Genomic DNA, 461,373 nt, shown 5'->3' with positions numbered 1-461,373 from the left:
AATGAGCAAGTGCGAGCAATCTCATTTTCATCTGGATGGATTTCTGCTGGCTTGCGAGCTTTTTAAAATCAATATTCTTGAGGCTATCCATAACGAATACATTCTATTGTTGAATGGACTTAAATTAGATCATATTTTTTCTTAGATTAATGGAATGGACCCTCTCTACCTAATCGGCTTCAAATGAGCCATATTGATTGATGAAAAGGCAATCAATAACAGTAAGAGAGGGTCCTATGACAAGCGTAACAGTCGGTTTAGATACAGCCAAATCTATTTTCCATGTTGTTGAGAAAAATGGATCTGGGCTCATACTCAAAAAGGCCAAACTATCGAGAAACAAATTGGTGAACTACTTCGCCAATAAAGAAGCTTGCACGATTGCGATTGAAGCATGTGGGGCGTGTCATTATTGGTATCGAGTCTTTAGTCAACTAGGGCATACCGTAATGATTATTGCACCTCAATATGTTGCTAAGCATCGTATCGGCAATAAAAATGATTTCAATGATGCAGATGCTCTTGCCGATGTTGCACAGCGTGAAGATGTAAAAACTGTTCCTCCAAAGAGCATTGAACAACAAGATATTCAGCTCTTACACTGAGTGCGCGAAAGATACGTGAAACAAAGAACAGCGTTAGGAAATCAAATTCGTGGTTTATTGGCAGAATATGGCGTGGTAATCCCAAGAGGATTATCTTCACTGAGAAAAGCACTGCCTTTTGTCTTGGAAAATCCAGAGAATGAACTAAGTCCCCTTGTTCGAAAAATTCTAAGTGAGCTTAATAATGAACTAAGTCATTTGGATGGCAATGTAAAAGAAATCGATAAGCAGTTTATTCAGCAAGGTCAAGTGAATGAACAGTGCCAAAAGCTTCAGACAATGACAGGCGTCGGACCATTAATTTCAAGCATCCTCTGTGTGGTGCTTGGTGATGGAAAAAGCTTTAAAAACGGTCGCCACTTTGCCGCGTGGTGTGGCCTTGTACCGAAGCAGCATTCCACAGGTGATAGGGCTCGCTTGTTAGGCATAAGTAAGCGGGGAAATGCCTACCTACGAACCCAACTTATCAATGGTGCAAGAAGTGCTTTGAAGCATGCAAAGAGCAAAGATGACAGGCTGAGTATCTGGGCAGTAAATTTAGAAATGCGAGCAGGGTTTAACAAAGCTTGTGTAGCCCTGGCCAATAAGATGGCAAGAATTGCTTGGGCAATGGTCAGTAAGCAAGAAGTTTACAAAACCCAAGCAGCCTAATAACTATAAACCAGCAATAGAAAACTAGAGGTTCCTTTTCAACAAATTGCTAAAGAAACAATATGATGATTGAAGGCTCATAACCACCTAGCTCTAATCAGGTTATACCAAGGGCTCCTTGAAGCCGTGGCGATTGATATGAAAGCTAGGTTCGGATATCCATCAAGGCGGGTCAATTTGATACCCAAAGCCGAATATATGGGAGCAATTGAGTATCAGAAGTTGTCACATTGTCTCTTGCAATAAGAGAGGGTCCATATATAGTATAACTGGTCAGGCCTACCCATTCTCTCGAACACATCTTAGTGACTCTGTTGGAGCATGCCAAAAAACGATTCCAAGCCCTACACACTTTGGCGACAATGTCTTCGTAATCCGCAAAAGACTGATTGGCGAGGCAGTGTTGTCTCAGCCAGCTCCATATCTGTTCTATAGGGTTCAACTCTGGGGAATAGGGTGGGAATTTGATGACACTGACGTTATTAAATTCATTAGCAATGTCTTCCGTATGCCATCCTGCTCCATCCATAACAACGGCTGCGTGACGTCCCTTCTCTGTGACTGCCGATATTTGTTTTAAGTGCTCTATCATGATGTATTTATTAACCCAAGGGACAACGATAGCCTCACCAATTCCTTTGCTGGGACAGACTGAACCGAACAGATAGGCATACTCAAATTGTTGTTGCTTCACGGCTCTTGGGCGAGTGCCTTTTTCAGCCCATAAACGTGTGGTCGTGTTTTGTTGCCCAAATCTGGCTTCGTCCTGAAACCAGACATCGACACACTCTAAAGCTATATGTCCTGGGATCTTAAGGATCGTTTCGATTTTGAATTTTTTTAAAATCGTCTTGTGTTTGTTGAGATTGTTTGGGGTGTTTTGAACGGGAAGTGACCCATGAAAAGCCCATATGCTCGAGCAGGTAGTAGATAGAATCAGGATGATAGTAGTTGCCAAACTCTTTCACGATTATAGGTATGGATATCGGCGCCGGTCAGCCGTCTACCTTGCGTATCATGAGCTTTATCTCTGATGTATTGGCTCAATTGCACTCTTTGTTCAGAAGTTAATAATGGTGGTCTTCCCGTTCTTGGCTTTTCCTTCAGCCCTTCTAATCCTTCTTCAAGAAAGGTTTGAACCCATTTATTAACACTGGTTCGGCTCACCTTAAGAAACTTGGCGATTTGGGTACGAGAGTGTCCATCTTTGAAATGAGCAAGTGCGAGCAATCTCATTTTCATCTGGATGGATTTCTGCTGGCTCGCGAGCTTTTTAAAATCAATATTCTTGAGGCTATCCATAGCGAATACGTTCTATTGTTGAATGGCCTTAAATTAGATCATATTTTTTCTTAGATTGGTATCAGATCACTTGGACCATGATGATGACTGAATGTTTGCCAAATGGCGTCGCCGCAGATATCAATGCAAAATGCTTTTTCACCTCTTAATGGAATCGAAAGCACTTCTGTTTCGTTAGCATTAAAGTGTACCGTACCAAATAGATTCACATAACATTCGTGCACATGACTTTTAGTTGGGTAATAAAAAGCCCGATAGGAACTATCGGGCTATGGGAATCATGGTGAGGGGGACTTAATTCACTTGTTCTTGTAGCTGACTTTTCTCTTTCTTATCGAGTTCCATTTCTCTTTCGGCTTTTTTTGCTTTTTCAATCATCGGTGTAATTGTAGAGCCTTGTACCAGAATCGAAAAAACGACCACAGAGTAAGTCATAACAAGGATGATCTCTTTTACATCGATGAGCTTGTCTTGCACAACCCAAATCCCTGAGGGAATAGAAAGAGCCATAGCTAATGCTAGACCGCCACGTAAACCTCCCCACGTAAGAATTTTGACTGACCAGGGGTTGTATTGACGATATCTCCTAAAGCCAATGTAAGAGAAGAAAACGCTTAAGTAGCGTGAAGCTAGCACCAGTGGTACAGCAAATGCCATCAGAATCCAGTCTTCTTTGTGGAACTCAAATAGCAGCATCGACATACCAATCATTAGAAATAGTACGCCGTTTAGAAACTCGTCTACTAACTCCCAGAAATGATCTAAGTGGTCCTCACTTTCTTTTGAGAAACCAATAAATCGAGTCCAGTTACCTATCATGATACCTGAAACAACCATAGCTAAAGGACCAGAGACGTGGATGACTTCTGCAAATGCATAGCCAGCCGTTGGGACACCTATGGTGAGTAACAATTCCATCGAGTGGTCATCAGTGGCACTGATTAGGTAGTGAAACAGAAGCCCAAGAGCGAAACCGTAGACAATACCTCCAATGGCTTCTTGGATGAATAAAAGCGTAACGCTGCCTACGGTAGGTGTTTCGGTGCCAAATGCGATAGTGAATAAGGTGACGAATATTACTAAGCCGAAACCATCGTTAAATAGAGACTCCCCCTCAATTTGTGTGGAAATGCGCTTTGGTGCATTAAGTTTTTTCACGATTGCCAAGACGGCAATTGGATCCGTTGGGGAAATGAGGGCACCAAAGATGAGGCAGTACACGAGGTTAAAAGGAATGTTTAGTAGCTGACAGAAACCATAGAGAGCAAAGCCGATGAAAAAGGTGGAGAAGAGTGTCGCACCTAAGGCCAATATGGTTATCTCCCATTTTTGGTCTTTCAAATTAGGCAATTTGATACCGAGACCGCCAGCAAACAACAAGAAACCTAAGATACCTTTTAACAAAAAATCTTCGAAGTTAATGCTCGACATTGTCTTCGAAGCAATTTCTGTAAGATGGAACCAGTCGTTTTGGCCAGCAACAAGGATGAGTAACGATAACACCATCGAGCCTGCGGTAATAGCGATGGTAGTTTGCATCTTTCCTATCTTACTATTTATAAAAGCAATCATCATTGCCGCAGCAGATAGAAAACAGAGCGTGTAATAGACCGACATAAAAACTTCTGTATGTAACAAATTGTGAATAAATAATTTTGTTCCTAGCGTGCTTAAATAGCAAACACTTTTTTACGATGTGTGATCGCTCAATTAAGTTGTTTTAGACGTCTATACTTCTTTTTGTTCTGTGATAGGATGGAGCAATAGGTAAAGGAATGAGGTTGTACAGTGGGAAGTAACGTGAAACAACAAATTGAAGCCCAATTGAAGCAACGTATCTTATTGATTGATGGTGGTATGGGTACCATGATCCAAGGATACAAATTGGAAGAGCAAGATTACCGTGGCGATCGCTTTGCTGACTGGCACTGCGATTTAAAAGGTAACAACGACTTGTTGGTTCTGAGTCAGCCTCAGTTGATTAAGGAAATTCATTCGGAGTATCTTGAGGCGGGTGCAGATATTCTGGAAACGAATACGTTCAATGCGACAACTATTGCGATGGCTGACTATGAGATGGAAAGCCTTAGTGAAGAAATCAACTTCGCCGCAGCGAAACTGGCGCGTGAAGTCGCAGACGAATGGACAGTAAAAACACCACATAAACCTCGTTATGTTGCAGGTGTTTTGGGTCCAACAAACAGAACCTGTTCTATCTCTCCAGATGTAAACGATCCCGGCTATCGTAATGTTAGCTTTGATGAATTAGTTGAAGCGTACTCAGAGTCGACGCGAGCGTTGATCAAAGGTGGCTCTGATCTGATCCTGATTGAAACTATTTTCGATACCTTGAACGCGAAAGCGTGTGCGTTCGCGGTTGACACTGTGTTTGAAGAGCTCGGTATCAAACTTCCCGTGATGATCTCGGGTACTATCACCGATGCGTCGGGTCGTACGCTTTCTGGTCAAACGACAGAAGCGTTTTATAACTCATTGCGTCACGTTCAACCGCTTTCATTTGGCTTGAACTGTGCTTTAGGCCCGGATGAGTTGCGTCCATACGTTGAAGAACTTTCTCGTATCTCTGAATCTTACGTCTCAACACACCCGAACGCAGGTTTACCAAATGCGTTTGGTGAGTACGATTTGTCTCCAGAAGACATGGCTGTACACGTTAAAGAGTGGGCTGAAAGTGGATTCTTAAACCTCATTGGCGGCTGTTGTGGTACGACTCCTGAGCATATCCGCCAAATGGCGAACGCGGTTGAAGGGGTGACGCCTCGTCAATTACCAGAGCTCAATGTTGCTTGTCGCTTATCCGGTTTAGAGCCTCTGACCATTGAAAAGGAAACGCTGTTTATTAACGTTGGTGAGCGAACTAACGTAACTGGTTCTGCACGCTTTAAACGTCTTATCAAAGAAGAACAGTACGACGAAGCATTAGAAGTTGCTCGTCAGCAAGTTGAAAACGGTGCCCAAATAATCGATATCAACATGGATGAAGGCATGTTGGATGCGCAGGCGTGTATGGTGCGTTTCTTAAATCTGTGTGCTTCTGAGCCAGAGATTTCTCGTGTGCCTATCATGGTCGATTCTTCAAAATGGGAAGTTATCGAAGCTGGCTTGAAGTGTATTCAGGGTAAAGGAATCGTTAACTCAATCTCGCTGAAAGAAGGCAAAGAGAAGTTCATTGAACAGGCTAAGCTGATTCGTCGCTACGGCGCAGCAGTGATCGTGATGGCGTTTGACGAAGTCGGTCAGGCAGAAACACGTGCGCGTAAGCTAGAAATCTGTACCAAAGCTTATCGCATTCTTGTCGACGAAGTTGGCTTTCCGCCAGAAGATATTATTTTCGACCCGAATATCTTTGCCGTCGCGACTGGTATTGAAGAACACAACAACTACGCGGTGGACTTTATTGAGGCAGTGGCGGATATCAAACGCGACCTTCCACACGCGATGATCTCTGGCGGTGTTTCTAACGTTTCGTTCTCTTTCCGTGGCAATAACTACGTGCGAGAAGCGATTCACGCAGTGTTCCTCTATCACTGTTTTAAAAACGGTATGGATATGGGCATCGTGAATGCTGGCCAGTTGGAAATCTACGACAACGTGCCTGAGAAGCTGCGTGAAGCGGTAGAAGACGTGGTACTTAACCGTCGTGATGATGGTACAGAGCGTCTACTGGATATCGCGGCAGAGTATGCTGGTAAAGGTGTTGGTAAAGAAGAAGATGCCTCTGCGTTGGAATGGCGCACCTGGCCAGTCGAAAAACGTCTGGAGCACGCTTTGGTGAAAGGTATCACCGAGTTTATTGTCGAAGATACCGAAGAAGCGCGAGTGAATGCCTCAAAGCCGCTAGAGGTGATCGAAGGTCCACTGATGGACGGCATGAACGTCGTGGGTGACTTGTTTGGTGAAGGTAAGATGTTCCTACCACAGGTCGTCAAATCTGCACGTGTTATGAAACAGGCCGTTGCTCACTTGGAGCCGTACATCAATGCGGAGAAGCAGGCTGGTAGAGCTAACGGTAAAATTCTTCTCGCGACGGTGAAAGGTGATGTTCACGACATCGGAAAGAATATCGTTGGTGTTGTTTTGCAGTGCAATAACTACGAGATCATCGATCTTGGCGTAATGGTGCCTTGCGAAAAAATTCTAAAAGTAGCGAAAGAAGAGAACGTCGATATTATCGGATTATCGGGTTTGATCACTCCGTCTCTGGATGAAATGGTTCACGTTGCGAAAGAGATGGAGCGTCTTGACTTTGATTTGCCACTTCTCATTGGTGGTGCAACCACGTCTAAAGCGCATACCGCAGTTAAGATTGAGCAAAACTACAAACATCCCGTTGTTTACGTGAATAACGCGTCACGCGCGGTGGGCGTATGTACTTCATTACTCTCTGATGAGCTACGCCCTGCATTTGTCGAAAAGCTTGAAGAAGACTACGTTCGTGTACGTGATCAACATAACCGTAAGAAGCCGCGTACTAAGCCAGTCACTCTTGAAGAAGCTCGTGCTAATAAAGTCGCGATTGATTGGGATGCTTACACACCACCTGTTCCGGTAAAACCGGGTGTGCATGTGTTCGATGATTTCGCTATCTCTACCTTGCGCGAGTACATCGACTGGACACCATTCTTTATGACTTGGTCGTTAGTTGGTAAGTATCCAAAGATCTTTGAACATGAGGAAGTGGGAGAAGAAGCACAGCGCTTATTTAAAGATGCGAACGAGCTACTGGACCGTGTTGAACGTGAAGGACTGATGAAGGCGCGCGGAATGTGTGCGCTGTTCCCTGCATCGAGCGTGGGCGATGATATAGAAGTGTATACCGATGAGTCGCGTACTGAAGTGGCAAAAGTGCTATGTAACTTACGTCAGCAAACAGAGAAGCCAAAAGGCTTCAACTACTGCTTGTCTGATTACATCGCACCAAAAGAATCGGGCAAAAAAGACTGGATTGGAGCATTTGCTGTCACAGGCGGTATTAACGAGCGTGAACTGGCAGATGAGTACAAGGCGCAAGGCGATGACTACAATGCGATCATGATTCAGGCCGTTGCTGACCGTCTTGCTGAAGCATTTGCGGAATATCTCCACGAGCGTGTGCGTAAAGAAATCTGGGGTTACGCTTCGGATGAAAACTTGTCGAACGAAGAGCTGATTCGTGAAAAGTATCAAGGTATTCGTCCAGCCCCCGGCTATCCTGCGTGTCCAGAGCATACAGAAAAAGGCCCGCTATGGGATCTTATGAAGGTTGAAGAAACCATTGGCATGTCTTTGACGTCGAGTTACGCAATGTTCCCTGGTGCGTCGGTATCAGGCTGGTATTTCTCGCATCCGGATTCACGTTACTTTGCGATCGCCCAGATCCAACAAGATCAAGTAGAGAACTACGCTGAACGTAAAGGTTGGAATATGCTTGAAGCTGAGAAGTGGCTAGGCCCGAACATCAACGGTTAGTATAGAAAACAAAAAGCGCAGCTAAAATACTGCGCTTTTTATATGAGCCATGGCTAAATCATAATTGTGGCGAGACCTAAAAATACCGATAAGCCAATGACATCAGTAACGGTAGTTAACGCCATACCTCCTGCCAACGCAGGATCGATGTTCATCTTTTTAAGCAATATTGGGATGGTCACACCTGCGATTCCTGCGACGAGCAAATTGGTCAGCATCGCCGCTGATATAATGCCACCTAGCATCCAATTTCCTTTCCATGCGACAACAATTCCACCAATGATCAGTGCCCACATTATTCCGTTCAGAAGACCAATCGCGGCTTCTTTCATCAGTAGCTCTCGTTTGTTTGCATCACCGATGTGACCGAGTGCTAACCCACGGATGACAAGTGCCACGGTTTGGTTGCCTGCGACTCCACCCATTGAAGGAACAATGGTCATTAGTACAGCTATCGCCGCCATTTGATCCAATGTTGCTTCAAACATGTTGGAAACTGATGCTGCAGCAAGTGCTGCCAGTACATTCGCACCTAACCAAATAGTACGTTTCCTGGCTGATTTGACCACTGGCGCGAAGGTATCTTCATCGTCATCCATACCCGCCATGCTCATCATTGAGTGTTCAGCATCTTCACGGATAATATCGACGACATCATCGATGGTGATACGTCCGACAAGGTGTTTATTCTCATCAATTACAGGAGCGGAAATCCAGTTGCGTCGCTCGAATAGGCTGGCCACGTCGGAATCACTCATGGTGACTTCAATCGCTTCGTCAGCGTCTTCCATCACTTCAGCGACTTTGACGTCTGGCTGGGTTGTGATTAATACGGTGATTGAAAGCTCACCGATCAGCTGGTTTTCTTCATCAATGACGTACAAAGCATCGGTAGCTTCGGGTAGTTCACCCAACATGCGTAGGTAGCGAAGAACAACATCCACATCAACGTCACCACGGATTGTGATGACATCAGTATTCATGATACTACCAGCGGTATCTTCAGGATACGCAAGGGCGGTCTCCACACGAAGACGATCTGCGCTGTCCATCTGAGAGAGAACTTCTCGAGATACATCGTCAGGCAAGCTACGCAAGACGTAAGCCACGTCATCTGTATCCATGCCTTCGGTTGCTTCTGCAAGCATCTCAGGAGGCATTTTAGAGACTAAAGCGTCTTTAACGTCTTCATTTAGTTCGTCTAGGATCTCACCATAATCTTCAGGATCGGTAAGTTGCCAAAGAACGTCACGGCTTTTACGAGGGGAGGCTTCTAATAGATGGGCAATATCTTCTGGCTCCATATCCTGTAATTGACGACGGACATGGACGAAACGACCATTTTCTAGAGCTTCGGTGATTTCTTGGAGGGCTTGGTGAGCTTGGTCAAATTCAATTTGCTCTGCCATTGGTTCCCCCTGACTCTAAGTATTTACAATACTTTGCATAGTAACTTAAATTTTGGATGAATTTAATAAGTTAATATGAACGTCAGGTATTTAATTGGGTAGAAGGGGTTAATCATCCTCTTCAAACTTGTCTTCAATCAGGTGACAAACGGCTTCAAGGGCGGGGTTTGCATCACAACCTTCTGCACTAATAGTGACGTACTCGCCCTGTGCGGATTCGAGCATTAGCAAGCCCATAACACTGTCAGCGGTCGCTTCTTTTCCTTCACCATTTTGAATCGTTAACACGGCATCAAAGGATTGTGCTAACTCGACAAGCTTTACGGCAGCACGAGCATGTAGCCCTAAGCGATTTTGAATGAGGACTGTTTTACTCTGTTGCGGCATAGCTTATTCCTTATGATGCTGTTCCAAAGATGTGTGACGTATTTGAACTTGGTGTCCCATTTCTAAAAAGTGTTCGCCGATCTGTTGCGTAAGATAAACAGAGCGATGTTTGCCGCCAGTACATCCAATGGCAACCGTCAAGTAACTGCGGTTGTTCTTCTCCAGTTGTGGTAACCAGTTTTCTATAAACTGCGCAATCTGTTTTTTAAGTTCTAGTACATCTTGATGACTTTCTAGGAACGCTTTAATTGGGCCATCTAACCCTGTTAGTGGGCGTAATGCTGGCTCCCAATGCGGGTTTGGTAGAAAGCGTACATCAAAGACGAAATCAGCATCATTTGGTAAACCGTATTTAAAGCCAAAGGATTGAAAAACCATGACAAGCTTTTTGTCTCCACGACCTTCCACACGCATCCGAACGGTTTCGCTTAAGTCATGAAGGGATTGGTTACTACTATCAAGAACTAAGTCTGCGTGCTCTTTTAGAGGCTCTAGAAGTTTTCTTTCTTTCTCTATCGCTTGCTCTAAAGAGATTTTGCTTTCTCCCAATGACAATGGGTGAATGCGGCGGGTTTCACTGTATCTTTTTAGTAAGGTCTCTTTTGAGGCACCTAAAAAGAAAACACTCACGTCTGAGGCTTGCTTTAATTTGCTTAAAATATCAGTAACTAAATCTGGCTCCTTCGGTAGGTTTCGTATATCGATACTTACCGCAACATTTTGTTTGCTGGATTCTACAGATTTGATGAAGACTTCTAGGAGATCGACAGGAAGGTTATCGACACAGTAATAGCCTAAATCCTCTAATACTCTTAGAGCAACGCTTTTACCGGCTCCGGATTGGCCACTGATTACAATCAGACGCATTACTGATTAACCATGATGTCATATAGCTCTTGGTCCGACTGAGCGTTGCGCAGTTGCTTCAAAATCTGCTTATCGTTGAGTCGTGCAGCCATACTAGAGAGGGTTTTAAGGTGTTCTTTACACTGCTCATCAGGCACAAGAAGAGCAAAAAGAAGATCGACCGGGCGATTATCAATAGAGTCAAACTCCACTGGTGATTCGCACTGCAGTAAAACGGCAATGGCTTTGCTACTGGATTGCATACGAGCATGGGGAATGGCTATCCCATTTCCAATGCCAGTACTGCCCATTTTTTCTCGGCTTAGCATGCATTCAAACAATTCTGTTGAACTGAGTCCGGTGTGTTGTGCTACAAGCTCGCTAATCATTTCGAGCGCACGTTTTTTACTAGTGCATTGGACTGCACTTTTTGTACAGTCCAATGAGAGGATTTCACTTAATTGCATGGTTTTAATGGGTGTTTAGTTTTGCTTTATGCTTATTCAGTTGGCGAACAAGTTTATCGACGAGGGAGTCGATAGCTGCATACATGCTTTCATCATCTGCTGAAGCATGAATTTCACCTTGGTTTACGTGAAGGGTAGCTTCTGCGATTTGACGAAGTTTTTCAACTTTTAAAACAACATGAACATTGTTTATGTGGTCAAAAAAGCGTTCCAGCTTTTGAAACTTTTCGTTTACATAGTCTTGCATTGAATCGGTGAGATCAACGTGTTGGCCATTAATATTGATTTGCATAGACTTTCCTTCTCGGTTTAATGCCTTATAGCAGGCGTTTACGCTGACTTGAGGAGGCAATGCCTAGTGATTCACGATATTTTGCTATTGTCCGTCTAGCAACCTGAATCCCTTGGTCAGCGAGTAAAGCTGCAATCTTGCTGTCACTGAGTGGCTTGGCGCTGTTTTCAGCAGCAACGAGCTTTTTAATCAGTGCTCGGATTGCAGTGGATGAACATTCTCCACCATTATCTGTACTTACATGACTGGAGAAAAAGTATTTGAGTTCAAAAATACCACGAGGCGTGTGCATATATTTCTGTGTTGTCACTCTCGAGATGGTGGATTCGTGCATATCGACATCTAAAGCGACATCGTTAAGCACCATCGGCTTCATAGCCTCCTCTCCATATTCGAAGAAATCTCTCTGATGTTCAACAATACACCTTGCAACTTTGAGAAGCGTCTCGTTTCTACTTTCTAAACTCTTAATCAGCCACTTTGCTTCTTGCAAATTGCTACGAATGTACTGACTGTCAGCACTGTTTCCTTTACCAAGTGCCGCATATTGCTGATTGACTTTGAGTTTTGGAACTGAATCTGGGTTGATAGTCACGACCCACTTACCATGGTCTTTATAAACTGATACATCAGGAATGACGTATTCGGCATGCTCAGTCGCAATACGACTACCCGGACGTGGGTCAAGCTGTTGAATTAATTGAAGCACTTCACGCAGTTCGGACTCTTTGAGCTTTGTCTCTTTAATGATTAGCTTGTAATCACGGTTACCTAGTTGGTCTATATGGTTAGTAAGTACTGACTTGGCTTCATTTAGCCATGGAGTATCTTCGGGAAAGGCCGCAAGCTGTAGAAGTAGACAGTCTTGCAGGTTAATAGACGCTACGCCCAAAGGATCAAATTGTTGGATGCGTTTTCTGACTGCTTCAACTTCTTCGATTTCTAGCTCATCTAAATCAAAGCTTTCCAGAATCTCCTGTGGAGACATAGTGAGATAACCGTAGTCATCAACGGCGTCAATGATGGCTAATGCTAGGGTTCGGTCAGTTTCACTAAATGGTGTTAGGTCGAGCTGCCATGCAAGATAATCATGTAGACTTTGCGTTGTTTCACCTTGATAAACAGGAGCATCATCGTCAAGCGCAAGGCCTGTGTTGCCTGTATTTGCGCTGTAAACGTCGTCCCAAGTCGTATCAATCTCAAGTTCAGAGCTAATTTCAGATTTTTCAATTAGGTCTGAGCTGTCTTTAATCTCGGGCTCACTTGCCTCGATGGACGTTTCTTTTTCCTCATTACTAGGTTTATCTTCATTCGGAGAAATGTCTTCACCAGTTTCTTCCACTTCTAGCAGTGGGTTTGAGTCCAAGGCTTCTTGAATTTCTTGTTGAAGATCGAGCGTTGACAACTGCAACAAGCGAATGGCTTGCTGTAGTTGAGGTGTCATCGCTAATTGCTGTCCTAGCTTGAGTTGTAATGAGGGTTTCATTCAGTATTATTTGCCTTAAATGCTTATAGAATCTTACCGTTCTTCACTTTAATCATAGTCGGAATTGCTCTCCGAGATAAACTTGTTTTACTTGCTCGTTATTGAGAACCTCATCAGGTGTGCCTTCTGCAATTAAGTGGCCTTGGCTCACAATGTAAGCTTTTTCACAGACGTCGAGCGTTTCTCGAACATTGTGGTCTGTTATCAAAACGCCTAATCCTCTGTCTCGAAGATGCTCAATAATCTTCTTAATGTCGATAACTGAGATTGGGTCAACACCAGCAAATGGTTCATCTAACAGAATGAATTTAGGGTTCGCTGCCAGAGCGCGAGCAATCTCTACTCTTCGACGTTCACCACCTGATAGTGCCATACCTGCACTTTGGCGAATGTGCTGGATGTGGAATTCTTCAAGTAAATCTTCCAATTTGTCTTGACGCTCTTCTCGCGTCATCTCTTTTCGTGTTTCGAGAACGGCCATGATGTTGTTCTCGACAGACAGTTTGCGGAAGATAGACGCTTCTTGAGGTAGATAACCAATGCCCATTCTAGAGCGGCTGTGCATTGGTAAAATACTAATGTCTTCGTCATCAATGTAGATCGCGCCTTCATCACGGGCGACCAGTCCTACGATCATATAGAAAGAGGTGGTTTTTCCCGCACCATTAGGCCCCAATAAACCTACGATTTGGCCTGACTTAACTTGGAGGCTAACATCGGTGACTACTTTTCTATTTTTGTAGCTTTTCGCTAAATGTTCTGCTTTAAGTAATGACATAGTTATTGTTGAGCTGCCTGAGGTTGAAGGACAGTTGTCACACGATCACCTTTTGATTGACTATCCGCCATCAATTTCTGCTGAGAGATCTTATAGCGAATTTGTGCGCCACGAATGGTATTGTCGTCCTGCGCGAGCATTGCGTTTTTCTTCATCGTTAGCTGGTCGTCTGCGAGACTATATCTCATCTCTTTAGCTTCACCGTACAACGTTTTTCCGTCGTCTGTGAGCTGAGAAAACGTAGCAAGATTTCCGTAAGCATCAATACGTTGTATCGAGCCGTTATTTGGATTACGGGTAACGATAACTTTAGCTGCGTTAATATTGATGCTGCCTTGTTTCAACTTTACATCACCTTCGAAGGTAACTTTGTTGCTTTTCATATCCAGTTGTTGACTATCAGAGTCAATATAGACCGGTTGATCCTGATCTGTAGATAGTGCAAATGCTTGGCTTGATAGAAGTAAGCAGGCCATAAGACTAAGGTGTGAAAGTTTCATATCTACCTTGTACGCTTTTATATAGGGTCGCATTGTGATCAGCAAAATTGCCTCTCATCGCTTGCCCGATGGTGTTAAATTTCGGACCTTTGAGGATAACTTGGTTATCTGTCCAAAAATCTCGATTATCTAAGCGGATTTTCATGCTGTCAGTCGACAACGTATCAAACCCGGATTCCGGCAGCAGGTTTTTTACCAGTACGTCATTTGTCAGAGTGAGGACATGCTCTTTATCAAGCACACCTGTCTTTGCTGCGATTTCCCACTCCTGAGTAGTACCGTCTTTGTAGACCGTAAGTACTGGATTTTTAAACACGGTATCGCCACTTTTGGCAAAATGATCCATGTTTTGTGAAGTAATCACATAGCTCCGAACCCCTTCTTCATTATAGGAGGTGTTGTTCAGAGCTTTACCACTAAACATGGGCAGTTCAATGTCAGGGCTAACCTGTACTATTTCTGGTTTCTGCTGCTTAAAAAGGTAGTAAACAGACCAGCATAGAATGAATCCTAGTAGTAGGTAGCCTAAACGGGACAAACTCATATACTCAGTCCTTTATGGACATCCAGTTCATCACGCGCTTGCAAAATCAAATCACACACTTCTCTGACCGCGCCATGGCCGCCTTTAATGCTAGTGACATAATTGGCTCTTTTCGCTAATAGCGGGTGGCCATCTGCGACACACACTTTCAAAGCTACTTTTTCCATAACAGGCCAGTCAATTAAGTCATCGCCAATATATCCAGTTTCTTCTGGTGCAATGTTGAGCTTTTCACAGATGTCGAAGTAAGCTTTTACTTTATCGTCTTGGCCTTGGTAAATCAGAGAAATACCTAAAGCTTTCATTCGGTTCTCAACAATTTTTGATTGTCGGCCTGTGATAATCGCTATCTCAACGCCTGCGTTCATCAGCGATTTTACGCCATAACCATCCCGAGTATGAAAGGTTTTAAGCTCTTCGCCATCGTTACCCATGTAAATACGTCCGTCGGAGAAAACGCCATCTACATCGCATATCAGAAGCTTAATATCTTTGGCAATTTTTAAAATGTTTTGTTCCACTGGCTTATATAAAGTGTCCACCATTATAGACATTACATTACTCCTGCTTTAAGCAAATCGTGCATATTTAATGCGCCTACTACTTTCCCTTCTTCACATAGAATTAGTCCATTAATGCTCTTGTTTTGCATTAGGTTTAAGCCTTCCGCCGCTAGCATGTTTGGTGTTGCTGTCGTTGGGTTGTGTGTCATTACGTCACCGATCAGTGCGGTATGAATGTCGACACGTTTATCAAGAATCCGACGTAAATCGCCGTCTGTGAAGATGCCGACAATCTGCTGGTGGCCATCGACAACGGCGGTCATTCCCAAACCTTTTTGGCTGATTTCAAGCAAAGCATCACGAACCACTGTATTTGGGGTGACAAGAGGAAGCGCACTTCCTGTATGCATGATATCTGACAGCTTTAGTAATAATTTACGGCCTAACGCGCCACCAGGATGAGACATGGCAAAGTCTTCCGCTGTAAAACCACGAGCTTGTAGCAAGGAAACGGCTAATGCATCTCCCATTACTAGCGTTGCCGTTGTGCTAGACGTTGGCGCTAAGCCAAGTGGACAGGCTTCCTGAGGTACGGTAATTTGCAGGTGAATGTCTGACCATTTCGCCATGTTTGATTCGGGTTTGCCAGTCATACTGATGATGCTAATGTCTAAACGTTTTAGCACCGGAAACAAGCTTAAAATCTCAGAGGACTCTCCAGAATTAGAGATGGCTAGAACAATGTCGCCACGTTCTATCATGCCTAAATCACCGTGTGCCGCTTCTCCTGGGTGAACAAAAAATGCGGAAGTACCAGTGCTCGCTAGTGATGCTGCGATTTTGTTTCCGATATGTCCAGATTTGCCCATACCCATCACGACAACCTTGCCATTTTTGTTCGCAAGGATCAGCTCGCACGCTTTTACAAAGCTGTCATTAAAATATTGGTCAAGCTGTTCTAACGCTTGTATTTCGGTCTTTAGTACGTCGAGAGCAGCGGAACGATAATCAAACATGTCAAACTCCAACCGGCAATAATTATGCTGTCATGTTAAGGACTAGGTAGCTTTGGTAAGCGATAAAAATACAAAACAATACCGCGCCTTCAGCACGATTGATACTACGTGATTTGCCTAGTGCCATCGCGACAAGGAGCAAGGATACGCCGAGCATAACCCAAAAATCACGACCCATCGCGTATTCACTCAGGATTGAAGGATTCAGAATACCTGGAATGCCCATAACGGCTAAGATATTGAAGACATTCGAGCCTATAATATTGCCCACCGCCATGTCATCTTCACCTTTCATGACGCCGGCTAACGATGCCGCAAGCTCTGGTAAGCTAGTACCAACAGCAATAATGGTCAGCCCTATGACAAGATCGCTCATGCCAAAATATTGAGCGATGATCACCGCGTTATCTACGAGCACATTTGCTGATAAAGGAAGAACAACTAGGCCAATCACGACCCAAATAGCGGCTTTGGCATTGCTGACACCTTCTGGAACCTCTGACTCTTGTTCTTCTAAAAGCGCGTCATTTGAGCCACTTTCTTTCTCTTTCTTGCTAATACGTAGCATCGCGACGATAAAAGCACCAAAAAGGGCAAACAGTAGTACACCTTCGTAAAAGCCCAGGTGGTTATTCCACAGGAGAATACCTGCTAAAACAGTCACACCTATCATGAGTGGCAGTTCGCGACGCAGTATTGTAGAGCTGATCGAAAGCGGTTTAATAAGCGCAGTGATACCAAGAATAAGAGCGATGTTGGCGATGTTTGAGCCCAACACATTGCCTACCGCGGTATCTGTTTTTCCGTCTAAAGCGGCGGTAGCGGAAACCATCATTTCAGGAGCAGATGATCCCATTGCAAGAATCGTCATACCGATGACTAGTGGCGAAATGCCGACGTTTCGGGCCAATGCTGCAGCGCCGAAAACAAGCTTGTCTGCACTCCATACTAAAAATACTAATCCGATAACGAGAAACGCAACGGCTTCAAACATGATGCTTCCTAATTAATTAACTACAAGAGAATTTAACCGTTAATTTTGACGTGTTGGTTTATAAAAGGGAAGCAGTTAGTGCAATTAATTAGTGTGGATTCGCTTCAAATCACTCGGTCATCTCATTGCAGAATGAATTACGCTTACAAGGATTGACAGAGAATTAATTGAACAGTGCTTTAAATTGAATAGGAATGTGCTTATGATTGCCCATTCATAACGAACTGATAAGAGTTAGAGATGACATCAGAAGACTTAGTAACGGTCAAACAGTTAACGTTTTCTCGTGGGGAGCGTAAGATATTTGATGGTATCAGCCTGCATGTACCTAAAGGTAAAGTGACGGCCATTATGGGGCCTTCTGGAATAGGGAAAACAACATTACTAAGATTGATTGGTGGTCAAATTGCTCCTGAAGAAGGGGAGATCTGGTTTGATGGGAACAATATCCCCACTTTAAATCGAAAGCAGCTTTACGCGGAGCGTAAAAAAATGAGTATGCTTTTTCAATCTGGTGCACTGTTTACTGATCTTAATGTCTTCGATAACGTGGCATTCCCACTAAGAGAACACACCAAACTGAATGAAGAACTTATTCGTACTTTAGTGTTATTAAAGCTAGAGGCGGTGGGTCTTCGTGGTGCGGCGGATCTCATGCCAAGTGAACTATCCGGTGGTATGGCGCGAAGAGCTGCCTTAGCGAGAGCAATAGCACTGGATCCTGAACTTATTATGTTTGACGAACCGTTTGTTGGACAAGACCCTATTACAATGGGTGTGCTGGTGGAATTGATACGTAACCTTAATCAAGCTCTTGATGTCACCTCTATTGTTGTTTCACATGATGTACCCGAAGTGATGAGTATTGCTGATTGGGTATATATTTTGTCTGACGGGAAAGTGATTGCCAGAGGGACACCTAACGCAATCCGAGATAACCCAGATCCCCAGGTTCAACAATTTCTCAAAGGTAAAGCGGATGGCCCTGTTCCATTTCGTTACCCCGCAGAGCCGATAGCAAAGGAGCTATTTCAATGATTTCGGATATAGCAAATTTCGTTGCGGGGACGGGTCGTAAAGCGATGTCTATAGTACAAGCTTATGGCCGCGCGAGTTTAATGCTGTTTGGTGCAATCGTTACGCGACCAAAGCCTATTCAAAACTTTCCTCTGCTCATTAAGCAACTCTACAGTGTTGGCGTGCAGTCTCTCATCATCATTGTGCTTTCTGGCCTATTTATTGGCATGGTTTTGAGCTTACAAGGCTATGTCATTCTTGTGGACTTTGGCGCGGAAGGCGCGTTGGGGCAGATGGTCGCTCTTTCGCTGCTGCGTGAACTTGGCCCCGTTGTAACGGCTTTATTATTTGCTGGCCGAGCTGGTTCTGCACTGACAGCCGAAATTGGTTTAATGAAAGCGACTGAGCAATTATCAAGTTTGGAAATGATGGCGGTCGATCCGTTAAAACGTGTGATTGCTCCTCGATTCTGGGCTGGCGTTATATCAATGCCTCTCTTGGCTATGATCTTTATGGCTGTTGGAATTTGGGGCGGCCAGTTGGTTGGTGTTGACTGGAAAGGGATAGACCACGGCAGCTTTTGGTCTGCGATGCAGGCTTCAGTTGAATTAGGACAAGATATTGGTAATAGCATGGTTAAGAGCTTGGTGTTTGCTATTACTGTTACTTGGATTGCTCTATTTAATGGCTACGATGCGACACCGACTTCGGCTGGTATCAGCCAAGCGACAACTCGTACCGTTGTACACTCTTCACTCGCAGTACTTGGTTTAGACTTCGTACTAACTGCATTGATGTTTGGGAATTAAGCATGCAACAAACTCGAAAAATAGAACTATGGGTAGGTAGCTTTGTACTTGCTGGAATTTGCGCAATTCTGGTAATGATCTTTCAAGTTGCTGACGTAAAGGGCTTTGGTTCAGACGATACTTACACTCTAAACGCGGAGTTCGACAATATTGGCAGCCTTAAGGTGCGATCACCGGTCAAAGTGGGTGGTGTCGTTATCGGCCGAGTTACTCAGATTGGCCTGAACTCTGAGTCGCTGTTGCCAGTTGTGAGTATGGCAATAAATAGCCAATATAATCAGTTTTCAGAGACATCTAGCGTGAAAATTCTGACATCTGGCTTGATTGGTGAACAGTATATTGGGCTAACACCGGGCTTCGTGTTTGATGATGAACAAATGTTGGTGGACGGAGATTTTATTGAAGACACCAAATCTGCAATGATCTTAGAAGACTTAATTGGCCAAGTGCTTTATAGCGTTGGCGGTAACTCAGAAAACGAATAGGCGAGAAATCATGTTAAAGAAGTTAGTACTTACTTTTATTTCGATCGTTCTTGCATTTCAGGTTAGTGCTGCACAAGTAGATAAAACACAGCCATATGAAATGATGAAGCAGGTATCTGATCGTACATTTAATCGATTGAAGGCAGAGCAACCAAAAATTCAGCAAAACCCTGACCACTTGAAGACGATTGTTGAAGAAGAACTCATGCCATACGTAAACGATAAGTACGCAGCACTTAAGTTGCTTGGTACGCATCTAAAAGGCGCGGATCGTAAGGATGTAAATGTATTTATTGGCTCATTTAGAGAGTACTTAATCGCTTCATATGCACAAGTACTGACGCAATATACTGACCAAGATATTGTTTTTGGACCAGAGCCTGCTTTAGACCCGTCTAAGACTATCACGGGTGTAAAAGTGGAAATTGTTGATGCGCCTCGCCCAAATATTAAGTTGGAATTCAAACTTCGCAAAGACAAGCGCTCAGGTGAGTGGCAAGCGTTTGATATGATTGCAGAAGGCGTGAGCTTAATCTCCAGCAAACAATCAGAATGGAGCGGTAAGCTTCGTCAAGAAGGCATTCTAGCGGTTGCCCAAGACCTAAAAGAGTTGGCAGCGAAACCGATTCGATTTGAGAGTAAAGAGTAATGAGTCACTCTCAATGGCAAAAAATCCAGGACGATAGCTATCAAATCTTAGGTGAATTGAATCGAGACTCAGTGCCAACATTATGGCAAGAGCTACAGCAATGGCAACCTGGGTGTTCCAATGTGGAAGTGAGTCTGGCAAAAGTAAAACGTGTCGATTCGGCAGGTATGGTGATGTTAATTCACTTAATAGAGCATGCAAAAAAGCAAAACTGTCATATAATGCTCAGCTTCGTGCCAAAACAACTGAAAATGTTATTTCAGCTAAGTAATGTTGAAGAGTATCTTGGCGGGAATTTAAAGAATTAAATAGGGGTGAATTGTGGACTGCGCAAAAGTACAACAGATTTTAGAACAAGAACTAAACCTAGAAGAGCTACACGTTAAAGGCGAGGGTAGTCACTACGAGGTGATCGCTGTTGATGCTTGCTTCGATGGAATGAGCCGCGTTAAGAAGCAACAAATGATTTATGCTCCATTGATGGAATACATCAAAAGAAATGACATTCATGCGGTATCTATCAAAGCTTTTACTCCAGAAGAGTGGGCTCGTGATAAGAAGTTGATGTCACTGTAAGGTTTAATAATGGAAAAGTTTCGAGTAACTGGTTCAAATGAACCATTAGTTGGTGAAGTCACCATTTCTGGTGCTAAAAACGCAGCACTACCAATTTTATTTGCGTCTATCTTGGCGGAAGAGCCAGTAGAAGTGGCTAATGTGCCACATCTTCGTGACATCGATACTACGATGGAGCTTCTTAAGCGTCTTGGTGCAAAAGTAGAGCGTAATGGTTCTGTACACGTAGACGCAGGTGGCATCAATGAGTATTGCGCGCCATATGACTTGGTGAAAACCATGCGTGCGTCTATTTGGGCATTAGGTCCTTTGGTTGCGCGTTTTGGCCAAGGTCAGGTATCGCTACCGGGTGGCTGTGCGATTGGTGCCCGTCCGGTTGATTTGCATATCCACGGTCTAGAACTGTTGGGCGCAACGATTACTCTTGAAGATGGTTACGTGAAAGCTCACGTTGATGGCCGACTTAAGGGTGCGCACATTGTGATGGATAAGGTAAGTGTTGGTGCAACCATTACCGTTATGTGTGCTGCGACGTTGGCAGAAGGCAAAACAGTGCTTGATAACGCTGCTCGCGAGCCTGAAATTGTCGATACGGCAAACTTCCTAAACAAGCTTGGTGCTAAGATTTCTGGCGCAGGTACAGATACAATCACAATCGAAGGTGTTGAGCGTCTAGGTGGCGGTAAGCACTCTGTGGTTGCGGACCGTATTGAGACAGGAACCTTCCTAGTCGCGGCAGCAGTATCTGGTGGTAAGGTTGTGTGTCGTAATACCAACGCTCATCTATTAGAAGCTGCATTGGCTAAACTGGAAGAAGCGGGTGCTAAAATCGAGACAGGTGAAGACTGGATCTCGTTGGATATGACGGATCGCGAACTTAAAGCTGTGTCTATTCGCACTGCACCACACCCAGGCTTTCCAACAGATATGCAGGCTCAGTTTACTCTGCTTAACATGATGGCTAAAGGTGGCGGTGTTATCACGGAAACTATCTTTGAAAATCGTTTTATGCATGTACCAGAATTAATGCGTATGGGTGCAAAAGCGGAGATTGAGGGCAATACCGTGATCTGTGGCGATGCTGACCATTTAAGTGGCGCTCAAGTCATGGCCACTGACCTTCGTGCTTCTGCAAGCCTAGTGATCGCTGGCTGTATTGCGCAAGGTGAAACGATTGTGGACCGTATTTATCATATCGATCGTGGTTACGACAAAATTGAAGATAAGCTGGCCGCTTTGGGCGCGAAGATTGAACGCTTCCGCGATTAATTTAGATCTCAGCTAACATTTGTAAGCCGAAACGTCAGTTTCGGCTTTTTTATGAGCATGAGATCAGTTAGAGTCATGACAAATATTTTTTGATTCAATGTGTTCTCGGAGAACAACAATGATTGCACTATTACGTGTATTGGCAGTAGCTATTTTTGCAGTTGTTATGTTTGTGTTTGGTTGTGGCTATTGCCTGCTTAGTCCACGTAACCCAAAGCATGTATTCACCTTCGGTCGCCTATTTGGCAAAATGTCTCGAGTGTTTGGTATCAAACTCGAGTTACGTATTCCAGAAGATGCGTATAGCCGTGGTCAGCACGTATATGTCGCTAACCACCAAAACAACTGGGATTTATTTACCGTCTCTTCAGCGGTAACACCTAAAGTGGTCACAGTAGGTAAGAAGAGCCTTGCTTGGATGCCACTGTTTGGTCAATTGTATTGGCTAACTGGCAATATCTTAATAGACCGGGCAAATCGCTCTAAAGCAAAAGGCACTATTGATCAGGTCGTGGATAGTATTAAGAAGAGTGATGTATCAGTATGGATGTTCCCAGAGGGGACGCGTTCACGAGGCCGTGGTTTACTTCCATTCAAAACTGGGGCTTTTCATGCGGCTATCGGTGCTGGTGTACCAGTGATCCCTATTGTGTGCAGCTCCACAAGCGATCTTAAGCTAAATAGATGGAACAATGGGCATGTGATTGTTGAGATGCTTCCTCCTATAAGTAGTGAAGGTTATAGAAAAGAGCAGGTACGTGAGCTTTCTAACCTTTGTCGCGAGCAAATGAAAGTTAAGTTGGAAGAACTGGATGAAGAAGTAAAGCAACTTAATAAAGCATCTTAACTATTGTTTATCTTGAATCTAAAAAAACGTGCGCAGGTCGCACGTTTTTTTATGCCTGGGAAATGGCCATGAGAGCTCTCTAGTGCGTGGTATGGTGATCTAAATAGATGGGTAAGGATGCGTTAATTCGAACGAGCTCTGTGGCATTCTGAGAGGGTTTTAAATAGTGGTGGACTATCCCAAAAACAACTTTGCCTCTGTGTGCGTTTCGGAGGGATTAGGCCATCATGTTTGTTGTGAGTGTTGGCGATAATGCCTGAGTTTGGAATTGGTTAGAATGACATGTCAGAAGTAGGGGATGGATGAATCAGAAACCCTTAATGCAAAAAAGCCTCATCGTGTGATGAGGCTTTCTCTAATATGGCTCCCCCTGCGGGACTCGAACCTGCGACATACGGATTAACAGTCCGCCGTTCTACCAACTGAACTAAGGGGGAAAAGGTGGTGCCGACTACCGGAATCGAACTGGTGACCTACTGATTACAAGTCAGTTGCTCTACCTACTGAGCTAAGTCGGCGCCTTTATCATCAACAAGCTAAAAGCTCATTGACTGAAAGTGGCTCCCCCTGCGGGACTCGAACCTGCGACATACGGATTAACAGTCCGCCGTTCTACCAACTGAACTAAGGGGGAATTATCTTTCAAACAAGAATGAATGGTGCCGACTACCGGAATCGAACTGGTGACCTACTGATTACAAGTCAGTTGCTCTACCTACTGAGCTAAGTCGGCACACTACTATTCTTTAAAACAAAAGTTTTTACTATTGTTCGTGCAAAGCACCAACAATTAAGAAATTGTGGTGCCCGGAGGCGGAATCGAACCACCGACACGAGGATTTTCAATCCTCTGCTCTACCGACTGAGCTATCCGGGCGACGAGGTGTATTAAACGGTTTTTCGTGTTTAACGTCAACACTAAAATGCAAAAAAAATATCGTTTGGTGCTTTTGTGTGCTTAATGAGTTGTTTTTGCTCATTTTGACCAATAAATGTATAGAGACCAATAAAGCATACATACATAACAGTGGTATTTAGTTTAGCTCAAACGCTGAAAATCGGTGTAATAACGCCTGCTTTTTGTTACTTACATCGATAATCATCACTTAATAGAAAATGATCTTTTCCATTTTAAAGCGTTTTTAGATTTTTAAAGGCCGCTAGTGTTTGAGCGCAAGGTTATTGCTCCATCATTGGAGTTGGAATTTGTTGGTGTGTGACGTTATTTTAAATTCACAAAATAGTGCCTGGCACGCTTGGAGATTCGCACTTAAGCGGATAGGGGTTTGTATATGCTAGATATGAAAAAAGCCTCATCAAGTGATGAGGCTTTCTCTAATATGGCTCCCCCTGCGGGACTCGAACCTGCGACATACGGATTAACAGTCCGCCGTTCTACCAACTGAACTAAGGGGGAATTATTTGTGTCACTTCTTTCAAAGTGAAGCACCAAATAATGGTGCCTCGAGGCGGAATCGAACCACCGACACGAGGATTTTCAATCCTCTGCTCTACCGACTGAGCTATCGAGGCAAAAGAATGGTGCCGACTACCGGAATCGAACTGGTGACCTACTGATTACAAGTCAGTTGCTCTACCTACTGAGCTAAGTCGGCACACTACTATTCTTTAAAACAAAAGCTTTTACTAATTGTTCGTGCAAAGCACCAACAATTAAGAAATTGTGGTGCCCGGAGGCGGAATCGAACCACCGACACGAGGATTTTCAATCCTCTGCTCTACCGACTGAGCTATCCGGGCAACGGAGCGCTATTAAACGGATTTTCGGTCTTGCCGTCAACAGGTTTTTAGAAAAAAATCAAAAAAAGTGGTTGAGTGCCGATAATTTAGTCGTTTTTAGCGATTAAGTCTTCCCTGCGTTAAAATCTCTTTTGAATTTTGTGACTTTTTCTAGGTATCGACGTGCTTCTGCGTTGGGATGCTTTTTCGTTAATGCCCAATAAACCTGATTAGGCTGCAGAGAATTTAAATCTTTCATCGCGCGCTGGCGGTCTTTTCGGTTAAAGGTGCTCAACACACCACCAGTCCCACCGTTGTAAGCCGATATCATGCTGTACTCCAGCGAGATTGGGTGGCGTACGTCTTTAAGGTAACGGTTTTTGAGGATGTAAAAATACGCTGTTCCGGCATCGATATTGTTTTCTGGATTGAAGAGATACTCCGGTGTCGGCTGCCCTGAACGTTTTTTGACGAGCTTGAACACGTCGCGGCCGGCGGTTTTCGGCACTACTTGCATTAGACCATAGGCGTTTGCCCAACTGACGGCGTAAGGGTTAAAGCTGCTTTCGGTTTTGATGATCGCGTAAATCAAATCTTCAGGGATGTCGTATCTCTGTGAAGCGCGGCGAACGATGTCGGCGTATTTGTAGCTCCGGATTTCGAGTTGCTCTGCGACCATCGGGATCTCTACGTAGTACGCTTTTTTAAAGTCGACTTGTTTGACTTTGAGCTTATTCGCGATCAGGTAGTCGGCAAAACGATTTGCACGCCATGACCATTGAATTGGTTTTCTATCTTGGTCCACAACTTGTTGGTAGAGAAACGGCTGGCCTTCTAAACGGATTTCTTTGGAGGAGAAAAGATCAACTTGAGCAGGGTCATCGGGGGTTAACAGAGTGGTGATAATCGCGTTCTTAAGATGCCCTTTAGGGTCGGTAGGAGAGACCGTTTCAACCGTGATCAGTCCTTGGCTGAAATTGACTTCTGAGCGGCTAAGATAGTTATCGATGTACTTGACGTAGTTGCTCTTACCCGCGAATTTGACCTCTTTTTTGCCCCAGCGTTTTTCAATGTTCCCAGAGAAACTTTCGATCAGCGCGTCCAAGGCAACGGTGTCTTTTTCAAATTGACCGGGTAACTCAGCAAGGTTTCGTGCAAAACGGTTGGTGGGTTCATAGTTAACGTCGTACAAACCTTCGATAAACTCTCGGCTGCAGCCCGTTAGTGTCAACGCGATTAGCAAGTAAGTGAACTTTTTCATAAATATCTCAACGTCATGCTATCGATCCTTTGCTTGTGATAGCGATCCTGAATGGTACAAAAAAGACACCAATGCCACGCAGTGATGTCTTTTTAAAACGATCCATCAAAGGGAGAATTACTCGCTTGGTGGCGTGTAACCTTCAATGTGAACCTCTTTACCTTCAAACAGGAAATTCACCATTTCTGTTTCAAGTAACTTACGGTGCTCAGGATCCATCATGTTGAGTTTTTTCTCGTTGATCAGCATGGTCTGTTTGTGTTGCCACTCAGCCCATGCCTGCTTAGAGATGTTGTCGAAAATGCGTTTACCCAATTCGCCCGGGTATAGCTGAAAATCCATACCTTCAGCGTCTTTTTGTAGTCGAGCACAAAATACAGTGCGGCTCATGGTGACTCCTTAGTCGTGTTCGGATTGAAGTTCGAAAGGAAGGCTTTCCAGTAGCTGTTTAACGGGAGCTGCCAAACCGATCTCTTCAGGTTTTGATAAGTTATACCAAAGACCTTTACTTCCTTCCATTACCATATGGGGTTGCTTTGACAGTTCCACCAAAATTGGCGTGATATCGAGGTGGTAATGGCTAAAAGTATGTCGAAAAGTAATGAGTTGCTTTTGCTGGTGAATGTCTGAGTCCGTAACCCCGCGCAACGTAAGCTGATGCTCAAGTTCAGGGTCGTTGTTTTCTGGGAAGCAGAATAAGCCGCCCCAAATACCAGATTGAGGGCGTTGCTCTAACCAGATGTGGTTATCGTGGTGAAGCATAAGAAACCAAGTCTCTTTAACGGGTTTCTCTTTTTTAGGTTTTTTGCCTGGGTAATCGAGAGGATTGCCTTGTTTGTTAGATACGCAAAGCGAGGCTACAGGGCAAAGAGAGCACTTGGGCTTGCTGCGCGTACAAACCATGGCACCCATATCCATCATGGCTTGGTTGTATTTGTCTACGTCGCTGCTTGGTGTGTGCTCTTCTGCATGTAGCCAGAGTTGGTTTTCGACTTTTTTCTGCCCCGGCCAACCTTCTACAGCAAAACATCGCGCTAGAGTACGCTTTACATTGCCGTCTAGAATCGCGTGAGGTTGCTTGTAGACTGAAGACAATATCGCTGCAGCCGTAGAGCGACCAATGCCTGGAAGGGCGTTCATCTGCTCGATATCGAGCGGAAACTCCCCACCGTACTGCTCAGCAACCATTTTAGCTGCTTTGTGTAAGTTCCGCGCGCGGGCGTAATAACCTAAACCAGTCCATAAATGCAGTACCTCGTCTTGCTCGGCATTAGCGAGATCAATCACCGTTGGAAATCGCTTGAGAAAACGTTCGTAGTAAGGGATGACTGTCGCTACTTGGGTCTGCTGAAGCATAATTTCAGACAGCCAAACGCTGTAAGCGGTTTTGTTTTGTTGCCATGGGAGGTTTTTTCTTCCATAGGCGTCATACCAATTTAGTATGGCTTTGGCAAAAGGGGTCACGACTTGCTCTGTGTTTAATATTTGTATAGCAAAATTGCACCATAATTTGCGCAGTTTGTACAACCGATAAAGAGTGTGGTTATCTTTGCCAAAGTGCTATCGGCGCAGTTCGTGTGAATTTACGGGAAAAGACTTGCACCAGTGGCAATTCTTTGGATAATCACAATCCCTTTGAGTCGAGACCAATTTTTAAACAGGCAAAATCATGAGTGAAGTGACCACTAACGAATACAACGAAGACGGTAAACTGATACGCAAAGTTCGCAGCTTTGTTCGACGCGAGGGTCGTTTGACCAAAGGTCAAGAAAACGCGATGAAAGAGTGTTGGCCGACCATGGGTATCGACTACCAAGAAAAGTTTCTTGATTGGAAAGAAGTGTTTGGTAACGACAACCCTGTGGTACTAGAAATTGGTTTTGGTATGGGCGCATCTTTAGTTGAAATGGCAAAGAATGCTCCAGAAAAGAACTTCATCGGTATCGAAGTACACAGCCCAGGCGTTGGTGCGTGTTTATCGGATGCGCGTGAAGCTGGCGTTACTAACCTGCGCGTAATGTGTCATGACGCGGTAGAAGTGTTCGCGAACATGATTCCAGATAGCAGCCTTGCGACGGTTCAACTGTTCTTCCCAGACCCATGGCACAAAAAACGTCACCACAAGCGTCGTATTGTTCAGCTAGACTTTGCTGAGATGGTGCGTCAAAAGCTGAGTGTTGGTGAAGGCATTTTCCATATGGCGACAGACTGGGAAAACTACGCAGAGCACATGGTTGAAGTGATGAACCAAGCGCCTGGTTTTGAGAATATCGCGGAAGACGGTGACTTTGTTCCTCGCCCTGAAGAGCGTCCGTTAACGAAATTTGAAGCGCGCGGTCACCGTTTAGGTCACGGCGTGTGGGATATCAAATACAAGCGCGTAAAATAAGCACTGACTGCGCCAAGTTAGTTGAAGATTAAGGAAAGCCAACATTTCGCGATGTTGGCTTTTTTGACCCTATAAGAAAAATAATAAGCCTTTGATAAATAGGTAAGTAATGAAACCAACAAAAGAAATTTTAGCTGAAATCCTAAGTGAAGTTCGTCCTCTTATTGGTCACGGGAAAGTTGCTGATTACATCCCCGCGTTAGCCAAAGTACCAGCAGATAAGTTGGGGATCGCGGTATTCACCAATCAGGGGGAAGTGATCAAAGCGGGTGATGCAGAAGAGGCTTTCTCTATTCAATCTATCTCTAAAGCGTTGAGCCTGACTTTGGCGATGTGTCTGTATAAGCCCGAAGAGATTTGGACACGCGTCGGTAAAGAGCCGTCTGGGCAGGCGTTTAACTCACTGATCCAGCTGGAGATGGAACAAGGGATCCCTCGTAACCCTTTCATCAACGCCGGTGCGATCGTGGTGGCTGACCTGCTAAATAGCCGCTTATCAGCGCCGCGTCAGCGTTTGTTGGAGTTTGTACGTCAGCTTTCGGGTGATACTCATATCTGCTACGACAAGGTGGTTGCCGCTTCTGAAATGATGCACAGCGATAGAAACGCGGCGATCGCTTATCTGATGCGCTCGTTCGGTAACTTTGAAAACGAAGTGATCCCAGTACTCAATAACTACTTCCACGCTTGCGCGTTGAAAATGAGTTGTGTTGACCTCGCTAAAACGTTTAGCTACTTGGCTAATAAAGGAACGTCAGTGCAAACGGGTAAGCCAGTAATTACGCCAACGCAAACCAAGCAGCTCAATGCGTTGTTGGCAACGTGTGGTTTGTACGATGGTGCTGGGGAGTTTGCCTACCGCGTCGGTATGCCGGGCAAGTCAGGTGTCGGCGGCGGTATTATCGCTATCGTACCGGGCGAAATGACCATCGCAGTGTGGTCACCAGAGCTTGACCCATCGGGTAACTCGCTTGCGGGAACCAAAGCGCTGGAGCTGCTTTCTCAGCGTATCGGTCGCTCTATCTTCTAGACTTAAACTATCATGCGCAAGGAGGCGATATGGCAAAGCAAGATCCGAAAAAGATCCACGCAGATTTGTTGAGTAAGCTGGTCGCTTATCCTGTGTTGCACGCTATGGTCAGCAATAACGGTCCGCAGCATATCGAGAAGCAGCCGCCAGAGCAATTCCTCACGTACTTGAGCCGCGCGGTTGCGGGGCAACAGCTGTCTGTGACCGCAGCGAAAACCATTTGGCAACGTGTCGAAGCTCAATCGGAACAGGTGGGCTTAGATGGGTTGCTGGTGGACGAACACTACGACACGCTCAGAAGTTGTGGTTTGTCTAACGCCAAAGTCAAAACGCTTTTGGGCATAAACCACGCGTTGAAAGAAGGCATCATTTGCCCGTCGGTCCATCAAAGCGACGACGCGCAGTTCATTACCGAGCAACTGGTGCAGTTGTGGGGAGTTGGGCAGTGGACCGCCGAAATGGCGTTGATGTTTTTCTTTGCCCATCCGGATGTTTGGTCTGACGGCGACCTCGCTTTAAAGCGCGGTTTGGAGCGTATGGCTGAGCAGCAAGGCGTCAGCAGTGAAGAGATCCTTCAGTCAGTGACGCCTTATCGAACTTACTTTGCTCTGCATGTTTGGGAAGTGATGGATGCAGAGCTGATGAAAGAGGATTAGTCTTCTTCTGCCATAAAGGCTTCGAGCAAATCGTTCAAAAACAGTTTACCTTTCTCGGTGATCTGCCAATGGGTGTCGGACTCACTCAAATAACCCATCTCTTTTGCCCAGTCGATGGTGGGTTGAATCGTGTTAAAGCCCAACCCAGTCGTATCAATGAAATCTTGTTTCGGGCACGCTTCCATCAATCTAAAACGGTTCATAAAGAACTCAAACGGACGGTCTTGGTCGGCGACATTCACTTCGCTATCCAAGTACGGCTTGACCATATTCTGATACGCCGCTAAATAGCCTTTTGGATGCTTCACTTTTGTGGTGCGGATGATACGCCCATCAACAAAGCTCAGTTTACCGTGAGAGCCACAGCCGATGCCGAGGTAATCGCCAAAACGCCAGTAATTGAGGTTGTGTTGGCACTGATAACCGGGTTTGCTGTAGCCAGATATTTCGTACTGCACGTATCCCGCTGCAGCTAACTTTTCGTGTCCTAGCTCAAAAATGTCCCACAGGTCGTCATCATCGGGTAACGTCGGCGGCTTGTAGTAAAACATGGTATTGGGCTCGATGGTGAGCTGGTACCACGATAGATGGGGCGGGTTAAGCTCAATCGCTTTGTCTAAGTCCGCCAAAGCTTGCTCGACTGACTGGTCCGGCAAACCGTGCATCAGGTCGAGGTTAAAACTGTTCAGACCGATTTGGTGCGCTAATTTGGCCGCATTGACTGCTTCATCCTTACCGTGAATTCGACCTAATCGTTCCAGCTTCGAGGGTTCAAAACTCTGCACGCCGATGGAAATTCGCGTCACACCCGCCTGGCGATAACCTGCGAAACGCTCCGCTTCAATCGTACCGGGATTGGCCTCCATGGTGATTTCAATCTCAGGCTTGAAAGGAATCCGCTGCTCGATGCCTTTCAGCAGATCTGCGATACCTTCGGCTGAGATAAGGCTCGGCGTACCACCACCAATAAAAATCGAATGTAGCGGGCGAGGGTTCTCGTTGAGCTGGTAGCGTTCAATGTCGCTATCGAGGTCTTCCAATAGCGTGGCAATGTATTGCTGCTCGGGGATCTCAGTTTTGAGCGCGTGAGAGTTAAAATCGCAATACGGGCACTTCTGGACACACCACGGGATGTGTACATAAAGGCTTAAAGCAGGAGGTACTAACTGGCTCATTATTGCTGCTCAGACAGGGTCGCGAACAGTTGCTTGAGTGCTTTTCCGCGGTGAGAAAGCTGTTTCTTGCGCACGGGTTCAAGCTCTGCAGACGCGCAATCGTCTTCAGGAACGTAGAACACAGGGTCGTAGCCAAAGCCGTTGTCACCATGTGCTTGGGTTAGGATGCGGCCTTCCCACTTACCGTGGCACACAATCGGTGTTGGATCATTTTCGTGGCGCATCAGTACCAGTACACAGTGGAAGCGCGCGGTACGCTCTGTTTCTGGTACGCCTTGCATCGCGTCCAGCAGCTTTTCTAGATTCTGTTGGTCGGTCGCGTTTTCACCCGCGTAACGAGCTGAGTAAATGCCCGGCGAACCTTGAAGAAAATCAACTTCCAGACCAGAGTCATCGGCAATTGCGGGTAAGCCAGTTTCTTTCGCTGCATGGCGGGCTTTGATGATCGCGTTTTCGATAAACGTCGTGCCCGTTTCGGCAACGTCTGAAACGTTAAACTCACTTTGCGCCATCACTTCAAAACCGAAATCCGACAGTAGGTCGGCCATTTCGCGAACCTTACCTTGGTTTCCCGTGGCTAATACAATTTTTTTCTCTTTCATCGATGACTCATACTCATTGGTGCGGGAAGAGTAGCGCTTACTCTTCCACGTAAAATTTCTGGGTGAACTTTAATGTGCCGTTGCCTTTAATGCCAGCATTAACGTTAAGATCAAAGGTTAGGCTCTCTTCTTCTGATACTGGGAACTCTGCAAGGTAGTAAATCGCGTTGCCTTCTTTCACTTCGCGGAAGTTAAGTTGGCGAGTTTGCCCAATTAAGTTTCGGCTGTTTCCTGAAATAACGGCGGTGATCGCTGGTTTACCCGCTTGGGAATTATCCAGCACACTGATGTTCAAAATTGCCGAGTAACCATTACGTTGTAGGCTATAGGTTCTTGCCATCTCTGCGGTTAAGAAGGTTGAGTTAAATGCGGAGTAATGCACCTCAACATCTTTAATATTTTTGAACTGTTCAGCCCAGCTAGGCATGGCAAATACGCTTGCTAGTAACAGTGTTATCCATTTTTTCATAGTGCTTCCTTTTGCGATACTCGCTCAAACGTTAGGGGTTGGAGCTATCGATAAACAAAAAGCCATCAAAGGATGGCTTCAATTTCTTTAGGGATTTGTACTGGAGAATTAACCCGAACTTGTTTGTGCCGGCCTAACTCGCCTTTTTCTATCGTTATGAATCCCTTGGCCACTTTAAATTGCTTAGCTAGGTACTTGCTCAGATGAGCGTTGGCCTTACCGTCTACAGGAGGCGCGGTGATGGCGATTTTCAGCTCATCACCGTGAAGACCAACAATCTTGTCACGACTGGCTTTAGGTTGAATGTAAAGCCGCATGACAAGGTCTGCACCTTCTTTCCAAGCTGCCTTTATCATTATAGTCGGAACCACATCGGACCGATTAGGTCTCCGAGTAAAATGTTGGCAAATTGGAGTGCAATAAACAGAACCAGCACGCTTAAATCAAATCCACCCATCGCAGGGATAACGCGGCGAATTGGCGCAAGCATCGGCTCGGTTAATTGATGAAATACATATTCAATTGGGCTTCTGCCTTGGCTCACCCAACTTAGAATTGCACGAATTAAGAGTACCCAAAACAGCAATCCACCAGCCGCTTTCAAGAGTGATAACGCACCTAGGAACAGGAAGTCACTGCTGAATGAGACTGAGCCATTAGAAGCGATGAGAATCAATACCACAAATTTCAGGACGCACAGGACATAAGCAAACAAAATTGTCGCTAAATCGATGTTACCTACAGATGGAATCACGCGGCGCAGTGGACCAATGATTGGCTGAGTCGCTTTAACGATAAACTGCGAGAACGGGTTATAGAAGTCTGCTCGCGCAGCTTGTAACCAGATGCGTAACATCACCACCATGATATAAAGATCAAATAACGTGGAGATCAGAAAACTCATTGAATTCATGGGTTACCCTTAGTTCGGAGAGCGATATGCTCAATATTAAAATAGTTTTTCCATTTCTTCAGCACGTGCAACCGCTGCTTGCATCGCTTTGGCGACAATGTCTGAAAGTTGGTGTTCGTTAAATGTGCGCAGTGCTTCAGCGGTCGTACCACCTTTTGAGGTCACTTGCTCACGCAGGGTTGAAAGCTCTGTGTCTGCGTTAGCAATCACCATTTCTGCCGCGCCAAGCGCCGATTGCTGTACTAGCAGGCGAGCGGTGTCTTTATCAAAACCCTGAGCGATGGCTTCTGCCTGCATCGCTTCCATGAATAGGAAGAAATAGGCTGGCGCACTTCCCGCGGCTGCGATTACGTTGTTGATTCCAGACTCTTTCTCTACCCAACACACTTTGCCGACCGCTTCGAGTATCGAAGCCGCAAATGCTTTGTCTTGTTCAGAAACATGTTCAGGTGCGAACAAACCGCTCATACCGCGGCCAACAAGTGCTGGTGTGTTTGGCATTACACGCACTAAGTTAAGCGTTGCGCCAAACATTTCATTCAGACGCTGCGCATTAATACCAGCCGCGATAGAAATGACTAGCTTGTTTGAGTAGTCCGTACCCGTTAATCCTTTTGCGACCACTTCCATAAGCTGTGGTTTTACTGCAAGTACAATGGCATCGGCATCTTTTGCGGCAACAAGGTTGTCTGCTTCGGTGTTAATACCATAAGTCTTTGCAAGAAAACTACGCTGTTCATCGTTTGGGTCGGTGGCTGTAATCAAATTAGCCGGATATCCACTTGCTACCAAACCAGCGATGATAGAGCGCGCCATATTACCAGCGCCGATAAACGTAATTTTCTTTTGTTCCATGACTTTCTTCCTTTTTAACTTATTCGTTAGTTTTTATTGCTGTAATCGCGAGCGCCAAAAATCGCCGTTCCAATTCGTACCATGGTGCTGCCTGCTTCAATAGCGGCTTGCATATCACCACTCATTCCCATCGACAGTGTATCTAGGTTGAGCTCTGGGTAGCGCGCGGCAAGTTTATCTTTCAATTCTGCTAGCTGCTTAAATGCCACTAGCTGAGATTGATAATCCGAGACGTTAGCTGGAATCGACATCAATCCTCTTAAGGTGAGGTTAGGGAGTGAAGAAATCAACGCCGCTAACTCAAAGATGTCTGAATCGCTTGTGCCTGATTTTGAGCTTTCACCACTGGTATTCACCTGGATGAGTACCTGAATAGGAGGCAATCCCTCAGGTCGTTGGTCATTGAGTCGTTGTGCAATTTTATCTCGATCGACCGTGTGCACCCAGTCGAAATTTCCTGCGACATGGCGTGATTTGTTGGACTGGATCGGCCCAATAAAGTGCCATTCTAGTGGCAAGTTAGGGTAGTGATCATTAAAGTAGGCAACTTTGTCAGCACCTTCTTGAACATAGTTCTCACCGAAAGCGACTTGGCCTGCATTCGCGGCTTCTAGAATAGCCTCTACAGGTTTTGTCTTGCTTACAGCCAAAAGTTGCACTGAGTCACGAGGCCGTCCGCATTTTTTCTGTATTGCTTCGATCTGTGAGGTGATCTGTTCAATATTTTGTTGAATACTGTTCATAGCAGATTTTACTTAAGGAAAATAAATGGATATCGCTGAGTTACTGGATTTTAGTGTAAAGCATAATGCATCAGATCTACATCTTTCTGCGGGTGTTTCCCCAATGGTACGTATAGATGGAGATGTAAGGAAGCTTGGCGTATCAGCTTTTAGCCATTCTGATGTACATCGTTTGGTTTTTGAGATCATGAACGATGCACAGAGAAGTGAGTTTGAAGAGCGTTTAGAGGTCGATTTCTCTTTTGAGTTGCCAAACGTCGGGCGCTTTCGTGTCAACGCGTTTAATCAAGCACGGGGCTGTGCAGCGGTATTTCGAACCATTCCTCAAGATATTCCAACACTAGAACAAATAGACGCACCAGAGATCTTCGAAAAGATCGCGAATATGGAAAAAGGCTTAGTGTTAGTCACAGGGCCGACGGGTTCTGGTAAATCGACGACATTGGCGGCGATGGTCGATTATGTTAATCGCAATCATAACAAGCACATTCTAACTATCGAAGATCCGATCGAGTTTGTTCATACCAATAACAAATGTTTGATCAACCAGCGAGAAGTGCACCGTGATACGCACAGTTTTAACAATGCGTTGCGCAGCGCTTTACGTGAGGATCCGGATGTTATCCTCGTCGGTGAGCTTCGAGATCAAGAAACGATCAGTCTTGCTTTAACAGCAGCGGAAACAGGCCACTTAGTGTTTGGTACGCTTCACACCAGCAGCGCAGCCAAAACGGTCGACCGTATTATTGATGTGTTTCCTGGCAGTGATAAAGAGATGGTACGCTCTATGTTGTCTGAATCACTGCGAGCGGTGATCGCGCAGAAACTGCTTAAGCGCATTGGTGGAGGTCGAACAGCTTGCCATGAAATCATGATGGCGACACCAGCGATTCGTAACCTAATCCGTGAAGATAAAGTGGCTCAAATGTACTCGATCATTCAAACGGGGGCTGCGTATGGAATGCAAACCATGGAGCAGAATGGGGCACAGTTGATTGCTAAAGGGTTAGTGGAGCCTGATGAGGTGGCAAAGAAAATCGGCTCCGAATCGAATAGTTTATTCTGATAGAGGATCGTATGGATATTAATATTTTCCTTCAGGGAATGAACAGTCAGAAGGCTTCGGATCTGTATATTACCGTTGGTGCGCCTGTGCTTTATCGAGTGGATGGTGAGTTACGTGCCCATGGTGAAAAGCTAACACAGTCGGATGTAGACAATCTCCTATCATCGGTGCTTGAAGAGGGGCGTCATAAAGATTTTCTACAAAGCAAAGAGGCGAATTTTGCAATCGTACGAGATTTTGGGCGCTACCGTATTTCTGCTTTTTACCAGCGCGAGTTGCCGGGCGCGGTCATTCGCCGTATTGAGACAACCATTCCAACGTTTGAAGATCTTAGGCTCCCTGACGTTTTACAAAACCTTTCCATCGCGAAACGCGGTTTGGTGTTGGTGGTAGGCGCGACGGGGTCAGGGAAATCGACAACGATGGCGGCGATGACAGGTTATCGGAATGCGAATAGGGCAGGTCATATTTTGACGATTGAAGATCCGATAGAGTTCGTACATGAGCATAAGCGTTGTATCGTGACACAGCGAGAAGTCGGTTTAGATACGGAAAGCTATGAAGTCGCTTTGAAGAACTCCCTGCGCCAAGCGCCCGATATGATTCTGATCGGTGAAATTCGTACTCGGGAAACCATGGAATATGCGATGACATTTGCTGAAACTGGGCATTTGTGCATGGCAACGCTCCATGCGAACAACGCTAACCAAGCGCTTGAGCGTATTCTGCATCTTGTCCCAAAAGAGCAGAAAGCCCAGTTTTTGTTTGATCTTTCGATGAACTTACGTGGCGTCGTTGGTCAACAGCTGATCCGAGATAAGAATGGGCGAGGTCGTCATGGTGTATTCGAGATCCTACTCAACAGCCCACGAGTATCGGATTTGATCCGTCGTGGCGATCTGCATGAATTGAAATCCACGATGGCGAAGTCGAAAGAGTTTGGCATGCAGACTTTCGATCAATCTTTATATCAGCTGGTGGTTGATGGGAAGATCAATGAGGAGGATGCACTCCATAGCGCGGATTCTGCCAATGATCTTCGCATTATGCTTAAGACTAAGAGAGGAGAAACTCTTGCTGGTGGCTCTTTGGCAAATGTGAAGATTGATATGGATTAATTATTTAACCAGCAAAGGCTTGATGGAATCATCAAGCCTTTGATTTTAGCCCACTGGTTGCTTGGGTTTTGTTTGGGTTAGTTGGGTATTACCCCCATTGCGCCTCGAACCAGCTTTCGAGAATCACTACCGCCGATTGGCAGTCAACATTGCCTTTACTCAGCGCTTTGTACCCACCCATTTCAAAAAGCTCTGAGCGAGCTTCTGTGGTGGAAAGTCTTTCGTCATGGAGCTCTACAGGCAAACCAAAGCGACCATGGAGACGGTTGGCGAACTTTCTTGCTCTAGGCGTAATGGTTTCTAAATCCTTACCGCGTAAATCGGTAGGTAATCCCACAACAATTAAATTGGGCTGCCACTCTTTTATCAGCTTCTCGATGTCATCCCAATTAGGAATACCGTCACTCGCTTTAAATGCTCTGAGTGGGGAAGCTGTTCCGGTGATCTCCTGACCGATGGCACTACCGATACTCTTAGTGCCAAAGTCAAAGGCCATGATGGTTCTGGACATAGTTTTTTGTGTCTCTTGAATAATTACGCGTGACCAATTTCGCTGGAAAGTTGTGAAGCATCAATACCCAGCATTTGAACCGCTTTTTGCCAGCGTTCATTGATAGGTGTATTGAACATAACATCTGGGTCGGCTTCAATGGTTAGCCACGAGTTTTCGGAAAGCTCAGTTTCGAGCTGGCCAGCTTCCCAACCTGAATACCCTAGAGCAACAAGATATTTGTTTGGCTCAGCTTCTGTGCCCAATACGCTGAGAATATCTCGAGACGTCGTCACCGAAATGTTGTCCGTCATTTGGATACTCGATTCGTATTGATCTTTCGGATAATGGAGGATGAATCCTCGATCACCAGAAACAGGTCCGCCATTAAGCACTGGCCTGTCTAAGCTTTCAGTATGCAACTGTGGATGGACGGGCTGTACATCAACTTGTTTCAGCATTTTTCCAACGGTGATATCAATTGGAGCATTAATCATCAGGCCCATCGCACCATCTTCATTGTGTTCACACACATAGATTACGCTGCGTTGAAAGTAGGGATCTTTCATCCCCGGCATAGCAACTAAAAAGTGGTTGGTTAAATTCATAAAAACTCCAAATTATCACAGGGCAGAAACTCCCGCCCCAAAGCCCTAACGGCACTTTTATTGTTTGCCGAGGCGACGCTCAATGGCATCCATAAGTTTGCCTGTTATTGAGATATCAAATGCCGCTTCGATTTCACGTATACACGTTGGGCTTGTCACATTAATCTCAGTTAGTTTGTCGCCAATAACGTCGAGGCCAACAAAAATCAGACCTTTTTCTTTAAGTGTAGGCGCTACTGCCGCCGCGATCTGTTTATCTGTCTCACTCAGTGGGCGAGGTTCCCCCGTTCCGCCTGCTGCAAGATTACCGCGAGTTTCGCCTTTTGCTGGAATACGAGCTAGGCAATAAGGCATTGCTTCACCGTCAACGACCAGAATGCGTTTGTCACCATTGCTAATGTCAGGCACGAAAGTTTGTGCCATTGCGTAGTATTGGCCGTGGTTAGTCAGGGTCTCGATGATCACTGATACGTTGGGATCGTTCTCTTTTACGCGGAAGATAGACGCGCCGCCCATACCGTCAAGCGGTTTAAGGATTACGTCGCCGTGCTCTTCGCGGAAGGCTTTAATTTTTTCAGCTTTGCGTGTCACGATCGTTGTTGGTGTTAGCTCCGGGAACCATGCTGTGAATAGCTTCTCGTTACAGTCGCGCAGGCTTTGTGGTTTGTTGACGATGAGCGTGCCTTTTTCTTCCGCGCGTTCAAGGATGTAAGTGGCATAAATGTACTCTGTGTCGAACGGAGGATCTTTACGCATCAGTACCGCATCTAACTCAGATAGCTCAATGGATTGTTCAGATTTAAATTCGTACCATCCGTTTGGATCTTCTTTTAGCTCAACCACTTTGGTGTCCGCAACGGCCACACCTTGGTCTAGATGCAGATCGCCCATTTCCATGTAGTGGATTTCGTAGCCGCGGCGCTGCGCTTCAAGCATCATGGCAAAGCTAGAGTCTTTCTTGATGTTAATGGACGAGATAGGGTCCATTACGATACCTAATTTGATCATTGTTTTTCTCCGTTTAACCAAGGTCGCCGAAACGAACTTGAAGGGCAGTAATTGCAGTCAGAGCCGCGGTCTCGGTACGCAAAACGCGTGGACCAAGTAGCGTCTCTTCAAATTGATACTCTCGGGTTTTGTCGATTTCGTCAGCGGACAAGCCACCTTCTGGGCCAATCAGTAGGCGTACTTTCTCAACGGGCGTTGGTAGGGTATTGATCGAGTATTTAGCGCGCGGATGTAGGTTTAGCTTAAGACCATCGTATTCTTCTGCGCACCACTCTTCTAAGTGCATGATTGGGCGAATAACTGGGACAGTGTTTCGACCACACTGCTCACACGCGCTAATCGCAATCTTCTGCCACTGGGCGAGTTTTTTCTCAAAACGCTTGTGATCGAGTTTTACGCCGCAACGTTCAGAAATTAGCGGTGTAATGGTATTCACCCCTAATTCTACCGACTTCTGGATCGTAAACTCCATTTTGTCGCCACGAGAAATCACCTGACCAAGGTGAAGGTCGAGCGGGGATTCAGAGCTACGTTCTACACGCTCTTTCAACTCAACTTCGACGGACTTTTTCGACACATTTGAAATGACAGCTGGAAACTCAGCACCGCTACCATCAAAGAGAAGGACTTCTTGGCCTTCTTTCATACGCAATACGCGACCAATATGGCCTGCTGCGTCTTCGCTTAGTGATAGTTCACCAAGCTGGTGGATGGTTTCTGGATGATAAATTCGTGGGATTCGCATGAGGTTTCCAGCAAGAGAGTTAAGGTAACTCCTAACATGGATGCTTTATAGCGAAAAAACAAGGGGAAAAGGTGTTTCTTTGTTGCTCAGAAACACCTTATTGATTAAAGCGCTCTACAGGCTTCAAACACGTATGGGTTATGGTTTCCTTGAACTTTGTGGATACGCTTTTCGCGTTCACATTCCCATTCATCAACAGGGTACATTTTGTTCCATGCGGTCATCAAATTCGACTGCTGTTTTGAAAGCTTAAATCCGTACTCTTTGCTCATGTAAAGGTAAGTGCGAGCAATGGAGCCTTTAGCGCGATCAGGTGGCATGACTTTACGTTGTTTAAAGTTGACTTGAACTTCACAGCGACCATAGGTAGCACCGTCAACGCCGTTCCACTGGCTGAAGTTGTAGTTCGACCTGTCACCATTCACTTCACCGATTGCCGGAGTGAGGTTATGTAGGTCAGCCTCCATCAAACGGAAGGTTTTATCATTCTTCGTACAGTTTTTTCGCCCACCGCTTTGCCAACATTGGCGCTGGTGGCCAAACTGCCAAGCTGGAACAACGTGTTCCCATTCGATACGTGACGCTCGAGTTTGTTGCTTGCGAATTTCATAACCACAAGACTGTAAGTCCGGAACGCCTTTACGCCCTTGCCATTGGATATCACAGCCACAGTAAAAACTGACGGGGTGATCGGCGTAAATTTTTACCGCTTCTTTTTTCGCTTTGGAAAAGGAACTGGGTGGGGCAGACAACGCTGAGCTGGCAAAGAGAGTTGCAGCGACAGCCAATACAGAAAATAAATTCATATATAGCGTATTAGAAAAGTATGAGATAACTCAGTCTAACACGCATAATAAGGTTTAGCTTAAAGAGAAAGTAATAAACTAAGAGAGTTGTTTGCCAGTAAAACTAAGGGTTTGCTTGCACTGCTGACAGCGGTAACTGGCTTGATTACGCAGGACTTTATTGTGCCGTCGGATTGACAGTGGGTACATGGTGCAACCACAGCCGTATTCGAATGTCTTTCCTTGTACCGAATGAACCGAAAAACTGTGGGTGGTTTTCGCTGGTATATTAAAGACGGACTCCATCACGCCTTGCCACTCTTTCCCGTGTGGTCTTACACGACCGTAGACTTGGTGTGTGATTAAGTGTGCGACTTCATGTGGGATGACTTCATTGAGGAAAGCTTGCTGATTTTCTTTAAACAAAACTGGATTCAAGCGGATTTCATTGAGCTGTAGGTAGGCTTTACCAGCGGCTTTTCCCCTGAGTTTGAAGCTAACAGAAGGGAGAGGAAAAGAGCGTTGAAAAGCCACTGTTGCTTGTTGGATGCAGTGAGCAATGACCTGATTAATTCGATAGCGTGTTTCTATATCCACTTTGACTCCAAAAAATTGCCCCAGCACGGTGGCTGGGGCGTATCATAAACTGACTTTTGTGTGGATGTTAAGGAGTATGTTTTTTCTTGATGGTCTCGTGATAGCCATGCCAAGTGGCGTAACCAAGGATAGGCATGGTAAACAACATCCCAATCCCGAAGGTAGCGAAGCCGATCAAGATACCGCCACAGATGACTAACGCCCATACGATCATGGCTGGAATGTTGGATTTCACGGCGTTAAAGCTTGTGAAAACTGCGGTCATCACATCCACGCGGCGCTCCATCATCAATGGGATTGAAAACGCGGAAATACTAAACACCACGGCAGCAAGCACAAAGCCCACTAGTGAGCCAATAACCAAGAATGGTAGAAACTCGGTAAGCGGTGCACCTTGTACTGACGGATAAAGCGCGTGTAGGAGCGCAGCAATACGCATCCAAAAGATCATACACACGGCGAGCAATACCGCAAATGCCCACTGTGACGTTGAGTTTCGACCAATCGCTTTCATGGAATGGAAGAGGCTAGCCTTGTGTCCTTTTTCACGCTCCCAACTTGCATCGTACAAACCTAGTGCGAGGAATGGACCGATAAGCATATAAACAATCAGGCTTGGTAATACGACTAAGTGTGTACCTTGCCATTGCACCAAAAGCACAATACCAATCGCGGCTGCCATAAAGCACAGACCGTAGAATGCACTGATCAGTGGCATTTTTACGAAATCGTGTAAACCCAAAGCCAACCAATGGAAAGGCGCTGAAATACTCAATTGGTTACACGGTATGGTGCGAGCGTACTCTTTATCTGAGACTTCCTTTCGCTTGTCGCTGAAGTCATGTTGATTCACCGTACGAGGCATATATCCTCCTTGATCGATTCTCTGTTCTCACCAAAATAATCTGGCGTGTATGAAACTCGATGCCCGGCTGGAGTGACTTCATATCTAGGGCAAGAGTTTATTGTGATACTGAGATATCAGCGGTAAGCCGTTAATCTCGTTAGTACCATTTAACTATTGACCTCTTGATTAAAAAATACAAATTTGTCGGTCACTTTTTATCGGCAATAAAAAAGAGCTTCTGGTTGCCCAGAAGCTCTTTAGAAATTGGAATTAGTGAGTTCTTATTTTACTTAAGACCTGCAAATTCGCGTAGAAGTGCTGCTTTGTCTGTCGCTTCCCATGGGAACTCTTCACGACCAAAGTGACCGTATGCTGCAGTCTTCTTATAGATAGGTTGTAGAAGGTTCAGCATTTCTTGTAGGCCGTATGGACGTAGGTCGAAGAACTGGCGTACTGCTTCGATGATAGTGTCATGTGGTACTTTTTCAGTACCAAATGTTTCCACCATGATAGATGTTGGATCTGCAACACCGATAGCGTAAGAAAGTTGGATTTCACAACGGTCAGCCATACCAGCTGCAACAATGTTTTTCGCTACGTAGCGCGCTGCGTATGCTGCAGAACGGTCTACTTTTGATGGATCTTTACCAGAGAATGCACCACCACCGTGACGAGCAGCGCCGCCGTAGGTATCAACGATGATCTTACGACCAGTCAAACCACAGTCACCCATAGGACCACCGATTACGAAACGGCCAGTTGGGTTGATGAAGAAGTTAGTCTCTTTATTGATCCACTCAGACGGTAGTACTGGCTTGATGATCTCTTCCATAACTGCTTCGCGTAGTTCTGGAGTAGAAATTGAATCACAGTGCTGAGTTGAAAGAACAACCGCATCGATACCCACGATTTTACCTTGCTCGTACTGGAACGTTACCTGAGACTTAGCGTCTGGGCGTAACCAAGGCAGTGTGCCGTTTTTACGAACTTCCGCTTGCTTTTGAACAAGACGGTGAGAATAAGTAATCGGAGCTGGCATCAGAACTTCTGTTTCGTTACATGCGTAACCGAACATAATACCTTGGTCACCTGCGCCTTGCTCTTTCGGGTCAGCTTTATCAACACCTTGGTTGATATCAGGAGACTGTTTACCGATTGTGTTAAGAACAGCACAAGAGTCAGCGTCAAAGCCCATGTCTGAGTGCACGTAGCCGATTTCGCGAACAGTTTCACGAGTTAGCTCTTCAATGTCTACCCATGCTGAAGTTGTGATCTCACCACCAACCATTACCATGCCGGTTTTTACGTAAGTTTCACAGGCAACACGAGCCTTTGGATCTTGCTCTAGAATCGCGTCAAGAACCGCATCAGAAATCTGGTCTGCAATTTTATCTGGATGACCTTCTGATACTGACTCAGAAGTAAACAGGTGCTTAGCCATGTTAGCTCCACTATATCTGGTTTAAAACTGGGGCATGATAAACGCTCCAGCGAAAAATAATACTAATATATGCAGGTGTATCTACATCTAGACGGCTATTCTAGTTTTGATTGCTCGAATTACAAGCTCTTTTTTGCTTTTTGTTATAACCAAACGTTTGCTTTTATTTTCTGGAATTGAATTTATTGAGAACGATTTGGATCGAAAGCGGCAATAATTGTGAGGTTTCGTTTTGGAAAACGTTTGCACACCCCTTGTCGCTTTGAGAGAATTATGAACCATTATTTCGTTTCGCTTAACCTACTCAGGAGCAGACATGTCGTCTCGTAAACATCTTGCCAATGCAATCCGTGCGCTAAGTATGGATGGTGTTCAACAAGCTAACTCTGGTCACCCAGGTGCACCTATGGGTATGGCTGACATCGCTGAAGTTCTTTGGCGTTCTCACCTCAACCACAACCCAGCAAACCCAGAGTGGGCTGACCGCGACCGTTTCGTACTGTCTAACGGCCACGGTTCGATGCTGATTTACTCTCTGCTTCACCTGACGGGCTACGCGCTACCGATTGAAGAGCTTAAAAACTTCCGCCAGCTTCATTCTAAAACACCTGGCCACCCAGAATACGGTTACGCACCTGGTATCGAAACAACGACGGGTCCTCTAGGTCAAGGCATCACGAACGCTGTGGGTATGGCGTTGGCTGAAAAAGCGTTGGCTGCTCAGTTCAACAAAGAAGGCCACGACATCGTTGACCACTACACGTATGCATTCATGGGTGATGGCTGTTTGATGGAAGGTATCTCTCACGAAGCGTGTTCTTTGGCTGGTACACTAGGCCTAGGCAAATTGATCGCATTCTGGGATGACAATGGTATCTCTATCGATGGTGACGTGGAAGGTTGGTTCTCTGACGATACACCTAAGCGTTTCGAAGCTTACGGCTGGCACGTAATCCCAGCAGTGGACGGTCACGATTCTGAAGCGATCAACGCAGCGATTGAAGCAGCAAAAGCGGACCCACGTCCGACACTAATTTGTACTAAGACCATCATCGGTTTTGGTTCTCCAAATAAAGCAGGCTCTCACGACTGTCACGGTGCACCGCTTGGGGCTGATGAGGTTAAAGCAGCACGTGAATTCCTTGGTTGGGAATACGGCGCGTTTGAAATCCCTGCTGACGTATACGCAGAGTGGGATGCAAAAGCAGCAGGCGCTGAAAAAGAAGCAGCGTGGAACGCGAAGTTCGAAGCATACGCAGCAGCTTACCCAGCAGAAGCCGCAGAGCTTAAGCGTCGTCTAAATGGTGAGCTACCTGCAGAGTGGGAAGAGAAAGCAAACCAAATCATTGCGGATCTTCAAGCAAACCCAGCGAACATCGCTTCACGTAAAGCGTCTCAAAACGCACTGGAAGCGTTTGGTCAAATGCTTCCAGAATTCATGGGTGGCTCTGCTGACCTTGCACCTTCTAACCTAACGATGTGGTCTGGTTCTAAGTCACTAACGGCTGACGATGCGTCTGGTAACTACATCCACTACGGTGTACGTGAATTCGGTATGACGGCGATCATCAACGGTATCGCACTACACGGCGGTTTTGTTCCTTACGGCGCAACATTCCTGATGTTCATGGAATACGCACGTAACGCAATGCGCATGGCGGCTCTGATGAAAGTTCAGAACATCCAAGTGTACACGCACGATTCTATCGGCCTTGGCGAAGATGGCCCGACTCACCAACCAGTTGAGCAAATGGCGTCGCTACGTCTAACTCCAAACATGAGCACATGGCGTCCATGTGACCAGGTTGAATCTGCAGTGGCTTGGAAACTAGCGATTGAACGTAAAGATGCACCGACTTCTCTAATCTTCTCTCGCCAGAACCTAGCGCAACAAGCGCGCAGTGCTGAGCAAGTAGCAGACATCGCGAAAGGCGGTTACATCCTAAAAGATTGCGAAGGCAAGCCAGAGCTTATCCTTATCGCAACAGGTTCTGAAGTTGAGCTAGCGGTTGAAGCAGCAGCACAGCTAACAACAGAAGGTAAGAAAATACGCGTTGTTTCAATGCCATCAACAGATGCGTTCGACAAGCAAGACGCAGCTTACCGCGAAGCAGTGCTACCATCAGACGTAACAGCGCGTATCGCTATCGAAGCGGGTATTGCAGACTTCTGGTACAAGTATGTTGGTTTCGGTGGCAAGATCATCGGTATGACGACATTCGGTGAATCTGCACCAGCTGGCGAGCTGTTTAAGATGTTCGGTTTCACAACTGAGAATGTAGTAAAAGAAGCACATGAGCTTCTAGCTTAAATCGCTGACTTTTATTGGAAAAGGGCTATCGTTGATAGCCCTTTTTTTATGTTTTTTTATTGGTCTACGGAACGAATACTTTTTCTGACATGGGCGTAGCGTGATCTTTGATTATTATTATGTTGGGAAAGTTGTAATTTTCTCAGCTTCACAAACCGATGCAATGTTGCAGAAGAAGCAAAGGAGAGTCACGTAATGAACATATTGAACCGTAAGCCACTTATGGTGTTGCTCGCATTCATGTGTAGCGCTGCTTTAGTTGGATGTGGCGAGGAGCAGTCAGCTGAAGAGATGGGTGCAAAAGTCGATCAAGCGATCGAAGAAGCAGGTGAGGGTATTGAAGAAACGTCTGAAAAAGTGGAACAAACGTTAACAGAAACCAGTGAGAGTATTGAAAAGGCGGCGTCGGATGCTGGCGATATGATGGACGAAACAATGACCGACGCCGGCAATAAGTTAAATGAAACTATGACGAATATTGGTGATAAGTTAGACGAAACGATGACCAATGCCAGCGATCAGTTAGATGAAACCACGACCGAGGCTGGGAATATGATGGAAGAGATGGAAGAAGAGTGTGAAAACATGAAAGAGTCTGTCAATGCAGAAGATACAGGCTGCTAACGAATCTCTCTCATCAATACGCTCCCGCAGATTGTAGTTTGCCCAGCGGGAGCTATTTTGTTGAACGCTAAAAGCGTATTTATCCTACATGTTTTATTTTACTTACCACTTGCTATCTGTTTGCAGGTGACAGGTGCTCCGTCAATCTGGATAAGTAAATGTTCAGACATAGCATTGCGTAGTACGCGTTAGACTAACCTTTCCAATCACTAGGTACACTGCTGTGAATATTGTCTATCAACACCGACAAGCGTAGTGGTGGTCGACCTGCAGGTATATAGCAGTTTATGGCTACTGGCTCTGACAGCCATCCTTCAAGGCAAGCTTGTATCCGCCCCGGATGATGCCTCTCATACCCATTTGCAGTCCATGTTGGTATTAAACCGATACCGTGTCCATTAGCGATACTGTCGATCTGCATCGCAATATTGTCACTGTACAATCGGCTCGTGAGCGGTTCTAAGTGGTACTCACCTTGCTGTGGATGAGCCAACGTTAAGCCGTTTTCCCGTACGGAACCAAAATCGATCCACGGATGACGGGATAATTCATTTGGATGATTTATTGGACCTGTCTTTTGAAGATAATCTGGTGATGCAAAAGGCGTATAACGAAAGTGACCTAATGTTTCTTTTCGCCAGTCTAGCCCGTCGCGTTCTCCAAGCCAGATAAACAAATCAGGGTCGTGGTGATCTTCGGAAAAGTCACTGGTAAGCCGAATGCTCACATTGGGGTTTTCGGTGAGGAATTGATTCAATACTCCTCCCAACCAGCTACGAACCAGTGCCGCATGGCAAACGATATTCAACGTGCCTGATACTTGGTTATTCAAACCTTGAAGTGCATCGTAACTTTCTTCGCTCAGTTCCAGAATCTGACGACTGTAGTGCGCGAAGATTTCACCGGCACGAGTGAGTACCAAGCGGTTACCTTGGCGTGTGGTCAGTGCTTGGCCAAAGTCCTCTTCTAGCTGTGCAAGACGGCGGCTTAAGGTTGACTTTGGTTGGTTGAGCGCTTTGGCGGCTGCGGTCAGGCTTTTATGCTGATTGAGCGCATCAAACGCGCGAATTGAGGCTAAGTCGTGCATCTCTTAATCTTTCACCTCACCATGCCTAAGTTCCATATTTGGGAAGAACCGTTCCAAAACTCTCACTATACATCTCATTCTAATTATGAATAATTCCACTTCGAAAATAATAATCATTATCAATTATGGAGATAGAGATGTCTACTCTTAAACTACCAGTACTAACAGCAACTGGTGTTTTAGCCTTCGTCAGTGTTCCTCATGTGTTTGCCAATGATGCAGTATCTCAAATGGATACAGTGGTTGTGACTGCAGCAGGTTACGAGCAATCACAGGCTGACGCCCCTGCGAGTATCAGTGTTATTTCTCGCGAAGATTTAGAGTCGCGTTACTACCGTGATGTGACCGATGCGCTAAAAAGTGTGCCTGGTGTGGTTGTAACCGGTGGCGGTGACACAACAGATGTAAGCATTCGTGGTATGGGCTCTAAGTACACGTTGATTCTTGTCGATGGCAAGCGCCAAAGTACACGTGAAACTCGCCCAAATAGTGACGGCCCAGGTATTGAACAAGGTTGGTTGCCACCGCTACAAGCGATCGAACGTATTGAGGTTATTCGCGGTCCGATGTCGACACTTTACGGTTCTGATGCGATTGGAGGTGTGATTAACGTGATTACCCGTAAAGATGTACAAGAATGGACGGGTAACGTGCAGCTCGGTACGGTTGTGCAAGAAAATAGCCGCTCTGGTGGTGAGCAAAGTGCGAATTTCTTCCTAAATGGACCGCTAGCAGAAGACTTGTCTCTACAGGTTTACGGTCAGTACACCGCAAGGGAAGAAGACGATATTGAACGCGGCTATGAAGATAAAGACTTACAAAGCATTTCTTCAAAATTGACTTATCAGGTTAATGATCGCCACTCTGTACAGCTTGAAGGTGGTACATCGGCACAAAGCCGTCGTGGCAATGTGGGGCTGTCCGTACCAACGTCGGGGTGTCGAGGGGAGTGTAAAGACTCGCTTAATGAGTATCGTCGTACTTATGCCACAGTAAGCCATACCGGTGACTGGGAATCGTTGGGTTATTCGGATACTTACCTTCAGCGTGAAGAGAGCGAAAATAAGTCGCGAGAAATGAACATCGTTAATACAACCTTCAAATCGAGCTTAGTGACCAATATTGGGAATCACATGCTGACGACGGGTGTCGATGCCACTCACGCAGAGTTAGAAGATGGCACATCGAACAAGTCTTCTTCACAAACGGAAATTTCTAACACTCAGTGGGCCGTGTTTATTGAAGATGAATGGCGCATTGTCGATTCGTTCAGCTTAACTTTAGGTGGGCGTTTGGATCATGATAAGAATTATGGCTCTCACTTTAGCCCTCGAGCTTATGGTGTTTGGCATTTAGACCCAGCGTGGACGCTGAAAGGTGGTGTCGCAACGGGCTTCCGTTCTCCTCAATTGCGTGAAATCACTCAAGGTTGGGCGCAAGTCAGCGGTGGCGGTAACATCTACGGTAACCCGGCTCTGACTCCAGAAACGTCTGTGAACAAAGAAATCAGTCTGATGTACCAGGGCGAATCAGGACTGGATGCGTCTTTAACCGTCTTCCACAATGACTTTAAAGACAAGATCACTCGAGTGACTTGCCCTGAGACGTTTTGTGTAAATGACGTACACTTCAACAATAAGCCACCAACATACCGTGTTAACGTTGATGAAGCGGTGACTCAAGGTGTGGAAGCGACGCTCGCTATGCCAGTCACCGAGACAGTTTACATGAGCTCTAGCTACACCTTTACCGATTCTGAGCAGAAGACCGGAGCGTACAAAGGTATGCCACTGCAGCAACTGCCTAAGCATTTGTTCAATGTTGATGTTAGCTGGCAAACCACTGACAACCTAGAAAGTTGGACGAAAGTGACTTACCGTGGTGAAGAGATGGATCCGGTAACTGGTCCTTCAAGAAACAGCATTGTTGAGCCAGCTTATACCTTTGTTGATGCTGGTGTGACTTACCAGTTGACAGACAACACGAAAATCAAAGGCGCAATCTATAACCTGCTGGATGAAGAGATTAGCTATGCAGATTACGGTTATGTTGAAGACGGTCGCCGCTACTGGCTGGGCTTAGATGTCGCATTTTAAGCACGTACATGTCAGGCATTAAAGCTTAACATTCCTTAAAAGGCCGGACTTTGCTCCGGCCTTTCTTATTCTTGGCTAGGCGTGAGACAAAAGGTGCGATCTGTAGCGTGATCAGTTACTATCTGTGACACGAAATGTCAGTAGGGCGAAGGAATAATGCTAAAAGTTGCGATCAATGGATTTGGACGTATCGGTCGTAATGTCTTAAGAGCGGTATATGAAAGTGGCAAAAGTCAGCAGATAAAGGTAGTCGCAGTCAATGAATTGGCTCAGCCTGATGCTATGGCCCACTTACTGCAGTACGATACAAGTCATGGTCGTTTTGGTAAAAAAATTACGAACGATCAAGAGCATATCTATGTTCATCATGATAGCGGTGAGTTTGACTCAATCCGCATCCTTCATCTATCAGAAATTGATTTGCTTCCTTGGCGCGATCTCGAAGTGGACATCGTACTCGACTGTACGGGAGTCTTTGGTTCGCAAGCCGATGGGCAAGAGCATATTCGTGCTGGCGCTAAGAAGGTTCTGTTCTCTCACCCTGGAGCGAACGATGTCGACAATACCATCATTTACGGCGTTAACCACGAGACCTTAACCGCAGAGCACAATGTGGTTTCCAATGGCTCCTGCACTACCAACTGCATTGTGCCAATCATTAAGGCACTTGATGACGCATTTGGTATCGACTCTGGCACCATTACGACTATTCACTCTTCCATGAATGATCAGCAAGTGATCGACGCGTATCATACGGATCTTCGACGTACTCGCGCAGCCAGTCAATCCATCATCCCAGTCGACACTAAGTTGCATAAAGGAATTGAAAGAATATTCCCGAAATTTTCCAACAAGTTTGAAGCAATTTCAGTACGAGTACCAACAGTCAACGTCACAGCAATGGATTTAAGTGTCACAATTAATACAAATGTGAAAGTTAATGACGTAAATCAAACCATTGTTAACGCATCTCAGTGTACATTACGTGGCATTGTTGACTATACTGAAGCGCCGCTCGTCTCTATCGACTTTAATCATGATCCCCATAGCGCGATTGTCGATGGCACACAGACTCGAGTCAGTAACGGGCAATTAGTCAAAATGCTTGTTTGGTGCGATAACGAATGGGGCTTTGCGAACCGCATGCTGGATACTGCGCTCGTAATGCAAGCTGCGAAATAAGTTATAGCGCAGCTCTGGAGAAATATTAATTTTAAGTCTTGAAATTAATGTAGCGTATCTCCATATCAAAACCAGTTTGAAGAATTAATAAGCTTGGCAGGGTTGCCGGGCTACTGAAAACTTTACTTTTTGAATATTTGAGAGGACACATCATGTCTGTAATCAAGATGACTGACCTGGATCTAGCAGGTAAACGTGTATTTATCCGTGCGGACCTAAACGTACCAGTGAAAGAAGGCAAAGTGACTTCTGATGCACGTATCCTAGCTTCTCTACCAACTATTAAGCACTGTTTAGAAGCAGGCGCTAAAGTTATGGTTACTTCTCATCTAGGTCGTCCAACGGAAGGTGAGTACGCTGAAGAGTTCTCTCTACAACCTGTCGTAAACTACCTAAATGACGCACTAGATTGCGAAGTTAAGCTAGCAAAAGACTACCTAGACGGCCTAGAGCTGAACGCTGGTGAGCTTGTTGTTCTAGAAAACGTTCGCTTCAACAAAGGCGAGAAGAAGAACGAAGAAGAGCTTTCTAAGAAATACGCTGCATTATGTGACGTATTCGTAATGGATGCATTTGGTACGGCTCACCGTGCTCAAGCGTCAACTCATGGCGTTGGTATGCACGCACCTGTTGCTTGTGCGGGTCCTCTACTGGCTAACGAGCTTGAAGCGTTAGGTAAAGCAATGGACAACCCAGCTCGCCCAATGGTTGCTATCGTAGGTGGCTCAAAAGTTTCTACTAAGCTAACGGTTCTTGAGTCTCTATCTAAAATCGCTGACCAACTGGTTGTTGGTGGCGGTATCGCAAACACATTCATCGCAGCAGCAGGCCACAACGTTGGTAAGTCTCTATACGAAGCAGACCTAGTTGATACAGCTAAGAAGCTAATGGAAGAGTGTGCAATTCCGGTTGCGACTGACGTTGCATGTGCGAAAGCATTCGACGAAAACGCAGAAGCAGAAATCAAGCACGTGTCTGAAGTGCAAGACGACGACATGATCTTCGACCTTGGCCCTGATTCAACGGCTGAGCTTGCTGAAATTCTTAAAAATGCGAAAACTATCCTATGGAATGGTCCTGTAGGCGTATTCGAATTCAAGAACTTCGAAGCGGGTACAAAAGGTATCTCTGAAGCTATCGCATCTTCTGACGGTTTCTCTGTAGCGGGCGGTGGTGACACTCTAGCCGCAATCGACAAGTTCGGTATTAAGGCTGACGTATCTTACATCTCTACTGGTGGCGGTGCGTTCCTTGAGTTTGTAGAAGGCAAGACGCTTCCAGCAGTAGAAATGCTAGAAGCACGCGCTAAGTAATTTAATGAAAGCGGGGGAAGGGTTCTCCCGCTTTCTTGTTTGCTGCATACCACACTATTCTTTGTTAGAATCGCCGTGTTGTGAGCAAACGTTTGCAAGAATTTAAACTTAACAAGTTTTATTTTTAAAACGACAGATAAATAGGATTAATTCCATGGCTAAGATCTTCGATTTCGTAAAACCAGGTGTTATTTCTGGCGATGACGTTCAGAAAGTTTTTGAAGTTGCTAAAGAAAACAACTTCGCGCTTCCAGCAGTAAACTGTGTAGGTACTGATTCTGTTAACGCAGTACTAGAAGCAGCAGCAAAAGTTAAAGCGCCAGTAATCGTTCAGTTCTCTAACGGTGGTGCGGCTTTCTTCTCTGGTAAAGGTCTAAAACTTGAAGGTCAAGAAGCTCAAATTCTAGGTGCTATCGCAGGTGCTAAATACGTACACGCAGTAGCAGCAGCGTACGGTGTACCAGTTATCCTACATACTGACCACGCAGCTAAAAAACTTCTTCCATGGATCGATGGTCTTCTAGATGCAGGTGAAGAGCACTTCGCACAAACTGGTCAGCCACTATTCTCTTCTCACATGATCGACCTTTCTGAAGAGTCTCTAGAAGAGAACATCGAAATCTGTGCTAAGTACCTAGAGCGCATGGCTAAAATGAACATGACTCTAGAAATCGAACTAGGTTGTACTGGCGGTGAAGAAGACGGCGTAGATAACTCTGACATGGACGCATCTGAGCTTTACACTTCTCCTGAAGACGTTGCTTACGCATACGAGAAACTAAACGCTATCAGCCACCGTTTCACTATCGCAGCATCTTTCGGTAACGTACACGGTGTTTACAAGCCTGGTAACGTTGTACTTACTCCAACTATCCTACGTGACTCTCAAGCGCACGTTTCTGAGAAGTTCGGTCTACCTGCAAACTCTCTAAACTTCGTATTCCACGGCGGTTCTGGTTCTTCTCTAGAAGAAATCCGTGAGTCTATCGGTTACGGTGTGATCAAAATGAACATCGATACTGATACTCAGTGGGCAACTTGGGATGGTATCCGCAAATACGAAGCTGAAAACCACGATTACCTACAAGGTCAAATCGGTAACCCAACTGGCGAAGATGCGCCAAACAAGAAGTACTACGATCCGCGCGTATGGCTACGTGCAGGTCAAGCGGCAATGGTTACTCGTCTTGAGCAAGCATTTGCAGACCTTAACGCAATCGACGTACTATAATTCGTCTGAATTGAGTTTTCTGAAACCCGCTCCTTGAGCGGGTTTTTTATTGCTTGTCATTCAGAGAATGTTTTTCATGCCTCTACTTTCATTTTCTTATTTATGGGTCTTTGGGTTTTATTGATGCAGGTGATGGCTGCATGGTGTGCATATAATCATCAAACGGTGCAAAATTGCGCAAAAAATCTGGCGAATTCTAAAACCTTTACGTAACCTGTAAAAAGCAGATATCGAGCAGCATAGATAACCTTATGTTTTATATGTGTTTGCAACAGCTTGACTTGTAAAAGTCAATATCTAAGATATTGCGCGAAAATACTGACGTTTGTTCAGTTTAACAATATGGATGTAGTTAAGATTTATAGTCTCAGTTTTGATGACACGCACTTTTTGAAAAACTTTAGGTTAAATAAAAATCTGTATTTAGAGGATACGAATTATGGCAGGTGAATCAACGGGCGTAGAAGCTCCTATCGTAGAGGGCTTGTCCCAGGCTGAAAAGTGGCTGACTAATAACTCAGACCTACTTGTTCAGTACGGTGTGAATATTATCTCTGCGCTGATTATTCTGTTTATCGGTAACATCATTGTTAAAGCGGTAGCAGGCAGTGTTGCAAAAGTTCTAGAAAAGAAAAACATGGACAAGGCTGTTGTTGAGTTTGTTCATGGTCTTGTTCGTTACCTACTGTTCATCATCGTATTGATCGCAGCGCTAGGTCGTCTTGGTGTACAAACAGCATCTGTTGTTGCCGTAATCGGTGCAGCAGGTCTTGCCGTTGGTCTTGCTCTACAAGGCTCACTTTCTAACTTTGCAGCAGGCGTTCTGATTGTGGCTTTCCGTCCATTCAAGTCAGGCGATTATGTAGAAGTTGGCGGTGTTGCAGGTAGTGTGGAAGCAATCCAAATTTTCCAAACCGTACTAAAAACACCAGATAACAAAATGGTTGTTGTACCAAACTCAGGCGTTATCGGTGGTCCAATTACAAACTATTCTCGCCACGCAACGCGTCGTGTGGATTTAGTGATTGGTGTTTCGTACAAAGCGGATCTAAAGAAAACTAAGCAAGTTCTTCGTGAGACGTTGGAAAAAGACAGCCGTATCCTAAAGAACCCAGACATGACAATCGGTGTGCATACACTGGCAGACTCTTCTGTTAACTTTGTCGTTCGTCCATGGGTAAAAACTGAAGACTATTGGGGTGTATACTTTGATTCAATGCTAGCGATTAAAGAGGCATTGGATGCGAACGGTATCGAAATCCCATTCCCACAGATGGATGTTCACCTAAACAAGGTAAACTAATTCCACGGAATAAAACGAAGCGAGGTGTCAGCCTCGCTTTTTTTATTTAAAAATTTGGGGACTGAGTTAATTCTTTGTCATATGAATGGGATTGAGCTTGGTCTAGTTTTGTTCATTCTTTATTATGTATGAATTCCATCTCATAAGGAGAGAAAGAATGAAACAAGTCTCAGCATTAATGACAGCGTTATTAACCGGAGCGATTAGCTTTGGAGTGATGGCTAACACTCCCGATTTTGCTCACCTATCAACGTCAGGATATGGAGAAGTAATTGCTAAGCCTGATATGGCGGAGTTTTCTGTCAGAGTGGTGGAAACAACAATGACAGCAGAACAAGCTAAAGAGTCAGTCGATAAGGTCGTGTCTGATTTTCTGTCGGAGTTGAAAAAGCAGGGCGTACATGTAGACAATATCAATAGTTCAAACTTATACCTTTCTCCCCAATACCATTATCCAAAAGATGGCAAGCCGGAGTTGGTCGGCTATCGAGCAAGCCGCACCGTGAGTGTTACGGTCAATGAGTTGGAGAAACTCAATCAATACCTTGATATCGCTCTGAATGCAGGAATTAATCAAGTTGATAATATTCAGCTGAAAGTAAAAGAGCCAGCTAAGTATCAGGAGAAAGCCCGAGTAGAGGCGATGAGAGATGCCAATATGAAAGCAGAATCTCTTGCGAAAGGGTTTGGTAAAAAGCTAAAAGGTGTGTGGCGTATTGACTACAACATGCCAAGCACTCAGCCTGTCATTATGCGTTCAATGGCGATGGACGCGAAGGTAGAATCGAGTACCTATCAAGATTCAACGATGGTAATACGCGATAGAGTGGATGTCGTCTTCCAGCTAGATTAATCGCGAAAAACAAAAAGAGGGCATTGAGCCCTCTTTGAAACAAAGGATGTGTACTATTCGATTAAAGAACGTGTACAGATGCCGTGTTTGTCGTACCTGAAGCAACGAGTGCACCAGAAACCATGACTACGATGTCACCTTTCTTGCCTAGACCAGATTCTAGGGCCAATTCTTTACCACGTAGGTAGAATGCGTCAGTACTTTCGATAGTATCAACAAGAACTGGACGAACACCTTTAGTCAGAACAAGCTGTGCTGCCGTTTTAGGGTTAGTGGTAAGCGCTAGGATATTTGCCGTTGGGAAGTACTTACGTACAGAACGTGCAGATTTACCACCTTCAGTTGCAACTACGATCAGTGGAGCTGCTAGTTTCTCAGCAGTGTCTACTGCGCCTTTACATACTGCTTCTGTAATACGTAGGCGAGGGCTATCTAGACGAGAACCTAGCTCAGCTTTTAACGCAGAGTCAGTGCGGTTCGCGATTTGAGCCATGATAGTTACCGCTTCAACAGGGTACTTACCTTTCGCTGTTTCACCAGAAAGCATTACTGCGTCAGTACCGTCCATTACTGCGTTCGCAACGTCGCCCGCTTCTGCACGAGTCGGACGTGGGTTGTTGATCATAGAGTCAAGCATTTGAGTCGCAGTGATAACCATCTTACGAGCACGGTTACATTTCTCGATCATCATTTTCTGAGCGAAGATAACTTCTTCTGCTGGGATCTCTACACCTAGGTCGCCACGTGCAACCATGATGCCGTCAGAAAGCTCTAGGATCTCGTCGAAGTTATCAACACCTTCTTGGTTTTCGATCTTAGAGATGATGTGGATGTTTTCGCCGCCGTTTGCAGTCAGTACTTCGCGGATTTCTTGAACGTCTGATGCTTTACGGATGAAAGAAGCTGCAACGAAGTCAACGCCTTGCTCACAACCAAACTTAAGGTCGTTTTTATCTTTTTCAGATAGAGCAGGTAGATTTACAGAAACGCCTGGTAGGTTTACACCTTTGTTTTCACCTAGAGCACCGTTGTTAAGAACTTTACACTTAACTTCAGTGTCAGTTTTTGCGATAACTTCCATCTCGATTAGACCGTCGTCTACTAGGATAGTGTTACCAACGTTTAGATCTGCTGCAAAGCCTGCGTAAGTAACCGCAACGATGTCTTTATTACCAACAACTGAAGTGTCAGTTGTGAAAGTGAACTCTTGACCTGCGACTAGATCAACGTCATCACCGTTTTCTAGTTTAATAGTGCGGATTTCAGGACCTTTAGTATCTAGAAGAATGGCTAGCTGTTTGCCAGTTTCTTCCATTACTTTGCGGAAGTTCGCGATACGAGTGCCGTGCTCTTCGTAGTCACCGTGAGAGAAGTTAAGGCGCATAACATTCATGCCTGCATTTACTAGTTCAGTTAGCTTCTCTACAGATTCAGTTTTAGGGCCAATCGTACATACGATTTTGGTCTTTTTCATGGAAGATACTCTCCGGTCAATAATAGTTACAATTTGAAAGTTGTTGCTTAGCTTGAAGTCATGGGCGTTTACTTAGCATTTTGTGCCTGCTTCATCGGTTGTAAACGCGCTTCTGACATAACTTCAAAACTGAAAGTCTTTCACTAATTTTAGTCATTTTATGACTAATGTTAGACGCTGATATCCAGTATTAATGTGACTAATCCAATATATATGGGGTTAGTTGCAAAAATATAACGTTCAATTCTGTAATTTTTTTTCGTTTAGGTGGCGCATTCTACCACTGAATTTAGCCAATATCACTGCCTAAGAATTGTCTTAGGACAAGGTTTTATCGTGAATTATTAATTTTTTGGTTCAAAATAAATGGACTAAAAAGTTTCACTTCAACTATAATATCTTTCGAATTGAAACTATAAAAATGTAGATAAATGTCGAAACGAAATACTCAACTCAGAAGGCACCAAATTTCTAACCTTGTTAACGAGAAAGGTGAGGTGAGTGTGGAAGAGCTTTCACTTCAGTTTGGAACGTCAGAGGTCACTATTAGAAAGGATCTTGCGTCGCTAGAGAAAAATGGCCAGCTGTTAAGACGCTATGGTGGCGCGATTGCATTACCGAAAGAAGTAGTCAGTGATGAAATGAGTGATAGTGTTTCGGTTCGTAAGAATGAGCTTGCTCAAGCTGCAGCGAAATTGATTCGCGAACATAACCGCATTGTGATCGACAGCGGTAGCACGACAGGCGCTCTGATTAAGCAGCTTGATGGTATGCATGGCTTGGTTGTGATGACGAATTCACTCAATGTCGCTAATGCGCTCAACGAACTCGAAAGTGAGCCAACACTCTTGATGACGGGTGGGACATGGGATGCTCATTCGGAGTCGTTTCAAGGCCAAGTCGCTGAATCCGTTTTAAGGTCATACGACTTTGACCAACTATTTATTGGCGCTGATGGCGTCGACTTAAATCGTGGGACAACCACATTTAACGAGCTGGTAGGCTTGAGCAAAGTGATGGCTGAAGTATCCCGCGAAGTCATCGTCATGGTTGAATCTGAAAAAATTGGCCGAAAAATCCCGAATTTAGAATTAGCTTGGGATGTGATTGACGTCTTGATCACTAATAAAGATCTTCCTTCCGAATCTAAACAGATCATTGAATCCCATGGGATCAAAGTGATCTGCGTATAACGAATTTTGTATTAATCACCCGACTGGCTTTCGCTTGTTGCCATTCGGAATAAAAGTTACTGGAGTTTAAATATGTGTGGAATTGTTGGTGCAGTGGCACAACGTGATGTTGCGGAAATTTTGGTTGAAGGTCTACGACGCTTAGAGTACCGCGGTTATGACTCCGCAGGCGTTGCTATTGTTGATACCGAGTCAAACTTAACGCGAGTTCGTCGCCTAGGTAAAGTGCAGGAATTAGCGGATGCAGTTGAAGGAGCACAGGTAGTAGGCGGTACAGGTATCGCGCATACTCGCTGGGCAACCCATGGTGAACCATCTGAAGTGAATGCACACCCACATATGTCTGGCGACATCACTGTAGTACACAACGGTATTATTGAAAACCACGAAGCGTTGCGTGACATGCTTCGTGAGCGCGGTTACGTATTTGAATCTCAGACCGATACAGAGGTGATTGCCCATCTTGTTGAGTGGGAAATGCGCAGTGCTGAATCTCTTGTTGTTGCTGTACAAAACACAGCTAAACAACTGGAAGGTGCTTATGGCACGGTAGCGATGGATCGCAAAGATCCGTCTCGCATTGTCGTTGCGCGTTCAGGTAGCCCAATCGTGATTGGCTTTGGTGTCGGTGAAAACTTCTTAGCGTCGGATCAGCTTGCATTACTTAACGTTACTCGCCGCTTTATGTACCTAGAAGAAGGCGACGTTGCAGAAATCACTCGCCGCGAAGTTACCGTTTTTGACGCCTCTGGCGAGCTTGTTGAACGTGAGATTACGGAATCAAACGCTGAACACGATGCAGGTGACAAAGGCAAATACCGTCACTTCATGCAGAAAGAAATCTACGAACAACCAACGGCACTGATTAATACAATGGAAGGTCGTGTAACGGCTGACTCTGTTGTTACAGAATCTATTGGTGTAAACGCAGCCGATATTCTGAGCAAAGTAGAACATGTACAGATCGTCGCATGCGGCACGTCTTACAATGCAGGGATGACTGCACGTTACTGGTTTGAAGATATTGCGGGTGTGAGCTGTGACGTTGAAATTGCGTCTGAATTCCGTTACCGCAAGTTTGTGACTCGCCCTAATAGCTTGTTGATCACACTGTCTCAGTCAGGTGAAACGGCCGATACGCTAGCGGCGCTTCGTCTGGCAAAAGAAAAAGGCTACATGGCTGCGATGACCATTTGTAACGTCGCTGGTTCATCTTTAGTACGTGAATCTGATTTTGCCTTTATGACTCGCGCTGGTGTAGAGATCGGTGTTGCATCTACGAAAGCGTTTACCACTCAGTTGTCCGCTTTGCTAATGCTAGTGACTGCGTTAGGTAAGCAACAAAATCGTATTAGTCAGGAAAAAGAGAAAGAGATCGTTGAAGCTCTTCATGCGCTTCCTGCTCAAATTAATGCCGCGCTTTCTTTTGAAAAAGAGATTGAAGCATTAGCTGAAGATTTTGCCGATAAACATCACACACTGTTTTTAGGTCGTGGTGAATTCTACCCAATCGCTATGGAAGCATCACTGAAGCTCAAAGAAATCTCTTACATTCACGCAGAAGCCTACGCAGCAGGTGAATTGAAGCACGGTCCGTTGGCTTTGATTGATGCAGATATGCCTGTGGTTGTTGTTGCACCAAGCAATGATTTACTTGAAAAGCTGAAATCCAACGTTGAAGAAGTGCGTGCTCGTGGTGGTCTACTTTATGTGTTTGCGGACGAGGACGCAGGATTTGAAGCAGATGACACAATGAAAATTATCACTTTGCCACACGTAAGTGACATCACGGCTCCAATTTATTACACCATTCCGATGCAGCTGCTGTCTTACTACGTCGCTCTTATCAAAGGGACAGACGTCGACCAACCTCGCAACTTAGCGAAAGCGGTAACAGTGGAATAATCGGCTGTAAAGCGAAGCTAACCATTTACCTTACGTAGCGTAAACATAATAAAGAGGCGGTGAGTGTAATAACTCGCCGCCTTTATTGATCTTGATGCAATGTATCGGTCACGAAACATTTTACGAGTTCGGAAACTCATATCTGGTGAGGTATATGCGGATTGTGTTGGCTAATTTTTTGGAATCTAAGGTTCGCAGTACATGCAATGACGCTGAAACGGTTTCTTGTGATGATTCTAGAATCGGTATGAGAATGATTAAAACGGACTTTCCTTATTTAGCTCATTGCATATCTCTACAATGGCTAAAGAAAGCCCGGATTTGATAACTTGCTGCTGACGTTTCAGTTGCAATTGATAAAACTCAAGGTCGATATCGTCGTCAGGCTCAGACACTTGAAACTGAACCATCCCTAGATTTTGCACTAAATTGAGTTTGGTTATTGGGTCGAGAATATTAGGGTCGGTGAACTCGTAATCCGAAGCATCACTGTTCAACGCATTCTTGATTTTTATGATGTCTTCGATGTCGTGATAGACATCGTCCGGTAATACCCCTAAACCGTACAACAACTTTAACCGTACAGACAAGTCGCCCAACGGACCAGAATCTTGGAGTAAAGGCCCGACGACTGATTGCACGGCAAAGTTATCTTTTCGAAAGATTCTCTGTATTAGTGCATCGATAGAATTATTAAAGATATCCACGGCGGCAATAAAGAACCCGCGAACCGATGGTGCATCGTTTAATGTTTCTATTATTTCAGTTTCGTTAAGTCTGTCTACCATATACCAGTTAGTCGTTTTTGTTTATTTAAAAGGGGAGACACTGCTCCCCTTGAGTTATTGTTACAGAGACACGTAGATTGCTTCAATCTTTGCGACTTCTTCACTGTCTATCGCTAGGCCAGTGTAGTGGGCTACAGTTTGGCGCACACCATGTTCTTTTAGCGATGTTTGTAGTTCAACTGCTTGTGGATCATCGCGGTTAGTATACTTCAAAGCTGCGGCGATGCCTTTTAAAAGTACTTGGTTTTCAGTGCCATACTCGATTGTACCTAGCAAAGGTTTGACCAATCTATCGTTTGCCCCTAATTTTCTGAGTGGCTGACGACCAACTCGGTCGACTTCATCTACCAGATACGGGTTCGCGAAGCGGCCAAGAATTTTATCGATGTACGCATTGTGCATCTCGCGGTCAAAATTGTAACGGCGAATCAGCACTTCTCCGCTTTCTGACATTGCCTGTTTTACATCCGCGTGGATTTCAGGATCTTCGATCGCTTCACGAATCGTTTTATGCCCTTTCAGGCAGCCAAGATAAGCAGTGATGCAGTGGCCCGTATTGAGCGTAAACAGTTTTCGCTCAACAAATGCCATCAGATTGTTGGTGGTTTCCATTCCTTCAATGTGTGGCACGTCACCTTTAAACTGTTGTTCGTCAACAATCCATTCGCTAAAGCTCTCTACAGTCACTTCAAGTGGATCATCATTGGCAGCTTCCGCTGGTGGAACGATACGGTCAACTGCAGAATCGACAAAACCGATTAGCTCGTCTGCTTTTGCGTGCAGCGACTTGTCTAAGTGTTTGTAAACTTCGCCTTTTAGATGGGTCGTACCGCGAACCATATTTTCACACGCGATGATATTCAGCGGCGCTTCATTGCCTGCTTCAAAGCGTTTCGCGATACCAGTTGCGATGGTCTTAGCGATAATATCCAGTACGTTTGGACCTACTGCTGTTGTGACAAGATCTGTGTGTACCATGCGCTCAATGACGTCATCACTGGCGGAGTTTACTGCTGTCACATGACTGACGGTATCGATTTTACACTCAGTCCCCACGACTTTAACTTTGTATTCTTGTTTATGACTAAGTTGGTCAACTAAAGGTGCATCAACATCTGCGAACGTGACTTCTATGTCTGCATCTGCCAACAATTTACCAATAAAGCCTCGACCGATATTACCTGCGCCAAAATGAACTGCGTTTTTCATAATTTACCTACCAATGTAATGTGCTAACGATTTTAGAGTGAGGTCAACTGCTATATGGGGGAGGCAGCTGACCTCAGTTTTGCTCAGGAGCAAAAGGGGTTCAGATGCGGATTAAGCGGCTTGTTCTCGGCCAAGGATATTGAGAACTTCTTCTATATCCTTGGTCGTGGTAAGCATGTCAATCGCTTCTGGATCGTCTAGAGCATTAGTAATGGTCGTGATAACTTGGATATGCTCATCGTTTTTGGCTGCGATACCAATCACTAGTTTGGCAATATCATCTTTGTCGTCAGTAAATTGGATCCCTTGTGGGTATTGGCAGATCACGATACCCGTCTTTTTCACTTTGTCTTTTGCTTCCACAGTACCGTGAGGAACAGCGATAGATTCACCTAGGTAAGTTGGCACCATTTTTTCTCGCTCAAACATGGCGTCTACGTATTCAGGCTCGACATAGCCCATCTCGACTAGCTTGTTACCAGCAAAGCGAATGGCCTCTTCTTTAGTGGTAGTGGGTAAGTCTAGGTGGATGTTTTCATGTTGAATTTGGAAGACAGGAGAAGCTTGAACTTCAAAGCTGTCATCGTTTGCAGCAACAATAGATACTTTCACCATGCGATCATCGTTTGCCGCATTTTGTTTTTGTGCAGCAAGTAATCGGGTCGCCAGTTGGTTATACATTTCACCGTCTAGGAAGTTAGTCAGTGACATGTGGTGTGCGTTTGGTGCATGTTTGCGTGCACGGTCTGTCAGGTCTTTATGAGTGATGACGATGTCAACGTTTTCCGGTAAGCTGTTGATCGCTAAGTTAGTCACGTTGATATTCAGGCCCGCTTCCTGCACTTTTTTACGTAGTAAGCTTGCGCCCATTGCGCTAGAGCCCATGCCTGCGTCACACGCAACAATAATGGTTTGCACTGTCGCTAGGTTTAAGTCACCTTTTGCTTGAGTGCTCGCTGCTGCATTGCTTTTTGACGTCGATTTCATGTCTTTCATTTGCGATGTTGCTTTCTCTAAAGCTGAGCCATCACCGTCTTCTTCAGTTGAAGCTTGTGTTTTTAGTAGCAGTGATGCCACGGTGAAGGACACAGCCGCCGCTGAAGCGATTGAAGCTAAAACCCCAACCATGGCACTCTTAGGTGTCATGAGCAATACAGCAAAGATTGAGCCTGGTGAAGCTGGAGAAACGATCCCCGCGTTGAATAGAGTTAATACAAATACACCTGTCATACCGCCCGCGATTGCAGCAAGGATAAGACGAGGGTTCATCAATATATACGGGAAGTAAATCTCGTGGATACCACCGAAGAAATGGATGATTGAAGCACCACCTGCGGTTTGACGGGCCGTCCCTTTACCAAACACAATATATGCTAGCAATATGCCTAGGCCAGGACCCGGGTTTGCTTCAATTAGGAAGAAAATCGATTTACCCGTGTCCGCAGCTTGCTGGATACCAAGCGGTGAGAAAATACCATGGTTAATCGCATTGTTCAGGAACAGGATTTTTGCTGGTTCAACAAATATAGAAGTTAAAGGTAAAAGGTGAGCTGCGACCAGGAAGTTTACGCCTGCCGCCAAGCCACCTGATAGCACCTTGACAAACGGGCCAATGAGGAAGAAAGCGATAATGGCACATGCCATGCCGATGATGCCTGCCGAGAAGTTGTTCACCAACATCTCGAAGCCACTTTTCACTTTGCCGTCGATGTAGTTATCGAATTTCTTGATTGCCCAGCCACCCATTGGGCCGACAATCATTGCGCCCATAAACATTGGGATGTCGGTACCGACAATCACACCCATTGTTGTAATAGCACCTACGACTGCGCCGCGATCTCCGCCGACTAGCTTACCACCGGTGTAACCGATCAGTAGTGGTAATAGGTAGGTAATCATTGGACCAACCATTGCTGCCAGTGTTTCATTTGGCAACCAACCGGTTGGAATAAATAGAGCAGTGATAAAACCCCATGCGATGAATGCACCGATATTAGGCATTACCATGTTTGACAGGAAGCGACCAAAATTTTGTATCTTGATCTTTGCGTCTGGTGATATCATACGAGTTCCCCGTTCGATGTTCTGTTGATATGTTGTAGTACGGTTCGCCAAAACCGCCTGATTGCTTAGTACCCAATCAATTTATCACACATTTTTATGATGGAACTGACAACGGGTTTTTCGTGATCTGCACCCTATAAATATATCCCTCCAAACACTTTTTGCGTGAACTCTGTCAATTAATTGATGTGTAATTTAATGACAAATTTAAAGTTGCATAAATGTCAATAACTTTTAAATGATCAATGTATCAATTTAATAAAATCAAAAAACGATCTTTGAGTGACTTTGATCACCATTTCATTTTTATATTGGTTCATGGAATGTGTAGATGTGATCTTTATCTCATTGTTAAATCTAGACACGTCTGTGTATTTGGTGACTTAGATCTCATTCGACGCTTTTGTGAAATAAAATGACATACTTTATGCGAACGTGAGAAACAAGAAAGGGCAGATAAACTGCCCTGATTGATGTGATTAGTTGGCGTTTAAATAGGCTTTAGAAGAAATATCAGTCCAGGCCCTGACCTTGGCTAAGTAGCGTTTTTGTGACTCGATGATTTCTTTTGCAAGGGGATCTTTCGCTGCTTCTTCTTCCAGTAAGCTGTCAGTAGCATCTCTCATTGCTTTGAGTACTTCTGGCGGGAAGTCTCTCACTTTGATCTCTGGGTATTCTGTACTCATTGTTTCCCAGCTGTTGGCATTGGCGTCGATGGATTGGGTGTACATATCAAATGCCGTCACACGGAAAGCGGTTTCCAGAATGCTCTGTAAGTCTTTAGGTAATTCGTCCCACTTCTTCTTATTCACTAGGAACTGAGTTTCCGATCCTGGCTCGTGCCACGCAGTGTAGTAGTAAGGTGCAATTTTTTGAAAACCCATTCGCAGATCAAAGGCTGGCCCCACCCATTCTAGAGCGTCTATCGTGCCTCGTTCGAGCGAGGTGTATAGCTCACCCGGAGCGATATTGGTTGGCGCAGCCCCAACGCGTGCCATGACTTCACCAGCGAAACCAGGAATTCGGATTTTCAAACCTTGCAGGTCATCAAGCGAATTGATCTCTTTCTTAAACCAGCCCCCCATCTGAATATCTGAGTTGCCGCCTGGGAATGAAAGCAAGTTGTGTGGGCCGTAGACTTTCTCCATCAGCTCCATACCACCGCCACGGTAGAACCACGCGTATTGTTCCGTTGACATCATGCCAAATGGCATTGAGGAGAAGTATAACGTGTTCGGTACTTTACCTTTCCAATAGTATGAACTGGAATGGCCAAGGTCGTACTGACCTGATTTAACCATGTCGAATATACCAAGTGGCGCTTTGTGCTTGTTGGCCGAGTCGACGCGAATCTGTAGGCGACCATTTGACATTTCTTCGGCCAGCTTAGCCATATTTTTCGTCGCTTCACCGAGAATAGGTGTATTTGGTCCCCACGTTTCGGCAAGCTTTAATCGATAGACTTTTTCAGCCGCCAGTGCGGTTGCAGAGAATAAAGCCAAAGAGAGTGTGATCGCTCCTGTTAGTGCTGAGCGAAGAGGTTTGTTCGATAGCAGCATGACTTAACTTACTTCCTTGTTGTTTTGATTATCATCTTGCCTAGCTTTTAGTTAGAAGATTTTTTCGTCAATGTATTTTGTCGGTAAGTTGTTGGGGAAGTTTTGAATGATTTATCTACAAAAGAATTATAGTTTAGATAAATGCACTGACTTTATGAATCACTACATACGATATGAGCAATGTAATCACAATTCTAAGAGGATCATATTAATGCCAAAAGTGCCGCGCGAGTCACGTGGCACTTTGGACGTGACGGATTAATTGCCAGTCTGATGATATTCCAAGTACTGCTGGGCGTGTTCGGACCCCATATAGCGAGCGAGTGTTTTCACTGGAACTTGCTTTAAATCAACCATGATCAAACCATCGAGAGCATTGTTAAAATCAGGGTCTACATTAAAAGAAACTAACTTCCCATTCAGTGCCAAATATTGTCTAAGTAGAACGGGCACGCCTTTACCTTCATCAATACGAGCAATAACACGTGAGAGTAATTGGATGTCTCCCAGTGCCGTAAGCATACTGGTGTTCCATCCTTGGTGCTGATTGGGTAGTGGGTTAGTGGGTGTGACGTATTCCGCTTTTTCGGCATCATAGTGGTGCAGCGTCATGGTTTCTGCGAGGAGTTGCCTAGCTTGATCGCTGTAGTCGTTGCTAATGCTCACCGGGCCAAACAAATGCGTGTATTCAGGATTGCGTTGGATGTAGGTTGCTATCCCTTTCCACAATAACAGAAGCGCCCCCATACTTTTTTGGTACGGTTCATCAATGACCGAGCGTCCCATCTCTATAGATTTACCCATACTTTTCAGAAATGGCTGCTCGTAATGAAACAAGGTTCGCGAATACAAACCACTCAGGCCTTTAGTGTTTAGAAGATCATCGATAAGTCCAAGTCGGTATGCGCCCACTAAACAGAGATTCTCTTTGTCCCAAATAAATAGGTGGAGATAGTGTCGGTCGAACTCATCGATATCGAGCGCGAGTCCTGTACCTTCACCGACGCTCCGGAAGTTTTTCTCTCTTAACCTGCCTATTTCGTGCAGTAGCGATGGAATATGTTCAGAGCTTGTGCAGTACACATCAAACTCACCACTGGATAGCATATGATGATCCTCAGGTAATGCGTCTAGATCTGCAAGTAGATCGTCGAGTGGTAGAGGATCGGCTATCGGTAATTGTTGATCGATGCTAGATGAAATATCTGGGCTTGCTAAGGTTTTGTTTTGCAGCAGATAGGTATTGAGACGAAGGTAATTAACGATTTGGTTATCATTTAGGCCATGGATCTCTTTAAACTTAATGGAGGAGCCTATTGAAAGATTAATATTCTCTTTGGATTTATTAAGCAGTTCTCGTCCTAACATAAGCGTTCGTAGCAATGGATGAACTTTCCCTGCCATATAGAAGCGTCTGGAATTTTGCCCATCAATAAAGACAGGAACAGTGGTTGCTCGCGACTTCTTGATCAAACTACTGACAGAGCGACTCCACTCTCTATCTTCCAGCCTTTGCTCTTTTCTATCTACCAGTTGAGAAACTTCGCCTGCAGGGAACAAGAGCAGTAACCCGCCGTTTTCCAGGTGCTGGTGTGCTTGGCGGAGTGCTTTGAGATTTGCTTTGTGCGCATTTTTTCCTTCAAATACATCCACACCGATAAAGAGTTCATCAAGTTCGGGGACTGTTTTTAGATATTGATTGGCAAGGATCTGTACATCATTTCTCAGCTGCAACAGCAGCTCAGCAAGGATAACGCCTTCTACGCAACCTAAAGGATGATTAGCAACGATTACGGTTGCTCCAGAAGTAGGGATATGAGCCATCGATCCTTTAACTACTTGGTATTCGATCCCTAAGATCTCCAGCGTAAATCTAAGGAACGCTTTCGTGTCGCAATAAGCCGGACGTTGGGCATAGAACTTATCTAATTTACTCAGGCCTGTGGCCCATTCTGCAATGTTTTCACCTAAACCAAAGGGGGTTTTTCTTGGTAAACGAAACGGGCTAGAAACTTCCATATACACCTCGCTAGAACAATAACCCTTAAGAGATTAAAAATCGGATATTGCAAACACGGGTCATTAAGGTGAGAAAACAGTGACAGATCGATGAAGCGTAGATGACACTGGAGCTAAAAGAGAGTGGTAAATCAGGTAGGAAATGTAAGAATGAGAAAGGGATTTTTTTAAAGGCTAACTTGCTCACAGAATGTACTAATTTTGTGTCTAAACTAAAGTTTTATTGCTAACTTTAACTGCGAGGGTAGTGCGCCTTGTTGCTTAATAATATAGAGCTTTAGACTCAGGTAGTAGCAGCGCAAACCAATAGACCTTCGACTTGCTGATCTGGAATAAACCATCTGATTATAAATGTGTGGTTTACGGCTTTTTAAAGTTAAATGCTCGGATAATTGGATGGAAAAACGGGAACCATAAGGTTCCCGTTTTTCATTTTAATAAACGTTGTAAAGCTATTTGCTGCGGTGAACGGCCATGTGCGCCAGAGTTACCAGTGCTTCTTTATAAGGAGATTCTGGTAAAACGCTGAGTTCAGCAATCGCTTTATCTGCCTCATCATAGGCTTTTTGACGTGTGTATTCCAAAGAACCCGTTTCGTCCATCGCGGCCAGAATAGCGTTTAGCTTCTCCATGCCGTTGGCTTTTTCTATCGCTTCGCGAATCATTGCCGTTTGCTCTGGGGTGCCATGCTGCATTGCGTGAAGTAGAGGCAGCGTTGGTTTGCCTTCTGCAAGGTCATCACCTACGTTTTTGCCCATTTCGTCGCCATCGGATGTGTAGTCCATCACGTCATCAATAAGCTGGAATGCGGTACCAAGGAATTTACCGTAGTTCTGCATGGCAAGTTCTATTTCAGCTGGGGCATCGTTTAGGATCGCACCAATTTGTGTCGCCGCTTCAAACAAGCGAGCGGTCTTCGAATAGATAACCTGCATGTAGCTTTCTTCCGTGGTATCAGGATCGTTGCAGTTCATCAGTTGTTGAACTTCACCTTCTGCTATCACGTTAACGGAGTGACTCATCAACTTAAGGATCTTCATGGATCCTAGCTCGGTCATCATTTGGAATGAGCGAGTATAGATAAAGTCACCAACAAGCACGCTTGCCGCATTTCCGAATGCAGCATTTGCCGTTGCTTTACCACGACGCATGTCTGATTCATCGACCACATCGTCGTGCAACAGGGTGGCTGTGTGGATGAATTCTATAAAAGCGGCCGCCGTTGTATGTGCACTTCCTTGATAACCTAAAGCACGAGCAGACAACACTGCCAAAAGTGGACGTATGCGTTTACCACCACCACTGATGATGTAAAACCCAAGTTGGTTGATTAAAGATACGTCAGAGTTTAATTGTGCGTGAATTGTTTCATTCACTTTTGCCATGTCATCGGCAGTAAGCGCTTGGATAGCTTTAAAATCCATGGTACATCCGGCTGAGGTTAGAGCGTATAAGGTATTCTTATCTGTTTTAATCGTTGGATAATACACTAAAAAACGTTGATTAATACATGGTTAAAGGGCATGATTGCCGCACTTTTCTTTGGCGATTAGCTTTTCGCCAATTTTTTCAAAATATGGCTTGTCATAGGGACGTCTCTTCTGTAGAATCTGCGCCCTATTGATGATTAGTTTAGCGCACACCCTCATGAAAGGCTGTGCGGAAAAAGCGGAGTAAGATATGTACGCTGTTTTCCAATCTGGTGGTAAACAACACCGTGTAAGCGAAGGTCAAACTCTTCGTTTAGAGAAATTAGACGTTGAAACTGGTGCAACTGTAGAATTTGACAAAGTTCTTCTTGTTGCTAAAGGTGAAGACATTAAAGTTGGTGCTCCTCTAGTAGAGGGTGGCAAAATTGTTGCTGAAGTTGTACAACACGGTCGTGGCGATAAAGTTAAAATCGTTAAGTTCCGTCGTCGTAAGCACTCTCGTAAGCAACAGGGTCACCGTCAGTGGTTCACTGAAGTGAAGATCACTGGTATCAACGCTTAATCTAATAGGAGAGTTTAACAATGGCACACAAAAAAGCTGGTGGTTCTACTCGTAACGGCCGCGATTCAGAAAGCAAACGTCTAGGCGTTAAGCGTTTCGGTGGTGAGTCTGTTCTTGCAGGTAACATCATTGTTCGTCAGCGCGGTACTAAGTTCCACGCTGGTAACAACGTTGGCCTAGGTAAAGACCACACTCTATTTGCTCTAACTGACGGTAAAGTTAAGTTCGAGACAAAAGGTCCTAAGAATCGTAAATTCGTAAGCATCGACGCTGAGTAATTTAGTTGAGATTAAGAATTTAGGCTTCTAGCTGAATTCAAAAGCCCTGCCAATTCGGCGGGGTTTTTTATTTATGGCGAGTTTGCCAAACATGAATGGAACCAATACTAAGGCACTTTGAAAAAAGTCCCTCAATATTTGTTCCTGGGTAGCAGACGATCTTAGGTTTTAGGTGATCGATCTGAAAGCGGGATCTGCTAGAATTTATGTCATTCACCCTCATTTTTGTGGTGAGATGATATTTGCAACGCAGCTATGGTAAGTAGCAATTGGGCGGAGTAAGAGATGAAATTCGTTGATGAAGCGGTAGTTAAAGTTCAAGCCGGTGACGGTGGTAACGGTGTGGTAAGTTTTTGGCGTGAGAAATTTGTCGCAAAAGGCGGACCTGATGGTGGTGATGGTGGTGACGGCGGTGATGTTTACATCCAAGCTGATGAAAACCTTAACACGCTAATTGATTATCGCTTCCAGCGCTTCTATGAAGCGGAACGTGGTGAAAATGGCCGTGGTGGTAACTGTACGGGTAAGCGTGGTAAAGACAAAGTGCTACGTGTCCCAGTAGGTACGCGTGCAGTAGATATTCACACAAATGAAATTGTTGCCGAAGTTGCAGAACATGGCAAAAAGCTGATGGTCGCGAAAGGTGGCTGGCATGGTCTTGGCAACACGCGCTTCAAATCTTCAGTAAACCGTGCACCTCGTCAAAAGACGATGGGTACAAAAGGCGAAGTACGTGAATTGCGTCTAGAGCTTTTACTGCTTGCTGACGTGGGCATGCTTGGTCTACCGAATGCGGGCAAATCAACCTTTATTCGCGCGGTATCTGCGGCCAAGCCGAAAGTAGCTGACTATCCATTTACGACCTTGATCCCAAGTTTGGGCGTGGTCAGTGTGGTGCCAGAAAAGAGTTTTGTTGTCGCTGATATCCCTGGTCTGATTGAAGGTGCTGCGGATGGTGCTGGTCTGGGAATCCGATTCCTTAAGCATCTAGAACGTTGCCGTGTCTTGCTGCATATGATCGACATTATGCCGATTGATCAATCTGATCCGATCGAAAATGCATTGACGATCATTGATGAGCTCGAACAATACAGCGAAAAGCTAGCAGACAAGCCGCGTTGGTTGGTATTTAACAAAGTTGACCTGATGCCAGAAGAAGAAGCGGATGAAATCATCCAAGGTATTCTTGATGCGCTAGGTTGGGAAGAAGAGTACTTCAAGATCTCAGCAGTGAACAAGCAAGGTACGAAAGAGCTTTGCTACAAACTGGCTGACTTTATGGAAACCTTACCTCGTGAAGAAGAAGAGATCTCTGAAGAAGAGAAAGTCAACTTCATGTGGGATGATTACCATAAAGATGCGATGTCTGGTAAAGACGTTATCACTGAAGATGACGACGATGACTGGGATGATTGGGACGACGAAGAAGACGACGGCCACGTGGTTTACGTTCGCGACTAATTCCTGAAGTTATTTTAAGCCGCAATTATTTATTGCGGCTTTTTTGTGTCTATATCAAATTGCGGTGATGGATAATCCGCAACAATACAGCTTCTTGGCAAGGTTTAGGGCAAGTGTGAACTTTGTCGTTTGAACTTGCAGTAGAGTAGATACTGAAATGGATTCTAAGGGAGTAGAGCAGAATCATGGATTCTAAACAACGGCTGGTTTCTCGCTTGATTGCTCAGGCAGGGCAAATGTTATTGGCACACGGAGCGGAAAGCACTTTAGTTGGCGATTTGATGCGGCGCTTTGGTATTGCCGCAGGTATGGATGAAGTAGAAGTGTCTCTATCTTCCAGCTCGATTGTTGTAACGACCGTGTATCAGGAACATTGTATAACGACAGCTCGTCGTTGCCCTGACCGCGGAATCAATATGCGCGTAGTAACTCAGGTGCAACGGATATGCATAATGCTGGAACGTGGCATTATTGATTACTCTATGGCAAAGGAAAAACTCAACCAGATCAGTCCGGAGCGTTATAACCGCTGGCTAGTTGTGTTTATGATCGGCCTATCATGCGCGGCTTTCAGTCGACTAGCTGGAGGAAATTGGACCGTCTTTGGTATGACCTTTATTGCTTCCGCAGTTGGCATGGTAGTGAGACAAGAAATCGCTCATCGTCACTTTAATCCCCTGATGAACTTCGCCGCAACCGCTTTTGTTACTACAGCCATATCAGCCCAAGCGGTTATCTACAATTTGGGGAATGCTCCATTTGTCGTAATGGCCTCGTCCGTACTAATGCTGGTTCCAGGATTTCCTTTGATCAATGCGGTTGCTGACATGCTAAAAGGGTATGTCAATATGGGGATTTCTCGCTTTGTTATGGCGAGCTTACTGACACTTGCGACTTGCCTAGGTATTGTTGCCGCAATGAGTTTAGTCGGAGTGTGGGGATGGATACTATGATGAGTTTAGATCTATGGCTAGGTTTGCTGAATGATATGATCTTTGCCGCGATCCCAGCCGTTGGTTTCGCTCTTGTGTTTAACGTACCTCAAAAAGCACTGTTGTATTGTGCGTTAGGAGGAGCGATAGGGCATGGAGCTCGCTATTTGATGATGCACTTTGGCATTCCGATAGAGTGGGCGACTTTCTTTGCTGCCATGATCGTCAGTATGGTCGGGATTCATTGGTCACACCGATTTCTTGCTCATCCTAAAGTGTTTACGGTTGCTGCATTGATACCAATGGTTCCAGGCGTGTTTGCGTTTAAAGCGATGATCGCGTTGGTGGAGTTAAATCACAGAGGCTACAGCCCAGACCTCGTTGCAATGCTGATGGAAAACTTCTTGAAAGCGATGTTCATCATCGCAGGATTAGCAGTTGGCCTAGCGATGCCAGGATTGTTATTCTATCGCCGAAAACCCATTGTTTAAGGTAATAGCCCTTAGGAGTAAAGGAATGATCATTAGTATGATCGCCGCGATGGCACAAGACAGAATTATAGGTAAAGACAACCAGATGCCTTGGCATTTACCTGCAGACTTTGCTTGGTTTAAACGCTGCACTATGGGGAAGCCTGTTGTGATGGGGCGTAAAACGTATGAGTCTATTGGCCGCCCTTTGCCTGGCCGTCAAAACATTGTGATTAGCCGAGACTCAAACTTGGTGATTGATGGCGTGACGACAGTAACTTCCATTGATGAAGCGATCCAAACGGCGGGAGAGGCTGAAGAGATCATGATCATTGGTGGTGGTACGATTTATGAGGCGTGCTTAGGCAAAGCGGATAAACTGTACATCACGCACATTGAAGCGAACGTTGACGGTGATACTCAGTTCCCAGTATGGAGCAGCGAATTTAAAGAAACATATTCAGAGAATTATCAAGCTGATGAGAAAAACGCGTATGACATGCGTTTTGTGGTATTAGAGAAATAATCCCGTACATTGCTTTTGAGTGACACAAGGGCCAGTTTTTATGCTGGCCCTTGTTGTGAAAAATGGGTTTACATTGCTTGTTGAGTGAAGAATTTTTTATCTTCCCACCTCAACATGGTTAAGTTCCCACCCCACACACAGCCTGTATCTAAGCCGATAACATCGCCACCTATATAACCTTCTAATGCAGCCCAATGTCCAAATAGAATGGTTTTATCTATTGTTACTCGGTCTTTCAGTTGGAACCAAGGAATTAAGCCTTCCTCAACAACCTCCTCTGGGGATAGTTTGCACTCCATATCCAGACGGCCGTCAGTAAAACAAAAGCGCATTCTTGTATAAGCGTTAATAATGTAGCGGTAACGATCTAAACCTTTAAGCGAATCGCTCCAAAGATCAGGCTGATTGCTGTACATGTTTTCGATCAGCCAAGCCCAGTCATCACTTTTAAGAATCGTTTCAACTTCTCTCGCGTTGGCTCTGGCTTGTTCTAGCGTCCACAATGGAGAAATTCCTGCATGACATACGACAAACTCATCATGTTCCGCAAGCAGCGGTTGTTTTCTCAGCCAAGCTAACAGGTGTTCTTTATCATCAGCGGTAAAAATTGGAGCGGTTTTGTCTTTGTTTTTTAATTTGTGGACACCAAGAGAGACAGCTAATAAATGCAGGTCGTGATTACCTAAAACCACTTTTGCACAGCTTCCAAGAGATTTTACAAAGCGAAGTGTCTCAAGAGATTTCGGACCACGTGCGACAAGATCTCCAGCTATCCAAAGCGTATCTTGCTTAGGGTCGAAGTGAACTTGTTCAAGAAGCTGCTGTAATTCGTCAAAGCAGCCCTGGATGTCACCAACGATGTATGTGGACACAAATTTATCCAAATTTTAATTAGTTAAGAATATTTGGTAGAGCAAGACGAAAGGGCTCAATTTCAGTAAAGAACTCCTGACCTCTCTCATCCAGCATAACATATTGACCCTGCATGACACCGACAGGGGTCTCCAGCGCAGTTCCACTGTTGTAGGTATATTCGTCATTCGCCGTAATAAACGGTTGTTGACCAACGACACCATCACCTTCTACGGTCATTTGTTTCCCATTAGCATCAGTAATGAGCCAGCGACGACCAATAAGTTGAACGGTTTGAGAGCTGAGGTTTTTAATCGTGATGATATAGGCAAATACATAGCGTTTTGCTTCCGGTTGCGATTGCTCGGGAATGTATCTGGTATGAACTTGGACTTTTATACAAGGCGTAGCTTCCATTTAAACTCCTGCGTAAAGCCAAAAAAAGAGTTGTAGGCCATTTGCTTACAACTCTAAGTATATGAAGATTATTTGTGATTTGCGTCTAGCCAGTTTGCTAGGCCCACAAATTGCTCCAGTGTTAGGTTCTCTGGTCGCATAGATGGATTAATTCCAAGCTCTTCAAGCGTCTCTGCGTTAACCAGTGCTTTGTAGCAGTTTCGAACGGTTTTACGACGTTGGTTGAAACCTTCACGGCATACACGTTCTAGCCATTGTAGGCTAGTTGCAGGGTGCGGAAGTACTTCGTAAGGAACCAAGCGAACAACGGCTGAATCCACTTTTGGTGGTGGTACGAAAGCAGTTGGTGGCACTTCTAAAACAGGCACAACTTTACAATAGTATTGAGCCATAACCGTCAGACGACCATACGCTTTGGAACCAGGCCCCGCAGCTAGGCGGTTAACCACTTCTTTTTGCAGCATAAAGTGCATATCTTGAATGTCTTTATGATACTCGAATAAGTGGAACATCAATGGAGTAGAGATGTTGTATGGTAAGTTACCGAAGATACGTAGCTTGTTATTTGGCTTAACAAGTTGTGTGAAGTCGAAGCGCATAGCATCGCCTTCGTGGATGGTTAGCTTATCCGCTAGCTCTGGGTGGGTGCGTAAGCGTTCAGCCAAATCGCGGTCCAGTTCGATAACGGTAAATTTATCGACTTCGCGTCCAACAGGCTCTGTGATCGCACCAAGACCAGGACCGATCTCAACTAGGTTTTGACCAGGTCTAGGGTTAATTGCAGAGACAATACCGTCGATAATATACGGGTCATTTAAGAAGTTTTGACCAAAGCGCTTTCTCGCCTTGTGCCCTAGATGGACATCATTTCTCATAATTTTCTCAAGTTAACTGGTTTTCTTTTCAACTAGCTCAATCGCGTGTGCGAGAGCAGTTCTAAAACTTCCTGTGTCCGCACTACCTGTCCCTGCAAGGTCTAATGCGGTTCCGTGATCAACGGAAGTCCTGATAAAAGGTAAGCCTAAAGTGATGTTCACTGAACGGCCAAAGCCTTTGTATTTTAATACAGGGAGCACTTGATCGTGGTACATCCCTAGTACAGCGTCAGCTTCCTGAAGGTATTTTTCATTGAAGATAGTGTCGGCCGGAAGTGGCCCTATCAAATCAATGCCATCACGCTGTCGCAATGTTTCAAGTGTCGGTGTGATGGTCTCAATTTCCTCAGTACCAAGGCAGCCATCTTCACCTGCATGCGGGTTTAGCCCACACACATAAATCTTAGGCGACGGAATAGCAAATTTTTCCACTAAATCTTTGTTTAGGATATGGATGATTTTTTCCAGTCTTTCCGCTGTTACCGCTTTCGATACACATGACAGAGGAATATGAGTGGTGACTAATGCGACTCGCAGTCCTTCGGTCGCCAGCATCATCACAACTAATGGGGTATGTGACTTTTCCGCGAAAAATTCAGTGTGGCCACTAAAGGCTACGCCGGCGCGGTTAATCACCCCTTTGTGCACGGGGCCGGTGACAATAGCATCAAATTCACCATTCATACAGCCCAATGCGGCTCTTTCTAGTGTTTTTAACACGTAATGGCCATTGGCTTCGTTAAGGGTGCCTGCGACCGTTTGTTCCGCGAGTGGGATGTGCTCAACAATAAGTGAACCTGCTTGCTGAGATACTGCTTTTGATGCAGCGTCGTAGTCAATCAAATTCACTTCGATATTCAGCTGATTCGCCCGCTCTTGAAGCATGTGTTTATCAGCACAAACAACAATTTGGTGCGCCCAGTTGTCTTTAGATAGAGCTAAGACTAGATCCGGGCCGATGCCAGCAGGCTCACCTGCTGTTACGATAATTCGTTTAACCGTCATTTTCGCTATCCTTAACGACTTCAATAAAGGCACTTGCACGTAATTCTTGCAGCCATGCGCTGGTTTCTTCATTAAACTTCCGGTTAAATAAAATTCGGTAAGCTTTATTCTTGAGCGCTGAATCTGTGCGATCGACCTGACGACGGTCCAGCACTTCTACGATATGCCAACCGTGAACCGTTTTGAACGGTTTGCTGATTTTACCAACGGCTAGCGTATCTACTTGGTGCTTAAACTCAGGAACATAAATCTCAGAGGTTTGATAGCCTAGCTCACCATTTTGTGCCGCAGAACCCGGATCTTGGCTGTATTGTTTTGCCATCTCTCCAAAGGTTGCTTCACCAGCACGAATGCGTCGAGTGATTTCGTTGAGTTCTTTCTGTACCCCTTCGTCACTCAGAATTACCGTAGATCGAATTAGGATATGACGCGCATTGATCTCTGTAACAGCAACGGTTTCGAGGCCTTTTACATCTTCAACTTTTAAGATGTGGAAGCCTACACCGCTGCGGAATGGACCAATAATACTGCCTTTGTTTTCTAGATTGATTTGATCTGCGAAGATGGTCGGCATTTCTTCTTTTCGCATCCAACCCCAATCACCACCTTGCAGTGCTTTAGGACCTTTCGAGTAGGTGTACGCCATCGTGCTGAAATCAGAGCCTGCGTTCAGTTTGTTAACAATCTCTTGCGCTTTTGCTTTGATTTCCTGTGGCTCGTCACCGTCATTCAATCTAAGCTGAATGTGGCCGATTTTGTATTGCACAGTGGCATTGGTTTCTTTAGCAAGAATGCTCGCTAAGTTATCCACTTCTGCTGGAAGAATATTAATACGGCGACGAACTAAAGCATTGCGAGCTTCACTAGCGGCAATCTCTTTGCGAATTTGTTCACGAAACTCAGAATAGGTCAGGCCTTGCTCTGCCAACGAAGCCGTGAGTTGCTCAACGGTTTGGTTGTTATTGTGCGCGATCTCTTCGATAGTTTGATTGAGTCTATTGTCATCAATTCGAACACCGATACGCTCAGCTTCTTGTTGTTGCAAGGTATCAATAATCAGCTTTTCAGTCACTTGCTGGCGCAATACTTCTTGTGAAGGCAAAGCCTGTCCACTCTGGTTCGCGTTGGCTTTTAAAGATTTGATTGATGTATCGACATCGCTCTCTAAGATAACACCACCGTTTACAATGACCGTAATCTTATCTAATTCGGTTGGCGCTGCATTTACCAAGTTTACCTGACCGATTACTACCAGTGCTAACAGCGACTGTTTCCAAAATTTCATTCGTATTCCTATCCATTTATTCGCTTGCTGCAGTTAGACAGCAAGCGGGGAAATTAGTTGTTCAAGAAGAATGGACGACCATAGCCCAAGGAGTTTCCTGCACCGCCCATTTCGGTCATATTAGTACCCGCACCTATATTGGTACCAAATCCAACAATACCGAAGTTGATAGTAAAGTTGTTTTCATACTCAGGTGTCGCATCTGGGTAGCTGGCAAAGTAAGGTTCCCAGCTTCTTAGTTGTTTGCTGAACGCGAACCCTATATACCAACAGTCGTCAAGGTAGTTGATTCTCGCCATCCACTCTAACGCTTGGTCTGTGGTTAAGTCATGGAAGTATTGAGCACTAGTGTTCCAGTTGCGATTGATGGTATAGCTTCCGAGTAAGCCCGCTTGAGAGATCCCATCTTTGGTAATTGCATCTAGTGAACCCAAGCTGTCACCCAACGTATCTTCCAGATACTCACGAGTAACATAGCGGTAGTTCCCTTGGATATAACCTTTACTAAAGCGGTACTCGAGCGTGCTGTTGGCTAATTGAATGTCACTAGTGTCAACGTCATACTGAATACCACCATGATAGAACGTGTGGTCATCATAGTTAAAGTCCATTTCTATCGCCCAAGCTGAGAGGCGGGAAAGGCTATCATTGGTTGTATTTGTGCGTTTGTCCGAGTCTAAGTAAACAATTTGGCCAAATGATAAGTTAAGGCGTTCTTTGTAGTTATTATCAAAGAAGCGCGTACTTGCACCATAACTCATTTGGTTAGCACTTTGTATTCTATCAACGCCGCTGTATGCTCGGCTGCGGAACAGGCCGTAGTAATCGCCTTGAAGCAGAGTAGTATCATAGTGCGCGATGTTACTCTGGTCTTTTTCTGGAATGTAAAGGTACTGTACTTTAGGTTCTAATGTCTGCGTATAGTCATCTAAAACCGTGGTATCGCGCTCTAAGATAATGCCAGCCGTTGTTCTAAATTCAGGAATAACACGAGTGACGGTTTCTTCTAGCTCAGGATTATTCACACCATCAAGGTCTTGTTGATAGTAAGTACCCAATAGGCGAGCTTCAGTTGTCCAGGATCCCCATGTCGTTCCAATTGGTAAAGTGATACCTGGTTCTACGTGAACACGAGTGGCGGAAGGTTTGCCGTCGGCATCTGTATCAAACTGCGTGACGTGGCTGATGACATCAAAATCCCACACATCCATGAGCTCTGGCGCGTAATAGTTCATTTCTAACTGAGGCATAATGCGGTAAGGCAAATTGCCGCTTTCTGTAAGAATTTGGAAGTCACGCGTTAGTAGAGTGGCATCCCAGTGTTCGCTACGGTACTGGACACTACCTTCCTGTATCAACTGGCCGTCTTCGCGGCTGCCTATGCCAGAGTCCATATCGACGAAATAGTTAATGTCGCTGACTTTTGAGTATTCAATGTGAAACTTCCATGCTTCATGAAAGATACCGTCATGCTGGTATTGAAAACCCCAACGGTTGCCTTCCTCAGTGTATTTTTTATCGTCAGGTAAGTATTCTACGTCGATGCTGCCTACGCCGAAATTTGTTAGGTAGCGGAATTTATTGTTGAGTTGAGTACCACGCTTTTCCATGTACTGAACGGTTGTTTCCAAATCATAATTTGGCGCGAGGTTCCAATAAATTGGAACCGAAAGTTCAAAACCATCGCTAGAGCCATATGACACCGACGGGTAAAGAAAACCCGTTTTACGAGTATCGCCAATGGGTACAGTTAGAAACGGTAAATAGAAAATAGGTACGTTAACGATTTCAAATCTAGGGTTGTAGAAAGTTGCCTCTTCATCATCTTGGTCAACTTCTATACTTGACGCACGCAAACGCCAAGAGTTGTCGCCTTCAGGACACGATGTGATGCTACCATCTTCAATTTCATACACCGCTTTACCTGTTTTTGATACGTAGACGGCATTTCCTCGCCCAGCTTCACACAAAAACTCATATTTTGTGTTTTCTAACGTCACTTCATCCGTATTTAGATTATTCGTCGCTTTATCGGATACGGTTTTTAGCTGACCGTCACTAAATGCAACATTGCCTTCGGCGACGATAATGTTTTCATTTTCGTGCAGAGTGACTTGATCCGCCTGCATACGTTTTTTACCCTGAACAACGACAACGTTTCCGCTGTACGTGGCTTTGTCACCTCTAATTGCTTCTAGAGTGTCTGCTTCGACTGTGACGGGCTGTTGATTCGAATCTTCTGGCTCTTGTTCGTCGATCAAACATTGATCTATAGCGGGCAGTTCCTGCACACTATCGTCTAACATAGCTTCTGCTTGAGTCTGAGGCACAAAAAGAGCAGCACTGATTGAAGTTGTTAACAAGGTGCGGGAAAAAGGTGACATTGAGTTTTACTATCCTGTTGATCTTGTTATATCCGGTTATCGCGTTTAAGCCAGCTAAGAGGCTTGCATCTTATGAGCGCTTGCCGCTACCGAAATAAAAAATAAAACGGTCCTTATGATAAAGGAATTTATAGCTAACAGCACTATCAGACCGCTTTACGAAGAAAAAATTCATAGATTGAGAGCACATAATGCATATTTTTGGCAAAATTTTAGGGGGCTTTTTTGGCTTTCTTTTTGGCGGCGTGTTCGGCGCATTGTTTGGCGTCTTTATTGGCCATCAGTTTGATAAAGCACGAAGATTACGAAGCGCAGGGTTTAGCACTGGCTTTGGTGGTGGTCCTAGCCAATCTGAGAAACAAGGAGAGTTTTTTAAGGCCGCTTTTTCGGTCATGGGGCATTTAGCGAAGGCGAAAGGTCAAGTTACACGAGAAGAAATTGAGCTAGCGACCTCCATGATGGATCGAATGAATCTGCATGGAGAGCAGCGCAAAGCGGCACAAAATGCTTTTAGAGAAGGGAAGGAAGCTGACTTTCCACTGGATACTGTATTAGAGCGAGTGCGGATCTCAACGGGTGGTCGCTTTGATCTGATGCAGTTTTTTCTTGAGTTGCAAATTTCAGCCGCTTTTGCTGATGGTGAAATTCATCCGAGTGAACGACAAGTGCTTCACAGGGTTGCGAGAGGTTTGGGCTTTTCATCCGAGCAGCTAGAGCAACGCTTACGAATGCAAGAAGCCGCCTTCCGATTCCAACAAGGTGGCTTTGGCGGTCAGGCTGGTGGCGGTCACTCTCATCAATCTGCAGGGGGCTGGCAGCAAGCGTCAACCGCCGATCAATTAAGCGATGCTTATAAGGTGTTGGGGGTGGACAGCGGTGCGGATGCTAAGTCTGTAAAACGCGCTTACCGTAAACTGATGAATGAGCATCATCCAGACAAACTGATGGCGAAGGGATTACCGCCTGAAATGATGAATGTTGCCAAAGAGAAAGCCCAAGAAATCCAGAATGCTTACGATCTAATAAAGAAAGCGAAAGGGTTTTAATACGGATTATTTGTTGATTGCATTCGACGATGAGGTTTCAGGAGCATAGATGATTGTCTGAAATCTCATCGTGGAGAAGACTCTGAATTATTTAACCAATTGTTTTCTATAGTAGAGAAGTACGACTAGTATCAATGGGTACGTTTAATCATCAGAGGTCAAAAAAATGAGTAAAGTCGTCCCTTCTTTCACTCTCGCTTTAGCTGTCTTTTCATCGCAATTATTCGCAGCAGATAAGTATCAATTGGAGCCTAATCTGTCCTCAGTGAGTTTTGCCACAATAAAAAATCAATTTGTCGTAGAGCCAGCAACGGTAGGAGGCTTGCAGGGTGAGATTGACGAGTCTGGGCAGTTTCAGTTGAGTGCAGATTTAACAAGTATCAGCACAGCTGTCCCTATTCGTGATACTCGATTGAACGAACTGTACTTTGAATCAGCAAATCACCCTGTAATTAAAGTGTCTGGCTCAGTCGATTGGAATGCACTTTCTAGCGGGCCTAAAAACATGGTTGTTCCTGCAGAAGTGTCGATGTTTGGCAATAGTAAGCGAATTGATTTCCCTGTCGTCATGGTGCAGGCAGGTGACTACCTGACAGTCAGTTCAGTGTCTCCTGTGATTGTAAATGGGGGCGATTTCGGGATTCCAGCTGAAAACTTAGCTAAGTTGGCAGAAACGGTCGGCGGAATTCCAATCTCTCCTCAGGTACCGCTTAGCATTACGCTTACATTTAAGAAATAGCATATTATTAAGTGCTACCCTGTGGTGGTCATCCAAGAGCCTGATGATTTTCCTTATCAGGCTTTTTTAATTTTGATAGCTCCTACGAGCTTACCACCTATAAACATCATAGCTCTGACTAATGAAAGTTCTCGCCTATGCCCTGTCGGTACTTCTTCTATGCTTTTATCTTATGCTCTCTGATAAACCTTCACGTTTTTGTCTAATATTATGTAGAGCCAGAACGAGATAAGCATTACGTAACATCAAAGAAGCTCGCTCACCTCAGATACACAATCTGCTTGCTCTAGTAAATGTTCACACTCTGTTTGGATGAGTGACACACACAGTTCTATGTGTTCACGTTCTCCATCATCGATTCCTTGAGCTTCGGTAAGGTCAATCGCTTCCTTCAGGGCATTTTTTATAGCACCAATGGTTTCTATCATTATGGAAGACATTTTGGTGCCTGAATAACCGAGCAGAGCGCCGAACTCAGCTAAATCATAGCTGGTGATAGGGCGTTTGAAGTTACCTTTCGGCGGATTTTGAAAGTCTTCGCTTTCCCAATCTCCAATCGACATTGCAAAATATTGAGGGATACTGGCGGCACGACCCTCATCAGCGGACAATTTACCGCTGCGTGAGTTGCGTTTTGCTCCCTCTTGAGCGATAGCTTCTATGTTTACTAAATCATAAAAAGGGGTCAGTTCAAGGTCTTTAGGGGTGACGAAGAAGCTAATATTTTTACCATGAGCATCGTAGTTTAGAGTTGCTAGATTAAAGAGCATCCATTGGGTAAGCTTTAGGTTAGTGATTACCGTGTCTATGGTTTTGACGTTTAGTAGGCGTGGGAAAGAAACGCCATCACGCATATATACGCCATCGCCTTCATCCCCATTCTGACGCTCGTATTTGTAACCTGGAGGTAAGTCAGTCGCCTGACAGCCATCAATCACATGTTTTCGTTGAACGACATCACGAGCATCAATATAGGCACGATCGAACCGCTCTATGATCAGTGTCCTAGTCTTCCCAATGCGAGTTAACTCAACATTGGCGACGTCCAAACCTGATAGCTTGGCTAATGTCATGCAAAAGAACTCATTAACAGCAATACATGGTGCTTTACCGCTTTCAAACTTCAGAATGTAGTTCGAACTTAATTTTCCTTCACCAAATCCCCATTCATCACCGCGCTTAAGTAAGTTTAACTTGTTTTGAACACCAGCAACCGAAAGGCGAACCTTACCGTCCCAATAAACTAATGGTGCTAGATTTCGCTCTAGTCGTTCTACTAGCTCCTCATTAGGTACAGCTCTAAAGCTGGTTTCCCCAGGTTCTGAGTCTGGAACTCGAAAAGACAATGCGCCAGATGTTTCCGCACCAAGCTTGCGAATCAGCCCGAACGTGTTGCTTTTGGAGATAGTGGTGTTTTGTATCATTTCCTCAAAGGCTTCTCCTTCAGGAAGGAGATTTCTGAGGTAGTTCTCAATACTACGTGGCGAAGCCCGATCATCGAAAGGGATGTGTGGCGAAATTGGGAAACCAGTGTGTTTCCATTCATCTTCATAGATGAATGAGAACTCTGTTTCTGTTCCGACAGGAAGAATCAAACGACCAATTTTGGTATTCGTACCGATAAACACGTCTAACTGTTGTAACTTACTCATACCAACCGTCCTCATTGCTTCTCACGCTGTTTTCAGCTTGGGAGGTTATTTGGCTATGTGGACGAACAAATAGGTTTAAATCGATAAGGCGTAACGATAGCCCTAAGATGTCCATGAGGACGAGTACATTGGCAAAGGTGACACTGCTATCGCCTTTTTCTACTTTCATGACTGTTCTACGAGATAAGTTGGCTTTTGAAGCGAGATCATCAATACGCCAGCCTCTATCGGTGCGCTTTGAGCGAATGGCGCTCCCCAGCGTTTCCATACTGAACTCGGTATTCAAATCAGGCATAGGTTGTGCCTTTACCATCTTACCTTTTTTCATAAGTGCCTTTTAATGTACTTTTGTCACTATTGGGTTCGTCTTAATATATAAGTTCACTATAACTCACTTTTGTCGTGGCTGTATAAGAAATTATCTATAAGTGCAATTTAAGTTACTTATGGTTGGTTTGCGAGTTTAATACCTCTCTTTGTTATCTATGAGAGAGTTTTATCAGCCAGAAGGACACATTTGGCAACAGCGTAGTATTCGGATTAGTATTGGGAGAAGACAGAGAAGAGTGCGTGATCGGGGCTTACCTGACCCATTACCTGACCCAAAATCGTCAGGTACAAAAAAAGGTTAGTAAACACTACGCTTACTAACCTTCTAGAATTTGGTGGCCCCTCGCAGACTTGAACTGCGGACCAATCGATTATGAGTTAGCCACTAACGCAGTAAGTCTAGGAAAACCGAGGTAAATTAAGCGTAACTAAAAATACCTTAAAGTATTTACTAAACAGTAGTTTATCGTAGTTATGGTGAAAGTGTCAAAACTAGTGACTGTACCTCTAGTGTACCTTTTTTCGGTACAGCACTTACACTCTGTGATATCAGAACTCTCCGATCGCTTGCTTTCACCACTTCTGCACCCTAGAACGGAAGAGGTTATCTATCCCCGCTACAAAATCGGCTAGTCAGCACATAATAGACACGTTTCTTTTGTCATTTCTTGACCACCTTTTATCAATGTCAGATTATGAGCTTAGTGGATTATTGGTGGTTAGATAGACATGTTCTGTAGTTGCAGAGTGTTTAAGAAAGTTAACCCTATAAATCAATGTGTTGATGTGACGGTGTCTGTGTTTTCTTAAAATATTATATAGACAATGTCTGCTTAAAAAAGGCTGTTATATTTCAAGAAGGTGTGGTAGTGCATTTATTTGGCGAAAAAAAGATCATTGCTGATCATGGTCATCAAGAACTTATTGGGCTTGAGCAACAAGAAAGATTAGTCGACGCATTTTGTAAGTTCGTGTGGTCAGATAAGTGGTCAGAGCAATCAAAAGCCCTTCATTTCATGCCAACCATTTTACTATATGGTCCTCCGGGGACAGGCAAAACTACATTGTTATCAAATCTGGCAGCTGAGTTGGAAGCAAATTCCTCTAAATATTACCGAGAAAGCTTAGACCTTCTTGTTAACAAAGATCTAGGTGAAACATCTAAAGCGATTAAAAGCTTGTTTGATGAACTTAAAGAGCAAGCCTCTTGTGGTAAAAAGGTGTTCTTACAGATAGATGATGTTGACTCGCTCCTGTCTTCTAGGTACTTAAGTAATGAATCTTCGGGGGTTAGACGAGGTGTAAATACGTTTCTTTCCCAATTAGATGAGCTTTTATTAGAGTCTTATGACTTTATGCCCATAATAGCAGCTACAACTAACATGCTTTCACATTTGGATTCAGCGGTTAAAAGGCGTTTCTCTTTAAAAGTTGAGGTGAACCCAGTATTGAATGCTAAGGAAATAGAAGCTCTAATTAGTCCAATGCTAGATATTATTTCCAAAGAGTTAACTATTGACTTCCAAGAGGTTGAGTCGCTAGTGCATGAAAACACGCTAACGCCAAATGATTTAATTTTGGTTATGCAAAGGTTTTTTTTACAAGATCTCATAGGTAATCGTTTTTGTGAAAAAGATGTTCTAGAAGGTTTACGGAGCACGGAGTCTTCTAGCTCTACATTTGAACAGCAAAGAAAGTCTTTTTCTTCGCTAAACAAGGAAGACTAATGGGTAAAAAAAGTTCCGGAAGGAAAGCAATTGAATCCTACATTAAGCATGAAGATATGGTTGATAATGCTGTAAAGTTAGGTAAAGCCAATGGCTTGGATGTATCTCCTACAGAAGGTAATGATCCTAAAGGTGATGTGAAAGTTATAGCCAAGGATACTAAGGCATTTTTAAAGCTGCTTGGTGAAACAATTGATAAAAATCAGGCTAAAAGAGGTGAATAAATTGCCAAGTGATGACGATTACATTGAGGTTAAAGTATATTCCAGCGGAATTTACCCTGGTAAAGCGAAGAAAATTGTAGAGCAAGGGGTAAAGGGAGTTATTTCCGGAGGGAAAATATCAGATAACGCGAAATCGGTATTTGATGACGCAGGAGTGTGGTATAGAGAAAACGTTGAACCTACAGATCTCGAGTCCGAAGGTTCTGAATCAGAGGGGGCTGAATAGCATGGATTTTGACTTTTTTAATGAATGGGAGCAACTTGGAACAGTTAAAGTTGGTCGCCATTTATCTGGAAAAATTGTAAGGTTAAAGTCGCTTGAGAAAATGGATGTGGTTCAATCAACATTTCCAGAGGGGCACTCCGACGAAGGCTGTGAAATCGAGCGGTATGAATTAGGAAATATAAAGTATCTGTTTGCAAAGGAAATTAGCAATATCCTTTCTGATGAATGCTATAAGCTTTCAAAAGAACCTGAAGAAAGCTCAAAAGTTGAACTTTCTAATGAAACTAATAATCCGCAAGTCTTAGTGAAGTTACTTGCTTTACTTTTAGATCATAATACAACCCATTTTAGCCTTGGGTAACGAGAAAAAATATAACAAGCGCCTACAATCTGACCTCCAGCCACTGTCTCCTTTTGTGCAAAAAACGCACAAAAGGCGCTTGTGTCTTCCGGCAGTTGAGGCGGGCGTTATGTGTAACTAAAGCGTATACGATGAGTTTTAATTCTTGGCGAAGTTTCTTTACATTTAGTTGGGCGGTTAATCGGAAACAGAGATATATTCTTGACGAAGAATCTCAACGTTTTCTCAATGCAATTATCGAAACGTGCCAAGAGCGGGAATTATCGATACCTAAAGGTGCTACGGTGTGGCGTGCGCAAAATGGGCATGCATGGAGACCAATGTATCAAACTGACCCAGAAACTGACGAACAAGTGCACGTGGACGATGTACCTATTCCTTTCCCTCATTCAAGAATGAAACCTCTAGAGGATAGTGCTTCAGAAGGACGAGCGAACTCCAAAGGAATACCTTGCCTTTACGTGGCAACTAATAAAGAAACAGCTATGTCAGAAATAAGGCCTTGGCTCGGTGCTATAGTTTCGCTAGGGGTATTTAAAACAACAAAAGATTTAAAAATATTAGACTTTTCCGTTGAACATGGCGTTAGCAATACTAATTTTCTTTTTTACTTCAATGAACCGAGCGAAGAAGAGAAGAAAAAAGCAGTTTGGTCGGATATTGATAATGCATTTTCTAAACCGGTAAGAAATTCAGATTCCACATCAGATTATGCAGCAACACAAATCATATCAGAGTTTGTAAAATCTAGGGGTTATGATGGTATTGCATATAAAAGCTCGTTAGCTGATGGACATAATATAGTTCTTTTTGATCTCGCTTCAGCAGAGGTTTTAGGTTGTCAAATCCATGAGGTATCTAAAGTTCAGTTTGAATTTAAAAGAATCGAAGAACACTAAGAACATAACTTGAGTATTGTTACACATAACAAACGAGTATGGCGTTCTCTAGTTAACTTTTCGCCATATTCTCATTCCAAACAGTACCTATAGCGATCAATCAAACTATGATCGTTTAGTCCAGCCTCTTCTCTCCAACACTTCTTTCATCTTGGCCGACGCAGCTTTCATTTCCTGGCGCAGATCTTCAATCTCTTCAGGCGTGAGTGGCCTTAGCCCATCCTGGTCTAGTTGCTCAGAACTGGATAACTTGGCTTCTTTTCTCTTTCTCAGCTCCTCTCTGGCCCATTTTGACGACTCCTGCATGTCTTTCCTCAAGTTTTCCTTTTCGGCTTCTGTGAGGGGGCGTGGTAGCTCTGTATCGGGTACTTTTCTTTTCATACTGCGTCTGACTCTCTCGGTGAGAAGATTTTGGTGGTTTGAGTCGATTACCTTCCTGGCGTAAAAACTATCATCTCACCATATGCTCAGGTGCTCAATATGTGAGCTGTTATTACAGCCAGGTGATCAAGCTTCCAATGGGAGTCCAGAGGGGCTTGCCCCTTTGGGCATAGCGCAGCGTAAACTTTCAATACCTACTTAAAAAGTTTATTCATGACGAGGGACGAGGCATGAATAAACCAGTGATAGAGCTTAACCGTTAGGTTAATGAAGTAACCACTTGTTATACCGGATTCTTTTATCAACTCTCATTTTTTCGGAACGCTTGTAGGTACATCAAAATGGAGTCTGTTGAACAGACTCAACTGAGTTATGTCAGAGGGATACGGTACAAGATTTTAGATATGTTTAGGTTAAAACTTGAGCGTTAGCGTTGGTGGCTGATTTGAAGACGTGACAAGTCGACCAAAGCTAATTGGCATGAAAAATTAGGGAGTGCTAATGAATGGGTGGGTATCTCAAGTCGAGCGGTGTTAAGCCTGTATCAAATTGCCCCTGGAATGATTCTGTTTGTGTGGCTTCGTCCACTATCGCTTTAACTCGCTTCTCCTGGGCCATTTTACTAAAGTAGGTAGGCCATACGTTACACCGACCTGACTTTTTTAACCGCTCCAGTGCATGGTTTCTTTGTTCATCCAGCCAGCCCGACTTCAAACGAAGCTCTTTCATCAGTTTCATGGTTAACCACTTGAGTCCAGCCGTCCCACGAATTTGACCGTCTTGGTTACGAATATCCATGTTGGCACTGTTGAGGTAGCCTGCTTGCGTTAATTTATCGATATAACGAAACCAAGAGGATTCAGGCATTGTTTCGTTATACATTTTTTCATACCGCTTGATCATGGCTCGGTGTTTGACTGGATCATTAAATGCGGTCTTTGGTACTCCAATGCGGAATGTTGCCCAATCCATATAACTGATGAGAACAGTTAAGACCCGAAACGCTCTGACTCTTACGCGACGCTGCATATCTCTGTGAGGGCTAATCAGTGAATTTAGAGACCTGAGAACAAAGGGTTTGTCCTGAAAGTGCTTCAGCTTGTCTATCAAGCGGCGAGTAGCCTCTGGTACGCTACCTTGTTTTACTACTCGCAGAACTACACGTACTTCAGAGGAATAGCCTTTGATTGCTGTCGGTGTTGTCTTAGTGTTCTTGCGTGACATGATATCAGTCCTCACAAGATACATTGGATAGGGTGAAATTTAAGCACTTTAACTCTGTGTGAGGTGCTCTATAATGTTTTATTGTCATGTTATACCTCTCAGGAAGGTTAATGTGAAAATGCGGGCCGGTGTTGCGAGCACCGGCCTGTGTGTCTTTATGATTTGCGTTACTTGAACGGCCAACCTCTGGTTTTGTTGGTTTGCTTATTCAACGACATCATTCCTCGATACGCCTTGTTTGCCACTTTGTTTTGAATCCCTTCCAGCACGTCAGCTAAGCGGTAAAGCTGCTTACTGTATTTGGTGGAGTGTGCCCACTGACCAGCAAAATAAAACGCCAGCATCACCAGGAACATGACCGCGAAAAACGCGCCAAAATCGGTCCAGTTTTGAGGTGGGAAATGTAGTTCCATGCTTGTTCTCCTCTATGCCTAATGGTGAAGTCCTGGAGGCCTGTTCTCTCAGAACTTCGGTGTGTGATTCTTTAGCCAACCGTCCACCTGCCCGCTAACACTCAATTCGACTCACGCCCCATACCTGCGGCTCTGGCAAACGGTGTGTCGCCTGTACCTGGTTCTTCGGGCTTTGCTGAATCGCTGCCAATTGAGCCTGTCATCATCTCAGCCATCTCTGAGTTGGTCGCCGACTTAAACGCGGCTTGAAGGGCGGATGCGCCACCGGCAGTACTCATAACCGCACCAGCCGCCATTCCCCCGGTGGTCATTGCGGCCCCGGCCATTGCTCCGGCACTGATGTTGCCCGAACTGGCGGCGGCCCCCGCTCCAGGGATGAGACCGGCAACGATATTGGGAACGGAGTGGATCAGTAGCACCAGGACCAACGCGACAATGAAAATAACCAGTAGCTCTCGCATGGGAGCGTCGTCAGAAAGGTTGACCAGGAATGAATCCATGATGGACATCGCAATGCCGATCATGAGTGTCATCGTCATGAGTTTTAACGCCAGGCCAAGGACGTTGCGGAAATAGTTAATCGCGATATCGGAAGTCCAGCGTGAGCCGCCAAAACCAAGGACAAAGATGCCTGCATAGCAAAGTACCCAAGCCGACACCAAGGCCACTAGCACGTTGGCAGAAACAATCGTCATACAAACGACAATCAGCAGGGTGATGAAAAAGATCGCCAGGCTATCGAAGGGGCTGGAAAAACTGTAGGCATTGCCTGATTTAGCCACAATATCCAGCGCGATACTGATTGGCTCAGATGGCGTCAGTTCACGCGGTAACCCCGCAGCTTCTGCGCCAATGATTCTCAGTGAATCAATGATGGACGTGGCAAATTCAGGGCCATTACGTAGCAGCCACAGAAAGAAGCCGAACGTCATTATGAAGCGGATAAACTCGGCAAAGAATTCCCTGATATCCGCTTGGCGGAGGAGGAGGGTTCCTCCGGTCCAAACCAGAGAGATAGTACCAAGCAGCCAAAACAGCCAACTGGCATAGTTGGTCATTACGTCTGCCCAGGTACTGGCGACCGTCATAAACTGGAATGCGACATCATCCAGCACACCGTTGTTATCAATGGAAGCATGGGCGGTTGCCGAAGGGATAATCAAGCCCAAAGAAATTACCTGACGAGCCTTCATGATCAGAACCCCTTATTCTGGCTGCGATCGGTAGGGTCACCCATGTTCCAAAAGCAGTTAGCTTGTTGTCTCTCGGCTTTTGTCAGGCCCGGTGAGTCGCAATCGATATCTTTGATGTCTTGGGATTGGTCACAGCCAAGCAGAAGCAATGACGTAAGCAGGCACAAAGCGATAGGTGAAGTAATTTTCATGCTTAAAACCCTCTGTTTTGGGAACGGTCGGTTGGCGAACCAAAATCAAAAAGTGCTTCGTGGGCGGCTTGTTGCAGTGCCTCTTTATCTGCGTCTGCCTGCATCCGAGCGCCCACAGCGTTTTGCTGAGCAATCAATAAACTGCGGATTTGCAGCAGTTGGTTAGCCTGGTTACTGGCAAGCTGATTGGCATAACCGATGGCGGCCATCTGACCATCAGCTCCTTGAGCGGCTGACTGCAATCGCTGAAGCTGGCGGGCATCGGTTTGTAAGTTGTCTTGCTGGAGTGCCAGGTTGTTGAATAACGCGTCGTTGGCTTTTTTCTGTGACTCAGAGGCCAAGCGACGGTTTTGGATCATGGCAGTCCTTTCCGTTTCACTGCATCCTGAAGAGGAGAAACAAGGAGAACTGCGATAGTATGCCACATCCTGAAATTTGCCCAGATACTCATCCAGACTGCCGAGCTGATTCTGATAGTAGGCGAGTGTATTGGTCGCCTGAGTCAGGTCATGAATCGTGGATTGAGCCTGGTCCCAGATGTAGGAAGCTGGAGCCATGGTGTTTTGCAGCATGTTTTCATATTGCTGCAATTGGGACTGATACTGCTGGATTTGTTTGGCGGTCTGCGTCACGGCTTCCATCGCCGAAATGATGTTTTGTTGCAGGTTAACGCCGTCGGCCACTGGTATACCGGACCAAACGGGGCTGGCGTGCGCCATTATCCCGCCGAGTGCTAAAAGACGAATTTTAGCCGCTAAAATTTTTGTGCTGATGTTCATCGTGTATTCCTTACTGACGTTTAAGTGGTTTATCGACTTCTGCTCTTCTTGGCTTGTTTCTGTTTTTTCTGCGCCATTTCAGCGCGAAGTTGCGCTTTACGTTGTTCCAGCGCCGATAGCCTTTGCTCCGCTGGTTTGGCAAAACGCATGACGTCAAGCTGAGCAAGAGTGCTGAGCGTGTTGCGCCTGATGCCTGGCGGCGCTTTGCCAATTGGTGGAACACCACGGCGTTGAGCCTTAGCCGGTTTGGCCTGATGGTTGGTAGACAGCAAAGCTAATCGACGTTGTTCCAGACCTTTATCGCTGAAAGTAAGGGGCAGGCCGGTGTCTGCCGCTGCGCGGATCACACGAGCTTTAAACTCCGGAGAACCATTGACGCTGATCTGAGAGCCATAACGCTCCAGGGCTATTTTCAGCGCCTGAGTTATCGCTTCGGAGTCGGATTGGACCGAAACCTGGAGGCGCTGACCATCGTCACGTACTGCGCCATTTTTGGAGCGAAACAGAACGGTGCCGGTTTTGGTGATTGAATCGATCACACTGCTCTGGTCTTTGCGCGTCTGCCCGTTTCCCTGGAGCGTGTTGCCATTCAGTGCCTGAGCTGCTTCTCGCGCTCGCAACGCGGCTAATGCGGTTTGGTCGCCGTGTTGCGCTTGGTGTTTCAGCCAGTCGGCCCAGGTGCGCTTGCTGTGAGTTTGATAGACCTGTTGGCGTTCTTGTTGGTAGTGTTTATGAATCGAGGCCAAGTTGTTTTGCAGTGCCTGACTCGCCTGGGAATACAGCACACGTTTGGTAAATCGACCGCTGCCGGTCAGCTTGATGGCGGCGCGGCGAACCTTGTTGTTATTTTTGGCATTGATGATTTGCTGGTTTTTCTTGTGGCGAAGCTGCTCTAAAGCGGTGGCCTTATGAGTTGCGAGAGCCTTTTGCTCACGCTGATAGCGTGCATACAGTTCGCTGGTATCGATGCGTGTTTTTAGCGGCTGCTTTTGGTAATTGCGCTGCGCGGCTTGGCCGGAGTGATTGCTATCGATCTGAGCCGATTGGAACGCGCCGAATCGAGCTTCTAATTTGGGTTTTGAGAGATCGCGGGCAACGGTACTGGCTTTGACCGTGATGCCATTGTCAGCCGAGAAAACCAAGCCATTACCTTTGGCCGATAGCGTTAGGCCATGTGTGCGGCAGGTATCGTGTAATTCAGCCCAGGTCTGGGCGGCTTTCATCTCTTGTAAGCACTCTCGTTTAATCCAACCGGCCAGGCTTTCAATGCCCGAGTGTCGCTCCATATCAGCCGCACGCGCAGCGTTGTGAGTTTGCTGCGGAGTGTGATTATCCTGCTGGAGTCCAAACGCTTTTTCTAACTGCTCACATTGTTCGGCCAAGGTTCGATAGGCGGCATACGGTTCATGCATGGTGTGGCGCGTGGGATGAATCTTATTAATGGCAACATGGATATGCAGGTTGTCGGTGTCGTTGTGAACGGCGCTGATACGTTGATGTCCGTTAAATCCAAGGCTGTCACACACACGTTTTTCAATCTCTGAAAGCACGTCCTGAGCAAGCTGTTCACCGGCTCGGAAGCTGATGATCAGGTGATAGGTTTTATCGTTCTTTGCCCGGGTGTTCGACTGCTGAGTGGCAAGCACTTCGCTGATTGCATCCCGGACCGAATCGGCGTGGCAGTTCGTCAGCTTTACGTGTCCCAAGCGGTGCTCTTTGCTCTGAGCATCGGTGAGGTAATTGATTAAGCCGGCAAAATCAGATTTGTGCGTGGAACGCATTGGAATGTGTTTAACAATCATGACTATCACCTTTGGCGCAGGACCGATTCCATGATGGTGCTCATCTGATCTTTGGTGGTATCAATCCGGTTCAGCACGGCCTTGATGGTCGGCACACCGATTTGCGCGGCTTTAACATCATTGGTCAGCCAGAGTTTGAGTAAACCGCCAAGGCGGCCAAGATCGCCATTGACCTTAACCAGCTCTCGCACCTGCTGTGCATCAACGACGCTTTTCACTTGGCGTCCCTGACCAATTCTGCGCAGGTAAGTGGATACGCTCAGCCCGGCTTGTTTGGCGTTGGCTTCAATTAGTTCACGCTCTTCCGGCAGGCAATAGACTTTGATTGGCGTCGTATTCTTTCTGGTGACTTTCTCTGCATGATTCATGTGTTGTCTCCGTCTCGAACCGTCTGTTACTGACTCGGCCCCGCAGGGCAGGATTACCGTTGAGCGCCCTGGCGCGAATAAGGGAAGTGAAGTGGTAACCGCCGACTTGTCGGGGGGACCACTTCACCTATCCTGCCCGCAATATCACCCACAACTGTGTTTTGGATATCGCAGGTATGCTGCGCTGCTGTCGCGCAATTGCGCGTAAACCAGCCCAAAAGCAGGCAAAAACACGAACAAACCACATCAATACCAGCGAAAAACACACAAAGTTGTGTTGGCGTTGCGCATTGGTAGCGCCGCGACTGCGAGCTGACAGCGGGTAAACTGCGTGGCTGAGTATTCATATCAAGTCCTGCTTATTTGGCTTGGCATCAAACGAAAATCCGCTGATTTTGCGCGAAACGTTCTGCTTTTCTTCCTCTGGCTCATTGGTTGTGCAGGGCTTGGGCTTCGTCGCGATGTACTGCTTTACGTAGCGCAGAAACGTTTCATAGCGGAACGAGATATATTTCTGCTCCGTCAGGTACTCCCAAATGGTTTTGAGGTTATATCCGGCCTCAATGCCTTCTTCGACGAAGGATTGAACGCCAATGAAAGTCGCAAGGACTTCCTGTTTGGTGGGAGGGCGAGTTTTGGGCTGGCGCTGAATAATCCAGGCTTGCAGCTCTTTGACGTAATCCGACATATCAAGCCTCCATATTGTCCGGGGTAGCCTGGTCAATTAAGTTGGCGATATCGGAGACCTTGAAATAAACCCGTCTGCCTATTTTGAGTCGATTGGGTTTCAGCTTGTTGGCTAAATCGCAGTTAGTGCGAAGAGTAATTCTCAATCCTTCAGGGCTGCGATGCAGGATCTCTGCAACCTGAGTAAATGAAAGCAGCGGAGAATTGCCGTATTTGTTGTACAACCATTCTTCAGTCGTCATGTTGCTCTCCTTCGTAACGTTCGTTATTACTTTGAATTTGAGCGTATGAGATGTGAGTTTTCGTGTCAAATGGATACTTTTCGGTGGTATAGCTATACTTTTCGTGAATTTTATCGACAATTTTCGATATATCGTAAGTTTTTTGATTTGATGTTTTCTATTTTTTAGCGGCTAAAATCGAGTCTTTGCTGATTTTGAGCGTTCTTGATTTCGGTATATCGAACATTAATATCTCTATTGATAGAGTTTGTTATTTATCCTTTTGTTTTAATTGTTAAAGTTTACTTTTGTTCTGTACTTATAAATAAAGAGAGAGGAGTGGAATCAAGTGAGTGAGATAGTAAGCAGAGTTGGATTAATTCGGGTGGAATACGCTTAACTTGCAAAAATCACCTATCATGATTTTCTTTTAGTTGCATGTGCATTTGTGATTTAAATCACTATTGTTGTTAAGTGATTACATTCTATGGCTACTCAGTTGCCGTGAATGTGCCCCTCAAGTGTCAATATATGTGAGTTTATGAAGATATTAGAGAAGTGTATTACTGTGGCTCTGGTGGAGTTATTGACATATGAGGGGCATTTGAGAACTTTAACGACGACTCCTGTATGGAAAGCAGTTTCAGCTCGTCCTGGCTGAAACACTTCTGCTCCATGCGTACTAGCCTAAGACTTGGGACACATTTCTCTTGTCATCATTTGACCTATTTTTTCTAATAACTAAATATGTAATCAGTTTTGTATGGGGTGTCATACAAAACTGTCTTCATTTTTAATTTTGTGTTTTATATTTTAGTAAATGAAACAATATGATAAGTGACTGTATTCGGTGTTTTCTCTGCATTTATATGGAATGTGTCTAGTTAAAAGATACTGTTATAAGCCAAGGAGGCATCGAGTGTTAACTCAAATCTTCGAACAAAGTCTAGCCCAGTTTTTCCAAAGAGAAGCGCAAAATATCCTAAGTGGCGTTAGTGAAAGAAATCTTTGCTCTAGGCTCGCAATTCCTCTCGAAGCCATAGCTCACCAAAATGGCTTGTCAGCCTATTACGCTGATACCGAATACAACCGAAAGCAAAATGGTAGAGTTAAAACCATGCTGGATGATGATATGAAAGTTATAAACATTACTTGTGATTTAATCCTGCATAGTCGTGGTGAAGTAATGGCAAGAGACAATTTAATCGCTATTGAAATGAAAAAGACCGAGAGGCCCGAAGAAGAAAAAGTTAGTGATAGAGCACGTTTACGTACTTTAACAAAAGCTAGTTTTGATGATGTTTGGTCTTTTGATGGGCAAACTCACCCCGAGCATGTTTGCGGTTATGAAGTTGGTTATTTCATCGAGCTAGATAAAGATAATAACTATTACTCTGTACAGCAGTTTCAAAATGGACGCTTGGTTTCAGAGTTTGATGGTAATTTTGGCTTATAGCAAGTTGCTCAAGAAAGGACGCAAAAAGCTCGGCTTGCGCTCATTCTTCGCTAAATATAGCCTCTTAGCAAGACATTAAACGTCAAAATTGAGTTTTGTAATTATTGATAAGGATAGGATCGTGGAAGATTTGATCAGTAGTATATCAAGTATAATAGTAGATTATGCGGATGGAGAGTTTGGTCGATTAGATGAAGCTCATGTTCGAAGATGGATTGAACAGTTTGATGAGGTTGATCGTGAAGTTGTTTTGGCCGAGACCAATAGAATTCTAAAGCGTACATATATTACAAAAGAAGAATTCTCAAAGTTTATCTCTTCATTAATTACATCTCCGAAATTTTCTACAGAGGACCAAGCAGACTTTTGGTCAAAGGCGTCTCTTTGTGATGTTCAGTTAAATGGTAATAGCCAGACTGAATTAGTCTCTTTAGTACGTCAACATGTTCAAGATAAGTACGGATTGCAGCCAAAGGTAAATAGCCATTCAGAGCACTATATATATTTAGATGATTTCTTATTTTCGGGGAATCGCCTAGTGTCTGATCTTCGACAATGGATTATTAACGATGCCCCTCAAAATTGTCATATGAGTGTGGTCCTTATGGGGTGGTATCAAAGTGGCATTTGGTACGTACAGCGAACATTGCCAAAGTTAGCAGAAGCTTACGGAAAGAACATTACATTCAAATACTGGTCAATCGAGGATTTTCGCCTAGAAAATCGATTGTCCTATAAAGATAAATCTCATGTATTCTGGCCAGAAGAAGTTGTAATGGAAATTCCAGAAGCCCGTGAGTACATTGCCGGACAGGAACGAGAGCCAACGTTTAGAGTTCAGAATGATCTCAAAAACAAAGTGTTCTCTCGCAAGCGCAGAACTCAATATGAGTTGGCGATTACCAAAGCGGGCTTACAAATATTAGGCTACTGTCAATCTCCAAATAAAGTGGTTAAGCCATTGGGCTACAATCGTTTTGATGGTTTTGGCTTTGGATCTACGGTTTTTAGCTTCCGAAACTGTCCAAATAACAACCCATTAGCGTTTTGGTGGGGTGACCCTAGTTACTCTACGGCACATCCGTTTGGTAAGTGGTATCCTTTATTACAAAGGAAAACATACGGCTAGTATTATGAAACAACATGAAAAAAAGCAATATGACATAAGAAATGCAGCTGCATTTAAGAAAACCACCGAACAGTGGGGTGGTTTGTCAAATATGGCGGGCGGTTTTCCTGTTGTTGTAAATTGCGTGGCAATTAAAAGTGTGGAAGCACTATACCAAGCTTGTCGTTTTCCACATCTGCCTGACGTACAAGAAAAAATCCTAACACAAGGGAGTCCTATGACAGCGAAAATGGTAGGTAAACCATTTAGAGAGCATTCAAGAGACGACTGGCTAGCTGTTAGAATTTTAGTCATGAAGTGGTGTTTAAGAGTAAAGTTAGCTCAAAATTGGGATGAGTTTTCGTCACTCCTCCTGAGTACGCAGGATATGCAAATTGTTGAGATTTCGAATAAGGATGACTTCTGGGGGGCAAAACCTGTGGAGCAAAACTTATATGTTGGTGTAAATGCGCTAGGGCGATTGTTGATGGAACTTCGAGAACAAGTTATACATAATAAAAAAGAGCGCTTTATGGTTGTCCCTCCATTAAATATTCCTCAATTTAAACTCTACAATCAAGATATTTTGCCAGTAAATAAATCGGACTCTCGTATTTTAGCCACTCCACAAATTAACATGTTTGACGTTTAACAAACTGTTTAAGAGTGATTCTCAACGCGTTGCATTTAGTGTTTAAGGTAGTAGGCGGCGGCTTCGGTATTGCGTTGCTTAGCTTACATCTTAACAGGGCTACATGTATAAGGTTAAATGAATTAATGAGTAATTATCACGTTTTAATCAAAGAAAAAGACAGTGATTCATGGATTTGTTTGTTCAAAGATCTCACCGAGCCTGAACTGTTTGCCAAGTTTGTTTTTCCTTATAAAAAGGGTGCCAGATTATTGGTGTCTGGTTCTGTAATTGAAACGCATTCGTTGAAAAGCATTCGAGTTATATCTACACGGTTCTCTCATAAAACAGAGCTTCAGAAACTTCAGGAGCGCAGCCGTAAAGAAATTGATAACTTTAATGATGGAAGTCCGATTGTACTTATCAGTCCCGGATATGGATATGAAGATACTGAAATTAAAGATTGTGGTAATGATGTTACTGACCATTTTTTAACTTCGGCAGCAGGTGAAGCTCAAGAAACTTCATCGGTTAAAAAGCTAGTTGGCAGTCCTATGTTTAGTCAAACGGTAGTTGCAGTTATCGGTACTGTGGTTGGTGGGCTAATCCTAGCACTATTGACCTTATAAGAAGCGTTTAAGGTTTCAAGATACTTTTTCTTATCTGATCGAATAAATCGTTATCGCGGGTGTTCGACTACCCAGCTATTCAAAGATTGTATCGATACTAATCACTATGAATTACCCCCCAAGGTCAATAAACCAGCCTCATCCATTGGAGGACAGCCAGGTTACACCGGGCTCATCCCCATTTCATTGACACTTGAGGGGCGGTGTTGGCTAAGCCTTTTTCCCTTTGGCAATCGCGTCCAGTTCTTCAACCAGGTCTTCGGCTCTGAGGTGCGTGTAGCGGCGCAGCATCTGCATTGATTTGTGGCCGCTGATGGCGGCGACTTGCTGATCACTTAGCCCGCCTTCAACTAAGCGGCTGACGCTCTCGTGGCGCAGGTCGTGGAATTTAAAATCCTTCAGGCCAATCTTGGCTTTGATCTTCATCCACACTTTGTTGAAGTTGTACGGGCGTCGCTTGCCGTCTTTGCCTGGTTCGCCAAAGAAAATCAGATCGGTATCAATGGGCCGTACCGGATTATTAATCGCCTGCTTAAAGGATTCTAACGCCAGGAGAGAAAGCGGAACGGTTCTCGGCATGGTGTTTTTGGTTTCGACCAGGAAAACCACACGCTTTTTCAAATCAACCTGAGAGCGGCGCAGAGAAGTGATTTCAGAGGAACGCATACCGGTTTCCAGTGCGATACGAACAATCCAAGCCAGCATCGGATTAGTGTGCGCCTCAACGGCTTCCAGGAGCTGTATCTCTTCTTCCTCGGTCAAGCGTCGTTCCCGGCCAGAAGGTGGGGAGGGCTTACGAATGTTCTGGACCGGGTTAATTGCCAGGCCGATACCCCATTCTTTAATCGCAATATTGTACAGGTGACTGAGCAGGGCCAGGTCAATGCGCACGGTATTAGGTGAGCGTGGTTTGGGTGCCGGGTTACCTCTGGCGTCGCAACGGTCCAGGCCAGCTAATCGGTCGTCTCGATACTTGGCAATGATTTCGGGAGTCAGGGCAGCCAGGGAGTATTTTCCCAGGGCTTTGATAATCGGTTTGGAATGTCTCGCGTCACAGGCAGCGGTCGCCGGTCGTTTGGTCGGTGAGATTTCTGCCAGGTAGCGTTTTAACGCTTCTTCAATGGTGAGTCGTTCAGATGAGGAACGTTTGATATACACGCCACGCACAATTTCATCTTCGGTGCGTCTTGCCCAATCCTCGGCATCGCGTTTGAGACGAAAAGTTTTAGACGTCGTCGGCCAGCCGGTTTTTCGAATAACGGCTTTCCAGGTACCTGAAGAAGTTTTAACTAAAGTTGCCATGTGAGTACTCCCGAATGCGTACTGTACTGATTTTGTACCTCGGGACGGAATAAAAGGCAACATTCAAAGAAGGGTAAGCGATAAGTGCTTGATTTGAATGGTGGCCCCTCCCAGACTTGAACTGGGGACCAATCGATTATGAGTCGACTGCTCTAACCACTGAGCTAAGGGGCCTTTGTAGGGCAATGATTATAGGTGATGAAGATTATGCTGTCTAGATAGAGAGTAGGGTAAATGCGCTTAGTTTTTATTCACTTAAATCTGTTGAATACAAAAAAGGTGAGCCATAGCTCACCTTTTCATCAATAAAAGCACATTGCTTAGCAAATTACTCGTCTAGGAAGCTGCGCAGAGTTTCTGAACGGCTTGGGTGACGTAGCTTACGTAACGCTTTGGCTTCTATCTGACGGATACGTTCACGAGTAACGTCGAACTGCTTACCTACTTCTTCAAGAGTGTGGTCAGTGTTCATATCGATACCGAAGCGCATACGTAGTACTTTTGCTTCACGTGGCGTTAAGCCTGCAAGTACGTCTTTAGTCGCTACCTTAAGACTACCAGCTGTCGCTGAATCCAGTGGAAGTTCAAGCGTGGTATCTTCGATAAAGTCACCTAGATGCGAATCTTCGTCATCACCGATAGGGGTTTCCATCGAGATTGGCTCTTTCGCAATCTTAAGTACTTTACGGATCTTGTCTTCTGGCATCTGCATGCGTTCTGCCAGTTCTTCCGGTAGTGGTTCACGACCCATCTCTTGTAGCATTTGACGAGAGATACGGTTCAGTTTATTGATCGTTTCGATCATATGAACCGGAATACGGATAGTACGAGCTTGGTCTGCAATCGAACGAGTGATTGCCTGACGAATCCACCAAGTTGCATAAGTCGAGAACTTGTAACCACGACGGTATTCGAACTTATCTACCGCTTTCATCAGACCGATGTTACCTTCCTGGATTAGATCCAAGAACTGTAGGCCACGGTTGGTGTATTTCTTCGCGATAGAGATAACCAGACGTAAGTTCGCTTCAACCATCTCTTTCTTAGCGCGGCGAGCTTTAGCTTCACCGATAGACATACGACGGCTGATGTCTTTAATGCTTTGAACCGTTAGAGCTGTTTCATTTTCGATCGCTTTTAGCTTCATGATTGAGCGGCGAATGTCATCTTCGCTACGACGGATTTTGTCAGCGTATGGTTTATCAGATGCTAAAATTTCATCTAGCCAAGCATCGCTAGATTCATTACCAGTAAATAGGGCAATGAATGACTTCTTAGGCATTTTTCCGTATTCAACAGACGCTTTCATGATTAAGCGCTCTTGAGTACGTACTCGCTCCATAGAAGTACGCAGTTCATTGACTAGGTAGTCAAACTGCTTAGGTGTTAGGCGGAACTCTTTAAATACATCCAATACAAGCTCGTGCGCAATTTGCGCTTTAGGGCTTTCTTTGCCGAACTCGTTACAAGCTAGCTGGAAGTTTTGGAATGTATTGCGAAGCGCAGTGAATTTTTCCAAAGCAAGCTCTGGATCAATACCTGTATCTTCTTCGCTATCTGAGTCGTCACCGTCCTCGTCTTCATCCTCATCAATATCTTCTTCGTCTTCATCTTCAAGATCAGATTCAGCGAGTTCAGAACCGATGTGAGTAGCCGTTGGCGCAGTAGTTTCGTCCGAATTTGGGTCGACAAAACCAGTAATCAGGTCAGTCAGGCGGAGCTCTTCTGCTTGAATTTTGTCAAACTGCTCAAGGATGTAAGGGATAGTGCCTGGATACTCAGCCACTGCGTTTTGAACTTGGTTAATGCCATCTTCAATACGCTTAGCGATGTCGATTTCGCCCTCACGAGTCAGTAGTTCAACGGTACCCATTTCACGCATGTACATACGCACTGGATCCGTTGTACGGCCAATTTCACTCTCTACACTTGATAGAGCGGCCGCTGCAGCTTCTGCTGCATCTTCATCGGTGATAGTTTCATCGTCATTCAGAGCCAGATCATCGGCATCTGGTGCTGTTTCAACAACACGGATACCCATGTCGTTGATCATCTGAATGATATCTTCTACCTGTTCTGAATCTACGATTTCAGCTGGTAGGTGATCGTTTACTTCTGCGTAGGTCAGATAGCCTTGTTCCTTGCCTTTAATGACAAGCTGTTTTAGCTGTGACTGCGGATTTTGATCCATAGACGGTATCCAACTTAGTATCTGGTGAAGGAATTAGAATGCGAATTGCAAACCACACATTATAACAAATTAATTGGTTGCTGACTATTCGAACAGGGTTACGCTTTTAAATCTAGCATCAACGCTAGCAGCTCCCTTTTTTCTTCGGCTGATAAACCGACACTTCTTTCTTTGGCCTGCAGGTTTTCAATTTGCTTTTCAACGCACTGGGCAAGAATTTTGTCCAATGAGTCTAAGAATATATCTTGTTCATTATCTTCATCTAGTGGGATTTCCCACCCAGCAAGACGAGAAAGTAAAGCCTCATGGCTTGTATCACGCCAGTGCTCAATCAACTGGCCCGTATTTATATTGGGGTGCTGCTGACAATATTCAAGCACCTCTACAAATAATCTTAGTCCTGGTACCCCTAATTCTCTCACACTTGAGAGTTCTGGTACCATTTGAGCATAGCTCGGATTCTGGATAAGCAAAGCGATAACCTCTCGCATCGGAGTGCGTTTTATCTCCTTATGCGGTTGAGGTCGAGTCTCACCCACGATCTTTCGTGATTGGCGAAGTCGGTTATCAAATCCAGTTCGCTCATCCAATAGCTTTTCAAGTAACTCTTGAAAGTATGGATCAGGTATTTTATCGATCAAGGCGCTGGCATGTGCACGTAGCGCAGATTTACCTTCATTACTGCCAAGGTTAAGCTGATGGATGTCAATTAGGTTATCAAACAGGTAGTTTGAAAGCGGAGTCGCTTGCTGTATTTGCTGCTCAAGCGCTTCTTTTCCATATTTGCGAACGTAGCTGTCTGGGTCTTCACCATCAGGTAAAAACAAGAACTTAAGTGTATTGCCTGTTTTAAGGTACTGAAGCGCATTTTCCAACGCTCGCCATGCCGCTTCTTTACCCGCTCGGTCACCATCGTAGCAACACACTACGGTTTTTGTTTGGCGAAACAGCAGCTGAATGTGATCACCCGTTGTTGACGTACCCAGTGAGGCAACAGAGTAGTCGACACCATATTGGGCGAGTGCGACCACGTCCATGTAGCCTTCAACCACCAAGATCTGTTCAGGTTCACGATGCGCTTGCATGACTTCATAAAGGCCATACAACTCTTTGCCTTTATGGAAGATTGGCGTTTCGGGAGAGTTGAGGTATTTAGGCGTGCCTTCGCCAATGACTCGGCCACCAAAGCCAATAACGCGACCACGACGGTCTCGGATCGGGAACATAACTCGGCCACGAAAGCGGTCGTAACGACTGCCTTTGTCGCTTTCGATCAACATACCGCCCGAAACAAGCATATCTTGGGTTTGTTTATTTTGTCCGAAGTTCTTACGAACAAGATCCCACTCATCAGCAACATAGCCGATGCCAAATTTCTGAACGATCTCACCCGAAAGGCCGCGATCTTTTAAATAATCAATGGCGATCTTGCTGCTTGAGAGCTTGAGTTGATCTCGGTAAAACTGAGCAATGCTGCCCATAAGATCATAAAGATTGCGCTTTTGTTCGGTACTGGCTTGAGGTTGATTGGATTGGAAGCGTCCGTTTTGGCTTTGTTCTCTAGGAACATCTAAGCCAAGGAAAGAGGCAAGTTCTTCAATAGCTTCAGGAAATTCTAAACGCTCGTACTCCATCATAAAGTCGATGGCGTTCCCGTGAACACCACAGCCAAAACAGTGATAAAACTGCTTTTCTTGGCTTACGCTGAACGACGGTGTTTTTTCATTGTGAAAAGGGCAGCAAGCGCTGTAGTTTTTGCCTTTTTTCTTAAGTTTTAAGCGTGCGTCAATGATATCGACAATATCAAGTCGGGCGAGTAGGTCATCGATAAAGCTGCGAGGGATGTGTCCTGCCATAAAACCTAACAAAGAAAGAAAATACTAAGAGTAGATACAAACAAGCCGTGCGTTCCAAAGGATAGCACGGCTTGCTGCAAATATTGTTGGGTAATTAAGCCAGTTTGGAACGAACCAGACCGCTTACTTTACCCATATCTGCGCGCCCTTGAATCTGAGGCTTAAGCACGCCCATTACTTTACCCATGTCTTGCATGCCCGCTGCGCCAGATTCTGTAATTGCACTTTCAATCAGTGCAGTTACTTCTTCATCTGTTAGCGGTTGAGGCATAAAATCCCCAAGTACAGCAATTTCAGCTTGCTCAGCATCAGCCAAGTCTTGACGACCTGCTGATTCGTATTGAGCGACAGAATCGCGACGTTGTTTAACCATTTTAGTCAATACAGCAAGGATATCGTCATCGCCCAGAGTAATCTGTTCGTCAACTTCACGTTGCTTAATTGCGGCAAGAGCTAAACGAATAGTACCAAGGCGCAATTTGTCCTTGGCTTTCATCGCAGATTTTTGCTCTTCTTTGAGTTTTTCAATAAGAGCCATAACTATGATCCTTTAGGACTTAGTTATTAGTACAGGCGAACGCGACGAGCGTTTTCGCGAGCTAGCTTCTTAGCGTGACGCTTTTGAGCTGCTGCTTTAGCGCGTTTGCGAACTGTAGTTGGTTTTTCGTAGTGCTCACGACGACGCACTTCAGAAAGGATACCTGCTTTTTCGCAAGAGCGCTTGAAACGACGCAGAGCTACGTCGAACGGTTCGTTTTCACGTACTTTAACTACTGGCATATGCCTTTCACCTCAGGGGTTATTCGTTAACGCTGGTAATCAATAAACCAAATCACAAATGTTTGGTCACTAACCAGCTTGATCAAAAATGGTGCGGAATTTTAATCCGATCGCTACGGCTTTGTAAAGCACTTTGTCGATTATAGTCTGTACAAAATTTGTTTGCGAAGCTAAGGCGAGGTAATATTGCGCCAATTTTGAATTATAGGCAGAGACATCCAAGGTAAACCATGCGCATTATTGGTATCGAAACCTCTTGTGATGAAACAGGAATCGCGATTTATGACGATGAGAAAGGTCTACTTTCTCATAAACTTTACAGCCAGGTAAAACTGCATGCTGACTATGGCGGTGTAGTGCCTGAGTTGGCATCCCGTGACCATGTAAAAAAGACCATTCCACTGATTAAAGCAGCCATGGCGGAAGCGAATTTAACCCCAAAAGATATTGATGGTGTTGCTTACACGGCTGGTCCAGGTTTGGTGGGGGCTTTACTGGTTGGTGCAACGATTGGTCGAAGCCTTGCTTACGCTTGGGGCGTACCTGCAGTGCCTGTTCATCATATGGAAGGACACCTTTTGGCTCCAATGCTAGAAGACAACCCGCCTCCATTCCCATTTGTTGCTGTGTTGGTATCAGGTGGTCACTCAATGATGGTGGAAGTAAAAGGCATCGGTGAGTACAAAATCTTAGGCGAATCAATTGATGACGCCGCAGGTGAGGCATTTGATAAAACAGCGAAGTTGATGGGTTTAGACTACCCTGGTGGTCCACTGCTATCTAAGTTAGCGGAGAAGGGAACACCGGGTCGATTTAAATTCCCGCGTCCAATGACGGATCGTCCTGGGCTAGACATGAGTTTCTCTGGTCTTAAAACGTTTACCGCAAATACCATCGCGGCAAACGGCGATGATGATCAGACGCGCGCAGATATTGCATTAGCGTTTGAAGAAGCGGTATGTGCGACGCTGACCATTAAATGTAAGCGTGCATTGGAGCAAACCGGTTTTAAGCGTATCGTGATTGCTGGCGGTGTGAGTGCGAACCGTCGTTTACGTGCTGATCTCGAGCAGCTAGCGAAGAAGATTGGTGGAGAGGTTTATTATCCTCGCACTGAATTTTGTACCGACAACGGTGCCATGATTGCTTATGCAGGCATGCAACGCCTGAAAAACGGTGAGCTGGCGGATCTTTCTGTACAGGCTATGCCGCGCTGGCCGATTGATCAATTGGATCCAATCGCGTAAAGTAAAACTTGATTAAAGGTCGCTTTTTATAGCGGCCTTTTGTTTTTAATCATAGGAATACATTCTGGCTTGGGTTTAGAAGAGAAAGCCGAAGTCGACAAGGTAAACAAAACGGACAGAATATGCATAAGTTTTCTATCGATAACCGCGAAATGGCGTATTTAGATGAAGGGCAGGGACCTGTTGTTATCTTCGGCCACAGCTATTTGTGGGATAGCGCAATGTGGGCACCGCAAGTAGAGAAGTTAAGAAAGCACTATCGCTGTATTGTGCCTGAGTTGTGGTCGCATGGAGAATCGGATCACGCGCCATCTTCAACGCGATCTTTAACTGATTACGCGAAACAGATCCTAGCCTTAATGGATCATTTGGATGTTACAGAGTTTTCGATCGTTGGTTTGTCCGTTGGCGGTATGTGGGGAACTGAGGTGGTGACACTAGCGCCGCAACGAGTTAAATCCTTAGTATTGATGGATACTTTTGTTGGATTAGAGCCTGAAGTGGCGCACAACAAGTATTTTTCGATGCTAGATACGATCATTGAAGTTCAATCAGTACCTGAACCAATCATTGATGCTGTTGTTCCACTGTTTTTTGCTCATAACGCGAACAACGACTCGCCGCAGTTGGTGGAGTCTTTCCGAAGCCATTTATCGTCCCTTTCCGGAGAGAAAGCAGTCGAAGTGGCTAGGGTGGGTAAAATGGTGTTTGGTCGTCGTGATCAATTTGAAGATATCGAAAAATTTGCGTTGCCTGTTCTGATTGCGGTTGGTCAGGAAGATGCGCCGCGCCCGGTATTGGAATCATACCTCATGAATGATTCTATTACCGGCTCTGAGCTAGTGCAGATCCCTAAAGCAGGTCATATCTCGAATTTGGAACAGCCAGAGTTTGTCTCCAATATGCTGACAGAGTTTTTGGCAAAGCACGCGCACTAATCAAATACGCAAACAAATACCAATAAGGTCTCAAGCTATGAGGCCTTATTTAATCCATTCTTCTTTTCACCGACTTTGGGTTCTGTCCCTTCAAGCAAGCGCTTAATATTCTGATGGTGTCTAAAAACGATCAAGCAGCACAGCATGGCAACAGGCAGCGTGTATTGAGGCTTGATCATCCAGGTATAAAACGGAGCCAATAACACGGTAACTAAAGAGGCTAACGATGAATAGCGAAAGGCGAAGACGATAGCCACCCATGTTCCGATGACCATGGCGGTAAAATCCCATCCAATTGGAGCGATTGCGCCAAGCGCGGTAGCGACGCCTTTCCCACCTTTAAAATGAAAAAAGATTGGGTACATATGACCAAGGCAGGCCGCGATAGCGATGACGCCTAAAATGATGGGTTCAATACCAAGAAAGAAAGCTCCCCACACAGGAATCGTTCCTTTCAGCATGTCACACAGCAAGACGGATGCTGCCGCTTTTTTACCACCAATTCTCAGAACGTTGGTCGCTCCGGGATTATTCGAACCCACTTGTCTAGGGTCGGATAAACGCAGAATCCGACAGATCAAAACAGCACTCGAGATCGAACCTAGCAAGTAGGCGGCAATGATCATCACAAGTGCTAATGGGGTCATATTGGTATAACTCGTCTTTTAGAGGTGTGTGCCAAGCAAGTAATTGATATCATATCTTGCTTGAGGCTATCAGACTACCCAGAGGGGGAGACTGAGAGTCAATAGTACGACTTTTTAATTAACTTTGGTATCCGACCTGTAAAGGAAGTAAAGCGCATGGATAAAGTATTTATCGAGCAATTAGAAGTAATTACGACGATTGGTGTTTATGAATGGGAACAGGAAATCAAACAAAAGCTCGTACTCGATATCGAAATGGCACACGACAACCGTCCAGCAGGACGCAGCGATGATGTAAACGATGCGTTGGATTATTCTCAGGTGAGTGAAGCGGTGTTAAACCATATTGAAGGTGGTCGCTTCTTATTGGTTGAGCGAGTGGCGGAAGAGATTGCCGAATTGATCATGACACGCTTCAATGTGCCGTGGATTAAAATTCGTTTAACGAAGCCAGGTGCTGTAGCTCAGGCAAAAGGTGTGGGCGTGATCATTGAGCGAGGTCATGCATGATCACCACTTACATTGGGATTGGCTCCAATGTGGAACGACATAAACATATTCAAGTGGCTATTGAGGAGTTAAGCGCCATCGGTAGCCAACTTAGATTGTCCACTATATACGAGTGTGAGTCGGTCGGTTTTGAGGGAAACGCCTTTTTCAACCTTGTCGTAGAAATGAAAACGGCGCTAGATTTATCCGAATTTTCGCGACAGCTACGTGAAATTGAGTTCAAATGGGGTCGTTCTGCACAAGCGAAAAAGTTTCAGCCCCGAACGGTGGATCTCGATATTATTTTGTTTGGTGACTGTGTGTCCAAGCAGAGCCCCGAATTACCACGCAGCGATATCTATAAATATGGCTTTGTTATCGAGCCTTTAAATGAGCTGTGTGCTGAACTAATTATCCCAAGCGATGGTCGAACTGTTCGCCAAGTATGGGAGCAATCATCCTATAAAGAAGTTCTGAACCCAGTTCCCCTGTGGTTCACTGTCCCAAAATTATGAGAATACAATGAGTTACTTTGAAGCGTTTATTTTGGCTTTAATACAAGGCCTCACCGAGTTTTTGCCTATTTCTAGCTCTGCCCACCTTATTCTTCCTTCTGCCATCTTAGGTTGGGAAGACCAAGGGTTGGCATTTGATGTTGCCGTTCACGTCGGTACTCTAGCGGCTGTTGTTATTTATTTCAGACGTGAAGTGGTTTCTTTGTTACGTTCATTTTTCGCCTCGATCTTTAAAGGTGAGCGAAGCAAAGAAGCTAAATTGGCTTGGATGATCGTGATCGCGACGATCCCTGCGTGTGTATTTGGTTTAGTGATGAAAGATTTCATTGAATTGTATCTTCGCAGTGCATGGGTTATCGCGACGACAACCATCGTCTTTGGCTTACTGCTTTGGTACGTTGATAAAAACTCGAAGTTGATCGATGACGAGTATGCCGCCGATTGGAAGAAATCGGTATTTATTGGTCTTGCCCAAGCATTAGCGATGATACCAGGTACATCTCGCTCTGGTGCAACCATTACCGCTGCACTTTACCTTGGTTTTACCCGAGAGGCCGCAGCGCGTTTCTCCTTCTTAATGTCTATCCCTATCATTACGTTAGCAGGTAGTTATCTAGGTCTTAAACTCGTAACAAGCGGTGAGCCTATCCACGTTGGCTTCCTGATGACGGGCATTATTACCTCTTTCATCAGTGCTTATATCTGTATTCACTTCTTCCTAAAGCTCATTTCTCGTATGGGAATGACGCCTTTTGTTATTTATCGTTTACTACTAGGCGCGGGTTTATTTGCTTATTTAATGATGATCTAGTCCTTGTAAAAACTGTGTAATCTCTTAATGGACCACATATAGTCATCTCGCCTGATTGGCGACATTGTGATATATATGTGGTCTTTCTTTATCTCACTTCTTTGAATCAACCTTATGCGAATTTTTGCACTGACTCTACTTTTAGTATTAGGCTGGCTACAGTTTGAACTGTGGCTTGGCAAGAATGGCATTGCAGACTTTCAACTTGTTGAAGCTGATATCGAAGTTCAGAATCAGGTGAACGAAAGTCTAAAAGCGCGAAACAATGAAATGTTTGCCGAGATCGATGACTTGCGCCAAGGGCTCGACGCGATTGAAGAACGTGCTCGACATGAGTTAGGCATGATCAAAGAAGGGGAGACTTTTTATCGTATTATCGGAGAGGATAACTAATGTCCGATCGCAATATCCTTTCTCTTATTGCAATTGTCCCTGCTGCGGGGGTTGGCAGTCGAATGAAAGCCGACCGTCCTAAACAATATCTCACGATTGGTGAACGAACAGTGTTAGAACATACGGTTGAAACACTGCTTTCTCATCCGGCCATTCACAAAGTAGTGGTGGCAATCAGTGACGGTGACCCTTATTACCCCGACTTATCTATCAGTCAGCGCGATGATGTCGTGCGTGTTTCTGGGGGAAAAGAGCGCGCAGATTCAGTGTTGTCCGGGCTGGAATATGCGTCAACGCAATTGAGTGACTGGGTGCTGGTGCATGATGCAGCAAGGCCGTGCATTAAACTGAGCGATATTGACCGCTTGATTGATGTAGCGCTTTCACATAAGACGGGTGCGATTTTGGCGTCTCCGGTTAGAGATACGATGAAAAGAGCGAATACAGATAATAACATCGACCATACGGTTGAAAGAGAAGCTCTGTGGCATGCACTCACTCCACAAATGTTTAAAACTCAGCAGTTAACTCACGCTTTATCATCAGCGCTAGCAGAACAAGTCTCGATTACAGACGAAGCTTCAGCTCTGGAATGGCTTGGTGAGCATCCCGCTTTGGTACAGGGACGCGCAGATAATATAAAAATAACCCAGCCTGAAGATTTGGCGCTTGCTGAGTTTTATCTACAGCGAAATAAAGGATAAGTTATGATTCGAATTGGCCACGGTTTTGACGTTCACAAATTTGGTGGTGAAGGCCCGGTTATTATTGGTGGCGTTGAAGTTCCTTACGAGCAAGGGCTGATAGCGCATTCTGATGGCGATGTAGCATTACACGCTTTATGTGATGCGTTACTTGGCGCGATTGCTGCTGGCGATATAGGCCGTCATTTTCCTGATACCGACGATAAGTGGAAAGGTGCTAATAGCCGTGACCTATTGCGCGATGTATACCGCCGCGTTAAAGAACAAGGTTACGTGTTAGGTAATGCCGACGTGACCATTATGGCGCAAGCACCAAAGATGGCTCCTCATATCGAATCAATGTGCCAAGTGATTGCAGAGGATCTTGAAACTGAACTTGGTAATGTGAATGTCAAAGCGACAACCACAGAACGTTTGGGCTTTACCGGACGAAAAGAAGGCATCGCGACTGAAGCGGTGGTATTACTTATCAAAAAATAACTCAGTTATGTGTGGCTCTATACTCTATAGCGAGAGCCGCATGTAATGGAACAAAGTATGTCTGATATTCTATCTTCTATGGCTTACCTGACGGGTAAACCGACCGCTACAGGTAAAATCAAAGCGTTGCCTGAGCATTTTCAAGTGAATGAATTACTTGGTTACGAATTCGCGGGTAGCGGCGAACACTTAATGATCCACATTCGTAAGACGGGTGAAAACACCAGTTTTGTGGCGAACGAACTTGCGAAAGCGTGTGGCGTAAAATCAAAAGATGTCAGCTGGGCGGGTTTGAAAGATCGCCACGCAGTGACGCAACAATGGCTTAGTGTCCATCTGCCAAAAGGTGAAACTCCAGATTTTAGTGAGTTCCTTGCACAGTATCCGAGCATCGAGATTCTTGAAACGACCCGACACAACAAAAAACTTCGCCCAGGCGAGTTGGCTGGTAACCACTTCACGGTAACTTTATCCGAAGTGAGTGACGTAGAGAGTGTATTGAAGCGCTTAGATTCTATCGCCAAAACAGGCGTGCCGAACTATTTTGGCAGCCAGCGTTTTGGTAACCAAGGCAATAACCTTGAAGAAGCTCGCCGCTGGGGAAGAGACAACGTACGTACTCGTAACCAGAATAAACGTAGTCTGCTACTTTCAGCTGCTCGCTCGTGGATATTCAACAATATTGTGTCAGCACGTATTGAGAAAGGTCTGTTTAATCAGCTTATTGATGGTGATCTAGTACAGATTGAAGGGCAGCAACAGCTGGTGGACTCTGCGAATAAAAGCATGCTTGAAGAGCAAGTTTCCCAAGGCCACGCATACATTACGGCGGCATTGGCTGGGGACAATGAGTTACCTACGCGAGACGATGCATTGTCGTTAGAGCAGCCTCATCTCGATGAAGAACCCGATTTAATGGCATTAATTCGCGGTAATCGTATGCGTCACGATCGTCGCGAGATTTCTTTGAAACCACAGAACTTAACTTGGCACTCAACAGAAGATTCCGTCACGCTTAGTTTCTCTTTGGATTCGGGTTGTTTTGCAACAGCGATCGTTCGAGAGCTCATTGAAGAGGTAGAAGTGGAGCGAACTTACTAATGGAAGGTAAAGCGCTAAAAATCTTGTTGAGCAATGATGATGGTGTTTACGCTGAGGGCATTCATGCATTAGCCAATGCATTGAGAGATATTGCCGAAGTGACCATTGTCGCCCCAGACAGAAATCGCTCGGGCGCATCTAATTCATTGACACTTGAGCAACCTCTGCGTGTGAACGAAATTGCCGACAAGGTATTCTCTGTACAGGGAACGCCTACAGATTGTGTTCATTTTGCGCTGAATGAGCTAATGAAAGATGATCTCCCAGAGTTAGTGCTAACAGGCATCAACCACGGTGCCAACTTGGGCGATGATGTTTTGTATTCAGGAACGGTAGCCGCAGCGATGGAAGGACACTTCCTTGGTGTTCAGGCCGTCGCATTTTCACTCGTTGGGAAGCACCACTTTGCGACTGCGGGGAAAGTAGCCAGACAAATCGTTGAGCAGCACATCCATGCGCCAATTCCAACTAATCGTCTATTGAATGTGAATATCCCCGATTTGCCTCATGATCAACTGCAGGGCATTAAAGTCACTCGATTAGGTGCTCGTCATCATTCAGAAGCGATGATCAAACAGCTCGATCCTCGTGGGCATGAAATTTATTGGCTCGGTCCTCCAGGAAAAGAACAAGATGCAGGGGAAGGAACGGACTTTCACGCCGTCGATAAAGGCTATGTGTCAATCACACCTATACAGGTCGATCTGACCGCGCATGAATCGTTAGCAAGCATGGATAATTGGTTAAAGGGTAATTGAGGATGGCAAACCCGAAGGCGGATAGATTAGTCGAGTTTCTTTCTAAAAGTGGGATTCAGAGTCTCCAAGTTTTGGAATCTATTCGTCGTATTCCGCGTGAACGTTTCGTCTCTCAGGCGATGATGCATCAGGCGTACGATAATAATGCTCTACCTATTGGTCTAGGGCAGACCATTTCTCAACCTTACATTGTTGCTAAAATGACAGAAGCTCTGGAGCTGACCCATTTGAGTAAAGTCTTAGAGGTGGGCACAGGTTCGGGATATCAGACGGCCATTTTATCCCAGTTGGTTGAGCGTGTGTTTTCTGTTGAGCGTATCAAATCACTACAATGGGAAGCGAAGCGTCGTTTAAAGCAGCTTGATATATACAATGTGTCGACCAAGCACGGAGATGGCTGGCAAGGTTGGGCAGTCAAAGCACCATTTGATGCGATTATTGTCACGGCGGCGGCGGAAACTGTGCCACCAACGTTACTTGAACAACTCGCTGAAGGCGGGATTATGGTGATCCCTGTGGGTACAGACGTACAGCAATTGCTGAAAATTACGCGCCAAGGTGATACATTTATTTCTGAAGTTATTGAATTAGTTCGTTTTGTTCCTTTAGTGGCTGGTGATCTCGCTTAAACATGTCATTCCAATCTCAATCAATGTTGATGCTTAGTGTATGCAGTGTGCTTTTTGGGTGCGCTGCTCATACGCCTGCTCCTGTGTCTGGTTTGAAGAAAGATTATAGCTCTATTCCTCGGGGTAGTTATCGTGGTAGCTACTATGAAGTGCAAAGAGGCGATACGCTGTACTTTATCGCTTATGTCACAGATAAAGATGTAAAAGAGATCATTAGTTACAACAACCTCATACCGCCCTATACGATCTACCCTGGTCAAAAATTGAGACTTTGGCGACCTGCTTATACCCCCCCATCCTATGGTAGCAAAGGCACAACGGCGATTGCGGTGGTGACTCCCCCAACACCTATCCCTCCGCCAGTAACATCGAGTAAAAACTCTACTCAACAAGTTGCATCAAAGGCTGATCAAAAACCGCCTGAATTGGTCAAAAAAGATCCACCAAAGGAGGTTGAACAACGCAAACCAAAGGAGTATGTTGAGGCTAAGGCTGAACAAAATGTCAACAAAACGGTCACTACACCCAAGCCTAAAAACAACAATATCTCTAAATGGTTGTGGCCGACAAAAGGGAGGGTGATTAAAAACTTTTCTGCTGGGGATCAGGGAAATAAAGGTATCGACATTGCAGGGCAGCGAGGTCAGGCCATTGTTTCTACAGCAGAAGGAACCGTTGTGTATTCAGGGAATGCACTTCGAGGTTACGGGAATCTCGTAATCGTAAAACATAACGATAATTACTTAAGTGCTTATGCACACAATGATCAGTTGCTAGTGCGTGAAGGACAAAGTGTTAAAGCAGGCCAAAAAATTGCAACAATGGGCAGCTCAGGAACCAATAGTGTTCGATTACACTTTGAAATTCGCTACCAAGGTAAGTCTGTTAATCCAAAGCGCTACTTGCCGTAATAATTTGATTGGCTTAAGGAATAATATAGCGACATTAGAAGTAGTAATGTCTTGCTAGCTCGCCGGGGGGGCACTATGAGTATCAGCAATGCAGCAACGAAAGTCCAAGAACTTGAAGTCGACAAGGAAGTAATGGATGATCTTCCGATAGATGACGATCAATCCTTAACCAAAGAACTTGAGGTTTCATCGAAAAGTCTCGATGCGACTCAACTTTATCTAGGTGAAATCGGCTTTTCACCGCTACTCACCGCAGAAGAAGAAGTCTTGTATGCTCGTCGCGCTTTGCGCGGAGATGAAGCTGCACGTAAGCGAATGATCGAAAGTAATTTGCGTCTTGTGGTGAAAATATCTCGCCGATACAGCAACCGAGGTTTAGCTCTTTTAGATCTTATAGAAGAAGGTAACCTAGGTTTGATTCGCGCAGTTGAAAAGTTTGATCCAGAGCGAGGATTCCGTTTCTCAACGTACGCTACTTGGTGGATTCGTCAAACCATAGAACGTGCATTGATGAATCAGACTCGCACAATTCGACTACCTATTCATGTCGTGAAAGAGCTGAATATCTATCTGCGTACGGCACGTGAACTTTCTCAGAAACTTGACCATGAACCTACAGCAGAAGAGATTGCATCTGAGCTGGATAAACCGGTTGATGATGTCAGTAAAATGCTTCGCTTGAACGAGCGTATAAGCTCTGTTGATACACCAATTGGTGGTGAAGGTGAGAAAGCGCTGCTTGATATTATTCCTGATATTAATAACTCAGACCCTGAGGTATCTACACAGGACGACGATATCAAACTTTCCTTGATCCACTGGCTAGATGAGCTGAATCCAAAACAAAAAGAAGTGTTAGCACGTCGATTCGGTTTGCTTGGTTATGAACCATCTACACTTGAGGAAGTCGGGCGTGAAATTAACCTAACACGTGAGCGTGTTCGCCAGATTCAGGTAGAGGGTCTACGTCGACTAAGAGAAATTCTGGTCAAACAAGGTTTGAATATGGAAAGCTTGTTTAGTGTCAGTGAAGAATAATAGCTACAAATGAAGTGAAAAAAGCCTTGGAATTCCAAGGCTTTTTAGTTTGTGTCTTTTGTAACTTGTTACTTGCTTTTTTTGGCTGTTTTTGGAAACACTTTGACGAGCTTAATGCGGTTTTCTTCTAGCTCTACAATTTCCATACGATGACCAGAGATATGGACGCTAAGGTGGCTTTCTGGAATATCTTCTAAATGCTCAAGTATCAAGCCATTCAGTGTTCTAGGACCATCAGTAGGGAGTTTCCACTTCAATCCTTTGTTGATGTCTCGAATGTTGGCACTGCCTTCGATAAGAAAGCTGCCATCAACCTGAGGCGTAATCTCTTCAGATAAACTTGGTGCAATGGACGTCGTGAACTCACCTACGATCTCTTCCAAGATATCTTCTAGCGTGATGAGACCGATGATATCCCCATACTCATCGACGATTAGACCGATACGCTGCTTGTTTCTCTGGAATTTCAGTAACTGCACATTGAGCGGCGTACTTTCAGGAATGAAATACACTTCATCTGCTGCTCTTAATAGTGTTTCTTTGGTGAATTCGTTCTTTTCAAGCATTAGACGGTACGATTCACGCAAGCGGAGCATACCCACGACTTCGTCAATTTGATCGCGATAAAGTACCACGCGACCATGTGGAGAGTGCGTTAACTGACGAACAATCGATTTCCAATCGTCATTGATATCTATACCCGTAATTTCGTTACGCGGCACCATAATGTCGTTCACGGTAACATGTTCTAAGTCGAGAATAGAGATCAGCATGTCTTGGTGGCGTCTTGGGATCAAACTTCCCGCTTCATTCACCACGGTTCTTAGCTCTTCTGAGCTTAGGTGATCATCGCCACCATGAACCGCTCTAATACCCAATAAGCGGATAAATCCATTGGTAATAAAGTTGACGAAGATAACGAGTGGTGACAGCACCTTCATCAATATCGTAAGCAATACACTGCTTGTGTAAGACACTTTTTCTGGATACAGAGCTGCAAGTGTTTTCGGTGTGACTTCTGCAAAAACCAGAATCACTAATGTAAGGGCACCTGTAGCAATAGCGACCCCCATATCACCATAGAGTCGCATTCCCAGAATAGTTGCAATAGCAGATGCTAAAATGTTGACGAGGTTGTTACCGATTAGGATTAGACCAATAAGGCGGTCAGGACGATTAAGCAGTTTCTCCACTCGTCTTGCGCCTTTATGACCAGTACTAGCCAAGTGCTTGAGACGATAGCGGTTCAAAGCCATCATCCCTGTCTCCGAACCCGAAAAATATCCTGAAATTACAATCAGACACGCGAGTAGCGCAAATAAGATACCCGTTGATATGTCGTCCAAAGCTTATCTAATCCTTGTGGTGTTTTTTTTGATTACTGACCTACGGATTTGCTAAATCAGTGCCAGAAAGGTTTCGCATTGTAAAAGAAAGGTGTGTTTTATGCATCTTTCTCGCACAGTTTAGTTAAGAATAATCTCGCGCACAAAGCGGCTACCGAAGTAAGCCAGTGTCAGTAAAGTCGCGCCAGCAACAGCAAACCATGTGACTTTTCTTCCTCGCCAGCCTTTTTGGTAGTGTCCCCACAATAAAACAGAGTAAACAAACCATGCAATAAAAGAGAGGATTGCTTTATGTGCTTTGCCTTGAGTAAACATATCCTGCACAAACACAAAACCAGTGAGTAAAGTACCGGTAAGCAGCAAAGTGCCAATTAGAATAATGTTAAACAGCTGGCGCTCTACCATCAATAATGGTGGCAGATTTGGGTTGATGATCATCGCTTTTTTTGTTTTCAATTTGTGATCAAGCCACGCCAATTGCAGGGCGTAGAGCGCACCAATGGTGAGTGTTGAGTACGAAAACAACGCTAAAGAAATATGAATGAGCACTTTGGGGTTTTGCTCAAAATGCGTAATAAAAGTACTTGGCAGAAAGGTCGCAGCGCCAAGGTTGATGGCTGCAAAGCTGTACACCACGGGTAACAAGAACCATAAACGAGTTTTCAGCATGGCGATGCTCATTACCAAAGAAATAATGAAGCTAATTAAGGAAGCGACATTGAGGATACTTAAGTTTTGACCTACACCTTCAAAAATCAGATCGCTGAGCAACCAAGCATGAAAAATAAGCGCAAGTGAAGCGCTGACAAAAACAGTTTTTGCTCGAATACCGGTTTGATGGACTAAACCCGGTATGATGGTCGCTATTGCCAGGAAATAAAGTATCACAGCAACAACGGCGATTAAGTTGTCCATGGTTCTCCAACAGCTGGTGGATTTTTAACAAATTATACCCTGACTCAACGACTTGAGCTATGACTTATCGCCCCCATTTACGTGAGTTGATATATCAAAACTGATTAGAGCAGTGCACAGTAGGCGTTGGCTAAGGTATACTCACGTTAGTTTGTCGCGAAATGTAAGGGCAAGTTCTATTTAGAGCTGCCTGATGAAAGAGACTTAAGATGTTTGAGAATTTAACGGATCGATTGTCCAAAACGCTGAAAAACATCAGCGGTAAAGGTCGCCTGACCGAAGACAACATTAAAGAGACGCTACGCGAAGTGCGTATGGCACTTCTTGAAGCTGACGTAGCTCTGCCTGTTGTCCGCGATTTTATTAAACGCGTAAAGGAAGCAGCTGTAGGTGTAGAGGTATCTAAATCTCTTACTCCAGGCCAAGAATTTATCAAGATCGTTCAAGGTGAACTTGAAGCGGTCATGGGTGAGTCAAACGAAGCCCTAAATTTAGCCGCTCAACCGCCAGCCGTTATCCTGATGGCGGGTCTACAAGGTGCAGGTAAAACCACATCGGTAGGTAAGCTATCTAAGCTTTTGAAAGAGCGTGAGAAGAAAAAAGTACTGGTTGTGTCTGCCGACGTTTACCGTCCAGCGGCGATTAAACAGTTGGAAACATTAGCGTCAGACCTCGGCGTAGATTTCTTCCCATCATCGCCTGACCAAAAGCCAATTGATATTGCAAATGCTGCAGTTGATCACGCGAAGAAGAAATTCTACGACGTACTGATTGTCGATACAGCGGGTCGTTTGGCGATTGATGAACAGATGATGTCTGAGATTCAAGACCTTCATGCAGCGATCAACCCTGTCGAAACACTATTTGTCGTCGATGCGATGACAGGTCAAGACGCCGCGAATACCGCAAAATCATTCGGTGACGCGCTGCCACTGACCGGTGTTATCTTGACGAAAGTCGATGGTGATGCGCGTGGTGGTGCTGCGCTATCGGTTCGTCACATTACAGGTAAGCCTATCAAGTTCTTGGGTGTGGGTGAGAAAACTGACGCACTGGAACCATTCCATCCAGACCGCGTAGCTTCTCGTATCCTTGGCATGGGTGACGTTCTGTCTTTGATTGAAGATCTGCAACGTAATGTCGACCAAGAGAAAGCAGAAAAGCTGGCGAAAAAGTTCAAAGAGAAGAAAGGTTTTGACCTTGAAGACTTCCGCGAGCAGCTAGGCCAGATGCAAAACATGGGCGGCATGATGGGGATGATGGACAAGCTTCCGGGTATGTCTCAGCTTCCTGACAATGTTAAAGACAAAGTCGATGACAAAATGTTTAAGCAGATGGAAGCGATCATCAACTCGATGACCATGAAAGAGCGTCAACGACCAGAGCTGATTAAAGGCTCACGTAAAAAACGTATTGCTGCGGGTTCTGGTACGCAAGTGCAAGACGTTAACCGCCTACTTAAGCAATTCACCCAAATGCAGAAAATGATGAAGAAGATGCAAAAAGGTGGCATGAAAGGCATGATGCGTAACATGCAAGGCATGATGGGTGGCATGGGCGGAGGCGGTGGCTTTAACCCGTTTGGTCGCTAAAAGTTTATTTTCAGTCTGTTAGCTAGCTCACAAACTTATATCTAGATTTATGTTGGTGAAAAAATAGCTAAAGACCTTGCATTGCTCCGGAATAAGAGTAAAATTCCGGAGCTTTATTTTGGCACGAGCCCCAAACTATTTAGCAATAAATGGTTTCTGGGGTTAATTTTATTTTTGAGAAAGCAAAGAGGACGACATGGTAACCATTCGTTTGGCACGTCACGGCGCTAAGAAGCGTCCATTTTATCAAATCGTAGTAGCGGACAGCCGCAATGCAGCAACTGGCCGTTTCATCGAGAAAGTTGGTTTCTTCAACCCAACTGCTAAAGGTCAAGAAGAAGGTCTACGTCTAGACCTAGATCGCGTTAACCACTGGGTTGGTCAAGGCGCATCTCTATCTGACCGCGTAGCTAAGCTAGTTAAAGACGCTCAAAAAGCGGCTTAATCCTAATATTAAGTTGAAATTAGCTTATGTCGATGAAAGGTAAAGAAACAATGAGCAGCGAGAAAATTGTTGTAGGCAAGTTTGGTGCTACTTACGGCATTCGTGGCTGGCTTAAAGTTTTTTCCTACACAGACAATACCGAAAGCATATTCGATTACAGCCCTTGGTTCATTGAACAAGGTGGCAAGTGGGTTGAGTACAAAGTAGAAAGCTGGAAACGCCATAACAAAGGTTTGGTGGTAAAGCTGGATGGTCTTGATGTGCGTGAAGAAGCGCAGTTGATGACAAACTTTGAAATCTTTATTGACCCTGCTGTTCTTCCAGAATTGCCAGAAGACGAGTTTTACTGGCGTGATTTGATTGGAATGCAAGTGGTAACTGGTAACGGTTACGATCTAGGCACAGTTTCAGATCTTCTAGAAACTGGCTCCAACGATGTTCTGGTTGTAAAAGCAAATCTAAAAGATGCTTTTGGGCAAAAGGAACGATTAATCCCGTTCCTTGAAGAGCAAGTGATCAAGCATATTGATCGCGAAGCTCAACGGATCGAAGTTGACTGGGATCCTGGATTCTAACTCTAAGTAATGAGCGATAGAACAATGTGGATTGGCGTAATTAGCCTATTTCCGGAAATGTTCCGCAGCGTTACTGATTTTGGAGTAACAGGCCAAGCGGTTAAAAAAGGTCTTTTGTCGATTGAGACGTGGAATCCTCGCGATTTTACTCACGACAAACATCGCACTGTCGATGATAGACCCTATGGTGGTGGTCCTGGCATGTTGATGATGGTACAGCCTTTGCGCGATGCCATTCACGCAGCTAAGAAGACTTCACCAGGCAAGACGAAAGTTATCTATTTATCACCTCAAGGTCGTAAGCTTGACCAGAAAGGGGTTGAAGAGTTGGCAACAAACGAGAACTTGCTTCTTATTTGTGGCCGCTACGAAGGAGTAGATGAGCGTATCATCCAATCTGAAGTTGACGAAGAATGGTCAATTGGTGATTTTGTGATGACGGGTGGTGAGATTCCAGCCATGACGTTAATTGATTCAGTATCAAGGTTTATTCCTGGGGTATTGGGAGATTTTGCGTCAGCAGAAGAAGACTCTTTTGCAAATGGCTTGCTAGATTGCCCTCACTATACGCGTCCTGAGATGCTAGATGGTAAAGAAGTGCCTGCGGTGCTCAAATCTGGCAATCATAAGGAAATTCGTCGCTGGCGATTAAAGCAGTCGCTGGGCCGTACTTGGCTAAGAAGACCAGAGCTCTTGGAAAACCTAGCTCTGACTGACGAACAGGAACAATTACTTGCCGAATTCATTAGAGAATATCGAAACAAGTAACCTATTAAATTTAGTATCAGTTTATTCTAGGAATTTAGAAAATGAGTAACATCATCAAAGCTCTTGAGCAAGAGCAAATGAAAAAAGACCTACCTAACTTTGCACCAGGTGACACTGTTGTAGTTCAAGTTAAAGTAGTTGAAGGTGAGCGTGAGCGTCTACAGGCTTTCGAAGGCGTTGTAATCGCTATCCGTAACCGTGGTCTACATTCTGCTTTCACTGTACGTAAGATCTCTAACGGTGAAGGTGTTGAGCGTACGTTCCAAACACACTCTCCAGTCGTTAATAGCATCGAAGTTAAACGCCGTGGTGCAGTACGTCGTGCCAAGCTGTACTACCTACGTGAGCGTTCTGGTAAGTCTGCTCGTATCAAAGAGAAACTTGCTAAGAAGTAATGCTATAACTAGCGTTCTCATAGTATTAGCGGAGGCCATTAGGCCTCCGCTTTTTTATTTTGTTTCTTACAACTTGCTATTTCCCTTCCTACCGTTGTCATTGGTGCTCATTTACTGGCGAGCCTGAGTAATACACAAGAAACAAAAAAGCCGATGTTTTCACATCAGCTTTTCTATTTGCGAGTAGCAATTGCGCTTCTTTTAGTATTGGTCTTCTGACCAGCCATCGGCATCTGACATATCTGGTGCGCCGGGAATTGAGTTTTCTTCATCTGCCCATTCGCCAAAATCAATCATTTGGCATTTCTTACTACAGAACGGCCTGTATGGGCTTTGCTCTCCCCATTCGACATCAGCGCCACACTGAGGGCAGGGAACAACGGTTATTTTAGACATGATGATTCTCTAAGCTTTAATGCGATATAGGCAGGATTATAACGTGTTTCGAAGTGCTTAGCTGCAAACGGCGAGTCGAAACTCAATATCACTAGTGGATGCCTGACCCGAAGAGAAATCGATAAACTTAATAGCAAAACGATTTTTGTGCCCTGAAATCATAGGGTAGACTTTAAAGTGCATTGGAATTTCTAAACGTAAGATATTCGCCTCATCAGCATCACTTTGATAAAAACCTACGTGCGCTGTGCGGTCTCGGAAGTTTCCAGTTTCTCTCGTTAGATTCAACCATAACTTGAGGGCACTAGCCAAAGGTTGAAGAGACGACAGCCATCTGTTTGCGTCTACTTTTTTGTTGTCTTCAGGCAAGTGAAGCCAATGGTGCAATGCTGGTAAGTCAAAACAGCATGAGCCGCCGGGTAAGTTAAATCGCTGACGAATAGCACTTAAAAAGCGGTCTTCCTTCAGGCTCTGTCCGAACCTTTCAGCACTCATTAACTGACTATGCACTTCATCGATTTCATTCAAAATCCCACGTAGCATGTTTTGATCAACGCCATCGATATTCAGCCAAGAACGATAAGTGAGCCTTTGTTTTTCGATGTCTTTCGCCAGTTCACTCTTTAGCTGGATCTGTTCAAAGATTTCCAACAAGTCGAACAGAGAGCGGTAAAAAACTAAGTGCTGCATATTATCACTAAATGTTGCAGCTGTTTTTAGCTGATTCAATAGAGCTTCAACCCTTAGGTAGATTCGGGTTTTCTCATTGAGTGGATGTTCGAAATAGTGAGTGGTCATTAAAATGCTGTCATGAATGGGTCTGCCTTTATTTTCACAGATTTCCCCTACACATTTCTAGGAACTTTTTGTGCAATTCTGTGACTTGAGGCAAAAGTTTCTGGTTTTCTGTGTGATTTTTAATCACGTAATCTGCAATGGCTAAGCGTTGTTCTCTACTCGCCTGCGACGCCAAAATCGATTCGACTTGCGATCGGCTCACATTGTCTCTTTCTAATGTTCTGCGAATTTGTGTTTCTTCATCAACGTCAACGACAACGACGGTATCTGCAAGTGCTTGCAAGTTGTTTTCGGCCATCAGAGGGATAACCAGTAATGCATAATCTGATTTCACCTTAGCTAAATCAACGAGCATTTGTTCGCGGATTAGCGGGTGAAGCAGGGCGTTCAGCCACTCTTTGTGTGCAGGTTCTGTAAAAATCGCCTCTCTGAGTTTAGCGCGATTGAGTGTGCCGTCTTCAAGTAAAATGTCAGGACCAAATTTAGCTTCAATGGCTTTTAACCCTATAGTGTTTGGTTCAACGACTTCTCGTGCAACCACATCCGCGTCAACGATTTCAATTCCGAACTGCTCGTTGAACATGTTGGCAACCGTCGTTTTTCCGCTGGCGATTCCGCCTGTTAATCCCACAACAAAAGGCATATTAAAGTCCAATATAGTTTGATAAGTACCAGTTCAAGATCCCTTCTCCCCACATCATGCTTATCCACCCTGCGATAGCTAAGTACGGTCCGAATGGAAAGCCTTGATCGATACCTTGCTGCTTGAGTCTCAGTTGTATTAAGCCGAAGACTAGGCCAACAAGAGAGGAAAAGAGAATGATCATTGGCAGGTATTGCCAGCCTAGCCAAGCGCCTAATGCCGCAAGTAGTTTGAAATCACCATAACCCATCCCTTCTTTGCCAGTCACGAGCTTAAATAGCCAATAGACAGACCATAGAGATAGATAACCTGCCAATGCACCAATCACTGAATCTTGTAATGAGACTGGGCTAACTTGCAATAATGCCAGTACAACGCCAGACCAAACGAGTGGAAGGGTGAGTGAGTCCGGCAGCAGCATTGTATCTAGGTCGATAAAGGTGGCCGCAATGAGGACAAAGGTAAAGACAAGTAAGGCAAGCGAAAAAATGCTGAACCCGAATTGAGAAGCCACTAAAAAGCACAGTCCTCCGGTGAGAGCTTCAACCAAAGGGTATCGGATGCTGATAGGGTTGCCGCAAGCTCGACATTTTCCTCTTAGGAGTAGCCAGCTTAGCACCGGAATATTGTCAAGGATGCGAATCGGTGTTTTGCATTTTGGGCACGTCGATCTTGGAACGCTAAGGTTATATACCCCTTTCGGTGGAGATATGTTGTATTCAGGAAAGCTAGCTGCACACTCCTGACGCCACTCTCGCTCCATCATGATGGGTAAGCGATGAATCACCACATTGAGAAAGCTACCGATGACTAAACCAAATACGGCTGCGAGAAGCGGAAATAACCATGGGTAGAAATTAAAAAGTTCCATTAAAGTGCCGTTGCCGAAAAATAAGGAATAAGGGTATCAGTGATTTACTCACCGACAAAACCAATCTTATCCTAACACGCTCATTAAGTTAAAGATTGGTAAGTACATCGCGACGACTAAACCGCCAACCACAACACCAAGGAAAATGATAATGAGTGGTTCTAGAATTTTGCCCAAGTTGTCGACCGTGTTATCTATCTCAAATTCGTAGATCGTCGCGACCTTATTGAGCATATCGTCCAGCCTACCAGACTCCTCTCCAATCATAACCATTTGCAAAACCATTTCTGGAAACGACTGAGAGTTACGCATCGCGATATACATAGGCATTCCTGCCGCCGTATCTTCATAGACACTATCAATGGCCGTTTGGTAGTGGGTGTTATTCGCGGTTTTTGCCGAAGTCTTTAAACTAGAAAGTATTGGAATACCTGCACTAAAGCTGGTTGCTAAGGTTCGGCTGAATTTGGCGATAGCTGCTTTGGTGAGGATACCTCCAATGATTGGAACACGCAGGCCTATTCGACTCGATGTTAATCGGACGCGAAAGGATTTTTTTCGGGCGAGTTTTAAACTGATCAGCAAGGCAATCAGTGTCAAAACCGTAAGACCACCATAGGCTTGAGTGATGTGGGATATTTTTAGCACTTGCTGAGTAAACCAAGGCAGTTCTGCACCAAACCCACTAAACATGGATTCAAATTCAGGGATCACTTTGGTTAGCATCAAGTAAGACACGGCGATTGCTGTGAGTACAACCATGGTGGGGTAGATAAGCGCTTTCACCACTTTTGCGCGTAATTGTTCTGATTTTTCACGATAGGTCGCAATGCGCTCAAACACTTCTGGAAGGTTACCGGATTGCTCTCCTGTCGCGACTAAGTCGATATACAGTTGGTCAAAATGTGGGCTGGCCACACTCAACGATTTGGAGATAGGCGTACCAGACTCCACGCCTTTGATCACTTGTGAAAGAATGGATTTCATTTCGGCCTTGCGATGGTTATCGGAAACCAGTTTGAGCGCAAGGATGAGAGGGACACCAGTAACCAGCATGGTGGCAAGTTGACGAGTGAGTATGGTGATGTCCTTACCTTTTACTCTGTGCGTAATACGAGCGAGAAATGAAACGTTACGCTTCTTAAGCTTTCTGACTTGTATGTGTTGCGTTTTCAGTTTATCCCGGACTTCAACTTCACTGAGCGCCAGCAGTTGTCCTGAAACTTGTTTGCCAGTACCGTTGACGCCTTTCCAGTGATAGTTTTTCAACTGGTTGGAATGTTTGTGTTTCATCCTTTTCTCCAACTTATAAATACAGGACGCGCTGCAGCTCTTGTAAGCTCGTTGTCCCTTGCAGCAACTTTTCAACGCCAGACTCTTTTAGCGTTTTCATCCCTTCTTGGCGTGCGATGCGTTCAATCTGCTGGATGCTTGCGCCTTCCGCAACGGCTTGCGATAAAGCTGCGCTGAAATTCATCACTTCATAAATACCGACGCGTCCCGAATAGCCGTTGTTACACTCCGAGCAGCCATTAGGTGATGCCTTATAAATGGTTAATCCTGATTCAAGCTCGAACCGTTCATTGACCTCTGGCGAAGGGATATAAGGAACTTTGCAGTGTGAACACAATCGACGAGCAAGACGTTGAGCGATGATCAAGCTGAGAGATGAAGCGATGTTAAAAAGCTCTATTCCCATATTACTTAAGCGAACTACACTCTCTGCTGCTGAGTTTGTGTGCAGAGTAGACAGAACTAAGTGGCCAGTCTGTGCGGCTTTAACGGCGATTTCTGCGGTTTCAAAGTCGCGAATTTCGCCCACCATGACAATGTCAGGGTCTTGACGCAGGAAGGCTCTTAACGCCTGTGCGAAGCCAAAACCGATTTGAGGCTGCACTTGTACTTGGTTGATTCCGGGTAAGTTAATTTCAACAGGGTCTTCGGCCGTTGCAATATTCACCTCGGGCGTATTGAGAATTCTTAACCCTGTGTAGAGCGATACGGTTTTTCCACTTCCCGTAGGGCCAGTCATCAAAATCATGCCTTGAGGCTTTTTCAGAGCTTGAACGTACAGTGCTTTCTGCACGTCGTTGTAGCCTAAAACATCAATATTTAAGTTCGCTTCACTGCTATCGAGTAGACGAAGTACAATTTTTTCACCCCACAGCGTCGGCAGAGTAGAAACACGCATATCAATTGCGGTGTCCTGATTGAGTTTCAGCTTAATGCGTCCATCCTGAGGTAAACGGCGTTCGGATATATCAAGTTTGGACAGAATTTTTATTCGTGCAGATAAACGGCGGCTTAGGTGGTGGGCTGGTTGCTGCGTCTCTATTAAGATGCCATCACAACGAAGGCGAACTCGGTAAGATTCTTCGTACGGTTCAAAATGGATATCGGACGCACCTTTTCGGACCGCATCCAACAAAATTTGGTTGATGTAGCGGCTAACAGGGGCATCGTCTTGGCTCAAATCTTCGATTAAGTTTATTTCGTCATCAGAAACATCAACTAAGTTAGCGAGTTCTTGTTCATTGATCTCTTTCTTGCTGTTTTGAGCGCCAGAGATTGACTTTCCGTATAGTTTCCTTATTGCGCTTTGAAGATCTTTAAAGTCAGCCAGCACTAGTTCTATTTGTAAACCTGTCGCGAAGCGGAAATCGTCTTCAATACTCATGTCGGCTGGATCAGCTATCGCAACTGTCAAAAGTGCTCCACTCTGTTGTAAAGGCAAAGCATGTGAACGAGTAATTAATTCACGTAAACCTAAGGTGTTGCAAAGTTCAGAGTAGTTGAACTGATCTGGTTTTGTTACAGGCAAGCCAAATATACTAGAAAGTTGGTTGGTTAAATCGTGACTACTAAAAATATTCAAAGTAGTTAATGCTTCAGGCACAGATTGGCCTGAAGCATTAATGTATTCCAATATTTGCTCTTCTTGGCTTGAATCGATCAAGCAAGCTTTGTGCAAGATTGAAGGTAAGTTAGTGAGCATTAGCTTTTCGGGCAGTATTCATCAGAACCAATGTTGGTACAACCTATAGTCCAAGTTACTCCAGACGGGGTAAGTTCGGGGATTAATTCAACGGTGCCTCCCTTGGCTAAACCAGCTTTACCTGCTGTTGCGTCTACTGTAGCCACGATTTTTCCATTGATGTTTGTTGCTCCTGAAGCTGCTGTTACCTGTACGTTAGAGACAACTGCAAACTTATCATCTGTTGCTTTGTCAAACGTTTGGCTAGCAGGTACACCATTATTTGCAGTCGCAGAGCGGCAGTCGGTACTGCCACTTAAAAGGCAAACTCCTACAGCTGCTTTCATTGCGGAAGATGCGTTTAGCATTTCTGAAGCGTGTGTTTTGTTTGTGTAATTTTGATATGCCGGAATGGCAAAAGCGGCAAGAATACCGACTATGGCCACTACGATCATCAATTCGATTAAAGTAAAGCCTTTCAGCTTACGACGTTGTTGTTGCATTGTTTTTCTCCATGAACAAAATGCTAAATGTTGCATAGAGAATAATTGGGATGTGTAGAAGAGGATATTATGCAGGGCGGGCTTTACGAGCCAAATAGGAAAAGTTGCAGGCTGATTTCATTTGGTGCTTAAAATAACTCGAGCGACCACAAAAATATGACTGATTTTTTCTTAAAAAACAAACAAAAAAAGAGGTTGTGAGACCTCTTTTTAATAATTGAAAAACAAGAACTTTCTCGAATTTTTATAATGGATTGTTTACTTAAAGCGCATTGATAGATCCATAGCGCGTACGTGCTTGGTTAGTGCGCCGACAGAAATATAATCAACACCGGTTTCTGCGTACTCTCGGATTGTCTCTAAAGTAATGTTGCCAGAGTTCTCTAGCGCGGCACGACCAGCGTTAATCGCCACGGCTTCACGCATCATCTCTTTAGTAAAATTGTCGAGCATAATGATCTCCGCTCCAGCGTCTATGGCTTCTTTCAGCTCGTCTAAACTCTCGGTTTCAACTTCGACTGGCTTGCCAGGATTCAGCTCTTTTGCTGTTTTGATGGTTTGTGCAATACCACCATTCGCAATGATGTGGTTCTCTTTGATCAGGTAAGCGTCGAATACGCCTATACGATGGTTAAAGCCACCACCGCATGCAACTGCGTATTTAAGCGCGCTGCGTAAACCTGGAATGGTTTTGCGCGTATCAAGCAGGCGGCAGTTTGTGCCTTCTAGTTTTTCTGCGTATTTTGCAACCATTGTCGAACAGCCAGATAGCGTCTGGATGAAATTCATCGCGTTACGCTCACCAGTCAGTAGCATACGAGACGAGCCAGAAAGCGTACAAAGTATCTGATTAGGTTCTACCTTATCACCATCTTTCACGTGCCATTGAATTTGAACTTCGCTGCCATTTTCTTGTTCAGCCAACTGCTTAAACACCTCATCAGCCCAAGCTTGACCACAAAACACACCGTGCTCACGAGTAATAATCGTGGCTTCGTTTTTTGCATCTGCAGGAATCAGACTTGCAGTGATATCGGCAGCAGGATCAAGGGTTCCACCCAAATCTTCTTTTAATGTGTCTGCCACAACACGAGAGATCTCAAGAGGCAGCTGTTGTTTCAGGTATTCAAGACGTTCTTGGCTATTGTGTGTGTTTTTCATCGCAAATCTAATACGCAGTTATGTTGGGGTGGAAATGATACGCTGACTGAACACGAAATTCAGCCATTAATCTCGCAATTCAAAGGTAAATGGATAAAATTGTGCGGAGCCAATAACTGTAGTGACCAAGATATGATTGATGCCAAAGGCTGGTATAACAAAGCGCGCCACGTTCCTTCTCCATTTTTTGACCAAAGGTCAGACACCTCAGACATCTCACTACTGGTCATTCACAATATTAGTCTTCCACCGGGGCAGTTTGGCGGGCCTTATATTGAACAGTTCTTTACAGGTACCCTGAACCCTGACGAGCATCCATTTTTTAACGTTATTCATAAGATGGGCGTGTCTGCACATTGCTTAATTCGTCGAGACGGGGAAATCGTGCAATTTGTCCCATTTATCGCGAGAGCCTGGCATGCAGGAGCATCAAGCTTTGCTGGGAGAGAAAAGTGTAACGACTATTCGATAGGAATAGAGCTGGAAGGCAGTGACTTTGTCGCCTACACCGACGAGCAATATCAGTCTTTGGTGGACTTAACTCAACAGTTACAATTGGCGTACCCGAAAATTACTCAACCACGAATTACAGGCCATCAATATATCGCGCCACTACGGAAAACCGATCCTGGGCTTGTGTTTGATTGGGTTAAGTATCGAAACATGCTCTCACAGAACGCTTAGTGAGTAACGTCGTTTCCCTACAGTGAACGCTCTCATGTAGGGAATCAACTTGACCAGTCACGAATTCTAGAGCGTTTCTTGGTATTCAATTAGGATCTGTTCAACCCAGTTTGCAATTCGGTCGTCGCTTAGCTCGTATTGAGAGTCTTCATCAAGGGCTAGGCCAACAAATTGGCTCTCATCTTCAGTCAATGCTTTAGAGGCTTCAAACTCGTAACTCTCGTCATTTGGCCAATAACCGACAAGGTTCGCTCCCGTCTTTTTCAATTCGTCGTGAAGCATCCCCATCGCATCGAGATACCATTCGCCATAGCCTTCTTGATCGCCTAAGCCGAATAGCGCGACCGTTTTGCCATTGAGCTGAACGCCGTCGATTTGATCCCATATTTCATTCCAGTCTTCCTGAATTTCACCAAAATCCCAAGTAGAGATACCGATAATAAGAAAGTCATACTCTGTCATTAAAGATAATGGAGATTCTTTGACATTGTGAACATCCACCAGATCTTCGCCAATAATCGCGCGAATTTTTTCTGCTGCCATTTCGGTGTAGCAGGTGGTAGAGCCGTAAAACAGACCGATTTTCATAACTTTCTTTTCTTTGGATGGACTAGATAACGGATTCTAACCACAAAACGCTTTGCTTTGCAGCGAATATCCTCCTCTAACCAGAATTTTTATGGCTTTCTTTGGGTTTGGAACTTACAGTGAGGCCATAAGTACAATAAGAGGTATCGCGTGTCTGAACTAATGTCTCCTGACCAAGGAATTGTAGAACAATTTTTAGATGCAATGTGGATGGAACGAGGCCTGTCTGAAAATACACTGTCTTCGTATCGCAACGACCTGATGAAATTATTGCAATGGATGGTTGCCAATAATTATCGGCTCGATTTTATTAGTTTATCTGGCTTGCAAGAGTATCAGAGTTGGCTTACCGACCAAGACTACAAGCAAACTTCCCGTGCGCGTATGCTTTCTGCTATTCGTCGTCTTTTCCAGTATTTACACCGAGAAAAAGTGCGCGCAGATGACCCAAGCGCATTGCTCGTCAGTCCTAAACTCCCTAAGCGCTTGCCTAAAGATTTGAGTGAAGAGCAAGTCGATGCGTTATTAAATGCGCCTGATCCCAATGATCCAATAGAGTTACGTGATAAGGCTATGTTGGAGTTATTATATGCAACTGGTCTTCGTGTCACCGAATTGGTTAGCTTGACCATGGAAAACGTGAGCTTGCGCCAAGGTGTTGTGCGAGTGACAGGTAAGGGTGGAAAAGAGCGTTTGGTGCCGATGGGCGAGAACGCGGTTGATTGGATTGAAACTTTTCTGCATAACGGACGGTCTGAGCTACTAGGTGAAAATACTTCAGACGTTGTATTTCCAAGTAAACGGGCCCGTCAAATGACCAGACAAACGTTTTGGCATAGAATTAAGCATTATGCCGTATTGGCGGGAATTGATACTGAGTTGCTCTCGCCCCATGTATTGCGACACGCATTTGCCACGCATTTATTGAACTATGGGGCAGACTTACGTGTAGTACAGATGCTGTTGGGTCATAGTGACTTGTCGACAACACAAATCTATACTCATGTAGCGACAGAGCGACTGAAACAATTACACAGTGAGCACCATCCAAGAGCGTAAGGTCTCCTGAAAATTAAGGTAAATAGCATGAGCGTATTACGCCGAGTAACTCTATTAACATTGCCATTTCTGATGGCCGGACAAGTGTCTGCCGCGGAAGTGAAGATTGATAAAGAACAACTAGAGCAGCGTTTTTCCAAGCTTGGCCTACAAGTGAACGACGCTGTACCCGCTGACATTGATGGTTTGGTTGAAGTACAAACCAATGAAGGTATTTTGTTTGCCTCGCCAACTGGTGACTACTTCTTGGCAGGAACACTGTACAAGCTGGATAAAAATGGCCAATACGAAGATGTGTTAGCTAAGCGACAAGCACCGATTAACGCGGCGAAGATCGAAGCGCAAAAAGCGAATATGATCGAATTTAAAGCCGACAATGAAAAGTACGTTGTTTCTGTATTTACAGACATCACCTGTGGTTACTGCGTCCGCTTACATAGCCAAATGCAGGGTTATAATGACCTAGGAATTACAGTGCGTTATATGGCTTACCCGCGTCAGGGGCCAACGGGTTCGGTGGCGGATCAAATGGCTATGATTTGGGGAGCAAAAGACCCACAATCTGCGATGAGCGATGGTAAGATCCAACGCACTTTCCCGGGTAAAGGCGAAGATTTTGCCAAGTACCAAGATATCATCAAACAGCAATTCGCATTAGGGCGAGAGCTAGGTGTCAGCGGTACTCCAGCACTCTTCCTCCCTAATGGTGAGATGGTTGGAGGTTACCTTCCACCCGCTGATTTATACCAACGTCTTCAACAAACTCAATAGTGAACAAAGAGCCTCAGACAGAGGCTCTGCTTATATTTATGATAGAAATTCAACGCCGACCAGAACCTGATTTATCTCTTCTACCCGAGTCTATTCCACCACTTCTAAAACGTATTTACGTGAGTCGTGGAGTGACGTCTCAGGAGCAGCTCGAAACCACTGTCCGATCTCTTCACTCTTACCAAAAATTGTTTGGGATAGAAGCCGCAGTCGAATTGCTGTTCGAAGCTATTCAAAACAATAAGCGCATTATTGTGGTGGGTGACTTTGATGCAGATGGCGCAACCAGCTCGGCTTTGTCTGTATTAGCGTTGAGAATGCTGGGCTCACATAATGTGGATTACCTCGTTCCCAACCGCTTTGAAGATGGGTATGGACTCAGTCCTGAAGTGGTAGACCAAGCGATCGAGATAGGCGCAGAAGTGATTATGACGGTCGACAATGGTGTTTCCTCTATCGAAGGTGTTCGCTATGCGAAAGAGCAGGGTCTAAAAGTCCTGGTTACTGATCACCACCTCCCTGGGCATGAGTTGCCAAACGTCGATGCGATGGTCAACCCAAACTTACATGAGTGTGGATTCCCATCCAAAGCGCTAGCGGGGGTAGGGGTTGCGTTTTATCTGATGATGGCTCTGTGCGTTCATATGCGAAAAATGGGTTGGTTTGCGCAGCAAGGTATGGGCGAGCCAAAACTGATGGAGTTGGTGGATTTGGTTGCGCTCGGTACGGTGGCTGATGTTGTGCCTCTCGATGAGAATAACCGCATCTTAGTTCACCAAGGGCTGCAACGTATCCGTGCGGGTAAGGCTCGACCAGGCATTCAGGCACTTATTGAGGTTGCTAAGCGAGATGCAAGGCGATTGGTCGCGTCTGACTTCGGCTTTGCGTTAGGCCCACGCATTAACGCGGCAGGACGATTGGATGATATGTCGTTCGGTGTTGAGCTTTTGATGAGTAACAGCATCCACGCGGCAAGACGTATGGCAAGCGAATTGGATGGGCTAAACCAAACGCGTAAAGAGATTGAAGAAGGGATGAAGCAAGAAGCGATGGCTTTTTGTGAAAGACTTCAATTTGGCGAAAACAGCCAATTACCTCATGGTTTGGTTCTATTCCAACGAGATTGGCATCAAGGCGTCATTGGTATTCTTGCTTCTCGTATCAAAGAGAAATTCCATCGCCCGGTGATTGCTTTTGCAGATGGAGGAGAGGGCACGATCAAAGGGTCATGTCGTTCAATTCCAGGTCTACATATGCGTGACGCGCTAGATAGAATCGACACTCAAAATCCGGGGCTGATTTTAAAGTTTGGTGGTCACGCAATGGCGGCAGGCTTAACCATCAATGAAAATGATTTTGAACGCTTTACTCGTCTGTTTGATGAGGTGGTTAAGCAAGAGCTGGATGACGCGGCATTGCGAGGAATCATCCTCTCTGACGGAGAACTCAAGCCAGAAGAGTTCAGCATGCATATTGCCGAGATGCTGCGTGCTGGTGGCCCATGGGGGCAAGCTTTCCCTGAGCCACTGTTTGACGGCGAGTTTAAAGTCTTGCATCAAAAGCTGGTAGGTGAAAAACACCTTAAGTTGATGTTGGAGCCGTTACACAAAGGTCATCCAACCAATATTATGATCGATGGCATCGCATTTAACGTGGATCTTCGTCGCTGGCCAGATGCGTCAGTGAAAACGGTGCGCTTAGCTTATAAATTGGACATTAACGAATTCCGCGGTAATCAGTCATTACAACTCATGATTGATCACATCGAAGCGAAATAGTTTAACTGGTCAAACCTGTCTGTGGCTAGAGTAGAATTAAGTATGGAAGCTACTCTAGCCCGCAACCTCTCTCATTTCTCTGACTTTCTTTTTTTCCCGCATTCTTGCTTTTTTGACATGTGCAGACACTTTTAATCATACCCAGTCATTTTTCTTTAAAAATGGGTAATTAATGTATGGAACCTGGCACGTTTTTAACCCATCTGTTTACAAAATGTAATTGGTCTGACCAATTTCACTTGCGTTTCAATAGACTATTGCTGCTAAAGTGATTTGGCGTGATGTGTTCTATGATTTACGTCAACTTTTGGCTGGAACTTGCGTTTTAATTATGTTAATTTCCTCGCCAACATAAAATTGGTATTACCAATTGACTGCAAAGAGTAGAAGAACAATAACTATGGCTTATCAAAGGATTCGTCAGCCAAAACTCTCTGATGTGATTGAACAGGAGTTAGAACGGTTGATAGTGGAAGGAACACTGGCTCCGGGGCAGCAGTTGCCACCAGAGCGCGAGCTGGCAAAACAGTTTGACGTGTCTCGTCCATCGATCCGAGAGGCAATACAACGCCTCGAAGCTAAGCGTCTTCTTACTCGTCGTCAGGGCGGTGGCACTTTTGTTAGCGAGAACATCTGGAAAAGTTTTTCAGATCCTCTGCTAAATTTATTGTCTAGCCACTCTGAAACTCAGCTGGATTTACTGGAAACGCGTCATGCGATGGAAGGTATTGCCGCTTACTTTGCAGCCGTTCGTGGTACCGAAGAAGATTTTGCACGTATTCAAGCCTGCCTTGAACGAATCGGCAAAGAGCAATCAAACAACGACGTAGAAGCGGAATCGGCTGAAGTTATGCAATTTCTGATTGCTTTGACAGAAGCGGCTCATAACGTAGTGCTGCTGCACATTGTCCGTAGTTTGGCTCCTTTGCTTGAGCAAAATATTCTGCAGAATTTTAAATTGTTACGACGCCGCCCAGAGGCGGTTGAAAACGTTAGTAAACACCGAGCTAATATCGTGGATGCGATTGTCTCTGGTCAGCCAGAAAAGGCGCGTGAGATGTCTCATTCACACTTAGCTTATATTGAAGAAACATTGTTGGATTTGACTAGGGAAGAGTCTCGTCGTGAGCGTTCTTTACGTCGAATGCAACAGGGCAATGACTCATAAAGACGATTTGCAAGTTTAATAGATCCAACCAACAGAAGGATAGATCGCCATGTCTGATATGAAGCATGACGTAGATGCACTGGAAACTCAAGATTGGCTACAAGCACTTGAGTCAGTTGTACGTGAAGAAGGCGTAGAGCGTGCTCAGTTCCTACTTGAGCAAGTTCTAGATAAAGCACGTCTAGACGGTGTTGACATGCCAACTGGAATCAACACGAACTACATCAACACGATTCCAGCAGATCAAGAACCAGCTTACCCTGGTGATACAACGCTAGAGCGCCGTATTCGCGCAATCATTCGTTGGAACGCAGTAATGATTGTATTGCGTGCATCGAAGAAAGACCTAGAACTAGGCGGCCACATGGCGTCTTTCCAGTCTTCTGCTGCATTCTACGAAACATGTTTCAACCACTTCTTCCGTGCACCAAACGAGAAGGACGGTGGCGACTTAGTGTACTACCAAGGTCACATCTCACCGGGTATCTACGCTCGTGCGTTCGTTGAAGGCCGTCTAACTGAAGAGCAGCTAGACAACTTCCGTCAAGAAGTAGATGGTAAAGGTATCCCATCGTACCCGCACCCTAAACTAATGCCTGAATTCTGGCAGTTCCCTACTGTATCTATGGGTCTAGGTCCGATCTCTGCGATCTACCAAGCTCGTTTCCTTAAGTACCTTGAAGGCCGTGGTCTGAAAGATACTTCTGAGCAGCGCGTATACGCGTTCCTAGGTGACGGTGAGATGGATGAGCCAGAATCACGCGGTGCTATCTCTTTCGCTGCGCGTGAGAAGCTAGACAACCTATGTTTCCTAATCAACTGTAACCTACAGCGTCTAGACGGCCCTGTAATGGGTAACGGTAAGATCATTCAAGAACTTGAAGGTCTGTTCAAAGGTGCTGGCTGGAACGTAGTGAAAGTAATCTGGGGTAACAACTGGGATTCTCTACTAGCTAAAGACACAACTGGTAAGCTTCTACAGCTTATGAACGAAACAATCGATGGCGATTACCAAACGTTCAAAGCGAAAGATGGCGCGTACGTACGTGAGCACTTCTTCGGTAAGTACCCTGAGACAGCTGCACTCGTTGCTGACATGACTGACGACGAAATCTTCGCACTTAAGCGTGGTGGTCACGAGTCTTCTAAGCTATACGCTGCATACAAGAACGCGGCAGACACTAAAGGTCGTCCAACAGTAATCCTAGCTAAAACTGTTAAAGGTTACGGCATGGGTGAAGCGGCTGAAGGTAAGAACATCGCGCACCAAGTTAAGAAGATGGATATGACTCACGTACTACACCTACGTGATCGTCTAGGTCTTCAAGACATTCTAACTGACGAAGCAGTGAAAGAGCTTCCGTACCTGCAACTTGAAGAAGGTTCAAAAGAGTACGAATACCTACACGCTCGTCGTAAAGCGCTACACGGCTACACGCCACAGCGTCTGCCAAACTTCACTCAAGACCTAGTGGTTCCTGAGCTAGAAGAATTTAAGCCTCTACTAGAAGAGCAGAAACGTGATATCTCTTCTACTATGGCATTCGTACGTGCACTGAACGTTCTACTTAAGAACAAGAGCGTTGGTCAGAACATCGTTCCGATCATTGCTGACGAAGCGCGTACATTCGGTATGGAAGGTCTGTTCCGTCAAATCGGTATTTACAACCCGCACGGCCAGAACTACACACCACAAGACCGCGACATCGTTTCTTACTACAAAGAAGCAACGTCAGGTCAGGTTCTACAAGAAGGTATCAACGAGCTAGGTGCTATGTCTTCATGGGTTGCAGCAGCGACTTCATACTCGACAAACGACCTACCAATGATCCCGTTCTACATCTACTACTCAATGTTCGGCTTCCAACGTGTTGGCGACATGGCGTGGATGGCTGGTGACCAACAAGCTCGTGGTTTCCTACTAGGTGCTACTGCTGGTCGTACAACGCTGAACGGTGAAGGTCTGCAGCACGAAGACGGTCACTCGCACATCATGGCGGGTACGGTTCCTAACTGTATCTCTTACGACCCAACATTCGCGTACGAAGTAGCGGTAATCATGCAAGACGGTATCCGTCGCATGTACGGTCCAGAACAAGAGAACGTGTTCTACTACCTAACGTTAATGAACGAGAACTACGCAATGCCAGCAATGCCAGAAGGCGCTGAAGAAGGCATCCGTAAGGGTATCTACAAGCTAGAAACTTACACTGGTTCTAAAGGTAAAGTGCAGCTAATGAGCTCTGGTACTATCATGAACGAAGTACGTAAAGCCGCTCAAATCCTAAGCGATGAGTACGGTGTTGCATCTGACGTTTACTCTGTAACGTCATTCAACGAAGTAACTCGTGACGGTCAAGCAGCAGAGCGTTACAACATGCTACACCCAGAAGCGGAAGCGCAAGTTCCTTACATCCAAACTGTAATGGGTACTGAGCCAGCTATCGCAGCAACTGACTACATGAAGAACTACGCAGAGCAGGTTCGTGCATTCATTCCTGCTGAGTCTTTCAAAGTTCTTGGTACTGATGGCTTCGGTCGCTCAGACAGCCGTGAAAACCTACGTCGTCACTTCGAAGTGAACGCAGGTTACGTAGTAGTAGCAGCGCTAACTGAACTAGCGAAACGTGGCGAAGTTGAGAAGTCTGTAATTGCTGAAGCAATTAAGAAGTTCGACATCGACACTGAGAAAACTAACCCGCTATACGCTTAATTAAGAAGGTAGATAAGAAATGGCAATCGAAATTAATGTACCAGACATCGGTGCGGATGAGGTTGAAGTTACTGAGATTCTTGTAAGCGTTGGCGACAAGGTTGAAGAAGAGCAGTCTCTGATCACTGTTGAAGGCGATAAAGCTTCTATGGAAGTTCCTGCTTCTCAAGCGGGTATCGTTAAAGAAATCAAAGTTGCAGAAGGCGACAAGGTTTCTACTGGTTCTCTAATCATGATTTTCGAAGCTGAAGGTGCCGCTGCAGAAGCGGCTCCTGCGGCAGCCCCAGCAGTTGAAGCTCCAGCAGCTCCTGCAGCGGCAGAACTGAAAGAAGTTCACGTACCAGACATCGGTGGTGACGAAGTTGAAGTTACTGAAATCATGGTAGCAATCGGCGACAGCATCGAAGAAGAGCAATCTCTGATCACTGTAGAAGGCGACAAAGCTTCTATGGAAGTTCCTGCACCATTCGCAGGTACTCTTAAAGAGATCAAAGTAGCAGCAGGCGATAAAGTATCGACTGGCTCTCTAATCATGGTATTCGAAACTGCAGGTTCAGGCGCTCCAGCAGCTCCTGCGGCCGAGGCGTCGGACCGTGTAGAAGCACCAGCAGCGGCAGCTCCAGCAGCATCTGCGGCAAAAGAAGTTAATGTTCCAGATATCGGTGGCGACGAAGTAGAAGTTACTGAAATCATGGTTGCAGTTGGCGATACAGTGGAAGAAGAGCAATCTCTAATCACTGTAGAAGGTGACAAAGCTTCTATGGAAGTTCCTGCACCATTCGCTGGTACTGTTAAAGAAATCAAGATTGCAGCTGGCGACAAAGTGTCTACTGGCTCACTAATCATGGTATTCGAGGTTGCAGGCGCAGCGCCTGTAGCAGTAGCGGCTCCAGCTCAAGCAGCAGCACCTGCAGCAACGGCTCCTAAAGCAGAAGCTCCAGCGGCAGCAGCTCCAGCAGCGACTGGCGACTTCCAAGAAAACAACGAGTACGCTCACGCGTCTCCAGTTGTTCGTCGTCTAGCTCGTGAGTTCGGCGTAAACCTATCTAAGGTTAAAGGTACTGGTCGTAAGAGCCGTATCCTGAAAGAAGACGTTCAGAACTACGTGAAAGAAGCACTTAAGCGTCTTGAGTCTGGTGCAGCAGCATCTGGCAAAGGCGATGGTGCAGCTCTTGGTCTACTACCGTGGCCAAAAGTGGACTTCAGCAAGTTCGGTGAGACAGAAGTTCAACCGCTATCTCGCATTAAGAAGATCTCTGGTGCTAACCTACACCGTAACTGGGTAATGATCCCGCACGTTACACAGTGGGATAACGCAGACATCACAGCTCTTGAAGCATTCCGTAAAGAGCAAAACGCGATTGAAGCGAAGAAAGACACTGGTATGAAGATCACTCCACTTGTGTTCATCATGAAAGCGGCTGCTAAAGCTCTTGAAGCGTTCCCAGCGTTCAACTCTTCTCTATCAGAAGACGGTGAGAGCCTAATTCTGAAGAAATACGTGAACATCGGTATCGCGGTAGATACGCCAAACGGTCTAGTTGTTCCTGTATTTAAAGATGTGAACAAGAAAGGCATCTACGAGCTATCTGAAGAGCTAATGGCTGTTTCTAAGAAAGCACGTTCAGGTAAGCTAACTGCTGCTGACATGCAAGGTGGCTGTTTCACTATCTCTAGCCTAGGTGGTATCGGCGGTACTGCGTTTACTCCAATCGTAAACGCGCCAGAAGTTGGTATCCTAGGTGTGTCTAAGTCAGAGATGAAACCTGTATGGAACGGTAAAGAGTTCGAACCGCGTCTACAGCTTCCACTGTCTCTATCATACGACCACCGTGTGATCGATGGTGCTGAAGGTGCGCGCTTCATCACTTACCTAAACGCATGTCTATCTGACATTCGTCGTCTAGTTCTTTAATCGAGAATAGATGAATGAGAGGCGGCCATTTAGCCGCCTCTACTAATAATAATTACCGACAATTTGATTATCTCCCTTAGTCTCTACAGGGTTTTCACAATTGAATTGTTGTCTAGCTCACAGGCTAAATTGATTTACTTTTCACACCATTAACATCTCTGTAAACTGTTGGCGGTCTGAAAATAACTGTTTATAACGAATAACTCTTAAACATAAAAATTGATACCCACTCAGCCTGTTAGGGATAATGACTACAAGAGGTCAAAATGAGCAAAGAAATTAAAGCCCAAGTTGTTGTACTTGGTTCTGGTCCTGCTGGTTACTCCGCTGCCTTCCGTTGTGCAGACTTAGGTCTTGAAACTGTACTTGTTGAACGTTACAGCACTCTAGGTGGTGTGTGTCTGAACGTGGGTTGTATCCCATCTAAAGCACTTCTACACGTTTCTAAAGTTATCGAAGAAGCGAAAGCGATGGCTGATCACGGCGTTGTATTCGGCGAGCCGCAAACAGACATCAACAAGATCCGTATCTGGAAAGAAAAAGTTGTTAACCAACTAACTGGCGGCCTAAGTGGCATGGCTAAGATGCGTAACGTGACTGTTGTTAGCGGTTACGGTAAGTTTACTGGTCCTAACTCTATCCTTGTTGAAGGTGAAGGTGAGTCAACAGTTGTAAACTTTGAAAACGCGATCGTTGCAGCTGGTTCTCGTCCAATCAAACTGCCATTTATCCCGCATGAAGACCCACGTATTTGGGACTCTACTGACGCTCTTGAACTGAAAGAAGTGCCAGAAAAACTGCTTATCATGGGTGGTGGTATCATCGGTCTAGAAATGGGTACGGTTTACCACTCTCTAGGTTCTAAAGTTGAAGTTGTTGAGATGTTTGACCAGGTAATTCCTGCGGCAGACAAAGATATCGTTAAGGTTTACACCAAGCGTATCAAAGACAAGTTCAAGCTAATGCTAGAAACGAAAGTAACAGCAGTTGAAGCGAAAGAAGACGGTATCTACGTTTCAATGGAAGGCAAGAAAGCACCTGCAGAAGCAGAGCGCTACGATGCTGTTCTAGTTGCTATCGGTCGTGTACCAAACGGTAAGCTAATCGACGGTGAAAAAGCGGGTCTAGAAATCGACGAGCGCGGCTTCATCAACGTTGATAAGCAAATGCGTACTAACGTTCCTCACATCTTCGCTATCGGTGACATCGTTGGCCAACCAATGCTTGCTCACAAAGGTGTGCACGAAGGTCACGTAGCTGCTGAAGTTATCTCTGGTAAGAAGCACTACTTCGACCCTAAAGTTATTCCTTCAATCGCGTACACTGAGCCAGAAGTGGCTTGGGTTGGTAAGACTGAGAAAGAAGCGAAAGAAGAAGGCATCAAGTACGAAGTGGCAACATTCCCGTGGGCAGCATCAGGTCGTGCAATCGCATCTGACTGTGCAGACGGTATGACTAAGCTAATCTTCGACAAAGAAACTCATCGCGTAATCGGTGGTGCTATCGTTGGTACTAACGGTGGTGAACTACTAGGTGAAATCGGTCTAGCGATCGAGATGGGTTGTGATGCAGAAGATATTGCTCTGACTATCCACGCTCACCCAACTCTACACGAGTCTGTAGGTCTAGCTGCTGAAGTATTTGAAGGTTCAATCACTGACCTTCCAAACAAAAAAGCAGTTAAGAAGAAAAAGTAATTTTTCTTGAAGCTTAAAAAAACCGCTGACTATTCAGCGGTTTTTTTGTGCGTGAAATTCGTATAACCACAGGCAATAAAAAAGGCCGATGTTTACCATCAGCCTTACTTTCACGCATTCTCAATTAATGATCGCGTTTATAGATGCATAGCATATCCAAGTAGCTTTGGGTGAGGGTCGCCAATGCTTCTGGATCTTGTGTACGGTTTGCCTGAATAAACAGTGAATAGCACATGCCGTGGAACAGAGTCGCAAGATCAGATGGATCGTGCAGATCACAAACCTCACCACGCTCAATGGCCTTTATGAACATGTTCTGTACCAGAAGCTGATTGGTGCGGTTTGTTGATACAAACAGTGGCCAAACTTCATCGCGCGTTGATGCGCTCCACTCAAACCATACTTTCAGCCAGTGACAATCATTCACGACAAGTTCAACCATCGCTGATGTTAGATTTGCTAGGTTTTCTTTTGCGTGAAGATCTAGATCGATATTGTCTGAAAGGAAGTTAGAAAACTGCCTGACGACGTGGTTGAGTACATCATCGACTAAGTCTTCGCGAGTTGGGAAATAGTTGAATACTGTTGCTACTGAAACTTGAGCAATTTCAGCAATATCCGCATGACCACCACGGCCAATACCTCTGCGAGCAAACACTTCTAATGAAATTTCCATTAGTTGCTGCTTTCTCTTTTGTGGAGACAGGCGCGTACGCGGCCTTTTAGCTATAGAGTCCATTTCAATATCCTTGCCAATTGAGTTGGTGTGGGCTTTGCCCTTATTTAGTATTTTGTAATTTTTATACAGCCTTATGAGTGTAATGGTGCATATGGATAAGGTCAACGTTTTAAGGTCAATTTATAACCACAATTGTTAATATACGCGTCCAATCTCATCTGCGTTGTATATCTGTTGTGTTAATTCTGATGCATGAGACTTTTTCCTTGTTCTTTAGCAGTGGTACACTATGCGCTCATTATCATCAGCTAGTATCTACACTGTTGGTAGGTACTAGGCAACGCGACAAACGAGATTAGTATGAAACATACAATAGAAGTAATGATTTCTGAGCAAGAGGTTCAGGAACGCGTACGTGAACTTGGAAAACAAATCACAGCTCATTACGAAGGTAGTGAAGATCTGGTTCTAGTTGGACTATTACGTGGCTCATTTGTTTTTTTGGCAGATTTAGCGCGTAACATCGAACTGACTCACCAAGTGGATTTCATGACGGCTTCTAGCTACGGCAACACAATGGAGAGCTCTCGTGACGTTCGTATCCTGAAAGACTTGGATGATGATATCAAAGGCAAAGATGTACTGCTTGTAGAAGACATTATTGATACGGGTAATACGCTGAACAAAATCAAAGAGATCCTGTCTCTGCGTGAGCCTAAATCCATTGCGATTTGTACGTTACTGGATAAGCCTTCACGTCGTGAAATAGAAGTCCCGGTTGATTGGATTGGTTTTGCGATTCCAGACGAGTTCGTTGTGGGTGTAGGTATCGACTACGCGCAGAAATACCGTCATTTACCGTTCATTGGCAAAGTGATCCCTCAGGAATAAACCTTACTGGTTTTGACTTGATGAAAGATACAAAAAAAGCGCTCACGGTTTAGTGAGCGCTTTTTTACATGTGTAGTCAGCGAGTCAGAATTAACGACAAAGCAGCTTGTGTTCTGGATTAAGGATCTCTTCCATCGCTTTTTGGTATGAAGTCTCGACACTTTCACGTGAGGTAGAGCGAACACCTAAATATTCGAGCTTACCATCACCAATTCCGTATACAACACCGTGTATTTCCACATCTTGCCCTCTTTCCCATGCGTTTTGCATGATCGTAGAGTTACCAAGGTTATACACTTGTTCTGCTACGTTGATCTCTCCGAGTTTATCCGTTCGATCTTCTGCTGGCATGTCATCTAAGTATTTACGATGTTTAAAGTAAAGATCGCGAATATGCAAAAGCCAGTTATTAATTAGACCAAGTTGCGGATTATCAATCGCTGCATTAACACCGCCACACCCATAGTGACCGCAGACAATGATGTGTTTTACTTTTAAAACATCGACAGCGTATTGCACAACAGACAAGCAGTTTAGGTCGGTATGAATAACTTGGTTAGCCACATTCCGATGAACAAATAATTCACCTGAATAAAGCCCCGTCAGACGCTCTGCGGGTACTCGACTGTCTGAACAACCAATCCACAAGAACTCCGGATTTTGCCCTTCTTCCAGTTTGGCAAAGTATTCAGGTCGTTCCGCTTTAATGGACTCAGACCATTTCGAATTGTTTTCAAATAGCTGTTTAATTTCTGGCATTTTGTTGGCAGTCCTTAGAAATACTTTCATCACTATACACAATGTTACAATTTCCTTCCCGTAAAAAGTGTAGAAAAAGGTACTCATCTGACGTGTTTGAGCATCAAAAAACATAAACTTAGCGGCTATCCTAACTAATTGTTATAAACAATGTTCATGTTGGTTGATTAACACTTATGTCAACTTCGTGATGTTTGTTAAAGTTTGGTATATCTCAGCAGTTCGATGCTGTTAGAAGCATTTCGTGTTGTATTAGGTAAGTTTGTAATGTGGAGTTGAGTTGTGTTCGGAAGTCGTTTTGAAGATATCAATCTCAAAGGAGATCTGTTTGGCGGTGTGACAACCGCAATAATCTCGCTACCTCTTGCCTTGGCATTTGGGGTTGCATCGGGAGCGGGTGCAGAAGCAGGCCTTTGGGGCGCGATTATGGTGGGCTTTTTCGCTTCACTATTTGGTGGTTCCAATACGCTAATCTCTGAGCCTACAGGCCCTATGACGGTGATTATGACAGCGGTACTCACCAGTATGATGGCAAAGTACCCTGAAAGTGGTATGGCCATGACTTTTACCGTAGTCATGATGGCAGGGGCATTTCAGATCTTGCTGGGTACGCTAAAGCTCGGAAAGTATGTCACTTTAATGCCATACAGCGTTGTTTCCGGTTTCATGTCGGGCATTGGCGTTATTCTTATCATCCTACAGTTATCGCCTCTACTTGGTCATGCTGCGCCTTCAGGAGGCGTGACTGGAACGCTATCTGCACTGCCAGACACGGTCGCTAATTTGAAGTTTAGCGAGCTTTTCTTAGGCTTGCTGACGCTCGGAATTCTGTTTCTTTTCCCTAAGCAATACCGTAAATACGTGCCAGCACAGTTAGTGGCTTTGGTTGTCGTGACTTTGCTGTCTGTGATCTTCTTTGATATGGATACGATTCGCCGTATCGGAGAAATTCCTGCTGGATTGCCATCTTTGGTGATTCCTCAAATCAATGCTGAAATGTTCACTGAGATGCTGATTGATGCACTGGTTCTCGGCACTTTGGGCTGTATTGATACACTACTGACTGCGGTAATTGGTGACTCACTGACTCGAAAAGAACACGATTCAGATAAAGAGCTGCGTGGTCAGGGATTGGCGAACATGATTTCTGGTCTGTTTGGTGCACTGCCTGGTGCTGGTGCGACCATGGGGACAGTGACCAACATTCAAGTGGGTGCTCGCTCACCATTGTCTGGTGTGGTTCGCGCACTTATGTTAGCGCTAGTCGTATTAGTGGCTGGTGGGCTGACCGAACCAATCCCTATGGCGGTATTGGCTGGTATTGCTGTTTACGTTGGTTTTAATATTCTTGATTGGAGTTTCATCCAGCGTGCTCATAAGGTCAGTGTTCAAGGCATGGTGATCATGTACGGCGTAATGCTTCTGACAGTGTTTGTCGATTTGATTGTCGCGGTGGGTCTGGGTGTATTCATCTCTAATATTATTGTGATTGAACGTCTCAGCCGTGAACAAGCGCGTCAAGTGAAAGCAATCAGTGATGCAGACGATGATGATGTTCCTTTAACTGATAGTGAAAGGGCACTACTCGATAGAGCAAGAAGCAAAGTATTGTTCTTCTATCTTTCTGGGCCGATGATCTTCAGTGTATCGAAAGCGATCTCACGTCAACACACCAGTATTTCAGATTACGAAGTAATGATCCTCGATTTAACGGATGTACCGATGATTGATGTGACGGTAGGTTTGGCATTGGAAAACGCCATCAAAGATGCGCTGGATGCCAAATGTCAGGTTTACTTGCTTTGCCCGAATGAAAATACACGGCAGCAGTTAGACAAATTCCATGTGATTGATTTGGTCCCTGACGAAAATACCTTTAAGTTCCGTTACGAAGCACTTAAAGCCGCAATCAAGCATGTAGACAGTGATGAACATCAATTCCAAGCGGTATAAATAAGCGCAATAAAGTTGGAAACGCCTCAGAGTAATCTGGGGCGTTTTTTCATTGCAAGCTGAAATTTATCCATCGAGATTTGATACGTATTTGGCTTGTGTTTTCGGTAACTTATTTTAAATATCAATATTTCTAAAAAAATGGAAAGGTTTAATTGTAATCAACTTTGCCTGACGATAGACTAATCGGCATTCACGATTCAGCACGGCAAAGAAAGTATGTACGCTTTAGAAATAGAACAGCTACGCAAGACCTATGCAGGTGGTTTTGAAGCTCTAAAAGGAGTGAGCTTAAACGTTGAAAAAGGAGATTTCTATGCGTTACTTGGGCCAAATGGCGCAGGTAAATCAACCACGATTGGGGTGATTTCGTCACTCGTCAACAAGACATCAGGCAAAGTCACCGTTTTCGGACACGACATCGATAACGAGCTAGAACTGGCTAAGCAAAACCTAGGCTTGGTTCCTCAAGAGTTTAACTTTAACCAGTTTGAAACGGTTGAACAGATCGTTATGCAGCAGGCCGGTTACTATGGTGTTCCTAAAGCACTTGCTAAAGAACGTGCTGAAAAGTACCTCAACAAGCTGGACCTATGGGAAAAGCGTAATGAGCGTTCAAGAAACCTATCTGGCGGTATGAAACGCCGTTTAATGATTGCACGCGCTTTGATGCACGAACCTAAGCTACTGATTCTAGATGAGCCGACCGCAGGTGTGGATATCGAACTGCGTCGCTCGATGTGGCAGTTCCTAAAAGAGATCAACCAACAAGGTATTACCATTATTCTGACCACTCACTATCTAGAAGAAGCTGAAATGCTGTGCCGTAATATCGGTATCATCAATAAAGGTGAGTTGATCGAAAACACGACGATGAAAGATCTGTTGAGTAAGCTGCAAGTCGAAACGTTTATTCTTGATCTTGAAGACGGGGCTGTCGAACCAACACTGGAAGGTGTCGTTAGCCAACGAATGGAATCTGGCTCATTAGAGATTGAAATTGAGAAAACCAAAGGTCTCAATGGTATTTTCAGCCAACTGAGTGAGCAGGGAATCAAGGTGCTGTCCATGAGAAACAAAGCAAACCGCTTAGAAGAACTGTTTGTGAGTATCGTTAGAGAGGGGAGCAAGTAAATGTACCGTATTTATTGGACTGCATTTCGCAGCTTGCTGGGTAAAGAAATCACTCGCTTTACTCGTATTTGGGTGCAAACATTGGTTCCACCTGCCATTACGATGACGCTGTATTTCATCATTTTCGGTAACCTTATCGGTTCCAGAATCGGTGAAATGAATGGGTTTAGCTACATGGAATACATTGTTCCTGGTTTGATTATGATGTCAGTGATAACCAACTCGTATTCAAACGTCGCTTCGTCTTTTTTCAGTGCTAAGTTGCAAAAAAATATCGAAGAATTGCTGGTCGCTCCTGTACCTAACTATGTGATTATTGCAGGTTATGTCATGGGAGGTGTTGCGAGGGGCCTATTAGTAGGTGCGCTTGTGACATGTGTTTCATTGCTGTTTGTCGACCTACAAGTTGATCACTGGGGTATCATTTTCGCGACCGTATTTCTGACGTCGGTTGTATTCGCTCTAGGTGGTTTAATTAACGCGGTATACGCAAAAACATTTGATGATATCTCTATCGTACCGACTTTTGTTCTAACGCCTTTAACTTACTTGGGTGGGGTATTCTACTCAATCAGCTTATTGCCGGAGTTTTGGCAAGGGGTATCTAAAATTAACCCAATCGTCTATATGGTGAATGCTTTTAGATATGGTTTCTTAGGCGTATCAGACGTAGGTATTGTGACCTCTTTTGGTGTATTAGGGGCGTTTGTTGTCGTGCTGTATTTGCTTGCGCATTACTTGGTATCACGCGGCATCGGTTTGCGTTCTTAAGTAACGATTATAAAGATAGGTATAAAAAAGGGTTGGCAAAAGTGCCAACCCTTTTTAGTTTGTATTCATTAAGCGTCCGCTGAAGAAGGCTCAGAGTCATCACTCTCTTTCGTCTCGATAATCATGTCGACGACTTGGTTATCTATTAAACGAGCTTTACCCAAGAAAGCAGACATAAGAATCACTGCTTGTGCTGTGTCAGCGGTAATGGCTTGCAGAGTGCGAGCATCGCGGATAAAGATTTCATCTGGATGTAAACCCGCAGCTCTTAGCTGGTCGCTTGCGTCTTCAATGACTGAAGCGTAGTCATCGCGTCCACCACGCATAGCACTGCTAATCCAGCGCATGGTGCGAGCTAGCACAGGCGCTCGTTGACGCTCATCAAGGGTGAGCAGACCATTGCGAGAACTCATCGCTAAGCCATCCATTTCACGGACAGTTGGGACACCAATGATCTCGATATCCATAGCTAAATCTTCTGTCATCTTACGAATGACAGCAAGTTGCTGGAAGTCTTTCTCGCCAAAGCAGGCAACGTCTGGCTGAACAATATTGAATAGCTTCGTCACTATCGTAGACACACCTCGGAAGTGACCTGGGCGAGAAGCGCCTTCTAAAATGGTCGAAAGCCCAGGGACGTCCACGAATGTTTGTTTGTCTAAACCTTCTGGATAGATGATTTCAGGAGTCGGCGTAAACACCAACTCAACAGCTTCACCATTTAATTTCGCCAGGTCGTCTTCCAGTGTACGCGGATAGTTGTTGAGATCGTCAGCGCGATCAAATTGCATAGGGTTGACGAAGATACTCACAACCACAATGTCTGCATGCTCTCGAGCTTTGCGAACGAGCGTTAAATGGCCTTCGTGCAAGTTGCCCATGGTCGGAACAAAAGCGATCTTGCGACCTTCACGTTTGTACTGTTTGATCTGCTCGCGGAGAGCCGAAATTTCAGCAAAAGTCTGCATGAGTATAGTGTCCTTAGGCAATCGTATGTGATTCGTCTGGGAAAGCGCCGCTTTCTACATCCGCTTTGTATTTAGCGACTGCTGCACGCATATCGCCTGTTTCAGCGAGGAAGTTCTTAGAGAACTTAGGCATGTAGTTAGCCGAGATACCAAACATATCGTGCATAACCAAAATTTGACCATCGGTTACGTTACCTGCGCCAATGCCAATAACAGGTACATCACACACTTCGGTAATACGCGCTGCCAATTCTTGAGGGATACACTCAAGTAAGATGATTTGAGCGCCAGCTTCCTGCAGCGCCAGTGCATCACTTACCATGCGATCGGCTTTTTCTTTGTCGCGGCCTTGCACTTTAAATCCACCAAAGATATTCACCGATTGTGGTGTTAAGCCTAGGTGGGCACAGACAGGAACGGCACGCTCTGTTAGCATTTTAACCGTCTCAACCAGCCAGTCGCCGCCTTCAATTTTTACCATGTTTGCGCCTGCACGCATTAGGTGAGCCGCATTTTCACAAGCTTGCTCTGGTGTTGCATAGCTCATAAAGGGCATATCAGCCATCAGTAGGCAATTAGGGCTACCAGCACGAACGCAGCGCGTATGGTAGGCGATGTCTTCTACCGTGACAGGCAGAGTGTCTCGCGTCCCTTGTAGGACCATACCTAAAGAGTCACCGACTAAAAGTACAGGCATCTCCTGACTTTCAAATAGCTGTGCAAAGCTCGCATCGTAAGCAGTAGAAGTTGCAAATTTACGACCTTCCTGCTTCCATTTCATCAGGTCGTTGATGGACATTTTTTTCATGATTTTTCCTTTTAAGGAGTTGGCTATGATTGCCAAATGGTCAGGCCATTCTTATCTACGACTTTCAGCAAGTCTTCTAGCCTGCTCCCGCATGGGAGGGTTAAATTTGGTGCGATTTCAGCAAGCGGGTAGAGCACAAATTCGCGCTCTTTCATTCCATAATGCGGAACGACCAGACGCTCTGAATCAATCACCTCATTGCCGTAAAGAATAATATCTAGATCTAAGGTTCTTGGGCCCCAGCGCTCTTCTTTGCGGACGCGCCCTTGCTCCAACTCGGTAGCTTGTGTGCAGTCGAGCAGTTCAAGTGGCGTTAATTCTGTTTGTATTTCGACAACAGCATTGATGTAGTCAGGCTGATCTTGCGGTCCCATAGGCGTGCTACTGTATAGACTAGAGCTTTGAATAAACTCAGATTTAGGTAAGCACTTTAATGCTTCAATGGCATTTTTTGTCTGCCCAACAGGATCAGACAGGTTACTTCCTACAGCAATAAATACCGTGATCATGATGTTGCCTTTGGTTTGCTCTTACGAAAGTTTTTGCGGCGACGTTTCTTCGGTGTGCCTGAGCTTGATGTTGGTCCATCAATATCGGCAACCATCGCTTGGCGCATATTTCGGCCAGCAGATTGGAAAGTATTCCACCACTTAGCGAGCTGGGTGGTCTCTCCACCTTCAATTTCACCGCGCATCTCTAAAAAGTCATAGCCTGCTCGGAACTTATTCAGCTCCATCAGACGGAATGCGCGTTTACCATTGCGACGAGGCAGTCGCAGCTGAAGTTGCCAAATCTCGCGGATAGTCGCGGTGTGACGACGAGGGATCGCAATGGTACGAACTTGCTCATCTAGTATGATATTGCTCGCTTCCATAACGGCATCGTAATAGGAGAAGTTGTGTTTCTCCATTAGCCATTCTGCTTTTTCTTGCAGAGGATACCAAAGCATTGCCGCAAACATAAACGCAGGATTAATGCGTTTGCCTTCCTCAATGCGTTGGTCGGTGGCGTCAAGAACTACATCCAGCATCTGTTCAGTGTTTGATGAGTAATCTTCAGTGAAAAACTCAGCAATGGTTGGGAATAGCTGCTGGAACAAATTGTACTCACGCATCAGGTGGTAGGTTTCTAATCCGTGACCTGACTGCAGCATTTTTAGAGATTCTTCATACAGGCGCGCTGGTGGAATATCTCGTAGAAGGAGCGCCATTTCTTCGATAGGCGCTGCTGTCTCTTCTTCAATATCGAAATCGAGTTTAACGGCGAAACGAATGGCACGCAGCATGCGCACCGGATCCTCACGGTAACGAGTTTCAGGATCGCCGATTAAGCGGACAAGCTTGTCTTGCAGATCTTCTATGCCACCTGCATAGTCGTGGATCGAGTAGTCTGCGATGCTGTAGTACATCGCATTGATCGTAAAGTCACGACGCTCGGCATCTTCGTCAATGGTGCCGTAGACATTATCACGCAGCAACATGCCTTCTTTAGACTGCTGAGAGACATTCTTACTCGACTCTTGGTGATGACCTCGGAAAGTGGCTACTTCGATAATATCGCGACCGAACATGATATGAGCCAGTCTAAAACGTCGGCCGATTAAGCGACAGTTTTTAAAGAGGTGGCGAATTTGCTCTGGCGTTGCGTTGGTCGCAATATCAAAATCTTTAGGGTGCTGGCTGAGTAATAAATCGCGTACTCCACCACCAACAAGATACGCATCAAAGCCTGCACCATGAAGTCTGTATAGCACCTTCAATGCATTATCGCTGATCTGTTTGCGAGAGATATTATGCTCTTGGCGAGTTATGACATTCAGAGATAGCTCTGGGTATATGTTTGTTTCGCTTGGTGTATAGTCGTTTTTATTCATGTGCTTCTGGCAATAATATGGTGAAAACCAACCTTGCTTCAGGCTAATTTGGTGCCTATTAAGGCGAATTTGCGGCTAATAATAGCTTACAGCGAGCTGTTTGAGAATCTTGGTGTGATCTCGGTGGAGTCGGGTAGCTGCTGTAGCTGCCATGTTTTTACGCCCCATGCGATGATCTCTGAGATGTCTAACTGCTCGATATCCTTAGCTATTTCAAAGCCTAGGAAACGCATCGCATCAAGTAATGCAGGCTTAGGGTTGCTGTTATCGATCGCCGGAGCATGATTCTGTTTGGACAATTTTTGCCCATTATCACCTAATGCCAGCGGTAAATGAAGATAGCTAACTGGCTGTTTAGATAACATTTTATACAGGCTTATTTGTCGGCCTGTGGGCTCAATGAGATCCGCACCGCGTACCACTTCAGTAACGCCTTGTTCGATATCATCCAATACTACCGCAAGGTTGTAGGCATATAAGCCATCTCGGCGTTTTATAATAAAATCTTCATCTGCTAAAGAGGCAGGGATCTCTAGCAGGCCATGTTTTTGATCATCGAACTGATAAACCGGCGCGGTCATTTTTAAGCGAATCGCGTTGTTACCTGAATCTGACAGGTGTCGATCTCGGCACGTACCTGTGTAAAAACCACCCGAATCTTTTATCTGTTTTCGGGTGCATTGGCAGTAATAAGCCTGACCGGACTTGAGCCACGTATCTATTTGAGACTGATAGAGATCGTGACGTTGGCTTTGATACACAACGTCACCATCCCAGTGCAGTTGATATGCTTCCAAAGTTTTTAAAATCAGCTCGGAAGCACCCGGCATTTCACGAGGCGGATCCAGATCTTCGATACGTACTAGCCACTTACCGTTTTTGGCTTTGGCTTGAAAATAGCTGCCCAGAGCCGCGACTAGCGAACCAAAATGGAGTGGCCCTGACGGCGAAGGAGCGAAGCGTCCGATGTAACTCATAGCAATTTCATGAATCTTATTAAACCAAAAAGGGAGCCAAAGCTCCCTTTCTCTTTAATGCAAAGCAGGTTATTAACCTTGCATCTGTTTTTCTTTGATCTCTGCAAGTGTCTTACAGTCGATACAAAGATCGGCAGTTGGGCGCGCCTCTAGGCGGCGAATGCCAATTTCAATACCACATGATTCACAGAAGCCAAAATCGTCTTCTTCGATCTTGTCTAATGTTTTCTCGATCTTCTTAATTAGGCGACGCTCACGGTCACGGTTACGAAGCTCAAGACTAAACTCTTCTTCCTGAGAAGCACGGTCAACTGGATCAGGGAAATTAGCTGCTTCGTCCTGCATGTGGTGAACAGTACGCTCAACTTCTTCCCTAAGCTGGTTGCGCCAAGCTGTTAAAATTTTAGTAAAATGAGCCAATTGATCTGGTGACATGTACTCTTCACCAGCTTTCTCTTGATATGGCTCAACCCCTGCGATGGCTAGGATGCCTAGCGCTTTTTTCTTTGATTCTGGCATGCAGCATCTCCTACTAACACCTAGTCAACTGAACTCAGCAGTCTATTTTAAGGCGGGTATCTATAGCAAAAAGAACTTAGCGAGGCAAACTCTGTATTGCAAACTTGTCGTCAATGTGGAGGTCTCGTCACTTTTAGCGCTAATTGATAAATTCAATTGCCTTGACGAGCCTCATCTCAGAATCAGAAAGTTCGGCTTTGTAGCAGAGAACTTCCACTCCTTGCTCTTGTGCTTTTTTCAGTAATTGTGAATATGTCGCGTCTATATGGTGTGCCGCTGAGACTTTTTCAATACCCGAATGTAAAACAGCAAATAAAAGTACAGCCCGGCTTCCATTTTGTGCCATTTCTGAGAGCTCTCTTAGGTGCTTTTGCCCCCGCGTTGTTACAGCATCAGGAAAGTAGCCTTGACCTTCAATATTGACATCCAATAAAGTCACACTTTTGACTTCTATATAGCAGCTTGGCTTATTTTTTGAGTTGAGCAAGATATCAATCCTACTATTTTCACTCCCATATTTAACTTCAGTTTGAAGTTGATCATATCCGTTAAGCTCTTCAATCACTTGTGACTGAATGGCTTCTACTGCTAATTGGTTTGCTCTTGCTGTATTGATACAGATGCTATGGCCATCTTTGGTTTCACTCAGCTCCCAGCTATTGGGATACTTCCTTTTCGGGTTGTCAGATGTTGAATACCACACCGTATTACCGGGCTCTGCGCAGCCTGTCATTGCACCTGTATTCGCACAGTGGATAGTACGTTCGCTGCCATCCGGTAGCGTAATGTCTGCTAAAAATCGTTTGTATCGTTTTATTAGCGTTGCGGATTCTAATCTGGGTTCAAACTTCATTTGGCACTGGATTTATGTACAATATTTGCATCATTACACCATAAGGTTTTCCCATTGTCACAATTGCCTATTGAAGGCGTCATGCCGGAGCTTCTCTCTGGCGTGCGTTCTGATGCTCAGCTCATTCTAAAAGCTGCACCGGGTGCCGGTAAGTCGACTTACTTTCCATTAAAACTACTTCAAGAGAATGTGGTGGAAGGCAAAATAATCATGCTTGAGCCTAGGCGATTGGCGGCAAGAAATATTGCGCGTTATTTGGCTCAGCAGCTTGGTGAGCCTGTTGGCCAGAAGGTGGGATATCGTGTTCGCGGTGATACGAAAGTGAGCCGTGACACCAAACTGGAAATTGTGACAGAAGGCATATTAACTCGCATGATTCAGTCTGACCCTGAATTGTCAGGAGTGGATATGGTGATCTTTGATGAATTTCACGAACGTAGTATTCACGCGGATACCGCATTGGCTTTCTGCCTCGAAATACAAGAAGCCCTTCGTGATGATCTCAAGCTGGTGGTCATGTCTGCCACACTCGATGAGCAGGCTTTGTGTTCACTCTTGCCAGATGCGCGCTATGTTGAGTCACAAGGACGTAGCTTTCCTGTTGAATACCGCTATCACGCCGTTAAAGCGAATGAACATTTAGAAGATCTAATGAGCCGACAAATAACCCGCTTGATGACAACAGAAAGCGGCTCTTTGTTGGCTTTCTTACCTGGCGTCGCGGCGATTAAGCGCGTTCAAGAAAGGTTGCAAGATTTAGCTGACGACATACAAGTCTGTCCGCTCTATGGTCAGCTAACGTTCGAGCAGCAACAAGCCGCTATTCAGCCTCCGATGTCAGGAAAAAGAAAGATTGTTCTGGCCACCAACATTGCGGAAACCTCGTTGACGATTGAAGGTATTCGCCTTGTGGTGGACTCTGGTTTGGAGCGTGTTGCGAGGTTCGATTTAAAAACGGGCGTGACTCGTTTAGAGCAAGTTCGTATCGCAAAATCATCGGCGGTGCAGAGGGCAGGTCGTGCTGGTCGTATTGAGTCAGGCATTTGTGTGCGCTTGTTCAGTGAAAGTCAGTTTAGTCAGTTGGCAGAGGTTCCTCAGCCTGAAATTCTCCATTCAGATCTGGCTGGTTTATCGCTTGAACTTGCCCAATGGGGCGCGAATGAACCTAGTGATTTAAAGTGGCTAGATGTACCCCCGCTTAGTGCTGTTAATCAGGCAAGATCGCTTCTTCAATCTCTTGGTTTAATGAATCGCCACCATCAATTGACGGATTCTGGCCGACTGGCGATATCGCTGGGAGTTGAACCTAGGACAGCCGCGATGCTAGCGCGTGCAGAGTCTTTGGACTGCACAAATACCGCTGTTTTGGTTGCCGCTTTGCTTGAAGAGACCGAGCGAAATACAACGGATTTTCTTCATAGCGTTCACCGCTTTAACCAAGGTAAACACAGTAAGCAAAAAGTGGTGTTGCAGCGTGCGCAGCACTTAATGAAAAAAATGGGCGGTCAGTTTTCTCCTCAAGCGGTTGATGAGTCCATTGTTTCTGGGTTGCTTGCATCCGCATTTCCTGACCGGATCGCTCAAGCGAGAAGTAAGCAACATGGCCGATTTTTACTGGCCAATGGCCATGGCGCAGAAATGCAAGAAACAGAGCGCCTTGCGAGCAGCGATTATTTGGTTGTCGTGGATTTGATGCGCGGTCGTTCCGATTCTGCAATGATATTCTTGGCGGCGGAGTTTGATATTGGGCTTTTGGATCGATTTAGCCCGAACCTCATAACCCAAGAGGAAGTGGTCGATTGGGATGAATCAAAGGGTAGGCTGATTGCCGAGCGTCAGGAGAAAATCGGGCGATTAATCCTCGCCAGACACGCTCTTCCAGAACCAGTTGGCGAAAAAATGACGAAAGCTTTACTCAATTTCGTTCACCGGAAGGGACTTTCAGTATTAAATTGGACACCACAAAGCCTAGAAACATTGGAGCGACTCCGTTGTGCGGCGGATTGGCTTCCAGAGCAATCATGGCCAGGTCTTGATGAAAAGGCATTGCTTAGCAACTTAGAACTTTGGCTAGAGCCTTACCTGACAGGAGTTCGCTCGGTAAAAGGGCTGAACTCAGTCAATTTGGTTGAGGCGATGATGGCGTACATCGGTTGGCCGTTGAATCAAGAGATCGAACAATGGTTACCTACACATTATCAGGTTCCAACAGGCTCTAAGAAAAAGATCCGTTATCAGCAAGGCCAAGAACCGGTTTTGTCTGTGCGGATGCAAGAGATGTTTGGTGAACAAAGTTCGCCATCTATTGCACAAGGTCGAAAAACCTTGGTGTTGGAGCTACTATCTCCCGCACAAAGGCCACTCCAAGTGACCCGTGATTTGGCGAGTTTCTGGAATGGCGCATATAAAGAAGTGCAGAAAGAAATGAAAGGCCGTTATCCGAAACATGTATGGCCCGATGATCCAGCAAGCCACGTGGCAACCACTAAAACGAAACGACAGTTAAACTCATGACAAAAAAAACGACTTCCACTGGCAATAAATCTCAGACAACGAAATCTGCCAGTAAGCCCGCTCGTAAGCGTAGAGCAACAGCGCCAAAACGCTCGCCTAAAAAGCCTAACCAACGTCATTGGTTAAAGACGCTTTGGGGAATCAGCTGGAAGGTGAGCTTGGCGGTGTTTGCCATATTGGTATTTGTGGGTATTTACCTAGACAGTGTTGTGAAACAGCGCTTTGAAGGCCAACTGTTTTCTTTACCGACGGTCGTTTACGCGAGAATTCTAAACCTTGCGCCAGGTGACACTATTTCGATTAAAGAAGTGCGTAATGAGCTTGATGTTCTGAACTATCGTAAGGTGAGTCAACCTCGCTATCCAGGTGAGTACTCGTCTTCATCCACGAAGATTGAGCTGATTCGACGCCCATTTGAGTTTGCTGATGGCCCAGAACCTGATCGTCATATCATGCTGCATTTTGACCAAAGTGGTTTGAAACGAGTCCAGTCGCTAGAAAAACGAGGTGATCTTGGTTACCTGCGTATAGAACCAAAGATGTTGGGTATGTTGGAGCAAGGCAAAGATGAACAGCGATTGTTCCTTCGTCGAGAGCAGTTTCCAGAAACGATGGTTGATGCACTACTTGCGACAGAAGATAGAGACTTTTATCAGCACGATGGCGTTTCTCCTTTGGCCATTGCGCGAGCACTTGTTGCGAATGTGAAAGCGGGACGAACCGTACAGGGTGGCAGTACCTTAACCCAGCAGCTGGCGAAAAACATTTTTCTATCCAGTGAAAGAACCTTGTGGCGTAAACTTCGCGAAGCTTATATTGCGTTGATCATTGACTATCGTTATAGCAAAGATCGTATTTTAGAAGGATACCTAAATGAGGTTTACCTAGGCCAAAGCGGTGGTGAAGCCATCCATGGTTTCGGCTTAGCGTCGCGACTCTATTTCGGCCAGCCAATTCAAGAACTGCGCATCGATCAATTGGCTATGCTTGTCGGTATGGTGAAGGGGCCTTCTTACTACAACCCGATTCGCTACCCTGAACGTGCAAGAGATCGCCGCGACTTAGTGCTTCGCCTGATGATGCAGCAGGGAATTTTAACGTCTGATCAATTTGAAAATGCGGCAAGTCGTCCGCTGGATATTCAGAAGAACCCTAGAATTGCCAGCAGACAGCCTTCTTACTTTCAACAGTTAGAAATTGAATTGAAAGAAAAAGTGGGCGGCGCGTTCCAGTCGGACAGTGGTTTCAGAGTGTTTACTTCGCTTGATCCTGTCTCACAGCAAGAGTTAGAAAATGCCATTGCGAGCAAGATTCCAGAATTAGCAAAAGTTGCTGGCCAATCGCTAGAAGGCGCTGCGATTGCCGTTGATCGCCACACAGGTGAAATTCGTGCCATGGTGGGGGGAAAGCGTACCGGCTATGATGGTTTCAACCGTGCACTCAACGCGAGTCGACAAATTGGTTCATTGGCAAAACCAGCTATTTACTTAACTGCACTTCAGCAGCCTGAAAAGTACAACTTAGCCACCACTTTGCAAGATAAACCAATAAGTCTGAAAGGTAGCCAAGGAACGGTTTGGTCTCCTCGTAACTACGATCGTAAGTTCCGCGGTGAAGTGCCTCTCTATCTCGCCTTGGCTAAGTCTTATAATGTTCCAACCGTACAATTGGGTATGCAATTGGGTATCCCAAGTGTCGTTGATACGTTAGAAAAACTTGGCGTCGATAGAAGTGAAATTAAACCTGTTCCTTCTATGTTACTTGGTTCGTTTACACTGACACCATTCCAAGTGGCGCAAATGTATCAAACGCTGACCAACTCTGGGCGTCGTGCTCCTTTATCCGCGTTACGTTCGGTGATTGATCTCGACGGAAACGTGTTGTTCCAGTCTTTACCTCATGTTTCTCAAGCCGTTGATCAACAAGCGGCATGGCTGACGACGTACGCGATGAAGCGAGGCGTGTTAGAGGGAACTGGCAGGCACTTGAACCAGAAGTTTGGCTGGGCCGCGCTTGCTGGGAAAACGGGTACAAGTAACGACACGCGAGACAGCTGGTTTGTTGGTGTAGATGGTCGGGAAGTGACTACTGTTTGGCTCGGGCGTGATGACAATAAATCGATTAAATTAACGGGTTCAAGTGGTGCGTTGCGTGTTTATTCCGAGTATCTGCAACATCGAATCCCAGAAAAGTTGACGCTACCATGGCCTAAAGGTGTGAGTACCGTAGGCTTTGCTCAATCGTCGCATGGTAGTTTAGAGCTGAGCTGTCAGAGTGCATTTAAGTTGCCAGTATGGGATGTTAATAACCAATTCAAAAAGCGTTGTGAGAACGATCCTGTCGGTTGGTTGAAAAAAATGTTCACTTGGTAACTCGCTCTTTTGGCCACATATAGATAAGCTAACACCCAGAAAAGCAACAAGAATAGCGAGCGTAGACAATGATAAAATTGGCTTGGATTGTATTGGTATCTTCGATTTCATTCGTACAGTCGGCTTACGCCAATGCCTTGTCTGAGCCAAAAGAGAAGGAAGCGCAGCGTAAAAAAATCGCGGTTGTTTTTGCCGGAGGAGGCGCAAAAGGAGCTGCGCACATCGGTGTTTTAAAAGCGTTGGAAGAGCTCAGAGTTCCGGTTGATTACATCACGGGCACCAGTATGGGGGCGTATGTCGGTGGACTGTATGCGACGGGAATGAGCTCGGATGAAATCGAAACATTGGTGGGAACGGTTGACTGGAACAGTGGGTACAGAGACCGTGTGAATCGAAGTCAAAGGCGAGCTCGTGACAAGGAATACGAAGACAGATACCAATTAACGACCGATTTAGGCTTAAGGTGGGGAGAAGTTAGAGGCTCGCGAGGATTGGTTCAAGGGCAGGGGATGTTACGAATCCTACGTGAAACCACGGGCAACCTTCCCCCATTTTCTTCATTTGATGACTTAGCGATTCCTTACCGCTCGGTTGCAACGAATATTATTGACCTTCAACCCGTTGTTATTGGTGATGGTTACCTCGTGGATGCCATGATGGCGAGTATGTCTGTCCCTGGCGCATTACCCCCTTATCAGATAAATGGTCAAATGCTCGTTGATGGTGGCGTGACCAACAATATGCCTGTCGACGTAGCCAGAGATCTAGGGGCTGATGCTGTTATCGCTGTAGATATTAGTACCCAATACAAATCTGAAGAAGACTTCACTACTCTGATTACCATCGCAGATCAGATTTCTAATTATCTCGTCAGGAGTACCACTCAACGTCAGGCCATCACTTTGACCGAATATGATGTGCTACTAAGCCCTGAAGTTGGTGACATGGAAACGACGGAATTCGACAGAATGCCAGAAGCTTTGATGAAAGGTTATTTGGCAGCCATGCAAAACCGAGAGCAGCTTGAGCGTTATAGCCTGACTTCAGCGGAATATCAGAACTACATTGAGAACAAACAAGAAGCGCGTAAAAGACTGCACTACGGGGATGAGATTAAAGTCGAGCAAATCATCATAAACAATAACACTCATTACAGTGATAAGTTACTTGAGAATCGACTAAACCTACACGCTGGCAATCGTTACAGCTTGACAAAAATCGAGCAGAGTGTCCAGGAATTGTATGCTCTCGATAGGTTTGAGTTGATCAAATATCGATACGATGAAGTGGACGATAAAGGCGCTTTGATTGTCGATGTAAATGAAAAATCATGGGGTCCAAACTACGTTAACTTTCGTTTCTTCCTAGAAGATGATTTTACGACCGATAGCCAGTATTCGATCGGTATGTCGACCAATTTTACTGATCTCAATCCACATGGTGCTGAATTTCGAACCAACCTTGAAATGGGTACTGACAAATTGATTGAAGGGGAGCTGTACAGCCCAATTCGATCCGGCCAAAAAATGTTTACGACGGTGAGCCTCGCGTACAAAAACGAAAAACGTAGCGCGCCTGTCTCCGGTTTTGATGATACCAGCCTAGAAGCATCCGATAACTTCCTCCCAGTCTCATATAAAGAATGGGAAGCAGAAGCCGCGATAGGTTATCAGCAAACACTTTGGAGTGAGTTTAAAGTGGGTTTGAGGTATACAGACGGAGAAGGTGAGTTTTCTAATTTACCCACACTAGGCGATGTTAGCTATAATCGCATTGGCGCTTTTGCTAGCTATCGTATAGACACCTTAGACAGCTTTAGCCTTCCTACTGAGGGAATATACCTAGACTTGAACTACTTGATTTCAAAGGACGAAACGGTAGACGAAGAGGAGTTGTTCAGTAGCCCGCACACTGAAGATACCTCTTATGAGCTCGGTGCGGTATTTAAAGCGGCTCATAGCTTTTCACGGCATACTTTGGTCGCAAATCTCGATCTTGGCGTTGTAAGAAGTAAAAACTCTTCTGTACCGATAGATCCAAGAGAAATTGGTGGCTTTCTTAATCTTTCAGGTATTCCCAGAAATAGCCTGATTGGCCAAAACAAAGCATTTAGCAGCCTCGTTTACCGATACAAATGGTTCGATAATAATTTTGGTCTGTTTACATCCCCATTCTATTTAGGGGCGTCTCTAGAATACGGTGGTGTATGGTCTGATCCCGATATCTCGTTAAGAGATGCGCCACTTTATACCGCTGGTTCTATATTTGCAGGTGTCGATTCGCCAATCGGCCCTGTGATGCTTGGGTACGGTAGAGCTGAGCAACGGTTTGATTCGTTTTACCTCATCATAGGAACGACATTTAAGTGATTTGGATGGCTGAGTTTGGGCATGTTCGTCATCCTCATCGACAGGAAATGGTCGCGATTGATGGGAAAAAATCGTAAAACTTTAGTCTTAAGTTGCTATGTTGGTCAAAGTGATGAGATTTTAATTTAAGGTTAAATTTGCTATTCTACTGCCCACAGTTTGGCCTCTCTGGCGCTGTTTCTCACTCAAATTGATTGAAAAATATGGCCGGAGAGCCAAGTTTCCAAGGATGCTCACTCCCTTATTTTTGAATAAATAGTAACTAAGGGGAGGGGCCGCAATGAGAGGAAAAAGTCGTGCTTGAAGCCTACCGTAAACACGTCGAAGAGCGTGCTGCTGAAGGAGTTGTTCCTAAACCACTAGATGCCGAGCAAGTTGCAGGCCTTGTGGATCTTCTTAAAAATCCCCCTCAAGGTGAAGAAGAGTTTCTTCTTGATCTTCTAGAGAACCGCATTCCACCTGGTGTAGATGAAGCTGCGTATGTTAAAGCTGGCTTCCTGACTGCTGTTGCAAAAGGTGAAGTATCTTCTCCGCTAGTAAACCGTGAAAAAGCGGCTCAGTTGCTAGGTACAATGCAAGGTGGTTACAACATTGCACCACTTGTGGATTTACTTGATGATGCATCTCTAGCTCCGATTTCTGCTAAAGCGCTATCTCATACTCTGCTTATGTTCGATGCTTTCTACGATGTTGAAGAGAAAGCGAAAGCAGGCAATGCGTTTGCACAACAGGTTCTACAATCTTGGGCTGATGCGGAATGGTTCCTATCTAAGCCTGCACTACAAGAAAAAATTACGCTAACCGTATTCAAGGTAACTGGTGAGACTAACACTGATGACCTGTCTCCAGCGCCAGATGCATGGTCTCGTCCTGATATCCCAGTTCACGCGCTTGCAATGCTGAAGAACGAGCGTGATGGTATCAACCCAGATCAACCAGGTAGCATCGGTCCAATCAAACAGATCGAAGAGCTTCAATCTAAAGGCCATCAATTGGTTTACGTTGGTGACGTAGTAGGTACGGGTTCTTCACGTAAATCTGCAACTAACTCAGTGCTTTGGTTTATGGGCGATGACATCCCTAACGTGCCAAACAAACGTGCTGGCGGTTACGTGCTAGGTGGTAAGATTGCACCTATCTTCTTCAACACAATGGAAGATGCGGGCGCACTACCAATCGAAGTTGACGTATCTAAGCTAAACATGGGCGACGTGATCGACGTTTACCCATTCGAAGGCAAAGTATGTAACCACGAAACTGGCGAAACTCTGGCTGAGTTCAAACTTAAAACAGACGTACTGATCGATGAAGTACGTGCTGGTGGTCGTATCCCACTGATCATCGGTCGTGGCCTAACAGACAAGGCTCGTCAATCTCTAGGTTTAGAGTCTACTGATATCTTCCGTAAGCCAGGTGACGTTGTTGATACAGGCAAAGGTTACTCGCTTGCTCAGAAGATGGTTGGTAAAGCATGTGGCGTAGAAGGTGTTCGTCCGGGCACTTACTGTGAGCCTAAGATGACGACTGTAGGTTCTCAGGATACAACGGGTCCTATGACGCGTGATGAGCTAAAAGACCTTGCGTGTCTTGGCTTCTCTGCTGACCTAGTAATGCAGTCTTTCTGTCACACATCTGCATACCCTAAACCAGTTGACGTAAACACTCACCACACGCTACCTGATTTCATCATGAACCGTGGTGGTGTATCTCTACGTCCGGGTGACGGTGTTATCCACTCGTGGCTAAACCGTATGCTTCTACCTGATACAGTAGGTACAGGTGGTGACTCGCATACTCGTTTCCCACTAGGTATCTCATTTCCAGCAGGTTCTGGTCTGGTTGCATTCGCAGCAGCAACAGGTGTAATGCCACTGGATATGCCAGAGTCAATTTTGGTTCGCTTCAAAGGTGAAATGCAGCCAGGTATCACGCTACGTGACCTAGTACATGCGATTCCTTACTACGGCATCAAGCAAGGTCTACTGACAGTTGAGAAAGCGGGTAAGATCAACGAATTCTCTGGTCGCGTACTAGAGATCGAAGGTGTTGAGCACCTAACGGTTGAGCAAGCGTTCGAACTTTCAGATGCATCAGCAGAGCGTTCTGCGGCAGGTTGTACGGTTAAGCTGTCTCAAGCGTCGATTGAAGAGTACCTAAACTCGAACATCACTATGCTTAAGTGGATGATATCTGAAGGTTACGGCGACCGTCGTACCATCGAGCGTCGTATCACAGCAATGCAAGAGTGGTTGGCGAATCCAGAGCTAATGGAAGCGGACGCGGATGCAGAATACGCGCACGTTATCGAGATCGATCTAGCGGAAATCAACGAACCAATCCTATGTGCGCCAAACGATCCTGATGACGCTCGTCTACTTTCAGAAGTTCAAGGTACACAAATCGACGAAGTCTTCATCGGTTCATGTATGACGAACATCGGTCACTTCCGCGCAGCAGGTAAACTGCTTGAGCAGTGGGGTGGTCAGCTAGATACACGTCTATGGGTGGCTCCGCCAACTAAGATGGACCGTGATCAGCTAACGGAAGAAGGTTACTACGGTATTTACGGCCGTGCTGGTGTTCGTATCGAAACTCCAGGATGTTCACTATGTATGGGTAACCAAGCTCGCGTAGCAGACAAAGCAACTGTAATGTCGACTTCAACGCGTAACTTCCCGAACCGTCTGGGTACAGGTGCGAACGTTTACCTGTCTTCAGCTGAGCTTGCGGCAGTAGGTGCGATTCTTGGTCGTATTCCAACTAAGGAAGAGTACCTAGAGTACGCGGCGAAGATCAACGCGACAGCAGCTGACACTTACCGTTACTTGAACTTCCACTTGATGGATCAGTACACCAAGAAAGCGGACACAGTGATCTTCCAAGAGCCAGCATAAGCTCAGGATAGATAACTCATAATGGATAAAGCCGCCGATGAAAATCGGCGGTTTTTTATTGCCTGTCGATTGGCTGAGTGAAGGTTGATAGCGATATGAAAGGTAAACGAACAAGGTTTGTACAAGGAAATATAGACAAGAAAAAAGCCACTTAACTCAGTGGCCTTTGTTGTATTTGTTTACTGGTAACCTTGATTAACCTAGCTTAAGCAAAGTAGCGATATTACGTGAGGTTTGCTGAAGATTTAGCTCGGCTTCTTGCAGCGCCGTGGCGAGGTCAACCGAGCGGTTAACGATAGCAAAGACCGCATCCAAACCGTGTTCGTGAACAACGCCATAGTCAGGAGTAAAACAGCCAGCAATCGCGATGACTTTCTTATCGTAACGTTTAGCGGTACGCGCTACGCCGATAGGTGTTTTGCCATGAATCGTCTGACTATCAATACGACCCTCTCCAGTGATCACTAGGTCAGCGTCTTGCACTAAGCTATCAAGTTTGAGCGCCTCGATAACGATATCCACGCCCGGCTGAAGCTCCGCGTTTAGGACGCCGACTAAAGCCGCGCCCATACCACCGGCAGCGCCACCGCCAGATAACTGAAGAATATCTTTATTGAGGTCACTCTTAACTACATGAGCGAACTGCTTCAACGCGTTATCGAGGGTTTCCACCATTTCTGCTGTTGCCCCTTTTTGCGGTCCAAATATCGCAGAGGCACCATGAACGCCACAAAGTGGATTATCCACATCGCAAGCGACCAGGAGTTCGATGTGTTGAAGACGAGCGTCCAGCGTTGAAAGGTTGATTGCCGCAAGGCTGTTGAGCGCAGCCCCGCCAGCAGGTAAAGCGAAACCTTGTGCGTCTGAACATTGAGCCCCCAATGCTTGCAACATGCCCAGACCCGCATCGTTAGTGGCACTGCCACCTAACCCTACAATAATGCGTTTCACGTTTTGCTCTAGTGCCGCTTGAATCAACTCACCCGTACCGAATGAGGTTGTGATTAACGGGTTTCTACTGGCTGTTGGAACCAAATGCAGACCCGAAGCCGCAGCCATTTCGATAACGGCAGTATCGCCGTCACCGAGTAGGCCATAAAACCCTTCAACAGGCTGCCCTAGTGGACCGGTTACTTGGCAAGTGACAATTCGGCCACCCGTTGCATCCACAAGGGATTGCACCGTACCTTCGCCACCGTCCGCCATCGGAACCTTGACGTAGTCAGCGTGAGGAAAAACCTCTTTAAACCCTTTTTCGATACACGTCGCCACTTCCATGGCGGACAGACTTTCTTTAAAAGAATCAGGTGCAATAACTATCTTCATGAAATTTCTCTTACAGTAAAACTAGGCTCAGTAGGTATACCAGCGTCATCGCGGTCACACCTTGAACAAATGTCGCAGCGGTTTGTGCACGGTATGCAAGACCTACGCTCATGCGGCTAAACTGAGACACAACCCAGAAGAAGCTATCGTTCGCGTGAGATACCGTCATTGCACCAGCACCGATCGCCATTACCGTGAGTACGCGACCCATTTCTGTATCTAAGCCTAGTTGCGACAACATAGGAGCGACAAGCGCAGAAGTGGTAACTAGAGCAACCGTTGACGAACCTTGTGCTGTTTTCAGTGCTGCGGCAACGATGAATGGCATAAAGATACCGACGCCAAAGGCAGACAAGGTCTCACCTAAGTACGTGCCAAGTTCGGTTGCTTTCAATACTGCACCAAACGCGCCACCAGCACCGGTGATTAGCAGGATAGGCGCTGCAGACGTGATGCCTTGGCTGATACGTTGACCAAACTCTTCTGCTTTGTTGTCTGATTTAAGTAGACGAATCGATAGCAGTAAGCCGATAAACAGTGCGACCAGTGGTTGACCTAAGAAAGCCAATACGTCGAAGACAGCACCTTGACCAAGAGGGTAAGAAGGGAACTTCGCGATTGATCCTAAACAGATAAATAGAATTGGCACAAAGATAGGAGAGAACGCCTGACCCGCTGTTGGCAGTTTTCCGTATGACTCCTTCAGTGCTTGCCAGTCTTGGCTTAGCTCTTGATGCTCTTCATCGATATTGTCAGGTTCCACGTTTTTAAAACGGTTCGCCCACAACATACCCGCGAGTGCGGCTGTTGCTGCAACAAAGATACCGACGCCAATCACTAGGCCAAGGTTTGATTCCAAACCAAGGTTACCCGCGGCAGCAATTGGGCCCGGTGTTGGTGGTACGAATGTGTGAGTAGCGTATAAACCTGTCGCCAGTGCAACACTCATTGCAACGCTTGAAGTGCGCAGACGCTTAGAGAGTGACTCTTTTAGTGAGTTTAAGATGACAAAACCAGAATCGCAGAAAACAGGGACAGAAACGATGTAGCCGATAATGGTCATAGTCAGGGTTGGGAAGCGGTCACCTAAAAGGCGAATAACGCTATCAGCCATAGTGATAGCCGCACCACTTTTTTCCAAGATCACACCGATGATGGTACCTAAGACGATCACCAAACCGATGTAGCCTAAGATGCCACCAAAACCACCAGTGATGGTTTTCGCGATACTATCGGCTGGTAAACCGTAAGCGAATGCCGCGATAAAAGCTGCACTGATTAAGGCGAGGAAGGGGTGTAACTTAAATTTGGTGGTGGCGATGACGATAAAGCCAATCACCGCCAACAATATGAGTATCAGCTCCATGTGAAAACTCCGAGTAAGGGTTAGGGACGGTAAGTATGTTGGCTGAGCGTGTGGGCTCAGCCGTTGTCTAGCTAATCAGAGGTGTTTGTTATCTTGTCTGTTTCTTAATAGCTAGGCGCATTATCGTGGATTTGAGATAAATTGAATTGTGCAAATGTACAAAGTTGAACGTTTGGTTCTTGTTTAAATTGTGCAAAGTGACAAGTTTGTAGCTTAAGCTAGTACAATTTCAATGCTAAGTACAAGTGGATTTTATCTTCTAACTTGTTGATATCTATTGAAGTAAGCTCGTTGATCTTATCAAGTCGATAACGAAGCGTGTTGCGGTGAATATGCAGCTCTTGGCAGGTTTTAACTGGATCACAATTTAGTAACAAATATGCTTCGATCGTCTTTTGTAACTGACCCTGGCGGTCATGCTGTTGCAGTTCCAGCAAAGGGTTGAGTAGCTTTTCTCGTTGCCAGTTTTGGTACTGCATTGCGCTGAGCAACACTGGTAGTTGGTGGTCGTGAAAAAAGAAAATCGTTCCTTTTAGCTTACGTGTCACCTGCAGTGTGGTCTTCGCGCTTTGATATGAACGGGTTAGGCCATTAATACCCGGAAAATAATCTCCCACTGCGACCCGGACTCGAAAGCTGGCCTCTTTATTGATCCGCTTGAGCAACGCTTTGACACGTTTGCGTTCTTTATCTGGATTCCATCCCTCACCACTCAAGGAGGCGGGCTTGAGTACCACTACTTCATGTTCAGACACCGATAGGATACCAACAAGATTATTGCGCTCTGGGTATTCGAGTAGGTGAACAAGGTGTTGCATGTGTTCTAAGGTCAGTGTGTTATCGCCGAGTGGGGTCAGCTTAATAATCGTCGCGATGCGTGGCTCATTGATATCGATATCAAGCCTTTGCGCGATGGTCGATAGCTTTTGAGCGTCGCTCTCTTCGGCGGAAATTAACTGCAGTACTAACTCTTCCCTATGGCGCTTATCCCACTGAACTTGCTCCATGAGTTCGGCTTGTTCAACGATCAACTCTGCGGTCATTTTGACTAACTCACCATAATGTCGCACCTGTGAAGGCTCGCCAGAAATACCGACTACGCCGAGCACTTGCTGGTGGTGCACGATTGGTAAATTGATCCCAGGCTTTACTCCTTTGAGGTGTGCGGCAGTGGCTTGGTCGATTTCAACGACGCGACGCTCCGCGCTGGCCAACACCGCTCCTTCATGCTTTTGCTGCAAGCGAGAAGGGTCTCCCGAACCTATGATTCGTCCTTGTTCATCCATAACATTGACAGAGTACGGGATGATCTTCATAGTGCGCTCGACAATCTGCCGAGCAATCGCTTCGTTCAGTTTCATGCTAGAGAATGGTGCCTCAGAAGAATTTTATCGATAATAGTACCTGATCTCGTTATCAATAGAGAAAAACATGGATTACGAATTTAAGAAAAACACCCTCGACGGTAGCTATTACTGCCACTGCTCTATGGATCACGAAATTATTGGCCGCTGGCTGCAAGAAGAAATAGGTAAAAAACGCGACAAGCTTGATGCCATTCAAGAGCTTATTTCCTCAGCAATACAGAGCCCTACTCAAGAATTCTCACTGATTGGTCGTGAAATCAGTTTGATGATCTGTGGTGATGAAGTAACGGTACAAGATAACGCGTTGCTACACAGTATTGAGCTGGAGGAAGGGAGCGAGTTTGAGTTGTATGACTGCGAGAGTGTTGCTTGCTGTGGGTTAGAAGACTTTCAGCAATTAATACAGCAGTGGCAGCTCTTTGTTAGTAGGTAGATTTTCGCCATTGCACCGAAATTGTTTTACTGCTTCATTTTTGTGAGAAGGGCGCACCAATAAGGTGCGCCCTTTCTTTTTTTGTACTTTCTATTTTGTCTTACTTGTTAATTATCAATGCCTTAAAAACATGGCACGCACCTTGGATTATGTTGAGTAAAAGGAAGTGAGATTCAGAGAGGATGCGATGAAATTAATAAATGCGATTGTAAAACCATTCAAATTGGATGATGTACGTGAAGCGCTTGCTGATGTCGGTATTGAAGGTATGACGGTGTCAGAGGTAAAAGGTTTCGGGCGTCAGAAAGGTCATACCGAGCTTTACCGTGGTGCGGAGTACCAAGTGGATTTCTTGCCGAAGGTTAAGCTAGAAATTGCGACTCATGCTGACAACGTAGATAACGTGATTGAAGCGATCACGAAAGCTGCTTATACCGGAAAAATCGGTGACGGAAAAATATTTGTATACGACTTAAGCCAAGCAGTGCGAATCCGTACTGGTGAAATGGATGCGGAAGCACTGTAAGAATTCGAAGGATTGGAGATGATCAAATGGAACTAACAACAACCGTAACAGAACTAAGATACGCACTAGATACCTTTTTCTTCCTCATTTCAGGTGCTTTGGTTATGTGGATGGCAGCAGGTTTTGCAATGCTGGAAGCTGGTTTAGTGCGCTCAAAAAATACAACCGAAATATTAACCAAGAACTTTTGTTTATACGCAATTGCTTGTACTACCTACCTGGTTGTCGGCTACAACATTATGTATGTAGGCAATGATGAAGCTGGTTGGTTGCCTTCATTTGGTGCATTGATTGGTACGCAAGGTGAAGGTGCAGATCACTCGCTGGAGTCTGATTTCTTCTTCCAAGTGGTGTTTGTTGCAACGGCTATGTCTGTCGTATCGGGTGCGGTGGCAGAACGTATGAAGCTGTGGTCATTCTTGATTTTCTCTGCGGTTCTGACGGCGTTTATCTACCCGATGGAAGGTTACTGGACTTGGGGTGGCGGCTTCCTATCAGAAGCAGGATTCAGCGACTTTGCAGGCTCTGGTATTGTACACATGGCAGGTGCTTCAGCGGCTCTAGCGGGTGTATTACTGCTGGGTGCACGTAAAGGCAAATACGGTAAAAACGGTGAAATTTACCCAATTCCAGGCTCAAATATGCCATTGGCGACCGTTGGTACGTTTATCTTATGGTTTGGCTGGTTCGGCTTTAACGGTGGTTCTCAGCTGATGGTGTCTGACTTTGAAAACGCGACAGCGGTCGGTCAAATCTTCCTGAACACCAATGCAGCGGCGGCAGCTGGTGCGATTGCGGCATTACTTGTGTGTAAGACAACCTGGGGTAAAGCTGACCTAACGATGATCCTTAACGGTGCATTAGCAGGCTTGGTAGCCATTACGGCTGACCCTCTATCGCCATCGCCACTATACTCAGTCGCAATTGGTGCAGTGTCAGGTGCATTAGTGGTGTTTAGCATCATCGGTCTAGACAAGCTTAAAATAGATGATCCAGTGGGTGCGATTTCTGTACACGGTGTTTGTGGTTTCTTCGGTCTGATGGTTGTTCCATTAAGCAACGGTGATGCAAGTTTTGGTGCTCAGTTACTTGGTGCTGCCGTCATCTTTGCTTGGGTATTCTTTGCGAGTTTAGTGGTATGGGCCGTATTGAAGTTCACCGTCGGTATCCGCGTGTCCGAAGAAGAAGAAATGGAAGGGATGGATGTTCACGATTGTGGTGTTGATGCTTACCCTGAGTTTGTTACCGTTAGATAACCATAAATGCAACTGATTGTATAAATTGAGATCAAAAACCTGTCAACTAAGGCAGGTTTTTTTTATTTAGGAGATTGTTTTTAGAATCGACATGAATATAATAACGCAACTGATAAACGTTATCATTACGAATAATTAAAGGACTGACCCATGAAAAAAGTGCTAACTCTTTCCGCTTTAGCTTGTGCAACACTTGCTCCAACGGCTATGGCTGCTGAAGAAGTGAATGTGTACTCATACCGCCAACCATTTTTGGTTGAACCAATGCTTAAAGAGTTCACTAAAGAGACTGGCATTAAAGTTAACGTTAAGTTTGCTAAAGAAGGTATTGCAGAAAAGCTAGCTCAAGAAGGAGAGTACAGCCCTGCTGACGTTCTGCTAACGGTTGATATCGCTCGTCTGGCTGAGTTAACGAAAAAAGGCCTAGTTCAACCTGTTGAGAGCCCAGTCCTAGAAAAGAACATTCCAGCTCAGTACCAAGACACAACAAATGAGTGGTTTGCACTAACGACTCGTACTCGTAGCGTTTACTCATCTCGTGATCGTGTAGGTAAACTGGGTGAAGATTTCACTTATGCAGACCTAGCGAAGCCAGAATTCAAAGGCAAAATCTGTACTCGTAGCGGTAAGCACCCATACAATGTATCACTAGTGTCTTCTCTGATTGCTCACCAAGGCGAAGCGGCAACAAAAGAGTGGTTGGAAGGCGTGAAAGCTAACCTAGCTCGTAAGCCTCAAGGCAATGACCGTGCACAAGTTAAAGCGATCAAAGAAGGTCTATGTGACGTTTCTCTTGGTAACAGCTACTACCTAGGTAAGATGGTTAACGATGCTGAGCAAAAAGCATGGGCAGACGCGGTATACATCAACTTCCCTAACCAGAAAACCACGGGCACTCACGTAAACATTTCTGGTATGGCGATGGCGAAATACTCTCCAAACAAAGAGAACGCACTTAAACTGATGGAATTCCTCTCTGATAACACAGCGCAAGCTTTGTACGCAGAAGTGAACTTCGAATACCCAGTGAAAGAAGGTGTTAAGCGTTCTGAGCTAGTCGCTTCTTGGGGTGATTTTAAAGCAGATACAATTTCTCTAGACACAATTGCTGATCACCATGAAGCAGCGATCAAACTTCTAGACGAAGTTAAGTTCGACCTTTAATCGTTATTTTGATATCACTCGGTGAGAAGTTTGCTCACCGATGATAAATTTACAGCCTCAAGTCGCTCTTTTGTCAGGGTAACTTGAGGTTGTTTGTTTATAAGGGTATAACTAGCCCTCAACGATTAAAAGGATATGAGATGTATTTGCAGATGCATTTATCTCTCACTCAGCCTGGCTGTAATTAGGCGATGAAAGAAAAGAATTATTTATGGAAAACCAGTAGTGGGGCGTTGGCTTTGTTACTGGTTTTACCGATCTTAGCGATATTTTTTACCGCAGTAGGTGAAACAGACGATCTCTTTGCACATCTTATGTCGACTGTGCTGCCTACCTATACCTATAACACGATAGCATTGGTGCTCGGGACGATGGCTCTGGCGCTGGTGTTTGGTATCCCTTCAGCTTGGTTTATGGCGATGTGTCGATTGCCAAGCGAGCGTGTTCTTCAGTGGGCGTTGGTACTGCCGCTGGCTATGCCAGGCTATATCGTTGGATATATTTTTACGGACTGGTTTGATTTCGCTGGTCCGATACAACTCCTGCTGCGTGATATTACGGGTTGGGGCCCAGGTGAATACTGGTTCCCAGACATCAGAACGCTCACAGGGGCGACAATTGTTCTCTCTTTAGTTCTTTATCCTTATGTGTACTTGCTTGCACGTGCAGCGTTTATGGAACAAAACGTTTCTCTATTGCAATCTGCCCGCCTGCTAAAATGTTCTCCGTGGGAAAGTTTCCGTCGAATCTCAATGCCATTGGCTCGTCCTTCAATTGCAGTAGGCTTATCACTTGTTGCAATGGAAACCGTCGGTGACTTCGGCACGGTAAGTTATTTTGCTGTGAACACGCTGACAACAGCGGTTTACGATACTTGGCTAGGTTATTCAAGCCTAACCGCGGCGGCTAAGATCTCTGCCATTATGTTGGTTATTGTTATTTTGTTGCTTAGCGCAGAGCGATTTAGCCGACGCAGACAAAAATTGTTCCAAAGCCAATTCAGTAGCCGAGAAGATTTTCGTTATGAACTAAACGGTTGGAAAAAGTGGCTAGCGTTGACTTGGTGCTGGGGGCTGGTCTGTATCGCGTTTATTTTCCCGTTGGGTCAACTTGTTATTTATGCATACAAGTATTTCGCGCAGAGCTGGACGACTGAGTTTAGAGAGTTTGCGTTGAATAGCCTTTATGTTTCTATCAGCGCAGCCATCATTGGTGTCATTGTCGCGTTGCTGGTGAACTTCTGCCAACGCTTAAGTCCAGGTCGTCAAAGCTTGGCATTTATGCGATTGGCGTCGATGGGCTATGCCGTTCCTGGTACGGTGTTAGCTATTGGCGTTATGGTGCCAGTGCTATTCATGGACCACTTGGTTAATGATATTGCGAAAGCTATGGAATGGGGTAGGCCGGGGCTTATCTTCTCAGGTTCAATGTTTGCCATCATTTTTGCTATGGTGGTGCGCTTTTCTGCCGTCGCGATTGGTAGTATCGAGAGTAGCCTAGGTAAAATTTCTCCTTCATTAGATATGGCATCTCGCACTATGGGATGTAACACCAACCAAATGTTGTGGCGTGTGCACTTTCCGCTGGTGCGCCGTGGTGCCTTAATTGCTGGTCTTTTAGTGTTTATAGAGTCAATGAAAGAGTTAAACGCTGCACTTTTATTGCGACCGTTTAACTTTGAAACATTAGCGACCTACGTTTACAACTTTGCCTCAGACGAGCATTTAGAGCTGGCTGCTCTACCTGCAGTACTGCTGGTTTTGGTGGGATTAATTCCACTGGTTCTGATTAACCGTTCACTGGAGCATTCACACTGATGAGCTGCGCACTTTCGATTCAAGATTTGACCTGTAAGTACGATGAAAAGACGACAGTATTGGAGTCGTTATCATTAGAGGTGGAGCATGGCGAGATAGTTTGTTTGCTTGGTGCCAGTGGCTGCGGAAAAACGACGCTGCTCAAAGCCATCGCCGGATTGTTACCGCTTAGCTCAGGGACGATGAGTTTAAACTGCGTGACCATTGATGATGGTGAGAACTGGATGCCGCCAGAGCAGCGCAACATTGGTATGATCTTTCAAGATTATGCGCTCTTTCCGCATTTGACGGTTGCGCAAAATGTTGCGTTTGGCTTAAAAGACTGCAGTGCGAAAGAGAAGAACAGTAAAGTAACTGAAATGCTGGAACTTGTGCATTTACAAGATTTTAGTGAGCGTTACCCTCATCAATTATCTGGTGGTCAACAGCAACGTGTGGCGATTGCGCGTTCTTTGGCTTATAAGCCAGACTTACTTCTACTCGATGAGCCTTTCTCCAATATAGATACACAAGTACGTCATGAGCTGATCAGCGAAATCCGTAAAATATTCAAGAAGCAGGGTGTCACGGCGATTTTTGTTACGCACAGCAGAGAAGAAGCGTTTGCGTTTGCAGATAAAATGGCAGTGATGAACCACGGCGTAATAGAGCAATATGGGACAGCTGGTGACCTGTATTACAAGCCTTCGAGTAAGTTTGTGGCGGACTTCTTAGGTGGCGGCAGCTATTTAGCAGCCAAGCGTATTTCTGAATTCGAGTTTGCTACCGAGTTAGGTGTCGTCGAAGCTCAGGCACAGCAGAACATTGAACTTGAAGGTATCTGTGAATTGCTACTTCGTCCACAACATGTTCAAATCGTGGCAACAGAAGAGAGTAGCGTTACGGTACTTGAGCAGCAATTTATGGGTGACCATTGCCGCTATGTGATCGATGCGGGTGGAAGTCGACTGTTAGCAAGTTCTTCGGAGCCACTGGCTATTGGCCAGACTGTATCGGTGAAAGTGGATACGCAGGGCGTATTGGCATTCTAAAAGAGACGTGCTTTTTACATAGGTAAATAAAGACAAAGCCCAGCAGCGTGCTTAATGCCGATCGTTTAGCTACTTGAACGATCCTACAGAGGCTCCATAATCGGTCGTAACGTAAGTTACGGCCGATTTTTTATGTCTGAGTTTTCAAAAGAGTTACAGGTTACCGCAGAGTTTTGCCACGAACGTCCAATCGATGTTTTTAATAAACATATTCCTTTGGAATGGGTTGAAGAAGCTGTTCAACAAACTGGGCGAGTATCGCTCAGAAAACGTCGTCTACCCGCTGAACAAGCTGTTTGGTTAGTACTCGGTATTGGGCTTCAACGTAATCGTTCCATTCAAGATGTTTGCGATAAACTGGAGTTAGCATTCCCTGATGTAGAGGGGGAACTTACGCCTATGGCAACTAGTAGTATTATCAAAGGGAAAGAACGCCTTGGAGATAAACCGATACGTTATTTGTTTAAAACTACAGCTCAACAGTGGGAGCAACAATCAGAGTTTGACGAAGTTTGTGGCTTGAAGATTCTTAGTGTCGATGGCACATATTTCAAAACTCATAATACAGCAGAAAATCAGCACTTTGGCTTTGCTCAAAAAGGAGCATCATTCCCGAGTGTGCTAGCTGTAACATTAATGTCAACACGTAGTCATCTTTTATCTGACGCTGCTTTTGGGCCAGTAACAAATAGTGAAATCTCCTACGCTCAACAACTTGTGGGTTCCGCTCCTGATGACTCATTAACACTCTTTGATAGAGGGTTCACTTCTGCAGAGCTATTTACCAGTTGGCGTGGCGCTAGCAGTAACAGCCATTGGTTAACACCAATCAAAGCTAAAATGCGTTATGAAATCGTTGATAGCTACACTGAACATGATCATCTCATTGATATGCCTGTATCACCACAAGCTCGCCTGATTCTTATCCCAACACCTAAAGGTGAAATCAAAGGCTTTATTACTTCTTGCTTATGCCCTGAGCGCTATCCGTTTGATGCTCTAGTTAAAGTGTATTGGAAGCGTTGGGAAATAGAACGCAGTTACGGTGAACTCAAGCAGTATCAGTTGCAGAACAAGCCAACATTACGAAGTAAGAAAAAAGTCGGGGTATATCAGGAGCTATGGGGGATATTAATCAGCTACAACATTGTGAGGTTGGAAATGGCAGAGATGGCTAAGCAACACAAAGTAGAACCTCTGCGGATCAGCTTCATTAATGCCTTGTTTTTAATTATGGATGAAATGATTTGGGCGAGCGATACGAGAAGCCCAGGAGCGATACCAAAAAACTTAAAGATACTCAGGGATAGTGGGAAACGGCTTATTCTCCCAAAAAAACGAAACCGGAAACCCTATCCCCGAGCGGTTTTGAAAAAGCCAGCCCGATATCCTAATAAACATGCTACTCGCTCTTAAGCGAGTGGCATTAAGCAGCGTGCTGGGCTTTTGTATTATGGGATCTAACCATCGTACACGTGCTATTAAAGCTGTAAAAAGTCTTTAAACTGCTGTACCACGTGTTCAGCTGTCTCTTTGTCTGCCATTTCTGCAAAGATACGTAGCAATGGTTCGGTTCCCGAGAATCGAGCGATGATCCAGCCTCCATTTTTGAAATACACTTTCGCTCCGTCTTCGTAGCTGACTTTTTCAATTTCAAACTCGAAGTTAGGCAATTGTTTCTCAATGTAGATGCGGTTGTGTAGGATCTCTTTCTGCGTCGGTTTGAACTTGCAGTCACCTTCCGCCATGTAGGCGTAGCCGTATTTGGCGTAGATTTCGTCGAGCAACTCAGACAGTTTTTTACCGGTTACTGAAATCATTTCAACCAATAGACTTGAGGCGAATACCCCATCTTTGCCTTTGATGTGGCCACGAATCGTTAAACCACCAGAACTTTCACCACCGATCAATGAGTCGTCAGCTTCCATCTGCGAGCTGATGTGTTTAAAGCCTACAGGCACTTCAAAGCACTTCTCGCCATGGTCTGCCGCGATCTTATCCAGCAAGTGGGTCGTCGCAATGTTACGTACCACCGAGCCTGTCCAGCCTTTGTATTCCAGCAGGTAGTAGTACAGAAGGATCAGCACTTCGTTTGGGTGAATAAAGTGACCTTTCTCGTCGATAATGCCGAGTCGGTCGGCGTCACCGTCGGTACCGATGCCGATATCATAGCCTTGCTCCGCCACCAAGTGCATTAAGCGATACAGGGTCGCCGCGCTTGGTGAAGGCATCAAACCACCAAAGTCTGGGTTTTTACCGTCGTTGATCACATCCACATCACAACGGCCGTTGATCAATACTGTTTGTAGTGCGTTTTTCGCCACGCCAAACATAGGGTCAATCAGCACACGCAGGTTGGCTTTTTTAATCGCTTCAATATCGATAAAGTCGATGATTGAGTCAACAAACTCGTTCATCGGGTTAATCACATCGATCAGCTTGTCTTCTACTGCTTGTTCAAAGTCCACGCTTTTTACTTGATTGGCGCTCAGAACCGCGATTTGATCTTCGATCTTTTGCGTGATCACTTCATCAGCGTCTCGACCGCCTTCGATGAAGACTTTCACACCGTTGTAATCGGCTGGGTTATGCGATGCTGTAATACACGCTGAGTAGGCACATCCCATCTCTTTTGCTTTGAACATTACGATAGGGGTGGGAACAAACTTATCAATAAAGCTGACTGTTACGCCATTCGCTGCCAGTACTTCCGCAAACCAGCGACCGGCTTTGTCAGATAAAAAGCGTCGGTCGTAACCGATGACAAACCCTTTCTCAGCCACTTGTTCCGCGTTGATGATGTTCGCGACAGCTTGAGCCACAAGGCGCACGTTGTCTTTGGTGAACTCTTCGCCAATGAAAGCACGCCAGCCACCTGTTCCGAATTTGATCATATTCATAATCCTTAATTCATAGCAGGAGCCTCACAAGGAGGCTCCTAGCTAGCTTAGCCTAGTACAACCACTACGTCGTTAACACTGCCTTCCGCTTGTACAGGAACAGCGCCAGATACAGCTTCACCGTTGATAGTGATTGATTTCACGCCTTTACTGACTGAGTTTGGGTTCTCTACTTTGATGTTGTAAGTCGCGCCTAACCATTGACGCGTCACTTCAAAGCCTGGCCAGTTTGTTGGAATACATGGGTCGATAGTGAGACCGTCAAAACCAGTACGCACACCTAGGATGAAGTTTGTTACCGCGAAGTACGCCCAACCAGAAGTACCCGTTAACCATGGGTGGTTTGCACGACCATGGTCTTGGTGGTCGCGGCCCATGATGAACTGTACATATGAGTACGGTTCTGCGATACGTTTCTCGATGATGTCGTTTTGGTTGTATGGGTTGAGTGCATCGTAGAATTTCATTGCACGGTCACCACGGCCTAGTTTCGCTTCTGCTACCCACGCCCATGGGTTTGGATGCGAGAAGATCGCGCCGTTTTCTTTCACGCCTTGGTAAACGCGAGTAACGAAGCCGATGTCGTCGTTTGGCGTTGCAAATGACGGCGAGTTTAGGTGTAAGCCGTACTCAGAGAATAGGTTCTCGTCGACTGCATCCATCGCTTTTTCACCACGCTCTTGAGATACCGCACCAGATAGAACCGCTAGTGTGTTCGACTCAAGGTGTACACGACCTTCTTTCTGCTGTGCAGTACCAATCTTGTCACCATCTTTAGTCAGACCACGAATGTACCAGCCGCCTTCTTCGTCCCAAAGGTGTGCTTCACACGCTTCACGAACGTTGGCCGCCATTTCTGTGTATTTTTCAACATCAGATTCTTTGCCTAGGTATTTCGCTAGGTCGATAAACTCTTTAAGTGCCCAGAAGTGCAGGAATGACACCATTGAAGACTCGCCACCACCTAGGTTTAGACAGTCGTTCCAGTCTGCGCGCAGACCCTTACAGATACCTGTTTGACCAACGTACTCAGCTGAGAAGTCCAGTGCTGCTTTCATGTGGTCATACACGGTTGCATCGCCGCCGTCCGCGTATGGGATCACTTCGTCAAAGAAGCTGTGTTCACCTGTTTCCATCACGTATTTACAGATAGTTGGAACCAGCCATAGATGGTCATCAGAACACGTATCTTCGATGCCGTGGATTTTATCTTCATCTGAAGGCGTTGGTACAACAGTCGGTGATTTTGACGGTTTAACGTCTGCTTTCTCTGGGTCAAACCAGTCAGGATCGAATAGGTGCAGACCGTAACCTGCTTTCACCTGACCACGTAGAAGGTCAACGATACGCTTACGTGTCATTGCTGGGTTCGCGTGGGGAACAGAGATCGCATCTTGTGCTGTGTCACGGTAGCCAAGACCAGTACGACCGCCAACTTCGATGAAGGATGCAAAGCGAGACCACACCACACAGGTTTCTGCTTGGTAGAGCGTCCAAGCGTTGATCATGGTGTCTAGACCTTCGTTTGGCGATTTCACTTGGAACTTCGCGCAGCGCTCATCCCAGTGTGCTTTGATACCTGCGAATGCGTTATCTACTTCTGCTAGATCTTGGTATTTCGCGCGTAGACGTTCACCGTTGCCTTTACCGATACCTAGGATGTAAGCAAAACGCACTTCTTCGCCTGGCTGGATAGTGAATTGCTTGTGCAAAGAGCCACAGTGGTTGTAACACGTTTGAGCAGAGTTGAAACACTTACCTTGCTCTACGGCTAGTGGGTTGGCTTCGTCGCGGTACAAACCAAGGAAGCTATCACGTTGGCCGTCGTATGAATCTGGGTCGAATGTTGAAGCTAGGTAGTAGAAGCCTTCAAAGTCGTTAGTGTTGTAGTACAGGTCGTATTCAATCACGCCATCTTTATATGCCGTACCTGCTGAGTACAGAGACATTTGATGGTTTTGGTTGTCTGATTGAATGTGGCTGAATGAGAATTCGACAAACGAGAAAGCGCTGATGGTACGTGGCTTATCTGAAGTGTTTTTAATCACTACGTCCCAAATTTCAGCATCTTCGCCTTTTGGTATGAATAGCGTTTTGGTTGCGCTGATGCCGCTGTATTCACACTTGAATTTTGAGTACGACAGACCATGGCGTACTTCGTAGTTCGCTTCGTCTAGGCTTTTTGCTACTGGTTGCCATGAGATTGACCAGTAGTCTCCCGTTGCATCATCACGCAGGTACACGTAGTGTCCCGGACGGTCAAAGGTCGCGTTCGGGCGGAACTTAGTAACACGGTTATATTCGGGAGAGTTGTAGAACGAGTAACCCCCGGCGTTGTGTGAAATAACAGTACAGAATTTTTCTGTGCCTAAATAGTTAGTCCAAGGCGCTGGAACGTCTGGGCGAGTGATGACGTATTCACGATTGTCGTTATCGAAATAGCCGTATTTCATGATAATTTCCTTTTTACCAAGCTACCGTATCGGTAGCCAAATTCTTTTAGCTAGTGAAAACTTTAAATAAGTTGCTCATTGAGCATGTGTTATTTCCAAGGTTGCCTATATTGAATGTCTTGCTTGTCGAGTAGAGGCAAGTGTCCTTTCAATCGAGACAAATAGCCTTCCCAGCTACGGTGTGCTTTATCTGTCCAGCACGCTTCTGCCATTGCGGTTAGGCGAGGGAAAATCATGTAATCCATACGTTGCTGAGTGATGATGATTTCACTCCATAGCGCACATTGGATACCAAGAATGCGTTTACGAATTGGGTCACCGTCAGGAATTTCCGCTAAAGGTTCATATCGATATGCGTTTTCTAACGGAATCACTGCTGCCCAATCGACGCCCGGTTCTTCTGGAGCGTAGTCTTGAGTCATATCTAAGTAGGTGGACTGGCCTGGCTGAAGGATGACATCAAAACCTTGTTTAGCGCAGTTCAAAGCGGCTTCTTCGCTCAGCCATGAATAGATCACGGTATCTTTGCTGACTTTGTTTCCATGTTGCGCTTCTTCCCAGCCGACCATTCGTTTACCTAGTGTTCGCAGTTTTTGTTCGGCGTGACGCAGCAAATGTCCTTGTAATTCCTTAGCGGATTGGTAGCCATGTTTCGCCATTAACTTTTGGCATGAAGGGCTTTCAATCCACACACCTTCTGGCACTTCATCGGCACCGATATGTACCCATTTCGATGGGAATAGTTCAGCGACTTCTTCTAGTACTTTGTCGAGGAACTCGTACGTTCCAGGCAAAGCAGGGGACAGAATATTATCGTTGTAGTGTTGAATGCTGTGATACTGAGATTTGTCTTCTGGATCGTGTAGCAATTCAGGGAGTGACTTTATAGCTGCTCGGCAGTGGCCTGGAATATCAATCTCAGGAATGACGGTGATACCGCGATCTTCGGCAAAAGCGATCACCTCTTTGACCTGATCTTGAGTATAGAATCCGCCATAAATACTGTTTAAATGACTGTATTGAGGCTCTAACGGCGTACCACTACCGCGGTATGCGCCCACACTAGTGAGTTGTGGAAAAGCTTTGATTTCCAAACGCCAGCCTTCGTCATCGGTTAAGTGCCAGTGGAAAGTGTTAAATTTGTAGTGCGCCAGTTGATTGATTAGACGTTTAACGCGCTCGATAGGGTGAAAGTGACGAGCACAATCGAGCATCATGCCACGATATTTAAAGCGTGGGCTGTCACTGATTTTGATGTACGGAACGACCAATACTGATTCAGTCTCACTTCGTATTAATTGAAGCAATGTTGCGCCGGCGTGGACAAAACCGACACTTGATGCAGCCTCTAAGCGTATGCCTGAACTTGATACAGTCAGCTGGTAAGCGCCTTCGTCCAAGGTTGGGTTATTACGAAATAGAATGTCACTTTGACCGATCGCTTTACTTGAGAAACCAAATATTCTGACCAGTTCTTCTTGTAGCCAAGTCGCCGCTTTTTCAGCTAATGTCGCTTGTAACGTAATCTGGCTAGAAGCAGATAGGGTAAAATATCCGTCGCTTTGCTCTACCTTGTTTGGCATAGGTATCAACGCGAGTTCATGTGCATCTACAACCGGTAGTTTGGTACGCTCTTTGTAAGGAGAAGCTAAAATTATTGGTGTTAACGTCACTGGGCTTGTGATCGCTTTTCCTTCGACAAGGATAAGCGCATCTTTGATGCCATCGGAATAAAAGCGCAGTGGCATGCTACCAATGCTGAATTCACAGTAATAGTGTTTATTGGCGCTTAGTAGATCGTCACTAGGTGTGACTGTACAGAAACTGCCAATCTGTTTGATGCTGCCGTTAGTGAAGCTGTCAGGTTGGATATAGCGATCTGTAATAAATTGCAGTTGCCAGTTACTCAGACCCTGATCAGTTAAGTTATGCACGGTTAAGCCAAAGCGACAATAGTGTTTGTGCTCCGACAGTACGGCGAGTTCGACGCGAAAGCTCATTATTCAATCCTCAATAAAGATTATGTGCTGGCTGACCAGCAAACATTAGTGCGCCTTCGATTGCATCGAATTTAGGTGTCACTATTAGGTTTTGAACGGGTGGGGAAAGCCACTCTTTAATACGCTCAGCGATACTGCCCATTAAACATATTCGTGTAGCGCCTTTACGGTTTAACGCTACAAGGTACATTTCAATGTCTGCGGCGGTCTGTTTAAGCATAGAAACCGCTAAGCTGTCGCCATGCGCTGCGTGTTGGAAGATGGCAGGAGAAAATTGACCATAATCGCGTGGCAGTGCGGTTTTTGACCACTCGACCACTTGGTCGACATCATGATTGAAATACGCCATCACGTGTTCCGAAAGTGGTGTTTTTTCCACGATCCCGTCTTCGGTCAACAATACTTGCTGGATCAAGCGAAGGCCCATAACAGCACCACCACCTTGGTCTGATATTGGAAATTCTCGGCCACCGACAACATATTGCTGGCCACCTTGTAGGTAGATGCCACAAGAGCCAGTGCCTGCGATCATAATTGCCCCATCGTCACCATTGTGTGCACCAAGACAAGCACCGTACGCATCGGTGTTTAATACGAGAGAGGCAAACGGATGAGACAATGCCATGAATTTTTTCCACGACGATTGGTGCTCTGCGCCTGCCAACGCTAAGCCTACGTGCATTTGGGAGAAATATTGCTGCGATAAGCCACCTTGTTGAGCAGCCTGAGTGATTGAATCTAGAATCGACTCCATCGCGATATCGGCACCGAGCATAATGTTGGCGCTGCCACTTTTCGCTTCACCGATAAAATTTCCTTGATCATCACGAATACGAGCACGGCAAGAAGTGCCTCCACCATCAATGCCAACATAGTAAAGCGTCATGTTAGTCGTCCTTGTGCTCGTTATTGAAGTGATTGAACTGGAAGACAATTGCGAGTAAATACCACGCGCCATGAGGAATCCATTGTTCGCCCCATCGCCAGTTTTGCAGCATGTCATCTTTATGCCCTGGAGGATTGAATGCGATGTCTTCTTCGTCTTCAAAGCCCGCAGTGATCCCATTGCAAATGCCACCTTTGGCGTTAAAGAAGCCTAGGTGTGGCAGGTAGTCTGGGTTGTTGTGTCCATGTCCATCTAGCATGCACATGTGGTACGGATTGAGCCCTAAAATCCAGTTAAGAGCGTTGTGCGAGAACGTCAGTAGTTGCGCTTTAATTTGCTCATCTTCGATATGAGGAAGAGCAAAGTGCGCCATGGAACTCAATGAACCCAGACGCGCGTTCTCACCTTGCCACCAGTAGCCAGTTTCATTGTCGTGAGCGACAAAGAATGCGTCCCTTTTCTCTGAGTTGACCGGTTTCACGTACTGGCGAGGGTAACCAAATGGATTGGCTTGGGCATGGGTTATCGACAGCTCAAAGGCCAGTGATTGATGCACAACCGCTTGCGTTTTTGCCAAGAGTTGCTTGTCTATTTCTATGTCGAGGTAGTTACACAGGGCGATAACAGGAAGGCCCGCTTCTGCTGCATGGAAGTATGGGCGAGAACCGTCTGAGTTTGCTGACCAGTAGTATTTGAATGCATCATCGCTCATTTGACGCTGTTGCAGTTTCTCTGCCCAATAGCGGCTTTCCGTCAGGTAATCGCTGTTTTGTGTAGTTTTATATAGCTCGACAGATGCCAGCAGCGCACAATACTCGTCAATAATGTTTGCTTCACCATCGTCAAGATACTGCAGGTTAAACTCGCGCAGATGCCAGTAACCTTTTTCTGCTGCGGATAAGTATTCGGCTTGGGTAAATTCACCACATTCAGTTTGGCGCGCAGCGGCTGCAAGTGCAGCAATGGCTGCGCCACCCCCTTGCCTGAATCCAGATTGATAATTAGCAGACTTGTGGCCGTCTTGAGTCGCGAAGACACAGATTTCGCGCTGGTTAATGTCTTTTGACCACTTATCAAAGACGGTCACATAGAAAAAGCCTTGTTCGTTTTGCATACGTACCAAAAAGTCGGCACCGTATAACGCTTCTTCAGCGAGTCGAACTTTGGTGTGTTGTGGTACTCGTTCGTTTGCAGCGGTGAGCTCCAAGCTCTTGAGCATGTTCCACACAACGATAGGTGTTTGTTGAGGGTTGAAATAGTTGGCATACGACAGGTGGCTGAGGTATTTACTCACATCGCCAGATGCATCGTACCAACCGCCGTGCACATCCACTTTGGTTTGCGTATCAAGTAGTGGCACAGTACGGTCTTGTTTATCAAACTTGCCGCCACAACGCTGAGATTTAAAATAGTGCAATATGTCAGACAAGGTGCGGTTTAACAGCAGGCCCGATTCAATTTCAAAGGTTTCTGAGTGTACGTTGTCGATACTCAGGTAGTAGCGACCTGGTACGGAATAGTGGGAGAAATCAATGCGAAAAAAATGCCCTTGGTGCCAATTGGCGACGTTCGTACCTGGTTCTATCTTCACGTCATCGACAATCTGTTGGCTGTCAGCGCACACCAGCTGTGCAGTGGAAGTGGTGAGGTGTGACTGTTTGGTCATCAGAATGGCCTGTTTGGGACCAAGGGTTTCGTAACCAATGTGGTTAGTAAGTAGCAGCATCAAAAACTCCGAAAACTGGGTATTCTTATGTCGGGATAAGCCAAGAGCGGGTGCTCTTGGCTTATTGGTTTTTAGTTCTCGTATAAGTAACAACGAACGAAGTGGTTATCAGACAGCTGGGTGACGGCTGGGAGCTGCTCACGGCATTTGTCAGTAACATGCTCACAGCGACCCGCGAACGGACATCCAAGCGATTCAGGTGTCCATAATGGAATATCACCTTTGTTTCCTTTCAGTTTTTCGTGAATGGATTTGCTAGGGTCCGGAACAGCTGAGACCAGTAACTGAGTATATGGGTGTTGAGGATCGTGAATGATCTCTTCGGTATCACCCCATTCCACCATGTGGCCGACGTACATCACGGCCAAGTCTTCCGCAATGTAACGTGCGGTTGCAATGTCGTGAGTGATGTAAAGTAGAGACATCTTCTTCTCAAACTTCATCTCTTCCATCAAGTTGAGAACACCTGCTCGGATAGAGACGTCTAGCATTGAGGTCGGCTCATCTGCCAATACCACCTCAGCACCAACTGCGATGTTTCTCGCTAGGTTGACACGTTGACGCTGACCACCGGATAACTGATGTGGAAACTTCTGAGCAGTCTCTTTCGGTGGGATCAGGCCGACTTGCTCTAGCAGGTCATATACGCGTTCTTCTAACTCTTTCTTGTTGCCCGGTGATACTTTCTTATGAATCAGTAGTGGACGAGCAATATGGTGGAAGATGTTATGCGTTGGATTTAAAGAACCAAACGGGTCTTGCCACACCATCTGAACACCTTCACGGTATGACATTAAGTCTTGGCGAGACGAGATGGTTTGAATATCTCTACCCTTGTACTCAATCATACCGTCGGTCGGTGCGTACATTTTCGCGATCATTTTCGCTGTGGTTGATTTGCCTGAACCCGATTCACCCACCACGGACAGGCCGCGACTTTTGTACATTTTGAATGACACGTCGTTAATCGCGCGCATCATTGGTTGGTTAAGGGCGTTACTGTTGATCGGGAAATCCTTAACAAGGTTTTTCCCTTCAATCAGTAGTTGGCCAAAATCTTTGCTCATAATTGTCTCCAGTAAACTTCTTATTCTTTTCTCACTAGATTGATAGAGTTTGCTCTATGCAATCGGATCACCGTATAGGTGACAATTGGAGAAACGATTTGGCTCTATTTTTTTTAGTTGCGTAGGAACTCGGGTACAGGCTTCATGCACGCGATCACAGCGAGCTTGGAAGCGACAACCTTGAGGAATATCCAGCAAGTTTAGTGGGTTACCTGGAATACCAGTCAACTTAGTTTTCGGGCCTGTTAATGGAGGGAAAGAGCTACCTAGTCCTTTGGTATAAGGATGGTAAGGACTTTCCAGAATCTGTTTTGACGGCGCAACTTCGATCAACTCACCGGAGTACATGATGCCAATGCGGTCTGAAAACTCGACCATCAAAGAGATGTCGTGGGTAATGAACAGAATCGAGAAGCCAAACTCTTCTTTCAGCGCGTAGATCTTTTGCAGAATCTCTCGCTGTACCACCACGTCTAGTGCGGTGGTTGGTTCATCCATGATGATCATCTTTGGATTCAGCGCGAGCGCGATAGCAATTACCAAGCGCTGACGCATGCCACCTGAAAACTGGTGAGGGTAATCGGTCAGACGGCTAGGGTGGATATCGACGATTTCCAATAGGCCTTCTGCACGCTTACGTGCTTGCTCGCGAGTCATATTCGTGTGACGCATGATTACGTCACAGAATTGATCTTCCATTGTCAATACTGGGTTCAGAGCATTCATGGCACTCTGAAACACCATTGACATTTCACTCCAACGGAACGCTTGCATACGTTCGTCGCTGTACTGAATGATGTCTTCACCGTTGAAGATGACTTCACCACCAGTGATGAATGCAGGCGGCTTATGTAGACGCATTAGAGAGAATGCGACAGTCGATTTACCACAGCCTGATTCACCAGCTAGGCCAAAGACTTCACCAGGTGCGATGTCAAAGCTCACGTTGTTACACGCGCGGACATCGCCAGCATCGGTAATGTAGTCAACGCAGAGGTTACGGATAGAAATGAGTGGTTCAGTCATGATTATTTTTCTCCGCTCCAAAGTGCATTTTGTGGTGCTAGTTCTGTTGGCTGACGTTCTTTTTTGTCTTGTTTCGCCAGTTTTTTCCAGCGCTTCATACCTTTGTGTGAACGTAGCTGAGGGTTGGCAATTTCATCGACGGCAAAGTTAAGTAGTGCAAGACCAGTTACTAGGATGGTTAAGGCGATACAAGGAGCCAGTACTTCCCACCAAGCGCCAACTAACATTGCTGATGAGGTTTGAACGTTGTACAGCATGATGCCCCAGCTGATCGTGCCTGGGTCACCTAGACCTAAGAACGAGATGATAGATTCCATACCAATCGCGTACATTACCGAACCAATGAAGCTCGCACCTACGATAGGGATAAGGTTTGGCAGAATTTCGACAAAGATGATGCGTAGTGAAGATTCACCCAACACTTCTGCCGCTTTAACAAACTCTTTCTCACGCAGCGCCAGAGTTTGAGATCGGATAACCCTTGCGCCCCAAGCCCAGGAGGTACAACCAATGATGATGGCAATTGTCAGTGGCCCTGCCTCACCAATAAAGGCTGCCAGTACAAACAGCAGTGGGTATTGTGGAATAACCAGCATGATGTTCATGGCTGCGGTCAGTGCATCGTCCACTCGGCCGCCAAAGTAACCCGCTGAGATACCGATAACGGTAGCAAGGAAACATACGGTGATACCTGCGCCAAAGCCGACACCAAGAGAGATTCGCGCGCCGTAGGCAAGCTGTGACCAGATGTCACGGCCCATGCGGCTAGTGCCTAAAACATGATCTGCTTTTTTCGATAGCAGCATGGTGCGTCGATCGTCCGCTAGGTTTGTTGCCACCCAGCCGTCTGGGTTGGCTTGAGCTGCTTTTACTACAATTCCTGGGTATTCGTGCGGATTACCCGTGCGCTTATCTGGTGCGTGTTTAGTGATAAGCGGCGCTGCAATAGCGATAAAGATAAATAGGGAGACAATCGCTAAACCAACGCGAGCGTATGCGTTACCTAGAATCAGTTTGAATAAGTCTTTCATAATTATTTCCCTCCCTTGCGAAGGCGAGGATCAAGTATAACGTACAGCATGTCGGCAATAAGGTTAAAAGACAGCATGAATAACGTCATGATGATCAATTGTCCTTGTAGAACTTGGTAGTCACGTGCATGAATCGCATTGAGTAATACCGTTCCAAGGCCTGGGTAGTTAAAGATGATTTCGATTATCAGCTGACCACCGATTGCCATACCAAGAGACATAGATAGGGCAGTTACACTTGGAAGCAAGGCGTTACGGGCAGCGTAGTTAAATACCACGCGGTTCTCGCTCAAACCCTTACCTTTCGCCATGGTGATGTAGTCTTCCGCTAGCAGGTTGATCATGTTGTTACGCATGTTCACCAAGAAGCCACCAATTTGAATCACCGATGCACAGAACAGAGGTAGGACGGCGTGATAAGCCACGTCTTTGTAGAATGCCCAGCTGGTCCAATCCGGCATAGTACCTGCTGTGTAGGCATAGCTGGTCGGGAACCACTTCAGTCCGATGGCAAATATGAACAGTGCCATCATTGCGATAACAACCTGAGGGACCGCTTGAATAATCAGCATGCCAGGAGTAATGAAAGCATCGTACTTACTGCCGCGTTTCCAAGCTGCGAAGATACCCAGTACAGAGCCTATAGAGAAAGATAGGACAACTGCGCTACCTGCTAGGAACAGAGACCAGCCAAATGCGCCGCCCAGTAGTTCGTTTACAGATAGGGGATAGAATTGAATTGAAATGCCTAGCTCCCAGCTAAGAATGTTTTTCATGTAGGCAATGTATTGAACGAATAAACCACCATCAACAAAGCCAAGTAGCTCTTTCATAGCAGCGATACGTTCCGGTGTTACCTGAACGGAAGCGTTAGCAAACATCATGGTCACCGGGTCACCCGGCATCGCACGAGGAATAATGAAGTTTAACGTCGCAGCAACTAATAACGCGACAAAGTAAAACGACAAACGTCTTAAAAAATAACCCATAACTCACACCTTACTTATCCAGATTTTCCCTGTTTCTGGTTTCAGGTCGCTCCTAGCGAAAATTTAGAGCGAATAATCCCCTGACGACTGGCGCCATACTTTAAATTTATATAGATAAAGCGTTGGGAGTATGCGGCGAGCCAAGAGCACGCCGCAAAGATAGAACGATTACTTAACTGGTTTTAGATCCAGTACATGTAGTAGACGCTCTGGGATACCCGCCCAAATGTTTGGACGACCTTTTGGATTCTCTTCGTTCCACCAACCAGTGAAGCGAGTCGTGTTGTACTGGTACATGTAAGCGCCAGACATAACAGGAATCGTTACTTGGTTAGAAGCAAGAATCTGCTGGATACCGTGAGCGATTTCTAGCTGTTCATTCTTGTCAGCAGTCTTGTAGAAGCTGTTTAGAAGTGAATCCACTTTTTCGTTCTTGTAGAAGTGCATTGCAAAGCGAGGCATACCATCACCAGATTGTAGCGCTGAGTTGTAGCCGCTGTTCCAGTAAGTATGTGGATCCGCACCGTGGAAGTAGTTTGTGTATGCTACGTCGTAGGAGCCCTCAAGCATTGCTTGGTTGTAAACAGAGAAGTCTGGCGTACGCGCTTTCGCTTTGATGCCGACTTCTGCTAGTTGTTCAACCGCTAGCTGTACTGTGTTGTTAAAGTCTGTCCAACCGTTTGGCGACTGAATCAGTAGTTCAAAAGACTTGCCAGATGGAGTGTCAACGAAGCCATCTTTGTTCACGTCTTTGAAGCCTGCTTTCTTAAGCAGTTCTTTTGCGCCTTCAACGTTGTAAGTGTTAAAACCTTTGTACTTCTTGTGCGTTTCTTCGTCAGACCAAGCTTCGAATGCGTAGCCAAGGCCAGATGCGAAGTCGTTCACTGTACCGCCACCGTAGAAAGCGATATCAATGATAGTTTGACGATCTAGTGCCATTGAGAATGCACGGCGGAAGTCGATGCTGTTTAGAGCTTCATTCTTCGCAGGATCAGTGTTCTTGTAGTTAACAACGAACGCTTGAGTGCCTGATGGCGGATACCAGTACTGGTGGTTAGGGCTTGCTGCTGCGTATGTACGATCGATATCTGGAATGAACGATGAAGTCCAATCCATTTCGCTGTTTACAACTTTACCTAGGAACTGGTCGTTGTTTGCGATTTGAGGAACACGTAGACAGTCGATGTCTAGGTTGTCAGCATCCCAGTAGTTAGGGTTTGCACACTGAACGTATAGTTGTGGTGTAAAGGTGGCGATTTCTGTGAAAGGACCAGAACCTACAGGGTTTTCGTTAGTAAACGTTGCTGGATCTTTCACATCTTTCCAGATGTGCTCTGGCACTACCGGTACCTTAGCAATTTCGTAAGGAACGTTAGAGTTCGCTTCTGTTAGCGTAAACTTAACTTGGTAGTCGTTCACTTTCTTAACGCCTGAAATCCAAGAGTTGATACCACTTTGGTCAAGTTCAGGTTTGTTCTTAACTAGGTTAAATGAGAAAACCACGTCATTCGCATCGAACGTTTGGCCATCAGACCATTTTATGCCTTTACGAATATCGAAAGTCACGCTCATTAGGTCATCAGACATCTTGAAATTTTCAGCAAGACGGAATACCGGAGTGTTACCATGCATCTCGTTGAAAATAACTAGTTGCTCGTAGATGAAGTCTGTTGTTGTGTGCAGGTTAGTTGCACCTAAGAACGGGTTAAAGTTACGAACAAATGTTGTGAACTCTTTTGGGTGAACCGTTAGTTCGCTGCGTTCAGCTGCGGTCGCGACTGAAGCAAAACCAGTAGTTGCAGTTGCAATAATGGCTGTTGCTAGTGCTGTTTTTTTTATGTTGGCAAGCATAGCTGTTCCTTACTATTTGCTTTCATTTCACTTATGGAATTGAATGTCATCAATTGATAAACACTCGCTAAGGCCTACCTCTAAATTTGAGATTCAATCTGGAGGAGAGTGACTCTCGGTGAGTGGCCTGTAAGCCTTAGGCAAGGTAAGAAAACACCCTCTCGTTATTTTTCGCAATCGTAATTCTCGTCAAAAACGTAAAATATACCCTTAGTTCCGTTAATAACGTCAATACTACCTGTTTTGAATGAAAAATACGCAATAATAAGCTGGCGATCTGGTTCACAAAACAACCTAGGTTCAAGGTTGGTTGTTAGTATTTGCTAACCTTTTGTCTTTTGCTGTGTATAGCATTTCCCCTGATTGTTTTTTTGTGGGATCTAAATCACCCACAAAAGGAAGTGTTATTTTTTGTGACTAAATAAAATCTGCCGTATTGTTGTGATAGCCCTCGCAATATAAGTTGTTTTTACGTTTTACAGATATGATTGAGTGATTTTTTAGGGAGAATTCTTGTGTAACTCTTAAATGAAAACGATTGCCACTCTCTTGTTTTATGAAGCGTAATAAGGTTGCTTGATGAGTTGTTTACCAAGGCAGATGAAAGAAAAGGTTTAGGCGTAAGGGAAGGGTTTTTCGCTAGAGTGATGTTTACGAAAGTGGGGAAGCTCACCAAAGCACGAAAAAAACAAAAGGCCAAACCATACATATGGTTTGGCCTTTTGTTCTACCTAACATTGAGTGCTGCTAGCTAGTTAATAGATGCTGTAATTTATTACGCAGTGTTTCTATGTGAGCACGTTCGGGGCTTTGCTCGTTGCAGTGCTCTAGAATGTACTCTAACGAGTTTAAGACCGTACGCCAACGTGGTGACTTCGGTAATGTTTCTACGCGTAAATATTTGTCTAATGTGCGAGTCTGCAAGGTGCTTCTATCAAGGTATACTCGCCACAAGCCACTCTGTTCGGCAAATGCAAACTTGGATTGACCAGTGACACTTTCCCAATAATCTAAAGCGCTGGTCATGGCATCAACGAGGATGTCTCTCATGATATCTTGTTTGGACTTGCTGTCGGACGACACTTTGTCAGCCAGACGCGTAAACTCTCCGCCAAGTTCTTTGAGTTCCTGAAGCTTGTCTTTATCTCCATTAAAGGCGTAACTAGAGAGGGCATCTACTGCTGCCTCTAGATTCTTTATCCTTCCAGCATTGATTGTGCCACCTACGTTGAAGATGTACATGGAGTTGAAGTCAGAGCCTTCAGGTAACTTCAGTACATCGGCAGATAGGCTCTGGCGAACATCTTCTACGTAGACGTCAATGGCTCCACAGTAGTGTTCTTGTGTGACGTGTAAAAACTTAGGAGCAATGAGTTCATCTGCCGCAGAGCGTTTCAATTGCTCTTTAGTGCGCTTAAATAGCTTGGATGCGGCCTCATTGGCGAATTTAATTTTGTTGTCTTCACGAACACAAATGATCGCTTCTGGAGAGGCTTCTAGCTGTTCTAAAAGTCGACCTTGAGTTTCTAGCAATCTGGATTCGATAAGAGCTCTTTGTTTAAGTTCAAGGTGTAATTCTTGGTTTTCTATGCGGCGGAGCTCTGCCTGACTTGCTGTTAAATGCGCTTTGATGCGCGCACTCAGCTCTTGTTTGTTGAATGGTTTGGATAAGTAATCATTTGCCCCGGCTTCAAAACCTCGAATCCTGTCATTGGCTTGGTTGAGTGCTGTGAGCATTATGATAGGTAATTGAGCGTGATCATACGTTTGTCGCAACGTCTCACAGACTTCATATCCGCTTGTCCCAGGCATCATAATGTCGAGCAACACAAGTTCAGGCTTCTGCTCTGCAATACTTTCCAGAGCTTCTCTGGCGTCTACAGCTGCGTGTACCCGATACCCTTCTAACCGTAAAAAGCTGTTTAGTATTCTTAGGTTTACCGGCTCATCATCGACCACAAGCAGTAAAGGCCCGTTTGGGTTTTCTGGTAAGTTTGTCGTATCAGTGGTTTCAATGGCACTATTGTCAGGCGCTTGAAAATGAGGCATTTCACGAACGCAGGCATTCTGGACTTGCTCGTCACTCGCTATCGGCAAAGTAAAACTAAATGTAGTACCGACCATAGGCTGGCTACTGACATAAAGTGAACCTTTCATTAATTCAATAAGTTGACGGCTAATAGATAGGCCAAGTCCAGCTCCTTGTCTGTATCGATTGGCGTCGCTCCCTGCCTGAATTAATGGTTCAAAAATGTGATCAAGCTGATCCGCAGGTATTCCCTGACCGGTATCCACGACTTGAACACGAATATGGTTGTCTACTTCAGTTGCGGAGATAACAATTTTCCCTTCACTAGTGTACTTAATCGCGTTACCAATTAAGTTGTAGAGTACTTGTTCGACACGTTGTGGATCGGCACTGACCCATACCGATTGATCTGATATTTGATTGATAATTCTAAGAGGTTTACTGCCAACCAAATGAGCGGACAACTCTAAAACGAGTCGTGTCGAACTAGACAGGTCTACCGCGCTCGTTTCAATATCCAAATTGCCATATCTCATCTTGTGATAGTCAAGCAAGTCGTCCACTAATGTTGCTAATCGTTGCCCGCTGTTGATGATAATGTCGAGTTGATATTTATGATCTGAAGTAATAGGACCATTTGCGCCGGAGACTAACGCCTCAGCAATACCTATCATCCCGTGCAGTGGTGTGCGAAGTTCATGAGATGTCGTCGCGAGAAACTCATCTTTGAGTTTGTTTGCTAACTGTAAATCATCATTTTGTTTTTTAATCAGTTTTAAGTTTTTTTCTAACTCTTCATTTTGCTGCTTGATCAGTTGCATCTTATCGCGGATCGAGCGTTGCATTCTTTCAAAACTCACAGCGAGACGACCAATTTCATCTTTTCGATCGGTGTTGTTCATGGCGGCATCTAAGTCACCGGCAGACACCTTTTCTGCTGCCCATGTCAGCTTGAGTAGTGGAGCGGTTACGAAATTGGACAAATAGTGAGAGGCCATAATAACCAGCACGATAGCGACGAACATGGCCACGACAAAAATCTTTTCAAGTTGATGGACACGTGCAAATGCTAATTTCTCTGGCATTTCTACAACGAGTGCCCAGTCAATTCCTTTTACCGAAACTAGGCTGTAAGCGGCGATGATCTCTTCTTTATCTGAATTGGTGTAGTTGCCAAAATCAGTGAGCCCACTCAGAGCCAAATCAACGACTTCTTTGCTGCGTTCAATATCTTCTTTCTGATAGGCGAGAGTTATTGGGTGATAGTCACTGCCGACAAGCAATGTTTTTGTAGAAGCTACATTATGGGTGTCTGATATAAGTTTAGTAATGCCATTGTTAGGTAGGCGGAACATGGCGTAGCTGTGTAAATAACCTTGTTGAATGATTGGTGCACCTAGCCACGCAACAGACTTACCTTGCTCAAGATGGAAATCTGACATGACAACTGGCGTGAAATCTTCGTTGGTTTTTCTTTTCTCAGATACTAAATCGCGCAGCTTCTTAAAGGTTCTACCTAAGTTTTCATCAGTGTACTGACCATTAAGCAGGTTCGTTCCATAATCACCGTTTTTATAGATGGAATAGGTTACATTACCTTCGCGGTCGACTAATAAGATATCGTCAAAATCCGAACGTTTGAGTAGCTCAAGATAGGCCCAGTGGTAGCGCTTGTGCAACAGCCGATAGCGCTCTGTACCGTTATAAATGCTTGATTGAGGAAGAACGGACGTTTTTATTTGATCGCCAGAACCCTGAATGTATCGCTTTTGCGCATACTCTCGGGCTTCATCCATATTCAGCCCTAAGCTCCTAAATGCATTGACTAATCCATAGAAACGCCCACCACTTGCATAAGCCAGTTCAGAGCGAACAAAGCCCATGACTTCTGATTCTTTCGCATTTAGGTAGTCGGTAATCTGTTGCTGTTTACTATCTCTTACCGAAATCAAGTGCGAAGTACTCTGTTCCTGTAGGTCAGTGGTGTGAGACTGAAGAAAAAAGATCGCCGTAATCGTCAATGGCGTGATACTCAAGACGAGAAATGCCAACATTAGCGTGTTCTGGAGGCGTTTAAATCTTTGCTTTCGATACAACTTAAACATGATCTGACTAGACTTTCCGTAAGAATGAAGCTCTGAAATTGACGGGGTCACTAGCACGTAGAGTGCCAGTGTTCAGAACGAAGTAAAAAACGTTAATTACTGAAATGACAAAATTAACGAGTTTTTTTACTATGACAAGTAAGTAGCGAGTAAAGCGTGCAGAGAGACGCAAATTTACTCAAACTTTGGAGGTAAAAAACCAGTTATTGAGAATAACTGGGTGAGCGGGTTATTTTTTTGCGTGGTAAATAGCGAATTTATTCGTCTTATTTAATGTCTCGCAATTACCAAATGATTTTTCAATAATTGGCTGATATTTCAAGAAGCTATTCGCAACGATGAGTAGTTCACCTCGTGGCTTTTGGTAGTTAGGTGCCAACTCTAAAAGCGTTTCTGTTGCATTGTAACTGGTGTCTAATCCTGAGTGGAAGGGAGGATTACTAATGATAAATTGGTAATCGTCACTAGTGTCTGAATAAACGTCGGACGCAAACACATTGCCTTTCAGGTTATTTGCTTCAAGAGTTTTTTTACTCGATTCGATTGCCAAAGCACTGATATCACACATCTCAAGCTCAATACTTGGATTTAGCATCGCCATGACGGAGCCAATCACACCAGCACCACATCCAAAGTCGAGTACTTTTCCTGACAATGGTGGAAGAGTATCCAATAACAACTCACTACCCGTATCAAACTGCCCATGGCTAAACACGCCCGGTAAGCTCTTTATCGTTAGACTGCAATCTTTATAGTTGACGGCGTAGCTCTTAAACCATTGATTCATATCGAAAGATTGAGGTGGGTTCTGGCATTGCCCCCAATAAAAAGAGCATCGACGAGCTGAATCAAATTTCGTGATAGGGCCGTAAGGTTTGAACATTTTTTCGATGCTCTTAACGCCCGAACGATTCTCACCAACAACAACAATCTCTGTGTCTGCACCAAGTTTTGCCATTAGCATAGCAAGTAAATATTCGGCTTCTGCTTTTGCTTTTGGCCAGTAGAGCAATACCATGTCAGCTTGTGTATCTTCAGTGAACTCTGCCCCAAAAACAGACTTAACCTGTTGATAAGGTTGTAACTGGCGATAGTAGCCATAGTTGGTGGTAAAAACTGTCACCGACGCGCAATGTTTGACTAGTTCGACGGGAAACAGATCTTCAGACTCACCCGCAACAAGAACGTGCTTTCCTTCAAAGTAAGCAAGTTGCCTTTCAGCGATTTGGCTTGGTGCAATATAAGCAGACATAGTGGACTCTAGCAGATAAAAAGACGGGGGATTTTCTCATAATCCCCCGCATTCTTGAAGTTATTCGACGTTAGTTCTGATCCTGTCTATCTAGAAAGTCTTGAAACTCTTCTTCATAAATTTTAAACAGCACCATGGTGATTGCAAAGATGAGTGGCCCGTAGATCAAACCAATGAGACCAAATAGGTGTAAGCCTCCAAGAAGTGAGAAGAAAATCATTAAGGTATTCATTCCAGCACTGCCTTGCATCAGGAGTGGGCGAAGTAAATTGTCGATGGAGCCGACTACGATAATACTCCAAATCAGCAAAAATATAGCCCACGTATTGTCACCCGTTAGGAAAAGGTAGATGACAGCTGGAATCCAGATAAGCGCCGTACCGACAACGGGAATGAACGAGGCAAATCCCATCATGGTTCCCCAGAAAAGCCCTGGGAAGCCAGCTAGCCACATTCCGATACCACCAGCAAAACCTTGTGCTATCGCGGTTAAAAATGACCCCATTACCGCCGATTTTGATACCTGTTCGATCTCATCCAGCAGTTTGTCCTCTTGGCTGCGTGAAAGAGGAAGGATATGGCGAATCGCGCTGATTATTTTGTCGTGATCTCTTAATAGGAAGAACAAAACAAACAACATTAAAAAGAAGTCCATTAGGAAGGTTGTCGCATCACCTAGCACCTTGGCACTGATTCCAACCAAGTTAGAGCCGAATGAAGTCGCAAAGCTAGCGATCTTTTGTGCGATTTCTTGCGGATTGACGGAATCAAAAGGCAAATAAGTATTGATGAGGGAGAGGCCTTTTACCACCCAAGGGTGTTCGAATAGCGTTTGGATACCACCGCTGGTCACCCATTGATAAACATTTTGCGAAAATGCAGAACCTTGCTGGACAATTGCCGCAAATACAAACAGCAGTGGCACAACGATGATAAAAGTGAGAATAATACACGAGAGCAGGGAGGTTAGGTTCTTATGACTAGGCAATCGTTGCTCTATCTGTTCATGAACGGGAAACATCAGTAGAGATATGATAAATGCCATTACAATGGAGTTGATATAGGGTTCGACTAATAGAAAACAGGCGAATCCAGCAGCAAGTAAAGCGGCTATCAGTACCCAGTGATTTGAAGTGATTTTGACTTTATCTGACACGTGTTTGTCCAGTTTTTCGACGTTGTAATAGTATAATGGCGCTAAAATACTGAGTCTTCAACGCAAAAAATCTAATGTTATCAAAGAAGAGTTAAAATGATGGGGTGTTGTAATAATGAGAAAGGCTGTCGCAGTGCAGGCAGGCCCAAACGCTCAGTGCCTTGGGTTGGGTTGATACTGCTCTTGGTCGCCTTGTTGGTCGTGATTAACTGGCAATAGTGTGTAAAGAAAACTAAAAGGCTGCGATTGCAGCCTTTTTCGTGATGAGGGTTAAGCTTCGTTTGCCAACATTGCAAAACAACGATCGGCAGCTTCCAGAGTCGCTTCAATTTCTTTGCTACCGTGAGCAAGAGAGGTAAAGCTCGCTTCGAATGCCGAAGGTGCTAGGTAAACACCGTGGTCCAGCATTAAATGGAAGAAACGCTTAAAGCGTCCGATATCGCACTTAGCGACGTCTTCATAACAAGTCACGCGCTCTTGATCGGTAAAGAAGAAGCCAAACATACCGCCAACTTGGTTTACAACCAGTGGAATGCCGTGGCGATCTGCAAGATCTTTGAAACCGTCCGCGAGCTGCTTAGTTGTTGCTGCTAGACGTTTCTCGTTTCCTTCTTCTTTCAATACGTTAAGACATGCGTAGCCAGCTGCCATTGCTACAGGATTACCAGAAAGTGTGCCTGCTTGGTAAACAGGGCCTGTTGGTGCAATGTACTGCATGACATCTTTACGACCACCAAATGCGCCTACTGGCATACCACCGCCGATCACTTTACCTAGAGTCGTAAGATCGGGTTTGATGTTGTAGTACCCTTGAGCGCCGCCAAGAGCGACACGGAATCCAGTCATCACTTCATCGAAAATAAGTAGAGCGCCTTCTTCGTCACAGATTTGACGTAGGCCTTCATGGAAACCTTCCACTGGTGGAATGCAGTTCATGTTACCCGCAACAGGCTCAACGATGATACAGGCGATCTCACCTTTGTTGGCTGCGAACAATTCGCGAACGGAGTCTAAATCGTTGAATGTTGCGGTTAATGTGTATTTTGCGAAATCTGCCGGAACACCAGGAGAGCTTGGCTGACCTAGTGTTAGCGCGCCTGAACCCGCTTTAACCAACAAGCTGTCCGCATGTCCATGGTAGCAGCCTTCAAACTTCATGATCTTATCGCGACCAGTGAAACCGCGAGCCAGGCGAATCGCACTCATGGTTGCTTCTGTACCAGAGCTCACCATACGGACTTGCTCCATTGATGGAACAAGCTCAGAAACCAGCTCAGCCATTGTGATTTCAGTTTCAGTTGGCGCACCGAAGCTTAGGCCACGTTGTGCTGCGCTGATCACGGCTTCACGGATAACCGCATGGTTGTGACCAAGGATCATTGGTCCCCAAGAGCCAACGTAATCAATGTACGCTTTACCATCAGCATCGAAAATTAACGGGCCGTCTGCACGTTCAATAAATACAGGTGCGCCACCAACACCGTTGAAAGCACGTACTGGAGAGTTAACCCCACCAGGAATGGTTTTTTGTGCTTTCTCATAAAGTTCTGCTGATTTGGTCATTGATATATCCTCTTTTGATTGCTCGGACCAATTTGGCACGCATTGTACCTGCCCAGTCCATCACAATAAAACGCTTTACCCCACATTCTGAACAGTTTTCCACGCGATCATTGATGATTTTATAAAAATATGGCGCGAAAGATGGTGAATACTTGAACGCTTCACTCAGGTATTAGATAATCCCCATTATTATATAAAGATGATTGGTCCATCGCTGCTGATAGCGGTTGGATTTACACGACTGAGAGAGGTCATCGTGAGCGAAGTAAATATCCCATTAACATTCTCGGATGCTGCTGCACAGCGTGTAGGCGCTTTAATTGCTGAAGAAGAAAACCCGAATCTAAAACTGCGTGTTTATATCACAGGTGGCGGTTGTAGCGGTTTCCAATACGGTTTTACGTTTGATGAGAACGTAAACGAGGGAGACACAACGATTGAAAACAGTGGTGTGACACTGGTTGTTGATCCAATGAGCCTACAGTACTTAGTAGGTGGCCAAGTCGATTACACTGAAGGCCTAGAAGGTTCACGCTTCTTTGTGAGCAACCCAAATGCCACGACAACCTGTGGTTGCGGTGCGTCGTTCAGCGTGTAATCTCGACTAAGTGACTATCAAGGTTGCAGTTTTGTTGCCTTGATGGTTGCCGACTCATTCCAGAAAACCCATTCCAGAAACTGAGATCTAACCTAAATTCCTCCGCACTCCATTTCCAATTCTACTGGTTAATTTATATCCTGAGCTTACCTGCCTAGTGTGCACTGATGATAAGCAAAGGATTGTTATGGCTAACTTTTCCATTACGCGTTTTCTCTCCGCTCGTCCCTACATCGTTTCACTGTTTATCATTTGTCTATTGTCGCTTTGGCTGGGCTTGGGCATGCTTAAAGCGGATGACTCTCCACCAAAACACGATGTTGAAAAAGCACCACTGGCTAAAGTGGTTTATTCCTCGTTTACTGCCAGCAACACCTTTAAATCTATAGAACTTTATGGTCGAACAGCACCTGATAAGCAAGCTAACTTGGGGGCTGAGATCGCTGGAAAAATTATTCAGGTTAGTGTCGAAAAAGGGCAGATTGTAAAGCAAGGGCAGGTCGTTGCTCTGATTGATAAAGGCGATCTGGAGATCCAACTTGAACGTGCTCGCGCAATATTAAAAGTTAGAGAACAAGAATATAAAGCCGTGCAATCTTTGAAAAACAAAGGGTTGCAAGGGGAGGTGGCGTTTACGAACGCTCAAGCCTCTCTTGTGGAAGCAAAAGCAATGGTGACGAGTGCCCGCGTCGCTTTGCGAAATACGTCCGTCACCGCACCATTTACCGGTATCGTGGATTACTTGTATGTTGAAAGAGGCGATTTTGTTGGTGTCGGCGATCCAGTGGCGAAACTGATCGACCTGTCGAATCTGGTCATTGAAGCGGATGTAAGCGAAAGGCATATCAGGGAGCTGTCTCTTCACCAATCTGCAAACATTAAATTTATCTCAGGCGAAATAGTGGAAGGAAACGTTGATTACATCTCACGTATTTCTTCGCCTGTAACGAACACATTTCCAATAGAAATTATTTTCCCTAACCCTGAGCAATCTATTCCTGCGGGTATGAGTGCTGAAGTCACTCTTAACTTAAATGAGCTGTCTGCAATAAAGTTAACCCCTGCAATGTTGGCGTTGGATGAATCTGGAAATTTAGGCGTAAAAACCTTAGTAGAGAACAAAGTGAAGTTTGTTCCCATCCAATTGGTAAAAGCGGAAAAAGACGGTGTTTGGTTAACGGGGTTAGGCGATACCGTTGATGTCATCACTATAGGGCAAGGCTTCGTTCGAGACGGAGACGAAGTTATCGCAGTGAGAGAAGATAAGTAGGGAGGCGCCACATGTTTGCTTTGATTGATGCGGCGCTGTCTCGCACTCGGACTATGATCGTTTTGCTTCTCTTTATTTTGGTGTCGGGTGTGTTTACCTACATAACGATTCCGAAAGAGTCGAGTCCAGATATTACTATTCCTATCATTTATGTCTCAGTGAGTCACCAAGGTATTTCCCCGCAAGATGCTGAGCGTTTGTTAGTTCGGCCAATAGAACAAGAGCTTCGTTCTATTGAAGGTGTTGAGGAAATGACATCAACGGCGTCAGAGGGACATGCTTCGGTCATGCTAGAGTTCAGTGTTGGCGTTGACCTAAATAAAGCTATGGCAGACGTTCGGGAAGGCGTGGATCTTGCAAAACCAAAACTGCCAACGGACAGTGATGAGCCTATCGTGAATGAAGTGACTTTAGCATCCGAAGAGCCTGCACTCTCTGTCGTTTTGTATGGCACAGTACCAGAACGGACTATCGTGCAAATTGCTCGGCAGCTCAGAGATAAGTTGGAAAGTTTTAAGCAGATATTAGAAGTCGATATTGCTGGGGACAGGGAAGATACGGTTGAGATTATCGTTGATCCTTTGTTGATGGAAAGCTACGGATTGGATCAGGTCGATATTTATAATCTGATCGCCATGAATAATCGAGTGGTGGCGGCTGGATTCGTTGATACAGGGTATGGGAGATTCTCAGTAAAAGTTCCCTCGGTGTTTGAGTCTTTACAAGATGTGCTAGAGCTTCCCGTCAAAACGGATGGCAAAAAAGTTATCACAGTTGGCGACGTTGCAACGGTAAGACGCGCCTTTCGAGATGCAGAAAGCTATGCGCGTTTGGATGGTGATTCAGCTATTGTTCTGGATGTGAAAAAGCGTGCGGGTGAGAACAGCATCGAAAGTGTCGCTCTTATTAAAGCGGTGCTCACTGAAGCTCAGCAGAGACAAGATTGGCCAAATAATCTATTGGTTGAATACACTTGGGATCAGTCAAAAGATGTAAAAATGATGCTCAACGATCTGCAAAACAATATTCTGTCGGCCATCATTCTTGTTGTCATTGTTATTATTGCTATCTTAGGTGTCCGTACCGCACTCCTTGTTGGTATATCAATACCAGGGTCATTTTTAACAGGTTTGTTAGTACTCGCTCTCTTTGGCTTAACCGTTAATATTGTTGTGTTGTTTTCGCTTATTATGGCCGTTGGTATGCTTGTCGATGGCGCAATAGTGGTGACTGAATTCGCTGATAGGCGGATGCAAGAAGGAGTACCTCGACGTCAGGCTTACCGAGATGCCGCAACTCGAATGGCTTGGCCTATTACAGCTTCTACCGCGACAACGTTGGCGGCTTTCGCTCCATTACTTTTTTGGCCGGATGTCACTGGCGAATTCATGAAGTATTTGCCGCTGACATTGATAGCGACACTCGCCGCCTCATTAATGATGGCCCTGCTGTTTGTGCCTGTATTAGGTGGGCTAATAGGCAAGCCTCAAACCGTTGTTCATTCTCAGCGTGAACGGATGCTAGCCCTACATGAGGGTGACTACGAAAAAGCGACCGGGATTACAAAGTTATACTTTCTTACCCTTGATATCGCTCTCAAACATCCTTTAAAAATTTTAATGAGTGCCATTCTTCTCGCTTTTGCCGTGGGTTTTACCTATGTGAAGGCGGGGTTAGGCGTTGAGTTTTTCCCAGAAGTAGACCCTCCGTTTTTTCAAGTCAAAGTTCGATCCTATGGTGACCTCTCGATTGATGAAAAAGATCTCATTATGAGAGACATTGAATCCATCATGTTAGGCCATGATGAGTTTGAAAGTGTCTATACGAAAACGGGTGGGGACGATGAAATCGGTGTGATTCAGATTACCCCCGTAGATTGGCAATATCGACGTAAAGTAAAAGACATCATCGAAGAACTTAAGTCGCAAACGGATCAGTATGCAGGGGTAGAAATTGAATATAAGTTTCCAGATGCAGGCCCTCCAGTTGATCATGACTTGGTTATCGAAATGTCTTCCCGAAAACTCGAAGATCTCGATGAAGCGGCAAAGATGGTTAGGCTATGGGCCGATTCATACCCTGCCTTTACCAATATCAGTGATAGTTCCAGTAAAGAAGGCATCGACTGGAAAATTGACATTCGACGTGAGGATGCTGGGCGTTATCTTGCAGACACTACACTGGTTGGCAACACGGTGCAGTTTGTGACGAATGGCTTGAAGTTAGGCGATTATTTGCCCGATGACGCGACCGAAGAAGTCGATATATTGGTCCGTTATCCTGAAGAAAAACGCGATATTGGTCGCTTTGAGCAACTGAAAGTCAAAACACCAGCAGGAATGATCCCTGTGACAAATTTTTCAAGTATTGAACCAGAGCCTAAGCAAGATACGATACGTAGAATTGATGGTCATAGGATAGTGAGCGTTTACGCCGATATTAAAGATGGATACAACTTAGCCTTAGAGCTGCCTAAAATCGATGAGGAGTTACGTGAACTGCCTCTCCCTGTGAGCGCAGAATTCAAACTTCGAGGGCAGAATGAAGAGCAAGAAAATTCCTCAGCTTTTTTACAAAACGCATTTATCGTTGCGTTGGTCTTTATGGCGTTGATTCTGATTACTCAATTTAACAGCTTCTATCAGGCTTTTCTGATCCTTAGCGCTGTGTTGTTTTCGACCGTTGGTGTATTCGCAGGATTGCTTATTTTCCACAAGCCATTTGGCGTGATCATGTCTGGTATTGGCGTGATAGCGTTGGCTGGAATTGTGGTCAATAACAATATTGTACTGATCGATACGTATAACCACCTACGGAAGCGGGGATTAGACAAGCGCGATGCTATCTTAAGAACAGGTGTCCAACGTTTAAGACCTGTACTTCTAACGACAGTAACAACGATTTTAGGCCTCTTGCCGATGGTTTTAGAAATGAATATTGATCTTATTAATCAGTCCATTGAATTTGGAGCGCCAAGTACTCAATGGTGGTCTCAGCTTGCGACGGCGGTTGCTGGTGGGTTAGCGTTTGCCACGGTGTTAACATTGGTGCTCACTCCCTGCTTACTCATGCTAGGAAGAGAGCACAAACTTGAAGAATCCACAGACAAAGTGATTGAAAGTCAGCCATAAAAAATGCCCCGCGATGAATACGCGGGGCATTTGCTATTTGAAGTCAATACACCTTAATCTGTTGCGAGAAGCTTACTGTATCTCTCAAGGTTTTTAAGCCTGATTTCAGCGTTGGCCATAAAGGTCGCTTTGTCTTTCCCGGTCAATGATTTAGATTGTGGAAGCTGCACTGTTCTAGGGTTTTTATGTACACCATTTACTAAGAACTCATAGTGTAAGTGTGGCCCTGTCACTCGCCCCGTTCCCCCTAAAGTACCGATGGTTTGCCCTTGCTTGACTCGCTGTCCGGTTTTCACCATACGTTTCGTTAGGTGCAAATATTTGGTGATATAGGTATTACTATGTTTGATAAAGACATAGTGACCGTTAAATTGGTTGTAACTCGATTTTTGAACAATGCCGTCCCCAGCTGCCCAAATAGGAGTCCCTACTGGAGCTGCGTAGTCAGTGCCTCGGTGTGCTCTTACTTTACCTGTAACGGGATGTCGGCGAGTCGGGTTAAAGTTGGAACTGACACGACGAAAGTCCAGAGGTGACCGCAAAAACGCTTTTTTCATCGCTCTGCCATTCTCATCGTAATAATTTCCCGTGTGATCATCAAAGATGGCTTTGAAGGTCTCGCCTTGGTTGGTAAATATGGCTGCGATGATTTTTCCTCGACCGATAACTTCGCCTTCAACTACCTTCTCTTGATAAAGAATTTCGAACGCATCGTTGTTACGAATATCGAGTGCAAAGTCTATATCCCAACCAAAAATACCTGCCAATTCCATAATTTGGTTGGCAGTGAGCCCGGCTCCAACACCTGCGTTCCAGAAGTTAGACGTGATCGTATTACGTGCATAGTTGTATTGGTAAGACACTTCTTTCTTATCAATACTCGACGTAAACCCATCTTCTGATTTGGTAATTAAAACGGTTTCGTAGGCACTTAACTTTCGCTTGATTTGCAATAAGTTATTGTCGGCATCGAAACCAAACTGGAAGCTGTCTCCCGGGCGTACTTTGGTCAACTGATCTGCAATCTCATTACTTGTTGAGGTGAGTTGATAAAGTAATCGTGATGAGAGGCCAGCACGTTGAAACAGTAAAGCCATACTATCGCCAGAGCCAATAGTATGGGTTTCCCAACGCAGCACAGAAAGTGGTGGCAGGGATTCTTGAAGAGACAACGCTTCGTAGTTGATATCAAGGGGGTAAATTTTACCCACTTGGTAGACACGCTCTTCCTGACGTAAATCTTGTGGTGCGGGAAGAAATAGTGCAATCACCATTAAGGCACTAAAAAAGGCAATAAGGGCTCGGTGAATCCATGGTAGTCGAGCGAAAAGCGACAACATCGTATGTCCGTTTTAAAAAATTCGTTAAAAATGCTTAGCCGTTTAGTCTAACTGGTTTCAAAAAGCATCGCTATTCAAGTAAGATGTCAAACTATCAAATTTTTGCCAAATCTGTGGGAGTGAACAAGAATGGCGAGCATTGAAGCTGCATTAGCCGAGATTAAGCGCGGTGTTGAAGAGCTTATTCCAGAAGAAGAACTGATTGAAAAGCTAAAAGAGGGACGTCCTCTACGCATCAAACTGGGTGCCGATCCTACAGCACCAGATATTCACCTTGGTCACACAGTTATTTTCAATAAGCTTCGCTTGTTCCAAGAACTAGGCCATGACGTTACTTTTTTGATTGGTGATTTTACAGCGATGGTTGGTGACCCAACGGGTAAAAATACTACTCGTCCACCGCTAAGCCGTGAAGACGTACTGCGTAACGCTGAGACGTACAAAGAGCAGGTGTTCAAGATTCTTGATCCTGCAAAGACGAAGATTCAGTTTAACTCTGAGTGGTTGTCTGAGCTTGGCGCGGAAGGCATGATTCGACTTGCCGCTAACCAGACGGTTGCACGAATGCTAGAACGTGACGACTTCAAAAAGCGTTATACTGGCGGTCAACCTATTGCTATCCATGAATTCATGTACCCGTTATTGCAGGGTTGGGACTCAGTAGCAATGGAAACGGATGTAGAGCTAGGCGGTACAGACCAAAAGTTCAACCTTCTTATGGGACGTGAACTTCAAAAGTCGAACGGTCAAAAACCTCAGGTCGTCTTGATGATGCCTCTTCTTGTTGGCCTTGATGGCGAGAAGAAGATGTCTAAATCAGCAAACAACTACATCGGTATTAGTGAAGCGCCAAGCGAAATGTTTGGTAAGATCATGTCTATCTCGGATGATCTTATGTGGAGCTACTACGAGCTGTTGTCTTTCCGTCCACTTGAAGAAATCGCACGATTCAAAGCGGATGTAAAAGAGGGCAAAAACCCACGTGATATTAAAGTGCTGCTAGCGAAAGAAATCATTGCTCGTTTCCACAGCGAAGCGGATGCAGAGGCAGCAGAGCAAGAGTTCGTGAACCGCTTTGCTAAGAATCAAATCCCTGATGAAATGCCAGAGTTTGATTTTGACGCAGGTCTGCCTGTGAGCAACATTCTTAAAGAGGCGGGTCTATGTTCATCGACATCTGAAGCGATGCGCATGGTTAAGCAAGGCGCGGCTAAGATTGAAGGTGAAAAAGTCGAAGACGCGAAATTTGCACCAGAGGTAGGCACTTACGTATTCCAAGTTGGTAAACGTAAATTTGCACGTATCACAGTTAAGTAACAAAAAATTGCTTAAAGACGTTAAAAAGCGCCCGAGGGCGCTTTTTTGTTGTCTGAGCTTTGAGCTTGTTGTGTGAAATTACTGACCTAAATGTTTCTGAGAAGCCGCTTGGCTGAACTTCACTACATCATTGTAAAAGAGCGTTTCAAATTTCGTAATGGGTGCCACGGTGGGTTTTTCACCTGCTTTTCTTTTCGGTGGGAAGTAATCGGTAACAAACTGGACAAATACTGAATTAGGTTTACCTGAAGCGTCTAGTCCATAGCCAGCCATATTATAGCTACCGTATAATGAACCACTTTTTCCGATGATCGTGCCTACTACCGGCTCTTTTCGCATACTTTGACGATACTTTAATGTCCCACTCTCTCCAGCAACGGGCAGTAGCGCGATTAAATTGAGCTTGTCATCATTGCGCCAGATATAGTGAAGAATGTCGGCCATCGCTTTGCTGCTAAATCGGTTGTTACGTGATAGACCGGAACCGTCCACAAGCGGAAGAGCTTCTAAATTAATTCCAGTATGAGCAAAGATGATTTGTTTGATGGCTGCAGTGCCGTTATTAAAACTGCCTGGCTGGTGAAAAAAGGTTCTACCGAGTGTTTTTGCTAGGTTGTCTGCAATAAGATTGTCGGACCGTTTTAGCATGTCTTCCAGCAACACATTAAGAGGCTCGGAGTGATGACTGGCGAGCAATTTAGTGTTGCCATGAGACGGAGAGCCAATTCTGATCTTGCCTTGCAGTTTAATTCCCAACTGACGTAACACGCTATGAACCATACGCTGTGTGTATAGTTCGGGGTCTTGAACGGCAAATTTTAGCGGCAGTGGCTTTTTACGTTCGACCAAGCATCCGTTAAGTTGATAATGATTATCTGGAGAGGAGATCAGTTCTAAGCCACATTGACTGCTTTCTTGTTCAGATTTTGTCACGCTCTTTACCTGAGTGGAAGCGTAAATCGGGAAGTGTTCAGGTACGTAAACGCGTGTCTTCCCTTCTTTCTGGGTATAAATAGAGGCATGAACACAGTTTCCATCTAAAGTGATCGCTGTTGAAGGGGCACTATAGCAGACCCCAAGTATGTCCCAGGGCCAGCCAATCGCTCGGTTATAACCAGTAAATGTCGAATTATCTAACCAAATATCACCATTGATTTTATTGAGACCTTTATCTCGAGCACTGGACAGCATTTTCTTAAGGTCATTCGTGCTCAGGGTTGGATCGCCAGAAAATCGAATCACCCAGTTTTTACCAGACTGTTCTAGTCGGGTCTCAAAGCTAAAATCTGGGCTTAGCTCTAATTTCGCAGCGAGAGCGGTGACGACCTTTAATGTACTTGCAGGCGGAAAGTATTGATCGTTATTTTGAGTGGAAAGTAGGGTCTTACTGTCGAGGTTTTCAACCAATAAACTGGCACGATTCCCTTCTGGCAACGCATTAAGAGGTGCGTACGCCCAAGAAAACGCAGAGTAAAAAAGAAGGCAGATAAACGAGAGAATATGTGTCAGTTGCATAGTGATGAGTATGATAAACAGTACGTGACACTAAGTATACCGACTAAAAAAAACGCCCGCTATTATAAAGCAGGCGTTTTCATATATGATACTAAATCAATAATTAGAAGTTGTAACGTAGACCTAGTGCTAGTTCGTCTTCAGCGCCTTTCGCACCAACAACGCTTGTACCTAGCTTGTCACCTGCATCTAGCAAGTTGAAGTTGTAAGATACGTAGCCGAAGAAGTTAGGCTTGAAGTAGTAAGTTGCGTCTACTGCAACATTTTCGGCTGATGTGTCATCACCAGTTTCAGCGTTGTTGTAGGTAGTGCTGAATACAGTTTGACCTAGCGTGTAAGCTGCTGCAAATTCGTAACCAGTGTAGTCTTGTACACCTGAGAACTTACTACCAATTTTTGAAGCATTCGTAGAGTTGTACATCTTATCGAAATCTTTTTCGCCATCTGTGAATACACCAGCGATGTATAGATCAGAGATAGAGAAAGATGCTGCTGCCATGTATTCGTTGTTCTTGTCTTGGTCAGCGTAACCAGCACCTAGTTTTAGTCCTGTATCAGCAACAGCGTAAGTAGCAGATAGAGAGTAACCATCTTGCTCGTTATCAATGTAGCCTTCAGTGTTTGCTGTTTCATCGTTTCTATCAGCAAAACGGTAGCTTGCTTTTACATCTAGGTCGTTGAAGTTACCTGAGTACGAAACCATGTTGTCTGTACGGTCTGCTACAGAAATTTTGTCTGCTGCAGAGTTACCGTGGTAAGCCATGATATCGGTAAAGTCAGTGATGATACCTAGGGCACCTTCGTTTTTACCGTAAGTTACTTCACCGAATGCACCACCTAAGCCAGCATATACGTAACGAGTGTTTAGATCGTTGTCGTCATCTACGCCACCTTGTTCATCAGTAGTGAACTCACCTTCGTAGAAGCCAACACCGTAAAGGTTGTCAGTTACGTGCGTTTTACCTAGGAAGTTTAGACGTACGCGTGATTTGTCTTCTGCTTTACCATCTTTTAGAGATAGACGAGCTTCAGCACGACCTCCCATTTCAAGAGAAGTACCGTCTTGGTTGTAAAGTTCTGCCGCGTTTGCGCCAGTTGCCACTGCTGCAGCTGAAACTGCTAGAGCAATCAAAGTCTTGTTCATCTTATATATCCTAATTACTATCCATATATCATTATTTTTTACGAGTCACATCCTTAACACGGCTATGCTCTTATTATTGCTCGCGTCTATCAATGTTTATAAATTTGAACCGTGTCAAAAATATGAACATATTGATGAACGCTCATATAGCAATCGATGTGCACTGTTGTAACGTTAAAGTTCCCTTTTTGGTTAGTAAAACAATATAAATTCAGGATTATGAACGCTGTTTTATTGTCTTGGTTTGTTGTTACATCATTGTATTTGTTGGTTTTATTTTGTTTTATCTATGTTTGGTGGATGCCGGTTTTTTTAGGTTTTTTTATTTATTTGTCTGACGCGTGAAGTGAATTTTATTTGTGGAACAGTCTTATAAGTCTCTAACCGTAAAGTGAAACCTTAGCCGTGTGGATTTATGATGATTTAGCAGCAAAGTTTGTTTAAACTAGAACAAACCGATTAATTTATTGACTACCTAATCCGTCGGATTGGGTAGTTTTGTTTTGTCCAAAGATAGCTTTGGAATGAGGTACATAATGGAAAAAGTCCCAATGACCGTACGCGGTGAACAAAAGCTGCGTGAAGAACTAGACAAACTATTAAAGCTTCGCCCACAGATTTCTGAAGCCATTGCTGAAGCGCGTGAGCTAGGTGATTTAAAGGAAAACGCAGAGTACCATGCAGCTCGTGAGGAGCAGGGTATTTGTGAAGCTCAAATCCGTGATATCGAATATAAACTGTCGGTTGCACAAGTGATTGATGTGACCAAAATGGACAACACGGGTAAGGTTATCTTTGGTTCGACAGTGACTCTGATTGACTGCGATACGGAAGAAGAAAAAACATACCAAATCGTTGGTGAGGATGAGGCGGACATCAAAGCGGGTCGTATCTCTGTAAGTTCACCAATCGCACGCGGACTTATTGGCAAAATGGAAGGTGATGAGGTTTTGATTTCAACACCAGGTGGCGAACGCGACTTCGAAATTGATCGCGTAAACTACATTTAAGCGCAGCGTATCGAGAATCAAAAAAGGTCGCGATTGCGACCTTTTTAATGTTCGTAACTTACAGCAAAGTCCGTATTATTTACGTGGCAGTTCGATTTTGCGTTCATCTGTTTGACGGAATAGAACTAAAGTCTTGCCAATTACTTGAACTTTCTCTGCGCCGGTTTCGCGTACAATTGCTTCAATAATCAGGTTTTTAGTTTCGCGATCTTCAGATGCTACTTTCACTTTGATTAGCTCATGGTGGTTCAGAGCAATCTCGATTTCCGCTAGAACAGCTTCAGTAAGTCCATTTGCGCCCATAAGCACAACAGGTTTTAGACTGTGCGCTAGGCCTTTTAGATGCTGTTTTTGTTTGGTGCTTAGGTTCATTACGCGGCCAATTTTCTTTAATATAAGGGTTGAAAAATACCATTTTAACGCCATCTATCCCTGAAGACTATAATTTATTGGGTATGTTGGTCCCTCTATCTGTTAGGAATCAAATGAGCAAACAAAAACATTCAGCGAGCTCGGGCCGTTGGTTGAAAGAGCATTTTGATGATAAATACGTAAATGAAGCCAAGAAAAAAGGCTATCGTTCGCGTGCCATTTTCAAAATCGAAGAGATCCAAGACAAAGATAAGCTGCTAAAACCGGGTATGACAGTTGTCGATTTAGGCGCTGCTCCGGGTGGTTGGTCTCAATATGCCGCAAAAATTGTGGGTGATGAAGGTCAAGTTATTGCGTGTGATATCCTCCCAATGGACTCTATTGCTGGTGTAGCATTCCTTCAGGGGGATTTTCGTGAAGAGGCGGTGCTAGAGGCACTACTCGAGCGAATTCAACCAAATATGGTTGACGTGGTAATGTCAGACATGGCTCCTAATATGGCAGGAAATTTATCTGTCGATCAACCTCGTGCGATGTACCTTGTGGAGCTAGCATTAGATATGTGTCGACAAGTTCTTGCGCCTAATGGTAGCTTTGCTGTTAAAGTGTTCCAAGGCGAAGGCTTTGATCAGTACGTAAAAGATGTTCGCGACATGTTTAAAGTCGTGAAAATTCGTAAACCAGACTCTTCAAGAGCACGTTCTCGAGAAGTTTATATTGTAGCCACTGGTTACAAAGGTTAACTATTTGGTTTTTTTCGAAGCAGTTAACAATCTAGCTACAGCTAATAAACTGTAGTACCCTACCTTTTAATTACAATTAGTTATCGAGAGGCTGACACCTTGAGTGACATGGCAAAAAATTTAATTCTGTGGCTTGTGATCGCTGTAGTCTTAATGTCGGTATTTCAGAGCTTTGGCCCTGGTGAAAGTAACGGCAGAGCGGTTGATTACACTACATTTGTACAGGAAGTTGGCCAAGGCCAGATTCAGGAAGCAACATTTAAAGACGGTGAGATTACTTTCACTCGTCGTGGCGGCGGCGCGCGTTATGTTACTTACATGCCGGTCTACGACCAAAAGCTTCTAGATGACCTGATTAATCAAAACGTGAAAGTACAAGGCACGCCTCCTGAAGAGCAAAGCCTACTAGGTACAATTTTCATTTCATGGTTCCCTATGATCTTACTGATCGGCGTTTGGATTTTCTTCATGCGTCAGATGCAAGGCGGTGGCGGCAAAGGCGCTATGTCCTTTGGTAAGAGCAAAGCTCGTATGATGAGCGAAGAGCAAATCAAGACAACTTTCGCTGATGTCGCAGGTTGTGATGAAGCAAAAGAAGATGTGAAAGAGCTGGTTGATTACCTGCGTGACCCAAGCCGATTCCAAAAACTGGGCGGTAAAATTCCGACTGGTGTTTTGATGGTTGGTCCTCCAGGTACAGGTAAAACGCTACTGGCAAAAGCCATTGCTGGTGAAGCAAAAGTACCGTTCTTTACTATCTCAGGTTCTGATTTCGTAGAAATGTTCGTGGGTGTTGGTGCGTCTCGTGTGCGTGACATGTTCGAGCAAGCGAAAAAAGCATCACCATGTATCATCTTTATCGATGAGATCGATGCCGTAGGTCGCCAGCGTGGCGCAGGTGTTGGTGGTGGTCACGACGAACGTGAACAGACACTAAACCAAATGCTGGTTGAGATGGATGGCTTTGAAGGTAACGAAGGCATTATTGTTATCGCTGCAACTAACCGTCCGGACGTTCTAGATCCAGCGTTACTTCGTCCTGGTCGTTTTGACCGTCAAGTTGTGGTTGGTCTTCCTGATGTCCGCGGCCGTGAACAGATTCTTAAAGTTCACATGCGTAAAGTTCCTCTTGCTGGTGATGTAGAGCCATCGTTGATTGCACGTGGTACACCAGGCTTTTCTGGTGCGGATCTAGCGAACCTAGTTAACGAAGCGGCACTGTTTGCTGCGCGTGGTAATAAGCGCAACGTTTCTATGGTCGAGTTTGAACTGGCGAAAGACAAAATCATGATGGGTGCAGAGCGCCGTTCAATGGTAATGTCTGAAGAAACCAAAGAATCAACAGCTTACCACGAAGCAGGTCACGCAATTGTTGGTCGTTTGGTTCCTGAGCATGATCCGGTATACAAAGTCTCAATCATCCCACGTGGTCGTGCGCTTGGTGTGACAATGTACCTACCAGAGCAAGACCGTGTGAGTATGTCTCGTCAGCATCTTGAGTCTATGATTTCAAGCCTTTACGGCGGACGTCTTGCAGAAGAGCTTATCTATGGTGCAGAAAAAGTGTCTACTGGTGCGTCTAACGATATCGAACGCGCAACCGAAATTGCTCGTAAGATGGTGACACAGTGGGGCTTCTCTGAAAAACTAGGTCCGCTACTTTATGCTGAAGATGAAGGTGAAGTGTTCCTTGGCCGCAGTGTTACTCAGACTAAACATATGTCAGATGATACAGCGAAGCTGATTGATGACGAAGTACGTCAAATTATCGACCGCAACTATGAGCGCGCGAAACAAATCCTAGAAGACAATATGGATATTATGCACTCAATGAAAGATGCTCTTATGAAATATGAGACTATCGATGCGGGTCAAATTGATGACTTGATGGAGCGCAAATCAGACATTCGTGAGCCTGCCGGTTGGGGAGATAACCCAAGCAACAAGCAAACTGCGAAAGAAGATGAGCCTGCAGAGCAAAAGCCAACTCAAACTGAGCAAGTTAAAGGGTCAGAAGAAAGCTCTAGCGAAGCGCCAGAGAAGAAAGATTCTGAATAATTCGTTTTTTAAGATTAAACCCCGGGGCAACTCGGGGTTTTTGTATTTTTAATATGATAATTGCAGCAAACAACAAAACTCTAGACCTGTCGCAACCTCAAGTGATGGGCATTCTCAATGTTACCCCTGACTCTTTCTCTGACGGTGGTAAATTTAACTCTCTCGATAACGCACTGGCACAAGCGAAACGCATGATAGACGCTGGAGTATCCATCATTGATATTGGTGGAGAATCGACTCGTCCAGGTGCGCCTGAAGTGAGCCAGGAAGATGAACTTGCACGTGTAGTTCCAGTTATTAAAGCGATTCGTGAGCAATACGACGTATGGATTTCGATTGATACCAGTAAAGCGGAAGTGATGCGCCAAGCTGTGGAAGTGGGAGCGGATATCATTAACGATATTCGTGCACTGCAAGAACCGGGCGCGCTTGAAGTGGCAGCGGAAGCCGGTTTGCCAATTTGTCTGATGCACATGCAAGGACAACCTAGAACCATGCAAAACGAGCCTCAATATGGCGATCTAATGACAGAGGTCGGTGAGTTTCTGCAGGAGCGGATTGCGGCCTGTGAAGCTGTTGGCATCAAGCGAGAGCAGCTTATCCTTGATCCTGGCTTTGGGTTTGGTAAAACGATCGAACACAATTATCATATGCTGGCTCATCTAGAAGACTTCCACCAATTTGGTTTACCGCTTCTTGCTGGTATGTCTCGAAAGTCGATGGTTTTCAAACTACTGGATAAAGCCCCGGCAGAATGTGCTGCGGCCAGTGTTAGCTGCGCTACCATTGCAGCGATGAAAGGCGCACAAATTATACGTGTTCACGACTTTGAGCAAACATTAGATGCGATGAAAGTGGTTATGATGGTTAACGCTAACCACTTAAGATAAAAATAAAGGAAAACTCATGTCTGATAAAAGACGCTATTTTGGTACTGACGGTGTTCGTGGCAAGGTTGGCCAATATCCAATTACTCCTGATTTCGTCCTAAAGCTTGGCTGGGCTGCAGGTCGTGTACTGGCGAAACAGGGCACTAAGAAAGTGATTATCGGTAAAGATACGCGAATTTCAGGTTATATGTTGGAATCTGCTTTAGAAGCTGGATTGGCTGCTGCAGGGCTTAAAGCCACATTTACAGGTCCAATGCCGACGCCAGCGGTTGCGTATCTCACTCAAACCTTCCGCGCAGAGGCAGGGATTGTGATATCGGCATCGCACAACCCCTATTTTGACAATGGCATCAAATTTTTCTCTTCGGAAGGGACGAAGCTTCCTGATGAGGTCGAGCTTGCTATTGAAGCCGAGTTGGACAAAGAGATTGAATGCGTTGAATCTGCGTTGCTTGGTAAGGCGACAAGATTGAATGATGCTGCTGGACGTTATATCGAATTCTGTAAGAGCACATTCCCGTCAAAACTTAGCCTCGGTGAGTTGAAAATCGTTGTTGACTGTGCCCATGGTGCGACTTATCACATTGCGCCAGCGGTCTTTTCTGAGTTAGGCGCTGAAGTGATCACTATGGGTGTTGAGCCGAATGGTACAAACATCAATGATGAAGTGGGTGCGACAGATGTACGTGCGTTGCAAAAACGTGTCATCGACGAGCAAGCGGACCTAGGTTTGGCTTTTGACGGTGACGGCGACCGAATCATCATGGTTGACCATCTGGGTAACAAAGTTGACGGTGACCAGATTGCTTACATCATCGCGCGAGATGCCTTACGTCGTGGTGAGCTAAAAGGTGGCGTAGTGGGGACACTAATGACCAACCTTGGTATGGAAAACGGCCTTAAGCAGCTAGGAATTCCTTTTGTACGTGCTGCAGTGGGCGATCGCTATGTGATGGAGCAACTGATATCAAAAGGTTGGAAAATTGGAGCTGAGAATTCAGGCCATGTGATTCTACTCGATAAAGTCACGACTGGTGATGCGATTGTTGCTGCGTTGCAAGTTCTTGCCTCTGTGGTGGGCAGTGATATGTCTTTGTACGATCTATCTCAAGGCATGACGCTGTACCCTCAAGTGCTTGAGAATGTCCGTTTCTCTGGTGATTCAAATCCACTCGAAGCCGACGCGGTAAAAGTTTCTGTTGCTGAAGTAGAAGCCGAGCTGGGTGACAAAGGTCGAGTATTGCTGCGTAAATCAGGTACGGAGCCTCTAATTCGTGTCATGGTAGAAGGTGAAGATGCGGCACTGGTACAAGCATCTGCTCTTAAAATTGCAGAAGCAGTGAAATCAAGCTTCTAATCTTCCTGCATTTTGAACGTTGGCGTTGTGGTGATAACAACGCCAACGATTATTCCATTTTCCACTTTCGCTTATCTGAGATGGTAAATTACGCCGTTAATTTTGAGTTTTTGTGTTAGGATCGGCCTGTTCTAACCATCTATGATTCCTTATGCCACAACACCAAGCACAATATTTACAAGAGATGGGAATTCAGCGCTATGAGCTGATTCACCCAGAGAGACTACAGGGTTATCAAGTACCCGGGTTGGAGCTGCCTGAGTCGTGTAAAGTATTGTTGGTCTCGCCTGAATACCCTCAAAAAGACATCACTTTATTGTTTGAGCGTGTTTTGAAGAGTATTCACTTATCGTTGGATGAAGCTCGTCATATTTACCCTGAACAGTTGAGCCAATTAACTGAGCATCAACTGAAGTGGGTATGGTTTGCTGGTTGTGAAGCGTTAGCGGTGGCGAATGCCAACATGCTTACGTCTTTGAAACTCAGTCAAATTGATGGCAATAACGAGCAGCGTCGAGCGCTTTGGCAACAAATCTGTTCTTATCAATAATATGTCACTGACCATTTTACCTTTAAACGAAAACCACCTAGACCAAGTATGGCTTATTGAAAAACAAGCGCATTCACATCCTTGGTCAAACAAAATGATCCGCGATGTAAACTCACGCGGTGCCTGTCACCATGTATTGGTTGAGGGAGAGCAGATCCTAGGCTACTTCTACGCGCAAAACATTGTAGGAGAAGTGACGTTGCTTAATATCGCGGTTAATCCTATGTATCAAGGTAAAGGTTATGGAAGAAAACTTATCGATGCCTTTATTGAGATGTGTGAGAGCCTAGGCGCAGAAAGTGCGTGGTTGGAAGTAAGGGAAAGCAACGCTAAGGCCTTTGACTTATATGAATCCATGGGTTTTAACGAAGTCGATAGACGAAGGAATTACTACCCAACAACGAATGGGAAAGAAGATGCAATCATCATGAGTTACATCTTCTTTTAGATTAAAACGTTGCGCTTAGATATTGATGGAAGTGATTAAGTGAGTCTCTTCGATGTGGTAGTAGTTTTCTGCAAATCGTTTCCGCAATTCTTGTTCTGGCAGTGGTTTATCAAATAAGTAACCTTGGAATTGATAGCAGCCCATTGCTTTTAAAACAGTGAGTTCATTAACATCTTCCACGCCTTCAGCGATCACATCGAGATTTAACCGTTTGGCTGTCATAATGATGGCATCGACAATGGCTTGGTCAGTAGTATCTAGATGTAGCTGTGTGACAAATGATCGATCGATTTTCAATACATCAACAGCCAAGTGCTTTAGGTATTTTAACGAAGAGTAGCCTGTCCCAAAATCATCGATAGAAATCTTGATGTGCTTTTCTTTCAACAGCTCCATTTTTTTGATTGCGCTGTCCATATTATCCAGAAGCAGGCTTTCAGTTATCTCTAACTCAATGTTTTTGCCACTAATCCCCGCTTGTTCTAGCGCTTCATTAATATGATCGACAAACGAGTCTTGTGAAAATTGCAGTGGGCTAATGTTGATGGCAATTCTTTGTAGAGTATCAGGTAAAACGCCCTGCTTTTGCCATTCAGAAAATTGGAAGCAAGCGCGTTCAATGATCCAGTTGCCTATTTGTAATATCTGCCCCGTTTCTTCTGCAATCGGCATAAAAAGTCCCGGAGGCAAAACGCCTTTTTCAGGGTGATTCCAGCGTATTAACGCTTCAACACCGACGATTTGATGATCGCGATTCACTTGCGGTTGGTAGTACAGCTCTAACTGATTTTTCTTTAACGCTTCGTGCAACCCTCTTTCTACTTCTAGGAAAGATTCTATTTGAGCCTGCATTTTTGGATGGTAGAGAACAAACTTATTATTTCCTTTTGCCTTCGCTTTATATAGTGCGGTATCGGCCTGACGCAAAAATTCGATGTCTCTAGAGCCAGAAGAGGGGAAAGTCGTGATACCAGCACTGGCCGTACAGTAGAGTTGATGTCCGTCGATGGAGTATGGGTTGGAGATGACTGACATTAGCTGTTGGGCTTGTTCTAAAGCTTGTTCCTTTGACGTGTCAGGAAGCAGGATGACAAACTCATCTCCACCTATGCGTGCTGCTGTGTATCTATCGTCTAGCCATGATTTCAGGCGCAGAGACACAGCTTGTATTAACTTGTCCCCGATCGTGTGTCCTAGAGAGTCATTGATGGTTTTAAATCGGTCTAAGTCTAGGTAAAAAAGTGCACCATTTTGATCCGTTTGCTCTGCTTTTTGCACCGCACCAGAAAGTAATTGAAGCAATAGACTACGATTAGCTAAACCAGTAAGAGGGTCGTAGTAAGCGAGTTTGTTGAGTTTCTGCTTGGCGATTTCTTTATCTTTAAAAAGGTTGTGAAAAGATACAGCCAAAGTGCCCAGTTCATCACGACGATGAAGTGCGGGTGGAGGCGTTTCATTTTTACCGTTGTGCAGTGCGTTCACCCAGTTACTTAGTGTAACGATAGGTTTCGACATTTTGTGGTAAAAGAAAAGCAGCAAAATTGACGTCAGAATCGCATTCCTAAATAGGTCAAAAAGCAAAATGGTGTTGGTTTTTGCCAAAAAATCTTTGGCGATGCTGTTGCCATTGATCGAAAAAACGAGTTGACCGACGTTAATGTGCGAGTTTGGTTGGTGCAGTTCTATCTCGAATATAGGTTTTTCAGGTATGAGGAAGTCTGAAAGCAACGTTACCAAAGGGCTGGAAGGTGAAACTTGACGAGAGTTTTGGGCTAAGACTTCCCCGAAGTTATCAATGATTTCCACTTTATAAATGCCTTGGTCAATCATTAAGCTTGTTGCGACCTGATCGGCTAATAAAGGACTTAAGTGATAAGCGGCAAGACTCGCGCTTGAGTAATTTTGCATGAGCTTAAACTGATAGTGTTCTTCAATTCTGTTTTTCTCTTGATGCAAATCCACCACAATATGGTAAAGGCCAAAGCACACTCCAAGAAGTACCGAGACAAAAAATACAGTTTTCGCTTGGCGAAAGGCGAGAGAGTTTATTTTGCTACTTTTCAGCATAACTATATTCCGTTCCTCGGTTTCTTTATCGGATCGCTGGGCGCTCACGTGTTGTTCCATCCATAGTCCGCGTTTTGATACGCTGGCATTTTTACTGTGGAAGTTGCCCCTTAAGTGAATATAAGAGAGAATACCGCGCAAAATTGAATCGAACACCCAGAAGCGAAAGGTTAACTGATTTTTACCTTCTGGTAACCAGACAGAAGAAGAACTTTTGATGTCAAATACAGCTTTTTTGGGCGAAGTGTCTAAACGTAGAACATTCGCCATTATCTCGCACCCGGATGCGGGTAAAACAACCATCACTGAAAAAGTACTTTTATTCGGAAACGCTATCCAAAAAGCAGGTACCGTAAAAGGCCGTGGTAATGCACAGCACGCTAAATCTGACTGGATGGAAATGGAAAAGGAACGTGGTATCTCGGTAACCACTTCTGTGATGCAGTTTCCTTACAATGATTGCTTGGTAAACCTACTTGATACCCCAGGACACGAAGACTTCTCGGAAGATACTTACCGTACTCTAACGGCAGTGGATTCGTGTTTGATGGTTATCGACGCGGCAAAAGGTGTCGAGGATCGTACTCGTAAGCTGATGGAAGTTACACGTCTGCGTGATACACCAATCGTGACTTTCATGAACAAACTTGACCGTGACGTTCGTGATCCAATGGAAGTATTGGACGAAGTAGAAAACGAACTGGGTATGATGTGCGCACCTATCACATGGCCAATCGGCTGTGGTAAAGAGTTTAAAGGTGTGTACCACATTCACCGTGATGAAACGATTCTTTACGAATCTGGCCACGGTCATGAGATTCAAGAAGTTCGTATCATTAAAGGTCTGGATAACCCAGAGCTCGACGAAAAAGTCGGTGAAAGCCTAGCAGAAAGCGTCCGTGAAGAGCTTGAGTTGGTGATGGGCGCATGTCCTGAATTCGACCTAGAGTTATTCCTAACGGGTGAACTAACGCCAGTGTACTTCGGTACTGCATTGGGTAACTTTGGTGTTGACCACATGTTAGATGGCCTGACTGAATGGGCACCAGCGCCGAAAACTCGTCAAGCGGTTGAGCGTGATGTTGAAGCAACAGAAGAGAAGTTCTCTGGTTTCGTATTCAAAATCCAAGCAAACATGGATCCAAAACACCGTGACCGTATCGCATTCATGCGTATCGTATCGGGGACTTACACGCAAGGCATGAAGATGAACCACGTTCGTCTAGGCAAGCAAGTGAGTATCTCTGATGCAGTAACCTTTATGGCGGGTGACCGTGCTCGTGCAGAACACGCTTACGCAGGTGACATCATTGGTCTACATAACCACGGTACTATCCAGATAGGTGATACCTTCACCCAAGGTGAGTCACTGAAGTTCTCGGGTATTCCTAACTTCGCGCCAGAACTGTTCCGTCGTATTCGTCTGAAAGATCCATTGAAGCAGAAGCAGCTACTAAAAGGCTTGGTTCAGCTATCAGAAGAGGGCGCAGTACAGGTGTTCCGTCCGCTACAAAACAACGACCTTATCGTTGGTGCGGTAGGTGTGCTTCAGTTTGACGTAGTTGTGGCTCGTTTGAAGTCAGAATACAACGTTGAAGCAATCTACGAAGGCGTTAACGTAGCAACAGCTCGTTGGGTTGAATGTGGAGATGGTAAGAAACTGGATGAGTTCCAGCGTAAGAACCAAAGTAACTTAGCACTAGATGGCGGTGATAACCTAACGTACATCGCACCAACGATGGTTAACTTGAATCTTGCAAAAGAACGTTTTCCAGATGTTGAGTTCCGTGCGACGCGCGAACACTAATACTCTGCATATTTGAAGCTTTAGCTGCGTTAATTTCACTCATCCGCCCCAGTCACATAGCGTACTATGCTCCTGGGGCCGGATTCGCTCGTTGCCTTGCTATAGCTCCAACTATTTTGAGTATTAACAATGAACTTACCTTAGTCACGTAGCGTACTACGCTCCCGAGGTTGAGTTTACTTGTCGCCTTGTTCTGCAGCAAAGGCTTTGAAAATACTATAAAAAATGCCGCTTCGATTGAAGCGGCATTTTTGTTTGTTTAAAGACTCGAAATTATTTCTTCTTTTTTGCGACTTTCTTTTTCGTAGCAGTCTTCTTCTTATCGTCTTTTTTCTTTTTCTTAAACACAGGCTTTTTGTGCTTAGGACGAAGCTCTTTGATAAAGCGCTCTTTGATCTCTTCTTTTACATAGCGGGCTACGCGATCCAACATTGGTTGGTCGTGTGCTTCCACAAGAGAAACGGCATTACCTTTTTTACCTGCTCGCGCAGTACGGCCGATACGGTGAAGGTAGACATCAGCAGTGCGTGGCATGTCGTAGTTGATGACATGACTCACATCTGGAAGGTCGATACCACGAGCGGCGACGTCTGTGGCAAGTAGTACGTTGACTGTACCATCACGGAAACGTGCGATAGCGTTGTTACGGCGATCCTGAGGCATTTCACCTTGAATCCAAGCACATGGGATTTGAGCACTTTCAAGTTCAGCGCGAAGCTCAGCCAGGCGTTCACGGGTTTTTAGGAAGATGATCGAGCGTTCAGCTTGCTCTACGATGATCTTCTTCAAAAGCTCGAGTTTGTGCTCCATGTTGTCGGCACGGTGATACCATTGAGCGATTTTCTTACGCTCACGACGTGATGGCTCTGCATCAATTTCAGCAGGGTCTTTGAGTAGATCAGCGGTGAAGCCTTCCACACCTTTGCCTTCAAGCGTTGCAGAGAACAGCAGCGTTTGCTTACGCCAGCGACACTCAGAAGATAAGCGATCCACCGTTGGGCCAAAGCCCATGTCCAGCATTCGGTCCGCTTCATCTAGAATAAGCCACTCGATCGCACGACAATCAAAGCGTTCTGCCTCAATGTACTCCATCAAACGGCCCGGAGTTGCAACCACGATATCTTGTGTTGTCGACAGAATATCTGCGTGTTCTTGATATTGAACACCACCTGTAATGGTGAAAATGTTCAGTTTTGTGTTTTTTGCCAGCGCACGTGCTTGATCTGCTACCTGCATTGCTAACTCTCGCGTTGGAGTCAAAATTAACACGCGGGCAGGTCCTGGTTTACGGCGAGGGAAGTCTTGCAAGTATTGCAGTGCTGGCAAGACGAATGCTGCTGTTTTACCTGTTCCGGTTGGCGCAGAAGCTAAGATGTCACGACCGTCTAAAGCTTGTGGGATCGCTTCAGCTTGAATCTGTGTTGGACGGGCATAGCCCATGTCTTCGATTGCGGTTAGTAAGTTAGAATCTAACTCTAAATCAGCAAAATTTTTGATCACTCTGGTGTCTCCACAAGCAACAAGTAGTTTAAGGGGGCGTATTATAGTGTGTTCGGTGATAAGGATCACACCTTAATTTCTACATCTTTAAATAAAAGTCCTTAGTGAGTGCGATGAACTCTGGGCTATAGCCAGTTGTATCCCTAATTGTCAGTGCTTCTACCTCAGCTGTGCAAGGTTGCTTACTTAGCTCAATCAACAGCCGACTGACATCTTTAAGCGATGTCGGTTTGACCTCACAGAGTGATTTGAGATGCCAGCCAGACTTCTTGGCACTCTCAATAAACTGTCTCCCTTCCACTACAGGAAGGATAAAATTCGCGTTCCCGTGGTCACTCAGTAAGTGAAAACATCTCTCCAACAATTCTTTATGGCTCAATTGATCGGTATGCCTTGCCACTGCTCGCTGTCTAACTTGGGCTTGTTCACCATCATTAAAATAGGGTGGATTGCAAACGATGGAGTCGAAAAGAGCCGACAGCGAATAGTCCAACACATCACCGTGATGTAAATGGATTCGAGAATCCCACGGGGAATTTTGGACGTTCTTTTTTGCCGCTTCTATTGCGTGTTCATCTATATCAATAGCGTCGATGATTGCGAGAGCGTTTCTTTGAGCGCACATGAGTGAAAGCAGCCCGGTTCCTGTGCCTATATCCAGTATGTATTTGGCTTGCTGAACCTTGGACCAAGCGCCTAACAGAACGCCATCGGTGCTGACAGGCATGCCAGAGAATCCTCCTGTAATGGTGAACTGCTTAAACATAAAATCCTTAGTCTTTTTGATGTTGGTGTTCATTTTTTATTCTGTAAAATTAATTTTGTTAGGTGTTTTTGTTCATTGTTAAAGATTTGTTTGGTCTTTTTATCTTATTTTTATGGTCGGTTGATTTGTTATTATTTGGTTTATATGGCTGATATCTGGTTTTGTTTTGGTTTTTATGGCTGCAATTTAAGGGTTACAGTAAATTTATATGGTATTTTTGGCTTTAGGGTTGCGAATGAATGAGCGTTTAGTCATTATTCTAGTTCAACTATACAGATTGAGTGGCAGAAATGACTGCTCAGCATACACAACATCAATAAAACTATTAGTAAAGGGTCTATAAGTGAATCAGACTTTAAAATTAACAGACATAATAGCCGTTGGCTTCATGCTTTTTGCTTTCTTCTTAGGAGCAGGTAACATCATTTTCCCTCCTTTTGCAGGGCAACTCGCTGGCGATAACCTTTTACCTGCAATGTCAGGCTTCCTTTTCACCGCCGTTGGTTTACCACTGATTACGATTATCGCTATTGCTCTGGCTGGCGGCAGCTGGGAACACATGACCAAGGATCTGCCTAAACGTGCAGCTATCCTAATGGCGGTATTGATCTTTATCATCATCGGCCCTGCGTTTGCTGCGCCGCGTACAGGTTTGGTTGCGTATGAAATGGCTGTTAAGCCGTTTATTGTTGATGCCGGCCAATTCCACCTCACTACGTTCTCGATCATTTTCTTTGCGGTTGCAATGTTATTCGCGTGGTTCCAAGGCCGTCTGATTGACATGATCGGTAAGATCTTAACGCCAGTTCTATTTATCGGCCTAATCACGCTAGCGGTAGGCGTATTCCTTTATCCTCAGGGCGAACTGTTGGCAGCTCAAGGTGAGTACCTAGAGTATCCTTTACAGAAAGGTTTCTTAGAAGGCTACAACACCATGGATACCTTCGCATCGTTAATGTTTGGTGTATTAGTAGTAGACGCACTGCGTAGCAAAGGTATTACGGATAGTGCCGCGACAACAAAATATCTGATTAGCGCGGCGTTTATCGCGGCGGCTGGTCTGGCATTTGTGTATATCTCGCTATTCTACTTAGGTGCAACCAGTTCAGCTGTTGCAGCAGGCGCTGACAACGGTGGTGCGATCCTAAGTGCATACGTTCAGGCACTATTCGGTCCATACGGTCAGCTGGTTCTATCTACGATTGTATTGCTTGCATGTTTAACAACTGCTATTGGTTTGATTTCAGCGTGTTCTGATTACTTTAAATCAATCTCATCAGTGCCATACAAAGCGTGGGTTATCATCGTGGGTAGTGCATGTGCAGTGGTAGCGAATGTGGGTCTTTCTCAGCTGATTTCATTGTCGGTGCCTGTATTGTTTGCCTTGTACCCAGTTGCGATTGCTCTTGTGGCGTTGACGTTTGTACGTAGTTTCCTACCGAATCCAAAAGTGGCTTATCGTGTGGTTATTTTAGTGTCACTAGTGTTCGCAATGGTTGACGCAGCGAAAGTTGCTGGCTTCGATGTTTCAGCGCTGAGTGCTCTACCGCTATTTGAAGTAGGCATGGGCTGGTTGATTCCAACGGCATTGGCAATTGTTTGCATGTTCTTTGTCTCAAAATCAAACGAACAAGTATTGGTTGAAGAGACGGCATAATTAGTTGCTCTTGATGTAATTTAATCCCCTGTCATGCAAGGCGTGGCAGGGGATTTGTCTATCTAGTGAAAGATTATGTAGCTTCAAAAAATTCCTGTATCTTCGTCACACTTTTCAGTACAATTCTTCGGTTAAATTCTACTCATAAATGTTGAGCAAACATGTTTGAAATCAATCCTATTAAAAACCGCTTACAGGACGTGTCTGAGCGCACGAATGTCCTGAGGGGGTATCTTTGACTATGACGCCAAACAAGAGCGTCTAGAAGAAGTAAACGCAGAACTCGAACAACCAGATGTATGGAACGAACCTGAGCGTGCCCAAGCGCTAGGTAAAGAGCGTTCATCGCTAGAAGCTGTAGTTGAAACTATCGACCAGTTAGACCAAGGCGTCGAAGACGTTGAAGGCCTACTTGAGCTTGCGGTTGAGGAAGAAGACCAAGAAACGTTCGACGAGATTGAACCTGAGCTGGCTGAGCTGGAAGCTAAGTTAGAGCTGCTTGAGTTCCGTCGTATGTTCGCTGGCGACCACGACTCTTCAGATTGCTACATCGACCTGCAATCTGGCTCGGGTGGTACAGAAGCACAAGACTGGACATCCATGATGCTGCGCATGTACTTGCGTTGGGCTGAAGCGAAAGGCTTTAAAACGGAAGTGATCGAAGTGTCTGAAGGTGAAGTTGCTGGTCTTAAAGGCGCGACAGTGAAGATCTCTGGCGAATACGCTTACGGCTGGCTACGTACTGAAACAGGTGTACACCGACTAGTCCGTAAATCGCCGTTCGATTCAAGCGGCCGTCGTCATACTTCGTTTGCTTCTGCGTTTGTGTATCCAGAGATTGATGACAACATTCAAATCGACATTAACCCGTCTGATCTGCGTATTGACGTATACCGCGCATCGGGTGCGGGTGGTCAGCACGTTAACACCACGGAATCTGCGGTACGTATTACTCACGTCCCAACGAATACTGTGGTTCAGTGTCAGAATGACCGTTCTCAGCATAAGAACAAAGATCAGGCAATGAAGCAGCTTCGCGCAAAACTGTTTGAACTTGAGATTCAAAAACAGAATGCTGAAAAGCAAGCTAACGAAGATGCGAAATCTGACATAGGTTGGGGCAGCCAGATCCGTTCTTACGTACTGGATGACTCACGCATCAAAGACTTACGTACCGGCGTTGAAAACCGCAATACTCAAGCGGTTCTTGATGGCGACCTAGATAAATTTATTGAAGCTAGCCTGAAATCAGGTCTTTAAGCTTTTCACCGACACTCAAAGCGAAACAGGATACATCGAAAAATGACTGATGCTGTTCAAAACGACAATGTACAAGAAGCCTCTACACCAGAAGAGAATAAGCTGATTGCTGAACGCCGCGCGAAACTAGACGAGATTCGCAAGAGCTGTAAAGCAAATGGCCACCCAAACGACTTCCGTCGTGACGCACTAGCGGGCGACCTTCAAAAAGAGTTCGGTGAGAAGACGAAGGAAGAGCTAGAAGAGCTAAACCACGTGGTTGCAATTGCAGGCCGTATTATGGCTAAACGTGGCCCTTTCCTAGTGATTCAAGAGACTTCAGGTCGCATTCAATCGTACGCTTCAAAAGACGTACAGAAAGAGCTAAAAGAAAAATACCAAGGCCTAGATATCGGTGACATCATCGGTGTGAAAGGTGCACTGCACAAATCTGGCAAAGGCGACCTATACGTAAACATGGAAGAGTACGAGCTACTAACAAAAGCGCTACGTCCTCTACCAGAAAAATTCCACGGTCTAACTGACCAGGAAATGCGTTACCGTCAGCGTTACGTTGACCTAATCGTGAACGAAGACTCACGTCAGGCGTTCATCGTTCGTTCTAAGCTAGTTTCAGCGATTCGTAACTTCATGAGCGCAAAAGGCTACCTAGAAGTAGAAACGCCAATGATGCACGTGATCCCTGGTGGTGCGACAGCGCGTCCATTCATCACTCATCACAACGCGCTAGATATTGATATGTACCTACGTGTTGCTCCAGAACTATACCTGAAGCGTCTAGTCGTTGGTGGTTTTGACCGCGTATTCGAGATCAACCGTAACTTCCGTAACGAAGGTCTATCTCCTCGTCACAACCCAGAATTCACAATGATGGAATTCTACCAAGCTTACGCTGACTACAAAGATCTGATGGATCTGACGGAAGAAATGCTAAGCACAGTGGCGATGGAAGTTCTGGGTTCAACGTCAATGCCTTACGGTGAAGAGACGGTTGAATTTGGCGGTACTTACGCGCGCATGAGCATGTTTGAAGCGATCAAACACTACAACCCAGAGCACGCAGAAATCCAAGCGCTAACAGAAGCGGATCTACAAGACCGTGAGAAGATGGTTGCGATTGCGAAATCAGTGCACGTTGAAGTGGAAACATTCTGGACATGTGGTCAGCTACTTGAAGAAATCTTTGGTGAAACCGCTGAGCCTCAGCTAATTCAACCAACATTCATCACTGGTTACCCAGCGGATATCTCTCCACTGGCACGTCGTAGCGATGACAACCCATTCTTCACCGACCGCTTTGAATTCTTTATCGGTGGTCGTGAAGTGGCGAACGGTTTCTCTGAGCTGAACGATGCAGAAGACCAAGACGCGCGCTTTAAAGCACAAGTTGACGCGAAAGACGCGGGCGATGACGAAGCAATGTACTACGATGCTGACTACATCACAGCACTAGAGCACGGCCTTCCGCCAACAGCGGGTCAAGGTATTGGTATCGACCGTTTAGCGATGCTATTTACCAACACGCACACTATTCGTGACGTCATTTTGTTCCCGGCAATGCGCCCACAAGCTTAATGATTTGAATGAGTTAAGAATGAGAAAAGTCACCTTCGGGTGACTTTTTTATTGCGCCTTAGATAAATTCTCATTCATTTGTCCGAGAGAGTGTCACTTTTTTGATATTGCTGACTAAAATAATAATATGCTCTTACTCGGTATGGCTTCATGATTTATGTGCTACAAAATAAAAAGTTTTTCAACTAAACCACTAACTTTAGTATTTTTAGCCTTATTTAATGAGATAAATCTTTGAAGTCTATTCCATAACGAGTGGAAAAATTAGTATCCACTACTTAGTCTTATTAGTAAGACAGATTCTCTGCTTAAGTCTCTATAATGTAACTGCAAAAATTACATGTGCTAAGAAATGGCACTGCATTGGTTTTATAAATAATAAGGATTAGACCGTATGCGTAGTCAGTTTAGGATGGATTCCGTTCCGGGTTCCCTCGTAGTGGTTGGGGGTACTTATGAGCCTTGGCTCTCAGTATTAGAACAAGTGGGTTGGAGATGTACGCAATGTGCGGATTTACGCAAGGCAGATACCTTGTTTAGTGAAACCGGCCCATGCATTGGTATTGTTGATCTAAGCCACGATGAATTTAGTTTAAATGGTATCGCGAATTTGGTGAGTAACCATAAGCAAGTTCGTTGGATAGCGTTTATTCGCGAATCTCAGCTCAGCTCAGATACAATCTGCCAGTTTATTGTTAACTTCTGTATCGACTTCTTTACCGCACCGATTCCGGATGCACAGTTACTTAATACGATTGGACACCAGCTCGGTATGCTCAAGCTGGAGAAAAAAGTATGGCCTCATTATGGCAACAATAATGACATGGGCCTCATCGGGGACTCTGTCCCAATGAAACGTCTCAGAGATCAAATTAAGCGTATTGGACCGACTGATGTGAGCATTCTTATATACGGTGAGAATGGCGCAGGTAAGGAAACAGTGGCAAGAGCGGTACATAGAACGTCTTCCCGTGCTAATAAAGAGTTCATTTCAGTGAATTGCCGAGCGATGTCTGAAAGAAGCATAGAGAGCGACTTGTTTGGAATTAACCGTGATGATCCAATGGAAGCTTGCCTGCTAGAAAAAGCGCATGGTGGGACCATCTTACTCAATGATATTTTAACGCTGCCAAAATCTCAGCAAGTCAATTTACTTCGATTCTTACAAGAAGGCACGGTAGAAACAGAAAACGGCCGAAAAGAAGTGGATGTCCGCGTTTTAGCCGCAAACTCTGCAGATATTGAAAAAGCGCTTATTGATGGTGATTTTAATGAAGAACTTTATCACTATATCAATGTGTTACGCATCAATGTGCCGAGCTTGAAAGAGAGAGCGGGTGATATTGTGATTCTCGCAAGGTACTTCTTAGAAGAATACTCTAAAGAATATAACGCGCAGGCAAGAAGCTTTACGGAGCAATCAGCCCGAGCACTCACTCGTTATCATTGGCCTGGTAATGTTCGTGAGCTAATGAACCAGATCAAGCGTATTGTCCTAATGTCAGACACCGTTATGCTGGATGAAGAGCACCTCGATTTGCCAAAACGTAATGACGGTAAGCGTAGCCTTAAGAGTATTCGTGAGCGGAGTGAAAGAGATGCACTGCTGCTGGTTTTGGAATCGCACTCTGGGCAGGTATCGATGGCGGCAAAAGAGCTAGGTGTCTCACGGGCAACCATGTATCGACTGTTGAATAAGCACAATTTGATCAGCGATGCGGCAATGTAATTTTAAGTCCAGAATGCTTAAGCCACATAAATTGTTGGTGTGGCTTAAGTTTCACTAACAGTATCTATGGTGAATCTATTATTCTCAAGGTGAATATATTATTCCATGGCGTTGTAACAGGTTATTTTTGGGTTAATAAATTGTTTTAAATTTTAATGTTACAAAGTGGTTGAAATATCACCTTTTTTGAATAGAATTTAATTATGAGCTCAGGCTCATATCTCACAAACATATCTATTTGGATTAATACAGAGCTAGGAGGCACACAATGAAACGATTGAATGTTATCTCATTGAACTGTGCTTCTGATGATCTAGCCGTACATACAGCAGTGCTAACCAAGCACTAAGTATGTTTTGTCAGATCATAAATCTAATCAAGCAATGTAATTAATCCGTATCCATTATTTTTTAATTGGCTGCGGAAAAGCAGCGAATTATTGGTACATCTATATTTCATGGATTCGTTGATCTTTTCCCAGCCTTACTATATCTGGAGAAATATCATGAACCATTCTTTATATCTAAAATTAGCCACAGTATTGATTAAAGCGGATCTTCGTCGTGAAGAGCGTGCGTGGAAACGTAAATTAAGACGTAGCTCTTTTGATATTCCTTGGCACAACAAACACTTGCTTAAAGACATAGGTTTAGATTTAGATGGTCGCCAAGTAGGGACTAGCGAGCCTGAGAATGTCACCGTTGAACGCCGTATTCGTCATCTTCGTCGAGTGCTTAGTATGCGAATACCGACGTAATAGAAAGGGGCTGGTTTGCTTCACCAGCCCCGAATATTTGTGCCGGTCTCACAATGAGTGAGGCTGGCTATCCATCACTTTAAGGACAAGGGTTGGAGTAAGTCGTCCCAATTTCTTGTATCCCCTGAAGCAATTCATCTGTTAATACGACATCTAAACTATCAATATTGGATTTAAGTTGGTCTAAGTTTGTCGCACCAATGATGTTGGAGGCGACAAAAGGTCTTTGGTTAACAAATGCCAATGCCATTTGGGCTGGATCTAAACCGTGCTCTCTAGCCAGATTCACATAGGCTTCGGTCGCCTTTATTCCTTGAGGAGTAAAGTAACGTACGAATCGTTCAAACAACGTGCATCTTGCTCCTGCCGGTTTTTCTCCACCTAAGTACTTTCCGCTTAAACAACCAAATGCGAGTGGAGAGTATGCCAATAGTTGGACGCCTTCATAATGGCTGATCTCCGACAGGCCAACCTCAAAGCTTCGGTTTAATAAATTGTATGGGTTTTGGATGGATACGATTCTTGGTAACTCATGTTTCTCAGCTAGACGAAGCAGACTCATGACTCCCCAAGGTGTGTCATTTGATACGCCAATATATCGAACCTTCCCAGCTTTGATTAAATCTGCCAGCGCGTCTAGCGTTTCGATTAATGTGACTTCTTCTTGCGTATCAGGGAATGGATAGTTCAGCTGACCAAAGCAGTTGGTTTGCCTTTGCGGCCAGTGAATTTGATAGAGATCGACATAGTCAGTCTGAAGGCGCTTAAGGCTATCATCAATAGCAAGGTGGATGTTGCGTCGATCAAGGCTCATATTGTCGCGAATATACGGTACATTACGAGGCCCTGACACTTTAGTCGCAATGACGACTTTCTCGCGCTTCCCTGAATGCTTCAACCAATTTCCAATGTACTCTTCCGTTAGCCCTTGCGTTTTCTCTTTCGGAGGGACTGGGTACATCTCGGCAGTGTCGATAAAGTTGACGCCACGTTCAACGGCGTAGTCTAGCTGCTCAAAAGCTTCTTGTTGTGTGTTCTGTTCACCAAATGTCATTGTGCCAAGGCAGATTTTACTCACCTCTAATGTAGAGTGCGGTAACTTATTGTATTGCATAAACCTTCCTTGTTCTTTTGAGTATAATCACTTCAATATAGGGTATTCAAGGTTCAGAAAAATGGGGGCAGTCGACAATTTTCGCAATTTTTGCGCTATTGACTAGAATTACCAGATGGAGGTGAGCTATGAAGATGACGCAATTGGATAAGTGGATGCACGCCCATCACAAAGGCAGTTCCCACTCTCCGAAAATATTTGTTATTGGATGCTCTGATTTGTCCCAGTATTTACTGGCAGTTGAGTACAAGCATAAACTTGAACCCATTAAGGTGGATGATGAGCCAATTCATTATGATTCACTTGAACAGGTCAAAGAAGAACTGGCTCGATTGGGAGTAGAGCGTGCGTATTTAAGACTGCATAACGCTTATGATGAGTGTGGTGCGGGCGACGGTCCTCTGTATCAAGATGTAGAGCTTTCACTCATGCACTAGGCAAAGTTTTGTTGCAATATCTTAGCGGTAAACTGAGTACGCAAATAAAAACCACGAGGCAGTGTTTTTATCGGTTTTCCGCTCGCGCCGTACGCTTCTGTTAAGGCTCGACTGTTTGCAGCTTTTGGTCTCAGTTGCAGGACTTCACCGTGACGTGCGGTAATTTGCTCTACTTGCCCGATGACAATCATTTCCATGAGTTCTTCCCAATCCGTTTTGAGTTGCATTTCCTCTTCTTCGGTCGGTGACCAAATAAGAGGCGAACCAACACGTCGCTCTGCCAGGGGAATTTCGCGTTCACCTTCAACTGGAATCCACAGTACTCGAGAGAGTTTGTTTCGCACATGGCTGGTCTCCCATGTCAATCCGTGAACACCTATAAGTGGTGCAACGCAGACAAAGGTCGTTTCAAGAGGCTTTCCTGTGTAGCTAATCGGAATGGTTTTTAACTCGATACCCAGTTGCTCAAAATCTTGTTGTGGTTTACTTCCGGCGCTTGCTCCCAAGTGCCACTCTAGAAGTTGACCGACCCAGCCTTTATCCCTTCGTAAATCTGGCGGGACAGGTATTCCCGCTTCTTTGGCAAGTTCTTCGAACGTCACCCCGGCAATATGTTGCGCGCGTTCAATGAGTTCTGCTTCGGACTTTGGCTCTGCTTTCATAATGATCTTTATACTCAACATCGTCAGCGCCTATTGTAGCGGAAATCTCTCTGTTTTTGGTTGAATGAACTTTGATCATTTTGAGGAAAGGATCGTCTTTCATTGGTTATCCACAGGGTGTGGTGAAAAATAGTATCAAATAAGTGAACATGTATGAATTAACAGTGTTTCTGATGGTAATCTCCGCTTGAATTATTCAAACTAGATAGGATTTTGATAGCTGATTTGTGGGTAAGTACATTGCTGGTTGATCTTTGACCGATCTGAGTTGGCTTTTTTTAAGAGTATAATTTTCACTTAAGGTTTTTAAGTGATTTCTTTTTATGGTGTTGTTTATATTGTGTTTTTTATTTTTCGTTTCATTTTTGTTAGTTGAGTTAGGTGGCACATCGATCGAGACGTAATCGCTTGCTCTCTAATTCTTCACATAGTTATACACAGAAAAGGTGAATAAATGTGGCCTGTGTCTCATGTTGATGTGCATAACCTATGCTTTGATGGAAACTTATCCAATTCGAGCGGGTTGAGCGATATTTTCTGGTTCCATCACATTAGTAAGTTTGCTCCTATTGGGGATATGTGGAAAAATCACTGTAAATAAAGATTTTATTAGAGGTTGGCCAGTGATAGATGGCGATGGTTACCGCTTAAATGTGGGTATTGTAATCTGTAACAACCATGGTCAGGTCTTCTGGGCTAAGCGATACGGACAACATTCGTGGCAATTTCCCCAAGGGGGGATTGATGAAGGTGAAACTCCCGAAGAAGCAATGTATCGAGAGTTATATGAAGAGGTTGGTCTTACAAAGGATGATGTGAGAATCGTTGCAACAAGTCGTCATTGGTTAAGGTACAAATTACCCAAACGTCTTGTTCGCTGGGACTCTAAACCTGTTTGTATCGGTCAAAAACAGAAATGGTTTCTACTGCGTTTAGATTGTGATGAGTCTAAAATCAATATGCTACGTGGTAGCTCCCCTGAGTTCGATGGTTGGCGTTGGGTCAGTTACTGGTATCCAGTACGACAAGTGGTATCTTTTAAGCGTGATGTATATCGTCGTGCAATGAAGGAATTTGCTTCGATGGCGATGCCATTTAAAGAACGCAAAGTGAAGAATAAGCGCAAACACAAAAGAGGATAGACATGCTTTCTCAACTAAGGGAAATAGTTGAACAAGTATCTAAGGTTGAAGATGTTCATCAAGCTTTAGATATTTTTGTTAAGCAAACATGCAGTGCGATGAGTACTGAATGTTGTACTGTCTATTTGGCCAATGAAGAGATGCAGCGCCTTGAACTCATGGCAACGCAAGGGCTGCGCTTCAAAGGCGATAAAATACATATCCGATTTAATGAAGGGTTAGTGGGTTTAGTCAAACGAAGTGCTGAACCTCTTAACCTTGCACAAGCCTCTAAGCATCCAAACTTCAAATACTTTTCAGAACTTGGTGAAGAGATTTACCAAAGCTTTCTCGGAACGCCGATTATTTACCGCAAGCAAGTATTAGGTGTGCTCGTTGTTCAGCAAAAACAGCCTCGTCAGTTCGATGAAATGGAAGAATCCTTTTTGGTGACATTGGCTGCTCAGCTTGCTGTGATCATTGCCCATGCTCAAACACAAGGATCATGGCGCTTAGAGAAAAAACAACAAGCTATCTTGGGTATACCCGCCTCTCCAGGTGTTGCGATTGGTGAGTTTTGGCTCGACGACACTCAGCCAGAGCTATCAGAAGTCTGTCCCGCATCAACATTAGATATTGATCGTGAGCAAGAGCTTTTACTGCTCGCGATTGAAGCTGCTCTCAATGATTTTAAGCGGATGCGAAAGAAATTAGACAGTGAAATTAACAAAGATGCACTGGCTATTTTTGATCTGTTTACCCACTTACTTAATGACCCAATGCTGCGTAAAGACCTCAAATTGCAGATCCAAAAAGGCGATCGAGCGGATTGGGCATTGCGGCAAATTGTTGAAAGTTACTCAAACCGTTTTGCCCGAATGTCGGACGTGTATCTACGCGAAAGAGCACAAGATATCCGTGAGCTTGGGCATAGGTTATTGTATTTCTTGCACAATACAGAGCAAGATCAACCCATCTTGGATGAGCCGATTATATTGGTGGTACGTGAGTTGACCGCTACCACACTCGCTACGATACCAAAAGATAAGCTGTTAGCCGTTGTTTCGACAGAAGGGGCTGCAAACTCCCACGCTGCTATTTTATCTCGCGCGTTAGGCATTCCTGCTGTAATGGCGGCTGGTATCAATCTGAAAACCATCAGTGGTAAGCAGGGAATTGTTGATGGCTATAGTGGAAAAATTTTAGTTACTCCAAGCCGACAACTTCTGAAAGAATACAAAGCGCTTGTTAATGAAGAGCGTGAATTGTCCACAATGGTGAACCAGCGCATACTCGAACCCGCTTGCACCAAAGATGATCAGCGCATTGAAATTATGCTCAATGCCGGTTTGAGTGCCGATACCAATATTGCGGAAAACCAAGGCGTAGATGGTGTTGGGCTCTATCGAACAGAAATTTCCTTCTTGCTTCATCACCGTTTTCCTTCAGAAGAAGAGCAAACTCAGCAGTACCAAACGGTTCTTAATACTTATCCAAACAAACGCGTTGTAATGCGTACGTTGGATGTCGGTGGTGATAAAGCACTGCCTTACTTACCCATTGACGAAGACAATCCGTTCCTAGGCTGGCGTGGTATTCGATTTACACTCGATCATCCTGACATATTCTTGATGCAAATTCGTGCGATGATGCGTGCGAGTGCGGAAAGCCAGAATTTAAGCATTCTTTTACCCATGGTGTCTGGGGCACAGGAATTGGATGACGCCATTGCTCTAATTGAGCGCGCGTATCAAGAAGTGCGAGAGATTGACGAACGTATCACAATGCCTGAGCTTGGTGTAATGATTGAAGTTCCGTCCATGATTTATCTTTTGCCACTCATCGCCGACAAAGTCGACTTCGTCTCAATAGGTACTAACGACCTGACTCAGTATTTACTAGCCGTGGACCGGAACAATTCTCGAGTATCGGATGTTTACGAGTCGATGCATCCTGCCGTAATTATGGCGCTCGACCATATTCAAAAAATGTGCGAGCGCTTGAAGCTCCCTGTTTGTATTTGCGGAGAGTTAGCGGGTGAGCCGATTGGTGCGATGCTGATGGTCGGTTTGGGGTACAGAAGTTTAAGTATGAACACATCTAACGTAGCGAAGGTGAAATATCTGCTACGTCATGTTGATAGCACTGAGCTTAAGGATCTTGCAGATAAAGCGCTTATGCAGCCCTATGGCAATGATATTTATAATATGATGCGAGCATTCTTTGAGAAAAAAGGGTTCTCAGGTTTTATTCGCGCAGGTAAACGATAGGAAGACGAGTGAACATAGAATTTTTGATTTTGCTACTTATGTTGGGTGGCGTTGTGGGTATTATGGCTGGTCTACTTGGCATAGGAGGGGGGTTAATTGTTGTACCAGCTTTGGTGTTACTGCTTCCGATGGCAAGTGTTGATCCTGAAATTAGCATGCAACTCGCATTGGCGACCTCTTTAGCCTCAATTATCGTCACCTCCGGTTCATCAGCGTTAAATCACTTTAAGTTGGGAAATGTCGACGTTTTTGTCGTGAAATGGCTGATGCCAGGAGTTGTCATTGGTGGCTTTCTTGGCGCGAATGTCGCTGATTGGATACCGTCTCAATATTTGCCTAAAGTTTTTGGCGTGATCGTGTTGTTACTGGCGATCCAAATGTTGCTGTCCATCAAAAGCAAAACAGAACGCGCAATGCCTGGAAGTGGCGCAACAATGGCGATCGGAACGGGTATTGGTATGGTTTCCAGCTTAGCTGGCATTGGTGGGGGCTCACTTTCGGTACCATTTTTAAGCCGCCACGGTATTGAAATGCGACGCGCAGTGGGCTCTTCGTCTGTGTGTGGCTGTTTTATTGCTTTATCTGGCATGATTGGTTTTATCCTAAATGGCTACCAAGCAGAGGCGTTGCCAGACTACAGTATCGGTTACGTTTATTTGCCAGCTTTGGTGGCTATTACCTCTACGTCAATGCTAACCACTCGAATTGGAGCCAAATTGGCGACCACAATGCCTACCGTTAGGCTCAAAAAAATCTTTGCATTATTTTTGATGTTTGTGGCCGGAACTATGTTACTTTGACGCACTCTCATCTCTATCTCCGTAATTTTTGAACTTCAAAAGAGTATTAATCCTATGTCTCAGGGATACCTTGATTTTCCTAATATAGATCCTGTGTTGATCTCTATTGGGCCGTTGTCGATCCGTTGGTACGGCTTAATGTATTTGGTCGGCTTTGCCTTCGCGCTTTGGTTGGCGAATCGCCGAGCAGATAAGCCTAATAGTGGCTGGACTCGTGACCAAGTATCAGATTTATTGTTTGCTGGGTTTTTAGGTGTAGTGGTTGGTGGCCGTGTTGGCTACGTACTGTTTTACAATTTTGACCTTTTCCTGCAAGACCCACTGTATTTGTTTAAAGTCTGGACTGGGGGAATGTCGTTCCATGGTGGTCTATTAGGCGTAATCACAGCGATGTTCTGGTACGCGAAGAAGAACGGTCGCACTTTCTTTGGTGTAGCAGATTTTATTGCTCCGCTGGTTCCGTTTGGTTTGGGTGTCGGTCGCCTCGGTAACTTCATGAACAGTGAGTTGTGGGGACGCGTGACTGATGTGCCTTGGGCATTTGTATTCCCGAATGGTGGGCCGCTTCCTCGTCATCCATCGCAGCTGTATGAAATGCTGCTAGAGGGTGTTGTATTGTTCTTTATTCTGAACTGGTTTATTAAAAAACCGCGTCCATTAGGCAGTGTCTCAGGGCTATTTTTGGCTGGATATGGTACATTCCGCTTCCTTGTAGAATACGTGCGCGAACCCGATGCGCATTTAGGCTTGTTTGGCGGCCTTATCTCCATGGGACAAATATTGTCATTACCTATGGTGATCATCGGTATTCTGATGATGGTTTGGGCTTACAAACGTGGTCACTACAAAGATGAATTACCACAACAGACGAAGTAAGGAATTGGTGTGAAACAGTATTTAGATCTTTGTCAGCGTATCGTTGACCAAGGTGAATGGGTTGAGAACGAACGTACAGGCAAACGTTGCCTAACGGTTATCAATGCGGATCTAACGTACGATGTTAGCAATAATCAATTTCCTTTGGTGACGACGCGAAAGAGCTTTTGGAAAGCGGCGGTAGCAGAGTTGCTGGGTTACATTCGTGGTTACGATAATGCGGAAGATTTTCGTAAGCTAGGGACTAAAACATGGGATGCAAACGCAAACCTCAATGAGTCTTGGTTGAATAACCCGTATCGTAAAGGTGAAGATGATATGGGCCGCGTGTATGGCGTACAGGGCCGCGCATGGGCAAAGCCGGATGGTGGTCATATCGATCAGCTGAGAAAGATTGTGGATGATCTGACTCGCGGTGTCGACGACCGTGGTGAAATCCTGAACTTCTACAACCCGGGTGAATTCCACATGGGGTGTCTGCGTCCTTGTATGTACAGCCACCACTTCTCGCTATTGGGTGACACTCTGTACCTCAACAGTACTCAGCGCTCTTGTGATGTCCCGCTTGGGCTGAACTTCAACATGGTTCAGGTATATGTGTTTCTAGCCATTATGGCGCAGATTACTGGTAAAAAGCCGGGGCAGGCGTACCACAAGATTGTTAACGCGCACATCTATGAAGATCAGTTAGAACTCATGCGTGATGTGCAGCTTAAACGTGAACCGCTTAAGTCGCCAACTTTCCACATGAACCCTGAAATCAAATCTCTTGAAGACCTGGAAACTTGGGTCACCTTAGATGACTTTTGGGTTGAAGGGTATGAACATCACGACCCGATCCGCTACCCATTTTCGGTGTAGTCGGTTTACCCACATAACTATATAAAAAGCTCCGTAGGGAGCTTTTTATTTTTGAGTGATTATTTTAGCGCGCTGACAATGTAACGGTGGATTGGGTTCGTTTGTTGAGGCTTCGCGAGCGCCGGGCTAATCAAATCTGGTCGAGCAAAGATGCCTTTGTTAACGAGTGAGCGAATCATATCAAAGTATTTCAGTTCCGTTTTTCCACATAGCAGCAAATTGAAATCTTCTCCTAATTGATCGTAGGCGTTGAGCACTTCTCGAAAGCCACGCAGATACAAATAATCTTTAGTAAAGCCACCGCCACGATAAACACGAGAAGTTATTGTGAAAGCTTGGACATCAGAAGTGTGGTATTGCTCTTTCAATAACCTGAAGGTCTGGCGGAAGTCCCTGTCTTTGATCATAGATTCAACCGCAAGCACACGCAGCGCTAATGTACGTAGCCGTTTGATACTAAAGTGCCCAGAAAGGTATTCACATAAAATTGCTAATCCTTCCTGAGTATTGGTATTAGCTGGGCAACCTAAACTTAGAACGTTAAGTGGCTGGCGACGTCCATTCAATGTCGTGAGCAGGTGCACGCCCATTTCGTGATGTGCGAGCGCTTCGAGCTCATCTGTGGTGATGTGTGCTGCCTTGTTTATTCTCACTTTGATACCCGATACGAGGGCGTTGGCCAGCATCCCATCAAGCACCTGTATTTCACACTCATAGCCATTTTTCTGGGCAAAGCGATTCATGAATTGCGCAATAGAATGGCTGTCTTGGTCTGGTTTACTGATTTCTTCTGTCGGCAAGTGCAAAATGAAATGCGCGTTGGCAATGTCTTTTGCACTTGGCTCACCGTAATAGCGCAGCGAGTTATACAAAAAGTCTTGGGTACCGATTGTATCTACCTGATCGAGTTTGTCCGCATAGGACTGGATGACATCGACGTAAAGCTTTTGCAGCTGAGTATCTTCGATCTCTTCTAAAGGTAACTCGTACAAACGACGCTTGGACTGATGAGTATCAAGTGGTGATTTTTGGTACTCAAACTTGGGCTCCTGAGAATATTTGTTGCTCATGAACCGTTCTCTCTCGTGTGCGTAATTGATGGGGTTTACGCTGCTGAGAATATCAATGTCACTAACCAGTTGGGTTAGGCTTTCGTCTATGGCTAGTAGTCGGCTGGGAATCGATTCGTAAGCTTGAGCCATGTTGTTTAACTCCATGTGAAAATAACATCAACCCAAAGCTTTGGTTGCTCGCTGGGGGATGATTCAAATTATCACCGGGAATAGGGTTTGAACAACAAATATTTGTTTCTCAGCCATAGCGGAAACATCGAAGGAGAGGCGGCATGGATACAAAAAAGGCTCCACGATGTGGAGCCTGAAATAAGCGATGGTATTTTGTTGTTATTATGCTGTCAGCGTTAAGATAGTACCTGGTAGTACAATAAACACTGCCAATAAGTATCCTGCAACAACCGCTTTATTCTTCACAGCTAGGTCTGAGATTAAGTCCGCTCCTTTCACTGGTAGTTCACGTAGGAACGGAATACCAAAGATGAAGACCGTTGCCATAACATTGAATACTAGGTGAACCAGTGCGATTTGAAGCGCAAACACGGCAAACTCACCAGAAACTGCAGTCGCAGCCAGCAACGCTGTAATACAAGTACCAATGTTTGCTCCCAAAGTGAATGGGTAAACATCGCGTACTTTAAGTACACCTGAACCGACTAGCGGAACCATTAGGCTGGTGGTTGTTGATGAAGACTGAACCAGGACCGTAACAATAGAGCCAGATACGATGCCGTGAATAGGGCCACGGCCGATGGCATTTTTAAGGATGTCACGCGCACGACCAACCATTAGGCTCTTCATTAGCTTACCCATCACAGTGATAGCAACGAAGATAGTAGCGATACCAAGCACGATAAGCATGATGCCACCTACCGTATCACCAAACGTTGATAGTGGTTCTTTAACAGCGCTAACGACTGGTTTTGTAATTGGCTTAATGAAGTTAAAGCCTTTGATGCTCATATCACCTGTTGCAAGAAGAGGAGACACTAACCAGTGTGAGATCTTCTCAAGGATGCCAAACATCATCTCTAGTGGTAAGAAGATAGCAACCGCAAGTAGGTTGAAGAAATCGTGGATAGTTGCACTCGCAAACGCACGCTTAAACTCTTCTTTGCAGCGAACGTGGCCAAGTGATACTAGGGTATTGGTAACTGTCGTGCCGATATTTGCACCCATCACCATTGGGATCGCAGTCTCTACTGGCAAGCCGCCAGCAACAAGGCCTACGATGATAGAAGTAACAGTACTGGAAGACTGAATAAGAGCGGTTGCAACCAAGCCAATCATTAGGCCAGCGACAGGGTGTGATGCGAATTCAAACAATACTTTTGCTTGATCGCCCGTTGCCCATTTAAAGCCGCTTCCAACCATAGATACAGCGAGTAGCAGTAGGTATAACATGAATGCCAAGTTAGCCCAGCGCAGCCAACGAGTCGTGCTCGAAATAGACGCTGCTGTAGTAGTAGCTTGGTTCATAATTTTTCTCCGTGGACCGATTATTGTCAGTTGATGGTCTGTTGTTGAAACTGAGGGCGATGTTAGAGAGGAAATATTTCAGTAATATTACAGTTATGTGTAACAAAGACGATTTTGTGATGAGGTGTTGTTCTTATGAGCGTGTTGAATGTTTTCTTGTTTTTAAGTTTATGATTTGTATGTGCTAATTCTTGTCGTTTGGCGTCTTTAATGTTTCGTCGGATAAATTTTTTTTTTGACTAGCTGGTACCAGTTTCATTATTTATGACGGATTCGTCATAAAACAATCTGCAATAACTCGAAAAATCTATGCTTAAATCGCTTTCTTATCGTTTTTACCGAACCTATTGTTGTCTGCTGGTGGTTTTGCTATAACGCTAAATCCTTTCTAGCGATTCGAGTTAATGATATGTCTCACCTAAATTACAATCATCTCTACTATTTCTGGATGGTGTGCAAGCAAGGCTCTGTCACTAAGGCTGCAGATGCTCTATTTCTTACTCCCCAAACAGTAACAGGCCAGATTAAGGCACTGGAAGAGAGGATGGATGGTAAGCTGACCAAACGCAATGGTAGAAGCATTGAGCCTACCGAGCTGGGGCAGCTGGTATTCAAGTATGCCGATCGTATGTTTGGGTTGAGCTATGAAATGCTTGATATCGTTAACTATAGCCAGCGTTCAAACATCTTGTTTGATGTCGGTGTCGCGGATGCACTGTCCAAGCGCTTAGTGAGTAAAATCCTGATGACTACGGTTCCTGATGACAACAGCATTCATTTACGCTGTTTCGAATCGACTCACGAGATGTTACTTGAACAACTGTCTCAGCATAAATTGGACATGATTTTGTCTGATTGTCCTGTCGATTCCAGTCAGAGTCCGGGCTTATATAGCAAGAAGCTTGGAGAGTGTAATATGAGTTTCTTTTGCTCTGGTAGTGTCGAAGGCGTTCAATTTCCAGCTGTATTGGAGCAACGCAAGCTACTGATCCCAGGAAGTCGGACGGCGATGGGGCGTAAAGTATTGCAATGGTTTGACAGGCAAGGGCTTCAACCCAATATTTTGGGAGAGTTCGATGACGTGGCCCTTATGAAGGCGTTTGCTCGTTATCATCATGATGTGATTTTTTTGGCTCCGTCACTCTATTTTTCAGAAGTTGAGAGCGACATTCCATTACAGCTGATTGGGCATATAGAAGAACTAAAAGAAGAATACTACGTCATATTTGCAGAGCGCATGATTCAGCATCCAGCGGTAAAAAATGTTTGTGACGCGGACTTTACATCATTGTTTAAGTAGTTTTGTTTACAACAAATAGATTAGCTGATACTAATCAATTACTATCTTGTTACAGAAGTGCAGCGTAACGACAAGCGAGAAGCCTGTCTGGTCAAATTAACACGGTTTTGTTTGAGCGCTGCGCCAGTATTATGGTTTTAAGAGGTGCTAGCCGATGGATTTACAAGAGATGGAAAAAAATTCTGGTCAGGCTGTAGTGCTATTAAAAGCAATGGCGAATGAGAGAAGGTTGCAAATCCTGTGTTTACTACACAATGATGAGCTTTCAGTTGGGGAGTTATCTAACAAGCTTGAACTGAGCCAGTCAGCACTATCACAGCATTTAGCTTGGCTACGACGTGATGGACTAGTGAACACACGAAAAGAAGCACAAACAGTGTATTACACACTAAGTAGTACAGAAGTTAAGTTAATGATTCAGTTACTTCATCAACTGTATTGCAGCAAGTAAAGAGCGCTAAGAGACCTTTGTGTGCTCGTACAGAGGCTTTAGATATAAAAAAACCGGCAGATGCCGGTTTTTTCTTTTCACTGAGTAATCAGAGTTCTATTAAAGAGCTTTGATTGCAGCAGAGAAACGAGACTTGTGACGAGCAGCTTTATTCTTGTGAATAAGGCCTTTAGTCGCCATGCGGTCTAGGATTGGTGTAACTGCAGCAAATGCTTCAGTTGCAGCAGCTTTGTCGCCTGCTTCGATAGCAGCAACAGTTTTCTTCATGTAAGTGCGCATCATAGAACGACGGCTAGCGTTGTGCTGACGACGTTTCTCAGCTTGGATAGCGCGCTTCTTAGCAGATTTACTATTTGCCAAGGGTCTAACTCCCAAAAACTTTAGTTCGGTGACAATTTAAGGGCGAGGAATATCCCCTATTTGCGCTCAAATGTCAAATGATTTGTGTAAAAACCCATCGAAACCAAACAAATTTTGGATAAGAGAGGTCTTCACGGTTAAGATGGCGTGGATTCTAACAGTATTTTTTTTTCATTGCTAATACTAATCTGCTCTCTATCACGTTATTCCCAATAAACAGAGGAGCCAGATTTTAGTATTAGAAGATTCCAGAGGTATCTGTGAGTAAACGTCTTCTTAAGTCAGGCATGATTGTCAGTGCTATGACTTTGATTTCACGCGTCTTAGGATTAGTGCGTGATGTGGTGGTCGCAAATTTGATGGGCGCGGGTGCAAGCGCCGACGTGTTCTTTTTTGCGAATAAGATTCCTAACTTTTTACGTCGCCTTTTTGCTGAGGGGGCTTTTTCTCAGGCATTTGTCCCGGTATTAACTGAGTATCATGCTAGCGGGGACATGGATAAAACTAGGCAGTTGATTGCACGGGCAGCAGGTACGCTAGGGGTTATCGTCTCGGTGGTGACGCTATTAGGCGTCATAGGTTCAGGTGTGGTGACCGCACTCTTTGGCTTTGGCTGGTTCTTGGACTGGCTCAACGATGGCCCATCCTCCGAAAAGTTTGAGTTAGCGAGCTTTATGCTCAAAATCACTTTTCCATATCTATGGTTTATTACGTTTGTTGCCTTGTCAGGTGCCATCCTAAATACCATGGGGAAATTCGCCGTCTCTTCTTTTACCCCAGTATTTTTGAATGTGATGATCATTTTTTCCGCCTGGTTCATCGCTCCTCAGTTGTCTCAGCCTGAGGTGGGGTTAGCCATTGGGGTATTTTTAGGTGGCTTAATTCAGTTCCTTTTCCAAATCCCGTTTCTTATTAAAGCGGGCGTTATGGTGAAACCTAAATGGGGATGGCGAGATCCTGGAGTGGTGAAAATCCGCACTCTTATGATACCTGCGCTATTTGGTGTCTCTGTCAGTCAAATCAACCTGTTATTCGATACGTTCATTGCGAGCTTTCTTCAAACCGGATCGATCAGTTGGCTTTACTACTCTGATCGCTTGTTAGAGTTCCCACTTGGTTTATTTGGGATTGCGATTGCGACCGTGATTTTGCCTGCGCTTTCTCGAAAGCATGTGGATTCGCATAGTGAAGGCTTTGCACACACTATGGATTGGGGGGTAAGAATGGTCACCTTACTGGGTGTTCCTGCTATGCTCGGATTAATGGTATTGGCAAAACCTATGCTGATGGTTCTGTTTATGCGTGGGGAGTTTACACCGCAAGATGTTGAATTTGCCTCAATGTCTTTGGTGGCATACGCATCTGGGCTGCTGAACTTTATGCTTATTAAGGTGTTAGCGCCTGGTTATTACTCTCGCCAAGATACCAAAACACCCGTGAAATACGGCATTATTGCCATGGTTACGAATATGGTGTTTAACGCAATCTTTGCTTGGTTTTATGGTTATGTTGGTTTGGCTATTGCGACGGCGTTGTCGGCGTTTGTGAATATGTCTCTTCTATATAGAGGGCTACATCGAGCCGGTGTTTATCAGCTAAGTCGAAAAACAATCACCTTTGTTATTAAACTTGCCATTGCTGGCGCTGCGATGGTAGCCGCTATTTTATGGCAGTTAGAAGAGATGTCTATTTGGCTAGGGTGGAGCTTGTTTGAGCGCATAATCTGGCTATCAGTCTTAATTGCACTTGGGGCTGGAGTCTATTTGTTCACTTTGCTTATTTTAGGTGTTCGCGTAAAAGATCTAAAAGCAGCGACAGATTGATGATGATTAGTATATAATTCGGCAGTTTCACGCAATGTAAATTATAAAAACACAGGTTTTAGCAGCGTCCAATGGAATTAATCCGAGGTATTCACAATATCAAACCACGCCATCATGGGTGTGTATTGACGATCGGAAACTTCGATGGTGTGCACTTAGGGCATCAAGCGGTATTGCGTCAAGTCTCTGAGCAAGCAGAAAAATTAGGCTTGCCGTCAACAGTGATGACGTTTGACCCGCAACCATTGGAGTTGTTTGCCAAAGACAAGGCACCAGCAAGATTAACTCGGCTTCGAGATAAGTATGTTCAGTTAAGTAAATTGAATTTGCAGCGCCTGCTTTGTGTTAACTTTAATCAGCATTTCGCTAACCGAACGGCAGACGAGTTTATTCGTGACTTGTTGGTAGAGCGATTGGGTGTTAAGTTTCTCGTCGTAGGTGATGACTTCTGCTTTGGTCGTGGCCGAAAAGGCAATTTTGAGATGCTAAAACAAGCGGGTCAGCAATACGGCTTTGAAGTCGTGAGCACCCAGAGTTTTTGCATGCAAAAGCTTCGCGTTAGCAGTACTGCAATACGAGAAGCATTGGCTGAAGATAAACTTGATGAAGCTGCTGAAATGCTGGGTAGAAATTATAGTATCAGTGGGCGAGTTTCTCATGGCCGTAAGCTAGGAAGAACAATAGGTTTTCCAACAGCTAATATCCCGCTGAAGCGTTGCGTGTCGCCAGTCTCAGGAGTTTATGTCGTACAAGCGTTAGGCTTGGGAGATGAACTCATTGGTGGCGTGGCAAATATTGGCAACAGACCAACCGTAAATGGTGTTCGCCAACAACTAGAAGTACACTTATTTGACTTTCAAGCCAATTTATATGGCAAACAGTTAGAAATTGTACTCTTACATAAGCTTCGAGATGAGCAAAAGTTCGAGTCTTTTGAAGCACTGAAACAACAAATTGAATTGGATGCTGAGGCAGCAAGGGTGTGGTTGCGTCAGCTTAAACGTCAAGCGGTTTAGTCCACCAACTTGACATAATGTCTAACATTCGCCCAACACAACGGAATTAAGAATCGATGAGTGAGTATAAAGATACCCTGAACCTTCCTGAAACAGGGTTTCCGATGCGCGGCAATCTGGCGAACCGCGAGCCAGAAATGCTTAAGCGTTGGTATAAAGAAGACCTTTACGGCGAAATCCGTAAAGCGAAGAAAGGCAAAAAATCTTTCGTTCTACACGATGGCCCTCCATACGCCAACGGTGACATTCACATTGGTCACGCACTAAACAAGATTCTTAAAGACATTATTATTAAATCCAAAACACTTTCGGGTTTTGACGCGCCTTACATTCCTGGCTGGGACTGCCACGGTCTACCAATAGAATTGATGGTAGAGAAAAAGGTTGGTAAGCCAGGTCAAAAAGTGACAGCTGCTGAGTTCCGCGAAAAATGTCGCGACTATGCTGCAGGTCAAGTTGAAGGCCAAAAAGAGAGCTTTAAGCGTCTTGGTATTATGGGTGAGTGGGACAAGCCTTACCGCACGATGGACTTCGATACCGAAGCGAACATCATCCGTGCATTAGGTAAGATTGCAGATAACGGCCACTTACTGAAAGGTTTCAAGCCTGTTCACTGGTGTACAGACTGTGGTAGTGCGCTTGCTGAAGCGGAAGTGGAATACAAAGATAAAGTATCTCCTTCTATTGACGTGCGTTTTAAAGCGGCAGACGAAGCAGCATTATTGTCTAAATTTGCATTGAGCGAAGGCCATGAAGGCAAGGGCGATATCTCTATTGTGATCTGGACAACAACGCCTTGGACTCTGCCAGCAAACCGTGCTGTGTGTCTACGTGACGATCTAGAGTACGTATTGATCCAAGTAGAGGGTGACAATCCTGAACGTATCATCGTAGCTTCTGAGCTGGCGAAAGATGTGATGGATCGTGCGGGTATCGAGCACTTCCACAACTTGGGCTTTGCTAAAGGTTCAGATTTAGAGCTTTCTCAGTTCAACCATCCATTCTACGACTTTACCGTTCCTGCGATCCTAGGCGATCACGTAACGACGGATTCAGGTACTGGTGTGGTTCACACAGCGCCGGGTCACGGTCAAGAAGACTTCGCGGTTGGTCAAAAATACGGTCTAGAAGTTGCTAACCCAGTCGGTTCAAACGGTGTTTACCTATCGGACACTGAGCTATTTGCTGGTCAGCACGTATTCAAAGCGAACGCTTCTGTTGTTGAAACGCTACAAGAAAAAGGCGCGCTGCTGCATCACCACGCTTACGAGCACAGCTACCCACACTGTTGGCGTCATAAGACTCCAATTATTTTCCGTGCTACACCGCAATGGTTCGTTTCTATGGACCAAGCTGGTCTACGTGCAAAAGCACTAGAATCAATCAAAGGTGTACAGTGGATTCCTGAGTGGGGTCAAAGCCGTATCGAAGGTATGATCGAAGGTCGCCCTGAATGGTGTATCTCTCGTCAGCGTACTTGGGGTGTGCCAATCGCACTGTTCGTTCACAAAGAGACAGCAGAACTTCACCCGAACTCGTCTGAGTTGATTGAAAAAGTGGCTCAACTTGTTGAACAAAAAGGCATTCAAGCTTGGTGGGATGTGGATGCAGCGGAGCTACTTGGCGAAGAAGATGCAGCAAACTACGAGAAAGTTCTTGATACGCTAGACGTATGGTTTGACTCTGGTGTGACTCACTTCTCTGTGGTTGATGCTCGCGAAGAGTACAACGGCCACAGCGCAGACCTATACCTTGAAGGTTCTGACCAGCACCGTGGTTGGTTCCAGTCTTCATTGATCTCATCGATCGCGATGAAAGGTGAAGCTCCATACAAACAAGTACTGACACACGGTTTCGTGGTTGACGGTCAAGGCCGTAAAATGTCGAAGTCTATCGGTAACGTTGTTGCGCCTAAAGATGTAACGAACAAGCTAGGTGCAGATATTCTGCGTCTGTGGGTTGCATCTACGGACTACACTGGTGAAGTTGCGGTTTCTGATGAAATCCTAAAACGCAGCGCAGATGCATACCGTCGTATCCGTAACACAGCTCGTTTCTTCCTGGCAAACTTGAACGGTTTCAACCCAGAAACTGATCTTGTTCCAGCGGAAGAAATGGTGGCACTGGATCGCTGGGCTGTAGGCCGTGCGCTAGCGGCTCAAGAAGAGATCGTGAAAGCGTATGAAGAGTACAACACTCACGCAGTGACACAGCGCTTGATGCAGTTCTGTTCTATCGAAATGGGCTCATTCTACCTAGACGTAATTAAAGACCGTCAGTACACAGCGAAACGTGGTGGTCACGCACAGCGTAGCTGTCAGACAGCGCTTTACTACATTGTTGAAGCTCTCGTTCGCTGGATGGCACCAATCATGTCATTCACTGCTGACGAAATCTGGAGCGAAATGCCAGGTCAACGCGATAAGTTTGTTTTCACTAGTGAGTGGTTCGATGGCTTATTTGGTCTTGCTGAAGGTGAAGAGCTAAACAACGACTTCTGGACTGGAATCCAAGCGGTTCGTGGCGGTGTAAACAAGCTGCTTGAAGCAGCTCGTAGCGAAAAGACTATCGGTGGCGCGCTACAAGCAGAAGTGACTCTATTTGCTGATGATGCACTGGCGGCGAAGCTTAACAAGCTAGAAGACGAACTACGTTTTGTTCTATTGACGTCTGCTGCTGTTGTCAAGCCTATGAGTGAGAAGACTGACAACGCGCAAGTGACAGATGTGGAAGGCTTATTCGTTGAAGTGAAAGCGGCGGAATCAGAAAAATGTGACCGTTGTTGGCACCATACTCCAGACGTAGGCACAATTGCAGGACACGAAAAGATTTGTGGCCGCTGTGTTTCGAACGTTGACGGTGAAGGCGAAGAGCGTAAATACGCATAATTTATTGAACTTTCATTAGTTTTAGCAGCCCCAGTGTTTACTGGGGCTGTTTTTAGGTAAAGTAATGAGCGAAAAAGCACTAACATTGAAACAATCTGGAGTACGCTGGCTTTGGTTAGCGATCCTGATCTTTATTGCTGATATTGGCATCAAGTTCCTAGTGATGGAGAACATGGGTTATGGTTGGGCAAACCGAATTGAAATTTTGCCATTCTTTAACCTGTTGTATGTCCATAACTATGGCGCAGCATTTAGCTTTTTAAGCGATCAAGCTGGCTGGCAACGTTGGTTGTTTACTGGTATCGCGTTTGTTGTTAGTGGTGTGCTGACATATTGGATGAGTAAATTACCGGCGACGGAAAAGTGGAACAATAGTGCCTACGCGATGATTATTGGCGGCGCAGTTGGCAATGTGTTTGACCGCATCGTTCATGGCTTTGTTGTTGATTACCTAGACTTTTATTGGGGTAATTATCACTGGCCTGCGTTTAACCTTGCAGATGCCGCAATCTGTATCGGTGCTGCGATGATCATCTTGGATGGTTTTCGCAAAAAAGAAAATACTGGAGCGTAATTCTTGCTTTAGCTAATAACCCTAAGCGCTGTCCGTTGATTCGGAGAGCGCTTTTTAATATAAACGTCTTAGGTCAACACGTCCTAATATCGACAATCACTTCAAGGAAGCAGTAACGTGACTACAATTGCCCAAGATTCAGCAGTAACCCTGCACTTTACAATAAAAATGAAAGATGGCTCCGTTGCAGACAGTACGCATAACATGGGCAAACCTGCCAAGTTAGTGATCGGTGATGGTAGCTTGAGTGAAAACTTCGAACAGTGTCTTTTAGGCTTGAACGAGGGTGACAACAAAGCAATCGAGTTAAAAGCTCAAGACGCATTTGGGATGCCAAACCCAGATAATATTCACTACATGGACAGAGCAAAGTTCGTTGGTGATGCAGAAGTTGAAGTCGGTACGATCATGGCATTTTCAGGGCCTGACGGCATGGAAATACCTGGAATTATTACCGAAATTGCCGGTGATTCGGTAACCGTAGACTTTAACCACCCATTAGCAGGGCAAGATGTGACTTTTGAAGTTGAGATTTTGTCAGTAGAATAGCCAGCCAAAGATAAAACCATGAGCAATGAAATGAAAATCCTGTTAGCTAACCCTCGCGGTTTCTGCGCTGGTGTAGACCGTGCGATTAGTATCGTTGAGCGCGCTCTAGAAATGTATCAACCGCCGATTTATGTTCGCCATGAAGTCGTGCATAACCGCTTCGTTGTGGAAGGACTTAAGCAGCGCGGTGCTATTTTCGTTGAAGAGCTGAGTGAAGTACCTGATGACAACATCGTTATCTTCTCTGCTCATGGTGTATCGCAAGCGGTACGTAAAGAGGCAAAAGAGCGCGACTTAACCGTTTTCGATGCGACATGCCCGCTTGTAACCAAAGTTCATATGGAAGTTGCACGCGCAAGTCGTCGTAACATGGAAGTCGTACTAATTGGTCACGCAGGCCACCCAGAAGTCGAAGGAACAATGGGTCAGTACTCTAGCGAAACGGGCGGTATGTACTTGGTAGAAACCCCAGCTGACGTTGAGAAGCTAAAAGCGATCGTGAAAGATCCATCAGAGCTTCATTACGTAAGCCAAACCACGCTTTCTGTTGATGAAACCGCGGATGTGATCGAAGAGCTGCGTCGAGTGTTCCCTGAAATTCAAGGACCACGTAAAGACGACATTTGTTACGCGACTCAAAATCGTCAGGACGCAGTACGTGATATGGCGTCTGATGTTGAAGTGGTGGTGGTTGTCGGTTCTAAAAACTCATCGAACTCAACTCGATTAAAAGAGTTGGCTGAAAAGCTAGGCACACCAGGATACCTGACCGATTGCCCAGAAGACATTCAAACAGAGTGGTTTGATGGCAAACGTAAAGTGGGTGTGACTGCGGGCGCGTCTGCTCCTGAAGAGTTGGTGAATCAGATTCTAGCTCGTATTAAACAAATCGTTGGTACAGAGTCGATTGAAGAGATTCAAGGGCGAGAAGAAAACATGTTCTTTGAAGTACCTAAAGAGTTACAGATTAAACAAATCGACTAAGTCGCACATCGTGTTGTTATCATAAAAACCAGTACCCTGTTGTACTGGTTTTTTTGTTTCCGCTTTAATTCTTATTTAGATTGGTATTAACCGTCGATTTCAATCGATGTACATTACGGCTGACGTGAGCCGCAGATACCTCGTAAAGTAGCGGATAAAAGAAAGGGCTCCCGAAGGAGCCCTACTTATAGCAAGCAAAGGTGAAATAATCGTTATACTGTTTCTGTGATGGCTTGTGGTTTTTCTTCGTCAGCCAGTTCTGTATCGCCTTTTCCTTTTGAGCTTATAATTACGTAGCCTGTTGCAAACAGTGTAAATAGGACGCCAGCGATAGTTGAGTAATGCATTGGTAGACCAAAACCTAGCGTGCTGTTGTTCAGAATGAACGTGACACACACGGCTGTCATGAACATCGCAGGAATAGTCGTAATCCAGTGCAGTTTGTTATGACGTAGTAGGTATGCCGAAGCTGTCCATAGCATCATTACTGCCGTTGTTTGGTTTGCGAAACCGAAGTAGCGCCAGATGATACCGAAGTCAACTTGAGTCAGAACACCACCGATAACAAACAATGGAAGTGCCATTAGTAGTCGGTTGCGCAGTGTTTTCTGTTCCATGTTGAAGTATTCAGCAAGGATAAGACGGCTTGAGCGGAATGCAGTATCACCTGAAGTGATAGGTAGGATAACCACACCTAGGAACGCGATGATACCGCCGAATACGCCTAGTAGACCGAATGATGAGCTATAAACAACGTTGCCTGGACCACCGTTCTTAACTGCTTCAGAAAGCGCTTCTAGAGAGCCGAAGAAAGATAGAGCAATAGCACACCAAATTAGTGCAATCACACCTTCACCAATCATTGCTCCGTAGAATACGAAACGACCATTTTTCTCGTTTTCCATACAACGCGCCATCAGCGGAGACTGAGTTGCGTGGAAGCCAGAGATCGCACCACAAGCGATGGTGATAAATAGAGCAGGCCATAGCGGCATATCATTCGGGTTCAGGTTAGTGAACATATCCGTCACTTGGAAGTCACCCATTACCGTGTGTTCGCTCGATAGGGCAATGGCAGCCATAAGACCAACAGACATGAAGATCAGCAGCGCACCAAATAGAGGGTAGAAGCGACCAATGATCTTATCAACAGGAACAATTGTTGCGATGATGTAGTAAGCAAAGATAGCGATAACCATGGTTGTCATGCTGACATTTAGGCTTGTTTGGTCATTCACTAGGTTTGTGATCATGCCCGCTGGAGCAGAAACGAACACTACGCCTACAAGAAGCAAAAGGACAATGGCAAAGATATTCATAAAGTGTTTTGCGCCATTACCTAGGTAGCGACCTGTCAGCGTTGGGACAGAAGCGCCGCCATTACGAACAGAAAGCATGCCAGAGAAGTAGTCGTGAACGGCACCCGCAAAGATACAGCCTAGTACAATCCAAAGCATTGCCGCAGGACCGTATAAAGCACCCATGATTGGGCCAAAGATAGGACCTACGCCAGCGATGTTAAGTAACTGAACTAAGTAGACCTTTTTGGTCGACATTGGAACAAAGTCAACACCGTCTTTTTTGGTATGTGCAGGAGTTTGACGTTTTTCATTGATGCCAAATATTTTCTCAACAAAAGCACCGTAAATGAAGTAACCACCTATTAGGGCAGCAACACAGGTTAAAAACCACAACATAACACTCGTTCCTTAGTAAATTTTATAAGCTCAGGTTGGATATTACGCACCATTATGGCAATAAGCATTCACTAATAAAGTGAGTGGTCGTATCGAGAGTTGAGCGGTAATTAGTGTCATTGAGTGGTTTTTTGGATGTGCGAGTGGCAATTCGTGACATTTAGTGGTTTAGTTAAAGTACTGAACAAAACAAGAAGAAAAACAATGAAAAAACTCATGGTATGTGCACTGGCTTTCTTTCTAGTAGCTTGCGCAGCAACGACCGAGCAGTTAGCGAAGGAAGGAAATTGGTATCAGATCGGGTATCAAGATGGCGTATCTGGGAATACACAACGCTCACATAAAGAACTGTCATCGATGGGGAGTGTCAATCAAGCGGAATATGAGCAAGGCTATTTAGAGGGCGTAACAGAGTATTGCAATCCGAATTTCGCCTATCAAATCGGATTGTCAGGCCAATATTACGAAGGGGTTTGCGAAGGCACTGCGCAAGCACAGAAATTCAGAATGGAGTGGCAACGAGGGTGGAACGATTACAGTCAGTAATCTTTAGTTATCCATCTTTAAAAGCTAAACAGGGAGCGCAATGCTCCCTGTTGCTAATCTAGCTTGTGTTCTTGTACCGCTTTACGTAAGAAGCCACCTTGGTAGTGAAGCTGTTCTCGCGCGCTATCAATATCCAATCCCGTCAAGATCATCAGAATCGATAATTTCACGTCGTAGTCGGTTTGGCGTAACGCCTCAGTTGCTTCAGCCTTATCGCAATCTGTCGCCTGCATGACAATTCGCGCTGCACGAGCAACCAGTTTTTCGTTCGTCGCTTTCACATCCACCATTAAATTTTGATAGCTTTTCCCTAGGCGGATCATCGACGCGGTTGTCAGCATATTGAGGACGAGTTTTTGCGCCGTGCCAGACTTCATCCGCGTAGAACCTGTCAACGCTTCAGGGCCAACGACGGGACTTATGGCGATTTGTGCAATGTCTGCGATGGCAGAGTCAGGGTTGCAAGACAAGGCCACTGTGGTTGCACCAATAGAATTCGCGTATTCCAATGCGCCAATGACATAAGGTGTACGGCCGCTAGCGGCAATACCTACGACAACGTCTTTAGCACTGAAATCAATGTTCTTTAAATCTTCAACGCCCAGCTCTGGTGAGTCTTCTGCGCCTTCTTTGGCTTTAAGAATCGCTTCCGGGCCACCAGCAATCAGGCCGACAACCATTTTGTCAGAAACGCCAAAGGTTGGGGGGCATTCAGACGCGTCGAGCACGCCTAATCGGCCACTGGTTCCTGCTCCCATGTATATCAGTCGACCGCCTTTCTTGAAGGCTTCGGTAATTTTATCGACGGCTTGAGAGATTTCTGGCAGCACTTTTTCTACTGCTAACGGAACGAGCTTGTCTTGTTGGTTGATACGTTTAACGATTTCGAGAGAGGGTAGCAAGTCGATATCCATGGTGTCGGGGTTTCGTCCCTCAGACACTAAATGAGATAGGGCTGCAATGAGCGCATCGTTAGTCATAATTGTCCTTATTTATCCGCAAAGTACATCACACCGAGTGAAGCCAGATCACTGGCTCCGGTGACTTCGGGTAAATTGCTTGGCAAATTGTGAATACGGCGATAAGCAAGCCAAGCAAAAGCCATCGCTTCCATGTAGTCGTTGTCGACGCCTTTTTCGCTGGTTGGCGCGACTATCCAGTTTGGTAGTAGAGCAGCGAGTCTTTCCATTATCAGTGGATTTCGAGCACCGCCGCCGCAGATCAACAGCTCAGGGCGAGGGCCTGATACGTACTGCTCAACTTCGTTGGCAATGGTCTGCGCAGTGTATTCACACAGAGTGCGTTGTACATCTTCGGCAGACAAGTCGAACGGGTTCAGCTGGCTATCTAACCAAGGTAAGTTAAACAGTTCTCGTCCGGTACTTTTTGGTGCAGGCTGGGCCAGATAACTTTCGGTCATCAATTGTTCCAGCAGTTCCTGACTTACTTTGCCTTTGCTCGCAAACGCGGCATCTTTGTCGTATTTGTTTCCCGTATGGCGTAAGCACCAAGCGTCCATCAGCATATTCCCGGGGCCAGTATCGTAGCCAATCACTTTCTGATTTGGTCGAATCACCGAAATATTGGCGATCCCACCGATATTGAGTACAACGACACTTGAGTCCTGAGTATGGAATATAGTCTGGTGGAAAGCAGGCACCAAAGGCGCTCCTAGGCCGCCCAATGCCATATCTTTACGGCGAAAATCGGCAATGGTATCGATGTTGGTTTTCGCGGCAATGATGTTGGCATCACCAAGCTGCATAGTAAATGGGGTATTGCCTTGTGGCTGGTGGTAGACCGTTTGGCCGTGATTGCCAATTGCGCGAATTTGCTCTGCTCTATAGCCAGATTTATCCAACAGTTGGTTTACCGCATTGGCGAATAAGTGGCCAAGTAAGTGGTCCAGTTCTCCAATTTCAATCAGATTCGTCTGTTGGCCAATGCACACATCAAGCAATCGCTGCTTTAAGGACTCTGGCATTGGATACTCATCGTATGCAAGCAGTGATGGTTTATTGCCTTCAAAAGCGACTAAGGCCGTATCTACGCCATCCATGCTGGTGCCGGACATGACACCGATATACCACTCTTTTGTACTTATGCTCAAATTTTACACCCACCGACATATATCCATTGTAAACAGAGAATAATCCTAATAACCTCATCGGCATAGTGAAAATCATTAAAAAAGGCTTGGTTAGGAGAGAATATGGGACCGTTGTGGCTAGACGTGGAAGGCTGTGAGCTGACCGCAGAAGATAAAGAAATTCTAGAGCATCCAACCGTTGGCGGGGTAATTCTGTTTGCAAGAAACTACCACGATAACAAACAGCTTCTTGCTCTGAATAAGTCGATTCGCCAAGCAGCGAAGCGTCCAATCTTAATTGGTGTGGACCAAGAAGGTGGTCGTGTACAACGTTTCCGAGAAGGTTTCTCGATAATTCCTGCCGCTCAGGAATACGCTAAGCATAGCAATGGCGAACAATTGGCTGAGTTAGGTGGCTGGTTGATGGCAGCAGAGTTGATCGCCCATGATATCGATTTAAGCTTTGCGCCAGTTCTCGATAAAGGCCATGAGTGTAAAGCGATCGGTAATCGCGCTTTTGGTGACGATGTCGAAAGTATTGTTCGCCATAGTACCGCTTATATGAAAGGTATGAAGGCAGTAGGAATGGCTACGACGGGTAAACATTTTCCTGGTCATGGTGGCGTGATTGCTGACTCTCACTTAGAGACGCCGTTTGACCAACGCGACGATATCTTCGAATTAGATATGCAGGTATTTAAGGCGCAGATTGATAGCGGTATTCTTGATGCTATGATGCCTGCGCACGTGGTGTACCCACACTACGACGAACAGCCAGCCAGTGGTTCGGAATATTGGCTTAAACAAGTGCTTCGCCAAAAACTCGGTTTCCAAGGGATCATTTTTTCTGATGATTTGACGATGGAAGGCGCGGCGATCATGGGCGGGCCTGCGGAACGTGCTCATCAATCTCTGGTTGCGGGTTGTGATATGTTGTTGGTGTGTAACCAACGCGATGCGCAGGTTGAAGTGTTGGATAATTTGCCTATCCTCGAAACGCCAGCTGCGGAAGGCCTGCTTAAAAAGCAGAGTTTTACCTTGTCTGAGCTACAAAGCAGTGACCAATGGAAGCAGGCTTCTGAAGCAATGAAACGCATCCTTGGTTAACGAATCACTACTTTGAAAGTACAAGAGCCACGATTGTGGCTCTTTTTGCTTGAATGGGTTTAATGGAAACCTAACAACTCTTTTAATGTTTTCAAGTAACGTCGGCTGACCGGAATAGGGTGGTTGCTGACGGTGATGATTTCGGCCAGTCCATTCTCCAAGAGCTTTATCTCTTTAATTGCTTTTGTGTTGATCAAAAACTGACGATGGCAGCGTACTAGAGGCGTCTTTTCTTCTAACACCTTTAGCGTTAATTGCGACGTCGCTTTTTGCTCATGTGTTTGGACATGAACGCCACTGATATCGGTATACGCAAATTCTACGTCACCAATAGGAATGATGACGATACGGTTCAATCCAATGCAAGGCACTTGATCCAATGTTTGTGGCGCTAACATTGTGGGGTTGGCTTGTCCTTGGTTTCCTGATTTCACTAGGCGCTTAACTGTTTTTTCAAGGCGTTTTGTATCGACAGGTTTTAGCAAGTAGTCAAACGCATTGTCTTCAAAGGCCTGAATTGCAAATTCATCGTATGCGGTGACAAACACAACATAAGGCATAGTATCGGGATCGAGCATGCCAAGTAGTTCTATACCTGTGATTTGTGGCATTTGAATATCAAGGAATACAACGTCTGGTTTAAGCTGGTTAATCTTTTTTAACCCCTCAATTGCGTTGCTTGCCTGATCGATAACTTCAACCTCTCCCGTTTCTTCCAGTAATTCCGTTAGCTCTTCTCGGGCGAAAAGTTCGTCATCTATGACTATAGCTGAAAGCATATCTATACCTTAGTACGTGTTGGGTTCGGGAATGATAAAACTCATTCGGGTCAGATGATTGGGCTCAACTTCAATCTTGAGTGCAGAAGCGTGACCAAATTTGTTGGTCAGTCGCTTATCAACGATCTGCATGCCAAGACCTGCATGATCATCCTTAGGCGCAACATAACTTCCTGCGTTATCTTCCACAATTAATTGATAGCCACCTTTAATCATTTTGCTGTAAATGCGTATACGTCCGCCTTCTAGCAAATTGGAAACGCCATGTTTTATCGCGTTTTCAACTAAAGGCTGCAAAGTGAAAGTTGGAAGTTTACGGCTTAAAAGCGATTCATCAATATCAATGTCAACTTCAAGGCGGTCAGTAAATCGCGCTTTTTCTATGGTTAGGTAAGCGTTCACGTGTGCCAACTCTTCCTTAAGTGTAACGGTATCAATATCTTGTTTTAAATTACTGCGGAAAAAGTGCGACAAGTGCTGAATCAGCTCACGCGCTTTGGCAGGATCACGACGAATCACCGCGCTAATGGTGTTTAGAGCATTAAATAAAAAGTGCGGATTCACTTGAGCGTGCAGAAGCTTAATTTCGGCCTGAGAAAGCAGTTCTCTTTTCTGCTGATAATCGCCGAAAAGAATTTGGCTAGAGAGTAACTGCGCGATACCTTCTGCCATCGACATGTTAATCGTCGAAAACAATTTACGTTTGGGTTCGTAAAGCTTGATGGTGCCGATCACTTTATCACCGGCACGCAAAGGGATGATCAGTGCGCTGCCCAATTTGCAGTGTGGAGATATCGAGCATTGATACGGCTTCTCTTTTCCATCGAGATAAATAATGTCGTTTTGACTGATCGCATCTAAGGTGCTTTGAGATGAGATAGGCGTTTCAGGTTTATGGTGATCATCACCGATGCCGACAAATGCCAGAATCTTTTCGTGATCCGTAATAGACACCGCGCCTACGTTTGTCTCTTCATAAACAATTCGAGCGATTTTCTCAGCATTATCAGTATTAAAACCATAGACGAGAATACCCACCGAACGCTCGGCAATGTTGAGCGCACGACGAGAAAACGTCGCAGAATATTCTTCAAATATTGTTTTGCGATCTTGAAGGATACTCATAAACAAGGCCGCACCTACGGAGTTGGTAATGATCATAGGGGCGGCGATGGCAGACACTAATACATAAGCCTGATCGAAGGGCTTAGCGACCAATAAGATGATCGCCATCTGGATGATTTCAGCCACGAGCGTAACCGAGAACACAACGCTTGGGTTGAACAGACGATCCTTTTTCCCTTTACGTAAATAGTATGTGTGGAGCAAACCACCAATCAGGCCTTCTGCGGTGGTGGATATGGCACAAGCTAGATCGGTAAAACCACCCAGTGTGTATCGGTGAATCCCGCCTGTTAACCCGACGAAAAATCCTACAATAGGACCACCAAATAGACCTCCCATAACGGCTCCCATCGCGCGTGTATTGGCAATAGCGTCATTGATTTGTAAACCGAAGTACGTGCCCATAATGCAAAAGAGAGAGAAAAGTACATAAACGCTGACTTTGTGGCTCATCCGGCTTGAAATATTAAGCAGAGGAAGGAAGATGGGTGTTTTACTTAGCATATACGCTAATACAAGGTAGACACACATCTGCTGTAGTAGTGAAAGGACGAGATCCATGGCAGTTTCAGTCGGTGGTTTTTGTCTATTTTAGATAACTTCTCTGCTAGAAAATATCCTTATCTTTTCATTAATGTCTAAACCGTATCAAAACTCTTTGTGTAAACTATTTTTTACGATTGGTGTTTTTTAAAGTTTACGGTTGAAATAAAAAATAAGGCTGTTATTGTGTGGTTATTCGCCGCTCAATATAAATTAATTATGTGAGTGTAAAATAATATATACAGGCTAGAAGTTATGCAAAAAAGTGAACTAAGCAATATCAATATCAGTGATGAGCAGGTTTTAGTAACTCCTGATGAGTTGAAAGCAAAAATTCCTCTTAGTGATAAAGCACGTCGTTTTATCCAAGAGTCGAGAGAAACTATTGCTAACATCATAAACAAGAAAGATCACCGTCTACTCGTCGTTTGTGGTCCTTGTTCTATTCATGATGTCGATGCCGCAATGGAGTATGCACGTCAGCTTAAAGCACTCTCTGCGCAACTCGATGACCAACTGTATATTGTTATGCGTGTTTACTTTGAAAAACCTCGTACAACCGTAGGCTGGAAAGGATTGATCAATGACCCTCATCTTGATGGTACATTTGACATTGAACATGGTCTTCATGTCGGGCGTAAACTGCTGGTCGATCTGGCAGAAATGGATATTCCACTTGCGACAGAAGCTCTTGACCCAATCAGCCCGCAGTACCTAGCCGATACATTTAGCTGGGCAGCGATTGGTGCGCGTACGACGGAATCCCAAACTCACCGTGAAATGGCAAGTGGTCTGTCGATGCCAATCGGCTTTAAAAACGGTACTGACGGTAATTTAGCAACGGCAATCAATGCGATGCAGGCTGCATCTTCCAGCCACCGTTTCATGGGTATTAGCCGAGAAGGGCAGGTCGCCCTACTGACAACTCAGGGTAACCCGAACGGTCACGTTATCTTACGTGGTGGGAAACAGACGAACTATGATTCAGTTTCTGTGACTGAATGTGAGCAAGATATGGCTAAAGCTGGTCTAGATGCTTCACTGATGGTTGACTGTAGCCATGCTAACTCGCGTAAAGATTACCGCCGTCAACCTTTGGTTGCAGAAGATGTTATTCATCAGATCCGTGAAGGCAATAAGTCTATCATCGGTCTAATGATTGAAAGTCACATCAACGAAGGTAATCAATCGTCAGATATTCCTTTAAAAGAGATGCAATACGGCGTATCTATTACCGATGCTTGTATTAATTGGGAGACAACTGAGGCACTATTACGCCATGCACATAAAGAACTAGTGCCGTTCTTGGAAGACCGCCTGAAAGGGTAAGTAGTAAAGAAAACAGGGAATATAAATGGCTGTTGAACTTAACGAGTTGCGTGATCAGATCGACGCAGTAGATAAGCAGATCTTAGATTTACTCTCCCAACGTTTAGCGTTAGTTGAGAAAGTGGGCGAAGTTAAGAGTGAGCATGGTTTACCTATTTATGCTCCGGATAGAGAAGCAGCCATGCTGGCGTCGCGACGTGAAGAAGCTGAAAAGAAAGGCGTTCCTCCTCAGTTGATAGAAGATATTCTTCGCCGCACGATGCGCGAGTCTTACGCCAGCGAAAAAGATTCTGGTTTCAAATGTCTAAACCCTCAGTTGCGTTCGGTGGTGATCGTTGGTGGTAACGGTCAGCTAGGTGGTCTATTTGGCCGTATGTTCCAATTATCGGGCTACCAAGTGAAAGTGCTTGGCAGCCAAGATTGGGAACGCGCGGATGAGATCTTGAACGACGCTGGGCTGGTGGTTGTCACTGTGCCTATCCATTTGACTGAAGGCGTGATTGAAAAGTTAGGAAACTTGCCAGAAGACTGTATTTTGTGTGACCTAACCTCGATTAAGTCTAAGCCACTTCAGTCGATGATGAACGTGCATAAAGGGCCAGTTGTTGGTTTACACCCAATGTTTGGTCCGGATGTCCCAAGTTTAGCCAAACAGGTGATTGTGTATTGCGATGGTCGTGGTGAAGAGCAATACCAGTGGTTACTGAAACAGTTTTCCATTTGGGGAGCGAGTTTGTGCAATATGGATGCATCGGAACATGATCATGGTATGACGTTGATTCAGGCTTTACGTCACTTCACTTCCTTTGCGTACGGCTTGCACCTTAGCCAAGAAAACCCAAGTCTTGATAAATTGTTGAAATTGAGTTCGCCGATTTACCGTCTGGAGTTAGCGATGGTTGGGCGTCTGTTTGGGCAAGATCCAAATCTATACGGTGATATTATTCTTGCATCAGATGAGAACATCGAAATGATTAAGCGCTTCCATTCGCGTTTTGGTGAAGCCTTAAAAATACTGGATACGAAAGATAAGAAAGCATTTGTTGAGAACTTTAACAAGGTTAGCGACTGGTTTGGCGACTATTCACAGCAGTTCATGAACGAAAGCCAGAACTTGTTGAAGCAAGCGAATGATTCCATTCATCGTGGCTAGGTTTCCTGTCGATTAAGAGTAAAAAAGCTGCCAATGGCAGCTTTTTTTCGTCGTGGTCCTAGTTATTGGATACTAACATCATCAACTGGCGTAGGTTTGTCTTCATTTTTTACGGTATCAACAGTGTCATCAACGTAAGGGTTGTTGGTTAGGTTAACTTGCAGCCTTACCGTGTTATCAATAAGCTGAACCAACGGAGCCCATTTTACCGTTTTTTCCTTTTCAAATAGGTAGTTGAAGTTTTCTGGTGTCCATTGCATGGTGTAATACGGATTGAGAGGACGACCTAAGAAACGGACTTCGTAGTGTAGGTGAGGGCCAGTAGAATTCCCCGTAGAACCACAAGTGCCTATCAGATCCCCTTTACTAATAAACTGACCGCTACGAACTTTAAACTTAGACAAGTGAGCGTAGGTACTCGTGAATCCATACGAGTGTCTTAGTTTCAGGTGATTTCCGAAGCCTCTTGAGCTGGGTCTTGTTGATTCGACGACTGCATCCGCAGGTGCATAGATAGGGTCACCGTTGTCACAGGTGAGGTCGATCCCTTTATGGAGTTGAACCACACCAGAGATCGGGTTGGTTCGGCGGCCGTAATGAGAAGAAATTCTATCGTAATCGAGAGGTGTATCGTTGGGGATCATACGAAACAACGTGGCACGAACAGCAGAATCAATAGCGGCAGCATCGATGCGGTTTTCTAGATTACCTTCTTCAGGAGCAAAAGGATCGGCGATACCTAGCACGGCTTCAACATCGTAGACGCGTCGTCCTAAAATGTTGATCATGCTGTTTTTATCTTCTAGCTCTTGAGATAACGAGTGAGTTGCTCCTACTTGTTCAGTATAGAGTTGCTCTAACTCGTTTTTTTCATTCTCTACTTTACTCAGCTTATTCGCCAGAGTGCTATATTTTTCTTGCGCTGCAAGTTCCTGCGTCCAGTTATTATAGACGTATCCGGTAGTTGCAACTACTGCGATGATAGCAGCTGAGATAAGCGCTTTGCGCGAAATGTCGAAGCTCTGAGTTCCCTCAGAATTCGGCACTGAAATGGTTATTTTTTTAGACATACTATTTTCGTTAGGTGTATTCACCCAGATCAGACAAACTCTCGATATCCCTATGAAGAAGCTCGTCGTTTCCTACATTTAATTCAACTAAACGTTTTAGGTGTCCGATACTTTCAATATCAATATGATCAATACTTAGACGAATCATATTGTTATTAACTCCAACAATATTCGCTATTAGTTGGATCGTGACATCGCTTTCAGAAAGCGTAAACGTTACATTCACTTGTTCCGACTCATTGAGTTCAGAAGATTGATCGCTCATCAGTAGCAGCCCGTGCAAGGAGAGATCATAAATAGTCGCATTGATCGTGTTTGACCCTTGACTCATTTCAGCCTGCGCGAGATACACAATACGTGAGAAACGGCGTCGTTCAATCATAGCTCTTCTCCTCATTTGATGGCTAACAGTATCAGAATAAGCATAGCCACAATGCGGATTTGTTCTTAATTCTCAATATTGATAGAACGATAACTTAATTTCACGTAGAGCAATATACCAAAAAAAGCCGCTAAGTTAAGCGGCTTTTGAACGAAATTCAAGCGTATTATTTTGCGATACGCTTATATTTGATACGGTGTGGCTCTGCAGCCTCAGGGCCGAGAGTCTTCTTCAACCATTCCATGTATTCGGTGTAGTTACCTTCGTAGAAGTTAACCTGACCTTCATCACGGTAGTCGATGATGTGCGTAGCAATACGGTCTAGGAACCAACGGTCGTGCGAGATAACCATTGCACAACCAGGGAACTCCAGCAGTGCTTCTTCTAGCGCACGTAGTGTTTCAACATCAAGGTCGTTGGTTGGTTCGTCGAGTAGCAGTACGTTACCGCCAGCTTTAAGCAGTTTTGCAAGGTGTACACGGTTACGCTCACCACCAGAAAGCTCACCAATGATTTTCTGTTGATCTGAGCCTTTAAAGTTGAAACGTGAACAGTAGGCACGTGCAGGGATTTCGAAGTTGTTGATCTTGATGATATCAGCGCCTTCAGAGATCTCTTGGAATACCGTGTTCTTGTCGTTCATTGAGTCACGGAACTGCTCAACAGATGCCAGTTTCACTGTATCGCCCATTTCGATGGTGCCTGAATCCGGCTGTTCAGTGCCACTTAGCATCTTGAACAGAGTCGATTTACCCGCACCGTTGGCACCGATGATACCGACGATTGCACCTTTCGGCATGCTGAAAGACAGGTCATCAATCAGAACGCGGCCATCGAACGATTTCGTCAGGTTATTGACTTCAATTACTTTGTCACCCAAACGCTCACCTGGCGGGATAAACAGTTCGTTCGTTTCGTTACGCTTCTGGTGATCAGTGTTTTGCAGTTCTTCAAAGCGAGCCATACGCGCTTTAGATTTTGCTTGGCGACCTTTAGGGTTCTTACGTACCCACTCAAGTTCTTTCTCGATGGTCTTTTGACGAGCGCTCTCTTGTGATGCTTCTTGTTGTAGACGTGCATCTTTCTGCTCTAGCCAAGAGGTGTAGTTGCCTTCCCATGGAATACCTTCACCACGGTCAAGTTCAAGAATCCAGCCAGCAGCGTTATCTAGGAAGTAACGGTCGTGGGTGATCGCAACAACGGTACCTGAGTAATCAACCAAGAAGCGTTCTAGCCAAGCAACGGATTCTGCATCCAGGTGGTTGGTTGGTTCGTCTAGCAGTAGCATGTCTGGTTTTTCTAGAAGCAAACGACAGATAGCAACACGGCGACGCTCACCACCAGATAGGTGTTGGATCTTTTGATCCCACTCTGGAAGACGAAGTGCATCAGCAGCGCGCTCTAGCGCATTATCGAGGTTGTGACCATCTTTCGCTTGAATCAGCGCTTCAAGTTCACCTTGCTCTTTAGCTAGCGCATCGAAATCAGCACCTTCTTCAGCGTAAGCCGCATATACTTCATCCAGACGTTTCAGCGCACCAGCTACGTCTGATACCGCTTCTTCTACGATCTCACGGACGGTCTTTGATTCGTCAAGAACCGGCTCCTGTGGCAAGTAACCTACGTTCAAGCCTGGCTGTGGGCGTGCTTCGCCATCAATGTCAGTATCGATGCCTGCCATGATGCGTAGAAGGGTAGATTTACCTGCACCGTTTAGACCTAAAACACCAATTTTTGCACCAGGGAAAAAGCTCAGAGAGATGTCTTTCAGAATTTGACGCTTAGGTGGAACAATTTTGCTCACCCGCGACATGGTATATACGTATTCAGCCATTGCCGATCGTTCCTAAAATTTCAATTCACGTAAACGACTATTTTATACCAAGCCAGCCACGTTTGTTACTCCCTAAAGAGTGTATGTGGTCAAATTAATAGCGCCTATCAATAGTTTTGTATTTATTAGATAGGGTAAATCAGGGCAACTGTCACAGTTGTGTGAATTTACATTCAATTGCTTTACTGGCAATGATTGCGATACGTAGAATGAACTCACATTTAGCAGTTCGTTCAATTGTTCTCAATAGGAAGACAATCCACCATGTTGACGTTTTCAAAGTCGCTGCATCGCATTCCTTCATCGCTGGCTGTGGTTGCCTCGATGGTTTGCAGCGCGGGCTATGCCACATCTTCAATGGCGACGAATCTCTCTCATCAAAGAGAGGTTTATGATCAAGCGCAGGAATACCTAGACCACAAACAAATTGATAAATATCAGGAGATTCGTGGCCAAATTTCTGATTATCCCCTGACGCCTTACGTTGATTATCGCGCTTTTTTGGTTGATCTATCACAGCGCTCGCCAAAGGAAGTTGAGCAGTTTATGCAGTCTCACAAAGACTTCCCGTTTTCAGCTCGCATCAGTGCACCTTATCTCAGTAGCTTAGCGAGAACGAACCAGTGGAAGACGTTACTGGAATTCCAGACAACAGTACCAAAAGGCGAAACTTATCAGTGTCATTATTACACTGCGCTTTATAAGCAAGGTAACAAAGCAGAGGCGTTTAAAGGGGCTGAGCTGTTGTGGCAATCTGGTGGCAGTGTTTCAGAGGCTTGTGATTCATTGTTTGGTGCTTGGAATGACGCTGGGTTGCGAACAGATGAGCACATAATTGGGCGGATGTTACTCTCGTTTGAGTCTCGTAACGGTTCAATGATGGGGTACTTGGCTAAACTTCTTGCGAGTAAAGAAGCGAAGCAGCAAGCGATTGAAATGAAGGCTCTGTTCGATAAGCCTGAAACAGTGTTGGAATTTGCTCAACAGCATCCTCAAACATCTTTCTACCAGCAGCAAACTAAATTGGCGTTACAAAAGTTGGCTCGTCAAAATGTTGTATTAGCACAGAGCAAATTGACGCAGGTGGCTACAGCACAAAAGCTGACAGCATCGGATGAGCAAAGCCTAGCTGACTACATCGCGTTTCGACTCATCAATACTAATAATCGCGCACTAATCAAGTGGCGAGACAGCAAAATTGCAACCACGGGTAATGTCTCTTTGCTTGAGAGGCGAATCCGGCTTTCGATTCAACATGCTGATTGGAAAGGCGTAAAGAAATGGATAAGCCTTCTTCCTGAAGAGCCGAAGCAGTCATTGCGTTGGCAGTATTGGTTAGGCAGAAGTGAATTGGCCACCGGAAAAACTCTAGAAGGCCAGCAGCGTCTAGAGGCTTTGGTCGGTCAACGAAACTTCTATAGTGTTGCAGCAGCCAAAGAAGTTAAGCGTTCTATCAATTATCCGGTAACAACCATTCAATTGGATAAGCAGTCTATTCAGCCTTTCATGCGTTCTTTGGCGCGTATTGAAGAACTGGTTGAGCGAGACAAAATAGCAGCCGCAAAAAGTGAATGGCGTTGGTTACTGTCAAAAGTGGATGAAAACCAAAAAGAGATGCTCGCTGCTTACGCTTCTTATAAGAACTGGCATAACCTGTCGGTGACTGCGACGATTGAAGCAAAAATGTGGGATAACATGCAGCTGAGATTTCCGATTGCTCACCATAAGTGGTTCAATTTTTATGGGGAAAAGCACAGCATAGATCCTATTACTCTCATGTCGTTAGCTCGTCAGGAAAGCGCATTGGATGTGGAAGCCAAGTCGCCAGTTGGTGCGCGAGGTATCATGCAGATTATGCCTTCAACAGCGAAATACACCGCTCGTAAGTATGAGATTAACTACAGTGGCAGTAACGAACTCTTCGAGGTAGGCAAAAACATTGAAATAGGCAGTCATTATCTCAAAGGGCTACTGGAGCAGTACGATAACAATCGAATTTTTGCTCTTGCTGCGTATAATGCGGGTCCGCATCGAGTAAAAACATGGCGTAATCGTACTCAAGGTCAATTGGATGCTTATTCATTTATTGAAGCAATTCCATTTAATGAGACTCGTGGGTATGTCCAAAATATCTTGATGTTTGAAACCTATTACAGAGACCTGATGGGTGTTGATGGCGCTTTCCTAAATCAACATGAAATCAACACCAGGTATTGATAGCCTTAGGCGGAGAGTATGGCGACCAAACCCGAGTACACTGAGTGGCAACAAATTTTGGATTTAGTTAAAAGTAGCACTGAGTCAGATCAGCATGAAATGCTACTGACCATGCTGTTAAGTCCAGATGAGAGAGAATCGTTGATATCACGCGTAAATATTTTTCGTGAATTACTAAAAGGTGAGCTTTCTCAGAGGCAAATCAGTCAGTTACTTGGGGTTGGGGTTGCAACTATCACTCGAGGCTCAAACGAGCTGAAGTCAAAATCGGATGACGAGAAGAGTGAGATTGCGCAATTGCTGGAAAGAAAATAAGGTGCCATTGGCACCTTTTCTATTTTTATGAGGATGATAATTATCAAACGATTCTTATCGTTCTTTTCCTCGTTTCTAATCTACAGATTTGATGGGAAATGCTCTGGATTAGTGAATGGGATAAGAGCAAGAATGAGAGCTTGGTGATACACACTGCTTCGAGTGAGCTGATCTTGCGTAAGTAAACTTATCGCGCCACCTTTTTGCTTGATATTGTCTGTCCCAAACACTTCATCCATGACATCACCTAACTCATTCGCATTAGGCAACTTCTCAATGACAATCGGTGGGAGCATCAAACTGGCCGAGCGAGACTCTCCTCGGTGTGTGTCTGTTTCAATGACCATCCATGCAAAGGTAACGTTTTCTTCGATACCGGCTTCTAACCCGACATAGTAGTCAGCATCGGGCAGGTGGCACTTTGCATTTTTTACTCGATTTAGCGCACCACGGTGTGTTTCACTATTGCTCATCGGTTGATCGGCTACGCCACTTGCAACACTCACACCAACAAACTCAAAATTCTCTTGATGAAACGTTGCTATGAATGCACTTTTTACAGCGTTAATCTTAGCTGGGTTAAGCGAAGCGACGACAACTTTCTTCACTGGCATCGATAAATCCTTACGTGGTCGGTTTGGGCTGCGGTTGAATTCATTGTGCTGGTATTACGGCAATTTAACCTGAGTGGGTTGTACATTTTCTCTCGGGTAGCAGCCAAGCACTTTTAAGTGTTTAGTAATTTTCGTGAGTTCACTTATCGCTCGTTGCATCTCATCAGAATCTAAGTGAGCTTCAAGATCGACGTAGAACATCTCTTCCCAAGGGTTCCCCATAATAGGGCGCGACTCTAGTTTCATCATGTTAATGCCATATCTTTGAAGGACTAATAAGGTCTCTACCAAAGAGCCTGCCTCTTGAGAGGTTGACATGATCAGTGTTGTCTTTGCTGGGATTTGTGATGAAACTTCGACGGGTTTACGCGCTACCACAATAAAGCGTGTATGGTTTTCTGTCTGATTAGCAATATTGCCTTGGATAGACTGCAAACCATATAGCTTCCCGCTTGATGCATTGCCTATTGCGGCTACGTCGTCGCGGTTTAGCTCTTTTACTTTTTTCATAGCATCGGCTGTGCTTGCACAAGATTCTAGTTTCACACCTTTAAGTTTGCTCAAAAACTCACTGCATTGCTGGTGGGGTTGCGGGTGAGAGTACAAGGTTTTTAGGTCTTCTAAACGTAGCTCAGATGTGGCTACCAAACAGTGTTCAATCGGCAGCGTTAATTCCCCAACAATGTATAACGTGGTGTGTTGTAGAAGGTCGTAAACTTCATTAATTGAGCCAGAACTTGTGTTCTCTATTGGAAGCACGCCGTAGTCTGCGTGGCCAGACTCAACGGTATTGGCGACCTCTTTAAAATGGTCACAGTTCAATTCGACGAGTTCAGTGTTTTTACGGCTGAAGAATTCTCTGCTCGCTAGGTGAGAATATGAACCTCTCGCACCAAGAAACGCAACACGTGCTAATGGTTTGCGGCTTAACTCAGGGTTGGCGAGGTTCTGTAAATATCCCTGCTGAAGGAGGACAGAGTCTTCGATAATGGTATGGAAAAGTTTAGTGATGTATTGGGCATCAAGGTCGTACTTATCTTTTCCTGCATTAATAAGCTTCACCAATAGTTGCTGTTCTCGGGCGGCATCTCGGACTGGTTTTGACGTCTGAACTTTACTTTTTGCTACTTCAATACTCATCTTTCTGCGCTCAGATAGTAGCCTTAATAGTTGGTCATCGAGCTCATTTAACCTTAAACGAATTTCTTCAAGCGAGTATTTTTGTTCAGTCATCCTGTATTCCTTAAAATAAAAAAACCTCCCGTTGGGAGGCTTTCTGTTCGTTTTTGACTTATCTTTCGAAAACGAGAGAGCCTCCAGACCTAGTGGAGAAAAAAGAAGTCAAAAAAGAACAGGGTTGTATGGTTCATAAATTGTTACTTTATCGTGAAACTCAAACCACAATAAGCAACCGTTTACGGGGCGTCAAGCAAAAAAATAGCGCCTTTCCGGCGCTATTACTGATTCCTCTGCAAATATCCTAATTTGGTAGAGTTTATTCCGTTTCTACTTCGGTCTCTTCAAGCTCAGGCTTATCAGCGCGGCGAGCTTCAGGCTTATGGCGTAGTTTGTTTAGCTGACGTTCTAGTTTCTGTTCTACCTCGTTAACGGCAGCGTATAAATCTTCATGTGAAGCGGATGCGATAAGTTGACCTTTAGGTACAGTGATAACCGCCTCAAATTTCTTCTGTTTATTCGGTTCCTCACTGAAGGTTGCCTGACAACCAATGATGTCTACTTGCCACTTTTCCAGCTTTTTAAATTTGCTCTCAATATGAGTGCGGATTGCAGAGGTGATGTCGATGTTTTTACCAGTGATGTTTACTTTCATAAATGTTTTCCTCTGTGTCATCCCTCATGGGTTAACTCCAGATTACCCATCTTCATGCAAAATAACGTGACATAGATCATTATTTCGCGGGGTGTTTGAGTGACTAAATTCAAACGTGATCTAACTCAAAGAGTAACGGTGTTGTTGGATGAAAAAGCTTGTTTTGAGCAAAAAACTCATTAGATTGGGAAGAGTAAGCTACTAAAAATATTCTACTTTTTAGGGCTGTGGCTCGGCTTAATAAAACGTATTGCTCGTCACTTAACCAATTGAAAATGTGAGTTTTCTTCCAAAATATTCAGCACGCCATCATTTAGCTATTCTCTTCCTTTTTCAGACCTATCTAAACGTTCTATACATTCTTGCTTTTACTTGATCACGTTTACTGGATAGTTGCTCGATTTGTCTCGAGCGAAAGATGCAGGGTCGAGCTAGGATGTGTTTGGATGAATAAGCGACACAAAAAAGCCGCCATGTCATCGGCGGCTTTCGAGGAATAATCAAAACTCAGGTGTTACAGAGGATTTAACTCAATTAGCTTCTCTGTATTTGCAACCGCATCTTTCAATCCTAATTCTTTATAGGCAGCAAGTTGGATTTTTAATGATTTGCGTGCGGCTTCTGTGTCAGGGTACGTTTTCTGCAGTTCTTGCGTTCGTTTAATTGCCGCAATCCAAGCTTCACGGCGAAGGTAAAAATCGGCCGTCGCTAAATCATATTCCGCCAAACGGTTTTTAAGCGCATACATACGCTTTTGGGCGTCTTGGGCATAATAACTATTTGGATAACGTTCTAATAAACGTTTGAAGTCTGAAAATGCTTTCTTCACAGGTTCTGGATCGCGATCTGCTCTATCGATATTAAAAAGATCGTGCATAAAGTTTCGATCTTGTGCCATGTGGGTCAGGCCACGCATGTAAAGAACCCAATCCAGTTTCTCGTGAGTTGGATTTAGGCGTGTAAATCGTTCAATAGTTGCCAAACCTAAAGCGAGATCATCATTCTTATAGTAAGCGTAGATAAGGTCTAATTGGACTTGTCCAGAGTAAGCACCAAAAGGATAGCGAGAGTCTAAAGCCTCAAGCTGACTGATGGCAGATAACCAGTTACCACTTTGAAGCGAAAGTTGTGCTTCTGAGTAAAGTTCAGATGGTGGTACATCCGGAACAACCTCTTCGCTGCTAGAACAGCCAACCAGTATTGATAGTGCCAATAAGCCAGATAAAGTATGCTTTTTCATGTCAGGATTCGATTCCTTGAGATAATTATTTCTGTTGCTTCCGTTACTTTCTGGGCAGTAACAGATACAATGTCCGAATAGTATATTTTTCCATAGTAGTGACAATTAGTCTCACTGTTTTTAAAAAAGTTCAATATGGCTCAGCAGATTGTATTAACCAACACAGTAAAAGATAGCCAGTTAGGCCAACGCCTAGATCAGGCTATAGCCGAATTATTCGCCGATTTCTCACGCTCTCGACTAAAAGAGTGGCTTTTGGAAGGTAAAGTCCAGGTTGATGGTGAAATCATTACAAAGCCGCGTACGAAAGTTATGGGCGGTGAAGTCATAACTCTGCAAGCGGAACTTGAAGATGAGGAGCGCTGGGAAGCGCAGGATATTCCTTTAGATATCGTCTACGAAGATGATGATATCATTGTGATCAACAAGCCTCGTGACTTTGTGGTTCACCCTGGGGCGGGTACACCCGATGGTACAGTGCTAAACGCGCTGTTACACCATTACCCTGCGATCGCAGAAGTACCTCGTGCGGGTATCGTTCACCGTCTTGATAAAGACACCACTGGCTTAATGGTGGTAGCGAAAACCGTTCCAGCTCAAACTCGTTTGGTTCGCGCTCTACAGAAACGCAATATCACGCGAGAATATGAAGCTATCGCGATTGGTCGTATGACGGCGGGTGGTAAGGTAGAGCAACCAATTGGTCGTCACTCAACGAAACGCACACTGATGGCAGTGAGCCCTATGGGTAAACCAGCGGTGACTCACTACCGTGTTGCGGAGCATTTCCGTGAGCATACGCGTATTCGCTTGCGTCTAGAAACGGGTCGTACTCACCAAATCCGTGTGCATATGTCGTACTTGCAGCATCCGTTATTAGGCGATAGTGCGTATGGCGGTCGTGCACGTATTCCATCAGGGGCATCCGAAGAGCTAGCGGAGAAAATCCGTAGTTTTGATCGTCAAGCCTTACACGCAGTGATGCTAAGGTTTGAGCACCCAATTACGGGTGAAGTACTGGAGTTTCACGCGCCAGTCCCTGATGACATGGTCGAAATGGCGGAAGCGCTTCGTCAAGACACGCAAGAACATGGTTTAGAAGAAGAGTTTTAATCATGGAAATGATCATCCCTAACTGGCCAGCACCAAATAAGGTAAAAGCTTTTGCTTCAACTCGTGTGGGTGGCTTTTCACGTGCGCCTTACCATGGGTTAAACCTTGGTGATCATGTTGGGGATGATGCCGCCACTGTAGATAAAAATCGTCAGTGGTTGTTTGAGCACTCCGATATGCCAAGCAAACCTGTTTGGCTCAATCAGACTCACTCAACGGTAGTGCTGGAGCTTAGCGAGCCAACGATGAATGTTCTGGATGCGGATGGTCTATTTACCAGCTCGGCCAACGTTGTGTGTAGCGCAATGACGGCCGATTGCCTGCCTGTGTTACTCACAAATACTCGCGGAACCCAAGTCGCTGCCGTGCATGCGGGCTGGAGAGGGTTGGCCAACGGTATTGTTGAGCAGGCGGTTGCTAAGTTTGAAGGCGATGTGATGGCGTGGATTGGGCCAGCTATTGGTGCAGAGGCCTTTGAAGTTGGCCAAGACGTAGTCGATGCTTTTACCCGTTTTGAATCCCAAGCGACTAATGCTTTCTCTCCAAAACAAGTCCAAGGTAAGTGGCTAGCCAACATGAACATGTTGGTCACTCAACGTTTAAATAAAGCTGGGGTAAACCAAGTTTATTACAGTGACCTTTGTACGGTTGAAGATAAAGAGCGTTTTTATTCTTATCGCCGTGATGGCATCACCGGCCGTCAAGCTAGTTTTATCTGGATTGAAGAGTAGCCATCTTGTTAATTTTAGGGAAACCTAACATACTCCCCTTGAAAATCTAAGCAGACGTAACCATCTTTCATACTGTCAAAAGAATTCTCTTATTTGAGGTTAGGAAGGTAGATATGCGTCTTGACAGATTCACAAGCAAATTCCAAATCGCAATATCTGACGCTCAATCATTGGCGTTGGGCCGCGACCATCAGTACATTGAGCCAGCACACCTGATGGTGGCTCTTATGGATCAGGACGGAAGTCCAATTCGACCGCTGCTAACAATGCTCAATGTCGATGTGACGCAGCTTCGTTCCAAGCTAAGTGAGATCCTAGATCGTTTCCCGAAAGTAAGTGGTATCGGTGGCGATGTTCAATTATCCAGTTCAATGGGCACCTTGTTTAATTTGTGCGATAAAGTCGCGCAGAAACGACAAGATGCTTACATCTCCTCAGAAATATTTTTGCTTGCAGCAATACAAGATCGTGGCCCATTAGGCGCGCTTTTAAAAGAACAAGGTCTCACAGAGACCAAACTCAATGAAGCGATAGATAAAGTTCGCGGCGGGCAAAAAGTCAATGATCCGAATGCTGAGGAACTTCGTCAAGCACTTGAGAAGTTTACTATCGACCTGACAGAAAGAGCCGAGCAAGGCAAACTGGATCCGGTGATCGGACGAGACGATGAGATTCGTCGCACTATTCAAGTGCTGCAACGTCGTACTAAAAACAACCCTGTGATCATAGGTGAACCTGGTGTTGGTAAAACCGCTATTGTTGAAGGACTTGCTCAACGTATCATTAATAACGAGGTTCCGGAAGGTCTTCGTGGCCGACGCGTACTGGCGTTGGATATGGGCGCGTTAGTGGCGGGGGCCAAATACCGTGGTGAGTTCGAAGAACGCTTGAAATCGGTCCTGAACGAACTGGCTAAAGAAGAAGGCAACATTATCCTCTTTATCGACGAAATGCATACCATGGTCGGTGCGGGTAAAGGCGAAGGTTCGATGGATGCCGGTAATATGCTCAAGCCTGCGCTAGCTCGTGGCGAACTTCACTGCGTCGGAGCGACCACATTAGATGAATATCGTAAGTATATTGAGAAAGATCCGGCGTTAGAACGACGATTCCAAAAAGTGCTGGTGGATGAGCCAACGGTTGAAGATACCGTTGCGATTTTACGTGGTTTGAAAGAGCGCTACGAATTGCACCACCATGTAGAAATTACCGACCCAGCGATCGTCGCCGCAGCGAGTTTGTCGCATCGCTACGTATCGGATCGTCAATTGCCGGATAAAGCGATTGACCTGATTGATGAAGCAGCTTCAAGCATCAGGATGCAAATTGACTCTAAACCAGAATCGCTAGACAAACTGGAACGTAAAATTATCCAACTCAAGATCGAGCAGCAAGCTTTGATTAACGAGCATGATGAAGCGAGTGAAAAGCGTTTAGATATTCTCAATGAGGAATTGTCAGAGAAAGAACGTGAATTTGCCGAGCTTGAAGAGGTTTGGAATGCGGAAAAAGCCTCGCTCTCGGGTACGCAGCATATCAAGTCCGAGCTTGAACAAGCGCGTATGGATATGGAATTCGCGCGTCGAGCGGGTGATTTGAATCGAATGTCTGAGCTTCAGTACGGCCGAATCCCCGAGCTAGAGAAACAACTCGATCTCGCGACACAAGCTGAAATGCAAGAGATGACCTTATTACGCAATAAGGTAACAGACAACGAAATAGCTGAAGTGCTCTCGAAACAAACGGGCATTCCGGTTTCTAAAATGCTAGAAGCTGAAAAAGAGAAGCTGCTACGTATGGAAGAAGTATTGCACAAACGTGTGATTGGCCAAATGGAAGCGGTGGAAGTGGTATCGAATGCGATCCGCCGTAGTCGGGCTGGTTTATCAGATCCGAATCGACCAATTGGTTCATTCCTATTCTTAGGTCCGACTGGGGTGGGTAAAACTGAGTTATGTAAAACACTAGCGAGCTTCATGTTTGACAGTGAAGATGCGATGGTTCGTATCGATATGTCAGAGTTCATGGAGAAACACTCGGTTGCTCGACTCGTTGGTGCTCCTCCTGGTTATGTGGGGTATGAAGAAGGGGGCTACTTAACTGAAGCAGTAAGACGCAAGCCTTATTCAGTCATTCTTCTTGATGAAGTGGAAAAAGCGCATCCAGACGTATTCAACATTCTACTTCAAGTATTGGATGATGGTCGCCTAACTGACGGGCAGGGTAGAACGGTCGATTTCCGTAATACAGTGGTGATCATGACTTCTAACCTAGGCTCAACACGTATTCAAGAGAATTTCGGTTCACTAGATTACGAAGGTATGAAAGAGCAGGTGATGGATGTCGTTAGCAAACACTTCCGTCCCGAGTTCCTCAACCGTGTTGATGAAAGTGTCGTGTTCCACCCGCTCGGACAAGACCACATTAAGTCTATTGCTTCTATTCAGTTGAAACGCTTAGCGTCGAGAATGGAAGAAAAAGGCTTTGTACTAGAAGTCTCGGATAAAGCGTTAGAGCATATCGCTCAAGTTGGATTTGACCCTGTATATGGTGCTCGTCCATTGAAGCGTGCGATCCAACAAAGTGTCGAAAACCCATTAGCCAAAGAGATATTGGCGGGGAATGTTGTGCCAGACAAACCAATCAAGTTGGTAGTCAGCAACGACCAGATCATTGCACATCAGTAATTCAGTTAACTTAAAAGGGCCTATCAAGGCCCTTTTTGTTTATCTTTAATGCGGTTTGGTTGAAATGTGAACGAACGAATCCGAAGTGCGAGTTTTTTTCATATTTTCTATTGCGCATTCCTAATTCCTCCCTATAATGCGCCTCCGTTGCCACGGGAAACCGAGCTGAGAAGCAAGGCAATAAGACGGTGAAAGTTAAGATTACTTACTTTCAAAGAAATAACGAAAAAGTGTTTGACACGATTGGTTATCTCGCTAAAATGGCCGTCCGTTTTGAGAGGGTCTCAAAACAAGCTCTTTAACAATATAAACCTATCAATCTGTGTGGGCACTCGTTGATGATAATCCAAATAGTTTCTTCGGAAACAATTTAGGTTTCAATGATACGAAGTGACCATTGAATCTTCGGATTCAGCACAGTCAATTCATTATCGTTCTGTTGGGACGATAATAGCTTTAAAATTACATTAGTAGTTTTGAAGTCAGTATTCATTGAGCCTCCCCTATTTATTTAGGGAATCAAAACTTTAAATTGAAGAGTTTGATCATGGCTCAGATTGAACGCTGGCGGCAGGCCTAACACATGCAAGTCGAGCGGAAACGAGATATCTGAACCTTCGGGGAACGATATCGGCGTCGAGCGGCGGACGGGTGAGTAATGCCTGGGAAATTGCCCTGATGTGGGGGATAACCATTGGAAACGATGGCTAATACCGCATAATAGCTTCGGCTCAAAGAGGGGGACCTTCGGGCCTCTCGCGTCAGGATATGCCCAGGTGGGATTAGCTAGTTGGTGAGGTAAGGGCTCACCAAGGCGACGATCCCTAGCTGGTCTGAGAGGATGATCAGCCACACTGGAACTGAGACACGGTCCAGACTCCTACGGGAGGCAGCAGTGGGGAATATTGCACAATGGGCGCAAGCCTGATGCAGCCATGCCGCGTGTATGAAGAAGGCCTTCGGGTTGTAAAGTACTTTCAGCAGTGAGGAAGGTGGGTGTGTTAATAGCACATTCATTTGACGTTAGCTGCAGAAGAAGCACCGGCTAACTCCGTGCCAGCAGCCGCGGTAATACGGAGGGTGCGAGCGTTAATCGGAATTACTGGGCGTAAAGCGCATGCAGGTGGTGTGTTAAGTCAGATGTGAAAGCCCGGGGCTCAACCTCGGAATAGCATTTGAAACTGGCAGACTAGAGTACTGTAGAGGGGGGTAGAATTTCAGGTGTAGCGGTGAAATGCGTAGAGATCTGAAGGAATACCGGTGGCGAAGGCGGCCCCCTGGACAGATACTGACACTCAGATGCGAAAGCGTGGGGAGCAAACAGGATTAGATACCCTGGTAGTCCACGCCGTAAACGATGTCTACTTGGAGGTTGTGGCCTTGAGCCGTGGCTTTCGGAGCTAACGCGTTAAGTAGACCGCCTGGGGAGTACGGTCGCAAGATTAAAACTCAAATGAATTGACGGGGGCCCGCACAAGCGGTGGAGCATGTGGTTTAATTCGATGCAACGCGAAGAACCTTACCTACTCTTGACATCCAGAGAACTTTCCAGAGATGGATTGGTGCCTTCGGGAACTCTGAGACAGGTGCTGCATGGCTGTCGTCAGCTCGTGTTGTGAAATGTTGGGTTAAGTCCCGCAACGAGCGCAACCCTTATCCTTGTTTGCCAGCACTTCGGGTGGGAACTCCAGGGAGACTGCCGGTGATAAACCGGAGGAAGGTGGGGACGACGTCAAGTCATCATGGCCCTTACGAGTAGGGCTACACACGTGCTACAATGGCGCATACAGAGGGCGGCCAACTTGCGAGAGTGAGCGAATCCCAAAAAGTGCGTCGTAGTCCGGATCGGAGTCTGCAACTCGACTCCGTGAAGTCGGAATCGCTAGTAATCGTGGATCAGAATGCCACGGTGAATACGTTCCCGGGCCTTGTACACACCGCCCGTCACACCATGGGAGTGGGCTGCAAAAGAAGTAGGTAGTTTAACCTTCGGGAGGACGCTTACCACTTTGTGGTTCATGACTGGGGTGAAGTCGTAACAAGGTAGCGCTAGGGGAACCTGGCGCTGGATCACCTCCTTATACGATGATTATTGCGATGAGTGTTCACACAGATTGATATGTTTATAGTTTAAGAGACGATACTGGGTCTGTAGCTCAGGTGGTTAGAGCGTTCGCCTGATAAGCGAGAGGTCGGTGGTTCAAGTCCACTCAGACCCACCAATCTTCCTCCCAGGAGATTGGCATACAGTATCGACACCTTGATGGGGCTATAGCTCAGCTGGGAGAGCGCCTGCCTTGCACGCAGGAGGTCAGCAGTTCGATCCTGCTTAGCTCCACCATCTTTAAGCATTCTTGCGAGTGTGTTTAAAAATGGTTCTTTAATGAATCTAGCTCTTTAACAATTTGGAAAGCTGACAAAACAACAATTTATTGTTGTTTGTAAAGTTCTCAATGTTTGTCTTTATGACAAACACCAAAACAACACATTCAAGTGTTCTTGGCTTTTTGTTTTCACTTTTATAAAAAGTAAAATAAAAAGAAATTGAGTCCGGCAAAATCGAAAGCTATCTCGCTCATTCAAATAATGAGATAGCAACTTTGGTTGTTTAAACAACATCCTCAAGATTCGCTCCGCGAAACTCTTTGGGGTTGTATGGTTAAGTGACTAAGCGTACACGGTGGATGCCTTGGCAGTCAGAGGCGATGAAGGACGTATTAACTTGCGATAAGCCCAGATTAGGCAGTAAAAGCCACTTGAGTCTGGGATTTCCGAATGGGGAAACCCACGTGCATAAGCACGTATCTTGTACTGAATACATAGGTGCAAGAGGCGAACCGGGGGAACTGAAACATCTAAGTACCCCGAGGAAAAGAAATCAACCGAGATTCCGAAAGTAGCGGCGAGCGAAATTGGACTAGCCCTTAAGCTTTATATGCGTTAGACGAACGGTCTGGAAAGTCCGGCGATACAGGGTGATAGCCCCGTAGTTGACAACGCACATTCAGTGAAATCGAGTAGGGCGGGACACGTGATATCCTGTCTGAATATGGGGGGACCATCCTCCAAGGCTAAATACTACTGACTGACCGATAGTGAACCAGTACCGTGAGGGAAAGGCGAAAAGAACCCCTGTGAGGGGAGTGAAATAGAACCTGAAACCGTGTACGTACAAGCAGTAGGAGCAGGCTTTGTCCTGTGACTGCGTACCTTTTGTATAATGGGTCAGCGACTTATATTCAGTGGCAAGGTTAACCATCTAGGGGAGCCGTAGGGAAACCGAGTCTTAACTGGGCGCTCAGTCTCTGGATATAGACCCGAAACCAGGTGATCTAGCCATGGGCAGGTTGAAGGTTGAGTAACATCAACTGGAGGACCGAACCGACTAATGTTGAAAAATTAGCGGATGACTTGTGGCTAGGGGTGAAAGGCCAATCAAACCTGGAGATAGCTGGTTCTCCCCGAAAGCTATTTAGGTAGCGCCTCGGACGAATACTACTGGGGGTAGAGCACTGTTAAGGCTAGGGGGTCATCCCGACTTACCAACCCTTTGCAAACTCCGAATACCAGTAAGTACTATCCGGGAGACACACGGCGGGTGCTAACGTCCGTCGTGGAGAGGGAAACAACCCAGACCGCCAGCTAAGGTCCCAAATTATAGCTAAGTGGGAAACGATGTGGGAAGGCTTAGACAGCTAGGATGTTGGCTTAGAAGCAGCCATCATTTAAAGAAAGCGTAATAGCTCACTAGTCGAGTCGGCCTGCGCGGAAGATGTAACGGGGCTAAGCTATAAACCGAAGCTGCGGCAATGCAGTTTACTGCATTGGGTAGGGGAGCGTTCTGTAAGCCGTTGAAGGTGAGTTGTAAAGCTTGCTGGAGGTATCAGAAGTGCGAATGCTGACATGAGTAACGATAAAGGGGGTGAAAAACCCCCTCGCCGGAAGACCAAGGGTTCCTGTCCAACGTTAATCGGGGCAGGGTAAGTCGACCCCTAAGGCGAGGCTGAAAAGCGTAGTCGATGGGAAACGGGTTAATATTCCCGTACTTCTTACAATTGCGATGGGGGGACGGAGAAGGCTAGGTGGGCCTGGCGACGGTTGTCCAGGTTCAAGTGCGTAGGCTTAAGAGTTAGGTAAATCCGGCTCTTTCTAAGGCTGAGACACGACGTCGAGCACCTACGGGTGTGAAGTCATTGATGCCATGCTTCCAGGAAAAGCCTCTAAGCTTCAGATTGTAAGGAATCGTACCCCAAACCGACACAGGTGGTCGGGTAGAGAATACCAAGGCGCTTGAGAGAACTCGGGTGAAGGAACTAGGCAAAATGGTACCGTAACTTCGGGAGAAGGTACGCTCTTGACGGTGAAGTCCCTTGCGGATGGAGCTATTGAGAGTCGCAGATACCAGGTGGCTGCAACTGTTTATTAAAAACACAGCACTGTGCAAAATCGTAAGATGACGTATACGGTGTGACGCCTGCCCGGTGCCGGAAGGTTAATTGATGGGGTTAGACTTCGGTCGAAGCTCTTGATCGAAGCCCCGGTAAACGGCGGCCGTAACTATAACGGTCCTAAGGTAGCGAAATTCCTTGTCGGGTAAGTTCCGACCTGCACGAATGGCGTAATGATGGCCACGCTGTCTCCACCCGAGACTCAGTGAAATTGAAATCGCTGTGAAGATGCAGTGTACCCGCGGCTAGACGGAAAGACCCCGTGAACCTTTACTACAGCTTGGCACTGAACATTGAGCCTACATGTGTAGGATAGGTGGGAGGCTTTGAAACCGGTACGCCAGTATCGGTGGAGCCGACCTTGAAATACCACCCTTGTATGTTTGATGTTCTAACTTAGCCCCGTCATCCGGGGTGAGGACAGTGCCTGGTGGGTAGTTTGACTGGGGCGGTCTCCTCCCAAAGAGTAACGGAGGAGCACGAAGGTGGGCTAATCACGGTTGGACATCGTGAGGTTAGTGCAATGGCATAAGCCCGCTTGACTGCGAGAATGACAATTCGAGCAGGTGCGAAAGCAGGTCATAGTGATCCGGTGGTTCTGAATGGAAGGGCCATCGCTCAACGGATAAAAGGTACTCCGGGGATAACAGGCTGATACCGCCCAAGAGTTCATATCGACGGCGGTGTTTGGCACCTCGATGTCGGCTCATCACATCCTGGGGCTGAAGTCGGTCCCAAGGGTATGGCTGTTCGCCATTTAAAGTGGTACGCGAGCTGGGTTTAGAACGTCGTGAGACAGTTCGGTCCCTATCTGCCGTGGGCGTTGGAAGATTGAAGGGGGCTGCTCCTAGTACGAGAGGACCGGAGTGGACGAACCTCTGGTGTTCGGGTTGTGTCGCCAGACGCATTGCCCGGTAGCTAAGTTCGGAATCGATAACCGCTGAAAGCATCTAAGCGGGAAGCGAGCCCTGAGATGAGTCTTCCCTGACTCCTTGAGAGTCCTGAAGGGTTGTTCGAGACTAGAACGTTGATAGGCAGGGTGTGTAAGCGTTGTGAGGCGTTGAGCTAACCTGTACTAATTGCCCGTGAGGCTTAACCATACAACACCCAAAGGGTTTTGATGGACTCAAAGTAAGAACATTGAATGTGTAGAGAACACAAAACAGCTTTCCAGATTTTCTCTAGAAATAGAGAGTAAGAATTTGCTTGGCGACCATAGCGATTTGGACCCACCTGATTTCCATGCCGAACTCAGAAGTGAAACGAATTAGCGCCGATGGTAGTGTGGGGTTTCCCCATGTGAGAGTAGGACATCGCCAGGCTTTAAATTTAGACTTAGGTCTAACCAGTGCGGAGCGGTAGTTCAGTTGGTTAGAATACCGGCCTGTCACGCCGGGGGTCGCGGGTTCGAGTCCCGTCCGCTCCGCCACTTATTCGAGAGTCGTCTCATTAAACACGAACTTCAGGGGTGTAGCTCCAATTGGCAGAGCAGCGGATTCCAAATCCGCGTGTTGGGAGTTCGAATCTCTCCACCCCTGCCATATTTAAGGCTCTAGTCGAAAGACTAGAGCCTTTTTCGTATCCCTAGATGTTCTTATTATACCAATCTGGAAAATTAACTGGTCAGGTCTGCCCATTCTCTCGAACACATCTTGGTGACTCTGTTGGAGCATGCCAAAAAACGATTCCAAGCCCTACACACTTTGGAGACAATGTCTTCGTAATCCGCAAAAGACTGATTGGCGAGATAGTGTTGTCTCATCCAGCTCCATACTTGTTCTATAGGGTTTAGCTCTGGAGAATAGGGGGGAAGTTTGATGACACTGATGTTCTGAAAGCCATTAGCGATATCTTCTGTATGCCATCCTGCGCCATCCATAATGATGACGGCATGACGTCCTTTTTCAGTGACCGCCGATATTTGCTTTAAATGCTCAATCATGAGGTCTTTATTGACCCATGGGACAACGATAGCCTCACCAATACCTTTTTGAGGACAGACAGAACCAAATAGATACGCATATTCGAACTGTTGTTGCTTCACTGCTCTGGGACGTGTGCCTCTTTCAGCCCATAACCGTGTTGTTGTATTTTGTTGCCCAAATCGAGCTTCATCCTGAAACCAGATATCGACATGCTTTAAAGCGACATGACCTGGGATCTTAAGGATCGTTTCGTCTTGGAGTTTTTTTAAAATCTTCCTGTATCGCTTGGGATTGTTGTGGGTGTTTTGAACGGGAAGTGACCCATGAGAAACCCATATGCTCGAGTAGGTAATAGATAGAATCAGGATGATAATGCTGGCCAAATTCTTTCACAATATAGGCATGGATATCGGCGCCGGTCAGTCGCCCACCTTGAGTATCATGAGCTTTATCTTTGATGTATTGGCTCAATTGCTCCCTTTGTTCAGAAGTTAATAATGGTGGTCTTCCCGTTCTTGGCTTTTCCTTCAGCCCTTCTAATCCTTCTTCAAGAAAGATTTGAACCCATCGATTAACACTGGTTCGGCTCACCTTAAGAAACTTGGCGATTTGGGTACGAGAGTGTCCATCTTTGAAATGAGCAAGTGCGAGCAATCTCATTTTCATCTGGATGGATTTCTGCTGGCTTGCGAGCTTTTTAAAATCAATATTCTTGAGGCTATCCATAGCGAATACATTCTATTGTTGAATGGCCTTAAATTAGATCATATTTTTTCTTAGATTGGTATTATACCAATCTGGAAAATTAACTGGTCAGGTCTGCCCATTCTCTCGAACACATCTTGGTGACTCTGTTGGAGCATGCCAAAAAACGATTCCAAGCCCTACACACTTTGGAGACAATGTCTTCGTAATCCGCAAAAGACTGATTGGCGAGATAGTGTTGTCTCATCCAGCTCCATACTTGTTCTATAGGGTTTAGCTCTGGAGAATAGGGGGGAAGTTTGATGACACTGATGTTCTGAAAGCCATTAGCGATATCTTCTGTATGCCATCCTGCGCCATCCATAATGATGACGGCATGACGTCCTTTTTCAGTGACCGCCGATATTTGCTTTAAATGCTCAATCATGAGGTCTTTATTGACCCATGGGACAACGATAGCCTCACCAATACCTTTTTGAGGACAGACAGAACCAAATAGATACGCATATTCGAACTGTTGTTGCTTCACTGCTCTGGGACGTGTGCCTCTTTCAGCCCATAACCGTGTTGTTGTATTTTGTTGCCCAAATCGAGCTTCATCCTGAAACCAGATATCGACATGCTTTAAAGCGACATGACCTGGGATCTTAAGGATCGTTTCGTCTTGGAGTTTTTTTAAAATCTTCCTGTATCGCTTGGGATTGTTGTGGGTGTTTTGAACGGGAAGTGACCCATGAGAAACCCATATGCTCGAGTAGGTAATAGATAGAATCAGGATGATAATGCTGGCCAAATTCTTTCACAATATAGGCATGGATATCGGCGCCGGTCAGTCGCCCACCTTGAGTATCATGAGCTTTATCTTTGATGTATTGGCTCAATTGCTCCCTTTGTTCAGAAGTTAATAATGGTGGTCTTCCCGTTCTTGGCTTTTCCTTCAGCCCTTCTAATCCTTCTTCAAGAAAGATTTGAACCCATCGATTAACACTGGTTCGGCTCACCTTAAGAAACTTGGCGATTTGGGTACGAGAGTGTCCATCTTTGAAATGAGCAAGTGCGAGCAATCTCATTTTCATCTGGATGGATTTCTGCTGGCTTGCGAGCTTTTTAAAATCAATATTCTTGAGGCTATCCATAGCGAATACATTCTATTGTTGAATGGCCTTAAATTAGATCATATTTTTTCTTAGATTGGTATTAGCTATGCTGAGTTCAAGTTAAACCAATCAGGGAAACTTGAGATGAAAATAGAAAGCCATCCGAAAAGAACGATCACTTAGGTACCTGTTGCTGGACCATACGGTGAAAATTATGAGCCAGGAGTACAAATACTTTACCTATGAGTCGGTGCAAAAGTGGGTACTGGAGCGTGTCTATTTATCTACAACAACAAGCCAAATATAACTCCAGAAGATAAGTGTCGCACTGATATCGCGCTTGTCGTCCCGTATGGTATTGAGACTAGTAGTGGCATAGAAGTGACTACCGTTCCTTTTGGTAGTTATGCAGTGCTGCGCAAGACAGTAGAAGATAAGCTGCAGTATAGCCAGTTTTGGAATCAGTTGATTGAGGAAACCGTCGCACAAGTGATTGAGTTGGATGAACGCCCTTGTTTGAACTCTACCACTCTTACGACCAGCAAACGGGGCGTACGGATGTTAGTTTCTATGAGGCCATCCAAGTATAGATACAATTAAGCCCACTCAATGAGTGGGCTATTCAGCTGTGACGGAGCTGGATTATTTAAGCATTGCTTCGTTGCCGTTTTCACGGATGTGCTTAAGCATGCCTTTAACGCCGCGTGCGCTTGATGCGACAACGTTACCAGACTTCATGTATTCAGTACCGCCAGCAAAGTCAGTCACGATCGCACCAGCTTCACGAGCAATCAGTTCACCCGCTGCAATATCCCAAGGCTTAAGACCTAGCTCGAAGAAACCATCCACACGGCCAGCAGCAACGTAACATAAATCTAGAGCTGCAGAACCAGTACGACGGAAGTCTGAACAGTCTACAAATAGAGAAGACATGATCTTGAAGTAAGATTCAGAATGCTGTTTTTGCTTGAATGGGAAGCCTGTTGCTAGAACAGTACCTTGAAGGTCTTTTAGTTGTTTAACGCGAATACGAGCGTTGTTTAACTGAGCACCAGAACCACGTTGTGCAGTGAATAGTTCGTTTTGCATAGGGTCGTAAACACACGCTACTTCAGTTTTGCCTCTGAAGCGTACAGCGATAGATACAGAAAAATGAGGCAAACCTTTTACAAAGTTTGTTGTACCATCCAGTGGGTCGATGATCCATTGTACTTCTTTGTCTTTACCTTCAATAACGCCATTTTCCTCAGCCACAATACAGTGCTCAGGGTATGAAGCTTTAATAGTATCGATGATGATAGCTTCTGCTTCTTTGTCTACGTTAGTAACAAAGTCGTTCGCGCCTTTTTGAGTCGATTCGATCTTCTCAGCATTTTCTAAAGATTTAGCAATATGGTTGCCAGCTTTTCGTGCAGCACGAATAGCGATATTAAGCATAGGATGCATACTAATTTCCCAACGGATGTTAAAGAACAGAAAAACGGTCGGGAGTATAACAGAATAACCGCCAAAGGGAAGTGGCGATTTTTTGAACTTTTAATTTTATTAATATAAAGGACCTGACCATTTTACTCAGGTATATGATAAAATCTTTTCGCTCTTTTTTTGTCTTGGAAATCATCAATGCTTAACAATGTAAAGGTCGTACTTGTCGGTACATCTCATTCAGGAAATATAGGCTCAGCAGCGCGAGCAATGAAAGTGATGGGGTTAACCAACTTAGTGCTTGTCGATCCACAATGTGAAGTTGATGAGCAGACCGTTGCGTTGGCTGCTGGTGCAGCGGATATCGCAGTCAATGCCACCACTGTGAAAACACTAAATGAAGCTGTCGCAGATTGCAGTCTAGTAGTAGGTTCAAGTGCACGTTCACGTACTCTTGAATGGCCAATGCTAGAACCTCGCGAGTGTGGTAAAAAGTTTGTTTCTGAAGGCCAGAGTTCAGCTGTTGCTTTAGTGTTTGGTCGTGAACGTACCGGTTTGACAAATGAGGAACTGCAAACGTGTCATTATCATGTTTGTATTCCGGCTAACCCTGAATACAGCTCTTTGAATCTTGCTATGGCGGTTCAGACTCTTAGCTATGAGATAAGAATGGCCTACCTAGAACGAGAACAAAGCCAGTACACAGAAGAGGCGCAAGAGGAATATCCAAGACATAAAGAGCTCGAAATGTTCTTTACACACTTTGAGAAAGTAGCCACGGATACTCAGTTTATAAACTCAGAACAACCGGGCCAGGTTATGAACAAGGTTCGACGTTTGTTTAACAGAGCCCGCCCTGAAGCTCAGGAGCTGAACATTCTTCGTGGTATTTTAAGCTCAGTTGAGAAGAAGATTTCTGGTAAGTAGTAACCCTACAAAGTGAAGGGATGAATACCTGACTAATTTAGTCAATTAAATACTTGACCATTTTACTCAAGTATGAAAAACTTCATACCACATAAACGATGTGGATATGGTGTTATATGAGACTTACATCTAAAGGAAGATACGCAGTGACAGCCATGTTAGATGTGGCTCTGCATTCACAGAAAAGCCCAGTACCATTGGCAGATATTTCTGAGCGCCAAGGTATTTCTCTGTCTTACTTAGAGCAGCTTTTTTCGAAATTGCGTAAAGCTGGTTTGGTTGCAAGTGTACGTGGCCCAGGTGGTGGTTACCGTTTAGGTGCGGAAGCGCATACTATTGCTATTGGTACAGTGATTGCTGCGGTTGACGAATCAGTGGATGCGACCAAGTGTAACGGCAAAGGCGATTGCCAAGGTGGCTCTCGTTGCTTAACACACACATTATGGCGTGACCTAAGTTCACGTATTAGTGACTTCCTGAACAACATCACTCTTGGTGAGTTGATGACAGATAACGAAGTACTAGAAATTTCAGACCGCCAAGATATCGATCTTGCGGTAAACCATGGGTTTACGAACAAGAATACAAGCACCGCACCCATCGGTGTAAACGTCCGCTCTTAAGCGGTCTGCCTGTTACATTGGAGTAGATAATGAAACTGCCTATTTATTTAGATTATTCAGCGACCTGTCCTGTTGATCCTCGTGTAGCTGAAAAGATGGTTCAGTACATGACTATGGACGGCACATTCGGTAACCCAGCATCGCGTTCACATCGTTACGGTTGGCAGGCTGAAGAAGCAGTCGACACTGCACGTGAACAAATCGCTGATCTACTAAATGCAGACCCGCGTGAAATCGTATTCACTTCTGGCGCGACAGAGTCAGATAACCTTGCAATTAAAGGTGCCGCTCATTTCTACTCTAAGAAAGGTAAGCACATTATTACTTGTAAAACAGAACACAAAGCGGTTCTGGATCCTTGCCGTCAGCTTGAGCGTGAAGGTTTCGAAGTAACTTACCTAGAACCAGAATCAAACGGCTTGCTTGATCTTAAGAAGCTAGAATCGGCAATGCGTGATGACACAGTGCTTGTATCGATCATGCACGTAAACAACGAAATTGGCGTGATTCAAGATATCGCATCAATCGGCGAGCTATGTCGTGAGCGTAAGATTGTATTCCATGTGGATGCGGCTCAGTCTGCGGGTAAATTACCAATCGACGTTCAAGAAATGAAAGTTGACCTAATTTCACTATCTGCTCATAAAATCTATGGCCCTAAAGGTATCGGTGCACTTTATGTTCGTCGTAAACCACGAATTCGCCTAGAAGCACAAATGCACGGTGGTGGTCATGAACGTGGTTTCCGTTCAGGTACATTAGCAACTCACCAAATTGTTGGTATGGGTGAAGCATTCCGCATCGCAAAAGAAGAGATGCAGAAAGACTACGATCACGCACTAGCACTGCGCAACCGTCTGCTTGAAGGCGTTAAGGATCTTGAAGCGGTAACGATCAATGGTGACCTAGAACAGCGTGTACCACAAAATCTAAACATCAGTTTTGCATTTGTAGAAGGCGAATCTCTACTGATGTCTCTAAAAGACCTAGCCGTTTCTTCTGGTAGTGCATGTACATCAGCAAGCCTAGAGCCATCTTATGTACTTCGTGCATTAGGCCTAAATGATGAACTAGCGCACAGCTCAGTCCGTTTCTCATTCGGCCGTTTTACAACTGAAGAAGAAATTGACTACGTAATTAAACAAGTTCGCGTAGCGGTTAACAAACTACGTGACATGTCTCCTCTATGGGATATGTACAAGGAAGGAATCGACCTAAACACAGTTGAGTGGGCACACCACTAATCTAGACGGTTGTTTCTAAGGAATTAAATAGAGGATTCGAGGTAAAATATTATGGCATACAGCGAAAAAGTAATTGATCACTACGAGAACCCACGTAACGTTGGTTCATTTGATAAAGAAGATCCATCAGTAGGTAGCGGCATGGTTGGTGCACCTGCATGTGGCGACGTAATGAAGCTTCAAATCAAAGTAACGCCAGAAGGTATTATTGAAGATGCGAAGTTCAAAACTTATGGCTGCGGTAGTGCGATTGCATCAAGCTCACTAGTGACTGAATGGGTTAAAGGTAAGAGCGTTGATGAAGCTGCTGCAATCAAAAACTCTGAAATTGCTGAAGAGCTAGAGTTGCCACCAGTTAAAGTTCACTGCTCAATTCTTGCTGAAGACGCAATCAAAGCTGCGGTTGCGGACTACAAGAAAAAACACCAAGAATAAGTAATCTGTATATAATGGGAGTTCAATACTCCCATTCCATTCGCTAATTAAACAAACTAAGGTGCAGTATGGCCATCACAATGACAGAAAACGCGGCAAGTCGCGTGAAAACATTCTTAGAAAACCGTGGTAAAGGTATCGGTTTACGCTTGGGTGTGAAAACGACTGGTTGTTCTGGCATGGCTTATGTCCTTGAGTTCGTTGACGACCTTAACGAAGAAGATGAAGTGTTCGAGTTTTCAGGCGTAAAAATCATAATCGATCCAAAAAGCCTTGTTTACTTAGACGGCACTGAACTTGACTACGTTAAGCAAGGGTTGAATGAAGGCTTTGAATTCAACAACCCAAATGCGAAAAGTGAATGTGGTTGTGGTGAGAGCTTCAACGTTTAATTGATAGCAACTGCGAGTATTTTTACTCGCAGGTATTACCAAGGACCGAATTCTCCATGAATTACTTTGAATTATTTGGGCTACCAAGTCAGTTTAATCTGGATGGTAGCCTTCTTTCTTCACAATTCCGTGAACTTCAAAAACGCTTCCACCCAGATAATTTTGCTAGTGCGTCAGAGCGCGATCGCTTGCTTGCTGTGCAAAAAGCATCAGAAATTAACGATGCTTATCAGGTTCTTAAGAACCCCATCTCGCGTGCAGAATACATGCTGGCAGAAAATGGAGTGGATATCCGTGCAGAGCAGCAGACGATGCAAGACCCTATGTTCTTAATGGAGCAAATGGAATTACGTGAAGAGTTGGAAGAGATCCCAAGCAGCTCAGATCCAGAAAGTGCATTGTTTGATTTTGATACCAAAGTCAACAAAATGTACAAGCAGCATATGAAGTCTGTCGAAGAAGAACTCGATAACAATCTTTTGGAGCAAGCAGCAGACCGAGTGCGTAAGCTGAAATTCATTGCCAAATTAAAACATGAAATTGAGCTAGTCGAAGATAAACTTCTCGGCTAGGGAACTACAAGGACCAATCATGGCGTTACTTCAAATTGCAGAACCGGGTCAAAGCTCGGCACCACACGAGCATAAACTGGCGGCAGGTATCGACCTCGGCACAACCAACTCTTTGGTTGCTTCTGTTCGAAGCGGCAGTGCCACGACTTTGCAAGATGAACTAGGTCGCAGCATTTTACCGTCAATTGTAAATTATTCAGGTGAAACGCCAGAAGTAGGCTACGCTGCAAAAGCAAAAGCCGAACAGGATCCGAAAAACACCATTATTTCGGTAAAACGCCTGATTGGCCGATCACTAGAAGATATTCAGTCTCGTTATCCAAGTCTGCCTTATCAATTCAAGGCGAGTGAGAATGGACTGCCAGTACTGCAAACTGAATCTGGTGACAAAAACCCGATTGAAGTGTCTGCTGATATTTTGAAATCATTAAGTAAGCGTGCAGAAGAGTCACTAGGTGGTGAACTCTCTGGTGTCGTCATCACCGTTCCAGCTTACTTTGATGATGCTCAGCGTGCAGGGACTAAAGATGCCGCTAAACTTGCTGGCCTACACGTACTGCGTTTACTTAACGAACCGACTGCAGCTGCAATCGCATACGGCCTAGACTCTGGTCAAGAAGGTGTTGTCGCGGTTTATGATTTGGGCGGTGGTACGTTTGATATCTCGATTTTGCGTTTGTCGAAAGGTGTATTTGAAGTTTTAGCAACCGGTGGTGACTCTGCATTAGGCGGTGATGATTTCGACCATCTCATGGCAGACCATCTAGTTGAAAAAGCAGGACTTTCAGTACCATTAACAGCAGAGCAACACCGCACATTACTGAATGTTGCGACAGAAACCAAGATTGCGTTTTCTGAAAAAGACGTTGTAGATGTTGAGGTTTTTGGCTGGCAAGGCTCCGTCACTCGTGAAGAGTTCGAAGACTTGATCCGCCCACTAGTGAAGAAGACATTACTTTCTTGTCGTCGTGCGTTGAAAGATGCAGAAGTAGACAGCGAAGAAGTGTTAGAAGTGGTTATGGTCGGAGGCTCAACACGTACATTACTTGTGCGTGAAATGGTGGGTGATTTCTTTGGTCGTAAACCATTAACGAGCATTAACCCTGATGAAGTGGTTGCGATTGGTGCTGGTATCCAGGCGGATATTCTTGTTGGTAACAAACCTGATTCAGAAATGCTTCTACTCGACGTTATTCCTCTCTCTTTAGGCATTGAAACCATGGGTGGGCTAGTAGAGAAGATCATCCCTCGCAATACCACCATCCCTGTTGCTCGCGCTCAAGAGTTTACCACGTTCAAAGATGGTCAAACCGCAATGAGTGTTCATATCGTACAAGGTGAGCGTGAACTGGTTGATGATTGCCGTTCATTAGCACGTTTCTCGTTGAAAGGTATTCCTCCAATGGCTGCGGGGGCTGCGCATATCCGTGTAACTTACCAAGTGGATGCAGATGGCTTGCTATCTGTAACAGCGATGGAAAAAAGCACGGGTGTTCAATCAGAAATTCAGGTTAAACCTTCATATGGTCTGAGTGATGATGAAGTCGCTAACATGCTACGAGATTCAATGGCGCATGCTAAAGACGATATGCTAGCTCGTGCGTTGGCTGAGCAAAAAGTGGAAGCCGATCGCGTGATCGAGGGGCTGATTGTTGCCATGGAAGCTGATGGTGACGAACTGCTATCTGAGCAAGAAAAACAAGAGTTGGTCAAAGCGATCGAGTCACTCATTGAATTACGTAACGGTGATGACGCGGACGCGATAGAACAAGGTATCAAAGATACCGACAAGGCAAGCCAAGAGTTTGCATCACGTCGTATGGATAAATCGATTCGAGCTGCGTTGTCAGGTCAATCAGTTGATGATATTTAAGAGATAAAAAGTTATGCCTAAGATTATTGTATTACCGCACCAAGAACTCTGTCCTGAAGGTGCAGTGCTTGAAGCTGAAACGGGTGAAACGGTTCTTGATGTGGCGCTGAAAAACGGTATCGGCATTGAACATGCTTGTGAAAAGTCGTGTGCTTGTACGACTTGTCACGTAGTGATTCGTGAAGGCTTTGACTCTCTTGAAGAGAGCGATGAGCTTGAAGATGACATGCTAGATAAAGCTTGGGGTCTTGAGCCTGAGTCTCGCCTAGGTTGCCAAGCTAAGGTTGCTGACGAAGATTTGGTGGTAGAGATTCCGAAATACACGCTTAACCTCGCATCTGAAGATCACTAATACTTTGCTGATTTGGCACTAAAGTATAAATAAGAAGGAAGTTGAGCAATGAAATGGACTGACTCTCGTGACATCGCTATTGAGCTGTGCGACAAGTTTCCAGAAATAGACCCGAAAACGGTACGTTTTACTGATTTACATCAGTGGATTCTAGAGCTGGAGGATTTTGATGATGAGCCGAATCGATCTAACGAAAAAATCCTAGAAGCAGTAATTTTATGCTGGATGGATGAATTAGATTAGTTTGAGCTGCTAAAAACTAGCGCAGTTAACAAAATTAAATAAAAGTAACGGACCTTATGGTCCGTTTTTTTATCAATTTAACAAATTTGTTCTACAAAATGCTAACATCCGTGGGTTAATAGATTAAGGCGTAGGCAACGCCGATTAAGACAAGGAGAAACCATGTCTACACAGATGTCAGTATTTCTTAGCCAAGAACCAGCTGCTCCGCAGTGGGGCGATAAAGCCATCCTATCTTTCTCAGAAAATGGCGCGACCATCCATTTAGGCGAAGGTCACGACTTGGGCGCAATTCAGCGCGCTTCTCGCAAACTAGAAGCGCAGGGCGTATGTTCTGCTTCTCTTGAAGGTGAAAGTTGGGATCTTGAAAGTATTTGGGCATTCCACCAAGGTTATCGTGATCCAAAGAAAAAAAATCAACTGGTATGGCAGCCACTAGCAGACGCAGACCAAGCTGAGCTTGAAGCACGTATAAAAGCAACGGAATTCACTCGCGAAATTATCAATAAAACGGCGGAAGAAGTAGCGCCGCGCCAACTTGCCACTATGGCTGCTGAGTTTATTAAGTCTGTTGCGCCAGAAGGCACAGTAACGGCTCGTATAGTAAAAGATAAAGATCTTCTAGACGAAGGCTGGGAAGGCATTTATGCCGTTGGTCGTGGTTCTGAGCGCACGTCGGCAATGCTTCAGTTGGACTTCAACCCGACGGGTGATGAAAACGCGCCAGTTTATGCATGTTTAGTTGGTAAAGGTATCACCTTTGACTCGGGCGGCTACAGCATTAAACCTTCTGGCTTTATGGCGGCGATGAAGGCTGACATGGGGGGCTCAGGTACGATCACAGGTGGCCTTGGTCTTGCTATTATGCGTGGCTTGAACAAGCGAGTGAAGTTAATCCTGTGTTGTGCGGAAAACATGATCTCTGGCCGAGCGCTGAAGCTTGGTGACATCATTACCTACAAAAACGGTAAGACAGTTGAAATCTTAAACACAGATGCTGAAGGCCGCTTAGTGCTAGCAGATGGTTTGATTTACGCGAGCGAACAAAACCCAGAGCTTATCATTGACTGCGCAACCTTGACGGGTGCAGCGAAAAATGCGCTAGGTAACGACTACCACGCACTAATGAGTTTTGATGATGAGTTAGCACAGCAAGCGTTAAACTCTGCACGTGAAGAAAAAGAAGGTCTTTGGCCACTACCTCTGGCGGATTTCCACCGTGGAATGTTGCCATCAAGCTTTGCTGACTTAGCGAACATTAGCAGCGGTGATTACACTCCTGGTGCAAGCACGGCAGCGGCATTTTTGTCTTACTTTGTAGATAATTACAAAAAAGGCTGGTTGCACTTTGATTGTGCTGCGACATACCGCAAAACACCAGCAGATAAATGGGCAGCAGGCGCAACAGGTGTTGGTGTTCGCACGGTGGCTCGTGTACTGTTGGATCAAGCTCAAAAATAAATTCAGGGGCCGAAAGGCCTCTTTCTATAATGATTACCAAGAAGACGAAAGGATACCCTATGGCTCTAGAAAAAACTTTTTCTATCATTAAGCCCGATGCTGTTGAACGTAACCTGATTGGTGAAATTTACCATCGTATCGAGAAAGCTGGACTACGTATTGTTGCTGCTAAAATGGTTCATCTTAACGAAGAGCAAGCAAGTGGCTTTTATGCAGAACATGAAGGTAAAGAATTCTTCCAGCCATTAAAAGAGTTTATGACGTCAGGTCCAATTATGGTTCAGGTGTTAGAAGGCGAAAATGCGATTACCCGTTACCGTGAGTTAATGGGTAAGACTAACCCTGAGCAAGCAGCTTGTGGTACGCTTCGCGCGGATTATGCGTTGAGTATGCGACACAACTCGGTTCATGGTTCTGATAGTCCAGAATCCGCAGCTCGCGAGATTGAGTTCTTCTTCCCAGAATCAGAAATTTGCCCGCGATAAGTTGGATTGCTTTTAACAGAGGTCATTCCAAGTGAATGGCCTTTTTTATTGGAAATTAGCAATATTACGAACCATTATTTCTTGGCAGATTTTTTTTATAACAGCCGCACGCAAGGGTATCAGTATTGACAGAATGTGATATACTCTGCGCGCACTTTATACCTTATTAACAGAGTAAGACAATGACTGATTTATCAAAATACAGAAACATTGGTATTTTTGCTCACGTAGACGCGGGTAAAACTACCTCTACAGAGCGTATCCTTAAGCTAACTGGTAGAATCCATAAAATGGGCGACAGCCACGATGGTACTACCACTACTGACTTTATGGAGCAGGAAGCTGAGCGTGGTATCACAATCCAGTCTGCTGCAACAACTTGTTTCTGGAAAGATCACCGTCTAAACATCATCGATACTCCTGGACACGTTGACTTCACAATCGAAGTTTACCGTTCTCTAAAAGTACTTGACGGTGGTATCGGTGTATTCTGTGGTTCTGGTGGTGTTGAACCTCAGTCAGAAACTAACTGGCGCTACGCTGACGAATCACACGTATCTCGTCTGATCTTCGTTAACAAACTAGACCGCATGGGCGCAGACTTCTACAAAGTTGTTGACCAAGTACAAAACGTTCTAGGTGCAACTCCTCTAGTAATGACTCTACCTATCGGTATCGAAGATGACTTCTGTGGTGTTGTTGACGTACTAAGCCAGAAAGCTTACGTATGGGATGACTCTGGTCTTCCAGAAAACTACGAAGTTCAAGATATTCCAGCAGATATGGTAGAAAAAGCTGCTGAATACCGTGAAATGCTAATCGAAACTGCTGTTGAGCAAGACGATGACCTAATGATGGCTTACATGGATGGCGAAGAGCCTTCTCTAGAAGACATCAAGCGTTGTATCCGTAAAGGTACTCGTGACCTAGCATTCTTCCCAACTTACTGTGGTTCTGCGTACAAGAACAAAGGTATGCAACTTATTCTTGATGCAGTAGTTGATTACCTACCGTCTCCAACAGAAGTTGATCCACAGCCTCTAACAGATCCAGAAACTGGTGAGCCAACAGGTGAAGTTGCAACTGTATCTGCAGACGAGTCACTAAAAGCGCTTGCGTTCAAGATCATGGACGACCGCTTTGGTGCACTAACGTTCATCCGTATCTACGCTGGTAAGATGAAGAAGGGTGACACTATCCTTAACTCAGCTACTGGTAAGACTGAGCGTATCGGCCGTATGGTTGAGATGCACGCAGACGAGCGTAACGAGATCGATTCAGCACAAGCTGGTGACATCATCGCAGTTGTTGGTATGAAGAACGTGAAGACTGGTCACACTCTATGTGATCCTAAGAACGAAGTGACTCTTGAGCCAATGATCTTCCCAGAACCAGTAATCTCTATCGCTGTTAAGCCTAAAGATAAGAACGGTTCTGAGAAAATGGGCATCGCGATCGGTAAAATGGTTGCAGAAGATCCATCATTCCAAGTTGAAACTGACGAAGATTCAGGCGAAACCATCCTTAAAGGTATGGGCGAACTTCACCTAGACATCAAAGTAGACATCCTTAAGCGTACTTACGGCGTTGAGCTAGAAGTAGGTGCTCCACAGGTAGCTTACCGTGAAACTATCACTCAACCTGTTGAAGATAGCTACACGCACAAGAAGCAGTCTGGTGGTTCTGGTCAGTTCGGTAAGATCGACTACCGCATCAAACCAGGTGAGCCAAACTCTGGCTTCACGTTCAAGTCTTCAGTTGTTGGTGGTAACGTTCCTAAGGAATTCTGGCCTGCAGTTGAGAAAGGTTTCGCATCTATGATGGAAACTGGTGTTCTAGCTGGCTTCCCAACGCTAGATGTTGAAGTTGAACTATTCGACGGTGGCTTCCACGCAGTTGACTCATCTGCAATCGCATTTGAAATCGCAGCGAAAGGCGCATTCCGTCAATCTATGCCTAAAGCAGGTGCACAGCTTCTTGAGCCTATCATGAAAGTTGACGTGTTCACTCCAGACGATCACGTTGGTGACGTTATCGGTGACTTGAACCGTCGTCGTGGTATGATCAAAGACCAACAAGCTGGTACTACTGGCGTACGTATCAAGGGTGATGTACCTCTATCAGAAATGTTCGGTTACATCGGTACTCTACGTACAATGACTTCTGGTCGTGGTCAGTTCTCTATGGAGTTCTCTCACTACGCACCATGTCCAGCAAACGTTGCTGAGCAAGTAATCGCAGAAGTTAAAGAGCGTAACGCTAAGAAGTAATTCTTAAGTTAACTCATTAGCTTTAAAAGCCCCTGAAGTGAGAACTTCAGGGGCTTTTTGTTTGGATTTGTATAGATCGTTTCGAGCTTTGAATCAGGATGGGCTGCGAGTATCAATGATTTCACAATCAAGATGACAAAAAGCTTCAGCTTCTTCGACTTGGTTGAAAATCCAATCACAGAAGTGGCGAATCTTCTCACGTTTAAAGTATGCACTGGGTGCGCAGAGAAAGTACTTGAAGTCTGTTCGCTGGGCGAGACGCCCAATCCGAACCAGCTTACCTTCTTCTATGTATCGGTGAACAAGACTATGTTTGGCCAACGCGACACCTTGCACGGATAATGCCCCTTCCAAAACGAAGTGAGAGCCGCTGAATATTAGCGTTGGCTTGTGCCGTTTATAACCGACATTTTGCAACCAGTTTCCCCAGCTCATATCTGGCCAATCGTCTTCAATGAGATCAGCGCCTGTTAAGTCATTTAGCTCATAGATTCCGTGTTGCTGCTGATAAATCGGATGGCAAACCGGATAGAGTAATTCCTCCATCATTAAGCGACTTTCTAGATTTGGATACTCCCCTCGACCATATCGAATACATAGGTCGACACTGGAACTTTGAAAGTCCACCAGTTCGCTAGTGGGTTCGATCATCAGCTCTTGACTGGGATAGCGCTCTCTAAAGCGTCCGATTCTAGGCACTAACCAGTGCTGAGCGAATGAAGGCAGAGTGGAAATGGATAACTGGTTCGGATTAGGATCTTGATTGATTTGTCTGACGCCTTGATAAAGGTGCTCAAACCCCTTTTGTGTATGATCAAAAAGTAGTTTTCCCTCCATAGTAAGCGCGACTTTTCTGTGCTGACGCAAAAACAGTTCTACGCCCAAAAACTCTTCTAGCTGTCTTATTTGTTGGCTGATAGCCGCAGCGGTGACAAACAAATCCTTGGCTGCGAGCTTAAAACTACCGAGTTTGGCCGCTATGTAAAAATAGTAAAGCCCTTGAAGAGGAGGTAAGCGTTCTTTCACTTAAGTTTTCCTTAACTGAGTGCCAGAGAGTATCGTTTGAGAGAATTGCATCCATAGACGATTATTTACTCATCGAAAGTAACATGAGTATAGATTATGGAAACTTCAGAGTTAGGATATAAAGCAAAATTTGCAGACACACTTGGTTGGGATAAGAAAATTTTAACTAAAGTGAGTCGCTGGTGGCGAAATTATCGAACCAGAAAAGCACTCTCGCATTTGTCCGATCACTTGATGGAAGATATTGGACTGACGCCTGCGCAAGCAAGACAAGAAAGCGTGAGGCATTTCTGGGACGATTAATGAGAAGGTACTATTGGGCAATTTCGCTATGGAGCCAGTTGGTAAACGCTGAAATTCGATCTCGGCGAGGGGAGCTTTCATCATAGAACACATTGAATTGGATACCTGGTGTCATGCCAATATCAAAGGGTTTGATGAGTAGCCCTCGCTCTACATAATCGCTTGCCAAAGAGTCTGAGGCTAAGCAAGCTCCATGACCTGCCATAACGGCATTCATTGCGTGATCAAAGGTGCTGACTTCCATCCATTGTACCGACTCTTTATTCATGGCAACGCCAGCTTGAGCAAACCAACTTTGCCAAGGATATCCCCCCGACTCGTAGTGAATTAGCCAGCAATTAAGCAGTTGCTCGGGTTTGGTCAGGTGAATGGCATTAGCTAAATGAGGAGAACAAAATGGGTAGATGGTTTCCTCAAATAGGAAGCGTTTTTTCAACTTGGTATCATTCGCCTGCTCAAGATCTTCTCCCTGCCAAATAACGAGATCAGCATGTCCTTGCTTTAAGTTTGGGGCATCGCAACTGGTTAGAATACGGATGGGAATGTTAGGGTGCTGAGTCGAAAATTTCCATAAGCGCGGTAATAACCAGCGAGAAGCAAAAGAGGGAGTAGAGCTCACGCAAAGTAACCCTTCTACAGGCTCGCTTTGGATTTGGTTTAGGCCAGTTACAATCTGTTCCAATCCTTGTGAGACATGCTTGTAAAGGATTTTCCCTTGCTCGGTTAGGCGCATTTCACGTCCGTCACGGACAAATAATTTACACGCCAAACCATCTTCTAACTGGCGTATTTTTTGGCTCACGGCGGCTTGGCTGACGAACAGTTCTTCCGCGGCGCGACTGTAGCTATTCAGCCGTGCGGCGACTTCAAAATAACGTAAACCTGGTAAGTGGTGCAGCCTTGAATCCATGCCTTTGCCTTAATCCTTTCATATTTGGCTTAGCATCATAATGGTTGTTGCACGAAAAACAAAGGAGAGCGAACTTGCTCTCCATTGGCGTTTACTCTTCCCAAACAATCAACTCACCTTTAGGCCAGTTTTGTCCGGTTTCATGGTATCTCTGTTCGAGCACATGGCGTTTAATTTTTAGGGTAGGGGTCAAAATGCCGTTTTCAATCGTCCAAGGATCTTTGATCATCAGAACGCCTTTGATCTGCTCATGGGACTCTAACTGAGCGTTCATCTTCTCTATGACTTTTTTCGTGGTTCGTTCATAGCGCGCTCGGTCAAAATGAGGAAAGTCATGCGGCACGACTAACAGAATTGGGGCAGGCAAGCCCAACCCGATTAAGCACATCATCTCAACACGGCTGTACTCAAACAGTTTTTTCTCAATCGGGACAGGAGACACAAACTTGCCTTTAGCCGTCTTGAATGTGTCTTTTTTTCTGCCTTGAATACTTAGATAACCGTCGCTATCGATGGCACCAATATCACCTGTATGCAGCCAGCCTTCGGCGTCAAAGGATTCTTGTGTTGCAATGTCATTCTTATAGTAGCCTGAGAACAGACCTTTACCGCGCACCATAATCTCATCGTCGTCGGCGATTTTAAGCTCAATGCCGGGGCCCGCATTCCCGACTGTACCGATTTTATCGCTTCTAAACGGGTAGTTCAGTGTGCTGTAAGCGAAGGACTCCGTCATCCCCCATGCTTCGGTAATGTTTAATCCTACACGGTGATACCACTCTAGAAGGGCAGGAGACACAGGTGCTGAGCCACAGCCGAGCACCCTTGCTTGATCCAAACCGAGCCCGTCAGCCAATTTCTTTTTAATCAGCGTATTGATAAAAGGAATCTTGAGTAAGATGTTCAGTTTTCTCTGCGGCAGTTTGTCCTGAATACGCTGCTGGAACAGTGTCCATAGGCGAGGCACCGAGATAAACAGAGTCGGGCGCTGCATTTTGACATCTTCAATAAAGGTTTCGAGAGATTCAGGAAACGCAGTGGGAACACCGCCCATAATGGATGAGCCGAATATGTAGACACGTTCCGTAATATGGGCCAGTGGAAGGTAAGAGAATAGACGATCGCCTTCTTGAATCCCGATGTGATTAATCAACTGTTGTGCTGACCAGCTAAAAGCGCCGTAAGTCAGCATTGCACCTTTAGGCAGGCCAGATGTGCCCGAGGTATAAACCAGTGACATTAACTTATCATCATAATGTACGGGTCTTTCAGAACTCGGCTCTTTATCTGCAATCAACTCTTTATATTGATACTGGCAGTTCGCGGCAGAGTCATAAGGCAAAGCGATGCTGACAATCTGTTCCAATTTATCTAACACTTGTTGAGTTGCTACCGAGTCGTCGAGCTTACCGACAATGATCGCTTTACTTTCACTGTGTGTTAAACAGTACTCAATAGTGTCAGCACCTGCGGTTGGGAAAATCGGCACACTGACGTAATCGCCAAGCATCAATGCGAGATCAGTAATAAACCATTCAGCGCAGTTTTTGGATATTAAAGCAACTTTATCACCGGGCTGAATGCCGAGTTCTCTAAGAGCAGTGACCAACCTAAGGGCTTGATCCGCGACTTCTTTAAATGTGAACTCGACAAACTTTCGATTGATAATTTGTTTTAGATAAACCTCGTTTGGGCGCTCCTCTGCCCATTTCAAGATCATTTCATTTGGAGGCGGGAGAGCGCAACCAGCTGGATTTGTAATATGTGGCTGATTCATTGTGGGTGACTCCATGTCAGTCATTCAGTTATTTTGTATTTATAGTTGTTAATGCGTTGTTAAATTTAGCATGTTTTCTATTCAGAAGGGAATGGCTGACAACAAATAAGGCGTTGTTTTAGTGGCCCGTTAAGGGCTTTTGAGAAGCTGTTGACGATAGGTCGCAGGTGAAACCCCCACTCTCTTTTTAAAGATACGTGCAAAGTAGGACGTGTCTTGGTAACCGCATTGGTAAGCAATGTAAGCCACTTTTATATTGGGTTGTTCGATGAGAAGTTGTTTGGCTAGGGCGATCCTTTTATCTATGACGTAGTCTCTAAAGCTCACACCGATATGCTTGTGGAAATAGCGCGAAAAATAAGTGGTTGAGTAGTGACACATGGCGGCAACTTCTTCTTCTCGTATTTCCTCATTTAGATTTTTATCGAGAAACTGGAGCACTTTTGTTAAACCCTTAGGAAGGGAGTCAGGCTGATGATCGTTTGGGGGGTGCAGTGCTCCGATTGGTTGCTCACACGAAAAGTACTGCTTTTCAACGCCACTTAGCCAATCTGAGAAACTGTCTTGGTCAAAGGTGTACACCTCGTCGGTTACGGATGTATCAGGTAGCTCAGCGTCAGTATCGCTGGTGATCAATACGATTAACCTTTTGGTAAGGTTCTTACACAGTGTACTAATACATTGTGATGAGATGGCATTATTTCCGCCGACAAAAAAGAGGCAGGCACGGACATTCGGATCACTCAGGATCGAGAAGTCATCACCGTACTCTTCAATATTAAACTGCTCTGTAATACTACTTGAGCATGATACGGGTAAGTCTTTTACTGGCCTTCCTAACCAGTGAATCTTTGGAATCACTCTTATACTCCAATTTCTTATTCGTGTTGTGGTGGAACATAAACGTTCTATGTTAAATGTAGAATAAAAAGAGCAAATTAGTAGTAAATGTCACTTGTAGTGTGAATACGCTAAAGGTTTCACTGCATCGCTAGGAAATAAACAAACGAATCCTACACAAAAGCAAAATAGTCCTAACCAATAAATCAAATACTAATCTAACTTAAAAGTGTGACATCGACCCAAAGTGTGAGAGTCACTTAACTGATTTAAACCTTTTAATAGGATGAAGGGGAAAGAAAATGGATAAGTTTACTAAAGTAGTAAAAGAGTTTTGGAATGATGAAGAAGGCTTGACAGCAGTGGAGTATGCGGTAGCTGGAGGGTTGATAGCGGTTGGTATAGCTACTGCTTTTGGTGATTTGGGTGATGAAGTTGATAGGGTAATTGGTTTAATAACTGGTGATTTGGAAGGCGTTAATTAGATTATATGTATTTGCACATGTACTTTTATGCAACTTGGGTTACTTTGTGCTTAATTGGTGTATCCGATGCGCGTGAGCATCGGATACCTAATCAGCTATTACTGGCATTGCTTGTTATCACAACATTGGAAGTGTTGTTTACACCTCTGTTTGATGAGTGGCTCGAGGTGTTTACCGACAAAGCAACCAGTTTTGTATTGTGTTTTACCGTCGGTTTATTGCTTCATTTCATGCGAGTCATGGCAGCAGGGGATGTCAAATTGATAGCGGTTTTAGGGTTTCTTTTGGGTTTAGAGCCACTTACCGATTATTTGTTTTATACCTGTGTCTCGACGGCATTTGTGGGCTCAATGTATTGGGCGTTAAACAAATTACCCTCAAATTTGGGCGATAAAAATAGAGGTGACTTTAGTTTGCTTAGTGTCTCGGCAGTGGCTTATGTGGGCGGTGAAAAAATCAAGCATGCGGTGACCACCCAACAAGGTTTGACCTACATGCCATTTGCACCGGTGCTGATCATCGGTTTAGCGATGTACCACTATTTTTCTTATTAGCACCTGCCACTTTTGGGTGCTTGCTATCATTTTGGAATCGGGGCTAAGGAGTTTGCTATGGAAGCAATGGCTCAATCTTCACATCATAGGGACGTGTTAATACCCCAAGCGGATGCTCCGAAAGTGCCAACTTCGGTAGACGAGCTGGGTATTCCTTTTGTCGTTCTAGAAAATTTACTTCTCAAACATCTCTCCGCCTATCCTAAATCAGACGTGCTTCAGCTAACGCGCTCTATGGCGATCGGTAGCCATATGGTGGAAGACGCGCTGGCCAGTTTACGTAAGAAGTCGCTGGTGGAAGTGTTTCAGGCAGAAACCAACCTCTATTACCAACAAAGTAATGCAGGGCATGTAAGATACGGCTTGTCGGAGGCGGGTCTGTATCAAGCAGAACTCGCCTTTAAGAAAGACGCCTACTTAGGCCCTGCGCCAGTATCACTGAGTGATTACGACGCCATGGTTCAAGCACAAGATGTCCGCGCTCAGCCCATTACTCGCCCCGATGTCACCAACGCCATGCGGGATGTGTATGGGGCAGAGCGTATGACTTCCGTGCTAGGGCCAGCGATCAACTCTGGTCGAGCGCTGTTGTTGTATGGGAATGCAGGCACAGGTAAAACCTATGTTGCCACTCGTTTACTCAATTCTTTGAATACGTCGGTCTATATCCCTTATGCGGTTTATGCCGCTGGCAACATTATTAAGGTGTTTTCTAAGCAGCATCATAAACCCGTGGTTAAGGAAGAAGGCGAAGCCGTTATTTCGTATAAGGATCAGCATGACAAACGCTGGGTATTGTGTGAACGGCCAAGTATTCAGGTGGGGGGCGAACTCACTATGGATATGCTCGAAGTGAACCATAGTGAGCATAACCGTGTTTGGATGGCACCACTGCAAATGATGGCCAATAATGGCATTCTGATTATTGATGATTTGGGGCGTCAGCCGATGCCTGTCGATACCATCCTTAATCGTTGGATAGTCCCGATGGAGTATTACTTTGATTACCTCTCTTTACCCAACGGGCAACAAATTACGATTCCCTTTATTTTAACGCTGGCTTTCTCGACCAACTTAAACCCAGAAAAAATCAGCGATCCGGCTTTCTTACGTCGTCTTGGCTATAAAATTCAGTTTCATCCATTAGAAAAAAATGAATACCACGCTTTGTGGGAAGAGATGGCTTCAAACAGAGATTTAACCATTCACCCTGCGTCTTTCGATGACTTGTATAACCTTCACGATCAGCATCAAGTGGGTTTTTACCCTTGTTTACCGAAAGACTTAATAGGAATTAGCCGAGACATCATTGCATTTGAAGACACTTCTCCAGTTGTCACGCCAGAGATCGTTAAGCGTGCTTGGGAAGTGTACTTTACTGCTGATGGCAATGGAGGAGGTGCGCGATGAGCCGCAGTCAAATCATATTACTCATTTTATTATCCGCCGTATTTGGTCTGGGCGCGGTCTTCTTTGCCAAACAATGGATGGACAGTCAAACCACACCCACAACCGAAGTGGAAGTGGTCGAACGCTTACCCGTTGTGGTTGCGGCGTTAGAGATTCCGTCTGGTACGGTAATCGAAGAGCAGCACTTAAGTACACGACTGCTAGAGAAAGCATGGACAACCGATAAGCAGTTTACAACACCAGAAAGTGTGCTAGGAAAAGTGGCGTCAACCACGATTTTCCCGGATGAAATTCTACTGGACCAGCGTCTCAGCATACCCGGGGAAGGGGCCACACTCGCAGCGCTTATTCCGGCTGATAAGCGTGCGGTCACCATTCGCGTTAACGATGTTATTGGGGTGGGGGGGTTCTTGTTACCGGGCAATAAAGTCGATGTACTGAGCACGGTGAAATACAACCAAACCTCGGCGAATACCCTCACTGTTCTTAAAGACATTAGAGTATTAGCGGTGGACCAAACAGCAAGAACCAAAGATAACAAACCTATTATTGTTCGGGCGGTGACATTGGAAGTCACCCCTAAAGAGGCCGAAAAACTTCTGACCGCTAAAAGTAAAGGTGATATTCAGCTAGCACTGCGCAACCCACATTCCGTAGAGGAAAAGGTGGTTCGTCGATATGTGCAGCCAAGTGTCACCATTATTAAGGGAACAAGCTCATCCAATGTTCGTGTCAGAGAGTGAGGGAAATTATGAAAAGAATAATCACAATATTGGCACTCTTTTTTACATGCAGTGCTTGGGTTATGGCCGCCGCGCAAAGTGGAAAAACGGTGACGGTTCCCCATCATAAATCCGCTTTTGTTCAGCTTCAGGGGAAAGCCAAACGCGTTTCGTTAGGTGACCCAGAAGTGCTAGACATCGTGATGATTAAGTCTAATGAATTGTTCTTGATCGGTAAAAAGTTGGGTTCAACCAACTTAATGGCGTGGGATAGTCGTGGGCAATTAATTGAGTCAATCAATATTGATGTCACTCACGATGTCAATAGCTTGAAAGCCAAACTGTATGAGTTTATGCCCAATGAACAAGTTGCGGTTCACAGCTCTCAGAATCGCTTAATTCTGAGTGGGCAAGTCAGCTCACAAGAGAAGATGAACCTCGCGTTACGTTTGGCTGAAACCTATGCGGCGGGTGAGTCAGCGGATGAGCAAACCGATTCAAGAAACAAAGAAGTGGCAGACACCGGGGTTGTGAACTTGATGAGTATCGGCGGCGCGCAGCAAGTGATGCTTGAAGTAACGGTAGCCGAAGTGCAGCGTAGCTTGGTTCGTCGATTTGACTCAAATTTTCATTTCTTTGAAGCCAATGGCAGTTTTTCATGGGGGGGGACTTCCGCTGGTGGAATCATTGATGACCTTACCGATGGCGTTATTGGTCCGGTGTTTAACACGCCGACAATAGAAAGCACAGGTTTATTATCGACATTTATCGACGGTGATACCTTGTTTACCTTGGCGTTGGACATTGCGAAAGAAAACGGTGTTGCCAAAGTGTTAGCGGAACCTAACTTAACCGCACTCAGTGGGGCAAAAGCAGAATTTTTAGCTGGTGGCGAATTCCCAATCCCAGTGCCAGATGATGATGGTATCACCATTGAATACAAACCGTACGGGGTAGGTTTGAAGTTCATCCCTACCGTATTGAGCGACAAAAAAATCAACCTCAACCTTGCGGTTGATGTGAGCGAAATTGCAAGTTCAACAACGTTAACGTTCACACCAAGTGGCTCTAACGCAGCGTACTTTATTCCACCGATTACTCGCCGCAGTGCATCATCAACGCTAGAGCTTGCCGATGGTCAGACGATAGGTATCGCTGGTTTACTGAGTGAAAACGTCCGTGATTCCATCTCAAAAATGCCAGGTCTGGGTGATATCCCACTACTTGGTCAGCTTTTTAACAGTCAAGAGTACATTTCTGGTGAAACGGAGCTGGTGATTTTGGTGACTCCTCGCTTAGCAAAACCGATTGATAGAGACAGAGTGACACTCCCAACCGACGCGTTTGTTGAGCCGAATGACATCGAATACTACTTATTGGGCCGTGGCGCTTACCTTGCCTCGCCAACCGATGTGGAACGTACACGATATACGGCACGCGGAACGACAACGACCTCAGGAAGAGGCGGTGCGGAAGGTACATTTGGTCATGACCTATAAGGAGAGAACCATGAAAACTTATATTCTGTTGTCTGCTGTTTCTACACTTTTTTTGCTGGGAGGGTGTGCGAATGAGCCAAGGTTGGGCTACCACATGACCAAGGTAAAGAGTGAGCAAGTCTACAACCCTAACGCCACGCGAGAAAATATGCATGTGATACCGGACGGCAACGGTGAGCGCATGGAAGATGCCTACAGCATTTACACCGGTAAAAAAGGTGAAGATCTGAAAGGCAGTTCGACCAGCCAAGTTCTAAAAGGGTTTTAATCATCCGAGGTTACTATGAAAACACTACGCGTCTTTCGAGGTACTCATAAGGAACAAGGTTTGGTGGTTGTGATTGTCACCATTGCGATGCTGGTTATCTTAGGTGTTTCCGCACTCGCAATTGATATCAACCATGCGTATATGAACCGAACTAAGCTCCAAAATGGTGTCGATGCTGCGGCTTTGGCGGCGGCAGTGATACTTGATCAGAATGGTACAGAAGCCGAGGCCGAAACTGCGGCGAACCAAGCGTTAACGAAGATGTCCGGTTCAGATGGCAATGCAGAACTGGATGTCACGACGGCTGATATTAGTGTCACGTTCAATGATAGCTCGGACTTTTCTGGAGGTGCGTGCGTACTGGGTGGTGATTGTTATGTTCGTGTGGTTGCCAGCAACCTAGATCTGAATAGCTACTTTATGCAGATGTTTAGTGACACCAAGCAAGTTGGGGCGAGTGCGGTAGCCGGGCCTAGTGCGGGGGGCAATACTTGCAACGTTGTTCCTATTGCGATTTGTGCTGAAGACATTGGTAGCGATACTGGCGGCTTTAATGATGGTAAGACTTATGATTTGAAGCTGACATCGAACAATTCACCTATGGGATCGGGTAACTTCCAGCTTCTCGATTTTGATGTCGATGAAACCGAAAGCCAAGACAAAAAAGATAGTCACATTCGTAATCAGCTTGCAGGCAGCTACATGGGATGTGTTGGGGTTGGCGATGTGGTTACCACAAACCCCGGTGGAAAGGTAGGCCCCGTTGCACAAGGGCTTAATACTCGCTTTGGAGAAGGTAAATTACTGAGCGATTACGATTCTGATGGTGAAGTGGAAGAAGGGATAACCCACGATGACTATCTTGCGTCTGATGCTCACAACGGCCGCCGTGAGCTGGCTGTTCCTATCGTTGATTGTACTGCCGCGGGTACGGGTAAAACGGACTTTGACGTTGTGGCCGTAGGGTGTTTCTTTCTTGTCAATAAAGCGCCTAAGGACAACAGCGGTAAAGAGAACATTCAAGGCGAGTTCATGGAAGAGTGTACGGTGCAAAACAGTCGAAATAATGGGTTAAGCACCAGAGCAGGGCCATACCGGATCGTACTCTACAAGGACCCATTTAACGAGGACTCGTAAATGAAGAGCATGCAGCGAAAAGAAAAAGGGATTGCCTCGGTTGAATTTACCATTGTGTTGCCGTTGCTACTGTTGTTTCTTGTTGCTATTGGCGAATTCGGCAATGCCTTTATACGATACAACACCTTGAGTAAAGCGGTGCAAAATGGCGCGCGTTTTGCTGTTTCAGAAGTATATGGAACCGCAAAAGCAGACAATATCGCTCCAACGAGCGATATACAAAACGCGGTGATATACGGTAACCCTAATCCGGCTGATGGTGCAGCCCCTATATTGGAATCGTTGACTGTAAACGTGTCATACGATGCTGTAGGAAAATATGTCGTGGTCACGGCACAATACCCGTATACACCGATAATTGGAGCCATGTTGGGTGATCTGTTGTCTGACATTACATTGACTGCGTCTGCAGTCATGAGGGTAGCCCCATGAAAACAATACCCATGAAAACAATACCTCGTAAGCAGTCAGGCATTACTATCGTGGAATTCACCTTGTTAGCTTCTGTTCTGTTGTTGATCCTATTTGCCATTATCGAAATTGCTATTTATGCCTATTCTCTTCAGTCAATGAGCGACATGAGTCGTCGTGCGGCGAGAATTGCGGCGGTATGCGTTGTGAATGATAGTGACATCAAAACTTTGGCATTGAGTGAAGGCGCCCCAGATGGGTTTACGGCTGACAATCTTGAAATTGAATATTTAGACTCGGCAGGTTCTGTTCTGGTGGACCCAGTGGCAAATCATGTCAGCATTCACTACGTGCGAGCACGTATCGTAGATTTTGATTACGGTTTTTCAGGGTTACTCAGTTTCTTAGGGAATAATGGACTAGTACCCGTTGCAGGATTTCAAACAATTTTGCCTGCTGAGTCGTTAGGGGTTTTACGCTCAGACGACTCTGACGCAAAAACCGAATGTTAAGGGAGAGGGAGCATGGGTGAGACAATACAATTATCAAGAGGTGACAACAGCAATATACGACTCAAAACAAATCTATTTATTTGGGTTCTCTATTCCAGCGAAAACTTTAAGTTGCATATGCAAGGAGAGCTTGCGCATTGCCAGAGTATTAGTTACGAGACGATTTCTTTAAATGATGTGTCGTCTGAAAAAGTAAAAAATGCCTCGTTGCCCGATCTTATTTTTGTGGAAACAGGCCCAGGTTGGGCTCAAAAGGTGGTGGAGTTGCAGCGGAACTCCCCAATGGGTATTGAAGAGAGTGATATCAATACCTCATTGATTGTGTTCGGTGACGAGAACGACAGTGGTGCGCTTAAAATTGCGCTGCGTATGGGGGCAATGGATTTTGTTTCTGATCGCGCCAGCTTAAGTGATCTAGTTCCCCTACTTAAACACAGCGCGGAAGACAAAGTGGCGGTCAGAAAGTCCGGGCAGCTTTTTGTCTTTGTTAATACCAAAGGTGGCGCAGGGGCCACAACACTGGCATTAAATACCGCGGTAGAAGTGGCGAATAAGAACAAGAACCAAGTATTGCTGTTGGATCTCGATATCCATTTTGGTGTTGTCGCGGATTACCTCAATGTGAGCCCGACCTACAGTATTAATGACGCCATTTCAAATGTGACGGATCTCGACGAAATGTCTTTGCAGGGCCTAGTGGCAAAACATCCTTCAGGCTTGCACATGCTTAGCTTCAAACATGAAAATCACAACGACAACTTTGACAAGGTTGCAGAGTTAGGGCAGTTGTTGCCTACGCTATTAGAAATTTATCCCTATGTGTTTGTTGATTTATCGACTGGGGTAGATCGCAGGTTTGCACCGGTATTTTCTCAAGCATCCAAAATATTCATGACAACTCAGCAGAATTTGGTCAGCGTTAAAAATGCCTCTCGAATTTTGCGCTCTTTAACGTTGGAGTATGGCCTAGCAAAGGATCAGATTGAGCTTATTGTGAATCGCTTTGATAAACACCAACAGATCAAACTCAGCGATATTGAACAGACTCTACCAGAGCTAAACGTTCACGTGATTCCTAACGATTTTAAGGCCGCAATCGAAAGTGCCAACTTGGGAAAACCTTTCGTTGAAGTTAAGCGAAACAGTCCTATGACAAAGTCGATTATTGAATTGTCTCAACTGTTAGCACCAGCAACGCAGGAGCAGAAAGGATGGCTCAAGCGTTTATTTTCCTGAGGAGTAGGAGGGTGGTATGTTCTTCAAAAGAAAAAATATCAATGTAGATTTTCAAGATCATGAGGCTCAGAGCGAATTTGTTGCCGATAAGGAAAATGGTGCAATTACTCTTAGCGGTGGGGTTTTCTCTAAGCAGGAAGAGACACCGTTAGAAAGAAAACTTAGAGAATCAGAGGCAAAAGATCGTGATATTCAAAATACTCGTAAGCAGCTAGAACAAGAGCTTGCGGTTAAACACTATTACCATCAACGCCTACTAGAAACGCTGGATTTGACGCTCTTGTCCAGCTTAGAAAAAGAGCGAGCACAGAAAGATCTTCATGATGCCGTTGTCCAGTTGATGGCAAGTGATCAGACCCATGCTTTGAGTGCGGAAGGCCGCAAACGGATTATCAAGCAGATCGAAGATGAAGTTTTTGGTTTAGGTCCACTAGAGCCGTTACTTCATGATTCTTCTGTGTCGGACATTCTCGTTAACGGTCCTAAAAGTGTTTATGTGGAGCGCAGAGGTAAATTGGAGAGAACGCCCTATACATTTTTAGATGATCGCCATTTACGTAACATCATCGACAGAATTGTGAGCCAGGTTGGTCGCCGAATCGACGAGTCGTCCCCCATGGTGGATGCGCGCTTAGTTGATGGTTCACGGGTGAATGCGATTATCCCTCCACTCGCATTAGATGGGCCGTCAGTATCTATCCGTCGTTTTGCGGTAGATAAGCTGACCATGGACAATTTGTTGGACTTTAACTCGATTTCAGAGCCTATGGCGCGTTTTGTTGAAGCGGCGGTGAAAGGTGAACTGAACATACTTATCTCAGGCGGTACAGGTTCTGGTAAAACCACAACGCTCAATATCTTTTCCGGCTTTATTCCCCAAGAAGATCGCATTATTACCATTGAAGATTCAGCGGAGCTACAACTTCAGCAACCTCATGTGGTCAGATTAGAAACTCGCCCTGCCAACTTGGAAGGAAAAGGGGAAATTACTCAGCGTGAGCTAGTAAAAAACTCCCTGCGTATGCGCCCCGATCGGATCGTGTTAGGGGAAGTGCGGGGAAGTGAAGCAGTGGATATGTTAGCGGCGATGAACACTGGTCACGATGGATCGCTTGCCACAATACATGCGAACACACCTCGCGATGCGTTGAGTCGTGTAGAAAACATGTTTGCGATGGCAGGATGGAATATCTCTACCAAAAACTTGCGAGCACAGATCGCTTCTGCCATTCATATTGTGGTGCAAATGGAGCGCCAAGAAGATGGTAAGCGTCGAATGGTCAACATATCTGAAATTAATGGGATGGAAGGCGAGGTTATTACCATGTCTGAGATTTTTAAATTTCAGCGACAGGGCGTAGATGCAGAAGGTAATGTCTTAGGCTATTACACCGCGACCGGTGTTATTCCTCAGTGTCACGACTCGCTATCTAAACGCGGATTCCAGTTGCCGTTCGAGTTGTTTAACGAGACACACAGTTAACCGTTAGGAGGTCTCCATGCAAGACTATTATGTGTACTTCCTTGGGTTGTTGTTTGTTGCGGTGTTTGTAATATCGCAGGCGCTCTTATTGCCGTCTGCAGGAAAAAAAGCCAAACATACCGCTATTGCTAAGCGACTAAAAGAGAGCCAGTCCAACCTCGATCTAGAAAGTCGCACTTTGTTGAAAGAGCACTATCTTCGAAGCTTATCTCCGCTAGATCGCAAGTTGGTTCGCTATTCATTTTTTGCAAACATGAAAAAGAACTTAGAGCTAGCAGGGCTGGATTGGTCTTTAACTCACGTGGTGTTGATATTGGCGGTATTACAGTTTTCTACTGTTGTTCTTCTGTCACTGCTTCATCAACCTTTGTACTTATCTATACCTGTATCCTTGTTGTGGTGGCCTGTTTTTTATTTTTACATCGTTAAAAAAACCGCCACACGTTTAGCCAACTTTGAGGAGCAGTTTCCCGACGCGTTAGACATAATGAGAAGGATGTTGTTATCTGGTAATCCTATTACTCAGGCTTTTAACGAAGTGGGGAACGAATTAAACGATCCTATCGGGAGTGAGTTTAAAAACACCTTCAATTTGCTCAACTACGGGTACGATTTGCGTTTAGCCATTATGCAAATGGTGGAGCGCAACCCTACTGTGTCGATGTTCGCCTTTTCGAGTGCGGTGCTGTTGCAAAAAGAAACGGGAGGTAACCTGGCTGAAAACTTAGAGAAGGTGTCACAAGTACTGCGTTCCCGCTTTAAGCTAGCCCGAAAAATTAGAACCTTATCCGCTGAGAGTCGGATGTCGGCTTGGATATTGATTCTTGTGCCCTTTGCTGTCTTCGTGATGCTAAATGTGGTGAATCCTGATTTTATTGCTCCCCTTTATAACGATCCACGCGGGATCAAAATGGTTTTGGTTGGCGTTGTAGGTATCGTCATTGGCGCACTATGGATCAGAAAAATTATCAACTTTGAGGTGTAGCTTATGGATACATTATTGCAGTACATTCAGAGTATTACCTTTTCTGAAGAAACACTGGTTCTCCTTATGGTGTTACTGTCAACGATAACGATTGTCGTTGCCATGTTCTTGGTTGTGACGGGCAGCCAAACGGCATTGAGAAGACGATTGGATACCTTGGCTCCAGAAGGCATTCGAAGCTCTAAGAAAGAAGCGTTGCACAGTAAGGTCGGTTCTTTGTCTCCGCTGTTAACGCCCAAAAATGCGAAAGAGCGTGAAGATGTTCGTGTAAGGCTTATCCAGGCGGGGTTTCACCATGAAAGTGCCATTTCCTATTTTTATGCCATCAAAATATTCGCAACGTTTTGCGGATTAATGGTGTCCGCCATTTATTACCTGTTTTCGGGGTCAAATACCAGTTTGCTTATGGTTGTGGCGATTGGTGCAGGTGTAGGTATGTTCGTGCCGAATATTGTTCTTAACCACTTAGTGAAAAAAAGACAGTCTCGAATTAAGCGTGGCGTTCCGGATGCATTAGATCTGCTGGTAGTCTGTACGGAATCTGGTTTAGGGCTCAATATGGCTCTAAATAGAGTGGCGAAAGAGTTGTTTATTTCTCACCCTGATTTGGCAGATGAATTGGAGACAGTTTGTTTGAAAATCAAAGCGGGGTACGAGATGCCACTGGCTTTTAGGGATATGGTTGAGCGAACTGGGGTGTATGAATTGTCAGGTTTAGTCAGTATGCTTTCTCATGCAGCGAAGTTAGGCGGGAGCTTAGCGCAAACGTTACGCGACTATAACGAAGACTACAGGGACAAGCGTAACCAAGAAGTAGAAGAGATCGCCGCGAAAATACCGACAAAAATGGTTTTTCCAATGTTGGTGTGTATTTGGCCCGCGTTTTTCATTGTCGTTGTCGGCCCTGCCGGATTGTCTTTGATGGACGCATTGGGATCGTTAGCAAATTAGGGAAAGAAGCTTATGAATAAAAATATAATATTATGCGCGGTTCTTTTTTTAGGCGCTTGTTCAAGCAATAGTGAGCAGCATGCTTTTGAAAGCGATCTTTATGATGGCCGCCCAATCGAGACGTTTAAAACGGATACCGCCCCAACCACGGAGCTAGAAGCGATTAAACGTGGGGATTCTGCGCTAAAGAGTAACAATACGGATTTGGCGCTGTATGAATACATTCGTTCATTAGAGTTTAAAAGTGCCGAATACCGAGATAAAACGCTATTCACTATCGGTCGAATTCATCAATCGCGTGGAAACCTAGAACTATCAGAAAGGGCGTATCTTCTTGCGCTCGAAGAAAACCCAAATAATATCCAAGTTCTTCAGCAATTAGGTTCTAACTACAGCAAGCAAGGGGATGTCGAGCAGGGAGAGAGCTATTTTATTCGAGCGATTAACGCCGATCAGCTTCGTTTAGTGAGTCGTGAGAAAATTGAACAAGGCAATGTAACTGTCAAGGAAATTCAAGAGCTAAGTAGTGATAAGCAGTCTCCAGCTTTGGCGTATACGGGGCTTGGGGTTTTGTACGATGTTAAAACGCAACCTAAAGTGGCTCAAGCATTTTATGAATACGCATTGAATATTAACCCTAAATCTAGCAAAGCATTGATGAATTTAGGTTACTCCCATTATATGAGTGGTGAGTATGAAGAGGCGAAGCGATACACATTGGATGCGATCGAAAAGGACGGAAACAATGAAAAAGCGCAAAACAATCTCGCGCTGATCTATCTCGCTCAAGATGATTCTCAGCGCGCTTTGAATGTGTTTATGCGCTTTATGGAAGCACCTGAAGCGTTGAATAACGTGGGTTACTTTTTGATGTTGCAAGGTAAACCAGAAAAAGCAGTGACATACCTTCAGCAAGCGATTGATAAAAAGCCATCTTATTACAAAGTGGCCAATGAAAATCTAGAGCGCGCACTATTGGAGGTTCGAGCGAATTCGGCTGACGTGGCAACACGCGTTCAATAGTAGTTTTGCCTATCTTTGGATACTACGCCAAAGATAGGCAAATCATTGGTCTTGCTAGAGTAAATCGATGATCAATCCCGAGATCACAAAGAACCCAATCATCCACAAAATCGATAGATTCAGTTTCTTGTGCAGGAAAAAGCCTGCGATGATTAACGCGACATCAATAGGTGCGGATACTGCGCTGCTAAATACCGGTTGATAAAGCGCAGCAAGTAATAGCCCTACAACCGATGCATTCACCCCAACCATTGCGCCTGCTACCAGAGGTTTGCTAGCAAGCGCTTGCCAATTTTTTAGCACGCCGAGTAATAACAGAAACCCAGGTAAAAACACCGCGATAGTTGCGACTAAGGCACCTAATATCGGTGAGTCAGACAGCTCATACCCTAGAAACGTAGCAAAAGTAAACATAGGCCCAGGAACCGCTTGAGCCGCGGCATAACCCGTTAAAAACGCGTCTTGACTTAATTGGTCACCAAGGATGTTTTGTAGCAATGGCAGTACCACGTGACCACCGCCAAATACTAAGCTACCCGCTTGAAAGAAGTCGCTAAACAAACCCAACATTGGCAATGTGTGGGCGAACAAGGGTAAGCCGAATAGAAGTACCGCGAACAAGGCTAATGGCGCAATACTTGGTTTAAACGGCTGTGAGGGTTCCGCCGCTTCGCTTTTTAGATATGCCATACCGACAAGCCCAGCGATAATGAGCACGACCATTTGAGTCAAAATTCCAGGGGCAATCAATAAAGCAATGGCCGTCGCGACACATAAACCCGCTGTTAATTTGTTTTGGCAAAAGTTTTTGTACATCCCCCAAGTTGCGTCGGCCACAACGACCACCGCAAGTAACTTCAATCCGTGGACGATGCTTTGGAACGTGCTGGTATCGGTAATATGGCTGCTGGCTGTCGCTAAAACGAGCATGAGCAAAACGGAAGGGAGCGTGAAGCCCAAAAAGGCGGCGCAAGCTCCAGCTAAACCACCGCGTTTGTATCCAAGTGCAAAGCCGACCTGACTAGATCCAGGGCCTGGTAAAAATTGGCTCAGGGCGACAATCTGCGCGTATTCGCTGTCATCGAGCCATTTTAGTTTCTCTACAAATGTTTGACGAAAGTAACCAATGTGAGCGGCGGGACCACCAAAGCTGATCCAGCCGAGCCAAAAAAACGTCTTAAAAATTGAAAGCACTGCATACTTCTCATATTTATCAATGTGTTCACAATGTACGCAAAAACAGTCAATGACTCAAATTGATAAATTCGATACTCTCTATGAATAAAATGGGTTTAGATGTTGGGCGAGTCGTGAAGGAATTTAACTGGAAAAACGTGGACTTAAACTTGCTGGTGGCATTCCAGGCGCTGTATTTTGCAAGGAGTGTCAGTATCGCGGCCGAGCAATGCTGTGTTAGCCAGTCAGCCATGAGTCACACGCTGCAAAGAATGCGTACATTGTTTGATGACCCGTTGTTTGAACGAGTGGGGCTGAAAATGGAACCCACGAGGCGAGCGCAAGAGATAGCGCCAGTGATTGATCACTTACTTGGCAGTATTAAGAACGAATTGTTGAGCAAGAAGCACTTTTCACCGGATGGTTATACTGGCACATGGAAAATTGGATTAACCGATTATGCCGAGCAGTTGTTCGCTCCTCAACTGTACGACGCAATCAAACAATACTCACCTCACTCTCAGGTCAGTTTCTACAACGTCAACCGCAGTAATTATCTCGACATCGCAGAGAATGAAATGCTGGATGTGATCATCGGTAGTATTGAAAATCTGAATCGCCGTTTTCTTTGTGAGCACCTCTACACCGAGCAGCACTTGTGTTTGTTTGATCCGACAAGCGTCTCGTTTGAATCACCATTAACGCTGGAGCGTTTTGTTCAGATCGAGCACGCATTGGTAAGCCCAGATGGTCGTTTGCAGACGCAAGTTGACAAGTTATTGGCAAAACGTGGATTAGAGCGTCGTGTGGGAGTAGCGTCTCGTCATTTCTTGACCATCAGACGATTGCTAATAGGGCGTGAACTGGTTTGTATTGTGCCAAAGCGTTTTGCTGAGATGGATGTTGACCACCACGAGTTAGCGGCGGTGGCGCCTCCGGTAGAAGTCCCAGATTTTGATATTCACTTACTGTTTTTAAAAGCCAATCAGTATGAAGAGAAAAGCATTTGGATCAGAAAGCAGGTTGCCAAAGTGGTGAGATGAATGAACTGGCGCTTTGGTCGCCAGTCCATCTAGATAATAGTTTTCGGCTTAAGTGCTAGGCTTTGACATCCACTAGTAAACCATCAATTTGTTGATGATGTTCAGATCTTACACCTGCAAGGTTGCCATATTTAGGCGCGTGACGATCATTGACCAACGGAAAGTGCCAGCCAATCGTACTTTCAATAAACTGTTTTGCGAACTGTTCCGAAATCTCTAAACATCCCGCTAATACGGTATCGACATAGGTTTGAACAATTGGGCTTAATTCACAAGGTGGTTCAGGATCATCTTTAATATAAACCCACACGTGATCGCTTTCGCCGATACTATGGTCACAATCGATTTGGCTCGCGGGAATCAGCACGCGGTGATATCCCCGTTCTCGGATATCAAACCCTTCGAGTTCTGAGTCCTCTATTTTTAGTATCACGCCGTTCACCTGTCCGTCACCCTTATTCACAACAAGGGGAGAAAGGGTATAACTGCTATCGATTTTTCCCCAATAGCGTTTAAATCCTGACACAACGGCTGGGATGGCTGCGGAGGTTTGCCCTGTTAATTGACGAGAGGCAGAGTTCATTAAACTGCCATAACCAAATATATACGTAGTCATCCTTATCTCCTTTGTACTGACCGCTCTAAGCTACCTATTTTAAAGAGAAAAGAGAAGTGATAAATGCATGACTCTTATGTGTCATTTTGACTTTATTTGGTCGTGTCTAATTGACTTACTTTTATTTTTCTTGCCTTCTACTACACTGAGAAGACAGGGATTATTAAGTTGGAGCGAATTTTGCAGATGCTGGAACAGTATTTCTTTTTATGGGGGCGACCGTGCTCAACATCACCGATAAAAAAGTAGAGGAAGCAATTCCACCACTTCTCCGTTTAGGTTTTCGACCTTTTTTCTTACTCGGTTCACTTTACGCTGTTATTGCGATTGCAGTGTGGGTTTGGATGTTCCAAACAGGCCAACCTTCGGCACTGCAAGTCCCTGCGCTTTGGTGGCACGTCCATGAAATGTTGTTTGGGTTTGCGATGGCGATAGTTGTTGGGTTTGTTTTGACCGCCGTACAAAACTGGACGGGCATAAATGGGACAAAGCAAACGCGTTTAGCTATCTTAATTGTGCTCTGGTTACTGCCCCGTATTCTATTTTGGACGCCTGTCCCTTTATGGATCACCTCGACAATTGAAGCGGTATTTATTGCATTTGCTGCATTTGAAGTGGGCTCTCGTGTGATTAAATCAAAGGGCTGGCGTAATGTGTTTTTTATCCCTTTATTTATTCTCGCTATTGTTGCTAACTTTGCCAGCTACGCAACGATAAAAGGTATGCCGCCATTTCCTTCTTCTGCGGTTTGGCAAGCGATGTTGTGGTGGTTTACTTTATTGCTGTCGGTGATGGGGAGCCGTGTGATCCCATTTTTCACGGCTCGCCGCTTTAACTTTGAGAAACCTCAACCCCTGCCGATTCTAGAGTGGCTCGCGAACCTGCCTTTGGTTGCGCTGTTTATTTTGAGCTTTTTCCCGTTAACCTTCGATCAGCTAGGTCAGCCGTTGATGGTCGTTTCTGGGCTAGCTCACCTGATTCGGGTACTCAGGTGGCAGCCATGGCGCACGTTGAGTGAACCACTCGTTTGGTCATTACATGTAGCGTATTTGTGTATTCCAGTGAGTCTGCTGCTACGCGGTTTTCTATCGAATCCGTTTGTCGGCCATAACATGATCCACTTGTTTGCGATTGGCGCACTGGGTGGGTTGATACTGGCGATGGTTACGCGTGTCACTATGGGGCACACCGGAAGAGCTATTTATAAAGGGCCGAATATGACGATTGCGTTTGTCGCGATTGTTGTCGCAGCGTTGGTTCGTGGTGTCGGCGTGGCGTTTATGCCCGAACATATGATGCTGTGGGTGAATACCAGTGCCGTGTTATGGATGTTTGCTTTTGGTATGTATCTTTGGAGGTTTGGCTATATGTTGTTGACCCCAAGGGTTGATGGACACCCAGGGTAGCTTTGATTTATAGATATTGTGTTTTATAGAAATTAGAGACAAAAATCCCTCGGCAGAATTCGAGGGATTTTTATCTTTTAACTTATATGTTCTAACTGTGGGCAGTTAACTGGCTTTGGATAAGTTCATCACCTTATCCACTGATCGCTTTGTGTTGATGTACTCTGCAATCACTGACTGCTCGCGCTCATCTAGGTAAAGACCTAGTTTCGTTCTGCGCCATAGTAAGTCTTTTACTGTTTTGACATGTTCGTGATCAATCAAATAATCGATCTCACACTGGTAAACACCTTCTGCAAATTGCTCGCCCATCTCTTCTTCTGAATCGATGTTCGCTAGGAGCTTATGCGTGTAAGTGCCAAATTGTCGTACGTAGCGCATCGCCAGTTTGTCTGACAGCCAAGGATATTGCTCTGTGAGTGACTTCGCTAGTTGTTCGCGACTGCAGCTAAAGTTACCACCAGGTAAGGCTTGGTGGTTGGTCCAAGGTTTACCCATGGTAGAGAAGAAAGGTTCTAGTTTCTTCATCGCGGCTTCCCCAAGTTTACGGTAAGTGGTTAACTTACCGCCAAAAATAGAGAGAAGCGGTGCTTGATCCAACTCTTGTTCAAGCTCAAGTGTGTAATCACGAGTGATCGCTTGAGGTGAGTCTGACTCGTCATCACACAGCGGACGCACGCCACTGTATGTCCAAACGACATCGTCAGCCGAAATCTGCTTAACAAAATGTTGGTTAACGATATCCACCAAGTAGTCGACTTCGTCATCTTCAATCGAAACGTTACGAGGATCGCCTTTGTATTCCACGTCAGTGGTTCCAATGATGGAAAAGTCCCCCATGTATGGGATGACAAAAACAATGCGGTTGTCTTTGTTTTGAAGAATGTAGGCTTGCTCCTCATCATGTACTTTCGGTACGACAATGTGAGAGCCTTTGATCAAACGAATGTTTCGAGGTGATGGTGTGCTCAGCCCGTCATCAAAGAATTGTTTGACCCAAGGGCCAGCGGCATTCACTAAGGCCTTCGCTTTTCGTTCAAATTGTTCGCCAGTTAACTGGTTGGTGATGGTGACAGTCCAAATACCTTGTTCTCGTACAGCGCGGTCAACTTTACAGTAGTTCGCAACTTCGGCACCGTTTTCTTGCGCCGCTAAGATGTTTAGCAGCACTAAACGCGCATCATCAACCCAACAGTCGGAGTATTCAAAACCGACTTTCATTTCTTCTTTTAGTAGGCCCGACTTCGCAAGGTTGACCATGTGACTTGCAGGAAGTGTCGTACGTTTTCCTAGGTTGTCATATAAAAACAGACCGCAACGAATCATCCACGCCGGACGCAAGTATGGGCGGTGTGGTAAGCGGAAACGCATTGGCTGAGCGACATGTGGTGCTTTCTTTAGGAGAACTTCACGTTCGGCCAGTGCTTCCGAAACTAAACGAAACTCATAGTGTTCAAGGTAACGTAAACCACCGTGGATCAATTTCGAACTGGCAGAGGAGGTCGCAGAGGCAAAGTCATTGGCCTCGAACAAACCGACTGAAAGTCCACGTCCTGCAGCGTCTGCCGCAATACCTGCTCCATTGATACCGCCACCGATGACGAGTATATCCAGTACCTTTGAACTCTTATTTTGTTTATTTGTATACATAGTCACTGACCTAGCTAATCTTGAGCGAACGAACATTTAATAACATAAAAGAACTGTAGCTTAACTTTCGTTTTTGGTCATCTTTTATTTTCGATAATGAGCGTTTGTGTGATTTGTGCATAAAAAAACCTCTCCGATATGGGGAGAGGCTTTCTTTTTTGTCGGTGAGTGAGTGTTTTAAATAACGACTATGTTTAAGAAACGACTAACTAAATGGTGGTCGCGATCTCTACCGGAATATTATGCTCTTTCAATATATCCTGAATTTCCGCTGGTGGCGTTTGGTCGGTAAAGAGCGTGTGGATCTGAGCGATGCTACCGAGTTTCACCATCGCGTTTCGTCCAAACTTTGAATGATCGACGGCTAAGAATACACTGCGGCTGTTTTCTATAATGGCCTGTTTAACTCGAACTTCGTGGTAATCAAAGTCCAGTAAGGAGCCATCGTAGTCAATACCGCTGATCCCTAAAATACCAAAGTCGAGTCGGAACTGTTTGATGAAGTCCAATGTTGCTTCACCCACAATACCACCATCGCGGTTTCTGACTTCACCGCCCGCCAAAATGACAGAGATTTCAGGGTTGGGTAATAGGATGCTCGCCACGTTCAAGTTATTGGTGACAACGCGAAGTTGCTTGTGGTTCTGGCTGAGCGCTCTCGCAACGGCTTCTGGCGTTGTTCCAATGTCAATGAACAGCGTCGCACCGTTGGGAATGTGCTTGACCAACTCTTCTGCGATGAGGTCTTTCTCATTAAAGTTTTGTGACTTTCGCGTAGAGTAGGCGGTATTTTCGGAGCTGAGTGGGACGGTCGCGCCACCATGGTAACGGCGAATTTGGTTGGCATCGGCAAGTTCATTTAGATCACGACGAATGGTTTGCGGACTGACATCAAATCGCTCTACGAGTTCGTCTGTACTGACATAGCCCTGCTTTTTGACCAGTTCTATAATCTGCTGGTGTCTTGGAATTTGTTTCACACATGACTCCTTGATGTGTTCGGAAGACTCAAATGGAATCTTCGAAAATGCGCACTCACGCTATTGTGCGTGAATTTAAAGGCGCAGAGAAGCAACAATCCTCGGGAATCGGGCGTCAAACGTAAAAAAGAGCATTCGATGAATGCTCTTTTGCTCATTTTAAATAGCAGAGTGTGCGAGTCGCTGTTGGCTTAGTCGTCAGTGTCTCTTAGTTCAGCCCAAGTCTGAGCGCATTTCACCGCGCGCTTCCAGCCTTTGTAGCGACGAGCGCGTTTTTCTTCATCGTGATGAGGAACAAACGTGCGATCCAATTCCGCTTTGTCTTTTAGCTCATCAATGCTGTGCCAGAAATCAACGGCTAAACCAGCTAGGTAAGCCGCACCCAGTGCCGTTACTTCGGTCACTTTTGGTCGGTGAACGTCGGTATCAAGTACGTCAGACTGGAATTGCATTAAGAAGTTGTTGGCAACTGCACCACCATCAACGCGCAAGTTCGAGAGTTTGATGTTGGAGTCTGCTTGCATGGCGTCTAATACATCACGAGTTTGATACGCGATACTTTCCAGTGTTGCGCGAATAATATGGTTAGAGTTTACACCGCGTGTTAAACCAACAATTGTACCGCGTGCATAGGCATCCCAATATGGCGCGCCAAGACCCGTGAAAGCAGGAACCACGTAAACGCCATTAGAAGAATCCACTTTTGTGGCAAAGTACTCAGAGTCTTTCGCATCAGCCAGTAGTTTCATTTCGTCACGCAACCACTGAATGGAAGCGCCACCCATGAACACTGCACCTTCAAGTGCGTAAGCAGGCTCACCATTCGGACCACAAGCCAGTGTCGTCAGTAAGCCGTTAGTCGACGTGACTTTCTCTTGACCGGTGTTCATCAACAAGAAACAACCTGTGCCGTAAGTGTTTTTAGCCTGACCCGCCGAAACGCACATTTGGCCATATAAAGCGGCTTGTTGGTCACCCGCAATACCTGCAATTGGAATACGCGTACCGCCTTTACCACCGATATTCGTTTTACCGTAAACTTCTGATGAACGCTTCACTTCAGGCATCATCGATGCTGGGATATTAAGTTCTTTCAGCAGTTTTTCGTCCCAACACAGGTCGTTAATGTTAAATAGCATCGTACGAGAAGCGTTGGTGTAATCCGTTACGTGAACACGGCCTTGAGTCGCCTTCCATACCAGCCACGTATCCACGGTACCAAATAGCAGTTTGCCTGCTTCGGCGTCTTCTCGAGCGCCTTCAACGTTATCTAGGATCCACTTCACTTTCGTGCCTGAGAAGTATGGGTCAAGCACAAGACCAGTGTTCTCACGTACATAACCCTCTAGGCCGCGCGCTTTTAAATCTTCGCAAATATCTGCTGTACGGCGACATTGCCAAACAATCGCGTTGTATACAGGTTTACCGGTTTCTTTGTTCCAGACAATAGTTGTTTCACGTTGGTTAGTGATACCAATTGCCGCAACTTCATCACTGCTGATGCCTGATTTACCCAATACTTCAACTAGGGTAGAGCTTTGCGTTGCCCAGATTTCCATTGGATCGTGTTCAACCCAACCCGCCTCTGGGTAAATTTGTGTGAACTCACGTTGTGAAACGGCAACGATGTTCGCATCGTGATCTAAAACGACAGCGCGTGAGCTCGTTGTACCTTGGTCAAGAGCAACAATGTATTTCGGTTCGGTCATGGTCAGATCCTTTTAATCTCGTTCTTTATATTTTAGTTAATTAAGCGCGAACTTCTTCAGCGGCTTCCGCTTCATCACATTGGTTAGGGATAGTGCAACCTTGTCCGGTTTGCGGTAGGTAAGCGGCAATCGCTTTAGGATATAGCCAGCCTCCAAATAGAGCACCTGCGATTGGTGCCAAGATAGGTACGATAAAGTAAGGAATGTCTTTTGCTCCAGTCAGTGCGTAATCCCAACCCGCAAAGTAAGCAAACAGCTTAGGACCAAAATCACGAGCAGGGTTCATCGCAAAACCAGTTAGTGGACCTAATGAACCACCGATCACTGCGATAAGAATACCGATCAATAGTGGGTTCATTGCGCCGCGAGACGCGCCATTGCGCTCATCACCCAGTGCCAGAATGGCAAACATCAAGACCGCTGTAATCACAAACTCGACAGCAAATGCACCAAAGAATGACAGGGCAGCGTTAGGGTAAGTAGAGAAGATTCCCGCAGTTGCCAAGCCTTCTTGGCTCGAACGAACAAGGCTGTTTGCGACTTCATATTCTGTAAATAGGTTCGCGTACAAGCTGTAAACCAAAGCCGCGGAGCAGAAAGCACCTAAAAGTTGAGAAAGAATGTAAGGGATAACTTTCGCTTTATCAAAGCCGTGGAACGCCGCCAGAGCAATGGTGACAGCAGGATTAATATGAGCGCCAGAGACACCCGCCGTACAGTAAATCGCGATGGTGACACCAAAGCCCCATACGATACTGATTTCCCACTGCCCGAATTGAGCTCCAGTCAGTACCAAAGCAGCCACGCAGCCAACGCCAAAGAATATTAATAATCCCGTACCGATAAATTCGGCCAGGCACTCTCCGAAAAGAGTGGGTTGTTTATTGTTCATGGTAAGAGTCCTTTATGTTCTATTTGTGTGCATTATTTGTAGAGCACACTGCATATTCTGCATATTAAGGACTTTTCGAAAACAAAGAGACATCAAAAATGAGCGTTCGAGCATTGTTTTGATAATGAAAAGTATACTTTTTGTTAAAGGAGTCGTCGTTTTTGATCGTTTTGTGTGCAACAAACGAAAATTAGGCTAATGACGTGAAATAGAGCGATACAACAAGATAAAGCTCATGTATTCCTCTATAACTGTATGTATATATTACATTTTAATAACGTATTAGTACGAAGTGGGTAGCCTAGGTGTGATATTAGTTGCAAGAATGTGGCACGATCGTTCAACCATTACGCAGGTTGATTTATTTCTGGTCGTACCAAATTGAAAGTAATTGAGCGAAAAGGAAGTGCGTGAGTGAATTCGCTCAATGCTTGGTCGCGTTACGGTTTGAGAATCAGTTGGAACTTATGTTCGAGTTCCGCCAATGCGTCTTCAACGCAGGGCTGTGGTTTGCTCAGGTGACCAATCAAGGTCATAAAATAGCAATCCATGATTAAAGGCAGCTTGGATTCAAGGGTTGTATCTAGGCTGACGAATTCAAACAGTTGCTGATTAAAGGTTTGATAATATTCGAGATCCCAAATCACTTCCTTGAGTAGCGCGCGGCTCAACGACACATTGCGAAAGTAAAAGTGGTAATACGCGCTGACTAAGTGTTTACCTAATTCAACCCCCGCTTTATCGCTCGATTTGAGCGTTTGCTCACTCAATTGGGTCAGCTGACTCAGCATTCCTTCACGCAGCATGTCCAATTTGGTCGGGAAATGACTAAATACCGTTCCATCGGCCACTCCTGCCTCGCGAGCAATTTGCCTCGTAGTGGTCTCTTCGTAACCGTTTTCTGCGAACAAAGTCCAAGCAGCGTTGAGAATACGTTCTCTGGTGATTTGTCGTTTACTCATTGGTGATCCTACAAATGATTCGCGCTTGATCATACCGATAGCCGATATGTTTGACAAATTGAGCGTGCTCAATTATAAAAAAATGAGCACGCTCAATTTTGGGTTTAAGGAGAAAACCGAATGAAGTATTTAGAGAAGTTAGCGCAATTCACCCTTTTCTTACCTGCCATTTTTTGTTTTTCGTACCTGTTAAGGCCCGTGTTGATGGTGATTTTGATCCCGGGTGGCTTGGTATTTTTAGCGATCCTTGGCGGCAAAGAGGTGAGGGAAGAATTAATGAAAATGATTAAGGAACAATTATGGTCAAGCCCGACAAGCTCCCACAAAGCAGTACGTTAGCCAGCCACGTGCATCAAAGTGATTTCTGCGACGCGCTGACTTTTATGGTTTCTGAAGATGGGATGAGCCCTTCGGATGTGTATGTGGCTATTTTTGGTCAATTGCCTCCCTTTGTGCAGCAGTTGATGTCGCTGCGCAACCAGATCGTGGAGCCGTTTGGTTTCAAAGTGCAAGAAATCCAATCTTTGCCGTCTGCAGAATTGCTCAAAACGAGTAAAGGGGAAGGGCTACACCAAGTTGAACATTTGGATGACCAGGAAATCATCTGTTCAAGTGCAGAAAAGCACATGCAGGTTTGGTTATCAGTGGTTAAACGTTCTGAGCGTCAATTCACACTGTCGACTATGGTGGCCACCCATTCAGCGATTGGGAAGGCCTACCTGAATGTAGTGATCCCTTTCCACAAGGTTGTCGCTATGGCGAGTGTTAGAGCCATGCTTAAAAATGTGCAGCTAAAAAAAGAGCCGAGCAATTAGCCCGGCTCTCTGTCTATCAATTGAGTGATATTAGTTGTTGCTGTGTAGCATGCTGTTGAGTTCAACGGCAGTCTTGTTAGCTAGACACTCAATTTGACCAGTTACTGAGTTGCGACGGAACAGTAGGTCTGCAACACCAGCAAGGTCACGCGCTTTCACGATTTCTACTTCGTTGCCGTCTGAATCTAGCATGCGCACTTTCGAACCCGCCGTAACGTACAGGCCAGATTCAACGGTACAGCGGTCACCTAGAGGGAAGCCAAGACCAGAGTTTGCGCCTAGTAGAGAGTTTTCGCCAATAGAAACGACCACTTTGCCGCCACCTGATAGCGTACCCATGATAGACGCACCACCGCCGATGTCTGAACCGTTGCCAACCATAACGCCAGCAGAGATACGGCCTTCAACCATGCTCACGCCAGTTGTACCCGCGTTGAAGTTGATGAAGCCTTCGTGCATGACAGTCGTGCCTTCGCCAACGTGCGCGCCCAAACGTACGCGAGAAGTATCCGCAATACGAATGCCAGCAGGTACAACGTAGTCGACCATTTTAGGGAACTTATCAACGCAATCTACTGACAGTGTACGACCCGCTAGGCGAGCTTCAATTTGACGATCAGCCAGTTCTGGTAGATCGATAGGGCCTTCGTTTGTCCACGCAATGTTGTGCAGTAGACCGAAGATACCGTCCAGTACTGTACCGTGTGGTTGAACTAGGCGGTTTGAGATAAGTTGAAGTTTTAAGAAACCTTCAGCAACCGATTGTGGCTGCTCATCCGTCGCTAGGATAACCAGTACAAGTGGCTGAGCAGATTGTGCCGCTTTTTGTGCGAAAGATGCGTTGGCTGCATCGTCGTTTGCTTCAAATGCTGCCACAAGCTCAGTGCTTTGCGCCGCAGAGATCTCAATAGCTTGGTTGCCTTGCTCGTAACCAGCAACTTTGGCCACTGCTGCGACTAGCGCGTCTGAAGGGTTAAGTACTGGGTTTGGAAAAAACGCTTCAATGATTTTTCCGTCACGGTTTTTGGTTGCCGTACCAAAGGCTAGTGAAAAGTAAGCCATGTTGAATCTCCATGTTTATTGATCTGTAAAGAGAGAATAGTGCGCTCTTATTCAATGTTGAGTTCATCATAAAGAGAGCGTTTTAGACTTTAAAGAGCTGAACCGGATAAAGTCTGTAAGACGATATGTTTTGTCTCTTTATCGATATCTTGTCTTTTTAGATATATTGTCTTTTAAATCTGTTTTGTAAGTAAAGCGAAGCCAGAATGAAAAAAGCCCGAAGCGATGCTTCGGGCTTTTGAGACTTTACTTAGAACTGATTGGCGCGTGCTTTTGTATCATTAGCTTTATATTGTCCAACCATTACACCCGATGAGCTGGGGTGTATTTAAGCAGAATTACTTCTTGCCTAGGTCTGATGCGTACTCAGATAGGAATGCTGCAACACCTTGTGGAGATGCATCCATACCTTTTTTGCCTTCTTCCCATTGTGCTGGGCAAACTTCACCGTGAGTTTGGTGGAAGTTAAGAGCGTCAACCATACGTAGCATTTCGTCGATGTTACGGCCTAGTGGTAGGTCGTTAACTACTTGGTGACGTACTAGACCGTCTTCGTCGATTAGGAAAGAACCACGGAAAGCAACGCCTGCTTCTGGGTGCTCAACGTCGTATGCTTTACAGATTTCGTGCTTAACGTCAGCAACTAGTGGGTACTTAACTTGACCGATACCGCCATCTTCGATAGCAGTGTTACGCCATGCGTTGTGAGAGAACTGAGAATCGATAGAAACACCGATTACTTCAACGCCTTTAGCTTGGAAGTCTTCTAGACGGTTGTCGAATGCGATTAGCTCAGATGGGCAAACGAAAGTGAAATCTAGTGGGTAGAAGAAAACAACCGCTTTCTTACCTTTAGTGAACTCTGCAAAGTTGAAGTTATCAACGATTTCACCGTTACCAAGAACAGCTGCAGCAGTAAAATCTGGGGCTTGACGACCTACTAGTACCATTTTTTTGCTCCTAAAAAGTATGGTTAGTACCAAACCAAATTCAGTATGGTTGGTTTGGTTCGTGTTTGAACGAGACAAACTATAGTACAGGTAGTAGTATGGAAAAAAGCGAATTAAATAGATTAAGTTAATCGAAAAAAGCGATAAGCGTAAAACGTTTAACTTGGACAACTTATAGACAGATAGAGAAAGTAAAACGATGAACAAATGGCCGAGCCTCAAACAGTTACACTATCTTGTCACATTGCATGAAACGCGTCATTTTAGTGAAGCGGCAGAAAAATGTTTCGTCAGCCAATCAACGTTAAGTAAAGGTATCCAGAACTTAGAAGAGCTGATTGGCTGTCCTTTATACGAGAAAAAAGACAAGAAGAGCCCACTGGTGTTTACTCAAACCGGTGAAATGGTTGTCCAGCAAGGAAGAGAGTTGCTGGCAAAAGGGCAAGATTTGGTTGAGCTAGGCCGCATGTGCCAAGGCAGTGAAATGCAAGGGAAACTGAAAGTGGGGTGTATCCCGACTATCGCGCCTTTCCTTTTAAGTAAACTGGTACAAGAGGTGAACACCCGGTTTCCTCAATTAAACATGTTGTTAAAAGAAGATACGACAACGAATTTGCTCGCGGCACTGCGTCAGGGTGAGTTGGATGTATTGATCCTTGCGCTACCTGTGAATATTGATGGTATGGAGAGCCGTATTGTGGGCACTGACCCATTTCGTATGGTCATTAGTCGCGATCAAGCTGACTCGATTAAAGTACCGCTCCGTTACGATGACTTACCCAATGAATCTGTTTTCTTGTTGGAGAATGAGCATTGTTTAACTGAGCACGCAGTTTCTGCCTGTCAGTTAACCGATAAAGAGAAGATTAATCCATTTTCTGCCACCAGCTTGCATACCTTGGTTCAAATGGTAGCGAATGGTTTAGGTACGACTTTTATCCCACAAATGGCGATTGACCATGGTCTTATCGATAACCAAAATTTAGTCGTGGTTGATCCCCCAGGTCAACAGGCACACCGTCATATTGGCCTAGTTTGGAGGCCCAGCTCGTCTAGAGTTAGCACTTTTAATCAATTAGCCGATGTCGTCTCAGGGCTCCTTTAGCGGATAGTATTAGGTCGACATGCCATCGTATCTGAAAAAAGCACACTACTTTTAGTGTGCTTTTTAGCATTTTATTCTGATGGTGAACTTTAACTTGTAAAATTTTACAAGTTAATTTTGATGAAGATTTCATTAAATTGTGAAATTTCACAGTGTGAATTTTACAGCAGTAAAAATCAGCCGTGTTTAACTCCCTTTCCATCTTCTCCAGTCAAGCCATGTAAATAAAGGCGCAAATGCCGACATTTAAAAATAAAACGCACGTTTTAAATGATTACACATGCTTAATTTTACTGTAATTAAATTACGTAATTGCTTTCGGTTTTTGAGGTGAATTTAAGGACTTTGTCACATCGGGATAAAACTTTGAATTTAACTTTTTGTTTACTTTGAGGGTTTCTAAATAATCGTGCCTGGTATAGCTTAAATGCAGGCTTTTTAAGACTTATGTCTAGATTGTAAACCATTTTAAGGTTAGCGAAAGTAGAGCCACAGACAGAACAATAGCTGGAATGTAAATAACAATTGAGTTGGAAGTTGGTTGTTGTTTGATACTTACAAATGTAATCCAGCATCCATTACTCTAGTAAGGAATAAATTATGCTTGCCCAAACACCAGATAGAGCAAAAACAACAGAAGTCCAAGAAGATGGGCTTGAAGTAACTGGTAGCCTTTTGCCAGAGCATCAAGCTGTTTTCCCTGTTGAAGCCCAAAAGTTTTTGTCTATTCTGTGTGAAAAGTTCGCTGGACGCATCGATACGTTGCTAGCTGCTCGTGAAGCAAAGCAGGCAGCAATTGATGCAGGTGAACTACCGGACTTTCTCCAAGATACGCAAGATATCCGAGAAGGTAGCTGGAAAATTATGGGGATACCACAAGATCTGCAAGATCGCCGTGTGGAAATTACCGGACCTACTGATCGTAAAATGGTGATTAACGCGTTGAATGCGAATGTAAAAGTATTCATGGCTGATTTTGAAGATTCGATGTCTCCAGCTTGGGATAAAGTGCTTGATGGTCAAATTAACCTGCGCGATGCAGTGAATGGCGAGATTAGCTACACCAATCCGGTTAATGGCAAGCGGTATCAGCTGGCAAATGATCCAGCAGTTTTGATCTGCCGTGTGCGTGGCTTACACCTAAAAGAAAAACACGTAACGTTTAATGGTCAGATCATTCCAGGGGCGCTGTTTGATTTCGCGCTTTATTTTTTCAACAACTACAAAGCGTTGTTGAAAAAAGGCAGCGGCCCTTATTTTTATCTTCCTAAATTGCAGTCTTATAAAGAAGCACAGTGGTGGAGTGACTTATTCCACTATACCGAAGACTACTTTGGCTTAGATACAGGCACGATCAAAGCAACCGTTTTGATTGAGACTTTACCTGCCGTGTTCGAGATGGACGAGATTTTGTTCTCACTGAAAGAGCATATTGTTGGTCTTAACTGTGGTCGCTGGGACTACATCTTTAGCTACATCAAAACTCTGAAAAACCACCCAGACCGTGTTCTGCCGGATCGCCAAGTGGTGACGATGGATAAGCCGTTCCTAAATGCCTATTCGCGTTTACTTATCCGTACGTGTCACAGACGTGGTGCGTTCGCTATGGGAGGTATGGCCGCCTTTATCCCAGCAAAAACGCCAGAAGAAAACCAAAAAGTGTTGGATAAAATCTTCACGGATAAGTCTCTGGAAGCCAACAACGGTCATGATGGCACATGGGTGGCGCACCCTGGCTTGGCAAATACGGCAATGGAAGTGTTTGGCAGTGTACTCGGTCAGCGCAGCAATCAATTGGATGTCTCTCGCGAAGAAGACGCACCAATTACGGCGAAAGATCTGCTTGAACCTTGTGAAGGGGAAAGAACCGAGCAGGGGATGCGTCACAACATCCGCGTAGCATTGCAGTACATTGAAGCGTGGATCTCCGGAAACGGCTGTGTGCCTATCTACGGACTAATGGAAGACGCGGCGACGGCTGAGATCTCTCGCGCTTCAATCTGGCAATGGATTCAACACGGTAAAGACTTGGACAACGGAAAGACAGTCACGAACGAGTTGTTTGAGCAATACCTAGCTGAAGAGATTGATGTGGTTAAAGCGGAAATCGGAGCCGAGCGTTTCAATTCGGGTCGATTTACAGAAGCAGCAGACTTGATGGCAAAACTTACAACAAGTAAAGAGCTAACGAATTTCTTAACTGTTCCAGGCTATGACTACCTGGACTAATAACAAAACAAGCAATTTTAAATAGCCAATAACGTAAACATTCCGGAGGCGGGTATGGATGTACCGCCAAAGACAAGGAAAAATCAGCGCCCGTTTTTAACACACAAGAGGCGCCTATCAAAAAAGAGGGATAGACCAATGACTACATTAACTCGCCGCCAACAAATCGAAGCTCTGGAAAAAGACTGGGCAACCAATCCACGCTGGAAACACGTGAAGCGTCCGTACACTGCTGAAGAAGTGGTAGAACTGCGCGGTTCTATGGTTCCTGCAAACACAATTGCACAACGTGGTGCAGATAAGCTGTGGTCACTGGTCAACGGTAGCGCGAAAAAAGGCTACGTGAACTGTCTGGGTGCACTAACGGGTGGTCAAGCGGTACAGCAAGCGAAAGCGGGTATCGAAGCGATTTACCTATCAGGCTGGCAGGTAGCGGCAGATAACAACACGGCCTCTACCATGTACCCAGACCAATCTCTGTACCCAGTGGATTCGGTTCCTTCGGTAGTAAAACGCATCAACAACTCGTTCCGTCGCGCAGACCAAATCCAGTGGTCTGGTGGTAAGTCACCTGAAGATGAAGGCGGTATTGATTACTTCCTACCAATCGTAGCGGATGCAGAAGCAGGTTTTGGTGGCGTACTAAATGCTTACGAACTGATGAAGTCGATGATTGATGCCGGTGCAGCAGGCGTTCACTTTGAAGACCAGCTAGCGTCAGTGAAGAAGTGTGGTCACATGGGCGGTAAAGTACTGGTTCCAACGCAAGAAGCGGTACAAAAACTGGTCGCAGCGCGTTTGGCAGCCGACGTAGCAGGCACAACAACATTGGTTATTGCTCGTACCGATGCGAACGCAGCTGACCTACTGACGTCAGATTGCGACCCATACGATAAAGATTTCATCGAAGGTGAGCGTACTCAAGAAGGTTTCTACCGCGTACGTGCAGGTATCGACCAAGCGATCTCTCGTGGATTGGCATACGCACCTTACGCAGACCTTATTTGGTGTGAAACAGCAACACCTTGTTTGGAAGAAGCGCGTAAGTTTGCTGAAGCAATCCACGCGGAATACCCAGACCAGCTACTCGCGTACAACTGTTCTCCATCATTTAACTGGGAGAAGAATCTAGATGCTGAAACTATCGCTAAGTTCCAACAAGAACTTTCAGACATGGGTTACAAGTACCAGTTCATCACTCTAGCGGGTATCCACAACATGTGGTTCAACATGTTCGAGCTAGCGCACGACTACGCGAAGGGTGAAGGTATGCGCCACTACGTTGAGAAAGTACAGCGTCCAGAGTTCCAAGCAGCTGAGAAAGGTTACACATTCGTAGCGCACCAGCAAGAAGTAGGTACAGGTTACTTTGATAAGATGACGAATACGATTCAGGGCGGTAATTCATCAGTAACAGCCCTGACAGGTTCTACGGAAGAAGATCAATTCTAATCCCTAACCTTAGTGCCACGTCGGCGAGTAAAGGAATGCAGGCCTCTAACTCGCCATTATTTTGGTACTGATATTCTGTTTTAGGCATAAACTTTGACATGCTTTTGAGCGGTGAACACCGCTCTTTTTTCGTTTATACCTAGTCCTAACTTCCTCTTCTTGAAGTTACGTCAATCATTCTAATGAAGCCAAGAGCTGATTCTTGTTAGGCAATGCTGTCATTGCGCCTTTTCGCGTTGTTGCCAGTGCGCCGCAATGGTTCCCCCACATAACTGCTTGTAAAATCGTCGTCTGATCCTGCCAGTTTTTGTGCTGTGAAAGTTTAGCTAAGAGCCCGCTGACAAATGCGTCTCCGGCCCCTGTGGTATCCACGACTTGTGCTTCGGTAACGCCAACGTGATGTTGCGTACCGTTAAAAATGGCCAGTGAACCTTGTTTGCCCAGCGTGATCAGTACCAGCGGAATATTCAGCTCGCGCAGTGAGGCTATGCCAGCATCGAGTGTGTCGGTTTCTGTCAGGAAAAGCAGCTCCTCCTCAGAAAATTTGACGACATCTGTATTAGCGACCGCTTGCATCACGACATTACGGATCTCTTCGGGTTCCGCCCACACTTCTTCGCGTAAGTTAGGGTCAAAACTGACAAAGCCACCTGCGTTTTTCATTGCTTGAACGGCTGCAAGGGTAGTTCCTCGACTGGGCTCGTTAGCAAGGGCGATTGAGCAAAAGTGCAACCATTCTCCTTTTGTAAAAGCAGGGATATCTTCTGGTTGCGTAAATTGGTCCGCACTTGGTTTTACCATGAAAGTAAATGTGCGCTCGCCATCGCCATCTAAATCAACCAATACAGTCGATGTGCGATGCAACTCGTCAAGAGTAAGGAAGCGGGTATCGATGTTTTCCTGATTCAGGACACTTTGCATGAATCGACCGAAAGGGTCATTACCGACACGACCAAAGAATCCACACTGACCGTCTAAACGTGCAATACCCACCGCGACATTGGCAGGTGCTCCGCCCGGGCATTTAAGGTAAGTCTCTGTGCTTTCGGGAATTAGGTCGACAACAGCATCTCCGGTTAGCCACACTTTACTCATCATCTGCATCCTTAAATTTATTGTGTTATGGCGCGGCCTTTAACCGCAACGCATAATGGGGGAGAAATTGCGCCAGAGTGTCATTGATACTCCAGCGCATTGGCATGCTCACTATGATCGCTTAATTGGGTTGTAGAAGCGAGTTAATAGAAACGAGGTTGTGAAAGCACAGGCGATAACGGTTAAGTAACCTAACACGGACGTTAAAGACTGAGAGTAAAGTAGAACACCCGGTAGGAAAGTGATTCCCATACCTGTCGCGCTGATGCCAAGCACGTACGTGACGAAACCGCCTACAGCGCCACCCACCATACCGATCACGAACACTTTGCCGTATTGCAAGTTAACCCCAAATAGTAGTGGTTCGGTAATGCCGAATAAAGTGGACATGGAGGCACCCAAAGCGTTGCCTCTTTTCACTTTATCTTTAAGCAATGTTGCCACAGCGATAGCGGCACCAAACTGACCAGCCATTGAAGCAGTAGCCAAAGGCTGAATAGGGTTTGAACCTGTTTCATTCAGTAGGCCGATTTCGATTACGCCGAGTGCGTGGTGGAGGCCAGTGATCACGATCATTTGCTGCACGGCCCCAAAGATGATGTAGCCAATACCCAATGGCAGTTCTAACGCCATACGTACAAGCGACGTACATCCATGCTCAATGCTTTGCAGAAGAGGGCCAAAGCCAAATAGGATGACAAAAACCGCGATAGTAATGGTTAAAAATGGGGTGAAAACCAAGTCCATGACGGCAGGCACAAAGCGGCGTAGATTGCGTTCAAGATAAGCGACGAACCAACCTGCAAATATAGCCGGAAGCACAGTGCCCTGATAACCAATCAACGGAAAATTGAAGCCAAGCAGTTGGACCATCATAGGCTCAGCTGCGCCACTGGCGACGGCCCACGCATTTGGAAGTTGTGGAGCAACCATCATCAAACCGACCACGATAGCAATGATTGTGTTACCACCAAATTTCTTTGCAGCAGAATAGGTAATCAAAACAGGCAAGAATGCAAAGGCGGTGTCGGTAAGCATGCTAAAGAGAGCAAGCGATTCTGGTGAAAACTGAGCGCCTGAATGAAGAAGCATTCCACGCAAACCCATCAATAAGCCAGTCGTGACCAGAGCCGGGATCAAGGGGATAAGAATATCGGCGAGAGTGCGAACCAGTTTTTGACTAAGAGTCATATCTGCGAAGGCATCTTGTTTGAAGTCTTTCGAATCAATTTCTCCGCCCAACGCTTGCTTTAACGCGTTGTAAACGTGAGAAACTTTACCTGTACCAATGATAAATTGGTGCTGACCAGATTGGTAAAAATAACCGCTGATCTGCTCAATACCTTTGGCTTTCTCGCTGTTTACCTTGTCATTGTCTTTGAGAATCAGGCGTAAACGGGTCGCGCAATGTTCTGCGTTACGAATGTTGTCTACTCCACCGATACTGTCGAGTATCTGGTTGACGGTTGCTTGATAGTTCATTGTGTTCACCATTTTATTATATTGTAAGGTACTTAAATTCGACATCTAGTGGCTGGTTTTTACCGGAAGAAATGTTCACTTGGTGATTTGATTCATCAGGGAAAAACAAACAAGTGAAAACATCCATTCCATCATTGATGTATATTTCAAGAATGCTTTCGTCACTAATAATCTTGATGTTGTTTATGTCGTAATCGGTTTCTAATTGACGTTCACTACCAAAATTCCAATCAGAATCATGGTGTTCATATCCTTTTCGGCTTAGTAGAATGTTTTTGCCTTGAATCGAAAGTGTTATTTCTTTTCCATTACTGTTTTGTAAAGAAATAGAAAAGTCGTCATTATTGTTATTGGTATGCACATCCAAATAAAAAGAGAGGTTATTTAATTCAATGCTCTCGTGCTGTTTTATTAAAAACTCTAATTGTTGATGGTTATTTGCTGTTTTTAGTAACTGTTCAGGAAACTGACAAAGTCGGTTGCTTTTCACTGATAAACTTCTTGGCAAAGTTAGGCAGTGAATCCATCCATGTTCCATACTTGGAAGTACTTCATCGGTGCCTGCCCAGGCGATGATTGTCTGTTTATCGGGCGTGTTTGCCAGCGATTGAGGAGCGTAAAAATCAAACCCTCGGTCTAATTCATCCCAATGTGTTACATCGAAAGTCAGCGTATCGAAGTCAATATGACCTAGGCAGTAGATGACGTTGAATTTGTTGTGGAAACGAAACGAGCATGGCTCTACGCCCTGAGGCGAAAAGATAAGGACGTCATGGCCATCAACAGTCAGTAAATCAGGGCATTCAAACATATAGGCATCCAAAAACTTGCCCTCTACATTAATGCTCAATTCCCCTTTAAAGTCCCAATGAAGCATATCGTTTGATTGGTAAACGATGATGCAACCTTGTAGGTCTTTTTCGCGCTGAGCGCCGAGCAACATAAAGTAGTGCTCACCTCGTTTTAGTACCTTTGGATCGCGAACATGTCCGGTATAACCATTTGGAACCGACTGGATGACGGGATTGCCTGAATATTTCACCACGCGGTTGTCTGCGCTTAGTAATGCCAAACATTGATTCGCATCTCGGCCAGACTCTAATTTAATATTGCCGGTGTAAAATAAATAAGCTTGTTCACCTTCAACAATAGCAGCACCAGAATATGCACCATGAGATTCATATTTTTCTGTTGGGGTGATTTTTGCACCGTGCTCTTGCCAGTGAAATAAATCGGATGACGTCAGGTGCATCCAGTGTTTCATTCCATGAAAAGTATCGAATGGATACCACTGGTAAAATAAATGGTACTCATTGTTAAAATAACAGAATCCGTTTGGATCATTGAGTAGCCCATGTGGCGGTGTAATATGAAACTTAGGTCGATATTTTGAATTCTCTTTTATTACCTCAAACTTATCGAGATCATTCTTTGATGCTAAGTCTATGGTTTTATATTTAAGCTCATTCACGTCGGACTACCTAAAACAGTGGGGTTGAAAAAATCATAGTGTTTGGCCGCACGTGAGAAAATAGTGGTTGGAAAGTAACCGCAACATTAGTGATGAAAACGGGCAAAGAGAATTTGATTTGTGATGTAACACAAGGTTCTGTTACATGATTAAGAACTACACTTAGTCATTAATTTTGGTGTAGGAATGGATGTGAGTGTGACGGTTAGAGATGTAGCAAAGCGTGCAGGCGTATCGATCGCGACCGTTTCGCGTGTTCTCAATGGTAGCCACCGTGTGTCTGCGGAAGCCAAGATAGCCGTTGAAAGGGCAATTCAGGGGCTAAATTACCAGAAACCAGCGGCTGCTAAAAAGAAAGCGACCAAGCTGTTTGCGGTGATTGTACGTAACATGTCTAACCCGTTTTTTGCTCAGTTGATTGATGTGTTGGAAGAGGAGGCCTACAAGCATGGTCGGAGCATATTACTGTTTAATAGCAGAAATAACCTGCAGTTAGAGAAAACGTTTTTATCTGAATGCGTGAATCATAAGGTTGACGGTGTCTTCCTAATTCCCCGTTCATTAAAGCCGGAGCACATCACGCATTGGAGTAAGTTGCCTTTTCCTGTGGTTCTTCTTACCACGACGATTCCAGGAATGGCGAGCATTGGGACCAATCATAAACAGGGTGGTATCCAAGTTGCTGAGCACTTTATTAAGCATGGGTACCGCAGAATAGGATTTATCGGTGCGAGCGATACCTTATCCGATCGCTTTATTGGGTTTAGAGATAGGCTGTTGAAGCACGAGATAGAGTTACCGGAAGAAAAAGTGTTAGCGCCGTACACCTTTGAAGAGCTTCAGCGATATATGCAAGATAATGTGGTTGAGTCAAAGCAACCATTGGAAGCGGTCTTCTGCTCTGATGATATTTCGGCAAGTCATTTTTACAATGAACTGAAAGCACTCAAGGATAGAAAGGTAGAGGTTGATATCGTCGGGTTTGACGATACAGTTATTGCTCAATCTCTCGGCTTTTCGAGTATCCGGCAGCCGATAAAGCAAATAGCTTTGCTGGGTTTTGATGCCATGATTCAGGGGATACGAGCAGGGACACTGGAGCATCAGCCGACGATGTTAGAGCCTACATTGATCGTGCGGCACGCTCCTGTAATGGGTGTTGTTAAGCGAACACCTGAAATATTGCGCAGCCGCTAGCCCCCTAGTTATCAAGATTGTACTAAAGACTTGGAACAAGCCAAAGGAGAGATGATCGACTCTCCTTATTCGCTCAAACGCTTTTTACTTTAATCCGTTTCTTCCGGCTCTATTTCTTCAGGCTCAACCTCTTCTTGTAACTCCAAAAGGTTAATCGCAATTGCAACGAAATCGCTGTCGGTGATAATGCCGACTAATTGACCTTTTTCTACTACAGGTAAACAGCCAACTTTGTGCTTTTGCATGTAGAGCGCGCTTTCTTTTAGCCCTGCGATAGGAGAAACGGTCATGACTCTATCATTCATTACCTCTGAGAGAGGCGTGCTTAATGTGTACGATTGGTCATCAGAGATTTTGTGTAAACTGGATTCCTGTGCAGCCAGCACATCACGGTGAGTCACAACGCCAAGGAGTTTTTTATCGGCATCGACAATCGGCACATGACGAATATCATGTATCTCCATTAAAGCTTTGGCATCAGAAAGGTTTTGAGAGCGAAGCAGCGTATGAGGGTTACGCGTCATCATATCTTCGACCTTAATCATGGCAGCCTCCTGAGTTTTTATTTTATCCTCTTATAATATAGTCACTTTTTTACCCATGGTTTGAGAGCTAGGCGGTCTTTTAATCGCTTTGCTGTGAAATATTTAGTGTGGGCTGCTGTAAGCGGATTTAAACGTTTCTTACTGTGTAAGCTCTAGAAGGAATTACAATAATTCACATCTCTTTTCTTGCTATTGCGACCGACCGACATATACTAGTCGGCTGCGAAAAACTCGCCTTTATATCGTCATAGACCACAGCTGAAGATTAGGAACATGCAAGTATCAGATTTCCACTTTGACCTGCCTGATGAGCTTATCGCTCGTTACCCTCAACCTGAGCGTACAGCAAGCCGCTTGTTACAACTTGATGGCAATACTGGTGAGTTGGTTGATGGCTCATTCACAGACGTACTAAGCCAAGTGCAGCCAGGTGATTTAGTTGTTTTTAACAACACCCGAGTGATTCCGGCGCGTATGTTTGGCCGTAAAGAGTCAGGTGGCAAACTTGAAGTGCTTGTCGAACGCATGCTTGATGAAAAAAGCATTCTGGCTCACGTGCGTTGCTCAAAGTCTCCTAAGCCTGGCTCGACCATTATTGTTGGCGAGAACGACGAATACGCCGCAGAAATGGTGGCTCGCCACGATGCGCTGTTTGAGTTGAAGTTTAAGTCTGATAAGACGGTTCTTGAAATTCTGGAAGAGATTGGCCACATGCCACTTCCTCCATACATTGATCGCCCAGACGAAGACGCTGACAAAGAACGCTATCAAACGGTTTATAACCAAAAACCCGGTGCGGTTGCCGCGCCAACGGCGGGTTTGCACTTTGATGAGGTTCTTTTAGAACAGATCAAAGAAAAAGGCGCTGAATTTGCTTACGTTACTCTGCACGTCGGTGCGGGTACGTTCCAGCCAGTTAAAGTTGACAACATTAACGATCACCACATGCATGCAGAGTACGTAGAAGTACCGCAAGAAGTGGTTGAAGCCATTAATGCAACTAAAGCGCGTGGTGGTCGAATTATCGCTGTCGGTACAACATCTGTACGTTCACTTGAAAGCGCGGCTCAGGATGCGCTTAAGAATGGAACGGAACTAAAGCCATTTTTTGGTGATACCGAGATCTTTATTTTCCCTGGCTATGAATATCAGCTGGTGGACTGTTTGATCACCAACTTCCACTTACCAGAGTCAACACTGATTATGTTGGTGAGTGCATTTGCTGGTTACGAAAATACAATGAATGCCTACAAGCATGCGGTTGAAAACGATTACCGCTTCTTCTCGTATGGCGATTCAATGTTTATCAAGAAGAAAACGAACTAGCGCTTTGTCGTTAGTCGGCTTTTAAAATTAAAGAAATTTACGAGTGCTAGCAGTAGGCTAGGAAGTAACGCAGCGAATGCTGTTATTACCTCTCGCATGGAAAGGCGACCGCTCCTCATAGAGCATTTTAGCTCTGAATTAACCGTCAGACTGTTTCTCTGACACCCGGAGGCATCGTGAAATTAAAATTCGATCTTAAGAAGAAAGATGGTACGGCTCGTCGTGGTCAATTGACTTTCGAACGTGGCACAGTACAAACACCCGCATTTATGCCAGTCGGTACTTACGGTACTGTAAAAGGCATGACACCTGAAGAAGTCAAAGGCACGGGCGCTGAAATTCTTCTTGGTAATACATTCCACCTTTGGTTACGTCCTGGCCAAGAAGTAATGAAAATGCACGGCGACTTGCATGATTTTATGAACTGGCAAGGTCCTATTCTTACTGATTCAGGCGGTTTCCAAGTGTTTAGCCTTGGTGATATCCGTAAGATCACAGAAGCAGGTGTTCATTTCCGTAACCCTGTAAACGGTGACAAGATTTTCATGGACGCAGAGAAGTCGATGGAAATCCAAAAAGACCTTGGTTCAGATATCGTCATGATTTTTGACGAATGTACACCATACCCAGCGACTCACGCAGAAGCGAAAAAGTCGATGGAAATGTCATTGCGTTGGGCTCAGCGTTCTCGTGAACACTTCGATAAGCTAGAAAACCCGAACAACCTATTTGGTATTGTTCAGGGTGGCGTTTACGAAGACCTGCGTGACGTGTCAGTAAAAGGTCTGACAGACATCGGTTTTGACGGTTACGCTGTGGGTGGTCTTGCGGTCGGTGAGCCAAAAGAAGATATGCACCGCGTTCTAGAGCACACTTGTCCTCAGCTTCCAGAAGATAAACCACGCTACCTAATGGGCGTTGGTAAGCCGGAAGACCTGGTGGAAGGTGTTCGCCGTGGTGTCGACATGTTTGACTGTGTAATGCCAACGCGTAACGCGCGTAATGGCCACTTGTTTGTGACTGGTGGTGTGATCAAGATCCGTAATGCGAAACATAAAACGGATACAACGCCATTAGATCCACATTGTGACTGTTACACTTGTACCAACTACTCTAAATCATACTTGCATCACTTGGATCGTTGTAACGAAATTCTGGGTGCTCGTCTGAATACTATCCATAACTTACGCTACTACCAGCGTTTGATGGAAAGCATTCGTAAGGCAATTGATGAAGACCGTTTCGATGAGTTTGTACAAGAGTTCTATGCTCGTCGTGATCGCGAAGTGCCACCACTAAGCAAAGCAGAATAATTTTTAAAGCCTTTGGTATTTGCCAAAGGCTTTTGCTAATAAAGTGAGCGGACGTGCGTGATTTTTGAGAGTGTTGTCTCTAATAATGAGGCTCACTCTTGATTAAAAGGCGCGAAAGCCCCATTTGGATTATTAATAATAAATAATGAGGATATTTTAATGTTTATTTCTCAAGCTCATGCAGCAGCAGAAGGCGCACCAGCAGGTGGCGGTTTTGAAATGATTATCATGCTAGGTATGTTTGCGGTGATCTTCTATTTCATGATCTACCGTCCACAAGCTAAGCGTGTAAAAGAACACAAAAACCTAATGGCTTCTATGGGTAAAGGTGATGAAGTTCTAACTAGCGGTGGTCTAGTTGGTAAAATCACTAAAATCGCAGAAGACAATGACTTTGTTACTATCGAGTTGAACACAAACAACGAAGTAGTGATCAAGAAAGACTTCGTTACTGCAGTGTTACCAAAGGGTACGCTTAAGTCTCTATAAAACGGCTAAAGGATCCTCGCTGTGTTAAACCGCTATCCATTGTGGAAGTACTTGATGGTGGTGTTTACCATCGCTATCGCAGCACTTTACGCACTTCCAAATATTTACGGTGAAGATCCGGCTATTCAAATTACAGGGGCGCGTGGCGCCTCTGTTGATATGTCAACGCTGGATACTGTCACTCAAGCTCTTGATAAACAGGGCTTATCTCATAAATCCATTGCTCTAGAAAGTGGATCAATTCTTGTTCGTTTTAACGACACTGACACTCAAATCAGTGCCCGCGACATTATTAATGAAGCATTGGGTCGAGACAACATTGTTGCCTTAAACCTTGCTCCTTCAACACCTGATTGGTTGGAATCTATTGGTGCTACGCCAATGAAACTGGGCCTTGACCTGCGTGGTGGTGTTCACTTCTTGATGGAAGTGGATATGGATGCCGCAATGGAAAAACTCGTTTCTCAACAAGAAGAAGCCTTCAGAAGTGAATTACGCGAAGACAAAATTCGTTATCGCTCTATTCGCCCGTCGGGTAAAGATGCCGTAGAAGTTGTTCTTCGAAATGAAGAGCAGTTTGCGCAAGCAAAATCACTCCTGCAAAAGAACCACCCAGACATGACGTTCACTGAGTCAAACGCAGGCAGTCGATTTGTTCTAATCGCGACATTCACGGAGCAGCGCTTAACAGAAATTCGTAACTACGCCGTTGAGCAAAACATTACTATTCTGCGTAACCGTGTAAACGAATTAGGTGTTGCTGAGCCGCTGGTTCAACGTCAAGGTGCAAGTCGCATCGTTGTTGAACTGCCAGGTGTGCAAGATACCGCTCGCGCAAAAGAAATTCTTGGTGCAACCGCAACGCTTGAGTTCCGCGAAGTTGACGCAAGTGCTGACTTAGCAGCCGCAGCTAGTGGTCGTGCGCCAGCAGGTAGCGAGATCAAACTCGATCGTGATGGTCGTCCAGTTGTGCTGAAGAAACGCGTTATTTTAGGTGGTTCAAGCATCACTGACGCTAGCTCAAGTGTGGATGAATATGGTCGTCCACAGGTAAATATCTCGCTAGATAGCGAAGGTGGCAGCAAGATGTCAGCGTTCTCTAAAAAGAACATTGGCAAGTTGATGGCTACGGTATTTGCTGAGTACAAAGACAGTGGTCGCCGTACTCCTGACGGCCGAGTGATTTTATCTAAGCATGAGGAAGTGATTAACCAAGCAACGATCCAATCTGCACTTGGCCGTAACTTCCGAATCACGGGTATTGATTCCGCCGCTGAAGCGCACAACCTTGCATTGTTGCTTCGTGCAGGTGCCTTGATTGCGCCGATTTCTATTGTTGAAGAACGTACAATCGGTCCATCTATGGGTCAGCAGAATATCGATATGGGTATTCAGGCATGTATTTGGGGCATGGTGGCAGTTATGCTATTCACGCTGCTTTACTACCGCAAGTTTGGCTTTATTGCCAACATGGCTCTGATGGTAAACCTAGTATTGATCATTGGTGTAATGTCGATGATTCCGGGTGCAACAATGACGCTACCTGGTATTGCCGGTATTGTATTGACAGTCGGTATGGCGGTTGATGCGAACGTGCTTATCTTTGAACGTATTCGAGAAGAACTGCGTGATGGTCGTAACCCGCAACAAGCGATTCACCAAGGCTATGCGAATGCCTTCAGTACAATCGCCGATGCGAACATCACAACACTGATTACAGCGATCATTCTATTCGCTGTGGGTACAGGTGCTATCAAAGGTTTTGCGGTAACGCTATCCATCGGTATCTTAACGTCTATGTTTACAGCTATTATCGGTACACGCTGCGTCGTGAACTTGATGTATGGTGGTAAGCGCGTAAACAAACTGTCGATCTAAGGCTGGGAATTAGTATGTTTCAAATTCTAAAAGCGGAAAAAACGATCGACTTTATGCGTTGGTCGAAAGTCGCGTTCCTGTTATCCATTGTGATGATTGGTGCGTCTATCTTCACTCTATCTACCAAATGGTTGAACTGGGGCCTAGATTTTACTGGCGGTACGCTCATCGAAGTGGGCTTTGAACAGCCAGCAAACTTAGAGCAAATTCGTACGTCGCTAGAAGCTGAAGGTTTCGGTGATGCGACGGTACAGAACTTTGGTTCAGCACGCGATGTTATGGTTCGACTGCGTCCTCGTGAAGATGTCGCTGGCGAGACTCTGGGTAACCAGATTATTGCCGCGATCAAAAAAGGCACCGGTGAAAACGTAGAAATGCGTCGTATCGAGTTCGTTGGTCCTAACGTGGGTGACGAGTTGACAGAAGCGGGCGGCCTAGCGATTCTGGCCTCTCTTATCTGTATTTTGCTCTATGTATCGGTACGATTTGAGTGGCGTTTGGCAGCAGGTGCGGTACTCGCCCTGACGCACGATGTGATTATTACGCTTGGGATCTTCTCTTTGATGCAAATCGAAGTGGATTTGACCATTGTCGCCGCTCTGTTGACGGTTGTTGGTTACTCACTCAACGATACCATTGTTGTATTTGACCGTATCCGTGAAAACTTCCGTAAAATGCGCAAAGGTGAGCCTGCTGAGATCATGAACAGCTCGGTCACGCAGACTCTAAGCCGTACATTGATCACGTCCGCGACAACATTGTTCGTTGTTATCGCCCTCTTTACTCAGGGTGGTGCGATGATTCATGGCTTCGCAACGGCACTTCTACTTGGTATCACAGTGGGTACTTACTCTTCGATCTACGTAGCTTCTGCGTTAGCTCTGAAACTGGGTATTACTAAAGAACACTTGATGCCACCTCAAGTAGAAAAAGAAGGCGCAGAATTTGACGAGATGCCTTAATTCTCGTCACGCCTGAATGAAAGCCGCTGCTTGTCAGCGGCTTTGTTGTATTTGAGCGGTTATTTACTACGATTGGTATCAAATATGCGTACACGTAACAAGTTGATAAAAAGTGGACGAGACATCACTGATGAACTTGGTATCATTGCTCGAACAATAATAAGGAACCAAATTTATGCCACATTTACGTTTTCGTGCGGTTGAGCCTCAAACCGTTCAACCTCTTTCTAAATCATTGATCGACGCTCTGCAACCACATATGGATTGTCCACGCGAAGACTTCACTTTTGAATATATCTATACCACGTTTTTCCATGAGGGTGAGGTTAGCCCTGCCTATCCGTTTGTTGAGGTTTTGTGGTTTGATCGCGGACAAAAGGTACAAGATGAAGTTGCTAAGATCATTACTCATCAAGTTCGCGGAATGGTAGGTGAAGATATTGACGTTGCTGTTATCTTTACGGCTCTTAATGCGAGTGGCTATTATGATAATGGTGAACACTACTAAATAAGGAATGCCAATGAGGAAGATCATAAGAAAACCTGCTCGTTACATCTCTCTTCTAACTTTAGCGTTATCTTCTTCCATTGTGCATGCGAGCCCTTGGGAGACAAAGACTTCTCCCTCGGCTCATGACCCTAAAGCCATTGGCGGTTATGCGAATGGCTGTTTAGCTGGGGCAGCCTCTCTTCCTCTACAAGGGAAGGGCTATCAGGTTCTGAGAAGCGACCGCCTACGTTATTACGGACACCCTCAGACGGTGAGCTTTATCCAGCGTTTATCAGATCTGGCGTCTGATAATCTAGATACCACATTACTGATTGGTGATATGTCTCTGCCTCAAGGTGGGCGATTTTCTAAAGGTCATAAAAGTCATCAAACCGGGTTGGATATTGATATATGGCTCAGACTGGCTGACAAAAGGCTCTCAGCTCATCAATTACTTCATCCTAAGCCTTTAAGTGTTGTGAACATCAAGCAGTACAAACTCTTGAAAAAGAATTGGGACTTGCGTCATTTTGAGCTTATTAAATTGGCAGCGACTGACAATGACGTCGCGAGAATATTTGTCCATCCGGTCATAAAAAACAAACTGTGTATCACTGAAAGTGCAGGGGATAGAGAATGGCTTAGGAAGGTTCGCCCTTGGTGGGGACATCATTCTCATATGCATGTGCGCCTAAAGTGCCCCGCAGGTAGTGAAGGGTGCATTGAACAAGCTCCACCACCGGAGGGTGATGGTTGCGGCGCTGAATTACAAAGCTGGGAACCCAAACCAGTAACCCAAGTGGCGACAAAGAAGAGTGAAAACAAGCCTGTAAAAACGGTTAAGAAGAAAATAATAATGCCTGAATTGTGCCAGCAGCTTATCAACCAATCCTAGAGCTAGCGGGCGTATTCTCTCGTTTTTCAACCTCGTTAGCGGTCATCAGATATGTACAGAATTGATGATATTGTTGTTATGAAACTGGAGAAACATCACGCTATTGTCTACAGTGAATATTAGATGTACTAAACTGAAGTTATGTCAGTAATGCACTATAGAAGTGTCTCATAATCAGTATGTTGGATTTCATGACTTGTTATTCTATTGGTTATGCGTCATTCGAAGTGTCTACCCCAGATACTTTGACTTCCTAGTGGAATCTCGTGTAGTTGGTGAAGTGATTACAATATCTATAAACAGAAAAGATGGGCCAGCAGGATTGATGCCTATCTAAAACGTAAATCAAGGACTAGACCATGACGATGATTTGTGCAAAAGAGTTTGCAGGGTGGTTGAGACATAGATTTAGCAGTGAAGCGACTGGTGTATCAATATCTCGTGAGGATATCACCCATCTTACAGGTAGGCAGAGACTTGACCCTGGGTTTGTTTCTGATGTGCATTTTGAATTGATGCAATATGGGATGGCGTTTGTCACGAATACTAGCCGAGAAAACTATTACCTTATTCCAGTTTCAGAGGCATTAAATTGGCGAGAAAGACTGGAATACAATTTCGAAAAAGAGATGTTTTGTAACATCTATCCAATGGAAAAAATAGGTTAAAAAAAGGTCCAACTTTTCGTTTAAGTTGGACCTTTCTATTTTTACGCTAAACCTTGAATGATTACGAATTTCTCAAGTAACTCTTCTTCGGTTTCGATATGATTCGGGTCAGTGATAATGCACTTGGTAATTGGACAAACCGACTGGCATGTTGGTTTGTCATAGTGCCCCTTACATTCAGTGCATAAGTCTGGGTCTATCTCGAAGATAGACTCACCCATGCTAATAGCGCCGTTTGGGCACTCAGGGTCACACATATCGCAGTTAATGCATTTATCAGTGATCAGCAGAGCCATTTGTTATTCCCAAGCAAAAGTTACTTGCCAGTAGGGTTACGAGTGTCCTGACCAGCGTTTAGGTTACGCATAAGCAGGCCGTAGTCTAGATCCATATCTGCTGGAACTGGAATAAATACAAAGTGGCCATTGCCTTTTGCGTCTTCAATAGATTCTGACTTGCGGTTTTCCATCGCTTCCAGTGTGAAAACAACGTTGCCTTTTGGCGTCATTAACTCAAGGCTGTCACCAACAAGGAATTTATTCTTCACTTCTACTTCAGCCATGTCGCCACGACGTTTGCCAGTGAACTCACCCACAAACTGCTGCGCGTCAGATACTGAGTAGCCGTAGTCGTAGTTTTGGTACGCATCGTGTGTGTGACGACGTAGGAAACCTTCGGTGTAACCTCGGTGAGCTAGGCTTTCCAGCGTGCCCATTAGGTTCTCATCAAATGGCTTACCAGCTACAGCATCATCGATCGCTTTACGGTAAACCTGAGCAGTACGTGCACAGTAGTAGAACGATTTAGTACGGCCTTCGATTTTCAGTGAGTGAACACCCATCTTAGTCAAACGCTCAACGTGTTGTACCGCACGAAGATCTTTTGAGTTCATGATGTAAGTGCCGTGCTCGTCTTCGTAAGCTGCCATTTTTTCTTCTGGGCGGTGAGCTTCAGAAAGTAGAACCACTTCATCCGTTGGCTTGCCGCGACCGATGGTTGTTTCAGGACGCTCGTCTTGAATTTCGACAGGCTGAGCTTCAGATGGGTCAAATTTCTCAACGATATCGCCTGCGTCGTTTTCTTTGCCTTCTTCAACCTTGTATTCCCAACGACATGCGTTAGTACAAGTACCTTGGTTCGGGTCACGTTTGTTGATGTAACCAGAAAGTAGGCAACGGCCAGAGTAAGCCATGCAAAGCGCACCGTGAACGAAGACTTCCAGCTCAGTTTCAGGGCAGTGCTCACGAATTTCTTCGATTTCTTCCAGAGAAAGCTCACGAGAAACAATTACACGCTCAACGCCGTTTGCAGCCCAGAATTTAACCGTTGCCCAGTTTACCGCGTTCGCCTGTACAGACAGGTGAATTGGCATGTCAGGGAAGGCTTCACGAACCATCATGATTAGACCTGGGTCAGACATGATAAGCGCGTCTGGGCCCATTTCTACAACAGGCTTAAGGTCGCGGATAAAGGTTTTTAGCTTCGAGTTGTGCGGCTGGATGTTACATACCACGTACAGTTTTTTACCTAGTGCGTGTGCTTCATCGATACCGATTTGTAGGTTTTCGTGGTTGAACTCGTTGTTACGTACGCGAAGGCTGTAACGAGGCTGGCCCGCGTATACCGCGTCTGCGCCATAGGCAAATGCGTAGCGCATATTTTTAAGGCTGCCAGCAGGTGACAGTAGCTCAGGTACGAATGCTTTCTCAGTAGTCATGTATAATTCTCTTAGTCTGATCTCAAGTCAGGGTTATTCCACCAAATGGAATAAGGGCGCAAATTTTACGTTAATTTGTAGGAGATGACTAGGAAAAGAAAAAGGCTAGCTATTTACCTTAGCTAGCCTTTCTAGGGAGGGGTTATTTACTCACACTACTAGGTCGCTGATACCATTGATACCTAGCGTCAGTTTTATCAAACAAATAGTGCTGTTTGCGCAGCATTTGCCCACCGTCTCGAGTGATCGGCTCCCAAGCTATATTGGCTCGAGAGGTGCTCGGCTTAATTGTCATAATATCCATTGGGATAGAGATATAGAAGCCTTTGTTGTAGCTACCTTCTCCGTATTCTTCAGCAGTAAGGTTTGTCAGCGTTGCATAAGCGCCAACAGTGATCCCCGATTTAAACTGTTTGGAAAAATCGACTCGTGCTCCACGATCGCCACCTAAGAATTTACCCGCATATACTTTAAGCAATGTGTTATCTAAAAATGCCCATTGTGGCATGTAATAGGCCGCAATATGGCCAGTTGTGCCTTGGCTAAGAACATACCCCTGGCACTCAGGTTTAGACTTATTACAAACAGCCTCATCATAGAAGAAGTAATCTTCGGTGAACACGCCAAACTGAGAATCTGGATCGCGTTGGCTTACTATGTTTGCATCTAGGCCAATCGCCCAGTTAGCATCTAATGGGCGGTATAGAATTTCGCCCCCAACACCAGCAAACATCATTTCTAAATAGCCAGCATAGAGTTGGGTGTAGATGTTGTCTGTAGGTCGCTCAAACCAAGTTAACTGAAGGTGATTTAATCTCACAGGGTTGTCGTGTACATAGGCACGGAACAGAGTTCTAACTCGAGGAGTAGCGTAATTACGAACATGTGGTGAGTTTTCCACGTAATTAAACTTATCGTAGTTATCGACCAAGTTGAAGTAGATAGAACCACTGAATTCGATATTATCTGTTAGCCAAAGATTTGAGCTTGCATTGATACCTAAACTATATAAATAGAAAGCTTCGGGGGCTCCGATACTTTGTTTTAATGCAGGGTCTATACTGTAGTCCCACCTTTTTTTGGTAGAGGCGAGCGCTTCACTGTCCGATGTTTCAGGATTGGTTTTATCAAAGGCATCAGAAATTTCAGCATCATAAGACATGTAGTTAGCGGCATTGACGTACTTCTCTCGGTCTATCTTTGTTTCAGTCAGTGCAATACCATCTTGTTCTTCTATTACTTTAAAAACACGAATGTGTTCACTAGTGTTGTTGTTTAAAATTGCAGCTGTTCGCTCTAGGGCTTTTTCTCTGTCACGATATTTAGTCTGTTCACCTGAGACCGTGACAACATCGCCTTCTTGTCTAATTTCGTTTGATTGATAACCAGCGTTAGACTCGATTTGTTTAGCAACCTGGTTCCAATCTGTATTTTGCGCAGAAGGTCGAACCTGGGCTTGAGGTTTTTCATCATCTCGCCAGGTGGCTTCCATTTCATTGAAGTTGGTGTAGATGTTGAATCCAAGTGTCAACGTATCTCCACGTTGATAGCTGATTTTTGCATCTGCCCAATCGCCCAATCTGTAATTGATGCCGAAGTTCCAAGGTGTGTGTTGAGCAAGCACTTTACCGTGGACTGTAGGTAAGTCTTGGCTGTAGTCATTCCCATCATACTCAACCTTTAGACGAAGTGGTTTGTAGGGTGTTTGGTACTCTATTCCCCCAAATAGTGCAGTTGGACCTTTAAACCAGCGGTCAAAATCGACACTACCGCCAGAGCCTTTGTAATCGTCTGGTCGCGTACAATACTTGTCACTAGCTTTACAAAATGGGTTAGTGACAGCACCACTCTGACCCAAATATCCCCAGCCTAGACCAAAGCTGAAATCTATTGGTCCAAAACGTTTCGTAGCAGCGATGAACTCACCATCGAATAGTCCGGTACCGCCAAAATCCCTTACACCTATAGAAGTTTCAGGTAACCAATAACTTTCTTCAATTAAACGAATTTTAAAGTCTACGCCTTTGTCGGTGTATAAATTATCGCCACTGTAACTAGGGTCGTTGCTAAAATATAAATCAGGTACACGTGTATAGCGGATGGTCGTTTCTAACCAGTCCATAAGCTGTAATGAGACCATATAGTGGTGATAATCATCATTTATGTTTACACCAATATTAAACTCGCCTTCACTAGCCATACGGCCTGTTGGAGTTTGTAGCAAACCTGTTCCGCCAAAATCAGACTGAGATGTTTTCCAAGTAGCGTCAGACTCTGCTAATGCAATGGAGCTTAAAAATAAGCTAGAAATAGAAATAGATAACAAAGAGAGGCGCATTACTATTATAGTCCTTTTCTCATGCTAATTAGTTTGACGATTTTATGCTCTAATTCTCGAATGTCTTTATCGTCGGAATCGAAACCGAAGAACACGACACTGCCAGGCGTTAATTGGGTCGGTTCTTTATTCCAATACGCATAACCGCTACGAATGAAGTGACCATCTGAGTAGATAATCCAGGCTTCACTTTTGTGTGCACTAGATAGTTTGTTTACTTGCGATAAGTATTCTGACGCTGAAGAAGCTTGGTTTAGCTTTATCTTTTGTGGGGAGAATACAAGACCTTCAACCGTAAACGCTTCTTCTCTACTGGGTAAAAGTAGTTCGAACTTCCCACTAAGTCTTGGGTTTTTCTCTAGGGCTAACCTTATCAAGTCGTAATCAAGAGATACTTGAACTCGGTACCCAACATCCCAGCGCTTAATTTGATTGATGACCAGTTCAATAGACGTACGTAGTTTTTTCTTCTTTTGTGAGAGGTCTGATAGCTCTTCCAAAACGGAAGTTTTTAGTTGATTCGCCTCATTTTCTTTGGTTATGTCAAAAAGTTGTTTGTTCAAAGGGAAAGACAGCAGGTCACTGCTTTTTGAATGTTGTATTGCATCAGAGAGAACTTGCTCTAACCTCACAGACTGAGGGTATTGAAGTGTAATACCGTCGCTTGGGATTTCGACAACTAACTCATTAGCATATGCAGATACGGAACTAACGGCGATCAAGGCTGATAAAAGAGAACGTAATTTCATTAAATTAGCTACCGTCTGTTAAGAAAGGTTTGAGGATTTCAAGTTCAATAAACAAAGTGTCGGGAATTACCCACTGAGCACTTTTTACAACATTGCCTTGCTCATCAACCCAAAATTCATTTTCCATTGATTGCGAAGTATTCGGAAAGGTAACGGTTTCCAATATGTGGTGAGTGTTTTTGTTCCAAAGTACAGTGTTAATTGAATTGTCACCTAAGTAACGCGAAGTTACATCTGCTTTCTTGCTATAGTGATAGCCGGGTTGCCAATCGTAGAGTGCTTGCCAGTTAGCATTTGATGTGGATGGGCCTGACAATTGGTGAGATGAAGATAAGTTTACCAAATTAGCCTCTGGCAGCAGAAGAGTTTTAACGACTCTACCGTTTTCAGTGGCGATCATTGCTTTATCGGCAGAGAGCCATTTAAGTTGAATATTACCAGTTTCAGGGTTTTCTTCCGCAAGAGCGAGGACCATGAATATCTGTTGACCATCGTTGATGCGAGCATAAAGGCTCGCATATGGAAGAGCGTCTATCTCTTTAGCTGATAACTTTACATCACTAAAGCCAAAAAGCGCTTCTTTTACAGTTGCGTTGGTATCAGAAAATTTTTGGCTGCAGCCAAACAGAGAGAATAGAGATAGTATGAATATTAATTTATGGAACTGAGACATCCGTGAATCCAAGAAGCATTATCGTGCAGAACGCTAAAGCAATTACAAAAAAAACACCCCTAGACTTAGCTAAGGGTATTTCTTATTAGAAAAAATAATGATTACTGAGTACCGTCTGTACCAGAAGTGCCATCATTATTATCTGAAGCAACAACAGCAATAGCGGTAACAGCGACAGCAGCACCTACAGCAATCGCGGTAGTGGTTGCAACACCAACAGCAGCGGCTGAAGCACCAGCGGCACCAGCAGCACCAGCTGTAGTACTTGCTGTCGCAGCACCTGTAGTAGAACCAGTTGTAGAAGCCGCAGTACCAGTTGTTTCACCTGCTGCGAAAGCAGTTGAGGAAGCACCTAGTGCAACTAACATTGCTAGAGCAATATGTTTCATTGTAGTTCCTTGTAAATTCAAAAATTATCATCGATGAATTGTGCCTAAGCACACGAACATTCTATGAGTAAAGTTACCTATTGTAAAAGAAAATGTATGGCGAGGGATATTAAAATGGTTTATCTATTAAGAATCCAATTGTATACTGAGCGCCGAAACTATGGCTTTCTTGTATCAAGTTAATCTGAGCTTGTAATAGTCATATAAATGTAACGTTAGATTAATCTTTGATGTCTTTATATCTTTAGGAGTGAATTCGTATGCTAAGAGCTTTAGTTTGTTGTGGGCTGGTTGTCAGCTTAACAGCGTGTAGTAGCTCTCCAAGGCACGTAGAAGCTCAAGTCCCTTTAGTAAAAGAACAGTTTGAATCAATAGGAAGCAAACTCTCTGCAAAATATCGTGCTCAGCTAGAAAATGCTCAACAACGTGTTTTATTTCATCAAGAATATCAAGTAGAACTCGGAGGTTTTTATATCTCTAGCTTGGGGCAAGATTGTCGGAATTTAATCATCCAGAATATAGATGGTGTAAAGTCTCAACGAGTTGCCTGTGCAGAGCCTAAACAGTATCCAGAACAAATTCGAACTTGGTACCTGATTCCTAACATTATCCAATCTGCCTCACCGATTCAGCTTTGAATTTAGTACTCCGTTATGACCCACAAAATATTATTTCTAGCTAGTAATTTACTGTTTTCGTTCCCAATACTTGCGAATTCATCTTTTTCAGAACCAAGCAGTGCATTTCCTACTGTTTTTGGTCAGTCATCGCCATCTCAAGACTTGGTAACGACAACTCCTCCAAATCAAGCACTACTAAACGGTACTTACAGCGCTGAAAATAGGAATAACTTATTGCTGCCGGGTGAAACTGATGTCAGGAATTTATTACCTTCTAGTGGAGAGGGGTATCCGCCACCTTATGGGGCCAACTTGTTTGCTGGGGGCTATGAGTCCGAACGAACGGATGGTTTAAATGAAAATTACCTAATAGCGGCGGGTGATAAAATTAACATTTGGCTATGGGGAGCCGTTAACTTTTCTAATGTCGTGACGGTAGATAATCAAGGCAATATCTTCATACCAGAGGTCGGACCAATTAAGGTTCAAGATTTACGCGCAAGTGACGTTAACGCATATGTTACAGCTCAAATTAAAAAAGTGTATACCAATAACGTCAATGTTTATGTCAACTTGCTAACGTCAACGCCTGTCAGCATATTTATTTCGGGTCCTGTTGTGCGCCCAGGTCAATATGCTGGAATGGCATCTGACAGTATACTCTATTTCCTTAAGCGTTCAGGCGGCATTGACCCTGAACGTGGTAGCTATAGGGAGATCGTTGTTTTACGTGATGGAAAAGAGATAGTAAATATCGATCTATACGAATTTATTCGTACGGGTCTTATACCCTCTGTGAGTTTTAAAGATGGGGATGTGATTCTCGTTAAACCTCAGAAGGCGGCAATAACTGTTGCGGGCGGGGTAAGAAACCCATTTAGGTTTGAATTAGAAAATGTTCACTCTAAGGGTTTTACCTTGACAGATTATTCACGTCCTTTAGCGAAAATAAGTCATGTAGGAGTGATTGGAAATCGCGACACAGGACCATTTTCCTTATATATGCCTTATCAAGACTTTTTAGACTTTGATCTAAAAGACGGCGATAAAGTCATGTTTAACGATGATTTACACGCTCAAGTGATCGATGTTCAAGTGAGTGGAAGTTATTTAGGACCATCCTATTTTGCGGTAAACAAACGCACACGATTGCATGAATTGCTGAGCTATATTCCCATCGAGCCTGAGCTTAGCAACAACAAAGCGATCTACATTCTGCGAGAAAGCGTTGCAGCCAAACAAAAAGAGATGCTCGAAGAATCACTAAATCGTTTAGAGCGAAGTGTGTTTACCGCCCCTGCTTCTTCAGATGGGGAGGCAGCTATCCGAGCCAAAGAAGCCGAAATGGTGATGCAATTCACTGAACGAGCTCGAAAGATAGAGCCTCTGGGGAAAGTGATTGTTTCTGATAATGACAACATCGCTAATATTTTGCTTGAACAAGGCGATAAAATTGTCATCCCATCCCATACGGATTTGGTTCAAATTGGTGGCGAAGTGTTGATGCCTCAAGCGGTTGTTTATAATGCTAATGCAAACGTAGATGACTACATAGCGTGGGCGGGTGGTTTTACTGACCGTGCTGAAGACACAAGAATTGCAATTGTTAGAGCAAATGGATTGGTAGAGTTTGACAGTAAAAAGCCAATTGAAAAGGGCGATCAAATTTTAGTACTACCAAAAGTAGACACTAAGACTATGCAAGCTGTAAAAGACATCACTCAGATTATTTATCAAATAGCAGTAGCGGCCAATGTGGCCATTAACTAGCCATTAAGAATGAGAGTACTAGGTGAGTATCACTAATGGCTAAAGTGGAAAAGCGCTCGACGTTAAAGGTATGGGGAGATGTTATCTTCGCTATCTTTTTACGTGAGATAAAAAGTAAATCGAACGATAAATTTGGTGTTGCGTGGAGTGTTATCTCGCCCGTTGCGTTTATCTTTATGCTGTCTTACATACGAGGGCGTATGGATGGTGGAGAAACGCACGGTATACCAACCTTTTACTTTATGGTAATTGGTATGGTTCTGGTGCAGTTTTTATTGGGGTGCGTTGGTACAGTCTCTGCTTCCATTAAAAAAAATAAACCGTTATATGCTTTTCGCCAAGTACAACCTATCAGTTCTATTATCGCTATTGCCGGATTTGAGTTTTTAATCAAATTGTTTGTAGTTGCAGTTATTGCTGTGCTCGCCTACTTTTTGCAAATAGAAGGGCAAATTCATGACCCGCTAAAGGTGATGATAATCCTTTTACAGGTTTGGCTTATTTCCAGTAGCGTAGGAGTGATATTTTCATTGGCCTCTTGCTATGTGCCGGAAATAGACAAACTGCGTGAGTTGGCTATGCGACCGCTATTTTTCATCTCTGGGATTTTTTTTAGTTTACAAGATATCCCTCGAGAATTTTGGCCTTATTTAACATGGAATCCATTGTTACATGCGGTCGAGCTGGCACGCTACGCCGCTTACCCACAATATGGTACTGAAGGCGTAAGTGATTTTTTTCTAACAATGTCCACTCTGGTGTCAATGTTTTTTGCACTAGCCTGCTATCACGTTGGATGGAAACAGGCGATCAGCCGTTGATATAAAAGAATATTAGAATGACAGAACAAAGTGTAGAACAGCGATTCCAGCAGCTAAAAAAACAGATCAAGCCTGAGCAGTTTGATAGTGTGGAATGGTTAATGGCCAAGGCCGAACAAATTGAAGCAGACGATGCCGCTTTAGCTAAGCGTATTCTTGTTCGAGTTGCGAACTTAAAAAAGCATCAAGCTAATAAAAAATCACAAATCGTAACTTCTGTTACATCGCCGGGGGTAGTTAAGCCTTCTGTTGCCCAACAGTCGGAATCAGCGGCTAAAAAGATTGAAGTGGTAGAGCAAGAAAAGCCTTTAACTCATTGGCCAAAGGTATTAAAGCATTCCTACTTTTTTTGGTTGGTAGTGATTCCAACTATAGCTTTTGCTGGGTATCAGTTACTTTGGGCGACAGAGCGGTATGAAAGTCAAGCGCAAGTGATTGTGCAACAGCCAGATGGTTTAGCAACGATGGACGCGTCGATGGCGATTCTTTCCGGGTTGGGTGTATCTAATACCGGGGTATCTGATACCGAGTTGGTGAAAGCGTATATTTTGTCTAACGATATGCTTACTTACTTAGATAAAACTTTAAATTTGCGCGCGCACTATAGCCAATCTGGTATCGATCTATTTAGTCGTACAGATGAGGATGACTCTTGGGAAGAGTTGCTTGAGTTTTATCAACAACACATCAACGTTTATATTGACTCTAAATCAAGTATTGTACATGTTTACAGCCAGGCGTTTGATGCGGAATTTGCGCACAAGTTAACGCAAACCATTGTCGATCGCGCAGAGTGGTACATTAACTCCATCGGTCATCAATTGGCAGAGGCTCAGTTAGCGTTTATTCGTCAAGAACATCAGAATATTGAGTCAAAATTAGAGCAAGCACAGGTTAAACTACTCAACTTTCAGCGACGTCATAACTTGCTTGATCCAACAGCAGAAGGTATGGCAGTACAACAAATTACGTATGGTCTTGAAGGGCAAATATCAGCTAAAGAAGCAGAGCTAAAAGGCTTAGCCGCTGTGATGAGCGCCAAAGCACCACAAGTCTTACATACCCAAAACCAGCTAAATGCATTAAAGTCGCAACTTGAAAAAGAGCGAGGGAAGCTTTCGGACGATAGCGCAAAAGTGATGCCGCTCAGTGAGATACTTGCGAATTACACAGATCTTAAAGTTAAAATGGAGCTGGCGCTTCAGGCATATACGTCTTCACAAATTTCTCTTGAGAAGTCACGAATCGAAGCTTACCGACAGTTGAAGTACTTAGTTGTTGTTGAATCAGCAACTCAACCAGAAGAAAGTAAATATCCTGATAGCAGTTACAACATCTCTTTATTTGCAGCATTGGCAGCGATGTTGTTTGTGATAATAAAAATTATCTTTTCAACAATAAGAGAACTTAAATAGCCCTCCATCCCAATTAGTCGAATAATACAAATAAGTTGGCAATATGAACATACCAATAAAATCTGAATATAATCCCTACAACCGCAAAGGCATTATTTTAGCGGGGGGCTCTGGCACGCGTTTGTATCCACTAACTCAAGTTGTTAGTAAACAGTTGATGCCTGTTTATGATAAACCGATGATTTACTACCCACTATCTAACCTAATCATGGCAGGTATTCGTGAAGTATGCATCATTACGACGCAAGAAGAGCAACATCGTTTCAAACGCTTATTATCGGACGGTTCTCAATGGGGAATTTCGATTGAGTATGTTGTTCAGCCTTCCCCTGATGGTTTAGCTCAGGCATTTATCTTAGCAGAAGAGTTTTTAGATGGTGCGCCAGCCGCTTTAGTTCTTGGTGATAACCTCTTCTATGGTCATGATTTGGCAAAATCATTTCAGAATGCGAATCAGCAAGCCTCTGGAGCGACGATATTTGGCTACCATGTGGCAAACCCTAAAGCTTATGGTGTCGTCGAATTTGATCAAGTTGGACAAGTGATATCCATAGAAGAAAAGCCGCTAAATCCTAAATCTAACTATGCGGTTCCAGGTGTGTATTTTTTTGATAATCGTGTCGTAGAGTTTGCAAAGCAGGTCAAGCCTTCTGAACGGGGTGAACTTGAGATCACGGATGTAATCGAGCAGTACCTGCAATCAGGAGATCTTCGAGTAGAGTTGATGGGCCGAGGAACAGCGTGGTTAGATACAGGCACCTTAGATGATCTGCTTGATGCGGCGATTTTTATTCGTGCGATAGAGCAAAGACAAGGTCTAAAAGTCAACAGCCCTACAGAAGTCGCATACAGAATGGGCTTTATTGATGAGGCCCAAGTTCTTGATACCGCGGAGCCACTTAAGAAATCAGGTTATGGCGAGTACCTACTAGGGCTACTAGAGCATAAAGTATTTTAATATTTGAATAAGGGTAGGGCCTAGAAGAGGGTAAGCAACTTCTAGCCAGCATAATTCTATGAAATTTATTACAACAAAAATTCCAGATGTGAAAATTATCGAACCGCAAGTGTTCGGTGATGAACGAGGCTTCTTTATGGAAACCTTCCGCACCTCTCTGTTTGATGAGGTATGTGGAGGGAGAAAGTTTGTACAAGAAAACCATAGCAAGTCCAATCATGGCATTTTACGTGGTTTACATTATCAAACCGAGCATACACAAGGGAAATTAGTACGTGTGGTCGCTGGCGAAGTGTTTGATGTTGCCGTCGACATGCGTAGTGATTCGGAGACCTTTGGTCAGTGGGTTGGGGTTGTTCTCTCAGCAGAAAATAAACGCCAGCTATGGGTGCCAGAAGGCTTTGCACATGGTTTTTACGTGATGTCAGACCAAGCTGAGTTTGTATACAAGTGCACGGATTATTATCACCCTAGCTCTGAAGTTTCGGTTAAATGGGACGACAAGGAACTGGCAATAGATTGGCCGTTAGTGAATGAACAGCCACCAAGCCTATCAGCTAAAGATGAAGCTGGGTTTAATTTTATTGACGCGCCTAAGTTCTAATCGTGCAAAAAGATACTCCGCCTATCTCCTTTGTAACCGTATCACATGGTCATGTTGACTATGTGATTGAGCTGATAGAGTCGATTATTCAATATTGGCATTCATCGTTTGAGTTGGTTTTGGTCGATAATCTTGGCAGCGATGCTTTTGATGATTTGGTGGTAGAGTTTAACCAAAAACTAAAATACTCGGATTCATCAATCTCGCTGCACAAGTTGGAGAGGCCTCGGTCGTTTAGTGTGGGCAACAACTACGCGATTAGGCATGCTCGGTTTGAGTATCTATTTATCATTAATCCCGACTGTAGATTTATTGATCAGTCGGTACATCAGTGGTTTCAGCAAGCAAGTAAAAACAGTGCGGGTAAGCTCTACTATCCACGCCTGCTCAATAGTGACGGTTCGATACAGCAAAACTTTAATGAATGGCCTAATTTACCTAATCAAGCGTTGCGTCTATTTAAAGCAAAGCTAGGGTTGCCAACAGGACAAAAGCAAAAACGCCGAGATTGGTATTTTGCTTCGTCCATCGTGACAACTAAGTTAACGTTTAAACGACTTAACGGTTTTGAAGAGCTGTTTCCTTTATATTGCGAAGATGTGGCCCTCTGTCATAAAGCCAAGTTGCTAAATATCGCCTGTGAATACGTGAGCAATGTGAAAATGGTGCATCATTTGGGTGGAGAAGCTAAGCATAAGTATTTACGTAAAGCGATTGCCTCAAATGCCATATGGCGTTATGTGCGTTTGCGTAACTATATCCAGATAAAAATATTGAAGAATCGTTATGGCGGCACCTAGCATTGATATTGTATTAGCTAGTTTTAACGGTGAGCGGTTTATTGAACAGCAAATAAATTCTATACAAAGTTCGCTTAACTATCAGACTTTAGTCAGACGTATACTCGTGGTGGATGATGGCTCTAGCGACAGCACACCGTCAATCGTTACTAAACTGATGCAAACAGACTCACGCATAGAATTGCATGGCAACCCTGGGCCGGCCCACGGTGCAATGGCAAATTTCGCTTTTGGTTTGAGCTTAACACGCGCCCCTTATGTGATGTTGTGTGACCAAGACGATGTATGGCATCCGAGTAAAATTGATAAATCCTATAAAGCCATTGTTGATAGCGACGTAAATAGGGTAGCTCTCCCGCGATTAGTCTTTACCGATAAAAGAATTGTCGATGAATCATTAAATGAGCTCTACCCAAGCTTCTTTGATTTTCGTAACATATCGAGGCAGTGGCATAGCTCTATAGAGCAGTTAATGCAGCAAAATGTCGCCTCCGGCTGTACGATGATGCTCAACCGTCCACTTATTGAATTAGCTATGCCGATTCCAAACAACGCCTTTATGCACGACTGGTGGTTGGTCTTGGTGGCCAAGCTGAAAGGTGAGGTCATATTTATAGATGAGCCACTAATGGATTACCGACAACATGGTAACAATACCATCGGTGCCCAAAATTATAGTTGGCGTTATCTTGCGACTCATATGACGCATCACCTAGACAAGTTTGCCTGCTATTTATGGAAATCGGCTGATCAAGCTGCGGAGCTTAATCAACGTTTCAGCAATAGCCAGATAGAGCAGAGTGCGTTTGCCAATTTACGTCGGTATGCGTACTTTCCAAGATTATGGCTTTTTGCCAAAGGGAAGCTGCGACAACACAGTTGGAAAGGGCAGGCTGCTTTGTTTGTAACTTTGCTCAGAAACAATAAACGAATATAAAAAAGAAATTAATCATGAAAGTACTGATCACGGGCCAAGGTGGCCAACTCGCATGGGAGCTAGAACAAAGCGCGCCTTGTGATGTAGAGTTTATCGCACTTAGCTCGCAATCTCTTGATATCACCCAAAAAACTCGAGTGTTTGATGCTGTTAACACTCACCAGCCCGATATTGTCATTAACGCCGCAGCCTATACTGCCGTTGATAAAGCAGAAACAGAGCCGGAAATCGCTTATGCAGTCAATGAACAGGGAAGTGAACATTTAGCCCTTGCCTGTAAAGAGCTGCAAATTCCACTTATTCATATCTCTACTGACTTTGTTTTTGATGGAGAGAAAACAACGCCTTATCAAATTGATGATATGCCAAACCCACTGAATGTTTATGGTGACTCTAAGCTAAAAGGAGACATCAAGGTTGGCAATGTTTTAGGCTCTGATGCAACGATTATTCGTACCGCTTGGGTTTATTCGGCTCACGGGAATAATTTTGTAAAAACCATGCTACGTTTGATGCAAGAGAAAGATAAGCTGGGTATTGTGTACGATCAAGTAGGTAGCCCTACCTGGGCTAAGGGCCTTGCAGAAGTCATCTGGCAGCTTGCCAAGCAGAAATGCTCTCAAAAACAGCTTAAAGATCAAAACAACACTAGCCCGCAAATTCTCCATTGGACAGATGCAGGGGTTGCCTCTTGGTACGATTTTGCTGTTGCTATTCAAGAACTCGCGCTTGAAAAAGGTCTGCTAAGCCAATCTATTCCGATAAGACCTATCCCTGCTAGTGCGTATCCAACGCCGGCCAAAAGGCCAAGCTTTAGCGTCATTGATAAGTTTGCAGCAGAGCAAGCTAGTGGCATTGAGGCTACACATTGGCGTAAACAGCTTTCACAAATGATGGACAGGCTCGTTTAAATTAATGAGTCGACATTAAACGCAATAACAAAGTAAAAAGAAATAAAAAAACTATGAAACAACGTAATTTATTGGTAACGGGTGGCGCAGGTTTTATTGGCGCTAACTACGTACATTATTGGCTAGAACAATACCCAAATGACAAAGTCGTGGTACTGGATGCTCTAACTTATGCAGGTAACAAAGCAAACCTTGATAGCGTAGAAAGCAACCCTAACTTTGTTTTTGCCCACGGCGATATCTGTGACACAGGTTTAGTTGAGCAGTTATTGAAAGAACACCACCTTGACACAATCGTACACTTTGCGGCTGAGTCACACGTTGATCGCTCTATTACTGGTCCCGATGCGTTTATCGAAACCAATATCTTAGGCACGTATAGTTTGCTTAAAGCAGCCAAGAAAGTTTGGATTGATGAGCCTGTATCGGAAGGTAAAGCTCCGCTACCACACCGTTTCCATCATGTTTCTACCGATGAAGTGTACGGAACACTGGAACCAAATGACCCAGCGTTTACCGAAGAAACCGCATACGCGCCAAACTCCCCTTATTCTGCGAGTAAAGCGGCATCGGATCACTTAGTACGTGCTTACCACCATACCTATGGATTAGAAGTCACCACTTCAAACTGTTCAAATAACTACGGTCCTTTCCACTTCCCAGAAAAACTGATCCCACTCATTATCACCAATATCCTGCATGACAAACCATTGCCAATTTACGGCGACGGACAACAGATTCGTGACTGGCTATTCGTAACCGATCATGCTCGTGGCATTGATTTGGTGCTGAATAAAGGCCGTTTAGGCGAAAACTACAACATTGGTGGCCACAATGAGTGGGCGAACATCGATATTGTTAAAGTTGTTTGTAAACTAATGAACGAAGCATTCGCAGCGGATTCTACACTATCTACCCGATACCCTCTCGCAAAAGCAGCTATGAAAGGCGAAAGTGAAACACTTATCACTTATGTAACTGACCGTGCTGGTCATGACCGTCGTTACGCCATTGACGCAACTAAAACCAACAATGAGTTAGGTTATAAGCCTGCTGAGTCTTTTGAAACAGGAATTAAAAAGACGGTTGAATGGTACTTAGGAAACGAAGCATGGTGGAGCCCACTATGCAAGAAGTAAGTGATGTGTTAGTTGAAGATAAAGAGCATTATGAGGTAGCTTACTCAATGTCATTAGATGAACAAAATATTCAGTTGATCCGCGAATCAGGACTATTTGATCTCGAGCATTACCGAATGCTTAACCCTGATGTAGCTGAAGGTGAAGAGATTATTCACTATTACTACAATGGCTTTAAAGAGCGGAGAACTCCTTCTTTCCTGTTCTCACCTGAGTACTATCTAAATTCAAATCCAGATGTTTTAGACTCTGGAATGAAACCGCTCTGCCATTATGTGTTATTTGGTGAAACGGAACACCGAAATCCTTCCCCTTATTGTGAAATTGGCTACTTATTGGAACAGATTCAAGAGCTCAAGCACAATAGTGGATTGTCTTATTTCTACGCTTATGAGAAAAGTGAATTAATATCTGCGCATCCGTATTTTGATATTGAGTACTATCTAGAGCACAACCCAGATATCGCAGCGAGTGATGTATCCCCGTACAATCATTTCCTAAATACTGGCGTGTATGAAGGGCGCAATCCTAGATTCGATATCAATATTGTCGATTACTGTGAAAGGTTTGATGTCAACCGTAACGAAATAAACCCATTCTTACACTTTATTGAAGTGGCGGGCTCTAAGTATCTAGAGGAAAACAAATCTGCTGAGAAGAATAACTCTGTAGCAGAAGCAGTCAATTACAGACAAAAGGGGCCTGGTTATGAAGAGCCGGACTACCTAGACTACAATAGTTTAGAACCTAAAGTAAAAGCTCTCGCATACTATTTACCTCAGTTCCACCCGTTTAAAGAAAATGACGAGTGGTGGGGACAAGGCTTTACTGAATGGACTAATGTAACCAGAGGTATGCCTCGTTTTAACAGCCACTATCAACCTCACTTGCCAAAACACTTAGGTTATTACGATCTAAGAGTAAAAGATGCAATGTTGGAGCAAGTTCGCTATGCAAAAGCCGCTGGTGTACATGGCTTTTGTTTTTATCATTACTGGTTTAATGGTAAGCGTATCATGGAAAAACCTGTGAACATGCTGCTAGAAAATCCAGATATTGATATGCCTTTTTGCATCATGTGGGCAAATGAGAACTGGACCAGAACGTGGGATGGTTTAGAGAACGACGTTCTTATAGCGCAAGACTACCTAGAAGAAGATGATATACCCTTCATTAAAGATTTAGGTCGTCACTTCCAGGACAACAGATATATTCGAATAGACGGAAGACCACTATTCTTTATTTATCGTCCAGGCATTATACCAAGCGCTAAAGCGACTATAGAAAAATGGCGCAAGTTATGTAAAGAAATCCTCAATGAGGAACCGCTATTTTATATGGCGCAAGCATTTGGCGATAATGATCCTGCCATTTTTGGTATGGACGGTGCTATAGAGTTTCCTCCACATAAGATTGCGGCTGGACTTGGTGACAACTCTCGAGAGCAAGGGTTAATCGATAAAAATTTCCAAGGTCACTACCCTTCTTATGATGCACTCGTCGAATCAAGTCTTTCTGAAGATGAAACACCAAACTTCCCACTCATAAGAGGTGTCACGCCTAGTTGGGATAACGAAGCACGCAAACCAGGAAGAGGGATGGGATACGTCGGTTCTACTCCTCAGAAGTACGAAAATTGGTTACGAGCAATTAAAAAGTACGCATTGAAAAACCCAATCGCAGAAAAAGAGAGCTTTGTTATCATCAATGCTTGGAATGAGTGGGCAGAAGGCGCGCATTTGGAGCCTGATGTGTATTGGGGAGCGGCTTATATGAACGCTACCTATAGAGCAGTGCATGACATATCTGAATCTCAGGATAAACTTAAGTTAATTCTGGTGGGCCATGACGCATACAAGCACGGGGCTCAACTGCTGACACTGAATATTTTTAGAACTCTACGTTCTAAATTTGGAGTTGATGTTACCTGTGTATTACTTGATGGCGGTCCTCTTGTCGAAGAATACAAAAAAGTAGGGCCAACAATTGTTGCTAATGGTAACTTAGATGAGTTTGCTCATATCGTTAAAGAGTTGAATCGAGACTCACTATTTAAGCATGCTATTTGTAACACGACCGTTACGGGGCTTTGCACAAAGGTATTAGCTCAAGAAGGTATTAAATCAGTATCCTTAGTCCATGAACTTTCTACTTTGATCAATGAGTATGCCTTGCACGAGCATGCCGAAACTATCTCCAATGAAGTAGAAAAAGTTGTTTTCGCTGCCGACTTTGTTAAGAGCTCTTTTGAAAGCTTTGTTGGTGATCTGGCAGAAAAAGCCGTTGTTAAGCCTCAAGGCATATATCAAAAACTTGTTAGCAATAAAAACGCCAAAGAGGAGTTAAGAAGGAGACTGGATCTACCTTTGGATTCAAAAGTTGTAATTAACTCTGGGTTTGCAGACTTACGTAAAGGGTTTGACTTATTTATCCAAACCGCTAAAGAGAGTGTATCCCTTGATAATAGATACCACTTTGTTTGGCTGGGTAACATAGAACCTTCACTAGAGAACTGGATCTTAAAGGACATCAAAGGAACAACGTTTGAGAAACACCTCCATATTGTTCCATTTACTAAGGAAATTTCGCTTTACCTACAAGGTGCTGATGTCTTTGCAATGACCTCAAGAGAAGACCCATTTCCGTCAGTAGTATTGGAGTCGCTTGCATTAGGTACGCCTGTTGTTGGCTTTGAAGGCGGTGGTGGATTTACCGATGCTCTTGAAAAAGACTATTTTGGTGAACTTGTCCCTATGGCTGATTGCACTGCATTTGCGAAGGCAATAGAAAACCAAATCACGAATGACAACCTGGAACATCAAGAAAGTCGCGCGATCTTAGCGTCACAAAAATATGATTGGGCTGATTATGTATTTAGCTTACTCGAGTTACTAATACCAGAACTCAAACGAGTCAGTGTGGCGGTACCGAATTACAATTATGAAGATCATATCGCAGCTAGATTGAAGTCGATATTTGAACAGAATTATCCGATCTATGAACTTATCGTACTGGATGACAAATCCCCCGACAATAGTCTTGATGTAATTAAATCTGTCGCCAAAACCTATAACCGAGAGATTGATCTGATCGTCAATACAAAAAATTCTGGTAGTGTTTTCAAGCAATGGAAAAAAGGTGCAGATTTAGCGAAAGGAGAATTCCTTTGGATCGCAGAAGCTGATGATCTGGCCGAACCAGAGTTTTTGTCAACAATAATGGCGGGTGATACCAACTTTACAATGGCTTACACTGATTCTAAGCAAATTGATGAAAATGATAAACACTTGGCAGATGACTATCGCTATTACTATGATTCTAAAATGAAAGAGCTTTTAGACAACAATACAATCGTCGATGGAAAAGAGACAATTGAAAAGTGCCTAGCCGTAAAAAATCAATTTATGAATGTTAGCTCGGTTATTTTTGATGCAAAATCAATGTCTGATTGCTTCAATAAAAACATGAATAACATTTTAAAATACAAAGTTGCTGGTGATTGGTTTGTATATATTAACTTGCTTAGTCAAAAAAATGCTAATTGTAAGTTAATATCAAAAAACCTCAACACACACCGCCGTCATTCTGGTAGTGTTACTAAACGAAATTATGATATTCAACTTGATGAAATAAATTCAATGCAAAAAATTTGTCGTGAAATTGTTAACATTAATGACAGTGAGCAAATAGAATATCTAAGAGAAGTTGAAATGGTATTAAAAGGATAATATGTTATGATGAAACCTATTTTGGTAAGAGCATTTGGTCGTACTGGCACAACACTTCTTATGCAACTTTTAGGCACCTCAAAAGAAACTTTGGTTCCTAATGGTTACCCTTACGAGTCTAGATATCTAACTTATTTTTGTAGAATGTCAAATTTGATGGACGATAGATACCCAGATCAAACATTTAAAGATGGAAATGTACTCGATTTCTCTCATAATACTCTAGGAAATTGTCCTTATAACTTTAATGAACTAACTGATGGAGATAATCTTAGAAAAAAACTTTTTCAAGGTCTTTGGAATCAATTTTCAATATCTGTTAATGAGTCATTGGATAGAAACTACGTATACTATGCAGAAAAGGTGGCTTTAGAGCTAGCCCCTCGAATAAATATCTGTATACCCGAAGTGAAAAATATTTTTTTGGTTCGAGATCCTAGGGGGGAGCTAGCTTCAATAATGTCTTTCAATAACAAAAGAGGATTTAATGGTTTTGGTTGGCTAGACGACGATACGGAAGAAACATTTGGACAACGTATGATTGAAACTAGAATTCAGTATTTTAATACCCTACTAAGCTATGGAGAGGATAATAAGAACATTATTGTTCTAAGATTTGAAGATATAGTTTCAGATTTAAAACAAACTTCAGAAAAACTATCTAAATTCTTAGGTGTTGGGCTAGATTACAGAATGGTAGAAGAAAACACTAAAAACATGAGCCATCACATGACTAGTAAATCAACAATAGAATCTAGGGATAAATGGAAAAACGAACTAAAACATTCAACCATAGAGATGTTTTCCAAAGAAATGGAACAACAGTTAAAGGGATTCGGATACGTGTGATGTAATAGTTACTACGATATGCATAAGGGATGATTAGACTCCAGCTTTCTATTTTTACTTTGCTTATAACATGGTAGTAGGTTTGAAAATCTGTTCTTAAATCGGTCATGACTCAAAACAGTTGAATCGTTGATAAAACTTACGCTCTATAATGCCCCGATGACCTTGTCATACATTACTTCTGATTTGGAAAAGCCTATGGCTTTGCGAACTAAACGTTTTAATCTAGAGCGCAATGTTAGATTAAAACGTTCGATGCGTTGAGTGAAGTGAAGCGCTTACCTGCGATGTGTTTTTCTTTCGGCAATGTACGAGAGTAGACATTGAAGTCATTCGTGCAAAAGAAACAGATATCAAAAGCTGACAGCAAATCTAACATGGTGAGCAGAGCGTTAGAGTAGCGTTTGCCAAACGCATGGGCAATCACTCGTTTATAGCGTGGTTCCCATGCATACTAGAGCCAACGACGATTTTTCTTACTGCTGACAAATGACCATCGTTCATCGACCTCGCAGATGAGTTCAATATTCGCTTTGCCGAAAGGGGACGTCGTTACTTGTCTTGGCGAGAGCTTTTTAAAGTGGCTTTGTTTCCTAATTCAAAATCAGGTAAAACGAGCCTAATATGACTAATTATTAGGCGATCACTGTCGTTTCAGGCATACCTAGCCCTGTAAGCTTGTTTAACGCTTTTATCATGGCGTAAGTTTCGCCAACTTGGGCATTGTAATTTCTTAAGCTTAATGTGCCGCCGAGCAGTTTCTTCACGCGAAACATCGCCGTCTCTGAGAGTGAACATTTATGGTAGCCGTACTTCTTTTTCCAATGCTTATTTGAACCATATAGCTTCTGACAGCCAACCGCTAGATTGCGGGGATGACCTTGCTTCCAGAAGGCAGCCCCTTCCCTCGGTGGAATGAGCAGTACAGCTTGTTTGATGCGAATGGCTTCGTAGCACAACCTTGTGTCATAAGCACCATCGCCAGATATCTCTTTGACCCTTCGGCGGGTCTGTTTTAGCAAATTTGGAAGCACTTCACCGTCGCTCACATTCAATAAACTCAACTCAGCGGCAATGATTTCGTGCGTATTTGTATCGACCGCTAAATGTAACTTTCGCCAGACACGGCGCTTCCTGTCAGTGCCATGCTTTTTGACTTTCCATTCGCCCTCACCGTAGACCTTTAGCCCTGTAGCATCAATGGCCAAATGTTGAATTGTTCCTTTAGTTTTTGTCGTGAATGCGACGGTGACCGTTTTAGCTCGCTTGCTAATGCATGAATAATGAGGGCATGACAACGGTAATTGAGCGAGCTTAAAAATAGAGTAGATGAATCCTTGGAGACCTCTTGACGGCATTGAAAATATTCGTTTAACCATAAGGGCCGTCGTAATGGCTAAATCACTAAACAAGCGGGGCATTCCACGGTTTCACGGCTTGACTTGCTTCCATAGCTGAATGGCTTCTTCATTCATCCATCCCAAATGTCAGTGAACCGCGATTAATTAAAGCTTGGTTATAGTGTTTCCAGTTGGTTGTTTTGTAGCGAGGCTTGGCCATTGATCTACGTATTTTAGTGAACTTAGCTGATCAGATCGTAGGTTGATGATTTAGTTCCCTGATTTAGGAAACAAAGCCTTTTAAAGTACTCAGTACCGTGTTGTATGCAATATTCAATACCCGTCTAGTTTCTCTTACGCCAGAAGTGTGTTCAGATTCCGTTCGATTACAGAAACGACATTTTACTTGAATAATTGCGATAGGTATTTACGAGAAAATGTAGATAATATCACGATTCAACAATCTTGAGCCATGACCGTCCCTAGCAATGATCGGCACGCGTTAGCAAAAGCGAAACATGTTCATATATCCGAACCAGATTTATGCTATTTTCATCAACCATCTAAATACAATGTCGAGCTAGCAAGCCAAGTAAAGCGTATTTATCAAGGAAAGTGGGTGGTGCTGGAAATGGATGAAAAGTCTTTTACTCACCGTGGGTTTCAGCGATCATTAGATACATTTTTAAAACTGTACGGTTCCCCATCGTATTCACCAACTCTTCAGTGTGGAACCTAGGATATTTACATAGCTTCGCTTGATCGATTTATAGCAATGAGAAAAACCATGTCTTTCCTAACAATCTTAAGAAAAATCAAAAACAAACTCACTGGCGGTGGTGTTCATCCCTCTGCACATTATGAGTATCACCTAGATGCATGCTTTAACCACGTAGTAAAAGGCTGGGCCTATAAAAAAGCATCCCCACAACAACCGGTCCATGTCGCGTTTAAAGTGGGTAATCGTACGTTTTGTGAGGTCATGGCTAACGAGTCAAGAGACGACCTCATTACCGCTAACCTTCCAAGCAAAAGCTGCGCCTTTTCAGTGTCGCCAGACTTACCTCAGGCATCACTCACACCCACTCTTGCAGACTTATACTTGGATGGTGTTAAGGTAAATGTAGAACCAATAGTGTTCGCCATGGACTACCAAAAGCTCCTTTTCTCCTTACAGCATCAGTTATCAAGTCTCGATAAATCCGATGAATAAGCCGTTAAAACAACAGGACGTGTAAAATACTCAAAATATTTGACGTTTAATAATTGAATGGGAAAATAGGGTGTTGTATTTTCATGGGCTTGGCTTTAGAACAACACCTTAAGCATCAAAAAAATAAACTTAAAATTAAATAAAAAGTAATAATAAACAGGCGATTAGATGGCTATCGAATCATTACAGCAATTGGGGGCGGTTTTTTTGGCTCCTGTTCTGACCTATTTCAACAAAAATCTCTTTGAACAACGGCCTAAAGACAGGCCCCTCTTTTTCTTAGCACGGGAAGGTTATTGGTTAGAGCGATCATTTTCCCGCTACGCTTTGGGGCAAGAGGAACCTGTTGAGACTCGTTACTTGCTTGTATCGCGTGCCTTTCTCTTCAAAATTGGCTTAATCGAACCTAAAACGCATGCGTACTCACTTAATTTCAAATTCTCTGGAACAATGTATGAACTACTGCGCACGCGTTTTATGCTCAGTGATGTTAAGATTAAACATGTTTTTTCAGAGAAAGAACTAAATCAAAAACTGCTTCTACCTAATGATCTAGAAAAGGTTTCTGATATGCTTTGTACGAGAATTGGGCAGCTTGCTCCTGTCATCCGTCGTTCAAGTGACGCTTATCGAGAATACCTGATTCAATTAGGTTTCTTTGAGCACGATACTGTCGATGTCGTCGATGTCGGCTATGGCGGAACTATACAAACACTGTTGAGTTTAATCTTTGATATCAACACTGTAGGCCATTATCTTATTGCTTCAAAACCTGATGAGAAACAAATTGGAACAAAATTGGCTTCAATGAAGGGTTACTTAAAAGAAGGCGTGAAACTGGGTGATGGGTATATCCCGTTAGATCGTTCTATGTTCTTAGAAGGCCTGTTAACCGCACCGAACGGCCAGTTCCAAGACATTCGTTTTAGCCCACTGCGACACAGTACATTTGATTACTACTATGGGCGAAAAGTCTCGAGTCAGCATAACTTCCATTTATTAGAAACGGTTTGTAATGGCGCGTTGAATCAAATGGATGAGTTTGTCACGCACGGCATTGAGTTCACAAATCAAGAAATTGAAGATTTATACACCAATTTTGTCACCAAAAAAGGCATGCTACCTCGGGTCAGCTGGCCGTTGTTTGAAATCGACGATGACATAACTAGTGAAGGCACCGTGAACGGTATTGATTTTTTTGGGTTGAGACTATGAATTACAGAGCATTAATTAAACAACGTTTCCCTCGAGCTGAACGTACTTTGCGCCATAATCCAAAACTCATGCATTTGGCCTTAAAGGTAGAGAACAAGCTACTCACTCGTAAACTTAAAAAGCACACTGAAGCACTTAGCGGACTGCATAACGATATCAGCACTGATCAAGTGCCACTTCTTCAGGATGCTAAAAAGCACGGTCTGTTTGACTTTAATTGGTATTGTGAAACACAAAACCGCCAGTTTTCATCCGAACAACAGGCGTTTTGTGACTACTTAAATAAGAGCTGTTTTTCGGCGGTAAGTCCAAGCCCTGCCTTTGATAACTTAACCTACCAAAAACATAGCCTAGACGTATACCACGCAAACGTTAGTCCACTTGCGCATTACCTTTCTGCTGGGCATCTTGAAGGGCGTATCTCTGCTCCTTTTTCGCCAAAGTGGACTCCGACACAATCTATTGAAATCACACCGGATAAAAAACGCATTGCCGAAGCAAAAGTTGCGGTCTGCTTGCATATTTTCTATGAAGATTTTATATCGTATTACGCTAAATGCTTAACAGACTTTCCGGTCAAGGTAGATTTATTAATAAGCGTCAGCGACAAAGCGTTTGAGAGTGAGATAACCAAGCAACTTGGCTCTCTCGATGCAGTGAAGAACATCGAAGTTGTCGAAGTTCCTAACCAAGGGCGTAATTTTGGTCCGATGTTGGTTGAGTTTGGACAAAAGCTGATGGATTACGATCTATTTTGTCACCTGCACTCTAAAAAATCCCTGTACTCTGGTCGCCCTCAAACCCAATGGGCCGACTATCTGGGGGAGTTCTTACTGAAAGATCACTATGTTGTTACTAGAATGATCACGCATATGCTCAACGTTGAAGAGTGTGGCATTTATTACCCAACATCATTTGCTATGATGCCAGACTGGGTAAACCACTGGCTGAAAAATAAACCGTTTAAGACACCTTTCTTTGAAGAGTGGGGATTGGATGACCATACTGAGTTTCTTCCTTACCCTGTAGGGGGGATGTTTTGGGCAAAACCTAAAGCGCTCCAACAGTTGCTCGATAAAAGCTACGAATATTCCGATTTCCCGCAAGAGCCATTACCTAACGACGGTTCGCCTCTTCATGCCCTAGAGCGCTGTATTGGACTATTGGCAGAAAAAAATGGGTATTCTCAGCTGTTTTTCCATCCTGAGCTGGCACGTTTCACATATGACAAAAGCTATATTTTTGCCAATTATGTCTGTAACAAGGAGCAGTTATTACATAAGCTGCAACCTTTCGAGATCATCTCGTTTGATGTTTTTGATACTTTAGTAAGACGAAGCCATTATGTGCCTGATTATGCAAAGCTTAAACTTGGTAAACAGTTGGTTAATGATGGGCTGTTTTCATGCCCTCATGAGTTTGTAAAAGCTAGAAACGAAGCTGAATTCAAAGTAAGACAAGGCAAGCACTTTCAAGGTGATGTGAGCATTTTTGAAACATATGAAAAAATGGTCGACCTCAATTCACTCCCTGAAGGTAGTGCAAAACAGTACGCGGATCTGGAGTTTGCGTACGACCTAGAGATGATTGAGAGTAAAGATGAAGTTGTCGACATCTTAAACCAGCTTATCGGTATGGGTAAGGAAGTCTACATTGTCTCTGACACTTACTACGATGAATACCAAATTCTCTTAATGCTGAGAAAAGCTGGCGTGACTAACGGATACAAGCTTTTTGTCTCAAGTGAGCGTGGGTTGCGCAAAGACAATGGCACAATGTGGTCATACATCAGTGACAATCTCAAAGATAAAACGCGTTTCGTTCATATCGGAGACAACGCGGTTGCTGACGCTCAACTCCCTGGAGATTTTGGCCTTGCCAACCTGCATATTTTAAACCCAATCGATAAATGGCAGGCCGCTGGTTGGAGCAACCCTTTCACAGGCGAGAACGAACTAAACGAACAACAGATTTTAAAATGGGGCCCTTTGATCAGCCAGTTTGGCCGGTTTCCATTTTTAGGTGAATAAGAACATGAAACAAACGATTTATCTGCACGTTGGCCCTCATAAAACAGGGACAACTGTGATTCAAAAAGCGAGCTTGGACAATAAAGAGGTCCTAGAAAAGAACAATGTTTCTTATCCACTTCAGTTTTTTAATCATATTGGCCATCATGATCTTGTGAATATTGTGAGAAGACGAGCCATTAATGACGAAGATATTGAAAAGCTAAAAGCATGTGGATTAAACATTTTGTTATCAAGTGAGAATTTTATTCACTTCACCGCTCAAGATTATGCTTACTTATATAGTAGTCTAGAGAAAGACTTCGATATCAAAGTAATCTATGCATGGCGACGTTCAAGCTTGAAAATGTATTCTCTTTGGCAAGAATCTGTAAAACATGGAGGATGTGAACCCTTTCACTCATTCTTCTATCGAGATTTGATTCGCCCTGGGCAAAGTAAAACATTAATGCAGACAATGACATTAGATGTACTAGCGAAGCACTTTGGCCGAGAAAATTTACATATTTTAGACTATGACTCTTTAGCAAAAAATGGGGAATTAGTAAGTGTATTCTTCGGCCTAATGGGTATTTCGCCAGGTGAAATCGATGTTTCTAAGCAAAGCGACGGCGTAAGAAATGCTTCTTTGGATCCAGAAACAACAGAAATAATACGTTGCTTGAATGTCTTGAGTAAAAAAGCCCAACTACCTCAAAGCAGTAAGACTCGAGAAAACTTCTATACTCGTAAAGATGATGTTCAAGAGCTCATCCCCAAAATTCGTGATTTAATGGCAAAAGATCAAGACTCGACTGAATCTGGAGATTATTTTGTCGATCGGCTTTGTGAACGAAGTATTCCAGAGAAATACTCTGATCGGATATTGAGCTATGCTCCCGTCAATCATAAGAAAAAAATAAAGACTATCAGTCCTGATTGGCTTTTAAGCCCAAACGCTTCTAACTTAATTCAAGATTTATATAACATCGTTATGGAGGAGTGGCTCTAAAATGATTGAGCTGATTTTACACCCAGGCCACCCAAAATGTGGTTCGACTACTATTCAAGATTTTCTTTATGCTAATAGACTAGTGTTAAAAGATCGTGGCATTTTTATGCCAGATAGTGACTTCAACTTCCCATGCAATAAAGCGTATCGAATTAATCGGACTCATACACCAAGAGACTTTATAGAAAAAGTCATCAATGGCGATCTTAACATTAATGCACTAGAAAAAAAGATTGACGACTTTTTAATTACTGCCGAAGATCAAGGCTGTAAGAAAGTAATAATCACAGCAGAAAATTTAGTAAATGCAATAGGATCTCCAAAGCTAAAAGCAATCCACTCTTTATTTTCGACACGCTTTAGTAAGGTTAAAGTTGTTTACTATATTCGTGATCAACGAGAGTTACTTCTTTCCGCGTGGCAGCAATGGGGACACAAAAAAGGCGAAACACTAGACGCTTATATCGATAAAATGATAAATACTAATTTTGGTGATTATGTATTTGTTACAGAACAGCTTAGTAATTATTATCCTAACGCTGAACTAAAAGTTTGCTCATTAGATAAAAAGCACTTAATTAAAAAAAATTTAACTATAGACTTTTGTACTAGAGCAGGTATTAATAATAACGGACTAAAGCTGTTTCTAGAAGCTAGTAATGAGGGACTAAGCAGTGCTATATGCGAAAGCCTAACGAAAATTTACACTATTTATGAGAGCCCTCATACTCAAAAGATTAAAAATACTATTTTAGCATCTGCGCCTAATAGTCAGAATTTGATAAGTAAAAAATACGCTATCACGCTTTCCTTTGATCTGACAAAAAAGATAGAAGATAGATTTCTAGAATCGAATCTAGCACTCGAGAACATGTATTACTCAGGTAGGTCAGTTTTTCCTTCATCCAAAAAAAACATTACACAAAGTACAGAAAGTGAGATGTCACTATTACAGCAACGAATTGAAAAGCTAGAAGATTTAGTCGCAATTCAGATGAACATGCTCTTAAAGATAAGCGAGAAAAATTAATATGGAAACTAGAGTAAAGTTAGTTGCAATAGCTAAAGACGAAGCTGCTTATTTACCCGAGTGGATATATCATCATGCATACTTTGGTTTTGATTCATTCGATATACATGTAAATAACACATCAGATAAATCAAAAGAAGTATTAGAAAAGCTATCGAATGCTTATAATATTAACATTATAGATAGTGATGGCTTGTATCATAAGGGAGCTAAGTTATTTCAAACACGAGCTTATGAATATTCTTTAAAAAAAACGCCTTCAAAACAATTTTCACATATAGCCTTCTTTGATGTGGATGAGTTTTGGACGCCAAATGATTTTAAATCTAGTATCCAAGAGTATATAAAAAAAAGCGAACAGTTTGATGTTTATTTATTTAACTGGGCAATACACAAAAGTGATTCTGATTTTAGCCATTGTTTCTCGAAAAATAACGTGTTAGCTTTGGACTTACATGTGAAACATTTAATTAAACTAGGGCGTAAGTATAGCCTAGGAATACATAATTCTAACGGTGATAATTTACACTATGCAGATGGTAATTTGAAGACTGCGGATTTTTTAGAACATGTGAAAGCAAAAGTTAAAATAGATAAAGGCTGTTTTCCAAAAGCTTTTTTGGTACACCGCTTGTATAGAGGTCAGCTTGAGTATGTGTCTATGCTTGGAAGAGGACTCCCAAATGGAAATCGATTTAAATCAAACCGAAAGGGCTATAAGACAGATAAAGGCTTAGATATTGAATATAAAATTGATTCTTATTTGTTGGATAACTATTACCAGAAATATGAAACGATGCTGGAAAATCTAGATCTAGTTTCGGATGTTTTTGATTCAAAAGGTTACGTTACAGCTCGATACCAAAAATTACTATCAGTGATCGATAATGGTGTTAATAAAGATGAAGCTAAAGTCTTATATCGTGCGTTAAATAATATTACGATACCAGAAGTTGTACGGCGTCGGCGTCAGATTAAAGATGAGCTGAATAAAGAACCCGCACAACTTGGTCTTCATCTAACCAAAAACGATTTACGTCATCCTCATAAAACAGTGTCGCTCAATGGCAGTAGGAATAAATATATTGATGAAATACGTAACGCATCACTATTTTTTGAGGAGAGTGATCCTGATATAGCATGCCAACTCATGCGTATTGCTCATAAGCTTCGCCCGGAAGGTGAATTTATCAAGCACAAGCTTACGCAAATGGAACAAAAAATTACCGATGATTGAGCTGCGTAACCTGACTAAATACTACCCATCCGAACTGGGTAAACAGTACATCTTTCAAAATATTAACTTTACTTTTCCTGAAGGGCGTAATGTCGCTTTACTCGGTTCGAATGGTGCAGGTAAATCAACTCTATTCCGCATCATTGCTGGTAGCGAATACCCGAATTCGGGCAAGGTGATTACTGATCGCGCTATCTCTTGGCCAGTTGCCCTAGCAACTGGTATTCATCCTCAAATGACAGGGCGAGAAAATACACGCTTTATTGGTAGAGTAAATGGCGTCGGCAATCTGGACGAGTACGAAGAAAAGGTAAAAAGCTTTGCTGAGCTGGGTATTAAGTACGATCTTCCTGTGAAAAACTACTCGAGCGGTATGCGCTCTCGTTTGGCGTTTGGTTGCTGTATAGCGATTGATTTCGATGTGTATTTGATTGATGAGGCAACATCCGTAGGGGACCAAAAGTTTCGCCAGAAAGCCAAAAATGCACTTTTACAGAAAAGTAAAACAGCGAGTGTTATCATGGTCAGCCATGATTTAAAAGAGATTCGCCAATTTTGTGATAGCGCGGTTATCTTGCATCAAGGTGAGCTTACCTATTACGAAGATTTGGAGCAGGCGTTATCAGTGTATAAAACACTCTAGCCTAAGTTGAATATTAGAAAACCATAAGAATAGAAAATTGAACGTCGAAGTTGTACCTGCATACATTGTCTTAGGCTTGTTTGCGCTAACTATATTGGGGTTGATAAAGTTCCAGTCTCAACCTGAAAGAGTGTTTGGTTTGTTGTTGCTCGTACTGATTGCTTGTGGCTTTGTCACAAATGAGCAGGTAGTGGCAAGTTTTGCAAATCAAGGCGTGCTAACTCTGGTGCTGTTGATGCTCTGCTCACTGGCGTTAGAAAAGACCAAAATACTGCGTCAAATTGCCAATTATGTGATTCGTCCTAGTTACACTCGCTCATGGCTTAATCTTTTTACCTTTAGCGCGCTTTCGTCAGCGGTGTTGAATAACACGGCAGTTGTCTCTGCTATGTTGGCACCGATTCGTGCAAACAATCACCATTCTCCCAGCCGCCTTCTTATTCCGCTTTCTTATGCGGCTATTTTAGGTGGCACCTTGACGTTAGTCGGTACCTCAACCAATTTGATCGTCAATTCTATGGTCATCGATCTAGGTTTACCAGAATTGGGTTTTTTCGATTTCACGCTAATTGGCTCACTATTAGTGCTAGGGTGTGGTGCTACTCTGTTTTTTTTTAGCCGTTGGCTACCCAACCGACCTGAGAATACCAAGGTTGTCGCTGATTACTTTATCGATACGAAAGTGATGCCAGAATCTTCCTTAATTGGAAAAACCATAGAAGAAAACGGACTGCGTAACTTAGAGTCGTTATTCTTGGTTGAATTGCAGCGCGGAGGGCATCTTATTTCCCCTGTCTCCCCTTCAGAAGTATTGCAGCAAGGCGACAGGTTATTGTTTAGTGGTGATATCAAAAAAGTCACGCTACTAAATCAATTCTCAGGGTTAGAATCTTTTGCAAACCAGAACGGTTTGCTGCTTGATAACCTTTCAGAGGTCATTATCAGGCCTGAAAGCATACTAGTAGGCAAGACCTTAAAACACGCCGGTTTTCGGGCTTTGTTTGACGCAGCCGTAGTGGCAATCAAGCGTGATGGAGAGAGGTTGTCAGGGAAGCTCGGTGAGGTGTTACTAAAGCCGGGTGATTATTTAGTATTAGCGGTGGGTGAAGACTTCAAATCCCGACATAACTTAAGCAAAAACTTCTTTTTTGTGAGTGGTGTTGAAACGGAACGTACGTTAAGCCAACGCAGTGAGTGGTTGGCTGTGTTGGGGTTTGTGGTTTCTATCGCTTTATCTGCGCTTGGTTTAGTCTCGCTATTTAAGAGTTTGTTGCTGTTTTTAGGCATATTACTTTTAACTAACACCCTGAAGCCCAATGAAATCCTACAGCGTTTACCCACTCAGATCTGGTTGATTATTTCCTCTGCGTTGCTGCTTTCTTACGCGTTAACTAACACACAAGCTATCGACTTGCTTAGTCAAGTCATTGCTAATAATCAGCAGAGCTTTACGCCATTTGTCGCGCTATGTGTTATTTACCTAGCAACGTGGTGGCTAACAGAGCTTGTGACGAATAATGCGGCAGCAGCATTAGTTTTTCCAATAGCAATAGGCTTAGCTCAAAGCTTAGCAATAGATCCAACGGGTTACATTATGGCAGTGGCATTCGGTGCGAGTGCTAGTTTTTTTAGCCCATATGGATATCAAACTAATTTAATGGTTTATAATGCCGGTCAATACCGAATTATGGATTTTGTTAGAGTTGGACTACCGGTCAGTGTTGTCTATGGAACAATAACGGTAGCTGCAATTACTTTAGTGTACGGCTATTAGCCCCGTATGCTGCAACTATGGAACACATTTGCAATGAAAATATCTTCAGAACGTATGACTCATTTAAAGCAGCTTGAAGCAGAGTCAATACATATAATGCGCGAAGTCGTGGCTGAATTTGATAACCCAGTTATGCTTTACTCGGTTGGCAAAGATTCGTCGGTAATGTTGCACTTAGCTAAGAAAGCTTTTGCACCTGGAACGCCTCCATTTCCATTGATGCATGTTGATACCACGTGGAAGTTTAAAGAGATGATTGAGTTCCGTGACTACATGGCGAAAAAGCTAGGCATGGAATTGATCGTTCATCAAAACCCAGAAGGTCTGGCGATGAATATCAGTCCATTTGTTCATGGTAGCTCAAAGCATACTGATATCATGAAAACACAAGGGCTAAAGCAAGCACTGGATAAGCATGGCTTTGATGCTGCATTTGGCGGCGCCCGTCGTGATGAAGAAAAATCCCGTGCGAAAGAGCGAGTCTACTCATTCCGTGATGAACACCATCGTTGGGATCCAAAAAATCAACGACCAGAGCTTTGGAACATCTACAACGGTAAAGTGAACAAGGGTGAGAGTATCCGTGTATTCCCACTTTCTAACTGGACTGAGCTGGATATCTGGCAATATATCTACCTAGAAAATATCGAAATTCCAGGCCTTTACCTTTCTGCAATGCGCCCAGTCGTTGAACGTGACGGTATGTTGATCATGGTTGATGATGAGCGAATGGAGCTTAAGGAAGGCGAAGTCGTTGAAGAGAAGATGGTTCGTTTCCGTACACTAGGTTGTTACCCGTTAACAGGTGCGGTGGAGTCTGAAGCTGTAACGCTACCTGAAGTTATTCAGGAGATGCTTCTAACGACCACATCTGAGCGTCAAGGGCGTGCGATCGACCATGACAGTGCCGGTTCAATGGAGAAGAAAAAGCGAGAAGGTTACTTCTAATGAATAGCCCATACGAGCATAAGGCGAACGACTCAGTGAGTGAGGATGTTGTCTGGCACAATGCGACAGTGTCCCATCAAGACAGAAGCGATCTAAAAGCTCAAAAGCCAGTAGTTCTTTGGTTTACAGGGCTGAGTGGCTCAGGGAAGTCTACGGTAGCGAATGCGGTTGAAAGCCAGTTACTTAGTTTAGGCAAGCATAGCTATCTACTCGATGGTGACAATATAAGGCATGGCCTGAATAAAGATCTGGGCTTTAGTGATCATGATCGTGTCGAGAATATTCGCCGCATTGGTGAAGTCGCCAAACTGTTTGTTGATTCAGGCACTATCGTACTCACAGCATTCATTTCCCCTTTTATTGCGGACAGAGAGCAAGCTCGCGCATTGGTAGAGAAGGGACAGTTTCTAGAAGTGTTTATTGATACACCGTTAGAAGTTTGTGAGCAGCGTGATCCTAAAGGGCTGTATAAAAAAGCGCGAGCGGGTGAGATAAAAAACTTCACTGGAATTGATTCAAGCTATGAAGCGCCTTTAAGCCCGGAAATTCATGTGGAAACGGCAGGCAAGAGCGTTGAAGAGTGTGCTGGGCTTGTCGTATCTCAATTAAAAGAGCATGGGTATATTTAATGATGCATTACGATGTTTTTAATGGTGATGCGGATGGAATTATCGCACTACTGCAGTTACGTAAAGCAGAGCCGAAACGCTCTACTCTAGTGACGGGTGTTAAAAGAGACATAAAGTTACTTGATAAGGTGTGTGCACGCCACGATGTGTCGGGAGTGACAGTACTCGATGTATCGATGGAGAAGAATATTGATCCTTTATACACACTTATCGATCGTGATGTTCCAGTGTTTTACTGTGACCACCACCGTGCTGGTGAGGTTCCGCAAGCCGATAATTTTACCGCCCTGATTGACTTAGACCCTCATACTTGCACAAGTTTGCTGATCAACAAGCACTTAGGTGGTCAGTTTGCTGTGTGGGCAGTGGTGGGTGCGTATGGAGACAATATGTTCGCTAGTGCGGACGCTCTCGCAGAGCAAGTTGGTATATCATCGGAAAAACGAGAGTTTCTGAAAGAGCTTGGTACGTTAATTAACTATAACGGCTACGGAGCCACATTAGGTGATTTGCATATTGAGCCCGCAGAACTGTTTGTACAACTAATGCAATATTCATCGCCTTTTGACTTGTTAGAAGACAAAGCATCTCCTTATTACACGTTAAAAGAAGGGTATGCAGAAGATTTACTCCAAGTCGATGCGTTGACAGCAAGTTATGATAGTGACGTTGCGAAGGTATTTGAACTTCCATGTGAGCCTTGGGCAAGAAGAATAAGTGGCGTATTTGGTAATTCGCTAGCGAATCAATCTCCAGATAAAGCTCATGCGGTACTGACCCTAAATGAAAAGGGCCAAGATTATACAGTCAGCGTACGAGCGCCATTAAATAATCGTACTGGTGCCGATGAGATTTGCGCTGCCTTCCCTACTGGGGGAGGGAGAAAAGCAGCCGCTGGTATTAACCAATTGCCTATCTCAACGAAAGCTGAGTTTATCCATAAACTAGAGAGTTTTTACTCCTAGTAAGACAGTTAAATCACAAAGCAACAATGATGAGAAAGTAAATGATGAAAAAGTATAGGTACATTCTTTCTCCAATTAACGTCATAGCGTTGCTTTGAGCAATTTTATTAAAGGACTTTGAAATGTCACATTCATCAGAATTGATAGCAGAAGATATCGAAGCATATTTAAAAGTACACGAAAACAAAGATCTTCTTCGATTCTTAACTTGTGGAAACGTAGATGACGGTAAATCCACTTTGATCGGCCGCTTACTATACGATAGCAAGTTAATTTACGAAGATCAGATGGCTGCAATCGAGAAAGACTCACAAAAGTTTAATACAACAGATGAAGCCTTCGATTTGGCCTTGCTGGTTGATGGCCTGCAGTCAGAACGTGAACAAGGCATCACGATTGACGTTGCGTATCGTTATTTCTCTACAGATAAGCGTAAGTTCATTATTGCTGATACTCCAGGGCATGAGCAATATACTCGCAATATGGTGACAGGCGCTTCAACATGTGAGCTGGCGATTGTTATGGTGGATGCGCGTTACGGTATTCAAACCCAAACACGTCGCCATAGCTATATTTGTTCTCTGCTAGGAATCAAGCACATCATTGTTGCTATCAATAAGATGGACCTGATGGATTATAGCCAAGAGGTTTATCAAAAGATTAAGGCCGATTACCGTGAAATGGCTAAGAGCTTTAATATTGATGATATTCGCTTTGTGCCGATTTCCGCCCTGAAAGGGGATAATGTTGTTACACCTAGTGAACACATGGATTGGTACCCAGGTGCAACATTAATGAAGTTGTTAGAGACGGTGAAGGTTGATCAAGACAAGAACCTGGAAGCAATGCGATTCCCGGTTCAGTATGTCAATAGGCCTAACCTAGACTTCCGTGGGTTTTGCGGTACATTGGCGTCTGGTGTTATTCAACCAGGTGATGAAGTTGTTGCTCTACCTTCAGGAAAAGCCTCAACAGTTAAATCAATCTACACTCATGATGGTCTGCTTGAAAAAGCATTTCCGGGTCAAGCGATTACGATTACCTTAACTGATGAAATCGATGTGTCTCGCGGTGATATGTTGGTACATGTTGGCCACGAGCCAGTCGTCACCAATAAGGTTGAGGCTCATGTTGTTTGGATGGATGAAAATCCTTTGCGAACACATAAAGAGTACACCTTCAAATTTGCAACTAAATCATGCAGTGGCCGCGTCAAAAATATTGAGCATAAGATTGACGTTAACACACTTGAGCAACATGCAGAAAATAGCGAATCACTCGAGCTAAACGAAATTGCATTAACCTCAATTTCTCTTACAGATAAAGTTGCCGTTGATGAATATCGCTCACTACCTCAGACAGGGGCATTTGTTGTTATCGACCGTTTTACCAATGTGACAGTTGGTGCTGGCATGGTATACACTGTGGGCGGCGCTTCAGAGCAGGTTCGTCACTATAGTCAAGCTGAGAAAGAACTGAATGCCTATGTGCGTAAACACTTCCCAGAGTGGGGGTGTGCAGAGGTCTAACTTGTATTAGAGACTGTGATACTTGAGTCTTATCAGATGGATAAAAAAGCTCTCAGCGCCTTTCTGAGAGCTTTTTCTTTAATTAGGCATTCGGATGCGGCAAACCACCCAGAGACTCATAGAGGCTTGGTAAGAAGGCGCTAAGCTCTCCACACATGAGAGAGAAATCTGCATCAAAACGTGCAGCTTGATCTTCACGCGGAATATCGTCGTTTTGATCTTTCAAATCGTCCGAGAACTTAAGGCGCTTTATACTGCCATCTTCCGCCAGAATAAACTCGATACGTTCTTGCCACCAAAGTGCAAGTTTAGTCACTAGTTTATCAGCCTCAATGTGGCTGCGGATTTCATCAGCGGTCAGCTCTTGTTTCTTACAACGGATCACGCCACCTTCTTCCAGTACCGATTTCAGTTCGGCTTCATCCAACATTTGGATGCCTGCTGGTGTATCACCTGTTTTCACCCACTCTGTTAGTGTCGATTCAATAGCTTTTTCAGGGACAGCAGGTACGACAGGTAGGCTGCCCATGGTTTTACGCAGTAGGGCAAGCACGTCTTCCGCTTTCTTGTAGCTGCCAGCGTCAACCAGAATAAAGCCTTCTTTTGGCAGAATCAGTACATAGGTGTGGTTGCTACGGCTAAATGCACGTGGCAGTAAATCCATCACAATGTCTTCTTTCAGGTTGTCTTTTTCTTTTTTCTTTAGAGGTCTGCCTTCCTGCGCTTCCATTGCATCAACTTTTGCGTTGAGTGACTCTTTGATCACCGATGCAGGTAGCATTTTTTCTTCTTTCTTGGCGCAAATCAGAATGCGGTTTTCAGAGACGTGAGTCATCATGTCGCCATGTTTACCCATCGCGGTAACCCAGCCAAATTTTTGTTTGTCTTGGCTGCCGCAAGGAGTGAAACGAAACTCTTCAAGTTGTTTTTCTAGTTGGTCTGCGTTGAATTCAATATCACGATTAAATCGGTAAACCAGACAGTTTTTAAACCACATATTCTTTCTCTATACCTTAGCTTAAGTTGACAATCATAAAGACTTTTTTGGTTGTTGTCTTAACCTATCCACACAATAGCGGGATGAAAGTTATATGAAAATTTGTTTTCAAAGGTCACAAAAGTGTCATAATTGCTAGTGATAATGCTCACCGTTGCACAGGCCTAATGCGCCTCAAATAATTAAATTAACATAAGGTTATTCAATTATGTCTAGAAGGATTCTAGTTGTTGAAGATGAAGCCCCAATTCGTGAAATGTTATGCTTCGTTCTTGAGCAGAAGGGTTACCAAGCGGTAGAAGCGGAAGATTATGATACTGCGGTAACTAAACTGGCTGAACCCTTCCCAGATCTTGTGCTGCTGGATTGGATGTTACCCGGCGGTAGTGGTATTAACTTCATTAAGCATATGAAGCGCGAAGAGCTGACGCGCAATATTCCTGTTGTGATGCTAACGGCTCGCGGCGAAGAGGAAGATAAAGTCCGAGGACTGGAAGTCGGCGCGGATGATTACATCACCAAGCCTTTCTCGCCAAAAGAGCTGGTAGCACGTTTAAAGGCTGTGATTCGTCGAGTGACACCAACAGCATTAGAAGATGTCATTGATGTTCAAGGCTTAAAGCTAGACCCTGTTTCTCACCGTGTTACCGCCAATGATCAGCCGCTCGATATGGGGCCGACTGAGTTCAAAATGCTGCATTTCTTTATGACGCACCAAGAGCGTGTATACAGCCGAGAGCAACTGCTGAATAACGTATGGGGAACCAACGTTTATGTGGAAGACCGCACGGTGGACGTTCATATTCGTCGTTTGCGTAAGGCTCTAGAGGTTGCTGGTCACGACAAACTGATTCAAACAGTACGTGGTGCTGGATATCGTTTCTCGGTTAAGTCTTAAAGCTCGGTGGAGAGGTAAGTGGTAGAACGGTTAACTTGGAAAAAGCTAGCTTGGGAGCTGGCTTTTTTTTACACCCCTTGGATAGTGGTTGGGTGGATTTTTGGCTACATGCCTTGGTTGCTTTTGACGGCAACGGTCATACAGTTGGCGTGGCATCTTAACAACCAAATTCGTTTTTCAGCATGGTTGTTTGATGAGAAAAGGTTAACTCCGCCGTCAGGGACTGGAAGCTGGGAATCGTTGTTTAATGGTATTTACCGAATCCAGCAGCGACAACGTAAAAAACGTAAAGAGTTAACCAATCTGATCCGCCGTTTTCGTAACGGTGCAGAATCTTTGCCCGATGCTGTCGTCGTATTTCGTAGCGAAGGGAACATCGTTTGGTGCAACAAACTGGCTCAGGACTTACTTGGCTTTCGTTGGCCGGATGATTCTGGTCAGCCGATCTCGAATTTAATCCGCACACCGGACTTTATCAAATACCTTAATAAAAAAGACTTTTCAGAACCGCTTGAAATGCGCTCTCCTTTAAACGTGGAGCGTATGCTTGAGCTGCGTATCGTACCTTATACCGAAGGTGAGCATTTGATGGTGGTTCGTGACGTCAGCCAGCTTAAGCAGCTCGAAGGTATGCGTCGTAACTTCTTTGCTAACGTTTCTCACGAGCTTCGTACGCCAATGACGGTGCTACAGGGCTATCTTGAGATGACGGAAGACCCGGACATGGTTGTCGGCCCTATGTGGTCGAAAGCTCATGGCGTCATGACAGAGCAGCTTAATCGCATGAACAGCTTGGTTAATCAGTTGCTTACACTTTCTAAGATTGAAGCCGCCCCCATGCATGAGTTGGATGAAGTGGTCAATGTGCCTGCGATGTTGGATGTGCTTGAAAAAGAAGCCGTAAGCTTAAGTGGCGACAATGACCACCGAATTCATTTTGAGGTGGATGACAAGCTACGTGTATTTGGCGATGAAGATCAGCTACGCAGTGCAATTTCCAACTTGGTGTACAACGCAGTGAAATACACCCCCGCAGGTGCTGAGATTAATGTCCGTTGGTATAAAGGGCCCCAAGGCGCTTGCCTTGAAGTGGAAGACAGTGGTGATGGTATTGAGCCACAACACCTTCACAGGTTAACGGAAAGATTCTACCGAGTGGATAAAGCCCGTTCGCGTGATACTGGTGGTAGTGGGCTAGGGCTTGCGATTGTTAAACACGCGTTGACGCACCATGATTCTCATTTAAATATTCACAGCGAAGTGGGTGTGGGGAGTAAATTCTCATTTGTTTTGCCTAAACGCTTAGTGGTGTACTAATGAGGTTAGTGCTCACTATCGCTTTGATGTCATCAGTATGCGGTGTTACAGCTCAGGCGAGAGAAATGCCCGAGTACCAAAAAGTGTCGGGAATAACAGGTACTTTAACCAGCGTGGGGTCCGATACCTTGGCTGGCATGACGACACTTTGGTTTGAAGAATTTAAACTTCTTTACCCGAGTATTAATGCTCAGGTTCAGGCATCGGGTTCATCCACAGCGCCAATCGCATTAACAGAGCGGACGGCTCAATTTGGCCCAATGAGCCGCGCCATGCGCAATCGAGAGATTGAGTCTTTCGAGCAAGAGTATGGCTATAAGCCAACGGCGCTCAGAGTGGCGATTGATGCTATCGGTATCTTTGTTCATCGCGATAATCCTATCCAAGGGATTAACTTTGCCCAAATTGACAGTATGTTTTCTACGACTTTGCGTTGTGGTGCGACGTCTTCTATCTCAACTTGGTCAGAACTCGGGCTCGATTACCAATGGGCAAAACGCAGCATCCAGTTGTTTGGGCGGAACTCTGTATCAGGGACTTATGGCTACTTTAAGAATAATGCCCTTTGCGGAGGAGACTTTAAGAACAACGTCAATGAACAGCCAGGCTCTGCATCGGTAGTTCAGTCTGTTGCATCGGCGATTAACACGATTGGTTATGCTGGGGTCGGTTACCAAGTGTCTGGTGTAAAATTGCTTTCGGTGGCGAAAGAAGGGGATGACTATGTCAAACCAAGCCAGGAAAATATCCTTACAGGTAAGTACCCACTCTCTCGTTATCTGTATGTTTACGTCAATAAGCACCCAACTAAGCCGCTTTCGCCAGTAGAAAGTGAGTTTATTCGTTTTATTTTCTCTGCTCAGGGGCAAGCGCAGGTAAAAAAGGAAGGCTATATACCTATCTCTGCTGACATTGCTTATCAAGAGTTGAAAAAAATAGGATTGGCTCAGAAGTCTTCGGAACAGTAATTATCCCGATTATTTGAGGTTGATGAGCTAAGTGGGCATGACCAAGCGAGAAACAAAAAAGTCACAGGCGGTATCGTCGTTTCGCCTGTGACTTATGTTCGTGATAAGTGAACCACGATGACTCAAGATTCACTTACCTTTTTGTCGTTACTTACCTTTTGTCGCTTTAGCTGCGAAGGTTCTACTCTCGAAGGCTTTCATCCTGAATATCTAATTCCCAGCCTGCACTCTTCCAGTAGTCCTGCTCTGTTAACAGATCTGCATGTAAAAGTTTGTTCTGCTCTAACCAGTCTTTTTGCTCTGATGTCAGTGTCCACTTTTCTCCATCAATAGCGAGCGAAAGCGGCGGTAATGGTTCCTCATTACGTTGCCCATTGACCAGTATCGCAAGTCGTAGAATGCGAATAAGACCAATAATGTGTTTCTTCTTGTACAGGGTAAACTCTTCTAACTCACCCAGTTTTAAAGCTTTACGCTGGAAGCGGACCAACATGGCTAACACCCGTTGTTGCTCTTGGTTAAAGCCGGGCATATAAGTATGGCGAAGAATATAAGAGGAGTGGCGATGGAACGCTTGTAAACTAATGCTGAGTCCAACCTCATGAAGTAAAGCACTCCACTGAAGCATATCCAGAAGTTCAGAGTTCTCCTCAATACTCAGATCGGAATGAACTTGATGGAAGAACTCCGTAGCTTGGCCCTTAATTTTAGCGGCATGCTCCAGGTCGACTAAGTGCTTACTTGCAAGATTCTCGGTTGTTCGCATTCGGATGTCTGAACGCTTAAACGAATCTTCCATCTCAAACAGCAGACCTTCACGGAGCGCACCTTCAGAAAAGTGCATTTCATTGATATGAAGATCTTTCACGATAGCGCCTAAAATCGCGACGCCCGCGGCAAACACGGGTTTACGCTCAGGGGTTAATCCCACAAGCTCAATATCGTCAATCGTTTGCCATTCGCAAAGTTTCTCAATGAGTTTATCCAGTCGCTTGGCGGTAATGATGCCGTCTTCAAAACCAAGACCTATTAGTACTTCTTTAATCGCTTTGATGGTGCCCGAAGAGCCGAACGCGGTATCCCAACCTTTTCTACGGTAGCTGTGAGCAATCGATTCGATTTTTTGCTCGGCTGCTAGAGTGGCTTTGGCAAAGTTCTTTTTCGACAGCTTACCATTCGCAAAAAAGCGGTTAGTATAACTGACGCAACCCATCTGTTTACTGTTGATGAGCTCGGCTTCGAAGCCTTTGCCAATGATCATTTCTGTACTGCCGCCACCGATATCGATGACCAATTTGGAGTCAGATTCTGGCTGAGTGTGGGCAACGCCAAGGTAAATCAGGCGCGCTTCTTCGACACCGGGAATGATCTCAATCGGGAACGGGAGAACTTCCGATGCGCGCTGTAGAAAAATGTGCGTATTGTTGGCCTGACGCAGCGTATGAGTTGCAGCAACGCGTACGTTTTCTTCATCAAATCCTTGTAAGCGTTCAGCGAACATCGCGAGGCATTCTAAGCCTCGCTCAATAGAAGCATTATCAAGATTGTTTTGTGCGTCTAATCCTGACGCAAGACGCACACGCTGCTTGTGTCGGCTTACGAGTTGCAAGTCTTGGTCAACGACTTTAGCAACGACCATATGGAAGCTGTTAGAGCCAAGATCAATCGCGGCTACATCACGAATCTGCGGAGATTGATTGTTCATATATCGGCTGTTCTTTACGTTTTTTTGTTTGCTTTTCTATATTTTTAAGATAGTCGTAAATCGCAATCTGCGAGCGAACTTTCTTACGGTTGCCACGCGGAACATAGGTATTGCTCATTTCTTTGTCTATCAGGCGAGCTTTAACTGTATCTGTAAAGTGGATATCAATGATATCAATAATGCGTTGTTTTAGACGTTCATCACGAATAGGGGCGCTGACTTCAATACGGTTGTCGAGATTTCGTGTCATCCAGTCAGCAGATGAGATGTAGACTTGTGGATCGCCATCGTTGTACGTAATCAATACACGGGGGTGTTCCAAAAAGCGGTCAACGATACTGATAATTTTAATGTTGTCGCTTATGCCTTCAACCCCCGGCACTAAAGAACACATGCCTCGTATGATCATTTTAATCTCAACACCTGCCGCGCTTGCGCCATAGAGCTTATTGATCAGTCCTTTATCTACAAGGTTATTTACTTTTAGAGTAATCGCGGCTTTCTTACCTTGCTTGGCATTGGCGATTTCAGAATCAATAATGCGATACAGCTGTTTTCGTGAATTACGAGGCGAAACAAGAAGGTGATTGAATCGTACCGGTCTGTATGGGTTTTCGATATAGCCGAATACGTTGCGCACTTCATTGGTGATTTCTGGGTCAGCCGTCAGTAACGAGAAGTCTGTATAGATACGAGCAGTCTTTTCGTGGAAGTTACCTGTACCAATGTGAGCATAACGAACGATGTCGTCGCCTTCTTTGCGACTAATTAGCAGAAGTTTAGAGTGAATTTTAAGACCTGGCGCGCCAAAAATAACGTGTACGCCCGCTTCGGTCAGGATGCGTGACCATTCAATGTTGGCCTCTTCATCGAAACGCGCTTGTAACTCTACGACTACAGTAACTTGCTTGCCGTTATGAACAGCATCAATAAGAGAGTTCATTAAACGCGAGTCTTTAGCGACACGATAGATGTTGATTTTAATTGCCAGAACTTTAGGATCAAACGACGCTTGTCGAACTAACTCGCTGATGTGTTCGAAAGTGTGGTATGGATAATAAAGTAGAATGTCTTGATTTTTTATCGCGTCGAATTTGTTCGCGTATCCATCAAAGTCAGCGCACTTCATTGGCGGCAGAGGTTTGTTTTCCAAGTAGTCACGACCGACGTTTGGAAATCCGATAAAGTCTTTAAAGTTGTGGTAACGACCACCCGGTATCAGGCTATCGTAGTTAGAGATTTGTAACTTATCGCAGAGAATATCAAGCATGTCCTGCGGCATCTCGCGCTCATAAACAAAGCGGACTGGCATTGCGGTAAGTCGCTGACTCAAACCTTCAGACATCTGTTCTAGTAGGCTGTGCTCTACCTCGTGGCTTAAGTCATATTCGGCATCTCGCGTCATTTTCATTGCGTAGCCGCTGAGCTCGTCATAATCAAAGAACCCGCTAAACAACTCATCCAGACAATAACGAATGATGTTATCAAGCAAGATAATGGTTTTACGACGTTTGCCTTTTGGTTCAGGAACCATGACGAATCGAGGCAAGTGATCGGTAGGGATTTCAAGCAGAGCGTACTGACTTTGTTCCTGACTTTTTAACGAGACCGCAATATAAGAGTATTCGTCTTTCAAAAACTGCAGGACGTCGATATCGTCGCGTAGGAAGAGAGGGGTGATGTGAGGAAGCACCTCATTTTGGAAGTATTTCTTTACCCACCTTTGTTGAGTTTCACTCAGTTGAGTTTCATTGACCAGAAAAATGCGTCGACGAGCCATTTCACGGATCAATTCTGCATAAAGTTCATCAAACCTTTCATTTAACTTGAGTGCTTTAGATTGCATTTTGCTCAGAAGGTGCTTGGAGTTGCTATTTACTCCTTGCTCTTGGTTGATCAAAATGCGTCGTTTGACGTCAGCAAAGCGAACTTTATAAAATTCATCTAAGTTATTGGAAAATATGCCTAAAAATCGAATTCTTTCAATGAGTGGAACACTTTTGTCTGCTGCTTCTTGTAATACTCGCTCGTTGAAAGACAACCAGCTGAGCTCTTTTTCTATATACAGCTTTTCTGCGCTCATTTTTTTACCTTCTAAACGTGTCTGACGATGTGTAAAGGCTCAATCTAGCCCTACAAGCTTAGCAAAATAAGATGTTTTTATGACACTTTTATTGCACATATTTATTACATTGTTTTCAGCCGTTTAATGAGATCTGTAATATAATTGTCACGTAATAGAAATATTATATCTATGGGTCAATTTAGGTAAGAGGGGCAAATGGCTAAAGCCGAATTTTCATTGCGTGAACGTGATCGAAAGCGATTAATTAAAGATCGATTGGTTCGGCTTGCGGTATCAACGGGTGGTGTTGGAGTGTTGGCAGCGTTGGTGCTGATATTTCTTTATCTGGCAGCGATGGTTTTACCGCTATTTTCTGATGCGAACCTGACGCCAAATATTGCCGTTAAGAAGATTAACTCGCCCGATCCTATTGCCCTAGGTGTTGATGACCACGGCCAGCACGCGTATTTGGTCTCTCAGCAAGGGACTATTGATTTTCTAGTGTTGAATGAGCCAACCTCTAAACCTGTTCGTCGCGATGAAATAGGCAGCGGTTTTACGTTGTTTGCTAAAAGTATTGCCTCTCAAGGTTGGTTGGCGTTTGCTACCCAAGACGGCGAGGTAAAGCTATTTCGCCCGAAACTCGCCAGTACGTTTAATGGTCAGCAGCGTGTGTTCGCGCCATCGGTAGAACGCTTTAAGACCAATCTATCGCTCCAAAGTAATTCTTCGCTGGTGGATTTTAGCTTTTCCGTTGGAGAGCAACTCACACTTGCAGGTTACTACCAAGACGGAAAGGTAAAGGTTGTGTGGCAAGACAGTGTTGGTAAGCAACAGAGTTATGAGTTTAATCAGCCATTTAAGCAACTAGACCAAATTATTCTTACTCCTGATGGCGCAACACTTTACCTACGTAGTGGCTCAGAGCTTGTTGTCGCGAAGAAAATACAACAAAGCTTTGTCGTTCGGGAGGTTGTTGACTTATCGCTCGGGCAAGAAGCGCATGTGGTGACAGACATTAATTTACTGTCTGGTGCCTATTCACTGTTAGTAAGTTATCAAGATGGTTTGGTCTCGCAATGGTTTGATGTATTGGCTGATGGGCAACGATCGTTAACACATATTCGCGATTTTCAATTGGCGTCAGAGCTTGAGTTTCTTTTACCTGATACATATCGGAAAGGCTTTTACAGTTTCTATACCAATGGAACGGTTCAGAACCATTACACAACCAGCGAAAAGCTGGTGATGTTTAACCGAGCGTTCGACAAAGCACCTACGCTGGCGGCAATGTCAAACAACGAGAAATATCTGCTTGCTCTATCTTCATCGACTGTGGCTTCTTCAACGTTAATGCTGGCTTCTGTTGATAATCCTTACCCAGAAATCTCTCTGTCATCGCTTTGGCAGAAAGTGTGGTACGAGAGTTATCCGGAGCCGGATTATGTCTGGCAAACTACCTCAGCGAATAATGAATTTGAAGCTAAGTTTAGCGTAGTTCCAATTGCTTTCGGTACTTTGAAAGCTGCTGCGTTTGCCATGTTGTTTGCTGTGCCGGTGGCTGTGTTAGGCGCAGTGTACACGGCGTACTTTATGACGCCGAGAATGCGAAGGGTTGTGAAACCATCGATCGAGCTGATGGAAGCACTGCCTACGGTGATTATTGGATTTTTAGCGGGATTGTGGTTCGCGCCAATTGTTGAGCAAAATCTAGCAGCCGTCGTCGCTTTGATGATGTTTCTGCCTGTTTCCACCATTCTCGTTGGCGTGATGTGGCATCAACTACCTAAAGCTTGGGTTAGTCGTTTTTCGAACGGTTGGCATGCCGCGATTCTGATGCCGTTCATCGTGTTGATATCGATGGTTATCTTGTCTCATAGTGGAGCCATTGAGCTGTGGATATTTGATGGTGACGTACGAGTTTATTTAGCTGAGCATGGCATCGGATTTGACCAGAGAAACGCGTTAGTGGTTGGATTTGCGATGGGGTTTGCCGTTATCCCGACCATCTTTACTATCGCGGAAGATGCGATATTTTCCGTTCCTAAGCACCTTTCAGATGGTTCTTTAGCTTTGGGAGCAACGCCATGGCAAACGCTAATCTATGTGGTGCTGCTAACCGCGAGCCCTGGTATCTTTTCTGCCATCATGATGGGCGTTGGTAGAGCGGTTGGCGAAACGATGATCGTACTCATGGCCACAGGTAATACCCCCGTGATGGATTGGAATATTTTAGAAGGAATGAGAACACTGTCAGCCACCATCGCCGTTGAAATGCCAGAGTCTGAAGTGGGCAGTTCCCATTACCGACTACTGTTCTTAGCTGCTCTAATTTTGTTGGTGTTTACCTTCGTGGTGAACTCAATGGCGGAATGGGTGAGACAAAGATTAAGAGAGAAGTATCGTGCGCTGTAATCAAGTGGTATTAGGAAAACATTCCTGTGTTTAAATGGGTAAAGTCAGGTGCACCTTGGGTTTGGTTAACGGGTGGGGCGGTAAGTATCAGCTTGCTGTCTGTTCTTGGGCTATTGCTGTTGATTGGCTGGAAAGGGCTTTCCTATTTTTGGCCGGCACCTCTGTACCAGTGGAAAACGGAACAAGGCGACGTGCTTGTTGGTCAGCTATACGCAGAAGAGTATGTTGAAACCAGCCACTTAAAAGAGATGTCTTTATCGCTTCCACAAGCTCTCAAAGAGGGAGAGCAAGTTAAGCGACTGAGTATTAAGATCGCTAACCGAGATATTTATCCGACAGATTTTGTCTCTGTGCTTGAAATCAACTTACTAGAACGCACCAAGCCTCAAGGCTGGGCAGTGGTTGAGCGTAATCGTGGCGGTGACTTTTATGGTCAACCTCAAGGTTATTACCTCGCTGATGGGACGGTGAGTAAAGATTTTGATGGACACGTTAACCAAGGGTTGGTGTTTGCTGAAAAGATACGTAGCGACATTGATAAATTGGTGACGAAACAGATTCGCGTTTTAAGCGCTCAAGCTGAAAAACTTAGGCTAGAGCGCCGGAAAAGAGAGCTGAATGGCACGTTGGATCAAGTGTTTATCACGCGGTACGACATGCAAACCCGAGTGATCACTCAGCAGTTGATGGAGATGGAAGATGCGTTAGATCAGCTGCGCGCGCAACTCGAACAGCAAGGGTTGCTGATCAAAGATATGAGTGGAGCTGTTCACAAGATACCGTTAAGCAACTTATTAGATATTTGGTATCCCAATCAAATGAGCCTGATGGATAAACTCGTTCATTGGAGTCATCAGGGGTGGAAGTTCCTTTCACAGGATCCGCGCGAGTCAAACTCCGAAGGTGGGGTATTTCCAGCAATGTTTGGTACGGTATTGATGGTTATTATTATGTCCATCATTGTCATGCCTCTTGGTGTGATCGCCGCTATTTATTTGCATGAATACGCCAAAAATAATGCGCTGACGAGAGTGATTCGTGTTGCGGTTATTAACCTTGCGGGCGTCCCTTCTATCGTTTACGGCGTATTTGGTTTGGGCTTTTTTGTTTATACCCTCGGGGGCTCAATCGACTCATTGTTTTACGAAGAGCGATTACCTGCTCCTACATTTGGGACTCCAGGGTTATTGTGGTCAGCGCTGACGTTGGCGGTGTTAACTTTACCAGTCGTGATTGTTGCGACTGAAGAAGGGCTAACTCGTATCCCAAGCTCGGTTCGCCATGGCTCTTTAGCTTTGGGCGCGACTCAGTTTGAAACCATGTGGCGAATAGTGTTACCAATGGCGAGCCCAGCCATCATCACTGGGTTAATACTGGCGGTGGCGCGTGCGGCAGGCGAAGTAGCACCACTTATGCTTGTTGGTGTGGTCAAACTTGCGTCGAGCCTCCCGGTTGATAGCCAGTTTCCTTTCCTTCATTTGGAAAGGAAGTTTATGCATTTGGGCTTCCATATCTATGATGTTGGCTTTCAAACGACTAATATTGAAACGGCAAGGCCTTTGGTATATGCCACGTCATTTTTACTTGTCACCGTCATAGTGGGGCTTAACCTGACAGCAATTAGTATTCGTAACAATTTACGCGAAAAGTACCGGACTTTGGGACAAGATTAGAGATGTTTTCAGTAGATCAAACGCTGGGATACCCAGCCCCATTAAATGTCAACAATCTGAGCGACGAGCAAACCGCGATTGCGATTGAAGAGCTCAACTTGTTCTACAAAAGCAGTCAGGCACTGAGCGACATTTCCATGCGTATTCCGAAAGGGCATGTGACCGCGTTCATCGGGCCATCTGGTTGTGGTAAATCGACCTTGCTGCGTTGCATCAACCGAATGAATGATTTGGTGGAAGGATGCCGAGTTGAAGGGCGAGTCAGGCTGCACAATAAGAACGTTTACGACCCAGATGTGGATGTGGCCACTCTTCGTCGTCGTGTTGGTATGGTATTCCAAAGGCCGAATCCGTTTCCTAAATCTATTTATGAAAATGTGGTTTACGGCTTGCGTTTGCAGGGACTGAAAAACAGTAGAGTGCTGGATGATGCCGTAGAGCGCTCACTTCGAGCTGCCGCGTTATGGGATGAAGTGAAAGATCGCTTGCATGAGAACGCGTTTGGATTGTCGGGCGGACAGCAGCAGCGACTCGTTATTGCGCGTGCTATCGCCATAGAACCTGAGGTCTTGCTGCTTGATGAACCCACGTCGGCACTTGACCCTATTTCAACGCTAACGATTGAAGAGCTGATCAACGATCTAAAAACCAAATATACTGTAGTTATCGTTACGCATAACATGCAGCAAGCGGCAAGGGTTAGTGATCACACCGCATTTATTCATATGGGTAAACTGATAGAGTACTCAGATACCGACTCTATTTTTACCTCACCATTGAAAAAGCAAACCGAAGACTACATTACAGGTCGATACGGTTAATAAACATATAGGAGATAGGGACACTTCATGAATTTTGGTCGCCACATTTCAGGTCAGTTTAACGTCGAGTTAGAGTCTATTCGTACCCATGTACTTACCATGGGGGGCTTGGTCGAGCAGCAGCTTTCGTTTGCCATGCAGGCTTTGAATAAAGAAGACATCGAGTTGGCGCGTAAAGTGGTGCGTGACGATCACAAAGTCAATGCAATGGAAGTCTCTATCGATGAAGCCTGTACTCGAATTATTGCTAAACGCCAGCCGACAGCCAAAGACTTACGCTTGATTATGGCCATCATCAAGACGATCACAGATCTAGAGCGTATTGGTGATGTCGCGACAAAAATGGCTTACGTTGCTATCGAAAGTCCGGAGTCGAAGGATAGTCAGTTCCAAGTTTCTCTGGAGCCCTTGTGTCGTCAAGCCATCATGATGTTACACCAAGTGTTAGATGCCTTTGCCCGAATGGATGTTGAAGCAGCGGCAGAAGTGCACAAGCTTGACGACAAAATCGACGCGGAATATGAAGCGGTGATCCGTCAGTTGATGACGTACATGATGGAAGATCCGAAAAATATTCCGAATATCCTGCAAGTGATGTGGTCGGCACGTGCGATTGAGCGTGTCGGGGATCGCTGTCAGAACATCTGTGAGTACATCATCTACTTTGTGAAAGGCAAAGATGTTCGCCATCTCGGTGAGCAAAGCATTGATGATGCACTCAAATAAAGGAGCTATCCAATCACAGTAAGTGGTCATAAATAGCGTAGGAAAAATGTTTGAGAACAAGGCAGAGTTTTTCGATAAGTCGTTAATCTACAACCAAAAAATCTAACGCAGTTATCGAACATTTTAACAAGCTAGAATGAACAGTTATTTGCTACGATTGGTATTAGTACCTTTGGGGAACAAAAGTTTGTTCTTCTATTGGCGCTCTGATGTAACCTTCTTTATTCAGCTCAGGTAATTCAATCTCTGGATAGTGGACATCTTGGTAATCTATCTGACTGAGTAAGTGGCTGATGCAATTAAGCCGCGCGCGTTTTTTGTCGTCTGATGGAACGACCCACCAAGGACAGTGTTTAGAGTCAGTATGCAAAAACATTTTGTCTTTTGCTTCTGAATATTCTATCCAGCGGCTACGCGATTCCAAATCCATTGGGCTGAACTTCCAGCGTTTAATTGGCGTATGGATACGCTCCAAAAATCGCTGTTCTTGCTCTTCATCAGAAACCGAAAACCAGTACTTCAGCAAGATGATGCCAGATCGCTGTAACATCAGCTCAAATTCAGGGCAGGAGCGTAGAAACTCTTCGTATTGATCATCGTTGCAAAACCCCATGACTTTCTCGACACCCGCACGGTTGTACCAACTTCTGTCGAATAGGACGATTTCGCCAGCGGAAGGAAGGTGAGCGACATAACGCTGAAAGTACCACTGCGTTTTCTCTTTTTCCGTCGGAGCAGGAAGGGCGGCAATACGGCAAACACGAGGGTTGAGTTTTTCGGTAATCCGCTTAATGGCACCGCCTTTACCCGCTGCATCGCGTCCTTCGAAGATCACGACGACTTTGAGCCCTTCTTGTTTTACCCATTCTTGAAGCTTAACCAGTTTAATTTGTAGCTTTTCTAATTCTTTTCGGTAGAACTTCTTATTCAATTTCTTGTGGCTCATGCATCGCTCCTAGATAGGCTCTGATAATGGGTACTCTCTACAAATCAACATGCTAACACTCACCACAATCAAGGGATGGGTTTGCTTTAGGAACTGAGAGCTTTTACCACTTTTAGGATAGCATCTGTACTTGTGACGGGAATGTGGAAGTCATTAATGTCATGGTCTCCCATTTTTGCGCTATCAGAGATGAACGCCATTTTGCTTTTACGCCAAGACTTACCGGACAAATGCACTTCTCTTACCCCAGTTTCTAGGACGACATCCAGCGCATTCTCCGAGTTAAGGCCAGCACCTGCCATGACTGAAATTCGGCCATTTGCAAGTTTCACCATCTCTGCCAGCGTATTTAGCCCTTGCTCTACATTTGTTTCCATACCGGATGTTAAAACGCGTTCGCAGCCAAGTTCTATGATCTCTTCCAGAGCTTGTCGGTAATCAGCACATTGGTCTATCGCACGGTGAAAAGTAACCCCTAAGCCATAGAGCTTTGCTCGCTCCACCAATTGTTGGATCATGTGTTTATCCACTTCGCCTTTCGCGTTTAACGCGCCAACAACGATGCCTTGCAGGCCAGCCTCTGCGGTGGCTTCAATATCAAGCAGCATAGTGTCAACGTCATCTTGAGTATAAAGAAAGTCCCCTTGTCGTGGACGAATCATGGCGTAGACAGGAATGGAGGAAATTTCTGCGGCTTTTTTCATGAGACCAAAGCTAGGCGTCAGGCCACCTAAAGAGAGTGATGAGCACAGCTCGATACGTGTTGCGCCCCCTTCTATAGCGTTATGAAGAGATTCTAAATTGTCGATACAAACTTCGATATGGTAGTTCATGGGATTAGCCTAATGGTTAGGGATTGAGCTTAGTTTAGCGCCTCTCTGAAAAGTCACAGAGAAGGGGGATTAAGAAAAACAAAAAACCTCAGCATTGGCTGAGGTCATAAATCTTTCGTGGCTAGCTTGTAAGATGAAAGCGATTACGCTGCGTCTTCTTGTTCTGTCACTTCTTCGTCTGCTACCGCTTCAACCTTTGCCTTTTTTGGCGTTGGTTTGCGTTTTGCGCCCAATGCATAAAGGACTTCATCTTTATTTTGCGCTAGGAACATGGCCAAGTCTTCTTGCTTACCGTCATCTTCCAGCAGTTCACTTTTACCTAGTAGCTCAAACAGCTCATCCGCCATATCAAGCATTTTGTCATATGCGTCAGCATCCGCTTTAGAGGTAAAAGTCATTTTCTCTTCTCCATTGCGTTCTACCACGTACTTGACGATTACAGCCATGGTTGGTCCTCTAGTTAAATTTGCCAAATAATTACTGTCTGTTTATACAGTTTTTGACCAGCTAAGTCCAGCCAAGCCCGGGATTATGAGAACCGTGTGGCTACTCTTTATTCCATTGTTCACAAAATTTAATAAAGGCTTTCAGCAGGGGACTTTGATACTTCTCTTTGTGTACCAACAGCCAGAGTCGGCGTTTCATATCGAGTGGCAATCTAAGCTCAACCACACGGCCATCTTTGAGTGCTGGTTCAGCGGCCAGTTTTGATAGGCAGCCTAAGCCGAGTCCGGCCGATACACTGTTGATGAGTGCTTCGGTTGTATTAAGCTGAAACGCTTCATGCCATTGCTCAATACGAGGCGCGATCACACGGAGAAAAAACTCTCGTGAGCCAGAACCCGCTTCGCGTAATATCCACTCGCTGTTTTCTAGCTTACCTACGGTAAAGTTTTCTAGTTTGGCTAATGGCGAAGTTGGAGAGCAAATGACGCACATTTCATCCTGACTAAAGGGTTGAGAAAGCAGCTCTGGGTGGAGTGTTTTCCCTTCAACCAAAGCGATATCAAGTTCGTAGTCGACCAGCTTTTCGCAAATCAACGTCGAGTTCGAAATAAACAAGCTTTGCGATTTGTGTCCGGTGTGGTTTCTGAAATCGCTCAATAAGTAAGGGGCAACCTGATTGCCAATCGTGTCGCTGGCCCCGATTTTGAGAGCACCCGTTAGCGCTTGATCATCACTGAACAGCTGCTCGATGTTTTGAGTTCTCTGAATCAATTCGTCAGCAAGGGGGAGAAGTTTCTTGCCTTCTTGGTTGAGGATTAATCGGTTGTTTACTCGGTCAAACAGAGAGTGCCCGAGCTGTTTTTCAAGTTCAGCCAGAGACATACTGACCGCTGCCTTAGATAAACAAAGTGCGTCTGATGCAGAGGTGAGCGTGTCGTGTTGAGTGATGGCAATAAACACTCGGAGCTGTTTAAAAGAAATATTCGTGGCCATGACTGCGTTAATGCAAGATGAACAAAGGCCTTTGATCATTAAGCATAACCAAACGACGTGCAAGTGTTATCTTGCTTTCCTAGGAGTCAGTCTATTCTTGTCTTCCCTCGGTAGATGGAAAAAGATAAGTGACATAAGCGGATGATGAATTTTACTCACTCTGTGTGATATCTAACCTTTTGTTATTTCAGATTTCGAGAACTCTGCGGGATTGAAAAAGCCTGTGCTAAGCTAACTGACAGTTTAAATTGGTACTCGGTGTTCCCATTTTGTTTACTGTCTATCACTCCAACCAAGTTGATATTCTCAAGTCGTTACTTGTTGAGCTCATTCGCCTGCACCCGCTCGAAAATCCATTTGAAGCGGAGCAAATCCTTGTACAAAGCCCCGGTATGTCTCAGTGGCTTAAAATGGAGTTGGCAAAAGAGTTCGGCGTGGCCGCGAATATTGAGTTCCCACTTCCGGCAACGTTTATCTGGAACATGTTTACGGAAGTTCTGCCAGATGTACCTAAACGAAGTGCGTTCAATAAAGAGTCGATGACGTGGAAGTTAATGCACCTACTTCCGAGTATGCTCGATCAACCCGAGTTTGACGCACTGAACCGCTATTTAGAAAACGATCAGGACTCCAGTAAGCTTTATCAGCTATCGGAAAAAATTGCCGATATCTTCGATGGTTACTTGGTGTATCGTCCAGAATGGATTGCGAGCTGGGAAGCAGGACAAGACGTTGCAGAGCTGGAAGGGCAGCACGCATGGCAACCGATTTTATGGCAGGCTTTGTACGATCACACCATTGCGTTGGATCAGTCACCTTATCACCGTGCTAATCTTTATGAGCACTTCATCGAGACACTAGAAAACGACATTCGTCGCTTCGAGAGTGGCAGTTTTGAACATTTACCTAAGCGGTTATTTGTCTTTGGTATTACCTCGTTGCCGCCTCGTTATATGGACGCGTTGAAGGCCATTGGTGAACATATCGATGTGCACTTGATGTTTACCAACCCATGCCGATATTACTGGGGTGAAGTGAGAGACAGAAAGTATCTGGCGCGATTGGCGGCGATGCATCGTAAGCACGTGGTTTGGAATCAGGATCATTCAGAGCAGGACGGCGAAAGTGCAGTGCTCAAAGGCAGTGTGGAAGACAATCTTTCTGATGAACTGCATACCGATGTGGTCGGAAACAGCTTGCTGGCCTCTATGGGTAAGCTCGGGCGAGACAACATGTATTTGTTGTCCCAATTGGAATCTCACGAAATTGAAGCGTTTGTGGATGTAGAGCGCGATTCTTTGCTTCATCAGCTCCAGGCCGATATTTTAAATCTGGAAGAACACCAGAATGATGACGAGTTGGAGAGCAGCTTTCATAAACAGGTGGTCAGCGCCGACGATCACTCTCTTTCTCTTCATGCGTGTCATAGCCCTATGCGTGAAGTGGAAGTGTTACACGATCAACTGTTGGCGATGTTCGATGCCGATCCGAGTTTAAAACCGCGTGACATCATCGTTATGGTGGCAGACATCAACGCTTATAGCCCAGCAATTCAAGCGGTGTTTGGTAACGCGCCAGGTGAGCGATTCATTCCGTATTCAATTTCTGACCGTACTGCTGACCAAGAAAGCCCAATTCTTAATGCATTTATGCAGTTAGTGAACTTGCCGAACACACGTTGCCTTGCTTCTGAGTTGCTTGAACTTCTGGAAACCCCCGCGATTTTGGCGCGATTTGATTTGGATGAAGATGACTTCATCAAAGCTAAACAATGGGTGGAAGAATCGGGCATTCGTTGGGGGCTGAATGAGTCAACTGGACGTGAGTTTGAACTGCCAGAAACGTCTCAGAATACGTGGCAATTTGGTATCCAAAGAATGCTACTCGGCTATGCAATGCCTGAGTCTGCTGGGCTGTTTGATTCGACATCCGGTGCGTTATCTCCCTATAACGAAGTTCAAGGTATGGGCGCAGAGCTGGCAGGTAAACTGGCGCATTTTATTGAAACGGTCGACACATACCGAGGCAAATTGGCTCAAACACAATCTATAGATAGTTGGCGAGAAGTGCTCACCCACTTACTTGATGACTTTTTCAGTGTAGAGCTTGAAGGCGAAGCGGCATTAAAATCGATTCGCGATACGTTAACAGCTTTAAAAGAGCAGCTTACTGACGCTGCATTTGAGCACCAACTTGCACCAACCATCATTTCACAGTATCTACAAAGCAAGTTGTCTGGTACCCGAGTTAGTCAGCGCTTCCTTGCGGGCCAAGTGAATTTCTGTACCCTGATGCCGATGCGTTCGATTCCGTTCAGAACCGTGTGTTTGTTGGGTATGAATGACGGCATCTATCCGCGCTCTGTGCCGCCTGAAGGGTTCGACTTAATGAATGGCCGTGCCAAACCGGGAGACCGCTCGCGCAGAGATGACGACCGCTATCTATTCCTTGAAGCGCTGCTATCCGCACAACAAACGCTCTACATCAGCTATGTGGGACGCTCTATTCAAGACAACACCGAGCGAGTGCCATCCGTATTGGTATCGGAGTTGATGGAGTACTGTCACCAAAACTATCGTCTTCAAGATGATGAAACGTTGCCTTGCGATGAGTCAGGCGACAAGTTGCTTCAATCCTTAATAACTCACCACGCTATGGTGCCTTTCAGCCCGTCGGCGTTTTCAGGTGAGTTGCCGAGCTATGCCAAAGAGTGGTTGCCTGCGGCCAATAGGCAAGGGCAAAGCGGTGGCGAATTTAATCGTCAGCTAGGCGATTACCTATCGGACGCCATTTATCCATTGGAATTGGATCTGGTCGAATTACAACGTTTCTGGCGTTTGCCTGTTCAGTACTTTTTTAACCGTCGACTCAAAGTGATGTTTGAACCGCCTCTTCCTGTTATGGAAGATGATGAACCGTTTGTACTGGGTGGCTTAGAAAGCTATCAAATGAGGGATAACCTTCTCAGCACGTTATTGGCGCACACATTAGAAGGTGAGGGGGATACCCAAGCGGTGATCGCTGAGTTTGTGGAATACCAACGAGCGCAAGGAAAGCTGCCAGTGGGTGCGTTTGGCGATATTGAATTTGAGACCAATCGCGTACAAGCGGAAGAGTTGGTTGAGAAGCTCACTTGGCTCTGCCAAAGCGCTGATACTGATTTGGAAGTGAAGCTGACATTTGACGTACTGGGCGAAGGCAAAAACGTGCAGTTAACGGGATGGCTGACACAAAATTATCAATCAGGATTAGTACGCTTTCGCAGTGGAAAGATTCGAGCTCAAGACTATCTGTCCGCTTGGATTGATCACCTCGCTATGTGTGCGATGGGTTACGCAAAGAGAACGCATATGATTGGTTATGATCGTAAAGATGGTGTGGTTCATCTGGTGTATCCGCCGATGGAAAATGCTCAGCAAGCCCAATTATTGTTGTCAGAGCTAATACGCTTGTTCTTCCAAGGAATGACAGAGCCGTTGGCTTATTTCCCAAAAACTGCGCTTGCTAGCGTTGAAGCTGGATTCAGCCGAGGCAGTTGGGTTGATGATGAAGAAAAATCACTGAAGAAAATGTCCGATACCTTCAATGATGGCTACATGACCAGTGGTGAGGGAAATAACGCTTATATCGCCCGAATTTGGCCAATATGGAATGATGTATTAGCGGCACAAGCCCGAACTATGGCGACATTGGTGATGCAAGGGCCGAGACTCGCGGCAAAGATGAGTGAGGACTTGGCGTAATGGGATTCAAGACTAACGCTAGGAAAAATAGGGAATGGGTGGCCGCCAGTAAATCATTATAGTGTAGGGCGTTCGCTGTACGGCCACAGGTCAGAGGGACCATGATTCGTTTGGTCTATTGCAGCGACTGGCTGCTCAACTCGTGCGGTGGATACTATCGGTTAGTAGATTTTTCTGCTGTGAGACGGATCCCATAAAACTCTCATGTTTTTATTCTAACTATTACTAATTTTCATTTTTAAGTCAGGATCACATTTGTCATCTGGCTTTTTATCGAAAGGCAATGAATTTATGACAGTAAAGTCAGTGGCTACTCCGCTTAATACCATGACTTTTCCACTGCATGGTGCTCGCTTAATCGAAGCCTCTGCGGGAACAGGAAAGACGTTTACCATTGCAGGTCTGTATCTGAGGTTACTTTTAGGTCATGGCTGCTCTGAAACCAAACATCAGGTTCCTCTGACGGTCGATCAAATTCTGGTCGTGACGTTTACCGAAGCGGCAACGGCAGAACTGAGAGATCGTATCCGCGCTCGTATTCATGATGCGCGTTTAGCCTTTGCCCGAGGAAAAAGCAGTGATCCGGTCATCGAGCCATTACTAGAAGAAATTGCAGACCATAAACAAGCGGCTGAGATTCTGTTGCAAGCAGAGCGACAAATGGATGAAGCGGCGGTGTTTACCATCCATGGTTTTTGCCAACGCATGCTGACGCAAAATGCCTTTGAGTCTGGTAGCCGATTCGACAACGAATTTGTGACCGATGAGAGTCATCTAAAAGCTCAGATTGTCGCAGATTACTGGAGACGAAATTTCTATCCGCTGCCAATAAATCTTGCTGGAGAAGTACGCCGTATATGGGCATCGCCCGGCGCTTTGCTTGGTGACATAAACAACTATCTGACGGGTTCACCTTTAAAGCTGACGGTAGAAGCGATGAAAGGTGGCTTGGCAGAACTTCACCAAGAGAACCTAAAGCGGATTGAAGAATTAAAAGCGAATTGGCGAAATGACCAAGATGACTATCTGGCGCTGATCAGTGAATCCGATGTTAACAAGCGTAGTTATACGAAAAAGTCACTGCCAGAGTGGTTGGACGCGGTCAATGCGTGGGCAGAGTCGGAAACGACCAACTACGACTACCCAGACAAGCTAGAGAAGTTTGCTCAAAGTGTATTGAATGAGAAAACACCGAAAGGGACACCTCCAACGCACTCGGTATTTGAAGCGATAGACGCTTTTCTTGCAGAGCCAGTTTCGATGAAAGCGCCGCTACTCGCACACGCAATCGAACATTGCCGAGCTATGTTGGCACAAGCTAAGCAGCAAAAGCAGTGGCTCTCATTTGATGATCTACTCACTAATCTATCTGCATCGATTGACAATGATGAGTCCGAACAACTCACCGAGAGAATCCGCACCCTTTATCCCGTTGCGATGATCGACGAATTCCAAGATACCGATCCACTGCAATACAGCATCTTCAGCCGTATTTACCTTAATCGCCCTGAATGTGGGCTATTTATGATCGGTGACCCGAAACAGGCGATTTACGGTTTCCGAGGCGCAGATATTTTTACCTACATTAAGGCGCGGAATCAGGTTTCTTCACACTTTACACTTGGGACGAACTGGCGCTCTAGCGCGGATATGGTCGCTGCGGTAAATCAGATTTTTGAACTGCCAGACAGCCCGTTTATCTATGACGAAGATATCCCATTTCTTCCGGTTAACCATAGCCCGAAAGCCCAACAACGCATTTGGACTATGGGTGGTCAAAAGAAACCAGCATTGACGTATTGGTTACAAGAAGCGGACGAAAAACCGTTGCCGAAAGGGGATTACCTGAAGGAGATGGCAAAGGCAACAGCCTCTCAAATTCAGGAAATACTGACCGCTTCTCAAGATCAGCAAGCGTATTTTGAAAGCGATAAAGGCAAGCATGAGATTCAAGCGGGTGACATTGCTGTCCTCGTCCGTACCGGAAGTGAAGGGCGAATGGTCAAAGAAGCCTTGGCGAAACAAGGTATTGCCAGCGTTTATCTGTCTAACCGAGATAGTGTTTTTACGTCGACGGTTGCACAAGATGTACAGCGTTTACTGCAAGCGGTGCTAACTCCGGAAAATGATCGCGCACTAAGAGCCAGTTTGGCTTCAGAGCTGTTCGCCTTGGATGCGGGGAAGCTTGATAAACTCAACAATGATGAGAATGAGTGGGAAAACGCGATTAACGAGTTCAAAGAGTACCGCAGGCTATGGGTTCAACGCGGTGTGCTACCTATGCTCCGTAGCGTAATGAGCAAACGCCATATTGCCGAGCGACTCCTAGAAGAAGAAAACGGAGAGCGTGCATTAACCGATTTGATGCATATTGGTGAGCAATTACAGCAAGCCAGTCAGGAATTGGATAGTGACCATGGCTTACTGCGTTGGCTTGCTCAGGTGATCAGTGATGCTGAAAACGGACTAGGTGGCAGTGATGATCAGATTCAACGTTTGGAGTCTGAGCGTAATTTGGTTCAAATCGTCACCATCCATAAATCCAAGGGTTTGGAATATGATTTGGTCTTCTTACCGTTTGTTTTGAGTTACCGCGAAGCGAGTGAAGCCAAGTATTACGATGCGAAATTAGACCGCACTGTACTGGATATTACAGGGCAAGATGCGTCCTTGGCGCAAGCCGATAAAGAGCGACTGGCGGAGGACTTACGTTTGATCTACGTGGCTCTGACTCGCGCAGTCTATGGCTGTTTTGTGGGTACAGCACCGATTCGAAATGGCCGCTCGACCAAAGAGCCGACGGGGGTTCATCGCAGTGCAATGGGGTATCTGTTGCAAAATGGGCAAGAAGGGGGCATTTCGGATTTAACGCAAGCGCTTCAAAATCAGGTGCAAGGGTTAGATTGTGTTTCCCTCGCGGATACGCCTGATGAGCAAGGTCGTCCGTTTGTTTTGCTTCAAGCAGAAGAAGTACAGCTGAGCGCCAGAGAACTAAAAAACGAGATAGACAGGCATTGGCGCATTACCAGTTATTCTGGGCTTATCAAGCAAGGGCATAACCAGCATAGCGATGATGCTTTAACCGACTTGATGCGTTTGGATGTCGATTCCTCCGGAGAGGACGATCAAGACGAGTTAGTCGAGCCAGAACAGACAATTTTTACGTTTCCACGAGGCGCGCGCCCGGGTACGTTTTTGCATACGCTGTTTGAAGAGGTCGAGTTCACCCAATCAGCCACCAGCGAAGACAATACTCAGATTATTATTTCTCTGATGGAAAGTGAGCAATTGGATGAAACTTGGTTGCCAGTGTTGCAGACGCTGATTGATACCGTTTTAGCGACGCCGCTTGATGGTAAGAGCATCAAACTCAATCAGAAACAACCCTCGCAACGACTGGTAGAAATGGAGTTCTTACTGCCTATCGAGGTATTAGCTGCGCCTGCGCTCAATCGAGTGATTCAGCGTCACGATCCATTGTCTGCTAAAGCGGGAGATCTCGGGTTTCAAACGGTGCAGGGAATGCTGAAAGGCTTTATTGACCTGGTATTTGAACATAATGGTCAGTATTACGTTCTGGACTGGAAATCGAACTATCTGGGTGACGATGTTGCTCATTATCACGGCGATGCGCTGAAAGCAGCCATGGCTGACCACCGTTACGATCTTCAATATCAAATTTATGCATTGGCTTTGCATCGCTTCTTGCGTAGTCGATTACCTAATTACGACTATCAGAAACATTTTGGGGGCGTCTACTACCTGTTCTTGCGCGGCATGGACGGCCAAAGTGATAACGGCATTTTTTCGGCGAAGCCCACGTTAGAGTTTTTACAGGATATGGATAGGTTGATTGATGGACAGCCTATCGATACTAAACACAACAGTTCTGGCCAAATGGAGTTAATTTAGTCATGACGTACCTTGTTTCTAAATTAAAGCAACTGGCCGATAAAGGTTCTATCAGACAGCTCGATTATCAGTTTGCCAGATTTATTTTTTCCCAATCTCAAGATGATCAATTAGCGTTTATTGCAGGTGTGGTGAGTAGCGAACTGGGCAAGGGGCATATTTGTTTGCCACTGACTGACGTTCAAGGGCAGAGCATTGACTTAGTTGCAAAGCTTGGTCTGTTTGGTGAAACGGCCATTGAATTAAACCAACACCTTGTCGACATTGATTGGCCAAGTAAACTTTCTAGCGCGTCTTTGGTTGGGAAAGCATTAGTTGGAAAATCCGCAGAGTCATTACCGCTTATTTTTGATGGTGAAAGGCTTTATTTGCATCGTTATTGGCACTATGAAGTCACTTTGGCTGAGCGGCTGAATAGCTTTGGGTCACCGATGAACCTAAAGCCTGAGAAGTTAAAAAAGCTCTCAGAGTTATTGGATCATTTGTTTGCCAGAAACTATCGCTACCTGTTTGAAGACCTTAAAAAAGTGGAGCAGGCAGGGCAATCTTCAAATGTGGTTCGTCAGCGCTTGGTGTGCGACCATCTTGATGTCGTGAGTGAAGATCTGCTCGATTGGCCTACTATCGATCAAAAGCTTGTTGGCGTGAGTCGAGTGGAGAAGTTAACGGTACTTGATGAACTGGTGCCTCTGTCACATTGCGTGAATTGGCAAAAAGTCGCGGCAGCGGTCGCCCTCACAAGAAATTTTGCTGTGATTTCTGGTGGGCCGGGAACGGGCAAAACCACGACGGTCACGAAACTGCTTGCTGCTTTGATCGAGCAGTCTAAGCGTGGAGACGAATCACCGACAATCAAACTGGTCGCGCCGACAGGGAAAGCGGCAGCTCGATTGACAGAGTCGATTGGTAAAGCCGTGGCACAATTGCCAGTATCCCCAGATCTGAAACTAGCGATACCAACCGATGCCAGTACGATTCACCGTTTGTTGGGGGCGATCCCCAATAGTGCAGAGTTCAGACATAACCAGCATAACCCGCTTCACTTAGATATTCTGGTTGTGGATGAAGCATCCATGGTTGACCTACCTATGATGCATAAGCTGGTGGATGCCATGCCCAAGCATGCCCGCCTGATATTGTTGGGTGATAAAGATCAGTTAGCGTCTGTAGAGGCGGGGGCGGTATTGGGCGACATATGTTCATTCACCCAATTAGGCTATAGCTCAATGCAAGCCCAGTTGGTGTCTCAGTTGACTGGATACACAACCTTGTCTCATGGGTCTACACCGAGTACGACAATCGCAGACAGTTTATGCATGCTGCAAAAGAGTTATCGATTTGACGCGCGATCCGGTATTGGACAGTTGGCGAAAGCGGTTAATGCGGGGTCGGCGCAACGTGTTGACTTAGTGTGGCAAAAAGAGTTCGGCGATATTGAAAAGTTTCCTATCGACAGTCAGCACTACAATCAGCTGATACAAACCTTGGTCGGTGAGTATAGCTGCTACTTAGAACGCATCGATAAGGTAGCGTTAAACCCTGAAACCGGTGAGCCTGAGTCAGTCGAACAGAGAGCGAAAGCAACACTGGATGCGTTTGGAAAATGTCGTCTTTTATGTGCTGTAAGAGAAGGTGATTTTGGCGTGTCCGGGCTCAATACCAGAATAGAAAAAGCCTTAGCAGCGCGCAAAAAAATCAAAGACTCTGATGAGATTTGGTATCACGGTCGACCTGTGATGGTCACGCGCAATGATCACGCCCTTGGCTTGTACAATGGTGACATTGGAATCTGTATCAGTACGCTGGTGGATGGCGAAAGCAAGTTGAAAGTCTTTTTTGAATTGCCTGATGGTTCGGTGAAATCCGTGTTGCCAAGTCGCGTTCCTGAACACGAAACCGCTTATGCGATGACGATCCATAAATCTCAGGGCAGTGAATTTGAACATACGTTAATGATTTTGCCACCCGAGTTCACACCGATCTTAACGCGAGAACTTATCTATACCGGAATCACACGTGCGAAAAGTCGATTGAGCTTGTATGTCGATGAACGAGTGATTAAGCGAGGCATAAAAATTAGGACGGAGCGGGCAAGTGGGTTAATCAGTCGATTGAGAAGTTAGTAAGAGTGGACAACCTTCCCTGGTTTGCGCGTTAGGCTCTTGGTGTTTATGAACCAACTCCTACTGATGTAAAAGAGATACTACGGATCGCATACTTCTCTTTGTAATCCAGGATAAATGCTCTCAGTCCGTCTGTTGCAGGAAAGGTGCAATGCACGTCTAAACCTTCGAGTAAGTGATTGTCTGCCATATCCCAAAAGCTTTGAACGGAATTGCAAATGATGGTTTTCATTGGTTTTTGCTCTTATTGATGTTGATTCAACCTCAAGCAATCCTTGCGACTTAATCTGTGTGATGATCAAGTGGAATGAGTCCAGTGGGCTCCCAGAAACGGGAGCCGAAATTTTAACCAATTATCAATAAAACTTAAAGAGGCAGAAGCAGATAAAAATACAAGTGTGTTGAAAATAAGCCTGAAGACTGTATGGGTTAAAACAGCTCTATGGCCAGCACTTTGGATTTTCTCTGGTAGTTGTACAGGTTCTGTTTTTGTGAGGGAAGGAAGTCCACGCTAATTTCGTGAAAGCCCTGTTCACGGAACCAGTGCAAGCTGTGTGTGGTTAAAACGAATAACTGTTTTATCCCTTGGGCTTTGCATTGAAGTTTCATGTGGTTCAGCAGTAAAAGTCCTCTGTTGCCATCTCGGTATTCTGAATGAATAGCTACGCAAGCCATTTCAGCCATTTTTTCTTGCGCATAAGGGTAAAGTGCGGCGCAACCAATGATTAAGCCATCTTTTTCGATGATGGTGAACTGGTGAATTTCTTGCTCCAGTTGCTCTCTTGAGCGGCGTACTAGAATTCCTTGCTCTTCTAATGGCTGGATCAAATCCAAGATCCCCCCAATATCATCAATGTCAGCGACGCGAACTTGCTCAGCACTGGCTTGCACGATTTGTGTGCCAATCCCATCAAGAGAGAACAACTCCTGAATCAGCGCACCATCGACTTTGTAACTCACTAAGTGGCTACGTGGGACTCCTGCTCGGCAGGCTGTTGTGGCTGCTCTTAAAAAACGCATAGTCCCGGAGGCACTGTCACCTTCCTTTTCTGAAGCGCTAATCATCGTGTGTAAAATGTTTTCTGCTTCTTTAGGGAACAGTTCTGCAACGGCATTGCCTTCGTCATCAATGACCCCTTGCTCTGAACAAAAGCCGATCAACTTATCTGCTTTGAGCTTGATGGCGACTTGTGTGGCGACCTCTTCTGACAGTAAGTTAAAAGATTCCCCCGTGACGGAACTTGCGATGGGTCCGAGTAATACAATCGAACCTTGGTCAAGCATGCGATTAATCCCAGCAACGTCGATTCTTCTTATTCGTCCGCTGTGGCAGTAATCCACGCCATCATCAATTCCCAAAGGTTGAGAAATAACGAAGTTTCCACTGACCACGTTTAGCTGAGTGCCTGCCATTGGCGTATTGCTCAAACTCATCGACAGTTGAGCTGTAATAGAAAGTTGCAGTTGCCCAGAAGCCTGCATGACGTAGTTGAGAGAGGTTTCGTCAGTGACTCGGATCCCTTTGTGGTAAGGAGTGGAGTAGGAATGCTGCTCAAGGATGGCGTTAATTTGAGGTCTGGCACCGTGAACCAGAACAATTTTCACACCCAAACTGTGCAAAAGTGCCAAATCACTAATGATATTGGAAAAGTTACTGTCAGCCACAGCCTCGCCACCTAACATGATAACCATGGTTTTACCGCGGTGTGCGTTAACATAAGGGACAGACTGCCTAAATCCTTTAACTAATGCTGTATTTCTGATTTTCACTATACGTTCCGGTGTGAATTAATATTTAAGAATATTGCAATTTTATTCTTTTGTGGGCAAGTGGTTTTTACAGTGAAATACAAACCACTCATCGAGATGATGACCTTGTGCTCCAAATATATAATAGGGGGATTGTGGCGTTTAGCGATAGCAAGTGCCCGAGCAGTGGTTGGTTTGTCAGGAAAGTTTAAAATTAACATCCGCTAACCCTCCTTTCATTGCGCTATTTCGTTGAGTTTGTCATGCTTCGTAGATAACTGGAAAGGAACAAATCTTGTGATAAAAAAATATCTTCCAATTGCTGCAGTCACGCTACTTTTTGGCTGCGCTCAACCTACTGAATCCATTGAGCCCATTGAATCTACTGAAAGAGCCCAACAATATCTGGATGGCGAATTTGACTCATTGTTGAATAAAACGACAGTTGTTGAATCTAACAAGCCGAGAGATTTTACTGAGTTCCATAAACAGACCGAGCAAGTGGTCAAAAAGTCACCGAGAATGGCTACGGTATACCAACCGCTGTATGAAAAGCTCAACGATTGGGTTTTGCAAAGTGGTGACCCAAGTGAGCTGGCGAATTTTAATATTCAAGCGGCTCAGTTAGGCGGCGGAGACAAGAAAGGCAATGTGCTGTTTACGGGGTATTTCTCCCCGGTGATGGAGCTTCGTCATACACCGAATGAGACTTTTAAGTACCCTGTTTATCGCAAGCCTAAGTGTGGTTCAGAATGTCCAACGCGCGCGCAAATCTACGCGGGTGCATTAGCAGGACAAGGATTAGAGCTCGGCTACGCGCCAAATATGATTGACCCATTCTTGATGGAAGTGCAGGGCAGCGGATTTGTGCATTTTGAAGATGACGATACACTCGAGTATTTTGCCTACGGCGGTAAGAACAACAAAGCTTATGTCAGTATCGGAAAAGTACTGATTGAGCGAGGTGAAGTCCCGCGTGAAAAAATGTCGATGAAAGCGATCAAAGAGTGGGTACTGGCTAACGATGAAAATGTCGTTCGAGAGCTGTTGGAACAAAACCCTTCTTACGTTTTCTTTAGCCCTCAAGCCGATGCGCCTGTAACTGGGTCTGCGGGCATTCCACTATTACCGATGGCATCTGTTGCGGGGGATCGTTCTATCTTACCGATGGGGACGCCAATTTTAGCGGAAGTGCCTTTGCTAAACTCTGACGGCTCGTGGAGTGGCGCTCACCAACTTCGATTGCTCGTTGTGTTAGATACTGGCGGCGCAGTCAAACGTAACCACTTAGATCTTTACCACGGTATGGGGCCACGTGCGGGAACAGAGGCCGGTCATTACAAACATTTTGGCCGGGTATGGAAATTGGGGCTGGAAAACTCAGCCACGCAAGCTCCTTGGGCATTGCCACCCGAGAAGTTACAATAGGCTTCTAACCTAGACTTTTTTACAAAGAGTGCGTATAAATCGCACTCTTTGTTTTTGTACCACTTTTTGGCGGAAGAATTGCACCATGCGCGAACTTGATACTCCTGCTTCTGATAATTACAACCAACGCTTTGGCGGCACACGTCGACTTTACGGCAATAGCGAAGTAGAAATCCTACGAGCGGCTCATGTCTGTGTCATCGGTATTGGCGGTGTTGGCTCTTGGGCGGTGGAAGCGTTGGCGCGCACTGGCATTGGCGAACTGACTCTGATCGATATGGATGATGTTTGCGTCACCAATATCAACCGTCAGATTCATGCGATGTCGGGAACAGTAGGTCAAAGTAAAGTCGAAGTGATGGCAGAGCGTGTTAAGTTGATTAACCCAGAGTGCAAGGTCAACATCATTGATGACTTCATCACTCCTGACAATCAACACGAATACTTGAGCAAAGAGTTTGATTATGTGCTCGATGCTATTGATAGCGTAAAAGCCAAAGCGTCTTTATTGGCATACTGTCGTAGTAACAAAATCAAAGTGATTACAACGGGTGGTGCTGGTGGTCAAGTTGATCCGACTCAGATTCAAGTCGCGGATCTGACCAAAACGATTCAAGATCCGTTAGCGAAGAAAATTAAGGATACACTGCGTCGTCATCATAACTTTCCAAAAAATCCTCAGCGAAAATTTGGTATCGACTGCGTATTTTCAACGGAACAACTTAAATACCCTCAACCTGATGGAAGCGTATGCGGCGTAAAATCAACGGCAGAAGGTCCAAAACGTATGGATTGTGCGAGTGGTTTTGGTGCTGCAACTGTAGTTACCGCGACCTTCGGTTTTGTTGCTGTATCTCGCATCGTTGAAAAGCTGATTCAAAAGTACAAAAACGCCTAAAATTTTTATGGAGCGAGTTTTTCGTTCTTTATGCCAACGCTAGGAGATTGCCATGTCATCTTTTCCTCAGTCGCCATTTGGTCAAGATATTACCGCTGACGATATCGTTGCAACCATGCAAAACTTTAAAGGATGGGAAGACCGCTACCGTCAGGTGATTCAGTGGGGGAAAAAACTGCCTCAAATGCCTGATGATCTAAAATCGGAGCAGGTGACTGTCTCGGGGTGTGAAAGCCAAGTCTGGCTTGTGAGTGAACAGATTGATGGTAAGTGGCATTTCTGCGCCGACTCAGATGCTCGTATTGTTAGAGGTTTAATCGCTTTGGTGATGGCGGCCTATGACGGTAAATCAAGTGAAGAAATTCAAGCGTTTGATGTGGATGCGTATTTTGACCAACTTGGATTAATCGCTCACCTTAGTCCGTCTCGTGGCAACGGCCTAAAGGCGATTGTCGAACAAATCAAACAGCTTTCCGCTTAATCTATCTCAGATTTCTGCTAACCTCGCATACGTTTTGGGGCGTATGTTGAGGTTCAACTCCCATTGTAATTCTGGCGGTTAAAATTTAATCACATTGATATTAACACCTTAGAAAATACATGGCTTTAGACCCCTTGTTGTCGCTGCGTAAAGGCTGTACAATTCGCGCCCTTAATTAATGTTCCGTCTTTTGAGAGGCCACATGACCACTGAAAAAATCAATCTACTCGACTTTGATCGCAAGGGTATGCGTCAATTCTTCGCCGAAGAGTTAGGCGAAAAGGCATTCCGCGCAGATCAGGTAATGAAGTGGATCTACCATTTCGGTGTCGATGACTTCGAAAACATGAGCAACATTAACAAGAAGCTACGCGAAAAACTGCAGCACAAGTGTGAAATCAAAGCACCTACGGTTGCAGAAGCTCAGCACTCTTCAGACGGCACAATCAAGTGGGCGATGAAGGTCGGCGATCAAGATGTTGAAACGGTGTACATCCCGGAAGACGATCGCGCTACGCTGTGTGTATCTTCTCAGGTAGGTTGTGCGCTGGAATGTAAATTCTGTTCTACGGCTCAGCAAGGCTTTAACCGTAACTTGAAAGTCTCTGAAATCATTGGTCAGGTTTGGCGTGCAGCACGCGAGATCGGTCTGCAGAAAGAGACTGGCCGTCGCCCAATCACTAATGTGGTAATGATGGGTATGGGTGAGCCACTGCTTAACATGAAAAATCTCATCCCAGCATTAGAAATCATGCTCGACGATCTGGGTTTTGGTTTGTCTAAGCGTCGCGTTACTGTTTCGACGTCAGGCGTAGTATCTGGTCTTGATCAGATGACGGGTAAGATTGACGTAGCACTAGCGATTTCTCTGCATGCGCCAAACGATAAGCTACGTAGTGAAATCATGCCTATCAATGACCGCTGGGATATCCAGGACTTCTTAGCATCGGTACGTCGTTACATTGCATCATCAAATGCAAACCGCGGTAAAGTTACCGTAGAGTATGTATTGCTAGACCACGTTAACGATGACATGGATCACGCACGTGAATTGGCGGAGCTGATGAAAGACACGCCTTGTAAGATCAACTTGATTCCGTTTAACCCGTACCCTGGTTCGCCTTACAAGAAGCCAAGTAACTCACGCATTGATCGTTTCCAAAAGACGTTGATGAAATACGATCACACAGTGACCATTCGTAAAACACGTGGTGATGATATTGATGCAGCATGTGGGCAATTAGTCGGTGACGTTATTGACCGTACTAAACGTACTGCGATGATAAAAGCCGCAAAAGGCGAAACGATCGCGGTAAAAGCGGTATAAGCTAAACTTAGTATTGTATGAAGCCAGAGCCTCGCTCTGGTTTTTTTATTCCAGATTACCGTTGCCTTTTGTCAATTTAAGGAAAAAACCTTGAGCTGGCTGTAAATTATGCATCTCCACGGTGTTGTTTCATCACTCATATCTATTAGAATTGAAGGTTAACGCTCTGGAGTGACTACTCTGCTATTTCGTGGAGCGATATTTGACGTAGGTTGGATTCACCAACTAATTAATTTTAAGTAAGTTCATAGTGCCACGACCAATAACGAATAAGAAAAGTGAGCTAAAACTGACTTGTTAAGCAAAGAGATATATTTCGTATGACAGCTGAAAACGAGACGATAGGAAGAGAAGAAAACCACGCTGCGATCAAAGCAGGCACATTATTAAAGCAAAAGCGTGAACAATTAGGACTTAGCCAAAGGCAAATCGCTGATCGTTTGCGATTACGCGCATCCATTATTGAAGATATTGAAAACAACCAGTTTGATTCTGATCACTCTGCGACATTCACCAAGGGTTATATTCGCTCATACGCAAAAGCGGTTGGGATGGATGTCGGAGAAGTCTTAAAAGCGTACGAAAGCGAACAGAGACCAGAGCCTGAAGAGCAAGAAATGAAAAGCTTTTCTGGTAAGACAAAGCGAGAGAAACACGACAGCCGTATCATGATTCTGACGTGGGGAATTGTGGCGATTATTCTTGGTATTTCATCGGTATGGTGGTGGCAAAATCAGCAAACCTCAATCGTCGAACTCACTGAGCCTGCGGAGCAAGAACAACCCATTGAACAGGGCTTTGAAAATACCAATCAATTTGATCCTACGTTGATGATGGATGAATCTGAACCTCAAGTCGCTGAAACATTCGACACTCTAGCTGACGCAGAAACTGAAATTGTCCAAGAGCAAAACGACATTGCTGCCTCAGACATCAATACTGAAGCGGCAGCGACTGAAACTGCTCCAGTGGTATCAGAAGAGTCAACGAAACCTGAAGTTGCAGACAACTTACTCAACATTACGTTTAATGGAGATTGTTGGACTTTGGTTAAAGACAGCTCAGGAAAAACGCTGGTTTCTGGCGTTAAGAAGGGGGGAGAGACGTTGGAATTGTCCGGTGAAATGCCCTACAACGTGGTTTTAGGCGCACCACAAAACGTTTCAATGACATTATCAAGTGAACCTGTCGACCTTTCTGGGTATACTTCAGGCAAAGTCGCAAAATTCACCTTACCTTAGAAGTTACTATGCATCACGAATCTCCTATTAAACGTCGCCCATCGACACGTATTTATGTGGGTGATGTACCTATTGGTGATGGCGCGCCAATTGCGGTGCAGTCCATGACAAACACCAGAACAACAGACGTAGAAGCGACTGTTGCACAAATCAAATCACTGGAAAATGTGGGCGCGGATATTGTGCGTGTTTCTGTACCGACAATGGACGCAGCCGAAGCATTTAAGTTGATTAAACAGCAAGTGAATATTCCTTTGGTTGCCGACATCCATTTCGATTACCGTATCGCGCTGAAAGTAGCGGAATACGGCGTGGACTGTCTACGCATTAACCCAGGCAATATTGGTAACGAAGACCGCATTCGTGCTGTTGTTGACTGCGCTCGTGATAAAAACATCCCGATTCGAATCGGCGTCAACGGTGGTTCTCTGGAAAAAGACATCCAGATGAAATATGGCGAACCTACACCTGAAGCTCTGGTCGAATCAGCAATGCGCCATGTGGACATTCTTGATCGCCTGAACTTTGAACAGTTTAAAGTGAGCGTTAAAGCATCGGACGTATTTCTTGCTGTGGACTCATACAGACTATTGGCGAAGAAAATCGACCAACCTCTTCACTTAGGTATTACAGAAGCGGGCGGTGCACGCGCTGGCGCGGTTAAGTCATCGGTTGGCCTTGGTATGCTATTGGCAGAAGGTATCGGTGATACACTGAGAATCTCTCTTGCGGCCAACCCTGTAGAAGAAATCAAAGTCGGTTTTGATATTCTTAAATCTCTGCGCATTCGTTCTCGCGGCATTAACTTCATTGCATGTCCAAGCTGCTCTCGTCAAGAATTTGATGTTATTGGCACGGTGAATGCCTTAGAAGAACGCCTAGAAGACATTATTACGCCAATGGATGTGTCCATCATCGGTTGTGTTGTGAATGGCCCAGGTGAAGCTGAGGTTTCACATCTAGGCTTAGCGGGCAGTAACAAGAAGAGCGCTTTTTACGAAGACGGAAAACGTCAGAAAGAGCGATTTGATAACGATGATCTTGTTAGCCAGCTCGAAGCAAAAATTCGTGCGAAAGCAGCGGTAATGGACGAGCAAAACCGCATAGACATTAAAGTACAAGACTAAATATTCTCAACGAAGATTACGGTAATTATCGTGGCAAAAACTATTCAAGCAATTCGAGGCATGAACGACTGCCTCCCAACTCAATCTCCACTGTGGCAAAAACTTGAGAACACAGTAAAAAATGTAGTCAGCGCTTATGGTTACAATGAAGTGCGCATGCCAATCGTTGAGATGACACATCTATTTAGCCGCGCAATCGGTGAGGTTACGGACGTTGTAGAAAAAGAGATGTATACGTTCGAAGATCGTAACGGTGACAGCTTAACCTTGCGCCCTGAAGGTACGGCTGGCTGTGTGCGCGCTGGTATCGAAAATGGTTTGCTGTACAACCAAGAGCAACGCTTATGGTACATGGGCCCTATGTTCCGTCATGAACGTCCGCAAAAAGGTCGCTACCGTCAGTTCCACCAATGTGGTGTGGAAGTATTCGGCCTAGATGGTCCTGATGTTGATGCAGAGCTTATCATGATGACTGCTCGCCTATGGCGCGAGTTAGGTATCGACAAGCACGTGCGCCTTGAGCTGAACTCAATCGGTTCTCTAGAAGACCGTGCTAACTACCGCACAGCATTGATCGAGTTCCTAGAGCAGCACATGGATATCTTAGATGAAGACTGCAAACGTCGCATGCACACCAACCCTCTACGAGTACTGGATACTAAGAACCCAGACATCCAGGCGGTTTTAGGTGATGCTCCTCGATTATCTGACTACTTAGGTGATGAATCTAAACAACATTTTTCTGGTTTGTGTGAACTTCTTGATGCGGCAGGTATCGAATACACAGTCAATGAACGTCTCGTTCGCGGATTAGACTATTACAACCGCACAGTATTTGAGTGGATCACTGAAAGCTTAGGTGCACAGGGTACAGTGTGTGGCGGTGGTCGCTATGATGGTCTTGTTGAGCAGCTTGGCGGCAAAGCAACACCAGCCGTTGGCTTCGCGATGGGCCTTGAGCGTTTGGTTCTGATGCTAGAAACATTAGAGCTGACCGACGTTCGCCGCAGTGTTGACGTATACATGGTAACCGCAGGTGAAGGCACTATGATGGCGGGCATGAAGCTAGCGGAACAGCTACGCGAACAAGTACCAGGTCTGCGAGTGATGAATCACTTCGGTGGCGGTAACTTTAAGAAGCAATTTAAGCGTGCGGACAAAGTGGGTGCAGCAGTTGCGCTAGTGCTTGGTGAAAACGAAGTGGCTGACAATACTGTAGTACTGAAAGACCTTATCGGTGGTACGCAAGAGACTTACAGCCAGTCAGACGTTGTCGCTAAACTCGCTGAATTGATTTAAATAACATATTCCAGAAGTGGCGAGCTTAATTCGCCACTTTTTTAGATTTAAGAGGACAGGAAGTGGAACTCTACGATTCTGAAGAACAACAAGTAGAAGCGATCAAAGATTGGTGGAAAGAAAACGGTAAAGCAATCATTTTGGGTGCGGTTATCGGTTTAGGTGGCCTGTTTGGTTGGCGTTACTACCAAGATTCTGTCACTGCAGCGCAAGAAGCAGCATCAGAGAGCTACACGAAAGCAGTGCAAGAATTAGCTGCAAAAGGTGCTGACGCAGAAAGCGATGTGCAAAGTTTTATCGATGCAAACAGCGAAACCCAGTATGCGGTGTTAGCCGCGCTCCAGCTAGCGAAAGTGCAGGTTGAAGCAAGCAACATTGATGAAGCTCTAGCACAATTAGAGTGGGCAAAAACGGCGACAACTGATCAAGCGCTTTTGGCTGTAATTTACTATCGCCTTGCGCGAGTGAAAGCTGAGCAGAATGAATTTGACGCAGCTCTATCTGAGTTAACCAACATTTCTGATGAAAGCTGGGTAGGTCGCGTTGCGGAACTCCGTGGTGATATCTTACTACGTAAAGGCGATGTTTCAGGCGCTTACACGGCTTACACGGAAGCACAGCAAGCTGGCGATGCTAGCCAAACACTTCAAATGAAGTTGGATGACCTAGCCAAATAAGGGTGCATAGCATGAAGGGAATGCTTAAAAAAGCGCTAGCTGTAGCAATATGTGCTGGAGTACTGGCAGGCTGTGCAAGCGAAGAAGATACCGTCATCATGGCTCCGGTTCCAAGCGTAGACAACGAGTTTACTCCGAAGAAAGTTTGGAGCACATCGGTTGGCGATGGTGTTGAACATTATTATTCAAAGCTCACGCCAGCTTATGGTTATGGCAAAATATTTGCAGCGAGTCGTGATGGTGTAGTGAAAGCACTAGACCCTGAAACAGGCGCATTACTGTGGGAACAGGATCTCGAGCAAGATGTACCAGCTCGCTTAGCAGGTGGTATCACTACGGGATACAGTCAGATCTTTATTGGCAGTGAAAATGGACAAGTTCTCGCACTGAATGAAGAAACAGGCGAAGTAAACTGGCGTGTGGATGTCGATGGAGAAGTACTTTCTGCACCGGCAACAGACAGTAACTTAGTGATTGTAAGTACTGATAAAGGCATTTTACTGGCGCTAAATCAGGAAGACGGAAGCCAGAAGTGGGCAATTAGTACCGAAGTTCCAAATCTCACTCTGCGTGGCAGTAGTGCACCTGTTGCTTTCTCTGGCGGTGTATTTTGGGGAACAGCTAATGGGCGACTTGCAGCGGCTGTCGCAGAACATGGTCAGCTAATTTGGCAACAGCCAATTGGTTCACCGCAAGGGGCAACTGAAATCGACCGCTTGGTCGATGTGGATGCATCGCCACTTGTTCTGGGTGGGGCTTTGTACATTATTGGTTTCAATGGTCAGCTGACAGCGATTGATTTGCGTTCAGGCAAACCCGTTTGGAAGAGAAAGTACTCTTCAGCGACAGACCTAGCAAGTGATGGTAGTCGTTTGTTTGTGGTGACAGATAAAGATCACTTGGTCGCATTCGATGCGCGAAGCGGTACTGAACTGTGGTCAAACGATAAGCTAGAGCACCGATTACTAACAGCACCAAAGATGGTCAATGAGTACCTGGTAGTTGGTGATAGTGAAGGTTATCTATACTGGATTGATCGAATCAGTGGTGAGTTTGTTTCTAAGCAAGAAGTAGACAGCAGTGGTTTTGCTGTACCGCCATTGGTTGTGCCGGGCGGCTATGTAGTTACCACTCGCGATGGCGATGTAAAGAAACTGACGATCAACGAGTAATCGTGTGATATAATTCACATTCGGCTCCTAGCTGGTAACAGTTGGGAGCCGTTTTATTGATAGAAGATAAATGAAAACTGTAGTTATAGGTAAACACTGGTCAGCTGACAAGTCATTACCTATAACTACATAAGATAGAATATTGTAGAGGTTGTTATGGTACCTGTTGTTGCTCTGGTAGGGCGTCCAAACGTTGGTAAATCAACGTTGTTTAACCGATTGACTCGCACACGTGACGCTTTGGTTGCGGACTTCCCTGGCTTAACGCGTGACCGTAAATATGGTCAAGCTAAGCTTGGAGAACACGAATTTATCGTTATCGATACTGGCGGTATTGATGGCACTGAAGAAGGTGTTGAAACCAAAATGGCAGAGCAGTCACTTGCGGCGATTGATGAAGCGGATGTTGTGCTGTTTATGGTAGATGGTCGCGCGGGCTTAAACCCTGCGGATATCGCGATTTCAAACCACCTGCGTAAGATTGAAAAGCCATCTATGCTGGTTGTTAACAAAGTAGATGGTATTGATGCAGACGCGGCGTCAGCAGATTTCTGGCAGCTAGGCGTAGAAAGCATGTACCAAATCGCTGCGGCACATGGCCGTGGTGTGGGTGCGCTGATTGATCGTGCGCTTAATCCTTTTGCTGAAAAAATGGCAGAAGAAGCGTTGGGTGAAATTCAAGACCTGACCGACTTTATTGACGAAGAAGAAGAGAAGCTGGACTACACCGAAGAAGAAGCGGAAGCCGAGTTTAAGCGCCTTCAGGATCAGCCAATCAAGCTAGCGATCATCGGTCGTCCAAACGTGGGTAAATCAACCCTGACTAACCGTATTTTGGGTGAAGAGCGTGTGGTTGTGTACGATATGCCGGGTACAACGCGTGACTCTATCTACATCCCAATGGAGCGTGACGGTCGTGAGTACGTACTGATCGATACCGCGGGTGTTCGTCGTCGTAAACGCATCAACGAAACGGTTGAAAAGTTCTCAGTGGTTAAAACACTGAAAGCGATTGAAGATGCGAACGTTGTACTCGTTGTAATCGATGCTCGTGAAAATATCTCAGACCAAGACTTGAGCCTATTAGGTTTTGCCTTGAACGCTGGTCGCTCGATTGTGATCGCAGTGAACAAGTGGGATGGTCTAGATATAGACGTGAAAGAACACGTGAAGAAAGAGCTAGACCGCCGTTTAGGTTTCGTCGACTTTGCGCGTATTCACTTTATTTCTGCACTGCACGGCACTGGCGTAGGCCACTTGTTTGAGTCAGTACAAGAAGCGTACAAGTCGGCAACGACACGTGTGGGCACATCGGTTCTGACGCGTATCATGAAGATGGCGACAGACGATCACCAGCCGCCATTGATTCGTGGCCGTCGTGTGAAATTGAAGTACGCACACGCGGGTGGTTACAACCCACCTATCGTGGTTATTCACGGTAACCAAGTTAATGAACTACCAGATTCATACAAACGTTACCTGATGAACTATTACCGTAAGTCTTTGGAAATTATGGGTACACCAATCCGTATTAACTTCCAAAGCAGCGATAACCCGTTTGAGAACAAAACGAGCAAGATGACTCTATCTCAGGAGCGTAAACGCAAACGCTTGATGGGTATGATGAAAAATCGTAAAAAATAACGAATGAGTTAATTGTTAAAGCGCCTTAGAATTCTAGAGGCGCTTTTTTTATGCTGGAAGGAAACAATGCAAGTAACACCAACCATCACACAGTTTTGCCATAATATCTGGCAGCTAGACTCCAAAGTTTTGCTTATTACACAAAGCAATCATCAGACGTTAGTCGTAACCGAGAAAACCCCGTTTCACCCAGTTAGCCATATCTGGCCGGATCATCCAGCAGATAAAGGCTACCTCAATGAGTTTGAGGTGATCGATTGTCAGGTCGGTGCGGTTGAAAGCGAGAGTGGTCAGTTATTTGTGGGAGAAGCAATCCCGGTTAAGCGCAATGAACAAGGCTGGGTATTTGTGGTGGTGCATTGTCTTGCTGGTAGCGTGGACAGCGTGCAAGTGGGTAACACGGTATCGCTGCAAGTGGATAAAGCCTATCAAGACGCGTTAAGTCGAGGTCATAGCGCTGGCCATATCGCTTACCTCGCGCTGAACAAAGTGCTTAACGAAAATGGTTATTGGCGAAAAGATGCCGACCGTAAAGATCCACATGGTCACTATGATTTTAATAGCTACGCGCAAGTGACGAGTTTTGTTACGCCTGACGAATGCCATGATACTTATCGTTTAGGCAAAACTCTGCGTAAAAGAGGGCTTAACAGTGCAGATATGTTAGCGAATCTGGAGAAGTTACAGACGTTGGTTAATCAGCAAGTGGCTTCTTGGTTAGCATTAGGCGTAGAGATTTCTATGGATTGTCATGGAGAGACACTGACAGACTCACGCTACTGGCATTGTGATTTAAACGAAGGAGAAGTTGCGGTGATCCCATGCGGTGGCACTCATGCTCAAAGCCTAAACGACTTCGGTGAGATTCAGGTTGTTTTACGCCAACTCGATGAGCAAAACATCGAAATGCTAACCCGAGTAAAACCTCACTAATTGAATACCCAAGATCATAAATGCCCGCATAGTGCGGGCATTTTGTCTCTGTTTATCACTTGCTAAGTCGATCACCACATACCGAGTAGCTTCCACCAAGCACCACCAATAAAGAAGAACACCGGAATTACGATCAGCGAGAAGACAAAACCAATTTTCCACCAATTCTGTAGTGTGTGGAAACCTGCACCAAACAGAATTGGGGCTGGGCCTGATGAGTAGTGTGTCGTAGACATATATAGGTTGCTGAAAATACCCAGGACGATAGCGGCCAACATTGGAGGCGCGCCCGCGGCAATAGCGATAGCCAAAAATGCTGAGTACATCGCGCTGATGTGCGCCATCGCGCTCGCCATCATGTAATGGCTGTAGTAGTAAACCAGCAGTAAGATAGCTAGGGTAGTAACCCAGCCGTAGCCAGAAAGTGAGCTGCCAATCATGTCACCAAACCAGCCGATGAAACCGAGCTTGTTGAGCTGAGCGGCCATCATCACTAACACCGCAAACCACGTAATAGTGTGCCACGCTTCTTTCTCTTGCAGTACCGCATCCCAAGTAATGGTGCGGGTTATCAGTAAGAACACTAAGCCTAATAGCGCCGTTACCGTTGAATGGATTCCCAGAGTTGGGCCCAGCACCCACAAACTCACCATACCGATGAACGTGATACACACCATCCATTCATCGCGGGTCATCGCGCCCATTTCCGTTAGTTTTTGGCGTGCGATTAAACGCATCTCTGGGGTTTTCTTCAGCTCTGGTGGGAAGACTAAGTACATCACCAATGGGATTAAAAACAAACATATGATCCCAGGAACAATCGCTGCTAACGCCCAAGCGCCCCAAGTGATCTCCACTCCTTGCTCTTTAGCGAAGTTCGCTGCCAGCGGGTTACCTGCCATAGAGGTCAAGAACATCGCACACGTGATCGCGTTACATTGGAAAATACATTGCACCAAGAACGCACCGATTTTGTTCTCCGTGCCTTTTTCTGGGTCAGAGTCGTAAGCGTTTGCTACGGAACGAAACAGCGGTGAAATGATACCGCCACAACGAGCGGTGGTACTTGGCGTCGCAGGAGCAAAAAGTAAATCCGTCAGCACTAGGCCGTAAGCCAAGCCCAAAGAGCTGTTACCGAGTTTAGAGATAAACCAGTAGCCGACGCGGCGACCAAAGCCGGTACTGATAAAACCGCGAGAAATGAAAAACGCAGCCGCTATCATCCAAATTGTAGGGTGGGCAAAGCCAGTCAGTGCGGTTTTGATTGGCAGTACATCCAGCAGCGTAGCGGCCGTCAATCCCATCAGTGCCATGGCACCCAGTGGTAGCGGCGCGATGATTAAGCTCAGTACCGTCACAACGAAAATCGTCATCATGTGCCAAGCCTGCTCGGTGAGTCCTTCTGGAACGGGCATGAACCAGAGAACGACTCCGACAAGCACCAAAGAAAGCAATCGAATATTGGTTGAAGTCAGCATAGAAACCTCCTTAAGATTTCCTTCTAACTTAACGATTAACCAGCAGCCAAACCTGTGTTAAATCAACAAAAAATCCGCTTGAAGAGGGTTTGATAGAACAATCAAAAGCAGTCCGCACCTTCGATGAAAAAGGTTTGAGATAAGAGCGATAGAATTAATAAAAATCATAAACGTCATGAGTGGGATCTTTTTCAATTTCGCGGTGGTCTACACTGATTTCATTACAATAAATTCGTATTCTAGGCGGCATGGTTCACCGAGTTGCCGAATCTATGGCCGTACGTAAATTTCCCCATTCTTTTACCATGCACTTAACGCTACTTTTATGTGGTGCATTAACTTTGAGTTCGATTGGCTGGTGGTTGGTCAGCACACAACGCTTAAACCAAGTGCTATTGGATCAAGTGGCGCTGCGTGCTCAAGTTCAATCGCAGCAGTTGGCAAAGCTGCCTAGTTTGCTAAATGCCGTGGAAAATAGAGACCATCAGGGTGTTAGCAAAATCATTGATGTACTGCAAGAAATGACGGATGCCGACTTCATCACGGTCAGTGAGCAAAACGGTATTCGTTTGGCTCATCCAGTTGAAGACCGGATTGGTCTCCCTGTGGTGGGCGGAGATATCGAAAAGGCCCTGACGACAGGGGAATCATATCTCTCGCACGGTGTAGGTTCGTTAGGGCCGTCGGTGCGTTACATTTCACCTTTGCTCAATCAAGATGGTGAGATTATTGGCATGATCAAAGTGGGTTACTTGAAGCAATCCATGGCCATTCTCAATGAGGAAACTTTATCACCGTTAATCCTATTTGCCATTTTAACGTTTACCCTCTCCGTGATTGTCGCTTGGCGATTTTCCGGATACATCGGCGATAAAATGCAGCATTTAGAACCTTGGCAACTTAGCCAGGCACTCAAAACGAACCAAGGGGTGCTACAAGCGGCCCACGAAGGGATCTTGGCTGTGAACGGGAAACAGGAAATTTATGTCATGAACGACTCGGCAAAGCGGTTACTTGGAATAAAAGAGCTAAGTACATCTTGTCAGTTATTCACTGCTTTGATCGATGACCAGAATGTATTTTCCCTACATGGAGAAGACTTCGTCGATAAGCTGGTTCGTGTAAATGGCCGTAATCTCGTGGTCACTAGAGTGACGCTCAAAAGTCACGATAAGGTGCAGTCTGGTGCCGTATTTAGTTTGCGAACTCAGCAAGAACTGCAGTTACTTTCCAACAAGATCAGCCAAGTTAGTCACTATTTAGAATCGCTGCGTGTGACTCGTCACGAGTACCAAAACAGGCTCTCTACACTCGCGGGTATGCTGCAGTTGGGATTCATTGAGCAAGCCCTGAGTTTAGTACTGGCGCAGTCGAAAACCAATCAAGCGAGCATGGATAGCGTGAAACAACTGCAGTCCTTACCCCTCATCTCCGGCTTGATATTGGCGAATGTGGGAAAGGCCGCTGAAAAGGCGATCGAAGTCGATTTGGATGAGTTAGAAGGGTGGAGTCAGTTACCTGAACAGTTGAATGAGGAGCTACTCAGCTCATTGATCGGGAACCTAATGAGTAACAGCATTGAGGCGGTAAGCACAGCCCCTAGTGGGAAGGTGCGCGTCATCATGTATGAAACGAATACCGAGCAAGTGCTGGCGGTATCAAATAATGGCCCAGCAGTCCGTGTCGGTCTTGATGTGTTGTGTCAGCTTGGTTATACGACCAAAGAAGACTTTCAGGATCATGGTATTGGCCTACACCTAGTGCAAAGTATCGTAGAAGAGGCTGGAGGACACATGGAGCTAGACAGTGATGAAGATGAAACCTCATTCACGGTCTATTTCCCAAGGAGAAAAGATGTTTAATGTATTGATTGTCGAAGATGACAAAGACATTGCGGCGCTGCATGCTCATTTTATTCAGAAAGATGAACGCTTTCAGGTGGTGGGGATCGCGGCAAGCATTGATAAAGCGAGAGAAATGAGTTCTGTCGCCCATGTCGACTTGTTGATTGTCGATAACTATCTGCCGGATGGGTTAGGGGTAGAGCTAGTTCGGGAGTTGTTACTGCTGCCTAAGCGATCCGAGTGTATTCTAGTTACGGCGGCGAATGATGTTGAAACCGTGCAAAAAGCCCTGCGTTATGGCGCTCTCGACTACTTGGTTAAGCCTTTGGATTACAGCCGACTCAAACAGAGTCTGGATAAGTTCTGCCTAGTAAAACAAACTTTTAACGAAGGCACGTGTTTAGCCCAAGGGGTGGTCGATGCACTGTTTCGCAGCAGTCAGACTTCAAAAAAGTATACCTGCACAGATGAGTACACCTTAAACCAAGTTATTGCGCAGTTTCACCATGCGAATGTAGATAAAACCGTTAGTGAAGTCGCCCAATCTTTTGGTATCAGTAAAAGTACTGCTCGTCGCTATTTAGATAAAGCCGTCGAAAACGGTGATTTAATTGCGTTTCTTGAGCACGGGAAAGTAGGGCGGCCGACTCGAATTTATCGACGTCCGGAATGATGACTAGCCTTACTAATCAGAGAGAGGAAAGCTCAAACCGCAGTGTTGTTCGTCGTCTTTGTTATGTCATCAAATCGAAATACATAGGATTGTAAATCAATTATTTCTCCAGGCGATCTTTTTATGAAAAGCTTTAAAATTCATTTTTAATACCACGTATTGGAATTTAACTCTATTTTAAATTCAAATACAGGATATGTAACTTATGCTTTCGGTATGTGGTTATATAAATGTTCTTTTAAGGGCAGATCGCTGATCATAGTGGCTTTTACAGATGATCGCATAACGATCATTGCTGGTTTTTTGACTTAAAATGAGAAAGATTCAGTGTGACTCGGTGGTTATGATGAAGATCATAGTGAGAGAAAAGAAGAATCGTTAATTTAGATATGGCTAATTTAGTAGTGAAGAGATGAGTCGGTATGGATGAGAACAAATGCCCAGAATGTGATGTCGAGTTGGAGAAGTTACAAGCGTGTGGCGCAGCGAATTACTTTTGTAATAGCTGTAATGAACTGAAGTCTAAGTCACGTGTTCGCTTTGAGTTTCACAAACTCGTAGACTAAACGACTGTTGAACGAATTTCGCCTTCAGATAAGCGGGTGATTAGGGTGTCGCCCGTTTTGGTGTCGCTTGCTTTAGTAATCACTTTGCCAGACTCGCTTTGCGTAATGGAGTAACCACGCTTCAGCGTTGCCAACGGGCTTACTGTATCTAGCTTTTCTGCTGCAAGCGCAAGTTGATGTCTGGTATTGAGCAGTTTCCTATCCATGGCATCCAGCAGTTTCTGTTCTAGGTACTGAAGAGAAGACTTTTGCTCGTTGAGTCGTTTTACTGGCGAGTGAAGTTGGAGTTTGTACTGTTGGCGCTCGACTTTCTGTAAACGTGAAGCAATAAAATGATCCATCGAACGTTGCAAGCGGAGTTGTAACTCATCCAATTGTTGGCTTTGACGCTGCAGTTGATGGCTCGGATGCTGCCTTTCCAAGCGGTGAGTCAAAGAGGTACATAACTTGGTTTGTTGGCTGATGTAATAACGCATTGCACTCATCAGCTTTTGTTGACGCGCGACAAACGCTTGCTCTTTGTGGCTGTTGTCGCGGCTCACCAGTTCAGCAGCAGCAGAAGGCGTTGGTGCACGCATGTCTGCCACGAAATCAGCGATAGTGACGTCAATTTCATGCCCAACCGCACTGATAATAGGAATCTGGCTGGCTGCTATAGTTCTAGCCACGATCTCATTGTTAAAGCACCAGAGATCTTCCAATGAACCACCGCCACGGCCAACAATTAACACATCACATTCATTACGACTGTTTGCGCGCCCGATTGCTTGAGCAATTTCAATGGCGGCTGTATCACCCTGAACGGTAGTAGGGTATACCACGACAGGTAGAGATGGGTCACGACGTTTTAACACATCAAGAATGTCGAAAAGTGCCGCACCAGTTTTTGATGTGATCACGCCAACGCGCTTTGGATGTTCAGGTAATGAGAGCTTGCTGGTTTGAGCGAATAATCCTTCCGCGGCCAGCTTTATTTTCAGCTCTTCAAACTCTTGTTGCAGACGCCCATCACCTTCAGGCTGCATACTTTCGATAATTAATTGATAGTCACCACGAGGCTCATAGAGTGAGAGGCGCGCTTTGACTAGGACTTGATTACCGTTAGCGGGTTTGAAAGTAACACGACGGTTATTGCCACGGAACATGGCGCATTTTACTTGAGCGCGAGAGTCTTTGAGAGTGAGATACCAATGCCCTGAAACAGGTGCAGAGAAATTAGAAATTTCGCCAATCAACCAAACAATACCCATTTCATTTTCAAGTAACAGACGGACTTCTGCATTAAGACGTGAAACAGTGAAGATATTTTGATTGGTCTGAGATGGCACAGCTAATCTCGCGGACATAGGTATGGAAATTAGCGGCAATATAATACATAGCAAGGGGGTGAATGCAAGAAAAAAATTAAAAAAACTTGTAGTCAAGCGATTGCTATAACCGTATAATCCCTCCGCAATATCTAATCCAAATGTAGCTTGCTAACCAAAACTCGCTACCCTCATTATGCGAAACGATGAGACTTTGGATTGTTCTTTTTACTCCTCTAATTGTGAGATATTGCAAATGCTAAGAATTGCCAAAGAAGCGCTGACATTCGATGACGTACTACTTGTGCCAGCACACTCCACCGTTCTCCCAAACACAGCTGATCTTCGCACTCAGCTGACAAAGAAAATTACTCTGAATATTCCAATGATTTCTGCGTCTATGGATACGGTGACGGAAGCTCGTCTCGCTATCGCACTAGCACAGGAAGGTGGCATTGGCTTTATCCACAAAAATATGTCTATTGAGCAGCAAGCTTCTGAAGTTCGTAAAGTTAAGAAATTCGAAGCAGGTGTTGTATCAGACCCTGTCACGGTGAACCCAGAAGCAACTATCGCTGATGTTGTTGCTTTGACTGAAAAGCACGGCTTTGCGGGTTTCCCTGTAGTAACAGAGCACAACGAACTAGTGGGTATCATCACTGGTCGTGACGTTCGCTTTGTGACTGATTTATCTAAGAAAGTTTCTTCGGTAATGACGCCTAAAGAGCGTCTGGCTTCTGTAAAAGAAGGTGCAACTCGTGAAGAAGTTCAAGAGAAAATGCACGAAGCGCGCGTAGAAAAAGTATTGGTAGTGAACGATGAGTTCAAACTAACCGGTATGATCACCGCAAAAGACTTCCACAAAGCAGAACGCAAACCAAACGCATGTAAAGATGAGCGTGGCCGTCTACGTGTTGGCGCAGCCGTTGGTGCTGGTGCCGGTAACGAAGAGCGTGTTGCAGCGCTAGTTGAAGCAGGCGTTGATGTACTACTTATCGACTCTTCTCATGGTCACTCTGAAGGTGTTCTAAACCGCATCCGTGAAACTCGCGCAGCTTACCCAGATCTAGACATCATCGGTGGTAACGTAGCAACTGGCGCAGGCGCGAAAGCACTGATAGACGCTGGCGTAAGCGCTGTGAAAGTTGGTATCGGTCCTGGTTCTATCTGTACGACTCGTATCGTAACGGGTGTTGGTGTTCCTCAAATTACAGCAATTGCAGATGCAGCTGAAGTGGCGAACGAGCACGGTATTCCAGTGATCGCTGACGGCGGTATCCGCTTCTCTGGTGATATCTGTAAAGCAATCGTAGCGGGCGCTTCATGTGTGATGGTTGGCTCTATGTTTGCGGGCACAGAAGAAGCGCCGGGCGAAGTGATTCTTTACAACGGTCGTTCTTACAAAGCATACCGCGGTATGGGGTCTTTGGGCGCAATGTCTCAAGGTTCTTCTGACCGTTACTTCCAGTCTGATAACGCAGCAGACAAGCTTGTACCAGAAGGTATCGAAGGCCGTATTGCATACAAAGGTCGCCTAAAAGAGATCGTACACCAGCAAATGGGTGGTCTACGCTCAAGCATGGGTCTAACTGGTTCTGCAACGATCGAAGCTATGCGTACGAAAGCTGAATTTGTACGTATCTCTGGTGCAGGTATGGCAGAGTCTCACGTACACGATGTTCAAATCACTAAGGAAGCACCAAACTACCGTTTGGGTTAATCGTCGATAAGAGAGGTTTTGAATAGGAACCTCTCGGCGTAAACGTTTGCTTTTTCCTTGAAGCATTAATAAGAGGCGAGTACACTCGCCTCGGTTTTAATCACTTAGCCTTAAAAGACTGCTCAAAATGACTAAAAATATCCATGACCAACGTATTCTGATCTTGGACTTCGGTTCTCAGTACACTCAATTAGTTGCTCGCCGCGTACGTGAAATCGGCGTTTACTGTGAACTATGGAGCTGGGATGTAGAAGAAGCGGATATTCGCGAATTCAACCCAGATGGCATCATCCTATCTGGCGGCCCAGAAAGCGTAACGGAAGAAAACTCTCCACGCGCTCCTCAATATGTATTTGACTCAGGTGTTCCTGTTCTTGGTGTATGTTACGGCATGCAAACCATGGCAGAGCAGCTAGGTGGTAAAGTTGCTGGTTCAAACGAGCGTGAATTTGGCTACGCACAAGTTAAAGTTTCTGGCGAATCAGCGATCTTCAAAGATCTAGAAGAAACGCAAGACGTTTGGATGAGCCACGGTGACAAAGTCGTAGAAATCCCAGCAGACTTCGTAAAAGTCGGTGAGACAGATACGTGTCCTTACGCTGCGATGGCGAACGAAGAGAAGAAATACTACGGCGTTCAGTTCCACCCAGAAGTGACACACACGAAAGGCGGCACGCAAATGCTTGAGAACTTTGTTCTTGGCGTATGTGGTTGTGAGCGTCTATGGACATCTGAATCTATCATCGAAGACGCAGTCGCTCGTATTAAAGAGCAAGTGGGTGACGATGAAGTTATCCTAGGTCTTTCAGGTGGTGTGGATTCATCAGTCGTTGCTATGCTGGTTCACCGCGCGATTGGCGACAAGCTAACGTGTGTATTTGTGGATAACGGCCTGCTTCGTTTGAACGAAGGTCAGCAAGTAATGGATATGTTTGGCGACAAGTTCGGTCTAAACATCATCAAAGTTGACGCAGAAGATCGTTTCCTTGACGCGCTAAAAGGCAAGTCTGACCCTGAAGATAAGCGTAAAACTATCGGTCACGTATTCGTAGACGTATTCGATGAAGAATCGAAGAAGCTGAAAAACGCGAAATGGCTTGCTCAGGGTACGATCTACCCAGACGTAATCGAGTCTGCAGCATCTAAGACTGGTAAAGCGCACGTGATCAAATCACATCACAACGTGGGCGGTCTACCAGAAGATATGGCAATGGGTCTAGTTGAGCCACTACGTGAGTTGTTCAAAGATGAAGTTCGTAAGATTGGTCTAGAGCTAGGTCTTCCTTACAACATGCTTTACCGCCACCCATTCCCAGGTCCAGGTCTAGGTGTTCGCGTTCTTGGCGAGATCAAGAAAGAGTACTGTGATTTGCTACGTCGTGCTGATGCTATCTTTATTGAAGAGCTTCACGCTGCAGACCTATACGACAAAGTATCTCAAGCGTTCACGGTATTCCTACCAGTTCGTTCTGTAGGTGTAATGGGCGACGGTCGTAAGTACGACTGGGTTGTATCACTGCGTGCAGTTGAAACCATCGACTTTATGACTGCGCATTGGGCACACCTACCATACGACTTCCTAGGTAAGGTATCTAACCGCATTATCAACGAAGTGGACGGCATTTCACGCGTTGTTTACGATATTTCTGGTAAGCCACCAGCAACGATTGAGTGGGAATAATTCCCCCAGCCGGATACGCCTGTTACTAACAGGCTCTAAATCAAATCTAAGTCCGCGTAATTGCGGACTTTTTTGATCTAGTATCGAGCTATCGCTTTCTGTGTTATCTAGAACATAGCCATGTTGTTTCTCAACGTGCTAAAAACTTAGGCCCGCTTTCTTTTTCTACCTCACACTTCGCTTTTTACTTTTGGCTCAAGGTAACATTTTCCTTGTTACACAATGTGCAAGAGTATTTATTTGTCACGTTTGTCTCGAAGAACGAATTCTGTTTGCTCGGGCTTTTTTCTGTATGAATCACTATATGAATGGATATTCAATACATGTAGTTTATTTACGGAGAATTAGACATGTTTGCATTCAAGCACCTTCCTCTTGCCATAGGCTGTATCTTGGCATCCCATGCGCACGCGAGTATGAATATACAACCTGATCCAGAAAATCCTACTGGTTATGTGATTGCTCGTAGTGATATTCAGACGGTCGAGAAAAGTAAAACCTCAGCCCCTATGTACGCGACTTGGGCTAAAGCGTTAGAAACGCGCCCGAATACTGTCGTTGAGGCTATTGTTCCGGGTGCAGCAAGCAACCCGGAAAACGTTAAGCGTGTAGAGCGAGTCTTCCCAGAAAGTGAGTGGAACTTTCTAACGCAAATGGCAGCACCTGAATATACTTATACTCGCTTTTTGCGTGCGGTTGGTAAGTTTCCCGCATTCTGTGGAGAGTACACCGATGGTCGTGATTCAGATGCCATTTGTAAGAAGTCGATCATTACCGCTTTTGCCCATTTTGCGCAGGAAACTGGCGGGCATATTTCAACCGATAACCACTGGGATAATCCGCTAGGTTTAGAAGAGTGGCAACAAGCCTTAGTTCACGTTCGTGAAATGGGTTGGTCTGAAGGACGAGAAGGTTACACCACAGGTTGTGGCCAGAACGATTGGCAAAACAAACGCTGGCCTTGTGAACCGGGGCAGGGGTATTTTGGGCGTGGCGCGAAGCAGCTGTCATATCACTTTAACTACGGTGCATTTTCTGAAGTGATGTTCGACGGCGATGCGACCGTATTGCTGAAAAATCCGGGTTTGGTTGCCGACTCTTGGTTGAACTTAGCGTCGGCAATTTGGTTCTTCTTAACGCCTCAAGCGCCTAAGCCAGCAATGCTACATGTGATTGACCGTACTTGGACGCCATCTCAGCGTGAACTTGATGCGGGCATTGGTTACGGTTTTGGTACCACAATTAACGTCATTAACGGTGGTATCGAATGTGGTGCACAGAATAAAGACAAAGGTCAGCCAGTTAACCGAATCCGATACTGGGAGGGTTTGGCGGCACACTACCAAATTCCAATCGAAGCTGACGAGAAGAACACTTGTTGGCAACAAACCCCATACGGAAGCATAAACCTCAATGGTGCTACGGATGTGCTGTACACCAACTGGGATGGCAACTGGAAATACTATCCAGACCGCCCTGGTAACTTCTCATTTGAATGTGAACTGGTGGGTTTCCAAACTGCATACTCAGCATTAGTTCCAGGTGATTATGAGAAGTGTGTTACCAACTTTTATGAGTCGCACGCTAACTGGCCGGAAGTGCGCATTGTCGATAAGTTAGACCCTGTTAATCCGGGAGAACCAACGATTCCACCAGTTAACGGTATTGCAAACTGGGAAGCAAACAAAGTTTACGTTGGTGGCGATCGTGTGTCATACCAAGGTGTGGTTTATGAGGCTAAGTGGTGGAATCAGGGAGATCAGCCGACAAAAGGTGGTCCTTGGGAAGCCGTATCAGGCACACCTACTGAGCCACCAGTAACTAAACCGCCCGTTGTTGAACCACCAGTGACGGAGCCGCCAGTAACAGAACCACCTGTTACAGAGCCCCCTGTGACTGAACCGCCAGTTACTGAGCCAGAGCCGCCAATTACTGGCAACTTTATTCAGTGGGAGCCGGGTGTGACTCAGATTGCCAACGGTGAGAAAGTGACCTATCAAGGTAAATGCTTTGTGACGAAAAATGGTCCAGGTGTATGGGAAACACCAACGCAGAGTAATTGGTTCTGGGACGAAATCTCTTGCCAATAATCAGTAAGCGCGATAACTAATTGTAAAGACCCTACTTTTTGAGTGGGGTCTTTTTTTGTTTGGATTTTCATGTGATTTGCGAAATCTAAGTTTGCACTAACGGCTTTTCTCTTTTGTAAATAGCTCGATTAAAATCCGCGCGTAAATTTTATTAACTTTTTTTAAAGGTGTGCAAAATGTCAACAAAACTGGCAAATCCGGCTCCATTAGGTTTAATGGGCTTCGGTATGACCACAATCCTGTTAAATATCCACAATGCAGGTTTTTTCCCAATTGATTCAATGATTCTAGCAATGGGGATCTTCTACGGTGGTCTTGGCCAAGTGCTTGTTGGCATGATGTGCTTCAAGCGCGGTGACACATTCGGTACTACTGCGTTTACTTCTTACGGTCTGTTTTGGTTGACGTTAGTTGGCCTTATCGTCATGCCTAAAATGGGGCTTCCTGCGAGTCCAGAACACTTTATGGGTTGGTACCTAGCGCTTTGGGGTATTTTTACAGGCTTCATGTTTATTGGTTCTCTTTGCTACCCAACGGCAAAACAAATTGTGTTTGGTTCACTAACGCTACTGTTCTTCTTGCTTGCAGCGCGTGATTTTACAGGTAGTGAATTTATCGGCACGATTGCTGGTATCGAAGGTATCTTCTGTGGTGCTAGTGCAGTGTACTTCGCTATGGCACAAGTACTAAACAATGAGTTTGGTCGTGAAGTGTTACCTGTGGGTAGAGCTAAAATCGCTCGTAAAGTTGAAGCAGTAGCGATGGCGTAACTGCCAAATTTATTGGATTTGAAAGCGGATCTCGGGGTCCGCTTTTTTTGTGTGTGCATCATCGTCGTAAGTGGGTATCAACTGATTGGGAAACGTTCAATTGTGTTATTCGGATGGTGACTCATACATCTAGCAACAACAAACAAAGGGGTTAGCCATTGGTTAACCCCTTTGTCGTTGCAACTCCTGGTAGTACCGAACTTTCATGTTTTTAAAGGGAAATTTCTGGCACAAGAATGCTTGGATTTAAACGAATTCGATCTACTCACCGAGGCTACATAAGAGAAGTGTTGATGTCCTTTTTTTTATCCCAATAAGTTTTGGTTAATTTGGTCGTGTTTGGTGTTTATTTTGTGTTTTTATTTATTTTCCTTCTTTTATTTTGCCTTCGTGGTGCTTTCTTCTGTTGTTGGTTTTATGTTGCAAATTGTTATTGAATTGTGATCCATGGGTGGGTGTTTTTGAGGGGAGGTGTTTTTAATTTTTGGTTATTTGAATAACTTTTGGTTTCTGTCGGAAGCCATTGCTTTGGCTATTATCTAGATAATCAATAGTGAATGAGTCGCCATGAGCACAAGGAAGGGAAACCATGAGTAGCACACTATCAAGTTCAATAGAACCAGAGTTGAACGCAATAAGCGGTCAGGAAGAACAGTCTTCTGCGGAATCACGTAAAGCTATTTTTGCCATATCACTTGGTAACGGGTTGGAGATGTATGACTTTACGGTTTACAGCTTCTTTGCGGTCATCATCGGCGAGTTATTTTTTAACGTTGGCGGCACGGCTGCCGGGTTATTGCTGTCGCTTGCCACTTTTGGTGTCGGGTTTGTTATGCGTCCGCTTGGCGCAGTATTAATTGGTAACTATGCCGATAAACATGGACGCAAAGCGGCTTTGACCTTAACCATTGCTCTGATGACGATTGGTACAGGCATGATTGCGCTGACACCTACTTATGAAAGCATCGGTATTGTCGCGACTATCGTGTTGGTGGTAGGGCGCCTTTTACAAGGTTTGTCTGCTGGTGGCGAAATTGGTGCAGCATCGGCGGCTCTAATGGAGTCAGACAATTATAAGCGCCGTTGTTATATGGTGAGTTGGCAGCTTGCCAGCCAAGGTGCTGCCGCGTTGTTTGGTGCTCTTGTTGGTTTTGCTGTTAACGGATTACTAACACCGGAAGATGTGCTGAGTTGGGGTTGGCGTATTCCGTTTATCCTCGGTCTGTTAATCGGTCCAGTGGGCTGGTACATCCGTCGTCATTTGAAAGAGTCACATCAGGCGGATTTGCATGCGAAAGATACCCCATTTAAAACAGTTTTACGTAAACAGGGTCGCACTATTTTAACGGGTATGTTGATGATTTGGGGTGGTACTGCATGCATGTATATCGAGGTATTTTACATGCCAACTTACCTCATTAAAGAGCTTGGTTATGCGCCAACTACCGCCTTTGCTGTCGCGGTGATGGCAGGTTTCATGCTGATGATGTTGATGCCAGTGTTTGGTAAGTATGCAGACCGATTGAAAAGCCGTAAGACTTTGCCTCTGATTGGTATGTTCGGTGCGTTTGTTTGTATCTATCCTGCGTTTGCTTTGCTGGGCGGTGAAGCGTCTTTACCAAAAGCATTACTGATTATTGGTGGGTTGATCACTTTATTCGCTCTGGCTAATGCATCTTTGTTGGTGCTGATTATGGAAGCGTTTACTCAGCAATATCGTGCTAGTGGTATCTCAATGATTTATGGGTTTGGCGTGACTGTTTTTGGCGGTTTCACACCACTGCTTGTCGCGAGTTTGATTGAGTTTAGTGGAAACAAGATGGCTCCAGCATTTTACCTAATGACCGCGATTGTTGTCAGTTCCTTAGCAATGTTGCGTTTCCCAGCGAAAGCGCCTCAATAAACAGTCAGTAACCAAACCGAATTAATACAAAGGAAATGATGATGAAAGTACCTGAATTATCACTACTCAAAAACACAGACTTTGTTTCCAGTTGCGAGCAGTTTATTCAGACTCGCCGCGCAATTCATGCCCATCCTGAATTGGGAGCAGAAGTGCCTAACACAGCTAAGATGGTGGCAGATCTGTTAAATGAATGGGGTTATGAAACGCATACTGGTATTGGTGGCCACGGTGTGGTCGGTGTACTAAAGCAGGGTAACTCCGAACGCAGTATTGGTATCCGTGCTGACATGGACGCCTTACCTATTGAAGAAGAGACTGGATTACCCTATGCCAGTAAAATTCATGGACGCATGCACGCATGTGGTCATGATGGACATACTGCGATTTTGTTGGCTGCGGCTCATTATCTGGCGAAGAACGTATCGTTTGATGGCACGATTAATCTGATTTTCCAGCCCGATGAAGAGGGACTATCAGGCGCTAAAGCCATGATTGATGATGGTTTGTTTGATCGCTTTCCTTGTGATGCGGTGTTTGCGTTGCACAATATGCCGGGTAAAGAAGTCGGCCAGGCTGCAGTGCGCAGTGGAGCATTTTTAGCATCGTCAGATAGGGTGACGATTCGTCTGACAGGGAAAGGCGGCCACGCTGCGCTGCCTCACTTATCCAATGATGTCACGATTGCTATTGGCCATATTATCCTTGGACTGCAGAGTATTGTGTCGCGCAATATCAACCCCTGCGATCAAAGTGTCATCAGTATTGGTCAGATTAACGCGGGAACGACACCAAATGTCATTCCAAATGATGCGATGATGACACTGTCCGTACGTAACTTCAGTGAAGCGAATCAGGATCTTATTGAGCAGCGTATTCGCGAGGTGGTTGCCGGGCAGTGCCAGGCATTGGGGATAGAAGGAGAAGTGGAATACCTACGTCAGGTCCCTTCTGTATTCAATGCAGCAGAGGAAACTCTGCGCGCCCGCAAAGTGGTTAAGGCGGTGCTTGGCGAGGAAAATGTGGCTGGTGATGAAGCTCCTGTCATTCCGGGTAGTGAAGACTTTGCCTGGATGTTGAAAGAACGCCCTGGGTGTTATTTCATTCTCGCTAACGGACTCGGCGAATGGCATGGTTGTTCTGTACATAATCCAGGCTATGATTTTAATGATCAGCTCGTTACGATAGGTGCAGCCTGTTGGGTTGAACTTGTGAGTGAATACCTGACCACACCATAAGCGTGGTGTAGAATGGCTTTGCTCAACAGGGACAACGAGGTTACATAGCAGTATGAAGTTACACCAAGTGAGAGCTTTTCTGGCCGTTAGTCAGACAGGAAGCGTGAAAACAGCAGCTGAACAGTTGCATCTGACACAGCCAGCCCTAAGCAAAGCCATTAAAGAACTGGAGCAACAATATGGCGTTGCTCTATTTGAACGTTCAGCAGGTGGGCTGCTGCTGACGCCCTACGGTGAGCGTTTACTTGGGTACGCGCGCTTAATGAACGAAACGGCCCGACGTGCCAAGCAGGATATTGATACCATGCGTGGGGTGCCAAATGGTAGCGTGACCATAGGTGTTACACCGATTGCTTCACTGCTTAAATCGTTGACCTCCAGCTTGAATACGTTCATGCAACGTTATCCTGAAGTCTCACTAAGAATCGTTGAGTTGCGTCCCGCGCCTTTGCTATCCCAGTTGCGTCAGGGAGAAGTCGATTTCGCTATCACATCACAAATCCCCGTGATTGATAGCGCACTGGAGTGGCAGGCTGTGTGTCGTATTCCTAATGTGGTCGTCACTCGTAAGTCTCACCCTTTGTGTAATACCCGCTCACTACGAGCACTACACCAGAGCGACTGGCTGACATTGGATTCTCCAGATGATCCGAGCACCTATTTTTACCAGTTGTTTTCGGTCAATGGTCTTCCTCTGCCATCACATATTCGCGAATGCACTTCGATGACGTTGGCACGCTCATTAATTCAAAGTGCCGATTTTTCGGCTCTGTTTTCTACTGAGTCTCTTGAGCTGGACTATATTAAAAATGAATTTGCGGTAGTGCCACTGTTGGACAATATCCCCGACAGTGTTATTTCTGTGGTACGCCCTAAACGGGAAATCATGACTCAGAGCGCAATGACCCTTTTCGATGGAATCTTGCAGGATATGCGAGATATCTATCCGGACTTTTAGCAAATCCGTTTAGGTTTAACAAATAAAAGGGCCAGCGAATTGCTGGCCCTTGTCGTTGTGTTCTTACTGTATCTATTTTTGTAATTTTATAGTGAAGCTTCTTTTGATGTTTGTGTCACTTCAACGGTTTCTGAGTGCGCAGACTTACCAGTCTTACGACGGTATTTGTCTTCCCAGTAATCAGCACCTTTGATACCAAGTTTTACTGGGTTGAATGTATATTCCTTAACACCTTGTTTTTGCTGCTCTTCGTAGTCATGGAGTGCCTTAAGGGCAGGTTTAGACATGAAGAAGATGATTAAAATACCCACGATGTTTAACCACGCCATCAAGCCAACACCAACATCACCAAGTGCCCATGCTAAGTTTGCTGTTTTTACAGTGCCGTAGAACACAACTGCAACAAGCGCGACTTTCAGTAAAAACATTAAGCCATTGACTTTAATCGTGCGGTGAATGTACGCGACATTGGTTTCTGCAATGTAGTAGTAAGCAAGAATGGTTGTAAATGCAAAGAAGAACAGAGCGACTGCAATAAACGGTTTACCGATACCTGGTAGCGTAGTTTCAATCGCCATTTGCGTAAATACAGGGCCATTTGCTGCAATTTCTGCAGAAATATTCTGTACTAGGAAACCTTCCGCACCATGAACGTTGTACGCACCAGTGATAATAATCATGAATGCAGTAGCCGAACAAACTAGTAGTGTATCAATATAGATTGAGAACGACTGTACCAGACCTTGCTGAGCAGGGTGGTCAACGTTTGCCGCTGCTGCAGCGTGAGGACCAGTACCTTGACCCGCCTCGTTAGAGTAAACACCACGCTTAACACCCCAACCGATAGCAGCACCGACACCAGCCATAGGCGAAAATGCATCACCGACGATCATCGCAAATACACGCGGAACTTCACCGATGTTTAGAAGGATGATGATGAATGCTGTAATGATGTACGCTAGCGCCATGAAAGGTACAACGATCTGTGTGAAGCTCGCGATACGCTTTACACCACCAAAGATGATGAAGGCTAGAATGACACAGATAACAGTACCAGTAAGGATTTTAGCAAAACTGAAAGTGCCTAGTGCTGTTTCGATCATTGCGCCTGGGCCAAATGCGGCTTCTACTGCGTTACCGATGCTGTTCGACTGTACGCCTGGTAGTAGGAAACCACACGCGAAGATAGTCGCAATGGCAAATATCCATGCATACCATTTTTGACCCATCGCTTTTTCAATGTAGTAAGCTGGACCACCACGGAACTCGCCTTCATCTTCTTCTTTGTAGATTTGAGCAAGCGTTGATTCTGCATACGCTGTCGCTGCACCAAAAAATGCAACAACCCACATCCAGAATACAGCACCAGGACCACCGAAACCGATCGCTGCTGCCACACCTGCGATGTTACCAGTACCTACACGGCCTGATAGTGAAACGGCCAAAGCCTGAAATGACGAGATACCTTTCTCGGAGCTTTTTCCTGAAAGTAGCAGACGCCACATTTCGGCAAAGTGACGGACTTGAACAAATCGCGTCATGATTGAGTAGAATAATCCAGCACCTAAGCAAAGATAAATCAGTACTGGGCTCCATATGATTCCATTCAGAAAATCAACTATTGACTGCATAAGCATTTTCCCTGTTGTGTTTGTAGTGATTGTTTTATGAACAGGATATTACCCTATTTGTAATTCACTTGTTAATGAAATTATGCTTTTTGATCTGTTTGCGTGACGTTAGGCACGTAATGCTGGAAAAATGTTAAAAAATGGAGTTATTTGGGGAGGTTAGAGGGAAATTGCTTGGATACTTAATAGAAATGAATAAAAAAATAGCGCACTTGAGAAAGCGCGCCATTTGAGTTGTCTGTTTTTTATACTGCTCGAGTGCGGGACTTTAGCAATTACTACTGGTTTAGTTACCGTATCTCAATGAGCTTAGCTCTTTGTATTCGGTGCTCTTAGCGGTCACAATTTCAGTTAAGATTTCCGCAGAACCACAAGCCATTGTCCAACCTAAAGTGCCGTGACCTGTGTTCGTGTAAAGGTTCGAAATTGGCGTCTCACCGATGATTGGAGTGCCATCTGGCGTCATTGGACGGAAACCTGTCCAGTAATCCGCTTTAGATAGATCAACACCATCTGGGAACAAGTTGCTTACAACGTGGTTTAGCGTAGCAAGGCGCTTATCTGGTAGCGCAGCATCAAAGCCAGCTAGCTCGGCCGTACCCGCAACACGGATTCGGTCATCAAATCGGGTTACAGCTACCTTATAGGTCTCATCCATGATGGTCGATTGCGGAGCAAAAGCATCGTTGATTACAGGCAGAGTTAATGAATAACCTTTCACTGGGTAAACAGGAACATCAACCCCGACAGAGTTAAGAATGTGCTTAGAGTAACTGCCCATTGCCACGACAAACGTATCGCCTTCAACAGTGCCTTTGTCTGTTTCAGCGGCAACAATGCGGCCGTTTTGCTGCTTAAGTTTGTTGATTTTAGTATCGAACAAGAACTCAACGCCTGCTTCTTCAGCCAGCTGTTGTAGGTGCTGACAGAACAAGTAGCAATCGCCCGTTTCATCATCTGGTAAATGAAGACCACCCACAAGGTTGCCTTGAATATTGGCAAGACCTGGCTCTTGAACTAAACACTCTTTCGCATCTAATAGTTTAAAGCGAGTCCCGCTCTCTTCTAAAAGAGCCATGTCTTTTTCAATCGCTTTCAACTGCTTTTCATCACGGAAAATTTGCAGTGTGCCTTTACTACGGCCTTGGTACTGAAGGTTATGCTCTTTATTTAGCTGAGCTAAACATTCACGGCTGCGGTTCGCAATTGTCAGCATGCGAGCTTTGTTGATACGGTATTTATCAAGCTGACAGTTTAGTAACATTTTTGTCGCCCAGCTCATAAGCTCAGGGCTAAGAGAAGGCTTGATTTTTAATGGAGCGTGTTCTTCTAGTAGCCACTTGATTGCTTTAGTCGGAACGCCAGGTGCAGCCCATGGAGAAGAGTAGCCATAAGAGATTTGACCTGCGTTTGCAAAGCTAGTCTCTTCAGCCGAGCGAGATTGACGATCAACAACAGTTACGTCGCATCCAGCTTGACGTAAATACCAAGCGCTGGTTAAACCAACAACACCACTTCCAAGAATGACAACTTTCACAACAAACTCCACAAATTTGAATTTTGTAAATAATGATAGATTTACATCTGGTTAACAATAGATAAAAATTAACACCACTATTTAGTAAAACTAAAAGCAATATGAAGTCAGCACTACTACATGGAATTAACTTGATCTGTATCGTCTCACGCCATCAAAGCCTTACCAGCGCTGCGAAGGACTTGAACCTGACAACAGGAGCGGTGAGCCAGCAATTGCAAGCTATTGAAGAGCGGCTAGGTTTTAGTGTGTTTGAAAGGCATGCGCGAGGTATTCGCTTAACGGAACAAGGGCAAAAATTGGTCGATGCAGTGAGCCACCATTTAGCGGCGATAGAAGAAAATGTGTATCAACTAACTCGAGTCTCTGAAAACAAAGAGATTCGACTGAAGCTAACGCCTTCGCTCGCATTTAAATGGTTAGTTCCAAGATTGGAAAATTTTCAGAAACAATATCCGGATATTCAAATTCATACGTTTGCAGAAGGTGCCTTGGTAGACAGTGAGAATAGAAACTTCGATATCGCCATCGACTATGGGCCGATTCCTTATAAGCGTGCGGAAGCGGAGCTACTGATGGAAGAGTCTCTATTGCCGGTGATGAGCCCGAGTTATTTGGCGCAGTACCCTGATATTATCGACAATGTGAATACTTGGAAGAAGACGACACTGCTTCACGATGCGATGCCTTGGCATGGCGCGCCTAAAGATTATGAGTGGCTCTATTGGGCATCGCAGAACGAAATCGATTTTGACACCAATCAAGGGCACTTTTTTAACCGTACAGATATGGCAATGTCTGCGGCGGAAGCTGGGGTAGGGATCGCGTTGGCTAGGATGGCGCTGTTAGGGGATGAATTATCGCAGCAGCGGTTGGTTGCACCACTGGAACCGATAAAAGCAAACGCTGGGTATTTTATTATCACCCACGTAGATAACCCGCATACGAGGTTGTTTAAAAGTTGGTTGAGAGAGCAAGCAGCAAAAAATAGCGTATAGAAACCAAAACAGCCCACATATTAATGTGGGCTGTTTCTTGTTATTCGTATTTACGCTGCGTTCGAAAACTGCGCTAAAAAGGCATCTTTTCGAGCGTGGAATCGTTCTACCAGGTCGTCAACCGCGCTTTGGTCATAAGGTTTTAGACCACTTGCGACCATACGTTTTGTGCCTTTACCTACGATTTCGCCGTCTTCTTTAAACTCAAAGTTCAACGTGACAACACCGCGCTTACCGTCAACATCGAACTGCGCGCCAGAGAACTCAACCGCTGGCTGACTCAAATCTAGGCGAGAAAACTCCACTTCCATGCTTTCGTAGATCACTAATGGGCGCTGGCAATTGATCATCATTTGCTGCTCTTCCATTAATGGAACCATGATGTGAGGGAAGTTCATGCCAGAAAACTGAACGTAGTTAGTGACTACATGCTCAATGAACTCGGCATTATGATTCACTTCACCTTCGTGTGACATGTGCAAATATTCTTTGCCATTTGCATCAACAACAGCGCTTTCTTTATCGCATTTATTCTCTACAGACAGAGCAATCCCATCGTTAACCATACCCGAGAAATCAAAGCGCATTTTCTTGCTGATGCCTTCTTTGCTCAGAAGAACCGCAAAAAGGAGATCGCCAGGAACGCAAAAGCGTTTGTTATCTTCATCGTGGATAGGGTTATAGTCACCGGCAACCATTTTGGCAAAGTGGCTTGCTTGCTGGCGAGTAAATTGGAACTGGTTGTTGTCTTGCGAGAAATACGGTGTAAGAAACATATTTATTATCACGTGGCTAAAACTGCGCCGAAGTATACATTAAGCTTACTGACTAAATGGTCTATCCAGATGCCGGTAGGAAGTCTGTTACATGTCGATATTTGTAACTTATTGATATTAATGTGTTACCTAATTCAATTTCTATTTATTTTTTATGAGAATTAGGTGAGATAAGAGCCTGAATCCACTCTTCCAACAAAATTTCATCGGCTCGATATTGATTGGCGAAATGCTCAATTAGCGCGGCCAAATGTTCACCGCTATCGCACATAGTGTTGGCGACGAGATCCTCTGAAACCTGAATGGGCGCACCAGATGGGCTAGCGCTCGTAGAAAGTAAAACGGGAATGATGAATTTATCGCGGCTGATAAGGTGCTGATTTTTAAATGCGTATGCTTGCTGATGAACCTGTGTGATGGAATCGTCCGAGTAGTGTTTGCGGTTAAGATCAATGCGTAAAACAAAAATCAGCCCTCGATACAGAATTACAACCTCAGCATTGTCTTCGCCAAATGGGGTAGGAGCGTTGAGAAAAATGCTCCCTGACAGGTGAGGTAGCTCGGTTAACCTTGCTTGAAGCAGAGTGACTTTTGCTATCCAGTCTGCTTGTTCCGCCTTATCGAATGGTTGCAAAAACAGAGTGAGATCTGAATTGTCGTTGGTTAACTCCGTTTGGCAAAAATCATAAATAGAAGAGGAAAAGTACGGCTGGCTCATGGTATTGGTTTCTGTATTCACATTTTTCCACGCAGTATAAAGAGGCGGTTTTAGTATCGCGAATAGCAAGCAAAGAAAGTGTGGTCATCGTCTACCTTCATTTGTGTCCATGGATAAATTCTCTTCAGTTGATGAGGAGTAGTGTAGATTTTAGTGCTGTAAATCCAATTAAATCAAAAGCGAATATGGTAGTGTCGAATAATTAGCCAGTATGACTGGAGTCTGGCTGGTGGCTTTTTATCAATGAAAACAGTGACTCTCAATAGAATTAACCTAGCAAGGAAAGCGAATGAAAGACGAAACGTTATCGATCCATTTCGGTTATGAAACCGACCCTACCACTAAATCTGTCGCGACACCTATTTACCAGACGGTGGCTTATGAGTTTGATAATGCTCAGCATGGTGCCGATCTCTTTAACCTTGAAGTGCCTGGAAACATCTATACGCGTATCATGAACCCAACGAATGATGTGTTAGAAAAGCGTATGGCGGCACTGGAGGGCGGTATTGCTGGTTTGGCGGTCAGTGCTGGTAGCGCTGCAATTCATTACTCAATATTGGCGTTGGCTCAAGCTGGAGACAATATTGTTTCAACGCCTCAGCTTTATGGTGGTACATACACGTTGTTTGCTCACATGCTGCCAAATATGGGCATTCAGGTGAAGTTTGCAAAAGATGATAAACCTGAGAGCTTAGCCGAGCTTATTGATGAGAACACCAAAGCGGTGTACTGCGAAAGTATCGGTAACCCGGCTGGCAATATTATTGACCTAGAGCGCGTTGCAGAATTGGCTCACGCACAAGGCGTACCTGTTATTGTGGACAACACCGTCGCGACACCAGCATTATGCAAACCTATAGAATTTGGTGCTGATATTGTGGTGCATTCTCTCACTAAATATGTGGGTGGCCATGGTACGACGTTGGGCGGCATGATTGTTGATTCAGGAAAATTTCCGTGGGCTCAGCACAAAGATCGTTTCCCTGTATTAAACCAGCCTGAGCCGTCATACCACGGAGTAGTGTATACCGAAGCATTTGGAGACGCTGCGTTTATCGGGCGTGCGCGTACAGTGCCACTTCGCAATACAGGTTCTGCGTTATCACCGATGAATGCGTTTATGCTAATGCAAGGGTTGGAAACTTTAACTCTGCGTATGGAAAGGCACACCGAAAATGCGCAGAAAGTGGCGGAGTACCTAAGCAATCACGAGAAAGTGAGCTGGGTAAGCTACGCGGGTTTACCGTCTTCAGAGTATTATCCGTTGGCAGAGAAATACATGAAAGGTAAGCCATCAGGGATATTATCTTTCGGGCTAAAAGGTGGCTATGAGTCTGGTGTGCGATTCTACGATGCGCTACAGATATTTAAACGCTTAGTGAATATTGGTGATGCGAAGTCACTGGCTTGTCACCCGGCATCAACGACTCACCGTCAGCTAAATGAAGATGAACAACGCCAAGCGGGGGTCTCTCCTGAGATGATTCGCCTGTCTGTTGGTATCGAGCATATCGACGATATTCTGGCCGATCTAGAGCAAGCGCTAAACGCATAACATATCCAGCTCATTCACCGTAGAAACGGTGGATGAGCTGGCTTGATATCTACAAATATGGGTTAGCTGCTCGGTGCTTCAGGTTTGATAAATTCCCCATAAATATCTTTGCGTCTATGCTTGAGGTTGGTGACGGAACCTTCAGTATTCAGCTGTTTTAACTTGGTTAAATCCACATCGGCGAAAATGATCATCTCGGTATTTGCACTCGCTTCTGCCAAGGTTGCATCGTGCGGGAAGTAAATATCTGAAGGAGAGAACACCGCCGATTGCGCATACTGAATATCCACATTGTCGACTCTCGGTAGGTTGCCGACGCTGCCGCCAATCGCGACATAACACTCGTTTTCGATCGCTCGAGCTTGAGAGCAAATTCGTACACGTTGATAGCCGTTTTTAGTATCTGTCCAGAACGGAACAAAGATAATTTGTGCATTTTGCTCTGCCATCATTCGTCCCAGTTCCGGGAATTCACTGTCGTAGCAAATCAAAATGCCCACTCGGCCTGCATCGGTATCAAAGACTTTGACCTTGTCTCCGCCGTCAATCACCCAATCTTTTTCTTCGTGGGGTGTGATGTGGATTTTGTATTGGGCGTCAGTCGTGCCGTCGCGTTGGAGCAAATAGGAAACGTTATACAGCTTGTTGTCTTCAATCACAGGCACGCTACCTGCAATAATGTTGATGTTGTAGGTAACCGCCATTTGTGAAAAACGGTTTTTTATTTCTTCACTAAAACTGGCAAGAAAGCGAATGGCTTCAACGGAGTTTTGTCCTTCCTGAAGGCCCATTAACGGCGCGTTGAAAAACTCCGGAAATAGCGCGAAATCTGCTTGGTAGTTTGCGAGTGAGGAGACAAAAAACTCGGCCTGATCCATTAAATCGTCAAGACCTCGCATCGCACGCATTTGCCACTGAACCACGCCAATACGAATCAATGTTTTCTCAATATCGTGTACAGATTGGATGTCTTCTTCATAGAAGAAATTATCCCACTCTAGCAGTGTCGCGTAACCTTGAGAGGCATCGTCTTCAGGTAAATAACCACGCATCAAACGTTTAACGTCAAAACCGTTGGCAAGCTGAAAGGAGAGGATTGGGTCGTGCAGTTCGCGACGTTTCACTTTATCAATGTACTCTGTCACGCTGAGCTCGTCCGCATGCTTGTGGTAGTTAGGAATTCGCCCACCAGCCAGGATTGCTTTGAAGTTTTTGCTTCGACACAGTTCTTTACGTGCATCATATAGGCGTCGACCTAGGCGCAAACCGCGATAATCGGGGTGAACAAAGACATCCAGACCGTACATCGCGTCGCCAGTCACCTGATTTTGAATGACGTTTTGTTCTGTGATGATGTCAGTGTAAACATGGGGTAGAGAAAAGCGGTTGTAATCCACTTTTATGGTCAGTGCAGCCCCGACAATTTTTCCGCTGTCTTCAATACAAATTTGGCCGTCAGGAAACTGGTGAATGAGATCCATGATCGTCATTCTTGGCCAAGAGCCTCCCACATCGTGAAATACCAGGTCCATGAGTTGCGCTAGCTCTGGGTAATCGCTGGCTTCAATTGTTCTAAGAGAGAGTTTCGGGGTATTGGTTTCCATTGCTACATTGTCCATCTTATTTGTACTGTTAAGCACAGCATGTCATAAATTGTTTGCTGTTAACAATCATAGCAGTCAGGTCATTTTAGTACGTTGTTATTCTGTCACCGTGTAGCCCTTTTCTCGTAGTGTCTCCGCGAACAGAGTTTGAGTTCTAGGCTCACCGTGGATCAGATGAATAGCATTCGGCTTGGTGGTAATGCCATCAATGAAGTTAAGTAGGTCGCTGCGATCGGCATGGGCAGAGTAGCCAGACATGGTATGAATGTGCGCGTTAATGGTAACTTCTTCGGTATCTATATCGACAATACTCGCGCCGGATTGGATATCTCGCCCAATCGTTCCTTCTGCTTGATACCCTGCGATGATGACATCGGTTCGCTCGTCGGGTAATAGTGCTTTTAAGTAGTCCATAATGCGCCCGCCCTGACACATGCCAGATGCCGCCACAACAATCGCAGGCTCACCAGTCGATTTGAGTCTATTGACGAGTTTAAGGTGACTGCGGTGATCTTCTATCGTGATGCATTGATCGAACGCGAGTGGATGACGTTTCATATTCAGGCGCGCTTTGGCTTCTTCGCTCCACAATTGCTTAAATCGCTGATATGACTCAGTGACACGTATCGCCATTGGAGAATCTAAAATAATCGGGATCTTTACGTCTAGTTGATGGGTGTGGATCAGCTGCTCAATATCAAACAAGAGTTCTTGCGTCCGCCCAATACTAAATGCAGGAATTAAGATTGTGCCTCCATCGGCAAGAGAGCGGTTGATAATCGACAGAAGACGAGACGATCGGGTTTTTATATCTTCATGATCAGAATTGCCGTAGGTGCTTTCAATGTAGAGGTAATCCGCTCTTTCTGGTGATTGTGGGTCGGGCAGTAGTGGTGTATTTCTTGGGCCTAAATCACCGGAAAAAACCACGATTTCTTGATTAGGTAAACGAATCTCAATATAGGCTGAGCCAAGAATGTGCCCCGCAGGTTGAAAACGAGCAAATAAAGTGTCTGATTGAGGCTGTTCTGAAAACTTAGATGGGAGAGCAAACCATTCTCCATAACTTTTTGCATGAATTAACTTGGTAATCGACTTTAGAATACGATGGATTTCTCTTGATGAAAGGCCAAGCTGAATCTTAAGTCCATCCTCTAACATTAATGGGACTAATTCTGCTGTGGCTTTGCTGCAATAAATCGGCTGATTAAACCCGTCAGCAATCAACCAAGGGATACGACCAATATGGTCTATATGAGAGTGCGTGAGTAGTAGGGCATCAATCAAGCTGGTGGGAAAGTCGATATCAAGCGCACGAGCCTCTTCCCCCTGAAACGTTCCACAATCGATCAGAATAGATTGCCTTCCGGCCCGAAGCTCATGGCAGGACCCTGTGATGGTGTTTTTGCCGCCGTGGTGTATGACTTCCATATGCTCTCCAAACGCAGATCCAACGTAAAGTAGTTATATTTCTATCACAACTATTGGTAAAGAACTGCGATGGATAAGTGTTTATTTTATATTCATATGTTGGTATGCCAGCAAGGAGGGCCTTAATGGTATTGAAGTGAAACAATACACCGACGGAGCTTTATCACGGTGTTATTGAGATCGTTGCAGAATCTTAGAGAGAATAGCGCCGTCATTAGCAAACAAAAAGGCCGCTAGTTCATTGAACTAGCGGCCTTTCCAAACGTTTGGTGGAGCTGGCGGGAGTTGAACCCGCGTCCGAAAACCTTTCATCATTGGTACTACATGCTTAGTCGATCTTTAAATTCACCACCCACCTGCGAACCGACACGCTAATGAATGACTATCCTGAATTATAATTCGCCGTTCACCTCTCAGGCGGGAGAATCCGGGCTAGCGCGTTTGGGTTTGATCCCTCGTTGGTCCCCGTCTTACGTGCGGAAGCTAGGGCGAGAGAGCTCTGAGCAGGGTATTAAGCTGCTAGTGCGTAGTTTTCGTCGTTTGCGACTATTTTTTTGCGGTTTATTAACGAGGCCTACCGCACCTCGGCATGCACCTCAGACTTCTGAATTCCCGTCGAATCCTAAATCAGCCCCAAGGTATTGTTCGCATAGTAACAGAAAAGTATTAGCTGTCCAGTACTATGCGTTTAAGTGGTCAAGATTAACGCAGCGAGCTCTTCATGACACGCGCTTTTTCTCTCGCCCAATCTTTTTCTTTTAGATCCGTACGTTTATCGTGCAGCTTTTTACCTTTTGCTACACCGATTTTCATCTTCACCCAAGATCGAGACCAATAGAGTGACAACGCAGTTAGCGTCATACCTTCACGGTTTACACGGCCTAGTAGGTTGTCGAGTTCACGACGGCTCATAAGTAGTTTACGCACGCGTGTCGGGTTCGCGACTACGTGTGTCGATGCCTGATTAAGAGGAGTGATTGTCATGCCACTCACAAAGGCTTCACCGTTACGCATAAATACGTAACTTTCAGAAATATTGGCTTTACCTTGGCGAAGGGCTTTCACTTCCCACCCTTGTAGCTCCATGCCTGCTTCAATTTCATCTTCAATGAAATATTCGTGGCGAGCTTTTTTGTTTAGCGCGATGGTATTACTACCCGCTTTTTGTTTGGATTTTTTCTTTGCCATAATAGTTGCATTATACGGTCAGTCATGACGTTATGAAATCCCTTTATTTGCGCTGAGTGCAAATAAAAGTAAAATTACCCTCAGCTTGAGGTTCAAGCGGTTGCTATGAGGAGTCAATATGAAGCAAGTCACCCGTTCTGCTTTGGTGTCGTTTAGTGCTGAGCAGATGTACAATCTGGTCAACGATGTCGCCAGTTACCCTGATTTTCTACCAGGTTGTTCTGGTTCGCGTATTCTAGAGTCAAGTACAGGTGCGATGGTTGCTTCTGTTGATGTTTCTAAAGCTGGTATTAGTAAGACCTTTACAACATCGAACGAGCTAAATCCGGGCGAGTCCATTATGATGAACTTGGTGGATGGCCCATTTAAGATGCTTAAAGGCGGATGGTTCTTTACCGCATTGGATGAACAGGCTTGTAAAGTAGAGCTCAAGCTTGAATTTGAATTTTCAAGTAAAATGATTGAAATGGCGTTTGGCAAAATCTTTAATGAATTAACGGGTAATATGGTTAATGCTTTTACTCTACGCGCAAAACAGGTGTACGAGTGTTATGAGTATTGAGTCGGATATGATCCACGTTGAGGTGGTCTATGCGCTTCCCGAAGAACAGCGAGTATTTATACTGGTTGTGAATAAAGAAATGTCGGTTGAAGAGATTATTAAGCAGTCGGGTGTGTTAGAACAATACCCAGAAATAGATCTTAATAAGAATAAGGTGGGTGTATTTAGCCGCAATGTAAAATTAGATGCGACCGTCAGAGACAAAGATCGCATTGAAATTTATCGCCCACTACTTGCTGATCCAAAAGAGATTCGCCGAAAACGAGCAGAACAAGCAAAAGCGTCTGGCGCATCAGATCCGGTTACGGGTGGGAAGCAAAAACCATAAAGAAAATGACTCTGGTTAATTTTGAATGAAAGCTCGTCTTCGGATGAGCTTTTTCTTTTTGATTTCTCAGGAAAATGGCCGATAACAAAAAGGTTGGCACTTAGGCCAACCTTGGTATCAATATAACGTACTTGATTTGATGCTTAACACTTTTTACGTAATGATTCGAATTAGTTGATGCTTTCGAAAAAGTCAGAACTCGCTGGGAAGTCCCCTTTAACCTCAACCAATCTACCTTCGCTATTGAAGTTAGCGATCAGATTCTTTTGTACCGAATCTTTGTGCCCTTCAGTTTTGTGGTAAATGTAGTACCAAGTGTCAGGGTGGCCGTTTTCAATCAGCATTGGTGACCCCATTACAAAACGTACTTGTTCTTTAGTCATACCAAACTTCAGCTTATCAACCGCTTCTTGTTCAACGTAATTTCCTTGGTTGATATCGATTCGATATACCAGTTTTTCTAAAAGAGAGCATCCTGTTAGGGCTGACATAGCCAAAGGGAGTGCAATAAGCCACTTAGTTAGTTGCATACTTAAATTCTTGTAACAGAGGTTTCTATAAACTGCGTCGATAATAAACAAGCTGAGCGGTAAAGTAAAAAGCTCATCATGTTTTTGAATTAGTTGAGACTGCGATTTTTGAGTTAAGTTGCAAAGTCGAGCCAAAAAGTTGGTTAAAAGCGAACTTTAGCTCGACTTTACTTCGCTAAAACAAGTCGGCTGAACCAAAGCAAGTTAGGCTGCGATCAGTAACTCGCGCGCATTAGCGAGTGTTGATTCTGTAATTTGACTTCCCCCTAATAAACGCGCTAACTCCGAGACACGTTGGTCCTCATTAAGCGTGTGCATTTGAGTCTCCGTTTTGCCAGCTTTCGTCTGTTTTGCAACAAAGAGCTGTTGGTGTCCACAGCCAGCCACTTGCGGTAAGTGAGTTACACACAGTACTTGAGTAGACTCCCCAAGTTTGCGGAGCATTTTCCCTACAACTGCTGCCGTTGGGCCACTGATACCTACATCGACTTCGTCGAAAATCAGGCTAGGTGTATCTACTTTCTGGGCTGTAATGACCTGAATAGCCAATGAAATGCGTGATAGCTCACCGCCGGAAGCGACCTTAGCTATCGGCTGCATTGGTTGGCCAGGGTTCGTCGATACCACAAAGCAGACGTTATCCATACCCAGTGGTGAAGGGTGCGTACCTTGGTTGTTCACTTCAATACAGAATTGAGCTTTTTCCATACTTAACTCATGCATACTGTCGGTAATGAGTTTATTGAGCTCTTTCGCATATCGAGAGCGAGACTTATGTAACTTCTCAGCGGCAGTCAGAAAAGCTTGAAACTTATCTTCAACGTCTTTTTCTAGTTCACCCAGACGTTCGTCAGAACAATCAAGCGCCTCAATTTGAGACAAGAGATCTTGATGGTGCTGATACAATTCTTCCGGTAGAACATGATGTTTGCGTGCAATTGACATCACTTTCGAAAAGCGTTCTTCGACGTAAGCCATACGCGCAGGATCGACGTCGATACTGTCTAAGTAGGCTCGAAGTTCATTATTTGCTTCTTCAATTTGAATGATTGCTTCAGCCATCATGTTAGGCAGTTCAGCAAGCGCTTCGTCCAACTCAGCCAGTTGTATTAAGGAGTGATTGGCTGATTGCAAAATACCAAGCGCATTAACTTCTTCACCTTCGTATATAAGTTCGATGGTTTGCTGGCAAGTAGAGGCAAGTTCGCCGCTGTTGGAGAGCCGTTTGTGCTCTTGTTCAAGCTCTTCATATTCATCCTCCCCAAGTGACAGCTCGTTCAGCTCTTTTATCTGGTATTCGAGCAGTTGCTTCTGCGCTAGGTTAGCTGCACTATTTTCTTTCAACTGCCTAAGGTTGTTGTCTGCCTGTCGCCAGCTCTGATAAGCATTTCGGGTACTTTTTAGCAGGCCGTTATGTCCAGCATACTGATCAAGCATGGCCATTTGATACTCGGATTTCATCAACTGGTGGTGAGCGTGCTGACCATGGATATTAATCAGCAACTGCCCGAGAGATTTCAACTGCGATAAGGGAACAGGGCTGCCATTTATAAAAGCGCGTGAGCGACCTTCTTTGCTGATAATCCGGCGTAAGATACAGTCACATCCATCTAAAAGATCGTTATCTTCTAGCCAGCGAGTCGCATGGATATTGTTCTCTAGCGAAAATGCTGCGCTGACCTCGGTTTTTTCTTCGCCTTGGCGAACCATGCTGGCTTCTGCTCTGCCACCAAGACACAGGCCTAAGGCATCAATCGCAATGGATTTACCTGCGCCCGTTTCACCAGTGATGGTGGTCATGCCTTTGGATAGCTCCAGCTGTAGAGATTTAACAATAGCGAAATTATTAACACTTAGATGAGCCAGCATTTTTGGTTTACCTGTTTAAATGAACAATACTGTATATAAGGTCAGTATATACTGTTTCTTTATACAGTAAAGTGAGAGGGTAAAAAATTTTTGTGAGGAATATCTGATAGGTAGGTGGAAGGTGGTGGCTGTTTGTACAGGGCAATCAATGGTAGGGCGCAGTTGGCCTAATAAAAAAGGTTGATGTTTGGCATCAACCTTTCAATTTCATTTGTTTACTAAAACAAGCGACTTGACCAGCCCAGCTTATTACGTAGAACGTGATAATAGCTGTAGTCTTTAGGGTGGATGAGTTTTAGCGTGTTTGGACTTTGGTAGATATGAATTTCATCTCCCGGAGAAACAGGTAGAGATACTTGTCCGTCACAACTGATTTCTTGTGTGCCTCGATTGTCGGGTGATATGACTAATCTAATACGTCGTTTACTATCGACGACGAGTGGGCGACTAGACAGGGTATGTGGATACATAGGCACAAGTGACAACGCGTTTAGGCTCGGTGACAGGATAGGCCCCCCACCAGAAAGTGAGTATGCTGTCGATCCTGTTGGTGTCGAAACGATGAGCCCATCTGCGCGCAGTGAAAAGGCAAAACTATCGTCAATATAGACTTCGAACTCAATCATATGAGCCACTTGCCCAGGGTGCAGAACAGCTTCATTCAGGGCGGCATTGTGACTTTTTACCTGTCCATGACGGTGGACTTCAGCTTCGAGCAAGAAACGTTTTTCTTCAATGAACTCGCCGTTTAATACTGCACGTAGCGTCGATTCGAAATCATCCGGTTTTAGATCAGTGAGAAACCCTAGGTTGCCACGGTTGACACCAATAACAGAGATATCAAACCTAGACAGTACTCGAGCCGCGCCGAGCATATTCCCATCGCCACCGACGACAATGGCTAAATCGGCAGTTTTTCCTAATTCGATTAGGCTCGCAAAATCTTCAGCAGGAATATCATCCAGTTTTTCTATTAACCTATCGTCGATAAAAACCTGATAACCTTCAGACTTTAACCAGGCATATAGCTCTCGGTGGGTCTGAATTGCCTGCTTATTTCGTGGTTTACCAATGATAGCGATCACTTCAAATGGTTTTTTCATAGGTTTTCCGCACTAAATAGGCTTGAATCAATAATCTTCATCCCCATAATAAGGGCAAGTTAGCTATTTATGCGAATACTTCTGTACCTGAACGTGATGTAAGTGAAACGATGGGTACAGATAGATTGAATTCTGGAGATATCATGAGCAAAAAAGAGACACAAATCAAAGAAGAAGAGCTACAACAGCAGGAAGCAGAGCAAGAGGTGGAAGTTGTAGGTACTGAAGCTGATATCGAATGGAACGAAGAAACAGAAGTCGACGAGCAAGAAGCAAAAGTTGCTCAGCTAGAAGCCGCTTTGCTTTCGAGTGAAGCTAAAATTCAAGAGCAGAAAGACTCTGTACTTCGTGCAAAAGCGGAAGTAGAGAACATGCGTCGTCGTACTGAGCAAGAAATTGACAAAGCTCGTAAATATGCGTTGAACAAGTTTGCGGAAGAGCTACTGCCAGTTATTGATAACTTAGAGCGTGCTATCCAAGCGGCAGATAGCGAAGCCGAGGTGGTTAAGCCGATTCTTGAAGGTGTTGAGCTAACTCATAAAACGTTTGTGGATGTTGTTGCTAAGTTTGGCCTGAAAGAAATCAACCCAGAGGGTGAGGCGTTCAACCCTGAAATGCATCAGGCTATGTCTATCCAAGAAAGTCCAGATCACGAATCGAATACCGTTATGTTCGTGATGCAAAAAGGCTATGAGCTGAATGGTCGAGTCATTCGACCTGCAATGGTGATGGTTGCCAAATAATAGCAACAAGATCGTTTGATAGAGAGAGGCTGATGCCTCTCTTTTTTTTTATCTAATTAGACCAGTTTATTAAAGGATACATAAGCCCTTGTTATGGGAGGTTGTTTCTTAATCGTTCATTTCGTGGATTAGGTTTCTTATAGGGGATATGTAACACTATTGTAAATATTTTCTTTCATTTGTTATCTTGCTGTGTATTATGTTGACGTCTGCCTAATATATAGGTGGATTAAACTGCAAAACTATAAATAACTGAGCACAACATTCGGAGATTTCTAAATGGATAAATCGCTCTCAAGTAAAATTTTTGTAGGCCTATTCGCTGGTCTGCTCCTTGGTACAGCTGTCCAATACTTATTTAATGGCGTTGCACTCTTTGATACTTATTTGCTAGGCGCAGCTGAAGGCGCTGGTGGCATGTTTGTATCTTTGATCAAATTGCTAGTCGTACCTTTGGTTTATGTTTCTATTGTTTGTGGCATTGTCGACTTGAAAGACGTGACTGCATTTGGTCGCCTTGGTGGTAAAACTTTTGCTCTTTACATTATTAACACCATCATCGCGATTACAGCAGCACTGACAGTGGGAATGATTATCCAACCGGGTTCGGATGCACACCTTGCGGGTACAATTTCAGAAACAGTGACACTCACAACAACTGAAACACCGGATATTTTCTCTTTAGTTGTTAATATCGTACCAAGCAACCCAGTACAGGCTTTTGCAAGCGGTGATATGCTGCAGATCATCTTCATGGCGATTTTGACTGGTCTTGCTATTCAAGCGCTTGATTCTCGTGGTGGTCCTGCGATTCGCACCTTCAAAATGGCAAATGAGATCATGATGAAGCTGGTGGGTCTGGTCATGAGTCTGGCACCATACGGTGTATTTGCCCTGATGGTTCAACTGGGTGCGACGCTTGACGCTCACACGCTACTTTCGGTTGCAGGCTACGTTGCACTTGTTATCACTATGCTGGTGTTTTGGATCTTCGTTTTCTACCCAACAGCGGTTGGCTTAGCAACGGGTACTTCACCAAAAACGTTCTTGCGTGCAACCCGTGAACAGATTCTATTCTCGCTATCAACGGCAAGTTCAAACGCAACGATTCCAGTAACGATGCGTACTCTAACGGACAAACTAAACGTGTCTAAGTCAGTGGCTGGCTTCGGTGTACCACTAGGTGCAACGATGAACATGTCGGGTGTCTCTATTTACATCACGTTGGCAACGATTTTTGTGGCGAACGCGTTCGGACAACCAATTAACTCAGCGGATGTATTCACACTTGGTTTAACTATCCTCCTGCTATCTGTTGGTGCGGGTGGTGTTCCGGGCGGTGGTATCGTGATGGTAGGCGTATTGCTTCATCAACTAGGTCTGCCACCAGAGGGTCTAGCAATTGTTGCTGCCGTTGACCGAATTAACGATATGTTCTGTACTTCTTCGAACGTTGTGGGTGATACGGCTGTTAATACTATCGTCGCGAAAACAGAAGGCGAGATTGGTAATGAAGCGGAAGCTGAAGTAGACACTAAGCCTGCTCAAGCAAACGTATAACGTAAACGGCTTTTCACATACAGCTAAGCAAGCGAGACTCAGTGTCTCGCTTTTTCTTTTTAAACTGACAGTGACAATCTACGTATTCACATCTGACACGATAAATGTGCGACGTAATACTGCTCAAATTTAGAAAAATTGGGATTTTTTTTCATTCTACCCTTGAAAACCTATTTGCCGCCCTTATCTAAGGGGCATAGAGAAGCAAACAACATTATTTTTGTTTGTGAGCAAGGGTTGAAACCCGATTCTCCATCCCCACATAGGGGATATAGCAAAACGAAAATAGAATTTATTTGGAGATAGCCTGATGGGTAAAATCATTGGTATTGACTTAGGTACTACTAACTCTTGTGTGGCTGTACTAGACGGTGACAAGCCACGCGTAATTGAAAACGCAGAAGGCGAGCGTACTACAGCATCAGTTATTGCATACACCGATGGTGAGACGCTAGTAGGTCAGCCTGCAAAACGTCAAGCAGTAACAAACCCAGAAAACACGCTATTTGCAATCAAGCGTCTAATCGGTCGTCGTTTCGAAGACGAAGAAGTTCAGCGTGACATCGAAATCATGCCATACAAAATTGTTAAGGCTGACAACGGTGATGCATGGGTAGAAGCGAAAGGCCAAAAAATGGCTGCTCCTCAGGTTTCTGCTGAAGTACTTAAGAAAATGAAGAAAACTGCTGAAGACTTCCTAGGTGAGGAAGTAACGGGTGCAGTTATCACAGTTCCTGCTTACTTTAACGATGCTCAGCGTCAAGCGACTAAAGATGCTGGCCGTATTGCAGGTCTAGAAGTTAAACGTATCATCAACGAACCAACAGCTGCAGCGCTAGCTTACGGTCTAGACAAGAAAGGCGGCGACCGCACTATCGCTGTATACGACCTTGGTGGTGGTACATTCGATATCTCAATCATCGAGATTGATGAAGTTGAAGGCGAGAAAACGTTCGAAGTTCTAGCGACTAACGGTGACACTCACCTAGGTGGTGAAGATTTCGATAACCGCATGATCAACTACCTAGTTGATGAGTTCAAAAAAGAGCAAGGTATCGATCTTAAGAACGATCCACTAGCAATGCAGCGTGTTAAAGAAGCCGCAGAAAAAGCGAAGATTGAGCTTTCTTCTACTTCACAAACAGACGTAAACCTACCTTACGTGACTGCAGACGCGACTGGTCCTAAGCACATGAACGTTAAAGTAACGCGTGCGAAACTAGAATCTCTAGTTGAAGACCTAGTACAACGTTCTCTTGAGCCACTAAAAGTTGCTCTAGCTGACTCTGATCTATCAGTAAACGACATCACTGACGTAATCCTAGTAGGTGGTCAGACTCGTATGCCTATGGTTCAAGCGAAAGTGGCTGAATTCTTTGGTAAAGAAGCTCGCCGCGACGTAAACCCAGATGAAGCAGTAGCAATGGGTGCTGCAGTTCAGGGTGGTGTACTTGCGGGTGAAGTGAAAGACGTACTTCTATTAGACGTTACTCCTCTGTCTCTAGGTATCGAGACAATGGGCGGCGTAATGACTAAGCTAGTTGAGAAGAACACAACTATCCCAACGAAAGCGAACCAAGTTTTCTCTACAGCAGAAGACAACCAGAATGCGGTAACTATCCACGTTCTACAAGGTGAGCGTAAGCAAGCGATGTACAACAAGTCTCTAGGTCAATTCAACCTAGAAGGCATCCAGCCTGCACCTCGTGGCATGCCACAAATTGAAGTAACTTTCGACCTAGATGCGGATGGTATCCTACACGTATCAGCGAAAGACAAGCAGACTGGTAAAGAACAGAAGATCACAATCCAGGCATCTGGTGGTCTGAGCGATGAAGACATCGAGAAAATGGTTCAAGAAGCGGAAGCTAACAAAGAAGCGGACAAGAAGTTCGAAGAGCTAGCAACTGCACGTAACCAAGCAGACCAAATGATCCATGGTACTCGTAAGCAAGTTGAAGAAGCGGGCGAAGCTCTTCCAGCAGACGAGAAAGAGAAGATCGAAGCTGCAATCGCGGAACTTGAAGAAGCTCGTAAAGGCGACGACAAAGAAGCAATTGACGCAAAAGTTCAGGCTCTAATGACTGCTGCTCAAAAGCTAATGGAAATCGCTCAGCAACAAGCTCAAGCACAACAAGGTGCTGAAGCGGGTGCACAACAGTCTAAAGAAGATGACGTTGTAGACGCAGAGTTTGAAGAAGTTAAAGAAGATAAGAAGTAATTCTAAACGAGAGTAGCTTAGGCAATGGTTAGGCTACTCAGTTGGAAACTCCTTATTTGAATCTTTGCGGGCGTTTGAGGTAACTCTAACGCCCGCATGTTTGTAAACAGAATTGTCTTTCTAGCTAAGTGCTTTTAAAAAGAGCTTTTACCTAAAACGATACAAACACCAAGCGGCAATCGCCGTTTGCAGTACTACATTGGTGACGAAGAATATGTCAAAACGTGATTTTTACGAAGTATTAGGCGTAAGCCGTGATGCATCAGAACGTGATATCAAGAAGGCGTACAAGCGTCTTGCAATGAAATTCCACCCAGACCGAAATCAGGGTGACGAATCTGCTGCGGACAAGTTTAAAGAAGTAAAAGAAGCGTACGAAATCCTAACCGATTCTCAGAAGAAAGCAGCGTATGACCAATACGGTCACGCAGCTTTTGAACAAGGCGGTATGGGCGGCGGTGGCGGCTTTGGTGGCGGCGGCGCTGATTTTGGCGACATCTTTGGTGATGTTTTTGGTGATATTTTTGGTGGTGGTCGTCGTGGTGGCGGTGGTCATCGTGCACAACGTGGTGCAGACCTTCGCTACAATATGGAACTGAGCCTAGAAGAAGCCGTTCGTGGTGTTTCTAAAGAAATCGAAGTACCGACATTAGTTCACTGTGACAGTTGTGACGGTAGTGGCGCTAAGAAAGGTACATCTGCTGAAACATGTGGTACCTGTCATGGTCACGGTCAAGTGCAGATGCGTCAAGGCTTCTTTGCGGTGCAACAAACCTGTCCTACCTGTCATGGTAAAGGTAAGATCATCAAAGACCCATGTAATGTATGTCATGGTCAAGGCCGTAAACAGAAAACTAAGACGCTTAACGTTAAGATCCCAGCTGGTGTGGATACTGGCGATCGCATTCGTCTTTCTGGTGAAGGTGAAGCAGGAGAAATGGGCGCACCATCCGGTGACCTATACGTACAAGTTCACGTGAAAGACCACCATATCTTTGAGCGTGATGGAAACAACCTTTACTGTGAAGTGCCTGTGAGCTTTGCGATGGCTGCTTTGGGTGGAGAAGTTGAAGTACCAACTCTTGATGGTCGAGTAAGCTTGAAAGTGCCATCAGAAACGCAAACTGGCCGCATGTTCCGTATGCGTGGTAAAGGTGTGAAAGGTGTTCGCGGTGGCGGCATCGGTGACTTGATTGTGAAGTTAGTTGTTGAAACGCCAGTTAACTTGAGCTCTCGTCAAAAAGAATTGCTTAAAGAGTTTGAAGAATCTTGCGGTGGCGAAGCGGCAACAAGACACAAACCAAAGTCTGAAGGTTTCTTCAACGGTGTGAAGAAGTTCTTCGATGATCTGACTAGCTAATACTAACGATTGGCGAATACATGTTGTGAAAGGCTGAACTTAGGTTCAGCCTTTTTTGTTTTTGGGTGATAGACTAAGGCTAAACTATTTATTTCGTCGCACTATGGATCTTTACCACACTTTTTCAACGATTATTGACCGTTATTACGTATCTAAGAGCCGAGTTGTACTCGCATTTAGTGGAGGCGTTGACTCTAGAGTAATGCTGGATCTACTGGCTAGATATCGAAATGAAAACAATGTCCGTTGCCTCGCAGTACATGTGCATCATGGATTGAGCGAGAATGCCGATGATTGGCTTAATCAATGCCAAAGTTGGGCTGAGCAGGCAAACATTGAATTTGTGGCGGAGAGGGTGCAACTGTCTATCGAAGGGAAAAGCCTTGAAGAGTGTGCACGAGAGGCGCGTTATCAAGCACTTAGTCGTCATCTTAATGAGCACGATTTATTGTTAATAGGTCAGCATAGTGATGATCAAATCGAAACCTTTTTGCTTGCACTCAAAAGAGGAAGTGGACCTAAAGGCTTGTCTGGGATGGCAGAAGCGATGCCTTTTGGGAATGCGACAATCATAAGGCCATTATTGAAAATTAGCCGAAAAAGCATTGAAGAGTATGCGAGTTGCCATGGTCTTGACTGGGTCGAAGATGAGAGCAATACAGACTCGAGATTTGATCGAAACTTTATCCGTCATAACATTTCCCCTCTGCTTACAGGGCGGTGGCCGCATTTTGCACAAGCAGTCAATCGAAGTGCTGAACTTTGTTCAGAACAAGAAACACTGATAGAAGAGCTACTTCAAGACAAACTCAATGCTGCGCTTTCACATGATGGAAGTTTGGATATAGAGGTGATTGGTCTTACAAGCGAATTGTCCCGAGCAAGGCTCATTCGTATGTGGCTGGCCAATCACAAGGTACGAATGCCAAGCAGAGCGCACCTGAGTAAAATTTGGCTCGAAGTCGCACTAGCAAAACACGATGCGAATCCAATACTGAATTTACCTGATGCTCAAATCCGTCGGTTCTCTGGAAGATTGTATGTAGTGAAGCATACAGAAGACATTTCTCATTGGCACCAAGGCTTACATTTAAACGAACGAGTGGTATTGCCTGATCATAGTGGTTGGCTTGAGTTGAAAACATCCGATCAAGGGAATTTGGATCAGCACGCTCTTATGCAAGCGCCGTTAAGGGTGATGTTTAATCCTGAAGGGTTAAGTGCTCATCCTGCGGGACGCGGGCATAGCCGAAAGCTAAAGAAGTTGTTTCAAGAATATGGTGTCCCTAGCTGGCAGCGTCGCAGAATGCCGATACTGATGTGTGGGGAGGAGGTAGCCGCGATCGCAGGTTTATTTATTGATTATCGATTTACAGGTCAAGATTGTGAACTAATCTGGGACAAGTCATTGTAAGTTGTGTAAAAATCTCTTCCATAAAAAACACATAATAACTAGGTCTATAGACCTGTGAACAATAAGGAAGAGCAATGAAAAAACTCGCTATTGGAATGGTAATCGGTATGAGCCTTCTTGGTGGTCAGGCAATGGCAGCTGGCGATGTCGCGGCAGGACAAGCTAAAGCAGCAATATGTGCGGCTTGTCATGGTGCAGATGGTATCGCAGTGATTCCAGGTTACCCACACCTTAAAGGTCAAAACGAGCAATATATCGTTTCCTCTATCAACGCATACAAAAATAAAGAGCGTAATGGCGGCTTGGCGGCTGTGATGCAAGCTCAAGCTGCAATGCTAAGCGATGCGGATATCGTTAACCTTGCCGCGTACTACTCAAGCCTTAAGTAATCGTTACTTGAATCTTCTTTTAGCCTGAGCTTAAACTGCTCGGGCTTTTTATTGCTTGAATAACATGGGATAATGTACGACATAGCCAAAGTTTAAGGGATGAACAATGAAAAAGATTGAAGCGATCATAAAGCCATTTAAGCTAGATGACGTTCGAGAAGCACTGGCAGAGGTGGGCATTACAGGTATGACGGTTTCTGAAGTTAAAGGCTTCGGTCGTCAAAAAGGCCATACCGAGTTATATCGCGGTGCCGAGTATATGGTGGACTTTTTGCCTAAAGTGAAATTAGAAATTGTCGTTACCGATGATGTCGCAGAGCAGTGTGTCGATACGATTGTTGAAACCGCTCAAACAGGCAAAATTGGCGATGGTAAGATTTTCATTACTGATATTGAGCGCGTCGTGCGTATCCGTACTGGTGAAGAAGACGAAGACGCAATCTAACGTATATCTTCTTAAAAAGAGCCGAAAGGCTCTTTTTTGTATTTAAAGCTTTGTATTGAAAGCCATGAACAAAAAACATTTAGTTTTAATCCCTTTTGCCCTCGCTGCCGTAACGGTGGCCGGATACCAATCGGTTTTCACTTTACCTAAGCAGGATCAACTCTCGTCCATATCAGCCTCAGGAGTCGAGTTGTCATTAAAATGCTACAAAAATAGTCAGGCTAAACGGCTTGATCACCAGAAGCATATCAACGTACTTGTCTGGAATATCTATAAGCAAAACCGTGAGAATTGGGAAGAGGAACTAACCAAGCTCAGCAAAGGTACTCAACTGGTATTGCTTCAGGAAGCCAGTATGACACCATACTTACAAGCCTGGATTCAACAACAAAAATGGTTTGGCAATCAAGTTGATGCATTTGCAGCGTTTGATGCAACAGCGGGCGTGTTGAATCTGTCCCTTGATACGCCAAGCGTAGCGTGTGCGTATACAGAGCTCGAACCCTGGTTACGTTTACCTAAATCGGCGTTGTATGCCACTTACCCGTTGTCCGATGGCTCACAGCTCGCGGTAGTCAATATACATGCGGTTAACTTTACTTATGGCACTGAAGAATATCATCGCCAGTTAAACACCTTGGTTGAGGAGCTATTGAAGCATCAAGGGCCCGTTGTCGTAGCGGGGGATTTTAATAGTTGGAGTGAGGCTCGTCTTAACGTGATGACGCAAGCGCTGCAAAGGGTGGGACTACAAGCAGTCTCTTATGATATGGATAACCGGACGCAGTTTATTACGGGTTTACCATTAGATCATGTGTTTTACCGTGGGCTAGAACTGATAAAAGCAGAGGCACCGATATCGAGTGCCTCTGATCATAATCCAATTGTAGTGAGCTTTGCGCTCAAACGCTAAAAGATAGCGATGTACAACGCCCAAATCAGATAGTAAACCAACCAAGGAAGTGCGGAAATGACCAACGCTTGGCCTCGTTCAAACTCTGTCCAAGTGCCTACCGCTGCGTACCCCATAGCGATGTACCAAGGGAGTAGTATTGGGAATGAGCTGGCAAATTGAGCCCACTCGCTAGTCAGCGGTAATTTAAGAAAACCATTTAAGCTGTTTAAATCTGCCGCGTAAATCATCACGTAGCCATGTTTCAGTAGTACACTCACGTAGCTTGCGATGTCACCAATAATAGCTGGGAAGGTAATCACGGCACTCGCCGCAAACCAACGCCAAAAGCCATGTTGATGCTGACTTGGTTTGGTAGCCAAGTTG

The 461,373-nt window shown here is 44.9% G+C and carries 409 protein-coding genes, 14 tRNA genes, 3 rRNA genes, 1 other RNA gene, 5 pseudogenes and 1 other annotated feature (2 of these 433 running past the window's edge); of the genes and pseudogenes, 241 read left to right on the top strand and 191 right to left on the bottom strand.

Features of this window, described 5'->3' with window-relative positions; all coding sequences use genetic code 11:
* Window positions 1-91, bottom strand: the start of a protein-coding gene (locus tag NP165_RS11705; protein WP_257084124.1) for an IS630 family transposase. The gene continues 398 nt to the left of window position 1, outside the view; only the first 91 of its 489 coding nucleotides appear in the window; the start codon lies at window positions 89-91; the stop codon falls past the left edge of the window.
* A gap of 145 nt (window positions 92-236) precedes the next feature.
* On the opposite strand from NP165_RS11705, the pseudogene NP165_RS11700 reads away from it, so the two are divergent.
* Window positions 237-1,256 (top strand): annotated as a pseudogene (locus NP165_RS11700) (IS110 family RNA-guided transposase).
* Between the two features lie 172 nt (window positions 1,257-1,428).
* Here NP165_RS11700 and NP165_RS11695 read toward each other — a convergent pair.
* The 4 genes and pseudogenes from NP165_RS11695 to NP165_RS11680 form a co-directional block, all read right to left on the bottom strand.
* Window positions 1,429-2,124: pseudogene (locus NP165_RS11695) on the bottom strand (IS630 family transposase); the annotation flags it as partial.
* Window positions 2,125-2,192: 68 nt separating this feature from the next.
* Window positions 2,193-2,558: a helix-turn-helix domain-containing protein gene (locus NP165_RS11690; protein ID WP_257084123.1), complete on the bottom strand. Its 366-nt coding sequence runs from the start codon at window positions 2,556-2,558 to the stop codon at window positions 2,193-2,195.
* A gap of 50 nt (window positions 2,559-2,608) precedes the next feature.
* Window positions 2,609-2,767, bottom strand: coding sequence for a hypothetical protein (locus NP165_RS11685; protein WP_257084122.1), 159 nt, complete (start codon window positions 2,765-2,767; stop codon window positions 2,609-2,611).
* Between the two features lie 85 nt (window positions 2,768-2,852).
* Entirely contained in the window at window positions 2,853-4,175 is a 1,323-nt protein-coding gene (locus NP165_RS11680; protein WP_257084121.1) for a cation:proton antiporter, read from the bottom strand.
* 171 nt (window positions 4,176-4,346) lie between these two features.
* Between NP165_RS11680 and metH the strand changes: the two genes are divergently transcribed.
* Entirely contained in the window at window positions 4,347-8,027 is a 3,681-nt protein-coding gene (gene metH, locus NP165_RS11675) for a methionine synthase (RefSeq protein WP_257084120.1), read from the top strand.
* 53 nt (window positions 8,028-8,080) lie between these two features.
* On the opposite strand, the gene mgtE is transcribed toward metH, so the two are convergent.
* From mgtE to NP165_RS11615, 12 genes are all read right to left on the bottom strand, one after another.
* Entirely contained in the window at window positions 8,081-9,436 is a 1,356-nt protein-coding gene (mgtE, locus tag NP165_RS11670) for a magnesium transporter (protein ID WP_257084119.1), read from the bottom strand.
* 108 nt (window positions 9,437-9,544) lie between these two features.
* Window positions 9,545-9,823 (bottom strand): HPr family phosphocarrier protein, encoded by a 279-nt coding sequence (locus NP165_RS11665; protein WP_257084118.1) that lies wholly within the window; start codon window positions 9,821-9,823, stop codon window positions 9,545-9,547.
* Window positions 9,824-9,826: 3 nt separating this feature from the next.
* Complete coding sequence (gene rapZ, locus NP165_RS11660; protein WP_257084117.1) at window positions 9,827-10,690, bottom strand: RNase adapter RapZ; 864 nt, start codon at window positions 10,688-10,690, stop codon at window positions 9,827-9,829.
* A complete protein-coding gene (gene ptsN, locus NP165_RS11655) occupies window positions 10,690-11,136 on the bottom strand; it encodes a PTS IIA-like nitrogen regulatory protein PtsN (protein ID WP_257084116.1) in 447 nt (148 codons plus the stop codon). Before ptsN ends, rapZ begins: the two co-directional genes overlap by 1 nt.
* Window positions 11,137-11,140: 4 nt before the next feature.
* Window positions 11,141-11,428 carry a ribosome hibernation promoting factor gene (gene hpf / locus NP165_RS11650; protein ID WP_257084115.1) on the bottom strand — a complete coding sequence of 96 codons (288 nt, stop codon included), beginning with the start codon at window positions 11,426-11,428 and terminating at the stop codon, window positions 11,141-11,143.
* A gap of 25 nt (window positions 11,429-11,453) precedes the next feature.
* Complete coding sequence (locus tag NP165_RS11645) at window positions 11,454-12,914, bottom strand: RNA polymerase factor sigma-54 (RefSeq protein ID WP_257084114.1); 1,461 nt, start codon at window positions 12,912-12,914, stop codon at window positions 11,454-11,456.
* Window positions 12,915-12,966: 52 nt separating this feature from the next.
* Complete coding sequence (lptB, locus tag NP165_RS11640; protein ID WP_257084113.1) at window positions 12,967-13,692, bottom strand: LPS export ABC transporter ATP-binding protein; 726 nt, start codon at window positions 13,690-13,692, stop codon at window positions 12,967-12,969.
* A 2-nt stretch (window positions 13,693-13,694) separates the two neighbouring features.
* Window positions 13,695-14,192, bottom strand: coding sequence for a lipopolysaccharide transport periplasmic protein LptA (gene lptA / locus NP165_RS11635; protein ID WP_257084112.1), 498 nt, complete (start codon window positions 14,190-14,192; stop codon window positions 13,695-13,697).
* Window positions 14,173-14,736: an LPS export ABC transporter periplasmic protein LptC gene (gene lptC / locus NP165_RS11630; RefSeq protein ID WP_257084111.1), complete on the bottom strand. Its 564-nt coding sequence runs from the start codon at window positions 14,734-14,736 to the stop codon at window positions 14,173-14,175. Before lptC ends, lptA begins: the two co-directional genes overlap by 20 nt.
* Window positions 14,733-15,290, bottom strand: a complete 558-nt coding sequence (kdsC, locus tag NP165_RS11625) for a 3-deoxy-manno-octulosonate-8-phosphatase KdsC (protein ID WP_257084110.1) — start codon at window positions 15,288-15,290, stop codon at window positions 14,733-14,735. Before kdsC ends, lptC begins: the two co-directional genes overlap by 4 nt.
* Window positions 15,290-16,255 (bottom strand): KpsF/GutQ family sugar-phosphate isomerase, encoded by a 966-nt coding sequence (locus NP165_RS11620; RefSeq protein ID WP_257084109.1) that lies wholly within the window; start codon window positions 16,253-16,255, stop codon window positions 15,290-15,292. Before NP165_RS11620 ends, kdsC begins: the two co-directional genes overlap by 1 nt.
* 22 nt (window positions 16,256-16,277) lie before the next feature.
* Window positions 16,278-17,249 (bottom strand): calcium/sodium antiporter, encoded by a 972-nt coding sequence (locus NP165_RS11615; protein ID WP_257084108.1) that lies wholly within the window; start codon window positions 17,247-17,249, stop codon window positions 16,278-16,280.
* Window positions 17,250-17,489: 240 nt separating this feature from the next.
* On the opposite strand from NP165_RS11615, the gene mlaF reads away from it, so the two are divergent.
* The 8 genes from mlaF to NP165_RS11575 all read left to right on the top strand — a co-directional run bounded on the left by mlaF (window position 17,490) and on the right by NP165_RS11575 (window position 22,901).
* Window positions 17,490-18,287: a phospholipid ABC transporter ATP-binding protein MlaF gene (gene mlaF, locus NP165_RS11610; RefSeq protein ID WP_257084107.1), complete on the top strand. Its 798-nt coding sequence runs from the start codon at window positions 17,490-17,492 to the stop codon at window positions 18,285-18,287.
* A complete protein-coding gene (gene mlaE, locus NP165_RS11605; RefSeq protein WP_257084106.1) occupies window positions 18,284-19,075 on the top strand; it encodes a lipid asymmetry maintenance ABC transporter permease subunit MlaE in 792 nt (263 codons plus the stop codon). Before mlaF ends, mlaE begins: the two co-directional genes overlap by 4 nt.
* 2 nt (window positions 19,076-19,077) lie before the next feature.
* Window positions 19,078-19,560: an outer membrane lipid asymmetry maintenance protein MlaD gene (gene mlaD, locus NP165_RS11600; protein WP_257084105.1), complete on the top strand. Its 483-nt coding sequence runs from the start codon at window positions 19,078-19,080 to the stop codon at window positions 19,558-19,560.
* A gap of 10 nt (window positions 19,561-19,570) precedes the next feature.
* Window positions 19,571-20,209, top strand: a complete 639-nt coding sequence (gene mlaC / locus NP165_RS11595) for a phospholipid-binding protein MlaC (protein ID WP_257084104.1) — start codon at window positions 19,571-19,573, stop codon at window positions 20,207-20,209.
* Window positions 20,209-20,517, top strand: a complete 309-nt coding sequence (locus NP165_RS11590; RefSeq protein WP_257084103.1) for an STAS domain-containing protein — start codon at window positions 20,209-20,211, stop codon at window positions 20,515-20,517. Before mlaC ends, NP165_RS11590 begins: the two co-directional genes overlap by 1 nt.
* A gap of 13 nt (window positions 20,518-20,530) precedes the next feature.
* Window positions 20,531-20,785 (top strand): BolA family iron metabolism protein IbaG, encoded by a 255-nt coding sequence (gene ibaG / locus NP165_RS11585; protein WP_257084102.1) that lies wholly within the window; start codon window positions 20,531-20,533, stop codon window positions 20,783-20,785.
* Window positions 20,786-20,794: 9 nt separating this feature from the next.
* Entirely contained in the window at window positions 20,795-22,054 is a 1,260-nt protein-coding gene (gene murA, locus NP165_RS11580) for a UDP-N-acetylglucosamine 1-carboxyvinyltransferase (protein ID WP_257084101.1), read from the top strand.
* A gap of 118 nt (window positions 22,055-22,172) precedes the next feature.
* Complete coding sequence (locus NP165_RS11575; RefSeq protein WP_257084100.1) at window positions 22,173-22,901, top strand: 1-acylglycerol-3-phosphate O-acyltransferase; 729 nt, start codon at window positions 22,173-22,175, stop codon at window positions 22,899-22,901.
* A 361-nt stretch (window positions 22,902-23,262) separates the two neighbouring features.
* Here the strand turns inward: NP165_RS11575 and NP165_RS11570 are convergent.
* The 12 genes from NP165_RS11570 to mutY all read right to left on the bottom strand — a co-directional run bounded on the left by NP165_RS11570 (window position 23,263) and on the right by mutY (window position 27,366).
* A tRNA-Asn gene (locus NP165_RS11570) sits at window positions 23,263-23,338 on the bottom strand.
* Between the two features lie 5 nt (window positions 23,339-23,343).
* Window positions 23,344-23,419: transfer RNA gene (locus tag NP165_RS11565), tRNA-Thr, on the bottom strand.
* Between the two features lie 40 nt (window positions 23,420-23,459).
* A tRNA-Asn gene (locus NP165_RS11560) sits at window positions 23,460-23,535 on the bottom strand.
* Between the two features lie 23 nt (window positions 23,536-23,558).
* A tRNA-Thr gene (locus NP165_RS11555) sits at window positions 23,559-23,634 on the bottom strand.
* 68 nt (window positions 23,635-23,702) lie between these two features.
* Window positions 23,703-23,778 (bottom strand) — tRNA-Phe (locus NP165_RS11550).
* Window positions 23,779-24,242: 464 nt separating this feature from the next.
* Window positions 24,243-24,318: transfer RNA gene (locus NP165_RS11545), tRNA-Asn, on the bottom strand.
* 40 nt (window positions 24,319-24,358) lie between these two features.
* Window positions 24,359-24,434 (bottom strand) — tRNA-Phe (locus NP165_RS11540).
* A gap of 7 nt (window positions 24,435-24,441) precedes the next feature.
* Window positions 24,442-24,517: transfer RNA gene (locus NP165_RS11535), tRNA-Thr, on the bottom strand.
* A gap of 69 nt (window positions 24,518-24,586) precedes the next feature.
* Window positions 24,587-24,662: transfer RNA gene (locus tag NP165_RS11530), tRNA-Phe, on the bottom strand.
* A 103-nt stretch (window positions 24,663-24,765) separates the two neighbouring features.
* On the bottom strand, window positions 24,766-25,902 hold the full coding sequence (gene mltC, locus NP165_RS11525; protein ID WP_257084099.1) for a membrane-bound lytic murein transglycosylase MltC: 1,137 nt from the start codon (window positions 25,900-25,902) through the stop codon (window positions 24,766-24,768).
* Window positions 25,903-26,019: 117 nt separating this feature from the next.
* Window positions 26,020-26,292: an oxidative damage protection protein gene (locus NP165_RS11520; RefSeq protein WP_257084098.1), complete on the bottom strand. Its 273-nt coding sequence runs from the start codon at window positions 26,290-26,292 to the stop codon at window positions 26,020-26,022.
* A 9-nt stretch (window positions 26,293-26,301) separates the two neighbouring features.
* Window positions 26,302-27,366, bottom strand: a complete 1,065-nt coding sequence (gene mutY / locus NP165_RS11515; RefSeq protein ID WP_257084097.1) for an A/G-specific adenine glycosylase — start codon at window positions 27,364-27,366, stop codon at window positions 26,302-26,304.
* A 205-nt stretch (window positions 27,367-27,571) separates the two neighbouring features.
* Here mutY and trmB point away from each other — a divergent pair, with 205 nt between their 5' ends.
* The 3 genes from trmB to NP165_RS11500 all read left to right on the top strand — a co-directional run bounded on the left by trmB (window position 27,572) and on the right by NP165_RS11500 (window position 29,977).
* Window positions 27,572-28,291 carry a tRNA (guanosine(46)-N7)-methyltransferase TrmB gene (trmB, locus tag NP165_RS11510; RefSeq protein WP_257084096.1) on the top strand — a complete coding sequence of 240 codons (720 nt, stop codon included), beginning with the start codon at window positions 27,572-27,574 and terminating at the stop codon, window positions 28,289-28,291.
* Window positions 28,292-28,400: 109 nt separating this feature from the next.
* Window positions 28,401-29,321: a glutaminase B gene (glsB, locus tag NP165_RS11505; RefSeq protein WP_257084095.1), complete on the top strand. Its 921-nt coding sequence runs from the start codon at window positions 28,401-28,403 to the stop codon at window positions 29,319-29,321.
* Between the two features lie 29 nt (window positions 29,322-29,350).
* Window positions 29,351-29,977 (top strand): DNA-3-methyladenine glycosylase family protein, encoded by a 627-nt coding sequence (locus NP165_RS11500; protein WP_257084094.1) that lies wholly within the window; start codon window positions 29,351-29,353, stop codon window positions 29,975-29,977.
* On the opposite strand, the gene hemW is transcribed toward NP165_RS11500, so the two are convergent.
* The 7 genes from hemW to NP165_RS11465 all read right to left on the bottom strand — a co-directional run bounded on the left by hemW (window position 29,974) and on the right by NP165_RS11465 (window position 34,734).
* Window positions 29,974-31,152 (bottom strand): radical SAM family heme chaperone HemW, encoded by a 1,179-nt coding sequence (gene hemW / locus NP165_RS11495; protein ID WP_257084093.1) that lies wholly within the window; start codon window positions 31,150-31,152, stop codon window positions 29,974-29,976. The genes NP165_RS11500 and hemW overlap by 4 nt on opposite strands.
* Entirely contained in the window at window positions 31,152-31,754 is a 603-nt protein-coding gene (locus NP165_RS11490) for an XTP/dITP diphosphatase (RefSeq protein ID WP_257084092.1), read from the bottom strand. The genes hemW and NP165_RS11490 overlap by 1 nt, the downstream gene beginning before the upstream one ends.
* Window positions 31,755-31,791: 37 nt before the next feature.
* Window positions 31,792-32,223 (bottom strand): DUF4426 domain-containing protein, encoded by a 432-nt coding sequence (locus NP165_RS11485; RefSeq protein ID WP_257084091.1) that lies wholly within the window; start codon window positions 32,221-32,223, stop codon window positions 31,792-31,794.
* A 65-nt stretch (window positions 32,224-32,288) separates the two neighbouring features.
* A complete protein-coding gene (yggU, locus tag NP165_RS11480) occupies window positions 32,289-32,579 on the bottom strand; it encodes a DUF167 family protein YggU (protein ID WP_257084090.1) in 291 nt (96 codons plus the stop codon).
* Window positions 32,579-33,136, bottom strand: a complete 558-nt coding sequence (locus NP165_RS11475; protein ID WP_257084089.1) for a YggT family protein — start codon at window positions 33,134-33,136, stop codon at window positions 32,579-32,581. The genes yggU and NP165_RS11475 overlap by 1 nt, the downstream gene beginning before the upstream one ends.
* A gap of 36 nt (window positions 33,137-33,172) precedes the next feature.
* The gene (gene proC / locus NP165_RS11470) at window positions 33,173-33,991 is read right to left on the bottom strand and encodes a pyrroline-5-carboxylate reductase (RefSeq protein WP_257084088.1); all 819 of its coding nucleotides are present in this window, start codon (window positions 33,989-33,991) and stop codon (window positions 33,173-33,175) included.
* 26 nt (window positions 33,992-34,017) lie between these two features.
* Window positions 34,018-34,734: a YggS family pyridoxal phosphate-dependent enzyme gene (locus tag NP165_RS11465; protein ID WP_257084087.1), complete on the bottom strand. Its 717-nt coding sequence runs from the start codon at window positions 34,732-34,734 to the stop codon at window positions 34,018-34,020.
* A 25-nt stretch (window positions 34,735-34,759) separates the two neighbouring features.
* Here NP165_RS11465 and NP165_RS11460 point away from each other — a divergent pair, with 25 nt between their 5' ends.
* Both NP165_RS11460 and NP165_RS11455 read left to right on the top strand, forming a co-directional pair.
* Window positions 34,760-35,800, top strand: a complete 1,041-nt coding sequence (locus NP165_RS11460; protein WP_257084086.1) for a type IV pilus twitching motility protein PilT — start codon at window positions 34,760-34,762, stop codon at window positions 35,798-35,800.
* 11 nt (window positions 35,801-35,811) lie between these two features.
* Complete coding sequence (locus NP165_RS11455; RefSeq protein ID WP_257084085.1) at window positions 35,812-36,918, top strand: PilT/PilU family type 4a pilus ATPase; 1,107 nt, start codon at window positions 35,812-35,814, stop codon at window positions 36,916-36,918.
* Window positions 36,919-37,006: 88 nt separating this feature from the next.
* Here NP165_RS11455 and ruvX read toward each other — a convergent pair whose 3' ends face one another.
* The 8 genes from ruvX to metK form a co-directional block, all read right to left on the bottom strand.
* On the bottom strand, window positions 37,007-37,429 hold the full coding sequence (ruvX, locus tag NP165_RS11450) for a Holliday junction resolvase RuvX (protein ID WP_257084084.1): 423 nt from the start codon (window positions 37,427-37,429) through the stop codon (window positions 37,007-37,009).
* Window positions 37,430-37,452: 23 nt separating this feature from the next.
* Window positions 37,453-38,016, bottom strand: a complete 564-nt coding sequence (locus NP165_RS11445) for a YqgE/AlgH family protein (protein ID WP_257084083.1) — start codon at window positions 38,014-38,016, stop codon at window positions 37,453-37,455.
* A 57-nt stretch (window positions 38,017-38,073) separates the two neighbouring features.
* Window positions 38,074-39,024 (bottom strand): glutathione synthase, encoded by a 951-nt coding sequence (gshB, locus tag NP165_RS11440; RefSeq protein ID WP_257084082.1) that lies wholly within the window; start codon window positions 39,022-39,024, stop codon window positions 38,074-38,076.
* A 13-nt stretch (window positions 39,025-39,037) separates the two neighbouring features.
* Window positions 39,038-39,769 (bottom strand): 16S rRNA (uracil(1498)-N(3))-methyltransferase, encoded by a 732-nt coding sequence (gene rsmE, locus NP165_RS11435; protein WP_257084081.1) that lies wholly within the window; start codon window positions 39,767-39,769, stop codon window positions 39,038-39,040.
* A gap of 104 nt (window positions 39,770-39,873) precedes the next feature.
* Complete coding sequence (locus tag NP165_RS11430; protein WP_257084080.1) at window positions 39,874-40,575, bottom strand: endonuclease; 702 nt, start codon at window positions 40,573-40,575, stop codon at window positions 39,874-39,876.
* Between the two features lie 78 nt (window positions 40,576-40,653).
* The gene (locus NP165_RS11425) at window positions 40,654-41,151 is read right to left on the bottom strand and encodes a SprT family zinc-dependent metalloprotease (RefSeq protein ID WP_257084079.1); all 498 of its coding nucleotides are present in this window, start codon (window positions 41,149-41,151) and stop codon (window positions 40,654-40,656) included.
* A gap of 67 nt (window positions 41,152-41,218) precedes the next feature.
* Window positions 41,219-42,016 carry a DUF2189 domain-containing protein gene (locus NP165_RS11420; protein WP_257084078.1) on the bottom strand — a complete coding sequence of 266 codons (798 nt, stop codon included), beginning with the start codon at window positions 42,014-42,016 and terminating at the stop codon, window positions 41,219-41,221.
* 268 nt (window positions 42,017-42,284) lie between these two features.
* Complete coding sequence (gene metK, locus NP165_RS11415) at window positions 42,285-43,439, bottom strand: methionine adenosyltransferase (RefSeq protein ID WP_257084077.1); 1,155 nt, start codon at window positions 43,437-43,439, stop codon at window positions 42,285-42,287.
* A gap of 316 nt (window positions 43,440-43,755) precedes the next feature.
* Between metK and tkt the strand changes: the two genes are divergently transcribed.
* Window positions 43,756-45,750: a transketolase gene (gene tkt, locus NP165_RS11410; RefSeq protein WP_257084076.1), complete on the top strand. Its 1,995-nt coding sequence runs from the start codon at window positions 43,756-43,758 to the stop codon at window positions 45,748-45,750.
* A 195-nt stretch (window positions 45,751-45,945) separates the two neighbouring features.
* The gene (locus tag NP165_RS11405; RefSeq protein ID WP_257084075.1) at window positions 45,946-46,374 is read left to right on the top strand and encodes a hypothetical protein; all 429 of its coding nucleotides are present in this window, start codon (window positions 45,946-45,948) and stop codon (window positions 46,372-46,374) included.
* Between the two features lie 193 nt (window positions 46,375-46,567).
* On the opposite strand, the gene NP165_RS11400 is transcribed toward NP165_RS11405, so the two are convergent.
* Entirely contained in the window at window positions 46,568-47,461 is an 894-nt protein-coding gene (locus NP165_RS11400; RefSeq protein ID WP_257084074.1) for a LysR family transcriptional regulator, read from the bottom strand.
* 137 nt (window positions 47,462-47,598) lie between these two features.
* On the opposite strand from NP165_RS11400, the gene NP165_RS11395 reads away from it, so the two are divergent.
* The 6 genes from NP165_RS11395 (at window position 47,599) to NP165_RS11370 (ending at window position 55,439) form a co-directional block, all read left to right on the top strand.
* A complete protein-coding gene (locus tag NP165_RS11395; RefSeq protein WP_257084073.1) occupies window positions 47,599-49,557 on the top strand; it encodes a ligand-gated channel protein in 1,959 nt (652 codons plus the stop codon).
* Window positions 49,558-49,713: 156 nt separating this feature from the next.
* Window positions 49,714-50,739, top strand: coding sequence for an erythrose-4-phosphate dehydrogenase (epd, locus tag NP165_RS11390; protein WP_257084072.1), 1,026 nt, complete (start codon window positions 49,714-49,716; stop codon window positions 50,737-50,739).
* Between the two features lie 152 nt (window positions 50,740-50,891).
* Window positions 50,892-52,052, top strand: coding sequence for a phosphoglycerate kinase (locus NP165_RS11385; RefSeq protein ID WP_257084071.1), 1,161 nt, complete (start codon window positions 50,892-50,894; stop codon window positions 52,050-52,052).
* 154 nt (window positions 52,053-52,206) lie between these two features.
* Window positions 52,207-53,283 (top strand): class II fructose-bisphosphate aldolase, encoded by a 1,077-nt coding sequence (fbaA, locus tag NP165_RS11380; protein ID WP_257084070.1) that lies wholly within the window; start codon window positions 52,207-52,209, stop codon window positions 53,281-53,283.
* A 439-nt stretch (window positions 53,284-53,722) separates the two neighbouring features.
* Entirely contained in the window at window positions 53,723-54,586 is an 864-nt protein-coding gene (gene mscS, locus NP165_RS11375; protein WP_257084069.1) for a small-conductance mechanosensitive channel MscS, read from the top strand.
* Between the two features lie 157 nt (window positions 54,587-54,743).
* Window positions 54,744-55,439 (top strand): oxidative stress defense protein, encoded by a 696-nt coding sequence (locus NP165_RS11370; RefSeq protein WP_257084068.1) that lies wholly within the window; start codon window positions 54,744-54,746, stop codon window positions 55,437-55,439.
* 61 nt (window positions 55,440-55,500) lie between these two features.
* On the opposite strand, the gene pykF is transcribed toward NP165_RS11370, so the two are convergent.
* Window positions 55,501-56,913 carry a pyruvate kinase PykF gene (gene pykF, locus NP165_RS11365; RefSeq protein WP_257084067.1) on the bottom strand — a complete coding sequence of 471 codons (1,413 nt, stop codon included), beginning with the start codon at window positions 56,911-56,913 and terminating at the stop codon, window positions 55,501-55,503.
* Window positions 56,914-57,344: 431 nt separating this feature from the next.
* Between pykF and NP165_RS11360 the strand changes: the two genes are divergently transcribed.
* Both NP165_RS11360 and glmS read left to right on the top strand, forming a co-directional pair.
* Window positions 57,345-58,106 carry a DeoR/GlpR family DNA-binding transcription regulator gene (locus NP165_RS11360; protein WP_257084066.1) on the top strand — a complete coding sequence of 254 codons (762 nt, stop codon included), beginning with the start codon at window positions 57,345-57,347 and terminating at the stop codon, window positions 58,104-58,106.
* Between the two features lie 72 nt (window positions 58,107-58,178).
* Window positions 58,179-60,011 carry a glutamine--fructose-6-phosphate transaminase (isomerizing) gene (glmS, locus tag NP165_RS11355; protein WP_257084065.1) on the top strand — a complete coding sequence of 611 codons (1,833 nt, stop codon included), beginning with the start codon at window positions 58,179-58,181 and terminating at the stop codon, window positions 60,009-60,011.
* Window positions 60,012-60,268: 257 nt separating this feature from the next.
* Here the strand turns inward: glmS and NP165_RS11350 are convergent, their stop codons facing one another.
* The 6 genes from NP165_RS11350 to ispB all read right to left on the bottom strand — a co-directional run bounded on the left by NP165_RS11350 (window position 60,269) and on the right by ispB (window position 69,074).
* Window positions 60,269-60,799 carry an MltR family transcriptional regulator gene (locus NP165_RS11350; RefSeq protein WP_257084064.1) on the bottom strand — a complete coding sequence of 177 codons (531 nt, stop codon included), beginning with the start codon at window positions 60,797-60,799 and terminating at the stop codon, window positions 60,269-60,271.
* A 60-nt stretch (window positions 60,800-60,859) separates the two neighbouring features.
* A complete protein-coding gene (locus NP165_RS11345; protein ID WP_257084063.1) occupies window positions 60,860-62,008 on the bottom strand; it encodes a mannitol-1-phosphate 5-dehydrogenase in 1,149 nt (382 codons plus the stop codon).
* Window positions 62,009-62,119: 111 nt separating this feature from the next.
* A complete protein-coding gene (locus NP165_RS11340; protein WP_257084062.1) occupies window positions 62,120-64,072 on the bottom strand; it encodes a PTS mannitol transporter subunit IICBA in 1,953 nt (650 codons plus the stop codon).
* Window positions 64,073-64,551: 479 nt separating this feature from the next.
* Window positions 64,552-65,631, bottom strand: coding sequence for a TRAP transporter substrate-binding protein (locus NP165_RS11335; protein WP_257084061.1), 1,080 nt, complete (start codon window positions 65,629-65,631; stop codon window positions 64,552-64,554).
* A gap of 258 nt (window positions 65,632-65,889) precedes the next feature.
* Window positions 65,890-67,650: a bifunctional lysophospholipid acyltransferase family protein/GNAT family N-acetyltransferase gene (locus NP165_RS11330; protein WP_257084060.1), complete on the bottom strand. Its 1,761-nt coding sequence runs from the start codon at window positions 67,648-67,650 to the stop codon at window positions 65,890-65,892.
* 452 nt (window positions 67,651-68,102) lie between these two features.
* Window positions 68,103-69,074, bottom strand: coding sequence for an octaprenyl diphosphate synthase (gene ispB, locus NP165_RS11325; protein WP_257084059.1), 972 nt, complete (start codon window positions 69,072-69,074; stop codon window positions 68,103-68,105).
* Window positions 69,075-69,330: 256 nt separating this feature from the next.
* Between ispB and rplU the strand changes: the two genes are divergently transcribed.
* The 6 genes from rplU to folA all read left to right on the top strand — a co-directional run bounded on the left by rplU (window position 69,331) and on the right by folA (window position 73,309).
* Entirely contained in the window at window positions 69,331-69,642 is a 312-nt protein-coding gene (gene rplU / locus NP165_RS11320) for a 50S ribosomal protein L21 (RefSeq protein ID WP_257084058.1), read from the top strand.
* Window positions 69,643-69,662: 20 nt separating this feature from the next.
* A complete protein-coding gene (gene rpmA, locus NP165_RS11315) occupies window positions 69,663-69,920 on the top strand; it encodes a 50S ribosomal protein L27 (RefSeq protein ID WP_053394236.1) in 258 nt (85 codons plus the stop codon).
* A 285-nt stretch (window positions 69,921-70,205) separates the two neighbouring features.
* Window positions 70,206-71,381 carry an Obg family GTPase CgtA gene (gene cgtA / locus NP165_RS11310; protein ID WP_257084057.1) on the top strand — a complete coding sequence of 392 codons (1,176 nt, stop codon included), beginning with the start codon at window positions 70,206-70,208 and terminating at the stop codon, window positions 71,379-71,381.
* Between the two features lie 185 nt (window positions 71,382-71,566).
* The gene (locus NP165_RS11305; protein WP_257084056.1) at window positions 71,567-72,334 is read left to right on the top strand and encodes a threonine/serine exporter family protein; all 768 of its coding nucleotides are present in this window, start codon (window positions 71,567-71,569) and stop codon (window positions 72,332-72,334) included.
* The gene (locus tag NP165_RS11300) at window positions 72,331-72,804 is read left to right on the top strand and encodes a threonine/serine exporter family protein (protein WP_257084055.1); all 474 of its coding nucleotides are present in this window, start codon (window positions 72,331-72,333) and stop codon (window positions 72,802-72,804) included. Before NP165_RS11305 ends, NP165_RS11300 begins: the two co-directional genes overlap by 4 nt.
* Before the next feature lie 25 nt (window positions 72,805-72,829).
* On the top strand, window positions 72,830-73,309 hold the full coding sequence (gene folA, locus NP165_RS11295) for a type 3 dihydrofolate reductase (RefSeq protein WP_257084054.1): 480 nt from the start codon (window positions 72,830-72,832) through the stop codon (window positions 73,307-73,309).
* 68 nt (window positions 73,310-73,377) lie between these two features.
* Here the strand turns inward: folA and apaH are convergent, their stop codons facing one another.
* The 6 genes from apaH to lptD all read right to left on the bottom strand — a co-directional run bounded on the left by apaH (window position 73,378) and on the right by lptD (window position 80,127).
* Window positions 73,378-74,181: a bis(5'-nucleosyl)-tetraphosphatase (symmetrical) ApaH gene (gene apaH / locus NP165_RS11290; RefSeq protein WP_257084053.1), complete on the bottom strand. Its 804-nt coding sequence runs from the start codon at window positions 74,179-74,181 to the stop codon at window positions 73,378-73,380.
* Between the two features lie 19 nt (window positions 74,182-74,200).
* Window positions 74,201-74,578 carry a Co2+/Mg2+ efflux facilitator ApaG/CorD gene (gene apaG, locus NP165_RS11285; protein ID WP_257084052.1) on the bottom strand — a complete coding sequence of 126 codons (378 nt, stop codon included), beginning with the start codon at window positions 74,576-74,578 and terminating at the stop codon, window positions 74,201-74,203.
* A gap of 68 nt (window positions 74,579-74,646) precedes the next feature.
* On the bottom strand, window positions 74,647-75,453 hold the full coding sequence (rsmA, locus tag NP165_RS11280; protein ID WP_257084051.1) for a 16S rRNA (adenine(1518)-N(6)/adenine(1519)-N(6))-dimethyltransferase RsmA: 807 nt from the start codon (window positions 75,451-75,453) through the stop codon (window positions 74,647-74,649).
* Window positions 75,454-75,465: 12 nt separating this feature from the next.
* Window positions 75,466-76,458, bottom strand: a complete 993-nt coding sequence (pdxA, locus tag NP165_RS11275) for a 4-hydroxythreonine-4-phosphate dehydrogenase PdxA (protein WP_257084050.1) — start codon at window positions 76,456-76,458, stop codon at window positions 75,466-75,468.
* The gene (gene surA, locus NP165_RS11270) at window positions 76,448-77,743 is read right to left on the bottom strand and encodes a peptidylprolyl isomerase SurA (protein ID WP_257084049.1); all 1,296 of its coding nucleotides are present in this window, start codon (window positions 77,741-77,743) and stop codon (window positions 76,448-76,450) included. Before surA ends, pdxA begins: the two co-directional genes overlap by 11 nt.
* 53 nt (window positions 77,744-77,796) lie before the next feature.
* The gene (gene lptD / locus NP165_RS11265) at window positions 77,797-80,127 is read right to left on the bottom strand and encodes an LPS assembly protein LptD (protein ID WP_257084048.1); all 2,331 of its coding nucleotides are present in this window, start codon (window positions 80,125-80,127) and stop codon (window positions 77,797-77,799) included.
* Between the two features lie 191 nt (window positions 80,128-80,318).
* On the opposite strand from lptD, the gene djlA reads away from it, so the two are divergent.
* Entirely contained in the window at window positions 80,319-81,173 is an 855-nt protein-coding gene (djlA, locus tag NP165_RS11260) for a co-chaperone DjlA (protein WP_257084047.1), read from the top strand.
* A 166-nt stretch (window positions 81,174-81,339) separates the two neighbouring features.
* Window positions 81,340-81,912, top strand: a complete 573-nt coding sequence (locus NP165_RS11255) for a YceI family protein (protein WP_257084046.1) — start codon at window positions 81,340-81,342, stop codon at window positions 81,910-81,912.
* Between the two features lie 245 nt (window positions 81,913-82,157).
* On the opposite strand, the gene NP165_RS11250 is transcribed toward NP165_RS11255, so the two are convergent.
* Both NP165_RS11250 and NP165_RS11245 read right to left on the bottom strand, forming a co-directional pair.
* On the bottom strand, window positions 82,158-83,564 hold the full coding sequence (locus NP165_RS11250; protein WP_257084045.1) for a HipA domain-containing protein: 1,407 nt from the start codon (window positions 83,562-83,564) through the stop codon (window positions 82,158-82,160).
* The gene (locus tag NP165_RS11245) at window positions 83,557-83,892 is read right to left on the bottom strand and encodes a helix-turn-helix domain-containing protein (RefSeq protein WP_029863732.1); all 336 of its coding nucleotides are present in this window, start codon (window positions 83,890-83,892) and stop codon (window positions 83,557-83,559) included. The genes NP165_RS11250 and NP165_RS11245 overlap by 8 nt, the downstream gene beginning before the upstream one ends.
* An 871-nt stretch (window positions 83,893-84,763) precedes the next feature.
* Here NP165_RS11245 and NP165_RS11240 point away from each other — a divergent pair.
* The 5 genes from NP165_RS11240 (at window position 84,764) to NP165_RS11220 (ending at window position 87,331) form a co-directional block, all read left to right on the top strand.
* The gene (locus NP165_RS11240) at window positions 84,764-85,621 is read left to right on the top strand and encodes an ATP-binding protein (RefSeq protein WP_257084044.1); all 858 of its coding nucleotides are present in this window, start codon (window positions 84,764-84,766) and stop codon (window positions 85,619-85,621) included.
* Window positions 85,621-85,845, top strand: coding sequence for a hypothetical protein (locus NP165_RS11235; protein WP_257084043.1), 225 nt, complete (start codon window positions 85,621-85,623; stop codon window positions 85,843-85,845). Before NP165_RS11240 ends, NP165_RS11235 begins: the two co-directional genes overlap by 1 nt.
* The gene (locus NP165_RS11230) at window positions 85,805-86,071 is read left to right on the top strand and encodes a hypothetical protein (RefSeq protein ID WP_257084042.1); all 267 of its coding nucleotides are present in this window, start codon (window positions 85,805-85,807) and stop codon (window positions 86,069-86,071) included. Before NP165_RS11235 ends, NP165_RS11230 begins: the two co-directional genes overlap by 41 nt.
* Before the next feature lies 1 nt (window position 86,072).
* Window positions 86,073-86,432 (top strand): hypothetical protein, encoded by a 360-nt coding sequence (locus NP165_RS11225; protein WP_257084041.1) that lies wholly within the window; start codon window positions 86,073-86,075, stop codon window positions 86,430-86,432.
* Window positions 86,433-86,563: 131 nt separating this feature from the next.
* Complete coding sequence (locus NP165_RS11220) at window positions 86,564-87,331, top strand: RES family NAD+ phosphorylase (protein ID WP_101411111.1); 768 nt, start codon at window positions 86,564-86,566, stop codon at window positions 87,329-87,331.
* A gap of 105 nt (window positions 87,332-87,436) precedes the next feature.
* Here NP165_RS11220 and NP165_RS11215 read toward each other — a convergent pair whose 3' ends face one another.
* From NP165_RS11215 to NP165_RS11170, 10 genes are all read right to left on the bottom strand, one after another.
* On the bottom strand, window positions 87,437-87,712 hold the full coding sequence (locus NP165_RS11215; RefSeq protein WP_257084040.1) for a hypothetical protein: 276 nt from the start codon (window positions 87,710-87,712) through the stop codon (window positions 87,437-87,439).
* 498 nt (window positions 87,713-88,210) lie between these two features.
* Window positions 88,211-88,936 carry a hypothetical protein gene (locus NP165_RS11210; protein ID WP_257084039.1) on the bottom strand — a complete coding sequence of 242 codons (726 nt, stop codon included), beginning with the start codon at window positions 88,934-88,936 and terminating at the stop codon, window positions 88,211-88,213.
* Between the two features lie 167 nt (window positions 88,937-89,103).
* Window positions 89,104-89,349, bottom strand: coding sequence for a hypothetical protein (locus NP165_RS11205; RefSeq protein WP_158141132.1), 246 nt, complete (start codon window positions 89,347-89,349; stop codon window positions 89,104-89,106).
* A gap of 101 nt (window positions 89,350-89,450) precedes the next feature.
* Window positions 89,451-90,542: a P-type conjugative transfer protein TrbL gene (trbL, locus tag NP165_RS11200; protein ID WP_257084038.1), complete on the bottom strand. Its 1,092-nt coding sequence runs from the start codon at window positions 90,540-90,542 to the stop codon at window positions 89,451-89,453.
* 2 nt (window positions 90,543-90,544) lie between these two features.
* The gene (locus NP165_RS11195; protein WP_257084037.1) at window positions 90,545-90,733 is read right to left on the bottom strand and encodes a hypothetical protein; all 189 of its coding nucleotides are present in this window, start codon (window positions 90,731-90,733) and stop codon (window positions 90,545-90,547) included.
* 2 nt (window positions 90,734-90,735) lie between these two features.
* Window positions 90,736-91,512, bottom strand: coding sequence for a P-type conjugative transfer protein TrbJ (gene trbJ / locus NP165_RS11190; RefSeq protein WP_136483276.1), 777 nt, complete (start codon window positions 91,510-91,512; stop codon window positions 90,736-90,738).
* Between the two features lie 29 nt (window positions 91,513-91,541).
* Window positions 91,542-93,314, bottom strand: coding sequence for a TraI/MobA(P) family conjugative relaxase (traI, locus tag NP165_RS11185; RefSeq protein ID WP_257084036.1), 1,773 nt, complete (start codon window positions 93,312-93,314; stop codon window positions 91,542-91,544).
* A gap of 5 nt (window positions 93,315-93,319) precedes the next feature.
* Complete coding sequence (gene traJ / locus NP165_RS11180; RefSeq protein WP_213879926.1) at window positions 93,320-93,682, bottom strand: conjugal transfer transcriptional regulator TraJ; 363 nt, start codon at window positions 93,680-93,682, stop codon at window positions 93,320-93,322.
* Between the two features lie 343 nt (window positions 93,683-94,025).
* Window positions 94,026-94,370 carry a TraK family protein gene (locus tag NP165_RS11175; protein WP_257084035.1) on the bottom strand — a complete coding sequence of 115 codons (345 nt, stop codon included), beginning with the start codon at window positions 94,368-94,370 and terminating at the stop codon, window positions 94,026-94,028.
* A gap of 1 nt (window position 94,371) precedes the next feature.
* On the bottom strand, window positions 94,372-94,611 hold the full coding sequence (locus tag NP165_RS11170) for a helix-turn-helix domain-containing protein (protein ID WP_017048924.1): 240 nt from the start codon (window positions 94,609-94,611) through the stop codon (window positions 94,372-94,374).
* Between the two features lie 898 nt (window positions 94,612-95,509).
* Here NP165_RS11170 and NP165_RS11165 point away from each other — a divergent pair.
* The 4 genes from NP165_RS11165 (at window position 95,510) to NP165_RS11150 (ending at window position 98,414) form a co-directional block, all read left to right on the top strand.
* A complete protein-coding gene (locus NP165_RS11165; RefSeq protein WP_257084034.1) occupies window positions 95,510-96,046 on the top strand; it encodes a hypothetical protein in 537 nt (178 codons plus the stop codon).
* A 121-nt stretch (window positions 96,047-96,167) separates the two neighbouring features.
* Window positions 96,168-97,175 (top strand): phosphoribosyltransferase-like anti-phage protein, encoded by a 1,008-nt coding sequence (locus tag NP165_RS11160; protein WP_257084033.1) that lies wholly within the window; start codon window positions 96,168-96,170, stop codon window positions 97,173-97,175.
* Window positions 97,176-97,179: 4 nt separating this feature from the next.
* The gene (locus NP165_RS11155) at window positions 97,180-97,806 is read left to right on the top strand and encodes an NADAR family anti-phage protein (protein ID WP_233946122.1); all 627 of its coding nucleotides are present in this window, start codon (window positions 97,180-97,182) and stop codon (window positions 97,804-97,806) included.
* A 125-nt stretch (window positions 97,807-97,931) separates the two neighbouring features.
* Window positions 97,932-98,414 carry a hypothetical protein gene (locus NP165_RS11150; RefSeq protein ID WP_233946154.1) on the top strand — a complete coding sequence of 161 codons (483 nt, stop codon included), beginning with the start codon at window positions 97,932-97,934 and terminating at the stop codon, window positions 98,412-98,414.
* A 210-nt stretch (window positions 98,415-98,624) separates the two neighbouring features.
* Here NP165_RS11150 and NP165_RS11145 read toward each other — a convergent pair whose 3' ends face one another.
* The 6 genes from NP165_RS11145 to rpsU all read right to left on the bottom strand — a co-directional run bounded on the left by NP165_RS11145 (window position 98,625) and on the right by rpsU (window position 104,543).
* The gene (locus tag NP165_RS11145; protein ID WP_140317109.1) at window positions 98,625-99,716 is read right to left on the bottom strand and encodes an integrase; all 1,092 of its coding nucleotides are present in this window, start codon (window positions 99,714-99,716) and stop codon (window positions 98,625-98,627) included.
* Between the two features lie 98 nt (window positions 99,717-99,814).
* Window positions 99,815-99,890 (bottom strand) — tRNA-Ile (locus tag NP165_RS11140).
* A gap of 154 nt (window positions 99,891-100,044) precedes the next feature.
* Window positions 100,045-101,907 (bottom strand): RNA polymerase sigma factor RpoD, encoded by a 1,863-nt coding sequence (gene rpoD, locus NP165_RS11135; RefSeq protein ID WP_257084032.1) that lies wholly within the window; start codon window positions 101,905-101,907, stop codon window positions 100,045-100,047.
* A gap of 98 nt (window positions 101,908-102,005) precedes the next feature.
* The gene (dnaG, locus tag NP165_RS11130; RefSeq protein ID WP_257084031.1) at window positions 102,006-103,763 is read right to left on the bottom strand and encodes a DNA primase; all 1,758 of its coding nucleotides are present in this window, start codon (window positions 103,761-103,763) and stop codon (window positions 102,006-102,008) included.
* 94 nt (window positions 103,764-103,857) lie between these two features.
* A complete protein-coding gene (locus NP165_RS11125; protein WP_257084030.1) occupies window positions 103,858-104,301 on the bottom strand; it encodes a GatB/YqeY domain-containing protein in 444 nt (147 codons plus the stop codon).
* 26 nt (window positions 104,302-104,327) lie between these two features.
* Window positions 104,328-104,543, bottom strand: coding sequence for a 30S ribosomal protein S21 (gene rpsU, locus NP165_RS11120; protein WP_001145625.1), 216 nt, complete (start codon window positions 104,541-104,543; stop codon window positions 104,328-104,330).
* Window positions 104,544-104,773: 230 nt separating this feature from the next.
* Between rpsU and tsaD the strand changes: the two genes are divergently transcribed.
* Both tsaD and NP165_RS11110 read left to right on the top strand, forming a co-directional pair.
* The gene (gene tsaD, locus NP165_RS11115; RefSeq protein ID WP_257084029.1) at window positions 104,774-105,790 is read left to right on the top strand and encodes a tRNA (adenosine(37)-N6)-threonylcarbamoyltransferase complex transferase subunit TsaD; all 1,017 of its coding nucleotides are present in this window, start codon (window positions 104,774-104,776) and stop codon (window positions 105,788-105,790) included.
* A 122-nt stretch (window positions 105,791-105,912) separates the two neighbouring features.
* Window positions 105,913-106,728, top strand: coding sequence for an alpha/beta fold hydrolase (locus NP165_RS11110; RefSeq protein ID WP_257084028.1), 816 nt, complete (start codon window positions 105,913-105,915; stop codon window positions 106,726-106,728).
* Between the two features lie 35 nt (window positions 106,729-106,763).
* Here NP165_RS11110 and plsY read toward each other — a convergent pair whose 3' ends face one another.
* Window positions 106,764-107,375, bottom strand: coding sequence for a glycerol-3-phosphate 1-O-acyltransferase PlsY (gene plsY / locus NP165_RS11105; protein ID WP_257084027.1), 612 nt, complete (start codon window positions 107,373-107,375; stop codon window positions 106,764-106,766).
* Between the two features lie 156 nt (window positions 107,376-107,531).
* Here plsY and folB point away from each other — a divergent pair, with 156 nt between their 5' ends.
* The 11 genes from folB (at window position 107,532) to rpoS (ending at window position 115,204) form a co-directional block, all read left to right on the top strand.
* On the top strand, window positions 107,532-107,885 hold the full coding sequence (folB, locus tag NP165_RS11100) for a bifunctional dihydroneopterin aldolase/7,8-dihydroneopterin epimerase (RefSeq protein ID WP_257084026.1): 354 nt from the start codon (window positions 107,532-107,534) through the stop codon (window positions 107,883-107,885).
* On the top strand, window positions 107,882-108,379 hold the full coding sequence (gene folK, locus NP165_RS11095) for a 2-amino-4-hydroxy-6-hydroxymethyldihydropteridine diphosphokinase (protein ID WP_257084025.1): 498 nt from the start codon (window positions 107,882-107,884) through the stop codon (window positions 108,377-108,379). The genes folB and folK (NP165_RS11095) overlap by 4 nt, the downstream gene beginning before the upstream one ends.
* Before the next feature lie 7 nt (window positions 108,380-108,386).
* Window positions 108,387-109,190 (top strand): undecaprenyl-diphosphate phosphatase, encoded by an 804-nt coding sequence (locus NP165_RS11090; protein ID WP_257084024.1) that lies wholly within the window; start codon window positions 108,387-108,389, stop codon window positions 109,188-109,190.
* Window positions 109,191-109,304: 114 nt separating this feature from the next.
* Window positions 109,305-109,583, top strand: coding sequence for a cell division protein FtsB (gene ftsB / locus NP165_RS11085; protein ID WP_257084023.1), 279 nt, complete (start codon window positions 109,305-109,307; stop codon window positions 109,581-109,583).
* Window positions 109,583-110,287 (top strand): 2-C-methyl-D-erythritol 4-phosphate cytidylyltransferase, encoded by a 705-nt coding sequence (gene ispD / locus NP165_RS11080; RefSeq protein ID WP_257084022.1) that lies wholly within the window; start codon window positions 109,583-109,585, stop codon window positions 110,285-110,287. The genes ftsB and ispD overlap by 1 nt, the downstream gene beginning before the upstream one ends.
* A 3-nt stretch (window positions 110,288-110,290) precedes the next feature.
* Window positions 110,291-110,767, top strand: coding sequence for a 2-C-methyl-D-erythritol 2,4-cyclodiphosphate synthase (gene ispF / locus NP165_RS11075; protein WP_257084021.1), 477 nt, complete (start codon window positions 110,291-110,293; stop codon window positions 110,765-110,767).
* A gap of 57 nt (window positions 110,768-110,824) precedes the next feature.
* On the top strand, window positions 110,825-111,868 hold the full coding sequence (gene truD, locus NP165_RS11070; RefSeq protein ID WP_257084020.1) for a tRNA pseudouridine(13) synthase TruD: 1,044 nt from the start codon (window positions 110,825-110,827) through the stop codon (window positions 111,866-111,868).
* Window positions 111,868-112,626: a 5'/3'-nucleotidase SurE gene (gene surE, locus NP165_RS11065; protein WP_257084019.1), complete on the top strand. Its 759-nt coding sequence runs from the start codon at window positions 111,868-111,870 to the stop codon at window positions 112,624-112,626. The genes truD and surE overlap by 1 nt, the downstream gene beginning before the upstream one ends.
* Before the next feature lie 2 nt (window positions 112,627-112,628).
* Window positions 112,629-113,255, top strand: a complete 627-nt coding sequence (locus tag NP165_RS11060) for a protein-L-isoaspartate(D-aspartate) O-methyltransferase (protein ID WP_257084018.1) — start codon at window positions 112,629-112,631, stop codon at window positions 113,253-113,255.
* Window positions 113,256-113,257: 2 nt separating this feature from the next.
* Window positions 113,258-114,166 carry a murein hydrolase activator NlpD gene (gene nlpD / locus NP165_RS11055; protein ID WP_257084017.1) on the top strand — a complete coding sequence of 303 codons (909 nt, stop codon included), beginning with the start codon at window positions 113,258-113,260 and terminating at the stop codon, window positions 114,164-114,166.
* A gap of 75 nt (window positions 114,167-114,241) precedes the next feature.
* Window positions 114,242-115,204 carry an RNA polymerase sigma factor RpoS gene (gene rpoS / locus NP165_RS11050; RefSeq protein WP_257084016.1) on the top strand — a complete coding sequence of 321 codons (963 nt, stop codon included), beginning with the start codon at window positions 114,242-114,244 and terminating at the stop codon, window positions 115,202-115,204.
* Window positions 115,205-115,272: 68 nt separating this feature from the next.
* On the opposite strand, the gene NP165_RS11045 is transcribed toward rpoS, so the two are convergent.
* On the bottom strand, window positions 115,273-116,550 hold the full coding sequence (locus NP165_RS11045; protein WP_257084015.1) for an HlyC/CorC family transporter: 1,278 nt from the start codon (window positions 116,548-116,550) through the stop codon (window positions 115,273-115,275).
* A gap of 120 nt (window positions 116,551-116,670) precedes the next feature.
* The gene (locus NP165_RS11040) at window positions 116,671-117,465 is read right to left on the bottom strand and encodes a cytochrome C assembly family protein (protein ID WP_257084014.1); all 795 of its coding nucleotides are present in this window, start codon (window positions 117,463-117,465) and stop codon (window positions 116,671-116,673) included.
* A gap of 209 nt (window positions 117,466-117,674) precedes the next feature.
* On the opposite strand from NP165_RS11040, the gene ffh reads away from it, so the two are divergent.
* From ffh to rplS, 5 genes are all read left to right on the top strand, one after another.
* Window positions 117,675-119,057: a signal recognition particle protein gene (gene ffh, locus NP165_RS11035; protein ID WP_257084013.1), complete on the top strand. Its 1,383-nt coding sequence runs from the start codon at window positions 117,675-117,677 to the stop codon at window positions 119,055-119,057.
* 196 nt (window positions 119,058-119,253) lie between these two features.
* Window positions 119,254-119,502 (top strand): 30S ribosomal protein S16, encoded by a 249-nt coding sequence (rpsP, locus tag NP165_RS11030; RefSeq protein ID WP_005438039.1) that lies wholly within the window; start codon window positions 119,254-119,256, stop codon window positions 119,500-119,502.
* A 26-nt stretch (window positions 119,503-119,528) separates the two neighbouring features.
* A complete protein-coding gene (gene rimM, locus NP165_RS11025) occupies window positions 119,529-120,077 on the top strand; it encodes a ribosome maturation factor RimM (RefSeq protein ID WP_257084012.1) in 549 nt (182 codons plus the stop codon).
* A gap of 24 nt (window positions 120,078-120,101) precedes the next feature.
* Entirely contained in the window at window positions 120,102-120,845 is a 744-nt protein-coding gene (trmD, locus tag NP165_RS11020) for a tRNA (guanosine(37)-N1)-methyltransferase TrmD (RefSeq protein ID WP_257085591.1), read from the top strand.
* Between the two features lie 41 nt (window positions 120,846-120,886).
* Window positions 120,887-121,240 (top strand): 50S ribosomal protein L19, encoded by a 354-nt coding sequence (gene rplS, locus NP165_RS11015; RefSeq protein WP_257084011.1) that lies wholly within the window; start codon window positions 120,887-120,889, stop codon window positions 121,238-121,240.
* 201 nt (window positions 121,241-121,441) lie between these two features.
* Here the strand turns inward: rplS and yacG are convergent, their stop codons facing one another.
* From yacG to nadC, 8 genes are all read right to left on the bottom strand, one after another.
* Window positions 121,442-121,636 (bottom strand): DNA gyrase inhibitor YacG, encoded by a 195-nt coding sequence (gene yacG / locus NP165_RS11010; RefSeq protein ID WP_257084010.1) that lies wholly within the window; start codon window positions 121,634-121,636, stop codon window positions 121,442-121,444.
* A 57-nt stretch (window positions 121,637-121,693) separates the two neighbouring features.
* Entirely contained in the window at window positions 121,694-122,434 is a 741-nt protein-coding gene (zapD, locus tag NP165_RS11005) for a cell division protein ZapD (protein ID WP_257084009.1), read from the bottom strand.
* A 34-nt stretch (window positions 122,435-122,468) separates the two neighbouring features.
* On the bottom strand, window positions 122,469-123,077 hold the full coding sequence (coaE, locus tag NP165_RS11000) for a dephospho-CoA kinase (protein ID WP_257084008.1): 609 nt from the start codon (window positions 123,075-123,077) through the stop codon (window positions 122,469-122,471).
* Window position 123,078: 1 nt separating this feature from the next.
* Window positions 123,079-123,948, bottom strand: coding sequence for a prepilin peptidase (locus NP165_RS10995; protein WP_257084007.1), 870 nt, complete (start codon window positions 123,946-123,948; stop codon window positions 123,079-123,081).
* Window positions 123,949-124,014: 66 nt separating this feature from the next.
* A complete protein-coding gene (locus NP165_RS10990) occupies window positions 124,015-125,241 on the bottom strand; it encodes a type II secretion system F family protein (protein ID WP_257084006.1) in 1,227 nt (408 codons plus the stop codon).
* Between the two features lie 13 nt (window positions 125,242-125,254).
* On the bottom strand, window positions 125,255-126,943 hold the full coding sequence (gene pilB / locus NP165_RS10985) for a type IV-A pilus assembly ATPase PilB (RefSeq protein ID WP_257084005.1): 1,689 nt from the start codon (window positions 126,941-126,943) through the stop codon (window positions 125,255-125,257).
* Window positions 126,943-127,425: a pilin gene (locus NP165_RS10980; protein WP_257084004.1), complete on the bottom strand. Its 483-nt coding sequence runs from the start codon at window positions 127,423-127,425 to the stop codon at window positions 126,943-126,945. Before NP165_RS10980 ends, pilB begins: the two co-directional genes overlap by 1 nt.
* A 258-nt stretch (window positions 127,426-127,683) precedes the next feature.
* Window positions 127,684-128,586 carry a carboxylating nicotinate-nucleotide diphosphorylase gene (gene nadC / locus NP165_RS10975; protein ID WP_257084003.1) on the bottom strand — a complete coding sequence of 301 codons (903 nt, stop codon included), beginning with the start codon at window positions 128,584-128,586 and terminating at the stop codon, window positions 127,684-127,686.
* A 132-nt stretch (window positions 128,587-128,718) separates the two neighbouring features.
* Between nadC and ampD the strand changes: the two genes are divergently transcribed.
* Window positions 128,719-129,270, top strand: coding sequence for a 1,6-anhydro-N-acetylmuramyl-L-alanine amidase AmpD (gene ampD, locus NP165_RS10970; protein WP_257084002.1), 552 nt, complete (start codon window positions 128,719-128,721; stop codon window positions 129,268-129,270).
* Window positions 129,271-129,336: 66 nt separating this feature from the next.
* On the opposite strand, the gene fldB is transcribed toward ampD, so the two are convergent.
* On the bottom strand, window positions 129,337-129,858 hold the full coding sequence (gene fldB, locus NP165_RS10965) for a flavodoxin FldB (RefSeq protein WP_257084001.1): 522 nt from the start codon (window positions 129,856-129,858) through the stop codon (window positions 129,337-129,339).
* A gap of 162 nt (window positions 129,859-130,020) precedes the next feature.
* Between fldB and xerD the strand changes: the two genes are divergently transcribed.
* From xerD to lpdA, 7 genes are all read left to right on the top strand, one after another.
* Entirely contained in the window at window positions 130,021-130,917 is an 897-nt protein-coding gene (gene xerD / locus NP165_RS10960; RefSeq protein WP_257085590.1) for a site-specific tyrosine recombinase XerD, read from the top strand.
* Between the two features lie 27 nt (window positions 130,918-130,944).
* Window positions 130,945-131,688 (top strand): thioredoxin fold domain-containing protein, encoded by a 744-nt coding sequence (locus tag NP165_RS10955; protein WP_257084000.1) that lies wholly within the window; start codon window positions 130,945-130,947, stop codon window positions 131,686-131,688.
* Window positions 131,689-131,726: 38 nt separating this feature from the next.
* On the top strand, window positions 131,727-133,466 hold the full coding sequence (gene recJ, locus NP165_RS10950; RefSeq protein WP_257083999.1) for a single-stranded-DNA-specific exonuclease RecJ: 1,740 nt from the start codon (window positions 131,727-131,729) through the stop codon (window positions 133,464-133,466).
* A gap of 400 nt (window positions 133,467-133,866) precedes the next feature.
* Window positions 133,867-134,634 carry a pyruvate dehydrogenase complex transcriptional repressor PdhR gene (pdhR, locus tag NP165_RS10945; RefSeq protein WP_257083998.1) on the top strand — a complete coding sequence of 256 codons (768 nt, stop codon included), beginning with the start codon at window positions 133,867-133,869 and terminating at the stop codon, window positions 134,632-134,634.
* A gap of 49 nt (window positions 134,635-134,683) precedes the next feature.
* Complete coding sequence (gene aceE / locus NP165_RS10940) at window positions 134,684-137,347, top strand: pyruvate dehydrogenase (acetyl-transferring), homodimeric type (protein WP_257083997.1); 2,664 nt, start codon at window positions 134,684-134,686, stop codon at window positions 137,345-137,347.
* 19 nt (window positions 137,348-137,366) lie between these two features.
* A complete protein-coding gene (gene aceF / locus NP165_RS10935) occupies window positions 137,367-139,262 on the top strand; it encodes a pyruvate dehydrogenase complex dihydrolipoyllysine-residue acetyltransferase (RefSeq protein ID WP_257083996.1) in 1,896 nt (631 codons plus the stop codon).
* A 266-nt stretch (window positions 139,263-139,528) separates the two neighbouring features.
* Entirely contained in the window at window positions 139,529-140,959 is a 1,431-nt protein-coding gene (gene lpdA, locus NP165_RS10930) for a dihydrolipoyl dehydrogenase (protein WP_257083995.1), read from the top strand.
* A gap of 124 nt (window positions 140,960-141,083) precedes the next feature.
* Here lpdA and NP165_RS10925 read toward each other — a convergent pair whose 3' ends face one another.
* On the bottom strand, window positions 141,084-141,698 hold the full coding sequence (locus NP165_RS10925) for a LuxR/HapR/OpaR family quorum-sensing transcriptional regulator (protein ID WP_257083994.1): 615 nt from the start codon (window positions 141,696-141,698) through the stop codon (window positions 141,084-141,086).
* Between the two features lie 300 nt (window positions 141,699-141,998).
* On the opposite strand from NP165_RS10925, the gene hpt reads away from it, so the two are divergent.
* Window positions 141,999-142,529 (top strand): hypoxanthine phosphoribosyltransferase, encoded by a 531-nt coding sequence (gene hpt / locus NP165_RS10920; RefSeq protein WP_257083993.1) that lies wholly within the window; start codon window positions 141,999-142,001, stop codon window positions 142,527-142,529.
* Window positions 142,530-142,619: 90 nt separating this feature from the next.
* Here the strand turns inward: hpt and can are convergent, their stop codons facing one another.
* Entirely contained in the window at window positions 142,620-143,288 is a 669-nt protein-coding gene (gene can, locus NP165_RS10915; RefSeq protein WP_257083992.1) for a carbonate dehydratase, read from the bottom strand.
* 282 nt (window positions 143,289-143,570) lie between these two features.
* Here can and NP165_RS10910 point away from each other — a divergent pair, with 282 nt between their 5' ends.
* The 3 genes from NP165_RS10910 to NP165_RS10900 all read left to right on the top strand — a co-directional run bounded on the left by NP165_RS10910 (window position 143,571) and on the right by NP165_RS10900 (window position 147,146).
* Complete coding sequence (locus NP165_RS10910) at window positions 143,571-145,241, top strand: SulP family inorganic anion transporter (RefSeq protein WP_257083991.1); 1,671 nt, start codon at window positions 143,571-143,573, stop codon at window positions 145,239-145,241.
* Window positions 145,242-145,460: 219 nt separating this feature from the next.
* Window positions 145,461-146,375, top strand: coding sequence for an ABC transporter ATP-binding protein (locus NP165_RS10905; RefSeq protein ID WP_257083990.1), 915 nt, complete (start codon window positions 145,461-145,463; stop codon window positions 146,373-146,375).
* Window positions 146,376-147,146, top strand: a complete 771-nt coding sequence (locus NP165_RS10900; protein WP_257083989.1) for an ABC transporter permease — start codon at window positions 146,376-146,378, stop codon at window positions 147,144-147,146. It begins immediately after the preceding gene.
* 68 nt (window positions 147,147-147,214) lie between these two features.
* Here NP165_RS10900 and panC read toward each other — a convergent pair whose 3' ends face one another.
* The 7 genes from panC to sfsA all read right to left on the bottom strand — a co-directional run bounded on the left by panC (window position 147,215) and on the right by sfsA (window position 153,144).
* Window positions 147,215-148,114, bottom strand: coding sequence for a pantoate--beta-alanine ligase (gene panC, locus NP165_RS10895; protein ID WP_257083988.1), 900 nt, complete (start codon window positions 148,112-148,114; stop codon window positions 147,215-147,217).
* A gap of 13 nt (window positions 148,115-148,127) precedes the next feature.
* On the bottom strand, window positions 148,128-148,922 hold the full coding sequence (gene panB, locus NP165_RS10890) for a 3-methyl-2-oxobutanoate hydroxymethyltransferase (RefSeq protein ID WP_257083987.1): 795 nt from the start codon (window positions 148,920-148,922) through the stop codon (window positions 148,128-148,130).
* Between the two features lie 23 nt (window positions 148,923-148,945).
* On the bottom strand, window positions 148,946-149,431 hold the full coding sequence (folK, locus tag NP165_RS10885; RefSeq protein WP_257083986.1) for a 2-amino-4-hydroxy-6-hydroxymethyldihydropteridine diphosphokinase: 486 nt from the start codon (window positions 149,429-149,431) through the stop codon (window positions 148,946-148,948).
* On the bottom strand, window positions 149,428-150,795 hold the full coding sequence (pcnB, locus tag NP165_RS10880) for a polynucleotide adenylyltransferase PcnB (RefSeq protein ID WP_257083985.1): 1,368 nt from the start codon (window positions 150,793-150,795) through the stop codon (window positions 149,428-149,430). The genes folK (NP165_RS10885) and pcnB overlap by 4 nt, the downstream gene beginning before the upstream one ends.
* 86 nt (window positions 150,796-150,881) lie before the next feature.
* On the bottom strand, window positions 150,882-151,772 hold the full coding sequence (gluQRS, locus tag NP165_RS10875; RefSeq protein WP_257083984.1) for a tRNA glutamyl-Q(34) synthetase GluQRS: 891 nt from the start codon (window positions 151,770-151,772) through the stop codon (window positions 150,882-150,884).
* A gap of 72 nt (window positions 151,773-151,844) precedes the next feature.
* Window positions 151,845-152,291, bottom strand: a complete 447-nt coding sequence (dksA, locus tag NP165_RS10870) for an RNA polymerase-binding protein DksA (RefSeq protein WP_257083983.1) — start codon at window positions 152,289-152,291, stop codon at window positions 151,845-151,847.
* 139 nt (window positions 152,292-152,430) lie between these two features.
* A complete protein-coding gene (sfsA, locus tag NP165_RS10865) occupies window positions 152,431-153,144 on the bottom strand; it encodes a DNA/RNA nuclease SfsA (protein WP_257083982.1) in 714 nt (237 codons plus the stop codon).
* Between the two features lie 54 nt (window positions 153,145-153,198).
* On the opposite strand from sfsA, the gene hrpB reads away from it, so the two are divergent.
* From hrpB to acnB, 4 genes are all read left to right on the top strand, one after another.
* Window positions 153,199-155,658, top strand: coding sequence for an ATP-dependent helicase HrpB (gene hrpB / locus NP165_RS10860; RefSeq protein WP_257083981.1), 2,460 nt, complete (start codon window positions 153,199-153,201; stop codon window positions 155,656-155,658).
* Window positions 155,655-158,030 (top strand): penicillin-binding protein 1B, encoded by a 2,376-nt coding sequence (mrcB, locus tag NP165_RS10855; protein ID WP_257083980.1) that lies wholly within the window; start codon window positions 155,655-155,657, stop codon window positions 158,028-158,030. The genes hrpB and mrcB overlap by 4 nt, the downstream gene beginning before the upstream one ends.
* 77 nt (window positions 158,031-158,107) lie before the next feature.
* Window positions 158,108-160,399 carry a patatin-like phospholipase family protein gene (locus NP165_RS10850; protein ID WP_371133715.1) on the top strand — a complete coding sequence of 764 codons (2,292 nt, stop codon included), beginning with the start codon at window positions 158,108-158,110 and terminating at the stop codon, window positions 160,397-160,399.
* Window positions 160,400-160,695: 296 nt separating this feature from the next.
* Window positions 160,696-163,293, top strand: coding sequence for a bifunctional aconitate hydratase 2/2-methylisocitrate dehydratase (gene acnB / locus NP165_RS10845; RefSeq protein ID WP_257083978.1), 2,598 nt, complete (start codon window positions 160,696-160,698; stop codon window positions 163,291-163,293).
* Between the two features lie 195 nt (window positions 163,294-163,488).
* Here acnB and NP165_RS10840 read toward each other — a convergent pair whose 3' ends face one another.
* The 3 genes from NP165_RS10840 to NP165_RS10830 all read right to left on the bottom strand — a co-directional run bounded on the left by NP165_RS10840 (window position 163,489) and on the right by NP165_RS10830 (window position 167,346).
* The gene (locus tag NP165_RS10840; RefSeq protein ID WP_257083977.1) at window positions 163,489-164,619 is read right to left on the bottom strand and encodes a glycerate kinase; all 1,131 of its coding nucleotides are present in this window, start codon (window positions 164,617-164,619) and stop codon (window positions 163,489-163,491) included.
* Window positions 164,620-164,629: 10 nt separating this feature from the next.
* Window positions 164,630-165,985: a GntP family permease gene (locus NP165_RS10835; RefSeq protein WP_257083976.1), complete on the bottom strand. Its 1,356-nt coding sequence runs from the start codon at window positions 165,983-165,985 to the stop codon at window positions 164,630-164,632.
* Between the two features lie 218 nt (window positions 165,986-166,203).
* A complete protein-coding gene (locus NP165_RS10830; protein ID WP_257083975.1) occupies window positions 166,204-167,346 on the bottom strand; it encodes a sugar diacid recognition domain-containing protein in 1,143 nt (380 codons plus the stop codon).
* A gap of 70 nt (window positions 167,347-167,416) precedes the next feature.
* Here NP165_RS10830 and NP165_RS10825 point away from each other — a divergent pair, with 70 nt between their 5' ends.
* The 7 genes from NP165_RS10825 to NP165_RS10795 all read left to right on the top strand — a co-directional run bounded on the left by NP165_RS10825 (window position 167,417) and on the right by NP165_RS10795 (window position 174,995).
* Entirely contained in the window at window positions 167,417-167,785 is a 369-nt protein-coding gene (locus tag NP165_RS10825; protein WP_257083974.1) for a YacL family protein, read from the top strand.
* 187 nt (window positions 167,786-167,972) lie between these two features.
* A complete protein-coding gene (gene glnK / locus NP165_RS10820; RefSeq protein WP_257083973.1) occupies window positions 167,973-168,311 on the top strand; it encodes a P-II family nitrogen regulator in 339 nt (112 codons plus the stop codon).
* A gap of 26 nt (window positions 168,312-168,337) precedes the next feature.
* Window positions 168,338-169,567, top strand: coding sequence for an ammonium transporter AmtB (locus NP165_RS10815; protein ID WP_257083972.1), 1,230 nt, complete (start codon window positions 168,338-168,340; stop codon window positions 169,565-169,567).
* A 150-nt stretch (window positions 169,568-169,717) separates the two neighbouring features.
* On the top strand, window positions 169,718-170,731 hold the full coding sequence (locus tag NP165_RS10810; RefSeq protein ID WP_257083971.1) for a Fe(3+) ABC transporter substrate-binding protein: 1,014 nt from the start codon (window positions 169,718-169,720) through the stop codon (window positions 170,729-170,731).
* A gap of 191 nt (window positions 170,732-170,922) precedes the next feature.
* Complete coding sequence (locus NP165_RS10805) at window positions 170,923-172,548, top strand: ABC transporter permease (protein ID WP_257083970.1); 1,626 nt, start codon at window positions 170,923-170,925, stop codon at window positions 172,546-172,548.
* Window positions 172,548-173,579: an ABC transporter ATP-binding protein gene (locus tag NP165_RS10800; RefSeq protein ID WP_257083969.1), complete on the top strand. Its 1,032-nt coding sequence runs from the start codon at window positions 172,548-172,550 to the stop codon at window positions 173,577-173,579. The genes NP165_RS10805 and NP165_RS10800 overlap by 1 nt, the downstream gene beginning before the upstream one ends.
* Window positions 173,580-173,711: 132 nt before the next feature.
* Complete coding sequence (locus NP165_RS10795) at window positions 173,712-174,995, top strand: IS4 family transposase (protein ID WP_257083968.1); 1,284 nt, start codon at window positions 173,712-173,714, stop codon at window positions 174,993-174,995.
* A 65-nt stretch (window positions 174,996-175,060) separates the two neighbouring features.
* On the opposite strand, the gene NP165_RS10790 is transcribed toward NP165_RS10795, so the two are convergent.
* The 14 genes from NP165_RS10790 to hemL form a co-directional block, all read right to left on the bottom strand.
* Entirely contained in the window at window positions 175,061-176,473 is a 1,413-nt protein-coding gene (locus NP165_RS10790) for a phosphoglucomutase/phosphomannomutase family protein (RefSeq protein WP_257083967.1), read from the bottom strand.
* 53 nt (window positions 176,474-176,526) lie between these two features.
* The gene (locus tag NP165_RS10785) at window positions 176,527-178,932 is read right to left on the bottom strand and encodes a glycoside hydrolase family 94 protein (RefSeq protein ID WP_257083966.1); all 2,406 of its coding nucleotides are present in this window, start codon (window positions 178,930-178,932) and stop codon (window positions 176,527-176,529) included.
* 89 nt (window positions 178,933-179,021) lie between these two features.
* Window positions 179,022-180,932 (bottom strand): beta-N-acetylhexosaminidase, encoded by a 1,911-nt coding sequence (locus NP165_RS10780; protein WP_257083965.1) that lies wholly within the window; start codon window positions 180,930-180,932, stop codon window positions 179,022-179,024.
* A 10-nt stretch (window positions 180,933-180,942) separates the two neighbouring features.
* Window positions 180,943-181,818, bottom strand: coding sequence for a glucosamine kinase nucleotide-binding domain-containing protein (locus NP165_RS10775; RefSeq protein WP_257083964.1), 876 nt, complete (start codon window positions 181,816-181,818; stop codon window positions 180,943-180,945).
* A 1-nt stretch (window position 181,819) separates the two neighbouring features.
* Window positions 181,820-183,544: a glycoside hydrolase family 9 protein gene (locus NP165_RS10770; RefSeq protein WP_257083963.1), complete on the bottom strand. Its 1,725-nt coding sequence runs from the start codon at window positions 183,542-183,544 to the stop codon at window positions 181,820-181,822.
* A 71-nt stretch (window positions 183,545-183,615) separates the two neighbouring features.
* Complete coding sequence (locus NP165_RS10765) at window positions 183,616-184,611, bottom strand: ABC transporter ATP-binding protein (protein ID WP_257083962.1); 996 nt, start codon at window positions 184,609-184,611, stop codon at window positions 183,616-183,618.
* Between the two features lie 54 nt (window positions 184,612-184,665).
* A complete protein-coding gene (locus NP165_RS10760) occupies window positions 184,666-185,637 on the bottom strand; it encodes an ABC transporter ATP-binding protein (protein WP_257083961.1) in 972 nt (323 codons plus the stop codon).
* A gap of 2 nt (window positions 185,638-185,639) precedes the next feature.
* Window positions 185,640-186,668, bottom strand: coding sequence for an ABC transporter permease (locus NP165_RS10755; protein WP_257083960.1), 1,029 nt, complete (start codon window positions 186,666-186,668; stop codon window positions 185,640-185,642).
* Window positions 186,669-186,670: 2 nt separating this feature from the next.
* Window positions 186,671-187,657 carry an ABC transporter permease gene (locus tag NP165_RS10750; RefSeq protein ID WP_257083959.1) on the bottom strand — a complete coding sequence of 329 codons (987 nt, stop codon included), beginning with the start codon at window positions 187,655-187,657 and terminating at the stop codon, window positions 186,671-186,673.
* A gap of 168 nt (window positions 187,658-187,825) precedes the next feature.
* Window positions 187,826-189,508 (bottom strand): ABC transporter substrate-binding protein, encoded by a 1,683-nt coding sequence (locus tag NP165_RS10745; RefSeq protein WP_257083958.1) that lies wholly within the window; start codon window positions 189,506-189,508, stop codon window positions 187,826-187,828.
* A 747-nt stretch (window positions 189,509-190,255) separates the two neighbouring features.
* The gene (locus NP165_RS10740; protein WP_257083957.1) at window positions 190,256-193,642 is read right to left on the bottom strand and encodes a response regulator; all 3,387 of its coding nucleotides are present in this window, start codon (window positions 193,640-193,642) and stop codon (window positions 190,256-190,258) included.
* Between the two features lie 229 nt (window positions 193,643-193,871).
* Entirely contained in the window at window positions 193,872-194,894 is a 1,023-nt protein-coding gene (rsmC, locus tag NP165_RS10735; protein ID WP_257083956.1) for a 16S rRNA (guanine(1207)-N(2))-methyltransferase RsmC, read from the bottom strand.
* A gap of 70 nt (window positions 194,895-194,964) precedes the next feature.
* Window positions 194,965-196,050, bottom strand: a complete 1,086-nt coding sequence (locus NP165_RS10730) for an AI-2E family transporter (protein WP_257083955.1) — start codon at window positions 196,048-196,050, stop codon at window positions 194,965-194,967.
* 270 nt (window positions 196,051-196,320) lie between these two features.
* Window positions 196,321-197,613 (bottom strand): glutamate-1-semialdehyde 2,1-aminomutase, encoded by a 1,293-nt coding sequence (hemL, locus tag NP165_RS10725; RefSeq protein ID WP_257083954.1) that lies wholly within the window; start codon window positions 197,611-197,613, stop codon window positions 196,321-196,323.
* Window positions 197,614-197,869: 256 nt separating this feature from the next.
* Between hemL and erpA the strand changes: the two genes are divergently transcribed.
* The 3 genes from erpA (at window position 197,870) to NP165_RS10710 (ending at window position 202,612) form a co-directional block, all read left to right on the top strand.
* Window positions 197,870-198,211: an iron-sulfur cluster insertion protein ErpA gene (erpA, locus tag NP165_RS10720; RefSeq protein WP_257083953.1), complete on the top strand. Its 342-nt coding sequence runs from the start codon at window positions 197,870-197,872 to the stop codon at window positions 198,209-198,211.
* A gap of 187 nt (window positions 198,212-198,398) precedes the next feature.
* A complete protein-coding gene (locus NP165_RS10715; RefSeq protein WP_257083952.1) occupies window positions 198,399-199,481 on the top strand; it encodes an efflux RND transporter periplasmic adaptor subunit in 1,083 nt (360 codons plus the stop codon).
* Between the two features lie 11 nt (window positions 199,482-199,492).
* The gene (locus NP165_RS10710) at window positions 199,493-202,612 is read left to right on the top strand and encodes an efflux RND transporter permease subunit (protein ID WP_257083951.1); all 3,120 of its coding nucleotides are present in this window, start codon (window positions 199,493-199,495) and stop codon (window positions 202,610-202,612) included.
* Between the two features lie 53 nt (window positions 202,613-202,665).
* Here the strand turns inward: NP165_RS10710 and shyC are convergent, their stop codons facing one another.
* Complete coding sequence (gene shyC, locus NP165_RS10705; RefSeq protein ID WP_257083950.1) at window positions 202,666-203,952, bottom strand: peptidoglycan DD-endopeptidase ShyC; 1,287 nt, start codon at window positions 203,950-203,952, stop codon at window positions 202,666-202,668.
* A gap of 129 nt (window positions 203,953-204,081) precedes the next feature.
* Between shyC and tyrS the strand changes: the two genes are divergently transcribed.
* Window positions 204,082-205,269, top strand: a complete 1,188-nt coding sequence (gene tyrS / locus NP165_RS10700) for a tyrosine--tRNA ligase (RefSeq protein WP_257083949.1) — start codon at window positions 204,082-204,084, stop codon at window positions 205,267-205,269.
* A 78-nt stretch (window positions 205,270-205,347) separates the two neighbouring features.
* Here tyrS and dacB read toward each other — a convergent pair whose 3' ends face one another.
* Complete coding sequence (dacB, locus tag NP165_RS10695) at window positions 205,348-206,784, bottom strand: serine-type D-Ala-D-Ala carboxypeptidase (protein ID WP_257083948.1); 1,437 nt, start codon at window positions 206,782-206,784, stop codon at window positions 205,348-205,350.
* Window positions 206,785-206,887: 103 nt separating this feature from the next.
* Window positions 206,888-207,928 carry a porin gene (locus tag NP165_RS10690; protein ID WP_257083947.1) on the bottom strand — a complete coding sequence of 347 codons (1,041 nt, stop codon included), beginning with the start codon at window positions 207,926-207,928 and terminating at the stop codon, window positions 206,888-206,890.
* 536 nt (window positions 207,929-208,464) lie between these two features.
* Between NP165_RS10690 and greA the strand changes: the two genes are divergently transcribed.
* Window positions 208,465-208,938 carry a transcription elongation factor GreA gene (gene greA, locus NP165_RS10685; protein WP_257083946.1) on the top strand — a complete coding sequence of 158 codons (474 nt, stop codon included), beginning with the start codon at window positions 208,465-208,467 and terminating at the stop codon, window positions 208,936-208,938.
* A 75-nt stretch (window positions 208,939-209,013) separates the two neighbouring features.
* Here the strand turns inward: greA and yhbY are convergent, their stop codons facing one another.
* Complete coding sequence (gene yhbY, locus NP165_RS10680; protein WP_257083945.1) at window positions 209,014-209,310, bottom strand: ribosome assembly RNA-binding protein YhbY; 297 nt, start codon at window positions 209,308-209,310, stop codon at window positions 209,014-209,016.
* A gap of 113 nt (window positions 209,311-209,423) precedes the next feature.
* On the opposite strand from yhbY, the gene rlmE reads away from it, so the two are divergent.
* The 6 genes from rlmE to rimI all read left to right on the top strand — a co-directional run bounded on the left by rlmE (window position 209,424) and on the right by rimI (window position 215,356).
* Window positions 209,424-210,053, top strand: coding sequence for a 23S rRNA (uridine(2552)-2'-O)-methyltransferase RlmE (gene rlmE, locus NP165_RS10675; protein WP_257083944.1), 630 nt, complete (start codon window positions 209,424-209,426; stop codon window positions 210,051-210,053).
* Window positions 210,054-210,161: 108 nt separating this feature from the next.
* Window positions 210,162-212,111, top strand: coding sequence for an ATP-dependent zinc metalloprotease FtsH (ftsH, locus tag NP165_RS10670; protein WP_257083943.1), 1,950 nt, complete (start codon window positions 210,162-210,164; stop codon window positions 212,109-212,111).
* Window positions 212,112-212,164: 53 nt separating this feature from the next.
* Window positions 212,165-213,001, top strand: a complete 837-nt coding sequence (folP, locus tag NP165_RS10665) for a dihydropteroate synthase (protein ID WP_257083942.1) — start codon at window positions 212,165-212,167, stop codon at window positions 212,999-213,001.
* Window positions 213,002-213,017: 16 nt separating this feature from the next.
* Window positions 213,018-214,358 carry a phosphoglucosamine mutase gene (gene glmM / locus NP165_RS10660; protein WP_257083941.1) on the top strand — a complete coding sequence of 447 codons (1,341 nt, stop codon included), beginning with the start codon at window positions 213,018-213,020 and terminating at the stop codon, window positions 214,356-214,358.
* Between the two features lie 151 nt (window positions 214,359-214,509).
* The gene (locus tag NP165_RS10655; protein ID WP_257083940.1) at window positions 214,510-214,908 is read left to right on the top strand and encodes a DNA polymerase III subunit psi; all 399 of its coding nucleotides are present in this window, start codon (window positions 214,510-214,512) and stop codon (window positions 214,906-214,908) included.
* A gap of 1 nt (window position 214,909) precedes the next feature.
* On the top strand, window positions 214,910-215,356 hold the full coding sequence (gene rimI / locus NP165_RS10650; RefSeq protein WP_257083939.1) for a ribosomal protein S18-alanine N-acetyltransferase: 447 nt from the start codon (window positions 214,910-214,912) through the stop codon (window positions 215,354-215,356).
* Window positions 215,357-215,371: 15 nt separating this feature from the next.
* Here the strand turns inward: rimI and NP165_RS10645 are convergent, their stop codons facing one another.
* Window positions 215,372-217,423 (bottom strand): putative bifunctional diguanylate cyclase/phosphodiesterase, encoded by a 2,052-nt coding sequence (locus NP165_RS10645; RefSeq protein WP_257083938.1) that lies wholly within the window; start codon window positions 217,421-217,423, stop codon window positions 215,372-215,374.
* Window positions 217,424-217,640: 217 nt separating this feature from the next.
* On the opposite strand from NP165_RS10645, the gene prfC reads away from it, so the two are divergent.
* Window positions 217,641-219,230: a peptide chain release factor 3 gene (gene prfC / locus NP165_RS10640; RefSeq protein WP_257083937.1), complete on the top strand. Its 1,590-nt coding sequence runs from the start codon at window positions 217,641-217,643 to the stop codon at window positions 219,228-219,230.
* A gap of 273 nt (window positions 219,231-219,503) precedes the next feature.
* On the opposite strand, the gene srmB is transcribed toward prfC, so the two are convergent.
* Window positions 219,504-220,730 (bottom strand): ATP-dependent RNA helicase SrmB, encoded by a 1,227-nt coding sequence (gene srmB / locus NP165_RS10635; RefSeq protein ID WP_257083936.1) that lies wholly within the window; start codon window positions 220,728-220,730, stop codon window positions 219,504-219,506.
* A gap of 79 nt (window positions 220,731-220,809) precedes the next feature.
* Window positions 220,810-221,529: a tRNA1(Val) (adenine(37)-N6)-methyltransferase gene (locus tag NP165_RS10630; protein ID WP_257083935.1), complete on the bottom strand. Its 720-nt coding sequence runs from the start codon at window positions 221,527-221,529 to the stop codon at window positions 220,810-220,812.
* A 310-nt stretch (window positions 221,530-221,839) separates the two neighbouring features.
* Here NP165_RS10630 and brnQ point away from each other — a divergent pair, with 310 nt between their 5' ends.
* From brnQ to NP165_RS10605, 5 genes are all read left to right on the top strand, one after another.
* Complete coding sequence (gene brnQ / locus NP165_RS10625) at window positions 221,840-223,153, top strand: branched-chain amino acid transport system II carrier protein (protein WP_257083934.1); 1,314 nt, start codon at window positions 221,840-221,842, stop codon at window positions 223,151-223,153.
* 161 nt (window positions 223,154-223,314) lie between these two features.
* A protein-coding gene (gene prfB / locus NP165_RS10620; protein WP_257083933.1) for a peptide chain release factor 2 occupies window positions 223,315-224,413 on the top strand; the annotation gives its coding sequence in 2 pieces (ribosomal slippage) (window positions 223,315-223,389 and window positions 223,391-224,413; 1,098 coding nt in all).
* A gap of 42 nt (window positions 224,414-224,455) precedes the next feature.
* Complete coding sequence (gene lysS / locus NP165_RS10615; RefSeq protein WP_257083932.1) at window positions 224,456-225,988, top strand: lysine--tRNA ligase; 1,533 nt, start codon at window positions 224,456-224,458, stop codon at window positions 225,986-225,988.
* Between the two features lie 394 nt (window positions 225,989-226,382).
* Window positions 226,383-227,717, top strand: a complete 1,335-nt coding sequence (gene vpsR / locus NP165_RS10610) for a cyclic-di-GMP-binding transcriptional regulator VpsR (protein ID WP_257083931.1) — start codon at window positions 226,383-226,385, stop codon at window positions 227,715-227,717.
* A gap of 505 nt (window positions 227,718-228,222) precedes the next feature.
* On the top strand, window positions 228,223-228,474 hold the full coding sequence (locus tag NP165_RS10605) for a DUF1127 domain-containing protein (RefSeq protein ID WP_257083930.1): 252 nt from the start codon (window positions 228,223-228,225) through the stop codon (window positions 228,472-228,474).
* 79 nt (window positions 228,475-228,553) lie between these two features.
* Here the strand turns inward: NP165_RS10605 and NP165_RS10600 are convergent, their stop codons facing one another.
* Complete coding sequence (locus tag NP165_RS10600) at window positions 228,554-229,588, bottom strand: NADP(H)-dependent aldo-keto reductase (protein ID WP_257083929.1); 1,035 nt, start codon at window positions 229,586-229,588, stop codon at window positions 228,554-228,556.
* 128 nt (window positions 229,589-229,716) lie between these two features.
* Here NP165_RS10600 and NP165_RS10595 point away from each other — a divergent pair, with 128 nt between their 5' ends.
* Entirely contained in the window at window positions 229,717-230,025 is a 309-nt protein-coding gene (locus NP165_RS10595; RefSeq protein WP_257083928.1) for a DUF6482 family protein, read from the top strand.
* Here the strand turns inward: NP165_RS10595 and mutH are convergent.
* Window positions 230,022-230,687 carry a DNA mismatch repair endonuclease MutH gene (gene mutH / locus NP165_RS10590; protein ID WP_257085589.1) on the bottom strand — a complete coding sequence of 222 codons (666 nt, stop codon included), beginning with the start codon at window positions 230,685-230,687 and terminating at the stop codon, window positions 230,022-230,024. The two genes, NP165_RS10595 and mutH, sit on opposite strands and share 4 nt — an antisense overlap.
* Window positions 230,688-231,310: 623 nt before the next feature.
* On the opposite strand from mutH, the gene rppH reads away from it, so the two are divergent.
* Genes rppH through NP165_RS10565 form a run of 5 tightly spaced genes read left to right on the top strand, consistent with a single transcriptional unit; the run spans window position 231,311 to window position 236,615 of the window.
* Window positions 231,311-231,829, top strand: a complete 519-nt coding sequence (rppH, locus tag NP165_RS10585) for an RNA pyrophosphohydrolase (protein WP_257083927.1) — start codon at window positions 231,311-231,313, stop codon at window positions 231,827-231,829.
* A 2-nt stretch (window positions 231,830-231,831) separates the two neighbouring features.
* Entirely contained in the window at window positions 231,832-234,078 is a 2,247-nt protein-coding gene (gene ptsP / locus NP165_RS10580) for a phosphoenolpyruvate--protein phosphotransferase (RefSeq protein ID WP_257083926.1), read from the top strand.
* A 38-nt stretch (window positions 234,079-234,116) separates the two neighbouring features.
* Window positions 234,117-234,878, top strand: a complete 762-nt coding sequence (locus tag NP165_RS10575) for a sulfite exporter TauE/SafE family protein (protein WP_371133714.1) — start codon at window positions 234,117-234,119, stop codon at window positions 234,876-234,878.
* A 54-nt stretch (window positions 234,879-234,932) separates the two neighbouring features.
* Window positions 234,933-235,754, top strand: coding sequence for a prolipoprotein diacylglyceryl transferase (lgt, locus tag NP165_RS10570; protein ID WP_257083924.1), 822 nt, complete (start codon window positions 234,933-234,935; stop codon window positions 235,752-235,754).
* 9 nt (window positions 235,755-235,763) lie between these two features.
* Window positions 235,764-236,615 (top strand): thymidylate synthase, encoded by an 852-nt coding sequence (locus tag NP165_RS10565; RefSeq protein WP_257083923.1) that lies wholly within the window; start codon window positions 235,764-235,766, stop codon window positions 236,613-236,615.
* A gap of 59 nt (window positions 236,616-236,674) precedes the next feature.
* Here the strand turns inward: NP165_RS10565 and NP165_RS10560 are convergent, their stop codons facing one another.
* The gene (locus NP165_RS10560; protein WP_257083922.1) at window positions 236,675-237,832 is read right to left on the bottom strand and encodes a flavohemoglobin expression-modulating QEGLA motif protein; all 1,158 of its coding nucleotides are present in this window, start codon (window positions 237,830-237,832) and stop codon (window positions 236,675-236,677) included.
* Between the two features lie 189 nt (window positions 237,833-238,021).
* Window positions 238,022-239,167 (bottom strand): Na/Pi symporter, encoded by a 1,146-nt coding sequence (locus NP165_RS10555; RefSeq protein WP_257083921.1) that lies wholly within the window; start codon window positions 239,165-239,167, stop codon window positions 238,022-238,024.
* 409 nt (window positions 239,168-239,576) lie between these two features.
* Between NP165_RS10555 and nhaR the strand changes: the two genes are divergently transcribed.
* Both nhaR and NP165_RS10545 read left to right on the top strand, forming a co-directional pair.
* Window positions 239,577-240,467: a transcriptional activator NhaR gene (nhaR, locus tag NP165_RS10550; protein WP_257083920.1), complete on the top strand. Its 891-nt coding sequence runs from the start codon at window positions 239,577-239,579 to the stop codon at window positions 240,465-240,467.
* Window positions 240,468-240,621: 154 nt separating this feature from the next.
* On the top strand, window positions 240,622-240,918 hold the full coding sequence (locus NP165_RS10545) for an ArsR/SmtB family transcription factor (protein ID WP_257083919.1): 297 nt from the start codon (window positions 240,622-240,624) through the stop codon (window positions 240,916-240,918).
* A 99-nt stretch (window positions 240,919-241,017) separates the two neighbouring features.
* Here NP165_RS10545 and rpsT read toward each other — a convergent pair whose 3' ends face one another.
* On the bottom strand, window positions 241,018-241,278 hold the full coding sequence (gene rpsT, locus NP165_RS10540) for a 30S ribosomal protein S20 (RefSeq protein ID WP_021705632.1): 261 nt from the start codon (window positions 241,276-241,278) through the stop codon (window positions 241,018-241,020).
* 260 nt (window positions 241,279-241,538) lie between these two features.
* Here rpsT and murJ point away from each other — a divergent pair, with 260 nt between their 5' ends.
* The 6 genes from murJ (at window position 241,539) to ispH (ending at window position 249,112) form a co-directional block, all read left to right on the top strand.
* The gene (gene murJ, locus NP165_RS10535; protein ID WP_257083918.1) at window positions 241,539-243,101 is read left to right on the top strand and encodes a murein biosynthesis integral membrane protein MurJ; all 1,563 of its coding nucleotides are present in this window, start codon (window positions 241,539-241,541) and stop codon (window positions 243,099-243,101) included.
* A gap of 71 nt (window positions 243,102-243,172) precedes the next feature.
* On the top strand, window positions 243,173-244,117 hold the full coding sequence (gene ribF, locus NP165_RS10530) for a bifunctional riboflavin kinase/FAD synthetase (protein ID WP_257083917.1): 945 nt from the start codon (window positions 243,173-243,175) through the stop codon (window positions 244,115-244,117).
* A 56-nt stretch (window positions 244,118-244,173) separates the two neighbouring features.
* Entirely contained in the window at window positions 244,174-247,005 is a 2,832-nt protein-coding gene (ileS, locus tag NP165_RS10525; RefSeq protein WP_257083916.1) for an isoleucine--tRNA ligase, read from the top strand.
* 64 nt (window positions 247,006-247,069) lie between these two features.
* Window positions 247,070-247,579 carry a signal peptidase II gene (gene lspA / locus NP165_RS10520; RefSeq protein WP_257083915.1) on the top strand — a complete coding sequence of 170 codons (510 nt, stop codon included), beginning with the start codon at window positions 247,070-247,072 and terminating at the stop codon, window positions 247,577-247,579.
* A 117-nt stretch (window positions 247,580-247,696) separates the two neighbouring features.
* The gene (gene fkpB, locus NP165_RS10515) at window positions 247,697-248,128 is read left to right on the top strand and encodes an FKBP-type peptidyl-prolyl cis-trans isomerase (RefSeq protein ID WP_257083914.1); all 432 of its coding nucleotides are present in this window, start codon (window positions 247,697-247,699) and stop codon (window positions 248,126-248,128) included.
* 18 nt (window positions 248,129-248,146) lie between these two features.
* Window positions 248,147-249,112: a 4-hydroxy-3-methylbut-2-enyl diphosphate reductase gene (ispH, locus tag NP165_RS10510; RefSeq protein WP_257083913.1), complete on the top strand. Its 966-nt coding sequence runs from the start codon at window positions 248,147-248,149 to the stop codon at window positions 249,110-249,112.
* Window positions 249,113-249,324: 212 nt separating this feature from the next.
* Here ispH and NP165_RS10505 read toward each other — a convergent pair whose 3' ends face one another.
* A complete protein-coding gene (locus NP165_RS10505) occupies window positions 249,325-250,809 on the bottom strand; it encodes a carbon starvation CstA family protein (RefSeq protein WP_257083912.1) in 1,485 nt (494 codons plus the stop codon).
* 204 nt (window positions 250,810-251,013) lie between these two features.
* On the opposite strand from NP165_RS10505, the gene NP165_RS10500 reads away from it, so the two are divergent.
* Window positions 251,014-251,355 carry a DUF2799 domain-containing protein gene (locus NP165_RS10500; RefSeq protein ID WP_257083911.1) on the top strand — a complete coding sequence of 114 codons (342 nt, stop codon included), beginning with the start codon at window positions 251,014-251,016 and terminating at the stop codon, window positions 251,353-251,355.
* Window positions 251,356-251,408: 53 nt separating this feature from the next.
* Here the strand turns inward: NP165_RS10500 and murQ are convergent, their stop codons facing one another.
* Window positions 251,409-252,335 (bottom strand): N-acetylmuramic acid 6-phosphate etherase, encoded by a 927-nt coding sequence (murQ, locus tag NP165_RS10495; protein ID WP_257083910.1) that lies wholly within the window; start codon window positions 252,333-252,335, stop codon window positions 251,409-251,411.
* Window positions 252,336-252,343: 8 nt separating this feature from the next.
* Window positions 252,344-253,459: an anhydro-N-acetylmuramic acid kinase gene (locus NP165_RS10490; RefSeq protein ID WP_257085588.1), complete on the bottom strand. Its 1,116-nt coding sequence runs from the start codon at window positions 253,457-253,459 to the stop codon at window positions 252,344-252,346.
* 108 nt (window positions 253,460-253,567) lie between these two features.
* Here NP165_RS10490 and nagZ point away from each other — a divergent pair, with 108 nt between their 5' ends.
* Window positions 253,568-254,551 (top strand): beta-N-acetylhexosaminidase, encoded by a 984-nt coding sequence (nagZ, locus tag NP165_RS10485; protein ID WP_257083909.1) that lies wholly within the window; start codon window positions 253,568-253,570, stop codon window positions 254,549-254,551.
* Between the two features lie 59 nt (window positions 254,552-254,610).
* Here nagZ and btsR read toward each other — a convergent pair whose 3' ends face one another.
* Window positions 254,611-255,330 carry a two-component system response regulator BtsR gene (gene btsR, locus NP165_RS10480; RefSeq protein ID WP_257083908.1) on the bottom strand — a complete coding sequence of 240 codons (720 nt, stop codon included), beginning with the start codon at window positions 255,328-255,330 and terminating at the stop codon, window positions 254,611-254,613.
* A 9-nt stretch (window positions 255,331-255,339) separates the two neighbouring features.
* Window positions 255,340-257,016 (bottom strand): sensor histidine kinase, encoded by a 1,677-nt coding sequence (locus tag NP165_RS10475; protein ID WP_257083906.1) that lies wholly within the window; start codon window positions 257,014-257,016, stop codon window positions 255,340-255,342.
* 237 nt (window positions 257,017-257,253) lie between these two features.
* Here NP165_RS10475 and NP165_RS10470 point away from each other — a divergent pair, with 237 nt between their 5' ends.
* A complete protein-coding gene (locus tag NP165_RS10470) occupies window positions 257,254-258,327 on the top strand; it encodes a 3-deoxy-7-phosphoheptulonate synthase (protein WP_257083905.1) in 1,074 nt (357 codons plus the stop codon).
* A gap of 25 nt (window positions 258,328-258,352) precedes the next feature.
* A complete protein-coding gene (gene tyrA / locus NP165_RS10465) occupies window positions 258,353-259,480 on the top strand; it encodes a bifunctional chorismate mutase/prephenate dehydrogenase (RefSeq protein ID WP_257083904.1) in 1,128 nt (375 codons plus the stop codon).
* A 62-nt stretch (window positions 259,481-259,542) separates the two neighbouring features.
* On the opposite strand, the gene NP165_RS10460 is transcribed toward tyrA, so the two are convergent.
* The 3 genes from NP165_RS10460 to ettA all read right to left on the bottom strand — a co-directional run bounded on the left by NP165_RS10460 (window position 259,543) and on the right by ettA (window position 262,766).
* On the bottom strand, window positions 259,543-260,550 hold the full coding sequence (locus NP165_RS10460) for a M23 family metallopeptidase (protein WP_257083903.1): 1,008 nt from the start codon (window positions 260,548-260,550) through the stop codon (window positions 259,543-259,545).
* Between the two features lie 10 nt (window positions 260,551-260,560).
* A complete protein-coding gene (locus tag NP165_RS10455) occupies window positions 260,561-260,932 on the bottom strand; it encodes a PilZ domain-containing protein (protein WP_257083902.1) in 372 nt (123 codons plus the stop codon).
* A gap of 166 nt (window positions 260,933-261,098) precedes the next feature.
* On the bottom strand, window positions 261,099-262,766 hold the full coding sequence (gene ettA / locus NP165_RS10450) for an energy-dependent translational throttle protein EttA (protein ID WP_257083901.1): 1,668 nt from the start codon (window positions 262,764-262,766) through the stop codon (window positions 261,099-261,101).
* A 264-nt stretch (window positions 262,767-263,030) separates the two neighbouring features.
* Between ettA and sltY the strand changes: the two genes are divergently transcribed.
* On the top strand, window positions 263,031-264,983 hold the full coding sequence (gene sltY / locus NP165_RS10445; RefSeq protein ID WP_257083900.1) for a murein transglycosylase: 1,953 nt from the start codon (window positions 263,031-263,033) through the stop codon (window positions 264,981-264,983).
* A gap of 18 nt (window positions 264,984-265,001) precedes the next feature.
* Window positions 265,002-265,298 (top strand): trp operon repressor, encoded by a 297-nt coding sequence (trpR, locus tag NP165_RS10440; RefSeq protein ID WP_257083899.1) that lies wholly within the window; start codon window positions 265,002-265,004, stop codon window positions 265,296-265,298.
* Between the two features lie 80 nt (window positions 265,299-265,378).
* Here the strand turns inward: trpR and yjjX are convergent, their stop codons facing one another.
* The 4 genes from yjjX to bamD form a co-directional block, all read right to left on the bottom strand.
* Window positions 265,379-265,912 carry an inosine/xanthosine triphosphatase gene (gene yjjX / locus NP165_RS10435; protein WP_257083898.1) on the bottom strand — a complete coding sequence of 178 codons (534 nt, stop codon included), beginning with the start codon at window positions 265,910-265,912 and terminating at the stop codon, window positions 265,379-265,381.
* Window positions 265,913-265,966: 54 nt separating this feature from the next.
* Window positions 265,967-267,145 (bottom strand): prephenate dehydratase, encoded by a 1,179-nt coding sequence (gene pheA / locus NP165_RS10430; protein ID WP_257083897.1) that lies wholly within the window; start codon window positions 267,143-267,145, stop codon window positions 265,967-265,969.
* 14 nt (window positions 267,146-267,159) lie between these two features.
* Window positions 267,160-267,280 (bottom strand) — a sequence feature (Phe leader region).
* Window positions 267,281-267,407: 127 nt separating this feature from the next.
* Window positions 267,408-267,743: a ribosome hibernation-promoting factor, HPF/YfiA family gene (gene hpf / locus NP165_RS10425; RefSeq protein ID WP_257083896.1), complete on the bottom strand. Its 336-nt coding sequence runs from the start codon at window positions 267,741-267,743 to the stop codon at window positions 267,408-267,410.
* A 514-nt stretch (window positions 267,744-268,257) separates the two neighbouring features.
* Window positions 268,258-268,983 carry an outer membrane protein assembly factor BamD gene (bamD, locus tag NP165_RS10420; RefSeq protein ID WP_257083895.1) on the bottom strand — a complete coding sequence of 242 codons (726 nt, stop codon included), beginning with the start codon at window positions 268,981-268,983 and terminating at the stop codon, window positions 268,258-268,260.
* A 135-nt stretch (window positions 268,984-269,118) separates the two neighbouring features.
* Between bamD and rluD the strand changes: the two genes are divergently transcribed.
* The 10 genes from rluD (at window position 269,119) to NP165_RS10370 (ending at window position 279,503) form a co-directional block, all read left to right on the top strand.
* Window positions 269,119-270,096 carry a 23S rRNA pseudouridine(1911/1915/1917) synthase RluD gene (gene rluD, locus NP165_RS10415; protein ID WP_257083894.1) on the top strand — a complete coding sequence of 326 codons (978 nt, stop codon included), beginning with the start codon at window positions 269,119-269,121 and terminating at the stop codon, window positions 270,094-270,096.
* A gap of 2 nt (window positions 270,097-270,098) precedes the next feature.
* Window positions 270,099-270,827: a peptidoglycan editing factor PgeF gene (pgeF, locus tag NP165_RS10410; protein WP_257083893.1), complete on the top strand. Its 729-nt coding sequence runs from the start codon at window positions 270,099-270,101 to the stop codon at window positions 270,825-270,827.
* Between the two features lie 113 nt (window positions 270,828-270,940).
* Entirely contained in the window at window positions 270,941-273,514 is a 2,574-nt protein-coding gene (gene clpB / locus NP165_RS10405) for an ATP-dependent chaperone ClpB (protein ID WP_257083892.1), read from the top strand.
* Between the two features lie 529 nt (window positions 273,515-274,043).
* Window positions 274,044-275,595 (top strand): 16S ribosomal RNA (locus NP165_RS10400).
* 64 nt (window positions 275,596-275,659) lie between these two features.
* A tRNA-Ile gene (locus tag NP165_RS10395) sits at window positions 275,660-275,736 on the top strand.
* A 43-nt stretch (window positions 275,737-275,779) separates the two neighbouring features.
* Window positions 275,780-275,855: transfer RNA gene (locus NP165_RS10390), tRNA-Ala, on the top strand.
* Between the two features lie 316 nt (window positions 275,856-276,171).
* Window positions 276,172-279,062, top strand: a 23S ribosomal RNA gene (locus NP165_RS10385).
* 105 nt (window positions 279,063-279,167) lie between these two features.
* A 5S ribosomal RNA gene (gene rrf, locus NP165_RS10380) occupies window positions 279,168-279,284 on the top strand.
* Together the 16S, 23S and 5S rRNA genes with 4 tRNA genes alongside form the textbook arrangement of a ribosomal RNA operon.
* A gap of 30 nt (window positions 279,285-279,314) precedes the next feature.
* Window positions 279,315-279,391: transfer RNA gene (locus NP165_RS10375), tRNA-Asp, on the top strand.
* A gap of 35 nt (window positions 279,392-279,426) precedes the next feature.
* Window positions 279,427-279,503, top strand: a tRNA-Trp gene (locus NP165_RS10370).
* A 74-nt stretch (window positions 279,504-279,577) separates the two neighbouring features.
* Here the strand turns inward: NP165_RS10370 and NP165_RS10365 are convergent.
* The 4 genes from NP165_RS10365 to NP165_RS10350 form a co-directional block, all read right to left on the bottom strand.
* Complete coding sequence (locus NP165_RS10365; RefSeq protein ID WP_257085587.1) at window positions 279,578-280,225, bottom strand: IS630 family transposase; 648 nt, start codon at window positions 280,223-280,225, stop codon at window positions 279,578-279,580.
* Entirely contained in the window at window positions 280,125-280,613 is a 489-nt protein-coding gene (locus tag NP165_RS10360; protein ID WP_257083891.1) for an IS630 family transposase, read from the bottom strand. The genes NP165_RS10365 and NP165_RS10360 overlap by 101 nt, the downstream gene beginning before the upstream one ends.
* A gap of 79 nt (window positions 280,614-280,692) precedes the next feature.
* Window positions 280,693-281,340 carry an IS630 family transposase gene (locus NP165_RS10355; protein WP_257085587.1) on the bottom strand — a complete coding sequence of 216 codons (648 nt, stop codon included), beginning with the start codon at window positions 281,338-281,340 and terminating at the stop codon, window positions 280,693-280,695.
* Window positions 281,240-281,728 carry an IS630 family transposase gene (locus tag NP165_RS10350; protein ID WP_257083891.1) on the bottom strand — a complete coding sequence of 163 codons (489 nt, stop codon included), beginning with the start codon at window positions 281,726-281,728 and terminating at the stop codon, window positions 281,240-281,242. The genes NP165_RS10355 and NP165_RS10350 overlap by 101 nt, the downstream gene beginning before the upstream one ends.
* Before the next feature lie 219 nt (window positions 281,729-281,947).
* On the opposite strand from NP165_RS10350, the gene NP165_RS10345 reads away from it, so the two are divergent.
* On the top strand, window positions 281,948-282,289 hold the full coding sequence (locus NP165_RS10345; RefSeq protein WP_257083890.1) for a GyrI-like domain-containing protein: 342 nt from the start codon (window positions 281,948-281,950) through the stop codon (window positions 282,287-282,289).
* Between the two features lie 42 nt (window positions 282,290-282,331).
* Here the strand turns inward: NP165_RS10345 and suhB are convergent, their stop codons facing one another.
* On the bottom strand, window positions 282,332-283,135 hold the full coding sequence (suhB, locus tag NP165_RS10340) for an inositol-1-monophosphatase (protein WP_257083889.1): 804 nt from the start codon (window positions 283,133-283,135) through the stop codon (window positions 282,332-282,334).
* Window positions 283,136-283,312: 177 nt separating this feature from the next.
* Between suhB and trmJ the strand changes: the two genes are divergently transcribed.
* The 12 genes from trmJ (at window position 283,313) to fusA (ending at window position 293,991) form a co-directional block, all read left to right on the top strand.
* A complete protein-coding gene (trmJ, locus tag NP165_RS10335) occupies window positions 283,313-284,041 on the top strand; it encodes a tRNA (cytosine(32)/uridine(32)-2'-O)-methyltransferase TrmJ (RefSeq protein WP_257083888.1) in 729 nt (242 codons plus the stop codon).
* A gap of 116 nt (window positions 284,042-284,157) precedes the next feature.
* Complete coding sequence (gene iscR / locus NP165_RS10330; protein WP_053395349.1) at window positions 284,158-284,664, top strand: Fe-S cluster assembly transcriptional regulator IscR; 507 nt, start codon at window positions 284,158-284,160, stop codon at window positions 284,662-284,664.
* A 29-nt stretch (window positions 284,665-284,693) separates the two neighbouring features.
* Window positions 284,694-285,908, top strand: coding sequence for an IscS subfamily cysteine desulfurase (locus tag NP165_RS10325; protein WP_257083887.1), 1,215 nt, complete (start codon window positions 284,694-284,696; stop codon window positions 285,906-285,908).
* A 51-nt stretch (window positions 285,909-285,959) separates the two neighbouring features.
* Window positions 285,960-286,343, top strand: coding sequence for a Fe-S cluster assembly scaffold IscU (iscU, locus tag NP165_RS10320; RefSeq protein ID WP_005381718.1), 384 nt, complete (start codon window positions 285,960-285,962; stop codon window positions 286,341-286,343).
* A gap of 68 nt (window positions 286,344-286,411) precedes the next feature.
* Complete coding sequence (gene iscA / locus NP165_RS10315; RefSeq protein ID WP_257083886.1) at window positions 286,412-286,735, top strand: iron-sulfur cluster assembly protein IscA; 324 nt, start codon at window positions 286,412-286,414, stop codon at window positions 286,733-286,735.
* Between the two features lie 56 nt (window positions 286,736-286,791).
* Window positions 286,792-287,307, top strand: coding sequence for a co-chaperone HscB (hscB, locus tag NP165_RS10310; protein WP_257083885.1), 516 nt, complete (start codon window positions 286,792-286,794; stop codon window positions 287,305-287,307).
* A gap of 19 nt (window positions 287,308-287,326) precedes the next feature.
* Window positions 287,327-289,180 (top strand): Fe-S protein assembly chaperone HscA, encoded by a 1,854-nt coding sequence (gene hscA / locus NP165_RS10305; RefSeq protein ID WP_257083884.1) that lies wholly within the window; start codon window positions 287,327-287,329, stop codon window positions 289,178-289,180.
* 13 nt (window positions 289,181-289,193) lie between these two features.
* Window positions 289,194-289,532, top strand: coding sequence for an ISC system 2Fe-2S type ferredoxin (fdx, locus tag NP165_RS10300; protein WP_257083883.1), 339 nt, complete (start codon window positions 289,194-289,196; stop codon window positions 289,530-289,532).
* A 48-nt stretch (window positions 289,533-289,580) separates the two neighbouring features.
* Window positions 289,581-289,775 carry a Fe-S cluster assembly protein IscX gene (gene iscX / locus NP165_RS10295; protein WP_257083882.1) on the top strand — a complete coding sequence of 65 codons (195 nt, stop codon included), beginning with the start codon at window positions 289,581-289,583 and terminating at the stop codon, window positions 289,773-289,775.
* 162 nt (window positions 289,776-289,937) lie between these two features.
* Window positions 289,938-291,236 carry an aminopeptidase PepB gene (pepB, locus tag NP165_RS10290; RefSeq protein WP_257083881.1) on the top strand — a complete coding sequence of 433 codons (1,299 nt, stop codon included), beginning with the start codon at window positions 289,938-289,940 and terminating at the stop codon, window positions 291,234-291,236.
* 59 nt (window positions 291,237-291,295) lie between these two features.
* Window positions 291,296-291,721 (top strand): nucleoside-diphosphate kinase, encoded by a 426-nt coding sequence (gene ndk, locus NP165_RS10285; RefSeq protein WP_257083880.1) that lies wholly within the window; start codon window positions 291,296-291,298, stop codon window positions 291,719-291,721.
* A 182-nt stretch (window positions 291,722-291,903) separates the two neighbouring features.
* Complete coding sequence (fusA, locus tag NP165_RS10280; protein ID WP_257083879.1) at window positions 291,904-293,991, top strand: elongation factor G; 2,088 nt, start codon at window positions 291,904-291,906, stop codon at window positions 293,989-293,991.
* A gap of 93 nt (window positions 293,992-294,084) precedes the next feature.
* Here fusA and NP165_RS10275 read toward each other — a convergent pair whose 3' ends face one another.
* Window positions 294,085-295,017 (bottom strand): LysR substrate-binding domain-containing protein, encoded by a 933-nt coding sequence (locus NP165_RS10275; protein ID WP_257083878.1) that lies wholly within the window; start codon window positions 295,015-295,017, stop codon window positions 294,085-294,087.
* Window positions 295,018-295,113: 96 nt separating this feature from the next.
* Here NP165_RS10275 and NP165_RS10270 point away from each other — a divergent pair, with 96 nt between their 5' ends.
* A complete protein-coding gene (locus NP165_RS10270; RefSeq protein ID WP_257083877.1) occupies window positions 295,114-295,320 on the top strand; it encodes a DUF1127 domain-containing protein in 207 nt (68 codons plus the stop codon).
* Window positions 295,321-295,330: 10 nt separating this feature from the next.
* Here the strand turns inward: NP165_RS10270 and NP165_RS10265 are convergent, their stop codons facing one another.
* From NP165_RS10265 to NP165_RS10255, 3 genes are all read right to left on the bottom strand, one after another.
* Window positions 295,331-296,230, bottom strand: coding sequence for a LysR substrate-binding domain-containing protein (locus NP165_RS10265; RefSeq protein WP_257083876.1), 900 nt, complete (start codon window positions 296,228-296,230; stop codon window positions 295,331-295,333).
* A gap of 91 nt (window positions 296,231-296,321) precedes the next feature.
* Window positions 296,322-298,007, bottom strand: coding sequence for an AMP-binding protein (locus NP165_RS10260; RefSeq protein WP_257083875.1), 1,686 nt, complete (start codon window positions 298,005-298,007; stop codon window positions 296,322-296,324).
* Between the two features lie 129 nt (window positions 298,008-298,136).
* Complete coding sequence (locus NP165_RS10255) at window positions 298,137-298,868, bottom strand: helix-turn-helix domain-containing protein (RefSeq protein ID WP_257083874.1); 732 nt, start codon at window positions 298,866-298,868, stop codon at window positions 298,137-298,139.
* A gap of 281 nt (window positions 298,869-299,149) precedes the next feature.
* Between NP165_RS10255 and NP165_RS10250 the strand changes: the two genes are divergently transcribed.
* The 14 genes from NP165_RS10250 (at window position 299,150) to NP165_RS10185 (ending at window position 311,523) form a co-directional block, all read left to right on the top strand.
* On the top strand, window positions 299,150-299,332 hold the full coding sequence (locus NP165_RS10250) for a Flp family type IVb pilin (RefSeq protein ID WP_257083873.1): 183 nt from the start codon (window positions 299,150-299,152) through the stop codon (window positions 299,330-299,332).
* Window positions 299,333-299,349: 17 nt separating this feature from the next.
* A complete protein-coding gene (locus tag NP165_RS10245) occupies window positions 299,350-299,886 on the top strand; it encodes an A24 family peptidase (protein WP_257083872.1) in 537 nt (178 codons plus the stop codon).
* 66 nt (window positions 299,887-299,952) lie between these two features.
* Complete coding sequence (locus NP165_RS10240) at window positions 299,953-301,296, top strand: ATP-binding protein (protein WP_257085586.1); 1,344 nt, start codon at window positions 299,953-299,955, stop codon at window positions 301,294-301,296.
* Window positions 301,293-302,039 carry a Flp pilus assembly protein CpaB gene (gene cpaB, locus NP165_RS10235; RefSeq protein WP_257083871.1) on the top strand — a complete coding sequence of 249 codons (747 nt, stop codon included), beginning with the start codon at window positions 301,293-301,295 and terminating at the stop codon, window positions 302,037-302,039. Before NP165_RS10240 ends, cpaB begins: the two co-directional genes overlap by 4 nt.
* 8 nt (window positions 302,040-302,047) lie before the next feature.
* The gene (locus NP165_RS10230; protein ID WP_371133669.1) at window positions 302,048-303,517 is read left to right on the top strand and encodes a type II and III secretion system protein family protein; all 1,470 of its coding nucleotides are present in this window, start codon (window positions 302,048-302,050) and stop codon (window positions 303,515-303,517) included.
* Between the two features lie 10 nt (window positions 303,518-303,527).
* Window positions 303,528-303,785, top strand: a complete 258-nt coding sequence (locus NP165_RS10225) for a hypothetical protein (RefSeq protein WP_257083870.1) — start codon at window positions 303,528-303,530, stop codon at window positions 303,783-303,785.
* Window positions 303,786-303,800: 15 nt separating this feature from the next.
* A complete protein-coding gene (locus NP165_RS10220; RefSeq protein ID WP_257083869.1) occupies window positions 303,801-304,922 on the top strand; it encodes a pilus assembly protein TadG-related protein in 1,122 nt (373 codons plus the stop codon).
* A complete protein-coding gene (locus tag NP165_RS10215; protein WP_257083868.1) occupies window positions 304,923-305,354 on the top strand; it encodes a TadE/TadG family type IV pilus assembly protein in 432 nt (143 codons plus the stop codon).
* Window positions 305,351-305,845 (top strand): TadE/TadG family type IV pilus assembly protein, encoded by a 495-nt coding sequence (locus NP165_RS10210; protein WP_257083867.1) that lies wholly within the window; start codon window positions 305,351-305,353, stop codon window positions 305,843-305,845. Before NP165_RS10215 ends, NP165_RS10210 begins: the two co-directional genes overlap by 4 nt.
* Window positions 305,846-305,857: 12 nt before the next feature.
* The gene (locus NP165_RS10205; protein WP_257083866.1) at window positions 305,858-307,081 is read left to right on the top strand and encodes a CpaE/TadZ family protein; all 1,224 of its coding nucleotides are present in this window, start codon (window positions 305,858-305,860) and stop codon (window positions 307,079-307,081) included.
* Window positions 307,082-307,097: 16 nt separating this feature from the next.
* Window positions 307,098-308,564 carry a TadA family conjugal transfer-associated ATPase gene (locus NP165_RS10200; protein ID WP_257083865.1) on the top strand — a complete coding sequence of 489 codons (1,467 nt, stop codon included), beginning with the start codon at window positions 307,098-307,100 and terminating at the stop codon, window positions 308,562-308,564.
* Window positions 308,565-308,580: 16 nt separating this feature from the next.
* Window positions 308,581-309,549: a type II secretion system F family protein gene (locus tag NP165_RS10195; RefSeq protein WP_257083864.1), complete on the top strand. Its 969-nt coding sequence runs from the start codon at window positions 308,581-308,583 to the stop codon at window positions 309,547-309,549.
* A gap of 3 nt (window positions 309,550-309,552) precedes the next feature.
* Window positions 309,553-310,500: a type II secretion system F family protein gene (locus NP165_RS10190; RefSeq protein ID WP_257083863.1), complete on the top strand. Its 948-nt coding sequence runs from the start codon at window positions 309,553-309,555 to the stop codon at window positions 310,498-310,500.
* 12 nt (window positions 310,501-310,512) lie between these two features.
* The gene (locus NP165_RS10185; RefSeq protein ID WP_257083862.1) at window positions 310,513-311,523 is read left to right on the top strand and encodes a tetratricopeptide repeat protein; all 1,011 of its coding nucleotides are present in this window, start codon (window positions 310,513-310,515) and stop codon (window positions 311,521-311,523) included.
* 54 nt (window positions 311,524-311,577) lie between these two features.
* On the opposite strand, the gene chrA is transcribed toward NP165_RS10185, so the two are convergent.
* On the bottom strand, window positions 311,578-312,717 hold the full coding sequence (gene chrA, locus NP165_RS10180) for a chromate efflux transporter (protein ID WP_257083861.1): 1,140 nt from the start codon (window positions 312,715-312,717) through the stop codon (window positions 311,578-311,580).
* Between the two features lie 116 nt (window positions 312,718-312,833).
* Between chrA and NP165_RS10175 the strand changes: the two genes are divergently transcribed.
* Entirely contained in the window at window positions 312,834-313,742 is a 909-nt protein-coding gene (locus NP165_RS10175; protein ID WP_257085584.1) for a LysR family transcriptional regulator, read from the top strand.
* Window positions 313,743-313,797: 55 nt separating this feature from the next.
* Here the strand turns inward: NP165_RS10175 and NP165_RS10170 are convergent, their stop codons facing one another.
* Window positions 313,798-314,358: a gamma-glutamylcyclotransferase family protein gene (locus NP165_RS10170; protein ID WP_257083860.1), complete on the bottom strand. Its 561-nt coding sequence runs from the start codon at window positions 314,356-314,358 to the stop codon at window positions 313,798-313,800.
* A 221-nt stretch (window positions 314,359-314,579) separates the two neighbouring features.
* Between NP165_RS10170 and NP165_RS10165 the strand changes: the two genes are divergently transcribed.
* Window positions 314,580-315,764, top strand: coding sequence for an NnrS family protein (locus NP165_RS10165; RefSeq protein ID WP_257083859.1), 1,185 nt, complete (start codon window positions 314,580-314,582; stop codon window positions 315,762-315,764).
* Between the two features lie 105 nt (window positions 315,765-315,869).
* On the opposite strand, the gene glpD is transcribed toward NP165_RS10165, so the two are convergent.
* The 5 genes from glpD to NP165_RS10140 form a co-directional block, all read right to left on the bottom strand.
* On the bottom strand, window positions 315,870-317,414 hold the full coding sequence (gene glpD, locus NP165_RS10160) for a glycerol-3-phosphate dehydrogenase (RefSeq protein ID WP_257083858.1): 1,545 nt from the start codon (window positions 317,412-317,414) through the stop codon (window positions 315,870-315,872).
* Between the two features lie 209 nt (window positions 317,415-317,623).
* Window positions 317,624-318,394: a DeoR/GlpR family transcriptional regulator gene (locus tag NP165_RS10155; protein WP_257083857.1), complete on the bottom strand. Its 771-nt coding sequence runs from the start codon at window positions 318,392-318,394 to the stop codon at window positions 317,624-317,626.
* Between the two features lie 191 nt (window positions 318,395-318,585).
* Complete coding sequence (glpK, locus tag NP165_RS10150) at window positions 318,586-320,103, bottom strand: glycerol kinase GlpK (protein WP_257083856.1); 1,518 nt, start codon at window positions 320,101-320,103, stop codon at window positions 318,586-318,588.
* A gap of 40 nt (window positions 320,104-320,143) precedes the next feature.
* A complete protein-coding gene (locus tag NP165_RS10145; protein WP_257083855.1) occupies window positions 320,144-320,995 on the bottom strand; it encodes an MIP/aquaporin family protein in 852 nt (283 codons plus the stop codon).
* Between the two features lie 440 nt (window positions 320,996-321,435).
* Window positions 321,436-321,957, bottom strand: a complete 522-nt coding sequence (locus NP165_RS10140; RefSeq protein ID WP_257083854.1) for a TetR/AcrR family transcriptional regulator — start codon at window positions 321,955-321,957, stop codon at window positions 321,436-321,438.
* Window positions 321,958-322,077: 120 nt separating this feature from the next.
* Here NP165_RS10140 and NP165_RS10135 point away from each other — a divergent pair, with 120 nt between their 5' ends.
* Complete coding sequence (locus NP165_RS10135) at window positions 322,078-322,296, top strand: hypothetical protein (protein WP_257083853.1); 219 nt, start codon at window positions 322,078-322,080, stop codon at window positions 322,294-322,296.
* A complete protein-coding gene (locus NP165_RS10130; protein ID WP_257083852.1) occupies window positions 322,257-322,772 on the top strand; it encodes a DUF2867 domain-containing protein in 516 nt (171 codons plus the stop codon). Before NP165_RS10135 ends, NP165_RS10130 begins: the two co-directional genes overlap by 40 nt.
* Window positions 322,773-322,802: 30 nt before the next feature.
* Here NP165_RS10130 and dapD read toward each other — a convergent pair whose 3' ends face one another.
* Together dapD and NP165_RS10120 are read right to left on the bottom strand one after the other, a co-directional pair.
* Complete coding sequence (gene dapD / locus NP165_RS10125) at window positions 322,803-323,834, bottom strand: 2,3,4,5-tetrahydropyridine-2,6-dicarboxylate N-succinyltransferase (protein WP_257083851.1); 1,032 nt, start codon at window positions 323,832-323,834, stop codon at window positions 322,803-322,805.
* Between the two features lie 338 nt (window positions 323,835-324,172).
* Window positions 324,173-324,784, bottom strand: coding sequence for a peroxiredoxin C (locus tag NP165_RS10120; protein WP_257083850.1), 612 nt, complete (start codon window positions 324,782-324,784; stop codon window positions 324,173-324,175).
* Window positions 324,785-324,983: 199 nt separating this feature from the next.
* Here NP165_RS10120 and NP165_RS10115 point away from each other — a divergent pair, with 199 nt between their 5' ends.
* The 3 genes from NP165_RS10115 (at window position 324,984) to aceA (ending at window position 329,570) form a co-directional block, all read left to right on the top strand.
* Window positions 324,984-325,889 carry a hydrogen peroxide-inducible genes activator gene (locus tag NP165_RS10115; protein WP_257083849.1) on the top strand — a complete coding sequence of 302 codons (906 nt, stop codon included), beginning with the start codon at window positions 324,984-324,986 and terminating at the stop codon, window positions 325,887-325,889.
* Window positions 325,890-326,489: 600 nt separating this feature from the next.
* A complete protein-coding gene (gene aceB / locus NP165_RS10110) occupies window positions 326,490-328,118 on the top strand; it encodes a malate synthase A (protein WP_257083848.1) in 1,629 nt (542 codons plus the stop codon).
* 138 nt (window positions 328,119-328,256) lie between these two features.
* Complete coding sequence (aceA, locus tag NP165_RS10105; protein ID WP_257083847.1) at window positions 328,257-329,570, top strand: isocitrate lyase; 1,314 nt, start codon at window positions 328,257-328,259, stop codon at window positions 329,568-329,570.
* Window positions 329,571-329,744: 174 nt separating this feature from the next.
* Here aceA and cscK read toward each other — a convergent pair whose 3' ends face one another.
* The 3 genes from cscK to NP165_RS10090 all read right to left on the bottom strand — a co-directional run bounded on the left by cscK (window position 329,745) and on the right by NP165_RS10090 (window position 333,618).
* Entirely contained in the window at window positions 329,745-330,665 is a 921-nt protein-coding gene (gene cscK, locus NP165_RS10100) for a fructokinase (protein ID WP_257085583.1), read from the bottom strand.
* Window positions 330,666-330,776: 111 nt separating this feature from the next.
* Entirely contained in the window at window positions 330,777-332,147 is a 1,371-nt protein-coding gene (locus NP165_RS10095; RefSeq protein ID WP_257083846.1) for a PTS transporter subunit EIIC, read from the bottom strand.
* Window positions 332,148-332,163: 16 nt separating this feature from the next.
* Entirely contained in the window at window positions 332,164-333,618 is a 1,455-nt protein-coding gene (locus NP165_RS10090; protein WP_257083845.1) for a glycoside hydrolase family 32 protein, read from the bottom strand.
* Between the two features lie 198 nt (window positions 333,619-333,816).
* Between NP165_RS10090 and NP165_RS10085 the strand changes: the two genes are divergently transcribed.
* Window positions 333,817-334,815, top strand: a complete 999-nt coding sequence (locus NP165_RS10085) for a LacI family DNA-binding transcriptional regulator (protein WP_257083844.1) — start codon at window positions 333,817-333,819, stop codon at window positions 334,813-334,815.
* An 89-nt stretch (window positions 334,816-334,904) separates the two neighbouring features.
* Here NP165_RS10085 and NP165_RS10080 read toward each other — a convergent pair whose 3' ends face one another.
* A complete protein-coding gene (locus NP165_RS10080) occupies window positions 334,905-335,360 on the bottom strand; it encodes a CBS domain-containing protein (RefSeq protein ID WP_257083843.1) in 456 nt (151 codons plus the stop codon).
* A 273-nt stretch (window positions 335,361-335,633) separates the two neighbouring features.
* Here NP165_RS10080 and queA point away from each other — a divergent pair, with 273 nt between their 5' ends.
* From queA to NP165_RS10040, 8 genes are all read left to right on the top strand, one after another.
* Window positions 335,634-336,686 carry a tRNA preQ1(34) S-adenosylmethionine ribosyltransferase-isomerase QueA gene (gene queA, locus NP165_RS10075; RefSeq protein ID WP_257083842.1) on the top strand — a complete coding sequence of 351 codons (1,053 nt, stop codon included), beginning with the start codon at window positions 335,634-335,636 and terminating at the stop codon, window positions 336,684-336,686.
* A gap of 176 nt (window positions 336,687-336,862) precedes the next feature.
* Window positions 336,863-337,999, top strand: a complete 1,137-nt coding sequence (gene tgt, locus NP165_RS10070; protein ID WP_257083841.1) for a tRNA guanosine(34) transglycosylase Tgt — start codon at window positions 336,863-336,865, stop codon at window positions 337,997-337,999.
* 159 nt (window positions 338,000-338,158) lie between these two features.
* Complete coding sequence (gene yajC, locus NP165_RS10065) at window positions 338,159-338,488, top strand: preprotein translocase subunit YajC (protein WP_257083840.1); 330 nt, start codon at window positions 338,159-338,161, stop codon at window positions 338,486-338,488.
* A 21-nt stretch (window positions 338,489-338,509) separates the two neighbouring features.
* A complete protein-coding gene (gene secD, locus NP165_RS10060) occupies window positions 338,510-340,366 on the top strand; it encodes a protein translocase subunit SecD (RefSeq protein ID WP_257083839.1) in 1,857 nt (618 codons plus the stop codon).
* Window positions 340,367-340,380: 14 nt separating this feature from the next.
* Window positions 340,381-341,328 carry a protein translocase subunit SecF gene (secF, locus tag NP165_RS10055; protein ID WP_257083838.1) on the top strand — a complete coding sequence of 316 codons (948 nt, stop codon included), beginning with the start codon at window positions 340,381-340,383 and terminating at the stop codon, window positions 341,326-341,328.
* 175 nt (window positions 341,329-341,503) lie between these two features.
* Window positions 341,504-341,836: a DUF1904 domain-containing protein gene (locus tag NP165_RS10050; RefSeq protein ID WP_257083837.1), complete on the top strand. Its 333-nt coding sequence runs from the start codon at window positions 341,504-341,506 to the stop codon at window positions 341,834-341,836.
* Window positions 341,837-341,849: 13 nt separating this feature from the next.
* Window positions 341,850-342,713: a penicillin-insensitive murein endopeptidase gene (gene mepA / locus NP165_RS10045; protein WP_257083836.1), complete on the top strand. Its 864-nt coding sequence runs from the start codon at window positions 341,850-341,852 to the stop codon at window positions 342,711-342,713.
* 359 nt (window positions 342,714-343,072) lie between these two features.
* Window positions 343,073-343,381, top strand: a complete 309-nt coding sequence (locus NP165_RS10040; protein WP_257083835.1) for a hypothetical protein — start codon at window positions 343,073-343,075, stop codon at window positions 343,379-343,381.
* 41 nt (window positions 343,382-343,422) lie between these two features.
* On the opposite strand, the gene NP165_RS10035 is transcribed toward NP165_RS10040, so the two are convergent.
* The 6 genes from NP165_RS10035 to NP165_RS10010 all read right to left on the bottom strand — a co-directional run bounded on the left by NP165_RS10035 (window position 343,423) and on the right by NP165_RS10010 (window position 349,247).
* Entirely contained in the window at window positions 343,423-343,677 is a 255-nt protein-coding gene (locus NP165_RS10035; protein WP_257083834.1) for a YfhL family 4Fe-4S dicluster ferredoxin, read from the bottom strand.
* A gap of 20 nt (window positions 343,678-343,697) precedes the next feature.
* The gene (gene trhP, locus NP165_RS10030) at window positions 343,698-345,098 is read right to left on the bottom strand and encodes a prephenate-dependent tRNA uridine(34) hydroxylase TrhP (protein WP_257083833.1); all 1,401 of its coding nucleotides are present in this window, start codon (window positions 345,096-345,098) and stop codon (window positions 343,698-343,700) included.
* Window positions 345,099-345,240: 142 nt separating this feature from the next.
* Window positions 345,241-347,436: a YjbH domain-containing protein gene (locus NP165_RS10025; protein WP_257083832.1), complete on the bottom strand. Its 2,196-nt coding sequence runs from the start codon at window positions 347,434-347,436 to the stop codon at window positions 345,241-345,243.
* 5 nt (window positions 347,437-347,441) lie between these two features.
* Window positions 347,442-348,185, bottom strand: coding sequence for a capsule biosynthesis GfcC family protein (locus tag NP165_RS10020; protein WP_257083831.1), 744 nt, complete (start codon window positions 348,183-348,185; stop codon window positions 347,442-347,444).
* Between the two features lie 4 nt (window positions 348,186-348,189).
* A complete protein-coding gene (locus tag NP165_RS10015; protein WP_257083830.1) occupies window positions 348,190-348,858 on the bottom strand; it encodes a YjbF family lipoprotein in 669 nt (222 codons plus the stop codon).
* Window positions 348,859-348,959: 101 nt separating this feature from the next.
* On the bottom strand, window positions 348,960-349,247 hold the full coding sequence (locus NP165_RS10010; RefSeq protein WP_257083829.1) for a hypothetical protein: 288 nt from the start codon (window positions 349,245-349,247) through the stop codon (window positions 348,960-348,962).
* A 260-nt stretch (window positions 349,248-349,507) separates the two neighbouring features.
* On the opposite strand from NP165_RS10010, the gene NP165_RS10005 reads away from it, so the two are divergent.
* Genes NP165_RS10005 through NP165_RS09950 form a run of 12 tightly spaced genes read left to right on the top strand, consistent with a single transcriptional unit; the run spans window position 349,508 to window position 363,799 of the window.
* Window positions 349,508-349,885, top strand: coding sequence for a hypothetical protein (locus NP165_RS10005; protein ID WP_257083828.1), 378 nt, complete (start codon window positions 349,508-349,510; stop codon window positions 349,883-349,885).
* A 15-nt stretch (window positions 349,886-349,900) separates the two neighbouring features.
* Window positions 349,901-351,637 carry a polysaccharide biosynthesis/export family protein gene (locus tag NP165_RS10000; protein ID WP_257083827.1) on the top strand — a complete coding sequence of 579 codons (1,737 nt, stop codon included), beginning with the start codon at window positions 349,901-349,903 and terminating at the stop codon, window positions 351,635-351,637.
* Between the two features lie 35 nt (window positions 351,638-351,672).
* The gene (locus tag NP165_RS09995; RefSeq protein ID WP_257083826.1) at window positions 351,673-352,458 is read left to right on the top strand and encodes an ABC transporter permease; all 786 of its coding nucleotides are present in this window, start codon (window positions 351,673-351,675) and stop codon (window positions 352,456-352,458) included.
* Window positions 352,459-352,475: 17 nt separating this feature from the next.
* Window positions 352,476-353,873, top strand: a complete 1,398-nt coding sequence (locus tag NP165_RS09990; protein WP_257083825.1) for a KpsE/RkpR family capsule polysaccharide export protein — start codon at window positions 352,476-352,478, stop codon at window positions 353,871-353,873.
* A gap of 43 nt (window positions 353,874-353,916) precedes the next feature.
* A complete protein-coding gene (rfbA, locus tag NP165_RS09985) occupies window positions 353,917-354,831 on the top strand; it encodes a glucose-1-phosphate thymidylyltransferase RfbA (protein WP_257083824.1) in 915 nt (304 codons plus the stop codon).
* 58 nt (window positions 354,832-354,889) lie between these two features.
* Window positions 354,890-355,435, top strand: a complete 546-nt coding sequence (gene rfbC, locus NP165_RS09980) for a dTDP-4-dehydrorhamnose 3,5-epimerase (protein WP_257083823.1) — start codon at window positions 354,890-354,892, stop codon at window positions 355,433-355,435.
* A gap of 2 nt (window positions 355,436-355,437) precedes the next feature.
* Window positions 355,438-356,235: a glycosyltransferase family 2 protein gene (locus NP165_RS09975; RefSeq protein ID WP_257083822.1), complete on the top strand. Its 798-nt coding sequence runs from the start codon at window positions 355,438-355,440 to the stop codon at window positions 356,233-356,235.
* Window positions 356,222-357,172 carry a glycosyltransferase family 2 protein gene (locus tag NP165_RS09970; RefSeq protein ID WP_257083821.1) on the top strand — a complete coding sequence of 317 codons (951 nt, stop codon included), beginning with the start codon at window positions 356,222-356,224 and terminating at the stop codon, window positions 357,170-357,172. The genes NP165_RS09975 and NP165_RS09970 overlap by 14 nt, the downstream gene beginning before the upstream one ends.
* Window positions 357,173-357,186: 14 nt before the next feature.
* Entirely contained in the window at window positions 357,187-358,083 is an 897-nt protein-coding gene (rfbD, locus tag NP165_RS09965; RefSeq protein WP_257083819.1) for a dTDP-4-dehydrorhamnose reductase, read from the top strand.
* Between the two features lie 53 nt (window positions 358,084-358,136).
* Complete coding sequence (gene rfbB / locus NP165_RS09960) at window positions 358,137-359,222, top strand: dTDP-glucose 4,6-dehydratase (RefSeq protein ID WP_257083818.1); 1,086 nt, start codon at window positions 358,137-358,139, stop codon at window positions 359,220-359,222.
* Complete coding sequence (locus NP165_RS09955) at window positions 359,210-362,950, top strand: glycoside hydrolase family 99-like domain-containing protein (RefSeq protein WP_257083817.1); 3,741 nt, start codon at window positions 359,210-359,212, stop codon at window positions 362,948-362,950. The genes rfbB and NP165_RS09955 overlap by 13 nt, the downstream gene beginning before the upstream one ends.
* 6 nt (window positions 362,951-362,956) lie before the next feature.
* On the top strand, window positions 362,957-363,799 hold the full coding sequence (locus NP165_RS09950) for a sulfotransferase domain-containing protein (RefSeq protein ID WP_257083816.1): 843 nt from the start codon (window positions 362,957-362,959) through the stop codon (window positions 363,797-363,799).
* A gap of 105 nt (window positions 363,800-363,904) precedes the next feature.
* Here NP165_RS09950 and NP165_RS09945 read toward each other — a convergent pair.
* Window positions 363,905-364,376, bottom strand: a pseudogene (locus NP165_RS09945) (IS1 family transposase); the annotation flags it as partial.
* Window positions 364,377-364,434: 58 nt separating this feature from the next.
* Window positions 364,435-365,359, bottom strand: a pseudogene (locus tag NP165_RS09940) (IS5 family transposase).
* Between the two features lie 567 nt (window positions 365,360-365,926).
* On the opposite strand from NP165_RS09940, the gene NP165_RS09935 reads away from it, so the two are divergent.
* The 12 genes from NP165_RS09935 (at window position 365,927) to cysN (ending at window position 379,343) form a co-directional block, all read left to right on the top strand.
* Window positions 365,927-366,352, top strand: coding sequence for a hypothetical protein (locus tag NP165_RS09935; protein ID WP_257083815.1), 426 nt, complete (start codon window positions 365,927-365,929; stop codon window positions 366,350-366,352).
* A 168-nt stretch (window positions 366,353-366,520) separates the two neighbouring features.
* A complete protein-coding gene (locus NP165_RS09930; RefSeq protein ID WP_257083814.1) occupies window positions 366,521-367,567 on the top strand; it encodes a hypothetical protein in 1,047 nt (348 codons plus the stop codon).
* Window positions 367,564-369,597 (top strand): HAD-IA family hydrolase, encoded by a 2,034-nt coding sequence (locus tag NP165_RS09925; protein WP_257083813.1) that lies wholly within the window; start codon window positions 367,564-367,566, stop codon window positions 369,595-369,597. The genes NP165_RS09930 and NP165_RS09925 overlap by 4 nt, the downstream gene beginning before the upstream one ends.
* Window positions 369,598-369,601: 4 nt before the next feature.
* Window positions 369,602-370,588, top strand: a complete 987-nt coding sequence (locus NP165_RS09920) for a hypothetical protein (RefSeq protein WP_257083812.1) — start codon at window positions 369,602-369,604, stop codon at window positions 370,586-370,588.
* Window position 370,589: 1 nt separating this feature from the next.
* Window positions 370,590-371,618 (top strand): sulfotransferase domain-containing protein, encoded by a 1,029-nt coding sequence (locus NP165_RS09915; RefSeq protein WP_257083811.1) that lies wholly within the window; start codon window positions 370,590-370,592, stop codon window positions 371,616-371,618.
* A 1-nt stretch (window position 371,619) separates the two neighbouring features.
* Window positions 371,620-372,855, top strand: a complete 1,236-nt coding sequence (locus NP165_RS09910) for a glycosyltransferase family 92 protein (RefSeq protein ID WP_257083810.1) — start codon at window positions 371,620-371,622, stop codon at window positions 372,853-372,855.
* The gene (locus NP165_RS09905) at window positions 372,848-373,498 is read left to right on the top strand and encodes an ABC transporter ATP-binding protein (protein WP_257083809.1); all 651 of its coding nucleotides are present in this window, start codon (window positions 372,848-372,850) and stop codon (window positions 373,496-373,498) included. Before NP165_RS09910 ends, NP165_RS09905 begins: the two co-directional genes overlap by 8 nt.
* 37 nt (window positions 373,499-373,535) lie before the next feature.
* Window positions 373,536-375,272: an SLC13 family permease gene (locus NP165_RS09900; RefSeq protein ID WP_257083808.1), complete on the top strand. Its 1,737-nt coding sequence runs from the start codon at window positions 373,536-373,538 to the stop codon at window positions 375,270-375,272.
* 33 nt (window positions 375,273-375,305) lie between these two features.
* Window positions 375,306-376,220, top strand: coding sequence for a sulfate adenylyltransferase subunit CysD (cysD, locus tag NP165_RS09895; protein WP_257083807.1), 915 nt, complete (start codon window positions 375,306-375,308; stop codon window positions 376,218-376,220).
* Window positions 376,220-376,849, top strand: coding sequence for an adenylyl-sulfate kinase (cysC, locus tag NP165_RS09890; RefSeq protein ID WP_257083806.1), 630 nt, complete (start codon window positions 376,220-376,222; stop codon window positions 376,847-376,849). The genes cysD and cysC overlap by 1 nt, the downstream gene beginning before the upstream one ends.
* A gap of 2 nt (window positions 376,850-376,851) precedes the next feature.
* Window positions 376,852-377,814: a DHH family phosphoesterase gene (locus NP165_RS09885; protein ID WP_257085582.1), complete on the top strand. Its 963-nt coding sequence runs from the start codon at window positions 376,852-376,854 to the stop codon at window positions 377,812-377,814.
* Window positions 377,815-377,936: 122 nt separating this feature from the next.
* The gene (gene cysN, locus NP165_RS09880) at window positions 377,937-379,343 is read left to right on the top strand and encodes a sulfate adenylyltransferase subunit CysN (protein ID WP_257083805.1); all 1,407 of its coding nucleotides are present in this window, start codon (window positions 377,937-377,939) and stop codon (window positions 379,341-379,343) included.
* Between the two features lie 82 nt (window positions 379,344-379,425).
* Here the strand turns inward: cysN and rdgC are convergent, their stop codons facing one another.
* On the bottom strand, window positions 379,426-380,340 hold the full coding sequence (rdgC, locus tag NP165_RS09875; RefSeq protein ID WP_257083804.1) for a recombination-associated protein RdgC: 915 nt from the start codon (window positions 380,338-380,340) through the stop codon (window positions 379,426-379,428).
* 208 nt (window positions 380,341-380,548) lie between these two features.
* Between rdgC and phoB the strand changes: the two genes are divergently transcribed.
* The 3 genes from phoB to NP165_RS09860 are packed head-to-tail and all read left to right on the top strand — an operon-like array spanning window position 380,549 to window position 383,523.
* Entirely contained in the window at window positions 380,549-381,238 is a 690-nt protein-coding gene (phoB, locus tag NP165_RS09870) for a phosphate regulon transcriptional regulator PhoB (protein WP_257083803.1), read from the top strand.
* An 18-nt stretch (window positions 381,239-381,256) separates the two neighbouring features.
* A complete protein-coding gene (gene phoR / locus NP165_RS09865) occupies window positions 381,257-382,555 on the top strand; it encodes a phosphate regulon sensor histidine kinase PhoR (protein WP_257083802.1) in 1,299 nt (432 codons plus the stop codon).
* Window positions 382,555-383,523, top strand: a complete 969-nt coding sequence (locus NP165_RS09860) for a PstS family phosphate ABC transporter substrate-binding protein (protein WP_257083801.1) — start codon at window positions 382,555-382,557, stop codon at window positions 383,521-383,523. The genes phoR and NP165_RS09860 overlap by 1 nt, the downstream gene beginning before the upstream one ends.
* 181 nt (window positions 383,524-383,704) lie before the next feature.
* On the opposite strand, the gene ppx is transcribed toward NP165_RS09860, so the two are convergent.
* Together ppx and ppk1 are read right to left on the bottom strand one after the other, a co-directional pair.
* The gene (ppx, locus tag NP165_RS09855; RefSeq protein ID WP_257083800.1) at window positions 383,705-385,228 is read right to left on the bottom strand and encodes an exopolyphosphatase; all 1,524 of its coding nucleotides are present in this window, start codon (window positions 385,226-385,228) and stop codon (window positions 383,705-383,707) included.
* The gene (gene ppk1, locus NP165_RS09850) at window positions 385,200-387,311 is read right to left on the bottom strand and encodes a polyphosphate kinase 1 (protein ID WP_257083799.1); all 2,112 of its coding nucleotides are present in this window, start codon (window positions 387,309-387,311) and stop codon (window positions 385,200-385,202) included. Before ppk1 ends, ppx begins: the two co-directional genes overlap by 29 nt.
* Before the next feature lie 198 nt (window positions 387,312-387,509).
* Here ppk1 and NP165_RS09845 point away from each other — a divergent pair, with 198 nt between their 5' ends.
* The 4 genes from NP165_RS09845 to phoU are packed head-to-tail and all read left to right on the top strand — an operon-like array spanning window position 387,510 to window position 392,928.
* Window positions 387,510-389,708 (top strand): ABC transporter permease subunit, encoded by a 2,199-nt coding sequence (locus NP165_RS09845; RefSeq protein ID WP_257083798.1) that lies wholly within the window; start codon window positions 387,510-387,512, stop codon window positions 389,706-389,708.
* Between the two features lie 26 nt (window positions 389,709-389,734).
* Window positions 389,735-391,381: a phosphate ABC transporter permease PstA gene (pstA, locus tag NP165_RS09840; RefSeq protein WP_257083797.1), complete on the top strand. Its 1,647-nt coding sequence runs from the start codon at window positions 389,735-389,737 to the stop codon at window positions 391,379-391,381.
* A gap of 2 nt (window positions 391,382-391,383) precedes the next feature.
* Window positions 391,384-392,202 (top strand): phosphate ABC transporter ATP-binding protein PstB, encoded by an 819-nt coding sequence (gene pstB, locus NP165_RS09835; protein ID WP_257083796.1) that lies wholly within the window; start codon window positions 391,384-391,386, stop codon window positions 392,200-392,202.
* Between the two features lie 27 nt (window positions 392,203-392,229).
* Window positions 392,230-392,928 (top strand): phosphate signaling complex protein PhoU, encoded by a 699-nt coding sequence (gene phoU, locus NP165_RS09830; RefSeq protein WP_257083795.1) that lies wholly within the window; start codon window positions 392,230-392,232, stop codon window positions 392,926-392,928.
* Window positions 392,929-393,091: 163 nt separating this feature from the next.
* On the opposite strand, the gene ppk2 is transcribed toward phoU, so the two are convergent.
* From ppk2 to NP165_RS09810, 4 genes are all read right to left on the bottom strand, one after another.
* A complete protein-coding gene (gene ppk2, locus NP165_RS09825) occupies window positions 393,092-393,874 on the bottom strand; it encodes a polyphosphate kinase 2 (protein WP_257083794.1) in 783 nt (260 codons plus the stop codon).
* An 86-nt stretch (window positions 393,875-393,960) separates the two neighbouring features.
* A complete protein-coding gene (locus NP165_RS09820; protein WP_257083793.1) occupies window positions 393,961-394,707 on the bottom strand; it encodes a copper homeostasis protein CutC in 747 nt (248 codons plus the stop codon).
* Window positions 394,708-394,850: 143 nt separating this feature from the next.
* On the bottom strand, window positions 394,851-395,153 hold the full coding sequence (locus tag NP165_RS09815) for a YebG family protein (protein WP_257083792.1): 303 nt from the start codon (window positions 395,151-395,153) through the stop codon (window positions 394,851-394,853).
* A gap of 100 nt (window positions 395,154-395,253) precedes the next feature.
* The gene (locus tag NP165_RS09810; protein ID WP_257085581.1) at window positions 395,254-396,147 is read right to left on the bottom strand and encodes a LysR substrate-binding domain-containing protein; all 894 of its coding nucleotides are present in this window, start codon (window positions 396,145-396,147) and stop codon (window positions 395,254-395,256) included.
* Window positions 396,148-396,416: 269 nt separating this feature from the next.
* Here NP165_RS09810 and recC point away from each other — a divergent pair, with 269 nt between their 5' ends.
* The 3 genes from recC (at window position 396,417) to recD (ending at window position 405,925) form a co-directional block, all read left to right on the top strand.
* Window positions 396,417-399,890, top strand: a complete 3,474-nt coding sequence (gene recC / locus NP165_RS09805; protein ID WP_257083791.1) for an exodeoxyribonuclease V subunit gamma — start codon at window positions 396,417-396,419, stop codon at window positions 399,888-399,890.
* A 291-nt stretch (window positions 399,891-400,181) separates the two neighbouring features.
* Window positions 400,182-403,802, top strand: coding sequence for an exodeoxyribonuclease V subunit beta (recB, locus tag NP165_RS09800; RefSeq protein WP_257083790.1), 3,621 nt, complete (start codon window positions 400,182-400,184; stop codon window positions 403,800-403,802).
* Window positions 403,803-403,804: 2 nt separating this feature from the next.
* Window positions 403,805-405,925 carry an exodeoxyribonuclease V subunit alpha gene (recD, locus tag NP165_RS09795; RefSeq protein ID WP_257083789.1) on the top strand — a complete coding sequence of 707 codons (2,121 nt, stop codon included), beginning with the start codon at window positions 403,805-403,807 and terminating at the stop codon, window positions 405,923-405,925.
* Window positions 405,926-405,971: 46 nt separating this feature from the next.
* On the opposite strand, the gene NP165_RS09790 is transcribed toward recD, so the two are convergent.
* Entirely contained in the window at window positions 405,972-406,157 is a 186-nt protein-coding gene (locus tag NP165_RS09790) for a hypothetical protein (protein WP_257083788.1), read from the bottom strand.
* 197 nt (window positions 406,158-406,354) lie between these two features.
* The gene (gene argA, locus NP165_RS09785) at window positions 406,355-407,695 is read right to left on the bottom strand and encodes an amino-acid N-acetyltransferase (protein WP_257083787.1); all 1,341 of its coding nucleotides are present in this window, start codon (window positions 407,693-407,695) and stop codon (window positions 406,355-406,357) included.
* Window positions 407,696-407,971: 276 nt separating this feature from the next.
* Between argA and mltA the strand changes: the two genes are divergently transcribed.
* The 11 genes from mltA to NP165_RS09730 all read left to right on the top strand — a co-directional run bounded on the left by mltA (window position 407,972) and on the right by NP165_RS09730 (window position 419,901).
* A complete protein-coding gene (mltA, locus tag NP165_RS09780; protein ID WP_257083786.1) occupies window positions 407,972-409,102 on the top strand; it encodes a murein transglycosylase A in 1,131 nt (376 codons plus the stop codon).
* Between the two features lie 85 nt (window positions 409,103-409,187).
* Window positions 409,188-410,000 (top strand): tRNA cyclic N6-threonylcarbamoyladenosine(37) synthase TcdA, encoded by an 813-nt coding sequence (gene tcdA, locus NP165_RS09775; RefSeq protein WP_257083785.1) that lies wholly within the window; start codon window positions 409,188-409,190, stop codon window positions 409,998-410,000.
* Between the two features lie 52 nt (window positions 410,001-410,052).
* Window positions 410,053-410,481 carry a cysteine desulfurase sulfur acceptor subunit CsdE gene (gene csdE / locus NP165_RS09770; RefSeq protein WP_257083784.1) on the top strand — a complete coding sequence of 143 codons (429 nt, stop codon included), beginning with the start codon at window positions 410,053-410,055 and terminating at the stop codon, window positions 410,479-410,481.
* Window positions 410,482-410,683: 202 nt separating this feature from the next.
* The gene (gene rlmN, locus NP165_RS09765; RefSeq protein ID WP_257083783.1) at window positions 410,684-411,808 is read left to right on the top strand and encodes a dual-specificity RNA methyltransferase RlmN; all 1,125 of its coding nucleotides are present in this window, start codon (window positions 410,684-410,686) and stop codon (window positions 411,806-411,808) included.
* A gap of 320 nt (window positions 411,809-412,128) precedes the next feature.
* The gene (locus NP165_RS09760; protein ID WP_257083782.1) at window positions 412,129-413,049 is read left to right on the top strand and encodes a RodZ domain-containing protein; all 921 of its coding nucleotides are present in this window, start codon (window positions 412,129-412,131) and stop codon (window positions 413,047-413,049) included.
* 8 nt (window positions 413,050-413,057) lie between these two features.
* Window positions 413,058-414,176: a flavodoxin-dependent (E)-4-hydroxy-3-methylbut-2-enyl-diphosphate synthase gene (ispG, locus tag NP165_RS09755; protein ID WP_257083781.1), complete on the top strand. Its 1,119-nt coding sequence runs from the start codon at window positions 413,058-413,060 to the stop codon at window positions 414,174-414,176.
* Window positions 414,177-414,206: 30 nt separating this feature from the next.
* Window positions 414,207-415,475: a histidine--tRNA ligase gene (gene hisS / locus NP165_RS09750; RefSeq protein WP_257083780.1), complete on the top strand. Its 1,269-nt coding sequence runs from the start codon at window positions 414,207-414,209 to the stop codon at window positions 415,473-415,475.
* Window positions 415,476-415,537: 62 nt separating this feature from the next.
* Window positions 415,538-416,152: a YfgM family protein gene (locus NP165_RS09745; protein ID WP_257083779.1), complete on the top strand. Its 615-nt coding sequence runs from the start codon at window positions 415,538-415,540 to the stop codon at window positions 416,150-416,152.
* 11 nt (window positions 416,153-416,163) lie between these two features.
* Window positions 416,164-417,324 (top strand): outer membrane protein assembly factor BamB, encoded by a 1,161-nt coding sequence (gene bamB, locus NP165_RS09740; RefSeq protein WP_257083778.1) that lies wholly within the window; start codon window positions 416,164-416,166, stop codon window positions 417,322-417,324.
* A gap of 156 nt (window positions 417,325-417,480) precedes the next feature.
* Window positions 417,481-418,968: a ribosome biogenesis GTPase Der gene (gene der / locus NP165_RS09735; protein WP_257083777.1), complete on the top strand. Its 1,488-nt coding sequence runs from the start codon at window positions 417,481-417,483 to the stop codon at window positions 418,966-418,968.
* A 66-nt stretch (window positions 418,969-419,034) separates the two neighbouring features.
* Complete coding sequence (locus tag NP165_RS09730) at window positions 419,035-419,901, top strand: alanyl-tRNA editing protein (protein ID WP_257083776.1); 867 nt, start codon at window positions 419,035-419,037, stop codon at window positions 419,899-419,901.
* 71 nt (window positions 419,902-419,972) lie between these two features.
* Here NP165_RS09730 and NP165_RS09725 read toward each other — a convergent pair whose 3' ends face one another.
* A complete protein-coding gene (locus tag NP165_RS09725) occupies window positions 419,973-421,379 on the bottom strand; it encodes a DASS family sodium-coupled anion symporter (protein WP_257083775.1) in 1,407 nt (468 codons plus the stop codon).
* Between the two features lie 272 nt (window positions 421,380-421,651).
* Here NP165_RS09725 and NP165_RS09720 point away from each other — a divergent pair, with 272 nt between their 5' ends.
* The 3 genes and pseudogenes from NP165_RS09720 to NP165_RS09710 all read left to right on the top strand — a co-directional run.
* Window positions 421,652-423,241: an ATP-binding protein gene (locus NP165_RS09720; RefSeq protein WP_257083774.1), complete on the top strand. Its 1,590-nt coding sequence runs from the start codon at window positions 421,652-421,654 to the stop codon at window positions 423,239-423,241.
* Window positions 423,234-423,896, top strand: coding sequence for a response regulator (locus NP165_RS09715; protein ID WP_257083773.1), 663 nt, complete (start codon window positions 423,234-423,236; stop codon window positions 423,894-423,896). The genes NP165_RS09720 and NP165_RS09715 overlap by 8 nt, the downstream gene beginning before the upstream one ends.
* A gap of 437 nt (window positions 423,897-424,333) precedes the next feature.
* Window positions 424,334-424,462 (top strand): annotated as a pseudogene (locus NP165_RS09710) (YfgJ family double zinc ribbon protein); the annotation flags it as partial.
* Here NP165_RS09710 and xseA read toward each other — a convergent pair.
* Entirely contained in the window at window positions 424,459-425,808 is a 1,350-nt protein-coding gene (gene xseA / locus NP165_RS09705) for an exodeoxyribonuclease VII large subunit (protein WP_371133668.1), read from the bottom strand. The pseudogene NP165_RS09710 and the gene xseA sit on opposite strands and share 4 nt — an antisense overlap.
* 217 nt (window positions 425,809-426,025) lie before the next feature.
* Here xseA and guaB point away from each other — a divergent pair, with 217 nt between their 5' ends.
* The 7 genes from guaB (at window position 426,026) to NP165_RS09670 (ending at window position 436,129) form a co-directional block, all read left to right on the top strand.
* Window positions 426,026-427,489, top strand: coding sequence for an IMP dehydrogenase (gene guaB, locus NP165_RS09700; RefSeq protein ID WP_257083772.1), 1,464 nt, complete (start codon window positions 426,026-426,028; stop codon window positions 427,487-427,489).
* Between the two features lie 127 nt (window positions 427,490-427,616).
* Window positions 427,617-429,170, top strand: a complete 1,554-nt coding sequence (guaA, locus tag NP165_RS09695; protein ID WP_257083771.1) for a glutamine-hydrolyzing GMP synthase — start codon at window positions 427,617-427,619, stop codon at window positions 429,168-429,170.
* Window positions 429,171-429,520: 350 nt separating this feature from the next.
* On the top strand, window positions 429,521-431,260 hold the full coding sequence (locus NP165_RS09690; RefSeq protein ID WP_257083770.1) for a chitinase: 1,740 nt from the start codon (window positions 429,521-429,523) through the stop codon (window positions 431,258-431,260).
* Between the two features lie 176 nt (window positions 431,261-431,436).
* Entirely contained in the window at window positions 431,437-432,030 is a 594-nt protein-coding gene (locus tag NP165_RS09685; RefSeq protein WP_257083769.1) for an acetate uptake transporter, read from the top strand.
* 589 nt (window positions 432,031-432,619) lie between these two features.
* A complete protein-coding gene (locus NP165_RS09680) occupies window positions 432,620-433,933 on the top strand; it encodes an MFS transporter (protein ID WP_257083768.1) in 1,314 nt (437 codons plus the stop codon).
* A 35-nt stretch (window positions 433,934-433,968) separates the two neighbouring features.
* The gene (locus NP165_RS09675) at window positions 433,969-435,171 is read left to right on the top strand and encodes a M20 aminoacylase family protein (RefSeq protein ID WP_257083767.1); all 1,203 of its coding nucleotides are present in this window, start codon (window positions 433,969-433,971) and stop codon (window positions 435,169-435,171) included.
* A gap of 52 nt (window positions 435,172-435,223) precedes the next feature.
* Window positions 435,224-436,129: a LysR family transcriptional regulator gene (locus NP165_RS09670; protein ID WP_257083766.1), complete on the top strand. Its 906-nt coding sequence runs from the start codon at window positions 435,224-435,226 to the stop codon at window positions 436,127-436,129.
* Window positions 436,130-436,215: 86 nt separating this feature from the next.
* Here the strand turns inward: NP165_RS09670 and NP165_RS09665 are convergent, their stop codons facing one another.
* Complete coding sequence (locus tag NP165_RS09665; RefSeq protein WP_257083765.1) at window positions 436,216-437,760, bottom strand: alanine/glycine:cation symporter family protein; 1,545 nt, start codon at window positions 437,758-437,760, stop codon at window positions 436,216-436,218.
* Window positions 437,761-438,046: 286 nt separating this feature from the next.
* Entirely contained in the window at window positions 438,047-439,297 is a 1,251-nt protein-coding gene (locus NP165_RS09660) for a D-amino acid dehydrogenase (protein ID WP_257083764.1), read from the bottom strand.
* A 101-nt stretch (window positions 439,298-439,398) separates the two neighbouring features.
* Between NP165_RS09660 and NP165_RS09655 the strand changes: the two genes are divergently transcribed.
* Window positions 439,399-440,295, top strand: coding sequence for a LysR substrate-binding domain-containing protein (locus NP165_RS09655; protein ID WP_257083763.1), 897 nt, complete (start codon window positions 439,399-439,401; stop codon window positions 440,293-440,295).
* 50 nt (window positions 440,296-440,345) lie between these two features.
* On the opposite strand, the gene NP165_RS09650 is transcribed toward NP165_RS09655, so the two are convergent.
* Both NP165_RS09650 and NP165_RS09645 read right to left on the bottom strand, forming a co-directional pair.
* A complete protein-coding gene (locus NP165_RS09650; protein WP_257083762.1) occupies window positions 440,346-441,071 on the bottom strand; it encodes a DUF3581 domain-containing protein in 726 nt (241 codons plus the stop codon).
* A 145-nt stretch (window positions 441,072-441,216) separates the two neighbouring features.
* A complete protein-coding gene (locus tag NP165_RS09645) occupies window positions 441,217-441,810 on the bottom strand; it encodes a hypothetical protein (RefSeq protein WP_257083761.1) in 594 nt (197 codons plus the stop codon).
* A 268-nt stretch (window positions 441,811-442,078) separates the two neighbouring features.
* Here NP165_RS09645 and NP165_RS09640 point away from each other — a divergent pair, with 268 nt between their 5' ends.
* A complete protein-coding gene (locus NP165_RS09640) occupies window positions 442,079-443,347 on the top strand; it encodes an O-acetylhomoserine aminocarboxypropyltransferase/cysteine synthase family protein (RefSeq protein ID WP_257083760.1) in 1,269 nt (422 codons plus the stop codon).
* A 62-nt stretch (window positions 443,348-443,409) separates the two neighbouring features.
* Here the strand turns inward: NP165_RS09640 and NP165_RS09635 are convergent, their stop codons facing one another.
* The 4 genes from NP165_RS09635 to smpB form a co-directional block, all read right to left on the bottom strand.
* Entirely contained in the window at window positions 443,410-444,951 is a 1,542-nt protein-coding gene (locus NP165_RS09635; protein ID WP_257083759.1) for a bifunctional GNAT family N-acetyltransferase/carbon-nitrogen hydrolase family protein, read from the bottom strand.
* 96 nt (window positions 444,952-445,047) lie between these two features.
* Complete coding sequence (locus NP165_RS09630) at window positions 445,048-446,382, bottom strand: MBL fold metallo-hydrolase (protein ID WP_257083758.1); 1,335 nt, start codon at window positions 446,380-446,382, stop codon at window positions 445,048-445,050.
* Between the two features lie 267 nt (window positions 446,383-446,649).
* Window positions 446,650-447,017, bottom strand: a transfer-messenger RNA (tmRNA) gene (gene ssrA / locus NP165_RS09625).
* Between the two features lie 67 nt (window positions 447,018-447,084).
* Window positions 447,085-447,570: an SsrA-binding protein SmpB gene (smpB, locus tag NP165_RS09620; RefSeq protein WP_257083757.1), complete on the bottom strand. Its 486-nt coding sequence runs from the start codon at window positions 447,568-447,570 to the stop codon at window positions 447,085-447,087.
* 118 nt (window positions 447,571-447,688) lie between these two features.
* On the opposite strand from smpB, the gene NP165_RS09615 reads away from it, so the two are divergent.
* Complete coding sequence (locus NP165_RS09615) at window positions 447,689-448,132, top strand: SRPBCC family protein (protein ID WP_257083756.1); 444 nt, start codon at window positions 447,689-447,691, stop codon at window positions 448,130-448,132.
* On the top strand, window positions 448,122-448,460 hold the full coding sequence (locus tag NP165_RS09610; protein WP_257083755.1) for an RnfH family protein: 339 nt from the start codon (window positions 448,122-448,124) through the stop codon (window positions 448,458-448,460). The genes NP165_RS09615 and NP165_RS09610 overlap by 11 nt, the downstream gene beginning before the upstream one ends.
* A gap of 170 nt (window positions 448,461-448,630) precedes the next feature.
* On the opposite strand, the gene bamE is transcribed toward NP165_RS09610, so the two are convergent.
* The 3 genes from bamE to nadK all read right to left on the bottom strand — a co-directional run bounded on the left by bamE (window position 448,631) and on the right by nadK (window position 451,962).
* On the bottom strand, window positions 448,631-448,990 hold the full coding sequence (bamE, locus tag NP165_RS09605; protein WP_257083754.1) for an outer membrane protein assembly factor BamE: 360 nt from the start codon (window positions 448,988-448,990) through the stop codon (window positions 448,631-448,633).
* Window positions 448,991-449,194: 204 nt separating this feature from the next.
* The gene (gene recN, locus NP165_RS09600) at window positions 449,195-450,859 is read right to left on the bottom strand and encodes a DNA repair protein RecN (protein ID WP_257083753.1); all 1,665 of its coding nucleotides are present in this window, start codon (window positions 450,857-450,859) and stop codon (window positions 449,195-449,197) included.
* 218 nt (window positions 450,860-451,077) lie between these two features.
* Complete coding sequence (gene nadK, locus NP165_RS09595) at window positions 451,078-451,962, bottom strand: NAD(+) kinase (RefSeq protein WP_257083752.1); 885 nt, start codon at window positions 451,960-451,962, stop codon at window positions 451,078-451,080.
* Between the two features lie 143 nt (window positions 451,963-452,105).
* Here nadK and grpE point away from each other — a divergent pair, with 143 nt between their 5' ends.
* The 8 genes from grpE to NP165_RS09555 all read left to right on the top strand — a co-directional run bounded on the left by grpE (window position 452,106) and on the right by NP165_RS09555 (window position 461,007).
* Window positions 452,106-452,705 (top strand): nucleotide exchange factor GrpE, encoded by a 600-nt coding sequence (gene grpE, locus NP165_RS09590; protein ID WP_257083751.1) that lies wholly within the window; start codon window positions 452,106-452,108, stop codon window positions 452,703-452,705.
* Window positions 452,706-452,984: 279 nt separating this feature from the next.
* Window positions 452,985-454,265: a dicarboxylate/amino acid:cation symporter gene (locus NP165_RS09585; protein WP_257083750.1), complete on the top strand. Its 1,281-nt coding sequence runs from the start codon at window positions 452,985-452,987 to the stop codon at window positions 454,263-454,265.
* Window positions 454,266-454,575: 310 nt separating this feature from the next.
* Window positions 454,576-456,486, top strand: a complete 1,911-nt coding sequence (gene dnaK / locus NP165_RS09580; RefSeq protein WP_257083749.1) for a molecular chaperone DnaK — start codon at window positions 454,576-454,578, stop codon at window positions 456,484-456,486.
* Window positions 456,487-456,700: 214 nt separating this feature from the next.
* Window positions 456,701-457,846 (top strand): molecular chaperone DnaJ, encoded by a 1,146-nt coding sequence (gene dnaJ, locus NP165_RS09575; RefSeq protein WP_257083748.1) that lies wholly within the window; start codon window positions 456,701-456,703, stop codon window positions 457,844-457,846.
* A 103-nt stretch (window positions 457,847-457,949) separates the two neighbouring features.
* Window positions 457,950-459,260, top strand: coding sequence for a tRNA lysidine(34) synthetase TilS (gene tilS / locus NP165_RS09570; RefSeq protein ID WP_257083747.1), 1,311 nt, complete (start codon window positions 457,950-457,952; stop codon window positions 459,258-459,260).
* Between the two features lie 74 nt (window positions 459,261-459,334).
* Complete coding sequence (locus NP165_RS09565; RefSeq protein WP_257083746.1) at window positions 459,335-459,649, top strand: c-type cytochrome; 315 nt, start codon at window positions 459,335-459,337, stop codon at window positions 459,647-459,649.
* Window positions 459,650-459,755: 106 nt separating this feature from the next.
* Window positions 459,756-460,094 (top strand): nitrogen regulatory protein P-II, encoded by a 339-nt coding sequence (gene glnB / locus NP165_RS09560; protein WP_257083745.1) that lies wholly within the window; start codon window positions 459,756-459,758, stop codon window positions 460,092-460,094.
* A 64-nt stretch (window positions 460,095-460,158) separates the two neighbouring features.
* Window positions 460,159-461,007: an endonuclease/exonuclease/phosphatase family protein gene (locus NP165_RS09555; protein ID WP_257083744.1), complete on the top strand. Its 849-nt coding sequence runs from the start codon at window positions 460,159-460,161 to the stop codon at window positions 461,005-461,007.
* On the opposite strand, the gene NP165_RS09550 is transcribed toward NP165_RS09555, so the two are convergent.
* Window positions 461,004-461,373, bottom strand: the 3' portion of a protein-coding gene (locus NP165_RS09550) for a YIP1 family protein (protein WP_257083743.1). It continues 317 nt past the right edge of the window; only the last 370 of its 687 coding nucleotides appear in the window; its start codon lies beyond the right edge, outside the window; the stop codon is at window positions 461,004-461,006. The genes NP165_RS09555 and NP165_RS09550 overlap by 4 nt on opposite strands.

It is taken from the genome of Vibrio japonicus, assembly GCF_024582835.1.
In the GTDB taxonomy this organism is placed as follows: Bacteria; Pseudomonadota; Gammaproteobacteria; order Enterobacterales; family Vibrionaceae; genus Vibrio; species Vibrio japonicus.
This window is presented reverse-complemented; position numbering and strand designations above follow the sequence as displayed.

Coding starts and splice junctions, on each gene's coding strand:
- NP165_RS11690 (WP_257084123.1), bottom strand. CDS start 2,558: ATGGATAGCCTCAAGAATATTGATTTTAAAAAGCTCGCGAGCCAGCAG.
- NP165_RS11680 (WP_257084121.1), bottom strand. CDS start 4,175: ATGTCGGTCTATTACACGCTCTGTTTTCTATCTGCTGCGGCAATGATG.
- mgtE (WP_257084119.1), bottom strand. CDS start 9,436: ATGGCAGAGCAAATTGAATTTGACCAAGCTCACCAAGCCCTCCAAGAA.
- NP165_RS11665 (WP_257084118.1), bottom strand. CDS start 9,823: ATGCCGCAACAGAGTAAAACAGTCCTCATTCAAAATCGCTTAGGGCTA.
- rapZ (WP_257084117.1), bottom strand. CDS start 10,690: ATGCGTCTGATTGTAATCAGTGGCCAATCCGGAGCCGGTAAAAGCGTT.
- ptsN (WP_257084116.1), bottom strand. CDS start 11,136: ATGCAATTAAGTGAAATCCTCTCATTGGACTGTACAAAAAGTGCAGTC.
- hpf (WP_257084115.1), bottom strand. CDS start 11,428: ATGCAAATCAATATTAATGGCCAACACGTTGATCTCACCGATTCAATG.
- NP165_RS11645 (WP_257084114.1), bottom strand. CDS start 12,914: ATGAAACCCTCATTACAACTCAAGCTAGGACAGCAATTAGCGATGACA.
- lptB (WP_257084113.1), bottom strand. CDS start 13,692: ATGTCATTACTTAAAGCAGAACATTTAGCGAAAAGCTACAAAAATAGA.
- lptA (WP_257084112.1), bottom strand. CDS start 14,192: ATGAAACTTTCACACCTTAGTCTTATGGCCTGCTTACTTCTATCAAGC.
- lptC (WP_257084111.1), bottom strand. CDS start 14,736: ATGAGTTTGTCCCGTTTAGGCTACCTACTACTAGGATTCATTCTATGC.
- kdsC (WP_257084110.1), bottom strand. CDS start 15,290: ATGTCTATAATGGTGGACACTTTATATAAGCCAGTGGAACAAAACATT.
- NP165_RS11620 (WP_257084109.1), bottom strand. CDS start 16,255: ATGTTTGATTATCGTTCCGCTGCTCTCGACGTACTAAAGACCGAAATA.
- NP165_RS11615 (WP_257084108.1), bottom strand. CDS start 17,249: ATGTTTGAAGCCGTTGCGTTTCTCGTTATCGGATTAGTATTTTTAGTA.
- mlaF (WP_257084107.1), top strand. CDS start 17,490: ATGACATCAGAAGACTTAGTAACGGTCAAACAGTTAACGTTTTCTCGT.
- mlaE (WP_257084106.1), top strand. CDS start 18,284: ATGATTTCGGATATAGCAAATTTCGTTGCGGGGACGGGTCGTAAAGCG.
- mlaD (WP_257084105.1), top strand. CDS start 19,078: ATGCAACAAACTCGAAAAATAGAACTATGGGTAGGTAGCTTTGTACTT.
- mlaC (WP_257084104.1), top strand. CDS start 19,571: ATGTTAAAGAAGTTAGTACTTACTTTTATTTCGATCGTTCTTGCATTT.
- NP165_RS11590 (WP_257084103.1), top strand. CDS start 20,209: ATGAGTCACTCTCAATGGCAAAAAATCCAGGACGATAGCTATCAAATC.
- murA (WP_257084101.1), top strand. CDS start 20,795: ATGGAAAAGTTTCGAGTAACTGGTTCAAATGAACCATTAGTTGGTGAA.
- NP165_RS11575 (WP_257084100.1), top strand. CDS start 22,173: ATGATTGCACTATTACGTGTATTGGCAGTAGCTATTTTTGCAGTTGTT.
- mltC (WP_257084099.1), bottom strand. CDS start 25,902: ATGAAAAAGTTCACTTACTTGCTAATCGCGTTGACACTAACGGGCTGC.
- NP165_RS11520 (WP_257084098.1), bottom strand. CDS start 26,292: ATGAGCCGCACTGTATTTTGTGCTCGACTACAAAAAGACGCTGAAGGT.
- trmB (WP_257084096.1), top strand. CDS start 27,572: ATGAGTGAAGTGACCACTAACGAATACAACGAAGACGGTAAACTGATA.
- glsB (WP_257084095.1), top strand. CDS start 28,401: ATGAAACCAACAAAAGAAATTTTAGCTGAAATCCTAAGTGAAGTTCGT.
- NP165_RS11500 (WP_257084094.1), top strand. CDS start 29,351: ATGGCAAAGCAAGATCCGAAAAAGATCCACGCAGATTTGTTGAGTAAG.
- hemW (WP_257084093.1), bottom strand. CDS start 31,152: ATGAGCCAGTTAGTACCTCCTGCTTTAAGCCTTTATGTACACATCCCG.
- NP165_RS11490 (WP_257084092.1), bottom strand. CDS start 31,754: ATGAAAGAGAAAAAAATTGTATTAGCCACGGGAAACCAAGGTAAGGTT.
- NP165_RS11485 (WP_257084091.1), bottom strand. CDS start 32,223: ATGAAAAAATGGATAACACTGTTACTAGCAAGCGTATTTGCCATGCCT.
- yggU (WP_257084090.1), bottom strand. CDS start 32,579: ATGATAAAGGCAGCTTGGAAAGAAGGTGCAGACCTTGTCATGCGGCTT.
- NP165_RS11475 (WP_257084089.1), bottom strand. CDS start 33,136: ATGAATTCAATGAGTTTTCTGATCTCCACGTTATTTGATCTTTATATC.
- proC (WP_257084088.1), bottom strand. CDS start 33,991: ATGGAACAAAAGAAAATTACGTTTATCGGCGCTGGTAATATGGCGCGC.
- NP165_RS11465 (WP_257084087.1), bottom strand. CDS start 34,734: ATGAACAGTATTCAACAAAATATTGAACAGATCACCTCACAGATCGAA.
- NP165_RS11460 (WP_257084086.1), top strand. CDS start 34,760: ATGGATATCGCTGAGTTACTGGATTTTAGTGTAAAGCATAATGCATCA.
- NP165_RS11455 (WP_257084085.1), top strand. CDS start 35,812: ATGGATATTAATATTTTCCTTCAGGGAATGAACAGTCAGAAGGCTTCG.
- ruvX (WP_257084084.1), bottom strand. CDS start 37,429: ATGTCCAGAACCATCATGGCCTTTGACTTTGGCACTAAGAGTATCGGT.
- NP165_RS11445 (WP_257084083.1), bottom strand. CDS start 38,016: ATGAATTTAACCAACCACTTTTTAGTTGCTATGCCGGGGATGAAAGAT.
- gshB (WP_257084082.1), bottom strand. CDS start 39,024: ATGATCAAATTAGGTATCGTAATGGACCCTATCTCGTCCATTAACATC.
- rsmE (WP_257084081.1), bottom strand. CDS start 39,769: ATGCGAATCCCACGAATTTATCATCCAGAAACCATCCACCAGCTTGGT.
- NP165_RS11430 (WP_257084080.1), bottom strand. CDS start 40,575: ATGAATTTATTTTCTGTATTGGCTGTCGCTGCAACTCTCTTTGCCAGC.
- NP165_RS11420 (WP_257084078.1), bottom strand. CDS start 42,016: ATGCCTCGTACGGTGAATCAACATGACTTCAGCGACAAGCGAAAGGAA.
- metK (WP_257084077.1), bottom strand. CDS start 43,439: ATGGCTAAGCACCTGTTTACTTCTGAGTCAGTATCAGAAGGTCATCCA.
- tkt (WP_257084076.1), top strand. CDS start 43,756: ATGTCGTCTCGTAAACATCTTGCCAATGCAATCCGTGCGCTAAGTATG.
- NP165_RS11405 (WP_257084075.1), top strand. CDS start 45,946: ATGAACATATTGAACCGTAAGCCACTTATGGTGTTGCTCGCATTCATG.
- NP165_RS11400 (WP_257084074.1), bottom strand. CDS start 47,461: ATGCACGACTTAGCCTCAATTCGCGCGTTTGATGCGCTCAATCAGCAT.
- NP165_RS11395 (WP_257084073.1), top strand. CDS start 47,599: ATGTCTACTCTTAAACTACCAGTACTAACAGCAACTGGTGTTTTAGCC.
- epd (WP_257084072.1), top strand. CDS start 49,714: ATGCTAAAAGTTGCGATCAATGGATTTGGACGTATCGGTCGTAATGTC.
- NP165_RS11385 (WP_257084071.1), top strand. CDS start 50,892: ATGTCTGTAATCAAGATGACTGACCTGGATCTAGCAGGTAAACGTGTA.
- fbaA (WP_257084070.1), top strand. CDS start 52,207: ATGGCTAAGATCTTCGATTTCGTAAAACCAGGTGTTATTTCTGGCGAT.
- mscS (WP_257084069.1), top strand. CDS start 53,723: ATGGCAGGTGAATCAACGGGCGTAGAAGCTCCTATCGTAGAGGGCTTG.
- NP165_RS11370 (WP_257084068.1), top strand. CDS start 54,744: ATGAAACAAGTCTCAGCATTAATGACAGCGTTATTAACCGGAGCGATT.
- pykF (WP_257084067.1), bottom strand. CDS start 56,913: ATGAAAAAGACCAAAATCGTATGTACGATTGGCCCTAAAACTGAATCT.
- NP165_RS11360 (WP_257084066.1), top strand. CDS start 57,345: ATGTCGAAACGAAATACTCAACTCAGAAGGCACCAAATTTCTAACCTT.
- glmS (WP_257084065.1), top strand. CDS start 58,179: ATGTGTGGAATTGTTGGTGCAGTGGCACAACGTGATGTTGCGGAAATT.
- NP165_RS11350 (WP_257084064.1), bottom strand. CDS start 60,799: ATGGTAGACAGACTTAACGAAACTGAAATAATAGAAACATTAAACGAT.
- NP165_RS11345 (WP_257084063.1), bottom strand. CDS start 62,008: ATGAAAAACGCAGTTCATTTTGGCGCAGGTAATATCGGTCGAGGCTTT.
- NP165_RS11340 (WP_257084062.1), bottom strand. CDS start 64,072: ATGATATCACCAGACGCAAAGATCAAGATACAAAATTTTGGTCGCTTC.
- NP165_RS11335 (WP_257084061.1), bottom strand. CDS start 65,631: ATGCTGCTATCGAACAAACCTCTTCGCTCAGCACTAACAGGAGCGATC.
- NP165_RS11330 (WP_257084060.1), bottom strand. CDS start 67,650: ATGGAAGTTTCTAGCCCGTTTCGTTTACCAAGAAAAACCCCCTTTGGT.
- ispB (WP_257084059.1), bottom strand. CDS start 69,074: ATGGATTTTAAAGCTATCCAAGCGCTTACTGCCGATGACATGGCAAAA.
- rplU (WP_257084058.1), top strand. CDS start 69,331: ATGTACGCTGTTTTCCAATCTGGTGGTAAACAACACCGTGTAAGCGAA.
- rpmA (WP_053394236.1), top strand. CDS start 69,663: ATGGCACACAAAAAAGCTGGTGGTTCTACTCGTAACGGCCGCGATTCA.
- cgtA (WP_257084057.1), top strand. CDS start 70,206: ATGAAATTCGTTGATGAAGCGGTAGTTAAAGTTCAAGCCGGTGACGGT.
- NP165_RS11305 (WP_257084056.1), top strand. CDS start 71,567: ATGGATTCTAAACAACGGCTGGTTTCTCGCTTGATTGCTCAGGCAGGG.
- NP165_RS11300 (WP_257084055.1), top strand. CDS start 72,331: ATGATGAGTTTAGATCTATGGCTAGGTTTGCTGAATGATATGATCTTT.
- folA (WP_257084054.1), top strand. CDS start 72,830: ATGATCATTAGTATGATCGCCGCGATGGCACAAGACAGAATTATAGGT.
- apaG (WP_257084052.1), bottom strand. CDS start 74,578: ATGGAAGCTACGCCTTGTATAAAAGTCCAAGTTCATACCAGATACATT.
- rsmA (WP_257084051.1), bottom strand. CDS start 75,453: ATGAGAAATGATGTCCATCTAGGGCACAAGGCGAGAAAGCGCTTTGGT.
- pdxA (WP_257084050.1), bottom strand. CDS start 76,458: ATGACGGTTAAACGAATTATCGTAACAGCAGGTGAGCCTGCTGGCATC.
- surA (WP_257084049.1), bottom strand. CDS start 77,743: ATGAAATTTTGGAAACAGTCGCTGTTAGCACTGGTAGTAATCGGTCAG.
- lptD (WP_257084048.1), bottom strand. CDS start 80,127: ATGTCACCTTTTTCCCGCACCTTGTTAACAACTTCAATCAGTGCTGCT.
- djlA (WP_257084047.1), top strand. CDS start 80,319: ATGCATATTTTTGGCAAAATTTTAGGGGGCTTTTTTGGCTTTCTTTTT.
- NP165_RS11255 (WP_257084046.1), top strand. CDS start 81,340: ATGAGTAAAGTCGTCCCTTCTTTCACTCTCGCTTTAGCTGTCTTTTCA.
- NP165_RS11250 (WP_257084045.1), bottom strand. CDS start 83,564: ATGAGTAAGTTACAACAGTTAGACGTGTTTATCGGTACGAATACCAAA.
- NP165_RS11245 (WP_029863732.1), bottom strand. CDS start 83,892: ATGAAAAAAGGTAAGATGGTAAAGGCACAACCTATGCCTGATTTGAAT.
- NP165_RS11235 (WP_257084043.1), top strand. CDS start 85,621: ATGGGTAAAAAAAGTTCCGGAAGGAAAGCAATTGAATCCTACATTAAG.
- NP165_RS11225 (WP_257084041.1), top strand. CDS start 86,073: ATGGATTTTGACTTTTTTAATGAATGGGAGCAACTTGGAACAGTTAAA.
- NP165_RS11220 (WP_101411111.1), top strand. CDS start 86,564: ATGAGTTTTAATTCTTGGCGAAGTTTCTTTACATTTAGTTGGGCGGTT.
- NP165_RS11215 (WP_257084040.1), bottom strand. CDS start 87,712: ATGAAAAGAAAAGTACCCGATACAGAGCTACCACGCCCCCTCACAGAA.
- NP165_RS11210 (WP_257084039.1), bottom strand. CDS start 88,936: ATGTCACGCAAGAACACTAAGACAACACCGACAGCAATCAAAGGCTAT.
- NP165_RS11205 (WP_158141132.1), bottom strand. CDS start 89,349: ATGGAACTACATTTCCCACCTCAAAACTGGACCGATTTTGGCGCGTTT.
- trbL (WP_257084038.1), bottom strand. CDS start 90,542: ATGAAGGCTCGTCAGGTAATTTCTTTGGGCTTGATTATCCCTTCGGCA.
- NP165_RS11195 (WP_257084037.1), bottom strand. CDS start 90,733: ATGAAAATTACTTCACCTATCGCTTTGTGCCTGCTTACGTCATTGCTT.
- trbJ (WP_136483276.1), bottom strand. CDS start 91,512: ATGAACATCAGCACAAAAATTTTAGCGGCTAAAATTCGTCTTTTAGCA.
- traI (WP_257084036.1), bottom strand. CDS start 93,314: ATGATTGTTAAACACATTCCAATGCGTTCCACGCACAAATCTGATTTT.
- traJ (WP_213879926.1), bottom strand. CDS start 93,682: ATGAATCATGCAGAGAAAGTCACCAGAAAGAATACGACGCCAATCAAA.
- NP165_RS11175 (WP_257084035.1), bottom strand. CDS start 94,370: ATGTCGGATTACGTCAAAGAGCTGCAAGCCTGGATTATTCAGCGCCAG.
- NP165_RS11170 (WP_017048924.1), bottom strand. CDS start 94,611: ATGACGACTGAAGAATGGTTGTACAACAAATACGGCAATTCTCCGCTG.
- NP165_RS11155 (WP_233946122.1), top strand. CDS start 97,180: ATGAAACAACATGAAAAAAAGCAATATGACATAAGAAATGCAGCTGCA.
- NP165_RS11150 (WP_233946154.1), top strand. CDS start 97,932: ATGAGTAATTATCACGTTTTAATCAAAGAAAAAGACAGTGATTCATGG.
- NP165_RS11145 (WP_140317109.1), bottom strand. CDS start 99,716: ATGGCAACTTTAGTTAAAACTTCTTCAGGTACCTGGAAAGCCGTTATT.
- rpoD (WP_257084032.1), bottom strand. CDS start 101,907: ATGGATCAAAATCCGCAGTCACAGCTAAAACAGCTTGTCATTAAAGGC.
- dnaG (WP_257084031.1), bottom strand. CDS start 103,763: ATGGCAGGACACATCCCTCGCAGCTTTATCGATGACCTACTCGCCCGA.
- NP165_RS11125 (WP_257084030.1), bottom strand. CDS start 104,301: ATGGCTCTTATTGAAAAACTCAAAGAAGAGCAAAAATCTGCGATGAAA.
- rpsU (WP_001145625.1), bottom strand. CDS start 104,543: ATGCCAGTAGTTAAAGTACGTGAAAACGAACCGTTCGACGTAGCTCTG.
- tsaD (WP_257084029.1), top strand. CDS start 104,774: ATGCGCATTATTGGTATCGAAACCTCTTGTGATGAAACAGGAATCGCG.
- NP165_RS11110 (WP_257084028.1), top strand. CDS start 105,913: ATGCATAAGTTTTCTATCGATAACCGCGAAATGGCGTATTTAGATGAA.
- plsY (WP_257084027.1), bottom strand. CDS start 107,375: ATGACCCCATTAGCACTTGTGATGATCATTGCCGCCTACTTGCTAGGT.
- folB (WP_257084026.1), top strand. CDS start 107,532: ATGGATAAAGTATTTATCGAGCAATTAGAAGTAATTACGACGATTGGT.
- folK (WP_257084025.1), top strand. CDS start 107,882: ATGATCACCACTTACATTGGGATTGGCTCCAATGTGGAACGACATAAA.
- NP165_RS11090 (WP_257084024.1), top strand. CDS start 108,387: ATGAGTTACTTTGAAGCGTTTATTTTGGCTTTAATACAAGGCCTCACC.
- ftsB (WP_257084023.1), top strand. CDS start 109,305: ATGCGAATTTTTGCACTGACTCTACTTTTAGTATTAGGCTGGCTACAG.
- ispD (WP_257084022.1), top strand. CDS start 109,583: ATGTCCGATCGCAATATCCTTTCTCTTATTGCAATTGTCCCTGCTGCG.
- ispF (WP_257084021.1), top strand. CDS start 110,291: ATGATTCGAATTGGCCACGGTTTTGACGTTCACAAATTTGGTGGTGAA.
- truD (WP_257084020.1), top strand. CDS start 110,825: ATGTCTGATATTCTATCTTCTATGGCTTACCTGACGGGTAAACCGACC.
- surE (WP_257084019.1), top strand. CDS start 111,868: ATGGAAGGTAAAGCGCTAAAAATCTTGTTGAGCAATGATGATGGTGTT.
- NP165_RS11060 (WP_257084018.1), top strand. CDS start 112,629: ATGGCAAACCCGAAGGCGGATAGATTAGTCGAGTTTCTTTCTAAAAGT.
- nlpD (WP_257084017.1), top strand. CDS start 113,258: ATGTCATTCCAATCTCAATCAATGTTGATGCTTAGTGTATGCAGTGTG.
- rpoS (WP_257084016.1), top strand. CDS start 114,242: ATGAGTATCAGCAATGCAGCAACGAAAGTCCAAGAACTTGAAGTCGAC.
- NP165_RS11040 (WP_257084014.1), bottom strand. CDS start 117,465: ATGGACAACTTAATCGCCGTTGTTGCTGTGATACTTTATTTCCTGGCA.
- ffh (WP_257084013.1), top strand. CDS start 117,675: ATGTTTGAGAATTTAACGGATCGATTGTCCAAAACGCTGAAAAACATC.
- rpsP (WP_005438039.1), top strand. CDS start 119,254: ATGGTAACCATTCGTTTGGCACGTCACGGCGCTAAGAAGCGTCCATTT.
- rimM (WP_257084012.1), top strand. CDS start 119,529: ATGTCGATGAAAGGTAAAGAAACAATGAGCAGCGAGAAAATTGTTGTA.
- trmD (WP_257085591.1), top strand. CDS start 120,102: ATGTGGATTGGCGTAATTAGCCTATTTCCGGAAATGTTCCGCAGCGTT.
- rplS (WP_257084011.1), top strand. CDS start 120,887: ATGAGTAACATCATCAAAGCTCTTGAGCAAGAGCAAATGAAAAAAGAC.
- yacG (WP_257084010.1), bottom strand. CDS start 121,636: ATGTCTAAAATAACCGTTGTTCCCTGCCCTCAGTGTGGCGCTGATGTC.
- zapD (WP_257084009.1), bottom strand. CDS start 122,434: ATGACCACTCACTATTTCGAACATCCACTCAATGAGAAAACCCGAATC.
- coaE (WP_257084008.1), bottom strand. CDS start 123,077: ATGCCTTTTGTTGTGGGATTAACAGGCGGAATCGCCAGCGGAAAAACG.
- NP165_RS10995 (WP_257084007.1), bottom strand. CDS start 123,948: ATGGAACTTTTTAATTTCTACCCATGGTTATTTCCGCTTCTCGCAGCC.
- NP165_RS10990 (WP_257084006.1), bottom strand. CDS start 125,241: ATGAAACACAAACATTCCAACCAGTTGAAAAACTATCACTGGAAAGGC.
- pilB (WP_257084005.1), bottom strand. CDS start 126,943: ATGCTCACTAACTTACCTTCAATCTTGCACAAAGCTTGCTTGATCGAT.
- NP165_RS10980 (WP_257084004.1), bottom strand. CDS start 127,425: ATGCAACAACAACGTCGTAAGCTGAAAGGCTTTACTTTAATCGAATTG.
- nadC (WP_257084003.1), bottom strand. CDS start 128,586: ATGAAAAACACACACAATAGCCAAGAACGTCTTGAATACCTGAAACAA.
- ampD (WP_257084002.1), top strand. CDS start 128,719: ATGATTGATGCCAAAGGCTGGTATAACAAAGCGCGCCACGTTCCTTCT.
- fldB (WP_257084001.1), bottom strand. CDS start 129,858: ATGAAAATCGGTCTGTTTTACGGCTCTACCACCTGCTACACCGAAATG.
- xerD (WP_257085590.1), top strand. CDS start 130,021: ATGTCTCCTGACCAAGGAATTGTAGAACAATTTTTAGATGCAATGTGG.
- NP165_RS10955 (WP_257084000.1), top strand. CDS start 130,945: ATGAGCGTATTACGCCGAGTAACTCTATTAACATTGCCATTTCTGATG.
- recJ (WP_257083999.1), top strand. CDS start 131,727: ATGATAGAAATTCAACGCCGACCAGAACCTGATTTATCTCTTCTACCC.
- pdhR (WP_257083998.1), top strand. CDS start 133,867: ATGGCTTATCAAAGGATTCGTCAGCCAAAACTCTCTGATGTGATTGAA.
- aceE (WP_257083997.1), top strand. CDS start 134,684: ATGTCTGATATGAAGCATGACGTAGATGCACTGGAAACTCAAGATTGG.
- aceF (WP_257083996.1), top strand. CDS start 137,367: ATGGCAATCGAAATTAATGTACCAGACATCGGTGCGGATGAGGTTGAA.
- lpdA (WP_257083995.1), top strand. CDS start 139,529: ATGAGCAAAGAAATTAAAGCCCAAGTTGTTGTACTTGGTTCTGGTCCT.
- NP165_RS10925 (WP_257083994.1), bottom strand. CDS start 141,698: ATGGACTCTATAGCTAAAAGGCCGCGTACGCGCCTGTCTCCACAAAAG.
- hpt (WP_257083993.1), top strand. CDS start 141,999: ATGAAACATACAATAGAAGTAATGATTTCTGAGCAAGAGGTTCAGGAA.
- can (WP_257083992.1), bottom strand. CDS start 143,288: ATGCCAGAAATTAAACAGCTATTTGAAAACAATTCGAAATGGTCTGAG.
- NP165_RS10905 (WP_257083990.1), top strand. CDS start 145,461: ATGTACGCTTTAGAAATAGAACAGCTACGCAAGACCTATGCAGGTGGT.
- NP165_RS10900 (WP_257083989.1), top strand. CDS start 146,376: ATGTACCGTATTTATTGGACTGCATTTCGCAGCTTGCTGGGTAAAGAA.
- panC (WP_257083988.1), bottom strand. CDS start 148,114: ATGCAGACTTTTGCTGAAATTTCGGCTCTCCGCGAGCAGATCAAACAG.
- panB (WP_257083987.1), bottom strand. CDS start 148,922: ATGAAAAAAATGTCCATCAACGACCTGATGAAATGGAAGCAGGAAGGT.
- folK (WP_257083986.1), bottom strand. CDS start 149,431: ATGATCACGGTATTTATTGCTGTAGGAAGTAACCTGTCTGATCCTGTT.
- pcnB (WP_257083985.1), bottom strand. CDS start 150,795: ATGAATAAAAACGACTATACACCAAGCGAAACAAACATATACCCAGAG.
- gluQRS (WP_257083984.1), bottom strand. CDS start 151,772: ATGAGTTACATCGGACGCTTCGCTCCTTCGCCGTCAGGGCCACTCCAT.
- dksA (WP_257083983.1), bottom strand. CDS start 152,291: ATGCCAGAATCAAAGAAAAAAGCGCTAGGCATCCTAGCCATCGCAGGG.
- sfsA (WP_257083982.1), bottom strand. CDS start 153,144: ATGAAGTTTGAACCCAGATTAGAATCCGCAACGCTAATAAAACGATAC.
- mrcB (WP_257083980.1), top strand. CDS start 155,655: ATGACAAAAAAAACGACTTCCACTGGCAATAAATCTCAGACAACGAAA.
- NP165_RS10840 (WP_257083977.1), bottom strand. CDS start 164,619: ATGAAGATAGTTATTGCACCTGATTCTTTTAAAGAAAGTCTGTCCGCC.
- NP165_RS10835 (WP_257083976.1), bottom strand. CDS start 165,985: ATGGAGCTGATACTCATATTGTTGGCGGTGATTGGCTTTATCGTCATC.
- NP165_RS10830 (WP_257083975.1), bottom strand. CDS start 167,346: ATGAAACTGAACGAAGCGATTGCTCGGCAGATTGTCGAGCGCACTATG.
- NP165_RS10825 (WP_257083974.1), top strand. CDS start 167,417: ATGGATTACGAATTTAAGAAAAACACCCTCGACGGTAGCTATTACTGC.
- glnK (WP_257083973.1), top strand. CDS start 167,973: ATGAAATTAATAAATGCGATTGTAAAACCATTCAAATTGGATGATGTA.
- NP165_RS10815 (WP_257083972.1), top strand. CDS start 168,338: ATGGAACTAACAACAACCGTAACAGAACTAAGATACGCACTAGATACC.
- NP165_RS10810 (WP_257083971.1), top strand. CDS start 169,718: ATGAAAAAAGTGCTAACTCTTTCCGCTTTAGCTTGTGCAACACTTGCT.
- NP165_RS10805 (WP_257083970.1), top strand. CDS start 170,923: ATGAAAGAAAAGAATTATTTATGGAAAACCAGTAGTGGGGCGTTGGCT.
- NP165_RS10800 (WP_257083969.1), top strand. CDS start 172,548: ATGAGCTGCGCACTTTCGATTCAAGATTTGACCTGTAAGTACGATGAA.
- NP165_RS10795 (WP_257083968.1), top strand. CDS start 173,712: ATGTCTGAGTTTTCAAAAGAGTTACAGGTTACCGCAGAGTTTTGCCAC.
- NP165_RS10790 (WP_257083967.1), bottom strand. CDS start 176,473: ATGATCAAATTCGGAACAGGTGGCTGGCGTGCTTTCATTGGCGAAGAG.
- NP165_RS10785 (WP_257083966.1), bottom strand. CDS start 178,932: ATGAAATACGGCTATTTCGATAACGACAATCGTGAATACGTCATCACT.
- NP165_RS10780 (WP_257083965.1), bottom strand. CDS start 180,932: ATGAGCTTTCGCGTCGAACTCGCCGTACTGTCGGAGCACAAACACTAT.
- NP165_RS10775 (WP_257083964.1), bottom strand. CDS start 181,818: ATGACGCTTTACTATGTTGGCATTGATGGTGGAGGCACTTCTTGCCGT.
- NP165_RS10770 (WP_257083963.1), bottom strand. CDS start 183,544: ATGCTGCTACTTACTAACCACATTGGTTACGAAACCCTTGGTCCCAAA.
- NP165_RS10765 (WP_257083962.1), bottom strand. CDS start 184,611: ATGAGCAAAGATTTTGGCCAACTACTGATTGAAGGGAAAAACCTTGTT.
- NP165_RS10760 (WP_257083961.1), bottom strand. CDS start 185,637: ATGACTGAACCACTCATTTCTATCCGTAACCTCTGCGTTGACTACATT.
- NP165_RS10755 (WP_257083960.1), bottom strand. CDS start 186,668: ATGAAAGACTTATTCAAACTGATTCTAGGTAACGCATACGCTCGCGTT.
- NP165_RS10750 (WP_257083959.1), bottom strand. CDS start 187,657: ATGGGTTATTTTTTAAGACGTTTGTCGTTTTACTTTGTCGCGTTATTA.
- NP165_RS10745 (WP_257083958.1), bottom strand. CDS start 189,508: ATGCTTGCCAACATAAAAAAAACAGCACTAGCAACAGCCATTATTGCA.
- NP165_RS10740 (WP_257083957.1), bottom strand. CDS start 193,642: ATGTTTAAGTTGTATCGAAAGCAAAGATTTAAACGCCTCCAGAACACG.
- rsmC (WP_257083956.1), bottom strand. CDS start 194,894: ATGTCTGCTTATATTGCACCAAGCCAAATCGCTGAAAGGCAACTTGCT.
- hemL (WP_257083954.1), bottom strand. CDS start 197,613: ATGACCAAATCAGCAGAACTTTATGAGAAAGCACAAAAAACCATTCCT.
- NP165_RS10715 (WP_257083952.1), top strand. CDS start 198,399: ATGGCTAACTTTTCCATTACGCGTTTTCTCTCCGCTCGTCCCTACATC.
- NP165_RS10710 (WP_257083951.1), top strand. CDS start 199,493: ATGTTTGCTTTGATTGATGCGGCGCTGTCTCGCACTCGGACTATGATC.
- shyC (WP_257083950.1), bottom strand. CDS start 203,952: ATGTTGTCGCTTTTCGCTCGACTACCATGGATTCACCGAGCCCTTATT.
- tyrS (WP_257083949.1), top strand. CDS start 204,082: ATGGCGAGCATTGAAGCTGCATTAGCCGAGATTAAGCGCGGTGTTGAA.
- dacB (WP_257083948.1), bottom strand. CDS start 206,784: ATGCAACTGACACATATTCTCTCGTTTATCTGCCTTCTTTTTTACTCT.
- NP165_RS10690 (WP_257083947.1), bottom strand. CDS start 207,928: ATGAACAAGACTTTGATTGCTCTAGCAGTTTCAGCTGCAGCAGTGGCA.
- greA (WP_257083946.1), top strand. CDS start 208,465: ATGGAAAAAGTCCCAATGACCGTACGCGGTGAACAAAAGCTGCGTGAA.
- yhbY (WP_257083945.1), bottom strand. CDS start 209,310: ATGAACCTAAGCACCAAACAAAAACAGCATCTAAAAGGCCTAGCGCAC.
- rlmE (WP_257083944.1), top strand. CDS start 209,424: ATGAGCAAACAAAAACATTCAGCGAGCTCGGGCCGTTGGTTGAAAGAG.
- ftsH (WP_257083943.1), top strand. CDS start 210,162: ATGGCAAAAAATTTAATTCTGTGGCTTGTGATCGCTGTAGTCTTAATG.
- folP (WP_257083942.1), top strand. CDS start 212,165: ATGATAATTGCAGCAAACAACAAAACTCTAGACCTGTCGCAACCTCAA.
- glmM (WP_257083941.1), top strand. CDS start 213,018: ATGTCTGATAAAAGACGCTATTTTGGTACTGACGGTGTTCGTGGCAAG.
- NP165_RS10655 (WP_257083940.1), top strand. CDS start 214,510: ATGCCACAACACCAAGCACAATATTTACAAGAGATGGGAATTCAGCGC.
- rimI (WP_257083939.1), top strand. CDS start 214,910: ATGTCACTGACCATTTTACCTTTAAACGAAAACCACCTAGACCAAGTA.
- NP165_RS10645 (WP_257083938.1), bottom strand. CDS start 217,423: ATGCTGAAAAGTAGCAAAATAAACTCTCTCGCCTTTCGCCAAGCGAAA.
- prfC (WP_257083937.1), top strand. CDS start 217,641: ATGTCAAATACAGCTTTTTTGGGCGAAGTGTCTAAACGTAGAACATTC.
- NP165_RS10630 (WP_257083935.1), bottom strand. CDS start 221,529: ATGAACACCAACATCAAAAAGACTAAGGATTTTATGTTTAAGCAGTTC.
- lysS (WP_257083932.1), top strand. CDS start 224,456: ATGACTGATGCTGTTCAAAACGACAATGTACAAGAAGCCTCTACACCA.
- vpsR (WP_257083931.1), top strand. CDS start 226,383: ATGCGTAGTCAGTTTAGGATGGATTCCGTTCCGGGTTCCCTCGTAGTG.
- NP165_RS10605 (WP_257083930.1), top strand. CDS start 228,223: ATGAACCATTCTTTATATCTAAAATTAGCCACAGTATTGATTAAAGCG.
- NP165_RS10600 (WP_257083929.1), bottom strand. CDS start 229,588: ATGCAATACAATAAGTTACCGCACTCTACATTAGAGGTGAGTAAAATC.
- NP165_RS10595 (WP_257083928.1), top strand. CDS start 229,717: ATGAAGATGACGCAATTGGATAAGTGGATGCACGCCCATCACAAAGGC.
- mutH (WP_257085589.1), bottom strand. CDS start 230,687: ATGAAAGCAGAGCCAAAGTCCGAAGCAGAACTCATTGAACGCGCGCAA.
- ptsP (WP_257083926.1), top strand. CDS start 231,832: ATGCTTTCTCAACTAAGGGAAATAGTTGAACAAGTATCTAAGGTTGAA.
- NP165_RS10575 (WP_371133714.1), top strand. CDS start 234,117: ATGTTGGGTGGCGTTGTGGGTATTATGGCTGGTCTACTTGGCATAGGA.
- lgt (WP_257083924.1), top strand. CDS start 234,933: ATGTCTCAGGGATACCTTGATTTTCCTAATATAGATCCTGTGTTGATC.
- NP165_RS10560 (WP_257083922.1), bottom strand. CDS start 237,832: ATGGAGTTAAACAACATGGCTCAAGCTTACGAATCGATTCCCAGCCGA.
- NP165_RS10555 (WP_257083921.1), bottom strand. CDS start 239,167: ATGAACCAAGCTACTACTACAGCAGCGTCTATTTCGAGCACGACTCGT.
- nhaR (WP_257083920.1), top strand. CDS start 239,577: ATGTCTCACCTAAATTACAATCATCTCTACTATTTCTGGATGGTGTGC.
- NP165_RS10545 (WP_257083919.1), top strand. CDS start 240,622: ATGGATTTACAAGAGATGGAAAAAAATTCTGGTCAGGCTGTAGTGCTA.
- ribF (WP_257083917.1), top strand. CDS start 243,173: ATGGAATTAATCCGAGGTATTCACAATATCAAACCACGCCATCATGGG.
- ileS (WP_257083916.1), top strand. CDS start 244,174: ATGAGTGAGTATAAAGATACCCTGAACCTTCCTGAAACAGGGTTTCCG.
- lspA (WP_257083915.1), top strand. CDS start 247,070: ATGAGCGAAAAAGCACTAACATTGAAACAATCTGGAGTACGCTGGCTT.
- ispH (WP_257083913.1), top strand. CDS start 248,147: ATGAGCAATGAAATGAAAATCCTGTTAGCTAACCCTCGCGGTTTCTGC.
- NP165_RS10505 (WP_257083912.1), bottom strand. CDS start 250,809: ATGTTGTGGTTTTTAACCTGTGTTGCTGCCCTAATAGGTGGTTACTTC.
- NP165_RS10500 (WP_257083911.1), top strand. CDS start 251,014: ATGAAAAAACTCATGGTATGTGCACTGGCTTTCTTTCTAGTAGCTTGC.
- murQ (WP_257083910.1), bottom strand. CDS start 252,335: ATGACTAACGATGCGCTCATTGCAGCCCTATCTCATTTAGTGTCTGAG.
- nagZ (WP_257083909.1), top strand. CDS start 253,568: ATGGGACCGTTGTGGCTAGACGTGGAAGGCTGTGAGCTGACCGCAGAA.
- btsR (WP_257083908.1), bottom strand. CDS start 255,330: ATGCTTTCAGCTATAGTCATAGATGACGAACTTTTCGCCCGAGAAGAG.
- NP165_RS10475 (WP_257083906.1), bottom strand. CDS start 257,016: ATGGATCTCGTCCTTTCACTACTACAGCAGATGTGTGTCTACCTTGTA.
- NP165_RS10470 (WP_257083905.1), top strand. CDS start 257,254: ATGCAAAAAAGTGAACTAAGCAATATCAATATCAGTGATGAGCAGGTT.
- tyrA (WP_257083904.1), top strand. CDS start 258,353: ATGGCTGTTGAACTTAACGAGTTGCGTGATCAGATCGACGCAGTAGAT.
- NP165_RS10460 (WP_257083903.1), bottom strand. CDS start 260,550: ATGTCTAAAAAAATAACCATTTCAGTGCCGAATTCTGAGGGAACTCAG.
- NP165_RS10455 (WP_257083902.1), bottom strand. CDS start 260,932: ATGATTGAACGACGCCGTTTCTCACGTATTGTGTATCTCGCGCAGGCT.
- ettA (WP_257083901.1), bottom strand. CDS start 262,766: ATGGCTGAATACGTATATACCATGTCGCGGGTGAGCAAAATTGTTCCA.
- sltY (WP_257083900.1), top strand. CDS start 263,031: ATGTTGACGTTTTCAAAGTCGCTGCATCGCATTCCTTCATCGCTGGCT.
- trpR (WP_257083899.1), top strand. CDS start 265,002: ATGGCGACCAAACCCGAGTACACTGAGTGGCAACAAATTTTGGATTTA.
- yjjX (WP_257083898.1), bottom strand. CDS start 265,912: ATGCCAGTGAAGAAAGTTGTCGTCGCTTCGCTTAACCCAGCTAAGATT.
- pheA (WP_257083897.1), bottom strand. CDS start 267,145: ATGACTGAACAAAAATACTCGCTTGAAGAAATTCGTTTAAGGTTAAAT.
- hpf (WP_257083896.1), bottom strand. CDS start 267,743: ATGAAAGTAAACATCACTGGTAAAAACATCGACATCACCTCTGCAATC.
- bamD (WP_257083895.1), bottom strand. CDS start 268,983: ATGAAAAAGCATACTTTATCTGGCTTATTGGCACTATCAATACTGGTT.
- rluD (WP_257083894.1), top strand. CDS start 269,119: ATGGCTCAGCAGATTGTATTAACCAACACAGTAAAAGATAGCCAGTTA.
- pgeF (WP_257083893.1), top strand. CDS start 270,099: ATGGAAATGATCATCCCTAACTGGCCAGCACCAAATAAGGTAAAAGCT.
- clpB (WP_257083892.1), top strand. CDS start 270,941: ATGCGTCTTGACAGATTCACAAGCAAATTCCAAATCGCAATATCTGAC.
- NP165_RS10360 (WP_257083891.1), bottom strand. CDS start 280,613: ATGGATAGCCTCAAGAATATTGATTTTAAAAAGCTCGCAAGCCAGCAG.
- NP165_RS10350 (WP_257083891.1), bottom strand. CDS start 281,728: ATGGATAGCCTCAAGAATATTGATTTTAAAAAGCTCGCAAGCCAGCAG.
- suhB (WP_257083889.1), bottom strand. CDS start 283,135: ATGCATCCTATGCTTAATATCGCTATTCGTGCTGCACGAAAAGCTGGC.
- trmJ (WP_257083888.1), top strand. CDS start 283,313: ATGCTTAACAATGTAAAGGTCGTACTTGTCGGTACATCTCATTCAGGA.
- iscR (WP_053395349.1), top strand. CDS start 284,158: ATGAGACTTACATCTAAAGGAAGATACGCAGTGACAGCCATGTTAGAT.
- NP165_RS10325 (WP_257083887.1), top strand. CDS start 284,694: ATGAAACTGCCTATTTATTTAGATTATTCAGCGACCTGTCCTGTTGAT.
- iscU (WP_005381718.1), top strand. CDS start 285,960: ATGGCATACAGCGAAAAAGTAATTGATCACTACGAGAACCCACGTAAC.
- iscA (WP_257083886.1), top strand. CDS start 286,412: ATGGCCATCACAATGACAGAAAACGCGGCAAGTCGCGTGAAAACATTC.
- hscB (WP_257083885.1), top strand. CDS start 286,792: ATGAATTACTTTGAATTATTTGGGCTACCAAGTCAGTTTAATCTGGAT.
- hscA (WP_257083884.1), top strand. CDS start 287,327: ATGGCGTTACTTCAAATTGCAGAACCGGGTCAAAGCTCGGCACCACAC.
- fdx (WP_257083883.1), top strand. CDS start 289,194: ATGCCTAAGATTATTGTATTACCGCACCAAGAACTCTGTCCTGAAGGT.
- iscX (WP_257083882.1), top strand. CDS start 289,581: ATGAAATGGACTGACTCTCGTGACATCGCTATTGAGCTGTGCGACAAG.
- pepB (WP_257083881.1), top strand. CDS start 289,938: ATGTCTACACAGATGTCAGTATTTCTTAGCCAAGAACCAGCTGCTCCG.
- ndk (WP_257083880.1), top strand. CDS start 291,296: ATGGCTCTAGAAAAAACTTTTTCTATCATTAAGCCCGATGCTGTTGAA.
- fusA (WP_257083879.1), top strand. CDS start 291,904: ATGACTGATTTATCAAAATACAGAAACATTGGTATTTTTGCTCACGTA.
- NP165_RS10270 (WP_257083877.1), top strand. CDS start 295,114: ATGGAAACTTCAGAGTTAGGATATAAAGCAAAATTTGCAGACACACTT.
- NP165_RS10265 (WP_257083876.1), bottom strand. CDS start 296,230: ATGGATTCAAGGCTGCACCACTTACCAGGTTTACGTTATTTTGAAGTC.
- NP165_RS10260 (WP_257083875.1), bottom strand. CDS start 298,007: ATGAATCAGCCACATATTACAAATCCAGCTGGTTGCGCTCTCCCGCCT.
- NP165_RS10250 (WP_257083873.1), top strand. CDS start 299,150: ATGGATAAGTTTACTAAAGTAGTAAAAGAGTTTTGGAATGATGAAGAA.
- NP165_RS10245 (WP_257083872.1), top strand. CDS start 299,350: ATGTACTTTTATGCAACTTGGGTTACTTTGTGCTTAATTGGTGTATCC.
- NP165_RS10240 (WP_257085586.1), top strand. CDS start 299,953: ATGGCTCAATCTTCACATCATAGGGACGTGTTAATACCCCAAGCGGAT.
- cpaB (WP_257083871.1), top strand. CDS start 301,293: ATGAGCCGCAGTCAAATCATATTACTCATTTTATTATCCGCCGTATTT.
- NP165_RS10230 (WP_371133669.1), top strand. CDS start 302,048: ATGAAAAGAATAATCACAATATTGGCACTCTTTTTTACATGCAGTGCT.
- NP165_RS10225 (WP_257083870.1), top strand. CDS start 303,528: ATGAAAACTTATATTCTGTTGTCTGCTGTTTCTACACTTTTTTTGCTG.
- NP165_RS10220 (WP_257083869.1), top strand. CDS start 303,801: ATGAAAACACTACGCGTCTTTCGAGGTACTCATAAGGAACAAGGTTTG.
- NP165_RS10215 (WP_257083868.1), top strand. CDS start 304,923: ATGAAGAGCATGCAGCGAAAAGAAAAAGGGATTGCCTCGGTTGAATTT.
- NP165_RS10210 (WP_257083867.1), top strand. CDS start 305,351: ATGAAAACAATACCCATGAAAACAATACCTCGTAAGCAGTCAGGCATT.
- NP165_RS10205 (WP_257083866.1), top strand. CDS start 305,858: ATGGGTGAGACAATACAATTATCAAGAGGTGACAACAGCAATATACGA.
- NP165_RS10200 (WP_257083865.1), top strand. CDS start 307,098: ATGTTCTTCAAAAGAAAAAATATCAATGTAGATTTTCAAGATCATGAG.
- NP165_RS10195 (WP_257083864.1), top strand. CDS start 308,581: ATGCAAGACTATTATGTGTACTTCCTTGGGTTGTTGTTTGTTGCGGTG.
- NP165_RS10190 (WP_257083863.1), top strand. CDS start 309,553: ATGGATACATTATTGCAGTACATTCAGAGTATTACCTTTTCTGAAGAA.
- NP165_RS10185 (WP_257083862.1), top strand. CDS start 310,513: ATGAATAAAAATATAATATTATGCGCGGTTCTTTTTTTAGGCGCTTGT.
- NP165_RS10170 (WP_257083860.1), bottom strand. CDS start 314,358: ATGACTACGTATATATTTGGTTATGGCAGTTTAATGAACTCTGCCTCT.
- glpD (WP_257083858.1), bottom strand. CDS start 317,414: ATGTATACAAATAAACAAAATAAGAGTTCAAAGGTACTGGATATACTC.
- glpK (WP_257083856.1), bottom strand. CDS start 320,103: ATGACCGAACCGAAATACATTGTTGCTCTTGACCAAGGTACAACGAGC.
- NP165_RS10145 (WP_257083855.1), bottom strand. CDS start 320,995: ATGAACAATAAACAACCCACTCTTTTCGGAGAGTGCCTGGCCGAATTT.
- NP165_RS10140 (WP_257083854.1), bottom strand. CDS start 321,957: ATGAGTAAACGACAAATCACCAGAGAACGTATTCTCAACGCTGCTTGG.
- NP165_RS10135 (WP_257083853.1), top strand. CDS start 322,078: ATGAAGTATTTAGAGAAGTTAGCGCAATTCACCCTTTTCTTACCTGCC.
- NP165_RS10130 (WP_257083852.1), top strand. CDS start 322,257: ATGGTCAAGCCCGACAAGCTCCCACAAAGCAGTACGTTAGCCAGCCAC.
- dapD (WP_257083851.1), bottom strand. CDS start 323,834: ATGGCTTACTTTTCACTAGCCTTTGGTACGGCAACCAAAAACCGTGAC.
- NP165_RS10120 (WP_257083850.1), bottom strand. CDS start 324,784: ATGGTACTAGTAGGTCGTCAAGCCCCAGATTTTACTGCTGCAGCTGTT.
- NP165_RS10115 (WP_257083849.1), top strand. CDS start 324,984: ATGAACAAATGGCCGAGCCTCAAACAGTTACACTATCTTGTCACATTG.
- aceB (WP_257083848.1), top strand. CDS start 326,490: ATGCTTGCCCAAACACCAGATAGAGCAAAAACAACAGAAGTCCAAGAA.
- aceA (WP_257083847.1), top strand. CDS start 328,257: ATGACTACATTAACTCGCCGCCAACAAATCGAAGCTCTGGAAAAAGAC.
- cscK (WP_257085583.1), bottom strand. CDS start 330,665: ATGAGTAAAGTGTGGCTAACCGGAGATGCTGTTGTCGACCTAATTCCC.
- NP165_RS10095 (WP_257083846.1), bottom strand. CDS start 332,147: ATGAACTATCAAGCAACCGTCAACCAGATACTCGACAGTATCGGTGGA.
- NP165_RS10080 (WP_257083843.1), bottom strand. CDS start 335,360: ATGATTAAGGTCGAAGATATGATGACGCGTAACCCTCATACGCTGCTT.
- queA (WP_257083842.1), top strand. CDS start 335,634: ATGCAAGTATCAGATTTCCACTTTGACCTGCCTGATGAGCTTATCGCT.
- yajC (WP_257083840.1), top strand. CDS start 338,159: ATGTTTATTTCTCAAGCTCATGCAGCAGCAGAAGGCGCACCAGCAGGT.
- secF (WP_257083838.1), top strand. CDS start 340,381: ATGTTTCAAATTCTAAAAGCGGAAAAAACGATCGACTTTATGCGTTGG.
- NP165_RS10050 (WP_257083837.1), top strand. CDS start 341,504: ATGCCACATTTACGTTTTCGTGCGGTTGAGCCTCAAACCGTTCAACCT.
- mepA (WP_257083836.1), top strand. CDS start 341,850: ATGAGGAAGATCATAAGAAAACCTGCTCGTTACATCTCTCTTCTAACT.
- NP165_RS10040 (WP_257083835.1), top strand. CDS start 343,073: ATGACGATGATTTGTGCAAAAGAGTTTGCAGGGTGGTTGAGACATAGA.
- NP165_RS10035 (WP_257083834.1), bottom strand. CDS start 343,677: ATGGCTCTGCTGATCACTGATAAATGCATTAACTGCGATATGTGTGAC.
- trhP (WP_257083833.1), bottom strand. CDS start 345,098: ATGACTACTGAGAAAGCATTCGTACCTGAGCTACTGTCACCTGCTGGC.
- NP165_RS10025 (WP_257083832.1), bottom strand. CDS start 347,436: ATGCGCCTCTCTTTGTTATCTATTTCTATTTCTAGCTTATTTTTAAGC.
- NP165_RS10020 (WP_257083831.1), bottom strand. CDS start 348,185: ATGAAATTACGTTCTCTTTTATCAGCCTTGATCGCCGTTAGTTCCGTA.
- NP165_RS10015 (WP_257083830.1), bottom strand. CDS start 348,858: ATGTCTCAGTTCCATAAATTAATATTCATACTATCTCTATTCTCTCTG.
- NP165_RS10010 (WP_257083829.1), bottom strand. CDS start 349,247: ATGAAACATATTGCTCTAGCAATGTTAGTTGCACTAGGTGCTTCCTCA.
- NP165_RS10005 (WP_257083828.1), top strand. CDS start 349,508: ATGCTAAGAGCTTTAGTTTGTTGTGGGCTGGTTGTCAGCTTAACAGCG.
- NP165_RS10000 (WP_257083827.1), top strand. CDS start 349,901: ATGACCCACAAAATATTATTTCTAGCTAGTAATTTACTGTTTTCGTTC.
- NP165_RS09995 (WP_257083826.1), top strand. CDS start 351,673: ATGGCTAAAGTGGAAAAGCGCTCGACGTTAAAGGTATGGGGAGATGTT.
- NP165_RS09990 (WP_257083825.1), top strand. CDS start 352,476: ATGACAGAACAAAGTGTAGAACAGCGATTCCAGCAGCTAAAAAAACAG.
- rfbA (WP_257083824.1), top strand. CDS start 353,917: ATGAACATACCAATAAAATCTGAATATAATCCCTACAACCGCAAAGGC.
- rfbC (WP_257083823.1), top strand. CDS start 354,890: ATGAAATTTATTACAACAAAAATTCCAGATGTGAAAATTATCGAACCG.
- NP165_RS09970 (WP_257083821.1), top strand. CDS start 356,222: ATGGCGGCACCTAGCATTGATATTGTATTAGCTAGTTTTAACGGTGAG.
- rfbD (WP_257083819.1), top strand. CDS start 357,187: ATGAAAGTACTGATCACGGGCCAAGGTGGCCAACTCGCATGGGAGCTA.
- rfbB (WP_257083818.1), top strand. CDS start 358,137: ATGAAACAACGTAATTTATTGGTAACGGGTGGCGCAGGTTTTATTGGC.
- NP165_RS09955 (WP_257083817.1), top strand. CDS start 359,210: ATGCAAGAAGTAAGTGATGTGTTAGTTGAAGATAAAGAGCATTATGAG.
- NP165_RS09950 (WP_257083816.1), top strand. CDS start 362,957: ATGATGAAACCTATTTTGGTAAGAGCATTTGGTCGTACTGGCACAACA.
- NP165_RS09935 (WP_257083815.1), top strand. CDS start 365,927: ATGTCTTTCCTAACAATCTTAAGAAAAATCAAAAACAAACTCACTGGC.
- NP165_RS09930 (WP_257083814.1), top strand. CDS start 366,521: ATGGCTATCGAATCATTACAGCAATTGGGGGCGGTTTTTTTGGCTCCT.
- NP165_RS09925 (WP_257083813.1), top strand. CDS start 367,564: ATGAATTACAGAGCATTAATTAAACAACGTTTCCCTCGAGCTGAACGT.
- NP165_RS09920 (WP_257083812.1), top strand. CDS start 369,602: ATGAAACAAACGATTTATCTGCACGTTGGCCCTCATAAAACAGGGACA.
- NP165_RS09915 (WP_257083811.1), top strand. CDS start 370,590: ATGATTGAGCTGATTTTACACCCAGGCCACCCAAAATGTGGTTCGACT.
- NP165_RS09910 (WP_257083810.1), top strand. CDS start 371,620: ATGGAAACTAGAGTAAAGTTAGTTGCAATAGCTAAAGACGAAGCTGCT.
- NP165_RS09905 (WP_257083809.1), top strand. CDS start 372,848: ATGATTGAGCTGCGTAACCTGACTAAATACTACCCATCCGAACTGGGT.
- cysD (WP_257083807.1), top strand. CDS start 375,306: ATGAAAATATCTTCAGAACGTATGACTCATTTAAAGCAGCTTGAAGCA.
- cysC (WP_257083806.1), top strand. CDS start 376,220: ATGAATAGCCCATACGAGCATAAGGCGAACGACTCAGTGAGTGAGGAT.
- NP165_RS09885 (WP_257085582.1), top strand. CDS start 376,852: ATGCATTACGATGTTTTTAATGGTGATGCGGATGGAATTATCGCACTA.
- cysN (WP_257083805.1), top strand. CDS start 377,937: ATGTCACATTCATCAGAATTGATAGCAGAAGATATCGAAGCATATTTA.
- rdgC (WP_257083804.1), bottom strand. CDS start 380,340: ATGTGGTTTAAAAACTGTCTGGTTTACCGATTTAATCGTGATATTGAA.
- phoB (WP_257083803.1), top strand. CDS start 380,549: ATGTCTAGAAGGATTCTAGTTGTTGAAGATGAAGCCCCAATTCGTGAA.
- NP165_RS09860 (WP_257083801.1), top strand. CDS start 382,555: ATGAGGTTAGTGCTCACTATCGCTTTGATGTCATCAGTATGCGGTGTT.
- ppx (WP_257083800.1), bottom strand. CDS start 385,228: ATGAACAATCAATCTCCGCAGATTCGTGATGTAGCCGCGATTGATCTT.
- ppk1 (WP_257083799.1), bottom strand. CDS start 387,311: ATGAGCGCAGAAAAGCTGTATATAGAAAAAGAGCTCAGCTGGTTGTCT.
- NP165_RS09845 (WP_257083798.1), top strand. CDS start 387,510: ATGGCTAAAGCCGAATTTTCATTGCGTGAACGTGATCGAAAGCGATTA.
- pstB (WP_257083796.1), top strand. CDS start 391,384: ATGTTTTCAGTAGATCAAACGCTGGGATACCCAGCCCCATTAAATGTC.
- phoU (WP_257083795.1), top strand. CDS start 392,230: ATGAATTTTGGTCGCCACATTTCAGGTCAGTTTAACGTCGAGTTAGAG.
- ppk2 (WP_257083794.1), bottom strand. CDS start 393,874: ATGAGCCACAAGAAATTGAATAAGAAGTTCTACCGAAAAGAATTAGAA.
- NP165_RS09820 (WP_257083793.1), bottom strand. CDS start 394,707: ATGAACTACCATATCGAAGTTTGTATCGACAATTTAGAATCTCTTCAT.
- NP165_RS09815 (WP_257083792.1), bottom strand. CDS start 395,153: ATGGCTGTAATCGTCAAGTACGTGGTAGAACGCAATGGAGAAGAGAAA.
- NP165_RS09810 (WP_257085581.1), bottom strand. CDS start 396,147: ATGGCCACGAATATTTCTTTTAAACAGCTCCGAGTGTTTATTGCCATC.
- recB (WP_257083790.1), top strand. CDS start 400,182: ATGACAGTAAAGTCAGTGGCTACTCCGCTTAATACCATGACTTTTCCA.
- recD (WP_257083789.1), top strand. CDS start 403,805: ATGACGTACCTTGTTTCTAAATTAAAGCAACTGGCCGATAAAGGTTCT.
- NP165_RS09790 (WP_257083788.1), bottom strand. CDS start 406,157: ATGAAAACCATCATTTGCAATTCCGTTCAAAGCTTTTGGGATATGGCA.
- tcdA (WP_257083785.1), top strand. CDS start 409,188: ATGCGCGAACTTGATACTCCTGCTTCTGATAATTACAACCAACGCTTT.
- csdE (WP_257083784.1), top strand. CDS start 410,053: ATGTCATCTTTTCCTCAGTCGCCATTTGGTCAAGATATTACCGCTGAC.
- rlmN (WP_257083783.1), top strand. CDS start 410,684: ATGACCACTGAAAAAATCAATCTACTCGACTTTGATCGCAAGGGTATG.
- NP165_RS09760 (WP_257083782.1), top strand. CDS start 412,129: ATGACAGCTGAAAACGAGACGATAGGAAGAGAAGAAAACCACGCTGCG.
- ispG (WP_257083781.1), top strand. CDS start 413,058: ATGCATCACGAATCTCCTATTAAACGTCGCCCATCGACACGTATTTAT.
- bamB (WP_257083778.1), top strand. CDS start 416,164: ATGAAGGGAATGCTTAAAAAAGCGCTAGCTGTAGCAATATGTGCTGGA.
- der (WP_257083777.1), top strand. CDS start 417,481: ATGGTACCTGTTGTTGCTCTGGTAGGGCGTCCAAACGTTGGTAAATCA.
- NP165_RS09730 (WP_257083776.1), top strand. CDS start 419,035: ATGCAAGTAACACCAACCATCACACAGTTTTGCCATAATATCTGGCAG.
- NP165_RS09725 (WP_257083775.1), bottom strand. CDS start 421,379: ATGCTGACTTCAACCAATATTCGATTGCTTTCTTTGGTGCTTGTCGGA.
- NP165_RS09720 (WP_257083774.1), top strand. CDS start 421,652: ATGGCCGTACGTAAATTTCCCCATTCTTTTACCATGCACTTAACGCTA.
- NP165_RS09715 (WP_257083773.1), top strand. CDS start 423,234: ATGTTTAATGTATTGATTGTCGAAGATGACAAAGACATTGCGGCGCTG.
- xseA (WP_371133668.1), bottom strand. CDS start 425,808: ATGTCCGCGAGATTAGCTGTGCCATCTCAGACCAATCAAAATATCTTC.
- guaB (WP_257083772.1), top strand. CDS start 426,026: ATGCTAAGAATTGCCAAAGAAGCGCTGACATTCGATGACGTACTACTT.
- guaA (WP_257083771.1), top strand. CDS start 427,617: ATGACTAAAAATATCCATGACCAACGTATTCTGATCTTGGACTTCGGT.
- NP165_RS09690 (WP_257083770.1), top strand. CDS start 429,521: ATGTTTGCATTCAAGCACCTTCCTCTTGCCATAGGCTGTATCTTGGCA.
- NP165_RS09685 (WP_257083769.1), top strand. CDS start 431,437: ATGTCAACAAAACTGGCAAATCCGGCTCCATTAGGTTTAATGGGCTTC.
- NP165_RS09680 (WP_257083768.1), top strand. CDS start 432,620: ATGAGTAGCACACTATCAAGTTCAATAGAACCAGAGTTGAACGCAATA.
- NP165_RS09675 (WP_257083767.1), top strand. CDS start 433,969: ATGATGATGAAAGTACCTGAATTATCACTACTCAAAAACACAGACTTT.
- NP165_RS09670 (WP_257083766.1), top strand. CDS start 435,224: ATGAAGTTACACCAAGTGAGAGCTTTTCTGGCCGTTAGTCAGACAGGA.
- NP165_RS09665 (WP_257083765.1), bottom strand. CDS start 437,760: ATGCAGTCAATAGTTGATTTTCTGAATGGAATCATATGGAGCCCAGTA.
- NP165_RS09655 (WP_257083763.1), top strand. CDS start 439,399: ATGAAGTCAGCACTACTACATGGAATTAACTTGATCTGTATCGTCTCA.
- NP165_RS09650 (WP_257083762.1), bottom strand. CDS start 441,071: ATGTTTCTTACACCGTATTTCTCGCAAGACAACAACCAGTTCCAATTT.
- NP165_RS09640 (WP_257083760.1), top strand. CDS start 442,079: ATGAAAGACGAAACGTTATCGATCCATTTCGGTTATGAAACCGACCCT.
- NP165_RS09635 (WP_257083759.1), bottom strand. CDS start 444,951: ATGGAAACCAATACCCCGAAACTCTCTCTTAGAACAATTGAAGCCAGC.
- NP165_RS09630 (WP_257083758.1), bottom strand. CDS start 446,382: ATGGAAGTCATACACCACGGCGGCAAAAACACCATCACAGGGTCCTGC.
- smpB (WP_257083757.1), bottom strand. CDS start 447,570: ATGGCAAAGAAAAAATCCAAACAAAAAGCGGGTAGTAATACCATCGCG.
- NP165_RS09615 (WP_257083756.1), top strand. CDS start 447,689: ATGAAGCAAGTCACCCGTTCTGCTTTGGTGTCGTTTAGTGCTGAGCAG.
- NP165_RS09610 (WP_257083755.1), top strand. CDS start 448,122: ATGAGTATTGAGTCGGATATGATCCACGTTGAGGTGGTCTATGCGCTT.
- bamE (WP_257083754.1), bottom strand. CDS start 448,990: ATGCAACTAACTAAGTGGCTTATTGCACTCCCTTTGGCTATGTCAGCC.
- recN (WP_257083753.1), bottom strand. CDS start 450,859: ATGCTGGCTCATCTAAGTGTTAATAATTTCGCTATTGTTAAATCTCTA.
- nadK (WP_257083752.1), bottom strand. CDS start 451,962: ATGAAAAAACCATTTGAAGTGATCGCTATCATTGGTAAACCACGAAAT.
- grpE (WP_257083751.1), top strand. CDS start 452,106: ATGAGCAAAAAAGAGACACAAATCAAAGAAGAAGAGCTACAACAGCAG.
- NP165_RS09585 (WP_257083750.1), top strand. CDS start 452,985: ATGGATAAATCGCTCTCAAGTAAAATTTTTGTAGGCCTATTCGCTGGT.
- dnaK (WP_257083749.1), top strand. CDS start 454,576: ATGGGTAAAATCATTGGTATTGACTTAGGTACTACTAACTCTTGTGTG.
- dnaJ (WP_257083748.1), top strand. CDS start 456,701: ATGTCAAAACGTGATTTTTACGAAGTATTAGGCGTAAGCCGTGATGCA.
- tilS (WP_257083747.1), top strand. CDS start 457,950: ATGGATCTTTACCACACTTTTTCAACGATTATTGACCGTTATTACGTA.
- NP165_RS09565 (WP_257083746.1), top strand. CDS start 459,335: ATGAAAAAACTCGCTATTGGAATGGTAATCGGTATGAGCCTTCTTGGT.
- glnB (WP_257083745.1), top strand. CDS start 459,756: ATGAAAAAGATTGAAGCGATCATAAAGCCATTTAAGCTAGATGACGTT.
- NP165_RS09555 (WP_257083744.1), top strand. CDS start 460,159: ATGAACAAAAAACATTTAGTTTTAATCCCTTTTGCCCTCGCTGCCGTA.